The sequence below is a fragment of the Streptomyces sp. GS7 genome (assembly GCF_009834125.1).
In the GTDB taxonomy this organism is placed as follows: domain Bacteria; phylum Actinomycetota; class Actinomycetes; order Streptomycetales; family Streptomycetaceae; genus Streptomyces.
The window spans coordinates 629,446-1,045,000 of the sequence record NZ_CP047146.1 but is presented as its reverse complement, the minus strand read 5'-3'; the positions used below and the strand labels follow the sequence as shown (position 1 = coordinate 1,045,000).

The 415,555-nt window shown below is 72.2% G+C and carries 356 protein-coding genes, 5 tRNA genes, 1 rRNA gene, 6 pseudogenes and 1 riboswitch (2 of these 369 running past the window's edge); of the genes and pseudogenes, 150 read left to right on the top strand and 218 right to left on the bottom strand.

The genetic code is table 11. The features are described from left to right. Positions 1 to 196: ribosomal RNA gene (locus tag GR130_RS04425) — 16S ribosomal RNA — on the bottom strand (it extends 1,333 nt beyond the left edge of the window). Between the two features lie 727 nt (positions 197 to 923). Beyond that, the gene (locus tag GR130_RS04420) at positions 924 to 1,931 is read right to left on the bottom strand and encodes a stage II sporulation protein M (RefSeq protein WP_159503483.1); all 1,008 of its coding nucleotides are present in this window, start codon (positions 1,929 to 1,931) and stop codon (positions 924 to 926) included. A 152-nt stretch (positions 1,932 to 2,083) separates the two neighbouring features. Here GR130_RS04420 and GR130_RS04415 point away from each other — a divergent pair, with 152 nt between their 5' ends. Then, a complete protein-coding gene (locus tag GR130_RS04415; RefSeq protein ID WP_159503482.1) occupies positions 2,084 to 3,118 on the top strand; it encodes an RDD family protein in 1,035 nt (344 codons plus the stop codon). Between the two features lie 60 nt (positions 3,119 to 3,178). Here GR130_RS04415 and GR130_RS04410 read toward each other — a convergent pair whose 3' ends face one another. Both GR130_RS04410 and ahcY read right to left on the bottom strand, forming a co-directional pair. Then, positions 3,179 to 3,793 (bottom strand): hypothetical protein, encoded by a 615-nt coding sequence (locus tag GR130_RS04410; RefSeq protein ID WP_159503481.1) that lies wholly within the window; start codon positions 3,791 to 3,793, stop codon positions 3,179 to 3,181. 168 nt (positions 3,794 to 3,961) lie between these two features. Continuing rightward, entirely contained in the window at positions 3,962 to 5,419 is a 1,458-nt protein-coding gene (gene ahcY / locus GR130_RS04405) for an adenosylhomocysteinase (protein ID WP_159503480.1), read from the bottom strand. A gap of 510 nt (positions 5,420 to 5,929) precedes the next feature. On the opposite strand from ahcY, the gene GR130_RS04400 reads away from it, so the two are divergent. Further along, positions 5,930 to 8,026, top strand: a complete 2,097-nt coding sequence (locus tag GR130_RS04400; RefSeq protein WP_159509746.1) for a fructose-specific PTS transporter subunit EIIC — start codon at positions 5,930 to 5,932, stop codon at positions 8,024 to 8,026. Positions 8,027 to 8,117: 91 nt separating this feature from the next. On the opposite strand, the gene GR130_RS04395 is transcribed toward GR130_RS04400, so the two are convergent. The 6 genes from GR130_RS04395 to GR130_RS04370 form a co-directional block, all read right to left on the bottom strand. Further along, the gene (locus tag GR130_RS04395) at positions 8,118 to 9,059 is read right to left on the bottom strand and encodes a cation diffusion facilitator family transporter (protein ID WP_159503479.1); all 942 of its coding nucleotides are present in this window, start codon (positions 9,057 to 9,059) and stop codon (positions 8,118 to 8,120) included. Positions 9,060 to 9,175: 116 nt separating this feature from the next. Then, complete coding sequence (manA, locus tag GR130_RS04390) at positions 9,176 to 10,381, bottom strand: mannose-6-phosphate isomerase, class I (RefSeq protein WP_159503478.1); 1,206 nt, start codon at positions 10,379 to 10,381, stop codon at positions 9,176 to 9,178. A 76-nt stretch (positions 10,382 to 10,457) separates the two neighbouring features. After that, positions 10,458 to 11,594 (bottom strand): SIS domain-containing protein, encoded by a 1,137-nt coding sequence (locus GR130_RS04385; protein WP_159503477.1) that lies wholly within the window; start codon positions 11,592 to 11,594, stop codon positions 10,458 to 10,460. Between the two features lie 76 nt (positions 11,595 to 11,670). After that, positions 11,671 to 11,886, bottom strand: coding sequence for a Trm112 family protein (locus GR130_RS04380; RefSeq protein ID WP_159503476.1), 216 nt, complete (start codon positions 11,884 to 11,886; stop codon positions 11,671 to 11,673). 127 nt (positions 11,887 to 12,013) lie between these two features. Beyond that, entirely contained in the window at positions 12,014 to 13,372 is a 1,359-nt protein-coding gene (locus GR130_RS04375; protein ID WP_159503475.1) for a phosphomannomutase/phosphoglucomutase, read from the bottom strand. A 121-nt stretch (positions 13,373 to 13,493) separates the two neighbouring features. Next, entirely contained in the window at positions 13,494 to 13,946 is a 453-nt protein-coding gene (locus tag GR130_RS04370) for a DUF3499 domain-containing protein (protein ID WP_159503474.1), read from the bottom strand. A 258-nt stretch (positions 13,947 to 14,204) separates the two neighbouring features. Here GR130_RS04370 and GR130_RS04365 point away from each other — a divergent pair, with 258 nt between their 5' ends. After that, positions 14,205 to 14,663, top strand: a complete 459-nt coding sequence (locus GR130_RS04365) for a metallopeptidase family protein (protein ID WP_201304793.1) — start codon at positions 14,205 to 14,207, stop codon at positions 14,661 to 14,663. A 41-nt stretch (positions 14,664 to 14,704) separates the two neighbouring features. Here the strand turns inward: GR130_RS04365 and GR130_RS04360 are convergent, their stop codons facing one another. The 3 genes from GR130_RS04360 to GR130_RS04350 all read right to left on the bottom strand — a co-directional run bounded on the left by GR130_RS04360 (position 14,705) and on the right by GR130_RS04350 (position 20,719). Continuing rightward, entirely contained in the window at positions 14,705 to 16,294 is a 1,590-nt protein-coding gene (locus GR130_RS04360) for a DUF5719 family protein (protein WP_159503473.1), read from the bottom strand. Further along, positions 16,291 to 20,136: a glycosyltransferase family 2 protein gene (locus tag GR130_RS04355; RefSeq protein WP_159503472.1), complete on the bottom strand. Its 3,846-nt coding sequence runs from the start codon at positions 20,134 to 20,136 to the stop codon at positions 16,291 to 16,293. The genes GR130_RS04360 and GR130_RS04355 overlap by 4 nt, the downstream gene beginning before the upstream one ends. 319 nt (positions 20,137 to 20,455) lie before the next feature. Next, positions 20,456 to 20,719 (bottom strand): WhiB family transcriptional regulator, encoded by a 264-nt coding sequence (locus tag GR130_RS04350; protein WP_003983763.1) that lies wholly within the window; start codon positions 20,717 to 20,719, stop codon positions 20,456 to 20,458. A gap of 746 nt (positions 20,720 to 21,465) precedes the next feature. On the opposite strand from GR130_RS04350, the gene GR130_RS04345 reads away from it, so the two are divergent. The 3 genes from GR130_RS04345 to GR130_RS04335 all read left to right on the top strand — a co-directional run bounded on the left by GR130_RS04345 (position 21,466) and on the right by GR130_RS04335 (position 24,539). Then, on the top strand, positions 21,466 to 21,972 hold the full coding sequence (locus GR130_RS04345) for a cysteine dioxygenase (RefSeq protein ID WP_159503471.1): 507 nt from the start codon (positions 21,466 to 21,468) through the stop codon (positions 21,970 to 21,972). A gap of 112 nt (positions 21,973 to 22,084) precedes the next feature. Continuing rightward, positions 22,085 to 23,095 (top strand): 2-phospho-L-lactate transferase, encoded by a 1,011-nt coding sequence (gene cofD / locus GR130_RS04340; protein WP_159503470.1) that lies wholly within the window; start codon positions 22,085 to 22,087, stop codon positions 23,093 to 23,095. 100 nt (positions 23,096 to 23,195) lie between these two features. Then, a complete protein-coding gene (locus tag GR130_RS04335; RefSeq protein WP_159503469.1) occupies positions 23,196 to 24,539 on the top strand; it encodes a coenzyme F420-0:L-glutamate ligase in 1,344 nt (447 codons plus the stop codon). A gap of 36 nt (positions 24,540 to 24,575) precedes the next feature. On the opposite strand, the gene GR130_RS04330 is transcribed toward GR130_RS04335, so the two are convergent. The 3 genes from GR130_RS04330 to GR130_RS04320 form a co-directional block, all read right to left on the bottom strand. Further along, positions 24,576 to 25,481, bottom strand: coding sequence for a DNA-3-methyladenine glycosylase family protein (locus tag GR130_RS04330; protein WP_159503468.1), 906 nt, complete (start codon positions 25,479 to 25,481; stop codon positions 24,576 to 24,578). Between the two features lie 100 nt (positions 25,482 to 25,581). Continuing rightward, complete coding sequence (locus GR130_RS04325; RefSeq protein ID WP_159503467.1) at positions 25,582 to 26,664, bottom strand: sugar phosphate nucleotidyltransferase; 1,083 nt, start codon at positions 26,662 to 26,664, stop codon at positions 25,582 to 25,584. A gap of 318 nt (positions 26,665 to 26,982) precedes the next feature. Next, positions 26,983 to 28,362: a peptidoglycan recognition protein family protein gene (locus GR130_RS04320; protein WP_159503466.1), complete on the bottom strand. Its 1,380-nt coding sequence runs from the start codon at positions 28,360 to 28,362 to the stop codon at positions 26,983 to 26,985. A gap of 127 nt (positions 28,363 to 28,489) precedes the next feature. Here GR130_RS04320 and GR130_RS04315 point away from each other — a divergent pair, with 127 nt between their 5' ends. From GR130_RS04315 to GR130_RS04305, 3 genes are all read left to right on the top strand, one after another. Further along, on the top strand, positions 28,490 to 29,248 hold the full coding sequence (locus GR130_RS04315) for a TIGR03089 family protein (protein ID WP_159503465.1): 759 nt from the start codon (positions 28,490 to 28,492) through the stop codon (positions 29,246 to 29,248). Between the two features lie 185 nt (positions 29,249 to 29,433). Continuing rightward, positions 29,434 to 30,729 (top strand): LCP family protein, encoded by a 1,296-nt coding sequence (locus GR130_RS04310; protein WP_236572791.1) that lies wholly within the window; start codon positions 29,434 to 29,436, stop codon positions 30,727 to 30,729. Between the two features lie 233 nt (positions 30,730 to 30,962). Further along, positions 30,963 to 32,792, top strand: a complete 1,830-nt coding sequence (locus GR130_RS04305; protein WP_159503464.1) for an LCP family protein — start codon at positions 30,963 to 30,965, stop codon at positions 32,790 to 32,792. A gap of 127 nt (positions 32,793 to 32,919) precedes the next feature. Here GR130_RS04305 and GR130_RS04300 read toward each other — a convergent pair whose 3' ends face one another. Continuing rightward, entirely contained in the window at positions 32,920 to 33,936 is a 1,017-nt protein-coding gene (locus GR130_RS04300) for a glycosyltransferase family 2 protein (protein WP_159503463.1), read from the bottom strand. A 326-nt stretch (positions 33,937 to 34,262) separates the two neighbouring features. On the opposite strand from GR130_RS04300, the gene GR130_RS04295 reads away from it, so the two are divergent. From GR130_RS04295 to GR130_RS04285, 3 genes are read left to right on the top strand one after another with little or no spacing between them, the layout of a single operon-like run. After that, positions 34,263 to 35,729, top strand: a complete 1,467-nt coding sequence (locus tag GR130_RS04295) for an LCP family protein (RefSeq protein ID WP_236572790.1) — start codon at positions 34,263 to 34,265, stop codon at positions 35,727 to 35,729. After that, a complete protein-coding gene (locus tag GR130_RS04290) occupies positions 35,726 to 36,178 on the top strand; it encodes a hypothetical protein (RefSeq protein ID WP_159503462.1) in 453 nt (150 codons plus the stop codon). Before GR130_RS04295 ends, GR130_RS04290 begins: the two co-directional genes overlap by 4 nt. Positions 36,179 to 36,226: 48 nt before the next feature. Beyond that, positions 36,227 to 36,826 carry a VanZ family protein gene (locus GR130_RS04285; protein WP_159503461.1) on the top strand — a complete coding sequence of 200 codons (600 nt, stop codon included), beginning with the start codon at positions 36,227 to 36,229 and terminating at the stop codon, positions 36,824 to 36,826. Between the two features lie 90 nt (positions 36,827 to 36,916). Here the strand turns inward: GR130_RS04285 and GR130_RS04280 are convergent, their stop codons facing one another. Continuing rightward, the gene (locus tag GR130_RS04280; protein ID WP_159503460.1) at positions 36,917 to 37,471 is read right to left on the bottom strand and encodes an acyl-CoA thioesterase; all 555 of its coding nucleotides are present in this window, start codon (positions 37,469 to 37,471) and stop codon (positions 36,917 to 36,919) included. 272 nt (positions 37,472 to 37,743) lie between these two features. Between GR130_RS04280 and GR130_RS04275 the strand changes: the two genes are divergently transcribed. The 6 genes from GR130_RS04275 (at position 37,744) to GR130_RS04250 (ending at position 42,603) form a co-directional block, all read left to right on the top strand. Further along, positions 37,744 to 39,060: an LCP family protein gene (locus GR130_RS04275; RefSeq protein ID WP_159503459.1), complete on the top strand. Its 1,317-nt coding sequence runs from the start codon at positions 37,744 to 37,746 to the stop codon at positions 39,058 to 39,060. Between the two features lie 369 nt (positions 39,061 to 39,429). Further along, on the top strand, positions 39,430 to 39,663 hold the full coding sequence (locus GR130_RS04270; RefSeq protein ID WP_159503458.1) for a hypothetical protein: 234 nt from the start codon (positions 39,430 to 39,432) through the stop codon (positions 39,661 to 39,663). Further along, a complete protein-coding gene (locus GR130_RS04265) occupies positions 39,644 to 40,168 on the top strand; it encodes a DUF6879 family protein (RefSeq protein ID WP_159503457.1) in 525 nt (174 codons plus the stop codon). Before GR130_RS04270 ends, GR130_RS04265 begins: the two co-directional genes overlap by 20 nt. A gap of 17 nt (positions 40,169 to 40,185) precedes the next feature. Next, complete coding sequence (locus GR130_RS04260; RefSeq protein WP_159503456.1) at positions 40,186 to 41,034, top strand: helix-turn-helix domain-containing protein; 849 nt, start codon at positions 40,186 to 40,188, stop codon at positions 41,032 to 41,034. A 62-nt stretch (positions 41,035 to 41,096) separates the two neighbouring features. Beyond that, entirely contained in the window at positions 41,097 to 41,342 is a 246-nt protein-coding gene (locus tag GR130_RS04255) for a hypothetical protein (RefSeq protein WP_159503455.1), read from the top strand. Between the two features lie 157 nt (positions 41,343 to 41,499). After that, entirely contained in the window at positions 41,500 to 42,603 is a 1,104-nt protein-coding gene (locus GR130_RS04250) for a methyltransferase domain-containing protein (protein WP_159503454.1), read from the top strand. Positions 42,604 to 42,661: 58 nt separating this feature from the next. Here the strand turns inward: GR130_RS04250 and GR130_RS04245 are convergent, their stop codons facing one another. The 8 genes from GR130_RS04245 to GR130_RS04210 all read right to left on the bottom strand — a co-directional run bounded on the left by GR130_RS04245 (position 42,662) and on the right by GR130_RS04210 (position 49,263). Further along, positions 42,662 to 44,068 (bottom strand): DUF3987 domain-containing protein, encoded by a 1,407-nt coding sequence (locus GR130_RS04245; protein WP_159503453.1) that lies wholly within the window; start codon positions 44,066 to 44,068, stop codon positions 42,662 to 42,664. Positions 44,069 to 44,159: 91 nt separating this feature from the next. Continuing rightward, the gene (locus GR130_RS04240) at positions 44,160 to 44,939 is read right to left on the bottom strand and encodes an Lsr2 family DNA-binding protein (RefSeq protein WP_159503452.1); all 780 of its coding nucleotides are present in this window, start codon (positions 44,937 to 44,939) and stop codon (positions 44,160 to 44,162) included. A gap of 1,021 nt (positions 44,940 to 45,960) precedes the next feature. Beyond that, a complete protein-coding gene (locus GR130_RS04235) occupies positions 45,961 to 46,872 on the bottom strand; it encodes a phage major capsid protein (protein WP_159503451.1) in 912 nt (303 codons plus the stop codon). Positions 46,873 to 46,886: 14 nt separating this feature from the next. Further along, entirely contained in the window at positions 46,887 to 47,294 is a 408-nt protein-coding gene (locus GR130_RS04230; RefSeq protein ID WP_159503450.1) for a hypothetical protein, read from the bottom strand. Positions 47,295 to 47,325: 31 nt separating this feature from the next. After that, positions 47,326 to 47,691, bottom strand: a complete 366-nt coding sequence (locus tag GR130_RS39660) for a helix-turn-helix domain-containing protein (protein ID WP_201304791.1) — start codon at positions 47,689 to 47,691, stop codon at positions 47,326 to 47,328. A gap of 258 nt (positions 47,692 to 47,949) precedes the next feature. Continuing rightward, positions 47,950 to 48,474 (bottom strand): hypothetical protein, encoded by a 525-nt coding sequence (locus tag GR130_RS04220; RefSeq protein WP_159503448.1) that lies wholly within the window; start codon positions 48,472 to 48,474, stop codon positions 47,950 to 47,952. Next, on the bottom strand, positions 48,471 to 48,641 hold the full coding sequence (locus GR130_RS04215; protein WP_236572789.1) for a helix-turn-helix domain-containing protein: 171 nt from the start codon (positions 48,639 to 48,641) through the stop codon (positions 48,471 to 48,473). The genes GR130_RS04220 and GR130_RS04215 overlap by 4 nt, the downstream gene beginning before the upstream one ends. A gap of 82 nt (positions 48,642 to 48,723) precedes the next feature. Next, positions 48,724 to 49,263, bottom strand: a complete 540-nt coding sequence (locus tag GR130_RS04210) for a hypothetical protein (protein WP_159503447.1) — start codon at positions 49,261 to 49,263, stop codon at positions 48,724 to 48,726. Positions 49,264 to 49,380: 117 nt separating this feature from the next. Between GR130_RS04210 and GR130_RS04205 the strand changes: the two genes are divergently transcribed. Continuing rightward, on the top strand, positions 49,381 to 50,559 hold the full coding sequence (locus GR130_RS04205; RefSeq protein WP_159503446.1) for a tyrosine-type recombinase/integrase: 1,179 nt from the start codon (positions 49,381 to 49,383) through the stop codon (positions 50,557 to 50,559). A 200-nt stretch (positions 50,560 to 50,759) separates the two neighbouring features. Here the strand turns inward: GR130_RS04205 and GR130_RS04200 are convergent, their stop codons facing one another. Continuing rightward, on the bottom strand, positions 50,760 to 51,932 hold the full coding sequence (locus tag GR130_RS04200) for an acyl-CoA dehydrogenase family protein (RefSeq protein WP_159503445.1): 1,173 nt from the start codon (positions 51,930 to 51,932) through the stop codon (positions 50,760 to 50,762). A 304-nt stretch (positions 51,933 to 52,236) separates the two neighbouring features. On the opposite strand from GR130_RS04200, the gene GR130_RS04195 reads away from it, so the two are divergent. Further along, complete coding sequence (locus tag GR130_RS04195; protein WP_159503444.1) at positions 52,237 to 53,577, top strand: UDP-glucose dehydrogenase family protein; 1,341 nt, start codon at positions 52,237 to 52,239, stop codon at positions 53,575 to 53,577. 525 nt (positions 53,578 to 54,102) lie between these two features. On the opposite strand, the gene GR130_RS04190 is transcribed toward GR130_RS04195, so the two are convergent. The 3 genes from GR130_RS04190 to GR130_RS04180 all read right to left on the bottom strand — a co-directional run bounded on the left by GR130_RS04190 (position 54,103) and on the right by GR130_RS04180 (position 57,100). Next, the gene (locus tag GR130_RS04190; protein ID WP_159503443.1) at positions 54,103 to 55,275 is read right to left on the bottom strand and encodes a dipeptidase; all 1,173 of its coding nucleotides are present in this window, start codon (positions 55,273 to 55,275) and stop codon (positions 54,103 to 54,105) included. Next, positions 55,272 to 55,775: a 5-(carboxyamino)imidazole ribonucleotide mutase gene (gene purE, locus GR130_RS04185; RefSeq protein WP_159503442.1), complete on the bottom strand. Its 504-nt coding sequence runs from the start codon at positions 55,773 to 55,775 to the stop codon at positions 55,272 to 55,274. The genes GR130_RS04190 and purE overlap by 4 nt, the downstream gene beginning before the upstream one ends. A gap of 119 nt (positions 55,776 to 55,894) precedes the next feature. Continuing rightward, complete coding sequence (locus GR130_RS04180; protein WP_268977855.1) at positions 55,895 to 57,100, bottom strand: 5-(carboxyamino)imidazole ribonucleotide synthase; 1,206 nt, start codon at positions 57,098 to 57,100, stop codon at positions 55,895 to 55,897. Between the two features lie 172 nt (positions 57,101 to 57,272). Here GR130_RS04180 and GR130_RS04175 point away from each other — a divergent pair, with 172 nt between their 5' ends. Together GR130_RS04175 and GR130_RS04170 are read left to right on the top strand one after the other, a co-directional pair. Next, complete coding sequence (locus GR130_RS04175; RefSeq protein ID WP_236572788.1) at positions 57,273 to 57,713, top strand: protease inhibitor I42 family protein; 441 nt, start codon at positions 57,273 to 57,275, stop codon at positions 57,711 to 57,713. Positions 57,714 to 57,812: 99 nt separating this feature from the next. Then, positions 57,813 to 58,319 (top strand): GtrA family protein, encoded by a 507-nt coding sequence (locus tag GR130_RS04170; protein WP_159503441.1) that lies wholly within the window; start codon positions 57,813 to 57,815, stop codon positions 58,317 to 58,319. An 8-nt stretch (positions 58,320 to 58,327) separates the two neighbouring features. Here GR130_RS04170 and GR130_RS04165 read toward each other — a convergent pair whose 3' ends face one another. Further along, positions 58,328 to 59,575, bottom strand: a complete 1,248-nt coding sequence (locus GR130_RS04165; RefSeq protein ID WP_159503440.1) for an ATP-binding protein — start codon at positions 59,573 to 59,575, stop codon at positions 58,328 to 58,330. 6 nt (positions 59,576 to 59,581) lie between these two features. Further along, positions 59,582 to 60,262 (bottom strand): response regulator transcription factor, encoded by a 681-nt coding sequence (locus GR130_RS04160; protein WP_030086430.1) that lies wholly within the window; start codon positions 60,260 to 60,262, stop codon positions 59,582 to 59,584. Positions 60,263 to 60,760: 498 nt separating this feature from the next. Here GR130_RS04160 and GR130_RS04155 point away from each other — a divergent pair, with 498 nt between their 5' ends. Then, entirely contained in the window at positions 60,761 to 62,290 is a 1,530-nt protein-coding gene (locus GR130_RS04155) for a peptide MFS transporter (protein WP_159503439.1), read from the top strand. Positions 62,291 to 62,608: 318 nt separating this feature from the next. Beyond that, complete coding sequence (locus GR130_RS04150; RefSeq protein WP_159503438.1) at positions 62,609 to 62,785, top strand: hypothetical protein; 177 nt, start codon at positions 62,609 to 62,611, stop codon at positions 62,783 to 62,785. 104 nt (positions 62,786 to 62,889) lie between these two features. On the opposite strand, the gene GR130_RS04145 is transcribed toward GR130_RS04150, so the two are convergent. From GR130_RS04145 to GR130_RS04120, 6 genes are all read right to left on the bottom strand, one after another. After that, positions 62,890 to 64,383, bottom strand: a complete 1,494-nt coding sequence (locus tag GR130_RS04145) for a hypothetical protein (RefSeq protein WP_159503437.1) — start codon at positions 64,381 to 64,383, stop codon at positions 62,890 to 62,892. Then, the gene (locus GR130_RS04140; RefSeq protein ID WP_443043572.1) at positions 64,383 to 65,540 is read right to left on the bottom strand and encodes a hypothetical protein; all 1,158 of its coding nucleotides are present in this window, start codon (positions 65,538 to 65,540) and stop codon (positions 64,383 to 64,385) included. Before GR130_RS04140 ends, GR130_RS04145 begins: the two co-directional genes overlap by 1 nt. Beyond that, positions 65,537 to 66,544 carry a COG1470 family protein gene (locus tag GR130_RS04135; protein ID WP_159503436.1) on the bottom strand — a complete coding sequence of 336 codons (1,008 nt, stop codon included), beginning with the start codon at positions 66,542 to 66,544 and terminating at the stop codon, positions 65,537 to 65,539. Before GR130_RS04135 ends, GR130_RS04140 begins: the two co-directional genes overlap by 4 nt. Positions 66,545 to 66,563: 19 nt before the next feature. After that, positions 66,564 to 67,280 (bottom strand): LPXTG cell wall anchor domain-containing protein, encoded by a 717-nt coding sequence (locus GR130_RS04130; protein WP_159509738.1) that lies wholly within the window; start codon positions 67,278 to 67,280, stop codon positions 66,564 to 66,566. A gap of 205 nt (positions 67,281 to 67,485) precedes the next feature. Then, the gene (locus GR130_RS04125) at positions 67,486 to 68,022 is read right to left on the bottom strand and encodes an ATP-binding protein (RefSeq protein ID WP_159503435.1); all 537 of its coding nucleotides are present in this window, start codon (positions 68,020 to 68,022) and stop codon (positions 67,486 to 67,488) included. A gap of 172 nt (positions 68,023 to 68,194) precedes the next feature. Beyond that, on the bottom strand, positions 68,195 to 68,563 hold the full coding sequence (locus GR130_RS04120; RefSeq protein WP_159509737.1) for an STAS domain-containing protein: 369 nt from the start codon (positions 68,561 to 68,563) through the stop codon (positions 68,195 to 68,197). A gap of 270 nt (positions 68,564 to 68,833) precedes the next feature. Here GR130_RS04120 and GR130_RS04115 point away from each other — a divergent pair, with 270 nt between their 5' ends. Next, on the top strand, positions 68,834 to 69,772 hold the full coding sequence (locus GR130_RS04115) for an RNA polymerase sigma factor SigF (protein ID WP_159503434.1): 939 nt from the start codon (positions 68,834 to 68,836) through the stop codon (positions 69,770 to 69,772). Positions 69,773 to 69,876: 104 nt separating this feature from the next. On the opposite strand, the gene hutI is transcribed toward GR130_RS04115, so the two are convergent. The 4 genes from hutI to hutU are packed head-to-tail and all read right to left on the bottom strand — an operon-like array spanning position 69,877 to position 75,363. Beyond that, positions 69,877 to 71,058 carry an imidazolonepropionase gene (gene hutI, locus GR130_RS04110; RefSeq protein ID WP_159503433.1) on the bottom strand — a complete coding sequence of 394 codons (1,182 nt, stop codon included), beginning with the start codon at positions 71,056 to 71,058 and terminating at the stop codon, positions 69,877 to 69,879. 59 nt (positions 71,059 to 71,117) lie between these two features. Beyond that, a complete protein-coding gene (locus tag GR130_RS04105) occupies positions 71,118 to 72,446 on the bottom strand; it encodes a formimidoylglutamate deiminase (RefSeq protein WP_159509736.1) in 1,329 nt (442 codons plus the stop codon). Positions 72,447 to 72,463: 17 nt separating this feature from the next. Beyond that, positions 72,464 to 73,681: an allantoate amidohydrolase gene (locus tag GR130_RS04100; protein WP_443043750.1), complete on the bottom strand. Its 1,218-nt coding sequence runs from the start codon at positions 73,679 to 73,681 to the stop codon at positions 72,464 to 72,466. A gap of 17 nt (positions 73,682 to 73,698) precedes the next feature. Next, the gene (hutU, locus tag GR130_RS04095) at positions 73,699 to 75,363 is read right to left on the bottom strand and encodes a urocanate hydratase (RefSeq protein WP_159503431.1); all 1,665 of its coding nucleotides are present in this window, start codon (positions 75,361 to 75,363) and stop codon (positions 73,699 to 73,701) included. A gap of 216 nt (positions 75,364 to 75,579) precedes the next feature. Here hutU and GR130_RS04090 point away from each other — a divergent pair, with 216 nt between their 5' ends. The 5 genes from GR130_RS04090 to GR130_RS04070 all read left to right on the top strand — a co-directional run bounded on the left by GR130_RS04090 (position 75,580) and on the right by GR130_RS04070 (position 79,879). After that, positions 75,580 to 76,101 carry a hypothetical protein gene (locus GR130_RS04090; RefSeq protein WP_159503430.1) on the top strand — a complete coding sequence of 174 codons (522 nt, stop codon included), beginning with the start codon at positions 75,580 to 75,582 and terminating at the stop codon, positions 76,099 to 76,101. Continuing rightward, entirely contained in the window at positions 76,098 to 76,448 is a 351-nt protein-coding gene (locus tag GR130_RS04085) for a transcriptional regulator (RefSeq protein ID WP_159503429.1), read from the top strand. The genes GR130_RS04090 and GR130_RS04085 overlap by 4 nt, the downstream gene beginning before the upstream one ends. A gap of 8 nt (positions 76,449 to 76,456) precedes the next feature. Beyond that, on the top strand, positions 76,457 to 77,440 hold the full coding sequence (locus GR130_RS04080) for an ABC transporter ATP-binding protein (protein WP_159509735.1): 984 nt from the start codon (positions 76,457 to 76,459) through the stop codon (positions 77,438 to 77,440). Beyond that, complete coding sequence (locus tag GR130_RS04075) at positions 77,437 to 78,411, top strand: ABC transporter permease (protein ID WP_236572787.1); 975 nt, start codon at positions 77,437 to 77,439, stop codon at positions 78,409 to 78,411. The genes GR130_RS04080 and GR130_RS04075 overlap by 4 nt, the downstream gene beginning before the upstream one ends. A 133-nt stretch (positions 78,412 to 78,544) precedes the next feature. Continuing rightward, positions 78,545 to 79,879: a diaminopimelate decarboxylase gene (locus GR130_RS04070; protein WP_159503428.1), complete on the top strand. Its 1,335-nt coding sequence runs from the start codon at positions 78,545 to 78,547 to the stop codon at positions 79,877 to 79,879. Between the two features lie 32 nt (positions 79,880 to 79,911). Here GR130_RS04070 and GR130_RS04065 read toward each other — a convergent pair whose 3' ends face one another. From GR130_RS04065 to GR130_RS04050, 4 genes are all read right to left on the bottom strand, one after another. Further along, the gene (locus tag GR130_RS04065) at positions 79,912 to 80,883 is read right to left on the bottom strand and encodes a MurR/RpiR family transcriptional regulator (RefSeq protein WP_236572786.1); all 972 of its coding nucleotides are present in this window, start codon (positions 80,881 to 80,883) and stop codon (positions 79,912 to 79,914) included. Positions 80,884 to 81,101: 218 nt separating this feature from the next. After that, positions 81,102 to 82,586: an aromatic amino acid ammonia-lyase gene (locus tag GR130_RS04060; protein ID WP_236572785.1), complete on the bottom strand. Its 1,485-nt coding sequence runs from the start codon at positions 82,584 to 82,586 to the stop codon at positions 81,102 to 81,104. A gap of 261 nt (positions 82,587 to 82,847) precedes the next feature. Next, entirely contained in the window at positions 82,848 to 83,906 is a 1,059-nt protein-coding gene (locus GR130_RS04055; RefSeq protein ID WP_159503426.1) for a sigma-70 family RNA polymerase sigma factor, read from the bottom strand. Between the two features lie 170 nt (positions 83,907 to 84,076). Continuing rightward, on the bottom strand, positions 84,077 to 85,129 hold the full coding sequence (locus tag GR130_RS04050) for a LacI family DNA-binding transcriptional regulator (RefSeq protein WP_159503425.1): 1,053 nt from the start codon (positions 85,127 to 85,129) through the stop codon (positions 84,077 to 84,079). Between the two features lie 251 nt (positions 85,130 to 85,380). Between GR130_RS04050 and GR130_RS04045 the strand changes: the two genes are divergently transcribed. The 4 genes from GR130_RS04045 to GR130_RS04030 all read left to right on the top strand — a co-directional run bounded on the left by GR130_RS04045 (position 85,381) and on the right by GR130_RS04030 (position 88,953). After that, complete coding sequence (locus GR130_RS04045) at positions 85,381 to 86,316, top strand: amidohydrolase (protein ID WP_159503424.1); 936 nt, start codon at positions 85,381 to 85,383, stop codon at positions 86,314 to 86,316. Then, on the top strand, positions 86,313 to 86,912 hold the full coding sequence (locus tag GR130_RS04040) for a cysteine dioxygenase (RefSeq protein ID WP_159503423.1): 600 nt from the start codon (positions 86,313 to 86,315) through the stop codon (positions 86,910 to 86,912). The genes GR130_RS04045 and GR130_RS04040 overlap by 4 nt, the downstream gene beginning before the upstream one ends. A gap of 176 nt (positions 86,913 to 87,088) precedes the next feature. Continuing rightward, entirely contained in the window at positions 87,089 to 88,501 is a 1,413-nt protein-coding gene (locus tag GR130_RS04035; protein ID WP_159503422.1) for a purine-cytosine permease family protein, read from the top strand. A 41-nt stretch (positions 88,502 to 88,542) separates the two neighbouring features. Then, complete coding sequence (locus tag GR130_RS04030; RefSeq protein WP_159503421.1) at positions 88,543 to 88,953, top strand: hypothetical protein; 411 nt, start codon at positions 88,543 to 88,545, stop codon at positions 88,951 to 88,953. 306 nt (positions 88,954 to 89,259) lie between these two features. Here the strand turns inward: GR130_RS04030 and GR130_RS04025 are convergent, their stop codons facing one another. Further along, the gene (locus tag GR130_RS04025; protein WP_159503420.1) at positions 89,260 to 90,648 is read right to left on the bottom strand and encodes a cystathionine beta-synthase; all 1,389 of its coding nucleotides are present in this window, start codon (positions 90,646 to 90,648) and stop codon (positions 89,260 to 89,262) included. A gap of 228 nt (positions 90,649 to 90,876) precedes the next feature. Between GR130_RS04025 and GR130_RS04020 the strand changes: the two genes are divergently transcribed. The 3 genes from GR130_RS04020 (at position 90,877) to GR130_RS04010 (ending at position 94,930) form a co-directional block, all read left to right on the top strand. Next, positions 90,877 to 91,908 carry an SGNH/GDSL hydrolase family protein gene (locus GR130_RS04020; protein ID WP_159503419.1) on the top strand — a complete coding sequence of 344 codons (1,032 nt, stop codon included), beginning with the start codon at positions 90,877 to 90,879 and terminating at the stop codon, positions 91,906 to 91,908. 284 nt (positions 91,909 to 92,192) lie between these two features. After that, a complete protein-coding gene (locus GR130_RS04015; protein WP_159503418.1) occupies positions 92,193 to 93,413 on the top strand; it encodes an acetyl-CoA C-acetyltransferase in 1,221 nt (406 codons plus the stop codon). A 524-nt stretch (positions 93,414 to 93,937) separates the two neighbouring features. After that, positions 93,938 to 94,930, top strand: coding sequence for a hypothetical protein (locus GR130_RS04010; protein WP_159503417.1), 993 nt, complete (start codon positions 93,938 to 93,940; stop codon positions 94,928 to 94,930). Between the two features lie 67 nt (positions 94,931 to 94,997). Here GR130_RS04010 and GR130_RS04005 read toward each other — a convergent pair whose 3' ends face one another. Beyond that, complete coding sequence (locus GR130_RS04005; RefSeq protein ID WP_443043569.1) at positions 94,998 to 95,366, bottom strand: hypothetical protein; 369 nt, start codon at positions 95,364 to 95,366, stop codon at positions 94,998 to 95,000. Positions 95,367 to 95,476: 110 nt separating this feature from the next. Between GR130_RS04005 and GR130_RS04000 the strand changes: the two genes are divergently transcribed. After that, positions 95,477 to 95,704, top strand: a complete 228-nt coding sequence (locus GR130_RS04000) for a DUF4287 domain-containing protein (RefSeq protein WP_159503415.1) — start codon at positions 95,477 to 95,479, stop codon at positions 95,702 to 95,704. 84 nt (positions 95,705 to 95,788) lie between these two features. Here the strand turns inward: GR130_RS04000 and GR130_RS03995 are convergent, their stop codons facing one another. Beyond that, positions 95,789 to 96,619, bottom strand: coding sequence for a Bax inhibitor-1/YccA family protein (locus GR130_RS03995; RefSeq protein WP_159503414.1), 831 nt, complete (start codon positions 96,617 to 96,619; stop codon positions 95,789 to 95,791). Positions 96,620 to 97,175: 556 nt separating this feature from the next. Here GR130_RS03995 and GR130_RS03990 point away from each other — a divergent pair. Together GR130_RS03990 and GR130_RS03985 are read left to right on the top strand one after the other, a co-directional pair. Beyond that, positions 97,176 to 100,025, top strand: coding sequence for a bifunctional glycosyltransferase/CDP-glycerol:glycerophosphate glycerophosphotransferase (locus GR130_RS03990; RefSeq protein WP_159509732.1), 2,850 nt, complete (start codon positions 97,176 to 97,178; stop codon positions 100,023 to 100,025). Next, entirely contained in the window at positions 100,025 to 101,194 is a 1,170-nt protein-coding gene (locus tag GR130_RS03985) for a glycosyltransferase (protein WP_159503413.1), read from the top strand. The genes GR130_RS03990 and GR130_RS03985 overlap by 1 nt, the downstream gene beginning before the upstream one ends. A 103-nt stretch (positions 101,195 to 101,297) precedes the next feature. Here the strand turns inward: GR130_RS03985 and GR130_RS03980 are convergent. Next, positions 101,298 to 101,379 (bottom strand) — tRNA-Leu (locus tag GR130_RS03980). A gap of 486 nt (positions 101,380 to 101,865) precedes the next feature. On the opposite strand from GR130_RS03980, the gene GR130_RS03975 reads away from it, so the two are divergent. Together GR130_RS03975 and GR130_RS03970 are read left to right on the top strand one after the other, a co-directional pair. Further along, complete coding sequence (locus GR130_RS03975) at positions 101,866 to 102,648, top strand: ABC transporter ATP-binding protein (RefSeq protein ID WP_159503412.1); 783 nt, start codon at positions 101,866 to 101,868, stop codon at positions 102,646 to 102,648. Positions 102,649 to 102,701: 53 nt separating this feature from the next. Continuing rightward, entirely contained in the window at positions 102,702 to 105,245 is a 2,544-nt protein-coding gene (locus GR130_RS03970; RefSeq protein ID WP_159503411.1) for an ABC transporter permease, read from the top strand. 163 nt (positions 105,246 to 105,408) lie between these two features. Here GR130_RS03970 and GR130_RS03965 read toward each other — a convergent pair whose 3' ends face one another. From GR130_RS03965 to GR130_RS03920, 10 genes are all read right to left on the bottom strand, one after another. Further along, positions 105,409 to 106,728: an SAM-dependent methyltransferase gene (locus GR130_RS03965; protein ID WP_159503410.1), complete on the bottom strand. Its 1,320-nt coding sequence runs from the start codon at positions 106,726 to 106,728 to the stop codon at positions 105,409 to 105,411. 199 nt (positions 106,729 to 106,927) lie between these two features. Then, entirely contained in the window at positions 106,928 to 108,316 is a 1,389-nt protein-coding gene (locus tag GR130_RS03960; RefSeq protein WP_159503409.1) for an NAD(P)/FAD-dependent oxidoreductase, read from the bottom strand. Positions 108,317 to 108,828: 512 nt separating this feature from the next. Beyond that, on the bottom strand, positions 108,829 to 109,770 hold the full coding sequence (locus GR130_RS03955; RefSeq protein ID WP_159503408.1) for a Ppx/GppA phosphatase family protein: 942 nt from the start codon (positions 109,768 to 109,770) through the stop codon (positions 108,829 to 108,831). After that, positions 109,767 to 110,369 carry a DUF501 domain-containing protein gene (locus GR130_RS03950; RefSeq protein ID WP_236572782.1) on the bottom strand — a complete coding sequence of 201 codons (603 nt, stop codon included), beginning with the start codon at positions 110,367 to 110,369 and terminating at the stop codon, positions 109,767 to 109,769. The genes GR130_RS03955 and GR130_RS03950 overlap by 4 nt, the downstream gene beginning before the upstream one ends. Positions 110,370 to 110,586: 217 nt before the next feature. Beyond that, on the bottom strand, positions 110,587 to 111,042 hold the full coding sequence (locus tag GR130_RS03945; protein WP_159503407.1) for an FtsB family cell division protein: 456 nt from the start codon (positions 111,040 to 111,042) through the stop codon (positions 110,587 to 110,589). A 170-nt stretch (positions 111,043 to 111,212) separates the two neighbouring features. After that, complete coding sequence (gene eno / locus GR130_RS03940; protein ID WP_159503406.1) at positions 111,213 to 112,493, bottom strand: phosphopyruvate hydratase; 1,281 nt, start codon at positions 112,491 to 112,493, stop codon at positions 111,213 to 111,215. A 374-nt stretch (positions 112,494 to 112,867) separates the two neighbouring features. Continuing rightward, positions 112,868 to 113,539, bottom strand: coding sequence for a transglycosylase family protein (locus tag GR130_RS03935; protein ID WP_159503405.1), 672 nt, complete (start codon positions 113,537 to 113,539; stop codon positions 112,868 to 112,870). Between the two features lie 7 nt (positions 113,540 to 113,546). Further along, positions 113,547 to 113,716: riboswitch (cyclic di-AMP (ydaO/yuaA leader) on the bottom strand. Between the two features lie 250 nt (positions 113,717 to 113,966). Beyond that, positions 113,967 to 115,046, bottom strand: coding sequence for a transglycosylase family protein (locus GR130_RS03930; protein ID WP_328707542.1), 1,080 nt, complete (start codon positions 115,044 to 115,046; stop codon positions 113,967 to 113,969). A 295-nt stretch (positions 115,047 to 115,341) separates the two neighbouring features. Further along, entirely contained in the window at positions 115,342 to 116,688 is a 1,347-nt protein-coding gene (locus GR130_RS03925; RefSeq protein WP_159509731.1) for a cytochrome P450 family protein, read from the bottom strand. 81 nt (positions 116,689 to 116,769) lie between these two features. Next, positions 116,770 to 117,645: a LysR family transcriptional regulator gene (locus GR130_RS03920; protein ID WP_159503403.1), complete on the bottom strand. Its 876-nt coding sequence runs from the start codon at positions 117,643 to 117,645 to the stop codon at positions 116,770 to 116,772. Positions 117,646 to 117,768: 123 nt separating this feature from the next. Between GR130_RS03920 and GR130_RS03915 the strand changes: the two genes are divergently transcribed. Then, entirely contained in the window at positions 117,769 to 119,016 is a 1,248-nt protein-coding gene (locus GR130_RS03915; protein ID WP_159503402.1) for an MFS transporter, read from the top strand. 37 nt (positions 119,017 to 119,053) lie between these two features. Here the strand turns inward: GR130_RS03915 and GR130_RS03910 are convergent, their stop codons facing one another. Continuing rightward, positions 119,054 to 119,521, bottom strand: a complete 468-nt coding sequence (locus tag GR130_RS03910) for an ATP-binding protein (protein WP_159503401.1) — start codon at positions 119,519 to 119,521, stop codon at positions 119,054 to 119,056. Between the two features lie 285 nt (positions 119,522 to 119,806). On the opposite strand from GR130_RS03910, the gene GR130_RS03905 reads away from it, so the two are divergent. Both GR130_RS03905 and GR130_RS03900 read left to right on the top strand, forming a co-directional pair. Continuing rightward, the gene (locus GR130_RS03905) at positions 119,807 to 120,658 is read left to right on the top strand and encodes a helix-turn-helix domain-containing protein (protein ID WP_159503400.1); all 852 of its coding nucleotides are present in this window, start codon (positions 119,807 to 119,809) and stop codon (positions 120,656 to 120,658) included. Positions 120,659 to 120,666: 8 nt separating this feature from the next. Beyond that, complete coding sequence (locus GR130_RS03900; RefSeq protein WP_159503399.1) at positions 120,667 to 120,858, top strand: hypothetical protein; 192 nt, start codon at positions 120,667 to 120,669, stop codon at positions 120,856 to 120,858. Here the strand turns inward: GR130_RS03900 and GR130_RS03895 are convergent. Next, the gene (locus tag GR130_RS03895) at positions 120,846 to 122,909 is read right to left on the bottom strand and encodes a tetratricopeptide repeat protein (protein ID WP_201304790.1); all 2,064 of its coding nucleotides are present in this window, start codon (positions 122,907 to 122,909) and stop codon (positions 120,846 to 120,848) included. The genes GR130_RS03900 and GR130_RS03895 overlap by 13 nt on opposite strands. 511 nt (positions 122,910 to 123,420) lie before the next feature. Between GR130_RS03895 and GR130_RS03890 the strand changes: the two genes are divergently transcribed. The 3 genes from GR130_RS03890 to GR130_RS03880 are packed head-to-tail and all read left to right on the top strand — an operon-like array spanning position 123,421 to position 125,009. Next, positions 123,421 to 123,651, top strand: a complete 231-nt coding sequence (locus tag GR130_RS03890; RefSeq protein ID WP_159503398.1) for a hypothetical protein — start codon at positions 123,421 to 123,423, stop codon at positions 123,649 to 123,651. Further along, on the top strand, positions 123,629 to 124,138 hold the full coding sequence (locus GR130_RS03885) for a DUF6879 family protein (protein ID WP_201304789.1): 510 nt from the start codon (positions 123,629 to 123,631) through the stop codon (positions 124,136 to 124,138). The genes GR130_RS03890 and GR130_RS03885 overlap by 23 nt, the downstream gene beginning before the upstream one ends. Positions 124,139 to 124,163: 25 nt before the next feature. Further along, a complete protein-coding gene (locus GR130_RS03880; protein WP_159503396.1) occupies positions 124,164 to 125,009 on the top strand; it encodes a helix-turn-helix domain-containing protein in 846 nt (281 codons plus the stop codon). 556 nt (positions 125,010 to 125,565) lie between these two features. On the opposite strand, the gene GR130_RS03875 is transcribed toward GR130_RS03880, so the two are convergent. The 7 genes and pseudogenes from GR130_RS03875 to GR130_RS03850 all read right to left on the bottom strand — a co-directional run bounded on the left by GR130_RS03875 (position 125,566) and on the right by GR130_RS03850 (position 134,081). Continuing rightward, entirely contained in the window at positions 125,566 to 126,576 is a 1,011-nt protein-coding gene (locus GR130_RS03875) for a nucleoside triphosphate pyrophosphohydrolase (RefSeq protein ID WP_159503395.1), read from the bottom strand. 66 nt (positions 126,577 to 126,642) lie between these two features. Beyond that, positions 126,643 to 127,284 (bottom strand): SurA N-terminal domain-containing protein, encoded by a 642-nt coding sequence (locus GR130_RS03870; protein ID WP_159503394.1) that lies wholly within the window; start codon positions 127,282 to 127,284, stop codon positions 126,643 to 126,645. Between the two features lie 204 nt (positions 127,285 to 127,488). Beyond that, positions 127,489 to 129,192: a serine/threonine-protein kinase gene (locus GR130_RS03865; protein ID WP_159503393.1), complete on the bottom strand. Its 1,704-nt coding sequence runs from the start codon at positions 129,190 to 129,192 to the stop codon at positions 127,489 to 127,491. Continuing rightward, entirely contained in the window at positions 129,189 to 129,914 is a 726-nt protein-coding gene (locus GR130_RS03860; RefSeq protein WP_159503392.1) for a hypothetical protein, read from the bottom strand. The genes GR130_RS03865 and GR130_RS03860 overlap by 4 nt, the downstream gene beginning before the upstream one ends. A 16-nt stretch (positions 129,915 to 129,930) precedes the next feature. Then, complete coding sequence (locus GR130_RS03855; protein WP_159503391.1) at positions 129,931 to 131,349, bottom strand: zinc ribbon domain-containing protein; 1,419 nt, start codon at positions 131,347 to 131,349, stop codon at positions 129,931 to 129,933. Beyond that, positions 131,346 to 131,501: pseudogene (locus GR130_RS40210) on the bottom strand (IS607 family transposase); the annotation flags it as partial. The gene GR130_RS03855 and the pseudogene GR130_RS40210, both read right to left, overlap by 4 nt. Positions 131,502 to 131,858: 357 nt before the next feature. Continuing rightward, positions 131,859 to 134,081 carry an N-6 DNA methylase gene (locus GR130_RS03850; protein ID WP_201304788.1) on the bottom strand — a complete coding sequence of 741 codons (2,223 nt, stop codon included), beginning with the start codon at positions 134,079 to 134,081 and terminating at the stop codon, positions 131,859 to 131,861. A gap of 142 nt (positions 134,082 to 134,223) precedes the next feature. Between GR130_RS03850 and GR130_RS03845 the strand changes: the two genes are divergently transcribed. Together GR130_RS03845 and GR130_RS03840 are read left to right on the top strand one after the other, a co-directional pair. Continuing rightward, entirely contained in the window at positions 134,224 to 135,021 is a 798-nt protein-coding gene (locus GR130_RS03845) for a DUF4190 domain-containing protein (RefSeq protein ID WP_159503390.1), read from the top strand. A gap of 376 nt (positions 135,022 to 135,397) precedes the next feature. Next, positions 135,398 to 136,864: a DUF2079 domain-containing protein gene (locus GR130_RS03840; protein WP_159503389.1), complete on the top strand. Its 1,467-nt coding sequence runs from the start codon at positions 135,398 to 135,400 to the stop codon at positions 136,862 to 136,864. A 402-nt stretch (positions 136,865 to 137,266) separates the two neighbouring features. Here GR130_RS03840 and mfd read toward each other — a convergent pair whose 3' ends face one another. After that, entirely contained in the window at positions 137,267 to 140,878 is a 3,612-nt protein-coding gene (gene mfd / locus GR130_RS03835; RefSeq protein WP_159503388.1) for a transcription-repair coupling factor, read from the bottom strand. 413 nt (positions 140,879 to 141,291) lie between these two features. Here mfd and GR130_RS03830 point away from each other — a divergent pair, with 413 nt between their 5' ends. Beyond that, positions 141,292 to 142,824: an MFS transporter gene (locus tag GR130_RS03830; protein ID WP_201305138.1), complete on the top strand. Its 1,533-nt coding sequence runs from the start codon at positions 141,292 to 141,294 to the stop codon at positions 142,822 to 142,824. 149 nt (positions 142,825 to 142,973) lie between these two features. Here GR130_RS03830 and GR130_RS03825 read toward each other — a convergent pair whose 3' ends face one another. From GR130_RS03825 to GR130_RS03815, 3 genes are all read right to left on the bottom strand, one after another. Continuing rightward, positions 142,974 to 143,981, bottom strand: coding sequence for a cellulose-binding protein (locus tag GR130_RS03825; protein WP_236572780.1), 1,008 nt, complete (start codon positions 143,979 to 143,981; stop codon positions 142,974 to 142,976). Between the two features lie 358 nt (positions 143,982 to 144,339). Next, positions 144,340 to 147,393: an SUKH-4 family immunity protein gene (locus tag GR130_RS03820; protein ID WP_159503387.1), complete on the bottom strand. Its 3,054-nt coding sequence runs from the start codon at positions 147,391 to 147,393 to the stop codon at positions 144,340 to 144,342. 5 nt (positions 147,394 to 147,398) lie between these two features. Then, positions 147,399 to 148,406: an HNH endonuclease gene (locus GR130_RS03815; protein ID WP_159503386.1), complete on the bottom strand. Its 1,008-nt coding sequence runs from the start codon at positions 148,404 to 148,406 to the stop codon at positions 147,399 to 147,401. Between the two features lie 343 nt (positions 148,407 to 148,749). On the opposite strand from GR130_RS03815, the gene GR130_RS03810 reads away from it, so the two are divergent. Both GR130_RS03810 and GR130_RS03805 read left to right on the top strand, forming a co-directional pair. Then, on the top strand, positions 148,750 to 149,283 hold the full coding sequence (locus GR130_RS03810; protein ID WP_159503385.1) for a YwqJ-related putative deaminase: 534 nt from the start codon (positions 148,750 to 148,752) through the stop codon (positions 149,281 to 149,283). An 8-nt stretch (positions 149,284 to 149,291) separates the two neighbouring features. Beyond that, the gene (locus tag GR130_RS03805) at positions 149,292 to 149,852 is read left to right on the top strand and encodes an SUKH-3 domain-containing protein (RefSeq protein ID WP_159503384.1); all 561 of its coding nucleotides are present in this window, start codon (positions 149,292 to 149,294) and stop codon (positions 149,850 to 149,852) included. Between the two features lie 111 nt (positions 149,853 to 149,963). Here the strand turns inward: GR130_RS03805 and GR130_RS03800 are convergent, their stop codons facing one another. Next, positions 149,964 to 151,403: a sensor histidine kinase gene (locus GR130_RS03800; RefSeq protein ID WP_159503383.1), complete on the bottom strand. Its 1,440-nt coding sequence runs from the start codon at positions 151,401 to 151,403 to the stop codon at positions 149,964 to 149,966. Positions 151,404 to 151,777: 374 nt separating this feature from the next. On the opposite strand from GR130_RS03800, the gene GR130_RS03795 reads away from it, so the two are divergent. From GR130_RS03795 to GR130_RS03770, 6 genes are all read left to right on the top strand, one after another. Continuing rightward, positions 151,778 to 151,849: transfer RNA gene (locus GR130_RS03795), tRNA-Gln, on the top strand. Positions 151,850 to 151,981: 132 nt separating this feature from the next. Continuing rightward, on the top strand, positions 151,982 to 153,463 hold the full coding sequence (gene glmU, locus GR130_RS03790; protein WP_159503382.1) for a bifunctional UDP-N-acetylglucosamine diphosphorylase/glucosamine-1-phosphate N-acetyltransferase GlmU: 1,482 nt from the start codon (positions 151,982 to 151,984) through the stop codon (positions 153,461 to 153,463). Between the two features lie 73 nt (positions 153,464 to 153,536). Next, positions 153,537 to 154,511, top strand: a complete 975-nt coding sequence (locus tag GR130_RS03785; protein WP_159503381.1) for a ribose-phosphate diphosphokinase — start codon at positions 153,537 to 153,539, stop codon at positions 154,509 to 154,511. Positions 154,512 to 154,730: 219 nt separating this feature from the next. Next, positions 154,731 to 155,318, top strand: a complete 588-nt coding sequence (locus GR130_RS03780; RefSeq protein ID WP_159503380.1) for a 50S ribosomal protein L25/general stress protein Ctc — start codon at positions 154,731 to 154,733, stop codon at positions 155,316 to 155,318. 102 nt (positions 155,319 to 155,420) lie between these two features. Continuing rightward, positions 155,421 to 156,011, top strand: a complete 591-nt coding sequence (gene pth / locus GR130_RS03775) for an aminoacyl-tRNA hydrolase (RefSeq protein ID WP_426797122.1) — start codon at positions 155,421 to 155,423, stop codon at positions 156,009 to 156,011. Between the two features lie 81 nt (positions 156,012 to 156,092). Beyond that, positions 156,093 to 156,611 carry a hypothetical protein gene (locus tag GR130_RS03770; RefSeq protein ID WP_159503378.1) on the top strand — a complete coding sequence of 173 codons (519 nt, stop codon included), beginning with the start codon at positions 156,093 to 156,095 and terminating at the stop codon, positions 156,609 to 156,611. An 83-nt stretch (positions 156,612 to 156,694) separates the two neighbouring features. On the opposite strand, the gene ppc is transcribed toward GR130_RS03770, so the two are convergent. Further along, positions 156,695 to 159,454: a phosphoenolpyruvate carboxylase gene (gene ppc, locus GR130_RS03765; RefSeq protein ID WP_201304787.1), complete on the bottom strand. Its 2,760-nt coding sequence runs from the start codon at positions 159,452 to 159,454 to the stop codon at positions 156,695 to 156,697. A 261-nt stretch (positions 159,455 to 159,715) separates the two neighbouring features. On the opposite strand from ppc, the gene GR130_RS03760 reads away from it, so the two are divergent. Next, on the top strand, positions 159,716 to 160,738 hold the full coding sequence (locus GR130_RS03760) for an acyl-CoA desaturase (RefSeq protein ID WP_159503377.1): 1,023 nt from the start codon (positions 159,716 to 159,718) through the stop codon (positions 160,736 to 160,738). Between the two features lie 13 nt (positions 160,739 to 160,751). Then, the gene (locus GR130_RS03755) at positions 160,752 to 161,438 is read left to right on the top strand and encodes a TetR/AcrR family transcriptional regulator (RefSeq protein WP_159509726.1); all 687 of its coding nucleotides are present in this window, start codon (positions 160,752 to 160,754) and stop codon (positions 161,436 to 161,438) included. Between the two features lie 128 nt (positions 161,439 to 161,566). Here the strand turns inward: GR130_RS03755 and GR130_RS03750 are convergent, their stop codons facing one another. Further along, the gene (locus tag GR130_RS03750) at positions 161,567 to 162,397 is read right to left on the bottom strand and encodes a trans-aconitate 2-methyltransferase (RefSeq protein WP_159503376.1); all 831 of its coding nucleotides are present in this window, start codon (positions 162,395 to 162,397) and stop codon (positions 161,567 to 161,569) included. A 192-nt stretch (positions 162,398 to 162,589) separates the two neighbouring features. Here GR130_RS03750 and GR130_RS03745 point away from each other — a divergent pair, with 192 nt between their 5' ends. From GR130_RS03745 to GR130_RS03735, 3 genes are all read left to right on the top strand, one after another. Beyond that, a complete protein-coding gene (locus GR130_RS03745; RefSeq protein WP_159503375.1) occupies positions 162,590 to 163,087 on the top strand; it encodes a MarR family winged helix-turn-helix transcriptional regulator in 498 nt (165 codons plus the stop codon). A gap of 133 nt (positions 163,088 to 163,220) precedes the next feature. Next, entirely contained in the window at positions 163,221 to 164,015 is a 795-nt protein-coding gene (locus GR130_RS03740; protein WP_159503374.1) for an SDR family NAD(P)-dependent oxidoreductase, read from the top strand. A gap of 34 nt (positions 164,016 to 164,049) precedes the next feature. Continuing rightward, positions 164,050 to 166,125, top strand: a complete 2,076-nt coding sequence (locus tag GR130_RS03735; protein ID WP_159503373.1) for a beta-galactosidase — start codon at positions 164,050 to 164,052, stop codon at positions 166,123 to 166,125. Between the two features lie 25 nt (positions 166,126 to 166,150). Here GR130_RS03735 and GR130_RS03730 read toward each other — a convergent pair whose 3' ends face one another. The 4 genes from GR130_RS03730 to galT all read right to left on the bottom strand — a co-directional run bounded on the left by GR130_RS03730 (position 166,151) and on the right by galT (position 170,456). Continuing rightward, on the bottom strand, positions 166,151 to 166,963 hold the full coding sequence (locus tag GR130_RS03730) for a response regulator transcription factor (protein ID WP_159503372.1): 813 nt from the start codon (positions 166,961 to 166,963) through the stop codon (positions 166,151 to 166,153). A gap of 246 nt (positions 166,964 to 167,209) precedes the next feature. Continuing rightward, the gene (galK, locus tag GR130_RS03725; RefSeq protein ID WP_159503371.1) at positions 167,210 to 168,415 is read right to left on the bottom strand and encodes a galactokinase; all 1,206 of its coding nucleotides are present in this window, start codon (positions 168,413 to 168,415) and stop codon (positions 167,210 to 167,212) included. Beyond that, entirely contained in the window at positions 168,412 to 169,416 is a 1,005-nt protein-coding gene (galE, locus tag GR130_RS03720) for a UDP-glucose 4-epimerase GalE (protein WP_159503370.1), read from the bottom strand. Before galE ends, galK begins: the two co-directional genes overlap by 4 nt. Further along, entirely contained in the window at positions 169,413 to 170,456 is a 1,044-nt protein-coding gene (gene galT / locus GR130_RS03715) for a galactose-1-phosphate uridylyltransferase (protein WP_159503369.1), read from the bottom strand. Before galT ends, galE begins: the two co-directional genes overlap by 4 nt. Positions 170,457 to 170,731: 275 nt before the next feature. On the opposite strand from galT, the gene GR130_RS03710 reads away from it, so the two are divergent. Together GR130_RS03710 and GR130_RS03705 are read left to right on the top strand one after the other, a co-directional pair. After that, entirely contained in the window at positions 170,732 to 172,435 is a 1,704-nt protein-coding gene (locus GR130_RS03710; protein WP_159503368.1) for a sodium:solute symporter family protein, read from the top strand. A gap of 25 nt (positions 172,436 to 172,460) precedes the next feature. Continuing rightward, positions 172,461 to 172,769 (top strand): hypothetical protein, encoded by a 309-nt coding sequence (locus GR130_RS03705; RefSeq protein ID WP_159503367.1) that lies wholly within the window; start codon positions 172,461 to 172,463, stop codon positions 172,767 to 172,769. Here the strand turns inward: GR130_RS03705 and GR130_RS03700 are convergent. Both GR130_RS03700 and GR130_RS03695 read right to left on the bottom strand, forming a co-directional pair. Next, positions 172,733 to 173,425 (bottom strand): response regulator transcription factor, encoded by a 693-nt coding sequence (locus tag GR130_RS03700; protein WP_159503366.1) that lies wholly within the window; start codon positions 173,423 to 173,425, stop codon positions 172,733 to 172,735. The two genes, GR130_RS03705 and GR130_RS03700, sit on opposite strands and share 37 nt — an antisense overlap. A gap of 193 nt (positions 173,426 to 173,618) precedes the next feature. Beyond that, positions 173,619 to 175,421 (bottom strand): ABC-F family ATP-binding cassette domain-containing protein, encoded by a 1,803-nt coding sequence (locus tag GR130_RS03695; protein ID WP_159503365.1) that lies wholly within the window; start codon positions 175,419 to 175,421, stop codon positions 173,619 to 173,621. A gap of 199 nt (positions 175,422 to 175,620) precedes the next feature. Between GR130_RS03695 and GR130_RS03690 the strand changes: the two genes are divergently transcribed. After that, complete coding sequence (locus GR130_RS03690) at positions 175,621 to 176,205, top strand: Uma2 family endonuclease (protein WP_236572778.1); 585 nt, start codon at positions 175,621 to 175,623, stop codon at positions 176,203 to 176,205. Here GR130_RS03690 and GR130_RS03685 read toward each other — a convergent pair. Next, positions 176,202 to 176,408, bottom strand: coding sequence for a DUF397 domain-containing protein (locus tag GR130_RS03685; protein ID WP_159503363.1), 207 nt, complete (start codon positions 176,406 to 176,408; stop codon positions 176,202 to 176,204). The genes GR130_RS03690 and GR130_RS03685 overlap by 4 nt on opposite strands. Then, complete coding sequence (locus GR130_RS03680) at positions 176,380 to 177,240, bottom strand: helix-turn-helix domain-containing protein (protein WP_159503362.1); 861 nt, start codon at positions 177,238 to 177,240, stop codon at positions 176,380 to 176,382. Before GR130_RS03680 ends, GR130_RS03685 begins: the two co-directional genes overlap by 29 nt. 317 nt (positions 177,241 to 177,557) lie before the next feature. Here GR130_RS03680 and GR130_RS03675 point away from each other — a divergent pair, with 317 nt between their 5' ends. Both GR130_RS03675 and GR130_RS03670 read left to right on the top strand, forming a co-directional pair. After that, complete coding sequence (locus tag GR130_RS03675; protein ID WP_443043562.1) at positions 177,558 to 178,475, top strand: helix-turn-helix domain-containing protein; 918 nt, start codon at positions 177,558 to 177,560, stop codon at positions 178,473 to 178,475. Between the two features lie 49 nt (positions 178,476 to 178,524). Further along, the gene (locus GR130_RS03670) at positions 178,525 to 179,112 is read left to right on the top strand and encodes a Uma2 family endonuclease (protein ID WP_159503361.1); all 588 of its coding nucleotides are present in this window, start codon (positions 178,525 to 178,527) and stop codon (positions 179,110 to 179,112) included. A 21-nt stretch (positions 179,113 to 179,133) separates the two neighbouring features. Here the strand turns inward: GR130_RS03670 and GR130_RS03665 are convergent, their stop codons facing one another. From GR130_RS03665 to rsmI, 7 genes are all read right to left on the bottom strand, one after another. Next, entirely contained in the window at positions 179,134 to 180,573 is a 1,440-nt protein-coding gene (locus GR130_RS03665; RefSeq protein ID WP_236572775.1) for a hypothetical protein, read from the bottom strand. Between the two features lie 112 nt (positions 180,574 to 180,685). Continuing rightward, positions 180,686 to 181,651 carry a 4-(cytidine 5'-diphospho)-2-C-methyl-D-erythritol kinase gene (locus GR130_RS03660; RefSeq protein WP_159503360.1) on the bottom strand — a complete coding sequence of 322 codons (966 nt, stop codon included), beginning with the start codon at positions 181,649 to 181,651 and terminating at the stop codon, positions 180,686 to 180,688. After that, positions 181,648 to 182,556, bottom strand: a complete 909-nt coding sequence (gene rsmA, locus GR130_RS03655; RefSeq protein ID WP_159503359.1) for a 16S rRNA (adenine(1518)-N(6)/adenine(1519)-N(6))-dimethyltransferase RsmA — start codon at positions 182,554 to 182,556, stop codon at positions 181,648 to 181,650. Before rsmA ends, GR130_RS03660 begins: the two co-directional genes overlap by 4 nt. Further along, positions 182,553 to 183,716: a resuscitation-promoting factor gene (locus tag GR130_RS03650; RefSeq protein ID WP_159503358.1), complete on the bottom strand. Its 1,164-nt coding sequence runs from the start codon at positions 183,714 to 183,716 to the stop codon at positions 182,553 to 182,555. The genes rsmA and GR130_RS03650 overlap by 4 nt, the downstream gene beginning before the upstream one ends. A gap of 110 nt (positions 183,717 to 183,826) precedes the next feature. Further along, on the bottom strand, positions 183,827 to 184,702 hold the full coding sequence (locus GR130_RS03645) for a TatD family hydrolase (RefSeq protein ID WP_159503357.1): 876 nt from the start codon (positions 184,700 to 184,702) through the stop codon (positions 183,827 to 183,829). A 33-nt stretch (positions 184,703 to 184,735) separates the two neighbouring features. Next, the gene (locus GR130_RS03640; protein WP_159503356.1) at positions 184,736 to 185,221 is read right to left on the bottom strand and encodes a hypothetical protein; all 486 of its coding nucleotides are present in this window, start codon (positions 185,219 to 185,221) and stop codon (positions 184,736 to 184,738) included. Between the two features lie 241 nt (positions 185,222 to 185,462). Then, entirely contained in the window at positions 185,463 to 186,371 is a 909-nt protein-coding gene (gene rsmI, locus GR130_RS03635; protein WP_159503355.1) for a 16S rRNA (cytidine(1402)-2'-O)-methyltransferase, read from the bottom strand. Between the two features lie 88 nt (positions 186,372 to 186,459). On the opposite strand from rsmI, the gene GR130_RS03630 reads away from it, so the two are divergent. The 4 genes from GR130_RS03630 (at position 186,460) to GR130_RS03615 (ending at position 192,288) form a co-directional block, all read left to right on the top strand. Continuing rightward, the gene (locus GR130_RS03630) at positions 186,460 to 188,202 is read left to right on the top strand and encodes a dolichyl-phosphate-mannose--protein mannosyltransferase (RefSeq protein WP_159509723.1); all 1,743 of its coding nucleotides are present in this window, start codon (positions 186,460 to 186,462) and stop codon (positions 188,200 to 188,202) included. 155 nt (positions 188,203 to 188,357) lie between these two features. Beyond that, positions 188,358 to 190,013, top strand: a complete 1,656-nt coding sequence (locus GR130_RS03625; protein WP_159503354.1) for a penicillin-binding transpeptidase domain-containing protein — start codon at positions 188,358 to 188,360, stop codon at positions 190,011 to 190,013. Positions 190,014 to 190,194: 181 nt separating this feature from the next. Next, positions 190,195 to 191,043, top strand: coding sequence for a DMT family transporter (locus tag GR130_RS03620; RefSeq protein WP_159503353.1), 849 nt, complete (start codon positions 190,195 to 190,197; stop codon positions 191,041 to 191,043). 462 nt (positions 191,044 to 191,505) lie between these two features. Beyond that, on the top strand, positions 191,506 to 192,288 hold the full coding sequence (locus tag GR130_RS03615; protein WP_159503352.1) for an SDR family NAD(P)-dependent oxidoreductase: 783 nt from the start codon (positions 191,506 to 191,508) through the stop codon (positions 192,286 to 192,288). A gap of 399 nt (positions 192,289 to 192,687) precedes the next feature. Here the strand turns inward: GR130_RS03615 and GR130_RS03610 are convergent, their stop codons facing one another. After that, entirely contained in the window at positions 192,688 to 193,899 is a 1,212-nt protein-coding gene (locus GR130_RS03610; protein WP_159503351.1) for a serine hydrolase domain-containing protein, read from the bottom strand. Between the two features lie 149 nt (positions 193,900 to 194,048). Here GR130_RS03610 and GR130_RS03605 point away from each other — a divergent pair, with 149 nt between their 5' ends. Continuing rightward, positions 194,049 to 194,981, top strand: coding sequence for a cytochrome P450 (locus tag GR130_RS03605; RefSeq protein ID WP_236572773.1), 933 nt, complete (start codon positions 194,049 to 194,051; stop codon positions 194,979 to 194,981). Positions 194,982 to 195,147: 166 nt separating this feature from the next. Further along, entirely contained in the window at positions 195,148 to 198,573 is a 3,426-nt protein-coding gene (locus tag GR130_RS03600; RefSeq protein ID WP_159509722.1) for a S41 family peptidase, read from the top strand. Between the two features lie 155 nt (positions 198,574 to 198,728). Here the strand turns inward: GR130_RS03600 and GR130_RS03595 are convergent, their stop codons facing one another. The 4 genes from GR130_RS03595 to GR130_RS03580 all read right to left on the bottom strand — a co-directional run bounded on the left by GR130_RS03595 (position 198,729) and on the right by GR130_RS03580 (position 202,523). After that, on the bottom strand, positions 198,729 to 198,968 hold the full coding sequence (locus GR130_RS03595) for a hypothetical protein (protein WP_159503350.1): 240 nt from the start codon (positions 198,966 to 198,968) through the stop codon (positions 198,729 to 198,731). Between the two features lie 137 nt (positions 198,969 to 199,105). Continuing rightward, a complete protein-coding gene (locus GR130_RS03590) occupies positions 199,106 to 199,987 on the bottom strand; it encodes an SDR family oxidoreductase (protein ID WP_159503349.1) in 882 nt (293 codons plus the stop codon). Next, entirely contained in the window at positions 199,984 to 201,000 is a 1,017-nt protein-coding gene (locus GR130_RS03585) for an alpha/beta fold hydrolase (protein WP_159503348.1), read from the bottom strand. Before GR130_RS03585 ends, GR130_RS03590 begins: the two co-directional genes overlap by 4 nt. After that, entirely contained in the window at positions 200,997 to 202,523 is a 1,527-nt protein-coding gene (locus GR130_RS03580) for a flavin-containing monooxygenase (protein WP_159503347.1), read from the bottom strand. The genes GR130_RS03585 and GR130_RS03580 overlap by 4 nt, the downstream gene beginning before the upstream one ends. Before the next feature lie 185 nt (positions 202,524 to 202,708). Here GR130_RS03580 and GR130_RS03575 point away from each other — a divergent pair, with 185 nt between their 5' ends. Then, the gene (locus GR130_RS03575; RefSeq protein WP_443043560.1) at positions 202,709 to 203,509 is read left to right on the top strand and encodes a MerR family transcriptional regulator; all 801 of its coding nucleotides are present in this window, start codon (positions 202,709 to 202,711) and stop codon (positions 203,507 to 203,509) included. Between the two features lie 771 nt (positions 203,510 to 204,280). Here the strand turns inward: GR130_RS03575 and GR130_RS03570 are convergent. After that, positions 204,281 to 205,078: an exodeoxyribonuclease III gene (locus GR130_RS03570; protein WP_159503346.1), complete on the bottom strand. Its 798-nt coding sequence runs from the start codon at positions 205,076 to 205,078 to the stop codon at positions 204,281 to 204,283. A gap of 87 nt (positions 205,079 to 205,165) precedes the next feature. Beyond that, positions 205,166 to 206,194 carry a hypothetical protein gene (locus GR130_RS03565; protein WP_236572771.1) on the bottom strand — a complete coding sequence of 343 codons (1,029 nt, stop codon included), beginning with the start codon at positions 206,192 to 206,194 and terminating at the stop codon, positions 205,166 to 205,168. A 142-nt stretch (positions 206,195 to 206,336) separates the two neighbouring features. Between GR130_RS03565 and GR130_RS03560 the strand changes: the two genes are divergently transcribed. The 4 genes from GR130_RS03560 (at position 206,337) to GR130_RS03545 (ending at position 209,435) form a co-directional block, all read left to right on the top strand. Beyond that, complete coding sequence (locus tag GR130_RS03560) at positions 206,337 to 206,807, top strand: GNAT family N-acetyltransferase (RefSeq protein WP_159503345.1); 471 nt, start codon at positions 206,337 to 206,339, stop codon at positions 206,805 to 206,807. Between the two features lie 168 nt (positions 206,808 to 206,975). Continuing rightward, positions 206,976 to 207,926, top strand: a complete 951-nt coding sequence (locus GR130_RS03555) for an ABC transporter ATP-binding protein (RefSeq protein ID WP_159503344.1) — start codon at positions 206,976 to 206,978, stop codon at positions 207,924 to 207,926. Beyond that, a complete protein-coding gene (locus tag GR130_RS03550; protein ID WP_236572769.1) occupies positions 207,923 to 208,939 on the top strand; it encodes an ABC transporter permease in 1,017 nt (338 codons plus the stop codon). Before GR130_RS03555 ends, GR130_RS03550 begins: the two co-directional genes overlap by 4 nt. Before the next feature lie 100 nt (positions 208,940 to 209,039). Beyond that, positions 209,040 to 209,435: a GntR family transcriptional regulator gene (locus GR130_RS03545; RefSeq protein WP_159503343.1), complete on the top strand. Its 396-nt coding sequence runs from the start codon at positions 209,040 to 209,042 to the stop codon at positions 209,433 to 209,435. Between the two features lie 57 nt (positions 209,436 to 209,492). On the opposite strand, the gene GR130_RS03540 is transcribed toward GR130_RS03545, so the two are convergent. Together GR130_RS03540 and GR130_RS03535 are read right to left on the bottom strand one after the other, a co-directional pair. Continuing rightward, a complete protein-coding gene (locus GR130_RS03540; RefSeq protein ID WP_159503342.1) occupies positions 209,493 to 210,782 on the bottom strand; it encodes a sensor histidine kinase in 1,290 nt (429 codons plus the stop codon). An 80-nt stretch (positions 210,783 to 210,862) separates the two neighbouring features. Further along, on the bottom strand, positions 210,863 to 211,330 hold the full coding sequence (locus GR130_RS03535; RefSeq protein WP_159503341.1) for a hypothetical protein: 468 nt from the start codon (positions 211,328 to 211,330) through the stop codon (positions 210,863 to 210,865). 227 nt (positions 211,331 to 211,557) lie between these two features. Between GR130_RS03535 and GR130_RS03530 the strand changes: the two genes are divergently transcribed. Continuing rightward, positions 211,558 to 212,001 carry a MerR family transcriptional regulator gene (locus GR130_RS03530; protein WP_328707588.1) on the top strand — a complete coding sequence of 148 codons (444 nt, stop codon included), beginning with the start codon at positions 211,558 to 211,560 and terminating at the stop codon, positions 211,999 to 212,001. Positions 212,002 to 212,271: 270 nt separating this feature from the next. On the opposite strand, the gene GR130_RS03525 is transcribed toward GR130_RS03530, so the two are convergent. The 10 genes from GR130_RS03525 to galU all read right to left on the bottom strand — a co-directional run bounded on the left by GR130_RS03525 (position 212,272) and on the right by galU (position 222,181). Beyond that, complete coding sequence (locus GR130_RS03525; RefSeq protein WP_236572767.1) at positions 212,272 to 214,419, bottom strand: bifunctional polysaccharide deacetylase/glycosyltransferase family 2 protein; 2,148 nt, start codon at positions 214,417 to 214,419, stop codon at positions 212,272 to 212,274. A gap of 151 nt (positions 214,420 to 214,570) precedes the next feature. Beyond that, a complete protein-coding gene (locus GR130_RS03520; protein WP_159503340.1) occupies positions 214,571 to 214,966 on the bottom strand; it encodes a hypothetical protein in 396 nt (131 codons plus the stop codon). Between the two features lie 345 nt (positions 214,967 to 215,311). Next, positions 215,312 to 216,175 carry a chitosanase gene (locus tag GR130_RS03515; RefSeq protein ID WP_159503339.1) on the bottom strand — a complete coding sequence of 288 codons (864 nt, stop codon included), beginning with the start codon at positions 216,173 to 216,175 and terminating at the stop codon, positions 215,312 to 215,314. A 625-nt stretch (positions 216,176 to 216,800) separates the two neighbouring features. Then, positions 216,801 to 216,873 (bottom strand) — tRNA-Ala (locus tag GR130_RS03510). Positions 216,874 to 216,948: 75 nt separating this feature from the next. Then, a complete protein-coding gene (gene sepX / locus GR130_RS03505; RefSeq protein ID WP_159503338.1) occupies positions 216,949 to 218,007 on the bottom strand; it encodes a divisome protein SepX/GlpR in 1,059 nt (352 codons plus the stop codon). 152 nt (positions 218,008 to 218,159) lie between these two features. Continuing rightward, positions 218,160 to 218,783 (bottom strand): GNAT family N-acetyltransferase, encoded by a 624-nt coding sequence (locus GR130_RS03500; protein ID WP_159503337.1) that lies wholly within the window; start codon positions 218,781 to 218,783, stop codon positions 218,160 to 218,162. Between the two features lie 14 nt (positions 218,784 to 218,797). Further along, the gene (locus tag GR130_RS03495) at positions 218,798 to 219,298 is read right to left on the bottom strand and encodes a MogA/MoaB family molybdenum cofactor biosynthesis protein (protein ID WP_159503336.1); all 501 of its coding nucleotides are present in this window, start codon (positions 219,296 to 219,298) and stop codon (positions 218,798 to 218,800) included. Further along, positions 219,295 to 219,777, bottom strand: coding sequence for a cyclic pyranopterin monophosphate synthase MoaC (moaC, locus tag GR130_RS03490; RefSeq protein WP_159503335.1), 483 nt, complete (start codon positions 219,775 to 219,777; stop codon positions 219,295 to 219,297). The genes GR130_RS03495 and moaC overlap by 4 nt, the downstream gene beginning before the upstream one ends. A 144-nt stretch (positions 219,778 to 219,921) precedes the next feature. Then, positions 219,922 to 221,271: a molybdotransferase-like divisome protein Glp gene (gene glp, locus GR130_RS03485; protein ID WP_159503334.1), complete on the bottom strand. Its 1,350-nt coding sequence runs from the start codon at positions 221,269 to 221,271 to the stop codon at positions 219,922 to 219,924. Between the two features lie 4 nt (positions 221,272 to 221,275). Then, entirely contained in the window at positions 221,276 to 222,181 is a 906-nt protein-coding gene (gene galU, locus GR130_RS03480; RefSeq protein WP_159503333.1) for a UTP--glucose-1-phosphate uridylyltransferase GalU, read from the bottom strand. Between the two features lie 143 nt (positions 222,182 to 222,324). Between galU and GR130_RS03475 the strand changes: the two genes are divergently transcribed. Continuing rightward, entirely contained in the window at positions 222,325 to 222,873 is a 549-nt protein-coding gene (locus GR130_RS03475) for a 5-formyltetrahydrofolate cyclo-ligase (RefSeq protein WP_236573901.1), read from the top strand. Between the two features lie 242 nt (positions 222,874 to 223,115). On the opposite strand, the gene GR130_RS03470 is transcribed toward GR130_RS03475, so the two are convergent. Further along, on the bottom strand, positions 223,116 to 225,830 hold the full coding sequence (locus GR130_RS03470; protein WP_159503331.1) for a penicillin acylase family protein: 2,715 nt from the start codon (positions 225,828 to 225,830) through the stop codon (positions 223,116 to 223,118). A 164-nt stretch (positions 225,831 to 225,994) separates the two neighbouring features. Between GR130_RS03470 and GR130_RS03465 the strand changes: the two genes are divergently transcribed. The 5 genes from GR130_RS03465 to GR130_RS03445 all read left to right on the top strand — a co-directional run bounded on the left by GR130_RS03465 (position 225,995) and on the right by GR130_RS03445 (position 232,310). Beyond that, the gene (locus GR130_RS03465) at positions 225,995 to 227,545 is read left to right on the top strand and encodes a potassium/proton antiporter (RefSeq protein ID WP_159509716.1); all 1,551 of its coding nucleotides are present in this window, start codon (positions 225,995 to 225,997) and stop codon (positions 227,543 to 227,545) included. Positions 227,546 to 227,910: 365 nt separating this feature from the next. Then, on the top strand, positions 227,911 to 229,209 hold the full coding sequence (locus GR130_RS03460; RefSeq protein WP_159503330.1) for an MFS transporter: 1,299 nt from the start codon (positions 227,911 to 227,913) through the stop codon (positions 229,207 to 229,209). Positions 229,210 to 229,426: 217 nt separating this feature from the next. Further along, positions 229,427 to 229,774: an FmdB family zinc ribbon protein gene (locus GR130_RS03455; RefSeq protein WP_159503329.1), complete on the top strand. Its 348-nt coding sequence runs from the start codon at positions 229,427 to 229,429 to the stop codon at positions 229,772 to 229,774. Between the two features lie 146 nt (positions 229,775 to 229,920). Then, positions 229,921 to 230,754: an S-methyl-5'-thioadenosine phosphorylase gene (locus GR130_RS03450; protein ID WP_159503328.1), complete on the top strand. Its 834-nt coding sequence runs from the start codon at positions 229,921 to 229,923 to the stop codon at positions 230,752 to 230,754. 1,091 nt (positions 230,755 to 231,845) lie between these two features. Further along, positions 231,846 to 232,310, top strand: coding sequence for a large conductance mechanosensitive channel protein MscL (locus GR130_RS03445; RefSeq protein WP_236573900.1), 465 nt, complete (start codon positions 231,846 to 231,848; stop codon positions 232,308 to 232,310). 39 nt (positions 232,311 to 232,349) lie between these two features. On the opposite strand, the gene GR130_RS03440 is transcribed toward GR130_RS03445, so the two are convergent. The 3 genes from GR130_RS03440 to GR130_RS03435 all read right to left on the bottom strand — a co-directional run bounded on the left by GR130_RS03440 (position 232,350) and on the right by GR130_RS03435 (position 234,423). Beyond that, the gene (locus GR130_RS03440) at positions 232,350 to 232,622 is read right to left on the bottom strand and encodes a hypothetical protein (RefSeq protein ID WP_159503326.1); all 273 of its coding nucleotides are present in this window, start codon (positions 232,620 to 232,622) and stop codon (positions 232,350 to 232,352) included. Between the two features lie 510 nt (positions 232,623 to 233,132). Further along, positions 233,133 to 233,261, bottom strand: coding sequence for a hypothetical protein (locus GR130_RS41260; RefSeq protein ID WP_268977853.1), 129 nt, complete (start codon positions 233,259 to 233,261; stop codon positions 233,133 to 233,135). A gap of 637 nt (positions 233,262 to 233,898) precedes the next feature. Then, positions 233,899 to 234,423: an AMP-binding protein gene (locus GR130_RS03435; protein WP_236572765.1), complete on the bottom strand. Its 525-nt coding sequence runs from the start codon at positions 234,421 to 234,423 to the stop codon at positions 233,899 to 233,901. Between the two features lie 385 nt (positions 234,424 to 234,808). On the opposite strand from GR130_RS03435, the pseudogene GR130_RS03430 reads away from it, so the two are divergent. Beyond that, positions 234,809 to 235,972, top strand: a pseudogene (locus GR130_RS03430) (MFS transporter); the annotation flags it as partial. Positions 235,973 to 236,341: 369 nt separating this feature from the next. On the opposite strand, the gene GR130_RS03425 reads toward GR130_RS03430, so the two are convergent. After that, positions 236,342 to 237,790 (bottom strand): MBL fold metallo-hydrolase, encoded by a 1,449-nt coding sequence (locus GR130_RS03425; RefSeq protein ID WP_159503324.1) that lies wholly within the window; start codon positions 237,788 to 237,790, stop codon positions 236,342 to 236,344. Positions 237,791 to 237,987: 197 nt separating this feature from the next. Here GR130_RS03425 and GR130_RS03420 point away from each other — a divergent pair, with 197 nt between their 5' ends. Genes GR130_RS03420 through GR130_RS03410 form a run of 3 tightly spaced genes read left to right on the top strand, consistent with a single transcriptional unit; the run spans position 237,988 to position 241,109 of the window. After that, on the top strand, positions 237,988 to 238,809 hold the full coding sequence (locus tag GR130_RS03420) for a GntR family transcriptional regulator (protein WP_159503323.1): 822 nt from the start codon (positions 237,988 to 237,990) through the stop codon (positions 238,807 to 238,809). A 5-nt stretch (positions 238,810 to 238,814) separates the two neighbouring features. Next, the gene (locus tag GR130_RS03415; RefSeq protein ID WP_236572762.1) at positions 238,815 to 239,801 is read left to right on the top strand and encodes a sulfite exporter TauE/SafE family protein; all 987 of its coding nucleotides are present in this window, start codon (positions 238,815 to 238,817) and stop codon (positions 239,799 to 239,801) included. A gap of 54 nt (positions 239,802 to 239,855) precedes the next feature. Continuing rightward, positions 239,856 to 241,109: an NAD(P)/FAD-dependent oxidoreductase gene (locus GR130_RS03410; RefSeq protein ID WP_159503322.1), complete on the top strand. Its 1,254-nt coding sequence runs from the start codon at positions 239,856 to 239,858 to the stop codon at positions 241,107 to 241,109. 95 nt (positions 241,110 to 241,204) lie between these two features. On the opposite strand, the gene GR130_RS03405 is transcribed toward GR130_RS03410, so the two are convergent. Together GR130_RS03405 and GR130_RS03400 are read right to left on the bottom strand one after the other, a co-directional pair. Further along, positions 241,205 to 242,275 carry a MerR family transcriptional regulator gene (locus GR130_RS03405; RefSeq protein WP_159503321.1) on the bottom strand — a complete coding sequence of 357 codons (1,071 nt, stop codon included), beginning with the start codon at positions 242,273 to 242,275 and terminating at the stop codon, positions 241,205 to 241,207. Positions 242,276 to 242,464: 189 nt separating this feature from the next. Then, positions 242,465 to 243,736, bottom strand: a complete 1,272-nt coding sequence (locus GR130_RS03400; RefSeq protein ID WP_159503320.1) for an amidohydrolase — start codon at positions 243,734 to 243,736, stop codon at positions 242,465 to 242,467. Between the two features lie 223 nt (positions 243,737 to 243,959). Between GR130_RS03400 and GR130_RS03395 the strand changes: the two genes are divergently transcribed. The 4 genes from GR130_RS03395 to GR130_RS03380 all read left to right on the top strand — a co-directional run bounded on the left by GR130_RS03395 (position 243,960) and on the right by GR130_RS03380 (position 248,771). Continuing rightward, the gene (locus tag GR130_RS03395; protein ID WP_159503319.1) at positions 243,960 to 244,991 is read left to right on the top strand and encodes a methyltransferase; all 1,032 of its coding nucleotides are present in this window, start codon (positions 243,960 to 243,962) and stop codon (positions 244,989 to 244,991) included. 183 nt (positions 244,992 to 245,174) lie between these two features. Beyond that, complete coding sequence (locus GR130_RS03390; protein ID WP_159503318.1) at positions 245,175 to 246,335, top strand: low temperature requirement protein A; 1,161 nt, start codon at positions 245,175 to 245,177, stop codon at positions 246,333 to 246,335. A gap of 462 nt (positions 246,336 to 246,797) precedes the next feature. Next, positions 246,798 to 247,610 (top strand): L,D-transpeptidase family protein, encoded by an 813-nt coding sequence (locus GR130_RS03385; RefSeq protein WP_159503317.1) that lies wholly within the window; start codon positions 246,798 to 246,800, stop codon positions 247,608 to 247,610. Between the two features lie 27 nt (positions 247,611 to 247,637). Next, positions 247,638 to 248,771 (top strand): P1 family peptidase, encoded by a 1,134-nt coding sequence (locus GR130_RS03380; protein WP_159503316.1) that lies wholly within the window; start codon positions 247,638 to 247,640, stop codon positions 248,769 to 248,771. Positions 248,772 to 248,822: 51 nt separating this feature from the next. Here GR130_RS03380 and GR130_RS03375 read toward each other — a convergent pair whose 3' ends face one another. After that, positions 248,823 to 249,539, bottom strand: a complete 717-nt coding sequence (locus tag GR130_RS03375; protein WP_159503315.1) for a VIT1/CCC1 transporter family protein — start codon at positions 249,537 to 249,539, stop codon at positions 248,823 to 248,825. 84 nt (positions 249,540 to 249,623) lie between these two features. Here GR130_RS03375 and GR130_RS03370 point away from each other — a divergent pair, with 84 nt between their 5' ends. Continuing rightward, entirely contained in the window at positions 249,624 to 250,286 is a 663-nt protein-coding gene (locus GR130_RS03370) for a YIP1 family protein (protein ID WP_268977852.1), read from the top strand. Between the two features lie 35 nt (positions 250,287 to 250,321). Here the strand turns inward: GR130_RS03370 and GR130_RS03365 are convergent, their stop codons facing one another. Continuing rightward, positions 250,322 to 250,594, bottom strand: coding sequence for a hypothetical protein (locus tag GR130_RS03365; RefSeq protein WP_159503314.1), 273 nt, complete (start codon positions 250,592 to 250,594; stop codon positions 250,322 to 250,324). Between the two features lie 644 nt (positions 250,595 to 251,238). Between GR130_RS03365 and GR130_RS03360 the strand changes: the two genes are divergently transcribed. Further along, positions 251,239 to 252,567, top strand: coding sequence for a L,D-transpeptidase (locus GR130_RS03360; RefSeq protein ID WP_159503313.1), 1,329 nt, complete (start codon positions 251,239 to 251,241; stop codon positions 252,565 to 252,567). Between the two features lie 131 nt (positions 252,568 to 252,698). Here GR130_RS03360 and GR130_RS03355 read toward each other — a convergent pair whose 3' ends face one another. The 4 genes from GR130_RS03355 to GR130_RS03340 form a co-directional block, all read right to left on the bottom strand. Then, on the bottom strand, positions 252,699 to 252,893 hold the full coding sequence (locus tag GR130_RS03355) for a hypothetical protein (protein ID WP_159503312.1): 195 nt from the start codon (positions 252,891 to 252,893) through the stop codon (positions 252,699 to 252,701). Between the two features lie 106 nt (positions 252,894 to 252,999). Then, positions 253,000 to 253,965 (bottom strand): 1-phosphofructokinase, encoded by a 966-nt coding sequence (pfkB, locus tag GR130_RS03350; protein ID WP_159503311.1) that lies wholly within the window; start codon positions 253,963 to 253,965, stop codon positions 253,000 to 253,002. Continuing rightward, positions 253,962 to 254,732 (bottom strand): DeoR/GlpR family DNA-binding transcription regulator, encoded by a 771-nt coding sequence (locus GR130_RS03345; RefSeq protein WP_159503310.1) that lies wholly within the window; start codon positions 254,730 to 254,732, stop codon positions 253,962 to 253,964. The genes pfkB and GR130_RS03345 overlap by 4 nt, the downstream gene beginning before the upstream one ends. A gap of 472 nt (positions 254,733 to 255,204) precedes the next feature. After that, positions 255,205 to 256,206 carry a sigma-70 family RNA polymerase sigma factor gene (locus GR130_RS03340; protein ID WP_159503309.1) on the bottom strand — a complete coding sequence of 334 codons (1,002 nt, stop codon included), beginning with the start codon at positions 256,204 to 256,206 and terminating at the stop codon, positions 255,205 to 255,207. A gap of 198 nt (positions 256,207 to 256,404) precedes the next feature. On the opposite strand from GR130_RS03340, the gene GR130_RS03335 reads away from it, so the two are divergent. The 3 genes from GR130_RS03335 to GR130_RS03325 all read left to right on the top strand — a co-directional run bounded on the left by GR130_RS03335 (position 256,405) and on the right by GR130_RS03325 (position 258,936). Next, positions 256,405 to 256,923, top strand: a complete 519-nt coding sequence (locus GR130_RS03335; RefSeq protein ID WP_159503308.1) for a GNAT family N-acetyltransferase — start codon at positions 256,405 to 256,407, stop codon at positions 256,921 to 256,923. Between the two features lie 173 nt (positions 256,924 to 257,096). Next, positions 257,097 to 257,657 (top strand): hypothetical protein, encoded by a 561-nt coding sequence (locus GR130_RS03330; RefSeq protein ID WP_159503307.1) that lies wholly within the window; start codon positions 257,097 to 257,099, stop codon positions 257,655 to 257,657. A 229-nt stretch (positions 257,658 to 257,886) separates the two neighbouring features. Beyond that, the gene (locus GR130_RS03325; protein WP_159503306.1) at positions 257,887 to 258,936 is read left to right on the top strand and encodes a questin oxidase family protein; all 1,050 of its coding nucleotides are present in this window, start codon (positions 257,887 to 257,889) and stop codon (positions 258,934 to 258,936) included. A 21-nt stretch (positions 258,937 to 258,957) separates the two neighbouring features. Here GR130_RS03325 and GR130_RS03320 read toward each other — a convergent pair whose 3' ends face one another. Beyond that, positions 258,958 to 259,725 carry a dioxygenase family protein gene (locus GR130_RS03320; RefSeq protein WP_159503305.1) on the bottom strand — a complete coding sequence of 256 codons (768 nt, stop codon included), beginning with the start codon at positions 259,723 to 259,725 and terminating at the stop codon, positions 258,958 to 258,960. Between the two features lie 180 nt (positions 259,726 to 259,905). Between GR130_RS03320 and GR130_RS03315 the strand changes: the two genes are divergently transcribed. After that, on the top strand, positions 259,906 to 260,403 hold the full coding sequence (locus GR130_RS03315; RefSeq protein ID WP_159503304.1) for a MarR family winged helix-turn-helix transcriptional regulator: 498 nt from the start codon (positions 259,906 to 259,908) through the stop codon (positions 260,401 to 260,403). A gap of 193 nt (positions 260,404 to 260,596) precedes the next feature. Here GR130_RS03315 and GR130_RS03310 read toward each other — a convergent pair whose 3' ends face one another. Then, the gene (locus GR130_RS03310; RefSeq protein WP_159503303.1) at positions 260,597 to 262,123 is read right to left on the bottom strand and encodes an MFS transporter; all 1,527 of its coding nucleotides are present in this window, start codon (positions 262,121 to 262,123) and stop codon (positions 260,597 to 260,599) included. Between the two features lie 187 nt (positions 262,124 to 262,310). After that, entirely contained in the window at positions 262,311 to 262,988 is a 678-nt protein-coding gene (locus tag GR130_RS03305) for a TetR/AcrR family transcriptional regulator (protein WP_159509713.1), read from the bottom strand. A 272-nt stretch (positions 262,989 to 263,260) separates the two neighbouring features. On the opposite strand from GR130_RS03305, the pseudogene GR130_RS03300 reads away from it, so the two are divergent. Then, a pseudogene (locus GR130_RS03300) lies at positions 263,261 to 264,490 on the top strand (M6 family metalloprotease domain-containing protein); the annotation flags it as partial. Between the two features lie 181 nt (positions 264,491 to 264,671). On the opposite strand, the gene GR130_RS03295 reads toward GR130_RS03300, so the two are convergent. Next, entirely contained in the window at positions 264,672 to 265,337 is a 666-nt protein-coding gene (locus GR130_RS03295; RefSeq protein WP_159503301.1) for a TetR family transcriptional regulator, read from the bottom strand. A 102-nt stretch (positions 265,338 to 265,439) separates the two neighbouring features. Here GR130_RS03295 and GR130_RS39655 point away from each other — a divergent pair, with 102 nt between their 5' ends. From GR130_RS39655 to GR130_RS03285, 3 genes are all read left to right on the top strand, one after another. Beyond that, the gene (locus tag GR130_RS39655) at positions 265,440 to 265,604 is read left to right on the top strand and encodes a hypothetical protein (protein WP_201304785.1); all 165 of its coding nucleotides are present in this window, start codon (positions 265,440 to 265,442) and stop codon (positions 265,602 to 265,604) included. Beyond that, complete coding sequence (locus GR130_RS03290) at positions 265,601 to 265,888, top strand: hypothetical protein (RefSeq protein ID WP_159503300.1); 288 nt, start codon at positions 265,601 to 265,603, stop codon at positions 265,886 to 265,888. The genes GR130_RS39655 and GR130_RS03290 overlap by 4 nt, the downstream gene beginning before the upstream one ends. Positions 265,889 to 265,969: 81 nt before the next feature. Beyond that, positions 265,970 to 266,042: transfer RNA gene (locus GR130_RS03285), tRNA-Arg, on the top strand. 89 nt (positions 266,043 to 266,131) lie between these two features. Here GR130_RS03285 and GR130_RS03280 read toward each other — a convergent pair. The 15 genes and pseudogenes from GR130_RS03280 to GR130_RS03220 all read right to left on the bottom strand — a co-directional run bounded on the left by GR130_RS03280 (position 266,132) and on the right by GR130_RS03220 (position 273,851). After that, positions 266,132 to 267,256, bottom strand: a complete 1,125-nt coding sequence (locus tag GR130_RS03280) for a tyrosine-type recombinase/integrase (protein ID WP_159503299.1) — start codon at positions 267,254 to 267,256, stop codon at positions 266,132 to 266,134. Beyond that, a complete protein-coding gene (locus GR130_RS03275) occupies positions 267,256 to 267,474 on the bottom strand; it encodes a helix-turn-helix domain-containing protein (protein ID WP_159503298.1) in 219 nt (72 codons plus the stop codon). Before GR130_RS03275 ends, GR130_RS03280 begins: the two co-directional genes overlap by 1 nt. Beyond that, the gene (repSA, locus tag GR130_RS03270) at positions 267,471 to 268,868 is read right to left on the bottom strand and encodes a replication initiator protein RepSA (protein WP_159503297.1); all 1,398 of its coding nucleotides are present in this window, start codon (positions 268,866 to 268,868) and stop codon (positions 267,471 to 267,473) included. Before repSA ends, GR130_RS03275 begins: the two co-directional genes overlap by 4 nt. Continuing rightward, positions 268,865 to 269,506: a DNA methylase gene (locus GR130_RS03265; protein WP_236573899.1), complete on the bottom strand. Its 642-nt coding sequence runs from the start codon at positions 269,504 to 269,506 to the stop codon at positions 268,865 to 268,867. Before GR130_RS03265 ends, repSA begins: the two co-directional genes overlap by 4 nt. Before the next feature lie 56 nt (positions 269,507 to 269,562). Further along, entirely contained in the window at positions 269,563 to 269,733 is a 171-nt protein-coding gene (locus GR130_RS39650; protein ID WP_201304784.1) for a hypothetical protein, read from the bottom strand. A gap of 5 nt (positions 269,734 to 269,738) precedes the next feature. Further along, entirely contained in the window at positions 269,739 to 269,918 is a 180-nt protein-coding gene (locus GR130_RS03260) for a hypothetical protein (RefSeq protein WP_159503295.1), read from the bottom strand. A gap of 93 nt (positions 269,919 to 270,011) precedes the next feature. Then, positions 270,012 to 270,257, bottom strand: coding sequence for a hypothetical protein (locus tag GR130_RS03255; protein ID WP_159503294.1), 246 nt, complete (start codon positions 270,255 to 270,257; stop codon positions 270,012 to 270,014). A gap of 13 nt (positions 270,258 to 270,270) precedes the next feature. Further along, entirely contained in the window at positions 270,271 to 270,603 is a 333-nt protein-coding gene (locus GR130_RS03250) for a SpdD protein (protein WP_159503293.1), read from the bottom strand. Positions 270,604 to 270,614: 11 nt separating this feature from the next. Beyond that, complete coding sequence (locus GR130_RS03245; protein ID WP_043264725.1) at positions 270,615 to 270,803, bottom strand: mobile element transfer protein; 189 nt, start codon at positions 270,801 to 270,803, stop codon at positions 270,615 to 270,617. Between the two features lie 5 nt (positions 270,804 to 270,808). Next, positions 270,809 to 270,988 (bottom strand): hypothetical protein, encoded by a 180-nt coding sequence (locus GR130_RS03240; RefSeq protein ID WP_159503292.1) that lies wholly within the window; start codon positions 270,986 to 270,988, stop codon positions 270,809 to 270,811. A 12-nt stretch (positions 270,989 to 271,000) separates the two neighbouring features. Next, positions 271,001 to 271,698, bottom strand: a pseudogene (locus tag GR130_RS03235) (DUF2637 domain-containing protein). Between the two features lie 72 nt (positions 271,699 to 271,770). Further along, positions 271,771 to 271,938 (bottom strand): hypothetical protein, encoded by a 168-nt coding sequence (locus GR130_RS39645; protein WP_201305267.1) that lies wholly within the window; start codon positions 271,936 to 271,938, stop codon positions 271,771 to 271,773. A 15-nt stretch (positions 271,939 to 271,953) separates the two neighbouring features. Continuing rightward, complete coding sequence (locus GR130_RS03230; protein WP_159503291.1) at positions 271,954 to 272,091, bottom strand: hypothetical protein; 138 nt, start codon at positions 272,089 to 272,091, stop codon at positions 271,954 to 271,956. Between the two features lie 84 nt (positions 272,092 to 272,175). Continuing rightward, positions 272,176 to 273,519, bottom strand: coding sequence for an FtsK/SpoIIIE domain-containing protein (locus tag GR130_RS03225; RefSeq protein ID WP_159503290.1), 1,344 nt, complete (start codon positions 273,517 to 273,519; stop codon positions 272,176 to 272,178). 2 nt (positions 273,520 to 273,521) lie between these two features. Next, the gene (locus tag GR130_RS03220; RefSeq protein WP_159503289.1) at positions 273,522 to 273,851 is read right to left on the bottom strand and encodes an SCO3933 family regulatory protein; all 330 of its coding nucleotides are present in this window, start codon (positions 273,849 to 273,851) and stop codon (positions 273,522 to 273,524) included. 171 nt (positions 273,852 to 274,022) lie between these two features. Here GR130_RS03220 and GR130_RS03215 point away from each other — a divergent pair, with 171 nt between their 5' ends. Then, positions 274,023 to 274,781: a GntR family transcriptional regulator gene (locus GR130_RS03215; RefSeq protein WP_159503288.1), complete on the top strand. Its 759-nt coding sequence runs from the start codon at positions 274,023 to 274,025 to the stop codon at positions 274,779 to 274,781. A gap of 6 nt (positions 274,782 to 274,787) precedes the next feature. Here GR130_RS03215 and GR130_RS03210 read toward each other — a convergent pair whose 3' ends face one another. Beyond that, the gene (locus GR130_RS03210) at positions 274,788 to 275,405 is read right to left on the bottom strand and encodes a nuclease-related domain-containing protein (protein ID WP_236572761.1); all 618 of its coding nucleotides are present in this window, start codon (positions 275,403 to 275,405) and stop codon (positions 274,788 to 274,790) included. A gap of 1,892 nt (positions 275,406 to 277,297) precedes the next feature. Beyond that, positions 277,298 to 277,831, bottom strand: a complete 534-nt coding sequence (locus GR130_RS03205; protein ID WP_159503287.1) for a hypothetical protein — start codon at positions 277,829 to 277,831, stop codon at positions 277,298 to 277,300. Positions 277,832 to 278,070: 239 nt separating this feature from the next. On the opposite strand from GR130_RS03205, the gene GR130_RS03200 reads away from it, so the two are divergent. Beyond that, positions 278,071 to 278,162, top strand: a tRNA-Arg gene (locus GR130_RS03200). Between the two features lie 68 nt (positions 278,163 to 278,230). On the opposite strand, the pseudogene GR130_RS03195 reads toward GR130_RS03200, so the two are convergent. The 11 genes and pseudogenes from GR130_RS03195 to GR130_RS03145 form a co-directional block, all read right to left on the bottom strand. After that, positions 278,231 to 279,362: pseudogene (locus GR130_RS03195) on the bottom strand (tyrosine-type recombinase/integrase). Then, positions 279,362 to 279,550 (bottom strand): helix-turn-helix domain-containing protein, encoded by a 189-nt coding sequence (locus GR130_RS03190; protein WP_159503286.1) that lies wholly within the window; start codon positions 279,548 to 279,550, stop codon positions 279,362 to 279,364. The pseudogene GR130_RS03195 and the gene GR130_RS03190 overlap by 1 nt, the downstream one beginning before the upstream one ends. Beyond that, complete coding sequence (locus GR130_RS03185; RefSeq protein ID WP_236572759.1) at positions 279,547 to 280,929, bottom strand: replication initiator; 1,383 nt, start codon at positions 280,927 to 280,929, stop codon at positions 279,547 to 279,549. Before GR130_RS03185 ends, GR130_RS03190 begins: the two co-directional genes overlap by 4 nt. A 17-nt stretch (positions 280,930 to 280,946) precedes the next feature. Further along, on the bottom strand, positions 280,947 to 281,273 hold the full coding sequence (locus GR130_RS03180) for a hypothetical protein (protein ID WP_236572757.1): 327 nt from the start codon (positions 281,271 to 281,273) through the stop codon (positions 280,947 to 280,949). A gap of 25 nt (positions 281,274 to 281,298) precedes the next feature. Next, on the bottom strand, positions 281,299 to 281,499 hold the full coding sequence (locus GR130_RS03175) for a hypothetical protein (protein ID WP_159503285.1): 201 nt from the start codon (positions 281,497 to 281,499) through the stop codon (positions 281,299 to 281,301). Between the two features lie 13 nt (positions 281,500 to 281,512). Next, positions 281,513 to 281,704, bottom strand: coding sequence for a mobile element transfer protein (locus GR130_RS03170; RefSeq protein WP_159503284.1), 192 nt, complete (start codon positions 281,702 to 281,704; stop codon positions 281,513 to 281,515). After that, positions 281,704 to 281,889 (bottom strand): hypothetical protein, encoded by a 186-nt coding sequence (locus GR130_RS03165; protein ID WP_159503283.1) that lies wholly within the window; start codon positions 281,887 to 281,889, stop codon positions 281,704 to 281,706. The genes GR130_RS03170 and GR130_RS03165 overlap by 1 nt, the downstream gene beginning before the upstream one ends. A 14-nt stretch (positions 281,890 to 281,903) precedes the next feature. Further along, positions 281,904 to 282,596: a DUF2637 domain-containing protein gene (locus tag GR130_RS03160; RefSeq protein ID WP_159503282.1), complete on the bottom strand. Its 693-nt coding sequence runs from the start codon at positions 282,594 to 282,596 to the stop codon at positions 281,904 to 281,906. 81 nt (positions 282,597 to 282,677) lie between these two features. After that, entirely contained in the window at positions 282,678 to 284,054 is a 1,377-nt protein-coding gene (locus GR130_RS03155) for an FtsK/SpoIIIE domain-containing protein (RefSeq protein ID WP_159503281.1), read from the bottom strand. 5 nt (positions 284,055 to 284,059) lie between these two features. Beyond that, positions 284,060 to 284,416 carry an SCO3933 family regulatory protein gene (locus GR130_RS03150; RefSeq protein ID WP_159503280.1) on the bottom strand — a complete coding sequence of 119 codons (357 nt, stop codon included), beginning with the start codon at positions 284,414 to 284,416 and terminating at the stop codon, positions 284,060 to 284,062. Between the two features lie 190 nt (positions 284,417 to 284,606). Beyond that, on the bottom strand, positions 284,607 to 285,395 hold the full coding sequence (locus GR130_RS03145) for a GntR family transcriptional regulator (protein ID WP_159503279.1): 789 nt from the start codon (positions 285,393 to 285,395) through the stop codon (positions 284,607 to 284,609). 109 nt (positions 285,396 to 285,504) lie between these two features. Here GR130_RS03145 and GR130_RS03140 point away from each other — a divergent pair, with 109 nt between their 5' ends. From GR130_RS03140 to GR130_RS03130, 3 genes are read left to right on the top strand one after another with little or no spacing between them, the layout of a single operon-like run. Next, positions 285,505 to 285,912, top strand: coding sequence for an NUDIX hydrolase (locus GR130_RS03140; RefSeq protein ID WP_159509709.1), 408 nt, complete (start codon positions 285,505 to 285,507; stop codon positions 285,910 to 285,912). 46 nt (positions 285,913 to 285,958) lie between these two features. After that, positions 285,959 to 286,390: a hypothetical protein gene (locus GR130_RS03135; RefSeq protein WP_236572755.1), complete on the top strand. Its 432-nt coding sequence runs from the start codon at positions 285,959 to 285,961 to the stop codon at positions 286,388 to 286,390. Between the two features lie 43 nt (positions 286,391 to 286,433). Continuing rightward, positions 286,434 to 286,790: a hypothetical protein gene (locus GR130_RS03130; protein ID WP_328707541.1), complete on the top strand. Its 357-nt coding sequence runs from the start codon at positions 286,434 to 286,436 to the stop codon at positions 286,788 to 286,790. Between the two features lie 1,112 nt (positions 286,791 to 287,902). Here the strand turns inward: GR130_RS03130 and GR130_RS03125 are convergent. The 3 genes from GR130_RS03125 to GR130_RS03115 form a co-directional block, all read right to left on the bottom strand. Continuing rightward, positions 287,903 to 288,982, bottom strand: coding sequence for a GmrSD restriction endonuclease domain-containing protein (locus tag GR130_RS03125; protein WP_201304783.1), 1,080 nt, complete (start codon positions 288,980 to 288,982; stop codon positions 287,903 to 287,905). Positions 288,983 to 289,310: 328 nt separating this feature from the next. Further along, positions 289,311 to 289,640: a hypothetical protein gene (locus tag GR130_RS03120; RefSeq protein WP_159503278.1), complete on the bottom strand. Its 330-nt coding sequence runs from the start codon at positions 289,638 to 289,640 to the stop codon at positions 289,311 to 289,313. An 898-nt stretch (positions 289,641 to 290,538) separates the two neighbouring features. Then, positions 290,539 to 291,783, bottom strand: a complete 1,245-nt coding sequence (locus GR130_RS03115; RefSeq protein WP_236572753.1) for a serine hydrolase domain-containing protein — start codon at positions 291,781 to 291,783, stop codon at positions 290,539 to 290,541. 568 nt (positions 291,784 to 292,351) lie between these two features. Between GR130_RS03115 and GR130_RS39640 the strand changes: the two genes are divergently transcribed. Further along, positions 292,352 to 292,510 carry a hypothetical protein gene (locus tag GR130_RS39640; protein ID WP_201304782.1) on the top strand — a complete coding sequence of 53 codons (159 nt, stop codon included), beginning with the start codon at positions 292,352 to 292,354 and terminating at the stop codon, positions 292,508 to 292,510. A gap of 280 nt (positions 292,511 to 292,790) precedes the next feature. Then, positions 292,791 to 294,764, top strand: coding sequence for a DNA helicase RecQ (gene recQ / locus GR130_RS03110; protein ID WP_159509705.1), 1,974 nt, complete (start codon positions 292,791 to 292,793; stop codon positions 294,762 to 294,764). Between the two features lie 25 nt (positions 294,765 to 294,789). Here recQ and GR130_RS03105 read toward each other — a convergent pair whose 3' ends face one another. Both GR130_RS03105 and GR130_RS03100 read right to left on the bottom strand, forming a co-directional pair. Next, the gene (locus tag GR130_RS03105) at positions 294,790 to 296,082 is read right to left on the bottom strand and encodes a sensor histidine kinase (RefSeq protein ID WP_159503276.1); all 1,293 of its coding nucleotides are present in this window, start codon (positions 296,080 to 296,082) and stop codon (positions 294,790 to 294,792) included. Further along, the gene (locus GR130_RS03100; RefSeq protein ID WP_236572751.1) at positions 296,079 to 296,825 is read right to left on the bottom strand and encodes a hypothetical protein; all 747 of its coding nucleotides are present in this window, start codon (positions 296,823 to 296,825) and stop codon (positions 296,079 to 296,081) included. Before GR130_RS03100 ends, GR130_RS03105 begins: the two co-directional genes overlap by 4 nt. 345 nt (positions 296,826 to 297,170) lie before the next feature. On the opposite strand from GR130_RS03100, the gene GR130_RS03095 reads away from it, so the two are divergent. Further along, on the top strand, positions 297,171 to 297,485 hold the full coding sequence (locus tag GR130_RS03095) for a hypothetical protein (protein ID WP_159503275.1): 315 nt from the start codon (positions 297,171 to 297,173) through the stop codon (positions 297,483 to 297,485). A 201-nt stretch (positions 297,486 to 297,686) separates the two neighbouring features. Then, a complete protein-coding gene (locus GR130_RS03090; protein ID WP_159503274.1) occupies positions 297,687 to 298,424 on the top strand; it encodes an ArsR/SmtB family transcription factor in 738 nt (245 codons plus the stop codon). Between the two features lie 179 nt (positions 298,425 to 298,603). Here the strand turns inward: GR130_RS03090 and GR130_RS03085 are convergent, their stop codons facing one another. Both GR130_RS03085 and GR130_RS03080 read right to left on the bottom strand, forming a co-directional pair. Further along, positions 298,604 to 300,157, bottom strand: a complete 1,554-nt coding sequence (locus GR130_RS03085) for a glycosyltransferase family 39 protein (protein WP_236572748.1) — start codon at positions 300,155 to 300,157, stop codon at positions 298,604 to 298,606. Positions 300,158 to 300,357: 200 nt separating this feature from the next. Next, positions 300,358 to 303,231, bottom strand: coding sequence for a D-alanyl-D-alanine carboxypeptidase (locus GR130_RS03080; protein ID WP_159503273.1), 2,874 nt, complete (start codon positions 303,229 to 303,231; stop codon positions 300,358 to 300,360). 262 nt (positions 303,232 to 303,493) lie between these two features. Here GR130_RS03080 and GR130_RS03075 point away from each other — a divergent pair, with 262 nt between their 5' ends. The 3 genes from GR130_RS03075 (at position 303,494) to GR130_RS03065 (ending at position 306,005) form a co-directional block, all read left to right on the top strand. Next, positions 303,494 to 304,267, top strand: a complete 774-nt coding sequence (locus GR130_RS03075; RefSeq protein ID WP_159503272.1) for a GOLPH3/VPS74 family protein — start codon at positions 303,494 to 303,496, stop codon at positions 304,265 to 304,267. Positions 304,268 to 304,719: 452 nt separating this feature from the next. Next, on the top strand, positions 304,720 to 305,586 hold the full coding sequence (locus GR130_RS03070; RefSeq protein ID WP_159503271.1) for a helix-turn-helix domain-containing protein: 867 nt from the start codon (positions 304,720 to 304,722) through the stop codon (positions 305,584 to 305,586). 209 nt (positions 305,587 to 305,795) lie between these two features. Further along, a complete protein-coding gene (locus GR130_RS03065; protein WP_159503270.1) occupies positions 305,796 to 306,005 on the top strand; it encodes a DUF397 domain-containing protein in 210 nt (69 codons plus the stop codon). Here the strand turns inward: GR130_RS03065 and GR130_RS41750 are convergent. Beyond that, positions 305,935 to 306,303: pseudogene (locus tag GR130_RS41750) on the bottom strand (hypothetical protein); the annotation flags it as partial. The gene GR130_RS03065 and the pseudogene GR130_RS41750 overlap by 71 nt on opposite strands. Before the next feature lie 275 nt (positions 306,304 to 306,578). Here GR130_RS41750 and GR130_RS03060 point away from each other — a divergent pair. The 3 genes from GR130_RS03060 (at position 306,579) to GR130_RS03050 (ending at position 310,647) form a co-directional block, all read left to right on the top strand. After that, positions 306,579 to 307,799 (top strand): aminotransferase-like domain-containing protein, encoded by a 1,221-nt coding sequence (locus GR130_RS03060; RefSeq protein WP_159503269.1) that lies wholly within the window; start codon positions 306,579 to 306,581, stop codon positions 307,797 to 307,799. Positions 307,800 to 308,003: 204 nt separating this feature from the next. Next, positions 308,004 to 308,789 (top strand): SDR family oxidoreductase, encoded by a 786-nt coding sequence (locus tag GR130_RS03055; protein ID WP_159503268.1) that lies wholly within the window; start codon positions 308,004 to 308,006, stop codon positions 308,787 to 308,789. 367 nt (positions 308,790 to 309,156) lie between these two features. Then, the gene (locus tag GR130_RS03050) at positions 309,157 to 310,647 is read left to right on the top strand and encodes a sodium:solute symporter family protein (protein ID WP_159503267.1); all 1,491 of its coding nucleotides are present in this window, start codon (positions 309,157 to 309,159) and stop codon (positions 310,645 to 310,647) included. Positions 310,648 to 310,694: 47 nt separating this feature from the next. On the opposite strand, the gene GR130_RS03045 is transcribed toward GR130_RS03050, so the two are convergent. Continuing rightward, positions 310,695 to 311,816 (bottom strand): ADP-ribosylglycohydrolase family protein, encoded by a 1,122-nt coding sequence (locus GR130_RS03045; RefSeq protein ID WP_159503266.1) that lies wholly within the window; start codon positions 311,814 to 311,816, stop codon positions 310,695 to 310,697. A gap of 1,286 nt (positions 311,817 to 313,102) precedes the next feature. Further along, entirely contained in the window at positions 313,103 to 313,456 is a 354-nt protein-coding gene (locus GR130_RS03040) for a VOC family protein (RefSeq protein ID WP_159503265.1), read from the bottom strand. 356 nt (positions 313,457 to 313,812) lie between these two features. Here GR130_RS03040 and GR130_RS03035 point away from each other — a divergent pair, with 356 nt between their 5' ends. Then, positions 313,813 to 314,067 (top strand): hypothetical protein, encoded by a 255-nt coding sequence (locus GR130_RS03035; protein WP_043264818.1) that lies wholly within the window; start codon positions 313,813 to 313,815, stop codon positions 314,065 to 314,067. 473 nt (positions 314,068 to 314,540) lie between these two features. Here the strand turns inward: GR130_RS03035 and GR130_RS03030 are convergent, their stop codons facing one another. The 4 genes from GR130_RS03030 to GR130_RS03015 form a co-directional block, all read right to left on the bottom strand. Next, positions 314,541 to 318,167, bottom strand: coding sequence for a tetratricopeptide repeat protein (locus GR130_RS03030; RefSeq protein ID WP_159503264.1), 3,627 nt, complete (start codon positions 318,165 to 318,167; stop codon positions 314,541 to 314,543). A gap of 343 nt (positions 318,168 to 318,510) precedes the next feature. After that, positions 318,511 to 321,051 carry a bifunctional FO biosynthesis protein CofGH gene (locus GR130_RS03025; RefSeq protein ID WP_236573898.1) on the bottom strand — a complete coding sequence of 847 codons (2,541 nt, stop codon included), beginning with the start codon at positions 321,049 to 321,051 and terminating at the stop codon, positions 318,511 to 318,513. A gap of 374 nt (positions 321,052 to 321,425) precedes the next feature. Then, a complete protein-coding gene (locus GR130_RS03020; protein ID WP_159503262.1) occupies positions 321,426 to 321,827 on the bottom strand; it encodes a VOC family protein in 402 nt (133 codons plus the stop codon). A gap of 289 nt (positions 321,828 to 322,116) precedes the next feature. After that, positions 322,117 to 322,941 carry a TIGR03619 family F420-dependent LLM class oxidoreductase gene (locus GR130_RS03015; RefSeq protein ID WP_159503261.1) on the bottom strand — a complete coding sequence of 275 codons (825 nt, stop codon included), beginning with the start codon at positions 322,939 to 322,941 and terminating at the stop codon, positions 322,117 to 322,119. Between the two features lie 170 nt (positions 322,942 to 323,111). Here GR130_RS03015 and GR130_RS03010 point away from each other — a divergent pair, with 170 nt between their 5' ends. Together GR130_RS03010 and GR130_RS03005 are read left to right on the top strand one after the other, a co-directional pair. Beyond that, the gene (locus GR130_RS03010) at positions 323,112 to 324,647 is read left to right on the top strand and encodes a CehA/McbA family metallohydrolase (RefSeq protein WP_201304781.1); all 1,536 of its coding nucleotides are present in this window, start codon (positions 323,112 to 323,114) and stop codon (positions 324,645 to 324,647) included. Positions 324,648 to 325,044: 397 nt separating this feature from the next. Then, positions 325,045 to 325,950, top strand: coding sequence for a zinc-binding dehydrogenase (locus GR130_RS03005; protein ID WP_159503260.1), 906 nt, complete (start codon positions 325,045 to 325,047; stop codon positions 325,948 to 325,950). A gap of 77 nt (positions 325,951 to 326,027) precedes the next feature. Here GR130_RS03005 and GR130_RS03000 read toward each other — a convergent pair whose 3' ends face one another. The 6 genes from GR130_RS03000 to GR130_RS02975 form a co-directional block, all read right to left on the bottom strand. After that, on the bottom strand, positions 326,028 to 327,503 hold the full coding sequence (locus GR130_RS03000; RefSeq protein WP_443043749.1) for an aldehyde dehydrogenase family protein: 1,476 nt from the start codon (positions 327,501 to 327,503) through the stop codon (positions 326,028 to 326,030). A gap of 110 nt (positions 327,504 to 327,613) precedes the next feature. Continuing rightward, positions 327,614 to 329,353 carry an N-acyl-D-amino-acid deacylase family protein gene (locus tag GR130_RS02995; RefSeq protein WP_159503259.1) on the bottom strand — a complete coding sequence of 580 codons (1,740 nt, stop codon included), beginning with the start codon at positions 329,351 to 329,353 and terminating at the stop codon, positions 327,614 to 327,616. A gap of 374 nt (positions 329,354 to 329,727) precedes the next feature. Next, positions 329,728 to 330,855, bottom strand: a complete 1,128-nt coding sequence (locus GR130_RS02990) for an LLM class flavin-dependent oxidoreductase (protein ID WP_159503258.1) — start codon at positions 330,853 to 330,855, stop codon at positions 329,728 to 329,730. A gap of 201 nt (positions 330,856 to 331,056) precedes the next feature. Next, the gene (locus tag GR130_RS02985; protein ID WP_159503257.1) at positions 331,057 to 331,893 is read right to left on the bottom strand and encodes an SDR family NAD(P)-dependent oxidoreductase; all 837 of its coding nucleotides are present in this window, start codon (positions 331,891 to 331,893) and stop codon (positions 331,057 to 331,059) included. A 50-nt stretch (positions 331,894 to 331,943) separates the two neighbouring features. Continuing rightward, positions 331,944 to 332,894, bottom strand: a complete 951-nt coding sequence (locus tag GR130_RS02980) for a TIGR03619 family F420-dependent LLM class oxidoreductase (protein ID WP_159503256.1) — start codon at positions 332,892 to 332,894, stop codon at positions 331,944 to 331,946. 114 nt (positions 332,895 to 333,008) lie between these two features. Continuing rightward, the gene (locus tag GR130_RS02975) at positions 333,009 to 334,295 is read right to left on the bottom strand and encodes an amidohydrolase family protein (RefSeq protein WP_236573897.1); all 1,287 of its coding nucleotides are present in this window, start codon (positions 334,293 to 334,295) and stop codon (positions 333,009 to 333,011) included. Positions 334,296 to 334,906: 611 nt separating this feature from the next. Here GR130_RS02975 and GR130_RS02970 point away from each other — a divergent pair. The 5 genes from GR130_RS02970 (at position 334,907) to GR130_RS02950 (ending at position 341,820) form a co-directional block, all read left to right on the top strand. After that, the gene (locus GR130_RS02970) at positions 334,907 to 337,843 is read left to right on the top strand and encodes an AfsR/SARP family transcriptional regulator (RefSeq protein ID WP_159503255.1); all 2,937 of its coding nucleotides are present in this window, start codon (positions 334,907 to 334,909) and stop codon (positions 337,841 to 337,843) included. A gap of 216 nt (positions 337,844 to 338,059) precedes the next feature. After that, positions 338,060 to 338,302 carry a hypothetical protein gene (locus GR130_RS02965; protein ID WP_159503254.1) on the top strand — a complete coding sequence of 81 codons (243 nt, stop codon included), beginning with the start codon at positions 338,060 to 338,062 and terminating at the stop codon, positions 338,300 to 338,302. A 296-nt stretch (positions 338,303 to 338,598) separates the two neighbouring features. After that, entirely contained in the window at positions 338,599 to 338,793 is a 195-nt protein-coding gene (locus tag GR130_RS02960) for a hypothetical protein (protein WP_159503253.1), read from the top strand. 195 nt (positions 338,794 to 338,988) lie between these two features. Continuing rightward, positions 338,989 to 340,584 carry a class I adenylate-forming enzyme family protein gene (locus GR130_RS02955; RefSeq protein WP_159503252.1) on the top strand — a complete coding sequence of 532 codons (1,596 nt, stop codon included), beginning with the start codon at positions 338,989 to 338,991 and terminating at the stop codon, positions 340,582 to 340,584. A 279-nt stretch (positions 340,585 to 340,863) separates the two neighbouring features. Further along, positions 340,864 to 341,820 carry a TIGR03619 family F420-dependent LLM class oxidoreductase gene (locus tag GR130_RS02950; RefSeq protein WP_236572746.1) on the top strand — a complete coding sequence of 319 codons (957 nt, stop codon included), beginning with the start codon at positions 340,864 to 340,866 and terminating at the stop codon, positions 341,818 to 341,820. Between the two features lie 121 nt (positions 341,821 to 341,941). On the opposite strand, the gene GR130_RS02945 is transcribed toward GR130_RS02950, so the two are convergent. After that, a complete protein-coding gene (locus GR130_RS02945) occupies positions 341,942 to 343,561 on the bottom strand; it encodes a FadD3 family acyl-CoA ligase (protein WP_159503251.1) in 1,620 nt (539 codons plus the stop codon). A 119-nt stretch (positions 343,562 to 343,680) separates the two neighbouring features. On the opposite strand from GR130_RS02945, the gene GR130_RS02940 reads away from it, so the two are divergent. From GR130_RS02940 to GR130_RS02930, 3 genes are all read left to right on the top strand, one after another. Then, entirely contained in the window at positions 343,681 to 344,832 is a 1,152-nt protein-coding gene (locus tag GR130_RS02940; RefSeq protein WP_159503250.1) for a lipid-transfer protein, read from the top strand. A gap of 96 nt (positions 344,833 to 344,928) precedes the next feature. Beyond that, positions 344,929 to 345,411 carry a Zn-ribbon domain-containing OB-fold protein gene (locus tag GR130_RS02935; protein ID WP_159503249.1) on the top strand — a complete coding sequence of 161 codons (483 nt, stop codon included), beginning with the start codon at positions 344,929 to 344,931 and terminating at the stop codon, positions 345,409 to 345,411. Continuing rightward, entirely contained in the window at positions 345,408 to 346,190 is a 783-nt protein-coding gene (locus GR130_RS02930; RefSeq protein ID WP_159503248.1) for an enoyl-CoA hydratase/isomerase family protein, read from the top strand. The genes GR130_RS02935 and GR130_RS02930 overlap by 4 nt, the downstream gene beginning before the upstream one ends. Positions 346,191 to 346,241: 51 nt before the next feature. Here the strand turns inward: GR130_RS02930 and GR130_RS02925 are convergent, their stop codons facing one another. Beyond that, positions 346,242 to 346,820 carry a hypothetical protein gene (locus tag GR130_RS02925; protein WP_159503247.1) on the bottom strand — a complete coding sequence of 193 codons (579 nt, stop codon included), beginning with the start codon at positions 346,818 to 346,820 and terminating at the stop codon, positions 346,242 to 346,244. 213 nt (positions 346,821 to 347,033) lie between these two features. Here GR130_RS02925 and GR130_RS02920 point away from each other — a divergent pair, with 213 nt between their 5' ends. Next, positions 347,034 to 347,747 carry a hypothetical protein gene (locus GR130_RS02920; RefSeq protein ID WP_159503246.1) on the top strand — a complete coding sequence of 238 codons (714 nt, stop codon included), beginning with the start codon at positions 347,034 to 347,036 and terminating at the stop codon, positions 347,745 to 347,747. Between the two features lie 35 nt (positions 347,748 to 347,782). Here the strand turns inward: GR130_RS02920 and GR130_RS02915 are convergent, their stop codons facing one another. Continuing rightward, positions 347,783 to 350,347, bottom strand: a complete 2,565-nt coding sequence (locus GR130_RS02915; protein ID WP_236572735.1) for an outer membrane protein assembly factor BamB family protein — start codon at positions 350,345 to 350,347, stop codon at positions 347,783 to 347,785. 974 nt (positions 350,348 to 351,321) lie between these two features. Here GR130_RS02915 and GR130_RS02910 point away from each other — a divergent pair. After that, on the top strand, positions 351,322 to 351,969 hold the full coding sequence (locus tag GR130_RS02910; RefSeq protein WP_159503245.1) for a TetR family transcriptional regulator: 648 nt from the start codon (positions 351,322 to 351,324) through the stop codon (positions 351,967 to 351,969). A 203-nt stretch (positions 351,970 to 352,172) separates the two neighbouring features. Here the strand turns inward: GR130_RS02910 and GR130_RS02905 are convergent, their stop codons facing one another. After that, complete coding sequence (locus GR130_RS02905; RefSeq protein WP_159503244.1) at positions 352,173 to 352,643, bottom strand: nitroreductase family deazaflavin-dependent oxidoreductase; 471 nt, start codon at positions 352,641 to 352,643, stop codon at positions 352,173 to 352,175. After that, positions 352,643 to 353,950, bottom strand: coding sequence for an acyl-CoA dehydrogenase family protein (locus tag GR130_RS02900; protein WP_159503243.1), 1,308 nt, complete (start codon positions 353,948 to 353,950; stop codon positions 352,643 to 352,645). The genes GR130_RS02905 and GR130_RS02900 overlap by 1 nt, the downstream gene beginning before the upstream one ends. 236 nt (positions 353,951 to 354,186) lie before the next feature. Between GR130_RS02900 and GR130_RS02895 the strand changes: the two genes are divergently transcribed. The 3 genes from GR130_RS02895 to GR130_RS02885 all read left to right on the top strand — a co-directional run bounded on the left by GR130_RS02895 (position 354,187) and on the right by GR130_RS02885 (position 357,549). After that, entirely contained in the window at positions 354,187 to 355,371 is a 1,185-nt protein-coding gene (locus GR130_RS02895; RefSeq protein ID WP_159503242.1) for a thiolase C-terminal domain-containing protein, read from the top strand. Between the two features lie 104 nt (positions 355,372 to 355,475). After that, positions 355,476 to 356,807: an FAD-dependent monooxygenase gene (locus GR130_RS02890; RefSeq protein WP_159503241.1), complete on the top strand. Its 1,332-nt coding sequence runs from the start codon at positions 355,476 to 355,478 to the stop codon at positions 356,805 to 356,807. Between the two features lies 1 nt (position 356,808). Continuing rightward, a complete protein-coding gene (locus GR130_RS02885; RefSeq protein ID WP_159503240.1) occupies positions 356,809 to 357,549 on the top strand; it encodes a pyridoxine/pyridoxamine 5'-phosphate oxidase in 741 nt (246 codons plus the stop codon). Positions 357,550 to 357,606: 57 nt separating this feature from the next. Here GR130_RS02885 and GR130_RS02880 read toward each other — a convergent pair whose 3' ends face one another. Both GR130_RS02880 and GR130_RS02875 read right to left on the bottom strand, forming a co-directional pair. Next, entirely contained in the window at positions 357,607 to 358,110 is a 504-nt protein-coding gene (locus tag GR130_RS02880) for a GNAT family N-acetyltransferase (RefSeq protein WP_201305135.1), read from the bottom strand. Between the two features lie 147 nt (positions 358,111 to 358,257). Further along, positions 358,258 to 358,704, bottom strand: a complete 447-nt coding sequence (locus tag GR130_RS02875; RefSeq protein WP_443043547.1) for a Zn-ribbon domain-containing OB-fold protein — start codon at positions 358,702 to 358,704, stop codon at positions 358,258 to 358,260. 438 nt (positions 358,705 to 359,142) lie between these two features. On the opposite strand from GR130_RS02875, the gene GR130_RS02870 reads away from it, so the two are divergent. Both GR130_RS02870 and GR130_RS02865 read left to right on the top strand, forming a co-directional pair. Further along, entirely contained in the window at positions 359,143 to 361,398 is a 2,256-nt protein-coding gene (locus tag GR130_RS02870) for an acetate--CoA ligase family protein (RefSeq protein ID WP_159503238.1), read from the top strand. 73 nt (positions 361,399 to 361,471) lie between these two features. After that, entirely contained in the window at positions 361,472 to 362,353 is an 882-nt protein-coding gene (locus GR130_RS02865) for an enoyl-CoA hydratase/isomerase family protein (protein ID WP_159503237.1), read from the top strand. Between the two features lie 111 nt (positions 362,354 to 362,464). Here the strand turns inward: GR130_RS02865 and GR130_RS02860 are convergent, their stop codons facing one another. Both GR130_RS02860 and GR130_RS02855 read right to left on the bottom strand, forming a co-directional pair. Beyond that, complete coding sequence (locus GR130_RS02860) at positions 362,465 to 363,073, bottom strand: hypothetical protein (protein WP_159503236.1); 609 nt, start codon at positions 363,071 to 363,073, stop codon at positions 362,465 to 362,467. Further along, positions 363,070 to 363,651, bottom strand: a complete 582-nt coding sequence (locus GR130_RS02855; protein WP_236572723.1) for an RNA polymerase sigma factor — start codon at positions 363,649 to 363,651, stop codon at positions 363,070 to 363,072. Before GR130_RS02855 ends, GR130_RS02860 begins: the two co-directional genes overlap by 4 nt. Before the next feature lie 193 nt (positions 363,652 to 363,844). Here GR130_RS02855 and GR130_RS02850 point away from each other — a divergent pair, with 193 nt between their 5' ends. After that, positions 363,845 to 364,477, top strand: a complete 633-nt coding sequence (locus GR130_RS02850; protein WP_443043544.1) for a flavin reductase family protein — start codon at positions 363,845 to 363,847, stop codon at positions 364,475 to 364,477. Between the two features lie 61 nt (positions 364,478 to 364,538). On the opposite strand, the gene GR130_RS02845 is transcribed toward GR130_RS02850, so the two are convergent. The 5 genes from GR130_RS02845 to GR130_RS02825 all read right to left on the bottom strand — a co-directional run bounded on the left by GR130_RS02845 (position 364,539) and on the right by GR130_RS02825 (position 370,386). Beyond that, positions 364,539 to 365,114, bottom strand: a complete 576-nt coding sequence (locus tag GR130_RS02845) for a hypothetical protein (protein WP_159503235.1) — start codon at positions 365,112 to 365,114, stop codon at positions 364,539 to 364,541. Between the two features lie 337 nt (positions 365,115 to 365,451). Beyond that, positions 365,452 to 366,843, bottom strand: a complete 1,392-nt coding sequence (locus tag GR130_RS02840) for an MFS transporter (protein WP_443043543.1) — start codon at positions 366,841 to 366,843, stop codon at positions 365,452 to 365,454. A gap of 120 nt (positions 366,844 to 366,963) precedes the next feature. Beyond that, a complete protein-coding gene (locus tag GR130_RS02835; protein ID WP_159503234.1) occupies positions 366,964 to 368,046 on the bottom strand; it encodes a Zn-dependent alcohol dehydrogenase in 1,083 nt (360 codons plus the stop codon). Beyond that, positions 368,043 to 369,245: an acyl-CoA dehydrogenase family protein gene (locus GR130_RS02830; protein WP_201304780.1), complete on the bottom strand. Its 1,203-nt coding sequence runs from the start codon at positions 369,243 to 369,245 to the stop codon at positions 368,043 to 368,045. Before GR130_RS02830 ends, GR130_RS02835 begins: the two co-directional genes overlap by 4 nt. Positions 369,246 to 369,471: 226 nt before the next feature. Next, the gene (locus tag GR130_RS02825; protein WP_159503232.1) at positions 369,472 to 370,386 is read right to left on the bottom strand and encodes an SDR family NAD(P)-dependent oxidoreductase; all 915 of its coding nucleotides are present in this window, start codon (positions 370,384 to 370,386) and stop codon (positions 369,472 to 369,474) included. Between the two features lie 130 nt (positions 370,387 to 370,516). Between GR130_RS02825 and GR130_RS02820 the strand changes: the two genes are divergently transcribed. Then, positions 370,517 to 371,443, top strand: a complete 927-nt coding sequence (locus tag GR130_RS02820) for a cyclase family protein (RefSeq protein ID WP_159503231.1) — start codon at positions 370,517 to 370,519, stop codon at positions 371,441 to 371,443. Positions 371,444 to 371,820: 377 nt separating this feature from the next. On the opposite strand, the gene GR130_RS02815 is transcribed toward GR130_RS02820, so the two are convergent. The 5 genes from GR130_RS02815 to GR130_RS02795 all read right to left on the bottom strand — a co-directional run bounded on the left by GR130_RS02815 (position 371,821) and on the right by GR130_RS02795 (position 380,010). Next, positions 371,821 to 372,294: an ATP-binding protein gene (locus GR130_RS02815; protein ID WP_159503230.1), complete on the bottom strand. Its 474-nt coding sequence runs from the start codon at positions 372,292 to 372,294 to the stop codon at positions 371,821 to 371,823. Positions 372,295 to 372,728: 434 nt separating this feature from the next. Continuing rightward, positions 372,729 to 373,715, bottom strand: a complete 987-nt coding sequence (locus GR130_RS02810; protein WP_159509683.1) for an acyl-CoA dehydrogenase family protein — start codon at positions 373,713 to 373,715, stop codon at positions 372,729 to 372,731. Positions 373,716 to 373,723: 8 nt separating this feature from the next. Then, positions 373,724 to 374,878 (bottom strand): acyl-CoA dehydrogenase family protein, encoded by a 1,155-nt coding sequence (locus tag GR130_RS02805; protein WP_159503229.1) that lies wholly within the window; start codon positions 374,876 to 374,878, stop codon positions 373,724 to 373,726. Between the two features lie 497 nt (positions 374,879 to 375,375). After that, positions 375,376 to 377,592 (bottom strand): serine/threonine protein kinase, encoded by a 2,217-nt coding sequence (locus GR130_RS02800; protein WP_159503228.1) that lies wholly within the window; start codon positions 377,590 to 377,592, stop codon positions 375,376 to 375,378. Positions 377,593 to 377,796: 204 nt separating this feature from the next. After that, complete coding sequence (locus GR130_RS02795; protein WP_236572721.1) at positions 377,797 to 380,010, bottom strand: serine/threonine-protein kinase; 2,214 nt, start codon at positions 380,008 to 380,010, stop codon at positions 377,797 to 377,799. 249 nt (positions 380,011 to 380,259) lie between these two features. Here GR130_RS02795 and GR130_RS02790 point away from each other — a divergent pair, with 249 nt between their 5' ends. Continuing rightward, positions 380,260 to 381,423 (top strand): serine hydrolase domain-containing protein, encoded by a 1,164-nt coding sequence (locus GR130_RS02790; protein ID WP_159503226.1) that lies wholly within the window; start codon positions 380,260 to 380,262, stop codon positions 381,421 to 381,423. A 23-nt stretch (positions 381,424 to 381,446) separates the two neighbouring features. Here the strand turns inward: GR130_RS02790 and GR130_RS02785 are convergent, their stop codons facing one another. Continuing rightward, positions 381,447 to 383,153 carry a glycerol-3-phosphate dehydrogenase/oxidase gene (locus GR130_RS02785; protein WP_159503225.1) on the bottom strand — a complete coding sequence of 569 codons (1,707 nt, stop codon included), beginning with the start codon at positions 383,151 to 383,153 and terminating at the stop codon, positions 381,447 to 381,449. Positions 383,154 to 383,390: 237 nt separating this feature from the next. Here GR130_RS02785 and GR130_RS02780 point away from each other — a divergent pair, with 237 nt between their 5' ends. Beyond that, the gene (locus tag GR130_RS02780; RefSeq protein ID WP_159503224.1) at positions 383,391 to 384,638 is read left to right on the top strand and encodes a nucleotide sugar dehydrogenase; all 1,248 of its coding nucleotides are present in this window, start codon (positions 383,391 to 383,393) and stop codon (positions 384,636 to 384,638) included. A gap of 268 nt (positions 384,639 to 384,906) precedes the next feature. Here GR130_RS02780 and GR130_RS02775 read toward each other — a convergent pair whose 3' ends face one another. From GR130_RS02775 to GR130_RS02760, 4 genes are all read right to left on the bottom strand, one after another. Then, a complete protein-coding gene (locus GR130_RS02775) occupies positions 384,907 to 386,022 on the bottom strand; it encodes a GuaB3 family IMP dehydrogenase-related protein (protein ID WP_159503223.1) in 1,116 nt (371 codons plus the stop codon). A gap of 133 nt (positions 386,023 to 386,155) precedes the next feature. Next, a complete protein-coding gene (gene guaB / locus GR130_RS02770) occupies positions 386,156 to 387,658 on the bottom strand; it encodes an IMP dehydrogenase (RefSeq protein WP_159503222.1) in 1,503 nt (500 codons plus the stop codon). A 163-nt stretch (positions 387,659 to 387,821) separates the two neighbouring features. Continuing rightward, positions 387,822 to 388,397, bottom strand: a complete 576-nt coding sequence (locus GR130_RS02765; protein ID WP_043264857.1) for a sigma-70 family RNA polymerase sigma factor — start codon at positions 388,395 to 388,397, stop codon at positions 387,822 to 387,824. Between the two features lie 280 nt (positions 388,398 to 388,677). Continuing rightward, a complete protein-coding gene (locus GR130_RS02760) occupies positions 388,678 to 389,289 on the bottom strand; it encodes a response regulator transcription factor (protein ID WP_003948568.1) in 612 nt (203 codons plus the stop codon). A 388-nt stretch (positions 389,290 to 389,677) separates the two neighbouring features. Here GR130_RS02760 and GR130_RS02755 point away from each other — a divergent pair, with 388 nt between their 5' ends. Then, positions 389,678 to 390,010 carry a WhiB family transcriptional regulator gene (locus GR130_RS02755; RefSeq protein ID WP_159503221.1) on the top strand — a complete coding sequence of 111 codons (333 nt, stop codon included), beginning with the start codon at positions 389,678 to 389,680 and terminating at the stop codon, positions 390,008 to 390,010. Positions 390,011 to 390,166: 156 nt separating this feature from the next. Here GR130_RS02755 and GR130_RS02750 read toward each other — a convergent pair whose 3' ends face one another. Continuing rightward, the gene (locus GR130_RS02750) at positions 390,167 to 391,078 is read right to left on the bottom strand and encodes a LysR family transcriptional regulator (protein WP_159503220.1); all 912 of its coding nucleotides are present in this window, start codon (positions 391,076 to 391,078) and stop codon (positions 390,167 to 390,169) included. A gap of 79 nt (positions 391,079 to 391,157) precedes the next feature. On the opposite strand from GR130_RS02750, the gene GR130_RS02745 reads away from it, so the two are divergent. Next, positions 391,158 to 391,829 (top strand): MOSC domain-containing protein, encoded by a 672-nt coding sequence (locus tag GR130_RS02745; RefSeq protein ID WP_159503219.1) that lies wholly within the window; start codon positions 391,158 to 391,160, stop codon positions 391,827 to 391,829. A gap of 48 nt (positions 391,830 to 391,877) precedes the next feature. Here GR130_RS02745 and GR130_RS02740 read toward each other — a convergent pair whose 3' ends face one another. Next, positions 391,878 to 392,651 (bottom strand): SDR family NAD(P)-dependent oxidoreductase, encoded by a 774-nt coding sequence (locus tag GR130_RS02740; RefSeq protein WP_159503218.1) that lies wholly within the window; start codon positions 392,649 to 392,651, stop codon positions 391,878 to 391,880. Between the two features lie 207 nt (positions 392,652 to 392,858). Here GR130_RS02740 and GR130_RS02735 point away from each other — a divergent pair, with 207 nt between their 5' ends. Further along, entirely contained in the window at positions 392,859 to 393,902 is a 1,044-nt protein-coding gene (locus GR130_RS02735; RefSeq protein WP_159503217.1) for a hydroxyacid dehydrogenase, read from the top strand. Positions 393,903 to 394,075: 173 nt separating this feature from the next. On the opposite strand, the gene groL is transcribed toward GR130_RS02735, so the two are convergent. After that, on the bottom strand, positions 394,076 to 395,701 hold the full coding sequence (gene groL / locus GR130_RS02730; protein WP_159503216.1) for a chaperonin GroEL: 1,626 nt from the start codon (positions 395,699 to 395,701) through the stop codon (positions 394,076 to 394,078). Between the two features lie 134 nt (positions 395,702 to 395,835). Then, positions 395,836 to 396,144 carry a co-chaperone GroES gene (groES, locus tag GR130_RS02725; protein WP_159503215.1) on the bottom strand — a complete coding sequence of 103 codons (309 nt, stop codon included), beginning with the start codon at positions 396,142 to 396,144 and terminating at the stop codon, positions 395,836 to 395,838. A gap of 408 nt (positions 396,145 to 396,552) precedes the next feature. Between groES and GR130_RS02720 the strand changes: the two genes are divergently transcribed. Continuing rightward, the gene (locus GR130_RS02720; protein WP_159509681.1) at positions 396,553 to 397,977 is read left to right on the top strand and encodes an FtsW/RodA/SpoVE family cell cycle protein; all 1,425 of its coding nucleotides are present in this window, start codon (positions 396,553 to 396,555) and stop codon (positions 397,975 to 397,977) included. Between the two features lie 58 nt (positions 397,978 to 398,035). After that, entirely contained in the window at positions 398,036 to 399,223 is a 1,188-nt protein-coding gene (locus tag GR130_RS02715; RefSeq protein ID WP_159503214.1) for a class I SAM-dependent methyltransferase, read from the top strand. Between the two features lie 10 nt (positions 399,224 to 399,233). Here the strand turns inward: GR130_RS02715 and GR130_RS02710 are convergent, their stop codons facing one another. From GR130_RS02710 to tsaB, 4 genes are all read right to left on the bottom strand, one after another. After that, positions 399,234 to 399,599, bottom strand: coding sequence for a hypothetical protein (locus GR130_RS02710; protein ID WP_159503213.1), 366 nt, complete (start codon positions 399,597 to 399,599; stop codon positions 399,234 to 399,236). A gap of 71 nt (positions 399,600 to 399,670) precedes the next feature. Beyond that, entirely contained in the window at positions 399,671 to 400,801 is a 1,131-nt protein-coding gene (tsaD, locus tag GR130_RS02705; protein WP_159503212.1) for a tRNA (adenosine(37)-N6)-threonylcarbamoyltransferase complex transferase subunit TsaD, read from the bottom strand. 5 nt (positions 400,802 to 400,806) lie between these two features. Then, positions 400,807 to 401,343, bottom strand: a complete 537-nt coding sequence (locus GR130_RS02700) for a GNAT family N-acetyltransferase (RefSeq protein WP_159509679.1) — start codon at positions 401,341 to 401,343, stop codon at positions 400,807 to 400,809. Positions 401,344 to 401,450: 107 nt separating this feature from the next. Further along, positions 401,451 to 402,110, bottom strand: coding sequence for a tRNA (adenosine(37)-N6)-threonylcarbamoyltransferase complex dimerization subunit type 1 TsaB (gene tsaB, locus GR130_RS02695; protein ID WP_159503211.1), 660 nt, complete (start codon positions 402,108 to 402,110; stop codon positions 401,451 to 401,453). Positions 402,111 to 402,242: 132 nt separating this feature from the next. Between tsaB and GR130_RS02690 the strand changes: the two genes are divergently transcribed. Then, on the top strand, positions 402,243 to 402,818 hold the full coding sequence (locus GR130_RS02690; RefSeq protein ID WP_159503210.1) for a hypothetical protein: 576 nt from the start codon (positions 402,243 to 402,245) through the stop codon (positions 402,816 to 402,818). A gap of 60 nt (positions 402,819 to 402,878) precedes the next feature. Here GR130_RS02690 and GR130_RS02685 read toward each other — a convergent pair whose 3' ends face one another. The 8 genes from GR130_RS02685 to GR130_RS02650 all read right to left on the bottom strand — a co-directional run bounded on the left by GR130_RS02685 (position 402,879) and on the right by GR130_RS02650 (position 411,634). Beyond that, positions 402,879 to 403,139: a hypothetical protein gene (locus GR130_RS02685; protein WP_159503209.1), complete on the bottom strand. Its 261-nt coding sequence runs from the start codon at positions 403,137 to 403,139 to the stop codon at positions 402,879 to 402,881. Positions 403,140 to 403,339: 200 nt separating this feature from the next. Continuing rightward, a complete protein-coding gene (gene tsaE / locus GR130_RS02680) occupies positions 403,340 to 403,876 on the bottom strand; it encodes a tRNA (adenosine(37)-N6)-threonylcarbamoyltransferase complex ATPase subunit type 1 TsaE (RefSeq protein ID WP_159503208.1) in 537 nt (178 codons plus the stop codon). Positions 403,877 to 403,946: 70 nt separating this feature from the next. After that, a complete protein-coding gene (locus GR130_RS02675) occupies positions 403,947 to 405,242 on the bottom strand; it encodes an alpha/beta fold hydrolase (RefSeq protein WP_159503207.1) in 1,296 nt (431 codons plus the stop codon). Next, positions 405,239 to 406,426, bottom strand: coding sequence for an alanine racemase (gene alr, locus GR130_RS02670; RefSeq protein WP_159503206.1), 1,188 nt, complete (start codon positions 406,424 to 406,426; stop codon positions 405,239 to 405,241). The genes GR130_RS02675 and alr overlap by 4 nt, the downstream gene beginning before the upstream one ends. 252 nt (positions 406,427 to 406,678) lie before the next feature. Beyond that, positions 406,679 to 408,109, bottom strand: a complete 1,431-nt coding sequence (locus GR130_RS02665; protein WP_159503205.1) for an NAD(P)H-hydrate dehydratase — start codon at positions 408,107 to 408,109, stop codon at positions 406,679 to 406,681. Positions 408,110 to 408,206: 97 nt separating this feature from the next. Continuing rightward, the gene (locus GR130_RS02660) at positions 408,207 to 408,575 is read right to left on the bottom strand and encodes a holo-ACP synthase (protein ID WP_159503204.1); all 369 of its coding nucleotides are present in this window, start codon (positions 408,573 to 408,575) and stop codon (positions 408,207 to 408,209) included. A gap of 4 nt (positions 408,576 to 408,579) precedes the next feature. After that, the gene (gene glmS / locus GR130_RS02655) at positions 408,580 to 410,427 is read right to left on the bottom strand and encodes a glutamine--fructose-6-phosphate transaminase (isomerizing) (RefSeq protein ID WP_159503203.1); all 1,848 of its coding nucleotides are present in this window, start codon (positions 410,425 to 410,427) and stop codon (positions 408,580 to 408,582) included. Between the two features lie 121 nt (positions 410,428 to 410,548). Then, positions 410,549 to 411,634, bottom strand: coding sequence for a hypothetical protein (locus GR130_RS02650; protein WP_328707540.1), 1,086 nt, complete (start codon positions 411,632 to 411,634; stop codon positions 410,549 to 410,551). On the opposite strand from GR130_RS02650, the gene GR130_RS41510 reads away from it, so the two are divergent. Next, positions 411,615 to 412,127 carry a hypothetical protein gene (locus GR130_RS41510; protein WP_328707539.1) on the top strand — a complete coding sequence of 171 codons (513 nt, stop codon included), beginning with the start codon at positions 411,615 to 411,617 and terminating at the stop codon, positions 412,125 to 412,127. The two genes, GR130_RS02650 and GR130_RS41510, sit on opposite strands and share 20 nt — an antisense overlap. A gap of 183 nt (positions 412,128 to 412,310) precedes the next feature. Here GR130_RS41510 and GR130_RS02645 read toward each other — a convergent pair whose 3' ends face one another. Further along, complete coding sequence (locus GR130_RS02645) at positions 412,311 to 412,607, bottom strand: hypothetical protein (RefSeq protein ID WP_159503202.1); 297 nt, start codon at positions 412,605 to 412,607, stop codon at positions 412,311 to 412,313. A 164-nt stretch (positions 412,608 to 412,771) separates the two neighbouring features. Here GR130_RS02645 and coaA point away from each other — a divergent pair, with 164 nt between their 5' ends. Continuing rightward, positions 412,772 to 413,761: a type I pantothenate kinase gene (coaA, locus tag GR130_RS02640; protein WP_159503201.1), complete on the top strand. Its 990-nt coding sequence runs from the start codon at positions 412,772 to 412,774 to the stop codon at positions 413,759 to 413,761. A gap of 75 nt (positions 413,762 to 413,836) precedes the next feature. Here coaA and glmM read toward each other — a convergent pair whose 3' ends face one another. Both glmM and rpsI read right to left on the bottom strand, forming a co-directional pair. Beyond that, positions 413,837 to 415,195: a phosphoglucosamine mutase gene (glmM, locus tag GR130_RS02635; protein ID WP_159503200.1), complete on the bottom strand. Its 1,359-nt coding sequence runs from the start codon at positions 415,193 to 415,195 to the stop codon at positions 413,837 to 413,839. Between the two features lie 140 nt (positions 415,196 to 415,335). Further along, positions 415,336 to 415,555, bottom strand: partial view of a 30S ribosomal protein S9 gene (gene rpsI, locus GR130_RS02630; RefSeq protein ID WP_159503199.1) — the final stretch only. 293 nt of this gene lie beyond the right edge of the window; the window shows 220 of its 513 coding nt (coding positions 294-513); the start codon falls outside the window, past its right edge; the stop codon is at positions 415,336 to 415,338.

The window sequence follows — 415,555 nt, the reverse complement described above, 5'->3', positions numbered from 1 at the left end:
CAGGAGATGCCTCCGTGTGTCATATCCGGTATTAGACCCCGTTTCCAGGGCTTGTCCCAGAGTGAAGGGCAGATTGCCCACGTGTTACTCACCCGTTCGCCACTAATCCCCGGCCGAAACCGGTTCATCGTTCGACTTGCATGTGTTAAGCACGCCGCCAGCGTTCGTCCTGAGCCAGGATCAAACTCTCCGTGAATGTTTACCGGTAATCCGGTGACACTCGCGTTGAGCGGAACAACCAGGAGGAATAGTCCCAGTCGTTCACAGCGTCCTCGCTGTGTGCGCCTCCCAAAAAAATTGGAAGGACTTTCAAAGGAACCTCATCTCCATGATGGAGACGGGGTATCAACATATCTGGCGTTGACTTTTGGCACGCTGTTGAGTTCTCAAGGAACGGACGCTTCCTTTGCGCCTGTTTCACCAGGCTCTCCGGGCGCTTCCCTTCGGTCTTGCGTTTCCGACTCTATCAGACCCTCGCGGCTCCGATTTTCGCCGGTGCGATCCGGCCTTTCGACCTTCTCGCGGTTCCAACCTTACCAGATCCGTTTCCGGCTCCGGCCCCCTGTTGGAGCGGGGTCGGCCGCTTCGCTTTCGCTTTTCGGCCTTTCCGACTTTAGCAGATCTTCGTTCCTGCCGTTTCCGGCTTGAATTCTGTTCCGATTACCCATCGGGGGGCTTGCCCTTCGGCTTTTCCGACTTTATCAGAAAACGTTCGGCCGAATTAATCGACCGGGAACTTCCGGTAAGTGGTCGGTTGCGCTCCGCCGATGTGAATGTGCGGCTGGAGCGGAGAAGAGACTAACCGTCGCGGTTGAACCTGTCCAGTTCGTTGCAACCGTTCGAATCTACCTCCCCCTGTCACCCGTGTCAACGGGTTTCTGGGGCGGAGAGGAGATTAGCAGGTCAGGTGGGGTCCGCACACATCAGGCGGCGGTGGGGAGGAGGGCAGCTCGGTCGTCCTGGGTGATGTCGCCGGTCTCGCCGGCCCGTACGGCGCGGCCGCCCAGGACGTAGACGTAGGTGAGGAATGCCAGCTCGGCGAGGACGCCGATGCCGATGCGGGCCCAGGTGGGGAGGCCGGAGGGGGTGACGAAGCCTTCGATGGCGCCGGAGATGAAGAGGACAGCAGCCAGGCCGATGGCGACGCCCAGGGCGGTGCGGCCCTCTTCTGCCAGGGCCGTGCGGCGGGTGCGCGGGCCCGGGTCGATGACGGTCCAGCCCAGGCGGAGGCCGATGCCGGCGGCGACGAAGACGGCGGTCAGTTCGAGGAGGCCGTGCGGGAGGATCAGTCCCAGGAAGGTGTCGAGGCGGCCCGCGGAGGACATCAGGCCCAGGCCCGCACCGAGGTTGAGCATGTTCTGGAAGAGCACCCAGAGGACGGGGAGGCCGAGGAAGGCGCCGAGGACCAGGCAGAGGGCGACGGCCTGGGCGTTGTTCGTCCATACCTGGGCGGCGAAGGCCGCGGCGGGGTGGCTGGAGTAGTACGTCTCGTACTCGCCGCCGGGGCGGGTCATGTCGCGCAGGTCCTGGGGGGCGCCCAGGGCGGCCTGGACTTCCGGGTGGGCGGCTATCCACCAGCCGAGGAGCGCGGCGACGGTGACGGAGAGGATCGCGGTGGGGATCCACCAGTGGCGCAGGCGGTAGACGGCGGCGGGGAAGGACGTGGTGAAGAAGCGGGCGGCGTCGCGCCAGGAGGACGTGCGGGCGCCGGTGACCTTGCTGCGGGCGCGGGCCACGAGGGAGGTCAGGCGGCCGGTCAGCGCGGGGTCGGGGGCGCTGGAGAGGAGGAGGGAGAGGTGGGTGGTGGTGCGCTGGTAGAGGGCGACGAGTTCGTCGGCCTCGGTGCCGGTGAGGCGGCGTTTGCGGCTCAGCAGGGTTTCCAGGCGGTCCCATTCGGCGCCGTGGGCCGTAACGAAGACGTCCAGGTCCATTCGTCGCTCCTCGCAGCGCTGTGGGTCGTTGCCGGGCCAGCTTGGCAGACTGGCGGGGCGTCGGGCCGGGGCCCTCATGGGGTACGCGGCGTCGGGGGCGTGGCGGCGCGGCAGGGGAACGCGGGGAAGAGGGGACGAGAGGGAGTGGGCGTGTGAGTCAGCTCGTTACGGGTGAAGCGGTGGTGCTGGGGCTGCGGCCGGCCAGGCTGGCGAGTCGGGGGCTGGCGGTGGTGGTCGATCTGGCCGTGGCCTGGGGGACGTACATCGCGGTGACGATGCTGATGGTGAGTGCGACGTCCTCGATGGACGGTGCGGTGGTGGCGGCGGTGACGGTGGCGACCTTCCTGCTGGTGCAGGTGGGGATCCCGATCGTGGTCGAGACGTTGAGCCACGGCCGGTCGCTGGGGAAGCTGATCTGCGGGCTGCGGGTGGTGCGGGAGGACGGCGGGCCGATCCGGTTCCGGCATGCGCTGGTGCGGGGGGCGATGGGGGCCGTCGAGATCGTGATGACGATGGGGGTCGTGGCCTCTGTCGCGTCGCTGGTGTCGGCGCGGGGGCGCCGGCTGGGCGATGTGTTCGCGGGGACGCTGGTCATACGGGAGCGGGTGCCGGAGGCGGAGGCCGGCGGGGTGGTGCTGCCGGCGGCGCCTTCGTGGCTGGCGGGGGAGCTCGGGTCGTTGGATCTGTCGCGGGTGCCGGACGGGTGGTGGCTGGCGGTGCGGCAGTACCTGACGCGGCTGGGGGAGCTGGATCCGCAGGCGGGCGCGGCGATGGCCGGGCGGCTGGTGGAGGACCTGCGGGGGTTCACGGGGGTGGCGGTGCCGGCAGGGGTGGATGTGGCGGTGTATCTGGCCGCGGTGGTGGCCGAGCGGCAGGGGCGGGAGTCGCGGCGGGCGTTCGGGGCGCCGGTGGGGGCGGTGGCCCCGGGTGCGGTGGTTTCCGCGGTGGCGCACTTCGAGGTTGCGGGGCCGGGGGCAGAGGTGGCGTTGTCGCCGGGGGGTGGGCGCGGTGTGTCCGCGGACGGTGCGGGGTGGGTGGCGCCCGGGGGTGCGGCGGCGGGCGACGGCGTGGGCGGGCCGGCGGGTGCGGTGTCGCGGGCGGCTGCGGGTGAGGTGGGGCGTACGGAGGCCGATGGCGGGCCGGGGGGCGGGCAGGCGCCTCGTACGGGGTTCGCGCCGCCGGTATGAGCGGTGGCTCGTTCCGGCGGTGGGGGTGGCGGTCGGGCGGGGCGGGTGCCGGGGGTGGGATCAGGTGAAGGCCGACGGGGGTGAGTCGAGGGATTCGAGTTCGATGCCGGGGGCGGAGAGGACGACGTCGCCGGTGATGTGGACGGGGTGCTGTTCGCCGGTTTCGAGGTCGGTGACCTGGTACTCGTCGGCGATGAGGGGGGCGTTGTCAGTGGCGTGTGGTGTGCTCTTGAGCAGGGCCCACGACTGGTCGAGGGTGCGGGGGGCGAGCACGGGGGGTGTGAAGGCGACGAGGCGGGCGCGGGTGGCGCCGGCGCCGAGGGCGGGGCGCAGCAGGCGGGCGGTGGCGATGAGGAAGGCGGGGGACGCGCCGGTGAAGGCGTGGGCGGGGGCGTTGCCTTCGGTGGCGTGTTCGCCGGTGGGGTCGGTGCGTACCCAGGTGACGCCGTCCAGGGCGGCGGCGCGGACCTGCCAGGCGGCGGCATGGAGTTCGAGGCGGAGGGGGCGGCCGAGTGCGTCGAGGGTGAGGTCAACGGAGCCGGTGTGGTCGCCGGCGGGGTTGACGGTCTGGGAGACGTAGCGCCAGCCGGAGGGGCCGGTGGCGCAGTGGAAGTGTTCTTCGCCGAGGGGGGTGTGGTCGTGCGGGTCGTGCAGGGAGTAGTGGCCGCGGGGCATGGGGGTGGGGTCTTTCGGAGGGGTGGGGTGGATGGTGGACCGGGGGTGGCGTGGGGGTTTCGGGGCGTTTTACGGGTCAGGCCCCCGCCGGGAGGGCGAGGGCCTGGGGCCGGCGGGTGCCGGTGGTGCCGGGTGCCGGCCCGGGTGGGCCGGCGGTGCGGCGGCGGCTCAGTAGCGGTAGTGGTCGGGCTTGAAGGGGCCTTCGACCTCGACGCCGATGTAGGCGGCCTGCTCCGGGCGCAGGGTGGTGAGCTTGACGCCCAGTGCGTCCAGGTGGAGGCGGGCGACCTTCTCGTCGAGGTGCTTGGGGAGCACGTAGACGTCGGTGGGGTATTCCTCGGGCTTGGTGAACAGCTCGATCTGGGCCAGGGTCTGGTCCGCGAAGGAGTTGGACATCACGAAGGACGGGTGGCCGGTGGCGTTGCCCAGGTTGAGCAGGCGGCCCTCGGACAGCACGATCAGGACCTTGCCGTCCGGGTGGGTCCAGGTGTGGACCTGCGGCTTGACCTCGTCCTTGACGATGCCGGGGAGCTTGGCGAGGCCGGCCATGTCGATCTCGTTGTCGAAGTGGCCGATGTTGCCGACGATCGCCTGGTGCTTCATCCGCGCCATGTCGGAGGCGAGGATGATGTCCTTGTTTCCGGTGGTGGTGACGAAGATGTCGGCGGTCTCGACGACCTCGTCGAGGGTGGTGACCTGGTAGCCGTCCATCGCGGCCTGGAGGGCGCAGATGGGGTCGATCTCGGTGATGATCACGCGGGCGCCCTGGCCGCGGAGGGACTCCGCGCAGCCCTTGCCGACGTCGCCGTAGCCGCAGACGACGGCGGTCTTGCCGCCGATGAGGACGTCGGTGGCGCGGTTGATGCCGTCGACGAGGGAGTGCCGGCAGCCGTACTTGTTGTCGAACTTCGACTTGGTCACGGCGTCGTTCACGTTGATCGCCGGGAAGAGCAGGTCGCCGTCGCGCTGCATCTCGTAGAGGCGGTGGACGCCGGTGGTGGTCTCCTCGGTCACGCCGCGGATCTCGGAGGCGAGCCTGGTCCACTTCTGCGGGGCGTCGGCGAGGGTGCGGGTGAGCAGCTCCAGGATGGCGCGGTGCTCGTCGCTCTCGGCGGTCTCGATCCCGGGGACCTTGCCGTCCTTCTCGTACTCGACGCCCTTGTGGACGAGGAGGGTGGCGTCACCGCCGTCGTCGAGGATCATGTTCGGGCCGCCGGTGGGCGAGTTGGGCCAGGTCAGCGCCTGCTCCGTGCACCACCAGTACTCCTCCAGGGTCTCGCCCTTCCAGGCGAAGACCGGGACGCCCTGGGGGTTCTCGGGGGTGCCGTGGGGACCGACCGCGATGGCCGCGGCGGCGTGGTCCTGGGTGGAGAAGATGTTGCAGGAGGCCCAGCGGACCTCGGCGCCGAGCGCCACGAGGGTCTCGATCAGGACGGCGGTCTGCACGGTCATGTGCAGCGAGCCGGTGACCCGGGCGCCGGCGAGCGGCTGGGTCGCGGCGTACTCCTTGCGGATCGCCATCAGGCCGGGCATCTCGTGCTCGGCGAGGGTGATCTCCTTGCGGCCGAAGGCGGCGAGGGAAAGGTCGGCGACCTTGAAGTCCTGGCCGGTGGCTGCTGTCGTCATACGGGCTGCTCCTCGGAGGTCGAGGTTGTTCGGGCAATTCGGGCAGTCTGCGGCGCGGGCCGGGGTTCTCCGGACGTATGCGGAGGAGCGTGCGTTCGCGTGGAGGCGGACACACCCCTCCCCTGGCCGCAGCGCAGTCCGTCGGAGGCCCTCTCTCCCTCGGTCGGTCCGGGGTGCGGACCGCCCGACCGCCATCAGCAGCGACGTCTGACACTGGTCACGAATCTACACCGATCGGGTCGGCGGCCCCAGCCCGGTTCGGCTTGTTCTGTTTGCTCCGGGCGGTCGCGGGGCGTCGGCGGGCCGGGTGGGAGGCGGGGGTCGCGGGGTGCGGTGCGGGGTGGTCGGAGCGCTTTGCGGGGGCCGCCGGGTGTTGGAGGATGCGGGGAGCGCGCGGACGGGTGCACGGGCCGCGCGCACGTTCGCGATGAGGAGAACCACGTGACCACCAGTCCAGCTGGTCCCCGCGAGGGCGCGGGGAGGGACGGGCAGGGGCTGAAGCTGCTCGCAGTGACGGCCTGCCCGACCGGTATCGCCCATACGTACATGGCCGCGGAGAGGCTGGCGCAGGCCGCGGAGTCGCTGGGGCATGAGATCAAGGTGGAGACCCAGGGCTCGATCGGGGCCGAGAACGTTCTGTCTGACAACGATGTCAGGGAGGCTGACGGGATCATCGTCGCGGCGGACAAGGACGTCGATCTGGCACGGTTCGCCGGCAAGCGGGTGCTGGCGGTGGGGGTCGCCGAGGGGATCCGCCACCCCGAGAAGCTGATCGAGCGGGTGCGCAGCGCGCCGGTCCACGAGGGCGGGGCGGGGACCTCCCGTTCCGGTTCCGCGGCCGGGGGTGGGGCGGCCGGCGGCGGCCGGGAGCGCAGCGTGACGTACAAGGCCCTGATGAACGGGGTCAGTTACATGATCCCGTTCGTGGTGGTCGGCGGGCTGCTGATCGCCGTCTCGCTGGCGCTGGGCGGGCATCCGCGGCCGGACGGCGGGCTGGTCATCCCGGACGGTTCGTTCTGGAAGCACGTGAACGACATCGGCGTCATCGGGTTCACGCTGATGGTGCCGATCCTGTCCGGCTATATCGCGTACGCGGTCGGCGACCGGCCGGCGCTGGTGCCGGGCATGATCGGCGGCTGGATCGCCAACACCGGGGCGCTGTACGACTCCAAGGCGGGCGCGGGGTTCATCGGGGCGATCGTGACCGGGTTCCTGGCCGGTTATCTGGTGCTGTGGATCAAGAAGGTCAGGGTCCCGAAGTTCGTCCAGCCGATCATGCCGATCATCGTGATCCCGATCGTGGCGACGACGGTGCTCGGGCTGTTCTTCATCTACGTCATCGGCCGGCCCGTCTCGTGGGTGTTCACCCAACTCACGGGCTGGCTCGGCGGGATGACCGGGTCCAGTGCGGTTCTGCTGGGGGCGGTGCTCGGGCTGATGATCGCGTTCGACATGGGCGGGCCGGTCAACAAGACGGCGTTCCTCTTCGGGGCGGGGCTGATCGCGACCGGCAACCAGAGCGTGATGGGGATGTGCGCGGCGGCGATTCCGGTCATGCCGCTGGGGCAGGGGCTGGCGACGCTGATACGGCGGCGGCTGTACTCCGAGCAGGAGCGGGAGACCGGTATGGCGGCGCTGTTCATGGGGCTGTTCGGGATCTCGGAGGGGGCGATTCCGTTCGCCGCGGCGCGGCCCGCGCAGGTGATTCCGGCGAACATGCTCGGCGGTGCGGTGGCCGGTGCCGTCGCGGGGCTGGCCGGGGCGACGGACGCGGTGCCGCACGGCGGGCCGATCGTGGCCGTGCTGGGGGCGGTGGGCGGGGTGCCGTCGTTCGCGGTCGCGGTGGTGGCCGGGTCGGTGGTGACGGCGCTGGCGACGGTGGCGCTGGTGGACTTCTCGGAGCGCCGGAAGGGCCGCGTGGTCGCGCCGGTTCCCGCGGGGGCGGCGGTGCCGGTGGCGGAGCCGGTGGGTGCCGCGGTGGGGGCCGGTGGTGTTCCGGGGGCCGGTACCGGGGCCGGGGCGGTCGGCGGGCCCGCGGCCCGTACGGCGGTGCTCCCCTCCCCCGCCGGGGACGAGGAGCGCGGCGGGGGCGAGGAGCGCGGCGCGGACGGCGAGGGTGCCGGGGACGGCGGGGACGCGGAGGGGGCCCCCGAGGTGCTCTCCGGGTATCTGACCGGGCGGACCGTGCGTACCCGGCTCGCGGCCGGGGAGAAGGAGGCGGCGATCCGGGAGATGGCGGAACTCGCCGCGTGCGGCGGCTCGGTGACCGATGTGGCCGAGCTGGTGCGGGTGGCGCTGGCGCGGGAGGCGCAGGGCACCACCGGGCTCGGTGAGGAGATCGCCGTTCCGCATGCGAAGACGGATGCGGTGACCGCGCCGGTGGTGGCCTTCGCGCGGTCCGCGGACGGCATCGACTGGGGTTCCCCGGACGGCACGCTCGCGCGGCTGGTGTTCCTGATCGCGGTGCCGCGGGCGGCGGCCGGGGACGAGCATCTGCGCATCCTGGCGCTGCTGTCGCGGAAGTTGACGGACGCGGACTTCCGGGCGCGGTTGCAGGGTGCGGCGGACGGGCCGGAGGTGCTGCGGGTGCTGGCGGAGATCCGGTAGCCGGCGGTGGTACGCGAAGGCCCCCGCGCCCCTTCGGTGGGTGCGGGGGCCTTCGGCGTACGGGGTCGGCTGCCGTGGGGCGGTACGCCGGTCAGCTGCCGTCGGGGGCCGGCGCGGCGGCGGCCTCGTCGTAGATGTCGGGCTCAAGGTAGATGACGCGGGCGATCGGTACGGCGGCGCGGACGCGGGCCTCGGCCGCGTTGATGGCGTCGGCGATCTCGGTGGCGGTGTCGTCGTGGCGTACGGCGATCTTGGCGGCGACGAGGAGTTCTTCGGGGCCGAGGTGGAGGGTGCGCATGTGGATGACGCGGGTGACGGCGTCGCCGTCGACGAGCGCGGTGCGGATCCGGGCGACCTGGTCGGGGCCGGCGGCCTCGCCGAGCAGCAGGGACTTGGTCTCGGCGGCGAGGACCAGGGCGATCGCGACGAGCAGCGTGCCGATGGCCATGGTGCCGATGCCGTCCCAGACGGCGTCGCCGGTGGCGAGGGTGAGGCCGACGCCGCACAGGGCGAGGACCAGGCCGATCAGCGCGCCGAAGTCCTCCAGCAGGACGACGGGGAGTTCGGGGGCCTTGGCGCTGCGGATGAACTGGGTCCAGCTCTGCTGTCCGCGCAGTGCGTTGGATTCCTTGATCGCGGTGCGGAAGGAGAAGCCCTCGGCGATGACGGCGAAGACCAGGACGCCGACCGGCCAGTACCAGTTGTCCAGGGGATGCGGGTGCTGGATCTTCTCCCAGCCCTCGTAGAGGGCGAAGACGCCGCCGATGGTGAACAGGACGATGGAGACCAGGAAGCCGTAGATGTAGCGCTCGCGGCCGTAGCCGAAGGGGTGTTCGGCGGTGGCGGCGCGCTGGGCCTTCTTGCCGCCGAGCAGGAGCAGGCCCTGGTTGCCGGAGTCGGCGAGCGAGTGCACGCCTTCGGCCAGCATCGAGGACGAGCCGCTGAAGGCGAACGCCACGAACTTGGCCGCGGCGATCGCCAGGTTGGCGCCCAGCGCCGCAACGATCGCCTTGGTACCGCCGGATGCGCTCATGGGTGCGCCATGTCCCTTCCGTAGACCGGGCTTTACCGCCCCTTTAATGCCGTGCGGCGGTCATTGTCGCAGCCCGGTCCGTGGAAGGCGCCTTGAGGCCGTCTCGTGGACGGGCGTCAGGCGACGACGGTGGCGCGGAAGAGGGTGCCGTCGCCGGAGAGCGTGAGCCGCTCGCCGGCGGGGACGAAGGCCGACTCGCCGGGGGCCAGGGCCAGTTCCTCCCCGGCCGCGGTGCCCGGGTCCCGCAGGCGGACCGTGCCGGCCGTGCAGAGCAGGATCTGGGGGGTGCGGGAGGCGAGCGGGCGGGGGGCGGCGCCGGGCGCCAGGAGGTAGCGGGAGAGCCGGAATTCGTCGATGGGGGTGTCGTAGACCTCCTCGCCGTCGATCTCCTCGGGGCGCAGCACGCCGGGGTCGCGGGGCTCGAAGCGGACCACGCGCAGGAGTTCGGGGACGTCGACGTGCTTGGGGGTGAGGCCGCAGCGCAGCACGTTGTCGGAGTTGGCCATCAGCTCGACGCCGAGGCCGCTGAGGTAGGCGTGCGGGATGCCGGCGCCGAGGAACAGGGCCTCGCCGGGCTGGAGTCGGACGTGGTTGAGCAGCATGGCGGCGAGCACGCCGGGGTCGCCGGGGAAGTGGTGGGCGAGCGCGGCGTAGGCCGCGTAGGCGGTGGCGTGCGGTCCGTCCTCGGCGGCGGCCCGGGCGGCGGCGGTGGCGGCGCGTTCGACGGACTCGGCCATCGCGGTGCGGTCGGCGCTGAGGACGGCGGTCAGCACCTCGCGCAGCGCGGACTCCTCGGGGCCGGCGCGGAGGATGTCGACGTACGGCTTGAGGTCGTCGACGCCGAGGCCCTCCAGGAGGTCCGCGGTCTCGGCCGGGTGCCGGAAGCCGCAGAGGCCGTCGAAGGGGGTGAGCGCGCAGATCAGCTCGGGCTTGTGGTTGGCGTCCTTGTAGTTGCGGTGCGGGGCGTCGAGCGGGACGCCGCGCCGCTCCTCGTCGGTGAAGCCCTCCTTGGCCTGGGTGAGGTCGGGGTGGACCTGGAGGGAGAGCGGTGTGCCGGCGGCGAGCACCTTGAAGAGGAACGGCAGCCGGGGGCCGAAGGTGTGGGCGGCGGGCTCGCCCAGTTCCGCCTCGGGGGCGGCGGCGATCACCTCGGCCAGGGAGACCGGGCCGGCGCCGCGGTCGACGCGGGAGGGGGCGCCGGGGTGGGCGCCCAGCCACATCTCGGCCTGCGGTTGGCCGGTCGGCGCTATGCCGAGGAGCTCCGGGATGGCGGTGGTGGAGCCCCAGGCGTAGGGGCGCACGGTGTTGACGAGGCGGTCCATGGGAGGGGTGCTTTCTGCGGTTGCGGACGGGGGCCGGCGGGGCTGCCCGGTGCGGCGGGCGGCCCGGGGGCCATGGTCACTCGGTGCCGGCGAGCGCGAGGTAAACGGCGCCGAAATCCGCGATGGCGAGCAGTTCGGCGGCCTTCTCCAGATCGCTGCCGGTGCCCGGTTCCAGTTCGCTGAGGGCGGTGTCGCGCTCCTCGGCGAGCTGGTGGGCGGCGCGGGTGGCGGACAGCGGGCCGGCGGCGCCGTCGCGCAGCAGGACGATCCGGGCGTGCAGGGCGGGGGCCTGTTCGACGCGGTCGCGGAAGAAGTCGTCCGGGTCGGCGCCGGCGGCGAGCGCGCCGGCCAGCAGGGTGCGGTGGGTGGTGAGCGCCTCGGGGAGTTCGGCGGCGAGCGCGGGGCGGCCGGCGAGACCGGCGAGTTCGGTGGCGAAGTGCCGGCCGACGGCGTGGGCGATCAGGCCCTCGGTCCAGATCAGCGGGAGCGCGTCGGCGAGGTCGGCGGCCAGGGTCTTGCCGGGGTTGGTGTACGTGGGGATGGCCGGGCCGCAGCGTTCGGCGAGCTGGTCGAGGCGGTCGGCGAGCTTGCCGAGGGCGTCCGGCGGGGCGCTGAGCAGGCCGATGCGGTCGGCGAGCGCGAGCAGCGGGATCAGTACGGACCAGAGGGTGCCGGGGGCGGCGGGCGGGGCGCCCTCGACGTCGAACTCGGCGTCGTAGGAGGTGGTGGCCAGGGGGACGGCGAGGCCACGGGCCTGGATGACGGCCTCGGCGAGCGGGCCGCCGGCCGGGGTGACGGCGACGACGGCGCAGCCGCGGCGGTACGCCTGCTCGACGAGTTCGGCGAGCCCGGGGTCGGCGGCGTCCGGGCCGGCGAGCAGCAGCAGGTCCAGGGGGCCGGCCCAGCCGGGCAGGGTCCAGCGCAGGGCGCCGGGCAGCGGGGCGACGCCGGTGGGCTGGATGAGGCTGACCGGGCAGCTGCCGCCGCTGAGGGCGCGCAGCAGGTCGGCGACGCCGCCGGCGGCCGGGCCGGGGCCGGCGACCAGGACGGAGCGCGGCCGGCCGTCGGGGGTCAGGTCGGCGATGCCGGATTCGATGGCGCTGCGGGCGGCGGTGCGGACCCGGGCGCCGGATTCGGCGACGCCGCGCAGCAGGCCGAATCGGTCGGCGCCGGCCAGCGCCTCGGGAGCGTCGAGGAGTGACTCGTCGAGCATGGTGGGCGCGGCCTCCGATTCGCCGGGTCGTGCGGGGGAACGCCGGGCGTACCGGGGCGGGCCCGGTGGTGCCCGGTCAGGCGGGGCTGGGGGCACCTCCCACGCCCTTAGGGCTGTGGGGGAGGGCTTCGTCGACGAGGAGCACGGGGATGCCGTCCCGGACGGGGTAGGCGAGGCCGCAGTCGGCGGAGGTGCAGATCAGCTCGGCCGGCTCGTCCGCCGTGCGGTCCTCCAGCGGGGCGTGGCACGCCGGGCAGGCGAGGATCTGGATCAGGCTGGCTTCGACCGGCATGGCGGCTGCTCCTTCGGCGTGGTTGCGGCGTGGCCAGCCTACCGCCGGAGTGGGAGGGCCGCCGCGGAACCAGCCTGCCCGGAGGGGAATCTCCGGGGTGGGAGGGCCTCCCACCCCGGGTGCGGGCTCAGCCGCGGATGATCGCCAGGGCCTCGTCGCGGACCCGGTCGACGGTGGCCGCGTCGCGGGCCTCGGCGTTGAGCCGGAGCAGCGGCTCGGTGTTCGAGGGGCGCACGTTGAACCACCAGTCGGGGGCGGTGACGGTCAGCCCGTCGAGGTCGTCGAGGGTGATGCCGTCGCGGCCCTCGTAGGCGGCCTTGATCGCGGCGAGCCGGCCGGCCTGGTCGTCGACGGTGCTGTTGATCTCGCCGGAGGCGGCGTAGCGGTCGTAGCGGTCGACGAGTTGCGACAGCGGGCCGGGCTGGCCGCCGAGGGCGGCGAGGACGTGCAGTGCGGCGAGCATGCCGGTGTCGGCGTTCCAGAAGTCGCGGAAGTAGTAGTGCGCGGAGTGCTCGCCGCCGAAGATCGCGCCGGTGCGGGCCATCTCCTGCTTGATGAAGGAGTGGCCGACGCGGGTGCGGACCGGGGCGCCGCCGTTCTCCTTGACGACCTCGGGGACGGACCAGGAGGTGATGCAGTTGTGGATGACGGTTCCGCCGGGGTGCTTGGCGAGTTCGCGGGCGGCGACCAGGGCGGTGATGGCGGACGGGGAGACCGGGTCGCCGTTCTCGTCGACGACGAAGCAGCGGTCGGCGTCGCCGTCGAAGGCCAGGCCGAGGTCGGCGCCGACCTCGCGCACCCGCGCCTGGAGGTCCACGATGTTCTTCGGGTCGAGCGGGTTGGCCTCGTGGTTGGGGAACGAGCCGTCCAACTCGAAGTACAGGGCGTCCAGTTCGAGCGGCAGTCCCTCGAAGACGGTGGGGACGGTGTGGCCGCCCATGCCGTTGCCGGCGTCCACCACGACCTTCAGGGGGCGGATGCCGCTCAGGTCGACCAGGGAGCGCAGGTGGGCCGCGTAGTCGGCGAGGACGTCGCGGCGGGTGACGGTGCCGGGGGTGGCCGCAGGCGCGGGGGCGCCGTCGACGGTCCAGCGCTCGACGAGGGCGCGGATGTCGGCGAGGCCGGTGTCCTGGCCGACCGGGGCGGCGCCGGCCCGGCACATCTTGATGCCGTTGTACTGGGCGGGGTTGTGCGAGGCGGTGAACATCGCGCCGGGCAGGCCGAGTGCGCCGCTGGCGTAGTACAGCTCGTCGGTGGAGCACAGGCCGATCTCGGTGACGTCCGCGCCGCGGGCCGCCGCGCCGCGCCCGAAGGCGTGCGAGAGGCCGGGAGAGGAGGGCCGCATGTCGTGCCCGATGACGATCGCGTCGGCACCGGTCACCTGGACGAAGGCCGCGCCGAAGAGTTCGGCCAGCGTCTCGTCCCACTGGTCGGGGACCACACCGCGCACGTCGTACGCCTTCACGATCTGCGACAGATCAGTCACAGCCAGCCCTCCTGAGTCGCTACGGAGCCCCAAACCTACCCGTACGCCCGGTGCGGGGGCCGTGAACAGGACGGGTACGGCAGCGGGCGGGCAGCTGTCCGGAAGGCGTCGTGCGGAGGTGTCAGGAGTCGGGTGAGCGCAGTACCCGGAGATGGCCGCGGCGGGCGACCTCCATGGGCCGGCCGTCGCGGCCGGGGCCCATGGTCTCGGGGCCGCCGCCGGCACCCGCGGCGCGCTCCTGGGGCCGGGCGGCCTCGCGGACGGCGTTGGCCAGCGCTTCGAGGTCGTCGCCGCTGGGGCGGGCGGGTCCGGAGTCGACGGCGAGGCGGACGACCTCCCAGCCGCGCGGGGCGGTCAGCCGCTCGGAGTGCTCGGCGCACAGGTCGTAGCAGTGCGGCTCGGCGTAGGTGGCGAGCGGTCCGAGCACGGCGGTCGAATCCGCGTAGACGTACGTCAGCGTTGCGACGGCGGGGCGGCCGCACGCAGTGCGCGAACAGCGACGTACAGGGCTCACGACGTTGGACGGTACCGCACTCTTGAGCGGGCCGCGACGACTCTCCCCCGGCTCACCCAACCGTGTCGTCCCGGTTCGTCCGATGCGTCTGACCTGCACCCGCTCGGCAGGACCTGCCCGGGGTGGGCCGGGACGGGCCGCGCGGGCGGCCGAAACCCGTCACCGGTCGGCGCATTTCATGTCATTCCGCGGGAGCCGTGCGATCCGACGGCGGGCGGGAAACGAACCGAACCGGGCCCGGAGCGATCACTCGGCGACAACCGGCCAGTTGTCGCACACTGCCGTGCGGGCCGCCCCGCGACGGCTACGCTCGATCTGATGGACAGCCCCGTACCACCCCGCCCGGCGGAGCCCCGGCCGCGCCGCCGCGACCGCCACGGCCGCGGCATGCGCGGTCCGATCGCGCCGCCCCAGGTACCGCTGTCGGTGACCCGCGCCGACGCGTTCACGGATCTCGTCTACGACTCCCGTGACCGCCTGGAGCGGCGCTGGCCGCAGCTGGCGCAGGTCGACTTCCTGGTCCTGGAGGTGCCGGGGTTCGGTCCGGACGGCGCTCCGGATCCGGGTGCGGGCGAGGAGGCCGTACCGCTCGGCCGGGTGCTGCCGGCGGCCGGCGCATATCGCGACCGGATCGTGATCTACCGCAGGCCGGTGGAGATCCGCACCAAGAGCCGCGACGAGCGCGCGCTGCTGGTGCACGAGGTCGTCGTCGAGCAGGTCGCCGAACTCCTCGGGCTGGCACCGGAGTCGGTGGACCCGCGCTACGGGCAGGAGTGATCCCGTAGCGCGGGCCGGCGGTCACATCGTCGGCGCGGTGCTCACTTCGTCAGCAGGGACAGGTCCTGGCCCGCGGTCGGCACCACGACCGAGCCGCGGTCGTCCGGCAGCGGCTGGATGGTGAAGGCGGGCACCTGGCCCTGCGGCAGCGCCAGCATCCGGGAGGCGTAGACGGGGCCGCTGCCCTGCTGCGGCTCGACGGTCAGCGCGTAGGAGCCCTTGAGTCCCTGCGGCTGCGGCGGCTGGACGGCGAGGGTGGTGCCGCCCTTGACGGTGTACGTCTTGGAGACCGGGGTGCCGCCGCCGCTGCCGGCCGACGCGGTGACCTTGACCGTGGCGTCCTTGCCCTTCTCCGGCGCGACCAGCGACAGGGTGCTGCCCTTGGCGCGGTTGTCGGCGACCGAGCCGCGGGCCTCGATCGCCCGGGTCGCCGGGATGAAGGCCATCTCCTGGTTGTCGCCCTTGCCGCGGATGACCTGGAGCGCCGCCGCGACCGGGGCCGCGGAGCCGCTGTCGGAGGGGGTGAGGACCAGCGAGCCGGCCTCGCCCTTGGTGACGTCCTTGAGGTCGACGGAGGTGGTCATCCCGCTCTTGACGTGCAGGGTGTCCAGACCGGCCGGGGTGATCGCGCCGGTGGGGGTGGCCAGTTGGACCTTCAGGTCGGCGTCCGCGTTGCCGGGGGCGACGGCCACCAGCCGGACGTCGGTGGCGTCGGCCGGGATGCCGGGCAGCACCGCGGTGGCGGCCGGGTCGGCGGCGGGCGGCAGCCAGTCGCCGCCGGTCTTGGCGTCGTTCGCCTGCACGGCGGCGCCGACCCGGCCGGAGCGGACGGTGACGTGCAGCGCGGCGTCGGCGGTCGGGGTGCCGGTGAGGGTGGACAGCAGCACCGGGACGGTGGCATGCGGCGGCACCGTGATGTCCTCGCCACCGCCGCCGGCCAACGGCCCGTCCTTGCCGCGCATTTCGAGGTCGACGACGGCCGGGGTCGGGTCGGGGTTGGTGAGGTGGACGTAGTCGGTGCGGCCGGAGTCGGTGCTCACGCCGGGGAACCAGAACTGGGTGTCCGGGGCGGTGCAGCTCAGCCCGAGGAGGCCGCGGCCGGCGCCGGCGGAGACGGCGGTGGTCTGCTGGACCGTCCAGCCGGGCGCCAGCGCGCCGTCCGCGGAGCCCGCCAGGGCGGGCGCGTTGGCGCTGTCGGTGGTCGTGGTGACCGGCTTGCCGGCCTCCTGGAGGGGCACCACGGGATTGGTGTCGGCCGGCTGCACGACCTGCCCGGCGCCGGAGTCCGCGGTGCTGCCGCCCTTCTTGCCCTTCCCGGCGTCCTTGCCGCCCTTGCCGGCGGGGTTGCCGCTGCTGTCGGCGACGGTGCCGGTGGGCTGGAGCTGGGCGGTGCCCTTCTTGGCGTCCGCGCCGGCCGCGGTGCCGGGGGGCGTGAAGGCGGTGTAGGCGGTCTCGGCGACCTCCGAGGAGGTGGGGGCCGGGCACAGCAGCGCGGAGCGCTGGACGGGCAGCCGGGTGCCGCTCCCCGGCGCCGGGCCCGCCCCGCCGCCGGGGGCCGCGACGGCGGCGACGCCGGTGGCGGCGGCCAGCGCGGCGGTCACGCCGATCAGGGACATCGTGGTGCGCTTCACTGCTGGTCGCTCCCGTCACGGCGCGGCTCGGGGTAGGCGTCGGAGTACCCGGAGTACGCGGTGTCGTCGTAGGGCTGCTGGGGCTGCTGGGGCTGCTGGGCCGGGTCGCCGTACGGCTGCTGCTGCGCGCCGTAGCCGTACGGGTCGTAGCCGCCCGCCTGGTAGGGGTCGGCCGGGTAGCCGCCGGCCTGGTACGGGTCCGGCGCGTAGGGCTGCCCGCCGTACTGGCCGGCCCCGTACGGGTCGTCTACCGGGGCGTACTGCTGCTGGTCGGCGGGGTGCCCGGGGGCGGTGGGCGGGGCCTGCTGGGCGGCGGCCTGCCAGTCCTCGTAGGAGTGCTGCTGGGGGACGGCGGCGTACGGGTCGGTGAGCTGCGCGGGGTCCGGCCCGGGGTCCGGCGCGGGGGCGGCCGGCGGGTCGGCGGGGACCTCCTCGCCCGTATCGGCGGCCGGGAACGCCGCCTCGTCCGCCGCCGCTGCCGCTCCCGCACCCACTGCCGCACCCGCCGCGGCGGCGCCCGCCGCCTCGGCCTGGGCGCGCAGTCGGCGGGCCCGGCGGCCCTCGCCGGCGGCCGGCGCCGCTGCCGCGGCGGCCGCGGCGGCGTCCTCGGGCAGGTCGTCGTCGACCTCCCGGCGTCGGCCCGGCAGCGCCATCACCACCAGGACGAGGGCGAGCAGGCCCTGGGCCCACAGCCAGAGGGTGTGGCTCAGCGGGTTGTCGTGGGTGAGGTCGAGGCGGCCGCCGCCCGACGGGAGCTGGAAGCCCTGGGCCCAGCCGTCGACGGTGACGGGCTTGAGGGCGGTGCCGTTGAGGCTGGCGTGCCAGCCGTCGTCGGCGGCGTCCGCGATGCGCAGGATCCGGCCGGCGGAGCCCTCGGGCACCTTCGTGGTGTGCGCGTCGACCGGCCCGGCCGGTACGGGCACCGGCGCCACGGCGTCGCCGCTGGCGGTGCCCTCCTTGGTCTGGCCCGGCACGATCGAGATCCGGGAGACCCGGCGGTCGATCCGCCACAGGGCGCTGCCGTCGTCCTGGCTGAGCCGGGTCAGGCCCGGGGTCGTGTCCAGGACGCGACCCATCTCGCGCGGGGCGCCCTTGCGGACCAGGACGTAGCGGACCGCGTAACCGCCGAGCTGGTCGGTCTGGTCGGCGCCGGAGCCGGCCACGAGGTGGGCGACGATGCTGTCGAGCCGCTGGTCCGTGCCCGCCCGGTCGGCGATGTCGGCGTCCCCGAGCTGGGCGCCGGAGCCGCGGACCAGTGAGTAGGAGACATGGCCCGCCGTGCCGTCCAGGACGAGGGTGCGGGCGCGGTCGAAGGTGCTGGACTCCTCGGCGACGAACGCCGGGACCTGCGTGGGGTCGCGCCGCTGGAGCGGGCCGGCGGCGCCGGTGATCATCCAGCTGGCCGCGGCGTAGAGGGGGGCGATGGCGGACGCCAGCGCGATCAGGACGGCCACCGGCTGCTTCCAGCCGAAGCCGAGCGCGGCCATGCGGGTGCGGATGCCCTCGGCGCCGACCGTCGCCGCGCACAGCAGCGCCAGCCCGTAGACCAGCATCGCGGGCCCGGTCCAGCCCGAGGCGTTGCCGAGCGCGGCGAGCAGCAGCCCGGTCAGCGCCACCGCCCAGGCGGTGCGGATCGCGGTCTGCCGCTCGCCGCGCAGCGTGGCGGCGAGCGCGGCCAGGACGACGCCGAGGAGCAGCAGTCCGCCGACGGCCTTGGGGCCGCCGGGGCTGAGCCCGACGAGGTCGAGCACGGAGGCGCTGCCCGCGCCGTAGTCGAGCCCGGCCTCCTGGAAGAACCGCGACGGGTGGGCGAACAGCGACAGCGACCAGGGGGCCAGCACCACCAGCGGGGCGACGGTCACGGCCAGGAAGCGCACCGCGTACGCCGGCAGCAGCGCGCGGTTGCCGTCCAGGAGGCGCAGGACGAGCAACCCGATGCCGAGCAGCACCGCGATCGGCCAGACGATCGGGGTGAAGGCCGTCGTGAAGGTGACCAGCAGCGCGTAGGCCCAGGCGGCGCGCCAGCCGGGGCGGGTGCCGGTGGCCAGCCGCAGCCCGCTCGCGGCGACGGCGGCGCGCGCCATCAGAGGCAGCAGGACGGCCAGTACGGCGGTGCCCAGCCGGCCGCCGGCGAGCGCGCCGGTGGCGGCGGGCAGGAAGGCGTAGGCGATGCTGCCCCAGGCCCGCAGCAGCCGGGAGGCGACCAGCGGGCGGGAGGCGAAGTACGCGGTCAGGCCGGCCAGCGGCACGGAGCAGACCAGCAGCAGGGTGAGGGTGAAGCCGGTGCTGCCGAAGAAGAGCGTGGACACCACGGCGAGCACGGCCAGGTAGGGCGGCGCGGCGGCGGTGTCGCCGACGCCGACCGGGTGCCAGCTGTCGACGTACGACGACCACAGGCCGCCCAGGCTCCCGGGTGCCGGCAGCAGCGCGCCGCCGGCCAGCGAGCCGGTGCCGAGCAGCCCGCGGCAGGCGATCAGGGAGACGACCAGCAGGACGAGGAAGAGCACCGGCGCGGGCCGGCGGGCGATCCGCTTGAGCCGGGCGAACTGCTCGATCTCCAGGAAGTCGGCGTCGTCGCCGCCGGGTCCGGACTCCACGGCGCCGTGCCGGCCGGCCGAGGCCACGTCGGGGGCGGCGCGCCCGGCGAGGTTGCCCGCGACCTGTTCGGCGGTGGCGCGGACGGTCGCGCCGGGCGGCGGGAACAGTGCCCGCAGCTCCTTGGCGTCCACCGCAGGACGGCCGCGGCGCTTGCGCCCGGCGAGGATCTTGCCGGGCCGCAGCAGGGTCCCGAAGAGGCCGGCGAGTTCGTCCAGCGCCTGGCCGGGGACCTTGCCGACGAGGTAGGCGAGGACCCGCAGGAAGGTGCCGAGCAGCAGCCGCACCAGGGTGTACGGGAGCAGTGCGCCGCGGGTGTTGGTGAGCAGCGTGTAGACCGCGCCGGCCTTGTCGACGCGGTGCGGGTTGGCGACATGGCGGCCGACGCAGTCGATGGGGCGGCGCTCGCGGGCGGCGGCCTCGGCGTGCCGCAGGATGGCGTCCGGTGCGACGAGGACCTGGTGGCCGGCGGCCTGGGCGCGCCAGCACAGGTCGACGTCGTCGCGCATCAGCGGCAGTCGGCGGTCGAAGCCGCCCAGCTGCTCGTAGACGTCGCGGCGGATGAGCATGCCGGCGGTGGAGACGGACAGCACGGGCCGGATCTGGTCGTGCTGTCCCTGGTCCTGTTCGCGGCGGTCCAGGCCGGTCCAGCGCCGGCCGCTGCGCGCGATGCTGACACCGGCTTCGAGCAGCTGCCGGCGGTCGTACCAGCTGCGCAGCTTGGGTCCGACGACGACGGTGGAGGGGCTGGCGTCGGCGACCCGCAGCAGCTCGGCGAGCGCGTCCGGCTCGGGCGCGCAGTCGTCGTGCAGCAGCCACAGCCACTGGACCGGCTCCCCGTGCGGGAGTTCCGGCATGTCGTACGCCTCGTCGCGCCAGGTGCGGCTGACCGGGTCCCAGCCGCTGGGCCGCCGCAGGTACGGCAGGTCGTCGGGGCCGAGGACGGGGGCGGTGCGGACGGCCTCGTCGACGGCGGTGCCGAATCCGGAGCGCCGGGCGAGGTGCAGGACGCGTTCGTCGCCGATGGCCTCGGCGAGCAGCCGTGCGGAGTCGTCCGCGCTGCCGGTGTCGGCGCCGACGACGTTCTGCACCGGGCGCTCCTGGCCGAGCAGCCCGGCGAGCGCGTCGGGCAGCCAGCGCGCACCGTCATGGGAGACGATCACCGCGGTGACGACGTGCCGGGGGAATTCTGGAGTGACGGCTGCGTGTGAGGCGGCCTGGGCCGCCGGCTGGCTGTGCACGGACATCGAGGTACGGGCCCTCCGGACCCGGGAGTCCGGGGCCCGCGGCGAAGTCGCTCAAGGCCCCCGCCCCCGGAAGACACTGCGACGGACTACGAGGGACACGCGCACCCCGCGCCGGGGGCGTTGGCGTGTCTCGGACGGGGCCCCACACTAATGCTTCGCGCCGGGCCGCCAACCGGCTCCGTACACAGCAGACCGCCTCCGGCGAACAGAGCGCTGGAGGCGGTGGGTTCGGTATGGGGGGATATGGGGAGTTGGGGTGGTGCGGCGGTGTGGTCGGCACGGCCGCGTGCTGCCGGTCGGGCGGGCTGGCCTGTCATGGTCAGACGGCGGCCTTCTTCAGCCGGCGCCGCTCGCGTTCGGACAGACCGCCCCAGATACCGAAGCGCTCGTCGTTGGCGAGGGCGTACTCCAGGCACTCCGACCGGACTTCGCAGGCGAGGCAGACCTTCTTGGCCTCGCGGGTGGAGCCACCCTTCTCCGGGAAGAAGGACTCGGGGTCGGTCTGGGCGCACAGTGCGCGCTCCTGCCAGCCGAGCTCCTCGTCCGCCTCCTCGACCAGCAATTCCTGGAACAGCTCGGTCATGTGCGCCCCTCGTCTGTCTTTACGTCCCCGTGATCAAGCCGTGATCGATTTCGGCTGAACGACACGAGTGAAATTACAAGTGTGCTGATCCGGGCCAGTCAAGCCGAGATCTGCTATTGGGCCTCTTATTCACTCTGCGGAACCAAGCGTATGCGGAAAGTGTTCAAATCATCCAAAACCAGGACACTTCCCCGGGCGTGCCATCCGCGGGTTTCTCTCGGCACCTCTCCAGCACCTCCCGGCACTTCTCACGCACTGAGACGCCGGCGAACCGCCCATCCGTTGCACCCGGCGCGGCGAAGCGGGGAAGATCACAGCGGGATCACAGGTCCGCAACGGCGTTGGGGGGCGCGGCTGATGGGCGACCTCTCCTCACGGCGGGCTGCACAAACCTTTCTCCGGACGCGGTAACCGGATGAGGTGAATGCGTCCGGCGAACCCCGCCTCCGGTTGACAGCGCGCCGCCGCCCCGTGTCTCCTTGACCGCATGCCAGCGACCGCCGCGCCCCGCCTGACCCGTTCCTACGGGTCGCTCTGCGCTGCGCAGGCCCGCTGCCGCTGTTCCAGCTGTCGTAGCCACTGAGCTCCAGCCGCCGCTCGCACCACCCCGCAGCGCCCTTGCTCTGCCGCGACCACCGCGCCGCGCCCCCACAAGGAACAGCCCGCGCCGTGCCGCACTCCCCCGCCACCGCCGGGCGGATCCCCGCCGCACCGCCCCGCACTTCCGCCGAGGAACCCGGAACCCCATGAACAGCGACGTCCAGATCGCCGGCGACCCGCTCGCCATCCCGCACCTGCTGCCGCCCGTCCCCGCCCACCCCGCCACCGTCGCCGGCTTCGCGGGCCTGGCACGCTCGATCGCCGCCGACCGCGCCTCCTGGGCGCCGCTGGTCCGCTTCGACGCCACCACCCGCTGGTACCACCGGCTGCGCCGCGGCCCGGGCTACGAGGTGTGGCTGCTGAGCTGGGTGCCCGGCCAGGGCAGCGGCCGGCACGACCACGGGCCGTCGTCGGGCGTACTGACCGTCCTGGAAGGCGAGTTGACCGAGCACGGCACCGGCGGGACGCGCACGCTGGCGGCCGGGGCGCAGCGGGTCTTCGCCCCGGGGTACGTCCACGAGGTCGCCAACGACGCGCTGGCGCCCGCCGTCAGCCTGCACGTGTACTTCCCCGGCCTGACCGAGATGCCGATGCACGGCGCGCCGCACGGCGCCCGGTGCGCGGCTCCCGCCCCGGAGACCGCGGCGCCCTGACCCGCCGCCGCCCCGGCGGCCCCGCCCTCGCGCGCAGCGGCCCCTCGTGACGTCCGTCCCTCCTGGCCACCACCCCTCATGGACGCGGCATCCGGCTGACACACTTACCGGCATGCGCATTGTGGTTCTGGCCGGCGGTATCGGCGGCGCCCGCTTCCTGCGGGGACTGAAGGCAGCGGCTCCGGACGCGGACGTCACCGTCATCGGCAACACCGGCGACGACATCCATCTGTTCGGGCTCAAGGTGTGTCCCGACCTCGACACCGTGATGTACACGCTCGGCGGCGGCATCAACGAGGACCAGGGCTGGGGCCGCGCCGACGAGACGTTCCGGGTCAAGGAGGAGCTGGCCGCGTACGGCGTCGGACCCGAGTGGTTCGGGCTGGGCGACCGGGACTTCGCCACCCACATCGTGCGGACGCAGATGCTGGGCGCCGGCTATCCGCTCAGCGCCGTCACCGAGGCGCTCTGCGACCGCTGGCAGCCCGGGGTGCGGCTGCTGCCGATGTCCGACGACCGGGTCGAGACGCATGTGGCCGTCGAGGACGAGAGCGGCGAGCGCAAGGCGGTCCACTTCCAGGAGTACTGGGTGCGGATGCGGGCCTCGGTGCCGGCGCACGCCGTGGTACCGGTCGGCGCCGAGCAGGCCAAGCCGGCGCCGGGCGTGCTGGAGGCGCTCGCGGCGGCGGACGTGATCCTCTTCCCGCCGTCCAACCCGGTGGTGAGCATCGGCACGATCCTGGCCGTACCGGGCATCCGGGAGGCCGTCGCGCAGGCCGCGGCGCCGGTGGTCGGACTGTCCCCGATCGTCGGGGACGCACCGGTGCGCGGGATGGCGGACAAGGTGCTGGCGGCGGTGGGCGTCGAGGCCACGGCCGCGGCGGTGGCCAAATATTACGGAGGAGCGAAGCGACTTCCCCTGAAGGGTGGCGGTGGGCGACGGGCGGGCGGAAGTGGGTTGCTGGACGGCTGGCTGGTGGACACCGTCGACGCGGACGCGGTGGCCGAGGTCGCGTCGGCGGGGATCCGCTGCCGGGCCGTACCGCTGATGATGACGGACGTGGACGCCACGGCCGCGATGGCGCGTGAGGCGCTGGCGCTGGCCGAGGAGGTACGGGCGTGAGCGAGCGCAGCATGGGGGTCCCCCCGGCCGGAGGCTGGGGGAAAACGATGGAAAGGTGCGCGCCCCGCGAATGCGGGGCCGAGCGAAGCGAGGTCTCGGCATGAGCGGGGCCGGGGAGACGCCCGGGTACCGGGTGTGGGCGCTGCCGGGGCTGCCGGAGGTGCGGCCCGGCGACGACCTCGTCAAGCTGATCACCGCCGCGGCCACCGCCGACGGGGTGTCCCAACTGGCCGACGGGGACGTCCTGTTGGTGACCTCGAAGATCGTCAGCAAGGCGGAGGGGCGGATCGTCGAGGCGGCGGACCGCGAAGCGGCGATCGACGCCGAGACGGCGCGTGTGGTGGCGCGCCGCGGCACGCTGCGGATCGTGGAGAACCGGCAGGGGCTGATCATGGCCGCGGCCGGTGTGGACGCCTCCAACACCCCTTCCGGGACGGTACTGTTGCTGCCGGAGGACCCGGACGCGTCGGCGCGCGCCCTGCGGGCCGGGCTGCGCGAGGCGCTCGGCGTCGACGTCGGGGTGGTCGTCAGCGACACCTTCGGGCGGCCGTGGCGCAGCGGCGTCACCGACGTCGCCATCGGGGCGGCCGGGGTGCGGGTGCTGGACGACCTGCGCGGCGGCACGGACGCGTACGGCAACCCGCTCACCGCCACGATCGTGGCCACCGCCGACGAACTGGCCGCGGCCGGCGACCTGGTGAAGGGCAAGGCGGCCGGGCTGCCGGTCGCGGTGGTGCGCGGGCTGCCGCACGTCGTGGCGGCGGCGGGCGGCCCGGACGGCGACGGCGACGGGGCGCGCGCGCTGGTGCGGGGCGCCGCGGACGACATGTTCCGGCTGGGCACCTCGGAGGCCGTACGGGAGGCCGTGACGCTGCGGCGCACGGTCCGGGAGTTCGCCGACGACCCGGTGGATCCGGGGGCGGTCCGGCGCGCGGTGGCGGCGGCGGTCACCGCGCCGGCGCCGCACCACACGACTCCCTGGCGGTTCGTGCTGCTGGAGTCGGCCCGGTCGCGGACCCGGCTGCTGGACGCGATGCGGGACGCCTGGGTGGCCGATCTGCGCGCCGACGGGAGGTCGCAGGAGTCCATCGCCAAGCGGGTGCGGCGCGGCGACGTGCTGCGCAACGCGCCGTATCTGGCGGTGCCGTGCATGGTCCTGGACGGCGCGCACACCTACCCGGACGCGCGGCGGAACGCCGCCGAGCGCGAGATGTTCGTCGTCGCCCACGGCGCCGGCATCCAGAACTTCCTGGTCGCGCTGGCCGGCGAGCGCCTGGGGTCGGCGTGGATCTCGTCGACGATGTTCTGCCGGGACGTGGTCCGGGACGTGCTCGACCTGCCGGCGGACTGGGAGCCGATGGGCGCGGTGGCCATCGGCCATCCCGCGGGCCCCCCGAAGCAGCGGCCGCCGCGCGCCACGGAGGACTTTGTGGCGGTGCGCTGACGTACGGGGGATGCCGGAGGGGGCGCCCTCGCCGGGTCACAGCCGGGCGATGTCTCCCACGGGGAACCGCGGGGCGCGGCGCGGCGGGACGCGGCCGGAGAGCAGGATGAGGCGGGCCGCGCGGTGCCGCTGGCCCTCGTAGGGCGCGAGGAGTTCGAGCATCTCCTCGTCGGTCGTGCCGCGGCGGCCGGTGAGGGCATAGCCGATGATCTTCGGCAGGTGGAGGTCGCCGACGGTGACGGCGTCGGGCGCGCCGAGGGTGCGCTGGAGCGTTTCGGCCGCCGTCCAGGGGCCGATGCCCGGTATCGCGGTCAGCCGGCGGGTGGCGTCCGCGAGGTCCATCCGCGCCGCCTCCTCCATCCGGCCGGCGACCCGCACGGCGCGCAGGATCGCGCCCGAGCGCTTGGCGTCGACGCCCGCGCGGTGCCACTCCCACGAGGGGATCAGCGCCCAGCCGCGCGGCTCGGGCATCACCCGCAGCCGGTCCCAGGGGCCGGGCGCGGGGGTGCCGTGGCGCTGGAGCAGCAACCGCCAGGCGCGGTACGCCTCGTCGCTGGTGACCTTCTGCTCCAGGACCGAGGGGATCAGCGACTCCAGGACCAGGCCGGTGCGGGCGAGCCGGACGCCGGGGTGCCGGCGGCGCGCCTCGTGGACGATGCGGTGCCGGGCGGTCAGCGCCGCCGGGTCGTCGGACTCCCCCAGCAGGTCCGGCAGCCGCTCCAGCAGCCAGTCCGCGCCGGGGCCCCAGGCCGTCGCCTCGACCCGGCCGTCCGCGGGGCGGGCCTCGACGCGGAGCGTGCCGGGCCCTTCGGGTGTGCGGCAGGCCCGCCAGATCTCGCCGCCGCGGACCGCGAACGCCGGGTCGCCGGGGCCGCGTCGCAGCACACCGAGGGTGCGGTGCAGGTCGTAGGGGCCGGGCGGGACCCAGGTGCGGGCGGGCATGCGGCCAGGTTAGGCGATGCGCCGGGCCCGCTCCGGTGGAACCGTGGAGCCGGTCCGGCGGGGCCGGCGGCGATCCGGTGCACCCGCCCGGCCCGGGCCGTTACTGGTCCGAGGAGAAGCGCACCGTGCCGGGCGGGATGGTTGCGCCGCACCAGATGCGGACGCCGGAGCGCAGTTCGTTGTCGGCGCCGATGACCGCGCCGTCGCCGATGACCGCGCCGTCCAGGACGGTGCGGGCCCCGATGCGGGCACCGGCGCCGATCAGCGAGTCGCGGACCCGGGCGCCCGGTTCGATGACCGCGCCGTCCAGGACGGTGCTGCCGTCGACCTCGGCGCCGGCGCCGACGCGGGCGGCGCGGCCGACGACGGTGCCGCCGGTGAGCTTGGCGTCCGGCGCGACGTCGGCGGTGTCCAGCACCAGGCGGTCGCCGCAGCGGCCCGGGACGGCGGGGGACGGGGCGCGGCCCAGGACCAGGTCGGCGGAGCCGCGGACGAACGCCTGCGGGGTGCCGAGGTCGAGCCAGTAGGTGGAGTCGACCATGCCCTGGAGGTGGGCGCCGTCGGCGAGCAGGCCGGGGAAGGTCTCGCGTTCGACGGAGACCGGGCGGCCGGCCGGGATGGCGTCGATGACCGACCGGTTGAAGACGTAGGCGCCGGCGTTGATCTGGTCGGTGACGATCTCCTCGGGGGTCTGCGGCTTCTCCAGGAAGGCGGTGACCCGGCCGGTGTCGTCGGTGGGCACGAGGCCGAAGGCGCGCGGGTCCTCGACCCGGGTGAGGTGCAGGGAGACGTCGGCGCCGCTGGTGCGGTGGGTGTCGACCAGGGCGCGGATGTCCAGGCCCGTGAGGATGTCCCCGTTGAAGATCAGTACCGGGTCGCCGGGTGCGGAGCGCAGCCGGGAGGCGACGTTGCGGATGGCGCCGCCGGTGCCCAGCGGTTCCTTCTCGGTGACGTACTCCAGGTGCAGGCCGAGCGCGGAGCCGTCGCCGAAGTACGGCTCGAAGACCTCGGCGAGGTAGGAGGTGGCGAGGACGATGTGCTCGACGCCGGCGGCGCGGGCGCGGGCCAGCTGGTGGGTGAGGAACGGCACACCGGCCGCCGGCACCATGGGTTTGGGCGTGTGCACCGTCAGCGGGCGCAGCCGGGTGCCCTTGCCACCGACCAGGAGGATCGCTTCAGTCAATGTGTCCTCTGTTCGCTTCTCCGCCCCCGCAGTGCTGCGGTGCGGAATTCGTCGTCGACCGCGGGCCCGGCGGCTGCGCGTACGACGCTCACGTGTGTTCTCTGCTTCCTGCTGGGGTCGGCCGGTCGGCGGACCAGTGTAGGCAGACGGTTTTCCGGTCGTCCGCGCCGGGCTGCCGGGGCCGGTGACCCGGCCGTCGTGGTCGGTAGGACGAGTCGCGAACGGGATCGGTTCAGTGGGTCCGGTGAACGCTGGATGGCAGGTGGGTGACGTGTTCCGCGGTGTCCGAAGTGCCGGATTCCGGGCGGAAGGTACGGGTCAGCGGCCCTGAAGGCGGGCCGCCTCCAGCCGGACCTCGGGCAGTTCGGCGTAGAGGCGGGCGCCGGGGCAGGCGGTCTTGAAGCCGTCGCGGTGGCCGGAGATGACGTGCTGTCGGACGACCCGGCCCCGGTGGTAGAGGTTGCCGCCGGTGGAGGTCATCGGGACCCTGGCGCGCGGGTCGAGGCCGTACAGGCCGAGCTTCCAGGCGGTCAGCCGGGCGAGGGCCTCGACGGCGGCCTTCGAGGGTTCGGTCCTGCCGAAGGAGCCGAGGAGCGCGATGCCGGTGCTGTCGGTGTTGAAGCCGAGGGTGTGGGCGCCCATGACCGGCCGGGCGACGCCGCCGGCCCGGCCCTCGTAGACGGTGCCGCACTTGTCGATCAGGAAGTTGTAGCCGATGTCCCGCCAGTGGCTGCTCTTGACGTGGTAGCGGTAGAGGCCGCGGATGACCGAAGGGGCTTGTGCGCAGGTGTAGTTGTTGCCGCTGGCGCTGTGGTGGACGAACGCGGCGCGGACGGTGTGGGTGTAGACGAAGCGGGTCTCGCGGAGTCTCTCGTCGGCGCCCCAGCCGGCCCGGGTGACGATGCGCGGGCGGGCGCCGAGGTGTGCGGGGGCGGTGGGCTTCTTGCCGCCGGCGGCCTCGATGTCGGCCTGGGAGGCCGCCTGGTCCTGGGCCGGGATCTCGGTGGCGCCGAGCGGCGCCAGTTTGGCATTGGCGGCGGAGCTGGCGTCGGCCGCGGGGGTGGGCGGCGGGCCGCCGCGTACGGAGTGCGGTTCCGGGCCCGGGTCGACGAGTTCCAGGCGCAGTCCGCTCGGCAGGGCGGCGGGGTGGCGGTTGCCCTGGGGGGGAGTGATGCGCAGCTGGACGGCGTTGCTGACGCCGACCCACAGGGGCGCGGTGCTGCCGCGTTCCCGGCCGCCGGCGTGTTCCCCGGCGCCCGGGTCGGGGGCGTCGTCGCTGTCGGTGGGGAGGTCCTGCCAGCCGGTCCAGCGGCCGGTCCCGAGGGTGCGGGTGCGGACCTGGGCGCGGCCGGGGAGTGCGCTGCGGATGTCGTCCCAGACGATGCCGACGAGCGAGAACGGCCGTACCGTCCGGGCCGGCAGGGCGCGGGTCCCGGTGGCGGGCGGTGCGGCGGTGCTCCGTACGGCGGTGCCGGGTGCGGCCGGGCCGAGGGCGTCGAGCGGGAGGGACTGGGTGGTGCCCGGCAGGTCGCCGGCGCCCGGGGTGCGGTGTCCGGCGGCGGTGCCTGCGCGTTTCCCCAAGCTTCCGGGGTGGGCGAGCGCGGGGTGCGCGGTGGCTCCGGGTGCGAGGGGCACGGCGAGGGCGGCCGTGCAAGCGGCGCCGAGGCAGAGCGTGAGGGACACGAAGAAGGGGCGCATGGGAAATCCTGGGCACGCCCGGCGGGAACCCGCCAACGCTGAGCTGACGGGGCATCGGCCGATCCGGTGGCCGGTCCGCGCCGTACCCGACTCACCGTCAGCCACCGCCGCGCGTACTCTGGCCGCGATGAACGCCATCGATCGCACCCCCGCCGACCTGCTGGGTTCCGCGCTGGCCGCGGACCCGGCCCGCCCGCTGGTGACCTTCTACGACGACGCCACCGGCGAGCGCGTGGAACTGTCCGTCGCGACCTTCGCCAATTGGGTGGCGAAGACCGCCAACTACCTTCAGGGAGACCTGGCCGCCGAGCCCGGCGACCGGCTCGCGCTGCTGCTGCCCGCCCACTGGCAGACCGCCGTGTGGCTGCTGGCCTGCTCGTCGGTGGGTGTGGTGGCGGAGGTGGGCGGCGATCCGGCCGCGGCCGATCTCGTCGTCAGCGGCCCGGACACGCTGGAGGCGGCGCGCGCCTGTTCCGGGGAGCGGGTGGCGCTGGCGCTGCGTCCGCTGGGGGGCCGGTTCCCGCAGCCGCCGGCGGGCTTCGCCGACTATGCCGTGGAGGTGCCGGGGCAGGGCGACCGGTTCGCGCCGTTCGCGCCGGTGGACCCGGGTGCGCCGGCGCTGGTGGTCGGCGGCGAGGAGCTGACCGGTGCGGGCATCGGGGCGCGGGCGCTGGCCGATGCCCGGGACGCCGGGATGCCGGCGGCGCCCCGGGTGCTGTCGGGGCTGCCGTACGACAGCTGGCGGGGCCTGTCGTACGGGCTGTACGCGCCGCTGGCGGCGGGGGGTTCCGTGGTGCTCTGCCGCCATCTGGAGCAGTTGGGCGCGGAGGGCGCCGCCACCCGCGAGTCGGCCGAGAAGGTCGGCTTCACCGCGCCGCTCTCCTGAGGCGCGCTCCCCCGTCCGGCGGACCGGGGATCCCGCCGGACGGGCCGGGCGGCCCACCGCGGTCCATGCTCGGTGTACGTACGCCCCGTGCGTACGGGCCTCCCGTGCGGGGTCCGGCGGTCTCCCTCCCGGCGGCGGCCCCGTGCGCGGGGGCGCCGCCGACTCCGTGAGGGATGGACGCACACGTGACCGAGAGCCCCGGGACCCCTTCCGACCGCCGGCGTCCGTCCGGGGGCGATGCGCCGAGGGCGGCGGGCCCCCGCGGGCGGCAGCGCTTCGCGGGCTGGCCCGAGCGCCGCGCCGGGCTGCTGGCGACGGACCGTCCGGGCCCGCCGCGCACCCCGCCGGCACGGCACCGCCGCTGGCTGCGGGCGGCGGCGCTCGCGCTGACCGTCGCGGTGCTGGCGTTGGCGGGTCTGGGCTGGGCCGTCTACACGCGGCTGGACGGCAACATCCGTTCCGACAGCGCCACCGAGCGCGAGTTGGAGGAGTACGAGTCGGAGCGGCCCCCGGCGGGCGCGAACGGCGCGCAGAACATCCTGCTGATCGGTTCCGACAACCGCGGCGGCGGCAACGGGGAATACGGGGTGGACAGCGGCACCCAGCGCTCGGACACCACGATCCTGCTGCACCTGGCGGCGAACCGGAAGAGCGCGACGGCGGTCAGCATCCCGCGGGACCTGATGGTGCGGGTGCCGCACTGCCGGCGCTCCGACGGGACGCAGACGCCGCCGCAGACGGTGCAGTTCAACTGGGCGTTCGCGTTCGCCGGTGCGGGCTGCACGATCCGTACGGTCGAGGCGATGACCCGCATCCGCGTCGACCACTACATCATCGTGGACTTCACCGGCTTCAAGACCATGGTGGACGCGGTGCACGGGGTCGAGGTGTGCCTGCCGCGGCCCATCAAGGACGACGAGGCGCGCCTTACGCTGCCGGCGGGCCGCCAGACGCTGCACGGCGAGGCCGCGCTCGGCTTCGTGCGGGCCCGCAAGTCCCTGGGCGACGGCAGCGACACCCAGCGGATGGTGCGCCAACAGCACTTCCTGGGTGCGCTGGTGAAGAAAGTGCAGAGCAATGGCGTACTGCTCAATCCGATGCGGCTGTATCCGGTGATGGACGCCGCGACGAGTTCGCTGACGACGGACGCGGGACTGGCCTCGCTCCGGGGCATGTACGAATTGGTCCGCAGTATGCGCGGTATTCCCATCGCCCATGTGCAGTTTCTGACCGTGCCGCAGACCGCGTACCGCTACGACGCCAATCGCGATGAGCTCGTGCAGCCGGACGCGGACCGGCTCTTCGGGCGGTTGCGCGCCGACCGTCCGGTGGCGGTGGCGCAGCAGGGGACCGCGGGGGCGTCGGACGGCAAGGCCGGCGGCGGGCGGGAAAGGACGACGCCCGCAGGGAGTTCGGCGCCCGCGGAGGGTTCCGTGCCGACCTTTCCGGGGAGCACGGCGGAACACGGTAACTGCCAATAAAGGACGCCGGATCGCGGACCCGGCGGGGCGAAGATATCGGGGGGATTGCCCAGTTGTAGGGAAGTGGAATTTGTCACGGGCGCCGTTTGGCGCTGAACTGGGCGGATAGTGTGAGCGATCCGGTCCGCCCGGCGGGCCGATGACCATGTACCGAACCACGTATACGCACATCGACCGACCGAGCGCCTTGAGGGAATGGCGCCGCGTGGTACCGACGGAGGACTCAAGGCACCGTGGACGCGCAAGGCCGTGGGCAGGCGGACGACGACAACGTCGACCCCGCCGATCAGTGGGTGCTCGATCCGAGCACCGGCAACTACGAGCTGCGGCTCGGCCCGGCGGGTCAGGCCCCCGCTCGGCCCGCCGACCGCAAGGCGCCCGGCAGACGTGCCCCGGGGAGTTCCGCCGGCGGGGGCGGCGACACCGACACCCGCCCGCTGCCGACCCAGCGCGCGGGCCGGAAACCGGAGGCCGCCCGTACCGGTGCCGTCGGCAACGGCGCTGACGGTGCCGCTGCCGACGGCGAGGGCGCGGACGGCGCCGGCCCCGACGGGGCTGCCGCCGGCGGCCGGGCGGCGCGCCGGGCCGGCGGACGGGCGGCGACGGCGGCGGGCCCGGTCGGCCGCCGTAAACGCAAACCGAAGAAGTCCGGGAAGAAACGGGCGCTGCACTGGACGGCCGGTGTGGTGGGCTTCGTTCTGGTCGCCGGCTGCGGTGCCGCGTACATCGTCTACCAGCAGCTGGACGGCAACATCTCCAAGGTCGACGTCGGCGAGGAGAACGCCGCGGTCACCGACGGCCCGGTCAATCTCCTCATCATCGGCACCGACGCCCGGGACGGGAAGAAGGGCAACGAGGGGTACGGCGACGACGGCAGCGTCGGGCACGCGGACACCACGATCCTGATGCACGTGTCCAAGGACCGGTCCAACGCGACGGCGCTGAGCATCCCGCGCGACCTGGTGACCGACATCCCGGACTGCCCGACGAAGCAGAAGGACGGTTCGACGAAGACCATCCCCGGCGAGCACAAGGTGCGCTTCAACACCAGCCTGGGGCAGGAGGGCCGGGACCCGGGGTGCACCTGGCGCACCGTCGAGAAGCTGACCGGGGTGAAAGTCAGTCACTTCATGATGGCCGACTTCAACGCCGTCAAGGAGCTGTCCAACGCGGTGGACGGCGTCGAGGTGTGCGCCGGCAAGGACATCGACGACCCGAAGTCGCATCTGAAGCTGTCGGCGGGCCGCCATGTCGTCAAGGGCGAGCAGGCGCTGGCGTTCGTACGGACCCGGCACTCCGTGGGCACCGGCAGCGATCTGAGCCGTATTCAGCTCCAGCAGCAGTTCGTCGGGTCGCTGATCCGCAAGCTGAAGTCCAGCGCGTTCAGCAGCCCCGGCAAGCTGCTGGACATCGCGCAGGCGGCCACCAAGGCGCTGACCGTGGACACCGGCATCGGCAGCGCGAGCAAGCTGCTGGACTTCGGCAACGACCTGAAGAAGGTCGACCTGAACAAGATCACCTTCGCCACCGTGCCGGTGCTCGACAACCCCCGCGACAAGGCCACCGTCATACTCGACAAGGCCAGGGCCGAGCCGCTGTTCCAGATGGTGCAGCAGGACCACACGCTGTCCAAGGACGCCGCCAAGGGCAAGGGCGGCGCCAAGCCCGCGCCGGTCAAGAAGGCCCCGCCGCAGCTCGTCCGGGTCGATGTCACCAACGGCGGCGGGCCGTTCGGCTCGGCGCAGGAGACCGTGGACTGGCTCCAGAACTCCAAGGCCGCCAGGCTCTCCACCAACGCCGGCAACGCCTCGGAGAAGTTGGCCGCCACCCGTCTCGAATACGCCCCCAACCAGGCCGACCAGGCCGCCACCCTGGCCGACTGGATGGGCCTGCCGAAGAGCGCCCTGAAGCAGAGCGCGCAGAACGCCGGCCCGCGGGTGCCGATGAAGCTGGTCCTCGGCAAGGACTTCACGGCGCCGGGCACCCCGATCGAGGCACCGACCGAGACCCCGGACGGGGTCCAGCACGTCAACGCGGACGACAAGAACATCTGCGCGAAGTGACCCGGCGGCCCGCCGACCGTCCGGTCCGCCGCGCGCACGGCGGACCGGACGCCCCCCGAGAGCGCCGGATGCGGCGCGGCGGGGTGCCTGGCAGGCCCGAACAAGCAGTGGAGCAGGGGCGGTTGCCCTACGGCGTCACCACCGCCGGGCGGCGGCTGGCGATGACCCTCTTCGCGAGGGATCGGGGGCTGGTCAGGAAGCCCACGCCCCAGGACATGTGCATGGTGGCCAGCGCCACCGGGATCTGCGCGCGGGCCTTCAGGGACAGGCCGTTGCCGGCCGGCAGCGATCCCGCGGCGATGGCGGCCAGGTAGCCGGCCGGGATGACGAAGCCCCAGGGCGTGACCGCCGCGCCGACCACCACGCCGGCCGCGATGGCGCACACCGCGGTCGGCGGGGCGAGGTAGCGCAGGTTGATCGATCCGGAGTGGTAGCGGGCGACGACGTGCCGCCACTTCCCGTAGTCCTTGTACTGCTTGGCCAGCGCCTTGATGCTCGGCCGCGGCCGGTACTGGACCTTCAGCTCCGGCGAGAACCAGATCCGCCCGCCGGCCTCCCGGATCCGGAAGTTCAGCTCCCAGTCCTGGGCGCGGATGAACTCCTCGTTGTAGCCGCCCTGTTGCTCCAGCGCCTCGCGCCGGAAGACCCCCAGGTACACCGTCTCGGCGGGGCCCGCCTGCCCGCCCGTGTGGAACGCGGCGTTGCCCACGCCGATCCTGGAGGTCATCGCGGCGGCGACCGCGTCCTCCCAGGCGTTCTCGCCCTCGGCGTGCATGATGCCGCCCACGTTGGCGGCGCCGGTCTCCTCCAGGAGGCGTACGGCGGTGGCGATGTAGTTCGGGGAGAGCATGCCGTGGCCGTCGACGCGGACGACGATCGGGTGCCGGGACGCCTTGATCGCGGCGTTCAGCGCGGCGGGGGTGCGGCCCGTCGGGTTCGGGACGGTGTGCACCCGGGAGTCCTCGCGGACGAGTTCCGCGGCGATCTCGTCCGTACGGTCCGTGGACGGGCCGAGGGCGATCACCACCTCCATCTCGCCGGCGTACTCCTGCTCCAGGATGTGCCGGACCGAATTGCGCAGGTGACGTTCCTCATTGAGCACCGGCATGATCACGGAGACGGCCGGGAGCTGCTGCTGGGGCATGGTTCCTCGGGGGTACGGCCCGCGGCGAGCCGCTCTGGGCGGCAGCGCCCGCCGGGAGACTGCGGTATTCCGCCTCACGGTACCGCGAACGGGGGACAGTCACGGACGGCAACCGGGTGGCCGGTCGACAGATGCCCGGTGTGTGCGGCTTTGCGGTAGATCGTATTGACGTACGGTGAACAAGACCGTTTCGTTCCCATCGAGATCCGCTCCCTCCCCGTCGGGACACGCCTGGTCCTCTCCCGATCCGCACCGCACCGCGCCCCGGCCGCGACATACGCACCGGCCTTCCGCGGCCCGTCCCCGTCCACCCGCGGAGGTGCCCCGTGACCGCGCCGTCCTCCTCGACCCCCACCGTTCCGGGCCGGCGCCCGCGGCCCGAGCGCAGGTTCCTGCGCCTCCCGGTCCGGCGCTGGGGGCTGCGGATCAGCGCCGTCGCGACCGCCCTGCTGCTGTCCGCGAGCGGCGTCGGGCACGCGATGGTCACCGGTGTCGAGACCGGCATCGGCCGGGTGGACGCCTTCAAGGGGATGCGCAACCGGCCCCGGGGCGGCGACGGTCTGAACTTCCTGGTCGTCGGCACGGACGGGCGGGACAAGCTGACCGACGCGCAGAAGCGGAGGTTCCACCTGGGCGGCGACCCGTGCCACTGCACCGACACCCTGATGCTGGTGCACCTCTCCGCCGACCGGAGCCGGGCCGGGGTCGTCAGCCTGCCGCGCGACTCGTACGCCGAGGTGCCGGCCCGGCGGGAAGCCGGTGGCCGGCTCCGTCCCCAGCACGCGATCAAGCTCAACGCGGCCTACGCGGAGGGCGGCCCCGGCCTCACCGTGCAGACCGTCGAGCGGATGACGGGGGTGCACCTCGACCACTACCTGGAGATCGACTTCACCACCTTCATGCGGACCGTGGACGCGGTCGGCGGGGTCGAGATCTGCACCGTGCGACCGCTCAAGGACCGCTATTCGGGCCTGGACCTGCCGGCCGGCAGGTCGCTGCTCAACGGGGGCCAGGCGCTCCAGTACGTCCGCTCGCGGCACCTCGACGCCTCGGCGGACCTGGGCCGGATGCAGCGGCAGCAGCGCTTCCTGGCCTCGCTGCTGCAGCGGATCACCTCGTCCGGGGTGCTGATGAACCCGGTCCGCTTCAAGGGCGTGGCGGACGCGGTGCTCCGGTCGGTACGGGCCGACGCGGGCTTCGGGGGCGGCGACCTGACCGACCTCGGGCAGGCGCTGCGCGGTCTGCGCACACAGTCCACGGAGTACGCCTCGGTGCCGCTGCAGGGCGAGGCCGAGACGCTGCCGGGCCTCGGCTCGACGGTGCGCTGGGACCCGGTGGCGGCGCCGAAGCTGTTCCGGGCGATCCGCGAGGACCGGCCGTTCGCACCGGCCACGGACCCGGCGAAGGCGAAGGCCCCGGCCGTGGACGTACCGCCGCACCGGATCCAGGTGCAGGTCGACGACGGCAGCGGCCGGCGCGGCACGGCGGCCGCGGCGGCCCGCGCGCTGCGCGCCAGCGGCTTCGCCGCCACCGGCACGCGGGGCGGCGCCGCGCCCGGTCGTCCGGTGGCGCACACGGTCATCACGTACGACCCGCACTGGGACCGCTCGGCCCGGTCGCTGGCCGCCGCGCTGCCCGGCGCCAGGCTGCGCCCGGTGGCCGGGCAGGGGGCGGTGATGCGGGTGACGGTGGGCCGGGACCAGCGGGCGGTGCGGCCGGTGCGGGCCGCGGAGCCGGACCGGGCCCCGGGCACCCTCGGGGCGATCACCGGCGACCAGGCGGTGTGCCCATGACCGTCCCCGCGCCCCGCCGCACCGCGCCCGGCCGGCCCCCGGGCCGGCCGTACGGGCGGCGCCGGGTGAGCCACACCGCGGCCGTGGTCGCGGCGCTGTCCCTGATCGCGGCCACTGCGGCGGCCACCCCGCCGGCCCCCGCCGCGCCCACCGGCTGCGGGGACCTGGTCCGGGGGCAGCTGTGCCTGCGCGGCCCGGTCGGCGCGGCCGGCACCTACACGGCGAGCTACCGGCGGGACGGCACCGTGCCCGGCGAGATCGCCGTACGGCTCGGCTACCAGCGCAAGAACTCCCGGATCACCGCGTTCCCCGGCTGGTTCGGCACCGGACGGACCCGGGGCGGCGCCCTCCGGCTGAGCGGCCGGGTGGAGATGCTGCCGGACGAGTGCATCCGGGGCGTCATGGAACACGCGGAGACGGTCTTCGTCACCAAGTGGAGCTGCGACTGACCCGGGGCCGGCCCGGTGTCCCGAAGTCCTGAAAGGTGCGTGCGGAGCGTGTGGCAGGTCGTCCTGGGCATCACCCCCACCACGGTGGCGCTCTTCCTCCTCGCGGCACTGGCGCTGGCCCTCGGCCTCGCCCTGTGGTCCGCCCGCGCCCCGCACCGGCGCGCCCCGCGGACCGCCGCGGGCGTGCTGCTGGCGGGCTGGCTGCTGATGATGCTGGTGGTGACCCTCGCCCCCACCCAGCCGATCGGGTCCGGCGACGCGACGATCTGGTGGCGCCCCGGCGAGGGGCTGCTCGACCTGGGGGCCCAGCTGGAGCCCGGTGAGGTCGAGATGCTGGTACGGCGGCAGATCGCCAACACCCTGCTGTTCGTGCCGGTGCCGCTGCTGCTGCGGTTCGCCGCACCGCGCTGGTCGGCGGCCGGGTCGTTCCTGCTCGGGGTGGGGTTGTGTGTGGCCATCGAGGCGGGGCAGCTGCTGATGCGGGCCGGGCGGGTCGCGGACATCGACGATGTGCTGTGCGCGGCGGCCGGTACCGTCCTCGGCGCGGCGCTGGCCCTGCTCGCGAAGCCGGCGGCGGCGGTGCTGCTCCGCCGGACGCCGCCGGCCCGGCCGGTGCGGACCGCGGCGGCGGCGCCGGAGGAGGTGTAGGGCCTTTCCGTCCCTGACCCACCGGACAGGCCCTGGCCGGGGCGCCGGTCCGGGGTCGGTCCCCGGCGGGTCGGTCCGGCGGGTCGGGCGCTACGCCTCGTCGAGCCCCTCGGCGGCGCGCCGCTCGCGCAGTTCCCTGATGGCGCGGCGGCGGGCCAGCCGGTGCGTGCGGCGGATCTGCGCTTCCTGGTAGCGGCGCTTGTCGCGCTCCGTCTCGGGGATCACCGGCGGCACCGTGCGGGGCTTGCCCTGTTCGTCGACGGCGGCGAAGACCAGGTAGGCGGAGCCGACCTGCTGGGCGGGGCTGGATTCGTTCCAGCGCTCGGCCAGGACGCGGACGCCGACCTCCATGGAGGAGCGGCCGGTCCAGTTCACCTGGGCTTTCACGTGGACGAGGTCGCCGACCCGGACCGGTTCGAGGAACGCCATCTCGTCCATCGACGCGGTCACCGCGGGGCCGCCGGAGTGGCGGCCGGCCACCGCGCCCGCCGCGTCGTCGACCAGTTTCATGATCACGCCGCCGTGCACCGTCCCGAGGAGGTTGGTGTCGGCCGCGGTCATGATGTGCGACAGCGTGGTGCGGGAGACGGAGGTGGGCTTGCCCGCGAGGCCGTCCTCCGGGCTGTTGGTGACGAGGTCGGTCATGCGGACCAGCGTAAGCGGGTGCCGTACGGGACCGTACGGGGCGGCCCGCGGCCGGGCGTGAGATGGCTCGCACCCGGGCTGTGACGCTCCTCTCCCCCGCCCGCCGGAAACCATCCGGAATGGCTTCTTCCGGCAGCCCCGCCGGAATGGTCAGCCCCCTTGCGGAATGGGCCGGTAGGGCTCCGTCGCTTTGCATCAGCTCTGCAACAGCCCTGGCCCGATCCCGCACCCGCCCTATGGAGCACCCCCTCCCGGCGTGCACACTTCCCCGTATGAATGAGTGGCCCCAAGGACGGTCCGGCGACCAGAGCGGCAACCGGTACGGACGCGGCAGCGGAAGCGCGGAGCCGGAGGGAGCGCGCGCCATGCCCCAGGTACGGCGCGACGCGGACTCCGGCTACCCGCGGCGCGAGCCCCCGCTGCCGCCCTCGATGTCCCCGCGCCGCGGGGCCGGCGCACCGCCGCAGCAGTCCCAGGGCTACGGCGCCTACGAGAACGGCTACGACAGCGGCTACAACACCGGGCAGGTCTACGGCGGCGGCCGGGGCCGCGGCGACGACGGTGACGACGGGTACGGCGGCGACGGGTACGGCGGCCGGCCGCGCCCCCGCTGGGGCCGCCGCATCAAGTGGACCCTGCTGACCCTGGTCGTGGTGCTGCTGGTCGCCTCGGTCGGCACGTATATATGGGCCAACGGCAAGCTGCGCCGCGAGGTGGACCTGAGCAAGGTCATCGACCGGCCCGCCGCCGGCAGCGGCACCAACTACCTGATCGTCGGCACGGACAGCCGCGAGGGCATGACCGACGACCTGAAGCAGAAGCTGCACACCGGCGGCCCCACCGACGGCGGGCGCACCGACTCGATGCTGATCCTGCACGACGGCAGCAACGGCCCCACGCTGGTCTCCCTGCCGCGTGACTCCAACGTCGAGATCCCCTCGTACGTCGGCTCGACCTCCGGCAAGAAGTACCCGGACACCGGGAAGCACACCAAGCTCAACGCGACCTACGCCATGGACGGCCCGGACCTGCTGGTCCGCACGATCGAGTACAACACCCACCTGCACATCGACCACTACGTCGAGATCGGCTTCGCCGGCTTCGCCAACATCGTCGACGCGCTCGGCGGCGTCCAGATGGACATCCCCCAGGCGTTCAAGGACAAGGACTCCGGCGCCGACTTCAAGGCCGGCACGCAGACCCTGAACGGCGCGCAGGCGCTCGCCTTCGTCCGGACCCGGCACGCCTTCGCCACCCAGGACCTGCAGCGCACCAAGAACCAGCAGAAGTTCCTGGCCACCATCGCGAAGCAGGCCGCCACCCCGGGCACCGTCCTCAACCCCTTCAAGCTCTACCCGGTGCTGGGCGCGGGGCTGGACACGCTGAAGGTGGACAAGGACATGAACCTGTGGGAGCTGGGCCAGATGTTCTTCGCGATGAAGGGCGTCACCAGCGGCGACGGCAAGTCGATGAACATGCCGGTCTCCGGCAGCGTCGGCGGGAACCTCGTCTGGGACCAGACCAAGCTCAAGCAGCTCGTCCAGCAGCTGAACAACGACGAGCCGGTCACCGTCACCAGCAACAACTGACCCCGGCACGGCACACGAAAGGCCCCGGACCGCATGCGGTCCGGGGCCTTCGCCGTGCGCGGCCGGCCGTTACGGCAGGTTGCGGGCCATCACGATCCGCTGCACCTGGTTCGTGCCCTCGTAGATCTGCGTGCTTTACGGCATTTAGCGCTCTGACCTGCACGAACACCCAATCTCAGGGGTGCTCCCCCAGGATTCCCCCATGATCGCTAGTGAGTCTCCCCTGGTCATGCCACTGTCCGCCGCCTCGCGCCAATGCACACGCCGACCGCCCGTACCCAAGTCCGAAGACTGCCCTCTTGACCCGGGCGACTCCACAGGGTGAGGGTCGTGCAACCAGGCGCAACGCGCTCGACAGCGGAGGTTGTCATGGCACTACGGTTCGTCGGTAAAGATCCAGAGTCCGGGGATCACGGCTCTCCGGCCGTGTGGGTCGATGAGGACACGAAGGATCTCCTCTTCCAGGGATGGAAGGCGGACGAACAGACCACGAGCGAAAGCTCGGTGGATGTTCCTATCCCCGACCACGAAGCAGTGATCCGGGTACCGAAGCGGATGATCCCGCTTATCAGGGAGGCACTTGATGTCGCAGAGCTTGACTAGCTTTGCTGACCTGCTCCGGGCGGCTGAGAGGTCAGCAGTCCATCTGGAGATGCGCGACGCCTACGGCGTAGAGAACGAGATCGAAGGGTTCGCGGCGTGGAGGGAGGGGCACCGCCTTAACCCCGACGACCGCAAGTCGTGGTGGCGGCCGTGGCTCGACCTCGTGCAGGAGGTCACGAGTAAGGGTGTGGTGATGCGCCGCGCCCGGATCGTCTCCGAGCCCGTGAGCGACTACATCCGCTTTGAGCACTCGGGAACGTTCACGAACGTTGCTGCGGGTGAGCAGATCCGTTGGCTGCCTCGGCGTCACGCGTCAGACCTGGCCCTGCCTGGAAATGACTTCTGGCTGTTCGATGGCCGGTTGGTCCAGTTCAATATCTTTGATGGGGTGGGGCGGTGGGTCCACACCGACCAGACCGATGAACCTGCCGTTGCGCAGCTCTGCGCCTCGGCATTCGAAGCTGTGTGGGAGCGGGCCATCTCGCACGAGAAGTACAGCGTCTGACGCAGGCCGGCCGGTTCATGTCCTCGTCCCCACTCTCCAGTGCCCAAGCGGCACGCGCCGCTGTCGCAACCCGGTTGCAAGGCATCATGAAGGACGCCGGGCTTACGGGGCATGAACTGGCAGCCCGGTGCGGCTGGCACAAGTCGAAGTCCTCACGGCTCGCACGTGGCAAGACTCCGCCCTCCGACACCGACATTCGGGCCTGGTGCACGGCCTGTGACGCTGAAGATCAGATCGCGGACCTAATCGCGGCCTCACGCAACGCTGAATCCATGTACGTGGAGTGGCGGCAGATCCACCGCGACGGGATGCGACGGGTCCACGAACAGACGGTGCCCCTCTACCAACGGACCCGCAACTTCCGCGTCTACGCCTCGAACCTCGTCCCCGGCATGCTCCAGACGGCCGAGTACTCAACGGGCCTCCTGCGCTCCATCACCAACTTCCAGGGCACCCCGGATGACGTTTCGGACGCCGTACAGGCCCGACTGGACCGCTCCCGTGTAGTGAGGGAAGGCGACCACCGTTTTGCGTTGCTGCTTGAAGAAGCGGTTCTCTACTACCTCGTCAGTGATGAAGCGGCCATGGCGGGCCAACTCGGCTACCTGCTGTCCGTGATGGCTCAGCCGAACGTCTCGCTCGGAGTCATCCCCTTCGGCGCCCGTCGTACGGTCTGGCCACTGGAGGCGTTCTACGCCTTCGATGACGCGCAAGTGGCTGTGGAGACCTTGACGGCAGAGATCAATGTGACGGCCCCCGGCGAAATCCGCACGTACCTCAAAGCCTTCGGGGAACTGTCGAAGATCGCTGTACGAGGCCCCAAAGCCCGCGCATGCATCACGAGGGCAATCGACTCGCTCGCGTGAATCCGTGCAACCGCGTGCAACAACGTGGACCGGCAACTTCCGTGCTCCGTAGCGTGATTGACATGACGGACGACGAAGCCCCTCGCAGACTGAAGCTCACTGGCGGTGCACGTCTGGTCGGCGACCGTGTCGCGGTCTCGGCCATGGTCTTCCGTGGCCCCGTGCACATCGCTACGGAGGAAGTGTTCCTGAGCGTCGATGACGCTTCGGTCCTCCAAGCACAGCTCACGCACGCTCTCGATGCACGCTCATTCCCCGGCATGGACCAGCGGGTTCGGGAGCATGCCCGGATGCGCTACGGCTTCTGATCCGTCATGTCATCGAAGATCAATAGGAAGTGAGGCAGAGATGGGCAAGAAGGGCGGGGACCACTCCGGCAAGCCGGATACCTCCAGCAGCGACGGCCACCGCGACAAGCCGCCGGGGCCGACCAAGCCGTACGAGCCGCCGAAGAAGTGAGGCCGCATGACGACACAGCAGCGGCTCGTGGAGACGCTGAAGAACAAGGGTGCGTTGCCGCCTGAGTGGCAAGACACTGTGGCCTCCGTGGATCGGGGAGTCTTCATCCCCAACGTCATCGAGGAAGCCGACTTCACCACCGACCCCGAGAGTTGGTTGCACGCGGTCTACTCGGATGCCCCTGTCGTCACCCAGGTGAATGACGGGGCGCGTACGCCGGAAGGCACGTTCCGACTGTTCACGTCGTCCTCTTCCATGCCGTCGATCATGCTCGAAATGCTGGGCCTGCTCGATGTGAGGGAGGGCCATCGGGTGTTGGAGATCGGCACCGGCACTGGTTACAACGCCGCATGGCTGTCTCACCGGCTGGGCGAAAGCAATGTGACCAGCGTGGAGATTGACGCGGCGGTCATGTCCACGGCTACGAGGAACCTGAAACGAGCGGGGTTCCACCCGATGACGATCCTCGGCAACGGTCGCGATGGGCACCACCGAGGTGCGCCGTACGACCGGATCATCTGTACCTGCACCATGCGGGATGTCCCGCGAGCGTGGCTGGACCAATGCCCGAACGGGCGGATCGTCACCCCTTGGGGCAGCAGCTTCTTCAGCGGCTCGTACGCAACGCTGGATGTGGTGGACGGGAAAGCTCAGGGGTCGTTCTCCGGTTACCCGGCCTTCATGTGGGACCGCACGCAGCGGGCCGGAGCCGGGCGCACCACGGACATCTACCACCAGGAGGAGGGAGAGAAGAGCAGTACCGACATCGCGCCGCAGAACGTGATCCAGGACGATCCTGCGTTCTTCACGAGCCTGAGTGTCACCGATGCGTGGTACCGCTGGTGTGACTCGGACGACGACGGGGACGCCACCTTGTGGTTCTTCTCCGACGACCGGAAGTCGTGGGCAACCGTCGAATACGCCCCCGATGCGGAGGCGTACGAGGTAGAGCAGTACGGCCCCCGCGCGCTGTGGGATGAAGTACGAACGGCGTTCCTTGGTTGGCATGAGTTGGGGAAGCCGGAGCGCTCCCGGTTCGGTCTGTCTGTCGATGGCGACGGACAACGGGTGTGGCTGGATGACCCGCATAACGTCGTCGGCCACAAGTAGGCCCTAATCAAAGAGACACCCCCGCTTCGGCGGGGGCGTCTCGGTTTGTCCGGAAGATTCAGAGGAGGGCACGGAAGGGGTTGGAATCGGCAAGCGGTTCCGACCGCTTCACCATCTGGGGCTCCGGGGCCTGCTTCGGGGCCGGGCGGTAAGCGTCCAGGCGGACGACCGCGGCGCGGTTCTCCTCACGCTCCGCGCTGGCCGGCTGCGCCTCTGTGTAACGGGAAGCGTCCCGGTTCTGGTCACTTTCCGCGCTCGCCGGCTGAGGCTCAGAGTCACCGGAACTGTCACTGCGGATTGTGAAAACGGTGGCCGGTCGGCCGGTCTTGCCCGACCGGTCCACGGTGACGACGATTCCGGGCAGTGCCTTGACCTCCGCTGCGGTTGCCCCGACGTACGGGAGCACCTGAGACGATATTGCCCGACCGCTGTACATCTCGATTCGGGCCCGGACCTTGTCGGCGAGGCTGAGCGGCTGCCGCTTCACCTTCGGAGCGTCGGCCCCCTTGGTGATCCGTACCGCGTCCTGGACGGAGCGCCGCACGAGGGAGAACGCGGCCGACAGCATCTCTTCCGTGATGTGCTCGGAGCACTCGGAGGCGGCCAGGCATGCCGCGACCCTGAGCGTCTGCTCTGCGGTCCGTTCGATGAACACGGCCTGTGCTTCCGGCAGGGTCTCGCCCAGGACGCGGGCGTACCGCCTTACGATCCGCCATAGCGGCCGGGCATCCTCCCCAAGCGTGATCACGCGGGGTCGGGCGGTGGCCCACCCGTAGGCATCGGTTAGCGCATGCCCCTCCACCTGCGGTAGGGCCACCCGGTCGTCATCCAGCATGGGCACCGAGCCGAGTAGGAAGGGAAGGATGCGGTTGTACGAACCGCCCGCAGCTTCCGACTCCCCCACGTACTTGGCCCAGTCGGACGGCGTGATGTGGGAGTGGAGCACCATGGCCGGGTCTCGGACTTCCTGAGCCTCTTCCTTGGTCGTGTTCCTTAGAGTCGTCCCGTCCCAGGCCGCGCGGAGCTTTGTCGTGAACGACGGGTCGCGCTTGACCCGCTTCAGTACCTCGGTCCATTCCTCTTCGACCACGAGGGCCCGCACGTCGCGCCCGTGCTCTGTCTCGGCGGTGGCTTCCTGTTGCTCCCACAGGTGGTTCACCATGCTCGCCCCGGACGTGATCCCAGAGGTGGTGTGAGTGGCGATGAAGCGGCCCAGAGGCTTGTCCAGTACGTGAAGCGCTGCCCGCAGAGCGGTCCCCTTGCCCCTGCCCGTTCCGGCTACCAGGGCCGACCACAGAAGCACGGGACGGGCGTTGCCCCGGGATGAGACCTTGACCGTTCCGCCGATGGCCGCCGACCACATCGACAGTGCGGCCACATACACCCCCAATGCATCCGCTTCGAGGAACGGGGTGATCTTGCGGACGGCACGGCCGATCGGGCCGTACAGGACAGGGGTGTTCATGGGGTGCCTAACTCCCAGAAAGTGAGTTGCTGCGGGTGTGGTGGAACGGGGTGGCGGACACGCTCTGTCTCCGTCACCGGCGGAGCGGCACTCAGGCTGCGATCACTTTTCCCTCAGACCCGTCACGGTGCGTCATCTCGTACGCGTGCTTCACGTGCATCGGGATGCGGCCCTTGGACGGGACGACGTAGCCGTTCTCCCGTGCCCAGGTACGTACGGCCTTGTTGCGTTCCCGCTCGGACATGGCCTTGGGGCCGACCTTGGCAGGCTCAGGGAGCGGGTCTCCGCCGACCAACTGGCCAGCGCGGACGGCCGACTTGAAACGGCTTGGTTCCCGCACGTCCATGCACGGGATGCCCCGCTCCGCAGCGTCGCGCAGCTTCGTACCGTTGCGGTCGCCGCCCTCACCCAAGATCAGTAGGACCGTGCTGTCATCGGCACGCCCCACAACCTCATAGCCCAGGTTGCGCACCGCCTCACGGGCCGACTCCCAGTCGTACCCCGGCACTTCACCCGCCAGCATCACGGACCGCACGGGCTCAGGCTCGTTCGCTTCCTCGCCAACGTCCTCCGCATCGTGCTCCGCATCGGAAACGGGCGACGCGTCGGCCACCGGCTCAGGCTCAGCCGCGACATGGGCAGGCTCAGCAACCGCGACCGCCGCAGCCTCACGCGGCTCTGCCACACTCTCCGCAGGTACACCAAGGGCATCACAGAGGTACCGGCCAAAGACCACGTTGTGTTCCAAGCAGAGGTCCCAGGCATGGCGCCCCAGGGTCAGCGTGTCCGTCGCTTCTACCTCGGAACCGTCACGCGCTATGTGTGCGTCGCACAGAACCTTTTCAACGGGCATGAGCACGGTCTTACGCATGGCGCGGAAATCCTTTGAATCGGGCTTGGCAGATGAAGTCTCAGTGAGTGGCCGGAGCGCTGCTCTAACGGCCGTCCGCATTCGTCGCTGCGGTGCGAGATCAACTCTGCCAACCGTCAATCACGGAACAGTAACGTACAGATAACTGAAACATTACTCCTGCGAATGCAAGGGTGGGGGTAATGTGCATTAGGAAGTGAATAGGACCCACCGGGGGTGCCTTCCTCCAACCGTGTACGGGTATCAAATTTTTCTCGACTGCAATTTCCAATGGAGGCTTTTCGCTCTGGAATTGCAAAACACCCCTGCCCCACCCCTAAGAAGAAAGCGGAAGAGGGGTGGAAGGCGAGGGCGGCACCGACAGTCACCGATGCCCCCGGTCTGCATCAAGGGCCGTACCCACGACCATCGGGCATGCGCTAAACGGTTCTGACCTGCGGAAATGCCGAATGAGTGACAGCCTGTCGCTCATTCGGCGCCGAAGTGGGAGTCCCGCGTCACAGCCCCGGCGGACCCGTGGGCATGCAAGCAGGAAAGATCACACTCCCACTTTTGAGGCTCTGACGTTACGGAATCAGGGAATATCACCTAGCACCCCTCGGTGGAGTGCATTTTGACCACTGGAGTGCCACCCAACTTCGAACCCTCAACGACGGAGAGCAAGACGACGAGCCCCGCTCCATTGGCAGGGCCCGTCGGTGCTGCGCTAAGTGCCTTCGAGGCACGTAGATTTTCTGTCGTATGACTTCCCCGAAGGAAGTCATACAGTGGACCCCCTCGACAGCAGCCTGACAGTGCACGCATCAGCTAATGAGTTTCTTGAAGAAACTCACACCGAGTGCTTGCATCGTCAGGCTGCGGGTAAGTACCTCCAAGGCACGTAGTCTTCCTCTCCTATGACTTTCCCGAAGAAAGTCATACAGCGGCCCCGTCTACCCAGCACGCCCCTTCGGCAGCACTCCGACAGTGCACACATCAGCTATGAGTGCCTTCAAGGCACTCATGCCGTGCGCATTCAGGATCAGGCCGCGGTGACCCACTCCACGGCCGCGCGGACAATGCCCTTGGTCGGCTTGCTCTCATCAAAGGCGTTGTCGGCCTTCTTGGTGTCCAGCTCCGGGTACCGCACGATCTTTCCGCCGTACAGGTGGAGGTTATCGATGACGTCTGCTCGGTATCGCTCGCTCTGGAGGCTCCTAAAGCCAGTGAACTGGCTCGCATACGTACTGAACTCCGAGTGCCCGGCAACGATGTCCACACCCTTCGGCATGGCCGTGGTGGACAGCACCGTGAAGCCAGCGAGGCGGGCAACGACGCCGTTCGAAGTGGCCCCAGCCTGGCCGTAGGCGCCAGCGTTGGCAATGGCCGGATGCTCGATCAGGTACCGCTTCACACGGGGCGAGACGACCACGTATCGGCCTGCCGGGATGTCGTTGTCGTCCAGGGCCAGCATCATGTCCAGGATCGCGCTGTAGAGCGCCTGAGGCGCGTTGGCAGACACCTTGACGTTCGGAAGGGCCGTGGCCCCCTTGGCGATCACCCCGCCCATGAACGAGTCAGCCTCGCGGGCAAGGGCGCGGATCATCTGCTGATTGATCGGGGAATCGAGGGTGCCTGCCACCTGAAGCCGTTCGGCGTTCTCGACGAGAAGCTGAATGTACTTTGCTTCCGTGATCTCCAGCTTCTGGTCAATAGTCTCCGGCCGCTGCGAAGTCATGCCATCGGGCAGCTTGTAATCCCCGACAGAGGGCCGAGCAAGGCTGTTGATGTGTACTACATCCCCCTGCTGGCGAATGTTGCCCTCGTACTTCCGGTTGGACACCAGCGGCGAGGCCCACACCAACAGTGGGTCGAATTGTACGAGTAGTGCGGAGTCCCATTCCTCACTGACAAATGAGTAGGTTCCAGCGTTCTGATAAGGGCGAGCTGCCATAAATTACCTCCTGGTTAGCGGTTACGGGCGTCGAGAGAGACTGAACTGCGGGCTCCTATGCCGTTGTAGTGGCCCATGCCCATGAGTTGCGGGAACTTCGGCTCCGGCTCGGCCTGAAAGGGCTTGAGTGCCAGCGCGATAGCCTCTGCGGCGGGCTCGCCGTCCTCCCCGAGGAGCTTGGAGAGGTCGAGAAGGTCAATGAACCCGTCAGGAAAATCCACACCGGCCTTGGCGGCCTCGGCCCTCAGTTCGGCCTGGGCCAGCCTCCCTGCATACTCCCGCTGGATCTCGGCCCGAATCGCCTCGGCAGGGTCGGGAGCATTGGCGGGTTCAGGTTCGGCCGGCGGGGCTTCGAAAGCCTCGGCCGCATCAAAAGTTGCCGAGTTCTCCGGAGTTTCTGAAATCTGTACTGCGTCGCTCACGGGCGACACCTCCTAAGTATTGATCTTCAACTCAGGCAGCCGAGGCTGCATCGTCCTTCACTAGGTGCAGAAGAGGAATGTGGAGACTTCGGCTGATGCGCACGAGGGTGCGCGTACTCGGGGCGGTCTCGCCCGACTCCCACCGGTAGACGGTGGAAGCGACCACACCAAGGTCATTCGCCAACTCCTCGACAGACAAGCCAAGTGTTAGACGACGAGCAGCGAAGACGTGACGATTGAACAAGTACTCCCCCAACTGTTTGCAACCACGCGAATATGCTCGTGGCCGCCGCGCCAGCCTTGGCCGCGCTCGGACGCGAGTAGTTTTCCTCCCGCACCCTGCTCTGGGAGGAAAATGCGCAGCGGCTGAGGAAGGCTGAGGCAACAGGTAACGCATCGACGGCCCCGGCCGGAGATCCGAACAACTGCCGAGGCTTGACGAGGAGGAGAACCTAGTAGGTGAACATGTATGAGCGGGCGCCCACGGAGGCGCCCAACTCCTCATCTCTCAGGAATCTCACAACAGAATCACTCCGCCCCTCCGCAGGGGGCGGCCTGTACTGGTCATAATCTATGGAAGTGGCCCCGGTGCTCACTCCGCTCGCCCCGGCATCAACCTCTTATTTAAGAAGAGCCGTAGAACTGTCCCTTGGCATCAAGCGGCCAAGGACGCCGTTTCGCTAAACTCTGCGGACCTGAGCCGTACACGCTGCGCCCACTCACCTGAGGGGAACGCGGCTCCGCCACGGGCGATGTTGTCGCACTCCGCCTCCCAGCGCCGGGCGGCTTCCGGCGTGTTGAACATCCAATCGTCGTGGTCGCTGTCCCAGGGGATGTTGTGCCCGTGGGTCGCGCACTCCTCCCGCTTCTTCTTCGACGGCGCGTCCATCGCCGCCACGGTGGACGGGATGAGTAGGCAACGGCGACTGGCTGTTGGGGCCAGAAGTCCGGCGCCCCTGAGCGCCGTCAACGCCTGCGAATAGCGCCCCGGGCTGTAGGGCGCCCCTTTCTCGTTGGTCAAGATGAGCTGCAACTCGCCGGAGCCCAGCGGGGCGTGCCCACCCCTCTGCATCCGATCCAGAGCAAGTAGCCACATGCGCGTTTCGAGGTGGAGAGCAGCGCTTCCGATCGCTGGGTTCGAGTGCTCCGGCCGGTAGACCTTGGCAAATCGGTAGCTCACTTCGCCTCCTGCGCGTCCAGCCAGCGGTCAAGGTCATTGGGACGGCAGCGAAGCGACTGCCCAACCTTCCGGAACGGGATCGCCTCACTCTTCCAGTTGTCGTACACCCACGACTTCGGGACGCTCAGGTAGTCAGCAACATCGCCAACGGTCATCAGCTTGGTCAAAAATTCCTCCGAGAAAAAGAAAACCCCCGAGACGCCTCGGGGGCTGGGTCGTGCTTTTGGATTTGGATATCGGCTGCGCGTCTTACTCGGCAACGATTCTGGAGTCGAGCACAGCCTTGGCCTTGTCGGTCAACTCCCCGCCGGCCTTTCCCGCCACCGTGGTGAGGAAGCCGTCCCGCCGGGCCTGCTTGAGGTGCCCCTTGGCTGTCTCGGGGCTTCGGCCGATGCGTTGTGCTAGCCACGGAACCGGAGCCGCCGCACCAGTGTCCGCAATGGCCAAGTAGAGGGAAGACAAGACGGCCAGGTACGCGTCCGACACGCCCTCACTCTCAAGCAGGTGACGCGCTGCCTCACCGGCAATCTCCATCGCCTCGACAAGCTCTTTCAGTACTTCCCGTCCCTTCGGGGCGTGCTCCTCCGCAGTCTTCACGGCGCTGGCCAGATCCAGCCTGCGCAGAACCGTGGTGGAGATACCGCGTGCCACGTCGCGGGCGGGGGCGCCCTCAGCCTTCTCAATGGTGATGCGCTGCGGTCCCCCGGTGACCGGCCCAGTCGGCCACCACATGCGGATCACCCACGCCCCTTGCTGCTGGGTGATCTCAAGTCCTTCCTCAGCTTCCATACCCACACCGTACCACGCAGGGTTGGCAACCCCGTGTTGACAACCCTGGGTGGACAGACTGAGACTGGCCGCAGGAGGGGCCGACGTGGCACCCGATCACGGCAGGGACTATCGCAAGTGGCCAGGGCATGGGTAGCTCGCTCGAAGGACGACCCAAAGAAGTGGACGACCTTCTGGTACGACCCGGACGGGAAGCAGCGGCAGAAGAGCTTCGACACCAAGAAGCGGGCCGACGACCAGCGCAAGCGCAAGGAACAGGAACTCGACGCAGGGACGTACCTGGATGACAAGTTGGGGAAGCAGCCCGTCACGGCTGTCTGGGAGCAGTGGACGAACCAAAGGAAGTTGGAGAACAGCACCAAGAAGCAGTACCGGTCGATCCTGACGACGACCATTGAGCCGTTCTTCAAGGCCCGTTCCATCGTGTCCCTGAAGGTGGCGGATATCGAGCAGTGGATGTTGTGGATGGAGCAGGACCGCAAGCTGTCCGCGCGGACTCGCCGTCAGCGGTTCTCGTTCTTCTCCGGAATGATGGACTGGGCCGTCGTCAACGAGATCATCGGACGCAACCCGTGCAAGAAGATCAAGCACGCCGGAAGCCGTGCCAAGGAGATCCGCGAGCACAAGAGCAAGGCCCGGCGCCTCACCACGCGGGAAGTGCTCGCCATGCTCGACGGGGCTCCGGCTCGCTACCGGGCGATGCTCTGGCTGATGGCCGGATGCGGACTCCGTATCGGTGAAGCCATGGCCGTCTCGCGGGATCAGATCGACTTCAAGGCCGAAGTCCTCCGCGTTGACTTCCAGATCGCGGAGGATGGCGAAACCGAGTCCGGCAAGAACAGCGCGCTACAGCGGCGGCACATCAAGGCCCGTGACGAGGAGGAGCCCGGCCGGGTCGTACCGCTGCCGCCCAACGTGGCGTTCGAGCTGCGCAGGCACATCAAGAACCACGGAGTATGGGGGCCGGAACGTCTGCTGTTCCCCAACGTGACCCGCACCGGGTACCTGTACGCGTCGTACTTCTACAGGCAGATCTGGCTCGTGTCCCTTACCAAGGGAAAGGTGGCGTACTGCAAGCCGCACTCCATGCGCCACTACTACGGATCGCGGCTCCTGTACGCGGGAGTCCCTGAGAACGACGTAGCCGACTGGATGGGTCACAGCAGTACGGACGTGCTGCGTGAGCACTACCACTACATCTTTGAGGGAGCCGAGCAGCGCGGGCGGGCGGCCATCGTAACGATGCTGACGCCCGGCGCGGACGACCCTACCGAAGGACAGGCAGAAGTCGCCTGACAGAGCCCATGCGAACGACCCCCGGCAGAGTGCCGGGGGTCGTCGTGTTTGCGCAGGTGAAAGGCGGTTTCCTGCCCAGCTTCAGCCCAGGATTTCCCCAGCATGACGCCCGTGATCAGCCCGAAACGGACCCGAACGGACCGGAAGCCGATCACAGCCCGCGAGCCATCGAAAACGGGCGCTGACCTGCGAAAACCCTGTTACGGCAGGTTCCGCGCCATGACGATCCGCTGGACCTGATTCGTGCCTTCATAAATCTGGGTGATCTTGGCGTCCCGCATCATCCGCTCGACCGGGTAGTCGCGGGTGTAGCCGTAGCCGCCGAGCAGCTGGACGGCGTCCGTGGTGATCTCCATGGCGGCGTCCGAGGCGTAGCACTTGGCGGCGGCGCCGAAGAACGTCAGGTCCTCGCCCTTGCCGCCGGCCGAGACCCGCTCGGAGCGGGCCGCCGCGGCGTAGGTCAGCTGGCGGGCCGCCTCCAGCTTCATGGCCATGTCGGCGAGCATGAACTGGACGCCCTGGAAGTCGCCGATCGGCTTGCCGAACTGCTTGCGCTCCTGGACGTACCCCTTGGCGTAGTCGAGCGCGCCCTGCGCGATGCCGATGGCCTGGGCCGCGATGGTGATGCGGGTGTGGTCCAGGGTCTTCATGGCGGTGGCGAAGCCGGTGCCCTCGGCGCCGATCATGCGGTCGGCGGGGATCCGGACGTTGTCGAGGTAGACCTCGCGGGTCGGCGAACCCTTGATGCCGAGCTTCTTCTCCGGCGCGCCGAAGGAGACGCCCTCATCGCCCTTCTCGACGACGAAGGCCGATATTCCCTTGGAGCGCTTCTCCGGGTCGGTGACGGCCATGACGGTGTAGTACTCGCTGACGCCCGCGTTGGTGATCCAGCGCTTGACGCCGTTGAGGACGTAGTGGTCGCCGTCCCGCACCGCCTTGGTCTTCATCCCGGCCGCGTCGGAACCGGCGTCCGGCTCGCTCAGGCAGTACGAGAACATCGCGTCGCCCTTGGCGAGCGGCGCCAGGTACTTCTTCTTGATCTCCTCGCCGCCGGAGAGGATCACCGGGAGCGAGCCGAGCTTGTTGACGGCCGGGATGAGGGAGGAGGAACCGCAGACCCGGGCGACCTCCTCGATGACGATCACGGTCGCCAGCGCGTCGGCGCCCGCACCGCCGTACGCCTCGGGTACGTGGACGGCGTGCAGGTCGCTGGCGACCAGCGCGTCCAGCGCCTCCTGGGGGAAGCGGGCCTCCTCGTCGACCGCGGCGGCGAACGGCGCGATCTTCGCCTCGGCGAGCGAGCGCACCGACTCGCGGAGCATGTCGTGCTCCTCGGACGGCCGGTACAGATCGAAATCAGCGGTTCCCGCCAAGGTTTCTCACTCCCCTGTGAGGTGCCGGCAGTGCTAACTACCGTTAAGTAACCCTTACAGACACAGGATTCTAGGCGCCGATCCCCGCCACGGGTACGTGAGGTTGCCGACAGTCACCCCAGGGGCGGCGCACACGACCGGACCGGGTCGTTCCCTGCCCGACTATGCTCGGTCAGCGCCGTTTTTCCGCATCCCGCCCGCCACCCGACCTTCCCCCAAGCTCTCAACTCCGTTCGAGCAGGGGAGACCCCAATCCCCTCAACGTCGGCGCTCCGCGCCGCAACCATCTGTTTGGAGCCCCCGCATGGCCCTCAAGATCACCGTGATCGGCACCGGCTACCTCGGTGCCACCCACGCCGCCGCGATGGCCGAGCTGGGTTACGAGGTGCTCGGGCTGGACGTGCTGCCGGAGAAGATCGAGATGCTCCGCCGGGGCGAGGTCCCGATGTACGAGCCCGGTCTGGAGGAACTGCTGCGCCGCCACGTCGCCGGGATCGAGGGCTCCACCGGCCGGCTGCGCTTCACCACCTCCTACGAGGAGGTCGGCGCGTTCGGCGACATCCACTTCGTCTGCGTGAACACCCCGCAGAAGCACGGCGAGTACGCCTGCGACATGTCCTACGTCGAGTCCGCCTTCGACGCGCTGGCGCCGCATCTGACCCGGCCCGCACTGGTGGTCGGCAAGTCGACGGTACCGGTGGGCAGCGCGGCCCGGCTCGCCGAGCGGCTGGCGGCCAACGCCCCGGCCGGCGCGGACGCCGAGCTGGCGTGGAACCCGGAGTTCCTGCGCGAGGGGTTCGCCGTCCAGGACACCCTGCACCCGGACCGGATCGTGGTCGGCGTCACGAGCGAGCGGGCCGAGGCGCTGCTGCGTGAGGTGTACACGACGCCGGTCGCCGAGGGCGCGCCGTTCGTCGTCACGGACTACCCGACCGCCGAACTCGTCAAGACCTCCGCCAACTCCTTCCTGGCGACCAAGATCTCGTTCATCAACGCCATGGCCGAGGTGTGCGAGGCGGCCGACGCCGACGTGGCGAAGCTGGCCGAGGCGATCGGCTACGACGAGCGGATCGGCAAGAAGTTCCTGCGCGCCGGCATCGGCTTCGGCGGCGGCTGCCTCCCCAAGGACCTGCGGGCTTTCATGGCCCGCGCCGGCGAACTGGGCGTGGACCAGGCCCTGACGTTCCTGCGCGAGATCGACTCGATCAACATGCGGCGCCGCGGCCACATGGTCGAGATGGCCCGCGACGCGGTGGGCGGCGGCTTCCTCGGCAAGCGGGTCGCCGTCCTCGGCGCGACCTTCAAGCCGGACTCGGACGACGTCCGCGACTCCCCCGCGCTCAACGTCGCCGGCCAGATCCACCTCCAGGGCGGCCAGGTCACCGTCTACGACCCCAAGGGCATGGCGAACGCGAAGAGGGTCTTCCCGACCCTCGGCTACACGACGAGCGCACTGGAGGCGGTGCGCGGTGCGCATGTCGTGCTGCACCTGACGGAGTGGCGCGAGTTCCGCGAACTGGACCCGGCGAAGCTGGCCGAGGTCGCCGGCGAACGCCGCATCCTCGACGGCCGCAATGCGTTGGACGCTGCGCTGTGGCGTAAGGCGGGGTGGGTCTATCGGGCGATGGGGCGCCCGTCCGCCTAGCGGTTCCGCTGCGCTTTGCCTGCTTCCCACGTTGTCGGCTGGCCCGCCGTGGGGGTGTTTCGCCGTTTCGCCTGCGGCGGGCGGGGCCGCTGCGCGGGGCTGTCGGGTGCGGTGACGGTCTTGCGGGGCAGGGTGTCCGGACTGCTTCGCTTTACGTCCGGACACCCAGCCCCTCCGGCCCGCCCCCTCCCGTTGGGTGGGTGGGAGATCAGGTGGTTGGTGGTTCGGGTGAGTGGGTCAGGCTGCGTTGTGGGTTGAGGGGTGGCCGCTCAAGAGGAGAGGGCCGTCAGGGGACCACCGGCCCCAGTTCCCACCCAGCGGTTTTCTCCCACCCCTCCACGGGAGGGGGCGGGCCGGAGGGGGTGGTGTGCAGGACGTAAAGCGCAGCAGTCCTGCACACCACCCCCGGAGGACCGCCACCGCACCCCGACAGCCCCGCGCAGCGGACAACACCCCGCGCCGAAGGCGCAAACACGCGAACCCCCACGGCGGGAAAGCCGAACACGTGGGGCGGGCCCCATCGGCTCAGATGGTGGCGTTGGAAGGCCCGCGCAGCTTCCGTTCCTCGTGGGAGACGTCCTCCGCCGCGCGCAACGCACGGACCGCGTTCTGCCAGGTCAGCTTGGCCAGGTCGGCCGCCGACCACTTACGGTCCAGGAGTTCGGCGATGAGATTCGGGTAGCTCGCGACGTCGGCCAGGTCGGCGGGGGTGAAGGCGGTGCCGTCGAAGTCGCCGCCGATGCCGATGTGGTCGATGCCGGCGACCTCTCGCATGTGGTCGAGGTGGTCGGCGACGGTGGCCGCGGTGGCCGTCGGCCGCGGGTTCGCGGCCTCGAAGGCGCGCTGGACCGCCATGCCCGCCTCGGTGGTGTCGAGGTGGTGCAGGCCGTGCGCGCGCATGTTCTCGTCGGCGCGCAGCGTCCACGCGACGGCGGCGGGCAGCACGAACTTCGGGACGAAGGTGGCCATCGCGACCCCGCCGTTGGCGGGCAGTTGGGCCAGGACGTCGTCGGGGATGTTGCGCGGGTGGTCGCAGACGGCGCGGGCGGAGGAGTGCGAGAAGATCACCGGCGCGGTGCTGACGCGGAGCGCGTCGCGCATGGTGTCCGGGGAGACGTGCGAGAGGTCGACGAGCATCCCGCAGCGGTTCATCTCGCGGACGACCTCTTCGCCGAACGCCGACAGGCCGTGGTGGCGCGGCTCGTCGGTCGCCGAGTCCGCCCAGTCGTTGTTGTCGTTGTGGGTCAGCGTCATGTAGCGGACGCCGAGGTCGTGGAACGCGCGCAGGGTGGCGAGCGAGTTGTTGATGGAGTGGCCGCCCTCGGCTCCCATGAGGGAGGCGATGCGGCCCTGGGCGCGCGCGGCCTCCATGTCGTCGGCGGTCCGCGCGGGCGCCAGGTCGGCGGCGTAGCGGTCGGTCAACTGCCGTACCGCGTCGATCTGTTCGAGGGTGGCGCTGACGGCGTGGTCGCCGGTGTAGTCGGAGCGGACGTACACCGACCAGAACTGCGCGCCGACCCCGCCGGCCCGCAGCCGCGGGATGTCGGTGTGCAGGCTGGCGCTCTGGTCGGTGGCGACATCGCGCCGGTCGAGGTCGTAGCGGACCTGTTCGCGCAGGGCCCAGGGGAGGTCGTTGTGGCCGTCGACGACCGGCCACTCGGCCAGCAGTTCCCGGGCGGCGTCCCGGGCGGCCGTCACTTCTTGCCCCCGAAGCCGAAGCCGCCGGTCTTCGCGACCTTGTTGCGCAGCCGCTTGCCCTTCTCGGTGGCCTGGTCGTTCAGCTCCTGCTGGAAGTCCCGCATACGGGAGAGGAGTTCGGGGTCGTGGGCGCCGAGGATACGGGCCGCGAGCAGTCCGGCGTTGCGGGCGCCGCCGACCGAGACGGTGGCGACCGGCACACCGGCCGGCATCTGCACGATGGAGAGGAGGGAGTCCATGCCGTCGAGGTACTTGAGCGGGACGGGGACGCCGATGACCGGCAGCGGGGTGACGGAGGCGAGCATGCCGGGGAGGTGGGCGGCGCCGCCGGCGCCGGCGATGATCGCCTTGAGGCCGCGGCCGGCCGCCTCCTCGCCGTACGTGATCATCTCGTGCGGCATGCGGTGCGCCGAGACCACGTCGACCTCGTAGCGGATCTCGAACTCGTCGAGGGCCTGGGCGGCGGCCTCCATGACGGGCCAGTCGGAGTCGGAACCCATGACGATGCCGACGAGACAAGAGGGACGCGCGTCAGCGCTCGTCGAGGGGAATGGGGTCTCCCCTGCTCGAACGGAGTTGAGAGCTTGGGGAAGGTCGGGCGACGGGCGGGCCGGTGCGGTCATTCTGTGATTGTTCCTCGCAGGTAGCCGGCGGCGTGCGCGGCGCGCTCGCGCACGTCGGCCAGGTCGTCGCCGTAAGTGTTGACGTGGCCGACCTTGCGGCCCGGCTTCACGTCCTTTCCGTACATGTGAATCTTCAACTGCGGGTCGCGTGCCATGCAATGCAGGTACGCGGAGTACATGTCGGGATAGTCGCCGCCGAGGACGTTGGCCATCACCGTCCAGGGGGCGCGCGGGCGGGGGTCGCCGAGCGGGAGGTCGAGGACGGCGCGGACGTGGTTGGCGAACTGCGAGGTGATCGCGCCGTCCTGGGTCCAGTGACCGGAATTGTGCGGGCGCATCGCGAGTTCGTTGACGAGGACGGCGGGTGCGCCGTCGGCGTCGCGGACCTCGAACAGCTCGACCGCGAGGTGCCCGACGACGCCCAGTTCGTCGGCGATCCGCAGCGCGAGCTGCTGGGCGTGCGTGGAGAGTTCGTCGGAGAGGCCGGGCGCCGGGGCGATGACGGTGTCGCAGACGCCGTCGACCTGGATGGACTCGACGACCGGGTAGGCGACGGCCTGGCCGTGCGGTGAGCGGACGACGTTGGCGGCAAGTTCCCGGACGAAGGGGACCTTCTCCTCCGCCAGGACGGGCACCCCGGCGAGGAACGGCTCGGCCGCCTCCTTGGAGGATCGTACGACCCAGACTCCCTTGCCGTCATAGCCCCCGCGGACGGTCTTGAGGACCACGGGAAATCCGCCCGACCCGCCACCCGGCCACCGCCCCTCATCGAGGCGCTCCGCGCCGCCCCCGCTGATTTCGGCCGCGAAGCGCTCGACGTCGGCGGGGTCGGCCACGATGCGGTGGCGCGGGCAGGGGACGCCGATGGCGTCCAGTCCGGCGCGCATCACGCCCTTGTCCTGGGCGTGCACCAGCGCGTCGGGGCCGGGCCGCACGGGAATGCCGTCGGCCTCCAACGCCCGCAAGTGCTCGGTGGGTACGTGCTCGTGATCGAAGGTGACCACGTCACAGCCCTGCGCGAAGGCGCGCAGCGTGTCCAGGTCGCGGTAGTCGCCGATGACGACCTCGCTGACCACCTGGGCCGCCGAGTCCTGCGGGGTATCGCTGAGGAGCTTGAATCTGATGCCGAGGGGGATACCCGCCTCGTGGGTCATACGGGCGAGCTGACCGCCGCCGACCATGCCGACTACCGGGAACGTCACGCCCCCAGGGTAGCCGCACGGCAGAGCCGCCCCGACTCCGGGCTTGGAGGATCCTCCGAGCGCAGACGTTCGAAGATCGCCGGCCATGCGCCGTTGCGGACCCGCGGCGGCGAAGGGCCGGCTCGGAGCGAGGACGGGTGCCGGGCTGCTGCCCGGCGGAGGGGGATGCCGGATGGAGAACGGTGACATAGCGCGGGACTCCCGGCCGCTGGTGATCGCGATGGCGGTCGTCGCGCTGCTGATCGCCCTGTATTCCGTGGTCAGCGAGCTGTCCGGGCCGGCGGTCTACCGCCCCGGCGACAGCGAGATCTCGGTCTCCGCCGGGGACCGCTTCACCATCGCGGTCCCGGACGACCCCGGCGACGGCTACCACTGGATCATCGCCGCCCCCCGTCCGGATCCGGCCGTTCTGGAGGCCACCGGCGAGCGCACCGACCCGGACGCGGAACCGGGCCATCCGGCGTCCGGCGCCGGCGGCACCCGCGAGCTGGGCTTCCGCGCCGTGCGCGCGGGGCGTACCGACCTGCGGCTGCTGCACTGCCGGCGCTGCGCCACCGGCGCGGTGGACGAGCCGGGCACCCGTACGGTGAACTTCCGCGTGACGGTGGACTGACGGCCCCCGGCACCACGGTCCGCCGGGCGTGGTTAGAGTGAGGGTGCGTACCGGGCCGCCGGCCACACACCGCCCACGACAGGGAGCTGGACGATCACCATGAGTGAACGGAGCCCACTGCGATCGAGGCTGGCTGCGCTCGTCCAGGAGGTCGTGAAGTTCGGCGCCGTCGGCGGCGCCGGGGTCGTGGTGAACTTCGCGGTCTTCAACGTCGTCCGGCATCTGACCGAGATCCCCGTCGTGCGGGCGAGCATCGTCGCGACGGTGGTGGCCACCGCCACCAACTACGTCGGCTACCGCTACTTCGCCTACCGGGACCGCGACAAGCAGGGGCGCACCAAGGAGCTGACGCTCTTCCTGCTGTTCAGCGTGATCGGCCTGGTCATCGAGAACGGCATCCTGTACACCGCGACGTACGGATTCGACTGGGACAGCCCGCTGCAGAGCAACTTCTTCAAGTTCCTCGGCATCGGGATCGCCACGCTCTTCCGCTTCTGGTCCTACCGCACCTGGGTCTTCCGGGGGCTGCCGGCCCGCGAGGCCGTGGAGACCGCGGAGTCCTTCCTGACCGACGACGCGCAGCTGCCGAGCGGCGTGCGCAAGTAGGTCCGGGCTCACTCCTCGGTGGGCTCCGCCTCCCGTGCCAGGAACAGCGCGAAGACCGGCGGATGCTGCTGGAGCAGCTCCAGACGGCCGCCGTCCGCCTCCGCCAGGTCGCGGGCGACGGCGAGCCCCAGGCCCGTGGAGTTGCGGCCGGAGACGGTCCGCTCGAAGACCCGCGAGCCGAGGTCCGGCGGTACCCCGGGGCCGGCGTCGGTGACCTCGACGACGGCTTGGTTGCCGGTGACGCGGGTGCGCAGCGCGACCGTGCCGGCGCCGTGCATCAGGGAGTTCTCGATGAGGGTGGCCAGCACCTGGGCGACCGCGCCGGGGGTACCGACGGCCCGCAGCTCCTTCTTGCCGGAGCGGACGATAGCGCGTCCGGCGCTGCGGTAGGCCGGGCGCCACTCCTCGATCTGCTGCTTGACGACCTCGTCCAGGTCGAAGGCGACCGCCGAGCCGCTGCGCGGGTCGCGGGAGTTGGTCAGCAGCCGCTGGACCACGTCCGTCAGCCGCTCCACCTGGGCCAGCGCGATGGTGGCCTCTTCCTTCACGGTCTCCGGATCGTCGGTGAGGGTGATCTCCTCCAGGCGCATGGACAGCGCGGTCAGCGGGGTGCGCAGCTGGTGCGAGGCGTCGGCGGCCAGCCGCCGCTCGGCGGTCAGCATGCGGGCGATCCGCTCGGCGCTGGCGTCCAGCACATCGGCGACCCGGTCCAGCTCCTGGACGCCGTAGCGGCGGTGGCGGGGGCGCGGGTCGCCGGAGCCCAGCCGCTCGGCGGTCTCCGCGAGGTCGGTGAGCGGCGCGGTCAGCCGGCGGGCCTGGCGGACGGCCAGCACCACCGCCGCGAGGATCGCCAGCAGGGCGACGGCCAGGATGACCAGCAGCGTCCGGCCGATCTCCGCGCTGACCGTGGAGCGGGACTCCTGGACGACGACCGACTCGCCCTGGTCACCGCGCACCTGCGACTCGATCACGTCGCCGGACGGCCGGGCCCCGATCTCGATCTTCGCCTTGCCGGGCACCTTGATCTCGGCGTACCGGTTGGCGGTGATCTGCTCGGAGAGGATTTCCGGGGTGATCTTCTCGTTGCTGCCCAGCCGGCTCTCCACTATCCCGACCAGGCGGACCGCCTCGGACTGCACGCTCTCCTGTGCGCCGGACTGGATCGTGCGGGTCTCGACGATCACCAGGGAGACGCCGAAGACGGCGATGACGACGAGTACCACGGCGAGCGTGGAGTTGATCAGTCGGCGGCGCACGGGCCCCTAGCTCTTTTCGAAGCGGAAGCCGACCCCGCGCACGGTGGCGATGTAACGGGGGTTGGCGGCGTCGTCCCCGAGCTTCTTGCGGAGCCAGGAGATGTGCATGTCCAGGGTCTTCGTCGACGACCACCAGGTGGTGTCCCAGACCTCGCGCATCAGCTGGTCGCGGGTGACGACGCGGCCGGCGTCCCGTACCAGGACCCGGAGCAGGTCGAATTCCTTGGCGGTGAGCTGGAGCTCCTCGTCCCCCATCCAGGCGCGGTGCGACTCGACGTCGATCCGTACGCCGTGGGTGGCGGGCGGCTGCTGGGGCTCGGCGGTGGAGCCGCGGCGCAGCAGGGCCCGGACGCGGGCGAGGAGCTCGGCGAGCCGGAAGGGCTTGGTGACGTAGTCGTCGGCGCCGGCGTCCAGGCCGACGACGGTGTCCACCTCGTCGGCGCGGGCGGTCAGTACAAGGATGGGGAAGGAATGGCCTTCGTTGCGCAGCCGGCGGGCGACCTCCAAGCCGTCCATGCCGGGCAGTCCCAGGTCCAGGACGACGAGGTCGATGTTGCCCTGGAGGCCGGCGTCGAGCGCCGTCGGGCCGTCCTCGCGCACCTCGACTTCGTAACCCTCGCGGCGCAGGGCGCGGGCGAGCGGCTCCGAGATGGACGCGTCATCCTCGGCGAGCAGTACACGGGTCATGGGCCGATGGTAGTCCGATGTGCCGACACCGAGGGGCGGACCAGCACGGATGGGCGACAGCGGGCGGGCCGCGCGCCCGTTCGCGCTCCTGAGCTGCGCGGGTGCGGGCGCGCATGATCGATGCACTGGCTCAAACGGTTCCCGACCCGAGTGTGAGCGTTGTCTCACCCATTCCAACGGCGGGTTACTCGGACGTATGGTGTCCCGAACGTCCAACGCACAACCTCTGGGGCCGTGACGGCACTGACGTCATTGGTCCCTCGTTGTGTGCGGGTCTGGAACCACCAGTCCCGATACACAGTGATTGACCTGTCGACCGGGTCCGCCGGCCGCACTCGCGGCACGGGGGCGTGGATCCCGGCGTACGGCCTCCCGTCGACGCCTGCTCGTGCGGTGTTGAACCTCCCGGACGTGGGGGGGCCGGGCCTCGCCGGTGCCGGTCATCCCCCACCCGGGCGCACACCGAATCGGAGGCGTCCCGAGCAGCAAGGAACCTCCATGGCGTCCAGCCAGACGAAGGACGCTGCCCAGCAGGGAACCCCTGCCAACGGCGGCAAGACCTTCTTCGGCCACCCCCGCGGTCTGGCCACTCTCTTCATGACCGAGATGTGGGAGCGCTTCTCCTACTACGGCATGCGGGCCCTGCTCGTGTTCTACCTGGTCTCCGGCGGCGCCGATGCCGCGACCGGCAGCCAGGGCGGCGGACTCGCGATGACCGCGGTCACGGCCACGGCCATCTACTCCGTCTACGTCTCCATGGTCTACCTCATGGCCATGCCCGGCGGCTGGTTCGGCGACCGCGTCTGGGGCGCCCGCAAGACCGTCGCCATCGCAGGCTTCGTGATCATGGCCGGTCACTTCTCGCTGGCCGTTCCGGGCCAGGCCATGTTCTTCGTCGGCCTCATCCTGGTCGCCATCGGTTCCGGTCTGCTGAAGGCCAACATCTCCACGATGGTGGGCCACCTGTACGACGGCCCGGACGACCCTCGTCGCGACGGCGGCTTCACGCTCTTCTACATCGGCATCAACCTCGGCGCCTTCGTGGCCCCGTTCGTCGTCGGCACGGTCGGCAAGGAGAACAACTGGCACCTGGGCTTCGCGCTCGCCGCGGTCGGCATGGGCCTGGGCCTGGCCCAGTTCCTCATCGGCACCAAGAACCTGAGCCCTCAGAGCAACGTCGTCCCGAACCCGCTGAGCGCCGAGGAGCGCAAGTCGCTCCTGACGAAGGTCGCTCTCGTGGTCGCCGCCGTCGCCGTCTTCTACGGTGCCGTGATCGCCATCGGCGCCTTCACGCTGAAGTGGGCGATGGTTCCGCTGACGCTCGTCGGTCTGGTCATCCCGATCGCCGTGCTGGTCCGCATCAAGCGCGACAAGGAACTCTCGGGCACCGAGCAGTCCAAGATGAACGCCTACATCTGGTTCTTCGTGGCCGCCGCCATCTTCTGGATGATCTACGACCAGGGTGGTTCGACCCTGTCGCTCTTCTCGGACGCCAAGACAGCGGACAAGCTGTTCGGCTTCGGCTTCTCGGCCACCTGGTACCAGTCCCTGAACCCGCTCTTCGTGATGGCGCTGGCTCCGGTCTTCGCCTGGCTGTGGCTGTGGCTGGCCCGCAGGAACCGTGAGCCCAACACCATCGTGAAGTTCGCGATGGGCCTGGTGCTCGTCGGCGCCTCCTTCTTCGTCTTCATCGTCCCGATGGGCATGGCCGACGGCGGCACCAAGGTCTCCCCGATGTGGCTGGTCACGATCTACATGATCCAGACCATCGGTGAGCTCTGCCTCTCCCCGGTCGGCCTCTCGGTCACCACCAAGATGGCGCCGCAGAAGTACGCCTCGCGCATGATGGGCGTCTGGTTCCTGGCCGTCACCGCGGGTGACTGCACCACCGGCCTGCTCTCGCTGGCCGGCGTGAGCCTCGATGGCATCGGCATCATCGCGATGCAGGCTTCACTCGCGGCCCTCGCGGGTCTCGCGGTGTTCATGTACCGCAAGAAGGTCCAGGTGCTGATGGGCAGCGTCCACTGAGTCGCGCCTTACCTCACGTGAGGGCTCCGGCAGTTCGCTGCCGGAGCCCTCACGCATTTCCGCGTTTCCACCGGAGCATTCCCTCGGGGCGCATTTTCCCATTTCCCCCAAATCACCCTCTGAGCACCCTGACTATTCGCGTCGCACGCAGCAGTCCAATGGACCGTCAATTTAATGGTCCGTCATATGTGTTGAGCCGCGCAATTCTCTTGCCTAATGTCTCCCTGTACGCGGAAATCGTGGCCTGACCAGCCAAGAAGCTGTCTATGACACGTCGCAGAACGCCGCGTACCCAGAACGAAAAACGGGAGCATTGTCATGCTGAAGAAAATTGCCGCCGCCGGGGCCCTGGCCGCTCTTCTGACCCTTGGGGGTGCGGCGACCGCCAACGCTTCCAGCCTGGGTTCGGGCAGCCCCGCGAAGTGGCAGGACGGGAGCGTCGGCTACGCGGGAGGCTGCGCGATCGCCGCTCTGTGGGGCGTCAAGTGCGGCTGAGCCGCCGCGGGTAGGGCAGAAGGCGGGTGGCCGTCGGCGAAAGCCGACGGCCACCGTCTTTTTGCGAGCCGGCCGGAAGGCGACGTTACGGGCCGCCGCCCGGATCAGCGCCGCAGCCTGCGCCCCGGAGTGAGGGCGCTGCGCCAGCCACGGCTCATACCGCCGGCCGCGCCGCCGAGCAGCACGAGGGTGCCGGCGAGCATGCCGAGCGCGGTCAGCGCGCCGTGGTCGGTGGCGCCGGTTTTGGCCAGGCCGCCGCTGCCCCCGGAGGTGCCGCCCGACCCGGACGTGCCGGCCGACCCGGACGTGCCGCCGGACGCCGCACCGCTCGCCGAGCCGCCGGCCGTCCCACCGGCCGTACCGCCGGAGGTGCCACCCGGCTGCGCCGAGGTGTTCAGGGTGAGCGAGGCGCCGGGGTCCGTCTCCGGGGTGCAGGTGGTGGTCGTCCCCAGGGCGTTGACGGTGAGCACGCCCGGCGTGAGTGTGGCCTTGCCGGTCGCGCCCGGCTTGTAGGTGCCCTTCAGGTCGGGGATCTCGATCGGATCGCCCGACTTGATCGGCTTGCTGTTGGTGGGCCCCTCGGTCGTCACCGAGCCCTTGTCCGCGCCGCCCACCGCGACGTCCATCGACGGCTTGACCGAGCCGGCCGGGATGTCCGCCGGGCTGTTCATGACGGCCTTCTTGAACTGCACCGTCAGGTCGTAACCGCCGCTCTTCTTCACGGCGTTGATCTGCACCGGCGAGGTCGCCTTCTTGTCCCCGATGGGCGTCTTGCAGGCGTACGGGACCTGGACCTCGGTGCCCTTGTACGCGGTGCCGTCGGGGTCACCGCCGGAGCCGCCCGAACCGCCGGTGGACCCGGAGGACCCGGAGGACCCGGAGGACCCGGTGCCGCCCGAGGGGCCGCCCGTACCGCCGGAGGTGCCCGCGCTGCTGCCGCCGGCGCCGCCCGTGCTGCCCCCTGAGGACGTACCGGCGGTGGTCCCACCGCTCGTCCCGCCACTCGTCCCGCCACTCGCCCCGCCGCTCGCCCCGCCGGAAGAGCCCCCGCCGTCGGTCACCGTGACCGTGACCGCGGGACGGACCGTCTCCTTGGGCGAGCACTTGGTGTCCGTGGAGATCGGCTGGTTGACGTTGATGTTGTAGAAGCCGGGCGTCAGGGTGACCTCGCCGGGCTTGGTCAGCTTCAGCTTGCCCGTCATGTCGGACAGAGTCATCGGACTGCCCTTGGGGATCGGCGGGTTCTGCCGCGGCCCCTGCATCGGCAGCTCGCCGGTCTGCGCCCCGGCGACCGTGATCGTGCCGGTCGGCTGGACGGTGTTCTGTCCCAGGTCGAGGATGTCGGGGTTCTTCGACGCGGCCTCGACGGTCTTCCAGACCACCGTGATCTCGTCGCCGACCTTCGCGGTCGCGGGCGCGCTGACGTCCACCTTCGTCGTGCCCTCGATCGGCGGCAGCCCCGATATCGGCGGCGGCAGGCACTCCGTCTTGTAGGACACCTCCGCTGCCTGTGCGGTACCGGCCACGGCCACCGCGCCCGCACCCGCGAGCACCAGCGCGGCCACCGAGGCCACCGCGGCTCTCCTCCGTTGCCTCATCACGCAGAACCTTTCGACGTCGGTCGTTCGGTTGATGTGGTGGTGGACGGTGCGGTGTCCGGGGTGAACCACGGCAGTACGGGAGCGCCGTCCGGCGTCCCTCCGGGGTCACGGTTCCTGGTGTGCCGGCCGGCGTAACGGGCGAGGCGGACGCCGCCGCGCCGACCGCGGGCGGCGGTGGTCCTGCGGGCGGGGCGGACGCGGTCCACGATCGCCATGCCGACGCGGAAGACGGCCGTCGGGACGACCACGCAGAGCAGCACCCAGAAGAGCGTCACGCCCCACGGCCGGCCGACCCCCCAGGGCTGCTCGACCAGCAGCCGGCCGCCGTACTTGAGGGAGACCAGATAGTCGCCGTGCGCCCCGGCGGCCAGCTCCACCGGGAGCCTGACCTCGGCCTTCCGGCCGGCGGGGACGGTTCCCCGCCACTGCTGGTCCTCCCACTTGGGCGCGAAGACGCCGTGCGAGGTGCCGACCTGGAAGACCGGGTCCCTGGCCGGCGCCGAGCCGAGATTGCCGACGGTGACGGTCAGTTCGCGCTGCGCCGGTGCGCCGAACCAGGTCAGAAGCCCGCTGCTGCCGGTCAGCCGGGGCTGCGCGAGCACCGCCAGCCGGCCGGCGCTGACGTCCCGGGGCAGCGGCGCCACCGGGTGCCCGGCCACCTTGAACGCGGCGTCCGCGCCGGCCGCCGGGCCGGTCACGCTCGCCACGTGCACCACGCAGGGGCAGGGCTTGGGCGGTTCGGCGACCGGCAGGTTCGTGCGGAACGCGCCGTCCGCGCCGGTGGTGACGGTCCGTCCGTCGCCGTTGGCGCAGGAGTTGGTGCCGCCGATCATGTTCTGCCCGCAGATCAGCAGCGTCAGCAGGGTGTGGGGCCGCCAGCCCCGGCCGGTCACGGTGACGCTGCCGCCCGTGCCGGCCTCCTTCTGCGCCACCGCCGCCGAGGGCGCGCCGTCGGCCGCGGCGGCGGACGGGCCGGGGAGGAGGAGCGCGGGCAGCAGGGCGAGCGCGAGCGCCGCGAGCAGGGCCGGGGCGCGGCGGCGGCCGGGGCGCCGCCGCGCCCGGAGCCGTCCGCGGGGTGGCCGGGCGCGTGCCCCTGGGGGCGCCGCGACCGCGGCTCCGGTGATGGCCGTCGCTGTCCCGCTCTCGCCGTTCACGCGCGCACCCCTGATCCCGTCCTCGTGCCCGTCCTTGTGCCCGTCCTCGCGCAAGTGCCGGTCCCCGTACCGCTGTTCGCGCCGGTCCCCGCGTCCGCGGCTTCCGTCACCGCACCGGGCACCTCGCCGTCCGGGCCCACCGCCGCCGGGTCCGCGCGGCCGGCCCGCCGGCGGCGCCGTACGACGGCCCAGCCGCCGCCCGCCGCCAGGAGGAGCGCCGGCGCGGCGGCGCCCCAGGGGACGGCGGTGTACCCGGCGGTGGCGGCGTCGTGCGCACCGCCCGCCGCCGTCGCGGTGAGCCGTACGTCCACCGCGTCGAGGGCGGGCGGATCGGGCCAGGTCTCGGTGCGGTCGACCTGTGCGCCGGGCAGGAGGGTGACCGGCAGGGCGCGGCCGGGGCGGCGCAGCAGCGGCCCGAACAGGCCGTCGGCGCGCACCGCGAGCCGCGGCCTGAGCACCGTGTTCCCCCGGTTGACCAGCGTGTACCGGATCACCGCCGCACTCCCCCGGCGGCGTACCGACACCCGCTCGACGGTCAGCGCGGACAATGCGGGGCCGGTGACCCGCAACCGCACCGGCACCCGGAACCGGGCGCCCGGCGCGCCCGGCCCGGTGGCGACGATGGTGCCGGGGTGGTCTCCGGAGGAGGCGTCCCGCGGCACCGTCACGGTGAACGGCACGGTCGCCCGGGTGCGCGGCGGAACGGTCACCTCCGCCGCGCCGAACAGCAGCCACGCGCCGGCCCCGTCCCGGGCCCCGTCGCCCCGCAGCCGTACGGTGACGGCCCGGTCGGAGGGGTTGCCGACGGCCAGCCGGTCGGTCATGGCGGTGCCCGGCGCGCCCTCCAGGTAGAAGTACGCGCGGTCCGCCCCGCTGGGCGCGGCGGACCAGCCCGGCGCGGCGGGGGCGGCGGCCGGGCGGGCCGCGGCCGGGGCGGAGTTCAGCAGGACGGCGGCGGCCGCGACGGCCGCGACGGTGACCGCGGCGCGAGTACGGAACGGCATCGGCGGCTCCCGGTGTGCGTCAGGCCCGTTGGTGACGGCGGGTCAGCCAGAGTGCGCCGGCCGCGCCGGCCAGCAGGACGGTGCCGCCGAGGGTGCCCAGCGCGATGGCGGAGTCCGCGGGTCCGGTCTGCGGCAGCTGACCACCACCGGACGAGCCGCCCGCGCCGCCGGTACTGCCACCCGTGCTGCCGCCGGAGCCGCCGGCGGCCTTCACGTCCAGCGTCAGCGAGGGCTTGGGGCTGTTGCTCGGCGTACACGTGGTGGTGGTGCCCAGCGCCTTGATGGTGAGGGTCGAAGCGGTGAAGGTGACCTTGCCGCTCGCCCTGGGCGTGTACGTACCGCTCAAGTCGCTGATCTTGATGGGGGTGTTGGCCGGTATCGCCTCGGCGTTGGGGGGTCCGGAGACCGGCACCGTACCGTTCTCCGCACCGCCCAGCTTGATCAGCGCGCTCGGCTTCATCGCGCCCTTGCCCAGCTCGACGGGGCTGGAGGAGACGCCCTTCTGGAAGGACATGACGAGCTTGTACGCTCCCCCGCTGGGGGTCCCCTTGATGTCGATGGGCGATACCGCGCCCTTGTTGCCGATCGGTGTCCTGCACTGGTAGTTGACGTCGACGACCTCGGCGTGCGCGGCCGGCGCGGCGAGCATCACCGCGGATCCGGCCGTCAGCGCCGCCGTCGCGGCCAGGCCGGCCGCCCGGCGCCGGCTGCCGTGCTGTGCGTGGAAGCGGGCCACCTTGAGTTCCCCTTCTCCCGGGTAGCGCACCGCCGAAGTTACTGACGGCACATCAGATGGGTCGCTCAAGGTACGCCGGGGACCTTGTCGAGGGAAGGCACAGCACAGCCCAATCGGGCGGCGGCAGCCCTGACACGACGCAGTCCCGACACGACAGAGCGCGGGCCCGCAGGCCCGCGCTCGCTCGCCGATGGCTCGCCCACCGTCAGGACGGTGCGGCGAGCTCCGCCCAGACGGTCTTGCCCGCGCCGTCGGTGTTGCGCACCACGCCCCAGTCCAGGCACAGCCGCTGCACGATGAACATGCCGTGGCCGCCGGGGCGTCCGGGGCGGTGCGGGCTGCGCGGCGCCGGCGAACCCGCGCCCAGGTCGCTGACCTCCAGGCGCAGCACCTTGGCCGTACAGCGCAGCCGCAGCTCCTCGGGGCCGTCGGCGTGCAGGCAGGCGTTGGTCACCAACTCCGAGACGACGAGCAGCACATCCTCGGCCGCGGCACGCTGGTCGGCGTTGCCGGCCGGCAGCCAGCCCCAGTCCTGCAGGGCCTCGCGCGCGAAGTCGCGGGCCCGCGCCACGGCGCCCCGGGTGCCCGCCAGGCGCAGCCGGCGGATCTGGCCCGCCGGGGCGGCGGAGGCCGGGGCGTCGGCGGAAGCACCGGCGGTGGGGGCACCACCCATGCCGTCAAGGCTATGGGGGCCCGGCTCCGGGCCGAGATCGCCCGGCGGGTACGGCCGGGTGGTGCTCATCAGCGCTTCACCTCACCGATTCGCCATTTCACGGAAAACAGCTGCCTGACTGATTCAACGGATTCAGGTGTCTCCTGCCCGAGCGGACCGTGAGAACACCCACTTCTTGGGTACGGAAGTTGTGACACGGACTACGTGCCCGGAATACAACCATCCGGACACCGCGGCCGGGTCAGTCGGCCAGGGCCGCTTCGAGTGAGTCGTGCACCGTGAAGACCGCCTCCGCGCCGGTGATCTCGAAAACCCGGGCGACCACCGGCTGCATCCCGGCCAGATGGACCCCACCCCCCGCGGCCTCCGCTTTCAGGCGCGCACCGAGCAGCACGTTCAGCCCGGTGGAATCCATGAATTCAAGGGGTGAGCAGTCCACCACGAGGCGTGCGTATCCGTCGTCGACACAGCCCTCCAGTGACTCACGCAACAGATCCGCGGTGTGGTGATCGAGCTCACCCGCGACGGTCACGACCGCGCTGGCGCCGTGATGGCGGATCTCGACGTGAAGCCGGCCCCGGCTCGCACTGCCGACCGTCCCGCGGTCCATGCGCGCGCACCCCTTGCTGCCTAGACGACTGTTTTGCATACGACACTGCTTGCGACTGCGCTTGAAGAACCCTACGCCTTCATGACGCCCACCGGTAGCCAAACAATGGGCATATCGCCGAAATACGGACATCGCGCACTTGCCATCTTCAGGCAAAGCCAGGTAGGCGTAGAAGGACACATTCGAAACGGCCGGCTTTGGAGGCGCCGCACACCGCAGTTTCACGTAGAGGCATCGGCAGCCATATGCCGAGAACGATGGAGGAGACCCATGTCACCCCGGCTCGACGAATTGCGCACCGAAGACAACCGGAGCCCCGCATCGTCGACACCCCCGTCCGACCCGACCGGGCACATCCCTTCCCAGCCGCACGCCGCCGAATCCGATCCGGTGGATGTGACCGAGATCGACGGTCTGCCCGAGATCCCGCCGTTCGACGAGGTGGGTCCGGTGGACGCGAGGGCCCTGTCCAAAACCCTCTTCGAGCGCATGGAATCGCTGGAAGAAGGCACCCACGAATACGCGTACGTCCGCAACACCCTGGTCGAGCTCAACCTCGCGCTGGTGAAGTTCGCGGCCTCCCGGTTCCGCTCCCGCAGCGAACCCATGGAGGACATCGTCCAGGTCGGCACCATCGGCCTGATCAAGGCGATCGACCGCTTCGAACCCAGCCGCGGCGTGGAGTTCCCGACGTTCGCGATGCCGACCATCGTCGGCGAGATCAAGCGCTTCTTCCGCGACACCAGTTGGTCGGTGCGCGTACCGAGGCGACTGCAGGAACTCCGCCTGGACCTGGCCAAGGCGGGCGACGAGCTGGCGCAGAAGCTGGACCGCGCCCCCACGGTGAAGGAACTCGCCGAGCGCCTCGGCATCACCAATGACGAGGTCGTCGAAGGGATGGCCGCGAGCAACGCGTACACCGCGAGCTCGCTGGACGCCCAGCCCGAGGAGGACGACAGCGAAGGCGCGCTGGCGGACCGCATCGGCTATGAGGACCACGGCCTCGAAGGCATCGAGTACGTCGAGTCGCTCAAGCCGCTGATCGCCGAACTCCCGCCGCGGGACCGGAAGATCCTCTCGCTGCGCTTCGTCGCCAACATGACGCAGTCCGAGATCGGCGAGGAGTTGGGCATCTCCCAGATGCACGTCTCCCGGCTGCTCTCCCGCACCCTCGTACGGCTCCGCAAGGGCCTGATGATCGAGGAGTAGTCCCGCGGTCGCGGCCGGCCCCCGAGGCCGGCGGTCGCCCGTGCACACGAGGGCCCGCCCCGGATCGGTCCGGGACGGGCCCTCTGTGCGTCCGTGCGCCGCCCTCAGAGGCGAACGCCCTGGTGCCAGACGTCCGTCACCAGCGGCACGCCCGGACGGTAGGCGAGGTGGACGTGCGAGGGCGCGTCCAGCAGGAGGAGGTCGGCGCGGGCGCCCGGGCCGATCCGGCCGACGTCGGTGCGGCGCAGCGCGCGGGCGCCGCCGGCGGTCGCCGACCAGACCGCCTCGTCCGGCGTCATCCCCATGTCGCGGACGGCCAGCGCGATGCAGAACGGCATGGAACTGGTGAAGGACGAGCCGGGGTTGCAGTCCGTGGAGAGCGCGACGGTGGCGCCGGCGTCGAGCAGCGGGCGGGCGTCGGGCCACGGGGCGCGGGTGGAGAACTCGGCGCCCGGCAGGAGGGTGGCGACGGTGTCGGACTGGGCGAGGGCGTCGATGTCGGCGGGGGTGAGGTGGGTGCAGTGGTCGGCGGAGGCGGCGCCGAGTTCGACGGCGAGCTGGACGCCGGGGCCGTGGCCGAGCTGGTTGGCGTGCACCCGCGGCACCAGTCCCCTGGCCTTGCCGGCGGTGAGGACGGCGCGCGCCTGGTCGCCGTCGAAGGCGCCCCGCTCGCAGAAGACGTCGACCCAACGGGCGTGCGGGGCACAGGCGTCCAGCATGGGGCCGGTGACGAGGTCGACGTAGCCGGCCGGGTCGTCGGCGTAGTCGGGCGGGACGATGTGCGCGCCGAGAAAGGTGACCTCGTCGGTGTGTGCGGCGGCGATACGCAGCGCGCGGGCCTCGTCCTCGACGGTGAGGCCGTAACCGGACTTGGTCTCCTGGGTGGTGGTGCCCTGGCGCAGGCCCTCGGCGAGGTAGCGGGCGACGTTGGCGTGCAGTGCGTCGTCGCCGGCGGCGCGGGTGGCGGCGACGGTGGTGCGGATGCCGCCGGCGGAGTAAGGGCGGCCGGACATACGGGCGTTGAACTCGGCGGTGCGGTCGCCGGCGAAGACCAGGTGGGAGTGGGAGTCGACGAAGCCGGGGAGACCGGCGCGGCCGGCCGCGTCGACGGCGTTGTCGGTGGCGGGTGCTTTGCTTGAGGGACCGACCCAGGCGATGCGGTCGCCGTCGATGACGACGGCGGCGTCCTGGATCAGACCGAGGGGGCCTTCACCGAGGGAGGGGTCGTTGGTGACGAGCTGGGCGATGTGGGTGATGGCGGTGGTCGGCGCGGAGGTCGTCGTCATCGCGGGGGTGCTCTCCTTCGTCCGCCGGCGGCGCGGGCCGGGCGGAGTGGGGGTGGGGGTCAGCCGCGTACGGCGGCGATGGAGTCGGCGAGGGCGGTGGGCACGTCGGCGACGCGTGTGTGCACACCGTCCCGGACGATCTGCCGGCCGCCCACGATGGTGTGCCGCACATCTGCCGCGGAGGCGGCGAATACGGCCGTCTCGGCGCCCAGTCGGGGCAGCGGTCCGGCGGTGCGTACGGAGTCCAGCCGGATCGTGGTGAGGTCGGCGAGCGCCCCGGGTGCCAGGGTGCCGGCGTCGTCCCAGCCCAGGGCGGCGTGCCCGTCGGCGGTGGCGGCGCGCAGCAGGGCGGCGGCGGTCCAGTGGCCCCGGGTGCGGGTGCGCAGCCGCTCGTCCAGCTCCATGGCGCGGGCCTCTTCGAGCAGGTCGATGACGGCGTGGCTGTCGCTGCCGAGGGAGAGCGGGCTGCCCTGTTCCTGGAGCGCCACGGCCGGTCCGATGCCGTCGGCGAGGTCCCGCTCGGTGGTCGGGCACATGCACACGCCGGTGGTGCTGCCGCCGAGCAGGGCGACGTCCTCGTCGGTGAGGTGGGTGGCGTGCACGGCCGTGGTGCGCGGACCCAGCACCCCGTGGTCGGCCAGCAGCCGGGTGGGGGTGCGGCCGTGGGCCGCGCGGCAGGCGTCGTTCTCGGCGGTCTGCTCGGAGAGGTGGACGTGCAGCGGTGCCCGCCGCTCCCGGGCCCAGTCGGCGACGGCGCCCAACTCCCCGGCGGGGACGGCGCGTACGGAGTGCACGGCGGCGCCGATCCGGGCGTGCTCGCGCCCCTTGAGGGCGTCGGCGCGCTCGGCCCAGGCGTCCGCGGTGCCGTCCGAGAAGCGCAGCTGGTGCCGGTCGGGCGGGTCGCCGAAGCCGGCGGAGAGATAGGCGGTGTCGAGGAGGGTGATCCGGATACCGGCGTCGGCGGCCGCCGCGATCAGCGCCTCGCCCATCGCGTTGGGGTCGTCGTAGCGGGAGCCGCCGGGCGCGTGGTGGAGGTAGTGGAACTCTCCGACGCAGGTGATGCCGGCGAGCGCCATCTCGGCGTACGTCGCACGGGCGAGGGCGTAGTAGCTGTCCGGGGTGAGCCGGTCGGCGACGCCGTACATCACCTCGCGCCAGGTCCAGAAGGTCCCGCTGCCGACCTGGACGGCGGCGCGCAGGGCGCGGTGGAAGGCGTGGCTGTGGGCGTTGGCGAGCCCGGGGAGGGTCAGCCCGCGCAACGCCTCCGCGCCCGGTGGCGGCGTGGGCGTCCCGGTGCGGACGGCGGTGATCCGCCCGTCCGCCACGTCCACGGCCACGCCCGGCTCGACGCCGGTGCCGAGCCAGGCGTGCTCCAGCCAGTACGTCATCGGTGTTGCCTGCGGCGTCAGCGGCACGCCAGCCCCTCCAGTACGTCGGCGAGTGCGGTGACCCCGGCGACGCAGTCGTCCTCGGTCGCCGTTTCGGCGGGCGAGTGCGAGACGCCGGTGGGGTTGCGGACGAACAGCATGGCCGTGGGGACGGTTCCGGACAAAATACCGGCGTCATGGCCGGCGCCGGTACCGAGGACGGGCACCGGCCGCTCGCCCTCCTTGCCGAGGATCGCCCCGAGTTCGTCCCGCAGGGCGTGCTGGAACTCCACGACCGGGGTGAAGGACTCCCGTACGACGTTCAGTTCGACGCCGTCGCGGGCGGCGCGTTCGGCGGCGGCCTGCTCGATGCCTGCGATCACGGTGTCCAGGGTGTCCTGGCCGGCGGCGCGGGCGTCCAGCCAGCCGCGGACCAGCGAGGGGATGGCGTTGACGCCGTTCGGCTCGACGCTGATCTTCCCGAAGGTGGCCAGGGCGCCGGCCAGCCGGGCCTGCTCGCGGGCGGCGAGCACGGTCGCGGCGTAGGAGAGCATCGGATCGCGGCGGTCCTCCAGCCGCGTGGTGCCGGCGTGGTTGGCCTCGCCGCGGAAGTCGAACCGCCAGCGGCCGTGCGGCCAGATGGCGGAGGCGATGCCGACCGGGTCGCCGGAGAGGTCGAGGGCGCGGCCCTGCTCGACGTGGAGTTCGACGAACGCGCCGATGGCGGCGAGCCGTTCCGGGTCCGGGCCGATGGCCTCGGGGTCGTGGCCGGCGCGCTCCATGGCTTGCGGGAGGGTGACGCCGTCGCCGTCGCGCAGCCGGTGGGCGGCCTCGGTGGTCAGCGCCCCGGCGGCGAGCCGGGAGCCGACGCAGGCCAGGCCGAAGCGGGCGCCCTCCTCGTCGCCGAAGTTGACGATGGCCAGCGGCCTGCCGAACTCCGCTCCCCGCCGCCGGAGTTCGTCGAGCGCGGCGAAGGAGGAGACGACGCCCAGCGGGCCGTCGAAGGCGCCGCCGTCCGGTACGGAGTCCAGGTGCGAGCCGGTGACGACGGCCTCGCCGGGGGCCACGTCCTGGGCGGTGGCCGCGCCGAGCCAGGCCCACTGGTTGCCGTTGCGGTCCAGTTCGTAGGCCAGCCCGCGGGCCTCGGCCTGCGCCCGGAACCACGCCCGGCAGTCGGTGTCCGCGCCGGTCCAGGCGAAGCGCCGGTAGCCCCCGGAGGAGGAGTCGCGGCCGATGGACCGCAACTCCTCCCACATCTCGTGGAACGAGGAGCTCACGCGCCCTCGCCCTCGCGCATCGGGATGCGGACGCCGCGCTCGGCGGCCACCTCTTCGGCGCGCTCGTAGCCCGCGTCGACGTGCCGGATGACGCCCATGCCGGGGTCGTTGGTGAGCACCCGGCGGATCTTCTCGCCGGCCAGCGGCGTGCCGTCGGCGACCGTGACCTGTCCGGCGTGGATCGAGCGGCCCATGCCGACGCCGCCGCCGTGGTGCAGCGAGACCCAGGAGGCGCCGGAGGCGACGTTGACCATGGCGTTGAGCAGCGGCCAGTCGGCGATCGCGTCCGAGCCGTCCCTCATGGCCTCGGTCTCGCGGTAGGGGGAGGCGACGGAGCCGCAGTCGAGGTGGTCGCGGCCGATGGCCAGCGGCGCCTTCAGGGTGCCGTCGGCGACCATCTCGTTGAACCGCTCGCCGGCCTTGTCGCGTTCGCCGTAGCCGAGCCAGCAGATCCGGGCGGGCAGGCCCTGGAAGTGGACCCGCTCCCCCGCCAGCTTGATCCAGCGGGCCAGCGACTCGTTCTCGGGGAAGAGGTCGAGGATGGCGCGGTCGGTGGCCGCGATGTCGGCCGGGTCGCCGGAGAGCGCCGCCCAGCGGAACGGTCCCTTGCCCTCGGCGAACAGCGGCCGGATGTATGCGGGGACGAAGCCGGGGAAGGCGAAGGCGCGCTGGTATCCGGCGAGTTGGGCCTCGCCGCGGATCGAGTTGCCGTAGTCGAAGACCTCGGCACCGGCGTCCATGAAGCCGACCATGGCCTCGACGTGCCGAGCCATCGACTCGCGGGCGCGCTGGGTGAAGTCGGCGGGCTTCTCGGCCGCGTAGGCCGCCATGTCGGCGAAGTCGATGCCGACGGGCAGATAGGCGAGCGGGTCGTGAGCGCTGGTCTGGTCGGTGACGATGTCGATCGGGGCGCCCTCGGCGAGCATCTGCGGGAGGAGTTCCGCGGCGTTGCCGAGCAGGCCGATGGAGAGCGGCCTGCGCTGGTCGCGGGCCTCGACGGCGAGCTGGAGGGCGTGCTGGAGGCTGTCGGCCTTCACGTCCAGGTAGCGGTGCTCGATGCGGCGCTCGATGGCGCGCGGGTCGCAGTCGATGCAGATCGCGACGCCGTCGTTCATGGTGACGGCGAGCGGCTGGGCGCCGCCCATGCCGCCGAGCCCGGCGGTGAGGGTGATGGTGCCGGCCAGCGACCCGCCGAACTTCTTCGCGGCGACGGCCGCAAAGGTCTCGTAGGTGCCCTGGAGGATGCCCTGGGTGCCGATGTAGATCCACGAACCGGCCGTCATCTGGCCGTACATGGTCAGGCCGAGGGCCTCCAGGCGGCGGAACTCCTCCCAGTTGGCCCAGTCGCCGACGAGGTTGGAGTTGGCGATCAGCACCCGCGGCGCCCACTCGTGCGTCTGCATCACGCCGACCGGCTTGCCGGACTGCACGAGCATCGTCTCGTCCTGCTTGAGCGTGGTCAGGGTGCGCACCATCGCGTCGAACGAGCGCCAGTCGCGGGCGGCCTTGCCGGTGCCGCCGTAGACGACGAGCTGGTCCGGATGCTCGGCCACCTCCGGGTCGAGGTTGTTCTGGAGCATCCGCAGCGCTGCTTCCTGCTGCCATCCCCGAGCACTCAGCTCCGTACCGCGCGGTGCCCGCACGGGTCGCGGTCCCGACATGGGCCGTGCCTCCCTGACATCGAATGGATTGACCTATTCACATCTTGGCTTCACTGAATAGCCCTAGTCAACAGGGCAGGGTGGGGTCGTTTCGACTTGCCCGCCAGGAAAGCCGGTGCTAACTTTCCCAGTAGGCAAGTAAACGCGGGGGCGGTCCGGTCTGATCCGGTCCGACGCGCCCCGGCGGTCCAGCAACGTCTTCGGGGAGGCGATGGCATGACCACGACGATGGATGCCGAGCGGGCCTGGCAGGATCTCCAGCGGATCCGGGTGCCGCAGGAGCGGGTGTACGACGAGGTCGAGCGGTGCGCGCACGGCGATCCCAAGGCGACCTACATCACGGCCGCGGTCATGTGGGTCTTCCTCGCCTCCATGGGACTCAAGCTCCCGGGGTGGGGCGTGTGGCTGACGATCGCCGCCTATGTCGGCATCCTGGGCACCCTGGCCGTCGTCTACAGCCGCCGCACCCGGGTGCGGCTGCACCGCTCCCGGTACAGCTGGCGCTCGTACGCCATGTTCCTCGCGGGCATGGCCGTCACCGGCGGCACGATCCTGCTCTCCGACCAGCTGGCGGACTCCTTCGCCCTGCCCTACCCCAGCCTGATCACGGCCACCGCCGCAGCCGCCGCGTTCGTCCTCTTCACGGGACCGGCGAACCGCTGGGCGGTCAGCCCGCTCCGCGAACGTGCGCTGCGCGGCCAGGCCACACAAGCCATTCACGAGGAGGCGGGCCATTGAGCACCCCCACGGGCTTCGACGAACTGATCCATCCCTCCACCCGGTTGTCGGTGGTGGCCCTGCTGGCCGCCACGGAATGGGCCGACTTCCCGTTCATCCGCGACAGCCTCTCGCTCAGCGACTCCGCGCTCTCCAAGCAGCTGCACACCCTGGAGGAGGCCGAGTACCTGGAGATCCGGAAGGAGGGCGGCGGACGCAAACGCCGCACGCGGGTACGGCTGACGGCCCGCGGGCGCACCGCCTTCGAAGGCCATGTCGCCGCTCTCCGCGCCATCGTCGAGGGCGCGGGCCCAGCGGCGGCACAGCAGACGGCACCCGAACAGCAGCACGCGGAGGCGAGCCGATGACCGGCACCATGACCAGCACCCCCACCACAGCGGCCGGATCCCGCCAACCGGTCGTCTCCGCACGGGACGTGCGGATGTCGTACGGCAGCACCGAGGTGCTCCAGGGCGTCGACCTGGACATCCACCGCGGGGAGATCTTCGCCCTGCTGGGCCCCAACGGCGCCGGGAAGACCACCACCGTCGAGATCCTGGAGGGCTTCCGGCAGCGTTCCGGCGGCGAGGTCCGGGTCCTCGGCGAGGACCCGGCGCGCGGCGACGACGCCTGGCGCGGCCGGATCGGCCTGGTGCTCCAGTCGTGGCGCGACCACCGCCGCTGGCAGGTCGCCGAGCTGCTGCGGCACTTCGCGACGTACTACCCCGATCCGCGCGACCCGGAGGAGCTGCTGGAGCTGGTCGGCCTCACCCACCGGGCCGGGCACCGGATCGACCAGCTGTCCGGCGGCCAGCGCCGGCGCGTCGACGTCGCACTCGGCATCATCGGCCGCCCCGAACTGCTCTTCCTGGACGAGCCCACCACCGGCTTCGACCCCGAGGCGCGCCGCGAGTTCCACGACCTGGTCGAGCGGCTGGCCCGCGACGAGGGCGTCACGATCCTGCTGACGACCCATGACCTGGCCGAGGCCGAGCGGCTCGCCGACCGCATAGCGATGCTGGTCAACGGCCGTATCCGGGTCTGCGGCACACCCGCCGAGCTGGCCGGTCGGGCCGCCGCCCAGGCGGAGGTCCGCTGGACGGGGGCGGACGGCGCCCCGCGCCGCGAGCGCACCGCGGATCCCTCCCGGCTGGTCTGGGAGCTGCACCGCGAGGCCACCGGGCCGATCGCCGACCTGGAGGTCCGCCGGCCGACGCTGGAGGACACCTATCTGCACATGGTGCACGAGCACGCCGACGGCACCACGGGCGCCCGCACCACCGGGACATCCGGGAACGCCGGAACCGCCGGAAACACCGCCCTGGTGGGCGCCGGGACGGGGGAGGAACGATCCGCATGAGGGAGACGGACATGACAGCGGTGCGGGACAGGACCGCGCGGGGCGGGGCCGGTGCGACGGACGGGACCAGTGTGACGGACGGGACCGGCGCCCCGGGGCCGGGCCGCGGCCGCGGCCGGCGGCTGCGTTCATGGCAGGCGGGGCTGCGGCGCGGCGGTATCGAGGTGCGCCATCTCCTGCGCAACCGCAAGGAGTTCATCAGCTATCTCAGCAATGTGGTCGTCGCCCTGATGGTCGCCTCCTTCATCCATGACGACCTGCCCGGCACCCACATCCCCGCGGCGCATCTGACGATCGCCGGGTTCGCCGCCTATCTGCTGTTCCAGGTGGGGCTGATCAACCTCCCGCAGATCCTGGTGACCGAGCGCGACGAGGGCACCCTGCTGCGGCTGCGGGCCACGCCCGGCGGCATACCGGCCTATCTCGTCGCCAAGTCGGTGCTGATCGTCGTCATGGCGGTGGGCATCATGACGGTCCTGCTGGGCGCCGCCGCGCTGCTGGTGAACGGGCCGCTGCCGCACAGCCCCGCCGGCTGGCTGACGCTGATATGGGTCACCGCGCTCGGTCTGCTCGCCGTCGTGCCGCTGGGCGCGGCCATCGGCGCCGTACTGCCCAACGCCCGCGAGGCGCTGGCGATGATCATGCTGCCCGCGATGGCGCTGCTGGTGACCTCGGGCGCGATGTTCCCGATCAGTCATCTGCCGGTGGTGGTGCAGGACGTGGCGTCGGTCTTCCCGCTCCGGTGGATGGCGCAGGGCGTGCGCTCGGCCCTGCTGCCGGACGCCGCACGGGCCGCGGAGCTGTCCGGCTCCTGGCAGCTGCCGACGGTCGCGCTGGTGCTGGCCGGCTGGGCCGTCGTCGGCTTCCTGCTCGCCATCCCGCTGCTGCGCCGCGCCGCCCGCCGCGAGTCCGGCTCCCGGCTGACCGAGCGCCAGGGCAAGGCACAGATGAGCGGTTCCCTCGCGGCGTAGCGGGCCGCACGCACGGCGGGCCGGGGCGGAATCCAGGGGGTGTCGTTCGGATCCTGCGAAGATCCGGAGGACAGGCCCCGGCCCGCCCCGCAGCTCGTGGCGCGACCCACCTGCACAATGATGAAGTTGAGCCATGACCTTCACGGACCGAGACCGTGCCGTTCAGGCAGCCATTGCGCAGGGGCTGGTCAGCCCCAGGCAGCCCGTTGCCGGGTTCCTCGACATCGCCGCGATCCGCAGATCGGCTGCCGAACTCCGCTCCGCCTTCGAGGAGTTCACTGCCCCCGGCACCCCGGTCCTGCACGCCTTCGCGGTGAAGGCCGCCTCGCTCGTACCGGTGCTCAGACTGCTCGCGCAAGAGGGGCTGGGCTGCGAGGTGGCCAGCCCCGGCGAGCTGGCGCTGGCCCGGGCCGCCGGCGTCCCGGCCCGGCACACGGTCCTGGACTCCCCCGCCAAGACCCTCGCCGAGCTGCGTGAGGCGCTCGCCCTGGGCATCGCGGTCAACGTCGACAACCACGAGGAACTGGCCCGTATCGACCGGATGATGGCCTCGGCCCCGTCCACCGCGCCGATAGGGCTGCGGGTCAACCCGCAGCTCGGCGGCGGCGCCATCGGTGCGATGAGCACCGCCACCGACACCTCCAAGTTCGGCGTCCCGCTGCGCGACGCGGGCGCCCGCGACTGGATCGTCCGGGCCTTCCTCGACCGCCCGTGGCTGACCCGGCTGCACGGCCACGTCGGCTCCCAGGGCATGCCGCTGGAGCGGATGGCCGAGGGCGTGCGGGCGTTGTACGAACTCGCCGAGGAGGTCAACGAGAAGGCCGGCCGGGCGCAGATCACCACCCTCGACATCGGCGGCGGCCTGCCCGTCAACTTCTCGTCCGACGCCGTCACCCCCACCTACCGCGACTACGCCGCCCTCCTCCGCTCGGCGGTCCCCGGGCTGTTCTCCGGGCGCTACGGCCTGGTCACCGAGTTCGGCCGCTCACTGCTGGCGAAGCACGGCACGGTCCTGGCCCGCGTCGAGTACGCGAAGTGGGCCGGCGGGCGTCCCATCGCCCTCACCCACGCCGGCGCCCAGGTCGCCACGCGGACGGTCTTCGCCCCCGAGTCCTGGCCGATCCGGGTCGCGGCCTACGACGCCGCCGGCCGCCCCAAGACGGGCACCCCGGTGCCCCAGGACATCGCGGGCCCGTGCTGCTTCGCCGGCGACCTGGTCGCCGAGAACCGCCCGCTGCCGCTCCTGGAGTCCGGCGACCACGCCGCCCTCCTGGACACCGGCGCCTACTACTTCTCGACCCACTTCGCCTACAACTCCCTGCCCCGGCCGGGCGTTTACGGCTATGCGACCGCGCCCGACGGCAGCGTCCGCTTCGCCACCGTCCGCACCCCGCAGACCCTCGAAGAGATCACCGCGGAGAGCGGCGGCGCGCATGCGAACGAGCTGCGGAGGCTGGGGCTGGGCTGACCGCCGCGGGCCGGTCGGCACCGGCCCGCGGCTCACTCCACGAACAGGCCCCGCTCCGCCGCCTTCGCGTCGAACTCCTCCAGGCGCGCCTGGGCGTCCGGAAGGGCGTCGCACATGGCCTCCAGGAGGACACGGCCCAGGAGCATCGGGGCGCAGGCCGTGTCGAAGGCCAGACCGGTGCCGACCGGCGTCGGCAGCAGCAGGTCGGTGTGGTGGGCGACGGGGGCGAAGGCGCTGTCGGCGACGGTGACGACGGTCAGGCCGGCGGAACGGGCGTACTCCAGCGCGTCGATGACCTCGCGCGGGTGGCGGGGCAGCGCGAAGCAGATCAGGGCGGTGGCGCCGGCGCGTACCGCGGCGTCGACGCGGTCGGTGAGCATCGTGCCGCCCTCGTCCAGGAGCCGGACGTCGGGGTGGACCTTGCGGGCGAAGTAGGCGAAGCCGGCGGCCTGGGCGGTGGCGGCGCGCAGTCCGAGGACCGGCAGCGGGCGGGAGGCCGCGAAGAGCCGGCCGGCCTCGATCACCGGCCCGGGGTCGGCGAGGGCGTCGGAGAGGTGCCGGAGGTTGTCGATCTCCTCCTGGACGGCCTGCTGGTACTCGTTGTACGCGCCGGTGTCGCCGGGCTTCTCGGCGGGGGCGACATCGCGCAGATGCCGGCGGAGCGCCGGGTAGCCGTCGAAGCCGAGGGCGACCGCGAAGCGGGTGACGGACGGCTGGCTGACACCGGCCAGTTCGGCGAGTTCCACGCTGGAGAGGAACGGCGCGTCGGCGGCCCGGCGCACCATACAGTGCGCGATCCGGCGCTGGGTGGGCGTCAGCCGGTGCCCCTCGAAGAGCCGCTGGAGGCGGGCGGCGGTCCCGGTGGTGGCGGTGGCGTCGGCAGCCGCGACCCACTCTGCGTCGCCGGCCGCACCGGGACGCACCGCTGGTGCCGTGCCGGCCGGCGCCGGTCCCGTACGCCTCTCGTCGGCCGCGGCGGTGCGGCCACCGTTGTCCCCGCTCATCGCCTCCTCTTCCCGCCCCGTTCGGGGCCTTGTCGTATGTCGACCGACTGTACGTAATTCCCGGCCCCGGCCGGTGCCGGCCACCCGCCGGGGACCGGATCCGGCCGGATCCGGGCGCGGGATCCCGAACGCCCGGACCGCGCGCCGCCCGCCTCACCCCTCATCCCTCACCCCTCATCCCTCATCCCTCATCCCTCATCCCTCATCCCGCCACCCCCTCAGACCTCCGCCAGCCGGTCCAGCAGCGCCCCGGCCGCCGCGACGTCCTCCGTCAGCGGGCGGTCCGCCATCCGGGGGTCGAGGGCCCGGGCGGCGATCCGGAAGGCGCCGGCGAGCGGGACGTCCGGCTCGGGCTCCAGCGACCGCAGCCGCAACGCCCGTACGGCGGCGACGAGTTCGCAGGCCAGGACGTGCCGGTAGGGGCCGCAGGCGCGCAGCGTCTGGCGGGCGGCCAGGGAAGCGAAGCTGGCCTGCTCCTCGACACCCCGGGAGAGGACGGCGTCGCCGAGGGAGGCCGGGTGGGAGACCGCCCGCAGCTCGCCGAGGGCGGCACCGGCGGCGTATTCGAGGATCATGACACCGGAGCTGGCGGGGGCCGCGTCGCCCAGGAAGGGGCGCAGCCGGGTGAGGTCCGGTTCGGAGAGCGCGGCGAGCCGGGCGGTGGAGAGCCGGGCGGTCTGCAGGACGGCCAGCCGGAAGGCGTCCAGGGCGAGCGCGGTGTGCGCGGCGTAGAAGTTGCCGTGGTGGTAGGCGGCCTGGTCCTCGACGCTGATCAGGGGGTTCTCGGCGGCGGCGTTCAGTTCGACGGTCAGCACGGCGTCGAGCGCGTCGGCGGCGTCCAGGGCCGGGCCGTGGATCTGCGGGATGCAGCGGAAGCCGTACGGGTCCTGGATGCGGCCCAACGGCGGTGCGGGGCGGGCCGGGACGCCGGAGAGGGTGCGGATGCGGGCCGCGGCGGCGGCCGAGCCGGGGTGCGGTCGGGCGAGCACGACGGGTTCGGCGAACGCCTCGTAGGAGCCGCCGACGGCGAGGAGGGAGAGCGCCGCGACGGGGAGCGCGGCGGCCAGCAGGCGGCGCAGCTCGTCGAGGGCGAGCGCGGACTGGCCGAGGGTGAGGGCGTTGCTGCTGATCAGGGCCAGCGCGTCGTTGTTGTCGAGCGGGACGGCGGCGGGTGGGTGGCCGCCGGGGGCGCAGCTCCAGGGGTGTTCGCCGGCGAGCGCGAGACCGGTCTGGGCGAGGGCGGCGAGGTCGCCGGTGCCGACCGCGCCGTATTCGTTGACGACGGGGTACGCGCCGGCGTCCAGGGCGGCGATCAGGGAGGTGATGACGGCGGGGTCGAGGCCGGCGCCGCCCGCCAGCAGCTGGTTGGCGCGGACCGCGAGCATGGCGCGGACCTCGCGGCCGGGCAGCGGATCGCCGATGGCGCCGGCGTGGCTGCGCAGCAGGCGCAGTCCGTGGTCGGCGTCGGTGGCCCCGACGTCCTCGGTGCGGTTGGCGCCGACGCCGGTGCTGCGCCCGTAGACCCGGCCGGTGGCGGCGAGTCGGCGGGCGGTCCGCCAGGACTCCGCGGCGCGGGCGAGGGCCTGGGGTTCCGGGGCGGCGGGGCGGGCGGTGCGCTCGGCGAGGGCTGCGACATCGGCGGTGCGCAGGCCGCTGCCGTCGAGCGTGATGCGCCTGCCGGTGTCCGGCACGGGGGAAACCACAGGGCTCAACTCCCTTGCGCAGCGCCGTTCGCGGAGGTGAACCGGCCGCCTCGTTCCGTACGGTGAGCGGAAGGGGCGGGCGGGAGAAAGGACCCCGGACGAGCGGTGCCGCCCGCGCCGCACCCCCACCCATCGCTCCATATTCACTCACCTATGACTCTGCATGACATTATGCAGGCCGGGCAAGAGAACGGGAACGAGATCCCGGGAACGAGATCTGCGGCTCCGGGCCGTCGCCCCGGGCCGTAGCGGCGGGCTGCGTCAGCCCTCGTACCGCATCGGCAGCCCGAACAGCGGGAACAGCCGCTCGGTGTCCAGGAAGGAGTTGAGCGCGGCGATCCGCCCGTCGGCGCTCTCGACGACCTGGATCGCCCAGGGCGTGCCGTCCGCGCGGTACTGCCCGAAGGCCGGCATCCCGTTCGCGGACAGCGGCACCAGACGCGACCCCGCACAGCCGCGGCCCGGCCCCAGCATCCACGCGATGACGTCCGCCCGGCCGCGCAGCCACAGCGCGTACGGCGGCATGGAGAGCGTGGAGTCCTCGTGGAGCACGGCCGTCAGCGCCGCCATGTCGAAGCGCTCGAAGGCGTCCACATAGCGCCTGAGCAGCTCCTGCTGCGCCTCGTCGAGCGGTTCGGCCGGGGCGCCGGCGGTGTCGCCGGACGCGGCCAGGGTGGCGCGGGCCCGCTGGAGGGCGCTGTTGACCGAGGCGACCGAGCTGCCCAGCAGCTCCGCGACCTCACTCGCCGACCAGCTCAGCACCTCCCGCAGGATCAGCACCGCCCGCTGCCGGGGCGCCAGCCGCTGGAGCGCGGAGACGAACGCCAGCCGGACCGACTCCCGGGCGACCGCGGTGTCCGCCGGGTCCCCGGCCCGGGCCAGCACCCGCTCGTCGGGCACCGGCCCGATCCAGGTCGTCTCGGGCAGGCCGGTCCCGACCGGGGTGCCCACGCCAGACGGGGACGCGAGGTCCATCGGCCGGGCACGCCGCCGGCTGCCCTTGAGCAGGTCCAGGCAGACGTTGGTGGCGATCCGGTACAGCCAGGAGCGCAGCGACGCCCGGCCCTCGAACCGGTCGTAGCCGCGCCAGGCCCGCACCATCGTCTCCTGTACGGCGTCCTCGGCCTCGAACGCGGACCCGAGCATCCGGTAGCAGTAGCCGGTCAGCTCCGTGCGGTGCGCCTCCAGCCGGTCCGCCAACTCCCCCGGCGCCGCCTGCCGTTGAGCGCCATCAGGCGCCGCGTCCGGGCCCGCCGCGTCCGGGCCCGCCGCGTCCGGGCCCGCCGCATCGCCGTGCGCGCTCTGCGTGGACTGCTCCATGAGGACCCCGCCATTCCGCCCGTCTGCCGGTTACCGGCTTGCGTGCCGCACGCTACCGGAGGGCCGGGCACCGGCCTTCGCCCCGCCCCACGTCCCTCGACCGGCGCCGTACCGGCCGCGACGGGCCAGAGCCTGCCCGATGGGCCAGTGCCTGCCCGATGGGTCAGACCCTAGACACCTCCCGGTGCCCGCAGCGCCGAGCCCCGCTCCGAGAGGCGCGGGGCGCACAGGATCCGCTTGCGGCGGACCCGGCGGCCCTCGATGGCGGCCACGGCCAGCCGGGCGGCCTCCTTGGCGATCTCGGTCAGCCCCCAGTCGACGGTGGTCAGCGGCGGGGTGAGGACCCGGGAGACCGGGTGGTCGTCGAACCCGACGACGGAGACGTCGCGGCCGACGGCCAGTTCCGCCTCGGCGGCGGCCGCGTAGACGCCGTAGGCGATGGAGTCGGAGAAGCAGAAGACGGCGGTGGGCGGGGCGAGGGCGGCGGGGCCGCTCCGGCGGCGGCCGGCCGGGCTGTTGGTCAGCACCCGCCGGGCGACCCCGGTCGCCTCGCCCAGCTCCTGGGCGCAGGGCACGACCTGGACCTCGATGCCCAGGCGGTCGGCCGCCTCGCGGACATAGACGTCGGCGGGGCGGTCGGGGGTGGAGGGGCCGGTGGGGGTCAGTACGGTGACCCGGCGGTGACCCAGGCCGCGGAGGTAGTCCAGTACGGCGTCGATGCCGGCGCGGTTGTCGAAGAGCACCTCGCCCGCCGTGCGGGCCTGGCTGAGCGCGTCGCCGATGGAGACCACCGGCACCGCCTCGGCGATCTTCGCCCAGCCCTCGGCGGACGGGTCGACGGGGGAGACCAGCAGGCCGTCGACGCGCTGGTCGCGCAGCTGCTTGGCGAGGGCCAGTTCGCGTTCCGGGTCGCCGCCGGCGTCGAGGATCAGCGCATAGCGGTCGCCGGCCAGCAGCTCGCGCCCTATGGCCGCCATCAGCTGCTGCTGCCACAGGTCCTGGAGGTCGCCGGCCAGCACGCCGACCGTGCTGGTCCGGCCGCTGGCGAGGGCGCGGGCGATCGGGTCGGCCTCGTAGCCGAGTTCGGCGGCGGCCTTCCGCACCCGCTCCTCGGTCTCCTTGGAGACGTGCTTGCCGCGCAGCGCGTAGGAGACCGCGGCGGTGGAGAGGCCGGTGGCCTCGGCCACCTCGCGGAGGGTGGTGCGCTTGTTGGGCCTGGCCATGTCCGGAAGCCTACCCAAGCGGGCGGTCCGTACCGCGTACGCCCTTGACAGCGCCGCTGGTTAATCGCTTCACTTAAACGCATCAGTGAAGCGGTTAAGTATCGATCGAGCAGTGCGCGACCACGCAGTGCGGACAGCGGCCGAGCAGTGATCCGGCAGCCGTCCGGCAGTGGTCCGGCTGCGGTCAGGTCCCCGGCGACGGCCCCGGCCCCCGCCCCGTCCAGCCCCGCCCCGGCCCCGAGGGAGGGCCCGTGCCCGCCGACGTCCACCAGCACATCTGGCCGCCCGAGTTCGTGGCCCTGCTGCGCGCCCGCAGCACGCCGCCGCGGCTGGACGGCTGGACGCTGCACCTGCCCGGCGAGCCGCCGTACGCCGTCGACCCGGCCGACCACGACATCGCCGCCCGCACCCGGCTCGCCCGCGCCGACGGCCTCGACCTGGCCCTGGTGTCGCTCTCCAGCCCGCTCGGCGTCGAGCACCTGCCGCCCGAGGAGGCCGGGCCGCTGCTCGCCGCCTTCCACGACGGCGCGCTGGACCTGCCCGCCCCGTTCGGCGTCTGGGCCTCCCCCTGCCTGTCCGCTCCCGAGCCGGACCCGGCGGCGGTGCGCCGCGAACTGGCCCGCGGCTGCGCCGGGTTGCAGCTCCCGGCCACCGCGCTGCTCGACGCCGCGGGCTGGGCGCGCTGCGCCCCGCTGCTGGACGCCGTCGCCGCGCTGGACAAGCCGCTGGTCGTCCACCCCGGCGCGGCGCCGCCCGCCCCCGCGGGCACACCCCCCTGGTGGCCCGCCCTCGTCCCGTACGTCCAGCAGCTGCACGGCGCGTGGTTCGCCTTCCGCGCCTTCGGCCGGCCGCGCCATCCGGGGCTGCGGGTCTGCTTCGCCGCGCTCGCCGGGCTGGCGCCGCTGCACGGCGAGCGGCTGGTGGCGCGCGGCGGCGGCCGGGACCGCGGCCGGGTGGACCGCGACGCGTTCTACGAGACGTCCTCGTACGGGACGCGGGCGGTGGACGCGCTCATCCGGGCCGTCGGCATCGACGTCGTGGTCAGCGGCAGCGACCGGCCGTACGCCCGGCCCGCCGCGCTTGTCGATCCGGTGATCCCCGGCCTCGGCGGGGACGCCGCCGGCCACGCCCTGCACACCGCCAACCCGGCCCGCCTGCTGGGCCCGACGAGAGGAGCCCGTCCATGAGCGACCGCACCGCCCCGGCCGGCGCCGCCGAGGTCCGCGGCACCGGGGGCGACGGCTGCGCCGCGCCGTTCGCCGCGCTGCCCGAGCGCAACCTCGACAAGCGCGAACTGCGGTCGCTCGTCGACGCGTTGGCGGCCCACCCGGAGCTGTGGCGGGACCAGGTCGCGTTCTCCGACACCGAGCGCCACTACGCGTCCCTGCACCGCGACACGTTCGTCGACGTCTGGCTGCTGTGCTGGACCCGGCGGAACGACACCGGCTGGCACGACCACGACCTCTCCTCCGGCGCGGTCCGGGTCGTCCAGGGCACCCTGACCGAGTCCAACCCGCGGATCGGCGGCGAGCACCTGGCCACCGCGGTCGGCGCCGGCGAGTCCTTCTGCTTCGGGCCCGACCACATCCACCGGCTGACCGGCGCCACCGACGACGCGGTCTCGGTGCACGCCTACTCGCCGCCGCTGTGGCGGCTGGGCCAGTACGACATCACCGAGGACGGGCTGCTGCGCCGGATCTCGGTGTCGTACGCGGACGAGCTGCGACCGGTGGGCGCGACGGCGGGCGGCCGGCGGGCGGCGGGCGCCACCCCGGCGGCCTGAGTCCGGTCCGTGCACGCCCCCCGCCACGGCGATCCGGCACCGCGATCCGGCACGGTGATCGCCGGCCGCCCGTCGACCTTCACACGGTGATCGCCGCCCGCCTATTGACCTTCCATTCACCGGCCATGATCCTGCATGAACTCATGCACGCGGCATGGCGGGAAGAGGGGGCACCCATGGCAGGCGTGGTCGAACAGCACTCGATCGACGTGGTCCCGGACGACGAACGGCACGGCAGCGCGGTCAGCCAGTTCACCCTCTGGCTGGGCGCCAACCTCCAGATCACCGCGGTCGTCACCGGTGCCCTGGCCGTGGTGTTCGGGGCGGGCGCCTTCTGGGCGCTGATCGGGCTGCTGCTCGGCAACGTCCTGGGCGGCACGGTGATGGCGCTGCACTCCGCGCAGGGCCCGCGGCTGGGCCTGCCGCAGATGATCACCTCGCGGGCGCAGTTCGGGGTGCGCGGGGCGGTGGTGCCGCTGGCGCTGGTCATCGTGATGTACATCGGGTTCTTCGCCAGCGGCAGCGTGCTGGCCGGGCAGGCGGTCGGTGAGCTGACGCATCTCGGCGAGACGCCCGGGATCGTCCTCTTCGCCGCCGTCACCGCGGTCGCCGCGGCCGTCGGCTACCGCCTGATCCACCTCCTCGGCAAGATCGCCGGCCTGGTCTGCGCGCTGGCCTTCGTCTACCTCGGCATCCGCCTCCTCCAGCGCGCCGACCTCGCCGCCCTGCTGCACGACCGCGGCTTCGGCCTGCCGGTCTTCCTGCTCGCGGTCTCCCTCTCGGCGTCCTGGCAGCTGGCGTTCGGCCCGTACGTCGCGGACTACTCGCGCTATCTGCCGCGCCGCACCTCGGCGCGCGCCACGTTCTGGTGGACGTTCGCCGGCTCCGTCCTGGGCTCGCAGTGGTCGATGACCCTCGGCGCGCTGGCCGCCGCCGCGGCGCCGGCCGCGTTCGTGGGGCACGAGGTCGGCTATCTCGTCGGCCTCGGCGGCGCGGGGGCACTCGCGTCGCTCCTCTACTTCGTCATCGCGCTCGGCAAGTTGACGATCAACATCCTCAACACCTACGGCGGCTTCATGTCGCTGGTCACCAGCGTCAGCGGCTTCCGCAGCCGGCGCACCCTGTCGCCGCGCGGCCGGTCCGCCTACATCGCCGGGATCATGGTGGCCGGCACCGCGGTCGCCCTCCTGGGCAAGGACTCCTTCCTCACCTCGTTCAAGGACTTCCTGCTCTTCCTGCTGACGTTCTTCACGCCCTGGTCGGCGATCAACCTCGTCGACTACTACCTGCTCTCCAAGGAGCGCTACGACATCCCGGCGCTCAGCGACCCCGCCGGACGCTACGGTGCCTGGAACCTGCGCGCGCTGGCCGTCTACGCCCTCGGCGTCCTGGCCCAACTGCCGTTCCTGGCCACCGCGTTCTACACCGGCCCGCTGGTCGCCCCGCTCGGCGGCGCGGACGTCTCCTGGCTGGTCGGCCTCGCGGTGCCCGCGGTCCTGTACTGGGCCGTCGCCCGCCGGGACACCGCGCGCCTCGCCGCCCCGGAGGCCGCGCCGGGGCGGCAGACCCCCTCGGGACTGGGGGGCTAGCCCTACCGCGCCGCGGGCCGCCCGGCCGTAGTCTCACCGGTATGGCGACACACGACCCCGATCTGAAGAAGGAACTCGACGCGACCCTCCAGACGCGCAAGGAGCTGGGGCCGGAGTACGAGTCCGAGTTGGTGGAGTCCTTCCTGGAGAAGCTGGACCAGAACGTGGACCGGCGGGTGCGGCGGCAACTGGCCGAGCAGCAGATGCAGGTGGCGCGCGGCGCGCGGCCGCGCCGGACGGACGCCACCAGCGAGTTCTGGCAGCGGTTCGCGGTCGCCGTGGTGTCGCTGGTGCTGGCCATCCCGCTGTCCGCGATAGCCGTGGCCGAGGCCGGCTTCGTCGGCCTGGTGGTGTGCTGGGCCGGCGTCGTCGGTGTCAACGCCGTCCACGGCCTGGTGCTGCCGCAGCGGCTGCGGGGCCGGGCGGAGCGGCGCGAGGGGGACTGGGACTGACCCGGACGGGAACCGACGGGCCCGCCCGCCGCGGAGAGAGTATTGCGGGGACCGCCGCACCCCGGCCGGAGCCGGGGGCGGGACGACGGCGGTCCCCGCAGGAGACGCGAGCCGGGTCAGGGCCGGTCGTCGCATCCTGGCGATCGGAGGTCCGGGAGCCGCTCCGGAGGTCCTGTCGCCTGCACATCAATGTGCCGCACGAGTGTTAAGCGCGTGCTGCCAGAACGTGACGCATACGTACACCTTGCGGCGACGGCCCTTTTCCTGACGGACACTTGACGCCGCGCCGGGTACTCCGCCCGGCGGCTACTTGGCCACCGCGCGCGCCAGATAGGCCAGCAGGTCCTGCCGGCTCACCACGCCCTTCGGCTTGCCCTCGACGAGGACGATCGCGGCGTCCGCGTCTTCCAGCACCGCCATCAGGTCGGAGACCGGCTCGCCGGAGCCGACCTGCGGCAGCGGCGGGCACATGTGCTTCTCCAGCGGGTCGGACAGCGAGGCGCGCTGGGTGAACAGGGCGTCCAGCAGCTCCCGTTCGACGACCGAGCCGACGACCTCGGCGGCCATCACATCGGGGTGCCCGGCGCCCGGCTTGACGATCGGCATCTGCGAGACGCCGTACTCGCGCAGCACCTCGATCGCCTCGCCGACGGTCTCCTCCGGGTGCATGTGGACCAGCGAGGGCATCGCGCCCTCCTTGTACTGGAGCACCTCGCCGACCCGGGCCGCGGTGCCGCTCTCCTCCAGGAAGCCGTAGTCGGCCATCCACTCGTCGTTGAAGATCTTGGAGAGGTAGCCGCGCCCGCTGTCCGGGAGCAGGACGACCACCACGTCGTCCGGGCCGAGCCGCTCGGCGACCCGCAGCCCCGCGACCACCGCCATCCCGCAGGAGCCGCCGACCAGCAGCCCCTCCTCCTTGGCCAGCCGCCGGGTCATCTGGAAGGCGTCCTTGTCCGAGACCGCCACGATCTCGTCCGCGACCGTGCGGTCGTAGGCGGTCGGCCAGAAGTCCTCGCCGACGCCCTCGATCAGGTACGGCCGCCCGGAACCGCCGCTGTAGACGGAGCCCTCCGGGTCGGCGCCGACGACCTTGACCCTGCCGTCACTGACGTCCTTCAGATAGCGGCCGGTGCCGCTGATGGTGCCGCCGGTGCCGACACCCGCCACGAAGTGGGTGATCCGCCCGTCGGTCTGCTCCCACAGCTCGGGACCGGTCGTCTCGTAGTGCGAGCGCGGGTTGTTGGGGTTGCTGTACTGGTCGGGCTTCCAGGCACCGGGCGTCTCGCGCACCAGGCGGTCGGAGACGTTGTAGTACGAGTCCGGGTGCTCGGGATCGACCGCCGTCGGGCAGACCACCACCTCCGCGCCGTACGCCCGCAGCACGTTGATCTTGTCGGTCGACACCTTGTCGGGGCAGACGAAGATGCACTTGTAGCCCTTCTGCTGGGCCACGATCGCAAGCCCGACACCCGTGTTGCCGGACGTCGGCTCCACGATGGTGCCGCCCGGCTGCAACTCGCCCGACTCCTCGGCGGCCTCGATCATCCGCACCGCGATCCGGTCCTTGACCGAACCTCCGGGGTTGAAGTACTCGACCTTCACCAGGACGGTTGCCTGGATCCCTTGAGTGACGTTGTTGAGCCGCACGAGCGGGGTGTTGCCGACAAGCTCAATCATCGAATCGTAAAACTGCACGGTGGTCTCCGCGGTCGGGGGCACGCTCTCCTGCGCCCGTACCGCCAGCCTATTGCCCCCATCCCCGAGCGGCCCGGCGCTCCGGGTCACCGGCTCCATTGGGAGCCCGGTGCGTTGCGCGGGGCACCGGAACGGGCATCAACCCGGTGAGGAGTTCTTGCCCTTTCAAGAGCGCGTCCGGCCCCCGGGCCGCGGCGCGCCCGCGCTGCACGGGGAGGTGCCCGGCCGATGGCGACGACGGTGATGACGGGGTCCAGGGCGAGGGTGGCACGGCGGATCGCGACCGCCGCCGCGTTCGGCGGCGGCGGGATCGGGCTGCTCGGCGTCGCCGCCGTCGGCGTGCTGCTGACCGAGGTCCGGCTGGCCCGCCGCACGGTCGGCGGCTCCAGCGACATCCCCCCGTGCGCCGACGGCCGCTACGGCGCGGCGTTCGAGGCGTGCGCCCACCCCGCCGACCGGCCGCCGCTGCGGCTCGGCTTCCTCGGCGACTCCACCGCCGCCGGCCAGGGCGTCCAACGGCCCTCCCAGACCCCGGGCGCACTGCTCGCCTCCGGCCTGGCCGCGGTCGCCGAACTCCCCGTCGACTTCCGCAACGTGGCGCTGCCCGGCGCCCGCTCCGACGACCTGGCCCGCCAGGTGGAGCTGATGCTGGCGGACGGCCGGCAGCCCCCGGACGTCTGCGTCATCATGATCGGCGCCAACGACGTCACCCACCGGCTGCCGCCCGCCCAGTCCGTACGGCATCTGTCGGAGGCGGTCTGCCGGCTGCGCGCGGCCGGCTGCGAGGTCGTCGTCGGCACCTGCCCCGACCTGGGCACCATCGAGCCGGTCAACCAGCCGCTGCGCTGGGTGGCCCGCCGGCTCTCCCGCCAGCTGGCCGCCGCGCAGACCATCGGCGTGGTCGAGAACGGCGGCCGGACGGTCTCGCTCGGCGCGCTGCTCGGCCCGGAGTTCGAGGCGCGCCCCCGGGAGCTGTTCGGCCCGGACAACTACCACCCGTCGGCCGAGGGTTACGCCACCGCCGCGATGGCGGTGCTCCCCACGCTGTGCGCCGCACTCGGCCTGTGGCCCGATGAGGAGCGGCCGGAGCCGGCCCGCCGCGAGGGCATCCTCCCGGTCGAGCAGGCCGCCGCGCGGGCCGCCTCCGAGGGCGGTACGGAGGTCACCGCCTCGCGCGCCCCGTGGGCCCTGCTCAAGCACCGCCGGCGCCGTCAGCTGCCGGCCCCGGAGACCGCGGACCGGCCGTCCGTCACGGGCTGAGGCCGGGCGCCCGGGACGCCGTGAGGCAAGCCTCGATGGCGGCCGTACGGGAAGCCCTGCGGGAATACGCGACGACCTCGCCGGGTTCTCATAAGCGCCCGCTTAGAAAAGAGGCCCGCATCACAGTGCGCACCCCGTGACCTCAGCACTACGTGCAGGTAACTTCCCTGACAGTTCCGCCCACCTGCCACCGACCACCACCCCTCAAGAAGGCTCCCCCAGACTTCACCCGGGGAGACCCTCACCGCACCGCCCGTTCACCCTTTGCCTCTTGGAGCCGTGTGATGCCCGAAGCCGTGATCGTCTCAGCCGCCCGCTCCCCGATCGGCCGCGCCTTCAAGGGCTCGCTCAAGGACCTGCGCCCCGACGACCTCACCGCGAAGATCATCGAGGCCGCCCTCGCCAAGGCCCCCGAGCTGGACCCGACCGACATCGACGACCTGATGCTCGGCTGCGGTCTGCCCGGCGGCGAACAGGGCCACAACCTCGGCCGCATCGTGGCCGTCCAGATGGGGATGGACCACCTCCCGGGCTGCACCATCACCCGCTACTGCTCCTCCTCGCTCCAGACGAGCCGTATGGCGCTGCACGCCATCAAGGCCGGTGAGGGCGACGTCTTCATCTCGGCGGGCGTCGAGACGGTCTCGCGCAGCGTGAAGGGCAGCTCCGACGGCCTGCCCGACACCCACAACCCGCTCTTCGCGGACGCCGAGGCCCGTACGGCCGCCCGTGCCGAGCAGGAGGGCGCGGACTGGCACGACCCGCGCGAGGACGGCCTGCTCCCCGACGCGTACATCGCCATGGGCCAGACCGCGGAGAACCTCGCCCGCCTCAAGGGCGTCACCCGCCAGGACATGGACGAGTTCGGCGTACGGTCCCAGAACCTCGCCGAGAAGGCCATCAAGGACGGCTTCTGGGAGCGGGAGATCACCCCGGTCGAGCTTCCGGACGGCACGGTCGTCTCCAAGGACGACGGCCCGCGCGCCGGTGTCACGCTGGAGGGCGTCCAGGGCCTCAAGCCGGTCTTCCGCCCCGACGGCCTGGTCACCGCCGGCAACTGCTGCCCGCTCAACGACGGCGCCGCCGCGCTCGTGATCATGTCCGACACCAAGGCCCGCGAGCTGGGCCTGACCCCGCTCGCCCGGATCGTCTCCACCGGCGTCTCCGGCCTGTCCCCCGAGATCATGGGGTACGGCCCGGTCGAGGCCAGCAAGCAGGCGCTCCGCCGCGCCGGTCTGTCGATCTCCGACATCGACCTGGTCGAGATCAACGAGGCGTTCGCCGCCCAGGTGATCCCCTCCTACCGCGACCTGGGCATCGACCTGGACCGCCTGAACGTCAACGGCGGCGCGATCGCCGTGGGCCACCCCTTCGGCATGACCGGCGCCCGCATCACCACCACCCTCATCAACTCCCTCCAGTGGCACGACAAGCAGTTCGGCCTGGAGACCATGTGCGTGGGCGGCGGCCAGGGCATGGCGATGGTCATCGAGCGGCTGAGCTGAGCTGTAGCGGAGGGTCGGGGCCGAGGAACGAGGGCCCGGCACCCGCCCGCAGCGGAAGCGAAGCTCAGCGCGACCACGGGCACGCGCGGCCGAGCCGGGCGCGGCGCCCTGTCGCCGTCGAGGGTGTGCGGGGAAACGGACCAACTCCCGTTTTCCGCGCACCCTTCGCTGTTGTCCGGACACCGTCGGCGAGACCGCGTGACCCGGATCACCCGTTGACAAGATCGCGACCCAATCGCCGCCCCGATTGTGACCAACATCCTGGGGCGGCGGCGTCCTTGCAGCTCAGGCAGGGGGCACCCTGGCATACGAAGCCCTGATGCCCGGCTATTTCGGGGCAAACTGCACCGCGAAAGGTCGCCGACCATGGCCAGGCTGATGTAGGAAGTCGGGGAACAATCTGCTAACGGGAGTACGCCGGTGAGCGAGCCGCTACAGCGAACGCGTGGGTCCGTGAGCGAGCGCATCAAGGGGGGCACCCCGGCCGACGGCCGGGGGAAGTCCGAGCGAAGCGAGGTTTCGGCATGAGCGTCACCACCCTCGTCCTGCTGCTGGCCGCGGCCGTCGCGGTGGTGCTGGGCGCCGTCGCCCTGCACACCGCCCGTACGCTGCGCCGCCAGATCGGCGCGCTGCACGCCGACCTCGTCGCCGCCCGCGCGGACGCCGAGGCCCGCGCCGAGGACGCGCGGCTGGCCGCCGCGGCGATCCCCGCGGCCCGTGCCGTCCCGGCCGCCGAGACCCCCCTCGCGGACATACGCGCCGCCGTCGCGGACGCACTGGCCGAGGAACGGGAGCGCGAGCTGGCCGAGGCCCGCGCCTTCTGGGCCGCGCAGGAGGCCCGGGACTCCATGAACGCGACGGACACCCCGTCGCTGCTCGGCGGGCTGGCCGGCCTCGGCGACGAGGGTCCGCTCGACGGCCGCGAGGGCCGGCGCGAGCTGCCCGAGCGGCTGGAGCCGGACCGGCTCGACACCCAGCCGTTCGTGCCCCGCCAGGCGGATCTCGCCGGGCTGGAGCCGCTGCTGGGCCCGGAGGCGCTGGAGCCGCTGCCGGCACTGGAGTCCTTCGAGGCCCTGGAGTCCGTGGAGGCGCTGGAGGCTCTGGAGACGCCGGAGTTCGAGCTGGCCGAGGAGACCGAGTCCGCCGAGCTGGCCGCCGCCCGCCGGCGCCACCCCTCGCACCCGGACTTCTCCCCCACCCCGGCGATCGGCGACCACGAGCGCACCGTCGCGCGCCTGGAGGAGCTGGCGCGCGAGAGCACTCCGCTCGTCGATGTGCGCCCCGGGCCGCTGGGCACCCTGGACGTCTATGTCTTCGCCGACGGCACCACGCTGTGCCTGACGCCCGGGCACCGCGAGACCGCCGAGAGCGTCGCCGGCGCGCTGCACGCGGGCCACGCCCCCGTCCTCCTGGGCGGCTCGGGTGTCTCCGGCGGCTACGCCCTGACGTTCTCCTGGGGCGAGGACCCGGAAGAGACCGTCTACATCCTCGCCGACCGGGTCATCGCCTCCCTCTGATCCGGCGGCCCGGCAGCGGCCCGGACCGGCCCTGGGGGCTTCCCGCCCCCGACCCGCCGGACCGGCCCTAACAGCGTCCCGCCGCCGCCCGGACCCATCGCACGGCCTCCGCCAGGTGTTCGGCGGGGGCCACTTTCGCGTCAGCTTCCGCCGCCGGCCCGGCGGCGTCCGGAGTCCCTGCGGCGGGCGCCGCCGCGGCCACGCGCAGGGCCTCGACGAGATCGTGGCCGGCCACCGCCAGCTGATCCCCGGCGGCGAAGATCCCGCCGTCCGGGAACTCGCGGGGCCGCTGTCCGGGGCGTTCGATCAGCTGCGCCCGGGTCGCCAACTTCCGCGCCAGGGCCAGCCCTTCGGCCGCGGCCCCGCGGCGCAGGGCGCTCTGCGGCAGCGACCGCAGGCGGTCGGCGAGCGCGTCCACGGCGGTCTGCAAAGGCATCACGTCAAGCACATCGTGAGCCTATGCGCCACTCCCGGGTGGTTGCCAACGGCCCAACGCTCAGGCACGGTGAGCGAAAGAACCAGCATCGACCGCGTCCGGAGGCGCCGATGTCTCAGCTCCACTCCGAAGAGACCCACCGGAACATGCTCTCCCGTATCCCGCAGTGCACCGGCCGGGAAATCTCCGACTGGCTGCGCACTGTCGACGAAGGCCCCGCTCTCTTCCGCTTCGACGAGAAGGTCAGCTGGCTGCGCGGCGAACACAATCTCGCGCACGGACACGCCAAGGCGATCGTCCACGAACACGATCTCAGGCGCGCCGCCCGCAAGTTCTGATCCGGGTGCGGCAGTGCCCCCGGAATGCACCGAGGGCCCGCAGGCGGTCGCCTGCGGGCCCTTTGTGCGGTGTGCGGTCCGGCGTCAGTCGCGCAGGATCGAGATCAGCCGCAGCATCTCCCAGTAGATCCACACCAGGGTCAGGGTCAGGCCGAACGCGGCCAGCCAGGACTCCTCGCGCGGTGCGCCGTAGGCGATGCCGTCCTCGACGTGCTTGAAGTCCATGGCGAGGAACAGCGCGCCGAGGACCACGCCCACGATGCCGAAGACGATGCCCAGGCCGCCGCTGCGGAAGCCGAGGCCGTCACCCCCGCCGAACACCATGAACAGCACGTTCACCAGCGACAGCAGGACGAAGCCCAGTGCCGCGATCATCACGAAGCGGGTGAAGCGTTCGGTGACCCGCACGATGCGCGTCTTGTAGGCGACCAGCATGGCGACGAACACCGCCATCGTGCCCAGCACCGCCTGCATCGGGGCGCCGTTCATCTTCGGCAGGTCGTTGATGAAGCCGCTGAGCGCGCCGAGGAAGACCCCCTCCAGCGCCGCGTAGCCCAGGATCAGCGCCGGGACCGGCTTGCGCATGAAGGACTGGATGAACCCCAGCACCATCGCGACCAGGCCGGCGCCCATGGCGAAGGCGAGCTGGCCGGTCAGGAAGATCCAGCCGACGGTGGCGCCGGCGATGACCGTGCCGAGCGTCAGTCCGGTGCGGGTGACGACGTCGTCCATCGTCATCGGTCGGGACTGCGGGGTGTACTGCGGTGCGTACTGCGGCGCCTGGGCGGCGTACGGGTTGGCTCCGGCGTACGGGTTGGCTGCGGCGCCCCCGGCCTGCGGCGGTGCGTTGAAGCCCGCGTAGCCGGTGTCGCGGCTGAACCCCCGTCGCGAGAAGACCGGGTTGCTGCTCCTCATCCTCACTCCTCCATGGCCGCCCTGCGCGGCCTTGACGCCAGCGTAATGGCTTGGCAAAGACACGTCTCTCGTACCTGGGCAGGATCTTCCCCCGAGTTACGGAGGACACATCTCCTGCAGGGAGGACGTTCGGGAGGGCCCGGTGGTGCCCGTATCGGCCGGCGAGTTGCCGGGCGGCGGCGCCTTCGTCACATCTGCCGCTGTGTCATATGCCACTCCGCCGTCAACACGGCGGCCGGGCGGACCCGCGTGCGGGTCCGGACAAAATCCGGGTAATCGATCTTTTCCCGTCGCGATCGAACGAGCATTTCCCGCGCCGTCAACTCCCGCAGCCCCGGGTCACCGGCATGATCGGAATCCGATAAATGTCTCATCGCCCGGCGCGGATGCAACCGATTGACCCCGGCCTCCGTCTTACCCACTAGCCGGAACCTGCCCTTCCTCGCGCACCACCCCGTCACCACCCGTAGCGGACCGAGTGCGGGCGGTCGTAAACCCCGAGTGGAGATGGGGCTATTCTTGCCGGAAACAGCAGCGAAAGAGGGTTGAGGTGCCTGTGCCTGACGTCTCAGTAGTCGTCATTGTCTACAACGACGCCGACCGGTTGCCGACCGCGGTCCAGTCCGTACTGGATCAGACACTCCGGGACGTCGAGGTGGTGATCGTCGACGACTGCAGCACCGACCGTTCTTTCGACGTCGCGCAGCAACTCGCAGCCACCCACCCCGAGCGGGTCAGGGCCTTCCAGCTGCCGGAGAACAGCGGCGCCGGCGGCGAGCCGCGCAACGTCGGCATTCAGCACACCAGGGGACAGTACGTCATGTTCCTGGACAGCGATGACGTCCTGGAACACAACGCCTGCCGCAATATGCTGGAGGCCGCCGAGGAAACCGGCTCGGACATCGTCTCGGGCCTGTGTGTCCGGCTGCACAAGGACACCCGTAACCAGAAGCGCGACGAGTGGTACTCCTGGCTGTATTCCACGACCCGCACGCTGGATTCCGTTACCGAATTGCCGGACCTTTTTGTGTGGGACACCCTTTCCACCAACAAGTGCTACCGCCGCGATTTCCTCGTCGAGAACGATCTCCGTTTCCCCAAGGGGATGTTCTACGAAGACCTGATGTTTATCGCCGACGCTTATCTGGCGGCGAAGCGCATCACCCTGATTCCCAATCAGGTCTACTTCTGGCACGTCCACGAGCAGGCCGCCGTGAAGTCGGTGACGAACCGACGGCACGAGATGACCAATTACATCCACCGGCTTGAGGTCCACCGGCGCATCGACGCCCTGCTGGAGCAGCGCGGCCTCACCGGCATGAAGCTCGCGAAGGACGTCAAATTCCTCAAGCACGACCTCGTGCTGCACCTGCGGGACCTGCCGTTCCGCGACGACGCCTACCGCCAGGAGTTCGCGGAGCTCTCCCGGGAGTACCTGGCGAGCATCGCGCCCGAGGCGTACGAGCGCGTCCTGCCGATCCAGGCCATCTGCGCCTACCTGCTCCAGAAGGGCGACTGGGACAACCTGATCCCGGCGGTGGACACCCTCATCAACCGCGACAAGGTCTCCTCGCCGCTCGCCCAGCACGACGGCCGGATCTACTGGTGCGGCGGCCACTTCGACGACGCCTTCGGCCGCCGGGTGCTGGACGTGACCGACGTCGGCTACCACGAGAAGCCGGTCAACCAGCTGTTCCTGCGCAACCAGATCACCCGTTTCTCCGAGGCGGGCAGCGCGGTCTCCCTGGCCGGGCGGATCACCAACCCGCTCGGTGTGATCCCCGAGGGCGCGAAGCTGAAGGCCGAGCTGGAGTTCAGCGCCCGCCGGCGCAGCCTCCAGTCGTTCACCTTCCCGGTCCGGACGGTGCGCCACGACGGCGACGCCATCCACTGGGAGACCACCGCGGACATCACCGCGCAGCTGCGCCCGCTGGGCATCGTCGACACCATCTGGGACGTCCGGCTGACCCTGGACGTCAACGGGGCGCGCACCACGTCCCGGCTCACCGTCTCCGACACCGAGCTGGCCGGCGGCCCGCTGCCGGTCCGGCCGCGGCTGACCCGGATGGTCGCCGACCACATCGAGCCGCATGTCTCCTCCAAGGGGCACCTGGCGTTCCGCCTGATCAGCGAGGGCCGCAGCGCCGAGCGCGTCCAGGAGTTCATCGCCAGGGGCGTGCGCGGCAAGCCGGGCACGCTGGCCAAGAGCGGCTTCCGCAAGGCGAAGGCGCTGCGCAAGACCCTCACCTCCGGGGACAGCAAGCTCCGGGCGTACCACGAGGTGTTCAGCCGGCTGCCGATCAAGAAGCGCACGGTGGTCTTCGAGAGCCACCTGGGCAAGCAGTACAGCGACAGCCCGCGCGCCATCTACGAGGAGATGCGCCGGCAGGGCCTGGAGTTCGAGGCGATCTGGGCGTACGCCGGGTCCCCGAAGGACTTCCCCAAGGACGCGACCCTCGTCAAGCGCTGGTCGATCCAGTACCTCAAGGCGCTCGCGCAGGCCGAGTTCTGGGTGGACAACCAGAGCTACCCGCTCAAGCTGACCAAGCGCCCCGAGACCACCTACATCCAGACCTGGCACGGCTCGGCGCTGAAGAACATGGGCTTCGACCAGCCCTCGCTCAAGGCGCAGACCCGCCAGCAGCAGGCCGAGCAGCAGGAGTCGCTGGACCGCTTCGACCGGTTCCTGTGCCGGACCGAGCACGACGCCCGGACCCTGGCCAAGGCGTTCCGCCTCAAGGAGAAGACCCTGCTGCGGGTCGGCTACCCGCGCAACGACGCGCTGGTGCGGGCCCGCCGACGGGAGGCCGAGCTGGGTCGCCGGGAGCGCGGTGCGCTGGCGGCGGAGCTGGGCATTCCGGCGGACAAGACCGTGCTGCTGTACGCGCCGACGTTCCGCAAGGCAGGGGGCCGGCACGGCCGGTTCGCCCTCCCCTTCGACGTGGAGCGCTTCGCCGACGAGTTCGGTGACCGCTACGTCCTGCTCGTGCGCTCGCACTACCTCAACCACGTGGTGCTGCCGCCGACGGTGCAGGGCCGGGTCGTCGACGTGTCGGCGCGGCACGACATCTCCCCGATCCTGGAGCTGGCGGACGGCCTGATCACCGACTATTCCTCGGTGATGTTCGACTACGCGCTGCTCGACCGGCCGCTGATGTTCTTCACCTACGACTACGACGAATATGTGCACGAGGGCCGCGGAACGTACTTCGATCTGCTGGAGCACGCGCCGGGCCCGGTGGTGCGCACCGAGGAAGATTTCTTCGAGACCATGCAGTCTTTCGAGACCCAGCAGCTGGAATACGCCAAGGACCGCAAGGAATTCGTCGCCAAGTTCGGGGAATACGACCGGGGCGACGCCGCACAGAGCATCGTCGACCAGTTCTTTGCGCAGTGGAGCCGTTGATGACCAAGTCGAACGCAGCCGGGCCGCGGGACGTCTTCTTCGTCTCCAACAGCGTCAACGAGCTGGGCGGAATCACCAGTTGGTCGCACCAGATGGCGCGCCTGTTCGTCGAGCAGGGCCATCGCGTGCACGTCGTCGGCATCGTGCCGCCGCCCGAGGGGCGGGTCCACGAACTGGCCGCCGACCTGCCGTACGAGACCACCACGCTCTACGACGTGCACCCGCCGAGCGTCCGCCCCGTTCGCAGCCTCAAGGACAGGCTGAACCTCGTCGAGCAGCGCCGGCGGACCGCCCGTGAGGCCGGGATGCACGAGCAGGCGGCCAAGATGAGCGCGCTGTTCCGGGCGGCCCGGCCGGGCGGGATCGTGATCGTCACGCAGGTGTGGGCGATGGAGTGGGTCGCGCTCGCCGACACCGCGGGCCTCGCGGTCATCGGAATGAGCCACGAGTCGTTCGAGACCTGCCGCCGCTCGTCCCGGTTCGCTCGCGTCAAGCGGTTTTACCAGGACGTCGACCGGATGCTGCCGCTCACCCGTGAGGACGCCGACCAGTGGATCCGGCAGCGGATGGACAACGTCGGCTTCATGCCGAACCCGCTGCCGTTCTTCCCTGACGTCCCCTCGGACCGCTCCCGGAAGGTCGTGGCCAGCATCGGCCGGCTCCACGAGGAGAAGGGCGTGGACCTGCTCTTGGAGGCATGGGCCAAGGTCGCGTCGCAGCACCCGGACTGGACGCTGCGGATCTACGGCTCCGGTGAGGAGGCCGACGCGCTGCGCAAGCAGGCGGCCGAGCTCGGGGTGACCGGTTCCGTCGAGTGGATGGGCCGGACGAGCGATGTGGCCGGGGCGCTGCGCGAGAGCGCGGTCTTCGCGCTGAGCTCGCGCGGCGAGGGCTTCCCGCTCGCTCCCATGGAGGCGATGGCCACCGCGGTGCCGTGTGTGGCGTTCGACGTGGCGCCGGGTGTCCGCGAGATCATCACGGACGGCACCGACGGCTTCCTGGCGCCTCCGGGCAATGTCACCGAATTCGCCCGGCACCTGGACGCCCTGATGTCCGACCAGGAGCTGCGGGACACGATGGGTGAAGCGGCCCGCGAGAACATCCAGCGGTTCTCGACCGACGAGATCGTCGGCCGCTGGGAGGCGCTGTTCGCGCTCGTGGAGCGCTGAGCCGCCGGTACTAAACGCCGCGGGCCGCCGGTTTTCACCGGCGGCCCGTTCTCGTTGAAATTTCAGGTATGTGGTGGTCCTTGTCCCCGCTGCTCGCGGGGAGTGCCCGGAGCCGGACTTGAACCGGCACGGCCCGAAGGCCAGCGAGGTTTAAGCTCGCCGTGTCTGCATTCCACCATCCGGGCTTGGGGTCCCCCATGCCGCCTCAAAGAAGGCAGCACGAGCGTAGCCCGCAGCGCACGGGGCACATCTGCCACTCATCCCGAGGTTGTCTTATTTTATTGGCAACTGAGGGTGCATCAGCCACCGCCAGAGCCTCCGGCACATGCCTGATGCCCATGTTCGGCGTTCCGTGCCACGGCGAAATTCGACCCCGAATTGACGGAAAGTCGACGCCTCTCCGACGCCCGTTCGATCCGCCGTCCGGCCCATGCGGCGCCACCCGCCGGGCGCCCCGGAAGCCGTCACGGCATCAGGGTCCGACTCCTACCCAGGGATGACGGAGGCGTGGTCGGCTAATCCCCTGGGGTGGCCCAAGGACGGTCACACGGGTTGACGTTCCGGCCCATCTCCCTGCCGGACGATGGAAGCCGTTGTTCTTCTGCCCGCTTCGCAGGCCGCCCGGCCGGCGCCGAGGCGGCCGGTCCCCCTCCCGACAGGAGCCCGTTCCCGTGACCACCACCCACTCCGGCGTCACCACCGCCGGCCGCAGCACCGCGGTGGCCGCCCGCGCCACGGATCTCACCAAGGTCTACGGACAGGGCGAGACCCAAGTGGTCGCCCTGGACGCGGTCTCCGTCGACTTCCGCCAGGCCCAGTTCACCGCGATCATGGGCCCCTCCGGGTCCGGCAAGTCGACGCTCATGCACTGCATGGCCGGTCTGGACTCCATCTCCGGCGGCTCCGCGCGGATCGGCGACATCGAGCTGACCGGGCTGAAGGACAAGAAGCTCACCCAGCTGCGGCGCGACAAGATCGGCTTCATCTTCCAGGCGTTCAACCTCCTCCCGACACTGACCGCGCTGGAGAACATCACCCTGCCCATGGACATCGCGGGCCGTAAGCCGGACCGCGCCTGGATGGACCGCGTCGTGGAGACCGTCGGCCTGTCCGGCCGCCTCAAGCACCGCCCCAGCCAGCTCTCCGGCGGCCAGCAGCAGCGCGTCGCGGTCGCCCGTGCGCTGGCCTCCCGGCCCGAGATCATCTTCGCCGACGAGCCCACCGGCAACCTCGACTCCCGCTCCGGCGCCGAGGTCCTGGGCTTCCTGCGCAACTCCGTGCGCGAGCTGGGCCAGACCGTGGTGATGGTGACCCACGACCCCGTCGCCGCGTCGTACGCGGACCGCGTCATATTCCTCGCCGACGGCCGGATCGTCGACGACATGCCCGACCCCAGCGCCGACATGGTGCTGGAGCGCATGAAGGGCTTCGACGCCAAGGGCCGTACGAGCTGACCGACAGCAGCCGACTCCGCCACCCCGGACCTCTCCTCCAGGACTGACCACCCATGTTCCGTACCGCCTTGCGCAATGTGCTCGCGCACAAGGCCCGGCTGCTGATGACCGTTCTCGCCGTGATGCTCGGCGTGGCCTTCGTCTCCGGCACCCTGGTCTTCACCTCGACCATCTCCGACGCGTTCCAGTCCAGCTCCCAAAAGGGCTTCGACAACGTCGACGTCGCCATCCAGCGGCACTCCTCCGACCCCGCGGCCGGCGCGCCCGGTGCTCCCGGCGCGCCCTCCCCGCTCGACCAGAAGCTGCTCGGGGCGGCCGCCGGGGTGCCCGGCGCCGCCTCCGCCACCGGCACCGTCTCCGGCTTCACCGCCATCGCCGACAAGAGCGGCAAGCTGATCGGCGACGGCTTCACGACCCGCGGCAGCAACTACTTCCCCGGCAAGGACGGCAGGGACGCCCGCTATCCGATGCGGGACGGCGTCGCGCCCAAGGGCGCCGGCCAGTTCGCGCTGGACGCCCACACCGCGGACCGGGCCGGCTACAAGGTCGGCGACACCGTTCGGATATCCGTCGACGGACCGGTCCGCGAGCAGAAGCTGACCGGCGTCTTCACCACCGACGACGGCACCGTCGCGGCCGGCGGCAGCCTCGCGCTGTTCGACACCGCCAGCGCCCAGAAGATGTTCGCGGCGCCCGGTGAGTTCAGCGAGATCGACGTCAAGGCCGCACCGGGTACGTCCCAGACGGCCCTGAAGGACGCGGTCGAGAAGGTGCTGCCCAAGGAGGGCGCCGAGGCGACCACGGGCAGGCAACTGGCCGACGACCAGGCCAAGATGATCGCCCAGAGCATGGACGGGATGAAGACCGGCCTGCTGGCCTTCGCCGGTATCGCGCTCTTCGTCGGCGTCTTCATCATCGCCAACACCTTCACCATGCTGGTCGCCCAGCGCACCAAGGAGCTGGCGCTGATGCGCGCGGTCGGCGCCAGCCGCCGCCAGGTGACCCGCTCGGTGCTGATCGAGGCGTCCGTGGTCGGCGCGGTGGCCGCGGTGACGGGCCTGGTGGCCGGTATCGGCATCGGCGCCGGACTGCGCGCGCTGATGAGCAGCACGGGCGCGAAGGTACCGGACGGCCCGCTGGTGATCTCGCCGTCCACGATCATCACGTCCCTGCTGGTCGGCATCGTCGTCACGGTCCTGGCCGCCTGGCTGCCGGGCCGGCGCGCCGCGAAGATCCCGCCGGTCGCCGCGATGAACAGCGTGCACGCCACCGCCACCACCAAGTCGCTGGTGGTCCGGAACACCATCGGCGCGCTGTTCGCCGGCGCCGGTACGGCCGCGGTCCTGGTCGCCACCGGCATGTCCGACGGGAAGGCCACCATGGCCGCCGGTGCCGCGCTGCTGCTGATCGGCGTGTTCATCCTGACGCCGCTGCTGTCCCGCCCGCTGATCGCGCTCGCCGCCCCCGTGCTGCGGATGTTCGGGATCTCCGGCGTCCTCGCCCGGCAGAACGCGGTCCGCAACCCGCGCCGGACCGCCGCCACGGCCTCCGCGCTGATGGTCGGGCTGACCCTGATCACCGGACTCACGGTGATCGCGGGCAGCGTGCAGCAGGGCATCGACAAGATGGCCACCGCCTCCCTGAAGGCCGACTACGTGGTCTCCATGGCGAGCCGGACGCCGCTCTCCCCCGACGTGGCGAAGAAGATCGCCGGCATGGACGAGGTCACCGCGTCCAGCCCGCTGCGCAACTCCGTGTCCCGGATAGGCACCGGCACCGAGTACCTGACCGGCGTCAACGGCAAGGACTTCGGCAAGCTCACCGCGCTGGACTTCACCTCGGGCGCCCTCGGCACCCTCAGCGGCGACCGGGCCGTCGTCGACGACACCACCGCCAAGGTGAAGGGCTGGCACACCGGCTCCCGCCTCCCGGTGACCTTCGAGGACGGCAAGCAGGGCACGCTCACCGTCGCGGGCGTCTACACGGGCAACGAGATGATCCGCGGCATCATCCTCGACAACGCCACCCTCGCCCCGCACCAGAAGCACATCACCGACATGCAGGTGATGGTCAAGACCAAGGACGGCGCGACCGCGGCGTCCAAGGACAAGCTGGTCACCGCGCTCGGCAAGAACCCGGCGATCACCGTCGCGGACAAGAAGGACGTCTCCGACGCCATCGCGCAGGTCTTCACCCTGATGCTGAACATGCTCTACGGCCTGCTGGCCATGGCCGTGATCGTCGCGGTGCTCGGCGTGATCAACACCCTGGCGATGTCGGTCTTCGAACGGGCGCAGGAGATCGGCATGCTGCGCGCCATCGGCCTGGACCGCCGCGGCATCAAGCGGATGGTGCGCCTGGAATCGCTGGTGATCTCGCTCTTCGGCGGGGTGCTGGGCATCGGCCTGGGCGTGTTCTTCGGCTGGGCGGCCGGTGAGCTGATCGGCGGCTCGCTGCCGACGTACCAACTCGTGCTGCCCTGGGGCCGGATGGGCGTCTTCCTCGCCATGGCGGCGGTCGTCGGCGTGCTGGCCGCGCTCTGGCCGGCGCGCCGGGCGGCCCGGCTGAACATGCTCCAGGCGATCAAGGCCGAGTAGTCACGGCAGCGGGAGCGCGCGGGGCCGCCGGGACGGCCTCGGGCCCTCCCGGGAGGGCCCGAGGGCCCCGGTGCCACGGATACCGTGGCACCGGGGCCCTCGGCCGTACGCGGCCCGCCGCCGACCCCCACCGGGCCGCCCGCGGGGCCGCGCGGCGCCCGTTTCAGCCCCGCCAGTCACGCGCCCGCAGGCGCACGCCGGAGGCGCCGGAGTCCGGTGTGCGGACCGCCAGCACCTGGTTGACCCCTATGCGGTTCCGCTCGAACGACAGCGCACACGCGGCCATGTAGAGCCGCCAGACCCGGGCCCGCCCGGGGGACGTGAGGCGTACCGCCGCCGCCCAGTGCGCGTCCAGATTGGCGACCCACCGCCGCAGCGTCAGCCCGTAGTGCTCCCGGATCGCCTCCACGTCGCGCACCTCGAAGCCGGCCTCCTCCAGCTGGCCGGCGGTCCGCCCGACCGGAGCCAGCTCGCCGTCCGGGAAGACATAGCGGTCGATGAACTCGTCGACGCGGTACGTCTCCTCGTCGACCAGCGGGCGGCGGGCGATCTGGTGGTTGAGCAGCCGCCCGCCGGGCTTCAGCAGGGCGTACAGGGCGCTCGCGTACTCCGCGTACCGGGCCCGGCCGACGTGCTCGGCCATGCCGATCGAGGAGATCGCGTCGAACGGCTCGTCGCGGACCTCGCGATAGTCCTGCACCCGGATCTCGATCCGGTCGGCGAGCCCGGCGTCGGCGATCCGCTTCCGGGCGTAGGTGGCCTGCTCTTCGGAGAGCGTGATGCCGACGGCCCGTACGCCGTACTCGCGGGCGGCGTGCAGCACCATCGAGCCCCAGCCGCAGCCCACGTCCAGCAGCCGCTGGCCCTCCTTGAGACCGAGCTTGCGGCAGATCAGGTCGAGCTTGTCGCGCTGGGCGTCCTCCAGGGAGGCGGCGCCGCCTTCACCGGTCCCCCAGTACGCGCAGGAGTAGACCATCGACGGGCCCAGCACCAGCTCGTAGAAGTCGTTGCCGACGTCGTAGTGGTGGCTGATGGCCGCCTTGTCGCGCAGCAGGGTGTGCAGCGGGCCGCGGTGCGGCCGGGCCTCCTCGGCCGGCGGGGCGGGCGGGACGGGAGGGCCGGCCAGGGACAGCAGCTCCCGGGCGGCGGCGCGGATCTCGGGGCGGGCCAGCGCCCGCAGGACGGCGGCCCGCTGCGGCTTGGGGGCGGCGGCGCCGCGCTCCCAGATCAGTCCGGCGAGGCGGTCGAGCGCTTCGTAGAGATCGCCGTCGATGTCGATGTCGCCGGCCACCCAGGCGCGGGCCAGGCCCAACTCGCCCGGCTTGAACAGCAGACGGCGCAGCGCGCGGCGGTTGCGGACCACCAGCACGGGTGCCCCCGGCGGGCCGGACTCGCTACGGTCCCAGGCGCGGATCCGCACCGGGAGCGGGGCTCCCAGCACCTCCTCGGCGAGCTTGGTGAGCCGTACAGCGGCGTCGGCCATGTCGCACACCTCCGTGTTGACGAGTCGGGCAAAGAAGTTTCACCCACCACGTAAACGCCAAGTGGGCGCCCAGTTAGTCCCGTTCGCCAGCAAGAGAACCGCAATACGTCCGGTTTCCGTCACACCGGACACGCCAAAGGGCGCCCGCCCCACGGATGGCGGACGCCCTTCGGGCTGGTCGGAGTACCGACCGGATGATTCAGGAAGCCTTGGCCTTCGGCTTGTCGCCACCGGCCGCCGCGGCCGGAGCGGGCGCCGGCTTGGCCGCCTCGTAGAACTCCTCGCGGGGGTTCTCCATGGCGCCGAGCGAGACCACCTCACGCTTGAGGAACATGGCAAGGGTCCAGTCGGCGAAGACCCGGATCTTGCGGTTGAACGTCGGCATCGCCATGCCGTGGTACCCGCGGTGCATGTACCAGGCGAGACGGCCCTTGAGCTTGATCTTGGTCTTGCCCATGACGATCATCGCGACGCCCTTGTGCAGACCGAGACCGGCCACCGCGCCCTTGTTGGCGTGGCTGTACTCCTTCTGCGGGAAGCCGCGCATGCCGGACACGACGTTGTCGCCGAGGACCTTGGCCTGCCGCAGCGCGTGCTGCGCGTTCGGCGGGCACCAGGCGTTCTCGTTGCCGTTCCTGCGGCCGACCATGTCGGGGACCTGCGCGTTGTCGCCGGCCGCCCAGATGTAGTCGGTTCCCTGCACCTGGAGGGTGGCCGCGGTGTCGACGTGGCCGCGCGGGCCGAGCGGCAGACCGAAGCGGGACAGCACCGGGTTCGGCTTGACGCCGGCGGTCCACACGATGGTGTTGGAGACGACCTCAAGGCCGTTGTCGAGGACGACATGGCCGTCGACGCAGGACTTCATGCTGGTCTTGAGGTAGATCTCGACGCCCCGGGACTCCAGGTGCTCCTTGCCGTAGGCGCCGAGCTTCGGACCGACCTCGGGGAGGATCTTGTCCGCGACGTCGACCAGCAGGAAGCGCATGTCCTCGCGCTTGACGTTCTTGTAGATCTTCGCGGCGTCGCGGGCCATGTCCTCGACCTCGCCGACGGTCTCCGCACCCGCGAAGCCGCCGCCGACGAAGACGAAGGTCAGCGCCTTGCGGCGGACCTCCTCGTCGGTCGTCGAGTCGGCCTTGTCCAGCTGCTCTAGGACGTGGTTGCGCAGGCCGATGGCCTCCTCCACGCCCTTCATGCCGATGCCGTTCTCGGCCAGCCCGGGGATCGGGAAGGTACGGGAGACCGCACCCATCGCGATGACCAGGTAGTCGAAGGGCAGCTCGTACGCCTCGCCGACCAGCGGCGCGACGGTGGCGACCTTGCGGTCCTGATCGATGGTGGTGACCCGGCCGGTGAGGACCTCCGCCGTGGGCAGCACGCGCCGCAGCGGAACCACGACGTGGCGGGGAGAGATGCTGCCGGCCGCAGCTTCAGGGAGGAAGGGCTGGTACGTCATGTACGAGCGCGGGTCGACGACCGTGACGGTCGCCTCGCCGTACCGCATCTTCTTCAGAATGCGGCGCGCCGCGTACAGGCCAACGTACCCACCGCCTACAACGAGGATCCTGGGACGCTCCGTGGTGCTCATGCAATCGAGTATCCACCCCCACATGGGGGGTCGCTCGTGAGCCCCTTCACAAGAATGTAGGGGGCGTCTGCTACACTCCGCCGGCTCCGTGACCGACGCCATAGCGCAGTTGGGGAACCACGGTGTAACGCGACACGTTGGACACCCCTGTTGATCAGGGCTTGTCCCGCCGCACACCGCCGAACCACGCCTCGTGCACACACTGGCGTAACACACCGGAGACGCGCCGGAGACCCGGCAATTCGCGGGCGGGAGGGTCTTAGGACCTTCGAATGAGGGTCGGATGGACAGATAGTTCGCCCATGAGGCGGGTTTTTCATGTGAAGGATTTCACGAACTTTCTTTCCGGCCGCCCGTCCGGAACCCCCGCAACCCCCTTGAAGGCCGCTCAGACGGCGGCCGATCCGCTCAAAATCCCACTCGCCGGGGGTGGTTGCCGTGCCGGGCACCGCCCGGCGGCACCGGCCGCCGGACCGGGCCCCGGCACGGCGAAGAGGCCGGGGCCAACGGGGTCAGACCATGCTCCAGGCGATGCCGTCCAGAATGTCGTGTTCGCTGACGACGACCTCTTCGGCGCCGATGCGCTCCATGATCGACAGAAGGACGAGGGCGCCGGCGCCGATCACGTCGACCCGGCCGGGGTGCATGACCGGGCTGGCCGCGCGTTCGGCGTGGGTGGAGGCGAGCAGGTCCTCGGTGATCTCGCGGACCTTGGCGAGGGAGATCCGGGAGTGGTGGATGGCCGCGGAGTCGTAGTGGTCCAGGCCGAGGGCGATGGCGGCGACGGTGGTCACCGAGCCGGCCAGGCCGACCAGGGTGGCGGCCTCGCTCAGCGGGACGGTCTCCTCTGCGCGGTCCAGGGCCGCGGCGATGTCCGCCTTTATGGCGGTGATCTGGCCGGCGGCCGGCGGGTCGCTGATCTCCCCGCCGTGGACGAGGTGGCGCTCGGTCATCCGGACGCAGCCGACGTCGACGGAGCGGGCCGCCCGTACCGAGCCGTCGCCGAGGACGAACTCGGTCGAGCCGCCGCCGATGTCCACGACCAGGTAGGGCAGTGCGATATGGGGGTGGCCGGTCAGTTCCCGGGTGGCGCCGGTGAAGGAGAACTCCGCCTCCTGGTCGCCGGTGATCACCTCGGGCTCGACGCCCAGGATGTCGACGACACCGCGGACGAAGTCCTCGCGGTTCTCCGCGTCGCGGGAGGCGGAGGTCGCCACGAACCGGAGCCGCTCGGCGCCCAGGCCCTTGATCACCGCGGCGTACTCGCGGCAGGCCGCGAAGGTGCGCTCCAGCGCCTCGGGGGCCAGCCGTCCGGTCCGGTCGACGTCCTGGCCGAGCCGGACGATCTGCATCCGGCGGTCCAGGTCCTTGAGTTCACCGGTCTCGGGGTCCAGGTCCGCGACCAGCAGCCGGATGGAGTTCGTACCGCAGTCGATGGCGGCGACCCGCTTCACTGGGCGTCTCCTTCGGGGGCGTCGGGGGTTTCCGAGGTGTACCGGGTCGCGGCGGCCGGGGACTGCGCGTCCTTCGGGGCGTCGCCGCAGGGGGACACGCACGGGCCCTTGCGCCACCACTCCGGGAGCATCGCGAGGGCCTCGTCGCCGAGCGGGTTGACGCCGGGGCCGGCCGCCAGCGAGTGGCCGACGAGCACATGCAGGCACTTGACCCGGTCGGGCATCCCGCCCGCGCTCGGGAAACCCTGGAGCACCTCGATGGCGTCCCGGCGCCGGATGTAGTCCTCGTGGGCAGCGCGGTAGGCGGCGGCCAGCTCCGGGTCGGTGGCCAGCCGCTCGGTCATCTCCTTCATCACGCCGTCGGCCTCCAGCGTGCCGATCGCGGAGGCCGCGCGCGGGCAGGTGAGGTAGTAGAGCGTGGGGAAGGGCGTGCCGTCCTCCAGGCGCGGCGCGGTCTCGACGACGTCCGGCTGCCCGCAGGGGCAGCGGTGCGCGATGGCGCGCAGGCCGCGCGGCGGGCGGCCGAGCTGCTCCTTGAAGGCGGCGATGTCCGCGGCGGTGGGCTCGGTGGGCTCGGTCTGGGGCGGAGGCGTTTCCATGGGCGCTTTCGGTGAGGGCGGCGGGTTCTGTCCGGTGGCGGCGGTGCCGGGCGGGGCGGCGGACCGCCCCGCGGGGCCGGCCGGCCGCCGGGCTCGGTGCGTACCACCGCGGGGGTCGTGCGGGTGGGGCCGTGCGGACGGTCCCGGTGTCGACAGTACGGGCTAGGGCCTGTCCGATGGGCCGGGGTCGGAAAGGCCGCGGCCCATCGGACAGGCCCTACCGCTGGTCCGCGGCGTCGACACCGTCCCACAGCTTCTCGTACCAGGGCGGCTGCGTCGCCGCCGCCCCCTTCTGTGCCGCGTGCACGCCGGAGCCGTCCTGGACGGTGTAGGCGGTCTCGCCCGGCATGACGTAGTGCAGGTGCCGGCGGGCCTGCTGCCGGACGAACTCCGGATCCTGCCAGCGGGCCTTCTCGTCGCGCAGCCGGTTCAGCTCGGCGCCGGCGTCCTGGGCCTTGCGGCGCTGGTCGGCGATGTCCGAACGCTGGGAGATGTACTGCCTTATCGGGTAGGCGAGGGCGACGACCAGGGAGCACATCACCAGCGCGAGCAGGGCGGCGCGGCCGGTGAGGCGGTTGCGCCGGGGGCGCCGCTTCGCGCGGTAGACGCGGGCGGCGGCCTGTTCGCCGAGCGCCTTGAGCCGGGTCGCGGTGGAGAACCGGTCCGCGGGCACGTGGCCTCGCCTCCCCTTCAGATTCCGTCGTGCCGCCGTGTCGCCACAACGACGTACGTCCCCGGCAACGGTACGGGACCGGTGCCGGGGACGGACGGAAGACGTACGGACGCTGCCGCGGCTGCGGCCGTCAGCCCTTGAGGCGGGGGACCGTCGGGCGCTTCAGGGCGTCAGCCCTTGAAGCGCGGGAAGGCGCTGCGGCCCGCGTAGACCGCGGCGTCGTCGAGGATCTCCTCGATGCGCAGCAGCTGGTTGTACTTGGCGACGCGCTCGGAGCGGGCCGGGGCGCCGGTCTTGATCTGGCCGCAGTTGGTGGCGACGGCGAGGTCGGCGATGGTGACGTCCTCGGTCTCACCGGAGCGGTGCGACATCATGCACTTGAAGCCGTTGCGCTGGGCCAGCTCGACGGCGTCCAGGGTCTCGGTCAGCGAGCCGATCTGGTTGACCTTCACCAGCAGGGCGTTGGCGGAGCCCTCCTCGATGCCGCGGGCCAGGCGCTCCGGGTTGGTGACGAAGAGGTCGTCGCCGACCAGCTGCACCTTGGCGCCGAGCTTGTCGGTGATGACCTTCCAGCCGGCCCAGTCGTCCTCGAACAGCGGGTCCTCGATGGAGACGAGCGGGTAGGCCGCCACCAGCTCCTCGTAGTACTCGGTCATCTCGGCGGCCGAGCGGTCCTTGCCCTCGAACTGGTACTTGCCGTCCTTGTAGAACTCGGAGGCGGCGACGTCCAGCGCCAGCGCGATGTCCTGGCCGGGGGCGTAGCCGGCCTGCTTGATGGCCTCCAGGATGAGGTCGAGGGCCTCGCGGTTGGAGCCGAGGTTCGGGGCGAAGCCGCCCTCGTCGCCGAGGCCGGTGGACAGGCCGCGCTCCTTGAGGACCTTCTTGAGGGTGTGGTAGACCTCCGCGCCCCAGCGCAGCGCCTCGGAGAAGGACTCCGCGCCGATCGGGGCGATCATGAACTCCTGGATGTCCACGTTGGAGTCGGCGTGCGAGCCGCCGTTCAGGATGTTCATCATCGGGACGGGCAGGATGTGCGCGTTCGGGCCGCCCAGGTAGCGGAACAGCGGCAGGTCGCTGGCCTCGGCGGCGGCGTGCGCGACGGCGAGGGAGACGCCGAGGATGGCGTTGGCGCCGAGCGAGCCCTTGTTGTCGGTGGCGTCCAGGTCGAACATCGCCTGGTCGATCAGCCGCTGCTCGGTCGCGTCGTAGCCGACCAGCTCCGGGCCGATCTGCTCGATGACGGCGAGGACGGCCTTCTCCACACCCTTGCCCAGGTAGCGGTTCGGGTCGCCGTCGCGAAGCTCGATGGCCTCGAAGGCGCCGGTCGAGGCACCGGACGGCACGCCGGCACGGCCGGTGCTGCCGTCGTCGAGGCCGACCTCGACCTCGACCGTGGGATTACCTCGCGAGTCGAGAATTTCGCGGGCTACGACGACGTCGATGGACGGCACGTTGTCTCCTTCATGGGTGTCTGGAGTTCTGCAGCACGAGCCTAACGGCCCCGGGCGGATCCGCTCGCCCTCGGCCCGCTCCGTGGGACGGAAAAACCCAACAAGCAGGCCAAAGGCCCAGTTCACGGAACGTTTGGGCGCATTGTTCGCTGAGCGGGGAAAGCGGCGGAAGGCGGCCGCCGGGCGGGCTGCGCGATGTCACGGACGCGGCGTCACGAACGCGGCGTCAGGGACGCGACGTCATGACGTCATGGAGAAGCCCCGCCGCGGCGCGCTCGGGGGAAGTACGCGCCGGGGCGGGGCAGGCTCGGACGGCCGGTCCGGATGGGGCCCGGCTCACGTTCGGCTCAGGCGGCCGGGCCGGCCGAAGCGGCTCAGACGCTGAGCTTCTGGCCCGGGAAGATGAGGTTCGGGTTGCCGCCGACGACGGACTTGTTGGCCGCGTACAGCGCCTTCCAGTTGGTGCCGTGCGCCTTGGCGATCTTGGCGAGGGTGTCACCGGACTTCACGGTGTAGGTCTCGCCGGAGCGGTGCGAGTGCTGCGGGGCCGGCTGGGCCTTCTCGCGGACCGGGGCGGACTTCTTGGTGGTGCCCTCGGCCTTCTTGCGGGTCTCGGTGGTGCCCTGGCTCTTCTTGACGGCGGAGCCGGACGGGTCGACGTTGGCGGCCGGGCCACCGGCGGTCAGGTTGCCGGCGCCGGCGCAGGACCAGGCACCCGGGCCCTGGATGGCGAGCAGCTTCTCGGCGACGGCGATCTGCTGGGCCTTGGTGGCCAGGTCGGCGCGGGCCGCGTACTTGGTGCCACCGGCGGCGGCCCAGCTGGAGTTCGAGAACTGCAGGCCACCGTAGTAGCCGTTACCGGTGTTGATCGACCAGTTGCCGCCGGACTCGCACTGGGCGACCTTGTCCCAGGTGGCGACCGAGGCCGCGGAGGCGGAGGTGGCGCCCATCAGCGGCACGGCGACGGCGGCACCGGCGACACCGGCCAGGGTGGCGACGCGGACGGCCTTGGAGCTGCGACGGTGCTTGCCCTTGTTGATCAGCATGGTGCGTTCGTTTCCTCACCGACGCCTACGAGGTGAGCTGTCGGGTTCGGGCCATGTGAGTTGCCCGGCCGTGTGTGCTGCACACATGGCTTCACCCCAAGCCGGCTGACCCGCTTTCACGGGCGGGGCCGGCACTTACCTTGGGTCCCCCGCTCCTGCCTTCGGCGCTTGCGCGTCGGTTGCCTCCGACCGCCGGCAGGATTCGGCGTGCGATCGCAGAGCCCGCTTTGGCGAGCGGTCCTGACCGTAAGCAGTAACCCGCTTGGTGTTCAAACCCCATGTTCTGAACCAAGTTGACCATTTTTGATCATGACGGGTCGCATTTCCGCAGGTCGGCACCGGTATGGCAACGGGGGGCGGGCCTGGACCCACCCCCCGCAACGAGAGCCTTGTCTCACTTTGGAGAAACCGGACGAACCGCCGGTAACTACCCTTCCCCGTGCCCGAGATCGAGCAGCTGACCTGGGCGAATCAGGTCCGCGTCGGCGCCGACGACGTCCTTGTTGTGCGCGTAGAGCGCGGGCCAGCCGCCGGGCAGGCCATGGCTCCCGGCGATCGCTGACAGGGTGTCACCGGGACGCACGAGGTACCGGTCGGCACCCGCCGGGGGCGTGCCGTGCGCGTCACCGCCGCGGGAGGCGTGGCCGCCCGGGGAGCCGGCGGGGTCGTCACCCCGGTCCTCGTCCGGGCCCGCGCCGGTGCCGCGGCCCTTGCCGCTGTCGCCGCTGCCGTTCCTGCCGTCACCCTTGCCCTCGCCGTCGTCCGGGGCGCCGCGGTGCTTGCCCCGGCCGGGCGGCACGGACGGGGCCGACCGGTCGTCGCCGGGCCCGGGAGAGGCCGTACCGGACGGCGACGGGGTCGCCGACGAGCCGGTGGGGTCGGTGGTGGGGTCCGTGGTGGGGTCCGTGGGGCGGTCACCCTTGTCCCCCTTGTCGCCCTTGTCGCCCTTGTTGCCGTGGTCGCCCCGGTTGCCCTTGTCACCATGGTTGCCGTGGTCGCCCTGGTTGCCCTGGCCACCCTGATCGCCCTGGTCGCCGGGGTCCGTAGAGCCCGGGGTGTCGGGTCCGGGTGCCGAACCGGACGGGCCGGCGGTGCCCGAGTCGTCGTCCGACCCGTTGGAGGGGTCGGCGGTGTGCGAGTGCGACGGGCGCGGGGAGGGCTTGGTCGTGCTGCCGGGGTCGACGTCCGGCGTCCGGCCGTCCTTGGTGAGGCCGGCGTTGGCCGCGCAGCCGGGGAAGGCGTCCGGGCCGCGGTCGTCGAGTATGGCCTCGGCCACGGCGATCTGCTGCGCGCGGCTGGCGAGGTCGGGGCGGGAGGCGTAGGCCGAGCCGCCGTAGCCGTCCCACATCTCCTGGGTGAGCTGGAGGCCGCCGTAGAAGCCGTTGCCCGCGTTCGCACTCCACACCCCGCCGCTCTCGCACTGGGCGACCTTGTCCCAGGTGGCGGTGTCGGCGGCGTGGGCGCCGCTGGCGGCGAACAGCGGCAGGGCGAGGCCCGCGCCGGTCACTCCCGCCGTGACAAAGATCGCCGGTGCTTGACGGGGGCGACGGTGTCGGCCGTTCCCGGAACGCATGCGGTTGCCTTTCGCGCGGCGGTTGAGTTGTCGGATCGGCGCCACAGTGGCCCCGGCCGTACCGCCGGGTCTGCCGTCGGTCCGGCCGCCGGTCGAACATTCGACCGCGATCGTCCGTGGAAAGGTAGCCGGGGTCACGGGTAGTCACAAGTCGGTGTAGCAGAGATCACGTGTAGGTCACGCAGCTGACGTCATGTCAGGTTCGGCTGGGCCCGGCGACCTTCGCCGGTCAGCGGGCGTTCGGCGTGAACTCCACCGGCAGGGACCGCAGTCCGCGCATGATGAGCCCGCCGCGCCAGCGCAAATCATCCGGTTCCGCCGCAAGCCGGATGTCCGGGAGCCGGGCCAGCAGGGTGGCGAGCGCGGTCTGCCCTTCGAGGCGGGCCAGCGGCGCACCGAGGCAGTAGTGGATGCCGTGCCCGTATCCCAGGTGCGGGTTGTCACGCCGGGTGAGGTCGAGGACGTCCGGCTCGGTGAACCGCGCCGGGTCGCGGTCGGCGGCGGCCAGCACCACGAGCACCGGGTCCCCCTCGGCGATCCGCTGCCCGCCCAGCGTCAGGTCCCGGGTCGCGAACCGCCAGGTGGCCAGCTCCACGGGACCGTCGTAGCGCAGCAGTTCCTCGATGCCGGTGGCGAGCAGCTCGGTGTCGCCGGCCGCCATCGACTTCTGGAGCAGCTCGCGCTGGGCGGGGTGGCGCAGCAGCGCGTAGGTGCCGTTGCCGATGAGGTTGACGGTGGTCTCGAAACCGGCGAAGAGCAGGATGAAGGCCATCGCCGCGGCCTCGTTCTCGGTGAGGTGCTCGCCGTGGTCGGAGGCGCGGATCAGGCCGGAGATCAGGTCCTCGTCCGGGGCGGCCGTCGCGCCCAGGCCCGCCCGCTTGCTGTGGATCAGCTCGGCCAGGTACGTGCGCATCTTCTTCACCGAGCGGGCGACGCCGCCGCGCGGCCCCCCGCCGGGCCCGGCTTTGGTGTGTCGCAGCATCATGCCCGCCCAGTCGCGGAAGTCGTCCTGGTCCTCGGGCGGGACGCCGAGCAGGTCGCAGATCGCGTAGATCGGCAGCGGGAACGCGAACTCGTGGATCAGGTCCGCGCTCCCCCGCGCCGCGAAGCCGTCGACCAGACGATCCGTCAACTCCTGTATCCGTGGCGCGAATTCGGCGACCCGGCGAGGGGTGAACGCCTTCGAGACCAGGCGGCGCAGCCGGGTGTGGTCCGGCGGGTCGATGTTCAGCAGATGCGTCATCAGATTCGCGCTGCGCTCACCCGGGATGCCGATCCTGCCCTTGCCATGAGCCGCCTCGGAGTGGTGCACCGGGTTCTTCGACAGCCGCGCGTCGGCGAGCGCCTGCCGGGCGTCCGCGTAGCGGGTGACCAGCCACGCCTCGACGCCGCTCGGCAACGCCGTCCGGTGCACCGGCGCATGCTCCCGCAGCCAGGCGTACGCCGGGTACGGGTCGGCGGCGAACTCCCAGGTGAAGAGGTCGGGCGCGGGGGTGGCCGCGGGGATGGCCACGGAGGCGGCGGGACAGCCCGCAGGCTCGCCGGCGGGCGGGGCCTCGGGGCGGGCGTCGGGCATGGCGTTGGGGTGGGCGTCGGACGTCTGCTGCACATATCGACCGTAACCGGTGCCCCACCCGCACCGCCCCACCCATGGGCCTCACCCCGGCTCGACGCCCAGCCCCGCCAGGAACGCCGCCGCGGCCGGCGACGGCCCCAGCCCGCTCCACACCACCCGCTCGGTGCGCTCCGGCGCGGGCCGTACCCGCACCGTGTGCAGCCCGGTCAGCTTCCGGGCGAACGCCGCCGGCACCATGCCGACGCCGAGCCCGGCCCGGACCAGCTTCGCCAGGAACTCCACGGTGGTCACCTCGAACGCCACCTCCGACGTCAGCCCCGCCGCCCGGAACGCCTCGTCGCGCTGGCGGCGGGCCGCCGAGCCCTCGGCGTAGTCGACGAACGTCTCGCGCGCCACCCGTGCCAGCGTCGTCCACTCCCGCCCGGCCAGCGGATGCTCCGGCGGCACCACCGCGACCAGCTCCCCGTGCGCCAGCACCTTCTCCCGCACGCCGACCGTGCGCGCCCCGGGCACCAGCCCGACGAACGCCACGTCCAGCACGCCCGCCCGCACCCGCTCGATCAACGGATCGCTCATCTCCATCTGCAGACTGATCCGCACCTTCGGATACCTCGTACGGAACGCGCCCAGCTCGCGGGCGAGATCGACCGCCTCCACGGTGGAGATCGCCCCGACCGCCAGCCGCCCGCGCACCTCGCCGGTCGCCGCCTCCACCTCGGCGCGGGCCCGCTCAGCCGCCTGGAGCGCCTGCCGGGCGACCGGAACGAAGGCTTCCCCGGCGGCGGTCAGCCGCACGCTCCGGCTCGTCCGGTCGAAGAGCCGGGCCCCCAGCTCCTTCTCCAGCCGGGCGACCTGATGGCTGAGCGCGGACTGCACCACATGGCAGCGCTCCGCGGCCCGGGTGAACCCACCGGTCTCGGCGACCGCGACGACGTACCGCATCTGCTGGAGCTCCATGCGCGCGATCGTAGGCGCGTGGCCACCCACACCCGCCGCACGGACATCCATCTCGTTTCACGATCGATGGGATGAAAACTATGTGTTGGACCGATGGATGGGGCAGCCCCGAGGCTGGGCGTCATGAGAACCGTCGCGCCGCGGGAGACCGCACCGGACACGCCCGCCCCGCCCCGCCTGGGGCGCGGCACCCTGCTGCTGATGTCCGCCGCCGCCGGGCTGTCCGTGGCCGGCAACTACTTCGCCCAGCCCCTCCTGGACGTCATAGGCCACGACCTCCACCTCTCCGCCGGCACCGCCGCCCTGGTCGTCACCGTCGCCCAGACCGGCTACGGACTCGGCCTGCTGCTCCTCGTCCCCCTCGGCGACCTCCTGGAACGCCGCCGCCTCGCGGTCGTCCTCTGCGCCCTGACCGCCGTCTTCCTGACCGTGACGGCCAGCGCCCCGAACGCCGCGCTGCTGCTGACCGGCACCGCTCTGACGGGTCTGGCCTCGGTCGCCGCCCAGGTCGTCATGCCGTTCGCGGCGACCCTGGCCGCCCCCGAGGAACGCGGCCGGACCATCGGCACCGTGATGACCGGCCTGCTGCTGGGCATCCTGCTGGCCCGTACGGCGGCGGGGCTGCTCGCCGAACTCGGCGGCTGGCGCACCGTCTACTGGGTCAACGCCGCCCTGATGCTCCTGATGGCCGTCCTGCTGCGGCTCCGCCTCCCGGCGCTGAGGACCACGGCCGGACTGCGCTACCCCGCCCTGCTGCGCTCGACTCTGGCCCTGTTCGCCCAGGAACCGGTGCTGCGCTGGCGGGCGGCTCTCGGCGCCCTGTCCTTCGCGGGCTTCAGCGTCCTGTGGACCGCGATGGCGTTCCTGCTGTCCGGGCCCGCGTACGGCTGGCAGGAGTCGGCGATCGGGCTGCTGGGGCTGGTCGGCGCGGCCGGTTCGCTCGCCGCCTCGGTCGCCGGGCGCCTCGCGGACCGCGGACTGGCCCACCGGGTCACCGGCGCCTGCGCGTTCCTGCTCCTGGGCTCCTGGGGCCTCCTCGCCGCCGGGGGCGCGGGCGGCGGCTGGTCGCTGGCGGCGCTGCTGGCCGGGGTGATCGTGCTGGACCTCGCCGCCCACGGGGTGCACGTCAGCAACCAGAACCTGGTGTACGGGGTCCGCCCCGAGGCCCGCAACCGCCTCAACTCGGCTTACATGACCAGCTACTTCGTGGGCGGCGCGGTGGGCTCGGCACTGACCTCGGCGGTGTGGAGCCGCGGCGGCTGGAACGGCGTCTGCGTGCTGGGGGCGGGGCTGGCGGTTGCGGTGGTGGGGGTTTGGGGGGTGGAGCGGATGCGGATGCGGGGCATGCAGGCGGCCTGTTCGCGGGCCTGAGCACCCCGCACTCCTCCCCTTCCCGACGGGGCTGACGTCATGCCCCGTGCAGCGGCATCCCAGCGACGACGGACTTCCCGCACGGGTGGCGCGGCACCACCGCCCAGGCGGCGGAGACCGCGTCCACGAGGACCAGCCCCCTGCCACCGCAACCAGTGTCCGGGCCGGACGCCCTGATGACCGGACGGCCGTCTCCCGGGTCCGACACCGCCAGCCAGTAGTGCCCGTCGGCAGGCCAGAGGAAAAGCTCGACCAGCTGGTCCTCGTCATGCAGCGCCCCATGCCGCACGGCGTTCGTGACGAGCTCCGAGGCCAACAGAACGAGATCGCCCGCCAATTGAGGGGCACAGTCGGCGGGCAACGCCCCAGCGACGGCCCATCGGGCACGGCGTACGGAGGCGGCGGTGGCGGGGAACGTCCAACGGGAGGGGACGGTGGGCACGTGAGGCTTGGTCAGAGTCGGCGAAGGCAGTGCGGACTGCGCCGGAAACGGAATGACGGGCATGACGGAACCCCTCGCTGATGTCGGGTAGTTGGTGACGTGGTACGTACGCGGTCCCGGCCGCGCCGGTGGCCTACCTCCCTGGGCGCGGACGCACCCGCCCCAGGGCAGGCGGACACGCTCGCACGGCGCACTTCCCGCAGTTGCGGTGTGTGGCTTCCGCGTTACTCAACGCTAGCGACCCTGCCGACAATGCGCCACCACTCTGGTGGCATTTGCCACCATCGAGTTGGACGGGTGATGAGCCGTCACGGCACACTGACCCCGATCCGATCCAGAGAGGACGGCATGGCGACGCGACGCACCCCTACTGAGCGTCAGAAGCGCTTGGGAGCTGAACTGCGCAAACTCAGACTGGCCGCGGCGGTCAGCACTGACTACGCAGCCGGCCTGCTGGGCTTGGACCGGACGAAAATCTCCAATATGGAGTCCGGGATCCGTGTCATCACTCCCGAACGAGTGCGCACCCTGGCCTGCAACTACGCCTGCTCGGATGCCACTTACGTTGACGCCCTGGCAACGATGGCGGACAAGCAGGACAGCGGCTGGTGGGAGGAGCACCGGGGCACACTGCCGCCCGGGCTTCTCGACATCGCGGAACTTGAGTGGCACGCGGTGCGCCTGCTCACGGCCCAGACGGTGCACGTACCTGGCCTGCTGCACACAGAGGACTACGCGCGGGCAGTGTTCAGTGCCGTCCTCCCGCCACTGTCACGGCTGGAGATCGAACTCCGTGTGCACCACCGGATGGAGCGGCAACGCATCCTCGACGAGGGGATCGCCCGGCCTTACGTGGGATACGTCCATGAAGCAGCCCTGCGTATGCACTTCGGAGGTCGAAAGGTCGCCCAGGCGCAACTCGACCATCTCTGCGTCGCCTCGGAGCGCGAGCACATCTCGTTGCGGGTGATTCCTGTCGAGTGCGGCGTGTTTCCGGGCGCAGGCCACGCACTGCTCTATGCCGAAGGCCCCGTGCCCCAACTGGATACGGTCCAACTGGACTCGGCACACGGGCCGGAGTTCACTCATGCCGAGGCCCAGCTCGCCAAGTACCGGGCACACCTCGACTGGATGGCGGAGAACGCCCTGACTCCCGAGAAATCACGGGACTTCATCCACGCCATCGCGCGCCAACTCTAGGAGACCGGATGCCTGACATCACTTGGGAAGCCCCGTTCTGCGGCGAAGGCAACAACTGCTTCCGCATCGGCACCGACGCCGACGGGAACGCCTACATCTCCGTCAGTGGTGAAGAGGACCGCTACCTGACCGACTCCATAGAAGCCCTCCGCACACTCATCCGCGACGTGAAGGCGGGCAAGGCGGATCACTTGCTCTGATCCCTGAGCCCGCTCGGCTCCGGAACGGGGGCCTCCCCGAGGGCGCGCTTGGCTCCTGGGTGGCCCAGGGCCGCCGCCTTGCGGTACCAGGTCATAGCAGAGGTGGTGGCACCCTCCTTCTTGTGGAGTTCGGCGAGACGGAACGCGCCGTAGGCATCTCCGTCTTTGTGCCCTTTCATGTACCAGAGGCGGGCTTCATCGGCGCGGCCACGCTCCTCGAGGAGTACGCCGAGATTGGTGGCGTCCAAGGCCCGGCCTCTTTCGGCGCCGTAGCGGATGTCATCCAGCGCCATGTCCACCGTTTCCACTCGGCGATGTTCCGTGTGGCCCTCCTTCTGGACGTATCCCGCGAGTTCTGCCGCGGCCCACACGTCGCCGGCGTCGGCGGCGCGGCGCAGCCAGGCCACAGCAGACTCGTGGTCGTTCCACAGCTGGTTCACCCTTGCCATGCTCGCCGCGACCGGTGCGTACCCGGCGTCGACTGCTCTCAGATAGCTGCCGAAGGCGCCGTCCATGTCTCCGCTGCCCAGTTGCAGGTCGCCGAGCAGATGCGCGGCTTCCCCGCTCCCGCCCTCCGCCCCCACCGACAGCCATCGTTCCGCCCGCTCCCGCAGCAGCTTTCCCAGCAGGGTGGCGGCCTCTACGTCCCCGGTCTCCGCCGTGGTCGCAAGGAAGGGCTCGGCCGCCTCGCCGTCGCCCCGCTCGGCGAGCATCCTCCCGAGCCGCCCCGCCGACTTCGTCTCCCCGGCCTGCGCCGCCCGCCGGAGCCACTGCTCGGCCTCGGCCTCTTCCCCCAGTGATTCCGCGAGGAGGCCAAGGTTGTGCAGGGCGGAGCTGTCCCCGGCTTCGGCGGCACACTCGAAGGCGACGCGCGCCTTCGCCGCGATCTTCGCGTAGTCGTACGCCTCGTCCATACGAGCCGCCTCCAGGGCGCAGCCCCACACCTGACCGTCCACAGCGGGCAGTTCCTCGTGGCGGGCGACTGCTTCGAACAGGAACGGCGCGGCCCGCCACGTATCGCCCGTGACGCGTATGAGGAGCCGCAGCAGCCCGTGCCGTCGCTCGGTCGCCCAGGCCCGGGCATCCGCCACCGACTCCCGCTCCATACCGGTCACGTCCCCGTACCCCTCGTGGACCTTGAGGAGGAGTTCCATGGGGAGTGGGCCGGTCAGCCCACAGCGAGCGAGGTCCAGCGCAGCGCACACCAGGGCGTGGCCGCGCGGGTGCCGGTCGGCGCGGCGGGCGCGCCACCATTCCTCCCAGAGGGTGCGGGAGAGGGTGAGGTAGGCGGGGACGCCTTCGGGGCCGCTGGAACGGACGGCTTCAGCCAGCCGGGGGTCGCCGATGAGCCTGTCGCAGCGCGCCAGCCGGTCCCGTTCCGCCGCGCTCCACTCCCTCGGCAGCTCGACGGTGTGCGCGAGGTCCAGCACCCGACCGCGGGGCTCAGCACGGCATGCGTCGTAGGCTTCCTCACGCATGGTGGCGAGCACGACTACCCGCAGGGTGGTCAACTGGCCGAGCAGGCGCGGCTCCAGTCCGCCGTCGGTGTCGCCGAGGTACCCGTCGAGGTCGTCGAGCCAGACGGCGTACCGTCCAGGCCGGTCGGTCAGCAGCGCGGGCAGCCTGCGTAGGTCGGCGCCGCGTGCGGGGGCGAAGACGCGGAATCCGGGGAGCCGTTCCGTCAGTGCCGTCAGCGCCGTACGGGACTTGCCTGCGAACGGCTCACCGAGCAGCAGGACCAGACCGCCGATCGAACCCGCCCGCTCCAGCGCTGCGTTGAGTTCGCCGTCACGCTCCCTGATGACGTAGGGAGGCAGCGCGGGGTAGCCGGTGACACGTTCGGCGGGACGCGCCCCGAAGGCGATCTGGTCGATGTCCCCGGTCATGGGCCAGCTCTCGGGGTCGAGCGCGGCACCAGGGACGCCAGGCGTCTGGAAGGTGAGCGTGTTGATGGCGCCAGCCTGGATGACGGGGCCGTGGATGGTGCCACCGGAGACGGTGTTGCGGGTGTTGGTGGCGGGGGCTGTCCGGCCGTGGGTCCGCTCCGGCATCGGGGACAGAGAGTCCCGGATGGTCACAAGTGCGTCAGCGGTCCGCGGGTTACGGCCGAGCAACCGACGCAAGTGACCGCTCCACAAGACCATGAGATCTCTCGGCGGGGCATCGGGGTGGTTCGCCCACGTGGCCAGCATCCGTGCGTCGGCCCACACCTGGTCTTCGTCGTGCGCCCCCCAGAACATGTCCCGGACGGCCGAGCGCGCGGCTTCGCCCGCTTCCGTGCCGACGGCGCACACCAGCGCCTCCGCCAAAGAATCCGCCAACCCGTCAAGCTCCACCCCAGTCCCTCCCCCTCAACTACCGCTCCCCAACGGTACTCACCAACCTCCCCGTCGGCTGCCACCACCGCATCCCCGCAGGCCGGGCCGCCACGTGCAACGCTGCCTCCGGGCGATCGCGACGCAGCCATCATGGGTTAGAAGTTCGTGCAAGTCGCTGGCACGCCGGGGTGATCAGGCGCAAGCTCAAACTTGTTGATCGTCACCCGAGGCAAGGGAGGACACGATGGCTTTGCAGCGGCTGGGCAAGGATCCGGAGAGCCCTAACAACGGCTCACCGACGGTGTATCTGGACGACGAGACCGGGAACTACATCCTGCAAGGATGGCGGGTCACGGACACTGAGCGGCTTGCCCAGATGGACATCCCGGCTCATGAAACGGTGATCGAGTTCCCCAGGCGCATGATGCGGTTCTTCCCGGAGGTGAGCGGTGGTGACGACACAGCCGACGTTTGAGGATCTGTTTCGGTCTGCCGAGCACAGTGCGTGGCACCTCGAAGCCAGGGACTCGTACGCACTGGATGCGGACTACCAGGAGTGGACGGCGGGAAACCACTTCGATCCCGCCGAGCGCTGGCCCTGGTGGATCGACCTTGTTTCGGCTGCGGTGGCCCAAGGCGTGGACGTGCGGCGTGCGCGAGTCGTCTCGGAACCCGTCTCCGCCTACATTCGGTATGAGCACGCGCTCACCGGCGGACACAACGTCAAGGCTGGCGAGTTGGTGCGCTGGCTGCCCCGTCGGCACGCGTCTTGGCTGCTGTTGCCGGGCAACGACTGCTGGATCTTCGACCGTTCGTCAGTGCTGTTCAACCACTTCAACGGTAACGGGGAGATGACCGGCGAAGAGCTGGTGACCGACCCCGCTGTGGTTCGTGCGTGCGTGACAGCCTTCGAAGCGGTCTGGGAAAGGGCGACTCCTCACGAGGAGTACCGGCCGGTCTGACAGCACGCACCCCGAACACTCGAACGTGACTTCATCGTCCAGCGTCCAGCAAGCCCGAGAGGCCCTGGGCAAGCGCCTGCGCGAGATCCGGAAGGACTCAGGTCTGACAGCGCGGGAGCTTGCCGCCAGGGCTGGCTGGCACGAGAGCAAGTGCAGCCGTATCGAGAACGGCCGTACAGGGCCGTCCGACGGTGATCTGCGAGTGTGGACGCTGCACTGCGGCGCGGAGGAGCAGACGGCCGATCTGATAGCCACCGCGCGCAACATCGACGGTGCGTACGTCGAGTGGCGACGCATGGAACGGACCGGTCTCCGCCGGGCACAAGAGTCCGTCCTCCCGCTCTGGGAACGAACGCGGCGCTTCCGCGCCTACTCGTCGTGCCTGATTCCCGGCCCCCTCCAGACCCGCGCCTACATCGAGGCACTACTCAGGGCGATTCGCGACCGGCGCGCCCTGCCCGACGATCTGGACGAGGCCGTTCAAGTCCGGGTGGACAAGCAACGCATCCTCCACGAGGGGACCCGCCGCTTCGCAGTCCTTTTGGAGGAGAGTGTTCTACGACACCGCATCGGCGGAGCAGCAATCATGGCCGGCCAACTCGGCCACCTCCTGTCTGTAGCCACCCTCCCCAACGTCAGCCTGGGAGTGATCCCGCTTGACGCGGACCGCACCGCGCTGTGGCCGGTAGAGGACTTCTGGATCTTTGACCACGCCCAGGTCAACGTGGAACTCGTCTCTGCCTTCCTGACCATCACACAGCCGCGCGAGATCAGCATGTACGCCTGCACCTTCGCCGACCTGGCGGACTTGGCCGTCTACGGCGCCTCGGCACGGGCACTGATCACGGCGGCAATCGACTCTCTCGGGTGAGCGGGCGCAAGTCCGCGCAAGTTCGTTGAGGTCAACTCCCGGCTATTTCTAGCGTTATCGCCCTACGACGACGTGAGGCGACAGCGCGCGAGTCATGACGAGTCCGCTTCGGTACAGGCGGCACCTTGGAGAACTCCCGCTGGGCACCTGGACGTTGGAATCGGCCACGCCATCGACGGTACGGCGGCGTGGCCCTCTCGAAACAGGAGGTTAGCCAATGAGTGCTGTGAGCGTCGATACGTATGAGACGCGCACGCCCGACGCCAAGGGTTGGCGCGGCATCCCGTTCCGTCACCCCGCCGCCGTGGAAGTTGATGGCGGGAAACACGACGGTGGCCCGATGCCACCCGAGGCTCCGCGTGACCCGCAACCGCAAGGAGGAGACGGCAAGTGACCCCGGCTCGCTGAGCGACGGCGAGTTAGGCAGATCAGCGCATCGGACAGTAACCCTCGGCGGTCAGGGCGTGGCCGCTGGCCCCGTACGTGCACTGGGGTGCACGTACGGGGCCCTGTTCTGTCCGGCTCTGCTCCCCCAACGGTACTTAAGCAGCCCCCCTCAGCGGCCTTCGGCCGCCACCACCGCATCCCGGTACGTCCGGGCCGCCGCCCGGAGTGCCGCCTCCGGGTCGACGCCCTCGGACTCGGCGCGGACGGCCAGCGCCAGCAGCTCGTAGCCGATGCCCGGCCCCGAGGGCGTCGGGACGTTCAGGCCCGCCGTGCGAACCCGGGAGGCGAGCTTGGCGGCCAGGGCGAGGCCGGGCTGGGCGAGCGGGATGCCCTCGGTGACGGAGTCGCGCTGCTTCTCCTCGGCCTTGGTGCGGAGCCAGTGGGCCTTGACGTCCTCGGGGGTCTCGGCGGTCTCGGCGCCGAAGACGTGGGGGTGGCGGTGGAGCAGCTTCTCGACGATCGTGCCGGCCACGTCGTCGACCGAGAACGGCTCGTCGGGGTCGTCCTGGGCGATCCGGGCGTGGAAGACGACCTGGAGGAGCACATCGCCCAGTTCCTCGCGCAGCGCCTCGCGGTCGCCCTCCTCGATGGCCTCGACCAGCTCGTACGCCTCCTCGATGGCGTACTTGGCCAGGTCGCGGTGGGTGCGGATGCTGCTCCAGGGGCACTCGGCGCGGATCTGGTCCATGACCTGGACGAGGTCGAGCAGGCGGGCGCCGGGGAGGTCGTAGGAGCCGGGGAGGAGTTCGAGGTCGGGCATGGTTTCGCGGCCGGAGCCGGCGAGCCGGGCCAGGCCGTCGGTCAGCGCGCTCTCGCCGTCGGCGGAGGTGATGACGACGGCCGTGCGGGCGCCGGGCACGCAGTAGTCGACCAGTTCGCGGGCGGTGGGGGCGGCGATCTCGACGGTGACGCCGGCCTCCCGTAGGTAGGGCAGCTGCGGATGGTCCGGGTCGGCGCACAGCACCCGCTCGGCGGCCCGCACGATCTGCCACGCGGGCCAGGACAGCAGTCCGGGGGCGACCCGGTGGCTGGTCGTGAGCAGGACCAGGCGGCCGGTGCCGGCGCCCTGGGGGTGGGGCTCGGCGCCGGCGTCGGCGGCGGAGGAGGCGTCAGCGTTCACGCATCGAACGTAACGCAAGGGGGTGACAGAGACGCCGGTGCCCGCCCCCTCCCCAGGGGTCAGGCCCTAGACCTGCTGCTGTTGCGGCGCGGCCGGGGTGATCCACGGGTCCTTGGTCTCGCCGAGGATGACCTGCTGGTCGTCCCACTTGCCGAAGCGCGGGTTGACGTCGATGCCCATGTCCCGGGACGTCCTGGACAGCACCTGGGCGAGCTTCTGCTGGCCCTGCGGCAGGTTGCGGTCCGCGCCCAGGTGCCGGGCCAGGCCGTCCATCAGCAGCTGGTTGCGGGCCATCGCGTCGATCTCGTCGGGTGCGATGCCCTGCTGGATCCACATCAGCTTCAGCCGCTCCGCGCCGCCGGAGCGCTGCTCGGCCGTCTCCCGCCACTGCTGGACGTCGGAGCGGGTGACCCGCACCCCGGCGTCCTTCGCGGCCCGCGCCAGCACCTCGTCGAAGATCATGCCGTTGAGGGTGGCCAGGCTGAGCCGCCCGGTGTTCGTGACCAGCTGCTCGCCCTGCGGGGACGTGGCCTGCGCGGCGCGGATGTCCCTCACCCTGGACTGCAACTGCGCGACGGTGATCCGCTTTCCGTCGACGATGGCGGCGGCACCGGGATGCGCATCGGTGCCGCAGGCGGCGAGCAGGGGGGTCGCGGCCAGCAGAGCGGCGGCGGCGGAAACGGAGAGCGCTGTCCTACGGCGGAACACTTGGCCTCCCGGCAGATCGTGCGACGACGGAACGGACGGAGACTCGACCTTGAAGGTCGATGCTATGGAGTCGGCGTGGCCCAGGGCCACTGCTTCGGCCAACGATCCGTGCGGGGGTCGGTTCTCCGGGTGCGGCCGGGCGAGGGCGGGGCGGGGGCGCGGTGCGTGAGCGGTGCGCCCCCGGGCCCGCCGCGGGCCGCCGGCTCAGCCCTGCACCTGACCCAGCCAGTACAGCGTGCGGCGGATCTCCGACGGGAAGGCGTGGTGCGGCCCGTGGAGGCGTTCGGCGTCGTAGAGGAGGCGGGAGAGGGCGTCCTGGGCGGCGGCGCGTTCGCCCTGGGCCAGGAGGAGGTGTCCTATGGAGCGGCGGATCTCCAGGGGGCGGACCGGGTCGTCGGCGTAGTGCTCGAAGTACGGGAGGAGGGCGCGGTACTCCTCCAGGGCCTGGGACACCTCGCCGAGCTGCTCCAGGCACTGGGCGGCCTCGTAGTGGAACTGGAGGGCCTGGCGGGTGGCAGCGGCGCCGGACTCCTTGGCGAACTCCTCTGCCAGGAGCCGTAGTTCGGGCAGTGCGCGGCGGTACTGGCCGTCGTCCATGAGGGTGGCGGCGTACTGCTTGCGGAGGGTGCGGACGACCGGGGACTGGGCGCCGTGGCGTTCGGCGGCGGCCGGGAGGATGCCGCCGAGGATGTCCACGGCGCGGGTGATGCGGCCCTGGTCGAGGAGGTCCTTGACCTCGTCGACGGCGGCGGCCACGTCCGGAACGGCACCGGTGGACGAGGAGGGAGTGAGGAGGGCGGACCCGTGCGAGGCGCCGGCGGAGCGGTCGTGCCGGTCGCTCTGGAGGGAGGTGCGGGGGTCGTGGACCGGGCGGGCGGGGGCGGCCGTCGCGGCGACCGGGCGGGCGGCCGGTGACGGCTCGGGGGCGCGGGGGGTGGACGCCGCCGGGGCGGGTACCGGGGCGCCTGCCGCGCGGGACGGCCACGGGGCGTGCGGCCGGCGGAAGGGGCGGGTGGGGTCCATCGGGGCCGGCGGGGTGGCCGGGGCCGGCGGGGCGTGCGGGCCCACGGAGGCGGTGGGGAGGAGGGGGGCCAGGGCCGCGTAGACCTCCTGGGCGTCGGCGGGGCGCGCCCGGGGGTCCTTGCGCAGGAGGTGCAGGACGAGCGCTTCGAGGGCTTCGGGGACGTCGGGGCGGAGCCGGCGGACCGGGACGGGCTCCTCGTAGAGGTGGCGGTGCAGGACGCCGAGCGCGGTGGAGCCGGCGAACGGGACCTCGCCGCTGAGGAGTTCGTGCAGCAGCACCCCGAGGGCGTACAGGTCGGTGTACGGGCCGACGGCGCCGCCCATCGCCTGCTCGGGCGCCATGTACGCGGGGCTGCCGATGGGCGAGCCGGTGTGGGTGAGGCGGGTGGTGTCGGTGTCCAGGGCGGAGGCGATGCCCAGGTCGAGGACGACGACGGAACCGTCCGGCCGGATCATGACGTTGCGCGGCTTGAGGTCGCGGTGGACGATCGGCACGGCGTGGACGGAGGCCAGTACGGCGCAGAGCTGGGCGGCGACGGAGACCGCCCACGGCCAGGGGTAGGGGTCGTGCTCGGCGAGGTGGTCGGAGAGGTCGGCGCCGTCGACGTACTGCATGACCAGGTAGAGGTCCTCGTCGTCGCTGCCGGCGTCGTGGACGGTGACGAGTCCGGGGTGGTCGACCTGGGCGGTGACCCGGCACTCGCGGACGAAGCGGCGGCGCATCTCCTCGCCGTCCGGGGTGCCCGCGACCCGGTCGGGGCGCAGCAGCTTGACGCCGACCCGGCGGTCCAGGCGGCGGTCGTAGCCGATCCAGACCTGGCCCATGCCGCCCTGGCCGAGCAGTACGGAGAGTTCGTAACGCCCGGCGATGACCCGGCCGTTCACCGTCCTTCCTCCTTGCGGAGGTAGTCGCTCAGTTCGTCGAGTTCGGCGCGGACCCGGTCGATGCGCTGGGGCTGCGGGCGCCGGTCGGTTCCGTAAGGGGAGGTGCCGCCGCGCAGCGGCGTCGTTGAGGGGATTGGGGTCTCCCCTGCTCGAACGGAGTTGAGAGCTTGGGGAAGGTCGGGTGACGGGTGGGCCAGGGGCGGCGGCGCGGGGTGGCCGGACGGCGGTGCGTACGGGGGGAGTCCGGTGGCGGTGACGGCGTACGGGGCGACGGGGGCCGCGGGCGGGGGGTGGGGGGTGCCGTAGGGGTGCGGGGCGGCGGCCGGGGGCGTGGCGGGGTAGGCGGCGGCGCCGTATCCGCCCGTACCAGCGGCGCCGGGCCCGTAGTCGCTGGTGCGGGCGGCGCGGATGTCGACGACGAGGTAGTAGGCCACGGCTCCGGCTATCTGGAGCAGCAGGCCGCCGACCGCCGCGTTCGTGCGCCAGTCGGTCGCGGGGTAGCTGGTGATCACCACGCAGCTGCCGAGGAACAGCGCCAGGCCGCCGCCGAAGACCCACCAGCCCTGCTGCCCGCGCTGCACGATGGCGGCCCGCAGCAGCGCGGCCCAGGCCAGGAAGCCCAGGCTGAGCACTGTGGCGGCGACGAAGACCACCCGCAGCGCGAGGACCGTCCCGCGCGCCGGGGGGCGGTGCGGCGGAGGGGCCTGGACGGGGCCGTGCATCACTACTGCTTCCTTCTTATTGCTCAGAGTTGAGCATCGGTTGGATGGTTCGCTCTCCGCACCGGCAGAGGGGCCGGGTACTGGAGTCCTGGTCCGGCAGTCTGGACCGTTGGCGATCGGCACGTTCCCGCAGGATCTGCTTCACCCGCGTGTGCGGGGTGTGCAGGGTGATGTCGGAGTCACTCGCCCTGTACAGGATGTTGATCGCAGCAGCATGGTCGGCTTGCCACACGGCCCCACACTCGGTGCAGTGAAGCCGGTCCCCTTTCCGGACAGCGAGGATGTCCGTGAAGGGCACGGCTTGTGACGTGTAGGCAGCGTTGACCAGCCGCACCGCAGAACCTCTGCGGTCCGACACGGTTTGCAACGCCTCGGCTGTGACGCCCTTGGTCCAGGCAGCCAGGCGCCGATGGGTATTCTTCCCCAGTTTCTTCCGGCTGGAGAAAGTCTTGGTGAGGTCTTCGGCCACGATCACACCAGCCTTGTCGACCACTGCGTGCACGGATCGATAGGTGATGTCGCGGACGCGGCACCTCCACGCGGTAGAGCGTCGATCGCGCTTGAGAGTACCGAGGTTGTGATCCCTGATCCGGCGGGCCTTCGCATGATCGCCACGCCTTTCCGCCCTCTCGGCGACGGCGCAAAGCTTCGCGCGACGGGCGTTCTTGGTCCTGCGGTGATCCGACTCGGAAGTAAGGAGGTCGCCGAGCTGGGTGCCGTAGCGCTTCCCGTCGGAGTCGGTGAGGACTTCGCTGTATCCCTTGTCGATGCCGGTCTCCCGATCGCCGCACGGCCGCCCGGAGGACTTCGTTCCTTTCGCGTCGATCTGGTAATGCACCTCGGCGCGCCTGTTGCGGAGGATCAGTCGGAGGGTGCCGGTCGGGGAGACGGTGGTGTTGAGCGGGATGCGGACGAGTTGACGGCGTTCCAGGCCGGGGACAGCGAGCCAGACGTTGCCACTGTCGGCCAAGGTAAACGTCTTGTACTGGTCGGAGCGGACCACGATCTGGTTATGGGTGCGGTTCCGGCCCCGCTTCCAATGCCGGCGCATCTGCCGGGACAGGTACGAGTCAGCCACCCACTGGTCGCGCTTGAGCAGCGTGACCAGGTGTTTCCGCTCAGCCTCATCGGCGATGTGCCGGAAGATCGCCTTCTTGACCTTGCGCTTGGCGGCCTCACGGTTCGCGGTGATGTCAGCCACCGCGTCCCGCACGGTCTCCTTCCACGCGTTCGCCAGCACGCCGAAGGTCTGAGCTGTCCCGTCGGCGATCCACACATCGCGGATCTGCCGGTCCGACCACGGCAGGCCGCTGATGGACCCGTACAGACGCCAGACCAGCGACCGCACCGCACCGAGTCGGCGCGCCTGCTCTTCGAGCTGCGCGTACTTGCCGGTGTTGAGGTCCTTCGAGTAGGCGATGCGGGTGGCCTTCACCGTCCACCACCGGTGGACTCGTCCTTCAGTGTCTTTCCATAGCGACACAGTCCGTCCAGGCGACACGAAAAGGTGCGCACGATCACCAACAAGTCCTGCACCATCTCCTCTTGCGAAGAAAGCGACTCCTGGTTGGCGACCAGGATGGTGCAGCGGATCGGCCGACGCACTGCGCGTACTCGCCGATCTGGCACCTGCCGACCACGGTGCACAGCTCTGATGAGGAGTGAGCAGGAATCTTCCACTGAATCTCAACTCCTGGCGGATCGTTCGTGGTTAGGCCCGAGGCCGTGCTGCCTCGGCGGCCTCGCGTTCAGGCTCGGAAATGCCGGTGCACGCACATGCCTGCGAGCCTATATACGACCGCGGGCGCATGTGCGGGGTTATAGGGAATGCGTGCGGGCAATGCGCCCGTCGCCGTGTGCCCACCGTCAACTACCCGCGCACATGCACCCCCTACCCATCGGCACATAACAGAAATAACGGCTATATCGACCTGACCCTGAGGCTCAGCTCGGCCCGACCGACCCGTCCGTCAGCCCGTCGTAGAGCCCCTGCACCAGCTGCTCGCCCAGCCGGGACGCCAGCCGCAGGGCGCCCTCGAAGGCGGCCAGGTCGCCGAACCGCCGCCCGTAGCGCTGCTGTTCGGCCAGCGGGAGCCGGGGCAGCTGGAGGCGGCGGACGTCGAGGCGGGTGGCGGTGGAGGCGTAGCTGCTGGCCTGCCGGTTGTTGGCGGTGCCGCGCAGGAAGCCCGCGAGGAACCAGGGGTCGAGGGCGGTGGGATCGGGGCGCAGCAGGGTGAGGTTGCGGCCGAGGGCGGCGCCGGCGGTGTCCTCGTCGACGACCCGGGCGATGGCGCCGCCGCCGAGGACCGGCACCACGACGTCGCCTTCCCGGACGAGCACCGGTTCCTCGGACGGGCCGGCGGAGGGCGCTTCGGGGAGCGTGCCGGAGGGGGCGAAGCCGCCGATGACGTCGTGGTCGGTGAGGACCGCTGGGGCTCCGTCGGGTGCCGCCGTCCCGGCGCCGCCGGCGCGCAGCACGAGGGCGCCGGAGCGGGCCAGTTCGCCGACGGTGGTCAGCGGCCAGCGGGCGGCGGACGGCGCGGGGGCGGCGGCGTCCTCGCCGGGGCGCGGGGTCAGTTCGGTGGTACGGGCGAGGGTGGCGGTCAGCCGGTCGTGGACCCGGGCGAGTTCGCCGGGGCCGCCGGCCGCGGCGGGCGGCGGGAGGTGCCGGGCGGGTGCCAGGTCGACGTCGTCGCCGAGGAGGTCGATGGCGGCCAGCGAGCGCCGTACGCCGGGTACCTCCTCGATCTCGCCGTCGCGGTCGAAGAGCTGCCAGGCGTCGACGGCGGTGGCCCGTACGGTCTGCCAGTCGGGCTTGTCGCGGCCGGTGCCGCCGGCGAGCGGCGCGGCGGTGTCGACGACGAGCAGGTGCGGGACCGGCGGGGCGCCGCCGCCGGGCTTGCGCAGCACCCACAGGTGCAGCGGGATGCTGTTGGGCGGTGCGGCGCCGGCGGGCAGCGCGATGACCGCCCGCAGCGCGCCGCGGCGCAGCAGGTCGGCGCGGATCCGGCGGCCGGAGCGGCGGGAGGCGGCGGCGGGCGGCATGAGGAGGACCGCGGTGCCGCCGGGCCGCAGGCGGGCCAACGCGTGCTGGACCCAGGCCAGTTCGGATTCCGTACGGGCCGGGAAGCCGTACTCCCAGCGGGGGTCGTAGGCGAGTTCGTCGTGGCCCCAGTTGCGTTCGTTGAACGGCGGGTGGACGAGGACGACGTCCGCGGCGAGCTGCGGGAAGGCGTCGGCGCGCAGGGTGTCGGCGGCCCGGACGCGGACCTCGGCACCGGGTGCTTCCAGGGCGAGGCGGAGCGCGGTGAGGGCGGCGAGGTCGGGGTCGGCGTCCTGGCCGTGGAGGGCGGGCGGGGCGGCGCCGGGGGCCTCGTCGCGGGCGGCGGCGAGCAGCGCGCCGGCGCCGCAGGCCGGGTCGAGGACGGTGCCCAACGGGCCTGCCGATGCGGCCAGTTCGGCCATCAGCGCGGCCGGTCCGGGCGGGGTGAGGGTGTACTGGCGGGGGTTGGCGTCCAGGTGCCGGCCGAGCAGGAAGGCGTACGCCTCGGGGGCGCCGTCGGCGGTCGCGAGGTCGCCGGCGGCCCGCACCAGGGCGGCGGACGGGGCGAGCGCCTCGCGGGTCAGGCCCCGTACGGGGTGCTCGGTGCCGAGCCGGGCGGCCAGGACGGATTCCAACATCGCGGGCAGCACACCGGTCAGTTCGGCGTCGTCGGCGGCGGCGCGCAGCTGCTGCCAGGCCGCGGGCCGCTCGTGGACCAGCAGCAGCACGGCACCGGCCTGGCGGAGTGCGGCGGCGGCCCCTGCGGGGTGCCCGACGAGCTGCTGCCAGACCCGCTCGCGCGGTGGCACCTCGGCGATTTTTCCCTGGTCGCGCAGCCACTGCTCGATGTCGCGGAGGGCGAAGGCGGGGCTGGTCTCGGTGCCGCCGACCGGCTTGGGGAAGTCGGCGTGCCGGCGGCGCCAGTTGCTGACCGCGGCCCGGCCGACGCCGGCGAGCCGGGCGATGCCGGCGGCGGTCACCTCGGTCGGGCGGCCGTCCGCCCCGCTTTCCGCGCTCGCGCCGGCGTCCGCGGCGCCGCGGGCCGCCCTGTCGTCCGTCGCATTGTCCGGCACCTGACTGGCTCCCGTCCCGATGACCCCCGCGATCTCTGTGTCGACGAGCATACCCATCCACCTTGCCCCTCTCCCTTCACGACGTGAACTCCCACCCTCCATATATCTATGTTGACTCGGTTCACAGCCCATGCTCTTATTGACCCACCGATTCGACGGAACCGATTCCAGCGCCCGGAAGGGGCCCCTTCGCATGTCTCAGCAGATGCAGTACCAGCCCGTCCCGGAGGGGCCCCACGGCATGCCGGGCGCCGCCCCCCAGGCGGCGCGCAACGGACTGGGCGTCGCCGCCCTGATCCTCGGCATCGTCGGCGCTCTCAGCGGCATCCCGATGCTGCTGTTCTGGATCGCCGGACCGCTCGGCGTCCTGGCGCTGATCTTCGGCCTGGTCGGCACGAGCCGGGTCAAGAAGGGCCAGGCCACGAACAAGGGCGTGGCGATCACCGGCACGATCCTGGGCGCGCTCGCGATCATCCTGGCGATCGTCGGCGGCATCGTCACCGTCGTGGCCGCCAAGCAGGCCGTCGACGAGATCAACAAACAGGTCAACGGCGCACCGGCGCAGCCCAAGGACGGCAGCAAAGGCGGCGGCAACAAGTCCTACGGCCCCGGCGAGTTCGCGACCTATCCGGACAAGGGCCTTGAGGTGAGCGTCGCCAAGCCGGCGCCTTACGCTGTCGGCGAGATCGCCTCCGGACACACCGCCGGCAACAAGGCGTACAAGGTCACCGTGCAGATGAAGAACAAGGGCAAGGCCGCCTTCAACCCCGCCCTGACCCAGATCAAGGCGAAGACCGGCGCCGACGGCCGCAAGGCGGAGCAGATCATCGACGGCAAGATCGGCATCGGCTTCGACGGCTCGATAGCCCCGGGCGCGACCGCCACCGTCGATGTCGCCTTCGACGCCCCGCCGACCGCCAAGGAACTGGACATCGAGGTCACCCCGGACATCGACCTGCAGGCCGTGCACTGGAAGCTGCCCACCAGCTGACCCGGCGGAGCCGCCCGGCTCCGCCCCCGCACGCCTTCCCCGACGGCCTCCGGCCCGGCACCGCGTCACCGCGGTCCGGGCCGGAGGCCGTCGCGGTGCGCGGACCGATCCATCCCCCTTCCCGTTCCGCCCGCGGGAACGGACGGGCGCGCCGTGACGTCTGAGTCACCGACGCGCGGCGAGAGGGAGCGGCGCGGAGGTCGCGCGGCGGCCGGGCCACGGAGCGGGCGGACGGCGCGGTCCGCACCGCTGTTCCCACGCGTGGCAACGGGGGGCGCGGGACAGGTGAACAGGGAAGCGGACCACCCGGCGAACACCGGACCGACCCGTTCGCCTGTTCGAGTACCTTTTCGGAGACCGAGAGTGAGGACCCCCCATGGACACGGCCGCAGCACCGGCGGCAGGCGACCTCGTCGGACCGGCGCGCGGCACCGCCGCCCCGGCGACCGCGTCCCCGGCCCGTCCGACGGCGGCCCGCCTCGCCGCCCTCCGGGCGCCGCACCTCGACCCGTACTGGATCGCCGGGCCGTGCTTCCTCGCCTTCGCCACGCTCTCGTACTGCCGCTTCCGCTCCCTGTCCGACGTGTCCTGGGACCTGGGCATCTTCGAGCAGGCGATACGGGGCTACGCCCACTTCGGCGCACCGATCGTCGACCTCAAGGGGCCCGGCACCAACATCCTCGGCGACCACTTCAGCCCCGTCCTGATCCTGCTCGCCCCCTTCTACCGCCTCCTCCCCTCACCGCTGACCCTGCTCGCCGCGCAGGCCGCGCTGTTCGCGCTGTCCGCGATACCGGTGACCCGCGCCGCCGCCCGCCACCTCGGCCGCCGCCAGGGCCTGGCCATCGGCGCCGCCTACGGCCTGTCCTGGGGCATACAGAAGGCCGTCGACTTCGACTTCCACGAGATAGCGTTCGCGATGCCGCTGATCGCCTTCGCCCTCGAAGCGGTGCTGCGCGGCCGGTGGAACGCGGCGGTGTGCTGGGCCGCGCCGCTGGTGCTGGTCAAGGAGGACCTGGGCGTGACCGCCGCCGCCATCGGCACGCTGGCGCTGCTCCGCACCCGGCGCGCGAGCCCGCTGCCCATCGCGCTGGTCGCGTTCGGCATCACCGCCACCGCCGTCACCCTCGGCCTGATCATCCCCGGCTTCAACGGCTCCGGCTCGTACGACTACTGGAGCAAACTCGGCGCTCACGGCGGCGCCTCCCCCGCCGTCCCGGTCGACGTCGTGCTCCGCACCGTGCTGTGGGTGCTGCTCCCCACCACCGGGCTGCTCGCCCTCCGCTCCCCGCTCCTCCTGGTCGCGCTGCCGACGCTCGGCTGGCGCTTCCTCTCCCACGACCCGCACTACTGGGGCATCGACTGGCACTACAACGCGGTCCTGATGCCCGTCGTCTTCCTCGCCCTGGTCGACGCCCTGCCGCGCGTCCGCGCCGCCGCCCGCCCGTGGCTGCGCTCGTACGCGCACCATCTGCCGGCCGCCGTACTGGCCGCCGCGCTGGCGCTGACCACCAGCCTCCCGCTGGCCCGGCTGACCGAGGCCGCCACCTACCGCAAGCCCCCGGGCGTGGCCGCCGCCGAGCGGCTGCTCGACCGGGTCCCCGACGGCGCGACCGTGGAGTCCGACGTCCGCCCGATCAGCCACCTCGCGGGCCGCGCCCGCGTCTACTGGACCGGCGACACCGGCGGTCTGGCCCCCGACTACGTCGCCGCCCAACTCCCCGACAACCACACGCCCGAGCAGGCCCTCGCCGACGTGACCGCCCGGCACCCGAAATCCACCTACGTCCCGCTGGGCACCGCCGCGGACATCGTCGTCTTCCAGCGGACGTCCGCGGACTGACGGCGTCGCACCCGCCCACGTGCGCCTGCGGCGGGCCTGCCTCCCACGTTGTCGGCTGACCCGCCGTGGGGGTTTGCGCCGCTCTCCGCCTTCGGCGGAGGGGGTGTTCGGGGTGGGGCCCCTGTCGGTGGTGGGTGCCGGGTGTGGGCGGGACCCCACCCCTGGGGGGAGAAGGAGAGGCCCGGGCACTCACGTCCAACCCGCGCCTCTGGCCCCCGGGTTCACCACGACGGCCGGGAAATCCTCATCCCCCACCGGGCGGGGGCGCCTCACAGGCGCCGGAGGCCCGGCCCCGGCACCCACCACCCACAAGGCGCCCCGGCCCACAACCCCTTCCGCTCCCGCCGAAGGCGGGAAAACCGCACCCGCTCCCCCGCGGCGGGAAAGACGGCTACGTGGGGATCAACCAAGGACCGTCGTCAGGAACTCCCCCACCCAAGAAAGCAGTTCGCGCCCCACCAACGGCTTGCCGCCGATCTTGCCGGTCGTCGGGCGCGGCACCAGGATCTGGCGGGTGGCCGGCTTGAGGACCGTACGGGGGTAGAGGCGCTTGAGGCGGAGCTCCTGGGATTCGCGCAACTCCACCGGGCCGAAGCGGATGTTGGAGCCCTGGAGGGTGATGTCCGAGACGCCGCAGGCGCGGGCCAGCATCCGCAGACCGGCGACCAGGAGGAGGTTCTCGACCGGCTCGGGCAGCTTGCCGTAGCGGTCGGTCAGCTCTTCGCGGACCGCCGCGATGTCCTCCTCGGAGTTCGCCGAGGCGATCGCGCGGTACGCCTGGAGGCGCAGCCGCTCGCCGGGCGCGTAGTCGTGCGGGACGTGCGCGTCCACCGGGAGTTCGATCTTGACTTCGAGCGGGGGCTCCTCCTCCGCGCCGCCCTCCAGGGACGCGCGGTAGTCGGCGACCGCCTCGCCCACCATGCGTACGTAGAGATCGAAGCCGACGCCGGCGATGTGGCCGGACTGCTCGCCGCCCAACAGGTTGCCCGCGCCGCGGATTTCGAGGTCCTTCATGGCGACGTACATGCCGGCGCCCATCTCGGTGTGCTGGGCGATGGTCGCCAGCCGCTCGTGGGCGGTCTCGGTGAGCGGCTTCTCCGGCGGGTAGAGGAAGTAGGCGTAGCCGCGCTCGCGCCCGCGGCCCACCCGGCCGCGCAGCTGGTGGAGCTGCGAGAGGCCGAAGTTGTCGCCGCGCTCGACGATCAGGGTGTTGGCGTTGGAGATGTCGATACCGGATTCCACGATGGTCGTGGAGACCAGGACGTCGAACTTCTTCTCCCAGAAGTCGACCACGACCTGCTCCAGCTGCGACTCGCCCATCTGGCCGTGGGCGGTCTGGATGCGCGCCTCCGGCACGATCTCGCGGAGCCGGGCCGCCGCGCGGTCGATGGACTCGACGCGGTTGTGGATGTAGAAGACCTGGCCCTCGCGCAGGAGTTCGCGGCGGATGGCGGCGCCGATCTGCTTCTGCTCGTAGGGCCCGACGAAGGTGAGGACCGGGTGCCGCTCCTCGGGGGGCGTGGTGATCGTCGACATCTCGCGGATGCCGGTGACGGCCATTTCGAGGGTCCGGGGGATCGGGGTCGCGGACATCGTCAGGACGTCGACGTTGGCGCGGAGCTTCTTCAGCTGTTCCTTGTGCTCGACGCCGAAGCGCTGTTCCTCGTCGACGATGACCAGGCCCAGGTCCTTGAACTTGGTCTCGGAGGAGAAGAGGCGGTGGGTGCCGATGACGATGTCGACGGCGCCGTCCCGCAGGCCCTCCAGCGTCGCCTTCGCCTCGGTGTCGGTCTGGAAGCGGGAGAGCGCCCTGACGTTGACCGGGAACTGGCCGTACCGCTCGGTGAACGTGCCGTAGTGCTGCTGGACGAGGAGGGTGGTGGGCACCAGCACGGCGACCTGCTTGCCGTCCTGGACGGCCTTGAAGGCGGCCCGGACCGCGATCTCGGTCTTGCCGTAGCCGACGTCGCCGCAGATGAGGCGGTCCATGGGGACGGACTTCTCCATGTCCTCCTTGACCTCGGCGATGGTCGTCAGCTGGTCGGGCGTCTCCGCGTACGGGAACGCGTCCTCCAGCTCGCGCTGCCAGGGGGTGTCCGGGCCGAAGGTGTGGCCGGGCGCCGCCATCCGCGCCGAATACAGCTTGATCAGGTCGGCGGCGATCTCCTTGACGGCCTTCTTGGCGCGCGCCTTGGTCTTCGTCCAGTCGGCGCCGCCGAGTCGGTGCAGTGTCGGGGCCTCGCCGCCCACGTACTTGGTGACCTGCTCCAGCTGGTCGGTGGGGATGTAGAGCCGGTCGCCGGGCTGGCCGCGCTTGGCGGGGGCGTACTCGACCAGGAGGTATTCGCGGGTGGCGCCCTGGACCGTGCGCTGCACCATTTCGATGTAGCGGCCGACGCCGTGCTGCTCGTGGACGATGAAGTCGCCGGCCTGGAGGGTGAGCGGGTCGATCTGCTTGCGGCGGCGGGCCGGCATCCGGGCCGCGTCCTTGCCGGCGGCCTTCTGGCCGGAAAGGTCGGTCTCGGTGAGCACCGCGACCTTCAGGCCCGGGTCGATGAAGCCGTTGTCGATCGAGCCGCAGGCCACATGGACGACGGACGGCGCGATCTCGCCGAGGTCGGCCTCCAGGCGGGCGGCGATGCCCTCACCGCCCAGCACCTCGACCGTACGGGCCGCGGGACCGTGGCCCTCGGTGACGAACACCGTGCGCCAGCCGTCCGCGAGCCACTGCTTGGTGTCGGCCAGCGCCCGCTGGGTGTCGCCCCGATACGTCTCCGGGGCGTGCATCCCCAGCTTGAGGGTGTCCCCGTCGGCCTCTTCCTCGGTGGCCGCGCTGTATCCGATGTCGCCAGAGGTGCCGAGTTCACTGTCACCAGAGGTGCTGAGTCCGCTGTCACCAGAGGTGAACTGTGACACCGACCACCACGGCATGCCCAGTTCGCGGGCCCGGTCGCGGACGTCCGCGATGCCCCACAGGGACGCCGCGCCGACGTCGATCGGCGCCGCACCGCCACCCGCGCTCGCCGCCCAGGACGCCTGGAGGAACTCCTGGCTGGTGGCGACCAGGTCGGCGGCCCGGGTGCGCACCCGCTCCGGGTCGCAGACCACCGCCATGCTGCCCTTCGGGAGGACGTCCAGCAGGAGTTCCATGTCGTCCACGAGGACCGGCGCCAGGGATTCCATGCCCTCGACGGCGATCCCCTCGGCGATCTTCCCGAGCAGCTCGCCCAGCTCCGGGTGCTGCTCGGCGAGATCCGCGGCCCGCGCCCGCACCTCGTCGGTCAGCAGCAGCTCGCGGCACGGCGGCGCCCACAGCCCGTGCTCGGCGACCTCCAGGGACCGCTGGTCGGCGACCTTGAAATAGCGGATCTCCTCGACGTCGTCGCCCCAGAACTCCACCCGCAGGGGGTGCTCCTCCGTGGGCGGGAAGACGTCCAGGATGCCGCCGCGGACCGCGAACTCGCCGCGCTTCTCGACCAGTTCGACGCGCGCGTAGGCAGCCGCCGCCAGTCCGTCGACGATCTCCTCCAGGTCGGCGGTCTGCCCCGTGCGCAGACTGACCGGCTCCAGGTCGCCCAGCCCCTTGACCTGCGGCTGGAGCACCGAGCGGATGGGCGCGACGACGACCGAGACCGGGCCCGCGGTCGGGTCGTCCGCCTGCGGGTGCGCGAGCCGGCGCAGCACCGCCAGACGGCGGCCGACGGTGTCCGAGCGCGGCGACAGGCGCTCGTGCGGCAGCGTCTCCCAGGAGGGGAACTCCACCACCGCGTTGTCCTCGCCGACCGGCATCAGCGACCGCAGGGCGGCGGCCAGGTCCTCGGCCTCGCGGCCGGTGGCCGTCACCGCCAGCACCGGGCGGCCGGACTGCCGGGCCAGGGCGGCCACCGCGAACGGGCGGGCGGCCGGCGGGCCGACCAGGTCCACATGCGGCCGGTTTCCGTCGGCCGCGGCCCTGACCGCTTCGGCGAGCGCCGGGTCCCGTACGACGGCGTCGAGCAGACCAGTCAGGCTCATGAAAAAGATTCCGTCCCAGCGAGGCGAACAACGCGACCGGTCCGACACTCCCTCGGCAGCGCCGACGGGCGCGCACGGACCAGGGTTGCCAACCTTACGCTCGCCCACTGACAACCGGCCGCCGTATCGAGCCGCCGGCCCGTCCCACCCTTCGAGAAGCCCCGTTCCGCCGGGCGCCGGCGCGTGGAAGGGTGTCGGCAGAATCGTGCCGACTACACGTAGTGGGTCGGCCGCACAGGACGGTCGGGCGCGCGACGGCCGCGCCACGCACCACACCAGGAGGGGGCCCGGTGAGCCGCATCACACAGGACAGCCACGGCGCCGGCCGGAACGGGGCCGGGGACCAGGGGCCGGGCGGGCGGAGCGCCACCGGCCCGGCCACCTCGCGGCGCGGGCCCGTGGTCGCCGCCCTCATGCTCGGCATGGCGCTCGCCGCCCTCGACTCGACGATCATCGCCACCGCCATCCCCCAGATCGTCGGCGACCTCGGCGGCTTCGCCGTCTTCTCCTGGCTCTTCTCCGGCTACCTCCTCGCCGTCACCGTCACCCTCCCCGTCTACGGCAAGCTCTCCGACACCTACGGCCGCAAGCCCATCCTCGTGACCGGCATCGCCCTGTTCCTCCTCGGCTCCCTGGCCTGCGCCGGCGCCTGGAACATGGCCTCCCTCATCGCCTTCCGCATCCTCCAGGGCCTGGGCGGCGGCGCCCTCCAGGGCACCGTGCAGACCATCGCCGCCGACCTCTACCCGATGAAGGAACGCCCCAAGATCCAGGCCAGGCTCTCCAGCGTCTGGGCCGCGTCGTCCGTCGCCGGGCCGGGTCTGGGCGGGCTGCTCGCCGCGTACGGCGACTGGCGCTGGATCTTCCTGGTCAACCTGCCCGTCGGCGCGCTGGCCCTCTGGCTGATCGTCCGCCATTTCTTCGAGGACGACGCCCGCCACGACACCGAACGGGCCCGCACCACCGCCGCCGGGCGCCGCCCCCGCGTCGACTGGCCCGGCGCGCTCGCCATCTTCGCCTGCGGCGGACTGCTGCTCACCGCCCTCGTCCAGGGCGGCACCGCCTGGCCCTGGCTCTCCGCGCCCTCCCTGCTGCTGCTCGCCGGCAGCGCGCTGTGCGCCGCGGCCACCTTCGCCATCGAACGCCGCGCCGCCGAGCCGATCATCCCCGGCTGGGTCTGGCGCCGCCGCACCATCTCCGCGGTCAACCTCGCCCTCGGCGCCCTGGGCCTCCTGATGGTCGCCCCCACCGTCTTCCTGCCCACCTACGCCCAGACGGTCCTCGGCCTCGGCCCGATACCCGCCGGCTTCGTGCTCTCCGTGATGACCCTGAGCTGGCCGATATCCGCCGCCTTCAGCAGCCGCGTCTACACCCGCATCGGCATCCGGAACTGCGCGCTCCTCGGCATGGCCGGCGCCGGCCTGGTCCTGCTGGCCTTCCCGCTGCTCCCCTACCCGGGCGCCGCCTGGCAGCCCGCGCTGCTGATGCTGGCGCTCGGTGCCGCGCTGGGCCTCTTCCAGCTCCCGCTGATCATCGGCGTCCAGTCCTCGGTCGGCTACGCCGAGCGCGGCACCGCCACCGCCTCGATCCTCTTCTGCCGCCAGGTCGGCCAGTCCATCGGCGCCGCCCTCTTCGGCGCCATCGCCAACGCCACCCTCAACGACCGCCTCGCGCACGCCCCTTCGGCCATCCGCACCGGTCTGCCGCACGACCTCGACGCGGTCTCGCGCGCCCTGGAGCACGGCGGTGCGCTCACCGCCCGCACCGCCGACTACCTGCGCCGCGCCGTCGACACCACCGTCCACCACGTCTACCTGGGCGCCGCCGCTGCCGCCGCCCTCGCCCTGCTCGCCGTGCTCCTGCTCGCACCGCGCCGCTTCCCCGTCCACGCGGATGCCCGCACGGGCGCGAGCGCCCCGGACACGGCCACGCCGGACAGCCCCTGAGCCGCAGGTATCGACATCGGGAACCTCACCGCCCCTTGTCGGGCGAGCACGGGATTTCCGTAGCGGGAATCCGCTCGCACCCGGACCACTGGTGCCGGCCACGCCTTCCCGGCGTGACCGGCACCAGTTGGTGAAGCGGTCGCCCCGAATTACGAGCGCCCGCCGCCGCGCTCCATGCGGGGCCGCTGGGTCTCCACCGTCTCCTCGTCGTCCGGATCGACCTCGGGGGCGGCGCCACCGGCCCCGGGACCGGAGTCCGCGCCCATGGCGGCGAAGTCCGCCGGGTCCTTGCCGGTGAGCGCCGCCAGGCTGTTGCGCACATGCGCCATGTGGGTCCGGACCTCCTCCCGCTCCTCGTCGTGCTCCCGCACGATCCGCTCGGTGGCCCGCTCGATCCGCTCCGCGTCGACCCGCGCCTGCGCCAGCAGCTCCGCGGCCCGCGCCTCGGCGTCCTCCTGGCGGTGCCGGGCCGACTCCTCGGTCTCCGCCGTCAGCCGCCGGCGCTCGGTCACGACGGCCTCCCCGTGCGCGTCCAGCTCGGCGACGCGCAGGTCCATCTCGGCCGCCAGGCTGGTCAGTTCCCGCTCCAGGCCGTCCCACTCCTCGTTCTGCCGCGCCTCCTGGTCCCGCAGCAGCTGCGCCGTGCGGCGGCGCATCTCGACCAGCCCCGCGGACGCCTCGGACCGCAACTGCTCGGCGTCCTTGACCGCCCCGGCCACCAGCGCCGACGCCCCGTCGCACGCCGTCTCATCAATACGGCGCGCGTCCTCCGACGCCTCCGCACGCAGCCGCTGCGACGCCTTGTCCGCCGCCGTCTGCGTCTGCTGCGCGAACGCGGCGGCATCGTCGCGCAGCCGCTCCGCGGCGGCATCGGCCTCGGACCGCAGCCGGGCCGCCTCGGACTCCGCCGTCGTCAGGATCAGCCGGGCCTGATCGCCGAGATCCTCGTACGTCTGCTCCGGCAGCTGCGCCACATAGGCGCGCAGCTCGGCGACTTCGGTCTCCATCTCGTGGCACAGGACCGTCAGCCGCGCGGCGCGCTCCCAGCAGGAGTCCCTGTCGATGGAGAGCCCCTCGACGCGCCGGTCCACGTCCTCAGGGCGGTAGCCGCGTCCTCGTACGGTCTCGAACCCGTGAGGCGAAACCGAAGTACTCATCCCTCAAGCCCCTCTCCGCTGCGCTCAGCAGTCGCGCGGATCCGCATACCTCCGTACAGTCCCGCGCACATCTTTCTGGATCGGCCCGAAGCGGCTCCATTACGACACTCCGCCCATTCCCTCCCACAAGGATGCGGTATGTGCCGACAGAAGCCGGAATTGGATCTTCGCCCGCGAGGGGGGTGCGGAGTATCAACGACCTGACGCGGTCGGATGTCACGGCATGCACGCCGGGCGCGCCGCGACGGCGCGCCGCACCGCGCGCAACGGAAAGAAGGGGCGCGGACGGCCGAGCCGTCCGCGCCCCTGTCGTGCGCCGCGCCGGGTCAGCCGGCCCGGCGCGGCCCTGGGTCCTGTCCTACAACAGGCCGTCCCACATCTGCTCCAGCAGCACCGACCACCAGGTCTCCGGCGACCCCAGTGCCGGCGGGTCCAGCGCCACCAGCTGCGCCTGGAAGTCGACCGTCCAGCGGCCCGCCTGCTCCGGCGTCAGCCCGTAGCGCAGCCGCCACATCCGCCCCAGCATCGCCAGGCAGCGCACGAACTCCGGCAGCCCGGTGTTCACGAACTGCGGCGCCACCGGCTGCCCGCCGGGCCCGGCCTCCAGCGGGACCGCCACGATGTTCGCGGTCCCGTACTGGACGCACAGCTGACGGCCGAAGTCGTTGCCCATGACCAGGTACGAGCCCGCGTCCGGCGCCGGCTGCACACCGCGTTCCGCCGCCAGTTCCGCCAGCGTCGGCACCGGGCGGCCCGGCTGCGCCTGCGCCCAGAAGAACGGCCCGAAGTCGACCGGCAGCCCGGCCCACACCAGCATCTGCGCCACGACGTCCGGTACGCCCTGCCGGGAGACCGCCCGCTGATCGAAGCGGAATATCCCCTGCGGGCCGAACGCCTGCTCCAGCTCCTGCCCGATCGCCGGCGGCGGCACCGGCATCGCCGGCTGCACCTGCGACGGGTGCGGCAGCGGCGCCCGGACCGGCGCCGGCCGCGCCGGGCCGTCCGCGACCTGGTGCAACTCGCCCTGGTGCTCCACGAGATGGCGCACGCCCTGCTGCCGCGAGGCGTGGTCCCGGCCGTACGCGGCGGTGTGGCTGATCCGCACCTGCGGCCAGGTCTCCCGGATCATCCGGGCGCAGTAGCCACCGGGCAGGTCGCAGCACTCCAGCTCGGTGTGCAGCTCCACCACCTGCTGCGGCGGGACGTTCATCGCGCGCAATTCGTGCAGCAGCTGCCACTCCGGGTGCGGCGTACCGGGCGCCGAGCGGCGCACGATCTTCTGCTCGGAGCCGTCCGGCGCGCGGTAGCTGAGCACGGCCATGTAGCCGGGCCCGACGGTCGGCTGACCACCGGGGGCCTGCGGATAGCCGTACGCGCCGGGCGCACCGGGGCCGGGACCACCGGGACCGGGCGCGCCGGGGCCGGGTACACCGGGCGGACCCGGCTGGGGGTACGGCCCAGCGGCGGCCGGGGCGGGACCGGGCAGGTCCGGAGGGGCCACCGGAGCGCCCGGCGGCGGAACGCCGGGACCGGCGGACGGGGGCATACCGGGGGCACCGGGGCCGCCCGGACCACCGGGACCCGGCAGTGCGGCGCCGCTCGCGAGCATCGTCGCCGCCGCGTGCACGCCACCGCCGGCGGCGCCCGGCGGAGCCGGCGGCGGAGGCGGACCGCCCTGGCCGCCGGCGCCCCGGCCGCCCGCGGACGCACCGTGCTTGCCCGGCGCCCCCGGGGGCTTGGGCGCGCCGAGCGCACCGGGAGGCGCGGGCGGCGGCGGCACGCCGGGACCGCCGGCGCCCGGACCGTTCGCCGGGCCGGCGCCGGGCATGCCGGCCTGCAGCGCCGCACCGTCGGCCAGCATCGTCGCGGCGGCATGCATCCCGCCGCCGGGACCGCCCGTACCCGGAGGACCGGCCGTACCGGAGGCGCCCGGCCCACCGGCCGCACCGCCGTGCGAAGCCCCGTCCACCGCGCTCAAGTCCAGGTCCGCAGCGTCCAGTTGGGACACCAGCTGCGTGGGTACGTACCCGCCGGCCGGCACGCCGGGCGCGCCGGGGCCGGAGGGCGCCGGGCCGTCACCGGGGCGCGCGTCCGACTTCTGCGTCGCCTCGGCCGCGACCGCCTCCGGGTCCGGTCCGCCGGTCCGGCCCGCCCCCGGAAGACCGGGTGCGCCGGGAGGCGGCGGGCCGCCGGCGTTACCGGACGCCGACGCGCCGTCGGCCGGCATCGTCGCCACGGCATGCGCCCCGCCCGAGTACGGAGGCACCGGGGGCGGCAGGGGCCCCGACGGCGGCTGCACCACACCGGGCGGCGGCGGCACATCGGCGACCGGCGACCCGGACGGCGGCGGCAGGTCCGGCAGCCCCGGCGGGGGCAGCGACGGACCCGGCGGCGGGGGCGGGGGCATCATCCCGGGCGGCGCGGGCGGCATCGGCGGCGGTGCCGCCGGCATCGGCGGAGCCGCGGGCAGCCCACCGGGGCCGCCCGGACCCGGCTGCCCGCCGTCCGGGGAACCCAGCGCGGGAGCCACCTGCGTACGCGGCAACTGGCTGCCGCCGTGCAGCAGTTCGGTCTTCGCGTCGGGCCGCGCCCGCGGCGCCGACGGGGTGTCGTCCGCCGCGTCGAAACCGGCGAGCGGCGGCGCGAACACGGTCTGCGGCAGCCCCACCGACCGGTCCTCGCCGTCGTCGTCGGAAGTGGTGTCCGCTGCGGCCCACGGCGTCTCCCCGCCGGAGGCCGCACTCGGGGCTGCGGGGGAAGGAGTGGGAGTTGAAGTCGGAGTTGGGGAAGGGGAGGGGGACGGAGGCGCGGGAGGCGCCGCCGCGTCGTTCACGTTCACCTCGGCCCAGGCGTCCGCAGCGGCCGCGGCGACCGGACCGGCAGGGGAACCGGAAGCGGAATCCGAACCCGAACCGGGACCCGCGGCGGAGCCGGATGCCTGCCCGGCCTGCGAACCCGCCCCGCCGCCCGTGCCCGCGCCGCCCGTGCCCGTGCCCTTGCGACCGCCGATCCCGATCGCGTCCGCCGCCTCCTGCAGCCACTCGGGCGGCGTGAGCAGGAACGACGTGGCCTCCAGATCGATCCGCTGCGGCGGTGCCTCCGCCGCGTGCCCGCCGTCGACCGGCGTGCCGTACAGCTCCTCGTACCGGCGGATCACCTCGCCCACCGGCAGCCCCGGCCACAGCGTCGTCTCCCCGCTGTCCCGGGCGATCACCAGCCGGCTGCGGCCACCGACGGCCCCCGGACCTCCCCCAGAGCCTTCGGCACCGGGGGGACCCCCGTCGCGGTCCTCCGCCCAGGCCACGAAGCCCAGGTCGAACTCCCGTACCCGCACCTCGCGTTGGAGCGGCGCCGGCACATCGCCGTTCACCCACTCCTCCGCGCGCTCCTGCGCCTGCGCGAACGTCACCACCGCGATCAGCCCCCCACCGGCACGGCGTACGCGAAGCCGCCGTCCACCATCAGGTTCGCCACCGTCTCCAGCTCCGGCGGATTGCCCGCCAGCCGTTCCAGGAACTCGTCGAAATCCGCACCGCACGGCAGCAGCAGCCGCGCCACCCGCTCCTGCACCGCCAGACCGTCCTGGTCCCGGGCGTCGTCGTACGGGCAGAACCACACCGAGCCCAGTGCCTCGCCGCGCACCTTCACCGCGACCACACCGCCCTGCGCGAACGCCACTCCCAGGTAGTCCTTGGTGAAGTGGTCCCGCAGACACTTGTTGACATAGACCAGGTCGTTCAGGGCCGCGTCGTCCCGCACCGTGAAGAACGGCTGGTCGACCAGCAGCCCCAGCTCCGCGTCCAGCGCCGCGCCCACCGGCGCGCACCCGCCCGCCGCCTTCAGGAACGACCGGTAGGCGCCCGGCAGGCGGTAGCCCAGCGCCTCCTCGGCCTGTGCCAGCTGCTCCTCGGCCACCGACAGCTCGCGCCGCGGCAGGCCGAAGTGCACCGGCCGGGTCTCCTGCAACGGCCGGGTGCCCCGCTTGTCGTGCGCCACCGCCGCCGTCGCCAGCCCCGCGTGGTGCCGCAGCAGCGCCTTCACCTCGACCGGGATCAGCTCCATGCGCCGGGTGCCCGCCACGTGATGCCAGGTCCAGCCGTGCGGCGTCGCCACCGCGGGCACGTCTATCCACAGCTCGTGGCCCTGTGCGTGCAGCGCCGCGTTCGCCGACACGTAGTCCGTCAGCCGCAGCTCGTCGACGCCGAAGCCCTCCGGCGGCTCCGCGATCTCGGCCGCGGCGCGGGCGTACGGCGAGAAGTCCGGGAAACCGTTCCCGTCCATCCGCACCCCGGCCGGATGACGCGCGGCACGCACCGGATCCGGGAAATGCACGACCTGCCCGGCGTAGGCCGAGTTCGGTGGCGCGGGACGTCCTCCGGCCTGGAGGCCGGGATGCGCCCCCAGCCCTTGCCGACCTGTCGTCATCGCGGTTGCCCCCTGGCTGAAGCTGGCTTTGGGGCACAGCCTATGCGGTGCCGCAACGCCCGCCCGCCGCCCGGCCACCACCCTCGACGGCGCCGCCGCACGGCGACTCCCCCGACCGCCCCCGCCCACCCACGTCAGCCCCGTGACACACCGCCGTCACCCGGCACCCCGCGGCCCCCGGCAGCACCCCGCGGCACCGCGCCCACCAGCCCCGTTACCGAGCATCCGACGAACCGTCACAGCCCAGTGACATCCCTGACAGCGCGCCCGACTACCGCAACGCCCAGCACATTTGGCAGTCTGACTCCGCAACCGGGGGGATTGCAGGGAGGGAAGCACCACCATGAGCACCACGGCACACCAGACATCGACCACGGGCGACCCTCGTGCCACCGGCGACCCCCGCATCGGCTGGAGCGGCACCGCCGACACCGACCGCGCCCCGGTCCTCCGACACCGCCGCGACGGCATCCTCCCCACCATCGGCGCCGCCCTGTCCGTACGCGGACAAACTCTCACCTGTACGGCCAGCAAGGCGGAACAGCCCCCCACCCTGCACCCCCTCGTACAGGACTTCCTCGACACCCTCGCCACCGACCGGCGCGACCGCTTCACCGGGCGCTGCCCCGAGGCCGTCCTGCTCTCCCGCCACCTCACCGCCGTCGAGGCCAACCGCGGCAAACGCGCCTCCCGCAAGCCCCTCACCAACGGCGAGGCCCGCCGCTCCCTGAAACACTCCAAGATCACCGCACGTCACATCCGCGAGGACGGCGACCCCGAGCACGGCAGCTACGCACCGCCCTGCCGCTCCTGCGACGCCCTCCTCGCCCACTTCGGCGTCATGCCCATCGGGGCGACGACGCCCCAAGGGAGCTGACCGCCACCATGCCGCCCACCCCCGCGCCGCGCACCCCCGCCCACGAGCGCACCGGCTCCACGCGCTTCCCCGCCGCCGTGGACGTCGCGCTCCAGGACGCCGGCTGGCAGCCCGGCCGCTGGGACATAAAGCAGGCCGAGCACTGGGCCGACACGCTCCGCGCCCACACCTCGCCCGCCGGCCACCGCCACACCGTCTTCGCCGCCGCCGTCGAAGCCTGGGCAGAGTTCGGCGGCCTGCACATCACCGGCCCGGGCCCCGGCCGCCACATCGCGCCCACCCCGTTCACCATCGACCCGCTGCACGGGCTCCACCTCGCCCGCACCCTCGGCGACCTCGGCCGCGCCCTCGGCACCGGCGTGGCCCCCCTCGGCCGGGAAGAACTCCCCGACACCAAGACCACCCGCGGCACCACCCACCCCCAGGCCACCCTCGCCATCGACACCGAGGGCCGCGTCTACAGCCTCGACCACACCGGCGACTGGTACCTGGGCCCGGACCTCGACCAGGCCCTGAACACCCTCGTCCTGGGCACCCGCCCGAGCCGGCTGACGGTCTCGGCGGACTGAGCGCACCGAGCCGACGAGCCGCGGCAGCGCAGCGACGCGGCGGGCGGCGCACGGACACCGGGCCGGGAGCGGAGGCCCCGCTCAGCCGGTCACGTCGCCGTCTGCCTCACCTCATCCGGCCGCGGCCCCGGCGCCCGCACCGGCCACCGGCACCACCGCCGACACCCGGAAGCCCCCCGCGTCCGTGGGACCCGAGACGAAGACGCCGCCCAGCGCCGTCACCCGCTCCCGCATCCCCACCAGGCCGTTGCCCCCGCTCGGCAGCCCGGCGTCCGTCGCCCCGCGCTCCGACGGGCCGTTCTCCACCTGCACCGCCACCTCGCCTGCCCGGTGCGCCAGCCGCACCCGGGCTCGCGCGCCCGGCGCGTGCTTGTGCACGTTCGTCAGCGCTTCCTGCACCACCCGGTAGACGGTCTGCTCGACCCGCGCCGCATACCGGCGCCCGGCACCGCCGCCCCCATCCCCGGCGCCGGCACCGTGTTCCGCGGTCCCGGCCGCGCCCTCCACGGACAGCTCCACCGCCATCCCGGCCGCCCGGGACTGCCCCACCAGATCCCCCAGCTCGGCCAGGCAGGGCCCGTCCCCCTCCGGCTCACCCGGCGCCGCGGCGGCCGCACCCGTGCCGTCCACCGGCGCCGGCCGCACCGCCTGCGACGCCACCGCCACCAGCCGCTCCGGCTCGTCCGACCCCGCGGCGCCCCGCACCGCCGCCCCCTCGGCCGTCCGCAGCACCCCCAGCATCTCCCGCAGCTCGGTCAGCGCCTGCCGCCCCATGTCCCCGACCAGCGCCGCGTTCTTCGCCGCCTTCTGGGGGTCCTTGAGTGCCACCGCCTGCAGCGCCGCCGCGTGCACCACCATCAGGCTCACCCGGTGCGCGACCACGTCGTGCATCTCCCGCGCGATCCGGGTGCGTTCCTCGTTACGGGCCCACTCGGCCCGCTCCTCGGCGCGGTCCGCCAGCAGCGACAGCTCGCGCTCCAGACCGTCCGCCCGCTCCCGCAGGCTCTCCACCAGCCGCCGCCGGGCGCCGACGTACAGCCCCCACAGCACCGGCGGCGCCGTCAGGACCAGCCCCACCGCCAGCGCCATCGCCGGCACGACCCACGCCGGCGAATGGAAGTCGTGCTGCGGCGTCAGGTCCTGCCGCATGCCGAGGAACGTCGTCACCACGGTCCCCACGACCGTCATCCCGGCCAGCAGCCCGGTGATCCGGCGCGGCACGTCCGAGGCGGCGAGGGTGTAGAGCCCCACCGTGCTCAGCAGCCCGCCCATCTGGGCGGGCATCACGGCTATCGAGACCAGCACCACCACGACCGGCCACCGCCGGCGCAGCAGCAGCACCGGCCCGGCCGCCAGGCCGAGGAGTATCCCGAGGGCCTCGGGCACCCCCACCGTGTGCGCGAACGGAATCCCCTCCGCCATGCACTCGGCCGTGGACGCCGCCGCCAGCAGCACGTCCAGCACGGCGCTGCGCCGCCGCGCCCACCACCAGGGACCGCCCCCCGGCCCCCCTCGCGCAGCCACGCTCTCACTTGCCCCCGTTGCGGTCATACCGACCAGCGTACGGGCGCCGCTCGCCGTTCCCCGGCTCCGTGCACGGGCATGGGTCTGGCCCATTACCTACCGTTACGACCAGATATCCCGTGAACTGCTGAATCGTTGGCATTTCCACGTCCCGTCGCCCTCACGGGAGGGCCGGGAGAGGAGAACGCCGGGAAACGCCGGAATGGTCGGGAAGAGGTTGGATGTCCGGGAAGGATCGAGAGGGGCCTGGAAGATCCAGAAAAGGGGCGCAACGGGCGCCTCGCCAGGCGCGTTCCGCACGGCGGCGGCGCATACCGTCGCGTCGGAGGCTGGTGGTACGGCATAGTGGTGGGTGCCAAGTGACCGACCTGACGCATCGTCCGGTTTGAATTGCTTTTCTATCCCCTGTGGTGTAATTGGCAGCACTGAGGCTTTTGGTGCCTTATGTCCGGGTTCGAGTCCTGGCGGGGGAGCACACGTCGACAACGGCACGGTTCGGGTCCTGACCGCTCGGTCAGGACCCGCCCTCGTTTCCTCCGCAAAACGCCCCGGTATCCTTCGGGTGACCACCACCCGAAGTAGCCAAGAAGCCGAAGGGCATCCCCGTGAGCGCCAACCGCCCGGCCGCCGTCGTCGTTCTCGCAGCGGGTGAGGGAACCCGCATGAAGTCGACGACCCCCAAGGTCCTGCACGCGATCTGCGGACGCTCCCTCGTCGGACACGTCGTCGCCGCATCCCGTGAACTGGACCCCGAGCATCTCGTCGTGGTCGTCGGCCACGCCCGCGAGCAGGTACGCCAGCACCTCGCCGAGGTAGACCCCGCCGTCCGCACCGCCGTCCAGCACGAGCAGAACGGCACCGGGCACGCCGTGCGCACGGCGCTGGACGAGCTGCGCGCCAGCGGTGCCGCCCTCGACGGCACGGTCGTCGTCGTGTGCGGCGACACCCCGCTGCTGACCGGCGAGACGCTGAAGAAGCTGAGCGACACACACGCGGCGGACGGCAACGCCGTCACCGTGCTGACCGCCGAGGTCCCGGACTCCACGGGCTACGGGCGGATCGTGCGGGACGAGGCCTCCGGCGCCGTGACCGCGATCGTCGAGCACAAGGACGCGAGCGCCGCGCAGCGGGCGATCCGGGAGATCAACTCCGGGGTGTTCGCCTTCGACGCGCGGCTGCTGGTCGACGCGCTGGGCAAGGTGCGTACGGACAACAGCCAGGGCGAGGAGTACCTCACCGACGTGCTGGGGATCCTGCGCGAGGCCGGGCACCGGGTCGGCGCCGCGGTGGCGGCCGACCACCGGGAGATCCTGGGGATCAACAACCGGGTGCAGCTGGCGGAGGCCCGCCGGCTGCTGAACGCGCGGCTGCTGGAGCGGGCGATGCTGGCCGGCGTGACGGTGGTCGATCCGGCCACGACGTGGGTGGATGTGACGGTGTCGTTCGAGCAGGACGCGACGGTTCAGCCCGGGACGCAGCTCCTGGGTGCCACGCACGTCGGCACGGGTGCCGAGGTCGGTCCGCAGTCGCGGCTGACGGACACCCGGGTCGGCGCGGGCGCGTCGGTCGCGTTCACGGTGGCGGACGGCGCGGAGGTCGGGCCCGGGGCGTCGGTGGGTCCCTACGCGTATCTGCGGCCGGGGACGGTGCTGGCCTCGAAGGCGAAGGCCGGGACGTTCGTCGAGATGAAGAACTCGCGGATCGGTGAGGGCACGAAGGTGCCGCACCTGTCGTACGTGGGGGATGCCACGATCGGCGAGTACACCAACATCGGTGCGGCGAGCGTGTTCGTGAACTACGACGGTGAGGCGAAGCACCACACGACCGTCGGTTCGCACTGCAAGACGGGCTCGGACAACATGTTCGTGGCGCCCGTCACGATCGGGGACGGCGCGTACACCGCCGCCGGTTCGGTCATTACCAAGGATGTGCCCCCGGGTTCGCTGGCGGTCGCGCGCGGCCAGCAGCGCAACATCGAGGGCTGGGTCGCCCGCAAGCGACCCGGGAGCGCCGCCGCGCAGGCCGCTTCGACTGCTCGCCAGGAGTCCGGCCAGGACTCGGATTCCCAGCCCGAGGGCGAGCGGTGACTGTGCCGAAGGGTGCGCCGTGCGGGGCGTACCGTGATGAGCGCACGCAAACTGTGATGCAAGGAGATTTGCTGTGACCGGGATCAAGACGACCGGCGAGAAGAAGCTGATGCTCTTCTCCGGCCGCGCCCACCCCGAGCTTGCCGAGGAGGTCGCGCACCAGCTGGGTGTGGGCCTGGTCCCGACGAAGGCTTTCGACTTCGCGAACGGCGAGATCTACGTCCGCTACCAGGAGTCGGCGCGCGGTGCGGACTGCTTTCTGATCCAGAGCCACACGGCTCCGATCAACAAGTGGATCATGGAACAGCTGATCATGATCGATGCGCTGAAGCGGGCCTCGGCCCGGAGCATCACCGTGGTCTGTCCGTTCTACGGGTACGCGCGCCAGGACAAGAAGCACCGCGGCCGCGAGCCGATCTCGGCGCGGCTGATCGCGGATCTGATGAAGACCGCGGGTGCCGACCGCGTGGTGACGGTCGATCTGCACACGGACCAGATCATGGGCTTCTTCGACGGCCCGGTGGACCACCTCTTCGCGCTGCCGGTCCTGGCGGACTACGTCGGCGCGAAGGTGGACCGCTCGAAGCTGACGGTGGTGTCGCCGGACGCGGGCCGGGTGCGGGTCGCGGACCGCTGGTGCGACCGGCTGGGCGCGCCGCTGGCGATCGTGCACAAGCGGCGCGACAAGGACGTGGCGAACCAGGTCACCGTCCACGAGGTCGTCGGCGATGTGCAGGACCGGGTGTGTGTGCTGGTCGACGACATGATCGACACCGGCGGCACGATCTGCGCGGCGGCCGACGCGCTGTTCGCGAACGGTGCGGCGGATGTGATCGTGACGGCGACGCACGGTGTGCTGTCGGGTCCGGCGGCGGACCGGCTGAAGAACTCGAAGGTGAGCGAGTTCGTGTTCACGAACACGCTGCCGACGCCTTCGGAGCTGGAGCTGGACAAGATCACGGTGCTGTCGATGGCGCCGACGATCGCGCGGGCGCTCCGCGAGGTGTTCGAGGACGGCTCGGTGACGAGCCTCTTCGAGGAGCAGTGAGCCGGATCCGGTAGTCCCGTGCGGGCGGTGGCCCGCACCGGGGGCGACGGAGATCCATTTTGGGGCGGCCTTCCCGCCGGGTAGACTCATCGAGTTGCTCGGCGAGGGAGGCCGCCCTTTTGTGCGGTGGCTGTCCGTTATCGACGCGCTCTTCGTAGCAGGTCTGTCGTGGGCCGGGTGACGCCCCGCAGATGTTTCTGAGATACGAGGAGTGCAGTCATGGCTGAGGTCAAGCTCACCGCTGAGGCCCGTAACGACTTCGGTAAGGGCGCCGCCCGCCGCCTGCGTCGTGAGGCCAAGGTTCCGGCGGTCGTCTACGGTCACGGTGCCGAGCCCAAGCACATCGCGATCGACAGCCACGCGCTGATGATGGCCCTGAAGACCCCGAACGCGCTGATCCGCCTGGAGGGCGAGGGCGGCGGCGAGCTGGTCATCCCCAAGGCCGTGCAGCGCGAGGCGATCCGCCGCTTCCTGGTCCACGTGGACTTCCTGGCCGTCAAGAAGGGCGAGAAGGTCGCCGTCGAGCTCCCGATCCAGACCGAGGGCGAGCTGGCGCCGGGCGGCAACCTGCTGGAGCACGTGCTGAACACCCTGCCGGTCGAGGCCGAGGCCACCCACATCCCGGAGTCGGTGACGGTCTCCGTCGCGGGCCTGGAGGCCGGCCAGTCGGTGCTGGCGAAGGACATCGTGCTGCCCGCCGGTGTCTCGCTGGCCGTCGAGGACGACGCCGTGGTGCTGCAGGTCGTCGCCGCACAGGCCGAGGCCCCGGCCGAGGAGGCCGCGGAGGGCGAGGGCGAGGAAGCCTGATCGCCCGTTCCGGAATATCCGGAATACTCTTTCAACCGCCGTCCCGTGCTCTGGCGCGGGGCGGCGGTTGACTGCTTTCAAGGAGACGCGGAAATGGCGGAGATGGCGGGCGCAGACAGCCCTTGGCTCGTTGTGGGGCTGGGAAATCCGGGGCCGGAGTACGCGGCCAATCGCCACAACGTGGGATTCATGGTGGCGGATCTGCTCGCGGAGCGGATGGGCGGGCGTTTCAAGGCGCACAAGGCGCGGGCGCAGGTCGTCGAGGGGCGTATCGGTCCGCCGGGGCCGTCGAGCCGCCGGGTGGTGGTCGCCAAGCCGATGTCGTTCATGAACCTCTCGGGCGGGCCGACCACGGCACTGCGGGATTTCTACAAGGTCCCGGTGGCCAACATCATTGCGGTGCATGACGAGTTGGACATCGATCACGGCACCCTGCGGCTGAAGCTGGGCGGTGGGGACAACGGGCACAACGGTCTGAAGTCGATCACCAAGTCGCTGGGTTCGGATTATCACCGGGTGCGGTTCGGAATCGGCCGTCCGCCGGGCCGGATGCCGGTGGCGGATTTCGTGCTGAAGGATTTCTCGTCGGCGGAGCGCAAGGAACTGGACTACTTCGTGGACCGGGCGGCCGACGCGGTGGAGGCGCTGATCCTGGAGGGTCTGGAACGGGCGCAGAGCACGTACAACTCGTGAATGGGGCAGTGCGGGGCAGGGCCTGACGAAAGGCCGGGCGGAGGTTGACCGGGCGCGGAGGGATGGCCAAGGATCGCCGCCATGCCCCCACGCAGTAGGCGGACCGGTTCGGTCAGACGCAGTCGTACCCGGCGGTTCGGCGAGGGTGCCTTCGGGGTGCTCCTCGTCGCCCGGACCGGGGTGATGGCGCTGCTTGCGCTGCTCCTGCTGGTCGCGGGGGTGTGGACGTCGTGGGGGACGGCGCGGTACGCGATGCTCGCCAAGGGGCGGGAGCGCGGCACGATGACGGTGGCGGCGTGTGCGGCGGACCGCTGCACGGGGCCGTTCGTCCCGGCCGACGCGGGCGGGCAGCGGCAGCAGGTGTCGGTCGCGCAGGCGGCGGTGAAGAAGGGCGAGCGGGTCGCGGTGGCGCTGCGGCCGGACTCCACCCGTGCGGTGCGGACCGGGCTGGGCGGTGTGCTGCACGCGTGGGTGCCGCTCGGCGGGGCGCTGCTGCTGGCGGCGCTCATCGTGGCCGGCGGACTCCGGCTGCGCCGTACGGCGTGGGTGATGGGGCTGCTGGGAGCGGCGCTGCTGGGGGCGGCCTTCGCGACGATGTAGACGCGGCGGATCCGGACGTACGACGGCGGCCCGCCCCTCTTGTGCGAGGGGCGGGCCGCCGTGGTGTGCGGTGCGGAGCCGGGTCAGCCGGTGTTGCGGAGGCCGGCGGCGACGCCGTTGACGGTCAGCAGCAGCGCGCGGGCGAGAACCGGGTCGGCTTCCTCGCCGTTGGCGGCGGCCTGGCGCTGGCGGTCCAGGAGGGAGACCTGGAGGTAGGAGATCGGGTCCAGGTAGGCGTCGCGGATATGGAAGGTCTGCTTCAGGGCCGGGTTGGAGTCGAGGAGTTCGCGTTCCCCGGTGACCCGCAGGACTTCCTGGACGGTCAGTTCGTGCTCGGCCCTGATGTCGTCGAAGACGTGCTTGAGCTCGTCGGGGACGAGGGTGTCGACGTAGTGCTGAGCGATCCGCAGGTCGGTCTTGGCGAGCGTCATCTCCACGTTGGAGAGGAAGTTGCGGAAGAAGTGCCAGTGCTCGTGCATCTCGTCCAGGACGCTGCCGAGCCCGGCCTCGCGGGCGGCCTTGAGGCCGGTACCGACGCCGAACCAGCCGGGGACGATCTGCCGGGACTGGGTCCAGCCGAAGACCCAGGGGATGGCGCGGAGTCCGTCGAGGCCGGCGCCGGAGTCCGGGCGGCGCGACGGGCGCGATCCCAGGTGCAGCTCGGCGAGCTGGTCCACCGGGGTGGAGGCGAAGAAGTACGCGGGCAGGTCGGGGTCCTCGACGAGGCGGCGGTAGGCCCCGTGGGCGGCCTCGGAGACGGTCTCCATGGCGGCGTCCCAGCGGGCCAGCGCCTCGTCGGACTGGCGGGGGGCGGTGTGCAGGGCCGACGCCTGGAGCGTGGCCGCGACGGTCAGTTCGAGGTTCTCCCGGGCCAGTGAGGGGACCAGGTACTTGTCGGAGATGACCTCGCCCTGCTCGGTGACCTTGATCTCGCCTTCGAGGGTGCCGTAGGGCTGGGCGAGGATGGCGTCGTGCGAGGGGCCGCCGCCGCGGCCGACGGTGCCGCCGCGGCCGTGGAAGAGGCGCAGCCGTACGCCGTGCCGGTGGGCGACGTCGCGCAGCAGGCGCTGGGCGCGGTGGATCTCCCACTGGGAGGTGGTGATACCGCCGAACTTGGAGGAGTCCGAGTAGCCGAGCATGACCTCCTGGACGTCGCCGCGCAGGGCGACCAGCCGCCGGTAGGAGGGGTCGGCGAGCATCTCGTCCAGCAGCTGGTCGGCGATCCTGAGCTCGTCGGTGGTCTCCAGCAGCGGCACGATGCCGATCTTGGCCCAGCCGGCGTGCAGGTCGATCAGGCCGGCCTCGCGGGCTAGTACGGCGGCGGCGAAGACGTCGTCGGAGCCCTGGCACATGGAGATGATGTACGACTCGATGACCTCGGGGCCGAAGGTGTCCTTGGCCTTGAGGATGGTGCGGAAGACGCCGAGGGTCTTGGCGCCGGCCTCGTCGAGCGGGGCGGGCGTGGGAGCCAGCGGGCGGCGGGAGCGCAGTTCCTTGGCGAGGAGCTTGCGGCGGTAGTCGCGCGGCATGTCCACGTAACGCCAGGACTCCTCGCCGAGGCGGTCGAAGAGCTGGCCGAGGGTGTGGTGGTGGGCGTCGGCGTGCTCGCGGATGTCCATGGTGGCGAGCTGGAGGCCGAAGGCGGCGATGGTGCGCAGGGTGCGCTCCAGGCGGCCGTCGGCGATCAGGCCGCCGCGGTGCTCGCGCAGCGAGGTCTGGATGATCGCCAGGTCGTCGAGGAGCTCGGCGGTGCCCAGGTAGTCGCGGCCGGGCACGTGCGGGGTGTCGCCGGCGAGCCGGTCGCGGGTGTTGATCAGCTTCTGCCGGATGCAGGTGGCCTTGAGGCGGTAGGGCTCCTCGCTGTTGAGCCGCTTGTAGCGGGGGCTGATCTCCGGGAGGAGGTCGAGGTCCCGCCGGAGCGATTCCAGCAGCTCGTCGGTGGCGCCGCAGTTGCGGATGGAGTTGGAGAGCGCGCCGCGCAGCTCGTCGACGTGCTCCAGCGCGTCGGTGATGCCGTGCTCGTGCTGAAGGATCAGGACGTCCCAGGTCACCTGGGGGGTGACGTTGGGGTTGCCGTCGCGGTCGCCGCCGATCCAGGTGCCGAAGGTGAGCGGGCGGGTGCCGGCCGGCAGCTGTGCGCCGGCCCGCTCCAGCTCGGCGGCGAGGTCTTCGAGGACGTCGCCGACCGCGCCGCGGCCCAGCTCGTCAAGGTAGTAGATGGCGTTGCGGGCCTCGTCGGTGGGCTCCGGGCGGGCCACCCGCAGCTCGTCGGTCTGCCAGATGAGGTCGATGCTCTCGGCGAGGCGGAGGTCGGCGCGGCGGCGCTCGGTGGGGTCCGTACGGTCCAGCAGCTCGGCGACCCTGCGGAGCTTGGTGAGGACGGAGCGGCGGGCGGCCTCGGTGGGGTGGGCGGTGAAGACCGGGCGGACGCCGAGGTGGCGGGCGGTGGCCCGCAGGTGCTCGGGGTCGGCGTCCTTGAGCATGTCGGCGGTGCGGGCGAGGATGCCGCCCTCGGCGGCCCGCTTGGCGCGCAGCTCGCGACCGCGGTGCACCTGCTCGGTGACGTTGGCCAGGTGGAAGTACGTGGAGAAGGCGCGCACGAGCTTGGCGGCGGTGGCCAGGTCGGTGTCGCCGAGGAGCCGGGCGGCGGCTTCGCCGTCGGAGCGGGTCAGCGCGCGGACCCGCTCGACGAGGTCCAGCAGCTCCTGTCCCTCCTGCCGTACGAGGGTCTCGCCGAGGAGGTCGCCGAGGCGGCGGATGTCGGCGCGCAGGGCGACGTTGTCGCTGGTGGCGTCGGGGTTTTCGGACGGGTTCTCGGCGGTGGTGTTGTCGGCACTGCTCACAGGTGCGGCTCCTTGCAGTGATGGTGCAGTCATTGAGCACGTCTGGGCTTGTGGCGGACCGCGCTGTCCGACGCCCCCAGGATAGGTCTCCCCACCAGCGGCGAATCACACCGTCCGCAGGGTGGGCACCCGCCGTGGCGGGCGGGGGCCGGGGGCCTGTCACGGCCTTGCCCGCGGCGGTGTCGCTGCCATACTTACGAAACCGTAGGTTACGGTCCCGTAGGCCGTAGCCGTGCCCCCGAGCCCCCGACGAGGGACACCATGACCGCTGGTACCGAAGCCGTCGAAGAGTCACCGCTCCCGCTCGACGCGCCCGCCGGTTCTTCCGCTCCGTCCACCCTGCCGTCCGCGACGCTGGGCGGCGAGCAGCGCCGCTCGCTGGAGCAGATCACCCTGCTGCTGTTCATCACCGTGCCGTTCGTGGCGCTGGTCGCCGCGGTGCCGCTGGCCTGGGGCTGGGGGGTGAGCTGGCTCGATCTCGGGCTGATGACGGCGATGTACTACATCGGCTGCCACGGCATCACGATCGGCTTCCACCGCTATTTCACGCACGGCGCCTTCAAGGCCCGGCGTCCGCTGCGGATCGCGCTGGCGATCATGGGGTCGATGGCGGTGGAGGGCCCGCTGGTCCGCTGGGTGGCGGACCACCGCAAGCACCACAAGTTCTCCGACGCGGAGGGCGACCCGCACTCCCCCTGGCGCTTCGGCGAGAGCGTGCCCGCGCTGATGAAGGGCCTGTGGTGGGCGCACATCGGCTGGATGTTCGACGAGGAGCAGACCCCGCAGCACAAGTACGCCCCCGACCTGATCAAGGACCCGGCGATCCGGACCGTCTCCCGCCAGTTCATCCTGTGGACGACGGTGTCGCTGCTGATCCCGCCGCTGGTCGGCGGGCTGGCCACCTGGTCCTGGCAGGGCGCGCTGACCGCGTTCTTCTGGGGCTCCCTGGTGCGGGTGGCGCTGCTGCACCACGTCACCTGGTCGATCAACTCGATCTGCCACGCGGTCGGCAAGCGCCCGTTCAAGTCCCGCGACCGCTCCGGCAACGTGTGGTGGCTGGCGGTGCTGTCCTGCGGCGAGTCCTGGCACAACCTCCACCACGCGGACCCGACCTGCGCCCGGCACGGTGTCATGAAGGGCCAGCTGGACTCCAGCGCCCGGCTGATCCGCTGGTTCGAGCGGGCCGGCTGGGCGTACGACGTCCGCTGGCCGAACGCGGCGCGGATCGACGCCCGGCGCCAGGAGAACGCCCGAGGCGGGGAGAAGGCCGCGCAGGCGGCATGATTGACGGGTGGCGATCGACAGCAGCAGCGCGAACAACGGCAAGGGAAAGTCCTCCGCGTCCTCGACGTCCGGGGGCCGGCGCGCACGCCGGGTGCGGATGACCGGTGCGGAGCGCCGGGAGCAGTTGCTGGACATCGGCCGCACGCTGTTCGCCGAGCGTGGCTACGAGGGCACGTCCGTCGAGGAGATCGCCGCCAAGGCCGGGGTGTCCAAGCCCGTGGTCTACGAGCACTTCGGCGGCAAGGAGGGGCTGTACGCGGTGGTCGTGGACCGCGAGATGCGGCAGCTGCTGGACATGGTGACCGGTGCGCTGACCGCCGGCCATCCGCGCGAGCTGCTGGAACAGGCCGCGTTCGCGCTCCTCGACTACATCGAGACGTTCACGGACGGCTTCCGCATCCTCGTCCGCGACTCGCCGGTCGCCCAGTCGACCGGCACCTTCGCGTCCCTGATCAGCGATATCGCCACCCAGGTCGAGGACATCCTCGGGCTGGAGTTCAAGGCGCGCGGCTTCGATCCGAAGCTGGCCCCGCTGTACGCGCAGGCCCTGGTCGGCATGGTGGCGCTGACCGGTCAGTGGTGGGTCGACACCCGCAAGCCGAAGAAGGCGGAGGTGGCGGCGCACCTGGTGAACCTGGCGTGGCACGGGCTGGGCAATCTGGAGGCCAAGCCGCGGCTGATAGGGCACCGCAAGAACTAGCCCCGAGGGCCGGTGCCCGGCGCGGACGGTGCCGCGCCGGCCTCGAACCAGCAGCCTTCTCCATGCCTCCCCAGGCAGGCGGCGAGCTGGATGTGGCCGAGGCCGGTGCTCATGGCGGTCGGGCGGGGTCAGGCGACGGGGGCCGGGGGCTTCTGGGCCACGACGAAGATGCGGCGGAAGGGGAACACCGTGCCGTGCCGGCCGGTGGGGTACGCCTCGCGCAGCGCGTCGCGGTATTCGACGAGGAAGGCTTCGCGCGCCTCCGGGTCGTCTTCGAGAACGGTGAGGACGGGGCGCAGGGCGGTGCCCTTGACCCAGTCGAGGACCGGGTCGTCGCCTTGGAGGAGCTGGACGTAGGTGGTTTCCCAGGCGTCGCTGGTGCAGCCGAGGTCGGTGAGGCGCTCCAGGTAGTCGGCGGGTTCGAGGATGTGGACGAAGCGGCGGCCGTGGGTGTCGAGGCGGTCGCGCCATTGCGGGGAGTCGCACAGTTCGCCGAGCAGGGCGTGGCTGGGCGAGGTGAAGTTCCCGGGTACCTGGAACGCGAAGGTGCCGCCCGGGGTGAGGGCGTCGACCCAGCGGGCGAAGGAGTCCGGGTGGTTGGGGACCCATTGCAACGCGGCGTTGGAAACGATCAGGTCGAAAGGCTCTTCGGGGGTCCAGTCGGCGGCGTCGGCCGGTGCGAAGTCCACGTGGCCGCCGCCGGGGGTCGGCCCGGCGTGGTTCTCGGCTTCCTTCAGCATCTCGGGGGAGTTGTCGAAGCCGGTGATATGCGCGTCGGGCCAGCGGTCGGCGAGCTGGACCGTCACGTTGCCCGGGCCGCAGCCCAGGTCGGCGATGCGGGCGGGGCGTCCCGGCCGCGGCAGTTGCGGAATACGGGCCAGAAGGTCGTGAAAGGGCCGGGTGCGGTGCCCGGAGTGATGCAGGTACTGCTGTGGATCCCAGGTTGGTGCATCGTGCATGTTCGAAAACCCCTCTGCTGATACAGGGTCGGCACGGTTCGACTCCGGAAGTCGTCGCGCCGCGTTCTAGCCATCTCGGATGGAATCCGAGCCCGCGGCGACGATTCCCAGTAGTCCGGGAAAATATATCTTGACGGCGAGATACTTTACATCAAGAGACTTCACGTCGACAGACCCTTTACACTGATCGTCATGGAGGACGAGGTCGACCGACTGGTGGCAGCATGGCGCCGCGAGCGCCCGGACCTCGACGTGGAACCGCTTGAGGTCCTCAGCCGCGTCTCCCGGCTGGCCAGACATCTGGACCGGGCCCGCCGCCTCGCGTTCTCCGAGGTGGGACTGGAGCCCTGGGAGTTCGACGTGCTCACCGCGCTGCGGCGGGCCGGCGCCCCCTACCAGCTCTCCCCCGGCGCCCTGCTGACGCAGACGCTGGTCACCTCCGGCACGATGACCAACCGCATCGACCGGCTGGCCAAGAAGGAGCTTGTCGAGCGGCTGCCCGACCCCAGCGACCGGCGCGGCGTACTGGTCCGGCTGACCGCCCAGGGCCGCGACAAGGCCGACCAGTCCCTGGCCGGACTGCTCGCCCAGGAGCGCGCGATCCTCGCCGAGCTCTCGCGGCAGCAGCGGCAGGAACTGGCCGGTCTGCTGCGGCGGTTGACCGGGCCCTTCGACAACATCCCCGGCTAGCGCCTGTCCGATGGGTCAGGGCCGGAAAGGCCGCGGGCCCGGCCATGGCCCATCGGACAGGCCCTAGCCCACCCCTCCCGCACGCCCCCGTGTCCTCTTGCCCGGCCGCCCCCGGGTGGGCTTGGATCGCGGCATGAGCCAGCACGAGACGCGCCCGGTGCCCGGTGGCCCGTACGGCAGGCGGTTCGCGGGCCGTACGGTCGTGGTGACCGGGGCGGCCGGCGGGATCGGGGCGGCGACGGCGGACCGGCTGGCGGCCGAGGGCGCCGGGGTGCTGCTGCTGGACATCGACGACGCGCGCGGCGAGCACACCGCGCGGCGGATCCGGGCGGCCGGCGGGCGGGCCTCGTACGAGCACTGCGACGTGGCCGACGAGGGCGACTGGCGGCGGGCCGTGGAGGCGGCGCGGCGGCGGTACGGCCCGGTGGACGGGCTGGTCGGCAACGCGTATCTGCCGTACGTCGCGGCGGCCGGTGAGACGCCGTTGGCCGACTGGGAGCGGCAGCTGGCGGTGAATCTGACCGGCTCCTTCCTCGGCGTGCGGGCCGCGCTGGCGGATCTGCGGGCGCGCGGCGGGTCGGTGGTGCTGACCTCGTCGGTGCATGCGCTGGTCGGGCTGCCGGGGCGGCCCGCGTACGCCGCGTCGAAGGCCGGGCTGACCGGCCTGGGGCGGCAGCTGGCGGTGGAGTACGGGCCCGAGGTGCGGGTCAACAGCGTGCTGCCGGGCCCGGTGCTGACCGCGGCCTGGGACGGCATCGGGGAGGCGGACCGGCAGGCCAGCGCGGCGCAGACGGCGGCGCGGCGGCTGGGGCGGCCCGAGGAGGTCGCGGCGGCGATCGCGTTCCTGCTGTCCGACGAGGCGTCGTTCGTGACGGGGGCGAGCCTGGTCGTGGACGGCGGGTGGAGCGTGTACAAGAACTCTTCGTGAGGGCGGGAACCTCGACTGCGACCCTGGGGGTCCGATGGGCATCCGATTCGGCGGCGACTACAACCCCGAGCAGTGGCCCGAGGAGGTGTGGGCCGAGGACCTGGCGCTGATGAAGGCGGCCCACGTCACCACGGTCACGGCCGGGATCTTCTCCTGGGCGAAGGTCGAACCCCGGCCCGGGGAATGGGACTTCGGCTGGTTCGACCGGGTGCTGGACGGGCTGGCGGGAGCCGGGATCGAGGTGTGCCTGGCGACGATGACGGCCTCGCCGCCGCCCTGGCTGACCCGCGCGCACCCGGAGATCCTGCCCGAGGGGCCGGACGGGCAGCGCCGCTGGCCCGGAGCCCGGCAGCACTTCTGCCCGTCCAGCCCGGTCTACCGGTCGTACGCGGTACGGCTGGTGGAGCAGCTCGCCGCCCGGTACGCGGAGCATCCGGCGCTCGCCATGTGGCATGTGGGCAACGAGTACGGGTGCCACACCCGGCAGTGCTTCTGCGAGGTGTCGGCGGAGGACTTCCGGGTCTGGCTGCGGACCCGCTACGGGAGCGTGGACGCGCTCAACGACGCCTGGTCGACGGCCTTCTGGTCGCAGGCGTACGGGGACTTCGACGAGGTGCTGCCGCCGCGGGCCGCGCCCACCTTCCCCAACCCGGCGCAGCAGCTGGACTATCTGCGCTTCGGCGACCACGCGCTGCGGGCCTGCTATCTGGCCGAGAAGGCGGTGCTGGCGCGGCTGGCGCCGGAGGTGCCGGTCACCACCAACCTGATGCCGCAGCACAAGCCGGTCGACGCGTTCGGCTGGGCGCCGCACCTGGACGCGATGGCGCTGGACTTCTACCAGGACCCGTACGCGGCGGACGATCACGTACGGGCCGGGTACGTCTTCGACCTGATGCGCTCCGCGCGCGGCGGGCAGCCCTGGCTGCTGCTGGAGCAGGCGCCCGGCGCGGTCAACTGGCGGCCGAGGAACGGGCCCAAGCCGCCCGGCGCGATGCGGCTGTGGAGCTGGCAGGCGGTGGCGCAGGGAGCGGACGCGGTGCTGTTCTTCCAGTGGCGGCAGTCGCTGGGCGGGGCGGAGAAGTTCCACTCGGCGATGCTGCCGCACGGCGGGACGGACACCCGTACGTGGCGTGAAGTCACCGGTCTCGGGCGGGAGTTCGCGTCGGTTCCGGGCATCGAGGGGACCCGGTCGCGGGCGTCGGTCGCGCTGCTGGCGGACTGGCACAGCTGGTGGGCGCTGGAGCTGGACTCCCGGCCGTCGACCGCGCTGGACCACTCCCGGATCGCGCTGGAGCACTACCGGCCGCTCTTCGAGGCGGGGGTGGCCTGCGACGTGGTGCCGCCGCAGCGGGAGCTGTCCGGCTACCGGCTGGTCGTGGTGCCGAACCTGTATCTGGTGACGGCCCGGGACGCGGAGCGGCTGGCGGCCTATGTACGGGACGGCGGGCGGCTGGTGGTGTCGTTCTTCTCGGGGATCGTCGACGCGCACGACCGGGTGCACCCGGGTGGCTATCCGGCGCCACTGCGGGAGCTGCTGGGGCTGCGGGTCGCGGAGTTCTGGCCGCTGCCCGAGGGCCGTTCGGTGGCCGTCGGGGCCGTCGGGGCCGTCGGGGCCGTCGGGGCCGTCGGGGGTGGGGGTACCTCCCTGGTCGAGCCCGGCCGAGACCTTGGGGGAGCCTACGCCGGGCGGGCGGACCTGTGGTCGGAGGAGATCGACCTGGAGGGGGCCGAGGCCCTCGCCCGCTTCACGGACGGCGAGCTGGCGGGGCGGCCCGCGGTGACCCGGCACGACTACGGGCGGGGCACCGTCTGGTACCTCGGCACCCGCCTCGAACCGGCGCTGCTGCGGGCCCTGTTGGACGACGTCCGCGAGGCCGCGGGGGTGGCGCCCGTACTGCCGGGGCTCCCGGCGGGCGTGCAGGCGGCCGTACGGGAGGGCGCCGGCGGGCGGTACCTGTTCCTGCTCAACCACGGGGCGAGGGCGGTGGAGGTGGGGCTGCCGGGGCCCCTGCGGGACGCGCTGGCGCCCCGGGCGGCGGCCGTGGAGCAGGTGGCGCTGGCCGCCCGGGGCGTGGCCGTACTGACCGGTCCGGCGGCGCGGCCGGACTGACCCGTACCGGGGTGCCGGCCGCCCGTCAGGGCACCGTGACCGGGCCCGCCCCGGCCGGCTCCAGCTCGACCGGTCCGACCCCGGCCCGGCGGGCCAGCGCCACCGCCGCGAGGGTGGAGTGCACGCCGAGCTTGCCGAGCACGTTCTGCATGTGCGTACGGACCGTGTGCGGGGAGAGGAACAGCCGCTCGGCGACCGCCTTGCGGCCCAGCCCCGCCACCATGCAGCGCAGCACCTCGCGCTCGCGCGGGGTCAGCGACTCCACCAGCCGCTCGCTCTCCGTACGGTGCCGGCGGGCGGCCGTCAACTCCCGCAGGACGCCGGTGAGCAGGGCGGGCGGCAGATGCGTCTCGTCGCGCAGCACGCCGCGGATGACGGCGAGCAACCGGGAGAGCGAGCAGTCCTTGGCGACCCAGCCGGAGGCACCGGCCAGGAGGGCCGAGGCGGCCCGGCGCGGGTCGTCCCGGTCGGCGAGCACCACCGTCCGCAGGTACGGGTGGCTGGAGCGCAGCCCGGAGACCAGCGCGATGCCGTCCATCGGGCAGCCGCGGGGCGCGGCCTCGCGGACCGCCCCGTCCCGCCCCGCGGCGTCGCGGGGCGCGCCGTCGCGGGCGGACGGCTGCGGCGGCACCGCGAGCAGCGGCGCGGCCAGATCGGCGTCCGCCAGCAGCACGTCGAAGCGGCGGCCGTCGGCGGCGGCCCGGTCCAGATTGCGCAGCGCCGCCGGGGCGCTGCCCGCCGCCGCGACGTCCACGTCCACTTCCGCGGCCAGCGCGGCGGCCAGGGATTCGGCGAAGATGCGGTGGTCGTCGACCACCAGAACCCGGATTCGTTGCACAGAGACCCCCTGTCTCGGTGAACGGACCATAGCGGGCACGGCGCCCGGATTGAAGATCGCCTCAACCGCGCGGCCGCCGCCGCGCCGACCTGGCCACCCCACCCCGGACGCCGTACCCGAAACGGTCTCGCCCCCTGAAACGGCACCGGCCCCCACCGGCACCGGATCAAGCCTACGGACGGGGCGCGGCCAGGGAAGGCGAATGACCGAAGTGGCCCGGCGATCGGCCGGAGCGCCGGGGGCGTCTCAGGCGCGCGCCGCGGTCCCGGTGGACCGGTCCGCCAGACGGCGTGCACCGGCGCTCGGGACGGCCGGGAAGATCCGCGGGGCGGCGTACCCGGCCGCCGCGAACGCCGCGGTGACCGCGTCGGCGACCGGCCCTGCGGCACCCTCCTCGACGAGCACCACCGCCGAGCCGCCGAAGCCGCCGCCGGTCATCCGGGCGCCCAGCGCACCCGCCGCGTCGGCGGCGCCGACGGCGAGGTCGAGTTCGGCGCAGGAGACCGCGAAGTCGTCGCGGAGCGAGGCGTGTCCGGCGGTGAGCAGCGGGCCGATGCCGCGGATGTCGCCGGCGTCGAGGCGGGCGACGACCTGTTCCACACGGTGGTTCTCGGTGACGACATGGCGGACGAGGGAGCGGACCGCGGGATCGTCAAGTCTGTCGAGCGCCACGGGCAGATGCGCGTACGGAACATCGCGCAGGGCTCCCACACCGAGCGCCCGCGCACCGCGTTCACAACCAGCGCGCCGCTGGGCGTACGCGCCGTCGCCGAGCTCGTGCCGGACGCGGGTGTCGACCACCAGGAGCCGCAGCCCCTCCCCCGCCAAATCGAACGGTACGTGACGGTGGTTGAGGTCCCTGGTGTCCAGGAAGAGGGCGTGCCCGGCGGTGCAGCAGGCGGCGGCGGTCTGGTCCATGATCCCGCAGGGCACGCCGACGAACGCGTTCTCCGCCCGCTGGGCGATCCGGGCCAACTCCTGCGGGGCCAGGCCGAGTCCGTAGAGATCGTTGAGGGCGAGGGCGGTGGCGACCTCCAGGGCCGCCGAGGAGGACAGCCCGGCGCCGGTGGGCACCGTGCTCTCGAAGTGCAGGTCCGCGCCGCCCACCGGCAGCCCGGCCTCCCGCAGCGCCCAGGCGACGCCCGCCGGGTAGGCGGCCCATCCCGCGGTGGGGGTCGGCGCCTCGCCGCGCAGCGCGTCGGGGCGCAGCTCGGTGACGCCGCCGCCGGCGCCGGCCGAGTGCAGGCGCAGCACACCGTCGGTGCGGGGCGCGGCGGCGGCGAGGGTGGTGTGCGGGAGGGCCAGCGGCATCACGAAGCCGTCGTTGAAGTCGGTGTACTCACCGATCAGGTTGACCCGGCCGGGCGCCGCCCAGACGCCGTGGGGCTCCGCCCCGTACACCTCGCGGAAGGCCGCCGCCGTCCGGGGAGCGCCGTGCTCCGTGTCGGTCACGCGGACTCCTTCGGCTGGTGCGGCAGGCCCGCGGACTCCTCGCGGGCGATGCGCCGGGCGAACCGCCAGGCGTCGGCGATGATTCCGGCGAGGTCGGCGCGGCTGGGGCGCCAGCCGAGCCGGTCGATGGCGGTCCGCGCGGAGGCCACCAGGACGGCCGGGTCGCCAGCGCGGCGCGGGGCGGTGATCTCGGGGACGGGGTGCCCGGTGACCTTGCGGACGGTCTCGATGACCTCGCGTACGGAGAAGCCGTTGCCGTTGCCGAGGTTGCAGATGAGGTGTTCGCCGGGCCGCGCCGCCGCCACGGCGAGCAGGTGGGCCTCCGCGAGGTCGGCGACGTGGATGTAGTCGCGGACGCAGGTGCCGTCGGGGGTCGGGTAGTCGTCGCCGTAGACGGAGATCGCCTCGCGGCGGCCCTGGGCGACCTGGAGGACGAGCGGGATCAGGTGCGACTCGGGGTCGTGGCGCTCACCGCAGTCGCCGTAGGCGCCGGCGACGTTGAAGTAGCGCAGCGAGACGGCGGCCAGGCCGTGCGCGGCGGCCTCACCGCTGATCATGTGGTCGACGGCGAGCTTGCTGGCGCCGTACGGGGAGGTGGGGGCGGTCGGGTCGGTCTCGGTGATCGGGGTGCCGACCGGCTCGCCGTAGGTCGCGGCGGTGGAGGAGAAGACCAGCCGGCGCACTCCGGCATCGCGCATCGCGGTGAGCAGGTCCATGGTGCCGCCGACGTTGTTGCGCCAGTACTTCTCCGGGTCGGCGACGGACTCGCCGACCTGCGAGAACGCGGCGAAGTGCAGCACCGCGTCGTACGAGGCGTCCAGCCACCGGCCGGCGTCGCGGATGTCGCCCTCGATGAACCCGGCGCCCGCCGGGACTCCTTCCCGGAAGCCGGTGGAGAGGTTGTCGAGGACCGTCACGGTGTGGCCGGCCTCCAGAAGATGCTGGGCCACCACGCTGCCCACATAGCCGGCACCGCCTGTGACCAGGTACTTCTTGCTCACTCGCTCGCTACCTCTCGCAGTCGATCGGCCGCGGCCTCCGGCGGCACGTCGTTGATGAACACGTTCATGCCGGACTCCGAACCCGCGAGGAACTTCAGCTTGCCGGAAGTCCTGCGGATGGTGAAAAGCTCCAGATGGAGCGCGAACTGGGAGCGGTCCTCGGCGTGTACGGGCGCCTGGTGCCAGGCGGAGATGTACGGCGTCGGAGCCGCCCCCGGCCCGAATATCCGGTCGAACCGCCGCAAGACTTCCAGGTAGAGCTGTGGGAACTCTGTGCGCGCCGCCCCGTCGAGGGCGAGCAGGTCGGGGACCCGCCGCTTGGGGTAGAGGTGCACCTCGTACGGCCAGTGGGCGGCGTACGGGACGAAGGCCGCCCAGTGCTCGCCTTCGACGACGATCCGGCGGCCGTCGGCGAGTTCGTCGGCGAGCACGTCGTCGAAGAGGTTGCGGCCGGTGGCCCGGCGGTGCGCGGCGAGGGAGGCGAGCATCCGCTCGGTGCGCGGGGTGGTGAAGGGGTAGGCGTAGATCTGGCCGTGCGGGTGGCCGAGCGTGACGCCGATCTCGGCGCCGCGGTTCTCGAAGCAGAACACCTGCTGGACGCCGGGGAGTTGGGAGAGTTCCGCGGTGCGGTCGGTCCAGGCTTCGAGGACCAGGGCGGCCTGCTCCTCGGTGAGGTCGGCGAACGAGGCGTCGTGGTCGGAGGTGAAGCAGACCACCTCGCAGCGGCCGTGGTCGCCGGCGAGGGACGGGAAGCGGTTCTCGAAGACGGCGACGTCGTAGTCGGCGGCGGGGATCTCGCTGTGTCGGCCATCGCGGGAGGGGCACAACGGGCACTCGTCGGCCGGCGGGTGGTAGGTCCGGGCCTGGCGGTGCGAGGCGACGGCCACGGAGTCGCCGAGGAGGCGGTCGTGGCGGATCTCGGCGGCGGTGGCGACCGGGTCGAGGGGGCGGTGGTCGGGGGCGTCGCGGACCACGTCGTCGGCCGCGTCGTAGTAGATCAACTCCCGGCCGTCCGCGAGCCGGGTCGCCGTCTTCTTCACCGGTAGCTCCTCACCGCACCCAAACAGAAACAAACACAATGAAGCACAAGCGAACAGGTGCGTCAACGTGCGGCCAGTGGGCGGCCAGTGAAGCAGGCGCAAAGCGGCCATTTCCTGTCGAACAACCCGCGGTTCTCTCAGATCAATCACGATCCAACATGGGAACCGAACAAAACTATTCAGTTTTCGGTCGTCCGCGCGTACGTTTCTGTGCGTTCGAATCGCGCACACCACCGTGCCCCCCGAAAAGGCTGCGCTCCCCGAAAAGAGTCCCCATGATCACTCTGGCCGAAGGACTACGACTCCCGACCAACGGGCTCGACTACACGATCCTGGCCATCTACTTCGTCGTCGTCCTCGGCATCGGCTTCGCCGCCCGGCGCAGCGTGAAGACGAGCCTCGACTTCTTCCTCTCCGGGCGGTCGCTGCCCGCCTGGGTCACCGGACTCGCCTTCGTCGCCGCCAACCTGGGCGCCACCGAGATCCTCGGAATGGCGGCGACCGGCGCGCAGTACGGCGTCGCGGTCGTCCACTGGTACTGGATCGGTGCCATCCCGGCCATGGTCTTCCTCGGCCTGGTCATGATGCCCTTCTACTACCGCTCGAAGGTCCGCTCCGTACCGGAGTTCCTGCTCCAGCGCTTCGACAGGTCGGCGCACCTGCTCAGCTCCGTGCTGTTCGCCTTCGCCGCCGTCCTGATCGCGGGCGTGAACCTCTACGCGCTGTCGATCGTCGTCGAGGCGCTGCTCGGCTGGCCGCAGTGGGTGGCCATCGTCGTCGCCGGGCTCTTCGTCCTCGCGTACATCACCATCGGCGGGCTCTCCTCGGCCATCTACAACGAGGTGCTCCAGTTCTTCGTGATCCTCGCCGCGCTCATCCCGCTGGTCGTCCTCGGCCTCAAGCGGGTCGGCGGCTGGGGCGGTCTGACCCACTCGCTCACCTCCGCGCACGGCCACAACTTCCTGACGGCGTGGGGCGGTACGGGCATCGGCCAGGCCAACCCGCTGGGCGCCAACTGGCTGACGATCATCCTCGGCCTGGGCTTCGTGCTCTCCTTCGGCTACTGGACCACCAACTTCGCCGAGGTGCAGCGCGCGCTGTCCGCGAAGAACCTCTCCGCCGCCCAGCGCACCCCCCTCATCGCCGCCTTCCCGAAGATGTTCATCGTCTTCCTGGTGATGATCCCGGGCCTTGTCGCCGCCGTGCTCGTACCGAAGATCGGCGCCCCGGGCGGCCTCCAGTACAACGACGCGATCCCCTACCTCATGCAGGAGCTGCTGCCCAACGGCGTGCTGGGCATCGCCGTCACCGGTCTGCTCGCCGCGTTCATGGCCGGCATGGCGGCCAACGTCTCGTCCTTCAACACCGTCTTCACGTACGACATCTGGGCCAAGTACGTGAAGCAGGGCCGGCCCGACGGCTACTACCTGCGGTTCGGCCGGCTGATCACCGCGATCGGCGTGCTGGCCTCGATCGGCACCGCGTTCATCGCCTCGTCGTTCTCCAACATCATGGGCTACCTCCAGACCCTGTTCTCCTTCTTCAACGTGCCGATGTTCGTGGTCTTCATCATCGGCATGTTCTGGAAGCGGGCCTCGATGAAGTCCGGCGTCTGGGGCCTGCTCGCCGGCACCACCGCCGCGATGGTCAACTACTTCTGGATCTACAAGCAGCACGTGATCTCCATACCGACCGACCAGGGCGCCAACTTCGTCTCCGCGATCGTCGGCTTCGTCGCGGGCGCGGCGGTCATGGTCGTCGTCACGCTCTTCACCGAGCCCAAGCCGCAGGCCGAACTCGCCGGGCTGGTCTGGGGGTCCCCCCGCTCGAACGGAGTTGAGAGTGGGGGAGGGACGACCGCGCCGGGCCTCGAAGAGCAGCCCGCCGAGGGCGACGACGCCTGGTACCGCAAGCCCGCGCTGCTGGGCTGGGGCGCCATCGCCCTCGCCGCGCTGTGCTACCTGCCCTACTCGCTCTGAACCCGCCCCGACCGGAGACCCCGTCATGTCTGAACTGCAGCACGAAGTGACCGAGTTGGAGCGCAGGTCGGCCACGGCCACCCGGCTCTTCGACATCCGCCGGATCATCGGCGGCCTGTTCGTCGTCTACGGCGTGATCGTCACCATCGCCGGGCTCATGGCCTCCGACGCGGACCTCCACAAGGCCCAGGGCATCAACATCAACCTCTGGACCGGCGGGGGCATGCTCGCGCTCGGCGTGTTCTTCCTGGTGTGGCTGAAGCTGCGGCCGATAGTGCCACCGCCGGCGGCGGAGCCTCAGGACGAGCGGGGCGAGCGCGGCGAGGGGGACTGAGCCCGCTCCAGCAGGCCGGTGCGGGCGGCCAGCGCGGCCGCCTCCAGCCGGGAGCCCACCTCCAGCTTCATCAGCACCCGCTGGACATGCGTCCGCGCGGTGCTGGGCGCGATGTCCATCCCCGCGGCGATCACCCGGGTGTCCTCGCCGTCCGCGACCCGCATCAGCACCTCGACCTCCCGCGGGGTGAGCAGCTGGAGCAGCCGCGCCCCCTCGTCGTCGGGCTGGGCGGAGGGGTGCAGCAGCTCCTCGAAGGCGTGCTGGAGCAGCTGCGGCGCTACGGCCGCCTCGCCCGCCCGCGCCTTGATCATGGCTCGTTCGACGCCCTCGATCCGCTCGTCGTTGCGGACGTAGCCGGAGGCCCCGGCGGCGAACGCGGCGGCGATCCCGCGTGGGCTGGGCACCGGCCCGAGCACCACCACCGCGACCTGCGGGCGCTCCTTCTTGATCCGCACGACCGGGTCGAACGCCCCCGGCTCGGCGGGCGTCGCGGTGCCCAGCAGGCACACCTCGGGCGCCCGGCTCACCACCAGGTCCGCGGCCCCGGCGCTGGGCGCCGCCGCCGCCAGCACCCGGTGCCCGCGCAGCTTGAGGGCCGAGGCGAGCGCCTCGGCGAGCAGCCGGTGATCGTCGACCACCATGAGCCGTACGCCCATCGGGCAAACCCCCTCAACTCCCCGGCCCGGCCATGTGTCCCCGGGAAGCTACACGGTCGGCAGGCGATGCGCGCCCCCCGGAAGGAGGAAGACCACCGGAACGCGGGATTCCCGGCCACTCGGGGTCGGCCAACGCCCGCCTCCTACGGGCGGGCACCGGCCCCGGCGGCCGGGAGAGGCGGCCCGGCGGGCGTCAGGCGTCCTCCGCCAGCTCCAGCCAGCGCATCTCCAACTCCTCGCGCTGGGCTGCGAGTTCACGCAGTTCGGCGTCGAGTCCGGCGACCTTCTCGAAGTCGGTGGCGTGCTCGGCGAGCTGCGCGTGGACCGCGGATTCCTTGTCCCCGATCTTGTCCAGTTGCCGCTCGATCCGCTGGAGTTCCTTCTGCGCCGCACGGTTGACGGCGGACGGCTTCTTCGGGGCCGCGGCGGCCGGCTGGGCGGGCGCCGGCACCGCCGCCTCGATCACCTTCTGCCGCCGCTCCAGGTACTCGTCCAGACCGCGCGGCAGCATCCGCAGGGCGGCGTCCCCGAGCAGCGCGAAGACCCGGTCGGTGGTGCGCTCGACGAAGTACCGGTCGTGACTGATCACGATCAGCGAGCCGGGCCAGCCGTCGAGCAGGTCCTCCAGCTGCGTCAGCGTCTCGATGTCCAGGTCGTTGGTCGGCTCGTCCAGGAACAGCACGTTCGGCTCGTCCATCAGCAGCCGCAGGATCTGGAGCCGCCGCCGCTCACCACCGGACAGATCACCGACCGGCGTCCACTGCTTCTCCTTGGTGAACCCGAACTTCTCGCACAGCTGCCCCGCGGTCATCTCCCGGCCCTTGCCGAGGTCGACCCGGTCGCGCACCTGCTGGACGGCCTCCAGGACCCGTAGGGCCGGGTCCAGTTCGGCGACCTCCTGCGAGAGGTACGCCAGCTTCACGGTCTTGCCGACGACGACCCTGCCCGCCGCGGGCTGCGCCTCACCCTCCGTACGGGCCGCCGCGGCGAGCGTGCGCAGCAGCGAGGTCTTACCGGCACCGTTGACACCCACCAGGCCGATCCGGTCCCCCGGCCCCAGCTGCCACGTCAGATGCTTGAGCAGCACCTTCGGCCCGGCCTGAACCGTCACGCCCTCCAGCTCGAAGACCGTCTTGCCGAGCCTGGAGCTGGCGAACTTCATCAACTCGGCGCTGTCCCGCGGCGGCGGCACGTCCGCGATCAGCTCGTTGGCCGCCTCGATACGGAACCGCGGCTTACTGGTCCGCGCCGGGGCGCCGCGCCGCAGCCACGCCAGCTCCTTGCGCATCAGGTTCTGCCGCTTGGCCTCCTCGGAGGCGGCGATCCGCTCCCGCTCGGCCCGCGCGAAGACGTAGTCGGAGTAGCCGCCCTCGTACTCGTGGACGGTGCCGCGCTGCACGTCCCACATCCGGGTCGCGACCTGGTCCAGGAACCAGCGGTCGTGGGTGACGACCACCAACGCGGAGCGCCGGCCGCTCAGGTGCCGCGCCAGCCAGGAGATCCCCTCCACGTCGAGGTGGTTGGTCGGCTCGTCGAGCACGATCAGGTCCTGCTCGGCGATCAGCAGCTTGGCGAGCGCGATCCGCCGCCGCTCACCACCGGACAGCGGCCCGATGACGGTGTCCAGCCCCTTGTCGAAACCCGGCAGGTGCAGATCCCCGAACAGCCCGGTCAGCACGTCCCGGATCTTGGCGTTGCCCGCCCACTCGTGATCGGCGAGATCGCCGATCACCTCGTGCCGGATAGTGGCTTCCGGGTCCAGCGAATCGTGCTGGGTCAGCACACCGAGCCGCAGACCGCCGGCGTGCGTCACCCGGCCCACGTCGGCGGACTCCAGCTTGGCGAGGATCCGGATCAGGGTGGTCTTGCCGTCGCCGTTACGGCCGACGACGCCGATCCGGTCGCCCTCATTGACGCCGAGGGAGACACCGTCGAGCAGCGCACGGGTCCCGTACACCTTGTCGACGGCTTCCAGATTGACGAGGTTGACGGCCATCTCACTCCTGGTCTGTGCATCCCCGGTCGGGGACGGGTCGGCTTCAAGAGTAGTCGGCGCGGGGTGGGTGCCTTGGGGGGAGGAGCGGGGGCGGCTGCCGGGGGCAGGAGCGGGGCAGTCACCCTTTGTGATGACGTGATCGGGATACGGCCGCTACGGCGGACCAGCAAGCCGAAGAATCCCGCCCGTGGGAGAAACCGTGACTACCGAGCCGGCCTCGCGATGGCCGGTCCCGCCACCGGCTGGCTGGACCGTGGACGACCTGTTCACCCTGCCCAACCTCCCGCCGCACACCCAATTGATCGACGGGAGCCTGGTCTTCGTGAGTCCGCAGCGCCGTTCCCACGGCAACGTGATCGACCTGCTCGTCTGCGGCCTGCGCACGAGTCTGCCTGCCGAGTTCAAGGTCAGTCGCGAGATGACCGTCATCCTCGACAAGCACAACGGCCCCGAACCCGATGTGAGCGTGGTCCGGACCGACGCGATCACCGGGCCGGACCAGATGAGCTACCAGGTCAGGGACGTGCTCCTCGTCGTCGAAGTCGTCACCCCGGAATCAGCGTCCCGCGACCACACGACCAAGCCGCGGAAGTACGCCGCCGCCGGGATCGAGAACTTCTGGCGGGTCGAGGAGAGCGGAACCAGCGGCAAGCCCGTCGTCCACGTTTACGAACTCGACCCGGTCACGGAGGCCTATGTGCACGCCGGTATCCACCGCGACCGGATCAAGGTCGACAGGCCCTACGCCATCGACATCGACCTGACCGCCGTCGACGAGCTTTAAGCACCGCCCTTGACGGCCGAGACGAACGACGACCATCCGGCGGCGGAGAAGACCAGCGCGGGCCCCTGCGGATCCTTGCTGTCCCGGACGGGGACGATGCCGGGGAGGCCGTCGGCGACCTCGACGCACTCACCGCCGGAGCCGTTGCTGTAGCTGCTCTTGCGCCACGCAGCGTTATTCAAGTCGAGCCTTCTGCTTGCCATTTCGGAAGTCCCCTGCCGCTGCCTCGATCATGGACAGAGACGCCGCGGGCGACAGTGCGGCGGCCCTGAGCAGATCGTACGACTCCCGGTACAGCTTCACGAGCGGTGGAAAGTCAATGACTTGGCCGCTGTGCAGACCCTCGGTGTACGCGACCGGAGGGGCGTCCGGGAACGTCATGATCCTGGTCATCCCCATCATGAACGGGTGCAGGCCGTCGACTTCCGGGACGATCTGCACAATCGAGTGCGTGGCCCTGACCACCTCTGCGATGTGCTCCAGCAGTTCCGCCATCTGCTCGTCCGGGAGAGCCCGGCGGCGGATCAGCGACTCGTTCATGATCGCCCAGAACTTCGGGGGCGTCTCCGCTTTAAAGATCGCCGCCCGGGACATCCGGGCCGTCACCTTCTCCTCAACCTCTTCGTCCGCCTCCCTGGGATGTGCCGCCCGCACGACCGCCCGTGTGTACGCCGGCGTCTGGAGCAGGCCAGGAACGAGCATCGGCGCCCAGTCATCGATCTCCTCCGCCCGCTGCTCCATCTCCAGCGCATCCGCGAAGTACTCCGCGTGCCCGGCCCTGCGGGCCATCGCCGCCGCTTCACACCGGCGCTCGAAGAACCCGTTCGTCTTGAGGATCTTGTCAACGTGAACGGCCAAGTCCAACGGCATACTGCGCTCGCCGCGCTCGATCTGGCTGAGCAGCGGGATGCCGCGATAGCTGCCCTCCGCCAACTGTTCGAGCGTGAGTCCGGCCTGTTCCCGGAGGTAGCGCATCTCGGCGCCGTAGAAGCACGGGACGCTGGCCGAGGGATCGGCGTCCTTGCGAGGGGGCATAACTCACCACCGCTACTTGCTGGTTGCCCGGTACAACGCGATTCCTCGGCACGCTACGCGCGTGCGCTGCCGCCGCGTGAGCGATTCGCCGCAATGCGCACGGAAGGGTACTCACCGGGTCGCAGGTTTCCGCGACCCGGTGGGCCGGGTCGCGGTCCGGCACGACGTAAAGGCAAAAGCCCGGGGAAAGTACCCCTCCCAACCCCTCCGGCCTCCCCGTCGCCCCACCACCCATACGGGTGACATATGCCAACTCGGTTGGGATTGGGGCGGGTTGAGCGGCATATGCTCGCCGCGTCACGTGCACCACCGCACACATGCTTCGGCCCCCGGCCGGGACGGCAATCCCGAACGAGGGCCTGACCACCCAGGAAGAAATCACCTTCCCGATGGCTCTTGAGAACCCTAGCGCGCCCTCGCCCGCCGTGTCCCGCGTTCCCGCGCCGACTCCCTCGTCCGGCGTCATCCACGTCAACTCCCGTCACACCAGCCGCTACACGGTGGTCGGCAACCACCTCGCCCAGCACCGCGGGCTGACGCTCGTCGCCATCGGACTCGCCGTCCACATCCAGTCACTGCCTGCCGGGGCGCGCATCGGCATCAAGTGCCTGACCGCCCGCTTCCCGGAGAGTGAGGCCCGTATCGCCTCCGCACTGCGGGAGTTGGAGCAGGCCGGGTATCTGAAGCGGACGCGGGAGCGGCTGCCGAGCGGGCGGGTCGTGACGCGTACGGTCTCGTACAACCAGCCGGGCGCGGCCCCGTGCCCCGCGACCCGCCCCGCCCAGCGGGCCCCGAGGCCGAAACGGGAACCGAAGCCGAGGCCGAGGCCGGAGCGCGCGCCGCTGCCCGCCCCACGCCGTCCCGATCCGGTCGGTACGCGGACAGCCCACCGCATCCTCGTCGAGCTGCGGCGCGATGATCCGAGCCTGCTGCTCTCCGAGGCGGACGTGGCGCGCCTCACCCCGGCCGTGGCCGCCTGGCTCGAACGCGAGGCGCCGCCCGACGCCGTACGCCGTACCCTCACCGCCGACCTGCCGCCCGGCCTCCGTCACCCGGCGGCCTTCCTCGCCCACCGCCTGACGGCGTCACTGCCCCCGCCCCTCCCGGCCGCCGGCCCCGCCCCCGCACGCCCGGACCCCCTCCAGACCTGCGACGGCTGCGAGCGCGCCTTCCGCGCGCCGAGACCGGGGCTGTGCGGCGACTGCCAATCGTCCAACCACACGGAGGCCGCCTAGCATGAACGTGACGACTCTTGCCCCTGAGCACAGACGAGGAGCGCGCGCCATGACCATCGCCCCTGACGACGCCCAGCGGGTTTCCCCCCTGTACCAGGCGATGCGCGACATCGTCGAGCAGATGCAGGACCGCGTTCCAGGCAAGCTGGAGATCACCGTTGAAGGGATCGTTCACGACATGATGTCTCCGAGGCGCCCGCACGAGCTGACCGCAGCCCAGGTCAGCCGCCGCCTGGAGAAAGTGATGCCGGACGGGCTCTTGGCCCACACGGGAACCCCTGACGTGGAAGAAGAGCCCGAGGGCATCATGCGCCACCCCGACGTGATGGTGATCGCCTGGGAGGACATGGAGGGGCAGGGAGCCTTTGATCCCCGTACGCTCATCGCCGCCATCGAGGTCGTCTCCCGGTCCAATCCAGACAACGACTGGGTCGGCAAGACCCGGGACTACCCCCTCCTCGGTATCCCCCACTACGTGATCTTCGATCCCCGCACGGGCTCCGGCGCGGTCTTCTCCGACATCCACCCGACGCCCGAGGGCCCCCGCTACGCCACCCGCAAGGACTTCGTCTACGGCGAGGACGTCACCGTCGCCGAGTGGACGATCTCGACGGACGGCCTGCCGCGCTACCCGTGACGCCGCGCCCGCACCGGCCCCTCAGTCGACGTACTCCATCGTGATCGGGGCGGTGTTGTTCGTCAGGTCCGGGTCCGGGTGCTCCGGATCAGGTTCCACGGAGATCGTGCCCTGCGTGCCCTCGACCCGCTTGTCGATGTGGACCCGCAGTCTGGCGTGGTCGGCGTGGGGTTCGGGGCACAGCACCTTCCGGTTCCTCTTGTCGATGTACCCGCAATAGACGTCGTCGCCCTCCCCCTCATGGGCCTCCTTCAAGGTGAGGCCCTCGGGCAGGGTCAGGTACGTCTCACCCTCGTAGTAGCCGTCCTCGTCCATCACGTCGATCGAGATCTCGTCGCCCACCTTGCCCTTGAGGGTGAGCCCGTTGACCTGGTAGTCGTACCTCCGGGTGGTGAGGAAGCGCAGTTCACCTTGGGCAAAATCCCCGCCGAACGGCGTGTAACGGCTGCCGTCGGCCGGGCGGAGGCCATCGGCCGGGCGGAGGCCGACCGGCGCGCCCGTTCCCCGCGGGGCCGATTCGGGCAGCAGATCGCTGCTCGGCGTGTTCGGGGCGGGATACAGGGTGGAGGTGATCAGGCCCTGTCTCCCGGTCTTGTCGATCGCGACCGTGAAGGGCCGGTCGGTCTCGTACGCCGCTCCGACCGGCAGTGGCCCGGGGATCGTGCACACCGCCTTCTTCGGTGCGTCGGCCTTGTCGTAACGGCAGTTGCTGTACTGCCTGGACAGCGTCGCCTGTCCCTTCACGTCCACCACGACGCTGAGGTCGCCGTCGACGTCGACGTCTCCCTCGTTGCCGAAGGCGGGCCTCAGCTTCATCTCGGAGCCGGGCTCCAACGGAGCGGGCTCGGAGCCGGGCTCCACCGGAGCGGGCGACGGTTCCCCATCCTCCCGTGCCGTCAAGAGCGGTGCCCCGATGACCAGTTGGGTGGTGTGGTGGATGGTGGGGGCGTTGCTGCTGCTCACGGTGACGTTCATGGACCCGGCCGGGCCCTTCGCCGCGTTCCTTCGCACCACCATGTCGAACAGCCAGAGGTGTTCGGACTCGCCCGATGCGATGTTCTTCGGGGTGCAGGTGACGAGGTCACCGGAGCGCTTGCATCCCTGCTCCTTCTTCATGTCGTTGAACGTCACCGACTTCGCGGCGGACAGATCGACGGTCACCTTGATGTCCCTGGCGTTCACCGACCCCCTGCCCGGGGAAGCCCTGCTCGCCTCCAGGTTGACGTAGAACGGGTCGAAATTGCCGGTCATATCCTCCCGGTCCGACTCCGTGAGGTACCGGAGGTAGCTCGTGCCCAGCGGATCCTTGAACGCCAACTTCGCCCCCTGGGACGGCTTGTCCTCCCGCCCGGACCTCTCCGGGCCGCAGGAGGTCACCGCCCCGCCGAGCACGACCGCCAGGGCGGCCGTCCAGGCCGTGGTCGCGCGTCGTCGCCGGATGCCCGCTCGTAAATCCGTCATGCAAGATCAGACTCGAACGGCGTGTCGAACGGTTGCCCAGGGGCGGACACGGTACGGCAACGGCACGGACACGGTCCGGACGGTCTGGCGGCGCCGAACGGCCGTTGCGGAGCTAGCCGTTGGTGACGACCGTCGCGCCCGGTACGGGGCCGGCGGTGGCGCGGGCCGTGCGGCAGGTGCCCGAGCCGCGCAGCGCCGCGGCGACCCGCTCGGCGGCTTCCGCGTCGGAGACCAGGAACGCCGTGGTCGGGCCGGAGCCGGAGACCAGCGCAGCCAAGGCCCCGGCCGCCGTACCAGCCGCGAGGGTCGCGGCCAGCGACGGGCGGAGGGAGACCGCGGCGGCCTGGAGGTCGTTGCTCAACGACGCGGCCAGGGCCGTCGCGTCGCCGGTGCGCAGGGCGTCCAGGAGGGCGGGGGTCGGCTCGGGGTCGGGGATGTCGGCGGTGGTCGCGCCGCGGCCCGAGGCGTCCCGCAGGCGGTCGCACTCCTTGTAGACGGCGGGGGTGGACAGGCCGCCGTCGGCGACGGCGAAGACCCAGTGGAAGGTGCCGCCGACGGGCAGCGGCTCCAGGAGTTCGCCGCGGCCCCGGCCGAGGGCCGCGCCGCCGACCAGGCTGAACGGCACGTCGCTGCCCAACTCGGCGCAGAGGGCGAGGAGTTCGTCGCGGGACGAGCCCGTGCCCCAGAGGGTGTCGCAGGCCAGGAGGGCGGCGGCGGCGTCCGCGCTGCCGCCGGCCATGCCGCCGGCGACCGGGATGTCCTTGGCGATGTGGAGGTGGACGGCGGGGTCCAGGCCGTGGCGGGCCGCCAGCGCGCGGGCGGCGCGGGCCGCGAGGTTGGACTCGTCCAGCGGGACCTGGTCGGCGTCCGGGCCGGTGCAGGTGAGCGTCAGGGTGTCGGCGGGGGTGACGGTGACCTCGTCGTGGAGGCCGACGGCCAGGAAGACGTTGGCCAGGTCGTGGAAGCCGTCGGGGCGTCGTCCGCCGACCGCGAGCTGGACGTTGACCTTGGCGGGGACGCGGACGGTGACGCTCGCGGGAGCGTTGTCGGGAGCCTTGTCGGGAGCGTTACTGGTCATCGGGTGGGCTCCTGGTCGGTGGCGTCCGCGGCCGGAAGCTTGTTCTCGGCGATGGCGATGAACTCCTCGACCGTGAGGGATTCGCCGCGCGCCTGGGGGGAGATGCCGGCGGCCACGAGGGCGGCCTCGGCGGCGGGGGCGGAGCCCGCCCAGCCGGCGAGCGCGGCCCGCAGCGTCTTGCGGCGCTGGGCGAACGCGGCGTCGACGACGGCGAAGACCTCCCGGCGCGAGGCCGTCGTCTTGAACGGTTCGGCGCGGCGGACCAGCGAGACCAGGCCGGAGTCGACGTTGGGGGCGGGCCAGAAGACGTTGCGGCCGATGGCGCCGGCGCGCTTGACCTCGGCGTACCAGTTGGCCTTGACGGACGGGACGCCGTAGACCTTGTTGCCGGGGCGGGCGGCGAGCCGGTCGGCGACCTCGGCCTGGACCATGACCAGCGTGCGTTCGATGGTCGGGAACTGCTCCAGCATGTGGAGGAGGACGGGGACGGCGACGTTGTACGGGAGGTTGGCGACCAGGGCGGTGGGGGCCGGGCCGGGCAGTTCGGTGACCCGCATCGCGTCGCTGTGGACGAGGGCGAAGCGGTCGGCGCGCTCCGGCATCCGGGCCGCGACGGTGGCCGGCAGGGCCGCCGCCAGTACGTCGTCGATCTCCACGGCGGTGACCCGGTCGGCGGCCTCCAGCAGGGCCAGGGTCAGCGAGCCCAGTCCGGGGCCGACCTCGACGACGACGTCATCGGGCCGGACTTCGGCGGTCCGCACGATCCGGCGGACGGTGTTGGCGTCGATGACGAAGTTCTGGCCGCGCTGCTTGGTGGGGCGTACGCCCAGCGCCTCGGCCAGTTCCCGGACATCGGCGGGGCCCAGCAGCGGGCCGGGCTCGTCGGTGGTCTTGCTGTCGCTCACCCGTGCAGCTTACGGCCGCACACCGGCCACGGGCTCGCACCCCGGGTGACGTAGAGCTTCTTGGCCCGGTAGGTCTGCTCGTCGGCGGGGGCGTCCTGGGGGCGGCCGCTGCCGCCGAGCCCGCGCCAGGTGGAGACGTCGAACTGGTAGAGCCCGCCGTAGGTGCCGGACGCGTCGACGGCGTCCGCCCGGCCGCCCGCCTCGCACTGGGCCAGCGCGTGCCAGGAGAGCTGGTCGGCGCCCCTGACGGAGGTGGGCAGCGCCTTGGTGCCGATGTGCACGATCTGCGGGCGGGGGACGCGCACGACGTCCATGTCCACCGGCTTGGGCTTGAGCTTGACGCCGTTGACGGTGTCGAGCCGGTAGGTGACGCGCCGCACGCCGGGCACGCCCTGCTGGACGACCACCTCGGTGCCGCGCGGCAGGTCGGGGTCGGGCTTCTTGACCGTACGGAAGGTGATGGGCTCCTCGCGGACCTCCTTGGTGCCGGTGATCCGCAGTACGGAGACGGTCTGGCCCTCGCGCGGGAAGCTGTCCGGCGGCACCGAGGTGGTGTCGTGGTCGCGCAGTGCCAGACCGGCCTGTGCCAGGGCCTCGCGGACGGTGGCCGCGTTGGTGCGGACGCGGAACTCGCGGCCGTCGGCGACGAAGACCACCGAGCGTTCGGTGCGCACCGCCAGTTCCAGGCCGTGCCGGCCGATGCGCTGGGAGCGGGCGGCGGAGAGGTAGGCGCCCTCGGCGCGGACGCCGAGCTGGCGCAGCGCCTCGTCGACGGTGTCGGCGGTGGTCCACACCTGGCGGCGCCGGCCGTCGAGGGTGAGCATGAGCGGGCGGCCGTGCCGGACGGCGACCTTGTCGCCGCTGCCCAGGCCGGTGCCGGGGGCGGGCGCGACGATGTCGTGGCCGCCGACGTCCAGGTCCTGGTCGGCGAGCAGTTCGTCGACGTCGTCGGCGAAGGTGTGCAGGGTGCGCGGGGTGCCGTCGACGCTGAGCTTGATCACCTTGTCGTGGGCGACGAAGGCCGTGGTGCCGCCGGCGAGGAAGGCGACGACCAGGGCTCGGGGCACCAGGCGGCGCAGCGTATCGGGCGATTCGCCGGTGCGCCGGCGCCGGCGGCTGCCGCCGCGCGCGGCGCGATGGCTGCTCTGCGAAGGACTCACGACGCTCCACCTGCCACGGGTGTCGTCCGGTAACCGGTCAACGGCGGAATGTAGCGGAGCGGTGGCTACTCTCCCAAGTCGCCCGGTGACGGAACGTGCCCGGTTCGGGCTCAGTAACCGAAGGCGCGGGCGGAGTTGGCGGCGATCGCCGAGGCCAGGGCGTCCTCGTGCATCGCCTTGACGCCGGCCATCGCACGGACGGTGAGCGGGATCAGATACGGCGCGTTGGCCCGTCCGCGGTACGGCGCGGGGGTGAGGAAGGGTGCGTCGGTCTCGACGAGCAGCAGCTCGGGCGGGGCGACGGCGAGCGCGTCGCGCAGCGGCTGGGCGTTCTTGAACGTGATGTTGCCCGCGAAGGACAGGAAGTAGCCGGCGTCGGCGCAGGTCTTGGCCATCGCGGCGTCGCCGGAGAAGCAGTGGAAGACGACCCGGTCGGGGGCGCCCTCCTCGCGCAGGATGCGCAGCACGTCGTCGTGGGCCTCGCGGTCGTGGATGACCAGGGCCTTGCCGTGCCGCTTGGCGATCTCGATGTGGGCGCGGAAGGACCGCTGCTGCGCGGCGATGCCCTCGGGGCCGGTGCGGAAGTAGTCCAGGCCGGTCTCGCCGACGCCGCGTACCTCGGGGCGTGCGGCCAGCGCGTCGATCTCGGCGAGCGCGGCGTCCAGTGCGGCGTCGCCGCCGGCCTCGCGCGCGCCCTGCCGCGACCATCCGTCGGGGTCCCCCAGGACGATCCGCGGCGCCTCGTTGGGGTGCAGGGCGACGGCGGCGTGCACGTCCGGGTGCGCGGCGGCGGTGTCCGCGGCCCAGCGCGAGCCGTTGAGATCGCAGCCGACCTGGACGAGCGTGGTCACCCCGACCGCGGCGGCCTTGGCCAGCGCCGCCTCGACGGTGGTCTCCTGCATGTCCAGGTGCGTGTGCGAGTCCGCGACCGGTACCCGCAGCGGTTCGGGCGGCGGGGGCGGGGTGTCTTTGTCCTGCGGGGCCATGGCCGCGATCCTACGAGGACCGCGGCCCGGTCCTCACTTGCGGTGGTGCTGGAAGGGGTGCAGCAGGTCGGAGAGGTGCCAGTGGTGGTGCTTGCGCGGCTCGGCGGCGGCGCCGGACTCCGCGGGGTGCGCGGCCTCGTCGGCCTTGCCGCCCTTCACGGTCCTGGCGCCCTTGGCGGCGCCGTGCGGGCGCTGGTGCATGCTGGCCATCGCCTCGGAGACCATCGATACCTGTCCGGAGCGCATGATGCGGACGACATGGCCGCCGCAGTTCAGGCACAAGGGCCGGGTCAACGGGGACGGGACGCGTTGCCCGTCCGCGAAGTAGACGACGTGCATCTGGCCCTTGCCGTCCACCTGATGCTCGATCTCGTACGCCTGCTCCCAGCCGTGGCCGCAGCTCATGCACGCGAAGGAGTACGCCTCGCGGGCCGCGGGCTCGGGCCGGGGGTGGGGAGGAAATCCGCTGGTGGACGCACCGGTGGTGCCCGTTGCGGTGGTCTTCGTGATGTCGCTCATGTGCGCTCCTCTTGCCCGCTGGACAAGCCTTCCGGGACCGAACGTCCCGGTTCCCAGTGGACGCCTTTCACGGCGGGAACGCAGCCGACCTGCTACCTGTTGGCCCAGATTTGGCAGGTCGTAGGAAAAACGGACCACAGCGGGCCTGATCGCTTTACCTTCGAGGCCAGCCGTTTACCTTCCGTCGAGTCGGATCATGCCTGTGGGCTGCGGTTTTACGCTCTCCCGAGCAGGTCGGCGCTCAGCCGGGCGTGCCCGGACCGGCGTTCCCGGCCGCGCCCTGCCCGGCGTTCTTCGCCGTATCCGGCCCGGCGTTCTTCGCCGCCACCACCGCGTCGAAGACCTCCCGCTTGGGGATGCCGGCCGCCGCCGCGACCGCCGCGATGGCCTCCTTGCGCCGCTCCCCCGCCTCCTCGCGGATCCGCACCCGGCGCACCAGCTCCGCGGCGTCCAGCTCCTGCGGCCCGCTCTCCGGCGCGCCCTCCACGACGACGGTGATCTCCCCGCGGACGCCCTCGGCCGCCCACGGCGCCAGCTCGCCCAGCGGCCCGCGCTTGACCTCCTCGTACGTCTTGGTCAGCTCCCGGCAGACGGCGGCCCGGCGGTCCGCGCCGAAGACCTCGGCCATCGCCGCGAGGGTGTCGTCCAGGCGGTGCGGCGCCTCGAAGTAGACCAGGGTGCGGCGCTCGCCGGCGACCTCGCGCAGCCGGGAGAGCCGCTCGCCCGCCTTGCGGGGCAGGAAGCCCTCGAAGCAGAACCGGTCCACCGGCAGCCCGGACACCGCGAGCGCGGTCAGCACGGCGCTGGGCCCGGGGACGGCGGTGACCTTGATGCCGCGCTCGACGGCGGCGGCGACCAGGCGGTAGCCGGGGTCGGAGACGGACGGCATCCCGGCGTCGGTGACCAGCAGCACCCGCGCGCCGCCGGCCAGCGCGTCGGCCAGCTCGGGGGTGCGGGCGGCCTCGTTGCCCTCGAAGTACGAGACGATCCGGCCCGCGGGGTGGACGTCCAGCGCCTGGGTCAGCCGGCGCAGCCGCCGGGTGTCCTCGGCGGCGATCACATCGGCGGCGGCCAGCTCGGTGGCGAGCCGCGGCGGGGCGTCCGCGATCTCACCGATGGGCGTCCCTGCAAGTACCAGCGTTCCTGTCACCCGCCCATCCTCCCAGGGCCGGCGGTGCACCGACGCGGTGCCACCGCCCGGCGGCGCTCCCCGCCGCTCCACAGGCCGCTTGCCTACGATGGGCCGGGTGACGAGTGACACCAGCGCGACGCACACAGCCGCCCTGAGCGCCCCGGAACCGGCCGGCCGGCCCCCCGCCTGGCAGCGGCGGCTGCGCCGCTTCGGGTACGCCGGCCGCCCGCAGGCCGACGCCCGGACGCGGCTGGTGGCCCCGTTCCCGGAGCCGGACCGGCGGCCGTGGGCGTGGCTCGGCGCGGGCCCGGACCTCGCGGCCCGGCTGGCGCGCTGGTCGGGGTGGCTCGGCCCGCTGCTGGTGACGCTGTGCGCGGGCGTGCTGACGTTCTGGAACCTCGGCAGCCCGCGGAAGGTCATATTCGACGAGACGTACTACCCCAAGGACGCCTGGTCGCTGCTCCAGTACGGCTATGAGGGCACCTGGGCCAAGGACGCCAACGACGCCCTACTGGCCAACCCCCCGCACATCCTGCTCTCGCCCGAGCACTCGTACGTCGTCCACCCGCCGATGGGCAAGTGGTTGATCGCGCTGGGCGAGTGGGCGTTCGGGATGAACCCCTTCGGCTGGCGGTTCATGACCGCGCTGCTCGGCACCCTGTCGGTGCTGCTGGTGTGCCGGATCGGGCGGCGGCTGATGCGGTCGACGGCACTGGGGTGCCTGGCGGGCGCGCTGCTGGCGGTGGACGGGCTGCACTTCGTGATGAGCCGCACCGCGCTGCTGGACCTGATCGTGATGTTCTGGGTGCTGGCCGGCTTCGGCTGCCTGCTGGTGGACCGGGACCGCACCCGGGCCCGGCTGGCGGCGGCGCTGCCGGCCGGCGACGGAGCCGGGCAGGTGCGGCCGGACGACGCGGTCGGCGACCGGCTGCGGCTGGGGTGGCGGCCCTGGCGGATCGCCGCCGGGCTGTGCCTGGGCCTGTCGGCCGCGACGAAGTGGAACGGCCTGTACTTCCTCGCCGCGTTCGCGCTGATGTCGGTGCTGTGGGACATGGGGGCGCGGCGCACGGCGGGGGCCCGGCACCCCTTCCGGGCGATCGTGCGGCGCGATGCGCTGCCCGCCTTCGTCTCCACCGTCGTCGTCGCGCTCGCCACCTACCTCGCGTCCTGGACGGGCTGGATCGTCACCAAGGGCGGCTACTACCGCGACTGGGCCACCACCCCCGAGGGCCGGGGCGGCTCCTGGTCCTGGCTGCCGGACTGGCTGCGCAGCCTGTGGCACTACCAGAGCGAGGTCTACGCCTTCCACACCGGGCTGACCACCCCGCACACCTATATGTCCAACCCGTGGAGCTGGCTGGTACTGGGCCGCCCGGTCTCGTACTTCTACGAGGACCCGAAGACCGGCCACGACGGATGCACCGCCGCCGAGGGCTGCGCCCGCGAGGTGCTGGCGCTGGGCACGCCGCTGCTGTGGTGGGCGGCCTGCTTCGCGCTGCTGTACGTGCTGTGGCGGTGGCTGTTCCGGCGGGACTGGCGGGCCGGGGCGATCGCCTGCGGGGTCGCGGCCGGCTATCTGCCGTGGTTCCTCTACCAGGAGCGGACGATCTTCCTCTTCTACGCGGTGGTCTTCGTCCCGTTCCTGTGCCTGGCGCTGGCGATGATGATCGGCGCGATCATCGGGCCGCCGGGCGCAACCGAACGCCGCCGCACGATCGGCGCAGTCGGCGCGGGTGTCCTGGTTCTGCTGATCGTGTGGAATTTCATCTACTTCTATCCGCTCTATACCGGTCTGCCGATCCCCAAGAGCGCCTGGCACAACCGGATGTGGTTCGACAGCTGGGTGTGAAACGGGTGAGTGTGACGGTCGCGTAACGGCCGCGCGACGCCGTGTCACAGGACCGTGCCCTGTTCGAGACTCACCACTTGCCCGTGTCCCTTAGAGTGCGATGGACGTTCTTGTGTGCGTATTCAAGGACTGAAGCTTGGGAGGGGATCGGTGGCATGCGCCGCGAGGTGAAGTACGGGCTGATCGGCGGATCGGTGGCCCTGGTGATGGGAGTCGTCGGCGGCTTCACGCTGTTCGGCGGCTCGGACGGGTCGTCGCCGCAGGCGGTCAGGTCGGCGGATGCCAAGTCCGGCGACGGCGGCACCGACGTGCCGACCGGCCCGCTGACGGCCAAGGAAGTGAACACGACCGCACAGACGTTCCTGACCGCCTGGCAGTCCGGTGACGTGGCCAAGGCCGCCGCGCTGACGGACGACCCGGACAACGCCAAGAGCGCGCTGCAGAACTTCGCCGCGCAGGCGAAGTTCACGAAGGTGACGTTGAAGCCGGGCACGCCGGCCGGCGACAAGGTGCCGTACACGGTCGGCACCCAGATCGACTACAAGTCCGTCAAGACACCGTTCTCCTACGGCTCCGCGATGACCCTCCAGCGCGACAAGAAGACCGGGAAGCCGCAGGTCGCCTGGCAGCCGTCGACGCTCTACCCGGGCCTGGGCAAGGGCGACGAACTGCGCACCGGCGAGGCCGAGGCGCCGCCGATCAAGGCCGTGGACCGCAACGGCACCGAGCTGACCGCCCAGGACCACCCGACGCTGGCCGGCGTGCTGGACAGCCTGCGCACCAAGTACGGCAGCAAGACCGACGGCAAGCCGGGCGTGGAGCTGTACGTCCACCGCGCCCAGGCCGCCGACAGCAACAAGCAGCAGCCCGACAAGACGCTGAAGGTGCTCTCCAAGGGCACCCCGGGCACCCTCAAGACCACCCTGGACGCCAAGCTCCAGACGGCGGCCGAGAACGCGGTCAAGGGCAAGAAGCAGGCGTCCGCGGCGGCCGTCAAGCCCAGCACCGGCGAGATCCTGGCGATCGCCAACTCCCCGGCGGACGGCTTCAACGTCGCCACCCAGGGGTCGTACGCCCCCGGTTCGACGATGAAGATCGTCACCTCCGCGCTGCTGATGGACAAGGGCCTGACGGCACCGGACCAGAAGAACCCGTGCCCCCAGTACGTCACGGTCGGCGGCTGGAAGTTCCAGAACCTCAACAAGTCCCAGATCCCGGACGGCACCTTCGCGGACAGCTTCGCCGCGTCCTGCAACAACGCCTTCATCTCGCACTACAAGGACCTCGCCAACGACGACCTGACCAAGGAGGCCCGGGACGTCTTCGGCATCGGGCTGAACTGGGCGACCGGCATCCCCACCTTCGACGGCACCGTGCCGGTCCAGAGCGACGCGCAGATGGCGGCCTCGCTGATCGGCCAGGGCGGGGTGCGGATGAACCCGCTGAACGTGGCCTCGATCGCCGCCACCGCCCAGTCCGGCTCCTTCCACCAGCCGTTCATCGTGGCCCAGTCGCTGGACAACCGGACGTTCGCCAAGGCGGCCGGCGCGATGAAGCCGGACACCGCGTCCAACCTGAAGGCGCTGATGAAGCTCACCGCGACGTCCGGTACGGGCGCCGAGGCGATGCAGGGGATCAGCGGCGACATCGGCGCCAAGACCGGTTCCGCCGAGGTCGACAACCAGGACAAGCCCAACGCCTGGTTCGCCGCCTACCGCGACGACCTGGCCGCCGCGGCCGTCGTCCCGGCCAGCGGCCACGGAGGCACCAACGCGGGCCCGCTGGTCCGCGCCATCCTCACCGCCAACTGAGCCCGGTGGACGCCCGGTTACGACCGGGTGTCCACCAGCCGGATTTCGTTCGCATGGCCCGTACAGCTTTCGCTAGCGTGCGGGCCATGAGCGATTCCCCACACACCGTCTTCCCTCTCGCCCCCGAATCCCCGACCGCGTACGCGCAGGGCCGCGCGGTGGACGTGCGCGAGCGCACCTCGTGACGCCGCTGGTCGTGGCCGCGGTCCTGCTGGCCGCCGTCACCCACGCCAGCTGGAACGCCATCGCCCACGGCATACGCGACCAGTTGCTGGCCTTCACTCTGGTCGGCGGCGGCGGAGCGCTCTGCGGCGCGCTGCTGGCCGCCTGCACGCCGCTGCCGGCCGACGGGGCCTGGCCGTATCTCGTCGCATCCGCGGTGCTGCACATCGTCTACCAGGCCCTGCTGATGCAGTCGTTCCGGCTGGGTGATTTCGGCCAGATGTACCCGATCGCCCGGGGCACCGCGCCGCTGGTCGTCACGGTCCTGGCCGCGGTCTTCGTGCACGAGGTCCCGGACGGCTGGGCGCTGGCCGGCGTCGCGCTGGCGTCGGTCGGGCTGGTCGGGCTGGCCCTGTGGGGCATCCGCGGCTCGGGCACCCGGCCGCCCTGGCCGGCGATCGCCGCCGCGCTCGCCACCGGGCTGTCCATCGCCTCGTACACCACCGTCGACGGCCTGGGCGTACGCGCCTCCGGGACCCCACTCGGCTACATCGGCTGGCTGATGATCCTCCAGGGGCTGATCATCCCCGGCTGTGCACTCGCCGTCCGGCGCGGCCAACTCCTCACCCAGCTACGGCCGTTCGCGCTGCGCGGACTGTTCGGGTCGGTGCTCTCGGTCTTCGCGTACGGTCTGGTGCTGTGGGCCCAGACCCGCGCGCCGCTGGCGCCCATCGCGGCGCTGCGCGAGTCGTCGATCATCGTCGGCGCCGCGATCGGAACGCTGTTCTTCAAGGAGCGCTTCGGCCTGCCGCGCATCGCGGCGGCGGGACTGATGGTGGCGGGGATCGGGCTGATGCTTGCCGGCTAGTCCGCCGTTTCGCTGCGCTTTGCCGGCTTCCCACGTTGTCGGGTTTCCCGCCGTGCAGGGTGCGGTCTTTCCCGCCGTGCGGGGTGCGGTGTTTCCCGCCTTCGGCGGGAGGGTGGGTGTGTGGGACGGGGCCCCGGGTTGTCTGTGGTGGCGGGTTCGGGGGCTCCGGGGCGGGTTGCCTTTCCGCTGCGCTTTGCCCGCTTCCCACGTCGTCGGGATTCCCGCCGTGCGGGGTGCGGTCTTTCCCGCCTTCGGCGGGAGGTGGGGTGTGTGGGGCGGGGCCCCAGGTCATCGTTGGTGGCGGGTCCGGGGGCTCCGGGGCGGGTTGCCGGACTGCTTCGCTTTACGTCCGGCAACCCGCCCCTCCGCCCCCGCCCCCTCCCGTAGCGGTACGGGACCCCGCCCCGGTGGGGGAGGGCGTCAAAGACCCGGGGCGCCCTCCCGGTTGGGTAGGTATCGGCCATGAGGCGATTCGAGGGATACCGCGTACTGATCACCGGCGCCGGCCGGGGCATCGGCGAGGCCACCGCCCGGCGGCTGGCCGACGAGGGCGCACGCGTGCTGGTCACCGATATCGACGGGCCCCGCGCCGAACGGGCCGCGCAGGGCGTGCGGGCGGCCGGCGGCGAGGCCGAGGCGCTGGCCTGCGACGTCGGCGACCGGACCGCCGTGGAGGCGGCCGTCGCGCACGCCGTGGACCGATTCGGCGGCCTGGACACCCTCGTCAACAACGCGTACCGCTGCCACCACGACACCCCGCTCTTCGAGGACACCCCGGACGAGGAGTGGGCCGCCGACCTGGACATCACCCTCGGCGGCGCGTTCCGCTGCTCCCGGGCCGCGCTGCCCCACCTGGCCGCCGCCGGCGGGCGCGGCGCGATCGTCAACATCGGCTCGGTCAACGGCATCCAGGACTTCGGCAACCACGCCTACAGCGCCGCCAAGGCGGGCCTGGCGAGCCTGACCCGTACGCTCTCCGGCCATGCCGCACCGCGCGGCGTACGGGTCAACCTCATCGCGCCGGGCACCGTCCACACCCCCAACTGGGCCGGGCGGGAAGACGCGTTGCAGCGCGCGGCCGGGGCGTATCCACTGGGCCGGGTCGGCCGCCCCGAGGACATCGCCGCAGCCGTCGCCTATCTCGCCTCCCAGGACGCCGCCTGGATCACCGGCATCACGCTGCCCGTCGACGGCGGCGTACTCGTCTCCAACGACGAGCTGCGCCGCGCCCTGCGCGGCGCATGAACTCCCCCCACCGGGGCGGGGTCCCGTACCGCTACGGGAGGGGGCGGGGGCGGAGGGGCGGGTTGCCGGACGTCAAGCGAAGCAGTCCGGCAACCCGCCCCGGAGCCCCCGGACCCGCCACCAACGATGACCTGGGGCCCCGCCCCACACACCCACCCTCCCGCCGAAGGCGGGAAACACCGCACCCCGCACGGCGGGAAACCCGACAACGTGGGAAGCGGGCAAAGCGCAGCGAAACGGCAACCCGCCCCGGAGCCCCCGGCGCCGCCACCAACGACAACCCGGGCCCCCGCCCCACACACCCCACCTCCCGCCGAAGGCGGGAAACACCGCACCCCGCACGGCGGGAAACCCGACAACGTGGGAAGCGGGCAAAGCGCAGCGGAAAGGCCCAGCGGACTAGCCGGCGACGTGGGAAGCCAGCGCCCTGACAAGCGCCTGCGCCCGTGGGTCCGCGGTCACGTTGCGCTGCATGCCGTTGGTGACGTAGCCGAAGGCGACCCCGTGCTCCGGGTCGGCGAAGGCCAGGGCGCCGCCGCGTCCGGGGTGGCCGAAGGAGCCCGGGCCGAGCAGCGGGGAGGCCGGGCCGTGCAGCATGAAGCCGAGCCCGAAGCGGGTGTTGACCAGCAGGGTGCGATCGAGGCCGGCGGACTCCTCGGTGCGGGCGAGGGTGAGGGTCGCGGGGGCGAAGAGGCGCGGGTGGCCGTCGACGGGGCCGATGAGCGCGGCGTAGGCGCGGGCGAGCGCGGGGGCGGTGGCGATACCGGCGGAGGCGGGGAGTTCGGCGGCTCGGTAGGCGGGGGCGTTCTCGTCGGGGGCCGGGGAGATCGCGCCGAAGGCGCGGCTCGTGAGGGAGGCGGGGTCGGCGTACGCGTCGGCGACCGACTGCTTGGGCCGGACCCGGAGTCCGGCGGCCGCGGGGCGGGCCGGCGGGTCGACGGGGGCGAGACGGCCGACCCGGTCCTGGGCCGCCTCCGGAAGCCCGATCCACAGGTCGAGGCCGAGCGGCCCGGATATCTCCTCCGCGACCCACTCGCCGAGGGTGCGCCCGGTGACCCGCAGGACCAGTTCGCCGATCAGCCAGCTGTAGGTCTGGGCGTGGTAGCCGTGGTCGGTGCCGGGTGTCCAGGCGGGGGCCTGGGCGGCGACCGCGGCCGGGCCGCTGCTGCCGTCGACGGCCTGGGCGGGGGTGAGGGGGGTGTCCAGGACCGGCAACCCGGCCCGGTGCGAGAGGAGGTGGCGGACCAGGACGCGGTCCTTGCCGGCGGCCTTGAACTCGGGCCAGTACGTACCGACGGGCGCGTCCAGGTCGAGCTGTCCGCGCTGGTGGAGCAGGAGCGGGACGGCGGCGGCGATGCCCTTGGTGGCGGACCGGATGATCTGGGCGGTGCCGGGCTCCCACGGGGCGGCGGTGGCGTCGCCGGGTGCGGCGTCGCCGTCCTTGGTGCCGGCCCAGAGGTCCACGACCTTGCGGCCGTCGCGGTAGACGGCGACCGCCGCCCCCCGCTCGCCGTGCCGGCCGAAGTTGGCTGCGAAGGCGTCCCGGACCGGCTCGTAGCCGTCCTCGACCGTGCCCTGGACGTCCACCACTGATTCCCGCTTCCCACTCATCCGTCGCTTCGGTGACCCATCAATGGTGCAACGCCGGAATCCATGCTCATGACCAGGGGGATGACCAGAGCCCGGGGCCGTGGCGTTCGTCACGTCGCGGGGTGTGGCCGGCGGCGGTGCGCGGCGGACGGCCGGCCGCCGCGGCGCCATTGACTCTTGCGGACCCCTCCCGCACCCTCCGCCGCGGCTACACCCCGCGCCGGGTCGCCGCCATCGAGCCCGACGTCCGCTCCTTCGTCCGCGCCCGGCTGGACCGCGTCGCCGACCTGGGCGGCAGCTGCGACATCGTCGCCGAGCTGTTCCGGCCGCTGCCCAGCTTCGTCGTCGGCCGCTATCTCGGCGTCCCCGAGCAGGACCGGGCCCGCTTCGACGGCTGGACCCACGCCATCGTCGAGGCCAACGCGCTGGGCGACCCGCTGACCGCCGCCGAGGCCGCCACCGGCCTGTTCGGCTACTTCGCGGAGCTGGTCGAGCGCCGCCGCGCCGAGCCCGCCGACGACACCGTCTCCGACCTGGTCGGCCTGCTGCCGGCGGACGACGGCACCGCCCTGCTGCGCATCCTGGGCTTCGCGTTCACCATGGTCGCCGGCGGCAACGACACCACCACCGGCCTGCTCGGCGGCGCCGCCGAACTCCTCACCGCCCATCCGGGCCGGCGCCGCACCCTCCTCGACACCCCCGCCCTGCTGCCGTCCGCCGTCGAGGAGCTGCTCCGGCTGACCTCCCCCGTCCAGTGCCTTGCCCGTACGGTCACCGCCGACACCACGCTGCACGGCCGCACCGTCCCCGCCGGCCGCAAGGTCCTCCTCCACTACGGCGCCGCCAACCGCGACCCGCGCGCCTTCGGCCCCACCGCCGACCGCCTGGACATCACCCGTACCGGCCCCCAGCACCTCGCCTTCACGCACGGCCCGCACCACTGCCTGGGTGCCGCCGCCGCCCGCCTGGTGTCCCGTACGGCGCTGGAGGAACTGCTGGCGCGCTTCCCGGACTTCGAGGTGGACGCGGCCGGCGGCACGTTCGCGGGCGGCCATTACGTCCGGCGGTACGCGTCGCTGCCGTTCGCCGCGGGCCGCGGCTGACGGCCGCCGGTCCTTGGACGGGGGCCGCCGCCGCGGGGACCGGTCCGTACGTTCATGCCAAGTTGCCGCCCGCCTCCGGCGCCGAAACCATGGGGGCGTGACCGATGCACCCGCGGCCACCGGGCCGTCCCCGGAGAACGGCACGCCACGCGGCCGGCTGCGCAGAATGCCGGCCGGGCCCGGCCGCCCGCCCGGCTCGTATCTGCGGTTCCCGCATCTCCACGGTGACCTGCTGTGCTTCGCCGCCGAGGACGATCTGTGGCTGGCGCCGATCGCGCCACCGGGCACGGAGCCGGGCCGGGCCTGGCGGCTGACGGTCGACCGGACCCGGCTCGGTCCGCCGCGGTTCTCCCCCGACGGGCGGCAGATCGCCTTCACCACGTGGCGCAGCCTCGACCCGGAGGTCCATCTCGCCCCGGTGGAGGGCGGCCCGGCCCGGCGGCTGACGTACTGGGGCAGCACGGACGCCCGGGTCTGCGGCTGGACCCCGCCCGACCACGAGGGCCAGTCCCAGGTCCTGGCGGTCTCCTCGCACGGTCAGCCGTTCTCGTACTACTCCTGGGCGTACAGCGTGCCCACCGACGGCAGCCCCGGCGGGCAGCTGCCCTGGGGGCCGGTCGCCGACATCGCGGTGGCGGACGTCGGCGGGGAGCGCCGCACGCTGCTGCTCAGCGGCAAACCGCCGCACGAGCCGGCCTCCTGGAAGCGCTACCGGGGCGGCGCGACGGGCCGGATGTGGCTGCACGGCACCCGGCTGATGCCGGATCTGTACGGGCACCTGGACTCGGTGATGTTCGTCGGCGGCCGGATCGCGTTCCTCTCCGACCACGAGGGCGTCGGGAACGTCTACTCCTGCCTGCCGGACAGCACCGATCTGCGCCGGCACACCGACCACGCCGACTTCTACGCCCGGCACGCCGCGACCGACGGCTCCCGCGTCGTCTACCAGTGCGCCGGCGACGTCTGGCTGATCGACGACCTCGGCCCGGACGCGGTGCCGCGCAAGCTCCCGGTCCGCCTGGGCGGCCCGCGGGCCGGCCGCCGTCCGTACCAGGTCCCGGCCGCCTCCCACGTCACCTCGCTCGCCGTGGACGCCACCGGCCGGGCCAGCGCCGTCGGCGTACGCGGCAGCCTGTACTGGCTCACCCACCGCGACGGCCCGGCCCGCACGATCCACGACACCCCCGGCGTACGGGTGCGGCTGCCCGCGATGCTGGGCGCCACCGGCCGGATCGCGTATGTGACGGACGCGGAGGGCGACGACACCATCGAGATCACCAACCTGCCGCGGGCGAGCGGGCCGGGCACACCGCGCCGGCTGGCGGTCGGGCGGCTCGGCCGGGTCCACGAGCTGGTCTCGGCGCCGGACGGCGAGCGGCTGGCGGTGGCGACGCACGACGGCCGGCTGCTGCTGGTGGACGCGGCCGAGCCGGGGGCGGGAGAGGCGGAGGCTCCCGAAGAGGGCACGGCGGAGGACGAGGGCGAGGGCGCGGAGGAGGAGGCGGGCGCGGAGGAGGAGGCGGGCGACGCGGCGCCGGACACCCGTTCCGGTCCGGAGGCCGACGGCGTCACCGAGCTGGCCCGGTCCCGCAACGGGCCGGTGCGCGACCTCGCGTTCTCCCCCGACTCCCGGTGGCTGACCTGGTCGCACCCCGGTATCGGCCGGTCGCTGCGGAAGATCAAGATGGCCCGGCTGTCGGACGGGCACATCGTGGAGGTCACCAACGGCCGCTTCGAGGACGAGCAGCCGGTGTTCACCCGGGACGGCCGCTATCTGGCGTTCCTGTCCTGGCGCGGCTTCGACCCGGTCTACGACGTGCACACCGGCGACCTCTCCTTCCCGCTGGGCTGCCGCCCCCACCTCGTACCGCTGTCGTCGGCGACCCCGTCCCCGTTCGCGCTGTCCCCGGAGGGGCGGCCCGCGGCGGGCGGGCTGGACCCGGACGAGAACCCTCCGCCGGCCGGTGAGGGCCCGGTGCTGGTGGAGGTGGAGGGGCTGGCCAACAGGGTCACGCCGTTCCCGGTCTCCGCGTCCAAGTACTCGTCCCTGGAGCCGGTCAGCGGCGGCGGGCTGGTCTGGTTGCGCTGGCCGATCTCCGGCGCGCTGGGCGAGACCTTCGCCAACCCCGCCGACACCTCGGGCCGCCCCACCCTGGAGCACTTCGACCTGACCAAGGCGCGGCGCACCGAACTCACCAGCTCCCTGGACGGGTTCGCGCTCAGCGGCGACGGGACCCGGCTGGTCGTCAACGACGAGGGCGAGCTGCGCGCGGTGCCCGCGACCGAGCCGCCGGACAGCGATTCCACGGTCTATCTGGACCTGCGGCGCATCCTGCACGACGTCCATCCGGGGGCGGAGTGGCGGCAGGCGTTCGACGAGGCGGGCCGGATCGTCCGGGCGTACTTCTGGGACCCGAACCTGTCCGGTATCGACTGGGAGGACGTCCTGGCGCAGTACCGGCCGCTGCTCGAACGGGTCGCCACCCCGGAGGAGTTCGCCGATCTGCTGCGCGAGGTGCTGGGCGAGCTGGGCACCTCGCACGCCTATGTCACCGGCGCCCGGCGCAACGAGGGCCCGCCGCACTACCAGCGCGCGATGGGCCTGCTGGGCACCAACTTCGTCCGCCGCAACGGGCAGTGGGTGGTCAAGCGGATCCTGCCCGGTGAGTCCTCGGACCCCAAGGCCCGGTCGCCGCTGGCCGGTACGGGCATCCGCGAGGGCAGCGCGCTCACCCATGTCGACGGCCGCCCGGTGGACCCGCTGACCGGCCCGTATCCGCTGCTGGCCGCGGCCGGCGGCACGACCGTGGAGCTGACCTTCGTCCCGCCCGACGGCACCGGCAACGGCCATGCCCGCCGGGTCGCGGTGGTCCCGCTGGTCGACGAACGGCCGCTGCGCTACCAGGACTGGGTGGCCAAACGCCGGGCCGTGGTCCGGGAGTTGAGCGGCGGCAGGTGCGGCTATCTGCACATCCCCGACATGGGCGGCTCCGGCTGGGCGCAGTTCAACCGCGATCTGCGGATGGAGGTCTCGATGCCCGCGCTGATCGTGGACGTGCGGGGCAACGCCGGCGGCAACATCTCCGAGCTGGTCATCGAGAAGCTGACCCGCACCATCATGGGCTGGGACCTGACCCGCGACGCCGAGCCGGTGTCGTACACCGGCAACGCCCCGCGCGGCCCGGTCGTCGCGGTCGCCGACGAGATGACCTCGTCCGACGGCGACATGATCACCGCGGCCTTCAAGCTCCAGGGCATCGGCCCGGTGGTCGGGATGCGCACCTGGGGCGGGGTGGTCGGCATGACCGGGCGGCACCGGCTCGGCGACGGCACCACCATCACCGTCCCGATGAACGCGGCGTGGTTCCACCTCTACGGCTGGGGCGTGGAGAACCACGGCGTCGAGGTGGACATCGAGGCGCTGCGCTCCCCGCTGCACTGGGCCGAGGGCCGCCACCCGCAGCTCGGCGTCGCGGTCCGCACCGCCCTCGAACTGCTGGAGCGCCATCCCGCGGCGACCCCGCCGGACCTCTCGGACGTCCCGGACCGCCGGCGGCCCGCCCTGCCGCCGCGCACCGCCGACGGCAACTGATCCGCAACCGGCCCGCGCGGGGCGGGCGTTGGCACGGAGAGAGGCAACGGGAAGGGCGCACCCGGATGACCGGATGCGCCCTTCCGTGAGGACGAACGACCCTCGTTCAGGACGTACGGCGCCCGTCGGCTGCGGACGCGTACGACGTCAGCGCGTCAGCTCTGGAAGCGGTCCTCGACGTCGTCCCGCATCTGCTGGCCGCGCTCGCGGGCCTGCTGACCGCGCTCCTGGCCCTGCCGGCCGCGCTCTTGGCCCTGCTGCCGGCCGCGCTCCTGACCCTGCTGGCGGTCTCGGTCGCGGTCCTGCTGGCCGCGCTCCTTGGAGGAGCCCGCGCGCCGCTGGGCGTCGTCCTTGAGCTGCTGCGCCTTGTCCTTGAACTGGTCTTCGATGCCCATGCTGTTCACTCCTGTGGGGGTGTCGGGGATCGGGCTCGATAAGCGTGACACGAACGGACATCCGTCGCATTTCGATCACGATCGGGCACGTTCCGTGACCCCCGCCAGGTCGGGCGGGGGTCGCCCCGGCCGCCCGGCTACCCGCGCGTCCGGGCCTTCTCGTCCGCCTCCCCGCCCGCGCCGACCAGCCCGACCCGCAGCCCGTCGAGCCGGTCCCCGAACCGCCGCACCTCGCGCTGGCCCACCGTCCCTATGGCCGCCGGAAGACAGCCGCGCACCGACTGCATCCCGCGCAGCCACCACTGCCCGTAGACATGCGCGGAACGGCGCTCGATCCCGGCCACGATCCGGTCCACCGCCGGGCCCAGCGGATAGGTCTTGTTGGACGGCCAGGGCAGCCGGGCGCGCAGTTCGCGCATCACGTCGTCCCGGTCCGCGCCGCGCACCATGTCGGTGTCGGTCCAGCTCAGATAACCGACCCCGACGCGTACGCCCTTGTGGCCGACCTCGGCGCGCAGGCAGTGCGCGAACGCCTCCACCCCGGACTTGGACGCGCAGTAGGCGCTCAGCATCGGCGCCGGGGTGATCGCGGCCAGGGAGGCGATCTGGAGGAAGTACCCGCGGGACTCCATCAGCACCGGCAGGAACGCCCGCCCGGTCACCGCGCTGCCGACGAGGTTGACCTCGATGACCCGCCGCCAGGACACCGGATCGGAGTCGACGAACGGACCGCCCGTCGCCACCCCGGCGTTGGCCACCACCACGTCGACCTTCCCGAAGCGGGCCTTGACCTCGTCCGCGACCCGGGACAGCGCCTCATGGTCGGTGACATCGGCGTACCAGTGGTGGGCCGGCCCGTGCAACGAGGCGGCGACCGCGCGCAGTTCGTCCGGCTCCAGCCCGACCAGCGCCAGCGTCGCCCCGCGCGCCGACAGCTTGCGCGCCAGCAGCGCCCCGACCCCGCGCGCCGCGCCGGTGACGACGACGACCTGCCCGTCCAGCTTCCCGCTCCCGTTCACGCCGCGCTCTCCCTCTTCCGCTGCCCGTCCTGCTGCTCGTGCTTCTGCTGCTGCTCGCCCTGCGGGGCGGGGTCGTCGTCGGCCGCAGCGCGCCCCTCGGGAACGGCGGCCAGGTGGTCGCGGACCAGCTCCCGCAGCAGGCCGGCGACCGCGTCCGGGTCCTCGACGGGCGTCATGTGCCCCAGCCCCGGCAGCTCGGTCAGCCCCACGCACTCGGGGAGCACGGAGGCCAGCCGCCGGGCGTGCACCACCGGGGTGAGCCGGTCCGCGGTGCCCACGATGACGGCGGTCGGCACCGCCAACCGGCTGACGCCGCGGGTGAGTTCGAGCTCGTGGAGCACCTTGCCCCAGCGGGCCCGTACACCGGGCGGGCAGTCGTGCACGATGCGGGCGCACGCCTCGATCTGCTCGGCGCTCGACCCCGCGCCCATCGTGGCGTACCGCAGGGCCCGCCTGGTCGCCGGCGACACCGGCCCGAGCGGGGCGCGCGAGCCCAGCATCAGCCGGTGCGCCCGACGGCGGCCGGCCGGTGTGGGCAGCGGGAACACCCGGGCCTCCGCGGCCAGATCGGCGCCGCCGGTGCTGCACAGCAGGGCGGCGGCGGCCCGCGCGCGCAACTCCGGGCGTTCGGCGGCGGCCATGATCGTCATGCCGCCCATGGAGTGCCCGCCGACGACGGCCCGTTCGCCGTCGTCCAGCGTCTGCTCCAGCACCGCGACCAGATCGTCGGCGAGCGGGCCGGTGCCGTACCCGGCGGGCGGGACGGCCGGGCTCCGCCCGTGCCCCCGCTGGTCGTACACCACCACCTTGTGCTCGGCGGCGAGCTCGCGCACCACGGCCGCCCAGAAGGCGGTCGAGCAGGTCCAGCCGTGCGCCAGCACCACCGCCGGGGCGTCCTCGGGCCCGTGGATCTCGGCGTACAGGCGGGCCCCGTCGGCGGAGGTGACGGTCCGCGTCGTGCGCGGCACCGGCGGGGCGTAGCGCCCCTGCGTGAGGTGGGCCGGCCGCTTCACGCCGCCACCCCCTCGGCGATCCGGCGGCCGGTGTCCGCGGCCGTGCCCGGTGGCCGCAGCACCTCGTACTCGGCCAGGTCCACCCGCCGGGTCGCCCGCCGGAACTCCGCGGTGGTCCCCGGCCACGCCGTGGTGTTCCGCCCGTTCGCGTCCAGGTACCAGCTGTCGCAGCCGCCGGTGTTCCACACGGTGCGCCGCATCCGCTCCTGGATGGTGCGGGTCCACTCCTGTACGGCGGACGGCCGGGCGTCCAGCGCGATACCGTCGCCGAGCACGTCCAGCTGCCGCATGAAGTCGGCGAGGTAGTTCAGCTGGGACTCGATCATCAGGATCATCGAACTGTTCCCCAGCCCGGTGTTGGGGCCGATGACGGTCAGGAAGTTGGGGAACCCGGCGGCGCTGCTGCCGCGCAGGGCCGCCATCCCCTCCTTCCACTCCTCGGCGAGCGTGGTGCCGGCGGCGCCCGTGACGCGGTGCGCGATCGGCATGTCCGTGACGTGGAACCCGGTCCCGAAGACGATCGCGTCGACCTCCGCCTCGGTGCCGTCCGCGGCGACCAGGGTGTTCCCCCGGATCTCCCGCAGCCCGGAGGAGACGAGGTCCACGTTCGGCTGCGCCAGCGCGGGATACCAGCTGTTGGACAGCAGGATCCGCTTGCAGCCGATGCGGTAGTCGGGCGTGAGTCGGGCGCGCATCGCCGGATCCTTGACGGCCCTGCGCATATGGGACCGGGCGACGGCCTCGATCAGCCCCAGCTCGTCGGGCCGCTTGGTGAACGCGCTGACCTGCAACTCCCGTATCCCCCACAGCAGTTGCCGGCGCAGCTCACGGGTGGCCGGCACCCTGGTGTGCAGCCACCGCTCCACCGCGGTGATCCGCCGGTCCGCCCGCGGCATCACCCACGGCGGCGTCCGCTGGAACACCGTCAGCCTCCCGACCCGGGGCTGGATCTCCGGCACGATCTGGATGGCCGACGCCCCGGTCCCCACCATCGCGACCCGCTTGCCGCGCAGGTCGTAGTCGTGGTCCCAGCGCGCGGAGTGGAACACCCGGCCGGGGAAGTCCGCCATCCCGGGCACGTCCGGGATCCGCGGATCGGACAGCGGCCCGGTGGCCGACACCACCACATCGGCGGTGTACGCCCCCTGCGCCGTGTCGATCTCCCAGCGCAGCCGCCCGGTGTCCCAACGGAGCCCGCGCACCTCCGCGTTGAAGCGGAGGTGCGGACGCAGCCCGAAGGTGTCCGTCACCCGCTCCAGGTAGGCGCGGATGTGCCGCTGCCCGCTGAAGTTGCGCGGCCACGCCGGATGGGGCGCGAACGAGAACGAGTACAGATGCGAGGGCACGTCGCACGCGCACCCCGGATAGCTGTTGTCCCGCCAGGTGCCGCCCACCGCGTCCGCCCGCTCCAGGACCACGAAGTCGGTGATCCCCTCGCGCCGCAGCCGCACCGCGGCTCCCAGGCCGCCGAACCCCGATCCGATCACCGCCACCCGCACATGCCGCTGCCCGCCGTCGGCCATGCCGCCACCTCCCGAGTACGCCGCTCACCACCACCACCGCCGCCAACCGCGCCAGCAATCACTGGCACGATGGGCACAAGGGGAGCGTAGGGCAGCTCCGTACCGATCGGTAGGGGTGGGGCGACAGAAGTTACCGCCGGTCACCAACCGCCCGGCCGCCCGCGCCCTCGGCATAGGCTGGCCCCGTGGCAGACCAGGCGGCGAACGAACCCGAGCACCCCCACCCGGACGCGGCGCACCCGGCGCCCCGGCCGACCCCCGAGGGGCGCGAGTTCCGCATGGCCGAGCTGGCCGCGGAGGCCGGCATCACCGTCCGCACGCTGCGCTTCTACCGCGAGCGCAAGCTCCTCCCGCCACCCCGCCGCGACGGCCGGATCGCCTGGTACGACGAGCACCACCTCGCCCGCCTGCGCACCATCGCCGCCCTCCTGGAGCGCGGCCACACCCTGGGCGGCATCGCCGAGCTGCTCACCGCCTTCGAGACCGGCCGCGACGTCGGCGAACTCCTCGGCCTGCCCAGCCCGTTGCTGCCCGCCTGGTCCGAAGAGACCCCGGTCCGCCTCACGCCGGAGGAGCTGGCCGACCACTTCAGCCACGACATCACCCCGGAGAACCTGACCGCGTCCCTGTCCATCGGCTACCTGGCCGTGGACGGCGACGAGTTCGTCCACGTCAGCCGGCGCCTGCTGGACGCCTCCACCGACCTGGTCGCGCAGGGCATACCGCTCGCCGCCGTCCTGGAGGCCGGCCGCCAGGTGCGCGCGCACGCCGACGCCCTCGCCGACCTCTTCGCCACCCTCATCCGCACCCACGTCCTGGCCGCCCCCCAGGACGTGGACCAGGTCGCGGCGACCATCGAGAGTCTGCGCCCCCTCACCAAGGGCGTCCTGGAGGCCGAACTCTCGATGGCCATGGACCGGCGCATCCGCACCGAGGTGCAGAACTGGCTGGCCGCGCGGGCCCGCGGGAACGACCGGGAAACCTGACGGCCCCGGCCGCCCCGCACCGCCCCCGCCCTCCGCTACGGCTCGCAGACCGGTCCTACGGTGGCGCCGCCCCCCGACGGCGGCAGGGCACTCGCCCTCGGCCCCGTGTCATCGTCCGTGGTGCGAGTGCCGGGCGAACTGCTCGGCACATGCGCGGCCTGGCGCATCGGACCTGGAGCAGTCGGCGCGCCCGCCAGAACCCCCGGACCTGGCAGGTGGCTGAGGGGCTTCATCATGCGCCGGACGGTGACAGTCGGCCGAATGGTGCCCAGCCGGCCGGTTGCCGTCACCCTCCTGGCACCACTCGACGTGCCCGGTGCCCTTGACGTACCGGGCCGGGACCCAGGCATCCCGGTCACGGAGCCGGAACCAGAACCTGTTGCCTTCGACCTCCTGGGCCTGGACCTTGCAGCGCAGGCCGACCACAGCGCCGTGCCCAAGACTGCCGGCGATGGCGGAGTCGGTGCTGGGAGACTGACGTTCATTGATACCGATGCGGCTGACAACAGTGCCGTAGGGCTCTGAAGTCGCCGAGGACGTCCTGGAGACCGGGGCCTTGGGGCCGCCATCCGCAGATGCGGAGGAAGCCGTTCCCGCGCCGGCGGCCAGGATGGCGGCGGCCAGAAATGGGGCAGCAACGTACTTTTCGATGGTCACACCGAGGTAACGGTCAGGCTTGACGGAGGTCACGCAAGGCAGTAACCGTCATGCGCCGCCGATCCGCCGCGCGCACCACGTCTCCGCAGTCCCCACGACGAGAGGAACCTGCCGCTACAGCTCGTAGACCACCGTCACCGGCGCATGGTCGCTCCACCGCTGGTCGTACGCCTCCGCTCGCTCCACGCACGCCTTCACGGCGCGCCCCGCCAGCCCCGGGGTGGCCATGTGGTAGTCGATCCGCCACCCTGCGTCGTTGTCGAAGGCGCGCCCGCGGTACGACCACCAGGAGTACGGGCCCTCCTGGTCCGGGTGCAGCGCGCGGACCACGTCCACGTAGCCGCCCTCGCCGAGGACGGTGGAGAGCCAGGCCCGCTCCTCCGGCAGGAATCCGGACTTCTTCCCGTTGGCCTTCCAGTTCTTCAGGTCGGCCTCCCGGTGCGCGATGTTCCAGTCGCCGCAGACCACCACCTCGCGCCCGTCCGCCAGCGCCCGCTCGCGCAGTCCGACGAGGTACGGCAGGAACTCCGCCATGAACCGTTCCTTCTCGTCCTGCCGCTCGGTGCCCACCTCGCCCGACGGCAGGTAGAGGCTGGCCACCGTCACGCCCGGCAGATCGATCTCGGCATAGCGCCCGCTGCCGTCGAACTCCGCCGACCCGAACCCGACCCGCACCCGCTCCGGCTCCCGCCGCGTGTAGAGCGAGACGCCGGCCCGCCCCTTGGCGGCGGCCGGGGCGTGCACCGCGTGCCAGCCCGCCGGCTCCCGCACCTCCTCCGGCAGCTGCGCGGTCTCGGCCCGCACCTCCTGAAGGCAGAGCACATCGGCCCCGGTCCCGGCCAGCCACGGCACGAAGCCCTTCTTGGCCGCGGCGCGCAGCCCGTTCACGTTCACCGAGGTAACAGTCAGCACAACACTCTCCAGGGTCTTACGGAGTACGTACGCTACCCGGCACGTACATCGCCCCGGCGGGCCGACCACCGCCGGGGCGATGAGCGGCTATCGCGCCGCCGGCTTGTGGAGCCAGGGCGAGCTGGTGGCCCAGAAGATGCCGTCGACTCCGAGGGTGTTCGTAGCGAAATCGACGAACTCCTGCCGGGTGTACGGCTTCTTCGTTTTGGGGTTCTTGTACTGGAAATCGGGTTCCTGCACGGCCATGGCCACGAGCGGGAGCTGTCCCCGGTACTGCTTGAAGAAGGGATACGAGTTCTGCATCTGTGCCGGGCGGTCCGGCAGGATGTCAGGTCCGCCCAGGCCGATTCCGTGCGACTTGGCGAATTCGAAGGTGCGCTTCATGTAGTTGCGGCTGTTGTTCCATTCACCCGGCCAGAAGTTGACGTACTGGATGAACTGCGTCTTGGTGAAGACCTTCTTGCCGTAGGCCATGTTGTCGAGTTCCGCCTTGAAGTAGGCATCGTCGCTGTAGCCCGTGTGATCCTTCTTGGTGTCCACTCCGGTAGCGGTTTCCGGAAGGTTCACCCCGGCGAGGCGACCGTCGAAACGCTGCGCCAGCGCCTTCAGCAGATGCTGGAAACGACCGCGCACCTGCGGATTCCACTGCGCCGCGACCGTTCCGGGCTGACCGGGGCCAAGGCCGCTCTCGTTCGTCGTCGGAGCCGCGCCGCCAGCGTATTCCGGGTCGTGCAACAGATAGTTCGGGAGCCTGGTCGGCGGTGCGAAAAACCGGTCCTGGACCTGGATGAAGAGCTTCTTGTGGCGGGCCTGCACATATTTCAGTGCCTGGTCGATCGACGAGAAATCGTACTGGTTCTTCTTCGGTTCGAGCGCCTTCCACGGCACCACCAGCTGCACGCCGGCGATGTCCGGGCGATCGATCAGTGGCTTCACATTGGCGTCGAAATCGCCCATGGAAGCGTACAGGTAGTTTGTCGGTGTCTTTTTTCCGAGCGCGGGGGCGGCAGCGGTGTGAGGCGCGGGAGCGGGAGTCGCGATGGCCGCTCCGACCACGCCCGTCACGGTCATCGTCACGAGTATTCCGACACCGACTGCAACACGTTTGATCGCCATGGGCCTATCTCTACGGCGCAGTTCTAAGAAGGATGTGAGAAGCCCGACCCGCCCCGGTCGGCGGCACGACACCCACCCGGCGGCGGCGTCGCCCCACCTGCCCGGACACCCGCACGGTTCCGGGCCCCGTACGATTCCTGGAATGGAGATACGCCCCGTCCGCTACGACCACCCCGACGCGGTCCGGCTCGACGAGGAGGTCCAGCAGGAGTATGTCCGGCGCTACGGCGACGGCGACCTCACCCCGCTCGACCCCCGTATGTTCGCCCCGCCGCACGGTATCTACCTGATCGCGTACGAGTCCGGTCGGCCGCTGGCCACCGGCGGCTGGCGCGTCCAGGAGGACACCGGCGAGGGGTACGCCCCCGGCGACGCCGAGATCAAGCGGATGTTCGTGATCCCCGAGGCCCGCGGTCGCGGTCTGGCCCGGCGGATCCTCGCCACCCTCGAAGCCGACGCCCGCGCCGCCGGCCGTACCCGGATGGTCCTGGAGACCGGCACCGAGCAGCCCGAGGCGATCACCCTGTACACCTCCAGCGGCTACGCCATGGTGCGGAAGTTCGGCTACTACCGCACCTACGAGTCGAGCCGCTGCATGGCGAAGCCCCTCTAGGGCCCGCCCGCACCCCACGGCACACCCCACGGGTGGCGGCCACGGCCGCCACCCGCCGTCGGCGCACCCTCTCCGGCCCGCCCGCCCCGGCCGCACCCGTCTTTGACACGGCCACGCCCACCTCCCCATACTCATTCCACTAATCAATTAGTTAAAGGGGGGATCCAGGTGGCCGACCCGAGCGCACGCACCGGACCATGGGCGATCGAGGCCGAGGGCCTGTCGAAGAAGTACCGCCGCGGCTGGGCGCTGCGGGACTGCACCTTCCGGCTACCCGCCGGACGCGTCTGCGCCCTCGTGGGCCCCAACGGCGCCGGCAAGAGCACCTTCCTCGGCATCGCGACCCGCCTGGTACGACCGACCGCGGGCACCGTGAAGCTGTTCGGCGTCCCGGTCACCGACCCCGCCGTCCTGGAGCGCGTCGCCTTCCTCGCCCAGGACAAGCCCCTCTACCCGCGCTTCACCGTCGCCGAGACCCTGCGCCTGGGCCGCGAGCTGAACCCCCGCTGGGACCAGGCCGTCGCCGAGCGCATCGTCCGCTCCGGCAAGGTGCCGCTCGGCGCCCGGATCGGCACCCTCTCCGGCGGCCAGCGCACCCGCGTCGCCTTCGCGCTCGCCTTCGGCAAGCGCCCCGCGCTGCTGCTCCTCGACGAGCCGATGTCCGACCTGGACCCGCTCGCCCGGCACGAGCTGTCCGGGCTGCTGATGGCCGAGGCCGCCGAGCACGGCACGACCGTCCTGCTGTCGTCCCACATGCTCGCCGAGATGGAGGAGATGTGCGACTACCTCCTCGTCCTCGCCGAGGGCCGGCTGCGGATGGCCGGCGCGACCGACGAGCTGGTGCCCGGCCACACCCTGGTGACCGGCCGGGCCGTCGACGGCACCGTCCCGGAGGAGCTGGGGGCCCGCCACACGATCGTCGAATCCCGTGTCAGCGGGCGGCAGTTCAGCGCCCTGATACGCACCGGCGGCCCGCTCTCCGACACCCGGGACGCCGACTGGGAGGCTCTGTCACCGAGCCTGGAGGAAGTCCTCCTGGCCTATCTGCGCTCCCCCGACGCCCCCACCCTGATCACGGACGAGGCACGCACCACCGACCAGCAGGAGACAGCGGCGTGAGCGACACGACCAGCGCGACCACCGACACCGCCCCTCGCGGGGCCGCCCCCCGCGGGACCGGACCCCGCACCGCCGGCCGCGGCCTGCTGCACGGCACCGCCTGGGTCGTCTACCGCCGCCACCGCACCGCACTGCTCGCCTGCGTCCTGATCACCGCCGCCGCCTGCGCCGTCTACGCCTACCAGCGCATCGGCGTACTGGACTTCGTGCACGCCAAGGGCGCCACCCCGGACCCCAAGAACGAGCTGTCGATGGAGTTCCAGGGCACGTTCCACGCGATGTTCTCCCGCGACATCGCGCTCCTCCAGTACGTCCCGCTCCTGATCGGCGCCTTCCTCGGCGCCCCGCTGATCGCCGCCGAGCAGGAGCGCGGCACCCTGCGGCTGGTCACCACCCAGTCCGTCAGCCGCGGCCGGTGGCTCGCCACCACGCTCGCCCTCCCCCTGGCCGTCACGACGGTGTGCGTCACCGCCCTCTCGGTCACCTTCCAGTGGCTCTGGACGCCGGTCCACCAACTGGAGGACTTCGGCGACTGGTTGAGCAGCGGCCCCTTCGACGTCACCGGCCCGGTCCCGGTGGCCCGGACCCTGTTCCTGACGTCCTGCGGTATCGCCCTGGGCATGCTGCTCAAGCGGGTGGTGCCGGCGATGGCGGCCACCTTCGTCCTCTGGTTCGTGACCGACGAGCTGTGGACCCGGCTCCGCCCCCGCCTCGGCACCCCGCACAGCGTCACCTACCCCTACGACGGCGACGGCCCCCATCTGCCGCCCGCCAGCGTGCGGTTCGACGACTGGGTGGCCACCGCGGACGGCAGGCTCTACGGCTTCGGCACCTGCGTGCACGCCGACGAGGCCGCCTGCCGGGCCAAGCTGGGCATCGTCAACCGCGTGACCGAGTACTTCGACTTCGGGCAGATGGCCGGCATGCAGTGGCGCGGCGCGGGCGTCCTGCTGGCGCTGACGGCCGTGGTCCTGGCGTTCGTCGTGTGGCAGGCCCGCAGGCGGCCCCTCTGAACGGCCGCCCGCCACGCCCGCCGGAGCGCTTTGACACCCGGCGCGGACGGCCCGATCATCAATCGGTCGACGGGCCCGACAGCAGCACAGCGGCAGAGAGGTGGTGAGCGCCGTGGAGTTCCGGATCGACCGCCGCAGCGGCGTCGCCACCTACCTCCAGATCGTCCAGCAGGTCCAGCAGGCCCTGCGGCTGGGCATCCTGGTGGAGGGCGACCGGCTGCCCACGGCCGCACAGGTCGCCGCCACGACCAAGGTCAACCCGAACACGACCCTCAAGGCCTACCGCGAGCTGGAACGCGAGGGCCTGGTGGAGCCGCGGCCCGGCCTCGGCACGTTCGTCAGCCGTACCCTGGCCCGCCCCGAGTCCGCCGCCGACGCCCGGCTGCGCGCGGAACTGCGCTCCTGGATGGACCGGGCCCGCGCCGAGGGCCTGGACCGCGAGGACGTCCAGGCCCTGGTGAACTCCGCACTGCAGGACCGCTTTCCGGAGGGGTGAGCGGGGCACGAGGCCCAACGGCCTTGCGCCCCCAGGGTCTGTCCGATGGGTCGGGGCCTAGTCCGCCGCCGGCTCCTCGGCCACCGGCTCCTCGGCCGCCCGCTCCGTCCGCAGCGCGCTCCGGAGATCGACCGTGGCCTGTGCCCCGCCGCCGGCCGGGTTGGCGAAGCCCAGCCCGGCGCCCAGCACCCGCGCCTGCCCGGCCGCGATCGTCAGCCCCAGGCCCAGCCCCGGCCCGCTCCGGCCGCCGCCGGTACGGAACCGCTGCGGGCCGTGCGTCAGCAGCACCTCCGGGAAACCGGGACCGGCGTCCCGCACCCGGACCACCCCGCCGTCGACCTCGACGGTCACCGGTGCGGCGCCGTGCCGCCGGGCGTTGCTGACCAGATTGACCAGGATCCGCTCCACCCGCCGCGGATCGGTCTCCACCAGCCCGTCCGCCAGGACCCGCACCCGTACCGCCCCGTCCTGCGCGCCTCCGGAACCGGTCGCCTCCCCCAGCGCCCCGGCGCACGCCGCCACCGCCCGCCGCGCCAGCTCCCCCAGCGGCCGTGTCTCCCGGTCCGCCTCCTCCGTCCGCGCGTCGAGCCGGGCCACCTCCAGCACGTCCTCCATCAGCCCCCGTACGTGCTCGGCCCGCTCCCGGACCATCTCGGTCGGCCGGGACGGCGGCAGCAGCCCGGCCGCGGTGACCAGCCCGGCGACCGGGGTCCGCAGCTCGTGGGCGATGTTCGCGGTGACCTCGCGCTCGGCCTGGAGCCGGGCGGCCAGCGCCTCGGCCATGGTGTTCACCGCCGAGGTGAGCTGCGTGATCTCGTCCTTGCCGTCCCGCGGCAGCCGCGCGCCCAGATCGCCCTCGGCGATCCGCTGGGCGGTGGCCGCGGACGCGGTCAACCGCCGGCCCAGCCGGTGGGCGACCAGCAGGCCGACGACGCAGCCGAGGCCGGTTCCGGCCGCCCCGGCGACCCACAGCATCCGGTCCAGCGCCCGTACCGTCTCCTGTTCGCGCAGGTAGGGGCGCTTGAGCGCGACGATGTCCGGGCCCAGCCTGCCGGCCGCCCACAAATACGGCGTACGGCCGCCCAGTTCGAGGTAGACGCCGCGCCGGCCGCGCTCGACCAGCTGCCGCAGCGGCCGGGGCAGGTCCTTGGGATTGATCAGCCCGCGCCCGGTGTCGATCCCGGCCGCACGGTCCTGGACGGTGGTCTCCAGCCGGCTGTCGAGGGCGTGCCCGGCCAGGTCCAGCTGGGAGTTGACGGTGTGGTGGTGGACGAGCAGGCCGACGAGGACCGCGACCACCCCGGCGGTGGCGGCGATCGCGATACCGATCTTGGCCCGCAGCCCCATCCGTTCCTGCCTCCTTCCTCCCGGCCCGTCCCGGCCGCTGCCGTGGCGTTCCGCTGTTCCGGCTCCGCGCTCCGCCGCCCCTAGATCTCCGGCAGGCGCAGGCTCACCCGCCCCAGCTCGGCGGCCCGCTCTCCGTGCACCTGGGGCGCCACGACCCCGACGCTGGAGTAGTACGCGACATCCGGCAGCCGCTGGAGCCCGCTCAGCGTCACCTTCACGTCGTACGGCCTGCGGAAGCACTCGGGCGCGCACCAGTCCGCGCTGAGCCCGCCGCTGGCCAGGGCCGTCGGTCCGCCCCACGACGTCCAGTGCAGCCCGGTCAGCCGGGCGGCGTCGCCCAGCGGGAGCGAGTCGGGGCGCTGGAGCGGCCGGCCGGTGCCGTCCGCCACGTAGACCGGGCCGGAGCGGGTCGAGCGCGCCGCGGCCGGCCCCTCGTCCCGCAGCAGCGCGTCCGGCCCCGCGCACCCGGATACCAGGAGCACGGCGCCGGCCGCGACGGCCGCACCGGCGGTGCGGACGGTCGCGGTCGCTGATCTGGCGGGTCTCACGAGTCGCTTCTCACGGATTCCTGCGGGCTCCTCGGGCAGCCGGACGGACGACGGGCGGTTCGGCGCCCCCGCGCACGCGGTGTACACAGAGGGACACAGGAACACGCACACAAGTGCGAATGCCTGTTTCCCGACAAATGTAACGGGGGTCTCCCCGAACCGGCGTCCCGCCGCCCGAGCCCGCCCTCCGCACCGGCGCCGACCCTCGCCCCACGTCAGGCCACACCCTGATCCGCAGCGGGAACCGTGCCGCGTCACCGCCTCCCACCAGCCGAAACGCCACACCCCTGACCGGCCGGCCCGCGCACCCGCCACCACCGAACAGCGTTCCCGCGGGGTATTCGGCAGGCCAGACCTCCGCCTTCGCCGGGATCACCGTCCGCACCCTGGACCACTACGACAGGACCGGTCCGCTCTCCCCCGACGACCGCGGCCCCGCCGACGACCGCCACCACGGCGACGCCGCCCCGGCCCGGCTCCGGCAGATCCGCTGCCACCGGCACCTCGGCTCCCCGCTCGACGAGACCGCCGCCATCCCGGAGGCCCCTCCCCCGGCTACCGCCGCGAGGCACCCCCGAAACCGACGCCTCGACCAGCCGCGCACCCGGTACCGCCGACCCACCGAGGACACCACCCGGCTCCAGCGCCCGGGCGAGGTCGCCGCCCCCTGACCGCGCTCCGCCTCTCGCCAAAGCCGCCCCTTCCGACGCCGACCGGGCCCGCCACGCCCCCGGCCCGCTCCGACCCGACCACATCCACCCCGCCCGCACCACCTCCCCCCAAAGCCTGACCACCCTCCGTCCCCACCCCGCCGCGAGGCCGCACAGCGTGCAGATCCCGCTCACCGCCGCCGGCTCCCAGGGCGAGGCCCCACCCACCGCGCACCGGAAACCCTCATCGCGCGCAACGGCAGGGCCCCGGGAGAACCCGGGGCCCTGCCGTCAGCTCCGCGTCCCCGATGCCGGTGACAGCGGTGGTTCCTGGTGGGAGCCGTAGCGCTCCATGCGCTGCCAGCGCAGGCGGCTGCCGGACAGGGCCGTGGCGACCGACTGGACCACCACGAGGTACATCAACTGGCGGTAGACGAGCTGCTGGAACGGCAGGCTCCACAGCGGTCCGAGCCGTTCGCCGTCGAGGCGGAACGCATAGGCCCCGGTGACGACCTGGATGAGCAGGAACGAGCTCCACAGCAGCAGTACGTGGACGGGGTCGAGGAAGATCAGCCCGTACACGCTCAGCACGTCGACCAAGGGCGCGAACAACGGCAGCAGCACCTGGAAAAGCAGCAGGAAGAGCAGTCCGCGACGGCCGAACGTGCCGGCTGTGCCGCTCTGGCGGGCGGCGCCGCGGTGCTTCCACATCGCCTGCAGGGTCCCGTAGCACCAGCGGTAACGCTGCCGCCACAGGGCGCCGAGGGAAGCGGGAGCCTCGGTCCAGGCGATGGCCTTCTCCTCGTAGACCACGCGCCAGCCGTTACGCCAGATCGCCATGGTGAGGTCGGTGTCCTCGGCGAGTGTCGCCTCGGAGACACCGCCGACGCGCACCAGCGCCGCCCGGCGCCAGGCACCTATCGCGCCCGGCACCGTGGGCATGCACCGGGCCAGGTCGAAGAGCCGCCGGTCCAGGTTGAAGCCGACGACGTACTCGATGTGCTGCCAACGGCCCAGCAGGCCACGCCGGTTGACGACCTTGGCGTTGCCGGAGACCGCTCCGATCCGCGGGTCGGAGAACGGCTGCACCAGATGGCGGACCGCGTCCGGCTCGAAGACCGTGTCGCCGTCCATCATCACCACGATCTCGTACGAAGCGGCGGCGATCCCCGTGTTGAGCGCGGCGGGCTTGCCCGCGTTCCGCTGGCGGATGACCCGTACGCCCGGCAGGCCGAGTGCCTCGACGATGTCGGCGGTGCCGTCGGAGGAGCCGTCGTCCACGACGATGATCTCAAGCGGGTGGTCGGATGCGACCAGGGACCGGACGGTCGCCTCGATACCGGCCGACTCGTTGTAGGCCGGCACGATCACCGACACCGGTTCGGTGACCGGCGGTCCCCACGCCTTCCTGGCGTCCCGCCGGTGCTTGGCCGCGGCGATCATGGAGATCACCGCGCGCAGGATGCCCAGCAGTCCGGCGACGAGCAGCAGCACGTCGAGTCCGTTGAGGCCCCAGAGCGCCCCCTTGAGCAGCCACAGCAGCCCGACGCCGAGCAGGTGCTCGCCGGTGGAGGACGGGCGGTTGGCGTCGGCGAGGTGGAATGCCTGGCTGACCGTCTGGAAGCGGTAGCCGCGCGCCTGGAGGCGCGGGATCAGGGTGTCCAGCGCGGCCACGGTCTGCGCGCGGTCACCGCCGGCGTCGTGGAAGAGGACCACCTGGCCGGTGGACTTGGGAGGGGTGGCGTTGTGGACGATCTTCTGCACGCCCGGCTTCTGCCAGTCCTCGCTGTCCTGGGTGACGAGCACGGTCAGGTAGCCCAGCTTGCCGAGCTGTCGCATCGTGGCCCAGTCGGCGTTGCCCACCGCGTCGGCGCTGGACGAGTACGGCGGGCGGAAGAGGTTGCTGGTGACACCCGCGGCGCCGGCCACCGCGAGCTGGTCCTCGCGCATCTCCATCGTGCGCTGCCAGCTGGGCAGGCTGGGCAGATAGGGGTGGGTGAAGGTGTGCAGGCCGAGTTCGTCGTGGTCCTTCGCCATCCGCGCGACCACGTCGGGTTGTGTGGCCACGCCGGTGCCCACGAGGAAGAAGGTCGCGGGCACGTGGTGCCGTTCCAGCGTCGCCAGGATCTTGGGGGTCCAGGTCGGGTCCGGGCCGTCGTCGAAGGTGAGCACCACGGTGTGCGCGGGCGGGGTGAGCGAGACCGGCTTGGATCCGCCGGCCGAGATCACCGGGCCGCCGTTCTGGACCGAGGGCGGCACCTGGTCGACAGGACCCTGCGGAGGGTTCCCGCCATCGTCCTCGAAGCCGAACATGTGCTGTGTGTAGCCCTCGATGAGCAGCGTGAGGGTGAGGGTCAGCACCATGGTCACCAGCAGCACCCAGTGGGTGCGCACCGGCGTTTCGCGGGCGGTACGGCCACGCTGGGGAGAAGTGCTCACATCGGTGATTTCTGGATGAGCGACGCGTTCTGGAACTGATCGGCTTGCCAGGGAAGTGCCGAGGAAGGGCTGCGCGGCGCTGCGCGGAGGCGGTGGGGGACTGCGGGCGCGGCCCAGGGGCCCAGAGGTTCCTGGCGGATCGTCAGCTGAGTCAGAGCGCGCCGTGGGTGGGCAGGGCGGAGGGCGTCGCGGTCGGGGTCGGGGTGTGCTTCGGGTGCGGGGACGGCTTGTGGCTCGGGGACGGCTTGTGGCTCTCGGACGGCTTCGGGGACGGTTTCGCCGTCGGGGACGGTTTCGCCGTCGAGGGCGACTTCGCCTTGCCGGACGCGCCGCCGATGGCCTTCGCCACCGTCGCGCGGCCTGGGCTCTGGTGCCGCTGGGCGGTGGCTGTGGCCGTCGGTGACGGCCGGGCCCGGGGCGTCTCGTGCGCGACGACGGCGCCCGCGCCCGGCTTCGGCCGCAGCGGGTGCGGCAGCAGCGCCGGCAGGGTCGGGCCGCCCAGGAGGGTGCTGACGAGCAGGGCGACGTAGGCCACTGCCGGGGTCACCAACGCGGCCACCAGGATGCGCAGCCGTCTGCGGCGGCCTCCCGACGCGTCGACGAATATGGGCTTGGGAGTGCGCGGTATCGGTCTGTCTGTCAGACGCAGAGTGTCACCGGTGGGCTCGGCCGGAGAACCAGCCACAGTAGTAGGCCCTTGACGAGGAACATCGGGAGACGTGGACGCATCAGGCATCACTTCGTCCCCGGCGGGCGCCTGGCGCTCCGGAATGGTCTGCACAAGATCCGGACACTAGTGGCTGAATATAAGCGGGCGGTACAGGAGACGTGAAGCTCGCGAAAAGAGTCAGCAAAGCTGACGGCCGGGTCCGGGCGGCTGGCACGAAGTGTGTCAGTCCCGCGGACTGCTGATGGACATCTTGAAGTCGGCGCTCACGGTCAGCGGAGCCTTCAGATCCCACTGGCCGCGGTCCGCGAGCTTCTGCAGGGCCTGCGACCGGTCGACCGCCTGCGGCCAGTCCCTCTTGCGGTCGGGCGTGCAGGGGTGCTTCATGTGCTTCTGGCGGACGGTGTTGAACCGGGCCAGCCACGTCGCCTCGTTCACCCCGGAGGCCGGGTTGCCCCCGAGCGTCTTGTCGGTCTCATGGGTGATCTTCACCATGCCGTCGCAGTCGTCGGAACCCTGGCCCATCATCAGGGCGGTGTCGAAGAGGTTTTCCAGGCCCAGTTCGCTCTTCACCCCCTCCTGCGCGCTCAGCTTCATGGCCGGGGTGAGGTACGTGTCGTGTCCCACCTGGATCTGCAGCCTCCGGAAGACCGGGTCCAGGGCGGCCTTCTTCCAGTCGTCCACGAACGCCCCGCCCAGCGCGCCGGTGTCCTCGCTTCCCGAGTCGGCCAGTCGCTGAAGGACGGTGGTGTACTTCGCGAGCACGTTGTGGGGTGCGGCGGCGTTGTACGACTTGACCAACCCGAGCATGTCGCCGCTCTGGCTGCAGAACCCGATCCACCCCGCCGTGTAACCACAGCCGTCGTGCAGATCGGTGATGTAGGCGTACTGCGGAACGGTGGCACCGTTCTCGAACACCGCGGTGATGTCGTCCATCATCGGGATCGCCGCCGCACCCGCCGCGCCCGCCGCGGGCGTCGCCGGGGCACCGTCCGTACCGCCGTCCTTGTCGGCCGCACCGGACGTGCAGCCCCCCACGGTGAGCACCGCACCGAGGACGACGAGCACGGTGCGACGTATTCTGGTCAACTCCACAACCGCTCCGGCCTGTTCCTTGCTGACTGCGCCAGTTCACCGAAGAACTCCTGCCCGCGGAGAAACCGCGAACAGCAGACTTGATCAACTACCGCCTGCTTCTTCTTGCCCCGGGTCGTGCCCTGGGTCTTGCCGGGCACCCTAGCGTGCCCAGTTTTCGCTGTTCGGGGCGGTGGGCGCGGGCGACGGAGCGACTACGGCTCGTGCTCACCGGCGACATCCCTTCCACCAAGGACGGCCGCAACCGCCGCAACCTCCCCCGCCGGGTCGGCGAGTACGTCGAACACCGGTCCCCCGAGGCCGAGATGGAGTGGTCGGCCTGAGCGGCGAGCGCGGCAACGACGAAGGCGGAATGCCCGGACCGTGCTGCGCTCGGTGCTCAGCAACGCCATGCCGGAAGAGTTGATCTCGACGCCGGAGAGGTCACGGGGGAACCGCGGCTCCAGCGCATCGCCGGTGGACACGGAAGGCGTTGCGGAAGCTCGGCGAGTATTTCGGGAACACATCTCGGGAACACGGCGGATCCGGAGGAGTTGCTGCACTGCGCTGCCGTACGGCGCGAAAAAGCCCCCACCGGATCATCCCGGTAGGGGCTTTACCGCGCTTGTTACTACTGCGGTGGACCTGAGGGGACTCGAACCCCTGACCCCCTCGTTGCGAACGAGGTGCGCTACCAGCTGCGCCACAGGCCCTTGCGACGAGTGAAACTCTAGCATCTCCGTCGCGGTGCTCGGAAATCGCTTCCGGTGCTGGTCAGCGGAGCGCCGTCACTCGTTCGCCGCGCGAGGGCGGTCCTCGTCCTCGTACTGGTCGAAGAGCGGGGTGCGACCGCGGGCGCGGCGACCGGGGTGGGTGGGGCGGTCCTGGGAGCTGTCGGGCTGGGGGTGGTCGGGGGCGGCGCTGGAGCGGGCGGAGCTCCAGGCGTCGTCGGCGTCCAGGTCGACGTGGCTGGTGGCCCGGGGGGCGACCGGGGCGGTGACGTAGGTGGGCAGGGGCACCGGGACGGGCTCCCAGCTGCCGGAGGTGGAACGCGGGCGCTCGCGCTCGCGCTGCTGGTCGACCCACTCGGCGTGGTCGGTCTCCTCGACGAGGGCGCGGCGGCCGGCGGTCTGCGCGGGCGTCGCGGAGCGCGGGGACTCCGGGGCGGGGGCGGCGGGGGCGTCAGCGCGGGGGGCGGGCTGCTGGTCGGCGGCGGGCGGCTGGTCGGCCGCCTGCGAAGGGTGGGGCCTGCCTTCCCGCAGTCGCTGAGCTGCCGCCTCCGCCTTGCGCTGGTCCATGGTGAAGGTGAAGCGCCGCCGCTCCTGGGCGCGCAGATACACGATGTACGCGGTCAGGAGGATCGCGGGCAGGGCGGGGGCCCAGAGGAAGGGCAGGCCGCCCACGGCGGCGGCGATGGCGCCGGCGGTGAAGGCGAAGAAGAGGATGGTGATGGTGCGCCGGCGGCGGGCGAGGACCTTGGCGCGCTTGGTGCGGTCGGCGGAGGTGGGGCGCGGCGGGGCCGCCTTGGGGCGGGCGGGGGCGGCGTCGATGGAGGGCTCCGGGGCCGCCGCGGGGTCGCCGAAGGGCCGAACGCCGACCGGGCTGTCCGGGTCGTCGACGGCGTCCGGGTCCTGCTCGTCGCCCGCATCGCCGGCGGGGCACGCGTCCTGCTCCCTGTCGTAGCGGCGCTGCATGGCCGCGCGCCCGGACAGGAGCCGGATGGCAGTGCTGAAGCGCTCGGTCGGACGGGCCTCGTTGAGCTCGTCCTGCCTACGGAGCCACATCGGCACCAGGTAGGCGGCCCAGGCCCCGACGATGACTGCGTAGATGAGGCCGCTGCTTCTCACAACTCACACGGTAGAGGGGTTTGCGTGGGGCCATCCGCCAATTGGGCCGGTGTGTCGCACGATCTGGCTGATATCTCGAACTTTTTTTGTGATTGTTGCGATGACCGCGTGAGGAATCCGCTGCCGTTGAGGGGTTAATTCGAACGGATTTTTCATTTGTGGGATGCGCCGGGCGTCCCGGGCGTACGGGGTTTCTGCCGCCGCCAGCGGTTGAGGAGGCCCTCGGGCACTTCCTCCGCGGTGAGCGCGAAAACCGCGTGGTCACGCCAGGCGCCGTCGATGTGGAGGTAGCGCGGGCGGATGCCTTCTTCGCGGAAGCCGAGTTTCTCCACCACGCGCCGGCTGGGGGTGTTTTCCGGCCGAATGCAGACCTCGATGCGGTGCAGTCCCACGGTGTGGAAGCAGTGGTCGACGGCGAGCGCCACGGCGGTCGGCATGACGCCGCGGCCGGCGACCTCCTGGTCGACCCAGTAGCCGATATGGCCCGAGCACATCGAGCCCCAGGTGATGCCGGCGACGGTGAGTTGCCCGACGAGGCGGCCGCGGTATTCCACGACGAACGGAAGCATCCGGCCGGCGTGCGCCTCGGCGCGCAGATGCCGGACCATCTGACGGAACGTCGGGCGGTGCGGCACCGGGAAGCCGGGCGGGGACGGCGGGACGGTGGCTTCCCAGGGGCGCAGCCAGTCGCGGTTGCGGCGGTTGACCTCCCGCCAGGGGCGCTGGTCGCGCAGCTTTATCGGGCGGAGGGAGATGTCTCCGTCGGTCAGGACCACCGGCCAGGGCGCGTTCAGCTGGGGCTCCCGGAGGGTCTGGGGTGGTCGCCGCCGCGGAGCTGGTCGACGGCGTGCGGGAGGAGGTCGGCCAGGACGGCGAGCCCGTCGCGTACGCCGCCCGTCGAGCCCGGCAGGTTGACGATCAGGGTCCGGCCGGCGACGCCGGCCAGGCCGCGGGAGAGGGCCGCGGTGGGGACCGTGGCACGGCCGGCGGCGCGGATCGCCTCGGGGATGCCGGGGACCTCGTAGTCCAGGACCCGGCGGGTGGCCTCGGGGGTGCGGTCGGTGGGCGAGACGCCGGTGCCGCCGGTGGTCAGGACGACGTCGTAGGACTGGGCGGCGGCGTCGCGCAGCGCGGCTTCCACCGGGTCGCCGTCGGGGACGACCCGGGGGCCGTCGACGGTGAAGCCCATGGCGGTCAGGCCCTCGGCGAGCAGCGGGCCGCCCTTGTCCTCGTACACGCCGGCGGCGGCGCGGTTGGAGGCGGTGACGACGAGGGCGCGGGCGGGTCTCACGACCGGCTCCAGTCGCCGGACTTGCCGCCGGTCTTCTCCTCGACGCGGATGTCGGAGATCACCGCGGCCTTGTCGACGGCCTTGACCATGTCGACGACGGTGAGCGCGGCGACGGACACCGCCGTCAGGGCCTCCATCTCGACGCCGGTGCGGTCGGTGGTCCGTACCGTGGCGGTGATCTCGACGGCGTCGTCGGCGACGGCGAGGTCCACCGTGACCCCGGAGACGGCGAGCGGGTGGCAGAGCGGGATCAGCTCGGGGGTGCGCTTGGCACCCATGATGCCGGCGATCCGGGCGGTGGCCAGGGCGTCGCCCTTCGGCATCCCCTCACCCCGCAGCAACGCGACGACCTGCGGCGATACCAGGACCCGGCCGCGGGCGCGGGCGGTGCGGGCGGTGACGTCCTTCGCCGTGACGTCGACCATCCGGGCCGCGCCCGACGCGTCGATATGGGTGAGGTGTTGCTGGCCGCTGCTCATCGTTCTCCCGGTCCAAACTGCCGCCTGTGGGACGACACCGTACCCCTGGGGGCTACCGGGCACCCGCCGCGGGCTTCCTCTTTCCGGTATACGACTTCCCGTTGCCGGTATGCGACTTCTCGCCCGGCGCAGTGCGGCCGGCGGTCACCCGCGGCCGAGCAGGATGACCTCCACGGTGGCGTCCGCGGGCACCTCGGCGAGGTCCTCAGGGACGACGATCAGCGCGTCGGAGTGGGCCATGGCCTTGATCAGGTGGGAGCCACTGCCGCCGACGGGGGTGACCGTGCCGGCCTCCGGGTCGTAGGTGCCGCGCAGGAACTGCCGCCTGCCCTTGGGGGAGGAGCCGATGGCCTCGGTGCAGCGGGCGCGGGCGGTGGGGCGGTGGACGTCGGGGTGGCCCATGAGCGTGCGGATGACGGGGCGGACGAAGAGTTCGAAGGAGACGTAGGAGCTGACCGGGTTGCCGGGCAGGGCCAGCAGCGGGACGCGGTCGGGGCCGATGAGCCCGAAGCCCTGGGGCTTGCCGGGCTGCATGGCGAGCTTGCGGAACTCCACCCGGCCGGTGACCGGGGAGGACCCCTCGGGCGCGGTGTCCGCGGCCAGGTCGGTCAGGGTCTCCTTGACGACGTCGTAGGCGCCGACGCTGACGCCGCCGCTGGTGACCAGGACGTCGGCCCGGGCGAGCTGGTCCTCCAGGGTGGCGCGGAGGGTGCCGGCGTCGTCGGCGACGGCGCCGACGCGGTAGGCGACGGCGCCGGCCTCGCGGGCGGCGGCGGTGAGCTGGAAGCTGTTGGAGTCGTGGATCTGGCCGGGGCCCAACTCCTCGCCGGGCTGGACCAGTTCGCTGCCGGTCGACATCACGACCACCCGGGGGCGGGGGCGGACCCGTACGGTGCCGCGGCCGATGGCGGCGAGCAGGCCGATCTGCGAGGGGCCCAGGACCGTGCCCGCGGGCAGCGCCCGCTCGCCCGCCGTGACGTCGCTGCCGCGCCGGCGGACATGGGCGCCGGCGGCGGCCGGGCGGTGCACCCGGACCTCGCCGGACGCGTCCTGGGGCGCGGCGCTGCGCGCGCGCATCGCGGCGGCCGGCCCCTGGCCCGTGCCGCCGTCGGTCCACTCGACGGGGACGACGGCGTCGGCGCCGGGCGGCACCGGGGCGCCGGTCATGATGCGGGCGGCCTGGCCGGGGCCGACGGCGGGAAGCTCTCCGCTGCCGGCGGCGACGTCGCCGATGACGGTGAGGACCGCCGGGGCGCCCTCGGTGGCGTCCGCGACGTCGGCGACGCGGACCGCGTAGCCGTCCATGGAGCTGTTGTCGAACGGCGGCAGCGGCAGCGGGACGGCGATGTCCTCGGCGAGGACGCAGCCCTGGGCGTCGAGCAGCTGCCGCTCGACCGGCTCCAGCGGGCGGATCGCCGCCAGGACGTCGTCGAGGTGCTCGGCCACCGACCAGACGCGGTCCGGGTGGCTGGTCTGGCCGGTGGTGCCGTTCAACGTCCTACATCTCCTCGGTGACGTAACTGCGCAGCCAGGCCCGGAAGTCGGGGCCCAGGTCCTCACGTTCGCATGCCAGTCTGACAATGGCACGCAGGTAGTCGCCGCGGTCGCCGGTGTCATAGCGGCGGCCCTTGAAGACCACGCCGTGCACCGGGCCGCCCAGCCCCGGGTCGGCGGCCAGTGCCTGGAGGGCGTCGGTGAGCTGGATCTCACCGCCGCGGCCGGGGTCGGTCTTGCGGAGCACCTCGAAGACGGCGGGGTCGAGGACGTAGCGGCCGATGATGGCGAGGTTGCTGGGCGCCTCGCCCGGCTCGGGCTTCTCGACCAGGTCGGAGACGGTGACCACGTCGTCGTCGCCGGTGGGGGCGGCGGCCGCGCAGCCGTAGAGGTGGATGGCGGAGGGGTCGACCTCCATGAGGGCGATCACCGAGCCGCCGTGCTGCTCCTGCACCTCTATCATCCGGCGCAGCAGGGGGTCGCGGGGGTCGATGAGGTCGTCGCCCAGGAGGACCGCGAACGGCTGGTCGCCGACGTGCGGGGCGGCGCACAGCACGGCGTGGCCCAGGCCCCTGGGGTTGCCCTGGCGTACGTAGTGGATGGTCGCCAGGTCGCTGGATTCCTGGACCTTGGCGAGGCGGGATCCGTCGCCCTTGCGGTGCAGCGCCTCTTCGAGCTCGTAGTTGCGGTCGAAGTGGTCCTCCAGGGGGCGCTTGTTGCGTCCGGTCACCATGAGGACGTCGGAGAGTCCGGCTGCGGCTGCCTCCTCCACGACGTACTGGATGGCGGGCTTGTCGACGACCGGGAGCATCTCCTTGGGTGTGGCCTTCGTCGCCGGCAGGAAACGGGTGCCGAGCCCTGCGGCCGGAATGACAGCCTTGCTGATCCGTGCGTGCGATGGGGTGGTCATGCGCGCCACCCTAACCGGGCCGAACGGCACGATGATGAGGGTCCGGTTAAGAGATCATGAGAGACCGAGCGAGGCCACACGTGAGCGTTGACCACGAGAGAAAGCGCAGGTTGCGGCGGGATCTCCAGGAGGTGAGGAGATCGTTGCCGGCCGCCGTCGTCGCGGAGCGGGGCGCCGCGCTGGCCCGCCGGGTGCTGGAGCTGGACGAGCTGCGGGCGGGTCCCGCCGAGGGCGCCGGGCCGACCGTCGCGGCGTATGTGTCGATCGGCGGTGAGCCGGACACCCGGGCGCTGCTCGACGCGCTGCGGGCGGCCGGGGTGCGGGTGCTGCTGCCGGTCCTGCTGCCGGACAACGATCTGGACTGGGCGGTGTACGAGGGTGCCGAGCACCTGGTCCCGGCGGGCTGGGGGCTGCACGAGCCGGACGGCCCGCGGCTGACGCCGGAGGCCGTGACGCGGGCGGACGTGGTGCTGCTGCCGGGGCTGGCGGTGGACCGTACGGGCCTGCGGCTGGGGCGCGGCGGCGGCTCGTACGACCGGGTGCTGGCGCGGCTGGAGCGGGCCGGTGCGCGGACGTCGCTGGTGGTGCTGCTGCACGACGGCGAGGTGCTGGACGAGGTCCCGGCGGAGCCGCACGACCGCCGGGTGCACGCGGCGGTGACGCCCTCGGGGGTGCACCGCTTCCGGCACTGAGCGGCGGGGCGGGGGAACTCCGCGGAACCTGGCGAGAACGCGGAGAGCGCACGGAGAGCGCACGGAGAGAAACCGGCGAGAAACCGGCGAGAACGCGTCGAAAGGCGCCCCGAAAAGGCCGGAAATCGCCGAACTCCCGCGTCCTGCAGGACGGTTGGGCCCGTAACGCGGTCGGGCGGGCCGGAGGGATCCGGCCCGCCCGGTGGCGGTGGCGCGCCCCGTGGCGGGGGGGCGGCGCGGTGTTACGGCGACAGCGTCAGCGTCTCCTTGCCCGCCTTCTTGACGGCCTCTTCGCCGAACGCCCAGGGGAGGAGTTCGCCCTTGGCCCACTTGTCGGTCTGGTCGTAGTAGTGGGCGCTGTAGGCGTGCCCGGAGGCTCCGGTGAGGTTGATCCAGCGGGACTTGTCGAGGTCGGCGAGGTTGACGATCATCCGCATGGACGGGACCCAGGTGACCTTGTAGCCGCCGGAGGCGTTCCAGCCGGTGGCGTCGACCGCGGCCTCACCGCCGCCGAGGTTCCACGGGCCGCGGTTGAACAGGCCCTGGAGGAAGCCCGGCCCGTCCTTGCCGAGGGTCTGGTTGGTGAGGTCCATCTGGTGCAGCCGGCCCCAGGTCCAGTTGTCGATGTTCTTGCCGAGCTTGGAGGTCAGCTCGTAGCGGGCGTCCTTCATGGCCTGCGCGAGGAGCTGGTCGCGGTTCTTGAGGCCGGGGTGGCCGGGCCGGTCCTCGGTCTTCCACCAGGCGTTGTTGGGGTCGTCGAGGATGTTGCGGACGACCTCGTACCAGCGGTCGCCACCGTCGGGCTGGGCGGTGTCGCCGGCCCGCTCGCCGCATTCGCGGACCAGCTTGTTCTGGTCGTCGGCGGGTCCGGTGTCGCTGGCCGGGCGGACGTAGAGGCACTGGCCCTGGACGCGCAGCTCCTTGGGCATCTTGTTGCCGAAGGCGAGCTTGAGGGTGTTGCGCCAGACGGCGTTGAAGTACGCGGCGGCGGCGGAGTCGGGCTCCTGGGTGAAGTCCCAGCCGTTGAGCAGCTGCTGGGCGTCGCGGACGTACTTGTCCTTGATGTCGATCCTCGTCAGGTAGGGGGTCAGCAGCCGGGCGATCTCGCTGCTGTTGTCCTTCTGGAAGGTCTGCATGTCGTCGGTGGAGACCTTGCCGCCGTCCTTGATCTTGGACTCGATGAGGTCGTTGATCCGCTGGCTGCGGGTGCCGTAGCCCCAGTCCCTGGTGATCAGGTAGGGGTACTTCTCGTCGGTGACGGCCTGGTTGGCGGTGACGATGAAGCCGCGCTTGGGGTTGTACTCGTACGGCAGCGCGCTCTGCGGGATGTAGCCGGTCCACTGGTAGGCGGGGTCCCAGCCGGGCGCCGGGTAGCTGCCGTCGCCCTTGCCGCGGACCGGGATCCTGCCGGGCGCCTGGTAGCCGATGTTGCCCTTGGTGTCGGCGTAGATCAGGTTCTGGGAGGGGACCTCGAAGTCGGCGGCGGCCTTGCGGAAGTCCGTCCAGTCCTTGGACCGGTTGATCTCGAAGAAGGCGTCCATGGTCTTGCCGGGGTCCAGGGCGGTCCAGCGCAGCGATACGGCGTAGCCGTCGCCGCGGTCCGGGGCGCCGTTGGCCACCGGGGCGTCCTTGCCGACGCCGGCCAGCTCGTCGTCGCGGTCGGAGACGATCGGGCCGTTGTTGGTGGCGCGGACGGTGATCTGGCGGCTCTCCCCGCCGGCGACCTTGATGGTCTCCTTGCGCGTGATGAAGGGCTGCTGCTTGCCGTCGTAGAGGTAACCGTCGGCGTTGATCTTCTCCAGGCACAGGTCGGTGACGTCCGCGCCGAGGTTGGTCATGCCCCAGGAGATGTTCTGGTTGTGGCCGATGACGACGCCGGGCATGCCGGAGAAGGTGAAGCCGGCGACGTCGTAGTTGCACTTGGGGCCGGTGGTGCGGCAGTGCAGGCCCATCTGGTACCAGAGCGAGGGCATCTGCGGCGCCAGGTGCGGGTCGTTGGCGAGCAGCGGCTTGCCGGTGGTGGTGTGCTCCCCTGAGACGACCCAGGAGTTGGAGCCGATGCCGTTGCCGTTGGGGCCGAGCAGCGCCGGGATCTTGTCGAGGGTGGTGGACAGCGTGGAGAGCTGCGAGTGGACCCGCGCGCTGGCCGCGCCCGGGCTGCCGGCGGAGGTGCTGCCGGCGGTGGCCTTGGGGTCGAACTCCTTGGTGGCCGGGTCGACCGCGCCGCCGTCGACGATCGGCCGGTTCCGCTGGTACGGGTAGGCCGGGTAGAGCTGGTCGATCTGGGCCGGGGTGAACCGGCTGGTCATCAGGGCGCGGTCGATCTCCTCCTGCATGTTGCCGCGCAGGTCCCAGGCCATCGCCTTGAGCCAGGCCACCGAGTCGACCGGGGTCCACTTCTCGGGCTTGTAGTCGTTCTCGAAGCCGAGCGCCGCGTACTCCAGGGACAGCGCCGAGCCCTGATGGTCCTTGAGGTAGGCGTTGACGCCCGCGGAGTACGCCTGGAGGTTCTTCTTGGTGTCGGCCGACAGCTTGGTGTCGTATTCCTTCTGTGCCACTTCGTGCCAGCCGAGGGTCCGCAGGAACTCGTCGGTCTTGACCTGACTCTTGCCGAACATTTCCGAAAGCCGGCCGGCGGTCATGTGCCGGCGGACGTCCATCTCCCAGAACCGGTCCTGGGCCTGGACGTATCCCTGGGCACGGAAGAGGTCCTGGTCGGTGTCGGCGTAGATCTGCGGAATGCCGTTGGCGTCGCGCACGACGTCCACCGGATCGGTCAGGCCCGGGAGTTTGAGCGCCCCGGTGGTCTCCGGGAGGGACGCGCGCACGGTGCTGACGCTCCAGTACGCGCCGAAGCCGATGCCCGCCACGAGCAGCAGCACGACCATGAGCGCGACGAGGCGGCCACGCCGCCCCTTTTTCTTTTTGGGGGCCGGTCCGGACTTGTTGGCGGGCATCTCTGTCCTTCGAGGGGCAGGGTGGGAGTGCTGGAGCAACCATAGGCGCACGGCCTGTGCGACCCCTACGCGGAGTCACCGCCAGCACATCAAACTTTCAAGCACTGGTAAATTGTTAGGGTCAGTAACTAGATACGGTAAGGACCACCCACCCGTCCGCCCCGATCCGCGCGAGGAAGGATCAGCTCCTGACTGTCGAACACCTCAACGAACTCCTGCTGGTCTGCTCGCTCGTACTGCTCATCGCCGTCGCCGCAGTACGGCTCTCCTCGCGCAGCGGGCTCCCCAGCCTGCTCATCTACCTGGGGATAGGCATCGCCATCGGACAGGACGGCATCGGCGGCATCGTCTTCGACAACGCCGAACTGACCCAACTCCTGGGCTACGCGGCCCTGGTGGTGATCCTCGCCGAGGGCGGCCTGGGCACCAAGTGGAAAGAGATAAAACCGGCACTGCCCCAGGCCGCGGTGCTCTCGACGTTCGGCGTCGCGGTGAGCGTGGGGGTCACCGCGGCCGGCGCGCACTACCTCGCCGGACTCGAATGGCGCCAGGCCCTGCTGATCGGCGCGGTGGTCTCCTCCACGGACGCCGCGGCCGTCTTCTCGGTCCTGCGCAGCGTGCCGCTGCCGTCCCGGCTGACCGGTGTCCTGGAGGCCGAGTCCGGCTTCAACGACGCCCCGGTGGTCATCCTCGTCGTCGCCTTCTCCACCGCCGGCCCGATCGAGCACTGGTACGTCCTCCTCGGCGAGATAGCGCTGGAGCTGGCCATCGGCGCCGCCATCGGACTGGCCATCGGCTGGCTCGGCGCCTACGGCATGCGGCATGTGGCACTGCCCGCCTCCGGCCTCTACCCGATCGCCGTGATGGCCATCGCCGTCTCCGCGTACGCGGCCGGCGCGCTGGCGCACGGCTCCGGCTTCCTCGCCGTCTACCTGGCCGCGGTCGTCCTCGGCAACGCCAAGCTGCCGCACGCCCCGGCCACTCGCGGGTTCGCCGAGGGGGTCGGCTGGATCGGCCAGATCGGGATGTTCGTGCTGCTGGGTCTGCTCGTCACCCCGCACAACCTGCTCGACGACATCGTGCCGGCACTGCTCATCGGCATGATCCTGACGCTCGTGGCCCGGCCGCTGTCCGTCTTCACCTCACTGCTGCCGTTCGGGGTGCCGTGGCGGGAGAAGACTCTGCTGTCCTGGGCCGGGCTGCGCGGCGCGGTGCCGATCGTGCTGGCCACCATCCCGATGGTGAGCGACGTCCCCGGCAGCGAGACGGTCTTCAACATCGTCTTCGTCCTGGTCGTCGTCTACACCCTCATCCAGGGGCCGACCCTCCCGTGGCTGGCCCGCCGGCTGCGGCTCGGCGAGGGTGAGGAGGCCGCCGACCTGGGCATCGAGTCGGCACCCCTGGAGCGGCTGCGCGGCCATCTGCTGTCGACGTCGATAGGGACCACCTCCCGCATGCACGGCGTCGAGGTCGGCGAACTGCGGATGCCGGCGGGCGCCGCGGTCACCCTCGTCGTACGGGACGGCGCCAGCTTCGTCCCCTCCCCCACCACCGTGCTGCGGCGCGGCGACGAACTGCTGGTGGTCGCCACCGACCCGGTGCGCGACGCGGCCGAGCGGCGACTCCAGGCCGTCTCGCAGGGCGGCAAGCTGGCCGGCTGGCTGGGTTCCGGCGCGCCCCCGGAGGAGGCCGGCCGGCAGCCCCGGCGCGGCTGAGCCGGGGCGCAGGGGTCGGCCGGTCCCGGCCCCGTGCGCAGCCCGGCTTGCCCGGCCCGGCCGCGAATGTGCTGTATCTCTCCACGGAACCCAAGGAAATCCCGATGAAGCCCTGGTTAATCCCAGGGCTTCACGGCTTTCGACCTGTAGTATGAAGACAGAAATTTTTTGACGGATTACGAACCAACTCTGCCTGACGCAGAGCTGGCGCGACCGCTCGGCGGCCGCGGTCCCCTGCCACACGCAGCCACCCCTCCGGTGCGGACCACGCGGTATCACTCGGTCCTGCGCGAGAGGACAGCTCTCGGCGCGTACCCGTGACGACCTCTCGGGGCAGCGCTACCAGGCGGCAGAAAGGCCCGGCCGTGGCATCCGCGGTCAAGGACCCCCGTCCCGGTTACGGACAACTGTTGGGCACGCCCGGCGCGTGGACGTTCCTGCTGCCCGGCTTCCTGGCCCGGCAGCCGTTCGCGATGCTGACCATCGGCATCGTGCTGCTCGTCCAGTCCACCACCGGCTCCTACGGCACCGCCGGCGCGGTCTCCGCCGCCACCGGCGTCTCGATGGCGCTGTTCGCCCCGCAGAGCGGCAAGCTCGCCGACCGCTTCGGCCAGCGCGCCGTCCTGATCCCCGGCGTCCTCGTCCACGTCGCCGGCGTCTCGGCCCTGATCGCCCTGGCCCTCGCGCACGCCCCCCTGTGGGCGCTGCTCGCGGTGGCCGTCCCCACGGGCGCCTCGACGCCGCAGGTCGGCCCGATGGTGCGGGCCCGCTGGGCGGCGAAGCTGGGCGGCAGCCCGCTGATGCCGACGGCCGCCGCCTTCGAGTCGGTCACCGACGAGTTCACCTTCGTCGTCGGCCCGGTGCTGGCCACCGCGCTGTGCACCGGCATCCACCCGGCCGCCGGCCTGATCGCCGAGGCCGCGCTGTCACTGGCCGGCGGCCTGCTGTTCGCCTCCCAGCGGCGCACCCAGCCGCCCGTCCACCGGGAGCACTCCGACGACGCCCCGCGCGTCTCCGCACTGTCCGTCCCCGGCGTACGCGTCCTGATCGTGGCGTTCCTCGGCATCGGCTCCGTCTTCGGCGGGATGCAGGTCTCGCTGACCGCGCTCACCGAGCACATCGGACAGCCCGGCATCAACGGCGTCCTCTACGGGATCTTCGCCGGCGGCAACATGCTCGCCGGCATTGCCTGCGGCGCCATCGCCTGGAAGATCGGCCCGCGTCGCCGGCTGCTGGTCGCCTACGGGCTGCTGGCGCTGGCCACCACCCCGCTGTGGGCGGTGGCCTCCGTACCGCTGCTGGGCGCCGTCGGCCTGGTCGTCGGCCTGTGCATCGCCCCCGCGCTGATCACCGGCTACACCCTCGTCGAGTCGCTGGTCCCGGCCGCCGCCCGTACCGAAGCCTTCACCTGGCTGACCGGCGCGGTCGCACTGGGCCAGGCCGCCGCGGCCACCTCCGCCGGCCAGCTCGCGGACCGCTTCGGCCCGAGCACCGGATTCCTGGTGCCGCTGGCCGGCACCGCGCTGGCCCTGATCGTGCTGCTGGCGCTGCGGGCGCACCTGCTGCCGCGGGCCTCGAAGGTGGTCGCCGGGTCGGCGGACAGCGCCGACGGCGCCTCCGGGCCGGCCCTCGACGACCGCGACCGCGAACTGGCGAACGCCTGACGGACCTCCGGGCCGGACGCGACGGGCGTCCGGCCCGGAGGCCGGACCAGGTGCGGTACCGGGCCCGGAACCGGCCGCCGCTCCGGACGGGAGCCGGACGTGGAGTCGGACGTGGGGTCGGTCACCGTATGCCGGTCACGGTGGACTGATGCGCGGGAATACTGCAATATGGAGCGTCGTTAGCACTCAACGAGTGAGAGTGCCAGGAGGAAGTCAAGTGCCGACCTACCAGTACCAGTGCACCGCGTGCGGCGAGGGCCTTGAGGCCGTCCAGAAGTTCACCGACGACGCGCTCACCGAGTGCCCCAGCTGCAACGGACGCCTCAAGAAGGTGTTCTCCGCGGTCGGCATCGTCTTCAAGGGCTCGGGCTTCTACCGCAACGACAGCCGCGGCTCGTCGTCCAGCAGCAGCCCCGCCAAGAGTTCCTCCTCGTCGACCGGCTCGGCGTCCTCGTCCGACTCCTCGTCGAGCAGCTCCTCGTCGAGCGGTTCCTCGGACAGCAAGCCGTCGGCCGCGGCGACTGCCGGCACCTCGGGCTCGGCGAGCACCAGCTCCGCCGCCTGACCTCTGCTCCTCCGGACCCCGCCACCCCCTCCAGAGGGGGCCGCGGGGTCCGCCGCGTTCGGGGCGCGGGGCCGGGCGTCCCGGCGTTCCCGCGGTGCACCCCCGGCCCGGCACCGCGTCCGACGACGCCCGATAGTGTGACCGGCATGGCTGACGCGGAGATTGGCGTAATCGGCGGGTCGGGGTTCTACTCATTCCTCGACGACGTGACCGAGATCACGGTGGACACCCCCTACGGGCCGCCGAGCGACTCCCTGTTCCTGGGCGAGATCGCCGGCCGCTCCGTCGCCTTCCTGCCCCGGCACGGCCGCGGGCACCACCTCCCGCCGCACCGCATCAACTACCGCGCCAACATGTGGGCGCTGCGCTCCCTCGGCGTACGGCAGGTCCTCGGCCCGTGCGCCGTCGGCGGCCTGCGCCCCGAGTACGGGCCCGGGACCCTCCTGGTCCCCGACCAGCTCGTCGACCGCACCAAGGGCCGCGTCCAGACGTACTTCGACGGCGAACCGCTCCCCGACGGCAGCGTCCCCAACGTCGTGCACCTCACCTTCGCCGACCCGTACTGCCCCACCGGCCGCCGGGCCGCCCTCACCGCCGCCCGCGGCCGCGACTGGGAACCCGTCGACGGCGGCACCCTCGTCGTCATCGAGGGCCCCCGCTTCTCCACCCGCGCCGAGTCGCGCTGGCACGCCGCCCAGGGCTGGTCGGTGGTCGGCATGACCGGCCACCCCGAAGCGGTCCTGGCCCGCGAAATGAGCCTCTGCTACACCTCGTTGACGCTGGTCACCGACCTGGACGCGGGCACCGAGACCGGCGACGGCGTCTCCCACGAGGAAGTCCTCAAGGTCTTCGGCCAGAACATCGGCCGGCTGCGCGAAGTCCTCTTCGACACGGTCGCCGCCCTCCCCGAGAACACCGCCCGCGACTGCCTGTGCACCGACGCGCACCAGGGCTGGGACCTGGGCATCGAGCTGCCGTAGCGGCGGAGGATGCCGGGAGACGCCCGGGGAAGGCCGGGGAAGCCGGGGCGCCGGCCCCGCCCGCGTGACCGGCCGGGCGGGTGACCGAAGCGGCCCGGTGACCCGGGGGGGGAAGCAGCCGGGTAGCCCGGTAGCCGGGGGCAGCCCGGTGGGCGGGTGACGGAGTTGTCCACAATCCCGGGGCTGTCCACAGCCCGGAGCGGGCGGCGGCGGAATGCGGCACGGTGATGTTCACCGGGCCCGAACGGCGGGTCCGGGAAGCCGACTCCCCACCGCAGGCGGTGATCACCATGCCCCGTCCGTCCCCCGACCCACGCGTCCCCACCCTCGATCCGGCAGTCACCCCTCCGCCCCTCCCGGCTCCCCCGCTCCCCACTCCCCCGCGATGTGAAGTGCCGCACTTCCCGCCGGTACGGGTGGCCGGCGCCGGCAGCCGGTGGCGGCGGGCCCACCGCCGGAGCCTGCTTACCGCCGCCCTCGCGATCACCGCGGCAGCACTGGCCACCGGCGTATCGAACGGGCCCGTACGAGCCGCCCCCGCGCCCGCCTGCCCCGCGGCGCCGGCACCGGCCGGAGGTCGGTGATCATGTCCGTCCCGCCGGTTCCGCCCGAAGATCGAGTGGCGTCCCCGCCCGACGCACGGAAAACTTCTCCGGGTGGCGGGGCACCCGCGCGCCTCTTACGGGAGCGCGTCCGCACCACCGATACCGACGCCGCTATCGACACCGCCGAACCCCTCGCCGTCGCGATCGCCGAACCGACGACCGGCGTGACGGCGGCTCCCAACGCCACCGGGACGGCCGTTCCGGACGCCGTACGACGAACCCCACCGCGGGCTCATCCACCCCCTACGGCCCACCGCCCCACAGCCCGTCCCCGCACGAACCGCGGCCAAGTCGCCCGGATCCGCACTGACGCGCCGGTCGATCGCCGGTTCGTGTTGCGCGATTGGACATCCCTGCCCCGCCCTGCCGTAAGTTGCGGTGCCGATCGTCGGTGCACCGTCCAGAGCAAGCGTGGAAAGAGGCTGTCAGGTGAGCGAGAAAAAGGGCGAGAGCAAGGGCGTCCTCCAGGGATTCAGGGAATTCCTGATGCGCGGCAACGTCATCGAACTCGCGGTGGCGGTCGTGGTCGGTGCGGCGTTCACGAGCATCGTCACCTCGGTGGTCAAGGGCGTCATCAACCCGATCGTGGGCGCGCTCGGCTCCAAGAACCTCGACAACTACCAGGCGTGCCTGACCACGTGCAGCGTGGACAAGAAGACCGGCCAGTTCACCGACGGCATCTACATCCTGTGGGGCTCGGTGCTCAGCGCGGCGCTGACGTTCCTGATCACCGCGGCGGTCGTCTACTTCCTCATGATCCTTCCGATGAACAAGTGGAAGGCCCGCCAGGACGCGAAGAAGCCGGCCGACGGCACCCCGGCGGCCCCCACCGAGATCGAGCTGCTCACCGAGATCCGCGACGCTCTGGTCGCCCAGCGCAACGGCACCTCCACGGCACCGGGCGCGGCCTCGGCGGCGGGCACCATCATCAGCCAGAAGACGCAGCACTAGCGGGCGCTACGACCGGCACACGCCGCCCCGTCGCCTCGCTCAGAGGTGGTGGGGCGGCTTTTCGTCGAGGAAGCGGGCGAGATCGGCCGCGCTGTCCCTGGACGCGGGGCGCTCCCCCCAGCCGCGGTCGGTGTCGTCCGAGGACTGCCGGCTCAGCGGATCGTCGAAGATCAGAGCTGCCGCACCCCGCGGCGCCGGACTCACCCCGGGCGCGCTCGCGGGAGCCGACGTAGGGGCCTCGGCCTGGCTCTCGGCCTGGCTCTCGGGCGCTCCCTCCGGGGAAGCCGTTTCGGGTTCGGGCGTGGTGCTCACCCCCTCAGGGTACGGGCGAGCAGAACACGGAGGACCGGGCGGCCGCGGGGGGGGGGTACGGACCGCGGCGGTGGGCTTTGGCGCCCTCCGCGCCCTCGGAGCCCTCTAGGCGCCCCTGTCGTGGGTGGGTATCGGGTGCGGGCGATTGACATTGTGCGGACGGGTCGGGGGGCCGTGCTCGGCGCGGTTCCGGCTGACGGGGCGGCTGCGGTCGGTGCCGGGGAGGGGATGGGGGTGGTGCGAGCGATGGTGATCGCTTGGGCGGTCGGACATGGGGCTCGGGCTTTCTGGGCGGAGGCGGGGGGCGGGGGCGGGGTGAACGGCTCCTGGGGGGGTGCGGGAGGGGGCGGGGCGGGGGCGGGGCGGGGGCGGGCCCCCGGGGCGAACTCCGTGGCGAGTCGTCTGCCGTCCTTGGCGTGAGGGACTACAGGGGCCTGGACCACCGGCGGGGCCTGGACCACCGGCGGGGCCTGAACCGCGGGCGGGGCTGGACCACGGGCGGGGCCTCCACTACGGCAGGGCCTGGACCACGAGGGAGGCGGTCACGGCCGCGAGTACGAGGCCGTGGAGCTTCATCCGGCCGAGGAGGCCGAGGAGGCCGAGGAAGCCCCGGCAACCCGACAAGCCGGGGAAACCCATGCAGACCAGGGAGCCGCGGCATGCCAGGGAACCCAGGTGAGTCGAGGTGGCCGTCCGGGGTGGGTTGGTGGGGGCCTTGCGGGGGCCTTCCCCGGAGAGCAAAGAGCTCCCACCGCGTCGCGAAGGGCCGCGGGCGGCGAGAGCGCGGGCCGGACGCTGCAGCGGTACCGGATGGTGCGGCCGAAGCCGGCGGCGGAGGGGCGGAAGGCGTGGGCGCCGACGGAGACGAGGAACAGGGAGAGGAAGAAGACGAAGAGGGAGGAAGAAGACGAAGAGGAAGGAGTAAGCCATCGCTGAGATGAAGGAGGCGGCGGCGCGGGTCGCGGTGGCTGCGGAGGTCTCGGCGTTGGGGGCAGTGGGGCGCCGGCGTTGTGTGGTGGGGGGCCGCCCGGGGAGGGAGCGGCGGTCAGCGGGGGTGCGAGGGCCGTGGCGACGAGGGGTGCGCGGGTGGCCGACCGGGTTTGCGGTGGTAATTCCGCTGGCGGTTGGGCCGGGGCAGGGGGTGCGGGCGGGACCTCGTCGGTTGGCTGTGGCACGTGCCCCACGCTAGGTGGGTTTGATGCGAATAGCCCCTTTTGCGAGGTAGGGGAGTGAGAGTGCGGAGTGCAGGCAGGGCGTGGGGGTGGCCTGCGGTGGCTCAGCCTTCGGCGAGTGCCTCGTGCCACCACTTGTCGCGCCCCGGCTGCCAGGACACCGGCCGCGAGCACCGGTTCACCACCAGCACGGTCCGCCGCTGCCGGTTCGCGTCCGTGGCCGCGCCCCGTGCCAGCGCGTGGTCCAGCACCGCCTTCACCGGGCGTACCGCGCCGTCCCAGAACGCGGCGTCGGCGGTGATGAGTACCCGGGCGTCCGACTCCCGGGTGCGCGCGACCAGTTCGGGCACCGTGAGCGAGACCGGAAGCGTGGTCCGTATCGCGTCCAGTCGGCCGCAGGCGAGGGTGGCGATCACCGACTCGGGCACCAGCGGCAGATGCACGGCGACCTTGTCGCCGGCGCGTACGCCGAGTCGGGCGAGCGCGGCTGCCGCCCGTTCGGCCTGGTCCAGGAGCATGCCGTGTGTCAGCTCCTCCAGGCGGCCCGGCTCCCCGTTCCAGGTGAGGGCGATCCGCGACGCGTCCCGGCCTTGCACATCCGGGGCGTCATCTGCATGCTCTGAGGTCACACGGCGCAACATGCCGATCAGCATGGAGAGCAGCGATCAACGATCGCTGAACGTCCGCTGTACGGTGCCGTGTCCGGGCGCCGCCGCGGCTGCGCGACGCATCGACGTCGGCTGACGCCGCTCCTTTACTCCTTCGCGCCTTCGCCGCCCCGTTTGCGCGCCGCGCCTTCCCCGTTTCCCTCTCGCGCCCCGCGGCAGCGGGCGCCGGATGACCGGCGCCGCGAGTGGGTCCCTGCGGACCTCCCGCCTCTTCCTGCCCCTCTCCGGTGCACTTCATCCCCCTCGTCTCGCGTTCCTTCACGCATTTCGCATTCCTTCGCGCGTTTCGCATCCCTTCGCGCGTTCCTTCCTCTTCGTGCTTCCGTACGTGTGAAAGGCGGACCCCGTGCCCGTACCTCCGGACAACGGCCTGCCGCCGCAGGCCCGTTGGGCGCTCGCGGCTCTGGCCACCGGATCCTTCTGCGTCCAGTTGGACTCCTTCGCGCTGAATCTGGTGCTGCCGGTGCTCCGTGCTGACCTGGGAGGTCCCGGGGACGGGGGCGGGGGCGGGAGCGGAGGCCTGGCGGCGGGGGTGGTCAGCGGCTATCTGCTTGCCGCCGGGGCGCTGATGCCGGTCGCCGGGCGGCTCGCCGACCTCTATGGGCGACGGCGGATGCTGGTACTGGGAGCGGTGCTCTTCGGTGTGAGCGCAGGTCTCTGCGCGGTGGCGCCCTCGATGGCGTTCCTGGTGGCGGCGCGGGTGGTGCAGGGTGCGGGCGGGGCGCTGGTCATGCCCTCCGGGCTGGCGCTGCTCACCAACGCCTGCCCGCCGGAGGGCGGGCGCCGAGCGACCGGGCGGGCGCTGGGGCTGGCCGGTCTGGGCACCGTCTGCGGCCCGTTCGTCGGGGGCGCGCTGGCCGGGGCCGCGTCCTGGCGCGCCGTTTTCTGGCTGACGGTGCCCCTCGCCGCGGCCACCGCGCTGTGCGCGCGCCGGGCGGCCGAGTCGCGGGACGCGGCTGCCGCGGGCCGGCCGCTGGACATCACCGGCGCGGTCACCGCGACCGGCGCCCTGGTGTGCCTGGCCGGGTTGCCGGAGCACGGCGCGGTGTGGGGCCGAGTGAGCGGTGCGCTGCTGCTGGGCGCGCTGTTCGTACGGGCCGAGCGGCGCGCCCCGGCGCCTCTGGTGGACCTCGGGCTGTTCCGCAACCGCCCGTACGTGGCACTGACGGCGGCCGGTGCGGTCGCCAACTCGGCGACGGTGGCGCTGCTGTACGTGGTTCCGACGGCGCTCCAGCAGGGGCACGGGTGGTCCGTGCCGGCCGCCGGGGCGGCGTTTCTGGCGCCGGCCGCGGCGTTGGCCGTCGGGGGCCCGCTGGCCGGGCGGGTGCGTCCCGGGGCGGCCGTGCTGGTGATGGCGCTGTGCCTGGCCGTCTCCGGGGGCGCGTTGTGGGCGGTCGGGTCCGTCACGGGTACGCCCGCGCTGCTGGCGGCATCGACGGGGGCCGCGGCGGCGCTGGGCGTGGCGGGCGCACTGGCCCTGACGGGCACTCAGGCGGTGGTGCGCCGGGAGCGCGCGGGCGAGGCGTCGGGGGTCACCAAGGCCGTGCTGACGGTGACGGCGGGGCTGGGGCTGTCCCTCATGGGGACGGCCGGGGGGGACAGCCGGGGGGACGGGAGCGGCAGGGGCGGCGGTCGGCGGGGCGCTGCCGTCGCCCGCCGTCGCACCGCCCACCGTCGCATCGTCCGCCCTCGCCTCGTCCGCCCTCCCATCGCCCGTCGTGCCGGCGGCGGTGTGTGTGGTCGCGGCGACAGCGGTGGCGCCGGCGGGGCGGACGAATCGGTGACGGGACCTGGCCTGCCGCCACCCCTGATACGCCCCCGCCCCGCCCCGGACCGGCTCCCGGCCCCCCGCCCGTCACCGCATCACTCCATCACCCCCTCACCCGGCCCCCACCACCCCGCATCCCCCCGCCACGTCGCTCACCTCGTCGAATCCCCGGGCCTCCAGCAGGGCCGCCGCGATCACCGACCGGTTTCCGCTGCGGCAGTAGAGGACGACCGGGCGGTCCGGGTCGAGTTCGTCGATGCGGTCGGGGAGCGCCGCGAGCGGGATGTTGCGGGCGCCGGGCAGTGCGCCCGCGGCGTATTCGGCCGGGTTGCGGACGTCGATCAACTGGCCGCCGTCCGCGGGGTCCAGGGGCAGTCGCCCGAGGAGTTCGTCGATCCGTACGCGGTGGCTGCGGCGGGTGAGCTGCGGCGCGTCCGCCAGTACCCGTGCCGGGTCGGGGAGGTGGCCGAGGACGCGGTCGTAGCCGATCCGGGCGAGGCGGAGGCGGGCTTCGTCCTCGGTGCCGGGGTCGGCGAGCAGCACGATGGGGGTGCCGGGGGCGACGACGCTGCCGGCGTACTCCGCGAACCGGGTGTCCAGGCCGGTGTGCAGCGAGCCGGCGAGGTGGGCGCGGGTGTAGGCGGCGGGCGGGCGGCAGTCGAGGAGGACGGCGCCGTGGTCGTCGCGGGCGGCGAGGGCTTCGTCCAGGGTGAGGGCGGCCGGGGGTGCGGGTTCCCGCAGGGGGTGGCCGTCGCGGTTGAGGGCCGCGTCGTGGGCGAAGTAGCCGGGTGTGGCGGGCTGTTCGGCGGTGACCAGGCGGACGAACTCGGCCTGCGGCATGGGCTGGAGGGCGTAGTTGAGGCGGCGCTGGTCGCCGATGGTCGAGCTGGTCTCGGTGGACAGGCTGCGTCCGCAGGCCGAACCGGCGCCGTGGGCGGGGAAGATCCGGGTGGCGTCCGGGAGGGTCAGCAGTTTGGTGTGCAGGGAGTGGTGGAGCCTTGCGGCCATGTCGTGCGGGGAGTGGCCGGCGGCGGAGAGCAGGTCGGGGCGGCCGACGTCGCCGACGAAGAGGGTGTCGCCGGTCAGGACGCCGAACGGTACGGCGTCTTCGGGGTTTTCCCGGACGACCAGGCAGATGGACTCGGGGGTGTGCCCGGGGGTGGCGAGGACGGTCAGGGTGACCCCGGAGCCGTCCGCGAAGCCGTCCGCGAAGCCGTCCGCGGCACCTTTCCCCGAGCCGTCCCCGGAACCGGGTCCGGTGCCGAGGAAGATGCGTTCGCCGTCGCGTAACCGCCTTATGGGGAAGCCGGTTTCGGCGGCTTCACCGAAGGCGATGGCGGCGCCGGTCGCCCGCGCCGCCTCCAGGTGACCGGAGAGGAAGTCGGCGTGAATGTGCGTCTCGACGACGAGTTCGATGCGCAGGCCGGCCGCGTCGGCGTCGGCGAGGTATTCGTCGATGTCGCGGCGTGGGTCGACGAGTACCGCGCGGCCGCTGTTCTGATCGCCGATCAGGTACGACGCCTGGGACAGGCAGTCGAGGTAGTACTGCGCGAAGTGCACGGTCGGCCTCCTGGGGGCGCGGTGCCCGTGGGCGGTGGGTGGCGGATGAATGCACCGTGCAGGCCGACGCGTTGTGCGGATGCACGGATGTACGTACATTAAGTATCCGGACGGCGGGCGACAAGCCGAGCCCTCCCGCGTCCGGATGGCGGGCGACAAGCCGGACCGTCCCGCAAACCCCTGGCAAAGGAACCGACATGACGACCGAGCCCGAGCAGCCGGGCGCGCACGGCCGGCCCGACCCGCACGGCCCGCGCCCCCTGGACCGGCGCTCGCCGCTGCCCCTCTGGGCGCAGCTCTTCGCCGATCTGCGCCGCCGGATGGAAGCCGGCGCGTTCACCGAGGAGTTCCCGGCCGAGCACCGGCTGACGGGCGAGTACGAGGTCAGCCGGCACACCGTCCGCGAGGCGCTGCGCAGGCTGCGCGCCGACGGCCTGGTGATCGCCGAGCGCGGGCGCGCCAGCCGCCTGGACACCCGCCGCATACAGCAGCCGCTCGGCTCCCTCTACAGCCTCTTCCGCGAGTTGGAGGGCCAAGGTGTGGAGCAGCGCAGCGAGGTGCTGCGGCTGGAGCGGACCGCGGACGGTACGGTCGCCGGCCATCTGGGGCTGATCCCCGACGCGCCCCTGGTCGTACTGGAGCGGCTGCGGCTCGCGGACGGCGAGCCGCTCGCCCACGACACCGCGTATCTGCCCGCCGAGGTCGCCGAGCCCCTTCTGGACGCCGACTTCGGGCACACCTCCCTCTACGGGGAGTTGTCGGCGCGCTGCGGGGTGAAGGTCGACGGGGGGCGGGAGCGGATCGCCCCGTTCCTGCCGGACATCCGGCAGGCGTGGCTGCTCGGACTGGCCGACCGTGAGCCGGCGTTCGCCATCGAGCGCGTCGGGCGGGCCGGGGAGCGGCCGGTGGAGTGGCGGGAGACGGTGGTGCGGGGTGACCGCTTCACGTTCGTCGCCGAGTGGTCGGGCGACAGCCGGGCCGTCGCGTTGGCGCCGCGCGCGGCGTGTCCGTCCGCGTAGCCGCCGTGTCCGTCGCCATAGCCGTCACGGCGCTGCCCTGCGGCCTGCTGATCGGTCTGCTGCTGGGCGCGCTGGGCGGCGGCGGTTCGGTGCTGGCCGTGCCCGCCCTGGTCTATCTGCTGGGCCAGTCGCCCCATGAGGCCACCGCGGGCGCCCTGGTGGTGGTCGCGGTCGGCGCCGTCACCGGCCTGGTGTGCCACGCCCGCGCGGGCCGGGTCCGCTGGGCGGCCGGCGTGGTGTTCGGCGCGCTGGGCACGGCGGGCAGTTACGCCGGCTCGCGGTGGAGCGCGGCGCTGGACCCCAAGGTCCTGATGGCGGCGTTCTCCGGGCTGATGCTGGTGGTGGCGGCGGGGATGCTGCTCCGGGGCGTTCGGGGGGCGCGGGGATCACGGGGCTCGCGGGAGGCCGGGGAGGCCGGGGAGACAAGTCGGCCCCGGGGAGCCCGCGTTGCGCGGGGCATACGGGAGGCGGGGCGTCGGTCGGGAGCCGTGCCCTTATGGCACCGTTCCCGCCGCACCCGCCGCACCCCCGGGGCGCCCGGCTCCGCTCCCGCACCGGCCGCCGGCGCCCGCGTCGCGCCCACCGCTCCCGTCACGCCCGTCGCGCCCGCCCCCCGCGCCACCGCGCGCCCCCTCCGAACCGCCGTGACCGCGTCCTCCGTGGGGCTGCTCACCGGATTCTTCGGGGTGGGCGGCGGCTTCGTCGTCGTCCCGGCCCTGACCCTCGTCCTCGGACTGGAGATGCCGGTCGCCATCGGCACCTCGCTCCTGGTGATCCTCATCAACTCGGCGGCCGCGCTGGCCACTCGGGCCGGTACCGGCGCGCTGGACTGGCCCCTGCTGGCCGCGCTCGCGGCCTGCGCCGCGGCCGGCAGCCACCTCGGCAACCGCCTCGCCGCCCGCCTCCCCGCGCAGACCCTGACCACGGCCTTCGCCGCGCTCGTCGCCGTCCTCGCCGTCACGATGGCGGCCACCACCGTGCCCAACCTCTGACCCCCGTCCCCGAACCCCCAACTCCCATCCCCTATAAGCCCGCAGGAGAGACCCATGACCCACCCCGCAGCCGAACCGGCTCCGTCCGCCGCCCCCGCGGCCGGAACGAGGGCCTCCGCCCACCACCAGATCCTGATCATCGGCGGCGGTACCGCGGGCATCACGGTCGCCGCCCGTTTACGCCGCGCCGGCCTCCGCGACATCGCGCTGCTGGAGCCCTCCGACACGCACTGGTACCAGCCGCTGTGGACCCTGGTCGGCGGCGGCCAGGCCCCGCTGCGCGCCGCGCTGCGCACCGAGGCGGAGGTCATCCCGCCCGGCGTACGCTGGCTGCGCGAGCGCGCCACCGCCGTCGATCCGGCGGCCCGTACGGTCACCACCGCCACCGGCCGGGTCCTGTCCTACGGGCGGCTGGTCCTCGCGCCGGGCCTGAGCCTCGACTGGGACGGCGTGCCGGGCCTGGCAGCGGCCGTCGGGCACGACGGTGTGAGCAGCAACTACCGCCCCGATCTCGCCCCGTACACCTGGGAGTTGATCCGCCGGATGCGGCGCGGCACCGCGGTGTTCACGATGCCGTCGGGTCCGGTCAAGTGCGGCGGCGCCCCGCAGAAGATCGCGTATCTGGCGGCGGACTACTGGCGCAAGCGCGGTGTGCTGGGCGCGATCCGTCCGGTCCTCGCGCTGCCGGAGTCCTCCCTCTTCAAGGTGCCGGTCTTCGCCCGCGCGCTGGAGCAGACCGCGCGCCGCTACGGCATCGAGGTGCGGCTGCAGACCGAGCTGACCCGCCTGGACGGGGCTGCGCGCGAGGCGGAACTCACCGATCACGCCACCGGCACGGCCGAGACGGTCCGCTACGACCTGCTGCACGCCGTCCCGCCGCAGCGCGCCCCCCGGTGGCTCGCCGACGGCCCGCTGGCCGACCCCGCGTCCCCCTACGGGTACGTCAAGGCCGACCCGCAGACCCTCCAGCACCCCGACTTCCCCGAGGTGTTCGTCCTGGGCGACGTCGCCAACCTGCCGACCTCCAAGACCGGTGCCGCCATCCGCAAGCAGGCCCCGGTGCTGGTCGGCAATCTCCTGGCGGGGCTGCGCGGGCGCCCCGCCACCGCCCGGTACGACGGGTACACGTCCTGTCCGCTCGTCACCGCCCGGCACAAGATGCTGCTGGCCGAGTTCGACTACGACCTGCGCCCCGCGCCGTCGTTCCCGTTCCTCGACACCACCCGCGAACGCACCGACATGTGGTTCCTCAAGCGCTACGGCCTGCCCCAGCTCTATTTCCAGGGGATGCTGAAGGGCCGGGCCTAGGCGAGAGGGGCGGCAGGGCGCAGGCGCCGGGCGCCGCCCCCCGCGGCAGGGCCCGCACCCGTAACCGGGTGCGGGCCCTTCGCCACCGCCGTCCGTCAGGCGGCCGCCGCCACCTCCCCCACCGCGCACCCCACGTTGTCCGGAGCGCCCGCCTCATGGGCGTGGCGGACCAGTTCCGCCACCGCCTGCTGCGGGGTGGCCGCGCCGGCCAGCACCTCCTGGATCGTCTCGGTGGGTACGACGCCGGCCAGGCCGTCGGTGCACAGCAGATAGCGCTCGCCGGGGTGCGCCTCCAGGAGCTGGAGGTCCGGAGCGAAGTCCGCACCGCCCTCCAACGACCGCAGCAGCAGGGCGCGTTGCGGATGCGAGGCGGCCTCCTCGGGGGTCAGTCGGCCCTCGTCGATCAGGGACTGGACCACGCTGTGGTCGTGGGTGACGCAGAAGAGCCCGGAGTCCCGCAGCACATAGGCGCGGGAGTCGCCGATGTGCAGCAGCCCCAGCCGCGAACCGGAGCGCAGCAGGGCGGTGAGGGTGCTGCCGGACGCCTCGGCCGACGGGGCGGCGCGGTGGGCGCGGCGGGCCGCCTCCTCCAGGGCGGCCGGCAGGTCGGCCGAGGTCAGGTCCTGGTCCTCCAGGACCTTCAGCGCCTCGACGGCGGCGGTGGCGGCCGGGCCGCCGCGGGGGCCGTAGCCGTCGGCGACCGCCAGCAGGCGCGAACCGGCGTACGCCGCGTCCTGGTTGGCGGGGCGGACCAGCCCGCGGTCGGTCAGGGCGGCGACGCGCATCGTCAGCGGCGTCGAAGGGGTCTCGGGTGCGGTCATGGCGGTGTTCTCCCTCTCCAGCTGGTCGACGAGGAAGGCGGCCAGGTCCCGGCGGGCGGCGACATCGGCCTCGGCCTGCGCCCAGTAGGCGGCGACCGCGCGGGCCGCCGCGCCCGGTGCCAGCTCGCACACCTCGCGGATGCGGGCCAGCGGCATGCCGAGCCGGCGCAGCCAGGCGACCAGCCGGGCGCGCTCCAGCTGGGCCGGGGCGTAGTGGCGGTAGCCGCTGTGCGGGTCGACGTGGACGGGGGGCAGCAGGCCCAGCTCGTCGTAGAGGCGCAGCGCCTTCGGCGAGAGCCGGGACGCCCGTGCGAACGCCCCGATCGTCAGCAGCTCCCCGTCCATGCACTCCCCGTCCGCGGGCCCGGCCGCCGTGGCTCGCGGGGACCCGCCGTGTTCCTGGTGGTTCCTCGTACCGGGCTCCTCGCCCGGCGCCACCGATGCTGGGGCTTCCCCCAGGGACAAGGTCAAAGGGGGACGCCCCGGCATCGGTGACACCGCGGACCGGGCCCGCGCCGGCCCGTGGAGGACCCCCTAGGGACGTTCCAGTTGGTTCAGCGCGGCGGCCGTCAGCGCCTGGACGCCCATGGTGAGCGTGGGCTGCACGACCGGGACGAAGTGCGGTGAGTGGTTGGAGGGGATGTCCCGGGAGAGCCGCCCGGCCGCCAGCGCGGTGTGGAACTCCTCCGGGTTCCAGCCGCCCAGCCACCAGTAGTACAGCGGCGCCTCGGCGGCGGTCGCCAGCAGTCCCGCGTCCTCGCTGCCGGTCGCCGGCGCGTACGCGAACACCCGCTGCTCGCCGAAGAGTTCGGCGAAGCCCTCGTTGACCTTCCGGAGCGTGACGGCGTCGTTGACGGTCACCGGGAAGGAGTCCAGCACCACCGTCTCCGGCTCCCGCCCGGCGCCGGACGCCGCCGCCTCGGCGCGCGCGATCCGGTCGATCGCGGCCAGCACCGCGGTCCGCACCGCCTCGTCGAAGCTGCGCACGCTGAGCCGTACGACGGCCCGGTCGGGGATCACGTTGGCGGTGTCCCCGGCGTGGAACGAGCCGACGGTGACCACCGCCTGCTCCTTGGCCGCGATCTCCCGCGCCACCACCGACTGCACCCGCTGCACGAACGCCGCCGCCATGAGGATCGGGTCGACGGTCGTCTCCGGCCGCGAGCCGTGGCCGCCGGTGCCGTGGAAGGTGATCTCCAGGCTGTCGGCCGCGGCCATGCAGGCCCCCGGGCAGTAAGCGATCAGCCCCGCGGCGAACGGGGCGACATGCTGCGCCAGCACCACGTCCGGCGTGGGCACCAGCTCCTTGCTGTAGAGGCCGTCGTCCAGCATCGCGCGGGCGCCGCTGCCGACCTCCTCGGCGGGCTGGAAGACGACCACCAGGGTGCCCGACCAGCGGTCGCGGCCCGCCGCGAGCAGATCCGCGGCGCCCAGCAGGCAGGTCACATGGACGTCGTGCCCGCAGGCGTGCATCCGGCCCGGGACGGTGGAGGCGTACGGCAGCCCGGACTGCTCGGCCACCGGCAGCGCGTCCATGTCGGCCCGCAGCAGGACCACCGGGCCCGGCCCGTTGCGCAGCACGCCGGCGACGCCGGTGACGCCGATGCCGGTCGTGACGTCGTAGCCGTACGCGGTCAGCCGGCGGGCGGCCTCCGCGGCCGTACGGGTCTCCTGGAACCCGAGTTCCGGGTGCCGGTGGAGGTCTTCGTAGAGCGCCACGAGGTCCGCGAGGCGGGCTTCGAGCGGTTCCAGGACGGAGGCGGGAAAGGACGGGCCACTGTTGTCGCTGCTGTCACTGTCGCTCATACCGGGCATTCGACCACGGGCCGCCGCCGCGGTCAGCCCCCGTCTCGCTCCGCGGCACGTCCGCGCCTCGGCGGGCGCCCCGCCGGATCCGCCCTCGGCCGACCGGAGTTGGCGGATTGCCACCCCTCGCCCCGTGACACCACCGCCCCCGCCTGCAACCGTGGATCACCACGCCTGCGACCGTGCAGCGCCGCATGACCGAGCCGACGACCGGAGGCTGACGTTGGCCATTCCACCGACCCGGCCGGCGGGCGAACCCGCCGACATCGCGACCCACCTCATGGACCAGGCCATGGGGCATCTCCTCTCCGCAGCGCTGCGCACCGCCGCCCAGTACCGCATCGCCGACCACCTCGCCGCGGGCCCGCGCACCCCCGAACAGCTCGCCGCCGCCACCGACACCCACGCCCCGCACCTGCGCCGCGTGCTGCGCTACCTCGCCGCCCGCGGCATCTTCCGCGAGGACGCCTCGGGCGCCTACCAGCTCACGCCGGCCGCCAGACCGCTGCGCACCGACGTCCCCGACTCCCTGCACACCGCCGTGCTGCTCACCACCGACGACCTCTACCTGCGCACCTCGGCCGGGCTGCCCGAGGCGGTACGGGACGGGGGCGCGGCCTTCGAGCGGGTCTTCGGCGCGCCGCTCTTCAGGCATCTGGCGTCGGATCCGGCCAAGCGGGAGCTGTTCGACGACGGCATGTCGGCGCTGGCCGCCCCGGTGGACGAGGCGGTGGCCGCCGCGTACCCGTTCCCCGAGACCGGCACCGTCGTCGACGTCGGCGGAGGCCGCGGCGGGCTGCTGCGGGCCGTGCTGCGCCGCCATCCGCAGCTGACCGGCGTCCTGTTCGACCAGGCACCGCCGCTGGCGCACCACCTGCTGGACTGCGACGACCTCAAGGACCGCTGGCAGACCCGGGAGGGCGACTTCTTCACGGCGGTCCCCGAGGGCGGCGACCTCTACGTCCTCCAGCACGTCCTGCACGACTGGCCGGACGGCGCCTGCCGCCGCATCCTGCGCAGCTGCCGCGCCGCGACGGCCGCCGGCAGCCGCCTCCTGATCGTCGACTGCGTGCTGCCGCCCGGCAACGCCCCGCACTTCGGCAAGACGCTGGACGTCGCGGTGCTGGCGCTCCTGGACGGCAAGGAGCGCAACGCCGACGACTTCGCCTCGCTGCTGTCGGACAGCGGCTTCCGTCTGACCCGGGTGCTGCCGACGCCGGCGTTCCCGTCGATCGTGGAGGCGGTCCCGGAGTAGCGGGGCGGCCGCCACGCGGGGATGCGGCGGCTGCCCTGGAGCGACGCGGGGTGCCGCGCGGCAGGCCCGCGCGGCACCCCGCGCGCACGACACGCCGCGTCCCCGTATCGCCGCCGCGCCCGTCGGCCCGCGCTGTACTGATCCCACCCCACCGGAGGCGCCGACGAGAGGTACTGGCCTGACGTGACGGTCCTGATGCGCGAGCGCAGCCGGGACGAGGCGCACCGCGCCGCCACCCCGCTGGAGCTGTTCTTCGACCTCTGCTTCGTCGTGGCGATCGCCCAGGCGGGCCGCCGGCTGGTGCACGACCTCGCCGAGGGGCACCCCGGCCACGGCATCGTCGGCTACCTGATGCTGTTCTTCGCCGTCTGGTGGGCGTGGGTCAACTTCAGCTGGTTCTCGTCGGCGTACGACACCGACGACGTGCTGTACCGGGTGGTGACCCTGGTCCAGATCGCCGGTGTGCTGGTCCTCGCCGCGGGCATCCCACGCGCCTTCACGGCCGGCGACTTCCACGCCGTCTGGTTCGGCTACCTGGTGATGCGGCTGGCCATGGTCACCCAGTGGCTGCGCGCCGCGCACGGCGCGCGGGGGACCGAACGGCGTACCGCGCTGCGGTACGCGGCCGGCGTGACGGCCTGCCAGATCGGCTGGCTGGCCCTGCTGTTCCTGCCCGCCGGCGACGCCCCCTGGGTGTTCGTGGTGATGGGCCTGCTGGAGCTGTCGGTGCCGGCGCTGGCCGAACGGGACCGGCGGACGAGCTGGCATCCGCACCACATCGCCGAGCGCTACGGCCTGTTCACCATCATCGTGCTGGGCGAGACGGTCTCGGCGGCGACCGTGGCGGTGCAGTCGGCGCTGGACGCGCACGAGGAGCCGGGCGTGCTGCTGCCGATCGCGGCCGGCGGCCTGCTGCTGGTCTTCGCCGCGTACTGGATCTACTTCGCGGTCCCCATCCATCTCCACCTGCGCTCCAGCCGCCAGGCGTTCCTCTGGGGCTACGGCCACTACCTGGTGTTCGGCTCGGCCGCGGCGATCGGCGCGGGCATCGAGGTCGCGGTGGAGGAGTCGGTCGGCACGGCGCACCTGTCGGCGTTCGCGGCGGCCGCCTGCGTCACCGTGCCGGGCGCGCTGTACATGGCCACGGTGTGGCTGATCCACTCCCGGCACCAGAAGCGCGGCCCGGCCCAGCAGCTGGTGCTGCCGGTGGCCGCCGTGCTGGTCCTGGCGTGCACGTTCGCCGGACACGGGGCCGTGCCGGCGGCGGGTGGGGTGGCGGCGGCCGCGGTCGCGGTGGGCGTCACCCTGACGGCCCGACAGGGCGCTGCCCTGGAGGAGGAGTAGCCGGCCGCCGGTCGGCCGATCCCGGTCGCGGACGTGAGGGGCACCGGCCCGTCGCACCGTCCCCCTTTAGCGTGCCGAACGGCCGTACGCGGCACCCGCCCCCGCGGGACGCCGGCGCGGCACGTGACGAACGCGACACCGCCGCCCGGCCGATCCTCAACTCGTCGCGCAATAGCGGCACTTGGCACACATTCCGGCCATCTTCGGAGAGCGCCGCGACACCGCCCCCGCGGGCACCTGTGGGCAACACCACTCCCCAATCCCCTCATTCCCCCACCAAAGGCCCCGCCGGTTCACGACGGCATCCTCCTGCCCTCTACCGTTCACCTGGATCGGCGGAAGCGGCACCACGGGAACGCGGTAGGGTGCAGATTGCCCTTTTTATACCTGGGCTGCCCGCGGATCCCCTCCTTGGACGGCCCACGGGCCGTTCACCCGTCCGCACCTGAGGAGACGCCAGACATGGCCGCCCGCCACGCTCAGTCCCGCGCGCGCAAGAGACTGTCCCGGCGCAGCAAGGCCGTGAGCGGCCTTGCCGTCTCCACCCTCGTCGGCACCGCCCTGTGGGCCTGGCCGGCCTCGGGCGACGACCACAACAGCCGGCCGGACGCGAAGAGCGGCGCGCTCCAGGCGGTGGCCGGCCCGCACACCGTCGCCGACCGGCACACGGCCCCCGATGCCGGCGGCCTGCGCGCCATCCCGGAACTGAGCGACGCCACCCGCAAGCGCATACCGGCCGACACCCGCCAGGTCCTGGTCGTCACCGGCAAGAGCCCCGACTCCTACGACTCCAGGGTCGTCCTCTACACCCGCGAAGAGGGCGCGGACATCTGGGAGCCCAGCCCCGTCTGGACCGCGCACAACGCCGCGCACGGCTGGACCGACGACCACCGCTACGGCGATCTGCGCTCCCCCCAGGGCGTCTACACCCTCACCGACGCCGGCGGCCGGCTCCCTGCCCCGGCGGGCACCAAGCTCCCCTACGACCACAACGACAGCTTCGTCGCCCACGGCACCGGCGTCGAGGGCGAGCCGCTGGCCGGCGCCTTCGACTACGTCATCGCCATCAACTACAACCGCGTCCCGGGCTCCTCCCCGCTCGACGGCCGGCGGCCCCTGGGCGACGCGCGGGGCGGCGGCGTCTGGCTGCACGTCGACCACGACGGCCCCACCCAGGGCTGCGTCAGCCTCAAGCCCGAGGTGATGCGCCAACTGCTGCGCACCCTCGACCCGGCGCTGCACCCGGTCGTCGTGATGGGCCCGGCCGGCCACTGACCGCGCGGCGCGTGGTACGCATTCCCCATGACCGACGCCCGGCAGCACCAGGGGGCCGGGGGCGCACCGCACCCCCGGGGACCGCATGACGCACTGACCGACGTCCACGGCCTGCGGGTCGGCCACGCCCAGCGCACCGGCGACGGCTGGCTCACCGGCACCACCGTCGTCCTCGCCCCGGAAGGCGGCGTCGTCGCGGCAGTCGACGTCCGCGGCGGCGGTCCGGGCACCCGGGAGACCGACGCCCTCGACCCCCGCAACCTCGTCCAGCGCGTCGAGGCCGTCGTCCTGACCGGCGGCTCCGCCTTCGGACTTGACGCCGCGTCGGGTGTCGCCGGCTGGCTGGAGGACCGGGGCCGCGGCTTCCGCGTCGGCCCGGACCCCGCCCAGGTCGTCCCCGTCGTCCCCGCCGCCGCCCTCTTCGACCTGGGCCGCGGCGGCGCGTGGCGGGCCCGCCCCGACGCCGCCCTGGGCCGCGCGGCAGCCGAGGCCGCCGCCCGTACGGCCCCCGGATCCCCCGTCGCCCAGGGCAACACCGGCGCCGGCACGGGCGCCGTCGCGGGCGGCCTCAAGGGCGGCGTCGGCACCGCGAGCGCGGTCCTGCCCTCCGGTGCCACGGTCGCCGCGCTGGCCGCGGTCAACGCCGCGGGCTCCGTGGCCGACCCCCGCACCGGAGCGCTCTACGGCCGCCTGTACGAGGCGTGGGACGCGCTCCCCGCCCTCGACGTCCACGCCGCCGCCCAACGCCGCCTGGCGGACGCCGAAGCGGCCTCCGCGGCCCGTTCCGCCGGCTCGGTCCGCCCGCCCCTCAACACCACCCTCGCCGTGGTCGCCACCGACGCCGCCCTCACCCGCGCCCAGGCCCACAAGCTCGCCGGCAGCGCCCACGACGGCCTGGCCCGCGCCATACGCCCGGTGCACCTCCTCGCCGACGGCGACACGGTCTTCGCCCTCTCCACCGCCGCCCGCCCGCTCACCTCGGCGGAGGGCCCGGCCGACCCGGTGTTCGGCCCGCACCTGGAGGCCCTGGCGCTGGACGAGGTCCTCGGCGCCGGCGCCGACGTGCTCACCCGGGCCGTCGTCAACGCCGTACTGGCCGCTGACTCGGTGGACGGCCCCGGCGGCGTCTTCCCGTCGTACCCGGACCTCTACAGGACCTGACCCGGCGGCCGGGACCCGCCCACCGGCGGCGGCGCCGGCCGGGTCCCGCCGTCACACCCCGACCGCCCCCAGCAGCGTCCCCGCCGCGTACGTCACGCCCATCGCCAGCGCACCTCCCGCCACATTGCGCCCGATCGCCCGCCCCACGGGGGCCGCCCCCAGCCGGGCGCTGCTCCACCCGCACAGCGCCAGCGCCGTGAGCACCGCCACCACCGTGATCCACAGCCGCTGCCCGGCCCCAGGAAGCACGATCGCCAGCAACGGCAGCAACGCCCCCACCGTGAAGGCCAGGAAGCTCGCCCCCGCCGCGTGCCAGGGGTTGGTGAGCTGGTCGGGGTCGATGCCCAGCTCCACCTCCGCGTGCGCCCGCAGCGCGTCGTACTCGGTGAGCTGCTCGGCCACCTCCCGGGCCAGCTGCCGGTTGAGCCCCTTGCCCTCCAGCAGCTCGGTCAGCTCGACGAGTTCGGCCTGCGGCTCCGCCGCCAGCTCCCGCTTCTCCAGCGCCAACGCGGCCTTCTCCGAGTCACGCTGCGTGGAGACCGACACGTACTCGCCGGCCGCCATCGACAGGGACCCGGCGAGCAGCCCCGCGAGCCCCGCCGTCAGCAACGCGCCCCGCGCATCGGTCGCCCCGGCGACACCGACGACCAGTCCCGCCGTCGAGACCACCCCGTCGTTGGCCCCGAGGACCGCCGCCCGCAGCCAGTTGAGCCGACTGCCGAGCCCGGCGCCGTGCGCCTCGTCGTGATCCGGTGTCTGAAGACTCACCGGCCGAGCGTCTCATCCGCCGCCACCGCCTCCCGCCCGACGCCCCCGCGCCGCCCCGAATTGGCCGGTGGTAGAAACGGCCGTATGTCCGCATCGCCGCCCCCCTCCCCTCCTCCGTCACAGCCGGGCCCCCAACCCCCGCCGCCCACGCTGGTCCAGCCGCCGCCGCGCGAGCCGGCACCCGCCCGGCGCGAGCCCGAACGGCGCCGCCGACTGTGGTGGCACCGGCTGATATTCGGGCTCTGGTACCGGCCGGTGGACGTCTTCGACGAGGCCCGGGACCGCAGCGCATGGAGTGCGGCGGCGCTGCTGTGCCTGATCAGCGGCGGTATCGGGATCGTGTCCGTGGACGCGTTCCGGGCGCAGTGGGCGGCCGACCGCACGGCGGCGCTCCAACTGGCCGCCATGGCCGAGGCGGGCGTGCTGACGGCCAGCCTCGCCCTGGGGGCGGTCACCCACGCCATAGCGCGGACGCTGGGCGGCAACGGCCGCTTCGCGCCGACCGCGAGCCTGTTCATCGTGCTGTTCTGGGTGACGGACCTGCCGCGGCTGGGCATCGCGTCCTGGCTGCCGGCCAGTTCCACCTTCGTCCAGGCCGCGACCTGGACGACGTGGGGGTTCGGCTACTTCCTCGCGGTGCTGCTGATACGTGGTCAGCACCACCTGCCGACCCACAAGTCGGCGGCGGCGGTGTCCGTCCAGATGCTGGCGTCACTGGCGTTGCTGAAACTGGGCCCGGTGCGCTGAGCGGCGGCCGGTCCGCCCGGCGCGCCGGGCGGGCCTCAACTGCGGCTGGTGAGCTGCCGTACGAGCCCCTCGAACGCCTCCCGCTCGGCGGCGCTCAGCTCGACGCTCTCCGAGGCCGGCCCGCCGGGGCCGGTCTGCCGGGGCACCGAACCGAGCAGGTCCCGCGAGCGGCGGGGCGCCGGCCGCCCGGCCGCGTCCTCGTGCTCGTCCCGCCGCGTCAGTCTGACCAGTCCGACGGTCCACAGGACCACGACGACCAGGAGCACGCCGAGGCCGATCTGCTGCAGAATCGAAACGGAGGGGGGCATGCTGTTCCTCCCGAACGGGTGGGCGCTGGCAAGGCCAGTAGACACCAATCCTCAGGGCTTCCGACAGGGATCTAGGGACTTACGTCCCTAAGTGACACATCTCCTATGACATTTCCTCTCATTCCCGACACCACGTGTCTGCCCCGTACCCCGCGTCCCCACACTCCCCGCGACCCCCGCCCCGCGCACCCGCACACCATCGGCCGCACCGGCGCGGGGCACCGGTGACGACACCCGGGCGCGGGGGGCCGCCGTCCACCCCCGACGACACCGCCGCGTACCGCGACACCGCGAACGTCCGCCCATGCGGCGGCCGTGGCGGTGGGCGGCGGCCGCCGGTCCCGTGCGCCGGCGGACGCGCCGGGCGCGCCCGGGCCGGCGGGCGACGCCCGCTTCCGGCACCCCCGGTCGGCGGCGGCGGATCCCCCAAGTCGGCGGCCCGCTGCGCCTGTCGAGCACCCTGTGACCCAACCCGCCGCCCCACCCCGCCTGGACGAACACGGCACACCACTGCGAACCTGGCTATCGGGGCCGGCCGGCCGACCCCTCCCCCGAGAATGTGACCTTCGTCACAACCTTGCCGTACCCGCAACCAAATCCACCCGTAGGTGCTGTTTACCAGCACGGAATCACAACACCCCTGTATGGAGCAGCTCGTGACATCGCCGGACAACCCCGCGCCCGCCCAGTCCCGCACCCCGCACCAGCCGCTCCATCCCTCTGAGCCGCGGGATGCCACCGCGCCGCGCCGCGCCCGCCGGACGCGCCGCACCCTGGCGTTGACCGCGCTGCTCGCCGCGGGCGCACTGTCCCTGTCGGCGTGCGGCGGCAGCGCCGAGGCCGGCGGGCACGACGGCAAGAACGGCCAGGCGGGCGCCGACGCCGCCGCCGCCAAGGACGCCTCCGACGCCAAGATCCAGGTCTCCTCGAAGGACGGCGCCACCGACGCCAGCATCAACGACACCGGGGTGAAGGTCACCGGCGGCAAGTTGACGAACGTCAAGCTCACCGCCGTCGACACCGGCAAGGACGTGCCCGGCGCCATATCGCAGGACGGCGCCTCCTGGAAGCCCGACGCCCACCTGGAGCGGGGCACCAAGTACAAGATCACGGCGAACGCGAAGGACGCCAAGGGCCGTTCCGCGACCGAGAACGCGACGTTCTCCACGGTCTCGTCGGCCAACAGCTTCATCGGCTCCTTCACGCCCGACAACGGCAAGACCGTCGGCGTCGGCATGCCGGTGTCGTTCAACTTCGACAAGGTGATCACCAACAAGAAGGACGTCCAGTCCCACATCACGGTGACCTCCAGCAGCGGCCAGCAGGTCGTCGGCCACTGGTTCGGCTCCCAGCGCCTGGACTTCCGGCCCCAGGACTACTGGAAGGCCGGCTCCAAGATCACCATGAAGATCGACCTGGACGGGGTCAAGGGCGGCAAGGGCATCACCGGCGTCCAGTCCAAGACGGCGTCCTTCACCATCGGGCGCTCGCAGGTCTCCACGGTCGACATGAACACCCAGACCATGACCGTCCAGCAGGACGGCAAGACCATCAAGACCATCCCGATCTCCGGCGGCAGCGCCGACCACCCGACCTACAACGGCCAGATGGTGATCTCGGAGAAGTTCGAGCAGACCCGCATGGACGGCTCGACGGTCGGCTTCGGCGGCGAGTACGACATCAAGGACGTGCCGCACGCCATGCGGCTGTCGTCCTCGGGCACCTTCATACACGGCAACTACTGGGGCGACCCGTCGGTCTTCGGCCACTCCGGCACCAGCCACGGCTGCGTCGGCCTCCAGGACAACAAGGGCGGCGGCGGCGACACCCCGGCCAAGTGGTTCTACACCAACTCGCTGGTCGGCGACGTCGTGATCGTGAAGAACTCCAAGGACAAGACCGTCCAGCCCGACAACGGCCTCAACGGCTGGAACCTCTCCTGGTCCCAGTGGCAGGCGGGCAGCGCGGTCTGACGCGCCCCGGCGGGCGACCCCCGCCGACCTACGAGGCGGTGGCCGGCTCCTCAGGGGGCCGGCCACCGCCTCGTCGCGTTACCTCACGGCACCGGACAACTGCCCGCTGCCCAGCGCGCACTTGCCTCTCTTCAGTACGTACGCACCTCACGGCGCGCGGCCTCGGCGGCAGCCGCCGGTGCCGCCGCCCCCGGTGCGTACGGCGGCGGTGTGCGCAGGCCCTTGAGGAGGACGGCCAGGCCGGCGTCGACGGGGCGACGGCGAGGAGGCCGGGGGGCTGAGTGAGGGGCGCAGCCCGAGCCGCGCTCCGGGGCGTGGCTGGTCATAACGCGCCGTTGCCGTAGGGCACTTGGGGGCGAGCGGGGCGTACGGCGGCCCCGGGACGCGGAAGTCGCGTACCGGGCCGGGACGCGCACCGCGTGCCCCGGCCCGTCATGGTCCCGGCTCCACGCGCTCGACCGGTTCCGTCAGCACCCGGTCGCGCGGCACCTCGCCGGTCACCGTCACCGCCGCCGACGCGAGATCCGCCGGCGTCGGCATCAGGCTGCCGGGCAGCTGGACGGCCGCCGCGCCGTGCGCCACCGCGGCGGCCAGCGCGGCCACGCCGCTGCCGCCGGCCGCGAGGAAACCGGCCAGCGAGGCGTCGCCGGCACCGACATTGCTGCGTACGGCGGCGACCGGGGCGCTTCCGAAGTGCGCGCCGGACGCGTCGACCAGGAGCTGTCCGTCGGCGCCCAGCGAGGCCAGGACGGCGCGGGCGCCCCGGGCGCGCAGCTCCTCGGCGGCCTCGACCGCGTCGCCGAGGGTGGCCAGGGGGCGGCCGACGGCCTGGGCGAGTTCCTCGGCGTTCGGCTTGACGATGTCGGGGCGCTCGCGCAGCGCCGCGGTCAGCGACGGGCCCGAGGTGTCCAGGGCGATCCGGGCGCCGGCGCGATGGGCGCGGGCGACCAGCGCGGCGTACCACTCGGGCGCCGGACCGGGCGGCAGGCTGCCGCAGCAGGCGATCCAGTCGGCGCCGGCGGAGCGCTCGCCGACCGCCGCCAGCAGCGCCTCGGACTCGTCGGCGGTCAGTTCGGGGCCGGCCGCGTTGACCTTGGTGAGGGTGCCGTCGGGCTCGGCGACGGCGATGTTGGAGCGGGTCTGCCCGGCGACCGGGACACCCGCCACCTCGATGCCCTCGGCGGCCAGCAGCCCGGCCAGCGCCGCGCCCGCGGGGCCGCCCAGCGGTAGTACGGCGAGGGTGCGGTGCCCCGCGGCGGCGAGCGCGCGCGAGACGTTGACGCCCTTGCCGCCCGGGTCGATCCGGTCGGCGGTGGCGCGCAGCACGGCGCCGCGGTGCAGCGCCGGGATCTCGTAGGTGCGGTCCAGGCTGGGGTTGGGGGTGACGGTGAGGATCATGCGCGGACCACCTCCGTGCCGGTCCGCTCGATGGCGAGGGCGTCCGCGGGGCTCAGCCCGGTGTCGGTGATCAGCACGTCGACGTCCGACAGCTCGCCGAAGCGGGCGAAGTGCCGCTGCCCGAACTTCGCGGAGTCGGCGAGCAGCACCACCCGGCGGGCGGCGGCGATCAGCGCCCGCTTGACCGCGGCCTCGGCCAGGTCGGGGGTGGTCAGGCCGCCGTCGAGGGAGAAGCCGTTGGTCGCCAGGAACAGCACATCGGCGTTGATCTCGCGGTAGGCGCGCAGCGCCCAGTCGTCGACCGCGGCCCGTGTGCGGTACCGGATCCGGCCGCCCACGAGGTGGAGGGTGAGTCCGGGGTGGTCGGCCAGCCGCGCGGCGACCGGCAGGCCGTGGGTGACCACGGTCAGCTCGGCCTCCAGCGGGATCTCGGCGGCGAGCCGGGCGGCGGTCGTACCGGCATCCAGGATCACGCTGCCGGGGCCCTCGCCGCCGGGCAGTTCGGCGAGCGCGGCCCGCGCGATGCGCTGCTTCTCGTCGGCTGCCACCGCGTCCCGTTCGGCGAGGTCCGGCTCGAAGTCCAGTCGGCCGGCCGGGATGGCGCCGCCGTGCACCCGGCGCACCAGCCCCGCGCGGTCCAGCGCCTTCAGGTCGCGCCGTACGGTCTCGGCGGTGACCTGGAATTCCTCCGCGAGGGAGAGCACGTCCACCCGCCCGCTCTCACGGGCGAGCCGCAGGATCTCCTGCCGGCGCTCCGGTGCATACATCCGTGTCTGCGTCCGTTCCCTGCCCGAGCCTGTGGTTTCCCCGGGATGCTACGTCCGATCCTCCGGGAAACGAACAGACTCGGACATCGATCAGACCCAAACGGGCATCGCCCCAACAGGCATCACAGGACGGGCATCGGGGGTCGTCGTATGCCACCCGCCCCTCGGACCGCGGCCCCGGGCACCCTCACCGGCACCGGCACCGGCACCCGGTCACTCTCAACGGCACGGGCGCTCTTCGACGGGACAACCGAGCCCCGACGGCACAACGGAGCCCCGACGCCGCAACGGCACCGGGGCTCGCTCTCCAGATATGCCGACTCAGGGCATGCCGACCGGCGGCAGGCCCCCTCAAGGGCAAGCCGACCAGACGCAGGCCGACTCCGGCTACGGCACGCGGGCCGGGGGCGGTACCGCGATGCGCAGGGTTGCCGAGCTGCCGAGGTGCCGGGTCAGCGGGTCGCCGGGCGGGTCAGGCCGCCGCGTCGAACCCGGTGTCGCGCGCCATCCGCTTCAGCTCCAGCAGCGCGTGCTTCTCGATCTGCCGGATCCGCTCCCGGGTGAGGCCGTGCTGCTTGCCGACCTCGGTCAGGGTGCGCTCACGGCCGTCCTCGATGCCGTAGCGGGCCTTGATGATCGAGGCGGTGCGCTGGTCGAGGCGGTCGATCAGATCCTCCAGCTCCTCGCTGCGCAGCAGCGTGAGCACGGACTGCTCGGGGGAGGCCGCGGAGGTGTCCTCCAGCAGGTCGCCGAACTGGGTGTCGCCGTCGTCGTCCACCGACATGTTCAGGCTGACCGGGTCGCGGGCCCAGTCCAGGACGTCGGTGACCCGGGAGGGCGTCGAGCCCAGCTCGCCGGCCACCTCCGCCGGCTCCGGGTCACGGCCGTTCTCGCGGTTGAACTCGCGCTGCACCCGGCGGATCCGGCCCAGCTCCTCCACGAGGTGGACGGGCAGCCGAATCGTGCGCGACTGGTCGGCGATGGAGCGGGTGATGGCCTGGCGGATCCACCACGTCGCGTACGTCGAGAACTTGAAGCCCTTGGCGTAGTCGAACTTCTCGACGGCGCGGACCAGGCCGGCGTTGCCCTCCTGGATCAGGTCCAGCAGGGGCAGGCCGGCGCGCGGGTAGCGGCGGGCGACGGCGACGACCAGCCGGAGGTTGGACCGGATGAAGACGTCCTTGGCCCGGGCGCCCTCGGCGGCCATCGCCTCCAGCTCCGCCCGGTCGGCACCTGCGGCGTTGCCGTCGGTGACCTCGCCGTCCAGGATCTGCCGGGCGTAGACACCCGCCTCGATGGTCTGGGACAGCTCGACCTCCTTGGCGGCGTCGAGCAGCGGCGTACGCGCGATCTCGTCGAGGTACATGCCGACCAGGTCGCGGTCGGCGATCTCCCCGCCTCCGGCGCGAACGCTGGTGGCCCCATCAGATCCACTGGTGCTGGCCTGACTACGGGCGACGGCACGGGTTGCCATGCGTGTGCTCCCTTTGCGATGAGTCGGTCGCGGGACGGTGGGGCGGGTCGATGGTCCGTCGATTGCTCTCCGGACTGCCGGTGGTCGACCGGCTGACCCGTCCGAAGGAAACAACGGCCGGAATCCGGACAGAATTCCCAAGCCGCGCCGCTATTTTTCTGATCATGCAGTACCCTGCCTCCTCACCAAGGAGGTCGGATGCCATCCGCAGACAGGGATGTGCAGGTCAGAGCGGGCGTCGAGACGGACCTCGCGGCGCTCACGGATCTTTACAACCACTACATCCGTGAGACGCCCATCACATTCGACACGGAGCCCTTCAGCCCGGAGCGACGTCGCCCGTGGCTGCTCTCCCACCCACAAGACGGCCCACACCGCCTTCTGGTTGCGCAGGACCCCGGCGGCACCCTGCTCGGATACGCGACCAGCAGCGCCTTCCGCCCCAAGGCCGCGTACGCCACCTCCGTCGAGACCACCGTCTACTGCGCCCCGCAGGCCGCCGGGCGGGGCGTCGGCACGCTGCTCTACACGGCGCTGTTCGCGGCGCTGGCCGACGAGGACGTGCACCGCGCCTACGCGGGGATCGCCCAGCCCAACGAGGCGTCCGGCCGTCTGCACGCCCGCTTCGACTTCCGGCACATCGGCACGTACACGGAGGTGGGCCGCAAGTTCGGGCGCTACTGGGACGTGGCCTGGTACCAGAAGGACCTGATCTGATCTGATCTGATCTGGCCTGACCCGACGTGACGCGGCGACGGGCTCCGGATCCGGGCCGGACCGCCGGGTCCCGGCCGGGGCGGCGGCCGTCCGCGCGGCGCCTGATCCAGTTGACGCGCCCGGCCCCCGGGTGTCGCCTGGACAGGAAGAGGGGCGAACGAGAGGAGCCCGTCATGGACCAGCACGCGCACGGCGACCAGCACTCCGGCGAGGGCCTGGCGAGGGCGGCCCGCTCCCACGGCACCGTCGAACCCGAGCACGGCGCGACCGTCGCCGTGCCGGAGGAACGCACCGGCGCCGGCACGGCGCACCGCACACCGCTCTCCGTGACGCTCCCCGTCATCGCGGCGCTCGGCCTCGGCTGCTACACGATCTGGCTCGACCACACCAGCGGATCCTCGGGCGGCCAGGCAGCGCTCCGCGGGCTGATCGCCGCCGTGGTCTCCGGGGTCCTGGGGGTGACCCTGGTGCACTTCGGCCCGACCATGATCACCGAGACCCGGGCCCTGGCGTACGCGGCGCTCTTCGGTACGTCGATGGGCTGGCTCTACTCCATCAGCGGACCCTCCGTCCTCAAGTCGTCGGGCTGGGGCGTGGTCATGTTCGCCGTGATGTTCGTCGTCTCGCTCTACGTCTTCCGCACCCACCGCGTCAGCGAGCCGCACGGCCTGCACCGCCCGCGCGCCGCGCTTCACCCGCGCACCGCACACCGCGCACTGAGCGCTGGGCACTGAGCACCACAGGACGCCACCCCGCCTCCCCACCAACCCCCTTCGCCTCGGCCGCTGTTGAGGCCATACCGTCACCGCCGGGGCAGCCATGACCCCGGCGTCCCACCCGCCGCCGACAACGGCCCCGGCCCCGGCCCACCGCGTTACGACCAGCGCCGTAGGCCCCACGCCCCGTCGGGGATCCGTCCGCAGGCCGTTACGGCCCGGTCGGCGGCCGACCTAGCCTCGGGCCATGGATACGACGAGCGGCACACTCGACGAAGCCCTGGAACGCCTGCACGCCACCGGCCCCGAATTCCGCGGGTACCTGGCCAATCACGGCCCGATGGCCGTGGAGGCACTGGTCCGGCACGGACAGGCGGGTACGGTCCACCGCTGGCTCGACGACTACACCACCAAGCTGGAGGACGTACCGCGCGCACAGTCCACGATCACCGACGACAACTGGCAGCAGGCGTTAGGCGATCCGCGCCGCGTCACCGACTGGACCGCGTACGTGGCGCGCCAGGTCGCCGAACGCCCCTGGCGGGAGGTGCTCGCCGAGTGGTGGCCGCGGCTGCTGCCCGGTATCGCAGGCGCCGCGACGCACCCCGTCATCCGCGTCGGCCACGCCGTACGCACCCTCCTGGAGCGGGGCGAAGAGGAGCCGCGCATCGCGGAGTTGGCGCAGGCGATCGGCTACTGGGCGGCTCGCCACACCACGCTGCCGGTGTCCGTGAACCCCGGCGGCACCGTCTCCCCCGCCGACGCGCTGGCCGGCCTCCCGCGCATCGCCGACCAGCAGACCTCCGTCCTCGGCGGGCTGGCCCAGCTGCCCCGAACGGAGGGCTGGTCGGCGGCGGCCGACCGGCTGCGCGCCCCGCGGGACCCGGACGACGCCCGCGACCTGCTGGCCGCGGTCGTCCAGGCCGCCACCCACCGCTATCTCGACCACGGGCACGGCTCCGCGGTCATGCTGGTGCACGCGGCCACCGCGCCGAACGCCGTGCTGCGCACCCTCCCGGCGCTCCCCCGCGATCTCTGGGCGGTCTCGCTCGGCGCGGCCTGGGCGGCGAGCGCCGCCATCACCTCCGTCTACACCTCCGACACACCGCTGCCTCCCCCGACGGCCGGGCCGCTCACCCCGGAGGAGGTCTTCGCACGGGCCGCCGCGCACGGCGACGCGCACGCGGTCAAGCTGACCGACACCGCGCTGGACGTGGCCTCCTGGACCGAGGACGGCGACGACCGCGCCCTGTCGGCCGCCCTCCGCTCCCTGGAGCTGATCCCGCCGGGCACCTGACCGGCGCCGGGCGGGCGCCCCTCAGCCGTACTGCACCGACCGCTTGGCCAGTCCCATCCAGTAGCCGTCGATCACACTTCGCCCGCTGCCCAGCTGCCCCTGGGCGTCCGCGGCCCCCAGGGTCACGAACAGCGGCGCGAAGTGCTCGGTGCGCGGATGAGCCAGGCCGCCGGCCGGCGCCTTGTGCGCGAAGTCGAAGAGCGCGTCGAGGTCCTGGTCCTCCAGGGCCCGCCGCCCCCAGTCGTCGAACTCCGCCGACCAGGCGGGCGTCCCGTTCGCGGACTGCCGCAGCGCCGCCAGGTTGTGGGTGAAGAAGCCGCTGCCGACGATCAGTACGCCCTCCTCGCGCAGCGGTGCGAGCCGGCGCCCGATCGCGTAGAGCCGCCGCGGGTCGAGGGTGGGCAGCGACATCTGGAGCACCGGGACGTCGGCGTGCGGGTACATCTCGACGAGCGGGACGTACGCCCCGTGGTCGAGCCCGCGGTCGGGGATGTCCTCGACGGGCGTGCCCGGTGCCCGCAGCGTCCGGCGGACCCGTTCGGCGAGTTCGGGTGCGCCGGGGGCCTGGTAGCGCACCCGGTAGTAGTGCTCGGGGAAGCCCCAGAAGTCGTAGACCAGCGGCACCGTCTCGGTGGCGCCGAGGGCGAGCGGGGCCTCCTCCCAGTGGGCGGAGACCATCAGGACCGCCTTGGGGCGGGGCAGCTGCGCGGACCAGGCGGCCAGTTGCCCCGGCCAGACCGGGTCGTCGGCGAGCGGCGGAGCGCCGTGACTGAGATATAGGGCGGGCATTACGGACATAACGACTCCACGGCGTCACACTGGCGTTAGTCGGTGCCCCACGAACGTCCGCCGCGCCCGGATCCACCCGTGCCGCAGAGCGTTTACTTGAATCTTCAAGGGGGCGATCTCAGCGTAACTCCACGTTGTTAAATATTCAATAACACGGGGAGCGGTGAGAGAGTGGATGGCATGAGCAACGAACCCGCAACCGAGCCGCGCTGGCTCACCGACGAGGAGCAACACGCCTGGCAGTCCTACCTCCACGCCACGACGCTCCTGGAGGACCACCTCGACCGCCAGCTACAGCGCGACGCCGGGATGCCGCACGTCTATTACGGCCTGCTCGTCCAGCTCTCCCGTGCGCCGCGGCGCCGGATGCGGATGACCGAGCTGGCCCAGAACGCCAAGATCACGCGTTCCCGCCTCTCCCATGCCGTGGCCCGCCTGGAGAAGAACGGCTGGGTACGGCGCGAGCACTGCCCGTCCGACAAACGGGGCCAGAACGCCCACCTCACGGACGAGGGCATGCGGGTCCTGGAGAAGGCCGCACCCGGACATGTCGCCGCGGTCCGCGCCGCGATCTTCGACCGGCTCTCCCCGGAGCAGATCAACCAACTCGACGAGATCTGCGGGGTCATGGCCGAGGGGCTGCAACCGCAAGGCGCCGACCTCCCCTGGCTCCGCTGACATTCAGCGAAGCCAGGGGAGGCCGGCGCGGCCGGCGCAGAGGAACGCGATCGAGTGGTGTGGAGGTACGAGGCCCCGGGGGCGCGGGGGCGTACGCGCGCCCGCGGTGGCCGGCGGCGTACGCCCTTCAGGAGGTCCTGGCGCCCTGGCACCCGCCCCGTACGGGGCTTCGCTCAGTGCACCGTCACCGGGATCAGTGCACCATGACCGGGACCGACGCGTCCGCGTCGGCCGCACCCGCGGCGGCGTCCTCGTCCGACGAGGCGGCCGGCGAACCGGCACCCGGGCGCCCGGTGTTGATGAAGGTGAAGGCGATCACCGCCGCCAGCGCCAGGATGCCGACCGCCCACCAGATGGCCGTGGTGTAGCCGTGCACCATCGACTGGAGCTTGAGCAGATCCGCCGAGCGCGCCCCGGCCGCATGCGCGGTGGCGTACGCGGTGGTGGCGCTGGCCGCGATGGTGTTCAGCAGGGCGGTACCGATCGCACCGCCCACCTGCTGCGAGGTGTTGACCATCGCGGAGGCGACACCGGCGTCGCGCGGCTGGACGCCGTGCGTGGCCAGCGACATCGCCGGCATGAACGCGGTACCCATGCCGAGGCCCATCAGCACGAAGCCGGGCAGGATCAGCGCCGGGTAGGACGTGTCCAGGTCGATCTGGCTCAGGACCAGCATGCCGAGCGCGGCGACTGTGAAGCCGGGCGCCATCAGGTACCGCGGCCGGACCCGGGTCATCAGCCGGGCACCGATCTGCGTCGAGCCGGTGATCATGCCCGCGACCATCGGGAGGAAGGCCAGCCCGGTCACGACCGGCGTGTAGCCCTTCACGATCTGGAGGTAGTAGGTCAGGAACAGGAAGAGGCCGAACATGCCGATCACGGCCAGGCCCAGCGACGCGTAGACACCGGCGCGGTTCCGCTCGGCGACCACCCGCAGCGGCAGCAGCGGCGCCTTCACCCTGGACTCGACCAGGACGAACGCCAGCAGCAGCACCGCCGCCGCCGCGAACAGCCCCAGCGGCACACGGGCCAGCCAGCCGTCCGACTCGACCCGCGTGAAGCCGTAGACCAGCGAGACCAGGCCGAGCGTGGCGAGGATGACGCCGGGGATGTCCAGCCGGGAGGAGTTGCGGCCCTGTGCGGGCTCGCGGATCACCAGGACGGCACCGGTCGCGGCGACCACCGCGAACGGGATGTTCACGAAGAAGGTCCAGCGCCAGTTCATGTACTCGGTCAGCACACCGCCGAGGATCAGCCCCACCGCGCCACCGCCACCGGCGATCGCACCGAAGATACCGAACGCCTTGGCGCGCTCCCGGGCCTCCGTGAAGGTCACCGCCAGCAGCGACAGCGCCGACGGCGCCAGCAGCGCGCCGAAGACGCCCTGCAGCGCCCGCGCGCCCAGCAGCATCCCTTCGTTGACCGCGGCCCCGCCGAGCGCGGAGGCGACCGCGAAGCCGACGAGCCCGATGATGAAGGTCCGCCGCCGTCCCCACAGGTCGGCCACCCTGCCGCCGAAGAGCAGCAGCCCGCCGAAGGCCAGCGCGTAGGCCGTGATGACCCACTGCCGGTTGGCGTCACTGATGCCGAGGTCCGTCTGGGCGGAGGGCAGGGCGATGTTCACGATCGTCGCGTCGAGGACGACCATCAGCTGTGCGAGGGCGATGAATATGAGCGCTTTCCAGCGCCGCGGATCGACGTGGCCGGCTGTTTCGGGCATGGCGAGGTCCACCTAGTGGTGCGGTGAGCGAATAACGGGACGGGTGTTCCGCGGGAGGGGCGTCTCACGCGGGACGGACGTGCGCAGGGACAGGGAATCGGGACGACGGGACGGATGTGGTGGCCGGCAGGCACGCCGCCGCGCGGGCGGCCCCACATGTCCTACGGGGCCGGCGAACCGTACGGGCTCACGGGCGGTGGTGCCTCAGGTCCTCCAACGTGGCGGCGGATCCGGGGAGTTCGGACCGGCCGGGTGCCCGCAGACCGTCCAGGAACAGCTGCAGATGCCGGTGCACGAACTTGTCGAAGTCGAGACAGCCTCCCCCAGACTTCGTCCGGGGGGACCCCCATCCGGGCAGCGGGCGGGTGAGCTGGGTGAGCGCGACCATCAGATCACCGACGGCGATGTCGGTGCGCAGCTGGCCGCTGTCGCGCGCGGCACCCATGACGGCCTCGACGGCCGCCTCCAGGCGCTCGCGCGCGGCGATTAGATCGGGATGCGCCGGGTCGATGCCGTCCGAGAGCAGCGGGCACAGCGCCCCGATCCGCTCCTCCACCGCGTCGTGGACAAAGCGCCGCAGCGCTTCAAAGGCATCGGACTCCTCGGCGAGGGCGCTCTCCGCACGGTCCGCGGTACGGGACATGACGGAGAGCGTGACGTGGTGGATCAACTCCTGGCGATCCGCGAAGTGACGATAAAGCGTCGCATTGCCGACACCCGCACGTCGAGCGATTTCATCGAACGGGACCTCGGCCCCGGACTCGACCATCGTCTCCCGGGCGGCCGCGATGATCCGCTCGCGGTTGCGCAGCGCGTCGGCCCGCAGCCGCGGCTGCGCCCCCGTACCGCAACGCACCGAAGCGATCACGTCGGCACACTCCTCTCCCGTCACTCCTGGACCACGTTGGCCCCACGTCGGACCACGGTCACTCCTGGACCGGACGAAGGGGGAACACGCTCCCCGCTTCGCCCGACACAGACGTAAACGGGGACGACCTCCCCGGATATTTCCCGCCGCTCTGTGACGTGGACCACTCGCGGCCGGGCCCCCACCCGCCCCGCACACCGCCCCCCGGTGACCCTCCATTTGACGCAGCCCCGCGCGCCCGCGAAGATCCCCCACCGCAAGCTGATCGTATGAGGAAGCTCTGCGCGGCACTGGCCGCAGCCGCGACCACCGCGGCCGCTGCCGTCGCCCTGTCCTCGCACCCCGGCGCCGTCGCGATACCGACCGCGGCCGGCGCGCCCCCCACCGGCCCCTGCGCCCTGCGCGGCATCAGCGACGACGTCTCCGAGGCCGCCCCCACCCCCGCCGGCTTCGCCCACGCCACCGGCACCGTCCGGGCCCTGACCCTCTTCATCGACTTCCCGGACGCCCCCGCCAGGCTGTCGCCCATGTCCCGCTTCGCCGAGTTCTTCCCGGCCGCCACGGACTACTTCCGCACCAGCTCGTACGGCCGGCTCAACTACGTCCCCCGGCCCTTCTTCCGGTGGCTGCGGATGTCCCGCCCCCTGGAGGCGTACGGCATCACCCGCGGCGCCGAGTTCGACCCGGCCTCGGACAGCGGCTACCACGCGCTCTCCCGGGAGATCGTGCGCGCCGTCGACCCGTACGTGGACTTCCGCGACTACGACGTCATCAACGTCATCACGACCCCCAACGCGGGCCCGCCCGCCACCCGTACGGTCCTGTCGGTGACCTTCAGCGGCGCCGACCTGGGCCTGAAGACCGGCCGCGGGGTGCCGTTCACGAACGTGTCGTTCATCTGGAGCCGGCAGACCGGACTGAGCGCCTTCCGGGTCATCAACCACGAGAACGCCCACTCCTTCGGCCTGCCCGACCTCTACTTCACGGACGACCGGGACGGCCCGACCCCGGTCGGCCACTGGGACCCGATGGACGAGGACTGGGGACCGACCAACGACTTCCTCGGCTGGCACAAGTGGAAGATGGGCTGGCTCACCCCCGGCCAGGTGCACTGCGCGCCCGCCGGCGGGGCGCCCGCCGACCACACCCTCACCCCGGTCTCCACGCCCGGCGGCACCAAGATCGTCGTCATCCCGACCGGCCCGCACAGCGGCTTCGTCGTCGAGGGCCGTACCAGCGGCCTGCTCGACCCGATCGTCTGCCGCCCCGGCATCCTCATCTACCACGTGGCCACCGACGTGCCCTCGGGCCACGCCCCCATCCGCGTCGTCGACGCCACCCCGCACAGCCAGGGCTGCTACACCGGGACCCCCAACGTCGACTCGGACCTGACGGACGCCACCTTCCGCCCCGGCCAGACCTTCAGGGACCACACGAGCGGCGTCACCGTCACCGTCCTCACGGAGAACACCGACGGCACCTACCGCGTACGCGTCACCCCGGCCCACTCCCGGCAACTCCCCCCGGAACCCCCCGTGTCGCACCCCCTCGTACCGCCGCCCCTACCGCCCCATCCCACACCGCCGCCCCTCAGACCCCCCACCCTCAGACCCTCTCTCCACAGACCCCCCACCCTCAGGCCCTCTCTCCACAGACCGCCTCCGCACCGACCGCCGCCCATCAGGCCACGTCCCCTGACGCCGCACCCCCTCCCCCACCCTGCCAGTGGCGCCGGCCGATACTGATCAGCCGCAGCTGCCGCCGTGCCCGCCAGACCACCTCTTCCGCGGCCCCCTCCGCCCCGTCCTCCGCGGCGTCGATCAGCTCCGCGGCGGTCGTCACCAGCCGGTCCACATACAGCTCGGCCAGCATCCGCACGTCCTCGTCCCGCCAACCCGCCGACACCGGCTGCGACTTGAGCGCCTCGGCGACCTCCTCCGTGAACCGCGCCAGCTCCCCCGCGATGGCCTGCCGCACGGCCCGCACACCCCCGTGCCGCTCCCGGGCCACGAACCGCACATGGGCGGGGTGCTCCCGCACATGCCGCTCGACGACCGCGACCGTGCGATCTATCCGCTCCTCCGCCGCGGCCTGCTCCACGAGGATCGCGCGCACCATCGCGTGCAGGCTCCCCAGCGCCTCCTCGACGAGTGCGACGCCCAGTTCCCCCAGATCCCGGAAGTGCCGGTAGAACGCGGCCGGGGCGATGCCCACCACCCGCGTCACCTCGCGCAGCCCCAGACTGCTCAGGCTCTGCTCCTCCAGCAGCCCGAGCGCCGCATCGAGCAGCGCCTGACGGGTCTTCTGCTTCTGGGCCTGCCGGACTCCACCCACACTGTGACTCATGTCATCCAGTAAACAACCGTTCTCTTAACCATTCCACTCGCACGCAGTCGTAGACTGAAGAAGTCAGTGAACAACTGTCCTCCGAATTTCGAAAGGAAGATCATGTTCTTCCTCGTCGCAGCCCTCCTCCTGATGGGGATCGCGCTGGGCACCGCGGCACACCTCCCCCTCCCCGTCACCCTCGTCGCCGCCGCGGCCATCGCCACCTGGCTGCTCGTCTTCTCCGTACGCGAACGCCGCCACCAGGCCGGAGGAACCCCCCGATGAGCGCCGCCACCATCAAGCCGACCCCTTCCTCCGCCGCCTCCCGTCCGGCCCGCTCCCACGCGGACGGCATGGCCGTGGCCTCCTTCGTCCTGGGCCTGCTCGGCACCCTGGTCCTGAACGTCGTACTGGGCCCCTGCGCGCTGGTCCTCGGCACCCTCGCCCTGACCCGCGGCACCAACCGCCGCGGCCGCGCCCTCCTGGGCATCGCCCTCGGCGCCGCCGACCTTCTCCTCCTCGCCGCCCTCACCGCCGCCGACGGCACCCTCAGCTGGCACATCGGCTGACCCAACTCCGGCCCCGCACCCCACGCCCCCCACTCGCCATCCGCTACGCTTGTCGCCGGATCGGATCACCCGGATCCCCCCGCCTCCGTAGCTCAGGGGATAGAGCACCGCTCTCCTAAAGCGGGTGTCGGCAGTTCGAATCTGCCCGGGGGCACATGGCTAAGGGCCAGTTGAGAGGCTTTACCCTCTCGAACTGGCCCTTTCGCATGATCACGGCCGTGCCACACACGTGCCACAAGCCCGCTAGGAATCCGCCTCCCCTCGCTCCTTGCGGATCATCGAGCCGAGCCGATCAGCGATCTCCCGATCACGGCCGTTGACCATGTGCTGATAGATCAGCGCCGCGCGGGGCGTGCTGTGCCCCATCCTGGTCATCAGCTCACGCAGACTCGCGCCGGATGCAGCGAGGGTGTTTCCGGTGTGCCGAAGATCATGGAAGTGCACCCCCTCCGTGATGCCCGCTTTCGTGCGCGCGCTGATCCAGTCGTCCCGGAAGTTGCTCCGCCGCAGTAGACCGCTCTGGGGTCCGCGGAAGACGTGACCGTCACGGCCGGGCCCAGCAAAGGCGTCAAGGTGGCGCTTTACCTCCGGCAGGAGTTCGGTCGGAAAGGCCACCGGCCGGACGCCGGCATCGGACTTAGGTGCCTTGTCGAACAGAACACCCGTCTGCATCTCTGCCTGCGAGCGCCGCACCATGAGCGCAGCGTTCCCGGTGTCCACGTCCCGCCGGCGGAGCGAAGCAAGCTCCCCGAAGCGCAGGCCCGTGAAGGCCGCCAGGAGAACAAGCAGCCGGTAGCGCGCGTCGATCGCATCGGCAACGGCGTACACCTCCGCCACGGTAAGAACGGGCCGTTCTGGCACGTCGTAGCGGTCAGCGCCCTTGATCCGGCACGGATTGCGACGGATCAGCTCATCATCAACGGCCGTGTTCAGGACCGCCCTCATGATCTGGTACGCCTTGACCACGGTCGGCTCACCAGTGCGCGCGAGACACGCCGTACGCCAGGCTCGAACCTGAGCCGTCGTAATCGACGACAGTGGGCGGTCGCCGAAGGTGGGCAACAGATGTAGCCGGATCACCGAGTCGTGGCGCTCACGCGAACGGGCCGCCAGCTTGCGGTCCTTGAGCCACGCCACGGCGTACTCGCCGAATTGGACCTTGCCCGCATCAGGGTCAGCCCACTGACCACGAGTGATGTCCGCCTCGATGTGGGTCAGCGCAACCTCAGCATCGGTCTTGGTCGCGTACGTCTCCTCAGCGCTGCGGAGCTGTCCCGTGCTCGGATCACGGTAACGAGCCTGCCAGCGACCGGACTTGAGCTGTCGGACCGAGCCGAACCGGCGACGCCTGCCCTGATTGTTCGCCATCAGGCGGCCCTCCTCAGACCCGCACGAGCCGTCACCGGCTGCACTGTCCGCTCAGCGATGTAAGCCGAGATCACGCTTTCGGGAATGCGGACGTGTCGGCCGACTTTCACGAAGGTGATCCGGCGTTCTTCGATGAGCCGACGCGGGAAACGCACGCTGGTGCCGAGGATCTCGGCGACTTCCTGCACGGTCAGCAGTTGCCCGGTGGCGGTGGTCATGTCCAGTCGTCTCCTTCTTCGGCTTCGAGTTCGGCGCGGAGTTCGCGGGCGGTTTCGCGGTTGTGTTGGATCTCGCGGCGGATGGTGGCGGCGAGCCAGGATTCGCCGGGGGTGTGGCCGTGGCCGGCGTAGGTCCAGTGGGCGAGGACGAGGGTGGTTGCTTCGGGGGTGTCGTCGGGGTCGGGGAGGCCGAGGGCGGCGCGTTGTTGGGCGGCGCGGTAGTCGGCGCGGACCTGGCGGAGGGCGCCGAGGGTGGTGGAGTAGCGGCGGGACTTGGTGGAGAAGTGGCCGCGGAAGCCGAGCATGTGGGCCCAGTCCTGGAGCTTGCGATCCGGGTAGAGCGGGTGGAGGTCGAGGCAGGCCGCGATGAGCCGGCTGGGGTGTTCGGGGACGCCGAGCAGTACGAGGGCTTCCTTGTTGCCGATGCGTTGATCCACAGTGCCCGTGGTTTCGGCGGCTTTGGTGGCGTACTTGGCAACGTAGGAGGCGACGGCCTGTTCGGTGATGTCTTCGCCGTTGCCGAAGGCGCCGATGGGCTGGACGTCGAGTTCGGTGCCCCAGTTCAGGGTCCGTGCGGGCTGGTCGCCGGCGGCGGGGACGTCGACCTGGACGCGGCCGGCGGCGGCGCGAATGGCATCGGTCAGCAGACCAACGGTGGCCCAGGCCGGGGGCGAGCTGTCGGGACCATCGGGTCCGTCGAAGCGGATGACCGCATGGAAGTGGACCGCGCCGCGCTTTTGGTACTCGGCAACCTTGCCGAAGGAGACGCGGGACTGTGCGTGAGCTTCCTTTTGAGTCAGGCCGACGCGACGGGCGATCTCCCGGCGGAGGTAGATCGTGAAGTAGCGCCACAGGTCCGAGGCGTGGTTGTTCCACAGCACCGCGCCCGCGTAGTCGTAGGTGGCCGAGTCAAGCGCAGTTCCCAACTCTGGTGCTTCTTCGGGGTGGTGGGTGCCGCAGCGGCAGCGCTTCTTGCCGGGGCGGTTGTGGACGGGACCGAAGGAGGGTGCGGTGAGGGTGGCGAAGACGCGGGGGTGGTCGCGGACGGTGTCGGGGGTGCCTTTGGTGGGGTCGCCGACCAGGCCGGCGCGGATGAGGTGGTAGGTGTCGCCGGCGTAGGTCCAGGCGCAGGAGGGGCAGCGGGAGGCCCGGCGGTTGCCGCAGGCGACGCGGAGCCGGCCCCCGGGTTCCCCGTCCGTGCTGTAGGAGTGCAGGACCTGCCCGCTCTTGGCGTCACGAGTGACGGTGGTGCCGGTGAGGTGGATGGGGTCGGAGCAGCCGCCGGTGCGGCGGATCTGGTCGGTGAGGCGGTCGAATCCGGGGGACCCGGCCACCTTGAGCAGATCACCCAGGGTGGACGGGTCCAGGCCCGCCGCTGTGGCGGGGTCGGTCACAGGAGTACCCCCTGTCGGCAGGTGAGGAAGGCGGTGCCGATCCAGGTGGTGAAGGCCGGCGGGATGGCTTCGGTGAGTTCTTCGCGGACGTCGGTCCAGTCGATGTCCATCGCGGCCTGCATTTCGGGCACGGTGGCTTTCCCGCCGCCGGAGCCGTAGGCGGCGACGTAGGGGCCGTCGCGGTAGACGCCGTGGCGGTGGCCGCGGACGTAGCCGCGGTGGCGGGGGTGCGGGGGCTGCGGGGTGGCCCAGGAGCCGAGTTCGAAGGCGCGATGCCGCAGGACCCCCAGGCCGAACATCTCCCCGCACAGCACCAGGTCACGGCGGACGGGAGCGTTGCCGTTGGGCTGCTCGATGACGTAGGGCAGTCCGGAGGCGTCCAGCAGGCCGCGGAGTTCGGGGATGAGCTGAGCGTGTTCCCGTCCCCAGCCCTGGGAGTTGTTGGTACCGATGGTCAGGGCGCAGCCGGCCTGGCAGGGCGGGGAGCCGTGGACGAGGGTGTAGCGGCGGATGTCGCCGGTGTCGATCAGGCGGGCGAGGTATTCCAGTGCGTCGCCCCGGTGGTAGGAGAAGGGGTAGCGGGGGCGGTCGGCGATGTCGCAGCCGTCCACGTCGAAGCCTGCACGGTGGTAGCCCATGGCTGCCCCGCCAGCGCAGGAGAACAGGTCCAGGACGCGGAGGCGGAGGGCGGCGGTCACTTCTCGTCCTCCTTGGGGGTGTGGGCGTCGATCCACTCCTCCGCGCACACTTTGTGGACGGGCTTGCCGCGGTCGGAGCGCAGCGGGGTGGGCTTGTGGCACAGGACGCAGGGCTTGTCGCCGGTGTGGTTGTAGTGCTCGGGCGAACGCCAATCCAGGAGAGCCATGCCGATCACCGCCCGGCGTGTGCGGGGAGGCGGCGAGGGACGAGGCCGGTGCCGTTGCAGGTGCGGCAGGTGACCTTGACCGTGTGGCAGGCGCCGGTGTGGGTGCGCAGGCCGGTGGTGATGGCGACGCGCGGGAAGCCGTCGCAGTCGGGGCAGCGGCGCGTGGGTCGGGTGCTTTCGGGCATGATGAGCAGTCCCTTTCGGGTCGTTGGGTCTGGAAGGGGTGCAGGCGCCCGGGGCGGCGGATACTTGGCGGTAGAGGCCGCCCCGGGGGCCGTTTAGCGGCGGTGCGAGCGGCGGGGCTTGGAGTAGGCGCGCGGGATGGCGTCGTAGGCGTCGGCGCTGTTCCAGAACGCGGCCCGCTGTTCATCGGTGTGGGAGTCGCCGCCGATCTCGCGGACGAGGCGGTTGGCGGTCTTGCGGTCGCCGTGGCGCTTGGCGATGGCGTAGTCCCGGCCCTTCTCGGACATGCCGGGGTCGGCGGGGGTGGAGTCGGTGCTCTGCTTGCGGTTGAACAGGCCCATGGCAGGGCTCCTTTCAGCGGTTGGTGTGCTGGTTGGTGAGGATCGAGCGGACGACGAGCGCGCAGACGGCGACGGAGGCCGCGGTGATGGCGACGGCCAGGAGCATGGAGACCAGCACTGCACCGACGATCAGGACCGTGGCGGTGCCGCCGGCGGCGATGGCGACTACTCCGCCGGGCGTGAGCTGAACCGTGGACCGCTTCGCAGTAGCCGGAACCGGTACCGGGACCGGAGTTGTCGCGTGAGTGGGCTCGACCTGGGCCGAGGTGTCCACCACAGGGACGAGCGGCGCGGTGGCCAGGGGCGGTGGAGCAGTGTCCGGGGGCGGGTACTTCGGGGTGAACATCGGTCCTCCTGTCAGGGGTTGCACTTGTGGGTGCGGGCGGCGAGTTCGGCGCCGGCGCGGTCGCGGTAGTCGGCGGAGAAGCCGCAGCCGGGGGCGGTGCACGCGGCGGTGTGCTTGGTGCGTCCGTGGCCGTCGTGGTGGCTGCCGACCTGGACGGGGCCGATGCGGATCACGTCGTAGAAGCGGTTCGGGCGCGGCATGGCGATCAGTCGTCCTGTCCGGTGAAGTCGCCGGCGTGGTCGGCGAGCCACTGCGTGATCTCAGGCTGTTCGTCCTCGGTGGCCTGGTTGATCGCGGCCTCTCCCATACGCATGCCGTCAACGAGACGGTTGTTTCGGGTGAGTTCGGCGGAGCGCTCAAGGGCGCTTCGGATGGAGGGGCGCATGAGGTGTTCCTTTCAGGCGGGTTGGAGTTGGGCAGTGATGGCTTCGGCGAGCGCCGGCGGGACGCCGAGTCGGGCGCGCAGGGTGTCGGAGTCGATCGGGGCACCTGTGGTGGTGCGGTAGGTGTCGGCGATCTTCCGGGCGTGATCGAGGAGCGCCGGAGGGACGGACGGCCCTGGAGTAGCGGCCGGTGGCGGCTCCTCGATGGCCGGGGGCGTGTCGGGGCCGGCGCGGGGGCGGACAGTTCGACGGGCTGCGGTTCCGGGGCGCGTTCCACCGTGGCCGGTTCGGCCGGAGCCGGAGCCGGCTCGTCCATGGCAGTGGTTTCCGCAGGCTGGACGCTGGGGGTGTGGGCCAGGAGCGTTCCGCCGAGGAAGGCCAGGGCCGGCCATCCGGCGACGAGGATGCGCAGCCAAGCGGGCACGTGTGCCAGATCGAGAAGTCCGGCGGTCGCGATGTTCGCGCCGAGGGATGCGGCGAGCGCGATGACGAACCAGGTCCAGGCAGGCCGGGTTGCACGGCGGTCGGCGCGGAGGGTTCGCAGTCGGCGCCAGGCGGCGACGAACAGCAGGTCGACGCTGACCGGGTAGGCCCAAGCCTTCCAGCCATCCTGGCCGGCCGCTTCGGCGATGTCGTGCAGGTGGGCGAAGGACAGGGCTCCGGCAATCACGGCCTGGACCAGGACGGCATCCGGGCGGATCGAGCGGACCATGGTCTTCACCTCCTTCAGGGAGTTGAGCCAGGGCGGGCGGTCTGTGTTCGGCCGCCCGATCCCGGCGGGGGGCTAGTCGGCGGGGGCTTCGCCGGAGCCGAGGCAGTTCAGGCACAAGCCGGTCTGTTCGCCGACCGGGCGATGCTTGCGGCCGACCCGGACGGTGCGGGAGACCTCTCCGGTGCCCTTGCAGACCGGGCAGTCCTTGGCCGGGGGCTTGGTGGTCTTCGGCGTGGCCACGGCGGTCACCGGTCCTCAGAGGTCGATATCGGCGCTGTAGTAGTCCTCCGGGTCGTAGCCACCGGAGCAATCCGGGCAGATGAACACTTCGCCGGGGCAATTCGGGTTGGGGACGAGGCCGGTTCCGTTGCACGTGGCGCACGTGTTGGACATGTGCTTCTCCTTCTGGTTTTGGCATGACGGGGGTAGGGACCTGGCGCGAGACGGTCACGCCAACCGCGATGCAGGAGGGGGGTGTTACTTGGTGACGGGTCGCGGCTTGACCAGCGACGGGCCAGCAGCCGGCGTCGGCGCGGCCGCTACGGCCGGGCGGAAGGGCGCCAGGGCCGGAAGGTCCGGGACCAGATGGGCGAACTCACGGCAGACGCCGGCGACTTCATCCGCAGTGATCTGCGGGGTGCGGATGCGGGACCAGCCACCGGAGGTGTCACCGGCGACCGCGACGCCGGGCCGGTCCGGGGCGATAGCCGTCGCGGCAACCACCGCATCAGGCGCGATGTCGCCGAGCCCCATCTCAGCAGTCTGCTTGTCGTTGACGCGATGGACCACGCGGCCGGTCAACTGAGCCCGGAGCATCGTGGCGCCCCTACCCAGTTCGGAGCCGAACCGCTGACCGCAGACTTCCAGGTAGATGCCGACCGCGCGGGCCATCTGCGCGAGCCGAACCATCTGCATGACCATCCGGTCCCGGCGCTCCTCGTCCTTCTTGACCACGACGAGGAACAGCTCCGCCACCTCATCGACGAGGACCACCAGCGGGACTGGCCGCACGTTCTCCGGCAGGCTCCACAGGTCCGCGACCCGATACTGAGCCAGGAGATCGAACCGGTCTTCCATCTCCTTGACCAACACCTCAAGGACACAGTCCGCTTCGTCTGGCGTGGTGGCCAGCGCCGACAGCCGAGGAGCATAGGAGCCTTGCTCCACGCCACGCTTGCAATCGATGCCGATCAAGCCCACCGGCTGCGGCGCCAGCCCCTTGATCAGGTTGCGCTGATACATCGACTTCCCCGAGAAGTTCGCGCCCAGGGTCAAGGCCATAGGCACCTTGCGGTAGTCCCGCTCGAACACCGACCCGTCCTCACGCAACGCCACCGGCACCACCATCGGCCCAGCCTTGATACGCCGCGGCATCCGTACCCGCCGCAGCACGTCGTAGCCGGTCATCCGCAGCTCCACCACACCGGGCTTGGTCTCCACCACGGTCACGGAGTGGACGCCCCAGGCGTGCCGCAGCCGCTCGGAAGCCGCCACCACATCCGCCGGCTCCAGCCCCGCGGGAATCCGCAACGAGACGATCAGCCCCGTTGAAGTGCCCTTGACCCGGCGGACCTTGGGCGGGACCGGCTGAACCTCGCGCCGGGCGACGTTACGGACCATGAACGCTCGCAGGCGGGACGGCTGCACCGTCAGCCCGCACACATCCATCGTCGCGCCGTACGTCACCGTGAACCGGCCCCAGGTGACCGGCAGACCGACCAGCGACCAGTACACGCGCGGGGCGCGGACCTTGGCGTAGCCCAGGCCGCCGACTCCCGCTATGGCGCCCGTCGCTTCGAGCGCGGTGGTCAGGTCCGTCATGATCAGACCGCCGTCACGACAGAGGCGGCGCGGAACGAAATGCCGTGCCGCTTCTGACCGTTGAACTCGTTCTCCCAGTCCCGAGCCTTGAGTCCCACGACCGTCACCGGCGTACCCGGCGTCAGCCCCTCAGGAATTCCGGTCTCCGGGACGGTGACCTGGTAGAGGTTGCCCTCCCCCTCATCGGAGATCAGCAGGCCCAGAGTCATCAGCCGCGCTCCGGTCTCACGGTCGGTGGCGATCTCGCCCGTCTGCTTGTTCACCAGCTTCGGCGCCGGCGCGGTCGCGACGAACACCACAGCGGTCGAAGTGTCGATCTTGAACGAAGGCATGAGCGTGTCCCTTGTTCCTTGAAGCCGCCCTTACTGGCGACCTCTCTAGACATCTTCGAGTGAAGCGCAGTTCTCTAGAGACGTCAAGAGACTTCTCTAGAGAGGCTTGCCAAGGCGTACTGACGTGTGGGTGCCTTAGGGTGTCTAGAGATGAAGGAGGAGAGTTCGCGTATGGCCACCACGGGCGGCGACCGTCAGCCGAAGTACCAGCGCATCGCCGACGCGCTCCGACAGGCGATCAAGGCGGGCGAGTACGGGCCAGGTGACCGACTGCCGGGCGAGAACGACCTCATGGCCACGTACGAAGTGGCTCGTATGACGGCGCGGCAGGCCATTGGAGTTCTTCAAAGCGAAGGACTGGCCGAGGCGCGCAAGGGAGCCGGAGTCTTTGTCCGGGACTTTCGGCCGCTGCGGCGTCAGGGCATCAAGCGCCTGTCCGAGCAGCAGTGGGGGAACGGTCGCTCCATCTGGGCCGCCGACATCGGTGACCGCACACTCGAAGTGGATCAGGTGTCCGTCACTGAGGAGCCCGCACCGGAACGCATTGCTCATGTTCTGGAGCTTCAGACCGGCGATGCCGTGTGCGTCCGGAGTCGACGTTTCGTCCTCGACGGCAAGCCGGTTCTGCTCGCCGTCAGCTACCTCCCGGCCGGGCTCGTGGCCGGCTCACCCATCACCCAGAAGGACACCGGCCCGGGCGGCATCTATGCCCGGCTCGGAGAGTTGGGACACAAGCCAGTTCATTTCCGCGAAGAGGTCCGTTCGCGTATGCCGTCGCAGGAAGAAGCCGACAGTCTCCAGCTCGCGATGGGCACACCTGTCATGCTGGTGTGCCGGACGGCTTTCGCTGATGGCGGTAATCCAGTTGAGGTGAACGAGATGACTCTCGACTCCGCCTCGTACGTGCTGGAGTACTCCTTCGACGCGTGACAGCGCTTACGCCTGCGTCCACGTCCGTGCATCCCGAGCGACGTCATAGATGTGCTTCGCCTGGTCGGCGGTTAGCACGGGCGACAAGCCAGCAAGATGGCGTGGCAGCTCTACTGCCTCCAAGACGAGGACTGGCGGTGCCGCGTTCTTCACGGTCAGCTTTGCCGCGTCGACGACAGCGATCACGGGGCGCACAGGTACAGGGAATCCACAGTGGCGGGTCAGAACTCGCGCTATGCGTCGTGCTTCATCCTGGCTGATCGCGATGTGCCGTGTGGGTGCCCGGTTGACCGTGATCGCGTGATCGCCGTACCAAACCGTCTTGTCCTTGTGGCGCTTGGAGTTGACGGCGAAAACCCCAGCAGGGCCCACCGCCAGATGATCAATGTCAGAACCGGTGGCCCACTGCACGGCGTGTAACACCTTCCACTGCCGTCCTAACCTGTTCAGTCGTCGCCCAGTGAACCGCTCCCCGACGAGCCCACTTGCCCAACTCCGTACCTCTGGATCGCGCGACCAACGCACGAAGAGCCTCTTCACCGGGTTGGGTTCCAGCTCGGCCAGCTTCTTCCGCACAGCATCGCCAGGACGGTTCCGGGCAAGATCGGCGGATTCCTCGATCACTACAGGGCCTCCATCGCCGGCGACAAACGTGCAGCGATGCATGCCCACGAAGTCGTGCAACGTATCGAAGAGGATGGGCTGTTACAGGTTTCTCTACCTCATCAAGCCCCGCCCTTCGGCCGGGGAAGAGGGGCAGGAGGTGAGGGAAGAAGGGCACTCTGGGGGGGGTCTCACCGAGGAGGCCGTTCCCTTGCCGGGTCTCCCAGGCCGATCGCACGGCATCAGCACGTTGAGTCCGTGGGGTGCCGATCGAGGTCAGCAGCCGCCGTGAACTTCGTTGGTCAGCGTCTCGCAACTCGGCCCCGCAGGAGGCCCGCGGCTTGTGGCTCTGGCCTTGTGGGTGCTCTTGCCTTCGGCATCCGGCGCGCAGGCCAACGGCTTTGCCAGCCACCGCTACGAATCACACCCCACCGGCCCGCCACGCGGGCCAGCGCGGGCTCGGGGACTGGGGGCGACGCTCCTGCCTTCGGCCCGCTCCGCCCCCGCCCCCGGCCCCGCGCCACCACAGTTGCCGCGGGGTGATCCGCTAGACGCTTTGTCCCGCCTAAATGCAGCGCCGGACCGAGCAGACATCCCGCCGGCCAACACCACCGCCGATGCCACCCATCAGCCCGGCGTCAGTCACCCACCATCAGAACGAGCTGAGCAGCCGCGCAGGCGCCCATGTCTCAGGGCCGAGTTGAGGCGGGGAGCACCGAGGGCGGCGAGGAAGTGCGAAGTGGTGGGTGATCAGGGTGGGCGGAAGCGGTGAGTGGTTTACATGGCGGGCGCGCTGCCGACCGTGCCATAGGCCTTGGTTCCGTCGACAAGAGCTGGCCACGGGAGGAGTGGGGGTAGCAGGGCCGAGCGCTCCGGGCATGCAGGCCGGCATGGCCGGGACGCCGTACCGACACCGTCATCGGTTCGGGCGCGTAAGCGGACCGGACCCTGATCCGCGGCTGAGGGGGAGCTATCTGCTACCGCGATGTGGCTAAGCCCGTCATGGGCGCTCCGCTCACTGACCCACCGTTCACCGAACCGGGAATTCGCGCGATGAGTTGCTGCACTTGCTCATCCACCAGCGATGACGATATTCAGCCATCTTGCATTGTAGGTAGATGCTAATCCTTCTTGTTCCTCCATGTTCCTTTGTGTTCCTGCTCGTTCCTGCACGTTCCTGCGAGCGTTGAAAGTCGCGTCAGGTACGACCTCCATCGAAAAGGGGGGAAACTTGCAGGTCACGGCCGTCGCAATGTGGCTGACTTCCCTTGCGTGAGTGCCGAGCCGGTGTCGCGACGCGACACGAAACGGTGTACCTCGGCCGTAGCTCAATGTGACCCCAGACCATTTACCTGTGGGGCACCATTGCCGCAACACGTAAAAGCCCACCACACAGCTCCTGCCGGCGAGCTTCCGCTGAGTGATGGGCATGAATCTAAGGAGACTCAAGTATGAGTGTGCCCTGTGTCGTGGGCGGCTTGTCAAATGTCGATTTCCGGTCAAGGCTTGTCACGGTCATCGTAATTCTCGTGATCGCTTACGAACCGATTGCCGATGTAGTGAATGCCTACGCAGGTGCTGTGTCTGTCGTGGGCCTCATCGGAGCGGCCAGCGGTACAGCAGCGATGTGCCGCAACCGGAGGCCGCGGCTGACCGTAAGCGCGCTCCAGCGGCTTGTCAGCGGGCGGATCGATCGTCACCAACCGCCCCGCCGGTAGTTCGCATCGAGAGGATCGGCGTGCCCGTCGCGTGCCCGAAGAGGCAAGGAACCAAGGGGTACAGCGGTCACAGACAAGCGACAGGTACGAGAACGGCCCCCGACCGAACATGTTGGTCAGGGGCCGTTCTCACTGCTCAACGTGCGGAGGCCGTGGGATTTGACCCCACGGTGGCGTTGCCGCCACGACGTTTCCTCACCCTGTACTGATGTTGCCACCCAGGGCATCGCGTGCTGCATTCGTCATTGCTGCGACAGCGCGCTTCCGCTGATCAACTGACTCGGCCTTCGAAATATCCGGTTCCTCTCCACGGCGTACCGCACGAATGACCTTCAACTCGTCGTAGAGTGCAGTGCGCAGCTTGCGTGCCGACCCTAAAACCTCGATCGGGCCTTCGACCGATACCACGTTGATCAGTGGGACGAGGCTGTTGGCCTCATCCCAGGCTGCGCTGAATAGGCGACTGAAGTCCTCATCACTGAGGTCCCGTTGCCTGGTCTTATCAATCGCCCCCACGACACTGGTTGCGTTGTTCAGGAACTCCACATAGGAGTTCCGGCGAGATTGGCGAAGCGCTTCAACCCTACGCTCGGTACGCTCCTCTCGGGCGAGAGCCAGTTGTTGCCCATTTTGCAGCCGAGTGCTCCGTAAGTTGAGGAAAGCGGTCAGCCCCGATCCACTCAGCGCTGCTATGGCAGTGATGATCGCGACGACTACGGTCTGATTCATGCCTAGAGTCCACCACTGTGAGACAGCTACGCCCCTGCCGTACAGCAACGAAGTGCAGCAACTACAGCAACTGCTCCCGCCCAAGGACACCCTTCAGGGACTACTGGGCGCCTGGTACGACCGCCATCGACGACCTTGTTGGAGCTACGGATCAGAAGTTCCCCGTGCCACACCCGTGCCAGATCTAGCGGAGAGCCACGGGGAACGACGGCGGCCGGCGCGTGACCGACCGTCGGTCTGCCTAGGTGGACAGTTCGCAGGTCAGAGCTGCACTCGCCCCACCGCTCTCCTAAAGCGGGTGTCGGCAGTTCGAATCTGCCCGGGGGCACCAGCAAAGAGGCCACCTAGGAACGTTCCTAGGTGGCCTTTGACATCCACACCTGACATCAACGGGTGCGGTCACTGACGACCGGGACGCCTCCTCAACAGCCGGTCCATGTGGCTCATGGCCTCGCGTTGGGTGTCCTGCACCAGTGATGCTGATCTGCGAGTGCCCCAGGATCTCCATCACCACGCGGGGCGCAACTCCGGCCGCCGTGAGGAGCGTGGCCGTGCCGTGCCGAGCGTCGTGCAGCCGGACCACGCGGAGGCCAGCGGAAGCGGCGACACGGGTGAAGGAACGGTAGACGTTCCGCGGCTCGACGGGGCGACCTGTGCGAGTCGTGAAGACGTAGCCGGCCTCCTGCCACCTCTCCCCCGCCTTGGCTCGTACATCGGCCTGCCGCATCCGGTGCCAGCGAAGCAGCGTGATGCACAGCGCGGGCAGCGGAACGGCGCGACGGCGACGGCTCTTCGGATCGTCGTCGTACAAGACACCACGACGGCGCTGCGTCTGCTGACGGACGTAGAGAACGCGGTTGTCGAGATCGATGTCCACCCAGCGGAGACCGACGATCTCTCCCCGGCGAAGGCCCATAGCGATGGCCAGCACGAAGGCCGCGTAGAGCGGGTCAGTCCGGGCCGCGGCAAGGAAGTCCAGCGTCTCGTCCAGCGTCCAGGGCGTCAGCTCCCGTGAGTCGGTGCGGGGCGGCTCGACCAGCTTCGCGACGTTGCGCGTGATCAGCTCCTCACGGCAGGCCGAAGACAGCGCCGAGCGCAGAACCCGATGCGATTCCTTGGCTGTTGCCGCCGTGGTCTGCTTCTCCAGGCGGACGAGGAAACGGCGGACATCCGCGACGCCGAGGGATTCGAGCCGCTTCGCGCCGAGCATGGGCACAAGGTAGAGCCGGGCATGCGCCTCGTACTTGTCGTACGTGCTGAGCTTCCGCCGAGGTTTGATCACGTTGTCGAGCCAGTACGGCAGCCATTCAGCGAGCTTGGCCGACCTGGTGGGCACGGGCACGCCCTGGTCCACCTTGTCGAGGAGTTCGCGGCGCTTGGCGTCGCATTCGGTCCAGGACTTTCCGTAGGCGTACTTGCGGGCGCGGGTGCCGTCGGGTTGAAGGACGTACACGGCGGCCTGGTAGCGGCCGTCCTTGCGCTGGGTGATGGTGCCGGCCCCGTTGGGGTTCCGCTTGCGCTGTGGGGGCATCAGGCGGCCTCCTCGATCCGGTCGCGGATGTAGTCCTGCAAGGCGTTCTCCGGGATGCGGCGGCAGCGGCCTTCGGTGATCGAGGCGAGGCGCTTGGAGCGGATGAGGTCGTAGACCTTGGAGCGTCCGTACTTCAGCCGCGCCATGACCTCCGGCACGGTGAGCAGTTGCCCGGTGGCGGTGGTCATGTGCGGTTGTCTCCTTTGCAGTTGAATTCCTCATGGGTTTCGCGAGCGGGTTCGCGGTCGCGGTGGATGGTCGTGGCGAGCCAGGGCTCGCCGGGGGTGAGGCCGGTTCCGGCGAAGGTCCAGTGGGAGAGGACGAGGGTGGTTTCGGCGGTGTTGGTGGGGGTCGGCTCCGGGGTGTTCGGTTGGGCTTGGAGGCGTTGCCATTCGGCGCGGGCGGTGCGGAGGGCGCCGAGGGTGGTGGAGTAGTGGCGGGTCTTGGTGGAGAAGTGGCCGCGGAAGCCGAGCATGTGGGCCCAGGCGCGTAGCCGGAGGTCTTCGAGGTCGCGGCGGCCGCCGAGGGTCCAGGCAGTGCGGATCATGCGGCGTGCGTGGTCGGTGACGTCGAGTTGGGCGAGTTCGGCGAGGAACTTGAGGGGGCGGTCGAGGGTGCCGGTGGCTGTTTCGGCGCCCTTGGTGGCGTACTTGGCGATGTACGCGGCTACCGCGCGTTCGGTCAGTTCTGTGCCACCGTCGAAGTCCGCGGAGCGGATCGGGCGGATGTCGAGTTGCTTGCCGAAGGCGAAGGTGTGGGGCCTGCCGTCGACGGTTGGGCCGGGCACGGTGGCCTTGGCGGTGGCGGCCTGGATGGCGTCAGCCAGAAGTTCCGCGGTGGCCCAGGCCGGGGGCGGGGTGTTGCTGCCGGCCGGGCCGTCGAGGCGGATCACGGCATGGAAGTGGACTGCGCCACGCTTTTGGTACTCGGCCACCTTGGCGAAGGACAGGCGGGCGTGGTGCCGGAAGGCCCGTTGCGTCAGTCCCGTGCGCTTGGCGATCTCCCGGCGCAGGTAGATCGAGAAGCGCCGCCACAGGGCACAGGCGTGGGCGTTCCACAGCACCGCCGCCTCGTAGTCGTACGAGTCCGGATCGAGCGGGGTACCCAGCTCGGGGGCGTCGTCGGGGTGGAGGGTGCCGCAGCGGCAGGGGCGGGCCGTTCTGCCCGGCCCCGTGGGGCGGTTGTGGACGGGGCCGAAGGAGGGGGCGGTGAAAGTGGCGAACACGCGCGGATGGGTGGCCACTTGCTCGGGGGTGCCCTTGCCGCCGCGGAGTCCGGCGGTGATCAGTTGGAAGGTGTCGCGGCGGTAGGTCTCGGCGCAGGCCGGGCAGCGGGTGGTGCGGCGGTTGTTGCAGCGGACCAAGAGGTGCCCGGCGGGGAGGTCGGTGGCGTGCAGTTCGGAGAGGATCTGGCCGGTGGTGGGGTGGATCTCGGCGCGGTGGCCGTCGAGGCGGATGGGCTGGCCGCACCCGCCCAGGCCCCGGAGTTGCCGGAGCGGGGCGGGCATGGTGCCCAGCGAGGCCAGACCAACCAGGTGCTTGATCGGCGGTGTGGTGCGGGCGGGCATCGGGTGTATCTCTCCGTTCAGCGGCGGTGGTTGGCGTTGGTGAGCAGGGAGCGGAGGACGACGGCGCAGACGGCGACGGAGACCGCCCCGACTGCGACGGCGGTCACGAGCGCGGTGAGCACGACGCCCACTGCGACGACGGCGAGGACGGCTCCGGCGCCGGTGGCGAGGAAGGGGGCGATCGGCTGGCGGGGCGCCGGGGGCTGGGCCACGGCCGGTGCCGGGGTGGCCGCGTGGTGGCATGCGCACGGGGCCTGGGTGACCGGTTGGGCGGGTTGAGACGGGAGCACCACGGCGGCGGTCGGGACGGGCGGAGCTTCCGGGGGCTTCGGGTTCAGGAACACGACGAATCTCCTGTTGGCTAGTCGTCTAGATGTGTTTGCCGTTGACGATGTGGACCCCGGTGCGGGTGCCGGACTCCACGGCGGGGGCGAGGAAGGTGTGGGCGAGCCAGAAGCCGAAGAGGGCGATCACGATGGCGGCCCACATGCGGATACCGAGGAACTTGATCGCGGCCCAGGCGATGACGCCGAGGACCAGGACCAGGACCAGGGGCAGGGTGACAGTCACGGCCGGAGACCTTTCAGCGGACGGGGCAACGGTGGGTGCGGGCGGCCAGCTCGGCGGCGGCGCGGCTGTCGTAGTCGGCGGAGAAACCGCAACGCGGGGCCGTACAGGCGGCGGTGTGCTTCTCCCGGCCCCTGGCGTCGTAGGCGGTGGCGACCTGGACGGGGCCGATGCGGACGATGTTGCGGAAGCGGCGGTTGGCAGACATCAGCGTGCCTCCGGTTCGCGTACGAAGTCGTCGGCGTGCTCGGTGAGCCACTGCGCGATCTCTTGGCTCTCGTCCGGATCGGCGGCGAGAATGACGGGCTCGGCGACGGCCATGGCCTCAACGAAGCGGTTGTTGCGGGTGAGTTCGGCCGCGCGCTGTAAGGCGCGGGGGGCGGACGGACGCATGGGGTGGTCTCCTTTCAGAGTTGGGCGGCGAGGGCTTCGGCGAGCTGTGCGGGGACGCCGAGGCGGGCGCGCAGGGTCGTGGTGTCGATGGGGGTGCCGGTACGGGTGCGGTGGTCGGCGGCGACTTTTCGGGCGAGGTCGACCAGGGCGGCCGGGACGGAAGGGGCCGAGGGCGTGGTGCCGGCCGGCGCAGCCGGGGCGGGTTCGATCTCTGGCACCTCCTCGCTGGGTTCGAACTCACCTGGTTTGGACACGGGTTCGGGCTCGACGGGCATCGGGCCGGGCGCCGGAGCGTTGTCGCGGTCCGGTTCAGGCTCGGGTGTCGTCTCGGCCTCAACCGGGCCGGGGCTGGAGTGTGCGAGCAAGGTTCCGCCGAGGAAGGCGACCGCCGGCCATCCGGCGACGAGGATGCGGAGCCATGCCGGGATGGCGTGTACGTCGAGCAGGCCGGCGGTGGCCACGTTGGCGCCGAGTGAGGCGGTCAACGCGATGACGAACCAGCGCCACCCAGCCCGCTTGGACGACCCTGATCGAAGCCGCCGCCAAGCCGCCACAAGCAACAGGTCCACCGAGACCGGATAGGCCCAGCCTTTCCAACCGTCCTGTCCGGCCGCTGCGGCGATGTCGTGCAGGTGGACGAAGGACAGGGCGGCGGCGATGACGGCTTGGACGAGTACCGCGTCTACACGGGCCAGGTACGCGCGCACAGGACCTCCTTTCGGTTTCAGGCATGGATCGGGTAGGGACTTGGCGCGAAGCGGTCGCGCCGACCGTTGGGGAGGGGTGGGTTAGCCGGTCACCGGACGCGGCTTGACCAGCGAAACCGGCGGGTTAGCGGGCCCAACCGGTACGACGGGCCGGAAGCGATCGAGCGCCGGGACATCAGGCACCAGGTGGGCCGAGGCAGCGCACGTAGCGGCAGCATCGGCGAGCGACAGGTACGGGGTGCGAATGCGGGACCAGCCGCCGGAGGTGTCCCCGGCGACGGCCAGACCGGGCCGTTCGGGCGCGATGGCACACGCGGCACCAACGGCCTCGGGAGCGATGTCGCCAAGAGCCATCTTGGCCGAGGCTTCATCGTTGACTCGATGGCAGACCCGTCCGGTGAGTTGGGCCCGGAGCATGGTGGCGCCCTTCCCCAGCTCGGCGCCGAACCGTTGGCCGCACACCTCCAAGTAGATACCGGCGGCACGGCCGAGTTGGGCGAGGCGGATGAGCTGGGTGACCATCTCGTCCCGACGGTCCTCGTCCTTGCGCGTGGCGACCATGAACAGCTCGGCCACCTCGTCCACGAACACCACCACCGGCACCGGCCGTTCGGACTCCGGCAGGCCCCAGATGTCGGAGGTGATCTCCTCGTCCGGAGTCTCCGGGGCGATACCTTGCCGGGCCTTGATCAGGTCGTACCGGTCTCCCATCAACTGCACCAGTACCGGCAGCAGTTCAGCCGCCTGCCCCGGATCGGTGGCCAGCGCCGACAGGCGCGGGGCGAACGGCGCCAGCTCCACACCCCGCTTACAGTCGATCCCGACCAGGGCAACGGGCTGCGGAGCGAGCCCGGCAACCAGATGGCGCAGGAACATCGACTTCCCCGAAAGCGTGGCGCCCAAGGAGAGTTGATGCGGGACCGTGCGGTAGTCGCGGACGTACGCGGTCGCGTCCTCCCGCAACGCCACCGGGACCTTCAGCAACCCGCCCTCGACCTTGCGCGGCATCCGGACCTGCCGAAGCACGTCGAACCCGACGAGCCGCAGCTCGACCACGCCCGGCTTGACTTCGGAAACGTACACGGCGTGAACGCCCCAGGCATGCCGCAACCGTTCCGCCGAAGCCGCCACGTCCGCCGGTTCCTGGCCCGGAGCCAGCCGTAGCCGGACCCGCATGCCGGTCGAGGTCGGCCGGATCAGACCCCGGCGAGGCGGAACCGGCCACACCTCGCGCCGAGTCGTCGCCTGGACGAGCAGAGCGCGGAGCCGGGACGGCTGGACGGTCAGGCCGCAGGACTCCATGGTCGAGCCGTACGTACCGAGTAACCGGGCCGCGGAGATCGGCAGGCCGGCCGTGCACCAGTAGGCGGCCGGATGCTTCGCCCGGAGGTAGACGCCCCCGCCACCGAGTGCGGCGACCGGAGCACCCACCTCCATCAACGTCAGCAGATCGGACATAGTGATCAGGCCGCCGCCGCAGCCGGGACAGGGAACTCGGCGGGCATCACGGCCGTGGCCCGGAAGGCGATGCCGTGCCGCGCCTGCCCGTTGAACGTGGACTCCCACGGCCGAGCCACGAGCCCCGCCAGCGAGACCGGCGCCCCGACCGCCAGCCCTTCGGTCAGCCCCGTCTCCGGCACGGTCACCTTGACCAGCGACGACTCGCCGCCCTCGATGTAGACGACCCCGACCGTCCACAGCACGTCGCCGGTGTTGGCGTCGGTGGCGACCTCGCCGGTCCGCCGGTCCTTCAGCTTCTTCTCCGGAGCCTCAGTCAGCAGGATCGTGGCCGCCGAGGTCTCCACGCGGATGGAACGCAACGTCTTCTCCTTCTCTCCGCCGACAGCTAGTCATCTAGACAAGCTCCGCCTTGCGTTCCCGGTGGCCCGGGAATCTGACGACCACTATGACATGGAGACGGCTACTCGTCTATATGAGTTCCCTGTCTCGTGTGTACGAGTCGTCAGAGAAGGGAGGTGGAAGCGCGTCGGCGTTCCATCCGCCTAGCCGTCAGGTAGCCGGGAGCTGGTAGTTCAGGACATACGCATCGGCAGCCATCACCGTGTCGCAAACCTCGACCGCACGCCCTTCGCTGTCGTACGCGGTGCGGATCAGGTGAATCACCGGGACGCCGGAAGCCAGCCGGAGCGTCTTGATCTCCTGGGGCGAGGGCATCCGGGCGCGGATCTCCTCGTCGAAGTGGTCGAGGCGGTGCCCCAGCTCTTCCAGCCTGGCGTAGATGCCGCCGGGGCCGGGGTTCGGCTCGGCGATCGGCGTGCCGGTCGCCAGGTCCAGCGGGATGTACGACGTAGCGAACTCGACCGGCCGGCCGTCGAGCAGGTAACGACGACGACGAGCCAGCACGCGGCGCGGCCCGCCCAGACGCGTGGCGATGTCCTGGGAGGGGCGTTCCTCCTTCACCTCCAGGCCATCCACCTCCGGCCGGCTCCCCGCGGCTTCCGCCTCCACGGTGAACACAGACTTGCCCTGTTCCCGGTGCCGCCGGGCAAACCGGTCCGAGGCCAGCCGCCGCACCGGCGGACGCGGCCGAACGAAGACACCCTTGCCGTGCTCGGAGACCACCAGCCCCTCACCCTGGAGGACGGACAGGGCGTTGCGGACGGTCATCCGCGATACGCCGTAGTGCTCCACCAGCTCAGTCTCGGACGGGAGCTTGTCGCCCTCCGTGAACCGGCCCTTGTCGATCGCCTCGCGGAGCTGGTCGGCGATCTGCCGGAACACCGCGCGGTCACTGGTGGGGTCCAGCGCGCCGAGCAGGGCAGTTCCCTGAGCGGGCATTTTGACTCCTTTAGGTATCTAGACGAGCGGCTGACACTAATTGCTACGGTGGGAAGCCTAGCCAGCCAAAGGGGATGGAAGTTCCGTGAGCGCCGAGCGTCCGCACTCCGTGAGCGTCGCCGGAGTCATCGTTGACGACCGGGGCCGAGCTCTGCTCATCCAGCGCCGCGACAACGGCCAGTGGGAACCGCCTGGCGGCGTACTCGAACCAGGCGAGACCATCCCCGAAGCGCTCCAGCGCGAGGTGCTCGAAGAGACCGGCATCAAGATCGCCCTCCCGGCTGCCCTGACCGGCATCTACAAGAACATGACCGGCTTGATCGTCTCGATGGTCTTCCGCTGCGAAGCGACCGACGGCACCCTCACGACCGGCGAGGAAACCCGCGCCCTGCGCTGGGCCACCCGCGAGGAAGTCACCGAATTCGCCGACGAGGCGTACGCGATCCGCGTCCTGGACGCCCCTGACGCGACTTCGCCACCCGCCGTGCGAGCGCACGACGGCGTGAAACTCGTCTAGCTCGAACCCACTACCCATAGCGGCCTACCAGCAGAAAGGAACTTGTATGCACGAGTATATGGGCAGTCGCCTAGCTGGTGCAGGCGAATGCCTAAGTTCGTCGGAGGAAGTTGCCCGCGGCGGACAAGCACCGTGCGGCATCGGCCGCGATCGAGCAGCTGTTGGCGCTGCTGCCGGCGTCGGCTACCGGTGCGAAGCCGTCGCCCACACCCTCCACGAGGGCCGTTCCACTCCCCTCGCCTTACGCACCACGGCTACTCCACGCCTGGCACTGCGTTGGCTCCGCAGTCGAGCCGCCGACATCACCGACCAACTCGACGCCCCGGCGGCCCGACCGGTCCGCCACTGGCTCAGCGATCACGCCGCCCACGAGTACGCACTGCTCACCCTCGCCCGAGGCGACTCCTACCTCTTCACGATCTACGACGAAGCCACCCGCTACACGCTGTCAGTGAGCCCCGCATGGAACACGAAATGACCCCCGCAACCATGCCCGCGCTTCGCCCCGGCTACTGGTGCGAATGCTGGACCCAGAGCCCAGCAACCGCCGAGGCCCCGTCCTACTCGCCTCCTTCGAGGCCGACAACGCCGCCCAAGCCGTCCGATGGATTCGCATCGCACTCCGCACGATCACCTCAGCCCTCGAACCCAAGGCGGCCGCATGCGCCCGGAGTTGGCTGTCCGGCGGGTACGTGGCCGCCATCGAGACCCTCGCGTACACCACGCCCTACGAGATCACCGTCAGCCATCGCGACACCCGCATCGAGTGGACCGCCCGCCCCGTACTCTTCCTCGGCCTGGCCCACCGAGAGGCAGCCGAACTCCCTGCCTGCGCCGATAAGTTCACACCACGACCGAAAGCTGCCACGCCTCACTGAGTAACAACTTTCTCTACTGGTTCAAGGCGGCTCGCTCCGCTCACCGCGCGCGGCCCGGCCGTCCGCCGGGCCTGCGCTCCTGCCTCCGTCCCGCCGGCCGCCCGACCCGCGCGGCATCAGCGAATTACTCAACGTGGCTCGCTTCACGATCTCTCACAAGCTCAGGAGTCAGTGATAACCCAGTTCCGAGGCAAGCCACTCCTGTCGCGCAATACCACTGGGGAGCGCAACCTACCAGCCCCCTGGACAGTCTTTTGCAAGGCCGCCTGCGGGTCCTTTGTCACGCTAAGCGCTCGCTGTACTGTCTCTCGCCGCTCAACATGCCCTCTCGACTCGTCGTCGAGAAATCTAATTTCTATAGCGTCCGAAATCTTCACCTTGCCAGCCAAGAGTTCGGAATCTCCGTCTCGAAGCATCCTCGCGGCTCTACTCGCAATAACATCGAACCCAAGAGCGATAGAGACCGCTTGAGTGCAGAAGTCCAGCAAATTCTGCGGCTGCACGTTAGCTTCTGGGTTATGCGCAGCCGAGTGACGAAGACGCATAGCTTGATCATATGCCGACTTCAATGGCAGGCTACCCGCGCCGCAGCGGCTTGCTACGCGTGATATTTCATTCCATGCATCCTGAGCGTTAAACGCAGTAAGGATACTCGCGATCTCGGAACTGCCCACATTCGACCCTAGGTATCCTAGGCTGTAGCGGCTCAGCTGCAGTGAACCTCCGGCAGTACTAGCCACATGGCTAGCAGCAGTCTGCAGCAAAGCCAGGGCGTCTTCGCCAGAGTTTTTAGCCATCTCTGCTCGGGCCCGAGCAGCTTTCATTGCACCCATTGTGGCGGCATCCCGCAGAAGTGCAGGAAGTTCAGAGAAGGGGACCACTGTTCTGCTGACAAGATCGAGGAGTTCGCCGGTTCGGGCGCGAATGAAGTCCTCCAAAGACGTGAACGCAACAACCATCAAACCGTTCCTCAACAGCTTGGCCCGGTCGTTGTGCTCAGCATCCGTCAGTAAACGGTCGATCAAGATTGGATCACTGGCCGCCTTCTGAATTGTCTCAATCCTGCGAAGCAAAGCATCATGGCAAAACATTGCTGGAGCCCCGACCTCTCCCTAGAAAGACGAGACCAGGTCCCAGACCTTGTCGATCCTATAATGCACACGCGAAGCGGTGTTAGTAGACACCCTGACAGAGTTGTCGAACTGCGGGTCCGTAAACAGATCACGCGTACCCTGCAGAACCTCATCCTTTCTTGAAATCATCGAGGTAATGCGCTGGTCGTCGGCCAGCGTCACAGCAACCATTTGTGCGTCAAACATGCCTGCCAGCACCTGGTCACGCCAACCCTGACCGTCCGGCCGCTTGAAAGCGTACTCTCCCCAGACCGCCTCACATGACTCGAGAGCCCTATTGAACTGGGCCCTCAAAGCGCTGATCTGACTCTTCTTGATCCCAGCATTGCGCTCCATGAAGGCGTCCATGGAATGTCGATAGTCACCAGAGAAGCTCTGCCACTCCTCGGCAAGAACAAAGTACCGAAGAACAAACTCGGCATCCGCCATCAGATTATAGGCCGACGACTTATTGTCCCGGATCTTAAGCTGCCTTCGAAGGAAGGAAGCTTCCGACAGCTCCATAATGAGATCATTCAACGCGCCCCGGTAGATGACGTTCCTAATCTCTTGAGCGTTGAGCGGCTCGCCACCCGAGTTAAGGCGATGGAATACCTCGTATTTAGTCGACCGGTCGGATTGCCTAAGGATCGTAATGGCGCGAATATATGGGCGAACGGTGAGGGAGTTCTGAAGCTGACTGGGAAGCTCCGAGAACCTCAACCCACTAATTTCATGGAACCTATCAAGAGGACTCAGAGGGAACCCGTCCGTCATGAAATCACGGATGGCGGTGATGCGCTGCTTGCCGTCGATCACCGAGTAGCTTCCATAATCGTCCTCCGATAGGTAGACGGGAGGAACTGGCACATTGAGCAAAAAGGATTCGATAAGCGCAGATTGACGACGAACATCCCAACGCTCACGCCTTTGAAATTGAGGAGATACATCGATAGCTCCGGTCTGAGCCATCTGAGAAACCGTCTCCAGTGACAGATCGGACGCCTGAATTACGAGAGCATTCTGGGCGACCTTGAACTTTTCAACAATTTCCGCTTCGCTCGCCACTGTGGTCTCCATGGTCAGTCACGCTGCTTGTGCAGTCAGCCAATCCTGCCTCAACTGCGGTACGACTCGCTGCCCTTACTGCCAACCTTGAGGTTAGTAACTGCCTGACAACGCCGACGAACAACGGCGGACGAGCGCGAACGTCGGCGAACCATCAGCGCAGGTGTGAGCCACACGAGCCCAAGGCGGCGCCCGTGCTCTGGCGGGCGTCACCGGACAGCGTGGCTAAGGCTCGTAGGGGTGCAGCGAGGCACACGCGCGCCTGATCCGTTGACGCACCCGCCATCGTGGCTGACTGTCGTCGGCTGAGGTACCAGCACCAACGATTCTCCCCAGCCGGTTAGTTGGAAGGCGTGAAGCCGGCGGACTCATCGAGGTGGAACGCGGAGCCTGGAGCCGTCGGAGTCCAACCCTTACGCAGGGCAAGCCGAACAGCCGCGGCAACATCGGACGGCAGTACAGGCTCAGCCTCACGACCGAACCAGTTGCTCGAATGCGGCCGGTCGGTGGTGACCACGAGCGTCATGCCCGGCGTGTCTGCATGCTCGACCGCGAACGTGCACGGTGACCAGGCCAGGCCCTGGAGGTACGTCGGCCTGCCTCGCAGCCGCCAGCGGTAGGCCGTGCCGTCGACAACGATCCGTCGTGATCCCTTGCGGACCAGTGCCATGACTCCCCCTTCAGCAGCGAAGATGTTAGCGAGCCCGGGCCCCGCCGTCCGTCTCAGTTTCCGTCTCATTCAGCGCCGTTAACGATCGTTCAGACGGGACCGGAGGCGGTAGCCGCTCAGGCGACCGGCCGCCCATGAACGCAGCTGAACGGCCCCGCCCGAGGCCCCCCGGACCACCACAGTTGGAAAGCGTGCGCCCCCGAGCAACCTCCTTGGGCCGCCGTGCACCACTGCGCGAAGCAGTCCGCCTTCCGCAGAGGACATGTACCCGGCAATCCTGCACTGGTCCGCACGAGGGTCGAGACCGGGGGTGGGAGACGTGGCTCGTACGCAGTCCAGGTGTGGAGCGCTCACGGAGAAGGGCACTCGGTGCCGGCGGCTGGCGATGGTCGGTGCGTCGCGATGCAACCTGCACCGTGGCGAGTGGTCGTCGTACACCATCGAGAAGCGCAAGGAAGCCGAACGCAAGGCGAAGACACGCAAGCGTCGCAAGTGACCCCAGCCGGTGTGAGGTGACATCCATGGCTGACATCAACGACAGCGGACATTGGCGGCACGGTGCGGTCTGACACGGCCACGGCCGCCCCGCGCAGCACGGTGGACAGGCGGTCAGATCGAACTCCTAAAGCGGGTGTCGGCAGTTCGAATCTGCCCGGGGGCACCAGCAAAGAGGCCACCTAGGAACGTTCCTAGGTGGCCTTTGACGTCCACTTCCGACATCGACGGGTGCGGCCACCAAGGAACGCGCCGACACCCTGCTGCTCGCCCCGTAACGCGGTGCGGGCGGTCGGCTGACCCCGGCGCGCGGCGTTCGCGGACAAGAGCAGGCGGCCGGCAACCGGCCTTACCTGTAGCGGTACCGGTAAGGCCGCTTCGTGTCGGGCCGGCTCTTCGGGGGTCAGTTCTTGGTCGGGACGATGGCGCCGAAGGAGGCGGCGGCTATCCGCTGGATGAAGCGCGCCTCGCCGCCGTTGAGGTTGGTGGGGTTGACCGAGTAGACGATCTTGCGGGAGAGGTCGCGGGTGGCGAACACACCGCTGGTGTAGCCCGGGCGGGAGCCGGTCTTGCCCCAGACCACGACGCCGTTGGTCGCCTTGACCCGCATCAGGCCCATGGTCATGCAGGCCCGGCCGGCGTCCGCCTCGGTGCGGCACTGGCTGCTGTGGAAGCTGGGGACGTCGGGGACCGCGAACAGCTCGGCCTGCTGGGCCCGCGTGAGGAATCGGCCGCGGAGGAGGGCGGTCAGGAAGCGGTCCAGGTCGGCGGGGGTGGAGATCATGCCGCCCTCGGCCCAGGGCCAGGGGCTCTGCTCGGTGACGTCCACCGGGTGCGTGGTGCCGTCGGCGGACTTGACCGTCAGGTAGCCGTGCGCGTGCGGGCCCGGCAGGCGCGGGTCGTCGGCGTCGGGAACATAGGTGTCGTGCAGGCCGAGGGGCCCGGTGATCCGGGACCGCACCTCATGGGCGAAGGTGTGGCCGGTGATCTTCTCGATCAGCACGCCGGCGACGTAGTAGTTCATGCCGTTGTACTGCTGCGCGGTGCCCGGCGCGAACTCCATCGGCTGACCTGCCATCAGATCGATCACCTGCTGCGGGGTGAAGCTCTTCAGGCGGTTGGCGGCGAACCACTCCGGGCTGCCGTCGCCGAATTCCGGGCCGGCGGCGCCGCGCGGCAGGCCGCTGGTGTGGTTGAGCAACTGGCCGACCGTGACGGGCGGGAGGCTCGCGGGCAGGACGCCCGGGAGGTAGTGCTGGACGGGCTCGTCCAGCTTTATCCGGTGCTCGGCGGCGAGTTGGAGGACGATGGTGGCGGTGAAGACCTTGGAGATGCTGCCGATCCGGATGTGCGCCTGGGCCGGGACGCCCTGACCGGTCTCCAGGTCGCCCACGCCCGAGGTGCCCGACCAGTGGCCCGCGCTACCGGTGATGCGTACCAGCGCGCCGGTGACGTCCGCGTTCGGCAGGCCGCCGATGGCCGCCTTCAGCGCGGCCGGGTCCAGCTTGGGCAGCGTTGCGGTGGCGGCGGGCGCCGGGCGCGGGCCGGCGGCGAGGGCGGGCGCGGCCGTACCCGTGACCAGGGCCGTCAGCAGGGTGCCGGAGGCGGCCAGGGTGGTCCAACGGACGCGGTGGGCAGGGCTGTTCACGATAGGGCTCTCCATGGTGGTGGCGACGGGACCGGTGATCGACCGGCCCGAGCACGAGTCTCTTCCGCGCCGGCGGCCCGGCCCATCAGGGAACGTCCCTGAGGAAACCCTGAGCGAACCCCTATGGCCGAATCCGAGGCGGAACGCCGAGGCTCCGCGGACGCCGCACAGCCGCCGCACAGTCGCTGCGGATGTGGCACACCCGGCGGGCGAGCGGACGGCTGGGAGAACGAGGGCGGCACGTCCGGGGGCTCTTGGGGCGGATGCGGGGCGAGCGCGGTCCGGGAAGCGCAGGGGCGGGTCGACGGCGTCGACCACGGTGTCGTCCGGGATGCCGCGGGCGTACGGAGCCGCGGACGGCGGACTGCCCTGGCGGGCCGGTCGTCTCGTCGCCGGGTGAGGTCGGGCCCCGGGCGGGGAGCCGGGCCGGGCCGCGGACAGCGGCGGGCGGGTCCGTACCGCGGGACGGCCGGTCGGAGCGGTGTGGCCGGGCGGGCGGCACACGGCAGATGACCCAACTGGCGAAATCCGGCCACACCCGCGCGAGGCGATCTATACCATTCACCCCATGAACCCCTCTATCGCTCCCGACGAGGCGAACGAGCGGATACGCGCATTCATGGCCGCCCGCCCCGGCGGCGCGCTGTCGCCCGAGGAGCAGGCCGAGTACGAGCAGCTGCTGGCCGCGTGGGCGGAAGCCGTGCACACGCGGTCGGCATCGGCGTGACCCCGTGAGACGCGGCGCGAGACGCGGGAGGCGCGCCACCGTCAGGGCCGCCCGGGAGTGATCCCGGGCGGCCCCTGCTGTCTGCCGTTGTCTGCTGTTGCCTGGTGTCGTCTGCCGTTGCCTGTTGTTGTCTGTTGTTGCCTGCTGCCGACCGGTGATGCCTGGTGGTGTGCGGGTGGCCGCCGGTCGGTCCGGCGGGACGGGGTGGAGTTATCCACAGGGTGGGCGGCGGGGGCGGCGGGGCTCGTAGGCTTTCGGGGTGGGTTCGGCGGATGCGGGAGTGGTCGTGAGCGTGGACGTGGATGTGGACGGTGCCCCGGGGACGGGCGGGGCGGCGGGCGAGGCGGTGCAGGTACTGCGCCGGGTGTTCGGGTACGACGCCTTCCGCGGGAGTCAGCAGGAGATCATCGAGCACGTCGTAGGGGGCGGCGACGCGGTGGTGCTGATGCCCACCGGAGGCGGGAAGTCGCTGTGCTACCAGATCCCGTCGCTGGTGCGGCCGGGCGTCGGGGTCGTGATCTCGCCATTGATCGCGTTGATGCAGGACCAGGTCGATGCGCTGCGGGCGCTCGGGGTGCGGGCCGGGTTCCTCAACTCGACGCAGGATCTGGAGGAGCGGCGGCTGGTGGAGGCCGAGTTCCTGGCCGGTGAGCTGGATCTGCTGTATCTGGCGCCGGAGCGGCTGCGGGTCGAGCAGACGGTGCAGCTGCTGGACCGCGGGAAGATCTCGCTCTTCGCGATCGACGAGGCGCACTGCGTCGCGCAGTGGGGCCATGACTTCCGGCCGGACTATCTGGCGCTGTCGATGCTGCACGACCGCTGGCCGGACGTGCCGCGGATCGCGCTGACCGCGACGGCGACCGAGGCCACCCACGGCGAGATCACCTCGCGGCTGCGGATGGCGGATGCGCGGCACTTCGTGGCCAGCTTCGACCGGCCGAACATCCAGTACCGGATCGCGGCCAAGAGCGAGCCGAAGAAGCAGCTGCTGGAGCTGGTGCGCGGGGAGCACCCCGGGGACGCCGGCATCGTCTACTGCCTCTCGCGGGCCTCGGTGGAGAAGACCGCGCAGTTCCTGGTGGACAACGGGGTCGCCGCGGTGCCGTATCACGCCGGGCTCGACGCCCGTACGCGTGCGGAGAACCAGGCACGGTTCCTGCGGGAGGACGGGCTGGTCGTGGTCGCCACCATCGCGTTCGGCATGGGGATCGACAAGCCCGATGTGCGGTTCGTGGCGCATCTGGACCTGCCGAAGTCGGTGGAGGGGTACTACCAGGAGACCGGGCGCGCGGGGCGGGACGGTCAGCCGTCGACGGCCTGGCTGGCGTACGGGCTCCAGGACGTGGTCCAGCAGCGGAAGATGATCGACGGATCGGAGGGGGACGACGCGCACCGGCGCCGGCTGTCCGCCCATCTGGACGCGATGCTGGCGATGTGCGAGACGGTGGCGTGCCGGCGGGTGCGGCTGCTGGCGTATTTCGGCCAGGAGAGCGGCCCGTGCGGCAACTGCGACACCTGCCTGGCTCCGCCGCAGACCTGGGACGGGACGGTGCCGGCGCAGAAGCTGCTGTCGACGGTGGTGCGGTTGCAGCGCGAGCGGGGGCAGAAGTTCGGCGCGGGGCAGATCATCGACATCCTGATGGGGCGCAAGACCGCCAAGGTGATCCAGTTCGACCATGACGGGCTGAGCGTCTTCGGGATCGGCGAGGATCTGCGGGAGGCCGAATGGCGGGGCGTGGTGCGGCAGTTGCTGGCGCAGGGCCTGCTGGCGGTCGAGGGGGACTACGGCACGCTGGTGCTCACCGAGGCGAGCGGCGAGGTGCTGCGCGGGCAGCGCGAGGTCCCGATGCGGCGGGAGCCGGAGAAGCCGGGAAAGGCTGCGCGGACGGCGAAGGCCAAGGCCAAGCGGGCGCCGGTGGATCTGCCGGAGGCGGCGCTGCCGGTCTTCGAGGCGCTGCGCGGCTGGCGGGGCCGTACGGCCAAGGAGCAGGGCGTACCGGCGTATGTGATCTTCCATGACGCCACGCTGCGGGAGATCGCGACGGTGCAGCCGGCCACGACGGCCGAGCTGGGCACGGTGAGCGGCGTCGGCGAGAGCAAGCTCGCGAAGTACGGGCAGCAGATCCTGGACGTGCTGGCGGGGCGGGACGCGGGAGAGGCAGCCGCCGAGGAAGTCCCCGCGGGGGCGCCGGCGGCGCCGCCGGCCGCGGACGAGGACGTGGTGCCCGAGCCGCCGGACGACATCGACTGGTGAGGAAGGGCAGGGGGGTTCGGTGGGCTCAGGGGGTGGCGGTGGTGCGGTCCGGGGGGTGAGGCGGGAAGCTGAGGAGGGCGCGGGCGCCGCCGTCGGGGGCGTTGGTGAAGTAGAGGCCGATGCCGAGGACGGCGGCCTGTCCCACGGCGATGGTCAGGCCCAGACCGTGGCCTCGGCCGCGGCCCGGGGCGTCGGTGCGGAAGCGCTGCGGGCCGTGGTGCAGCAGGTCCGCGGGATAGCCGGGGCCGTGGTCGCGCACCTCGATGGTGGGGATGCCGCCGGGCAGGGCGTCCACGGTCACCGCGACCGGGGGCCGGCCGTGCCGGTGCGCGTTGATGACGAGGTTGGCGAGGATGCGGTCCAGGCGGCGCCGGTCCGTTTCGACGACGGTGTCGGCGAGGATGCGTACCTCGATGTCGAGGCCGGTGGCGCGTACGGAGCGGGTGACGAGCGGGCCGAGTGCGCAGGCGGCGAGGTCGGCGTGTTCGGCGCCGGAGTCGAGCCGGGAGATCTCCAGCAGGTCCTCGGTGAGCCGGTGCAGGGCGTGCAGCCGGTCGTTGATCATCTCCTTGGGGCGGCCCTCCGGGAGGAGCGCGGCGGAGGCGAGGATGCCGGTGAGCGGGGTGCGCAGTTCGTGGGCGACGTCGGCGGTGAAGCGCTGCTCGGCCTGGAGGCGGCCCTGCAGGGAGCCGGCCACGGAGTCCAGGGCCGCCGCCACCGCCGCCACCTCGTCATACGCCGACGGGCCGCCGCGCGGCCACCGACCCGCGACGTCGCCGACCCGCGCGTCCAGGTCACCGGCGGTGATGCGGCGCGCGACGGCCGCGGTGGTGGTCAGCCGGCGGCTGATGCGCCGGGCGAGGAAGAGGCCGGCGAGGGCGACGGCGGTGGCGGCGAGCACGGCCGAGCCGAGGATGGCGGTGTCGAACTTCTCCAGGGTGCGGCGGGTGTTCCCGTAGGGCGACCAGACGGCCATGATCTGGTTGCCGGCGGGCGCCGCGGCCCACATCACCGGCTGTCCGCGATAGCTGCCGACCATGCTGCCGCGTCGGCCGCGGCGCACCAACTTCTTCAGTTCTTCGGGGAGTTCCGGCGAGTCCAGAACGGAGTTGATGCCCTCGCGGGAGGTGCCGTACTCGAAGAGGTCCAGCGCGGTGTCGAGGTCCGCGCGGGTCTCCTTGCGGACCTCGCCGACGGTCTGCCGGGCCACCGCGTTGTGCACGAGCACGCCGAGGACCGCGGCGACCGCGCAGCACACCGCCGTCACGGTCAGCGCGATCTTCCAGCGGAGGGAGACGGCGGGGCGGGGCCGCCTCATGGCGGGGTCCCGGGCGGACCGGGGACGGCCCACGGGGCGCGCCGGCTGATGCTCGTCGGGGACGGGGGCGTGCTGGTGGGGGCGGGCGAGGGGACGCCGGGCGAGGGCGCGCCGGGCGACGGCTTCGGCTTGTGGGCGAGGTCGAGGGTGAGGTCCCACAGGCCCATGGAGTGGCCGTCCCAGACGTAGTCGGTGACGCTGACGTAGCGCGGGTCCTTGGTCGGTTCGCGGACCGCGAGATGGCCGGCCGCGAGTTCGACGCCGGCGAGGACGCCGCGCAGCGCGAGGATCCGGGTGACGACCGCGTTCCGGACGGTGTAGACGCGCAGGTCGCTGGTGCGGCGGTCGACATCGACGACGGCGATCAGGTCGGGCTTGCCGTCGTCGGTGAGGTCGTGCAGCTCGGGGCGGCGTACGGAGCGGGGCGCGGGCGCGCGGTCGCCGTCGGAGGTGTAGTCGGCGTCGAGGACGGCGAGCGGGTCGACGTGGGTCATGTCGCCGCCTGGGACGTGCGGGACGCCGGGGAGGGGTTTGAGGGCGGCGGGGTTGTCGCTCTCGCGGAGGGGTGCGGGGGTGTACCGCGGCCAGAGTTCCTGGGGGGCGTGCACGCTGCGCGCCGGCCCGTCGTTCTTCAGGCCCTCGGGGCTCGCGCAGCCGGCGAGGGGGACGAGGGCCAGGGCCAGGGCGGCCACGGTGGTGCGGGTGGTCGGCGTCGGGCCCGCCGGGCGTCGTCGGTGCCGCATGCCGTTGTCACCGCCTTCGCCCGCCGTGTGCCGTTCGCCGGCGGACGAAGCGCGCCCGCCGCATCCGCACCAATACCCACAAAGGTCGCTATTGCGGGCATAGCTTGACCAAGCTACCCAAGGTGGCGCGGTGAGGAATCTTCAGGACGGCCGTTCCGGCGGCTGCCGGACAGCCGTTCCGCCCGTCCTCCCGGCGGACGCCGCCGGCCGCTCCGTTTCACGACTGACCGGAGATGGTGGGGGTGACTGTTACACAACGTATGGATCGTCGTTATGGACGCTCCGTAGCGTGCTGCCCGTACCTCACCCCAGGACGGCACCGGCCGTCCACGACGAGGAGTAGCCATGCGGGCTCAGCGCCGCTCCGTGATCCGTACCGCCACCGTCGCGACCGGCGCGCTGGCCGCCCTGCTGCTTCCCGCGGGCGCCGCCTTCGCCGAGTCCAGCGTGCCCGCGGGCAGCCGGACGGCGATCCTGCTCCCCGACGAGGGGCTGGCCGGCATCGCGGAGAAGGCCGGGCAGCTGCCGAAGGCCGGCCTCATCGGCGGCGCGGGCGTGCTGGGCGCGGCGGGCGTCGCCTTCGCGGTGCGCCGACGCAGCAGCCACGACACCCCGCAGCCGGCGCACGCCACCGGCGGCGCGCAGCGCACCTCCCGCTAGGACGGCGCACCTCCCGCTAGGACGGCGCGCTTCCGGCCAGGACGGCAAGGGCTCCCGTCAGGACGGCAAGGGCTCCCGTCAGACGGCGCGCCCGGTGCACCGGGGCCGCCCGGCCCCAGCCACCCCGCCCATCCGGCATCCGGCATCCGGCTGCGACGACGTATCGGTAGCGGCCGAAATGTCGCGGCGGAGAATGGACGCATGACGTCCCCGACACCTTCGCCGTCTCCCGACTACAGTTCCGAGCTGGCTCGGCTGGCGGCGCTGCTGGCGGACCGCACCCGCGCCGCGTTCTGCCTGGCGCTGCTCGACGGACGGGCCTGGACCGCCGGTGAACTCGCCGCGTACGCGCAGGTCGCGCCGTCGACCGCGAGCGAGCATCTGACCCGGCTGACCGACGGCGGGCTGCTCGTCGAGCGGCGACAGGGCCGGCACCGCTACGTGCAGCTCGCCGGCCCCGGCGTCGCCGAGCTGCTGGAATCGCTCACCGCCCGGCTCGGCCCGCCCGCCGCCGCACCGCGCGGCCTGCGGGCGGCCAGCACGACCACCGCGCTCGCCCGCGGCCGCACCTGCTACGACCACCTCGCCGGCCGCCTCGGCGTCACGATCACCGATGCGATGACCGGCCGCGGGCTGCTCGACCAGGACGGTGGCTTCGCGCTCACCGACGACGGCCGGGCGTGGTTCGCCGAGGCGCTGGGGATTCCGCCCGCGGTGCTGCGCGGCGAACGACGCCCGCAGGCCCGCGGCTGCCTGGACTGGACCGAACGCCGGCAGCACCTCGCGGGCACCGCCGGCGCCCGGCTCTGCGAGCGGCTGCTGGAGCGCCGCTGGATCCGCCGGATCGGCAGCGGGCGCGCGGTACGCCTCACCCCGGCCGGCGCGCGGGCGCTCAAGGAGTTGCTGGGGATCGACGGGGCGGCGGCGGGGCTGGTGTAACGGGGGCCATGCGCCGCGTCGTCGGGCCGAAGCCGCGTGGCCACCGCCAGGACGCGGGGGGACGGTACGAACGTGGTGCGCCCGGTGCGCCCGGTGCGCCGGGCGGCGGCGGTCCGGGGGGCCGACCGACGCGGTACCGCGCGCTGCGGGGCCCGGGGCCAGATCGGGACAGGGCCGCGTCAGGACAGGGCCGCATCGGGACAGGGCCGGGTCGAGGCGGCGCCCGGATAACGGTCTATCCGCGGGCCGCCGGGGGGCTGCCGGACCGCGCCCGCCCCGTCGCGGCAGCCGCCCCCGTCGCCGGCCCGCGCATAGACCGTTATCCGGGCGCCGCGCACCTCCGTGCTGCCGCACACCATGAACTCCCCACGCAGCGTGGCCCGTTTGGCGATCTCCTGGTCGTTGTCGTCGACCGGCTGCCCGGACGGGTCGCCCGCCACGACGATCCGGCGGCTGGCCAGCATCCGGTCGCGGATCTGGTCGCCGGAGAGCTCCGTCCCGTAGAGGGTGTGGGACGCCACCGGGCTCTTGGCCAGCGCGAGATCGTCCAGACCGCGGAAGTCGTGCGGCCGGGTCGCCATCCAGACGCGGCGGCGGGACGGCATGAAGAGGAGCCCGTCGCCCGGCTCGGACACCTCGCGCACCGCCTGGGCGACGGCGGTGGCGTCGTCGACCCGGCTGTCCGGGCTGCGCAGATGGACGTCCACGGGCAGCAGCGCGGCCAGCGCCAGCGACAGGGCCAGCACCCGCCGCAGCAACCGGCCGCGGGTCTGGCCCCGTTCGCCCGCCGGCCGCAGCAGCCGGGCCAGCGCGGCGCCCGCGACCAGCGCGAAGCCCGCCACGTAGTAGAGGACGTAGCGGTCCACGTAGGCGGGTTCGACGTGGGAGAGGAGGAGCAGGAGGAGGGTGGGCAGGATCAGCAGCGGGATGCCGACGGCGCGCAGCCCGACCGGACCGCGGGAGCGTATGGGGACGCGGGCGCAGCCGGAGCCGAGGACCGCGAGGACCGCGAACGTCAGGAGTTGCAGCGGGTCCGGCCACATGAGCCAGCTGATCTGGGCCGACTGCCGGGTGCTGAACACCGCGAGCGGGGCGAGTCCGGCGAGGACGGCGACCGCCGACAGCGCCCAGGCACGCAGCACGCGGCGGGGCAGCCGGGCCAGTATGACGGCGGCACCGTGTGCGGGCAGCGCCAGCGCCGCGAACTCGTGCAGCAGGCAGGCGAACAGCATCAGCGCGGTATAGCCCCACCACAACTGGCGGCGCGGGTGGGCGGCGGCGAGCACCAGCAGATACGTGGCCCAGACGACCGCCGCACAGATCGTCGCGTAGGAGCGCCCCTCCTGCGCGTACTGCTGCACGACCGGGATCAGCGCGAAGGCGAGCCCCGCGAACAGTCCCGCCCGCCGCCCGACCAGGCGCTCCCCCAGCAGCGCGATCCCCGCCGCGGCGGCCGTCATCGCCACGACCGACGGCAGCCGCAGGCCGATCACCGCGCCGAGGGTGCTGCCGAGGGTGGCGTCGTAGACGACGAACCAGACGTGCATCAGCGCGTAGTACAGGCCGTGCACGACATCGACGTGGAGCAGCGTCAGCCACAGATCGGACAGGCTGCGGTGCGCCATGTCGTAAGTGACCGCCTCGTCGCGCCAGATGGCGTCCTGCCGGCGGATCCCCCACGCCCCCAGGAACAGCATCAGCCCCGCGGGCGCCAGCACCACCGCGCTGCGCACCGCCCAGGCCGCGGTGGTGGACGCGGCGGATGCGGAAGCGGACGCCTGGTACGTCTTGTGCGCTTGCGCTGCGTCGATGACGGGCTCCGGTCACGAGGGGACGGAGGGGCGGTACGGGCGGAGCGGTACGGGCGGGTGCGGAGGTGGTCCGGCGGCCGGGAGCCGGGCGACCGCCGCGACGGCCGCCCGGCTCCCGTGCCTCACCCCAGCCGGGTCAGCTTCGCCCCGAACGTCGGCTCGGCCAGGTCCGATTGCAGTGCCACCGGGACCTTCTGCTGGCTCGCGCCGTTGCCGACGGTCAGCTCGCCGACGACCGTGCCGGCCTTCGCCGTGTGCGGTACGGCCTTGCCGCCGTTGGCGATCGAGAACGTCGCCTTCATCCCGGGCCAGCCGACCGCCGTCAGGTCCTTGGTGGCGACCACCGGCGTCTGGCCGTCGAGCCCGTCGTCCACGTAGCCGACGACCTGCCCCTTCTTCACCACGGTGGCGGAGGACAGCGCGTCCTTGGCCGCGCCGATCACCTTCTGGCTGTTGTCCAGGGCCAGTTGGAGGTGGGCGTTGGGGTCGGTGCCGCGGGCGTGCTGGTCCATCGTCACACCGAGCAGCAGCTGGTCCTTGCCGCCGACGGTGCGGTACGCGGCCCACATGAAGGTGCCGCCGGCCGGCGAGCTGGAGCCGGTCTTGATGCCGCGGACCACGCCCGCCATCGTCGTCAGCAGGCTGTTGTTGTTGTAGATCTTGTCCGGCAGACCGTCGATCTTGACGTTCTCGGTGGTGACGACCGCGCGGAAGGCGTCGTTCTTCATCACCGCCTCGGCGAGCTTGAGCTGGTCGACGGCGGTGCTGACGGTCGTCTTGTCGAGACCGCTGGGGTCGGTGTACGTGGTCTGGGTCATGCCCAGGTCCTTGGCGGCGGCGTTCATCTTCTTCGTGAACGCGTCCTCGGACCCGGAGTCCCAACGGGCCAGCTGGCGCGCCACGTTGTTGCCCGACGGGATCATCAGCATCTGGAGCATCTGGTACTCGTTGAACGTCTGCCCCGCCTTGAGCGGCACCCGCGACTCGTCCTGCTTGTGCGAGTCGGCCTCCCCCTGCGGGTCGATGGTGATCGTCTCCCCCTTCTCCCCCTTCTTCAGCGGGTGGTCGCGCAGGATCACGTACGCGGTCATCACCTTGGCGACGCTCGCCGTCGGCACCGGCTTGGCCTGGCCGGACGTACCCAGGCTGCCCACGCCGACGACCTCGGCCGCGGCCTGGCCCTGGTCGGGCCACGGCATCGAGAGCTTGCCGCCCTGGAACGTGAAAGCGGTCGACGAACCGACCGCCAGCGTCGGGCCGGGCAGCGGCCGCACCGACTGGACGATCACGAAGATGATCCCCAGCAGCACGACCAGCGGGGTCCAGATCTTGAACCGCCGGACGATGGTGCGCAGCGGAGTCTCGGGCGGCGGCGGGGTGTTGGTGAGCTTCGCCAGCAGGTCCAGCGGCGGCAGCGGCTCCTGCCGGGTCCGCTCGGACTCCGACTCGGCGGCGGACTCGCCAGCGGACTCGGCAGCAGACTCCGTCGCGGAACCGGCCTTGGAGCCGGACGCGGTGGCGGAATCCGCGGCCGGCGGCACGACGGCCGGCTTCCCCGCGGGCTTGGCCGGCACAGCGGCCGGCAGCGCCCCGGGCGCCGCGCCCGGTGCCTTCTCGGGAGCCTTCTCGGGAGCCTTCTCGGGAGCCTTCGCCGGCGCGCCGGCCGTCGACGTGCCGCCGTCGGCCTTGCCCTTGCCCGCGTCGGCCGCGTCAGCCGCGGCAGCCGACGCGCCCTTGTCGCTCTTCTCGCTCTCGCTCTTGTCGGTCTTCTCCGTCTTGTCGGTCTTGTTGGTCTTCTCGCTCTTGTCGACGGCCTCGGCCGCCTTGCCGGCCGTACGCGCCGGGGTCTTGGGCGCGGTCTTCCCGATCGACCGCTCCGCCGCGCCGCCGTCCGTCGACTTCAGCGCCACGAACTGGCTGGTCCGCTCGGCGTCCCGCTCGTCCTCGTCCCCGGCCTTGGCACCGTCCCCGGCCTTCGCGTCGCCCTTCGCCTTGGCGTCGGCGCGCGCCTTCTCCTCGCCGTTCGCCTTCGCGTCGGCCTCTTCGGCCTTCCTCGCGGCACCCTTGTCGATCTTGAAGGTGGTGGTCGGGCTGTCGACGGGACGTTCCTCCGCCGCGCTCTCGCCCTTCACCTCCCCCTCCTTCAACTTCGCGATGGCAAACACTCGCGTGGCGTCGTCGGCCGGCGCCTCGTCGGCGTTCCCGGCCTCGCCCCTCTTCAAGCCCGCCGTCTTGAAGACGGCGGTCGCCTGGTCGACGGCGGGGGAATCCGACGCGGCGGCAGCCCCGGCACCGGCACCGGCCGCCGACCCACTTTCGGACGCGGCCTCCTTCCCGCCCCCGGACGCCTCCCCCTTCACACCCGCACCGGACTTCACACCGGACTTCGCGGCCGACTCGGTGACCTTCGCCGGCCCGGCACCCGCGGCACCGTCCACGTCCGCGGCGGTGTCCGCGGCATCGGCGTCGTCCGCGGCGGTGTCCGTGGACGTGTCCGTGGCCTCTACATCGTCCGTACGCGCGACCCAGGCGGCCACAGCGGCCCGCAGACGGTCGTCGCCGCCCGAGGCCCCGGCGTCGCCCTCCGCGGCCTCCTGAGGCGCCTCAGGCTCCTTCGCGGACTCCGGCGTACGCCCCGCGCCCGCACCCGAGCCCTTCGCGCCCGCCGCCCCCTTGGAGTCCTTGGAGTCCTTGGAACCCTTCGAGCCCGCCGAGCCCTTCCCGGCCCCCGACTTCGACTCGGACCCCGAGCCCGACTTCGACCCCGGCTTCGACGGCGCCGCCGGCTCCGCGTCCGAAGCGTCCACCGCATCCGCATCCGCGTCCGCCGCCGGCTCCGCGTCCGCATCCCCGTCCGCCCCGGCCGGCTCCGCCGTCCCGTCCCGGCCCTTGCGGCGAACGGACAGCCGCGGATCGCGTTCGGTGCGCGCCGTCTCCCCCGACGACTGCTCCTTGTCCGACTTCTTGTCCGACTTGTCGGGGGACTCGCCCGCCACCGATGTCTCCTTCACTACGTCGCACTGCCCTACCTGGCGCCAACTGGTACCAACCGGCACCAGTGTTCCCAAGTGTCCTGTGTCCCAACGGCGTCATCCCACCGCCACGCGAACCGGTACACGCCGCACCCCGCGGAAGATGTTGCCGACGTGCTAGACGAGAACGACATACCTACCGGTTCCCTACCGAACCCCCCACGCACCCTCGACAGATGAATGTGAGAGGGGTCACCCTGTCATTCATCCACGCGGGGAGGCATGGATGGGCAGGAGCCGCAGAACAATTCCGGAGGAGCTTCTGCTGCTGGCTTTGGACCCGGCCACGGGCACCACAGCGCAGCCGCAGTCGCTCGACCTCGGCCTGGCCGGGGCCCAGCTAGTAGAGCTGGCTCTGGCAGGACGGATAGCCCCAGACGGGGATCGTATCGCCGTGGTGATGGCACGGCCGACAGGAGATCCGACTCTGGACTCCGCGCTCGAACTGCTGCGCCGACGCGGCAGTCCGGTGCGCGCAGTCCACTGGATCGGCGGGCCCCGGCTGGGGCTGCGCCAGACGTATCTCACGCATCTGGAACGGTGCGGCATGGTGCATGCCGTGGCGGGTCAGATGTGCGGGGTGCTGCCGACGACGCGCTACCAAGCGACCGAGACGGCCATCAGCCGGGAGATCAGGGCCCGGCTGGACAACGCGATCCGCACCGGCGTACCACCGGACCCGCGGACCGCGGCGCTCGCCGCGCTGGCCCACGCGGTCGGTCTCGGCAAGCACCTCTATCCAGGGAACGAGGGGCGGTCATCGCGCTCCCGTCTCCGGGATCTGATCCGCCACGACCCGATGGGCGGACTGGTCGCGCACGCCGTCATGGATGTGCAGAACGGCGCGGCGGCGCAGCCCCGGCGGGCCGCGGGCGCGGGACCGGGCAGCGGCCCGGGTGCCCGGCAGCCGGCGGCTCGGGCCGCGACCGAGACGGCCGGTGTGCCGGTGCAGTCACGGCGCCACGGCCACGGCAGCATGGCCCGGGTAGGCGCCCGCTGATGCGGTCGGCGCCGTAGGGCGCGCAGGACGCCCCCGAGCGCCCGCCCGGTGGGTGCGCGCCGTACGGCAGGCGCCCGGTGATCGCGTACGAGGCCGTACACCACGGCCGTACGCGCCACGCCGGGCCACGGCGTGGACCGCCGGGTACCACCGCGCACCGTCGCGTCATCGCATCACCGTGGTCGCACCCTCGCGGCCGCGTCATCGCACCATCGCGCCCCGGCGCAGCACCCGCACCATCGGGCAGCACCGGCACCACCGTCCCCGGCCTGTTCGGGAGCCGCGGCAAGAGAGCGGGGTGGCGGGCCGAGCCGTTCGGACGACGGCCGGTCCGCCACCCCGTGCGCATGTCCGCTCGCCTACTGTGGTCAATTGACTGCGCGGCGTCCACATGAAGTGGCAGTCTGCTCAAGAGGAAATGACAGCAGTACGGACCCGGAGGTGCACGTCCCGTGGCGTCCAACGTCAATCCCACCGTCAGGCGACGCCGCTTGGGCCAGGAGCTGCGCAGGCTCCGGGAGGCCAAGGGCCTGACGGCGGAGGAGGTGGCCGAGCGGCTGCTGGTCTCCCAGTCGAAGATCAGTCGGCTGGAGAACGGCCGCCGCAGCATCAGCCAGCGCGATGTCCGCGACCTGTGCGGGGTCTACGAGGTCGAGGACCACCGGATAGTGGATTCGCTGATGCAGATGGCGAAGGACTCCCGGCAGCAGGGCTGGTGGCACGCGTTCGGCGACATCCCGTACAGCGTCTACATCGGCCTGGAGACCGAGGCGGCGTCGCTGCGGACGTACGAGTCGTTGCTGGTGCCCGGACTGCTCCAGACCCCCGGTTATGCCGAGGCGGTCATTCCCGGCGCGGTCCCGGAGCTGGCGCCGGACGACCTGGAGAAGCGCATCCAGGTGCGGATGCGGCGTCAGGAGCGGGTCAACGACACGGACCGCCCGCTGCGGCTGTGGGTGGTGCTGGACGAGAGCGCGCTGCGGCGGGTGGTCGGCAGCCACCTGGTCATGCGCGAGCAACTGGAGCAGCTCGTCGAGGTGAGCAGGCTTCCGCATGTGACGGTGCAGGTGCTGCCGTACGAAACCGGTGCGCACGCCGGGATGTCGGGGACGTTCTCGATCCTGGAATTCGACGACGCCGCCGATTCGAGTGTGGTCTACATCGAGGGTGTCACCAGCGATCTCTATCTGGAGAAAACCAACGATGTGCACAAATACACCATCATGTACGAGCATCTGCGGGCACAGGCGTTGAGTGCGGACGCCAGCCGGGAGTTCATCGCGGAGGCGGCGAAAAGGCATGCGGATGCGATGAGTTGAGGACGAGGGAGCAGGTCCGGACAGTCCCGGGAACGCGGAATGTTGAATTCCGCCGAAAGGGACCGCACGGTACACCCGGGCTGCCATCCGTGAAAAGCGATCACGGAATATGCCATTCGGACGGGTGAACGGCCTCTGCGGCTCGTGATGTTGGCGCGTAGCGTCGGTCTCACCGAATCCGCGGTAACTCAGAGTAAGTTGGAGTGAAAATGGCCGTTCAGCCCAATTCCGCGTTCTCCTGGACCAAGTCCTCGTACTCCGGCGGCAACGGCGCCTGCGTGGAGATCGCCGTACCGACCACCGCGGCGATCGCGGTGCGTGACTCCAAGGACCCCGAGGGTCCGCGTCTCACGTTCGGCAACGCCTCCTGGGGCAGCTTCGTGTCGGACGTCGCCGGTCACGCGTTCGACCTGTCCTGATCTGAGCCGTCACCGACCACAGTCCGTGTGACCTCACCGCAGACACGAGCCCTCTCGACTGGATCGCCGTCCCGGCCGAGGGGGTTCGGCCATGTCCGCACACGAAACGCGATCTCCGCTTCCGGCCAACGGAGTTCGGCCACAGGGGCAGCCGGGTGCCGACGCCCTCGACCTGCCGAACGTACGCCATCCGGTCCGCGGGCAGCGGGGTCGACCGGAAGACGGTGACCAGCGCCGACGGCGAGCCCGCCAGGCGGCGCGGAAGGCGGCGGGAGCGCAGCCACTCCAGGACTTCGGCGCCCGCTCGGGCACAGGTGTAGTTGACGTAGCGTCAGAAAGGGAGAGGGGCGACGGGGTGGGGAGTCCGGTGGCGGGAAGGTTCCGGTGGCGGGAGGGGGCAGGAGCGCGGTCGACGGCAGACGTGCGAGTGAGGGTGGACAGTGGGTGGGGACAGGCGCGCGGGCGAGGGCCCAGCATGCGGGCAGCACTGCACAGCGGCCGGAAATCGGCATAGTCTTCATGCCCTCTGCAGCTAACGACGGTTAACGCAGATCACGAGCGATTGGAGCTGCCATGCCGGACTCGCCCCTGGACCGCACCGCCCCCGTTCCCGAGCTGGCCGCGCGCGCGGCGCGGACCGGCAGCTCGCCCGTACGCGACATCCTGGCACTCACCTCCCGCCCCGAGGTCATCTCGTTCGCCGGCGGACTACCCGCACCCGAACTCTTCGACGCCGAGGGGATAGCCACCGCGTTCCGGCAGGTGCTGACCGAGGCGCCGCGGCGCGCCCTCCAGTACTCACCCAGCGAAGGCGACCCCGATCTGCGGGCGGCCGTCGCGGCGCGCAGCACCACCCGCGGACTGCCCACCGCCCCGGACGACCTGCTGATCACCACCGGCTCCCAGCAGGGGCTGACGCTGCTGGCCACGGCGCTGCTGGAGCCGGGCGACGTGGTGCTCGTCGAGGACCCCTGCTATCTGGCGGCACTCCAGATCTTCTCGCTCGCGGGCGCCCGGGTGGTGCCGGTGCCGACCGACGACGAGGGCATCGACCCGGCCGCGCTGGACGAGATCGCCGCCCGCGAGAAGCCCCGACTGCTCTATATCGTCCCGACGTTCCAGAACCCGACCGGCCGTACCCTGTCCGCCGAGCGCCGGGCCGCGGTCGCGGAGGTCGCCGCCCGGCGCGGACTGTGGATCGCCGAGGACGACCCGTACGGGGAGCTGCGCTTCGAGGGCGAGCCGCAGCCGTGGATCGCGTCCTTCCCTGGGGCCGAGGACCGCACCGCGCTGCTGGGCTCGTTCTCCAAGGTGATGGCGCCCGGACTGCGGCTGGGCACGTTGCGGGCGCCGGCCGTGCTGCGCCGCGCCTGCGTGATCGCCAAGCAGGCCGCCGACCTGCACACCTCGACCGTCGACCAGGCCGCCGCGGCACGGTACTTGGCCGTCGCCGACCTGGACGCCCACCTGGTGCGGGTCCGCGGCGCCTACCGCGAGCGGCGCAACGCGCTGGTGGACGGCCTGGCCGGGGCGCTCCCCGAGGGCTCGCGGTGGAACCGTCCGGCGGGCGGGATGTTCGTGTGGGCGACGCTGCCGGCGGGGTACGACGCGACCGCGCTGCTGCCGAAGGTGGTGCGGCACGACGTGGCGTACGTTCCGGGGGCGCCGTTCTTCGCGGGCCGGCCGGACCCCGCGGCGATGCGGTTGTCGTTCGTGACGCACCCGCCGGAGGAGATCGCGGAGGGCCTGGTCCGGCTGCGGAAGGCACTGACGGAGGCGCACGCCGAGGGGTGAGCGGACCACACGGACCGCACGGGCCGGTGAAGAACCCTGGCCTTCCTCGCCCTACGGCTCTACCCTGGCGCCCCACGAGCATTACTGACGGTACGTCAGATCCGACCCCTGCGCGTCATGCCCCATGCGCGTCATGCCCCATGCAGGTCATGCCCCCCTACGGGTCATGTCGGGTCATGGCGACCGGGACCGGCGGGAGGCCGCATGCTGCTGCGCGACAGGACGGTCATCATCTCCGGCGTCGGCACCGGACTCGGCCACCAGGTCGCGGCGGCCTGCGCACGCGACGGGGCGCGCGTCGTCCTGGGCGCGCGCACGGAGGAGAATCTCGCCTCCTCGGCGGCGCGGATCGACCCTTCGGGCGAGCGGACGGCCTGGCGGGCCACGGACATCACCGACGAGATACAGTGCACGGCACTGGCCGAGCTGGCCGTGGAGCGGTTCGGCGGGATCGACGCGGTGATCCATGTCGCCGCGCTGGACGCGCACTTCGGCGGACTTCGGGACGCCGACTTCGACACCTGGCAGCAGGTCGTGGACGTCAACCTCTTCGGCACACTGCGGATGACGCGCGCCTGCCTGCCCTCGATGACGGCGCGCGGCGGGGGCTCGGTGGTGATGATCGGGACCCAGTCGTCGGTCGCCGCACCCTCACAGGTGCGGCAGGCGGCCTATGCGGCGTCCAAGGGCGGGCTGGTCTCGGCGATGTACTCGCTGGCGCGCGAGCTGGGACCGGACCGGATACGGGTCAACACCGTGCAGCCCGGCTGGATGTGGGGCCCGCCGGTGGAGGCGTACGTACGGTTCACGGCGCAGGCCGAAGGCGTACCGGAGTCCGAGGTGCTGGAGCGGCTCGCCGGGCGCATGGCGTTGCCGGATCTGGCCACGGACACGGACGTGGCGGACGCGGCGGTCTTCCTGGCCTCGGACCGGGCGCGGGCCATCACGGGGCAGTCGCTGCTGGTGAACGCCGGGGAGCTGATGCGGTAGCACCGCGAGCGCCGCGCCATCGGCAGCGGCCGGAGCGACCCCATCCCGCCACGAGCGCCGCGCGGCCGTACGGGCACCCGCCCGTACGGCCGTTCCGCGTGCCGGACGAGGAAGAGGGAGGGGAAGGGGGAGGGGGAGGGGGAGGGGAAGGGGGAGGGGAGGAGCGGCGCCGCATCCACTCCATACGTTCACTTTGCTGACCACTGTTCATACCCATGACCGCCAACACCCTTGACCCGCACGCTCGTAGAACGGTTCAATCCCCGGAGTTCCCTGCTTCCGAGCGGGTACTCGGCACCGCAGGACCGCGTCACGGCGTAGTGATTCCGCATCCGGAGCGTTCACAGGGCGGACCCCTGGAGGGGGCATGAACAGTCTCGACCGGGCCGTGCTCATCGGCTACTTCGGCGTGATGATCGCGATCGGCGCATGGTCGCACCGGCGGGTGGACGACGTCGGCGACTTCTTCACCGCCGGCGGCAGGATGCCGTGGTGGCTCTCCGGCATCTCGCACCACATGTCCGGCTACAGCGCGGTGATGTTCACCGGCTACGCGGGCATCGCCTACCAGTACGGCATCGCCTCCTACGTGACCTGGGCCTTCCCCATCGCCGTCGGAATCGCCATCGGGGCCCGGCTGTTCGCGGGGCGGCTCAACCGGCTGCGGTCCCGCCTCGGGGTCGCCTCGCCGCTGGAGTACCTCAAGAACCGCTACAACCTGCCGACGCAGCAGGCGCTCGCCTGGTCGGGCGTACTGCTGAAGGTCGTGGACGTGGGCGCCAAGTGGGCGGCTATCGCCACCCTGTTGTCCGTGTTCACCGGCCTCTCCCTCGACCAGGGCATCCTCCTCACGGGCGTGATCACCGGTATCTACTGCACGGTCGGCGGGCTGTGGGCGGACGCCCTGACCGAACTGGGGCAGTTCGTCATCCAACTGGTGGCCGGGATCGCGATGCTGGTGACGGTGCTCGGCGAACTGGGCGGCTTCGGCGGGCTGTGGACGGTCTGGGACCGGTTGCCGGACGGGCACACCCGGCCGACCGCCGGCCCGTACACCCTGGCCTTCCTGCTCGCCTATCTCTTCATCAAGACCTTCGAGTACAGCGGCGGGATGTGGAACCAGGCACAGCGCTACATGGCCACCCGCGACGCCCGGGAAGCCCGCCGCTCGGCGCTGCTGTCGGCGGCGCTGTGGCTGGTCTGGCCGGTGGTCCTCTTCTTCCCGATGTGGGCCGCGCCGCTGCTCGTCACCGCGCGGAGGCCGGACGCCTCGGACTCGTACGCGCTGCTGACCGAACGGCTGCTGCCGCACGGCCTGTTGGGGCTGGTCGTCGTCGGCTTCTTCTCCCACACGATGGCGATGTGCTCCTCGGACGCCAACGCCGTCTCCGCCGTTTTCACCCGGGACATCGCGCCGGCGCTGTCGGCACGGGCCCGGGACTGGTCCCACCGGACGGGGCTGGTGGCCGCCCGGCTGTCGACGGTGGGCTTCCTCGCGCTGTCGATGGCGATCGCGACCCAGGTCGACTCGCCCACGTTCAAGGACATCATCACCGTCGTCATCAAGTGGGTCGCCGGGCTGGTCGGGCCGATCTCGATCCCGTTCCTGCTGGGCACGCTGCCGGCCTTCCGCCGGTCGGGGCCGACGGCCGCGCTGGTGTCCTGGGCGGCCGGGCTGTTCGCGTTCTGGCTGACCAACTACGGCATCGACGGCGTCCAGTTGCAGGTGCAGATCGTGGCACCGGTGGCGACATCGCTGCTGCTGTTCGCGGCGATCGGCCTGGTCAGGCCGGAGGCCACCCCGGAGCGGGATGCGGTACTGGCGCGGATCAATGAGGGGGGAGCGGGGGGCTTTTAGGGCAGCCCTGCGCAGGCTCGGGCAGCCCTGGGCGCCGGCGTTGAGGGTCAGGCGCGCGGGTAGCGGGCGAGCCAGCCCGGTGACGAGCCCGCGGGGCCGTGCAACGCGGGGCCCTGGGTCATCTCCAGGGCGAAGTCGTCGGCGAGCTGCAAGATCGTGTCCCGTCCCTCCAGTTCGACCAGCCACACGGGCGGCAGGGCGGTCTCGCCGTGCAGGGTGCCCAGCAGGTTGCCGCAGATGGCGCCGGTCGAATCGCTGTCGCCACCGTGGTTGACGGCGAGCAGCAGCCCGTGCCGGACGTCCTCGGCGACCAGCGCGCAGTACACCCCGATGGCCAGCGCCTCCTCGGCGGTCCAGCCCTCGCCCAGCGACTCCACCCGGGCGGCCGTCGGCATGCCCTGCCGTACGGCGCCGAGCGCACGCTTGAGGGCGTCGGTGGTCTCCTCGTGGTCGGGCCGGGTGGCCAGATGCGCCAGTGCCTTCTGGACGGCGCCGTCCAGGTCCTCACCGCGGGCCAGGGAATGGCTGATCACCGCGAACGCGCCGGCCGCCAGATAGCCGGTGGGGTGGCCGTGGGTCTGCGCCGCGCACTCGACCGCGAGTTGGAAGACCAACTGCGGCTCCCAGCCGACCAGCAGGCCGAACGGCGCGGAGCGCATCACCGCGCCGCACCCCTTGGAGTCCGGGTTCTTCGGCTTGTCGAGGGTGCCCATGACATCGTCGCCAAGGCCGCTGAGGCAGGCCCGGCCGGGGGCCCGGCGGGAGTAGAGCCACTCCTCGCGGGCCAGCCAGCCGTCTTCCTCCTTGCGCTCGTCGGGGCCCCAGTCGTGCTGGGTGGCCGCCCAGCGGAGGTAGGCGCGGTGGACGTCGGTGGGCGGGTGCCAGGCCCCGGTGTCGCGGCGGACCTGCGCGCGTATCAGGCCGTCCACGGTGAACAGGGTCATCTGGGTGTCGTCGGTGACCGCACCGCGCCGCCCGAAGGCGGGCACGAAGTCGGTCACACCCTCCTGGCCGTGCGCCTCGCGGATCGCGTCGAGCGCGTCGAATTCGATGCCCGCGCCGAGCGCATCGCCGATGGCACCGCCCAGCAGACAGCCGCGCACCCGGCTACGGAAGTCCTGCTGTTCGGCGCGGCCCCAGATAGCGGTGTTGCCTGCCGCTGCGCTCATGCCGAAACCTCGCTGCGCTCGGCCTCGCACACGCGCGGCGCGCACCTTTCCAGGGCTCGCTCACTGCGCTCGCTCACTGCGCCCTCCCGACGCTCACAAGGTCCCGGGGCCTTGCCGGCGCCCCTGGCGCAGCACTGTAATCGACCGGGAATGATCGAATGCGAGCCAGGTTCGCATTGTGAGCAGTCACTCCCCGAGCGGCTTTCGACCTGCTCTTTTCGCATTTGGCACGTCGTTCCTTTCGCCTCCTTCACCTCCTCCACAGTCTTCACACCGTTCACACTTACGCGACCTTCACAGGCCTCACCACCCTCACGGTCTTGGCAGCCCTCACAGTCTTCGCAGGCTTCGCGGTCTTCGCAGGCTTCGCGGTCTTCCCAGCCTTCGCGGTCTTCGCAGGCTTCGCGGTCTTCCCAGCCTTCGCAATTCGTCAGGAGGATCCGTATGACTCCGCCCGCGACCCCACCTCTGCGCCCGACCGCGACACCGAGTACAGACCCGGCCACGCGGAGCTTTCAGTGACGATTCCTCGGATCCGGCCGCACCGCCGTTCCCCTCCGAACGGAGGCCGCGCCCAGCGGCGGCCTTGAACACCGCCGTGGCCACGCCAGTGCAGCCCGACGCGTTCCGCAGGGCACACCAGACCGCTGGCGAGCTCCACCTTCCCGGGCCGGTGACCTGCTTGATTCCCCACCTGGTCACGCACGCTCGGGCGACGCATCTCCAGTGAGAGCGGCACAGCGCTGTGGGACGTCCGGAACGCCTGTGGCCATATCTGGGCCAGCGCCACGGTCGGCTCCTCTCGACCGTACAGGCAGAACCGGAACTCGACCGTCCGGGCGGACCCGGATCTCGACCGCCCAGGCGGACCCGGAGCCGGCCCGCCTGCAGTCCGCACGCCGGGCGGTCCCCTGGAAGACCTGGACAAGATCTGCGCGGCGTTGGACTGCACTGTCACCGGCTCACGGGCTCACCGGCTCACCGGCCTATGCAGACCGAGCCGGAGTCGTATCTCGTCTCCCGCGAGCAGAGCGAACGCCGGGTGGCCGGTGCTCGGCACGATCACGGCCGCGCTGTCCGGCCAGTACGGGAAACGTCCGTGGACTGCGCCGGCCGCCGCCCAACTGAGCGTCAGACGAGATGCATTGGCGCCGGCTGGTATTCCGCTTCGCCCCCTCCGAGCTGCCCGTTCCCCGTTGGCATCCCTGGTCGCCGGAGCCGCGATCCACTACGCCCGCGCCGCCCACCCCGAGCGCTTCGCCATCGACCCGACCCAGGCGTGAGCCCTACTGACGCCGCTGGCCAAGGACGCAGAACTCGTTGCCTTCGGGGTCCGCCAGTACAACCCACGATTGCTCACCCTGGCCGATATCAACACGCTGTGCGCCATGAGCCACCAGACGAGCCACCTCGGCGTCCTGGTCGTCAGGCCTGAAGTCGAGATGCAGCGGGCTCTTGGCCTTCTTGCTCTCATCAAGCCGGACGAAGTCCAACCCCGGCAGGCGATCCGGCTCCGGGCGGATCTCGAACTCCTCATCAGAGGAGTGGACCACAACCCAACCAAGGGCCGTAGCCCACCACTGCCCCAGAGCTACCGGATCTTTCGAGTGAACAACTACCTGTTCCCATTCCAAGGCCATCTGCCGACCCCAAACCTGCCAGGGCTTCGAACAACAGGCACTCAGACCTCCCTCATCGGACTGAACCCGAGCGCCATTCCCCTCACGAAGCCGCCGCCACCCGCAGGTTCGACACACTCTGGCGTTCAGATTCCGCGAAACCGCCGGTTCCGGGAGAGGACGCCTGCTGCACCCTCCGCGGATCCTGAAGGGGCGCCGATCCGCCAACTGGGCTGAATCCGCTGGGGGCTCCCCCCCCCGGCCCCACCCCACCCCACCCCACCCATCCCTCACCCCTCGTCCACCCCACACCAACCCCTCGTCCCTCGCCCCTCCGTTCGATGATGGCGGCGCCCTCCGTTGGGCATGCTCTCCCCATGTCCGAGTACGAGTGGGATCGCACCACCATGGCCGTCGTCGCCTCTGCGCTCTCCGGCGACAGCGACGGTGCGGTGGAACTCCTCCGGCCACTCCCGCAACGCGACGTCTGCCATGTCGCGGTGCGGCTGGCCGCCATGGCAGCCGACGCCCTGATCGTCGCTGCCCAGGATGCAGGTGGCGACCGCGAGGAAGCACTGTCGCAGTGGCAGCAGTGCATCCTGCAGCACGAGGCGGAGTACGAAGGAGAGTGACCGACCCGCAGGCGCACTCCGGGACGGCGGACCGAGCCGGTCCGACCTGACCGACGGACGATCCGCACCACACTCGCTCCGGTCGACCAGAGCCGGGGCACCCCGGTCGCCCACACCCCGCACCGACCTGATCAGCCGCGATCCGATCAGTCCCACCCATCAGGAATGCGCCAACCTGGTCCGCCGGAACGGCACGGTCTCGGCCAATCATGGCCACGCCAACTCGACGAGTCGGGGTACGTCAACCAACCGCTCGCGACAGCCCCGGCACCGGCCCTGTTCTGCCCCTGCCCCCGTCCCCCCTTCAGGTACGCGATCGCCCCATCCAGTGCCGACCCGACAAGCGCCGACCCAACAGAGGCTGTCCCGTCAGGGGCTGGCCCAACAGGTGCGCGATGCCCTGCCTGTCAGGCCCGCGACGCCCTCCCCCGAGGGCCGCCTCACCCTCTCCCTCTCGACCGGTCGCAGCCACATCACTCACTCCGGCCGGGATCCGGATCGGGATCGGAAGCAGGAACGGGAACGGGAACAGGGCCCGGTGCGGCGGTGGTCGCCCGCATCCGGCGTATCAGCCCGCCCCGTATCGCCTCCAACCGGTCGGTGTCCACGCCTTCCAGCTCCATGAGATCGCGCACCCCCATTTCGGTCTCCGCTAGGGCCTCCCAGGGCCCCTCACCCGCCAGCAACTCTGCCGAAACGGCCTGTGCGCCTGCCCAGTCGCCCAACGCACACCGGCTGACGACGGCCACCACCGCTGTCCCCATCAGCCCGTTCCCACCTACCTCAGCCCGCGGCACCTCCGCCCGCAGTTGCTCCCAGACGGACGCGGCTGCCTCCACCCCGCCCTTCCGTCCGACGATCAGTGCATCCTCGTAGCGGACGAGCAGTCCGACGACCGCGAGGTCCGCGGCGTCCCCCGCTGCCGTCGCCGGGGTCAGCGCAGGGGTCGGCGCGGGGGGCGGCGCGGGGGGCGGCGCGGGGTCTCCTGGCGCTCCGGATGCCTTGGATATCGCGGGTGTTGAGCGCGGACCTGCCGCTGTACGTCGCTCCTCGTCGACCAACCCGCGGGCAGCCTCGACCGCCTCCCGTGCCTCATCGAGGCGCCCCGCCCGACGCAAGCACCCCGCTCTGAGCACCAACAGCGCAGCAGCGACAGGCTCGGGGACGCCGGTCGAGGAGGGAGCAGGGAAAGGGCTGGAAGAGGAAGGGCCGAAGGTGGCCGGGTTCGTCCTCGCACTCGTGCCCGCTGTCTGCTCCGCTTCCGGTGCGGGGGGACCCGCACCCGCACCTGTAGTCCGCTCCGCGCCCGGTGTACGGCGACCCGTACCCGCATCAAGCGTCACCGGCTCCTCCGTGGCTACTTGACCCGTCCCGTGGAGGACCTGGTCGATGTCGGCCAGGGCTCGGCGCTCATCGCCCCACAGGACGTGGGCCTTGGCTCGCTGGGCGACCGTGGGGGCGGGGTCGGCGCCAAGTGCCAGGGCCCGGCCGAAGTCCGCGAGTGCCTGGGCGTACTGGCCCAGCCGGCGGCGCACTTCACCGCGTACTGCCCATACCCGGGCATCGTCCGAGCGGATCTCCAGCGAACGGTCCAGGGCGGCCAGTGCCTCCTCATGGCGTCCCAGGAGGCGCAGGATGCCGCCTCGTGCCATGTGGGCCCCGGCATACGCCGGGTCGATGGCGAGGGCCCGGTCGACGTCCGCCAGTGCTTGCGCACAGCGGCCCACGCCGAGGAGGGTGTTGCAGCGTTCGGCCCAGATCCACGGGTCGTTCGGCTGGAGTTCGGCGGCGCGGCCGAGGGCGGAGAGTGCGTCGTCGTAGCGGCCCATGGCGCGCAGGGTGATGCCGCGCCGGGCGTACGCCCAGACGTAGCCCGGATTGACTGCGAGGGCGCGGTCGAACTCGGCCAGGGCCTGCTCGTGCTGCCCCATGGCGCGGTAGACGGCTCCTCGTTCGGCCATCGCCCAGGAGTACTGCGCGTTGATCTCGATGGCGTGTGCCAGACCGGCGAGCGCTTCCTCATGGCGGCCGAGGCGGCGGAGGCAGACGGCGCGGCTGGCGATGGTGAAGGCGTGCCGTGGATCGATCTCCAGGGCTCGGTCGAAGTGGGGCATGGCCGCTTCGAAGCGGCCCATGAGGCGGTATGCCTCGCCGAGTTGGGAGAGCGCCTCCAGGGAATCCGGGGCGATTTCCAGTGCGCGGGTGTAGTCCTCGGCGGCCCGCTCGAAGGAGCGCAGATAGCGGTGGGTCAGGCCACGCCCGATCAGCGCGGGGACGCTGTCGGGCGTCAGCTGCAGGCAGCGGTCGAAGTCGGTGAACGCCTGCTCCCAGGATTCGGCCTGCCGGTGCTCGCGCCCCCTGATCCGACGGATACGGGCCTGCTCGGCCGCTTCTGCCCCAGGGCGTGCGAGCAGCGCGGTCAGAAGGTCGGCCAGTCCCCCGCCACGGTCGCCGTCACCGTCTGAGGCACCGATCGCGGTGAACAGCCGGGCGCCCCACTCCTCCGCCTCCGTTGCGCCGGCGTCCTCGCCCGCCTGCCGGATGTTCTCCGCCACGCGGCGAACCACGGCCGGCGCGTACTCGGCAGCGTCCAGCACATCGCCCAGCGCCTCGGGCAGGGCGGACTGCGGATCCGCGCACAGGGAGTGGTACATCTCCCTTAGTCGCCATTCCCGTTGCCGCTCGTCGCCCCAGAGATCGACGGGGGTGGTGGCAGCGGCGGCGTGGGTGATCGGGGGTGTGTCGGCGGAAGCACGCGGGCCCGTGTCGTCCCGGGCCGCCCGTTCCGTACGCCGACGTCGGGCCGCCCCGGCGAGATTGCGGTGGCGCGCCGTCCAGGTCCGTGGCGATCTGCGGCGCTGGAGACGCAGCATCGCCGTGCGCACCACCTCGTGGTACTGCCAGTGCCCGGCGCGGTCGGCCACGAAGGGCAGCCCGCACAGCCAGCCGAACTGTTCGGCGGCGGGTGCGTCCACCGCGGTCCGGAAGATGTCCTCGTCCAGGTGGCGCGGCAGGGCTGCGGCCAGTGCCGCTTCCCGGCGGACCGGGTCCGACTCCCACTTCAGGAAGCGTTCGACGGCCGTGTCACTGGGGTCGTCGACGGCCTCGGCGGCCTGCGGGCGGTGCTCGGCGAGGGTGGAGACCAGCACGGGCAGCCCCCCGGACAGCCGCAGGATCATCTCGATCACACGCTCGTCCACGATGCCCCGGGTCGCCAGGAACTGCCGCGCCTCGTCGATGGTGAACGCGTCCAGCGGGAGGTCCGCCACGCAGTCCAGACAGTCGGCCCAGCAGCGACGGTCCAGCGTGGTCTGCCCGGCGAGGGTCACCACGACATTGGGCGCCAGCGGGCCGTACCGGTCGCTGACCAGGACGTCGCGCAGCCAGGTGTCGAGCAGCGGGCCGGTCCGTTCGTAGGTGTCGAAGAAGAGGGCCAGCCAGGGCACTTCGTCGGCGACGGCGCTCATCTCGCGGACGAACACCGGTGTCAGGACCTGGAGCGGCGACAGCACCAGCCGTACGTCGTCGTGGTTGCGCAGCCGGGCGCCGATCAGTCCGCGCAACCGCTCCGCGCCGCGGGCCACCTGGCCGGGGTCCAGCGCCCCCGTGACGGCGCCGACGCCGGGCAGCAGGCCGAGACCTGCCAGTCCGGCCTGCGCGGCGATCATGCTGCCGGGCGACGGGGCTGCGCCTTGCGGGTCCCCCGGGTCGGCCGTTCCGTCCGCGGCAGCCGCCGACTCGGCTTCGTGGCGCCGCTCCCGGTAGGTGGCGATGAGCTTGTCGAAGACCTTCAACGGTCGTCCCTGAGCGGCGAGTTGGTCGCTGACCGCCGCCATCGCCTCGGGGGCGCCGTGCACCGCCTCGTCGACGTACGCGGTCAGCGCGCCGTGTTCGCGCGCGATCTCCTCCAGCTGCCGGACCAGGGACGTCTTTCCGACGCCCGCCTGGCCGTGCACATGGAACAGGAACTGGTGCGCCGGGTCCTCCACGACGCGTTGGAAGTTGTCGCGGAAGGCGGCGAGTTCACCGTGCCGCCCGACGAAGCCCTCCCTGCGCCGGAGCCTGATCAGCTCCTGCCGCGACATTCTGCTGCGGTCCACCGTTTCCACCCCCGTGCGTCGGCGTTCTGCCGGCCGGCTCCTCCGGCCTTGTTTCCGCAGACTAACCGCCGACGAGGCCGCGCATCCGGGCCTGTGGATAACCTCCGGCAACTCGTCGCCCAGGCCGGTGGATTACGCAGCACGGCGCACGGCGCACTGGCCTGTGGACAGCCGTGGGGACGGCCCAGGCCCGGGCCCGACAGCTGCCGTCAACCGCCGCCTGTGCCGGCGGGCCGCCCACACGTCCCGGGCCGCCCGCCTCCAGTTCGTCCGCCTCGCCCCGTTCCTGCGCCCCTGAGCCCCCTGCGGCTCCTCCGGCTCCTCCGGCTCCTCCGGCTCCTGCCTAGTCCACCACCGGGAGCAGTTCCGGCAGGTGGCCGTCCGAGGCGAGGGCAGCGGCCTGGCGTTCGGCGGGGACCTGGGCGTAGGTCGTGGTGCGGGGGCGGGCCGGGCGGCCGGCCAGTTCGGCGATGGCCACCAGGTCCTGGATGGAGCGGTACGAGCCGTAACTCGATCCGGCCATACGGGAGATGGTTTCCTCCATCAGGGTGCCGCCGAGGTCGTTGGCTCCGGAGCGGAGCATTTCGGCGGCGCCCTCGGTGCCCAGCTTGACCCAGCTGGTCTGGATGTTGGTGATGTGGGGGTGGAGCAGGATCCGGGCCATGGCCGTCACCGCGCGGTTGTCGCGGGTGGTGGGGCCGGGGCGGGCGATACCGGCGAGGTAGACGGGGGCGTTGGTGTGGATGAAGGGGAGGGTGACGAACTCCGTGAAGCCGCCGGTCTCCTGCTGCATCCGGGCCAGCAGACGGAGGTGGCCGAGCCAGTGGCGGGGCTGGTCCACGTGGCCGTACATCATCGTCGAGGACGAGCGGATGCCCAGCTCGTGGGCGGTCTTGATGACCTCGACCCAGGTGGCGGTGGGGAGTTTGCCCTTGGTGAGGACCCAGCGGACCTCGTCGTCCAGGATTTCGGCGGCGGTGCCGGGGATGGTGTCCAGGCCGGCGGCCTTGGCCTCGCTCAGCCACTCCCGGATGGACAGGCCGGTGCGTGTGGCGCCGTTGACGACCTCCATCGGGGAGAAGGCGTGCACATGCATGCCGGGGACGCGTTCCTTGACGGCGCGGGCGATATCGAAGTATGCCGTGCCGGGCAGGTCGGGGTGGATCCCACCCTGCATGCAGACCTCCACCGCGCCCACGTCCCACGCCTGTTGGGCGCGGTCGGCGACCTGGGAGAGGGAGAGGGTGTAGGCGTCGGCGTCCGTGCGGCGCTGGGCGAAGGCGCAGAACCGGCAGCCGGTGTAGCAGACGTTGGTGAAGTTGATGTTCCTGGTGACGATGTAGGTGACGGCATCGCCCACGGTGGCACGGCGCAGGTCGTCGGCGATACGGCACAGCGCGTCCAGGGCGGGGCCGTCGGCGTGCAGGAGGGCGAGCGCCTCGGCGTCGGTGAGCTTCGTCGGGTCGTCGGCGGCCTGGGACAGGGCCTGGCGGACGTCCGCGTCGAGGCGGGAGGGCACCATTCCGGGGGCGGCGGCCTCGCGCAGCGCCTCCCAGTCGCCGTACACCTCGTCGAAGTCGTCCCGGCGGTCGGCCGTCCGCCCCTCGGTGTCGATGGTGCGGTGCAGGTCCGTGCGCCCCGAGGACACGAACCCCTCGTCGGGCTCCTGCCAGGGATGGCCCTCCACCACGGCGTCCTCGCGGGCCAGGCCCGTCTCCGGGTCGGCCAGGGCGCGGACGTGCGGCTGCAGGCGGGGGTCGAGCCAGGGCTCGCCGCGCTGGACGAACTCCGGGTAGACGGCGAGACGTTCGCGCAGCCGGAAGCCGGCGGTGGCGGACTGCTCGGCCAAGGTGTCGATCTGGGGCCAGGGGCGCTCGGGGTTGACGTGGTCGGGGGTGAGCGGGGAGACGCCGCCCCAGTCGTCGATGCCGGCCCCGATGAGCCGCACGTATTCGTCGTCGACCAGGTTGGGCGGCGCCTGGAGGCAGGCCGAGGGGCCCATGATGTGGCGGGCGACGGCCACGGTGGCGACCAGTTCGTCCAGTTCGGCGTCGGGCATTCCGCGCATCGCCGTGTCCGGCTTGGCGCGGAAGTTCTGCATGATCAGTTCCTGGATGCCGTGGTACGCCCGGGAGATGCGGCGCAGCGCGAACAGCGACTCGGCGCGCTCCTCGTAGGTCTCCCCGATACCGATCAGCAGGCCGCTGGTGAACGGCACGGAGCTGCGCCCGGCGTCCTCCAGGACGCGCAGCCGCACGGCGGGCTCCTTGTCGGGGGAACCGTGGTGCGGACCGCCGGGCTCGCTCCACAGGCGCTCGGCGGTGGTCTCCAGCATCATGCCCATCGAGGGGGCGACGGGCTTGAGGCGCTGGAAGTCCGTCCAGGACATCACGCCGGGGTTGAGGTGCGGCAGCAGCCCGGTCTCCTCCAGGATGCGGATCGCTATCGCCCGTACGTAGGCGATGGTGTCGTCGTACCCCTCGGCCTCCAGCCATTCGCGCGCCTCGGGCCAGCGCTCCTCGGGCTTGTCCCCAAGCGTGATCAGCGCTTCCTTGCAGCCCAGTTCGGCGCCGCGGCGGGCGATGGCCAGCACCTCGTCGGGCGACATGAACATGCCGTGACCGGCCCGGCGGAGCTTGCCGGGGACGGTGGCAAAGGTGCAGTAGTGGCACTTGTCGCGACACAGCCGGGTCAGCGGGATGAAGACGCTCTTGGAGTACGTGATGACACCGGGGCGACCGGCGGCCTCCAGGCCGGCGTCGCGCACCCGGGCCGCCGAGGCGCACAGGTCCGCCAGGTCGTCCCCGCGCGCCTGGAGGAGCACGGCCGCTTCGGTGACGTCCAGTGCCACACCGTCCCGGGCGCGCTTGAGCGCACGGCGCATGGCGTTGGCCGTCGGCCGCGCCTGTTGGCCGGGCCGCGCGGCCGGTTCGGCTTCGGTGCCTCGGTCGGATGCCTGGTCAGGTCCCTGGGCGCTGGAAGTCATGCCCCTGAGCATACGAGCGACCACCGACATCGCGGCCGCCGGATATGAGGGGATCGGTGTGCCACTGATCACTCCAAACGGAGGTTGTCTCCGGACGAAACGGGGCAGCCGACGTCCCAGGGGAACGCGGGTTGGGGCCCGGTGGCCCGGCGCGAGCCGGGGCACCCGGGACGTACCTGGCGGGATCAGAGATCGATCAGAAGTCGATCAGTGGTCGGCCAGAACTCGGCCAAAGGCTGGCCAGAGATCGGCCAGAGGTCGGCCAGAGAGGATCAGAGGCTGTTCAGGAGCTCGTCGGAGTAGGTCCGGGTCAGGAACTCCATGTTGTGACCGTCAGGGTCGTTGATGTAAACGCCTCGGCCGCCGTCATGGTGGTTGATCTCCTGCGGCTTGGTGTGGAGAGGGTCGGCCCAGTACGCCAGCTCGCGCTCCTGTATGCGCGCCATGATTCCGTCGAACTCGTCCTCCGTCACCAGGAACGCATAGTGGGTGGGGACGAACTCCCTGCCACCGGCGACATGCTCGGCGTAATCGAGGGCCACCCCGTTGTCCAGCTTGAGGGCGGCGAACGGGCCGAACGCCTTGGGTTCGGGAGCGTCCAGAAGTCCGGCGAGGAAGCGAGCGGAGGCGAAGCGGTCGGTGCTGTGCACGATCGTGTGGTCGAGGCGAGGCATGGGGACTCCTTGATCTGCGTGGACTTCGTTGATCCGTATGGACTTCGATCTTCGAGTGCGAACTTCTGCGATCTTCGAGTGCCTTCACCTACGACGCTACGCCCGGCGGGAGCGGTCCGGATCGGTCTGCGGTACCGGCCCGCAGGGCAGTGCCGTACACCGATGGTCCTAGGGCTCCGCCGCGCCTCCGGGCGGGCCGCCCCGTCCGCCGCGGCCCCCTCGCCGGTACCCTGCCGCCCCTCTCGCCGGTACGGCAGGCAGCCCCGCTTCGAGACCGCGGGGCGGGGCCTCACAGGTACTGCGCGAAGTCGTCCAGCGTCCGCAGAACCTCGGCCTCGCCGGCCGGCGGGAGCTGGAGCACGACTTCCCTCAGACCGAGTTCCTGATAGTGCGCCAGCTTCCCGGGGGTGGGGCGGACCGCGTACGGGACCACCACCGGCTCGCCCGGGCGCCCGGCGTGCTCCCAGACACGCCGCAGCGCCGGAATGGCCTCACCCAGCCCCCGCCCCCCGATGGGCAGCCAGCCGTCCCCGTATGCCGCGATGTGCCCGAACAGCTTGGGGCCGGCCGCGCCGCCAAGAAGGGTGCGCGGCGCGCCGTTCGCCGGCTTGGGGTAGGCGAGGGACGCCCGTACGGAGCCGAACTCTCCCTTGTAGGAGGTTGGTTCGTCGGCCCACAGGGCGCGCATCAGGGCCACCCGGTCACGGGTCAGCTCGCGCCGGGTCGACCACTCCACCCCGTGGTCGGCGGCCTCCTCGACGTTCCAGCCGTAGCCGATACCGAAGGTGAAGCGGCCTCCGGAGAGGTGGTCCAGGGTCGCGATCTGCTTGGCGAGCGCGACCGGATCGTGCTGGGCGACGAGGGTGATGCCGGTACCCAGACCGAGCCGCTCGGTGACGGCGGCGGCCTGGCCGAGGGCGATGAACGGGTCGAGGGTGCGGCCGTACTCGCGCGGCAGCGGCTCCCCCATGGGCGCGGGGGTCTCCCGGGCCGCCGGGATGTGGGTGTGCTCGGGGAGATACAGCCCCCCGAAACCGCGCTGTTCCAGCTCGCGGGCCAGCCGGTCCGGCCGGATCGTCTCGTCGGTCAGGAAGATCGTGGTCGCGATCCGCATGCTGGGCGCACCTCCGCGTCAGGCGTGTGGGTGACCGCATGTTGCCTCACCGTCCGCGAGTTATCCACAGGGCTTTCCGCGCGTGTCACACGCGCGTACAACAGTTTTCACAGGGCGAAATGAAAGGGCCGCGACGAGACGGCACACCAACGACCGCACGGGGGGCGGAGATGGAACGACGCGAGGTACTGAGACTTTCGGCAGCCGCCGGCGCGGCGGGCGCGATGACGCTCGGCCGGGTGAGCTTCGCCGAGGCCGCACCGGCCGCCGGGCGATCCGGAGGCGCCGGGCGATCCGGAGACGGGCCGGCCATGCAGACCCGTACGGTCTCCGGGCATCTGCCGACCGGCGCACCCGATTTCGTCTACCTACCGGTCGAAGTGCCGCACGGCGTCAGGGAGATCACCGTCTCCTACCACTACGACAAACCCACCGTCCCCGACGGCACCGCCGGCAACGCCTGCGACATCGGCATCTTCGACGAGCGCGGCACAGGACTGGGCGGCGCCGGCTTCCGCGGCTGGTCGGGCGGGGCGCGTACGGAGTTCTTCCTGCGCGCCGACGACGCCACCCCCGGCTACCTCCCCGGCCCGGTCAACCCCGGCACCTGGCATATCGCCCTCAGCCCGTACACGGTCGCACCGCAGGGTCTCGCCTACGAGGTCACCATCACCCTGCGCCACGGCCCCCAGGGGAAGACCCCGACCCCGGTCTATCCGCCCGAGCGCGCCCGGGGCCGCGGTCGCGCATGGTATCGGGGAGACAACCATCTGCACTCGGTCTACTCCGACGGCAAGCGCACGCCCGCCCGGATCGCGGAGCTGGCTCGCGCCGCCGGGCTGGACTTCATCACCACCTCCGAGCACAACACCACGGCCAGCCACCGCGCCTGGGAAGGGCTGTGGGGCGATGACCTGCTGATCCTGACCGGTGAGGAGGTCACCACCCGCAATGGGCACGTGGTGGCGATGGGCACCGATCCCGGCGCCTTCATCGACTGGCGCTACCGGGCCCGGGACAACGCGTTCGGCAAGTACGCCCGCGCCATCCACCGGGCCGGCGGCCTGGTGATCCCGGCGCATCCGCACGCCACCTGCATCGGCTGCAACTGGAAGTTCGGCCTGAACGAGGCCGACGCGGTCGAGGTGTGGAACGGCCCCTACGGTCCCGATGACGAGATCACCCTCGCCGAATGGGACAACACCCTGGTCGCGCACGCCCGTGGCCGCGCCGACTGGCTGCCGGCCGTGGGGCACAGCGACGCCCACCGCGATCCGGACGTCGTCGGCCTCCCGCAGACCGTCGTCCTGGCCGACGACCTCTCACGCCGCGCCCTCCAGGACGGCATCCGGGCGGGCCGCGTCTGGATCGCCGAATCCGCCCGGATCGACCTGTCGTTCGGCGTCACCGGTGAACGCGGCGAACACGCCGGGATAGGCGAACGCCTGGCGGTGCCCCGTACGACGAAGGTCACCGCCCAGCTGAAGGTCTCCGGCGCGCCGGGCTGCACGGTCTCCTTCGTCACCGACCAGGGGAGGCTGTATTCCACCCCGCTGCCGCCCTCCGGCAACGGCACCGTCAGCTGGCAGAGCACGCCCGACTACGCCGCCTACATACGTGCCGAGGTTCGCCACCCGTCCACGGCGGCGGAACTGCCGGGGCCGATGGCCGCCCTGTCGAACCCCGTGTTTCTTGGGCGGAGTTGACGGACGGGGCAGGGCGGACGAGGGACGGGGTGACACGGGACGGGTTGACACGGAAGGGGCTCGACGAACGGGATTCGACGGCGAGACCGGGCTCGACGAACGGGATTCGGCGGAGACACAGGGCTCGACGGCGCGACCTGGGACCCGGTCTCGACCTGCACCCGGTCGCGGTCTTTCCGCCGGTCCCGGACCCGGACTTGGTCTCGGCCCGGACCTGGTGTCAGACCTGTAGCCGAACCCGAACCCGAACCCAGGCTCGGCCCGACCCGGACCGGCACAGCCCGGCACCGCCCGCCCCGCCTCGGCATAGCCCGACCCGGCCCAGCCCGGCCTCCCGGCATAAGCGGAGGTCCCCACCGGTTATCACGTCGACGTTGCTGATTGAGGAGGACTCCTGATGCGTGCACTCGTTGTCGATCACTCCGTGCCCGGCCGACTCTCGCTGGCCGCCGTCGCCGATCCCGTCCCCGCGCCCGATGAGGTGCTGGTCAAGGTCGCCGCGATATCGCTCAATTACGGCGAGCTGCCCCGGTCCGACGAGGCCACCGAGGGAGCGGTCCGCGGCTGGGACGCCGCCGGTGTGGTCGTCCGGGCCACCGCCGACGGCCGCGGCCCCCAGCCCGGCGACCGCGTCGTCACCCGGGGCCGGGACGCCGGCTGGGCCGAGCTGCGCGCCGTGCCCGTCGACGAACTCGCCGTGCTACCCGACACGCTGGACTTCCCCACGGCCGCCGCGCTGCCCGTCGCGGGCCTGACGGCACTGCGCGCGCTGCGTACGGCAGGCATACGGCCCGGACAGCGGGTCGCCATCACCGGGGCGTCCGGCGGTGTGGGGCGCTTCGCCGTGCAGCTGGCCCATCTGGCGGGAGCCGAGGTCTACGCGTTCGTCGGCAGCCCCGCGCGCGGTGCGGGCCTGGCGGCGCTGGGCGCCGACCATGTGCTGACCAGCCCGGCCAAGCTCGGCACCCCGGTCGATGTCGTATTGGACAACGTCGGCGGCTCGCTGCTGGCCGAGTTGCTGGGGCACGTCGCACCGGAGGGCACGGTGATCTCCATCGGCGCCGCCTCGGGCGAGCCGACCCCGATCCAGCCGTATCAACTGGTCGTCAACCGGCTGACCTTGGTCGGCGTGCAGGTGGGCGGCGACACCCGAGCCGATCTGGCGTACCTCGTCCGGCTGCTCGCGGAGGGCCGCCTCCAGGCGAGCGTGGACCGAGTGGAGAGCTGGGAGAAGGCCGGGGAGACCGCGCTCGCCCTGGTCAACCGCGAGATCCGCGGTAAGGCCGTACTGACGGTCGACTGAGGCGGAGAGGGGAGGGAGGGCGAGGGGGGCGGGGGGGAGGGAGGCCCCCGTGGCCCACCACCACCAGCAGTCGCCCCTCACCCCGCCCACACGATCGACTGGAGTTCGCTGTACGCATGCAGCGCGTACGAGCCGACATCTCGCCCGACTCCGCTGCGCTTGAAGCCGCCGAACGGCGCTTCCATGTTCCGGCCGACCGTGTTGATGCCGACCCCGCCGGCCCGCAGCCCCCCGGCCACGCGGAAGGCGCGCGCCACGTCGCCGGACCAGACGTAGTCCAGCAGCCCGTAGTCGCTGTCGTTGGCCAGTGCGATGCCCTCCTCCTCGTCGTCGAAGGGGACGACCACCACCACCGGCCCGAAGATCTCCTCTCTGACCGCCCGCATCTCGTTCGTGCAGTCGGCGAAGAGCGTCGGGACCACGTAGAAGCCGCGTTCCCGGGCCGGCCGTTCGCCCCCGGTGACCAGCCGGGCGCCCTCCCTCACCGCCAGTTCGGCATACGCCTCGATGCGGTCGCGGTGCGCGGCGGAGATCACCGGGCCGACGACCGTGGCCGGGTCCCGCGGGTCGCCGACCGTCAGCCGCTCCGCGTACCGTGCCAGACCCGCCACCAGGCGCTCGTAGATCCCGCGCTGGGCCAGCACCCGGGTCGGCGCGGTGCAGATCTGCCCGCTGTAGAAGGAGAAGGTGGTGCCGATGCCGGACACCGCCGAGGCCAGGTCGGCGTCGTCGAAGACCAGCGCCGCGCCCTTGCCGCCCAGTTCCATCAGCTGCCGCTTCATCCCGCGACCGCACTCCTCGGCGATCTTCTGCCCGACGGCGGTGGAGCCGGTGAAGCTGACCATGTCCACCCCGTCCGCGGCCACCGCCGCCTCGCCGACCTCCGGCCGAGCACCGCTGACGACGTTGACCACCCCCGGCGGCACCCCGGCCTCGGCCAGCGCCTCCGCCATCCGGTACACCGACAGCGGGTCCTGCGGGGCCGGCTTGACCACGACCGTGTTGCCCATCGCCAGGGCCGGCGCGACCTTGCCCGCCGGGTTCGCCCAGGGGTTGTTGTACGAGGTGACGCAGGTGACCACACCCACCGGCCGGCGCACCGCGACCGCCCCGAAGACGCCTGCCGCGCCCATCGGCCCGGCCTCGTTGACCTGCGGTGGCAGCGCGGTCTCCACCGGTTCCAGGGCGCCGCGCGCATAGCGCTCGAAGCGGGCCACGGACACCCCGACCTGAAGGGCGCGCGCGGTTCCGGTCGTCGCCCCGCTCTCCGCCTGCGCCAGCTCCGCGTACCGGGCGAACTCGCGGCGCATCACCCGCGCGGCCCGCTCCAGTACGGCCGCGCGCTCCGCGGGCGCGGTCCGCGACCAGCCGTCGAAGGCGTCCCGGGCCGCGCCCACCGCCGCCTCGACCTGCGCCCGGCTCGCCTCGGGGGCGTGCCCGACGACCTCCTCCGTCGCGGGGTTGACCACCTCGTAGTGCCCTGCCTCGGGTGCGACCCACTCCCCACCGATGAACAACCGCTGTTCTCCGATGAACAACCGCTGCTCTCCCAGGGGCAGCCGCGCCCCCTCGTCGCCGGCCGCCCCACTGGAGCCACCCGAGCCACCCGAGCCACCCGAGCCGCCCGAGCCGCCCGAGCCGCCGCCCGCAGGTACTCCCCTGCTCACCGGGTGCTCACCGTCCTCGTGTCCCGCCCCGACCGCAGTACGGTCCCCGGCACCGCGCCGGTCACCACGTCGTCCCGGATCGTCTCGACCCCGTTGACCCGTACGCTCACGATCCCGATCGCCTTCGAGTCCAGCCGCGGGCTGTCGCCGGGCAGGTCGTGCACCAGCGTCGCGGCGCCCGCGTCGATCCGTTCCGGGTCGAAGAGCACCAGGTCGGCGTGGTAGCCCTCGGCGATCCGCCCGCGCTCGCGGAGCCCGAACAGCCGGGCCGGATCGTCCGTGAGCATCTGCACGGCCCGCTCCAGCGCGACGAGCTTCCGCCCGCGCAGGCAGTCCCCGAGGAAGCGGGTGGTGTAGGGCGCACCGCACATCCGGTCCAGGTGCGCGCCGGCGTCCGAGCCGCCCAGCAGCACGTCGTCGTGCTCCCAGGTCTCCCGGCGCAGCGCCCAGCTGTCCGGGTCGTTGTCGGTCGGCATCGGCCAGAGCACCGTACGCAGGTCGTCGTTGGCGCAGATCTCCACCAGGCAGTGGAAGGGTTCCTCGCCGCGTTCCGCGGCGATGTCCCGCACCACCCGGCCGGTCAGCCCCTTGTTGGCCGGCGAGTAGGTGTCGCCGACGACATAGCGCTCGAAGTTCGTCAGCCGCCGGAAGACCCCGGCCTCCTTGCTGCCCGCGCGCCGCAGCAGCTCCGCCCGTACGCCGGACTCGCGCAGCCGGGCGATCCGCTCGGGCACCGGCAGGCTGAGGACGTCGCCCCAGCCCGGTATGAGGTTCAGCGCGCAGAAGGTGCCCAGCGACATGTTCATCGGGGTGAGGATCGGCATGGTCAGCGCCACGATCCGGCCCCCGGCCCGGCGGGCCCGCTCGCTGGGGACCAGCTGGCGCGGCACCCGCTCCGGTACGGCGGCGTCGATGGTGAGCACGTTCCAGTTGAGCGGCCGGCCGGCCGCCGCGGACATCTCCACCAGCAGATCGATCTCGGTGTCGTCGAACTGGTCGAGGCAGCCGGCGACGATGGCCTCCAGTTGGGTCCCCTCGTGCTCGGCCACCGCCCGGGAGAGCGCGAGCAGTTCGCCGGGGCGGGCGTGCCGGGAGGCGACCGGTTTCCCGTCGCCGTCGGAGTGGGTGGACGACTGGGTGGTGGACAGCCCCCACGCCCCGGCGTCCATCGCGTCGTGGAGCAGCCGCAGCATCTCGTCCAGTTGGGCGGGCGTCGGCTGCCCGCCGATCGCGTCCGCACCCATCACGTGACGCCGCAGCGCGCAGTGCCCGGCCATGAAGCCCGCGTTGACCGCGATCCGCCCCTCCAGCGCGTCCAGGTACTCCCCGAACGTGTGCCAGTTCCACGGTGCGCCCTCCTCCAGGGCGACCAGCGACATCCCCTCGACCTTGCTCATCATCCGCCGGGTGTAGTCGGCGTCCTCGGGCCGGTCGGGGTGGAGCGGGGCGAGGGTGAAGCCGCAGTTGCCGCCGGCGACGGTGGTCACGCCGTGGTTGAGGGACGGGGTGGCGTACGGGTCCCAGAACAGCTGGGCGTCGTAGTGGGTGTGCGGGTCGACGAACCCGGGGGCGAGGACGAGTCCGCGGGCGTCCTCGCTCGTCCGGGCCTCCTCGGTGACGGTCCCCGGCCGGGCGATCACCGCGATGCGCCCGTCCCGTATGCCGACGTCGGCCGTGGAGGCCGGCGCGCCCGTGCCGTCCACGACGGTCGCGGCCTTGATGAGGTGGTCGAGCATGGGGGTTGCGTCCTTTCCGGTGCGGTGACGGGCGGGAGGGACAGGTCGAAGGGACGGGCGGGAGGGACGGATGGGAGAGACAGATCGAACGGACAGATCGGAGGGACGGGTCCGACGGACAGATCGGAAGGACGGGCCCGACGGACAGGTCGGAAGGACGGGCCCGACGGACAGGTCGGAGGGACAGGCGGGAGCCACAGATCGGAGGGACGGGCCGCCGGGACAGATCGCCGGGACAGATCGGAGGAACGGGTGGCTCCGGTGCGGGAAGGGTGGAAGGAACAGGCGGGTCCGGTGCGGGAGGTGGAAGGAACAGGCGGGTCCGGTGCGGGAAGGTTGGGAGGGACGGGTGCTGGTGGCGCGCGGGCGGCCGGTCAGCCGCCGGCCGTCTGCCGGAACCGCGTCGTGCGGTGCACCGGATCCGTGTCGATCTTCGGAATGACGTGCTCCCCGATCAGCTTGATCGTGGTGAGCGTGTCCTCGCGGCTCACCCCGATCGGCAGCCCGAAGGAGAGCTGGTCGGCGCCCGCCTGCTCCCAGCGCTTGCACTGCCGCAGCACCTCGTCCGGGTCGCCGCAGATCATCAGCTCCTCCGCGATCAGCAGCTCGATGATCTCCTCGGTGTAGTCGGGCAGCAGCTCGGGCCACTCGGGTACGCCCTCCGGCCGCGGGAAGGTGTCGTGGTAGCGGAAGAGCAGCGACTGGAGGTAGTTGAGCCCGCCGCCGACGGCGATCTCCACCGCCTTTCGGTGCGTCTCGGCGCAGATGACCGTCGAGGTCACCATCACGTTGTCGTTGACGAAGTCCCCGACCGGCTCGGCGTCCTTGACCGCGTTCTTGTACGACTCGACGACCCACTCCATGTCGGCGACCTTCTGCACGCTGAAGCCCAGCACGCCGAGCCCCTTCCTGCCGGCCATCGCGTACGAGGACGGCGACCCGGCCGCGTACCACATCGCCGGGTGGGACTTCCCGTACGGCTTGGGGAGGATCTTGCGCGGCGGCAGCTCCCAGTGCTTGCCCCTGAACCCCACGTACTCGTCCTGGAGCCACATCTTGGGGAACTCCGCGATGGTCTCCTCCCAGATCTCCTTGGTGTGGTTCATGTCGGTCACCCCCGGCAGGAACCCGAGGATCTCGTGGCTGCCGGCGCCGCGCCCCGAGCCGAACTCGAAGCGCCCGCTGGAGAGGTGGTCGAGCATCGCGACCTTCTCCGCGACCTTCACCGGGTGGTTGACCGGCGCGAGCGGGTTGAAGATGCCGGAGCCGAGGTGGATGCGTTCGGTGGCGTGGGCGAGGTAGCCGAGGTAGACGTCGTTGGCGGAGAGGTGCGAGTACTCCTCCAGGAAGTGGTGCTCGGAGGCCCAGGCGTACTTGAAGCCCGACGCGTCCGCCTGGATGACGTACTCGGTCTCCTCCATCAGCGCGTGGTGCTCGGCCTCCGGATCCGCCTTCGCTCGCGCGGCGGGCACGTAGCCCTGCACAAAGAGCCCGAATTCCAAGGGGGTTCACCGTCCCTTAGCACTTTCTGACGTACCGTCAGATTCGATGCGGTCGACTGTTCCATCGGGGCCGGAACCCGTCAATACCCGCAGCCGGCATACCTGACGGTCCATCAGGACAGCGTGGCGCATCGAGCAGGCGTGGGGCGGAGCATCCCCCGGCTCCGCCCGGGAACCTCCCGACCCTCGGGCGGCCGGTCCTCAGAACAGGCCGACCCCCGCCAGCCATCCGCCGTCGATCACGAACGGCTGCCCCGTGATGTACGAGGAGTCCTCCGCCGACAGGAAGAGCGCCAGCCGGGCCACCTCCTCCGGCCGACCGATCCGCCCCAGCGGCACCAGCTTCCGGTACAGCTCGTCCACGGCGCGCGCGGACCCGGCCGGATCCACGTCCGGATCCACGTCCGGATCCACGTCCGGATCCACGTCCGGACCCAGCGCCGCCGGATCCAGCGCCGCCGGATTCGCCATCGGCGTGTCCACCGCCCCCGGGCACACCGCGTTGACCCGGATCCCCTGGGCAGCCAACTCCAGCGCGGCAACCCGGGTCAGCCCCACCACGGCATGCTTGGTGGCGGCGTACGCACCGACGCACGCCATCCCCGTGAGCCCCGTGCACGAGGAGGTGTTGACGATCGTCCCGCCGCCGGCCGCCGCGATCTCCGGCGCCACCGTCCGTATCCCCAGGAAGCACCCGACTTGGTTGACCTGCACCACCTGCCGGAACTCCGCCGGCGGCGTATCCACCAGGGTGTTGAACCGCAGGATCCCGGCGTTGTTGACCAGCCCGTCGATCTTCCCGAACGCCCCCTTCGCGGCCTCCACCGCGCCTGCCCAGTCGTCCTCCCGCGCCACATCCAGGTGCACGAACCGGGCCCGCCCCTCCCCCAGTTCCTCCGCCAGCGCCCGGCCCGGCCCGTCCAGCACATCGCCGATCACCACCCGCGCCCCCTCCGCCACGAAGAGCCGCGCCTCCTGCTCACCCTGTCCGCGCGCGCCACCCGTGATGACGATGACCCGGTCGTCGAGCCTGCCCATGCCGGTACTCCTCGTGGTGTGCGTACGGACAACGGCCCCCGCCTGCGCACTCAGTCGTTCAGCAACGGGGCCACCTCCGCCCCGAACGCCGCCATCTGCGCGACGAGTTCCGCCCGGCCGCGGCTCCGGAACCGCACCTGGACCTGCCGCACCCCCATCGCGGCGTACTCCCGCAGCGACCCCGCGATCCGCTCCGGTGCCCCGGTCAGCGTCCACCGCCCGACGTCCCACCCCGGCTCCCCCACATACACCGGCTCCGCGATCGCCCCGATCTCCACCGGCTCCCCGATCCCCGCCTCTTCCCGCAGCCGCCGCAACCTCCCTATCTGGCCCGGCAGTTGCGCGCGCCGGTCACCCTGCGGCAGCCACCCGTCCCCCCGCACCGCCGCCCGCCGTAGGGCCGCGGGCGACGAGCCGCCCACCCAGACCGGCGGTCGCGGGGTCTGCACCGGCCGCGGTGCCTGCCCCAGCCCCTCGAACGCGAACCGCTCCCCCGCGAACTCGGGGAACTCGCCCTCCCCCAGCGCCGCCTTCAACGCGTCGATCGTCTCGTCGAGCACCGCCCCGCGCCGCGCGAACGGCACGCCCAGCGCCTCGAACTCCTCGCGCACATGCCCGGCGCCGACACCCAGGATCAGCCGCCCGCCCGACAGCCGGTCCAGCGTCGCGTACTGCTTCGCGCTGATCAGCGGATGCCGGAACCCGACCACCGCGACATGGCTCAGCAGCCGCACCCGCTCGGTGGCGGCCGCCAGATACGCCAGCGTGGCCACCGGGTCGTACCACGTGGTCCCCATCGCCCCGGCCAGCCGCCGGGGAATCGCCACATGCTCGCAGCACGCCACATACGCGAACCCGGCCCGGTCCGCCGCCCGCGCCACCGCCACGAGGTCCTCGGGCCCGGCCCCCGCCTCCCACGCCTCCGCGTAGAGCGTGCTCTGCGACTGCACCGGGAGCTGCATCCCGTACGCGAGCCGCCCCTGCGGCAGAACCTGCACCATGCCCGGACCCCTCATCTGACGGTTCGTCATCACCGACCGGAGTGCGGTCATGGTGGTGCCTGACGGTCCATCAGACAAGGGGCGGGGCGCGGGGCACCACGCCGACGCCCGGTGTCAGCGCGTGGGCGCCGAAGGCCCCCAGAGACCCTCCCCCGTGAGGCCCAGCAGTTCGATCGCGTTGCCGCGCACGATCCGTTCGACCACGTCCGCCGGCAGGTGGCCCATCTGGGATTCGGCGACCTCGCGGGACTTGGGCCAGGTGGAGTCGGAGTGCGGGTAGTCGGTCTCGTAGAGGACGTTGCCGGCGCCGATGGCGTCGAGGTTCCGCAGGCCGAAGGCGTCGTCGAAGAAGCAGCCGTGGACATGGTCGGCGAAGAGTTCGGACGGGGGGCGGAGGACCTTGTCGGCGACGCCGCCCCAGGCGCGGTTCTCCTCCCAGACGACGTCGGCGCGCTCCAGGATGTACGGGATCCAGCCGATCTGGCCCTCGGCGTACATGATCCTCAGGTGCGGGAAGCGGTCGAAAGCGCCGCTCATCAGCCAGTCGGTCATCGAGAAGCAGCAGTTGGCGAAGGTGATCGTGGAGCCGACGGCGGGCGGGGCGTCGGGGGACGTGGACGGCATCTTCGAGGAGGAGCCGATGTGCATGGCGACGACCGTGCCGGTCTCGTCGCAGGCGCGCAGGAACGGGTCCCAGTAGTCGGTGTGGATGCTGGGCAGGCCCAGGTGGGGCGGGATCTCGCTGAAGCAGACGGCACGGACGCCCCGGGCCGCGTTGCGGCGGACCTCCTCGGCGGCCAGCTCCGCGTCCCAGAGGGGGACGAGGGTCAGCGGGATCAGCCGGCCGCGGGCCTGCGGGCCGCACCACTCCTCCACCATCCAGTCGTTGTACGCGCGCACCCCCAGCAGGCCCAGTTCGCGGTCCTTGGCCTCGGTGAAGGTCTGACCGCAGAAGCGGGGGAAGGTGGGGAAGCAGAGCGCGGACTGGACGTGGTTGGCGTCCATGTCGGCGAGCCGCTCGGGGACGCTGAAGGAGCCGGGGCGCATCTGCTCGTAGGTGATGCCCTCCAGCCTGATCTCGTCGCGGGGGTGGCCGACGGCGGTGTCGAGGCGGGTCAGCGGCCGGTGCAGATCCTCGTAGACCCACCAGTCGGCTATCGGGCCGTCGTCTCCTGGGGCGCCCATCTTCGGGGCGAATCTGCCGCCGACGAAGGTCATTTCCTTCACAGGCGCGCGGACGATGCGCGGCCCGACGTCGTGGTACTTCGACGGGAGCCGGTCCCGCCAGACGTTCTGGGGCTCCACGGTGTGGTCGTCCACCGAGATGATCCGGGGGAAGGCCCCCTTGGCTTCCTTGGGTTCCTTGGCTTCCTTGACTTCCTTGGCTTCCTTGGGCTCCATGCTCTCCATGGGCGGTACGGTAGCGCCGATCTGACGAACCGTCAGCAAGTGGGGAGGCGGCAGCGTGCGCGGGCGGGGCGTGCCGACCGGGTCTCCCGCCGGAGCCTTCCGGTGGACCCGGGCGGCGAAGCCCGCCGGTGGAGCCGGGCAGCGGAATTCGACCGCGCGGAAACGAACCGGCCAAGTACGGGGCGCGTGTACGTAGATGCATCCCGGACGCCCCACCCGTCGCAGCGGTACCGCCCGGAAAACAAACCAGCCAGTCAGGGATGCCGTCCGACAACCCGGGTAGAGGCGGCCGAGTACGTACGGCCGAGGGGGAGATCAACGGAATCAGGACGGAATCAAGGGGACGTCCGTGTGCACACCAATGGGCACACCAATGGAGTGACCACGGAAAGGGCAGGGGAAGGACCGATGCAGGGCCTTGGAAGCCGGCGTTCCGCGCGCCCGCGCGGGGCGGTGCAACCCCCGCCACCGGAGGCCGAGAAGGTCTTGTGCACGCTCCGGACCCCTACTGACGGAAATGCTCGCGACAAGGCAGACTGACCGTTGCACACCGTGCAGGGGTGCGCACGGCGCGGATGGACGGGACAGGGCAGGGGGACACCATGGACGACGGTCCGGGGCAGGTACGGGAGCGGCTCCGCTTCACCGTGCTCGGTCCCGTACGGGCCTGGCGCGGCGGAACGCCGCTGGCAGCGGGCTCCCCGCAGCAGCGCGCACTGCTCGCCGCACTGCTGCTGCGCGGCGGCCGTACCGCCACCGCGCCCGAGCTCGTCGACGCCCTGTGGGGCGACGAACCGCCGCACGCCGCGCTCGCCGCGCTGCGCACGTACGCGTCCCGCATCCGCAAGGCCCTGGGCGACGACGCCGACGCGCTGGTCAGCGAGTCCGGCGGCTATGCGCTGCGGCCCGTCGACGGACTGCCCCTGGACCTCGACCACGACATCGCCGAGCAGTACGCCGCGGACGCGGAGAAGGCCAAGGCCGCCGGCGACCGTGGGCGGGCCCGTGAACTCCTCGACGCCGCCCTGGACCTGTGGGACGGCGAACCGCTGGCCGGGCTGTCCGGCCCGTACGCCGAGACCCAGCGCACCCGCCTCCAGGAATGGCGGCTCTCGCTCACCGAGACCCGCCTCGACCTCGACCTGGAGGCCGGCTGCCACGCCGAGGCGGTCTCCGAACTCACCGCCCTGACCTCCGCCCACCCGCTGCGCGAGCGCCTGCGGGAGCTGCTGATGCTGGCCCTCTACCGGAGCGGCCGCCAGGCGGAGGCGCTCGCGGTCTACGCCGACACCCGGCGGCTGCTCGCGGACGAACTGGGCGTCGACCCCTGCGCGTCGCTGTCCGACCTCCACCAGCGGATCCTGCGGGCGGACACGGAACTGGACGCGCCGGCGGCCGAGGACCAGGGTTCTGCGGAGGCCACGTTCGTACGTCCGCAGCAACTGCCGGCCACGGTCGCCGACTTCACGGGCCGGGCCGCCACCGTCCGCGAGCTCAGCGACCAACTGGCCACGGCCGAGGGCAACGTCATGGCGGTCTCCGCCGTCGCCGGTATCGGCGGTGTGGGCAAGACGACCCTGGCGGTCCATGTCGCACACGCCGCCCGCGACCACTTCCCCGACGGCCAGCTCTACGTGGACCTCCAGGGCGCCGGGCACACCCCTTCCGAGCCGGAGGCCGTCCTGGGCTCCTTCCTGCGCGCCCTGGGCACCCCCGACTCGGTCATCCCCGACGGTGTCGCGGAGCGTGCCGCCCTGTACCGCTCGGCCCTCGCGGGCCGCCGCGTCCTCGCCCTCCTCGACAACGCCCGGGACGCCGCCCAGGTCCGTCCCCTCCTGCCCGGTACAGAGGGCTGTGCGGCGCTGATCACCAGCCGCTCGCGGATGATCGACCTGGCCTCCGCCCATCTGGTCGACCTCGACGTGATGAGCCCCGAGGAAGCCCTCACCCTCTTCACCCGCATCGTCGGCGAGGAGCGGGTGACCTCCGAGCGGCAGGCCGCCATGGCCGTCGTCGGCGCCTGCGGCTTCCTCCCGCTGGCCATCCGCATCGCCGCCTCCCGCCTGGCCGCCCGCCGGACGTGGACGGTCTCCATCCTGGCCAGCAAGCTCGCCGACGAGCGCCGCCGGCTGGACGAACTCCGCGCCGGCGACCTGGCCGTGAAGGCCACCTTCGAACTGGGCTACAAGCAGCTGGAGCCCGCCCAGGCCCGCGCCTTCCGGCTGCTCGGGCTGGCGGACGGCCCGGACATCTCACTGACCGCCGCGGCGGCCGTACTGGACCTGGACACCGACACCACCGAGGAACTGCTCGAATCCCTCGTGGACACCTCCCTACTGGAGTCCGCGGCACCGGGCCGCTACCGCTACCACGACCTGGTGCGCCTGTACGCCCGCGCCTGCGCCGAGCGCGACGAACACCCGCCGTCGGAGCGGGACGCGGCACTGTCGCGACTGCTGGACTTCTACCTGGTCACGGTCTCCCGCATGTACGCACTGGAGCGCCCTGGCGACACGCTGATCGATCACATGGAGCACACCGACTACCCGGGGCTGGAGTTCGAGGACCGTGCTTCGGCGCTGGAGTGGCTGTTCAGCGAGGCCGCGTGCCTGCTCTCCTGCGCACGGCAGTCCAGCGGTCGCGCGACCCTGCGGCGCGCCGTCGACCTGCTGCTGCTCACCAAGGACCTGGCCGAGTCCGGTGCCGATGCGCTCCAGTACGAGCAGACCAGCACCGCGCTGCTGAAGGCCGCCGGGAAAGCCGGTGACCAGCACGCCGAGGCGCGCTCCCACCTGGCCCTCACCTATGTCCGCACGCTGTCGGGCCGGCTGGACGAGGCCGACGAGAACGCCAAGTCGGCCATGCTCCTGGGGCTCGCCGCCGAGGACCCCTTCGCGTCCTCGTACGCCCCCAACGACCGGGGGATCATCGCCAACGCCCAGGGCCGGCCCGACGACGCCGAGGCGTATCTCCGGCAGGCCCTGAGCGCCTTCCGCGACGACCGCAACCGGCAGTCCGAAGCCAGCGCGCTGTGCAACCTCTCCCGTGTCCACCTGGACACCGGGCGGGTCGACAGCGCCATCCAGCTGGCGGAGCAGGGCATCGCGATCTACCGCAAGCTGGGAGCCAAGCGCCGGCTGGCCAACGGCATGTACGCCCTGGCCCTCGCGTACACCCAGGCCATGCGGCTGGACGAGGCGGCCGAGCAACTGACCGGAGCGCTGGCCATCTTCAAGGACAGCCGGCAGCGCTTCTGGGAGGGGATGACCAACTTCCGGATGGCCGAGGTCGACCTCGCCGCCCGCCGCCCGGCCTCCGCCGCCAACCACGCCGAACAGGCGCTGACCGCGTTGCGGAGCATCGGCGGCGACTCCTGGCGCGCCACCGTCCTGACCACCCTGGGCCGGGCCCTGCACGCGCTCGGGCACACCGGCCGTGCGCGCGTGTGCTGGCAGGAGGCCCTGGCGACCTTCGAGCGCACGGGGTCCCCGGAGGGCAGCGTGGTCCAGGCGCTGCTGTCGCCGGCCGCCGTCGCCTGACCTGAGGCGTTCACCGCCAACGCGGACGTTTATCGATCGTTCATCGCGCCGGGCCACTCTTATCAGCATCGAACCGCCGCCTCGGGGGGCAAGCGGCTCGGTGCCCAGGCCGCGCAGTTATCTTTGGCGGCCGTGTCATACCCGTCCGGCGGCCCACGGGGGAGTCGCCGGCCGGGCTTGACCAAGCATCAAGCGCCCATTCAGGAGTTGATCTCTGTGAGCACCGACAACAAGGCTCCGGTCACGGGTGACCGGGACACCATCAGGCCAATGGACAACCACCAGCCCATCATCGGGCCGATGGACAACCACCAGCCCATCATCGGGCCCAATGTCACGCCTCGGGTCAAGAAGCCGGGAGAGCGGGACATCGTCAAGCCGATGGACAACCACCAGCCCATCGCCGCCACGGGCGTCACCGCCGAGGACAACCACCAGCCTCTCGGCGAGCCCAGGTAACAACCGCTGAACCGACGGAGTTCCGGACCGGGGGGGGGTCTGAACCCGGAGGTTCCGAACCGGGGGTCCGAACCAGGGGGGTTCCGAACCAACGGGGGCATTCGGGGGATCGCAGGGGCCGGTTCAATGGCAGGGAGGGGATGCCATTGAATCCGGCCCCTGCGGCGATTTTCCATCTCGCCGGTAAAACCTGCGACATTCGACAGCTTTCTGCCACAAGTATCGAACATTTGCGCACACTTGCCGCTAGTTTGTTTTTGGAAACAGCAACGCCCGTAGTTCACCAAGGAGTTGGAATGACCCGCACAATGAAGTCGTTCGCCGTCGCCGCACTGGCACTGGCCGCACTCGGCGGCGCCTCGATGCCTGCCATGGCCGACAACCACCTCCCCATCGCGGCGAACTCCGCGACCACCCTCGACAGCCACGCTCCGATGGCGCCGCAGGACAGCCACGCACCGTTCGCACCGCTGGACAGCCACGCCCCCTGAGCGGAGGCGCATCAGACCCCGGGTCACGGATCCACGTAACGGGGGCCGGGCATACGCCCGGCCCCCGTTGCCCTTCGCGGCACCTCGCCATTCCTCTTCCGCAACGCAGCGCAGAGAACTGACGTATCGTCAGGAACGGTGCTACAGTCACGCCGCACTCCCCGCCTGGCACCCACCCACCCCAGGAGGCGCGCCGTGTTCGACCCCGCTCGTATCCACACGCTCTGGGAACTGGTCGAGTATCGCGCGCGGGCCTCCGGGGGCGCGCCGATGTTCTTCGACGGGGACGGGCGGACCGCGACGTTCGGCGAAGTGCGGGACGAGGCACTGCGCGCGGCGGCCGGGTTCCGGGAGTTGGGGATCGGGGCCGGTACGCGGGTGATGTGGCAGTTGCCTACGCGAATCGACACGGTCGTCACCTCGCTCGCGCTGGCCCGGCTGGGGGCCGTGCAGACGCCGGTGATCCCGCTGCACCGGGAACGCGAGGTCGGGTTCGTGCTGGCCGGATCGGCGGCGGAGTTCGTGCTCGTACCGGGGGTGTGGCGGGGGTTCGACCACGATGCGATGGTGCGCGGGCTGGCCGGGGACGGGGTGCGGGTCGTGTCGGTGGCGGGCGGGCTGCCCGCCGGGGATCCGGGCACGCTGCCGGAGCTTCAGGAGCTTCCGGAGTCCACGGGAGGAGAGGACGGGGGCACGCGCTGGGTCTACTACACCTCCGGGACGACCGCCGCGCCCAAGGGAGTTGAGCACACCGACGCCTCACTGATCGCCGGCGGCGTGGGGCTGGCGACCGCGCTGGGGATGTCGTCGGACGACGTCGGCTCGATCGCGTTCCCGTACGCGCACATCGCCGGGCCGGACTACGTCATCGCGATGCTGGTCAGCGGGTTCCCCGCGGTGGTGCTCGACACGTTCGAGGCGGGGCGGGCGGCCGAGGTCTACCGGCGGCACGGGGTGACCATGGCGGGCGGGAGCACCGCGTTCTACCAGGCGTTCCACGACGCGTCGCGGCGCCGTCGGGCGGCGGACCCGGGCGCCACCGGGCCGCTGATTCCGTCGCTGCGGCTACTCTCCGGCGGCGGGGCGCCGCTGCCGCCGGAGCTGTACCGGGAGGCCGGGCGGGAGCTGGGGTGCGCGATCGTGCACGGGTACGGGATGACGGAGTGCCCGATGATCGCGATGGGAACGCCGTACGACAGCGACGAGCAGCTGGCGCACACGGTGGGCAGGCCGGTGGCGGGCGCGCGGGTGCGGATCGTACGGGCGGACGGGAGCGAGGCCGCGACCGGCGAGGCGGGCGAGGTGACGGTCGCCGGGACGGTGGTGTGCCGGCGGTACACCGACCCGGCCCCGACCGCGGAGGCGTTCGACGCGCAGGGCCGCTTCCACACCGGTGACCTGGGGTATCTGCGCGCGGACGGGCACCTGGTGCTGACCGGGCGGCTCAAGGACATCATCATCAGGAAGGGCGAGAACATCTCCGCGCAGGAGATCGAGGACCTGGTGCACACGCATCCGGCGGTCGCGGAGGCGGCGGTGATCGGGCTGCCGGACCGGGAGCGCGGGGAGCGGGTGTGCGCGGTGGTCACGCTCGCCGAGGCGGCGAACGGGAACGGGAACAGCACGCCGGGACTCACTCTCGCGGGGCTGACAGCGCATCTGCGGGCGGCCGGGCTGATGACGCAGAAGCTGCCGGAACAGCTGGAGATCACCGAGGAGCTGCCGCGCGGCGGACCGCTGGGCAAGGTGCTCAAGGCGCGGCTGCGGGAGCGGTACGGGGCAACGGCCTAGTGCTGGGCGGTCTTCGGGCACCCGGTTCCGGTCGCACCGGACGCGCCGCTGCTGGACCGGGTGGTGGCGCTCAGCGGGCGGCGCCCTGACTGGACGGCCCCCGCGCCGTCCAGAGGGGAGGGTCCCTTCTCCCCCGGCGCTTGACTCTCACAAGGCCCCCTCCTCTCCCGGCGCTTGACTCTCATAAGGCCCCCTCCTCTCCCGGCGCTTGACTCTCACATCGGTGTGAGGGCTTAGAAGTGGGGCGTCGAACCGAAGCTCCGGGAACGGGAGGCCCTCATGGGCGACGCCGCCGAACACCACTCCACTCCGTACGCCGGACCGCGGGAGCGGATACGGGAGCGGATGCAGGTCCGGATGCGGATGCGGCTGCACGTCGTGCTGCCGTCCGAGTCCGCGGCGATGGCGGTGCGGGACCTGGCCGGGCTCGCGCGGCAGGCCGAGGAACTGGGGTACGCGGGCGTCTGGCTGCCCGATCACCTGCTGCCGCCGGGGCCGTACGGGGCGCCCCCGCAGGCGTACGGCGGGGTGTACGAGCCGCTGGCGGCGCTGGCGTACCTCGCGGCCGTGACCGAGCGGATCACCCTCGGGACGTCGGTGCTGATCGCCCCACTGCGCGAACCGCTGCTGCTCGCCCGGCAGTCGGCGACGCTGGCCCGGCTGAGCGGCGGCCGGTTCGTGCTGGGCGTCGGCGTCGGCTGGCAGCCGTACGAGTTCGCGGCGGCCGGGGTCGGCTTCGGCACCCGGGGCGCGCGGACGGACCGCGCGCTGCGGCTGGTGCGGCACCTGCACACGGGGGCGGGCGGGCCGTACGACGACGGGCGGGTGTCCTTCGACGGGCGTGCGGTGTTCGAGCCCGTACCGGAGGAGCCGGTGCCGTTTCTGATCGGCGGGAACTCGGACGCGGCGCTGCGGCGCGCGGCGGAGTTCGGCGGCTACTGGCAGGGAGTGGGGCTGACCCCGGGCGAATTCGCCGAGCGGCGGCGGTGGTTCGCGCGGGGACCGGCGACCGGCCGGTCCGCAGCGGGCGCGCCCCGCGTCGCGGCCGGGAGCCGTATCGCCTGGGACGGACCGGACCGTACGCTCGCGGAGGTCACCTCCGAGGTCGCGGAGTGGGAGGCGGCCGGGGCCGAGGACCTCGGTGTGTGGTTCGGCGCGGTGGACGGCGGCTTCGAGGGGCGGATGCGGGCCCTGGCGGAGGCGACCGGGGTGGCCGGCGGCCGGATCGGGCAGTGACCGGCCGCGGCCCGCATGCGGAGCGGCCCCCGGCAGAGCCCGCACAGGGAAGCCGCCCGCCGACAGACCCGCATGCGGATGCGGCTCACGGGCGCGTCCCCCGGGACCGGCGGGCGCGGCCCTAACTCCCCTCCCGCAGCTGCGTCTTGAGGACCTTCCCGCTCGCGTTGCGGGGCAGTTCGGCGACGAAGTCCACCTCCCTCGGCACCTTGTAGTTGGCCATCTCGCGGCGCGACCAGGCGATCAGGTCGTCGGCGGTGAGCGAGGAGCCGGGGCGGCGGACCGCGTACGCCTTGCCGACCTCGCCGAGGCGGGAGTCGGGTATGCCGACGACGGCGACCTCGGCGATGTCCGGGTGGCGGGCGAGGAGTTGCTCTATCTCGGCCGGGTAGGCGTTGAAGCCGCCGACGATGAACAGGTCCTTGATGCGGTCGGTGATCCGCAGGTTGCCGTCCGCGTCGAGGACGCCGACGTCGCCGGTGCGCAGCCAGCCGTCGGGGGTGATCGCGCGGGCGGTGGCGACCGGGTCCTCGAAGTAGCCGGACATGACGTGGTAGCCGCGGACCAGGACCTCGCCGGGGCGGCCGGGGGCCGTCGCGCGTCCCGCGGCGTCGACGACCCGGACCTCGGTGTCCGGCAGGGCGCGGCCGGACGTGGCGGCGATGACCTCGGGCGGGTCGCCGCGGCGGCACATCGTGACCACGCCCGAACTCTCCGACAGGCCGTAGGCGGTCAGCACGGTGGCGATCTTCAGCTCGCTGCGCAGCCGTTCGACCAGCTCCAGGGGGACGACGGCGGCGCCGGTGACGACGAGGCGCAGCGCGGACAGGTCGTGCAGTGCCCGGTCCGGGTGGTCCAGGAGCTGCTGGTGGAGGGTGGGCGGTCCGGGGAGGACGGAGATCCGCTCGGCGGCGATGTTGGCGAGCGCGGTCTCCGCGCTGAAGACCGGCTGCGGGACCATCGTCGCGCCGCGCAGCAGGCAGGCGATGATGCCGGCCTTGTAGCCGAAGGTGTGGAAGAACGGGTTGACGATGAGGTAGCGGTCGCCCTCCTGGAGGCCGGCCAGTTCGCTCCAGACGTCGTAGGCGCGCAGGGTCTGGGCGTGGGTGATCACGGCTCCCTTGGGGTGGCCGGTGGTCCCGGACGTGAAGACGATGTCCGAGGGGGCGTCGGGGCGGATCGCGTCGGCCCTGGCGCGGACCGTGCCGGCGGGCACCGCCCGGCCGCCGGCCAGGAAGTCGCGCCAGGTGGTGAAGTCGGCGGGCGCGTCGTCCGCGAGGACCACGACCCGTTCGAGCCGCGGCAGTCCGGGCAGCGGGCCGGACCCGGTGCCCTCCCGGGCGGCGCGGCGCAGCGCGGCGACGTACGAGGTACCGAGGAAGGTGCCCGTGATGAAGAGGATCCTGGCGCGGGTGCGGCGCAGGACGTAGGCGGCCTCGGTGCCCTTGAAGCGGGTGTTGACGGGGACCAGGACGGCTCCCGCGGTCACCGCCCCGAGGGCGGAGACGATCCAGTCGAGGGTGTTGGGCGCCCAGACGGCGACCCGGTCGCCGGGCGCGACACCGGCCGCGATACAGGCCGCCGCGGCCCGCTCCACCCGCTCGCCCAACTCGGCGTACGACACCCGGGCGCGGCCCTCGACGACGGCCTCCCGGGGGCCGTACCGCTCGGCGGCCGTGCGCACCAGCCGGGCGAGGGAGCCGTACTCCAGGTCCGCTCGTGCATCCAGGTCCTCGCGCATCGCGCTCCCTCCCTGCAAAGAGCCGTAACGCACTAGCTGACTGTCCGTCAGATTAGCGGTAGCCTCCTCCGCTGTCAGCACGGACGACCGACCGCGGACGACCGACCACGGAGGTGGCGATGGGGGCAACCCTCAAGGACGCTACGGCGATAGTCGGTATCGGGCAGACTCCCTTTGCCAGACAACTCCCCGCATCCGAGAAGACCTTGGCCTGCCAGGCCATCATCGCGGCACTGGACGACGCCGGCATCGCCCCCTCGGAGGTCGACGCCTTCGCCTCCTACACCATGGAGGAGACCGACGAGGTCGAGATCGCCAAGTCCATCGGCGCCGGCGACGTCACCCACTTCTCCAAGGTCGGCTACGGAGGCGGCGGTTCCTGCGCGACGGTGGCGCACCTGGCCGCCGCCATCGCCACCGGGCAGGCGTCCGTCGGCGTCGCCTGGCGGTCCCGCAAGCGCGGCTCCGGACCGCGCCCCTGGAAGAACACCCGCGTCCAGCTGCCCACCCCCGGGCAGTGGACCCGCCCCTTCGGACTGCTCCGCCCCGCCGACGAGATCGGCATGCTGGCCCGGCGCTACATGCACGAATACGGCGCCACCCGCGACCACTTCTTCAACGTCGCCCTCGCCTGCCGCAACCGCGCCAACCAGAACCCGGCCGCGATCATGTACGACCGCCCGCTGACCCGGGAGATGTACATGACCGCCCGCTGGATCAGCGAACCGCTCTGCCTCTTCGACAACTGCCTGGAGACGGACGGGGCGCTGGCCTGCGTCGTGGTCGCAGCCGGGCGGGCCCGCGACTGCCGCCGCCCGCCCGTCTACGTCCACGCCGCCGCACAGGGCCTGCCCGCCCAGCACCACGGCATGGTCAACTACTGGAACGACGACCCGCTCACCGGCCCCGCCTGGACCGCCGCCCGGCGCCTCTGGAAGGGCGCCGACCTCGGCCCGCAGGACGTCGACGTGGCACAGATCTATGACGCGTTCACCCCCCTGATCCCCCTCTCGCTGGAGGGATACGGCTTCTGCGGACGCGGCGAGGGCGCGGCCTTCACCGAGGGCGGCGCCCTGGAGACCGGCGGCCGGCTCCCCCTCAACACCGGCGGCGGCGGCCTCTCCGAGGCGTACGTCCACGGCTTCAACCTCATCACCGAAGGCGTCCGGCAGCTGCGCGGCACCAGCACCGCACAGGTCCCGGACGCCGCCACCTGCCTGGTCACCGCGGGCGAGGGCGTCCCCACCTCCGCCCTGCTGCTGAGGAGTTGACACCCGATGAACGCACCCGAGCCGGCGCCCACCCACACATCCGTCACTTCATCCACCACTTCATCCCCCACTCCGTCCGCCACTGTCCGTGATCCCATGACCACAAGCGTGCCATCCGCCACTGACAATCGCCCGGACCCCGCCGCCGACCTGCTGCTTCCCGTCCCCGACGACGACGGCGCACCGTTCTGGGACTACGCCGCGCGCGGCGAACTCCGCGTCCAGACCTGCTCCGACTGCGACGAACCGCGCTTCCCGCCCCGCCCCTGCTGCCCGCACTGCCAGTCCTTCACCGCCCACTGGCAGCGGATGAGCGGACGCGGCCGGATCTGGTCGTTCGTGGTGCCGCACCCGCCGCTGCTGCCCGCGTACGCCGCCCAGGCGCCGTACAACGCGATCATCGTGGAGCTGGCCGAGGCACCGCGCATCCGCCTCGTCGGCAACCTCGTCGCGACGCCGGACGGCGCGCTCAACTCCGTGGACCCCGCCCGGCTGCGCATCGGCGCCCCGGTGAAGGTCGCCTTCCACACCCTGCCCGGCGGGGTCACCGTGCCCCGCTGGCTCCTGGAACGGCCGTGACGGCCCCCGGGGTCCGCACCGCGACCGACGGCGGGGTCGCCCTGGTCACCCTGGACCGGCCCGCGCGGCACAACGCCGTCGACCTCGCCACCGCCGACCGACTCGCCGCCCTCTGGCGGGAGTTCCGCCACGACGACACCGTACGGGCGGCGGTGGTCACCGGCGCCGGCGGCCGGGCCTTCTGCACCGGCATCGACCGCACCGCGGACGTACCCCAGCCGGCCTCCCCGTTCTCCCTCGACGACCCCATGATCCGCATCGGCCCCAAGGCCAACGACCTGTGGAAACCGGTCGTCGCCGCGGTCGACGGGATGGCCTGCGGCGGCGCCTTCTACCTCCTGGGCGAGGCGGAGTTCATCGTCGCCTCCGAGAACTCCACCTTCTTCGACCCGCACACCACCTACGGGATGGTCAGCGCCTACGAGGCCATCTACATGGCCCAGCGGATGCCCTTCGGGGAGATCGCCCGGCTGTCCCTGATGGGCACGGCGGAACGGCTGGGCGCCCGGCGCGCGTACGAGATCGGGCTGGTCTGCGAACTGACCCCGCCCGGCGGCGCGGTGGCGGCGGCGCTGCGCTGCGCCGCGGTGCTCGCCGCGCAGCCCACCGACGCCGTCCAGGGCACCGTACGGGCCCTGTGGGCGGCCAAGGAGGCGGCCCGCGCGCAGGCGCTGGCGCACGCCCCGCAGCTGATCGCGCTGGGCAGTCTGCCGCCGGACCGCCAGGCGGAACTCTTCGCCGGCCGCCCGCGCAACGCGCAGCCGCCGCCCGTCAGATGACGGCTGCCCCGCCGCTCACATCGTGGTCTGGGCTACATCTTGGTGTCTGGGCTACATCTTGGTCTTGTGCGCCCGGGTGATCTGGCAGGTGAACCAGAACTGCTGGTAGTTGTTGGCGGGCAGGGAGTACTGGGCGGTGTAGGTCTCGGTCGCGCCCGGGGCCACCACGACGCTGCGCTGGTGCAGCCCGTAGGCGGTGCCGTCCGCCGGCTTCGCCTTCATCCAGTTCACGGCCATGTCGTAGGAGAACGTGCTCGTCCTGGACGGGTTGGTGATCGAGACCGTGTAGGTGAACTGGTGCAGCGAGTTCGAGTAGTCGCAGCCGCTGCCGCGCACGTCGCTGCGGCCGTCCGGGTCGAAGGTCTCCTCGGTCGGCGTCGGCGAGTAGGTGTAGGACGGCGTGTAGGACGAGGACGACGGCGTCGGGCTGTACGGGTTGTAGCCGGTGGAGGACGACGGCGTCGGGAAGTTCGTCGGGAAGGGGTCCACCTTGGGCCGGGCGAACGCGCAGCCGCTGACCGTGGCGAGCGCCGTCACCGCCAGCCCGGCCGCGACCGCCGCCCTGATCCCCCTGCGGGTGCCCCCTCCGCCGACCGTGGCGGCCGTACCCGTGCGTGCGCACTGCTGCATGACGTCTGCCCATCCCCCGTAGAACCATCCGATACGACGCCACCCCAAGGGTTGACGCGTGCACGGCACCCTAGCAAGAGCCGCTGACGGCCCGCGCGGGGCCCATTTGTGCGAACCGGCGCAGGTGGCCCTGCTTGTCTAGCGGGGCCAGACGGGCAGGCGTAGCGTCGGTCACGGAGGACGAGCAGGACGAGCCGAAGCGAGGCGACGCCGGTGGTGCGCAACGTTCTCGGATGCCTGATCGCCCTCATCGGAGCGACGGCCGCCGTCTGGAGCCCCTTCCGTCCCTGGTACGACGGCCGTCACGGCAGTGACGTGCGGATCGAGGACCTCTTCAACGGCATCACGGACAACAGCGCCACGCTGTTCGGGTCGCTGGTGCTCCCCATGGTCTTCGCCGGGCTGCTGACCCTGGTCGGGGTGGTGCTGCGCTCGCGGCTGGTCATCACCGTCGCGGGCCTGGTCGTGCTGGGCTTCACGATCCTGTGGATGGTCCGCCAGGGGCAGACCGCGGGCGAGCTGTCCGCCGGCACCCACGGGCTGGGCGTCGGCGCGGCCAACGCCCTTGGAGGCGGCGCGCTGCTGATCCTGGGCGCCCTGGTCATGCGCGGGCGCCCGCGCCGGGTGCTCGAACGCTACGACGACCGCGAGCCCTGTCCGCCGCCGGCCCCCGAGGACTGGGGCCCGGAACCGTACGTCGGGGACACCCACAGCATCTACCGCGCGGAGGACGACACTCCGCCCGCCCCCTGGGCGGCCCCGCCGCCACCGACCCGGCAGCACCCGCAGCCACCGACCCGGCCGGACCACCGGCAGCGGCCCACTCCCCCCGTGGAGTGGGGCAAGGAGCGGCGGTATCCCGGCGCGCAGGGGCAGCCCGGCCCGCCGGGTCCGGGGCCCCAACAGCCCCCGGACAACGGGGCGTAGACCACGGCGACGGGTCGTGGCACTCGGAGGCCGGACTACGGCCGCCGCGCCAGGCCCGTCCCCTTGGCGGCGTCCAGGGCGTAGACGCAGCGGTCCTTGCTGCACGCGTAGACGACCCCGCCGACCGCCACCGGCGAGCCGGTGATCTCGCCGCCGGTCGCCAGCTTCCAGCGCAGCTGGCCGCCCATCGCGTCGAGGGTGTACAGGCAGTGGTCGGCCGACCCGAAGTGCACCCGGCCCTCCGCGACGACGGGGGAGCCCACCACCTCGGCGCCCGCCTGGAAGCGCCAGCGCGGGGTGCCGGTCACCGCGTCGAGGGTGTAGAGCGCCTTGCCGCTGCCCAGGTGGACGGCGCCGTGCGCGACCAGCACCGGCTCGGTGGACTGGCGGGCCTCGGTGGCGATCCGCCAGCGGTCCCGGCCGTCCGCCGCGTCGAGGGCGTAGACCGTGCCCAGATAGTCGGCGAGGTAGATCCCGCCGCCGGTGACGGCCGGGCCGGGCGCGAAGGCGGGCGGGCTCACGAAGACCGCGGGCGCCTCGAAGTGCCAGCGCATCTCGCCACGGGCGATGTCGATCGCCAGCACCCGCGCCCCGGCGACCACATAGACCGCCCCGTCCGGCGCGGGCAGCAGCCGCATCGGCACACCGCCGCAGGACGCCGCGTCGCCCACGGGATACGACCAGCGCTCGGCGCCGGTGCGCAGCTCCAGTGCCTTCAGTCGCGCGTCGGCCCAGACGAAGACCGTGCCGTCGTGCAGGACCGGCCCGGCCTCGGCGGTCTCGAAGTCCGTCTGGACGCCGCCGATCTCCCACAGCAGCTCGCCGTTGGCGGCCTCCCACGCCTGGACGCCGCCGCCCCGGGTGCCGGTGACGACGGTGCCGCGGCCGGCCGCGAGGGCGTAGACCCAGCCCTCGGTGCCCAGCCGCCAGCGCTCGGTGCCGTCGTCGGCGTCGAGGGTGTAGAGGGTCGGGCCGTCCGAGGCGTGGATCCGGCCGTCCGCGACCGCCATCGCCCACGCGACGTCACGGGTCTTGAACTGCCGCCGCCCGCTGGCCACATCGAGTGCGTGCACCTCGAAGGAGGTGACGTAGAGCAGGTCGCCGGCGACCACGGGGGTGCCCCACACGTCGTTCGACATCCGGAACCGCCACGGGCGCCAGCGGCCCGGCTCGGCGGCCGGGGCCTCGGGCGCGGCCACCGGCGCGGGCGGGGCCGGCGGGGCGGCCTGGATCCCGTCTCCCGCCGCGCCGTTGGGGGCGGCGGCACCCTGCTGCGGCACACCGGCCGCCGCCGGGCCGCCGCCGGGCGGCCGGACCCAGTTCGTCGCGGCACCGGCCTGGGCGCGCTGCGGCGCGGGCTCCCCGGCGCGTGGCCCGGGCCCTATCGGGGCGTGCGAACCGCCGAGTCGTACGGGACCGCCGGCGGGGGCGAGGTCCGCCGCCGCGGCCTCCGGGCCCACCGGCTGCGGCACCGGCATCGCGCCACGGGGGTCGGCGCCGCGGTGCGCGGCGGGACCGGCGCCGATCCGGGGCTGGCCGCCGTACTCGGCCGGCGGGCTCTCAGGCCGGGGCGGCGCCACCGGCTGCTGCGGCGCGGCGGCCTGCGGCGGGGGCGGCGGCACCGCGGACTGCGGGCGGCCGGCGCCGCGGGGGACGGAGGCGGCGCGCGGGGTGCTCTGCGGGACGGCGCCGCGACCGCCGCCGCGCCGCTGCTCGATGAGCGCCACGGCACCGGGCGGCAGCCAGGCCGACGCGGTGCCGCTGTCGTCGCTGCCGGAGCCGAACAGATGCGGCGCCAGCTGCGACTGGAGGTCGGCCGGGGACGGCCGGTGGGCCGCCTCCATCTGCATACAGGACTCCATCAGCGGCCGGAGCTCGTCCGGCAGCCCGGCCAGGTCGGGGCCCTCCCGGAGCAGCATGAAGACCGTCTCGACGGGGTTGGCGCCGTGGAACGGGGCGTGCCCGGTGGCGGCGAAGACCAGCGTGGAGCCGAGCGAGAAGACATCGCTGGCGCCCGTGACGCTGCGGGAGTCACGGGCCTGCTCGGGCGACATGTAGGCAGGGGTGCCCACGGCCACGTTGGTCATCGTCAGCCGGGTGTTGGACACCCCGGAGGCGATACCGAAGTCGATCACCCGCGGACCGTCCTCGACCACCAGGACGTTGGACGGCTTCAGATCGCGGTGCACCAGCCCGGCGCCGTGGATCGACTGGAGCGCCTCCGCGATCCCGGCGGCCAGCCAGCGCACCGCCTGGGCCGGCAGCGGCCCGCATTCATTGACTATTTCCTCCAGGGAGGGCGCGGGGACGTACGCCGTCGCCAGCCAGGGCACGGCCGCCCTGGGGTCGGCGTCGACCACCGCCGCGGTGTAGAAGCCGCTGACCGCGCGGGCCGCCTCGACCTCGCGGGTGAACCGGACCCGGAACAGCTGGTCCTCGGCGAGTTCGGTGCGGACCGTCTTGATCGCCACCCGCCGGCCGGACGCCGACCGCGCCAGATAGACCAGGCCCATGCCGCCGGCTCCGAGACGGCCGAGGACCTCGAACGGGCCGATCCGCCGGGGATCGTGCTGCGTCAGCTGCGTCAGCTGCTCCACCACTTGCCTGCCACCTCCCCGTGGGGCGTAAAAGAGACTCTCAAGAGCCACGGGCCGCCGAGAGCCACTGCCCCGTGCAGCGTCTCACCGCCTGGCCGAAACGGCCGTACGCACCCTGATTCTTCCTGGCCGGGCCGACGGTTGCGAACCCGGGGCCTGTCGGTCGTGTCACGAATCACCCCCTGCAATGCGCAACAAGGCCATTACCCGGCGTATTCCACCCCCGCCTGACGTGCTCCGATACGTCCGCGGACGGGCGGTTACCGAGGGGTTACCGGCAAGTTGCGCGCCGCCCCGAATCGACACCGGGGGAATTCCTTCCGCTCATCACCCCATCCGGACGGATGGATTCCGCGCGGAAAACCGGACGAAGAGCGCACGCACACCCGTCCGCCGCGCACCGCGCGGCCGCCCCGGCGACCGGCCGCCGGTGGCCGAAACCATGCCCTTCGCCTCCACCTGACGAGAGGCGTCCCGCCCGTACCGCTCCGCATGCCATCCCCCGCACACCGCCCCTGCGCGCCGGTGGGCCACCGCCGGTGCGCTCAATTCTGCGTCGTCCAGGGCGATTTCGGGGGCAGGACACTGCGCGTGGCGCACGAATTGCCGCAGCGCCGCCCCGCCTCCACTCCAAGCTAGCCGTGGGATACGCGTCCCGCGCGGTCAGGATTCGAACGCAGGGGCGATTCATGCTCGACTGCCGCGCGGTGGACGCCGCCCCCACAAAGGGTGCGGAGCCCCAACGAGCCACCCCGGGCGCACACTTGTCGTCGGAGCGGCGGGCGTTGTCCACCGAAGTTGTCCACAGCCTGTTGATAACACCATTCACTGGATCGGACCAATGGACGCCCTGCCGATCCGGGCCGCGATCAGGCCCGTTATCAGGGCGGCAACGAGGACTCGAAGCCCCGAACTCCCCCGTCCCCATTTGCAGGCAGCCAAATCGCGCTCCGATCACCCCTCGGTAAGCTGACGGCATGACAGGACAAGTTCGAACCGTCGACGGCAGAGTTGCCGGCCGCCGCGGACAGGCGACGCGGCAAAAGCTTCTCGACTGCCTCAGCGAAATGCTCAGTTCGTCCCCCTATCGGGACGTCAAAGTCATCGATGTGGCCCGCAAAGCGGGCACTTCGCCCGCAACGTTCTATCAGTACTTCCCCGATGTGGAAGGCGCCGTCCTCGAAATCGCCGAGGAGATGGCCAAAGAAGGCGCAAGTCTGACCGATCTGGTCGCCGAACGCTCCTGGGTGGGCAAGTCCGGCTGGCAGGCTGCGGAGGAGCTGGTCGACGGCTTCCTCTCCTTCTGGCGCAAGCACGACGCGATTCTGCGCGTGATCGACCTGGGTGCGGCCGAGGGCGACAAGCGGTTCTACAAGATCCGCATGAAGATCCTCAACGCGGTCACCAACTCCCTTACGGACTCCATCCAGGAACTCCAGAGCAAGGGCAAGGTCGACAAGGACGTCAGCCCGGCGGCCATGGCCGGCTCGATCGTCGCGATGCTGGCGGCGGTCGCCGGACACCAGAAGGGCTTCCAGAGCTGGGGCGTCAAGCAGGCCGACCTCAGGCCGAATCTGGCCCTGCTGGTGCACTTCGGCGTCACCGGTAAGAAGCCGACCAAGTAACCGGGATTGCCGGATACCGGATCGAACCGGTCGCGTCGAGAGCCCGCCTGCCTCGATGTCCCGGTGTTTCCGGGACAGTTCGCCCTCCGTCCTGAGTCCGTCCTGCCATAGCCGTTTCGCGCACGCAGCGGGTGCCGACCGCCCCTCCGGGGTCCGTACGGCGCCCGCTGCGCGTGTATGGCGGCCCGTCGAGCGCCGGCAGGTCAGCGCCGGTCCAGCCGGAACAGCCTGATCTCCCGCGCCACCCGCGCCTGATAGGCGGCGTACGGCGGCCAGCGGTCCCGTGCCGCCCGCCAGGCCCGCGCCCGCTCCTCCCCCGTGAGCAGCCGGGCCCGCACCGGAATGTCCCGGCCCCGCCAACTCACCTCCGCCTCCGGGTTCTTGAGGAGGTTTCCGGTCCAGGCCGGATGCCCCGGCCGCCCGAAGTTGCTGCCGATCAGCAGCCAGCCGCCGTCGTCCTGCGGCAGGCAGGCCAGCGGGGTGCGCCGCGGCCGCCCGCTCCTGGCACCGGTCGCGGTCAGGACCGCACCGGGCAGCATCCGGGCGCTGAGCAGCACCCGCCCGCGGGTCAGCCGGTGGACGGCGCGGTCCAGCGCGGGGACGACGTGCGGCGCGATCCGCGCGAAGGTCCGGGTCGCGGAGACCCGCTGCACCAGCCGCTCTCCCGTGGGCATCAGGCGCCGGCCACCGCTCGGACCGCGCGCGGCGCCCCGTCCGCGTCCGCGAACAGGCCGGCCTGTTCGGCGGCCCGGGCCCGCAGCCGGTGCACCGGCCCCAGCAGCAGCTCGTCGCAGGCCGCCCGCTTGAAGTAGAGGTGCGCGTCGTGCTCCCAGGTGAAGCCGATCCCGCCGTGCAGCTGCACCGCCTCGGCCGCCACCGCGCGCAGCGCCTCCAGCGCCTGGGCGAGCGCCAGTGCACCCACACCGGGCCCGTCGGCCTCCCCGGTCCGTCCGCCGCCCGCCGCCCAGGCCGCGTAGTACGCCGCCGAGCGGGCCGCCTGCACCGCCACGTACAGGTCCGCGAGCCGGTGCTGCACGGCCTGGAAGGAGCCGATCGGCCGGCCGAACTGGGTGCGTTCCTGTACGTAGCCGACCGTACGGGCCAGCGCCGCGTCGGCCGCGCCGACCGCCTCGGCGGCCAGCGCCGCGGCCGCCGACGCCCCGGTGGCGGCCAGCGCCCCGGCCACCCCGGCACCCTCCCCGCCCGGCTCCCGGCCCGCCTCGCCCGCCCCCTCGCCCAGCAACTCGGCGGCCACGTCGCGGAGTTCGATCCGCGCCTGCGGCCGGGTCTCGTCCATCGCGGTCTGCCGGGTCCGCAGCAGACCGGGCGCCGCGGCCCCGTCCGGCCCCTGCGCCCGTACGACGAAGAGCCGGGTGCGGCTGCACGCGAACCCGCCCGTGTGCGCGGCGACCACCAGCACATCGGCGGTGTGCCCGTCGAGGACCTGCCCGGCCTCCCCGTAGAGCCGCCAGCCCGCACCGCCACCCGGCGACGGCGGCGGCTGCGGCGACCGCGCCTGGATCCCACCGGCCCGGCCGCCGCCCGCCCAGTCGCCGTCGTTGGGCCCGGTCAGCGCCAGCGCGGTGGCCAGCCGCCCGCCCGGTACGGCGAGGGTGGCGGTCAGCTCCCCGGCGGCGAGGGCGGGCAGCAGCTCGGCGCGCTGGCGTGCGCTGCCGAGCGCCAGGATCAGCGGGGCGGCCAGTACGGCGGTGGCGATCAGCGGCGAGGGAAGCACGACGCGGCCGGTTTCCTCGCAGGCCAGGGCGAGTTCGGTGGGCCCGCAGCCGACCCCGCCATACGCGGTGGGCAGGGCCAGTCCGGGCAGCCCGAGCTGCCGGGCGAGTTGCCGCCACAGCCCGGCGTCATGGCCCTCCGGGGTGCGTACCGCCGCCTTGACCTCGTCCGGACCGCAGCGTTTGCGCAGCAGTTCGCGCAGGGTGCGGCGGATCTCGTCCTGCTCCTCGGTGAACGCGGCATCCATCGGCGGGCTCCTCCCGGCCGTGCGCTACCGCCCGCCCGGTCGGGCGGGACGTGCGGCGCAGGCTCTGACGTGGTGCGCCAGCAGGCGATCTGACGGGGCGTCATGGTAAGGAGGCCGCCCGCAGTTTCCCAGTCCCGGACGGACTTTCCCGGCCGTCCTCGCCCTCCGCGCCCCCGGTACGCACCCTCCGGAACGCGCTCTGCCCGCCCCGCCATATCTGATGTACCGTCAGATTCATGACGTCAGGGACCCTTTCCCGGAACCGCAAGGTCGCCGTCGCCGGAGTCGCCCTGTCCGACTGCGGACGCGTGGACGCGGCCACCCCCTACGCCCTGCACGCCCAGGCCGCCCGCCGGGCGCTCGCCGACTCCGGCCTCGACCGCTCGGTGATCGACGGCTTCGCCTCGGCGGGCCTCGGCACCCTCGCGCCCATCGAGGTCGCGGAATACCTGGGCCTGCGCCCCACCTGGGTCGACTCCACCTCGGTCGGCGGTGCGACCTGGGAAGTGATGGCCGCGCACGCCGCCGACGCGATCGCCGCCGGCCGGGCCGACGCCGTGCTGCTGGTCTACGGCTCCACCGCCCGCGCCGACATCAAGGCGCGGCGCCGCACCGCCAACCTCTCCTTCGGCGCCCGCGGCCCGCTCCAGTTCGAGGTCCCCTACGGGCACACCCTGATCGCCAAGTACGCGATGGCCGCCCGCCGCCACATGCACCAGTACGGGACGACCCTGGAACAGCTGGCCCAGATAGCCGTCCAGGCGCGCACCAACGCGGCGACGAACCCGGACGCCCTGTACCGCACACCGATCACCGTCGACGAGGCGCTCTCCGGCCCGATGATCGCCGACCCGTTCACCAAGCTGCACTGCTGCATCCGCTCCGACGGCGGCTGCGCGGTACTGCTGGTCGCCGAGGACCGTGTGCCCGACCTGGCCAAGCCCCCGGTCTGGGTGCTCGGTTCGGGCACCGCCGTCTCGCACACCACCATGTCGGAGTGGGACGACTTCACCGTCTCCCCGGCCGCCGTCTCCGGCCGGCTGGCCTTCGAACGCGCCGGCGTCCGCCCCTCGGAGATCGACCTCGCCGAGATCTACGACGCCTTCACCTATATGACCCTGGTGACCCTGGAGGACCTGGGCTTCTGCGCCAAGGGGGAGGGCGGCGCGTTCGTCGGGAAGGGGCGTCTGCTGCGGGACGGCGAGCTGCCGGTGAACACCGACGGCGGTGGGCTGGCCGCCTGCCACCCGGGGATGCGCGGACTGTTCCTGCTGGTCGAGGCGGTACGCCAGCTGCGCGGCGAGTCCGGCCCGGGCCGGCAGGTACGGAAACCCGGCGGCGGCCTGCCGCAGCTCGCGGTGGCCTCCGGTACGGGCGGCTGGTTCTGCTCGTCGGGGACGGTGGTGCTCGGGCGGGGGTAGGCAGAATCTATACAGGCGTCATAGACAAGCGTCTAAGACGCCTGTACAGTCGTGCTCGCAAGCCGCCACCGCCCAGGAGCACCACCGTCCGGAGGGAATCCGCCATGCCCGGCACCGACGCAACGCCCCGCGCCTCCCGGCCAGTTCAGCCGGTCACGTCCGCTCAGCCCATCCCCTCCGTGCGGACCGTGCTGATCTCCGGGGCCGGTATCGCCGGCCCGGCGCTCGCCTACTGGCTGCACCGCTACGGCTTCGCGGTCACCGTCGTGGAGCGCGCCCCCGCGCTACGGACCGGCGGCTACAAGGTCGACATCCGGGGCGCGGCCATCGACGTCGCCGAGCGGATGGGGATCCTGGAGGACATCCAGCGCTCCAGTGCGGACATGCGGACCGGCGCCTACGTGAACGGCAGCGGCAAACGGATCGCCACCCTCCCCGCCGACATCTTCGGCGCCCGCGTCGGCCGCGACGACGAGATCATGCGCGGCAGGCTGGTGCAGATCCTCCACGAACGGACCCGGGCGGACGTCGCGTACCTCTTCGGCGACTCGATCACGTCCCTGACACCGCTCACGGGCAGCGGGGAGCGCGGCGTCGAGGTCACCTTCGAGCGGGGCGCGACCCGCCGCTTCGACCTGGTCGTGGGCGCCGACGGGCTGCACTCCACCGTCCGGCGGCTCGCCTTCGGCCCCGAGGAGCGCTTCCTGCGGCACCTCGGCGGGTACCTCTCGGCCTTCTCGATGGAGAACGAACTCTCCCTGGACCGCGAGGAGTTGTACCACGCCCTGCCCGGCAAGCTGACCTGCGTCTACCACTCGGCCGGAGAGCCGGGTGCCAAGGGCCTGCTCGGTTTCCGCTCCCCGCGGCTGGAGTACGACCACCGGGACACCGAGCGCCAGCTCGACCTGCTGGACGGCGCGTTCGCGGGCGACGGCTGGCAGATCCCCCGGCTGCTGGAAGCGGCCCGCGAGGCCGACGACTTGTACTTCGACGGCCTCCACCTCGTCCAGATGGACCGCTGGTCCCGCGGGCCGGTCGTACTGCTCGGCGACGCCGCGCACTGCGCCTCGCCCGCCTCGGGGCAGGGCACGGGGATGGCGCTGGTCGGCGCGTACGTACTCGCCGGGGAGCTGGCGGCGGCCGGCGGCGAGCCGACGGTGGCGTTCGCGCGCTACGAGGCGGAGATGCGCGGCTATGTCGCGGTCAATCACGCGCTGGCGGAGAAGTTCGCCCGCGAGATGACGCCGCCGACCTGGTGGCGGATCCGGCTCCGGCATCTGATGCTGCGGATGCTGCCGCACATGCCCTGGAAGGACTGGGTCGCACGGAAGGTCGCCGAGGACGTGCAGCGCGGCGCCCACGCGATCACGCTCAAGGACTACTCGCTGCCGCCGGTGGCCGCGGCCCCTCCCGCGCGGCCCACGTACGCTGCCTGACATGGCCGATCACCACGCGCACCCCGACCGCTCGCCCCGCCCCGCCGGCCGGCCCTCCCCCGAGGCCGCGACGGAGGGGGCCGCCGCCGCGGACGCCTTCCGCGAGCTGCTGCGCGGGCTGCGGGTCTGGGAGTGCGAACTGCCGTCGTTCGACCCCGGGCAGGCGCCCGCCGAGCCGCTGCCGCTCTTCCGGCGGTGGCTGCGGGAGGCCGCCGAGGCCGGTGTTCCCGAGCCGCACACCATGACCCTGGCGACGGCGGACGAGGCCGGCGACCCCTCCGTACGGACCCTGATGCTGCACGACGCCGACGAGCGGGGCTGGCACTTCGGCACCCACCGCGGCAGCCGCAAGGGCCGCGAACTGGCCGCCCGACCGCGGGCCGCGCTCGGCTTCTACTGGGCGGCGGTCGGCCGCCAGGTACGGATCCGCGGCACGGTGACCGCGGCCGGCCCGGAGGAGAGCGCGGCCGATCTGCACCACCGCTCGACCGGCGCGCTGGCGGCGGCGCTGGTCGGCCACCAGAGCGAGGTGCTCGGCTCGACCGAGGAACTGGCCCGCGCCTCGGACGCCGCCTGGGAGCGCGCCCGCCGCGAACCGGACGCACCGGTCCCGAGCTGGACGCTGTACGTCCTGCGCGCCGATGAGGTGGAGTTCTTCCAGGGCGATGCCCGGCGGCGCCACGTACGGCTCGACTACCGTCGTACGGAGGGTGGTTGGGAGCGGGAGCTGCTCTGGCCGTGAGGGTGTGGCGTGGGGACGTAACGGGGCGGCGGCCTACGGGAGCGCCGCCGTCAGGGCCTACAGCTGCTGGTACATGATGTGCAGCCCCACATACCCCTGGGTGGGGTGGTGGAAGCCCTCGGGCAGCGTCGTCATGATCGTGAAGCCGAGGGACCGCCAGAGGGCGACGGCGCCGGTGTTGGTCTCCACGACGGCGTTGAACTGCATCGCCCGGTAGCCCTCGGCGCGGGCCCAGGCCAGGACGTGCTCGCCCAGGGCCCGTCCGGTGCCGCGCCGGCGGTACCGCGGGTCGACCATGAAGCTGGCGCTGGCGATGTGCCCGGCGCCGCCGAAGTGGTTGGGGTTCATCTTCGCCGAGCCCAGCACCGCCCCGGAGTCGTCGACGGCGACGACCGTACGGCCGGGCGGCTCCAGCATCCAGCTCGCGCGGGCCGCCGGCTCGTCGATGTCGCGCGGATAGGTGTAGGTCTCCCCGGCCCGCACGATGTCCCGGAAGAACGGCCAGACGGCGGGCCAGTCGGCGGCGGTCGCTTCGCGGATCAGTACGGGTGCGGTCGGCAGGGATGCGGTCGGCACGGACGGGGTCGGTGCGGGCGGGTTCGGCTCGGATGGGTTCGGCACCGGAACAGCGTGCCGCGGACCGGGCGGGGCCGCCACCGGATTACCGCGGGCCTCCAGGCCGCCGGCCCGCCGCCCGTGCCGTCTCGCTCACCCGACGTGCGCCGGCCGGAAGACCGGGACCGCGTACCCGCCGCCGCCCGCCGCCGCTTCCTCGCGCGAGTCCGGGGGGTCCGTGCGGAAGTGCACCGTGAGCGGCATCCCGATCCGGAGGTCCGCCGCCGCGCAGTCCGTCACCTCGGTCATCATCCGCGGGCCTTCGGCGAGTTCGACCACGGCCGCCACGTACGGGACCCGGTCACCGAAGGGCGGGAGGTCGTTGCGGTGCACGACGGACCAGGTGTAGAGGGTGGCGCGGCCGCACGCCGGCTCCCAGCCGACGTCCTCGCTCCAGCAGCGCGGGCAGAACTCGCGCGGGTAGTGGTGGACCGCCCCGCACCCCGCGGCCCGGCACCGGCGCAGCAGCAGCCGCCCCGCGGCCGCGGCGTCCCAGTAGGTCCGGGTGAAGGCGTCCGCCTCCGGCAGATCGGACCGCACCACCGCACTCCCGGCGGCGCCTGCCGCCCCGGCCGGGCTCCCCGCACGTCCCGTACTCGTCCGTCCCGCACTCATCCGCACACCCCCAGCGCGCACCGCTGTTCACGTCCCGGGTCAACCCTGACGGTACGTCAGTTCAGCGGATGGACGGCCGGGCGCGCAAGGGGCCGGGGTCGCGAGCCGCCCGAAGCGCACCGGCCCGGCCCCGATGGACCCGCGCGCGAAGCTTTACCGTGCAGCCCCATTCCTGACATGCCGTCAGTTCAGTAATCTGACTATGCGTCAGCTATCCGCCGCGCACGGAGCGGGAGCAGTGCGGTGCGGTGCGCCAGCGCGCGGTGTGCAGCGCGGGCTGACCGGTGCGCGCACGCGGTGCGGTGTGCGGTGCGGCGCGCAGTGCAGTCAACGAGAGCCGTCACACAGGAGCGGGCGTCTGCGATGCTTGGATCGACTCACGGCACCCTCACCACGCACTCCCGGCCGGCCCGTGTCGTGGCCTGCGGGGAGCAACCCCCCCACACCGTCCACAGCATGACCGACCCACGGGGCGACGCCGGGCGGCCCGGCGACGGCGCCGTCGACCGCGACGTCAGCGGCCGTCCGCTGCGCGCCCCCGTCCCCGACCTGGACCGCTTCTTCCGGCCCGAGTCCGTGGCGGTGATCGGCGCCTCGGACAGCGAAGGCCGGCCCAACACCGGCATCACGCGCCAGCTCATCGCCTGGGCGGAGCGGGTCGGCGCCCGGCTCCACCCGGTCAACCCCGGACGCGAGCAGGTCTTCGGCCGGGCCTGCCACGCCACCGTCGCCGACCTGCCCGAAGCCGTCGACCTCGCCGTGCTGCTGGTCGGCGACCCGCTGCCGGTCATCGAGCAACTGGCCGAGGCCAAGGTGAAGTTCGCGGTGGCCTTCGCCTCCGGCTTCGCCGAGACCGGCGCGGACGGGGCCGCCGCCCAGGACCGGCTCGCCGAGGCCGTCGAACGCTCCGGCCTGCGGCTCCTCGGGCCGAACACCAACCTCAACGCCTTCGAGAAGTTCCGCGACGATCTGGACGGTCCGGCCATCGCGCTGATCACGCAGTCAGGCCACCAGGGACGGCCCGTCTTCACCCTCCAGGAGCTGGGCATCCGCCTCTCGCACTGGGCCCCGACGGGCAACGAGGCCGATCTGGAGACCGCCGACTTCCTCTCCTACTTCGCCGCGCGTCCCGAGGTCGGGGCGATCGCCGCGTATGTGGAAGGGCTCAAGGACGGCCGCGGCTTTCTGCTCGCCGCCGACCGCGCCGCCCGCAACAAGGTGCCGGTGGTCGTCGTCAAGGTCGGCCGCACCGAGACCGGCGCCCGTATGGCCGCCTCGCACACCGGCAAGCTCACCGGTGCGGACGAGGTGGTGGACGCCGCGATGCGGCAGTTCGGCGTGATCCGGGTGGACGGGCTCGACGAGCTCCAGGACACCGCGGCACTGCTGGCCCGCGCCCGGAAGCCCACCGCCGAGGGCATCGCCGTCTACTCGATCTCCGGCGGCACCGGCGCCCACTTCTCCGATCTGGCCACCGCGGCGGGCCTGCGGCTGCCGACCCTGTCCGACGCCAAGCAGGCCGAACTCCACCAGTGGATACCGGACTACCTCAACGTCGCCAACCCGATCGACAACGGCGGCCACCCGGTCGGCGACTGGCGCGGGCGCAAGATCCTCGACGCGATCCTCGCCGACCCGTCCGTCGGCGTGCTCATCTGCCCGATCACCGGCCCCTTCCCACCGATGAGCGACAAGCTGGCACAGGACCTGGTGGACGCGGCGGAGCAGACGGACAAGCAGGTGTGCGTGGTCTGGGGCTCGCCGGTCGGCACCGAGGACGCCTACCGCCGCACCCTCCTCGGCTCCTCGCGCGTGGCGACCTTCCGCACCTTCGCCAACTGCATCACCGCCGTCCGCGCCTACCTCGACCACCACCGCTTCGCCGCCGGGTACCGCTCGCCCTTCGACGAGGCGCCGCGGGTGCTCTCCCCCTCCTTCCGGAAGGCGCAGGGGCTGATGCGGCCGGGCCAGCAGCTGAGCGAGCACGCGGCGAAGCAGCTGCTGCGCGCCTACGGGATCCGCGTGCCACGCGAGCAACTGGTGACCAGCGCGGCGGCGGCCGTACGGGCGGCGAGCCTGGTCGGCTATCCCGTGGTCATGAAGGGCTCCGGCCCGCAACTGGCCCACAAGACCGAACTCGGGCTGGTCAAGGTCGGGTTGACCTCGGCCAGCCAGGTCAGGGACGCCTATCGCGAGCTGACCGACATCGCCCGCTACGAAGGCGTGCCGCTGGACGGCGTGCTCGTCTGCCAGATGGTCGAGCGGGGCGTCGAGATGGTCGTCGGCGTCACCCACGACCCGCTGTTCGGGCCGACCGTGTCCGTCGGGCTGGGCGGGGTGCTCGTCGAAGTCCTGCGGGACATCGCGGTGGGCGTACCGCCGTTCGGCGAGGACCGGGCGCGCGCGATGCTCGGCGAACTCCGCGGCCACGCGCTCCTGGAGGGCGTACGCGGCGCGCCGCCCGCGGATGTCGACGCCCTGGTCGAGGTCGTCCTCAGGGTGGAGCGGATGGCCCTGGAACTCGGCGGCGAGCTGGCCGAGTTGGACATCAATCCGCTGGTCGTGCTGGAGCGCGGCCAGGGCGCGGTGGCGCTGGACGCGCTGGCGGTCTGCCATTGAGCGCGGCGCGCCCGCGCCAAGTGCCCTTCCCCCACCGCCCCTTCTCCGTTGCCTCCTCTGGAGCCACACCCCCATGACCTCCGCACCGTCCTCCCGCGCCGATTCCCCCGCCGACGAGGGCCCGGCCCCCGCCGCCGAACCCATCGAACCCGTCGATTCCTTGATACTGCACAGCACTGACAACGGCGTCTCGTGGCTGACCCTCAACCGCCCCGACGCCATGAACGCCCTCACCTGGGACCAGCGCGAACGCCTCATCGGCCGGCTCGCCGACGCCTCCGCCGACCCGGACGTACGGGCGGTGGTGATCACCGCGACCGGCAAGGGGTTCTGCGCCGGCGCCGATCTGCGCGGCCCGCCGCCGGCCGGCGGGGCGGACGGCGGCGCACGGGTGGCCGGCGACGTCGCGCGGATGATCCGGAACGGCGCACAGCGGTTCATCGCCGCCGTACTGGACTGCGAGAAGCCGGTCATCGCCGCCGTCAACGGGACCGCCGCCGGGATCGGCGCGCATCTCGCGTTCGCCTGCGATCTGGTGCTGGCCGCCGAATCGGCCCGGTTCATCGAGGTGTTCGCGCGCCGCGGGCTGGTCCCGGACGGCGGCGGCGCCTATCTGCTGCCGCGGCTCATCGGCCCGCAGCGCGCCAAGGAGCTGATGTTCTTCGGCGACGCCGTACCGGCCGCCGAGGCCGCCCGCCTGGGTCTGGTCAACCGGGTCGTGCCGGACGGCGAGTTGGCGAAGACGGCCCGGGAGTGGGCGGAGCGGCTGGCCGCCGGCCCGACCCGCGCCCTCGCCCTCACCAAAGCGCTGGTCAACGCCTCCCTGGACACCGACCGCGGCACGGCTTTCGCCGCCGAGGCCACCGCCCAGGAACTCACCATGACGACGGCGGACGCGCAGGAGGGCGTCGCCTCCTTCGTGGAGCGCCGCCGTCCCACCTACCGGGGCCGGTGACCGCGTCCCACCTACCGGGCCGGTGACCGCGTCCCATCTACCGTGGCCGGTGGCCGCGTTCGACCCACCGTGGCCGGTGACCGCGTTCCGTCTGCCGGGTGCGGTGACCGCTCACCGCGCCCCCGCCGGGCACTCGGGCACCTCCCGCGTGTTACGGGTCCGCACCCCCGGCAGCCATCCCGACACCCCGCCCGCGCCGGTGACCCGGTACCAGCGGGTGGAGGTGACCCCCTCCTCGTCCCGCAGCAGCTGCCCGTCCGAGGCCACGCAGCGCGCCCACACGACCTCGCCGTGCCAGACCCGCCCGGCGAGGTTCCCGCGCGCCGCGTACGCGGTGTGCGGGTCCTTGGCAAGTCGCAGCGCGCACTCCAGGGTGCGGCCCGTACGGCATGCCTCCTCGCTGTTGTAGACCGTGACCGGCACCGTCCCGGGCGGTCCGGCCGGCCGGATGTCCACCGGCCCCGGCCGCACCAGCCACCACACGCCCAGCGCCACCGCCGCCACCGCCGCGGCCACCGCCAGCGCGACGGCGAGGGGGCGACGTCGCGCCCACACCCCCGTCGTGGACCGCCCCGCGCCCGGCTGCTCCCGGACCCGGCCCCACAGCCCGGCCGGCGTCTCGATCTGCTCGTCGGCCAGCCGCAGTCGCGCCCGCAGCAGCGCCGCGGCCTCCTCGTCCGCGTCGCCGTACCGTGGCCCCGCGCCCACCGTGCCGCTCACCTCCCGGCCTGCCCGTGCTCCGATTCAACGAGGTACGCGCGCAGCCTGTCCAGGGCCCGCGCCCGGTGCCGGGCCGCGGTGCCGCGGTGCACCTTCATGATCTTCGCGGCCTGGTCGATCGTGTACCCGTCCAGATCGACGAGGATCACGATCCCCGCCTGCCGGTGCGAGAGCCGCCCCAGCAGCCGCACCGCCTCCAGCTCCGCATGCCGCCGCGCCACCCCGCCGTCCCATCCGCCGTACCCGCCACCGCCCGCTCCCGCGTCCTCGGCCCCTTCCACTCCCGCCACCTCGTCCACCAGCACCTGCCGGCGGTCCTTGCGGTACGCGTCCCGGGCGACGCTGAGCACGGCGGTGAAGGCGTAGGCGTACGGCTCCGGGTGCGCGAGGAAGCGCTGCGGACGGGCGGCGAGCTTCAGATACGCCTCGTGCACCACGTCCTCCGCGGACTGCCGCGATCCGGCCAGCATCACCGCGCGCCGGTAGAGCCGGGGCAGCAGGCCGCAGAAGACCTCGTCGAAGGTGGGCGATACGGATGACGCGGCGGACATGGATGCCGGCGGTGTCACATCGGCCATGTACCGGAACACTCCCCCGTGCTTGGCTACGGCGCGACCGAGGTGGACGTACCCGTGCGCTCCGCAGCCAATCAGGGCCGCTCCCCGCGCTCCCCCGAATACCCCTGATCCGCCCCCGCGGTTCCCCCCAAACCACCCTTCAGGGTGGCGCCCGCCCCTTCCAATCTGACGCAGCATCAGATTCAATGCAGGCATGATGGGACACGCCGGAATGGCGGCCACCGCAGTGCGCTACCTACGGGCCGCGGGCGCACCGACCAAGGCGGCCCCACCGGTCGCACAGGACCCCACCGCACTCCCCCGCCCCTCTCTCCGCGCCGTGCGGGAGGACGAACGCGCCCCCCTGGACCCGGCCGAATTCCGCGCCGTCCTGGGCCACTTCGCGAGCGGCGTCACGATCATCACCGCCCCGGGCGACAGCGGCCCGGCCGGCTTCGCCTGCCAGTCCTTCGCCTCCCTCTCCCTGGACCCGCCCCTGGTGGCGTTCATGGTCGCCCGCACCTCGACGACCTGGCCGCGCATCGCCCGCGCCGGCGTCTTCTGCGTCAACATCCTCGGCGCCGGACAGGGCGCGCTCTGCCGCGCCTTCGCGGTCAGCGGCGCCGACAAGTTCGCCGGCGTCAGCCACACCCCGGCCCCCGCCACCGGCTCCCCCCGCCTGGCGGACGTCCCCGCCTGGATCGACTGCACCGTCCACGCCGTGCACACCGGCGGCGACCACCTCATCGTCGTCGGCCGGGTCGCCGCCCTCGGAACCGACCCGGCCGCGGCCGAACGCGGGCCCCTCCTCTTCCACCGGGGGGCGTTCGGGCACTTGAGCACGTGACGGTCCAGCCGGCCGACCGTCTGCGCACCGACACCACACGGCAGCCCCGCGAGAACGCTCACTACGCGGCAGGCAGCCCCAGCGATCGCAGGGTGCCCGGGGGAATGTCCGTGCCTTCGAGGTCATCAGCGAGGCGCAGAGCGTGGTCGGCGACGATGAGGTCGTGGGAGACGGGCGGAATGCCGTCGCCGATACCGCGCAGGAACTCGGCGATCTTGCGCCAGGAGTAGAACGCCGTGCCCTCGGTCCCCGCCTCCGGCTCCGGGAAGCCGCCGGGCCCGCGCTGCCCGCGCGAGAGCTGCACCAGGGACTGACGGCTACGCGCACAGCGCTGCGCGGCTTCGCCCAGGGTCACCAGGTCGTCGTGCCGGACGCCAACCGCGCGCAAGCCGGGGATGAGCCGGATGTCGCGGGCGACCTGGGCAACGGCGTCAAGCAGGGTCGGCGCCTCGACGTCGCAGGAGAGTTCCTTCAGTTCGGAAGCGTCGGGGTGGTGGAGGGGGTACTGCTCAGGGGCGGCAGGGCCAAGGACATACGAGACGGAACCATCGGCGAACACGTCGCAGTGGTCGAAGGCGTCGGCCTGCTCCGGCGTGAGGGCCTGATTGAGCCGGAGGGTGAAACTCCACTCGGGCACGGGAACCCCTTTCAGTGCTGGTGGTTGCTGACGAACCGGTCGATGCGCTTGGCCTCGTTCCCGGGATTCTTGGGTGTGCCGGACACGGTGTGCCGCGCTCCGCAAGAGCAGCAGACCACCCATCCCCACCGGTGGCCGTTCTTGTCCGGGATCACCTCGCACCCGGCCCGCTTCGCTCGTTCCAGAGCCGCCGCGACGTCTCCGTTTTGATGCCGTCCCTTGGAAATCACCTGGGGAACTACCCAGGTGTTGCACATCGGCAACAGTATGGCCGCTGCTGAGGCATTCGCACATGCGGACACCCCGTCACCGAGCACAAGAAGGCCCGTCGCCCCCACTATCCCTGCCCCTTCCTCCCCCGGATCACCACCGCCATCAGCGCCGCCACCGCGCACAGCGCGCCGGAGGCGTACCACACCGGGTCGTAGGTGCCGAAGGCGTCGCGGGCCAGGCCGCCGAGGTAGGCGATGAGGGCGGCGCCCACCTGGTGGGCGGCGAGGACCCAGCCGAAGACGATGGCGCTGTCGGCCCCGTAGTACTCGCGGCACAGGGCGATGGTCGGGGGGACGGTGGCGACCCAGTCGAGGCCGTAGAAGACGATGAAGAAGATCATCGGCGGGTGGACGGTGTCCGCGAAGAGCACCGGCAGGAACATCAGGGAGACGCCCCGCAGGGCGTAGTAGACGGCGAGCAGCCGGCGGGTGTCGAAGCGGTCGGTGAACCAGCCGGAGGCGATGGTGCCCGCGATGTCGAAGACGCCGACGACGGCGAGGAGCGAGGCGGCCGCGGTCATCGGCATGCCGTGGTCGTGGGCGGCGGGCACGAAGTGGGTCTTGACCAGGCCGTTCGTCGTGGCACCGCAGATCGCGAAGGTGCCCGCGAGGAGCCAGAAGGGCCCGATGGGGGTCCCCCCGCGCATGGGGGTCCCCCCGCTCGAACGAAGCTGAGAGTGGAGGAGAAGCCGAGAGCGGGGGAGGGCGGCCGAGGCCAGGGCCCGCAGGGCGCGGCGGGCGGCACCGCGCTGCGGGGGCGGCTTGGGGACGAAGTCCGCGGACCCGTACGGGGCCACCCCCACGTCGGCCGGGTGGTCGCGGAGCAGCAGCCAGACGAGGGGGACGACGGCGAGCGCGGCGAGGGCGACGGTGACGGCGGCCGGGCGCCAGCCGTGGCGCTCGACGATCCAGGAGAGCAGCGGCAGGAACACCAACTGGCCGGAGGCGCCGGCGGCGGTGAGGACGCCGGTGACCAGTCCGCGCCGGGCCACGAACCAGCGGCCGGTGACGGTCGCGGCGAAGGCGAGCGCCATCGAGCCGCTGCCCAGGCCCACCAGCACGCCCCAGAGCAGGACCAGTTGCCAGCCGGCCGTCATGAAGACGGTGAGTCCGGCGCCGGTCGCGATCACGGTCAGCGCGGCGGCGACCACCCGGCGGATACCGAAGCGGTCCATGAGGGCGGCGGCGAAGGGGGCGGTCAGCCCGTAGAGGGCGAGATTGACCGACACCGCGAAGCCGATGGTGCCGCGCGACCAGTGGAACTCGTCGTGCAGCGGGTCGATCAGCAGCCCGGGGAGGGAGGCGAAGCCGGCCGCGCCGGTGATCGTCAGGAAGGTGACGGCGGCGACGGACCAGGCCCGGTGGGGGCGGCGGAGGCGTCGGGGCGCGGCCGGAGGAACTGCGGGAACCTCCTTGCCGGGCGCACCTGTCGGCAGATCGAGCGGTGTCTGGGTCACCCCGACAGCTTCGGGGACGCCGCCGTACCGAACGAGTGGCCGGAGGGCCAGGGTCCGCAAGGTTCGGGCCAGCCCTCCGGCCGGCGCCCCACCATTCGGGCCGGCCCTCCGGCCGGCGCCTCACCCCTCGTCCCGCCCGAACAGCAGCACCCCCCGCGCCACCCGCCCGTGGTGCGCGTCGTCCGCGGCCTTGGCGAAGTCCTCCACCGCGTAGGTACGGGTCACCAACTCGTCCAGCAGCAGCCGCCCTTCGCGGTACAGCCGGGCGTACAGGGCGATGTCCCGCTGCGGGCGGGAGGAGCCGTAGCGGCAGCCCAGGATGGACTTGTCCAGGTACATCGACGAGACGAGGAAGGACGCCTCGGCGGTGGCCGGCGGAACGCCCAGCAGCACCGCCTGCCCGTGCCGGTCCAGCAGGTCGATCGCCTGCCGGATGAGCCGCGTACTGCCCACGCACTCGAAGGCGTGGTCGGCGCCGGTCGGCAGGATCGCCTTCACCGCCTTGACGGTGTCCGGGACGGCCGACGCGTCGACGAAGTGCGTCGCCCCGAACTGCCGGGCCGCCGCCTCCTTCGCCGGGTTGGCGTCCACCGCCACGATCACCGACGCGCCCGCGATCCGCGCGCCCTGGATCACGTTGAGGCCGATCCCGCCCGTCCCGATGACCACCACGGAGTCCCCGCGGTCCACCTTCGCCCGGTTGAGCACGGCGCCGACCCCGGTCAGCACCCCGCACCCGATCAGCGCCGCGGACGTCAGCGGGATATCCCGGGCGATCTTCACCGCCTGCACCGCCTTGACGACGGTGCGCTCCGCGAACGCCGAGTTCGACGCGAAGTTGAACAGCCGCGCCTCCCCGCGCCGGAACGGCTTCCCGGGCATCCCGATCGCCTTGCGGCACATCGTCGGCCGCCCCCGGTCGCACTCCGCGCACGCCCCGCAGTTCGCCAGCGTCGACAGCGCCACATGGTCACCGGGCACGACGTGGTCCACGCCCGCCCCCACGGCCTCGACCACCCCGGCCCCCTCGTGCCCCAGCACCACCGGCACCGGGAACGGAATGGTCCCGTCGATCACCGACAGATCGCTGTGGCACAGCCCCGCGGCCCGGATCCCCACCAGCACCTCGCCCGGCCCCGGATCCCGCACCTCCAGGTCGTCCACGACCCGGGGCTGCTCACCGTCGAATATGACGCCCTTCATCTGAACCGCTCCGCTCTCGGCAGGCCGAGCACCCGCTCGGCGATGATGTTGCGCTGGATCTCGTCCGAGCCGCCGTAGATCGTGTCGGCCCGGGTGAACAGGAACAGCCGTTGCAGCGCGTCGAGTTCGTACGGTGCCGCCGCGTCCCAGTCGGCGGGCCCCACCACGGCCGCCGCCCCGCGGACCCGCATCGCCAGCTCCCCCAGCCGCTGATGCCAGCCGCCCCACAGCAGTTTCGCCACGCTCGGCGCCCCTGCGTCACCATCTGCCCCCAGAGTCCGCAGCGCATTCCACCGCATGACCTTCAACTCGCCCCACTGCCTTACGAGTTGCCCCCGCAGCACGGGGTCCCGCACCGCCCCGCTCCGCAGCGCCGCCGCAACCACCGCACCCAGCTCCGCGGCGAAACCGATCTGCTGGACCAGCGTCGACACCCCCCGCTCCAGCGCCAGCAGCCCCATCGCCACCCGCCAGCCCGCGCCCTCCCCGCCCACCACGTGCTCGGCGCGCGCCACCGCCCCGTCGAAGAACACCTCGTTGAACTCCGCCGTCCCCGACATCTGCCGGATCGGCCGCACCTCGACCCGCCCCGGCTGGTCCATCGGGACCAGCAGGAACGACAGCCCCCGGTGCCGCCGCTCCCCCGGATCCGTCCGCGCCAGCACAAAGCACCAGTCCGCCTCCATGGCGAGCGAGGTCCACACCTTCTGCCCGCTGACCCGGTACCCGCCCCCGTCCCGCACCGCCACCGTCCGCAGCCCCGCCAGGTCCGACCCCGCGTCCGGCTCGCTGTACCCCTGGCACCACAGCTCCTCCCCCCGCGCCACCGCCGGCAGGAACCGTCCGCGCTGCGCCTCGTCCCCGTACGCGATCAGCGTCGGCGCCAGCAGGTTCTCCCCGATGTGGCCCACCCGCCCCGGCGCCCCGGCCCGCGCGTACTCCTCCGCCCACACCACCTGCTGCGTCAGCGACCCCGCCCGGTTCCCGTACGCACCGTGCCGCCGGTCCCACCCCAGCCCGATCCACCCACCCCTCCCCAACTCCCGCTCCCAGGCCCGCCGAACACCACCCCCCACATGCTCACTCCCGGGCCCACCCCGCCCCCGCAACGCGGCGAACTCCCCCACCAGGTGCCCCTCAAGCCACTCCCGCGCCGCACCCCGGAACGACTCCTCGTCATCGCCAAACCCGAACTCCACCCGAGCCCTCCCACTCACCCCAGCCCCCACCGGCATCCCAACCACCCACCCACGGGAGGGGACGGGCCGGAGGGGGCGGTGTGCAGGACGTAAAGCGAAGCAGTCCTGCACACCGCCCCCGGAGGACCGTCACCGCACCCCGACAGCCCCGCGCAGCGGATAAAAACCACCACGGCGGGAGAGCCGACAACGTGGGAAGACCGCCAAGCGCAGCGGAACGGCCGAGCTACCGGTTGGGCCGTTCACCGGCCGCCGCGGCCCGCGCCATCTCCTCCAACCGCGCCAGCATCGGCATCGGATCGACACCGACAGACCTCGGCACCACCTCGGCGACGCGCTCCGGCGTCCACCCGCCCCCGTCGGCGTACACGGAACGCAGTTCCGCCGGCTGCGCCCACACCGCGATCTTCGGCCCGGCCACGGTGTACACCTGGCCGGTGACCCCGTCCGCCCGCGCCCGCTCGCTCAGCAGGTAGACGACGAACGCCGCGACGTCCTCCGGCTCGCCGATCTCCGTCAGCTCCATCGGCACGTTGGCCGACATCCGCGTCCGCGCGACCGGCGCCACCGCGTTCGCCGTCACCCCGTACTTGTGCAGCCCAAGCGCCGCGCTGCGCACCAGCGAGATGATCCCGCCCTTCGCCGAGGCGTAGTTGGCCTGCGCGACGCTGCCCTGGTGGTTGCCGCTGGTGAAGCCGATCAGCGTGCCGGACCTCTGCCTGCGCATCACCGCCGCGGCGGCCCGGAACACCGTGAACGTGCCCTTCAGATGCGTGGCGACGACCGGGTCCCACTCTTCCTCGGACATGTTGAAGAGCATCCGCTCGCGCAGGATCCCGGCCACGCACACCACACCGTCGATCCGGCCGTACTCGGCCAGCGCGGTGTCCACGATCCGCTGCCCGCCGGCCATGGTGGAGACGTCGTCGGCGACGGCCGTGGCGCTGCCGCCCGCCGCCTCGATCTCCTTGACCACCGCCGCCGCGACCTCGCTGCTCGGTTCGCCGCCCTCGATCGAGACGCCGTAGTCGTTGACGATCACCTTCGCGCCCTCGGCGGCGGCGGCCAGGGCGACGGCCCGCCCGATGCCGCGGCCCGCCCCCGTGACGGCGACCACCCTGCCGGCCAAGAAGTTCCCCATGCCGCGCCCCTTCCCACGGTTTCTGACGGACCGTTAGATTTTTGAGCAGACGCGGTACGAACACAAGCCCCCGAACCGAAGCCGCCACCCACTACCCGCCACCGCCACCCGCACCGCCCGAGGAGGCACCGTGCCGCTGCCGCAGGAGTTCCACGACATCGCCAACCGCGTGAACAACTGGGGCCGTTGGGGCGCCGGCGACGAGACCGGCACACTGAACCTGATCACCCCGGACGTGGTGCGCGCCGCCGCCGCGACCGTACGCAGCGGGCTGCGCGTCCCCCTCGCCCTGCCACTCCGGCAGGACGGTGTGCAGACCGGCGCGATCCCCGGCCGGGTCAACCCGCTGCACACCATGGTCGCCGTCAACCAGGAGCTCTTCGGCCCCGGCACGGTCGCCACCTCCGACGACACGGTCACCATGGGCCTCCAGGCCGCCACCCACTGGGACGGCCTCGGCCATGTCTCGCACTCCGGGCGGCTCTACAACAACCGCCCCGCCGGCTCCGTCACGGCGCACCGCGGCGCCACCGCCCTCGGCATCGAGAAGGCCGCCCCGATCGTCTCGCGGGGCGTACTGCTGGACGTGGCCCGCACGCACGGCCGCGACCGGCTGGCGGGCGATCACGCCGTCACTCCGGAGGACCTGGCGGCCGCCGAGGAGTTGGCCGGGACCGCGGTCCGGCCCGGCGACATCGTGCTGATCCGGACCGGGCAGCTCCGGCACTACCTCGCCGGCGACCGGGAGGCGTACGCGTTCCCGTCCCCGGGCCTCTCGCTCCGCACCCCGGAGTGGTTCCACGCCCGCGATGTCGCGGCGGTCGCCAACGACACCCTCACCTTCGAGATCTTCCCGCCGGAGATCGAGAATCTGTGGATGCCGGTGCACGCCCTCCACCTCGTCGAGATGGGCATGCTCCAGGGCCAGAACTGGAATCTGGAGGAACTGTCGGCGGCCTGCGCGGCGGAGGGCCGCTACACCTTCCTGCTGTCGGCGACGGCCGAACCGTTCGTCGGCGGCTGCGGCGCCCCGGTCGCGCCGGTCGCGGTGCTGTGAGCCCGGCCGGGTGGCGGTGCGCTCATGCGCGCCCCGAGCACGGCACCGCGGACCGCCACCCTTCCCCGGCTACCGCTGGGGCCCCCAACCACGCCACGACCCGCACTCGCCAAGGCCCCGGACCGGCATACCGCCATGGCGGCACCCCGACTCCCCTCCCGCGGCCTCGACGTCCCCTCGCGGCGAATCGCTCCCCCAAGGGTGATCACCAGCGCACGCCACGTCAACACCTGGTCTGGACTAATTCGGCCACAGATTCCGCAGTTGTGGGCGATATGCCCGATTCGTTGCGCTTTGCCGCAACGCCCTGCGGTTCCTTGCGGTGCGCGGAACGTCACTGCGGCCGTCACCGCGGTGCGGGGTGCGTGACTCTCGCGTCATGCGCGGTGCGGCGCGGCGCAATGAGCGTCGTACGCTCCCAGGTCCGCCCCCGCCGCCATCAGCAGCGGCTGCCCGCGGTCCACCTCGCACCAGATCCGCTTGCCGGCGCCCTCGCGCTGCCAGCCCCAGCGGTCCGCCAGACCGTCGACCAGCTCCAGGCCGCGGCCGTTGGTGTCCTCGCCGTCCGCGTGCCGCTGACGCGGCGGGCGGGCGCTGTCGTCCACCACTTCGACCCGTACGGTGCCGACCACGGCACCCGAGCCGGAGAAGCACATCCGCAGCCGGGCCGCCGTGCCGGTATGCACCACGGCGTTGGTGACCAGCTCGGAGATCAGCAGGATCAGCGTCTCGGCGAGCGGTTCATCCGCCCCTATGCCCGATCCCGCGAGCCTCGACCGGGCCCACCGCCGGGCCCGCCCCACCTCAGCGGGATCGGGCCGCACGTCCAACTGCACTTGAAGCACCTGCACCGCTCACACCATCCGAACCGGCGGAAACATCGCCTCGCGCCTCCACGGAGTCACGATGCGTGACTCCGGCGAAGCACAGCATGGTTGACGTTCAGTCACCGCAACAACCGCTTCGGGCATATTCCAGCGCAAGGGAGTATGCGTGCGGCATACTGTGCGACGCACATTGCGGGGAGTCGAACATGGGGGGCCATCGGGGGCTTGCCCGAGGCGAGCGGCACGCAGTCCGTAGCCCGGAGCCGCCCTTCCGGCGGCACCGCGACCCTTGCGCCACAGGACCACTCGCACCCAACGGAGAGTACCCGAGCCGGGCCCCGACTCCCGCGTGTGACGAGTCACGCCTGGGACACAACCCGATATCGACCCTCCGTGACCGGTTATGCGTGCTGAGTCCGACATTTCGCACACGGGTTGCCAGAGTCTGACATCGCCCGTCACCCCGGCAGGGCGTCGGCCAGCAGTTCCTCCGCCTCCCGCGCGCCGCCCCAGCACTCGGCGCGCAGCCACGCCCGCTTGAGATGCAGATGCACATCGGCCTCCCAGGTGAAGCCCATCCCGCCGTGGACCTGGAGGCAGTCCCGGGCGTTGCGCACCGCGGCCTCGTCGGCGAGCAGCTTGGCGCCCGCGACATCGAGCGCGTCCCCCGTCACCGCCGCCGCGTACACCGCGCTCCGGGCCAGCTCGGCACGTACCAGCATCCGCGCGCACAGGTGCTTGACCGCCTGGAAGGAGCCGATGGGCGCGCCGAACTGCTCGCGCCGCCGGGCGTGGGCGACCGCGGTCTCGACGGTGCGGGCGGCGCTGCCCAGCTGCTGGGCGGCGGTCAGCAGGGCCGCCTCGCGGCGCAGGCGCGGCACGTCCAGGGCGAGCGGGGCGCCGCGCGGCCGTCCGGTGACGCGGGCGAGCGGCGTCAGCGGGTCCACGGAGGCGAAGGGGGCGCAGGTGATGTCCCCGGCCGCGCTCCGGTACGCCTCGCCGGTGCGCCCCCGTGCGCCCCGTGTGCCCTCCCCCGGGCCCTGTGCGTCCTCCCCGAGGAACACCACCTCGTCGCAGCCGGCCGGGTGTTCCCACAGGACCGGATCGGCCGCGGCGTCGCACAGCCCCGCGAGCCGCTCCCCGGTCGCCACGCCGTCCACCACCCCGGCCAGCAGCTGCCCGGCCACCAGCGGCCCCGGCAGCAGCGCCCGGCCGGCCTCCTCGAAGACCAGGACCGCCTCCGGCAGCCCGAGGCCGACGCCGCCCGCCGCCTCCGGGAGCCGCAGTGCGAAGAACCCGGCGTCGCCCAGCTCGCGCCACAGCGCGCGGTCGGGCGCCGGGTCGTCGACGGCCGCCCGCAGCCGGTCCCGGCCGTACCGCCCGGCCAGCAGCGCACGGGTGCCGTCCCGCAACGCCCTCTGATCGGCGGTGAGTTGGAAGTGCACCGGCCCGGTCACCGCCCCTTCGGCAGGCCGAGGATCCGCTCGGCGACGATGTTCCGCTGGATCTGGGAGGTGCCCGCGGCGATGGTGTAGGAGAGGGCGGAGAGGCGGTCGGCGACCCATTCCCGGTCGGCGTCCAGCGACGCCGCGCCCAGCACCTCCGCCGCCGCGTCGTACAGCTCCTGGCGGGCGTGCGAATAGCGCAGCTTGAAGACCGAGCCGCCGCTGCCGGGGACACCGCCGGTGCTCTGCGCCTCGCTGACGTTCCACTGGGTCAGCCGCCACAGCGCGGCGAACTCCGCGTGCAGCCTGCCCAGTCGGCGGCGGAGCACCGCATCGTCCCAGCGGCCGTTCGCGCGGGCCGTGCGGGCGAGCGCGCCGAGCACCCGGCGGCAGGCCACCACCTCGCCGACGAACGCGGTGCCGCGCTCGAAGGACAGCGTCACCATCGTCACCCGCCAGCCGTCGTGCTCCGCGCCGACGCGGTGCGCGGCCGGCACCCGCACCTCGTCGAGGAACACCTCGGCGAACTCGGCCGACCCGGCGAGCGTGCGCAGCGGCCGCACGGTCACCCCGGGGGCGTCCATCCGCATCGCCAGCCAGCTGATGCCGCGGTGCCGGGGGGCCTCGGGGTCGGTGCGGACGAGCAGTTCGCACCAGTCGGCGGCCTCGGCGTGCGAGGTCCAGATCTTGCTGCCGGACACCACGTAGTCGTCGCCGTCCCGTACGGCCCTGGTGCGGAGCGCGGCGAGGTCGGAGCCGGCGTCCGGTTCGCTGAAGCCCTGGCACCAGATCTCGTCGCCGCGCAGGATCGGCGGCAGCCAGCGGGCGCGCTGCGCGGCGGTGCCCTCCGCGGCGATGGTGGGGCCGGCGTGCAGCAGGCCGACGAAGTTCGCGCCGACATACGGGGCGCCGGCCTTCTCCGTCTCCTCCAGGTAGATCAAGTGCTGGGTGGGCGTGGCCCCTTGGCCCCCGGCGTCGACGGGCCAGTGCAGTCCCGCGTACCCGGCGTCGTACAGCGTCCGCTGCCAGGCCGCGTCATACGCCCGCCGTCCGGGCCAGTCGGCCGCGGCCGGCTTCGGCGGCAGCTTCGGCAGCACCTCGGCGAGCCACTCCCGCAGCCGCGCCCGGAAGGCTTCCTCCTCCTCGGTGTACGTGAGGTCCATCAGCAAATCCGGCGGTCGTCCGGGCGCCGGGGCGCGCGGCGGCGCGCGGTCCCGCGCCCCCGGTCGTCGGGACTGGCGGTGCGCGGTGGCTGCATCGGCTCCCCTGTTTCCCTCGCCCCGCGTCCGGTCGTCCCGGAGCGGGCCCGAATGCCGAATCTGATGAACCGTCAGAACGAGGCTAGCCCCGGCCCCTCTGGACCGGCAAGGCGCCGGCCCCTAACCTCGGAAACAATCTGACGGTACGTCAGAGACGCTTGCGGGGACACGCCTTCGGTCGGAGCCGAAGTGGCCTGGCGCCGTACAAGCTGCCCGAGCGGCTGGAGGTGCCGGCCGCCCTGCCGCGCGGGGCGACGCCGCACAAGGTGCTCAAGCGGGAACCGCGGGAGCGCTTCGGGGGCGCGGCGGGCCACGCCGGGAGCCGATCACGCGGTGACGACGGGTGATGGCCGGTGATGGCAGGTGACGGTCGGCGAGAACCAACCTGCCTTCCGCTCCGGCTAGTTGGGGCGATACGCGCTGCTCGCCTGCTCGTACAGCTTGTCCACCTCGTCGCGGCCGGTGTCCGGACCGATGACCATGACGACGTGGTAGCGGCCGTCGTGGATCATCGCGAGGTTGCGGACGTAGACCTGGCGGCCGCTGCCGTCCCGCCAGGTGAAGGTGCCCTCGGCCATCGCCGTCTGCCCGATGTCGATGCGCCGCAGCCCGGACGACGAGGACCAGCCGGCCGCTCGGTAGGGCGCCAGCTCGGCCTCCTTGTCCTGCTGATACGCCATCGGGTCCGCGCCGGCCCGCGCCGTGGTGTCGCGGCCGGGCACCACCACCAGCTCGAAGTCACCGCCCGTATAGCGCACTTGGCCCTGATCGGTCTCGGCACGGCGCTGCCAGCCCTTGGGGACCGCGACCTGGAACCCCATCGGGTCCGTCCGCAGCTCGTAGCCCGGCGCCAGATTCCCGGGCGCGGTGGTCTGCGGCTCGCCCGTCCCCGGGGAGGCGCCGCCGGTCCCGCCGCCGTCCCGGCCGGCCGAAGGGGTGGGGCTGCCGCCGGGCACCGCGCCCGAGGAGCCGCTGAGGTCCGCGCCGGACGGGCCGCCCGCCGATGCCGCGCCGGACTTCGGCAGGAACACCATGGCGTACGCGATCCCGCCCACCATCAGGAGCAGGATCACGGTCAGCAGCACCCGGCCCAGGCTCCGCGGAGCCCGCCCCGGCCGCGACCGCTGCGGCGCCCGCCCGAGCCCGACCTGGCCCAGCAGCTCCTGCGCCTCGTACGGATCCCCGGACGGGCGGCCCGCGGACCGGGCGGCCTTCGCGGGCCGCAGCGGCTTGGGCTGCCGGGGGATCCGCGGCGGACGCGACGGCTGGGCCCGGCCACCCGGCGCGGGCCGCCCGGCGGGCGCCAGGCGCGGCTGCGCACCGCGGGCCCGGACCTTCTTCTGCCGCCCCTTGCGGACCAGTTCGCCGCGGCGCCGGACGATCGGCAGCCGCCGCGGATCGGCGCCCTGCTCCAGCGCGGGCAGCGTCACCAGCCGGCTGCCCAGATCCGGCTCCGGCGCCGTACGGATCAGCGCCCGCAGCCGGGCACGCACCGCCTCGAACTCCGGGCGGGCGGCCGGGTCCCGGCACAGCAGCGCCTCGACGACCGGCCGCAGCGCCCCGCACTCCGCCGCCCCGGCGGGCGGCTGCGCGGCCACCAGCCGCACCAGCTCGGCGGCGCTCTCCTCGGGGAACGGCGGACGCCCCTGCACACTGCGGAACAGCAGCGCGCCGACCGCCCACAGATCCACGGCCGGACCCGCCTCCGGCGCCGCGCCCTCGCCCACCGGCCCGGCCTGCTCCGGCGCCCAGCGCTCGGTGACCGCCCCGACGACCTGGAGCCGCGCCTGCCGGGCCCGCTCGGCGGCGAGACCGGTGAGCCCGGCGTGGCCCTCCTCCGGCGCGGGCGCGTCATCGGCTGCGCCCCGCGTCTGCTTGACCAGCGAAATGCCGTCCGGCGGCGCGCCGCCCGCGGACGCCGCGGGCCCGTCCCCCGCCCGCGGCGCCGGGTCGTAGCCGCACAGCGCCTCCTGGGCCGCCCCGGCCGCCAGACCGGTCAGGACGGCTCGGCCGTCGTCACAGATCAGGACCGTACGGGCGGTGATGTTGCGGTGGATCCAGCCGTGCGCGTGCAGGGCGCGCAGCGCGGTCAGCACGTCGGCGGCGATCTCCGCGGCGCGGTGCGGGGACAGCGTCCGCTCGGCGAGCAGCGCGGACAGCGGGCGGGCCGGGAGGAGTTCGCCGACGATCCACAGGCTGCCGTCCTGCGCGAAGACGTCGAAGACCTGGTCGAGCAGCGGGTGGTCGGGCAGTCGGGCGGCCGTCGTCGCCGCCTCCAGCGCACGCCGTACGACGGGATCGCGGGGGCTGCGGTCGGCACCCCCCGCGGCTCTCCGGTGCCACGCCCCGGCCCCGGCCCCGGGCTCCGCGAACCCCGGCCGCCCGGTGTCCGCCCCGACGACCTCGGCGTCCACCACCTCCGGCAGCGGCACCTGACGGGCCAGCACCTCCTGGCCGCTGTACGTGTCGAACGCCCGGGTCTCGGCGAACCGGACGTCGAAGCCCGCCTCGAAGCCGTCCGCGGCGTCACCGCCGCCGTCGCCGCCGAAGCCGTCGCCGGAGGGGCGCACCGGCAGGCGGTAGCGCTCGGCGAGCACTCTTCCCGCGTACTCCTCCACGACGCCTCCCCGGGGCCCGCGCCGCATTCCCGCGGATTGCGGATGCGTACGGCTCTGGACCCCTCACGATACGTGGCAGCACTGACAGTTGAGCCCGCCGGACCGCGCCGCGCGCCGTGTCCGCCCGGCTCGGTCCGCGTCAGTCCTCACCGCGAACGCGCCGGTCCGTCACCGTGAAGGTGTCAGTGCTCCACCGTGAAGATGTCAGTCCTTCACCGTGAACGTCCGGAAGGCCGTGTCGCGCAGCTGCCGGCACTCCTTCTCGTCCCAGGAGTCCGCCTTGCAGGTGATCATGATGGCGAAGCCGTGCTGGTCGTCGACCCGGAAGCCGCGGTTGAGCACCCGCACCTCCGTGCCGCCCTGCTGGCGGGTGAACGACCAGTCCGCGACGGTCGGGTAGCCCCGCCAGTCGACGGCCTTGATGCCGATGAGGTGGTAGCCGTCGCTGGAGCCGGCCACGCTCGGCTCCAGGCTGCGCCAGGCAGCCGCCGCGTCCTGGCCGGGCTGGTCGTTGAAGTCGACCTGGACGCGCGGGAAGCCGCCCGACGCGCTGTATATCGCGCCGGAGTTCTCGCCGGCCGTGCCGGTCTGCCGGAAGCCGTCGGGCATGGCCATACGGAAGTGGAACCCGGCGTTGGTCACCTCGGTGAAACCGTCCGGGACCGCGTCGCCGCCCTTGGCGCCCCCCTTCGCTCCGCCCTTGGGGCCACCCTTGGCATCGCCCTTGGCGCCGCCCGCCGCCCCGCCCGGCTTCGGCGGTCCGGCGGAACCCGGCCCGTCCGTGCCCGGATCCGTGTTCGCGGCGGCGGACTTCGTGGCCGCCTCGCCCGCGGACGCCGCCTTGCCCTGCGGACCGGCCGCGTTGTCGCTGCTGCCGCCGCCGTCGCCGCCGCTGCTGAACACCAGGGCGAGCACCGTGCCCAGCACCGCGATGACCACCACGACCGCGATGATCAGCGTGCGGCGCGGGACGACGTCGGTCACCGACGCCCGCGGGGTGGCGGGACGGTCCCCGTCGCCGGGTCTGGACTCCGGCCGCGCCGCGGCGGTCGCGGCGGCCGCGGCGGCGTTCCGCACCGACTTCAGGGCGGCGCGCATCCGCTCCTTGGTGGCCTCCGAGGCGAGCCCGAGGCGGGCCGGCGACCGGTCCGCGTCGGACGCGGCCGGGGCCGTGCGCTCCGGTTCCGCCGCCCCGGAACCGGCCCGCTGCGGACCGCCCTTGCCCGGCTGCCCCGAAGGGCCCTTCTTCTCCGGTGCGGTCGGCGCGGTCGCTTTCGTCTCCTTGGACCCGACGGAGCCGACGGTGCCGGCCGCCGCGCCGGAACCCGCGGCCGCGGCGGTCCCCGCGGTGCCGCCGGACTCCACGGCCGCCGCCGTGCCGGCCGCGGCGCCCGCGGGCTTGCCCTTGGGCTTGCGCGGCACACGCTGCTTCGCCGCGCTCTTCGCCGGCCTGGCCGACTTGGACTGCTTGGCCGGCTTTCCGCCCTCGGACCGTTCGGACCGCTCCGACCGCTCCTTGGGCGCGGTGGGCAGCGCCATCGCCCGGGTGGCGCCCGCCGGGGGCTCCGGCTTGGGCTCCGGGGCGTGGATGACGTCCAGCAGCAGCGCCCGCGCACCGCCGTCGTCCAGCCGGGCCGCCGGGTCCTTGACCAGCAGCCCGTGGATGACGTCCTCCAGCGGCCCGGCGCTCTTGGGCGGCTGGACCGGCTCGGTCATCACGGCCGTGAGGGTGGCGATCGCCGACCCCTTGTCGTACGGCGGGACGCCCTCCACGCAGGCGTAGAGCAGCCCGCCCAGGGACCACATGTCGGCCGGCGGGCCCGGCTTCTGGCCGCGGGCCCGCTCCGGGGAGATGTACGAGGGCGCGCCTACGAGCATGCCGGTCGAGGTGACCGAGGGGTCGCCCTCGACCTGGGCGATCCCGAAGTCGGTGAGCACGACCCGGCCGTCGTCCGACATCAGGACGTTGGACGGCTTCACATCGCGGTGCAGGATGCCCTGGCCGTGGGCGGCGCGCAGCACGTCGAGCACGGCGAGGCCGACCTCGGCGGCGCGCCGCGGGGTCAGCGGACCGTCGTCGCGGACCACCTCGGCGAGCGAGCGGCCCTCGACGAGCTCCATCACGATCCACGGCCGGTCGTCCTCGTCGACCACGTCGTAGACCGTCACCGCGCCGTTGTTGCGGATCCTGGCGATCGCCTTGGCCTCGCGCAGGGTACGGGTGATCAGACGGCGCTTCTCGTCCTCCTCGACCCCGCCGGGGAAGCGCAGTTCCTTGACCGCGACCGTACGGCCCAGGACCTCGTCTTCGGCCCGCCAGACAGTGCCCATACCGCCCCGGCCGAGAACATCGGCGAGCCGGTACCGGCCGGCGAGCAGCCTGCCCTCCTTGCCGTCCATCTCGACCTCGTCGCCCACTGAATCCCCTCTGCAATCCAGCCGAGTTGGCAGCTTCGATACTCCATCGATCGCCAAACTGGTCCAACTCGGACAACCCACCCTGGCAGAGCCTTCATTCTCCCTCATCCGCGGCCATGCGGAAGGCCCGGGTCTGTGCGGGACGACACCGCGCACCCGTCATGATGGCCTCGACGACGGGAGTTCTTTTTGGCTATCCGCCCGCCACGCCCGGAACCACCGGGCTCCCGCCACGCGGCGACCCGCACGATGCTCCGCTCGCTCCTGTGCACCGCCCAGGCCGCCCTGAGCGCACTGGCCCTGACGGCGTGTACCACGATCCCCACCGCCTTCGCTCCGTCCACGGCGGTCTCCCGGCCGGCGGCCGCCACGGTGACCGCGCTGCACCGCCTGGTCGCCGACGGGGCGCCCGGCGCCGCTTCGCTGGCCACCCGCGACGGCCGGATCGCCGCCTCGCGGTTCGCCACGGCCGGCGTCGCCGATCTGCGCAGCGGCCGGAGGATGGGCCGCCTGGACCACTTCCGCGCGGGCAGTCTCACCAAAACTCTCGTCGCCACGGTGGTCCTGCAACTCGTCGCGGAGCGGAAACTCGCCCTGGACGACGCCGCGGGCGCGCACCTGCCGGCCGGCGTGCCGGTCACCGGCGCCGGCGGCCGCAGCGATCTGCGGCGGGTAACGATCCGCCAGCTGCTGGACCACACGAGTGGTTTGTTCAACTACACCGAGGACCCCCGACTCTCCGAACAGCTGCACGGAACCGACTTCCGCGCCCACCGCTACGACCGCCACGCCCCGGCCGCGCTGCTGCGGATCGCCCTCGGCCATCCGCCGGTGGCCGCCCCGGGCGCCCGCTACTCCTACTCCAACACCAACTACCTGGTGCTCGGCCTGGTCATCAGGGCGGTCACCGGCCACCCGTACGCGGCCGAACTCGGCCGCCGCGTCCTGCGCCCCACGGATCTGCACGACACCTCCTTCCCCGGCGACGACCCGGCGCTGCCCGCCCCGCACGGCCGCGGCTACTCCCTCGTCGGCGACCACCGCGTCGACAGCACCTCCCTGGACCCCAGCCGGGCCGGTGCGGCGGGCGAGATGGTCACCACCCTCGGCGACCTCAACCGGTTCTTCGCCGCGCTCCTCGGCGGCCGGCTCCTGCCGCCGCGCCAGATGGCCGAGTTGCGCAGCGAACGGGCCACCGACGGCGTCTACGGCCTCGGCCTGTACGCCACCAGACTTCCCTGCGGCGTCACCGTCTGGGGCCACAACGGCGACATCAACGGCTCGTACGCGCAGAGCGCGGGCACCGCCGACGGCCGGCACGTGGTCAGCTACCGGATCAACACCGACGCTCCGGCCCGCCCCGCCGACGGCACCGCCGTCCTCACCGCGGAGTTCTGCGCGCCCCGCACGTGACGGGGCGTCCGGGCGGTGCCCGGCTACAGCGGCACGATGTCCGGCGCGCCCAGCCGCGCCGCATCCGCCGTCAGGTCGTCGGGCTGCCGCTGCGATTCACGCTCCGCCTCGACCCGCTTCTGGTAGTGCGCGACCTCCTTCTCGATCTGGTCGCCGTCCCAGCCGAGCGCCGGCGCCATCAGTTCGGCGGCCTCGCGGGCGCTGCGGGTGCCCCGGTCGAAGGTCTCGATGGAGATCCGCGTCCGCCGGGTCAGCACGTCGTCGAGATGCCGGGCGCCCTCGTGCGTGCAGGCGTAGACGACCTCGGCGCGCAGGTAGTCGTCCGCGGCGGCCAGCGGCGCGCCCAGCGAGGGATCGGCCACCACCAGCTCCAGCAGCTCCTCGGTGAGCGCCCCGTAGCGGTTCAACAGGTGCTCTATGCGGGCCACATGCAGTCCGGTCCGCGCCGCCATCCGGGCCCGCGCGTTCCACAGCGCCTTGTAGCCCTCGGCTCCCACCAGTGGCACGTCCTCCGTGACACACTCCGCGACCCGGGTGTCCAGCCCGTGCACCGCCTCGTCCACCGCGTCCTTGGCCATCACCCGGTACGTGGTGTACTTGCCGCCCGCGACCACCACCAGGCCCGGCACCGGATGCGCGACGGTGTGCTCCCGCGACAGTTTGCTGGTGGCGTCCGACTCCCCGGCCAGCAACGGCCGCAACCCCGCGTAGACGCCCTCCACGTCATCCCTGGTCAGCGGCGTCGCGAGCACCGCGTTCACATGCTCCAGCAGATAGTCGATATCGGCGCTGGAGGCCGCCGGGTGTGCCTTGTCCAGATCCCAGTCGGTGTCGGTCGTCCCCACGATCCAGTGCCGCCCCCAGGGGATGACGAACAGCACGCTCTTCTCCGTGCGCAGGATCAGCCCGGTCGTCGAATGGATCCGGTCCTTGGGGACGACGAGGTGGATCCCCTTCGATGCCCGGACGTGGAACTGCCCGCGCTCCCCGATGAGCGCCTGGGTGTCATCGGTCCACACGCCGGTCGCGTTGACGATCTGCCGGGCCCGGACCTCGTGCGTCACGCCGCCCTCGACGTCCTGCACCCGCGCGCCGACCACCCGCTCGCCCTCGCGCAGAAAACCCACCACCCGCGCCCGGTTGGCGACCTGCGCCCCGTAGGCGGCGGCGGTCCGCACGACGGTCGCCACGTACCGGGCGTCGTCCATCTGCGCGTCGTAGTACTGGAGGGCGCCCACCAGCGCGCCCTTCTTCAGGCACGGCGCCACCCGCAGCGCCTTGCGGTGCGACAGATGGCGGTGGACGGGCAGCCCCCTGCCGTGCCCCGACGAGACCGCCATCCCGTCGTACAGCGCCACCCCCGAGCCGGCGTACCAGCGCTCCCAGCCCTTGTGCTGCAACGGGTAGAGGAACGGGACCGGTTTGACCAGATGCGGCGCCAGCCGCTCCAGCAGCAGCCCACGCTCCTTCAGCGCCTCGCGCACCAGCGCGAAGTCCAGCATCTCCAGGTACCGCAGGCCGCCGTGGATGAGCTTGCTCGACCGGCTGGACGTACCCGAGGCCCAGTCACGCGCCTCGACCAGCCCGGTGTCCAGCCCCCGGGTCGCCGCGTCCAGTGCCGTGCCGGCGCCGACGATGCCGCCGCCGACCACCAGAACGTCCAGTTCGCGTTCTGCCATTTGGGTGAGTGCCCTGGCACGCTGCGCCGGTCCGAGTGTCGCTGTCTTCACCGCTGCCTCCCGCTGTGATCGGAGCCACACCCCCCGTCCGTCGATTCTGTCGGCGCCCGGTGCCGCAAGCCACCCTCCGCTCACATCGGCAACACCCCGCCACCTTGATCCGCCAATACCCATTCTGGGTCAAATATCCGCTTAGTCTATTTATGCCGCTTTAGTTGCAGATGCGCTGGAACGGCAGACGTCATGCGCCCACGCACCCCACCCTCGCCAGGGAAGGACGGCAGCAGCATGCCCGCAGACCTCGCCGTCATCGGACTCGGCGCCCTCGGCCTCCCGCTCGCCCAGGCCGCCACCGCCGCCGGCATCGGCACCATCGGCTACGACCCCGACCCCCGCACCGCCGCGCTCCCCGGCACCGACGGGCCGCTGTCCCCCGCCGAGACCCGCCGGCTGCTCTCCGCCGGTTTCCGCACCACCACCGACCCCACCGCCCTCGGCCGGGTCCGCACGGCCGTCATCTGCGCGCCCGTCCCGCTCGGCGAGGACCGCGCACTGGACCTGTCCGCCGTCGCCGACGCGGCCCGCACCCTCGCCGCGCAGCTGCGCCCGCACACCACCGTCATCCTCGAATCCACCGGCTACCCGGGCACCACGGAGGACGTCCTCCGCCCGCTCCTCGAAAAGGGCTCCGGCCTCACCGCCGGCCGCGACTTCCACCTCGCCTGCTCCCCCACCCGGCACGACCCCGGCAACCGCGTCCACCGCTACGGCAACACCCCCAAGGTCATCGGCGGTCTCACCCCCGCCTGCACCGAGGCCGCCGCCGCCTTCTACGGCCGGCTCACCGACAAGGTCGTCCGTGCCCGCGGCCCCCGCGAGGCCGAGACCGCCAAGCTGCTGGAGACCAACTACCGCCACGTCAACATCGCGCTGATGAACGAGATGGCGGTCTTCTGCCACGACATCGGCGTCGACCTGTGGGACGTCATCCGCTGCGCCGAGACCAAGCCGTTCGGCTTCCAGTCCTTCCGCCCCGGCCCCGGAGTCGGCGGCCACGCCGCCCCCATCGACCCCAACTACCTCTCCTACAAAGGCCGTTCACTGGGCCACCCGCTCCGCATGGTGGAGCTGGCCCAGGAGGTCAACGGCCGGATGCCGCGCTATGTCATCCAGCGCTGCGCCACCCTCCTCAACGAACACGGCAAGTCCGCCCGCGGCGCCCGGGTCCTGCTGCTCGGCGTCACCTACAAGCCCGACATCGGCGACCAGGCCGGCTCCCCGGCCCGCGAGGTCGCCTCCCGCCTCATGGAACTGGGCGCGCACCTCACCTACCACGACCCCTACGTCCCCCAGTGGAACGTCCTCGACCGCCCCGTCCCGCGCGCCGACTCCCTCTACGAGGCCGCCTCCGCCGCCGATCTGACGGTGCTGCTCCAACCGCACCGCACCTACGACCTCCAGGGCCTGGCGGTCAAGGCCCAGCTCCTCCTCGACACCCGCGGCGCCACCCCCACCGGAGCCGCCCACCGCCTCTAGCCACCCTCCACCGGAAAGCCGAGAGCCCGGCCGCGCCAAGGCACAACCGGGCTTCTCACTTCCCCCACCGGGGCGGGGACCGCGCACCGGCGGGAGGGGGCGGACCGGAGGGGGTGGGTGTTCGGACGTAAAGCGCAGCAGTCCGAACACCCACCCCCGGAGGGCCGCACCCGCAACCCACCACACACCGGGGCCCACCCCGACACCCCCTCCCGCCGAAGGCGGGAAACGGCAACCCGCACGGCGGGAAAGCCAAAAACGTGGGCGGCTACCGCCGGGGCGCCACCGTGACCTCCACCCGCTGGAACTCCTTGAGCTCGGAGTAGCCGGTGGTCGCCATCGCCCGCCGCAGCGCGCCGAAGAAGTTCATCGACCCGTCCGGCGTCGTCGAGGGACCGCACAGGATCTCCTCGGTCGTACCGACCGCGCCGAGGTCCATCCGCTTGCCGCGCGGCACGTCCTGGTGGACGGCCTCCATGCCCCAGTGGTGGCCGCGGCCGGGCGCGTCCGTCGCGCGGGCCAGCGGCGAGCCCATCATCACCGCGTCCGCGCCGCAGGCGATCGCCTTCGGCAGGTCGCCGGAGAAGCCCACCCCGCCGTCCGCGATGACGTGCACATACCGGCCGCCGGACTCGTCCATGTAGTCGCGGCGCGCCGCGGCGACGTCGGCCACCGCGGTCGCCATCGGCACCTGGATGCCCAGGACGTTGCGGGTGGTGTGCGCGGCCCCGCCGCCGAAGCCGACCAGCACACCGGCCGCGCCGGTCCGCATCAGGTGCAGCGCCGCGGTGTACGTGGCGCAGCCGCCCACGATGACCGGCACGTCCAGCTCGTAGATGAACTGCTTCAGGTTCAGCGGCTCGGCGGCGCTCGACACGTGCTCGGCCGACACCGTCGTCCCGCGGATCACGAAGATGTCCACGCCCGCGTCCACGACCGCCTTGGAGAACTGCGCGGTGCGCTGCGGCGAGAGCGCGGCGGCGGTGACGACACCGGCGTCCCGCACCTCCTTGATCCGCTGCCCGATCAGCTCTTCCCTGATCGGCGCCGCGTAGATCTCCTGGAGCCGCTTGGTCGCCGAGGCGCCGTCCAGCTCCGCGATCTCCGCGAGCAGCGGCTCCGGGTCCTCGTAGCGGGTCCAGAGCCCTTCGAGGTTCAGCACGCCGAGGCCGCCCAGCTCGCCGATGCGGATGGCGGTCTGCGGGGAGACCACCGAGTCCATCGGAGCCGCCAGGAACGGCAGCTCGAAGCGGTAGGCATCGATCTGCCAGGCGATCGAGACCTCCTTCGGGTCGCGGGTGCGACGGCTGGGTACGACGGCGATGTCGTCGAATGCGTATGCCCGGCGGCCGCGCTTGCCGCGTCCGATCTCGATCTCAGTCACGTGTTCTGCCTTCCTACGGAATACGCCCCCAGTATCCCCGACCGGGGGCACAGGGGGCGCATCAGCGTCTCACTCCACGGCCCGCGCCCGCATCACGTCCACGACTCGGACGGCGCGGACGGGCCCTACCGGCTCAGCCCCGGGCGTAGTTGGGCGCCTCGGTGATCATCTGGACGTCGTGCGGGTGGCTCTCCTTGAGGCCCGCGGAGGTGATCCGCACGAAGCGGCCCTTCTCCTTCAGCTCGGGGATGTCGGCGGAGCCGACGTAGCCCATGGAGGCGCGCAGACCGCCGACGAGCTGGTGGGCGACCGAGGCCAGCGGGCCGCGGTAGGGCACCTGGCCCTCGATGCCCTCCGGGACGAGCTTGTCCTCGGACAGGACGTTGTCCTGGAAGTAGCGGTCCTTGGAGTACGAGCGGCCCTGGCCGCGCGACTGCATCGCGCCCAGCGAGCCCATGCCCCGGTACGACTTGAACTGCTTGCCGTTGATGAAGACCATCTCGCCCGGCGACTCCTCGCACCCGGCGAGCAGCGAGCCCAGCATCACGGTGTCCGCACCGGCCGCGATCGCCTTGGCGATGTCCCCGGAGAACTGGAGGCCGCCGTCGCCGATCAGCGGCACACCCGCCGCGTGGCACGCCTGCGCGGCCTCGTAGATGGCGGTGACCTGCGGTACGCCGATGCCCGCGACGACCCGCGTGGTGCAGATCGAGCCGGGGCCGACGCCGACCTTCACCCCGTCGACGCCCGCGTCGATCAGCGCCTGGGCGCCCTCCCGGGTGGCGACGTTGCCGCCGACGACATCGACGGTGATGTTGGACTTGACCTTGGCGATCATGTCGAGGATGCCGCGGCTGTGGCCGTGCGCGCTATCGATGACCAGGAAGTCCGCACCGGCCTCGACCAGCGCCTGCGCCCGGTCGTACGCCGCGTCGCCGACGCCGACCGCGGCACCGACGACCAGCCGGCCCTCGGCGTCCTTGGCCGCGTTCGGGTACTTCTCCGCCTTCACGAAGTCCTTGACCGTGATCAGGCCCTTGAGCACGCCCGCGTCGTCGACCAGCGGCAGCTTCTCGATCTTGTGGCGGCGCAGCAGCTCGATGGCGTCCTCACCGGAGATGCCGACCTTGCCGGTGACCAGCGGCATCGGCGTCATGACCTCGCGGACCTGACGGCTGCGGTCCATCTCGAAGGCCATGTCGCGGTTGGTCACGATGCCCAGCAGCTTGCCCGCGGCATCGGTGACCGGCACCCCGCTGATCCGGAACTTGGCGCACAGCGCGTCCGCCTCGGCGAGCGCGGCGTCCGGCCGGACCGTGATCGGGTCGGTGACCATGCCCGACTCGGAACGCTTGACCAGGTCGACCTGGTTGGCCTGGTCCTCGATCGAGAGGTTGCGGTGCAGCACACCCGCACCGCCCTGGCGCGCCATCGCGATCGCCATACGCGCCTCGGTGACCTTGTCCATCGCGGCGGACAGCAGCGGGATGTTCACGCTGACGTTCCGCGAGACGCGGGAGGCGGTGTTCACCGCGTTGGGCAGCACCTCCGACGCACCGGGAAGCAGCAGCACGTCGTCGTATGTCAGTCCGAGCATGGCGAATTTGGCGGGCATACCGTCGACGTTGTCACTCATGACACCTTCCCCAATGCTCTTGCCTCAGCGCGGACTCCCATGCTAACGGCCTTGTGGAGTGTCCCAATCCACGACGGATGAGGGGCTCGTCACTCGTACGTTCCTACGGTGACATCCCGCCAGATGGCACGGAACCGGCCGGGGTCGCCGGCCCGCGGCCCGGTCACTGCTCGGCGAGTGCCCGCAGCCTGCTCAGCGCCCGGTGCTGGGCGACCCGCACCGCGCCGGGCGACATCCCCAGCATCTGCCCGGTCTCCTCGGCGGTCAGCCCGACGGCGACCCGCAGCAGGACCAGCTCCCGCTGGTTCTCCGGCAGATTGGCCAGCAGCTTCTTGGCCCACTCCGCGTCGCTGCTCAGCAGCGCCCGCTCCTCGGGCCCCAGGGAGTCGTCCGGCTGCTCGGGCATCTCGTCCGACGGCACGGCCGTACTGCCCGGGTGCCGCATCGCGGCCCGCTGGAGGTCGGCGACCTTGTGCCCGGCGATCGCGAAGACGAACGCCTCGAAGGGCTTTCCGGTGTCGCGGTAGCGGGGCAGTGCGCACAGCACCGCGACACAGACTTCCTGCGCCAGGTCCTCGACGAAGTGCCGGGCGTCACCCGGCAGCCGGGAGAGCCGGGTGCGGCAGTAGCGCAGGGCGAGCGGATGCACATGGGCCAGCAGATCGTGCGTGGCCCGCTGGTCGCCCTCGACAGCGCGTGCGACGAGAGCGCCGATCTCCTGCTTCCCGTCATCGCGCATCGGTCCATGGTGCCTTGGTGCCGAACGATCATCGGCATCAGGTCCATGCTTGTGCACTGAAGCGTTGTGCGCGGCAGGTGCGCCGGTTGTCATCTCCTGCGCCCTCCCCTCGTGCCCGACCGACCCGTCCCCGAGGAACTCCATACCTCAAGGATGCGGCACCGCGCGGGGAATCGGGCCGCCGCGGGACCCGAGCGGCGTGCGGGGCGCCTTGCCGCCCCGCCCGCCACAGGGCGGGCGGGGATCTTCAATCCCCCGCATCGCTGCACGTCACCACACCTCAGCGGACCAGTCCCCAGCGGAAACCGAGCGCCACCGCGTGAGCCCGGTCAGAGGCGCCGAGTTTCTTGAAAAGCCGCCGCGCGTGCGTCTTGACGGTGTCCTCGGAGAGAAACAGCTCACGTCCGATCTCGGCGTTGGAGCGGCCGTGGCTCATGCCCTCCAGCACCTGGATCTCGCGGGCCGTGAGCGTCGGCGCGGCACCCATCTCGGCGGACCGCAGCCGGCGCGGGGCGAGCCGCCACGTCGGATCGGCCAGCGCCTGGGTCACCGTCGCCCGCAGCTCGGCGCGCGAGGCGTCCTTGTGCAGATACCCGCGGGCGCCGGCGGCGACGGCGAGCGCGACGCCGTCCAGGTCCTCGGCGACCGTGAGCATGATGATCCGGGCACCGGGGTCTGCGGACAGCAGCCGGCGCACGGTCTCGACACCGCCGAGACCGGGCATCCGTACGTCCATCAGAATCAGGTCCGAGCGGTCCGCCCCCCAGCGGCGGAGGACTTCCTCGCCGTTGGCCGCGGTCGTCACGCGCTCGACGCCGGGCACGGTTGCCACCGCCCGACGGAGCGCTTCTCGGGCAAGCGGGGAGTCGTCGCAGACGAGGACGGATGTCATGACTGACCTCCGCGGCTCTCGCAGCTGATGCGCGTCACCTTGAGCCTCCAGGCTGGTACGTATCGTCACCTGTGCGATTGACGGCCTCGGACACCTGCCCGAGGGCTACCTCTGTCAACCGCCTCCGCACACTCAACGACGGTCACTCGAAAGAGTTACGGCTTCGGCGACCGAGTTCAGCACGCTCCGTGAGGAGCCGGATACGCAGGCGACCCAGCAGGCGACCGGCATCCGCGCGTGCACCCTATGCCCTATTTGGCTCTCTTTCTTCCATTTTCGCGTTGACTATGACTAGATTCGCAATGAGTCATATTTACATCTACTTCGACAGTAGATGTACGGTCGTGAGCACCGAGCCCGAAACAGCATCGCTTCGAGGGGACAAGCAATGGCAGATTTCTCCCGCCTCCCGGGCCCGAACGCAGACCTCTGGGACTGGCAGCTGCTGGCCGCCTGCCGTGGTGTCGACAGCTCTCTCTTCTTCCACCCCGAGGGCGAGCGCGGAGCGGCCCGCAGCGCGCGTGAGACATCGGCGAAGGAGGTCTGCATGCGCTGCCCCGTGCGGGCGCAGTGCGCGGCGCATGCGCTGGCCGTACGCGAGCCCTACGGGGTCTGGGGCGGCCTCACCGAGGACGAACGCGAGGAGCTCATGGGCCGAGCCCGGCACCGGCTGGTCCCCGCGACCTCGCTGCCCGGCCACGCGAGCGTGCCCGGCGCCTGACCGTCAGGGCCGGAGCGTTACCGAAGAAACGATCCTGCAACGACACCGTCCCGCATTGCCGCCCTGCGCCGCAGCCGCCGCCAGCTCCACACCGGTCCGCACCGGTCCGCAGCGCCGCTCCCCCTGCGATGCGCCACCCCTTCCGGGTCCGCGCGGTCAGCGCCCCGCGGCGTCCACCAGCTGGTCGAGCATCGCGCCGACCGCGGGCACCTGCGCAAGATCCGGCAGCGTGAGCGCGACGATCTCGCGGTGCACCGCCGGCTCCAACCGCACCGCCGTGGCCCCCTTGGGCCGTACCGACTCCAGTGTCAGCTCGGGCAGCGCGGCCACCCCCAGGCCCGCCCCGACCAGCCCGATCACCGCCGGATAGTCATCGGTCGCGAAGTCGATGCGCGGGGTGAACCCGGCGCTCTCGCAGACCTCGACGAGATGCGTGCGGCAGCGCGGGCAGCCCGCGATCCAGGGCTCGCCGGCCAGGTCCGCGAAGCACGCACTGCCCGCCTTCGCCAGCCGGTGGCCGTCCGGGACCAGGCCGACCAGCCGGTCCGACAGGATCGGCCGGACCACCAGGTCCTCCCACTCCGCCCCGGCCGCCGGGTCCGCGCCGCGCACCTCGGGGTAGCGGAAGGCCAGCGCGATCTCGCAGTCGCCGCCGCGCAGCAGCTCGATCGACCGCGGCGGCTCGGCCTCGTCCAGCGAGACCCGGATGCCCGGGTGGGCGGCGCGCATCTTGGCGAGGGCGGTCGGCACCAGCGTCGAGCTGCCCGACGGGAACGACACCAGCCGCACCCGGCCCGCGCGCAGGCCGGCGATCGCCGCGACCTCCTCCTCCGCCGCGGTGAGCCCCGCCAGGATGCCGACGGCGTGCCGTACCAGCGCCTGGCCCGCCTGCGTCAGCCGCATCTCGCGGCCCGCGCGCACCAGCAGGGGCGTGCCCGCGGACTGCTCCAGGGCCTTCATCTGCTGGCTGACGGCCGGCTGCGTGCAGCCCAGCTCCCGGGCGGCGGCGGAGAACGAGCCGGTCCTGGCGACGGCGCGCAGCACTCGGAGATGGCGGGCTTCGATCACCCTTCAAGCATAAGCGAATCTTGGATAGACCGGGAAAAACTGGGTGCGCGCTTTGCCCCGGGTGCCTTACCGTGCGGACATGAACGCGAAGCTGCTGAGCGTGAACCTGGGGCGGGCCACCCCGTTCGCGTACACCTCCGCCGAGGGCGGTACGGGCATCGACAAACGCCCGGTGGACGGTCCGGTGGCGGTCGGCGCCCCCGGCCCCAAGGGCACCGGCGGCAGCGGCCTGGCCGGCGACGCGGTGGTCGACCTGCGCCATCACGGCGGCGACGATCAGGCCGTCTACGCGTACGCCCGCGAGGACCTCGACGACTGGCAGCGCGCGCTGGGCCGCGAGCTGGCCAACGGCGTCTTCGGCGAGAACCTCACCACCTCCGGCCTCGACGTCAGCGGCGCCCTGATCGGCGAACGCTGGCGGGTGGGGCCGGAGTTGCTGCTGGAGGTGACCTCGCCGCGGATCCCCTGCCGGACGTTCCAGGGGCGGCTCGGCGAGCGCGGCTGGATCAAGCGGTTCACGGAGGCCGCGGTGCCCGGCGCGTATCTGCGGGTGCGGGAAGCGGGCGAGATCCGCGCCGGGGACACCGTGGAGGTGGTGCACCGCCCGGACCACGAGGTGACCCTCGTGATGATGTTCCGCGCCCTGACCACCCGGCGCGAACTGCTGCCGCGCCTGCTGGCGGCGGGCGAGGCGCTTCCCGCGGAGGTCCGGGAGGCGGCGGTGAAGTACCGGGAGCGGACGGGCGGTTGAGGTGGGGGGAGCGCTGACGGAAAGGCGGGGGCCGGCGAGCGGCCGGGCCTAGCGCGCGCCGTACTTCCGGCCGGTGCGGGAGGTCAGGCCGCCCAGGACGCCGCGCGGGGCGAGCTTCACCGCGCCCATCAGGGCCTTGTAACGCGGGTCCGGAATGGACAGCGACTTGCCGCGGGCCAGGTCCTTCATCGCCGCGTCCACCAGCTTGTCCGCATCCAGCCACAGCCAGCCCGGGACGTTGTCCGTCCCCATCCCGGCCCGCTGGTGGAACTCGGTCCGCACGAAACCGGGGCACAGCGCCATCAGCCGCACCCCGTTGCCGGCCAGGTCGCGGGCGGCGCCCTGGGTGAACTGCACGACCCATGCCTTGCTCGCCGCGTACGTACCGCGCGGGACGAACGCCGCCACGGAAGCGACATTGACGACGGCGCCGCGCCGGCGCTCGCGCATCCCTCGCACCGCGGCCGTGGTCAGCCGCAGCACGGCCTCGCAGTGCACCTTCAGCATCCTCAGCTCGTCGGCCATCGGGACTTCGAGGTATTCGCCCTTGTTGCCGAAACCGGCGTTGTTGACCAGCAGGTCCACCGGGTGCCGGGAATCGCCGAGCCGCGCCTCGACGGCGGCGATGCCCTCCTCGGTCGCCAGATCGGCGCTCAGCACCTCCGCCTCGATGCCGTGCCGGTCGTGCAGTTCGGTGGCCTGCTCCCGCAGCCGCTTCTCGTCGCGGGCCACCAGCACCACGCTGTGGCCGTCGCTCGCGAGACGGCGGGCGAATGCGGCGCCGATGCCGGACGTCGCTCCTGTGATCAATGCAGTCGTCATACCGGCACGGTATCCGGGTCGGGGCGGCCGGTCGTCCCTGCCCGGTACGGCGTTCACCCGTCAGCCCGGCCGGAGTTCGCCGCCGACGGGCGGCGGACGGGGGTCGGCGGGGCCGCCCCGGGGTAGTCCCCCCGCACGGACGGAACCCCGCGGCAGCGCCGGCCCCACCGGTCGGCCGCCGCCCGACCGAGGAGGACCGTTCACCCCATGCGCCCCGCCACGGACACCCACCGCACCGCCCGCCGCCCGTCCCTGCTGCTGTCCATGGGCCCGGGGGTCGCCGAGCGGCTGCTCGACGACCGGCACCACGCGCGGATCGAGGCCCTCGCCCGTACGGACTCCCGCCTCGTGGCGCACCGGCTGGCCGACCCCGCGCCCGAGGTCGCCAGGGCCCTCGCCGAGGCGGAGGTGCTGCTCACCTGCTGGGGCGCGCCGCGGCTCACGGCGGAGGTGCTGGCCGCGGCCCCCCGGCTGCGGGCCGTCGTGCACGCGGCCGGGTCGGTCAAGCACCACGTCACGGACGCCTGCTGGGCCCGCGGCATCGCGGTCGCCTCGGCCGCCGCCGTCAACGCACTGCCGGTCGCCGAATACACCCTCGCCGCCATCCTGTTCGCCAACAAGCGGGTGCTGCACGCGGCCCACCGCTACCGCGCGCTGCGCACCGCGCACGACTGGCCGCGGGAGCTGGCCGGCGCCGGCAACCACGGCCGCACCGTGGGCATCGTCGGCGCCTCCCGTATCGGCCGCCGGGTGATCGAGCTGCTGCGCCCCTTCGCGCTGCGGGTGCTGCTGTACGACCCGTTCGTGGACGGCGCGGAGGCGGACCGTCTCGGTGTGGCGGCGGCGCCGCTGGACGAGGTATGCGCCGGGAGCGACATCGTCAGCGTGCACGCCCCCGCGCTGCCCGCCACCCGGCATCTGATCGGCGCCCGCCAGCTCGCCCTGATGCCCGACGGCGCCACGCTCATCAACACCGCGCGCGGCTCGCTGGTCGACGAGGCGGCCCTGCTGCCCGAGCTGCGCAGCGGGCGGCTGGCCGCCGTACTGGACGTCACCGAGCCCGAACTCCCGCCCCCGGACTCGGCGTTGTACGAGCTGCCGAACGTGCTGCTGACCCCGCATGTCGCCGGTTCGCTGGGCGGCGAGCTGCACCGGATGGCCGACCACGCGCTGGACGAGCTGGAGCGGTACGCCCAGGGGCTCCCGTTCGCCGACCCGGTACGGCCGGAGGGGCTGGCGCACTCGGCCTGACGGCCCGGCGGCCCGCTGCTGTACCTGGAAGCCCGCTGTACCTGGAGGCCCGCTGCGGCCTGGCCGGCGGTGCGTCAGGCGGCCCGGCGGGCGCCGCGGCACCATGGCCGAGGCCCGGCCCCGCGGTGGCGGGACCGGGCCTCGGTGGGAGCTGACGCGTACGCGGTCAGGGGTCAGTGCGCGTGGCCGTGACCGTGACCGCCGTCGGCGGCCTCCTCCTCTTCCTTCTTCTCGACGACCAGGGTCTCGGTCGTCAGCAGCAGGGAGGCGATGGAGGCGGCGTTCTCCAGGGCGGAGCGGGTGACCTTGACCGGGTCGATGACGCCGGCCTTGACCAGGTCCCCGAACTCGCCGGTCGCGGCGTTGAAGCCGTTGCCCTTGTCCAGCTCGGCGACCTTCGAGGTGATGACGTAGCCCTCAAGGCCGGCGTTCTCGGCGATCCAGCGCAGCGGCTCGACGGCGGCGCGGCGGACCACGGCGACACCGGTGGCCTCGTCGCCGTCCTTGCCGAGGTTGCCGTCCAGGATCTTGACGGCGTGGACGAGCGCGGAGCCGCCACCGGAGACGATGCCCTCCTCGACCGCGGCGCGGGTCGCGGAGATGGCGTCCTCCAGACGGTGCTTCTTCTCCTTCAGCTCGACCTCGGTCGCGGCACCGACGCGGATGACGCAGACGCCGCCGGCGAGCTTGGCGAGGCGCTCCTGGAGCTTCTCGCGGTCCCAGTCGGAGTCGGTGGTCTCGATCTCGGCCTTGATCTGGGCGACGCGGCCCGCGACGTCCCCGGAGTTGCCGCCACCGTCGACGATGGTGGTGTCGTCCTTGGTGACGGTCACGCGGCGGGCGGTGCCCAGCACGTCCAGACCGGCCTGGTCGAGCTTGAGGCCGACCTCCTCGGCGATGACGGTGGCACCGGTGAGGGTGGCCATGTCGCCGAGCATCGCCTTGCGGCGGTCACCGAAGCCGGGGGCCTTGACGGCCACCGCGTTGAAGGTGCCGCGGATCTTGTTGACGACCAGGGTCGACAGGGCCTCGCCCTCGACGTCCTCGGCGATGATCAGCAGCGGCTTGGAGGCGCCGGCCTGGATGACCTTCTCCAGCAGCGGCAGCAGGTCCTGGATCGAGGAGATCTTGCCCTGGTGGATCAGGATGTACGGGTCGTCGAGGACGGCCTCCATACGCTCCTGGTCGGTGACCATGTACGGCGAGAGGTAGCCCTTGTCGAAGGCCATGCCCTCGGTGAAGTCGAGCTCCAGCCCGAAGGTGTTGGACTCCTCGACGGTGATGACACCGTCCTTGCCGACCTTGTCCATCGCCTCGGCGATCAGCTCGCCGACCTGCGGGTCCTGCGCGGACAGCGCGGCGACGGCGGCGATGTCGGCCTTGTCGTCGATCGGGCGGGCGGTGGCGAGCAGCTCGTCGGAGACGGCCTTGACCGCGGCGTCGATGCCCTTCTTCAGGGCGGCCGGGGAGGCGCCGGCGGCGACGTTGCGCAGACCCTCGCGGACCAGCGCCTGGGCCAGCACGGTGGCGGTGGTGGTGCCGTCACCCGCGATGTCGTTGGTCTTGGTCGCCACCTCCTTGACGAGCTGGGCACCCAGGTTCTCGTACGGGTCCTCGACCTCGACCTCGCGGGCGATGGTGACACCGTCGTTGGTGATGGTCGGCGCGCCGAACTTCTTGTCGATGACGACGTTGCGGCCCTTGGGGCCGATGGTCACCTTGACCGTGTCGGCAAGCTTGTTGACGCCGCGCTCAAGGGCGCGACGGGCGTCCTCGTCGAACTTCAGGATCTTCGCCATGGGTGCTTCAAGTCCTCTCGTTGCGATCGTCGGCCTCGCCGCCGTGACCGCTCTCGCTCAGACGAACTGCGCCCCTGCCCCGGTCGGTGAGAACGCGGGAACCAGGGGCGCAGATCAGGGCAAATCTGGGTGACTTACTTCTCGATGATCGCGAGCACGTCGCGAGCCGAGAGAACGAGGTACTCCTCGTTGCTGTACTTCACCTCGGTGCCGCCGTACTTGCTGTAGAGCACGACGTCGCCGACCTTGACGTCGAGCGGCAGGCGCTCGCCGTTCTCGAAGCGACCCGGGCCTACGGCGAGGACGGCGCCCTCCTGGGGCTTCTCCTTCGCGGTGTCCGGGATGACCAGGCCCGAGGCCGTGGTCTGCTCGGCGTCGAGCGGCTGGACCACGATGCGGTCCTCAAGCGGCTTGATGGCAACCTTGGAGCTGGTGGTCGTCACGATCCGACCTCCCCCTTCGGAGATCTCACGGGGTTAACTGTCTGAGGTGGCGACCAGGTGGATCCGTCGTCGCGGGTGCCGGACCTGCCCGTCGCTGTGTTGGCACTCCCCGGTGGAGAGTGCCAACGCTGAGACTATGACGCCGTTAGCACTCGGTCAAGCGGAGTGCCAGCGCGCCGGGGACGCGTACCGTGTCCCTGTCGACGGCCGCCGGGTGGACTCGGACACACCTTGCTGTTCCGCTGCAACCAGGCCCGGCGATGCCCCGTCTAGCTCCCCGGACCGCTGACAACCGGGCCAAGACCCGGCCGCACCGCGGCCCTGACCATCGATGGCGGAGGAACCGTGCGTGGACTGACCAGCGCCCCCCAGGATCCCGGGGGCCCGGAAAGCGACGCCGAGCGCACCATGACGTTCGCGGCGCTCGCGCAGGCCCCGAACCGCCGGCGAACCGAAGCCTGGCTGCTCGGCTTCGTCGTCCTGATCACCGTCTTCGGCTACGCCTACACCGAGCTGTCGATGAAGGACTCGCTGCCCGGCGGGCTGGCCGGCTTCGCGGTCAGCATGTTCTTCATCGCGCTGGTCCCGCACCTGGTCGTCCGCCGCTTCGCGCCGCGCGCCGATCCGCTGATCCTGCCGCTGTCCACGCTGCTCACCGGCATCGGCCTGGTCCTGCTGCACCGGCTGGACATCACGTACGCGGAGAAGCCGCGGCTGAAGATCGGGCAGGCGGCCACCGGGCAGTTGGTGTGGACGGTCATCGGGGTCGCGGTCTGCATCGTGATCCTGATGGTGCTGCGCGACCACCGGATCCTGCAGCGCTACATCTACCTGACGATGGCGGTCGCGCTGGTGCTGCTGATGGCGCCGGCCTTCTTCGGCGCGGACATGTACGGCGCCAAGCGCTGGATCCTGCTGGGGCCGCTGTCGCTGCAGCCCGGCGAGTTCGTGAAGATCATGATCGTGGTGTTCTTCGCGGGGTACCTCACGGTCAGCCGCGATGCACTGGCGCTGTCGGGGCGCCGGGTCATGGGCATGCAGCTGCCGCCCGGCCGGCAGCTCGGGCCGATCTTCACGATCTGGGTCATCAGCCTGCTGGTGCTGGTCTTCGAACGGGACCTGGGCACCTCGCTGATCTTCTTCGGCGTCTTCGTGATCATGCTCTACATGGCCACCGAGCGCACCAGCTGGGTGATCTGCGGCCTGGCCATGGCCGTGGTCGGCGCCGGCGTCGTCGGCTCCACCGAGCCGCACGTCAAGGGCCGTGTGATGGCCTGGCTGCACCCGATGGACATCTTCCTGCCGCCGAACCAGCGGCCGCCGGGCCTGATCTCCGACCAGGCCGCGCAGGCCCTGTTCAGCTTCGGCAGCGGCGGCATCGGCGGCACCGGCCTGGGCCAGGGCCACCCCGAGCTGATCGGCTTCGCCGGCAACAGCGACTTCATCCTCACCACCGTCGGCGAGGAGCTGGGGCTGGCCGGAGTGATGGCCGTCCTGCTGCTGTACGCACTGCTCGCCCAGCGCGGGCTGCGGGTGGGGCTGACCGCCCGCGACCCGTTCGGCAAGCTGCTGGCGGTCGGGCTCTCCGGGGCGCTGCTGCTCCAGGTCTTCGTCGTCACCGGCGGCGTCACCGGCCTGATCCCGCTCACCGGCAAGGCGCTGCCGTTCCTCGCCAAGGGCGGTTCGTCGCTGGTCGCGAACTGGGTGATGGTGGCGGTGCTGCTGCGGGTCAGCGACAGCGCCCAGCGGCGGCGCGAGCCGGTCCGCCCGGCGGCGGCCGCGGACGCCACCCAGCGGGTGCGCCGGATCACCGGCGGCGAGCCCGAGGCGTAGGGCCGAGGCGCCGGGCCCGGCGCGGGCGCGGCCGGGCGGCTGGCCCACAATGGTGCAGATGACCGACCTCGACACCTTCGCCGCGCTGCTCACCCCCGAGGGGCAGGCGCTGCTGGACGAACTGCGGCACCTGGACGCCGCGGACGAGCTGGCCGCCGCGACCCGGCTGCGCCGCGACCACCCCGCGCCGCTGGTCTCCGCCGCCATCGGGCAGGCGCAGCTGCGGCGCCGGGCGGCGGCGAAGTTCGGCGCGGACGCCGAGCGGATGTACTTCACGCCCAACGGCGTCGAGCAGTCCACCCGCACCTCCGTCGCAGCGCACCGCGCCGCCCGGCTGGCCGGGCTCGGCGTCCGTACGCTCGCCGACCTGTGCTGCGGCGTCGGCGGCGACGCGCTGGCACTGGCCCGCGCCGGGATCCGGGTGCTGGCCGTCGACCGCGACCCGCTGGCCTGCGCCGCGGCCCGGGCGAACGCCGAAGCGCTGGGGCTCGCGGAGCTGATCGAGGTGCGCTGCGCGGACGTGACGGAGGTGGACACCGCCGGGTACGACGCGGTGTTCGTCGACCCGGCCCGGCGCAGCAAGCCCCGCGGTGGCCGCATTTTCGACCCGGAGGCGTACTCCCCGCCGCTGTCGTGGGCCGTCGAGACGGCCCGTACGGCGCGGTACGCGGCGCTGAAGATCGCGCCCGGGGTGCCGCACGAGGCGCTGCCCGAGGACGCGGAGACGGAGTGGATCTCCGACGCGGGCGACGTGAAGGAGGCCGTCCTGTGGTTCGGGACGGGCGAGGGCGGCGGCCGGCGGGCCACCCTGCTGCCCTCGGGGGCGTCCCTGCTGGGCGCCGGGCTGCCCGACCCGGAGCCGGGCCCCGTCGGCGGCTGGCTCTACGAGCCGGACGGCGCGGTGATCCGGGCGCATCTGGTCGCCGATGTCGCCCAGGAGGTCGGCGGGCGGCTGATCGATCCGACGATCGCGTATGTGACGGCGGATCGGCTGGTGCCGACGCGGTACGCGACCGCGTACGCGATCACCGATGTGCTGCCGTTCAACGTCAAGAAGCTGAAGGCGCTGCTGCGGGAGCGCGGGGTCGGCGTCGCGGTGATCAAGAAGCGCGGGTCCGCCGTGGAGCCCGAGGAGCTGCGCAGAAAGCTGAAGCTCGGCGGGCCGCATTCCTGCACGGTCTTCCTCACCCGGGTCGCGGGGGCGCCCACGATGCTGCTGGGGCACCCCGCGGCGGACACCGCCTGACGCAGGCCGTTCAGGCCAGGTCCGTCAGGTCCTCGGCGTAGACCTGGGAGAGCGGCTGCGGGCCCACGTACTGCTGGCAGGTGCACTGGCCGGCCTCGTACTGGACCGGCTTGTGGTCCGCGTCCCAGGCGACGGGCACCTGCACCAGCTCGTGGCACTTGCCCTTCTTGTCATGCTTGGCGAGGTGGTGGGTGCAGCCGCACACCGGCTCCGGCGGCTTGTGCGCGGCGGCCAGCTCGTGCCGCTCCTGGCGGGCCGTCTCCAGTCGCTCCATCTTGCGCTCGTGGCGCGTCCGCAGGGCCGTACGGGCGGTGTCGGCCACCTTGGCGAAGCCGCCCGCCATGAAGAAGATGAAGACCCACCAGAACCAGTCCACAGCCTGCCGCCTCCCCGTGCCCGCGCCTGTGCTGCTGCCCAGGGTAAGACCTGCGCCGGGCGGAGCCGCCGTCAGGAGTACAGGTTGTCCTTGCTCAGCTCATGGAAGTGATCATGGTCGGGTGCGTGGTCGTGGCCGTGCGGGCCCGGGACGTGGGTCTCGGTGACCGGGAGCGAGGAGTCCGCCGAGAGGTCCCAGGCGGACGCAGGGCGGTTGCGGGCCACCATCTCCGCGCCGAGGGCCGCCACCATCGCGCCGTTGTCGGTGCACAGCTTGGGCCGCGGCACCCGCAGCCGGATGCCGGCGTCCTCGCAGCGGCGCTGGGCCATCGCCCGCAGCCGGGAGTTGGCCGCTACCCCGCCGCCGATCATCAGGTGGTCCACGCCGCTGTCCTTGCAGGCGCGGACGGCCTTGCGGGTCAGCACGTCGACGACGGCTTCCTGGAAGGACGCCGAGACGTCCGCCACCGGCACCTCCTCGCCGGCTGCCCGCTTCGCCTCGATCCAGCGGGCCACCGCGGTCTTCAGGCCGGAGAAGGAGAAGTCGTAGCGCGGGTCGCGGGAGCCGGTCAGCCCGCGCGGGAAGCGGATCGCCTCCGGGTCGCCCTCGCGGGCCCAGCGGTCGATGACCGGGCCGCCGGGGAAGCCGAGGTTGAGCACCCGCGCCACCTTGTCGAACGCCTCGCCCGCCGCGTCGTCGATCGTCGAGCCCAGCGGCCGTACGTCGGAGGTGATGTCGGGGGCCAGGAGGAGGGAGGAGTGGCCGCCGGAGACCAGCAGAGCCATGGTCGGCTCCGGCAGCGGGCCGTGCTCCAGCTGGTCGACGCAGATGTGCGAGGCGAGGTGGTTGACGCCGTACAGCGGCTTGCCCAGGGCGTAGGCGTACGCCTTGGCGGCCGAGACGCCGACCAGCAGTGCGCCCGCCAGGCCGGGGCCGGCGGTGACCGCGATGCCGTCCAGGTCGCTCGCCGCGACCCCGGCGTCCTTCAGCGCGCGCTGGATGGTGGGCACCATCGCCTCCAAGTGGGCGCGGGAGGCCACCTCCGGCACCACACCGCCGAAGCGGGCGTGCTCGTCGACGCTGGAGGCGACCGCGTCCGCGAGGAGGGTGTGGCCGCGGACGATGCCGACACCGGTCTCGTCGCAGGAGGTCTCGATGCCGAGGACGAGCGGTCCGCCGCGGGAGTCAGCTGAGTCAGCCATGATTCTCATGTTCCTTGTACGGAGGGTGCTTCGGAGGAGGTCTGGGTGGTGCGGCGCATCACCAGGGCGTCGACGTTGCCGGGCTGGTAGTAGCCGCGGCGGAAGCCGATCGGCTCGAAGCCGAAGCGCTCGTAGAGGCGCTGTGCGCGGACGTTGTCCACCCGCACCTCCAGCAGCACCTCGTGGCACTCGAAGTCGGTGGCGGCGCCGAGGAGTTCGGACAGCAGCCGGGCGCCGAGGCCGGTGCCCCACTGGTCGCGGGCGGTGGCGATGGTCTGGATGTCGCCGGTGCCGTCGACGGCGGCCAGCCCGCCGTAGCCGACGATCCGGCCGGCCCGCCCCTCAGCGGCACCTGCCCCAGACTCCGTCCGGGGGGACCCCCACCGCGACGGCGCCTCCAGCTCGGCGACCAGATAGCGGCGGGTGGCCAGCGGCCCGCGGGCGTGCGCCAGCTCGGACCAGAACATGCCGGGCGACCAGGCGTCCTCGGGGAAGAGGTCGCGCTCCAGCTCCAGCACCGGTTCCAGATCCCACCAGCGCATCTCGCGCAGCACGACGGGTGGTGGGGTGCCGCCGCGGTGGAGGTCCCCCCGGACGGAGTCTGGGGCAGGTGCCGTCGAGGGGCGGTAGTCGGGCGACGGGCGGGCGCTCAACGCGGGGTGACCACCTTGTAGTTGGCCGGCACCTGGGCGTCCGGGCGGCGCAGGTACAGCGGCCGGGGCGGCAGCAGTTCCTCGCCCGCGGCCAGCTTCCGCGCGGCCAGCCCGGCGAGCGCGGCGGCGGACTGGTGCTCCGGCCCGTCGCGGCGTACGCCTGTGAACACGGTGTCGTAGAGCAGCGCGCCGGCGCCCACGGCCGGGACCCCGGCCACCTCGTCGGCGATCTCGGCGGGGCGGTTCACGGCCGGCTCGGTCAGGCGGGTGTGCGCGTCCGCGTAGCGCGCCCAGTAGACCTCCTTGCGGCGGGCGTCGGTGGCCACGACGAAGGGCTCGGTCAGGCCGGAGGCGTAGGCGATGCCGTCCAGCGAGCACAGGCCGTGGACGGGCACGTCCAGCGCCGCCCCGAAGGTCGCGGCGGTCACCAGCCCGACCCGCAGTCCGGTGTACGGGCCGGGTCCCACGCCGACGACGATGTCGCTGACCGCGTCGAGCTTCAGTCCGGCCTCGGCCAGCACCCGGTCGACGGCGGGCAGCAGCAGCTCGCCGTGCCGGCGGGCATCCACCTCGGCGGCGGCGGCGAGGACACGGGAGCCGTCGTGGAGCGCGACCGTGACGGCGGGGGTGGCGGTGTCAAGAGCTAGCAGCAGCACGCCCTCAAGACTACGGCGCGGCCGGCGGTGCCCGGTGCGGTGCTACCGTCGATCCCCAGCCAGCACAGTCAGCACAGCCAGCAGTCTCCCTCCGCGCCCGCGGCCGGGAGCGTACGGAAAGGTGGCACCGCGGTGCCCGCTAAGAGCAGCACGATCGTCACCGCGCTCACCGCAGCCGCCCTGGTCGCCATCGGCGTGCTCGGCTACCAGGCGTCCGCCTCCGCGTCCGCCCCGCTGACCGCGGTCCGCGGTGACGGCCCCGCCGCCGACCGGAAGCCGGCCGCCCACGACCAGGCCGGCAAGAAGGAGCAGAGCCCCGCCGCCCCGGCTCCGGTCCCGGCGGCGTCCGGCACCGGCAAGCGGGTCGTGTACGCACTGGGCGCCAAGCGGGTCTGGCTGGTCGACACGGACGGCAAGGCGCTGCGGACCTTCCCGGTGGCGCCGAGCACGGTGAGCCCGGCCCCGGGCGCGTACGCGGTGACCTCGCGGTCGGTGAGCGTGACCGGCTCGGACGGGGTGGCGATCGAGCACGTCGTGCGGTTCGCCGTCGTCAAGGGGGTGGTCGTCGGCTTCAGTGCGGCCGTCGACGGCTCCACGCCCGCGCCGGACGGCGCGAAGAAGACCGGCGGCATCCGGGAGTCGCGGGACGACGGCAAGGCGCTGTGGGACTTCGCGCTGCGCGGCGGGAAGATCGTCGTGGTGTCCTGAGCCCGCTCCGCCGAGGCCGGCGGCCCGGCTCCCCGGGCCCCGGCGCTTCGCTCCTACGGGCTACGCCGCATCGCGCCCCGGGGTGGACGCACCGCCTCCGGGCCCGGCACCGCCGTCCGGTTCGTCTGCTTCGCCCGCTTCACCCGCCTCCTGCGCCGCGTCCCGCCCGACCGCGCGGCTCTCCTCCGGGGCGCCGGGCGGCGTGGAGACGGCGCTGGCCGCGGCGCACGCCGCCAGCAGTTCGTTCATCGACGGCGGCGTCTTCCGCGCGTCCTGCTCGGCGCGCCCGGCCGTCTGGGCTGCAGGCTGGTGGGGGGACATGGACGCCTCCCGGGCTTTTGGGGCAAGCTGCGGAGGTCAGGCTTTACTTAGGCACACCTAACCAGGGCTCTCCCACCCATGTGACCATGTCCGGCACCGCGCGCGCAACATCATGCCGACGGCTTGTCGGAAACTACCGGGCGCGGAGCCCCGTACGGGGCCCGGCGGCCCGCTCGGCGACCCCCGCCGGCGGGGCCCGGTCAGCAGAACTCCAGCTCCGGCAGCCCGGCGTCCGCCCAGCGCGCGCCCACGCCGGTGACCGTCACCTCGCGCACGTCGTCCACGTCGTCCTCGGGGTGGCCGTCTGCCCCGCCCGGCGCCTCGGCGCCCACCGCGCGCCCGATGACGACGTGCAGCCGGTCCTCGGACAGCTCCTCGACCTTGCCCTCGCCCCACTCCACGACCACCACCGACTCCGGCAGCGAGACGTCCAGGTCCAGGTCCTCCATCTCGTCCAGCCCGCCGCCGAGGCGGTACGCGTCGACGTGCACCAGCGCCGGACCGCCGGTCAGCGGAGGGTGCACCCGGGCGATGACGAAGGTGGGCGAGGTCACCGCGCCGCGTACGCCCAGGCCCTCGCCCAGGCCGCGGGTCAGCGTCGTCTTGCCCGCGCCCAGCTCGCCGGTGAGCAGCACCAGGTCGCCGGGGCGCAGCAGCGGGGCCAGTCTGCGGCCCAACTCCCGCATCTGGTCAGGGGACTTGACGGTTACATGGGCAATCGCGCCAGTGGTGCTCATGTCGCAAATGGTACGGCCCGGACGGGGCGGCGGTCCCGTACCGCGGCCGGGGCCGCCGCCGGGGCGGCGCTCAGGCGCGCGCCGTACGCGAACTGCGGGACGCCTCGCTCGCCCGCTCCACCAGCGCCACCAGGTGCTCGTTGACCAGCTCGGGCCGCTCCAGCATCACCAGGTGCCCGGCGCCCGGGACGCACACCAGCCCGGCGTTGGGCAGCACCTCGGCGATGGTCCGGCTGTGCTCGGCCGGCGTGATCAGGTCCTTCTCCCCGGCGAGGACCAGCGCCGGCACGTTGTCGTAGGCCACCAGCGCGTCGGTCTTGTCGTGCACCGCGAACGCCGGGAAGAACTCGGCGACCACGTCGATCGGGGTCGCCTCGATCAGCCGCTCCCCGAACCGCGCGATGGCCGGATCCACGTCCTGGGTGCCGAAGGAGTAGCGCTTGATCAGCCCCGCGAAGAGGTCCGCGGTGGCCCGCCGCCCCCGCTCGACGATCTCGCTCTGCCAGCCCAGCGCCCTGAGCACGCCCGGCGCCAGCCAGTGGAACGCCTTCGAGCCCATCGACGGCAGCCCGAACCCGACCTCGCTCAGCCGCCCCGCCGACGTCCCGATCAGGGCCACCCCGACCACCCGCTCCGCGACGTACTCGGGGAACTGGTCGGCCAGCGCCATCACCGTCATCCCGCCCATGGAGTGCCCGACCAGCACGATCGGCCCCTCGGGCACCGCGGCGTCCAGCACCGCCTTCAGGTCCCGGCCCAGCAGGTCGATGGTGACCGGTTCCGTGCCGTCGATCTGCCCGTGGCCGCGGGCCGAGCGGCCGTGGCTGCGCTGGTCCCAGTGGACGGTGCGGACCGTGCCGCGCAGCGCGGCGCGCTGGAAGTGCCAGGAGTCCTGGCTCAGGCAGTAGCCGTGGCTGAAGACGACCGTCGGCGCGGGCGCGCGCCGGCCCAGCGCGGTCGTCAGCCGCTTGCGCAGCCCGCTGTGCGCCTCCTGGGCGGCCCGCACCTCCTTGCTCAGCCGCGGGGCCCTGACGTTCCGGCCGTCTTTGGGGGCCTTGCCCGGCTGCCGGCCCCCCGGCTCGTCGACCTCGTAGTACAGCGCGGTGCCGTCCTCGGCGATCGCCGCCCCCGGGGTGCCGCGCAGCGTGCCGAACGGCCCCGCCGCGTCCAGCGCCAGCCGGGCCCGGCGGCGCATCCCGCGGCCGACCGTCATCCGCTCTATGGCCACCCCGGCCGCCGCGCCCGCCGCGACCACACCGATCGCCATGCCCGCGAAGCCCGCCTGGCGGCCGGCCCTGGCCCAGTTCCCGGCCGCCTCGGCCGCCGTCTCGACCGCCTGCGCCGCGGCTTCCGTTCCCTCGGTCATGCCACGCCCCCCGTCAACGCCGTGTCTTCTCCGGTCCGGTCGCGCACCTCACTGTCGACATAGACGCGCGGCACCCGGCTCCCGATCCTCGTGACGATTTCGTACCCGATCGTTCCGGCCGCGACCGCCCAGTCCTCGGCGGTCGGCTCACCGCGGTCGCCCGGCCCGAACAGCACGGCCGTCTCCCCGGCCGCGGCCGGGTCGCCGCCCAGGTCCACCACGAACTGGTCCATCGCGACGCGGCCCGCCACCGTCCGCCACTTCCCGGCGACCAGCACCGGACCGGTCCCGGAGGCGTGCCGCGGGATGCCGTCGGCGTAGCCGAGCGGGACCAGGGCGAGCGTGGTCTCCCCGGGCGTCGTGTACAGATGCCCGTACGACACCCCGTGGCCGCCCGGGACGCGCTTGACCGACGCCAGCGACGCCTCCAGCGTCATCGCCGGCCGCAGCCCCAGGTCCTGCGACGTGCCGACCTCCGGGGCGGGCGAGATGCCGTATATCCCGATTCCGGCCCGTACCAGGTCGAAATGGGCCTCGGGGAGGGTGAGCAGCGCCGGCGTGTTGGCGATGTGCCGCACCTCGGGCCGCAGCCCGGCCTCCTCGGCGACCGCCAGCGCCCGGTGGAACTCCGCCAGCTGCGCGGCGATGGACGGATGCCCCGGCTCGTCGGCGCAGGCGAAGTGCGACCAGACGCCGGTGACCTTGAGCAGGCCCGCCGCCTCGGCGATGCGGGCGGCGGAGGTCAGCTCCGCCCAGTCGGCGGGCTGGCAGCCGTTGCGCCCCAGCCCCGTGTCGACCTTGAGCTGGACCCGGGCCGGCCGGCCGCAGCCGCGCGCCGCGTCCACCACCTCGCCGAGCGCCCACAGCCCGCTCACCGAGACATCGACGTCCTGCTCGATGGCCCTGGCCCAGGGGCCGCCCGGCGTCCACAGCCAGCACATCAGCCGCCCGGTGTCGCCGGCCGCGCGCAGCGCGAACGCCTCCTCCGGGAGCGCCGTCCCCAGCCAGCCCGCCCCGGCCTCCCGGGCGGCCCGCGCACAGCGCACCGCGCCGTGGCCGTAGCCGTCGGACTTGACCACGGCCATCAGCTCCGCCCGGGGTGCGCGGCCCCGCAGGGCACGGACATTCGACCGCACGGCGGCAAGGTCAATGGCGGCACGCGCACGCTTCGCTGTCTCGTTCATCCCCCTCAGTGTCTCAGGCCACGCCCCCGCGCCCCCGGGAACCGACGCGGAAAAGCCCGCGTCGGTGCCGCCGCGGCCGTGCCGCAACCGGCCGCGGCGCCGGCTCCGTACGGTGTGACCGGGCCTTTCCCGGCCCGGCGGGTGCGGCCGGGGGCGGCCGGTTCCGGTGCGGTGCGCCGGGCCGGCCGGGCCGCGGCCGAAACGCCCGGCGGTCGGCCGGGCACGGAGCGTCACCCCGGCCACCCCGCCACGTCACCCCACCACGTCGCCCCACGCCGCCGCGAGATGCCCGGCCACCTCCGACGCCACGATCGGCGTGCCCTCCGGCCCGGCCGCCCGCCGCGCCGCCAGCCCGTGCAGATACGCGCCCACCGAGCCCGCGTCCCGCGGCGCCAGCCCCGCCGCCAGCAGCGCCCCGGTCACCCCGGACAGCACGTCCCCGCTCCCGGCCGTCGCCAGCCACCCCGTCCCGGTGGGGTTGACGCGCACCGGAACGGACAGGTCCGGATCCGCCACCAGCGTCGTCGACCCCTTCAGCAGCACCGTCGCCCCGTACCGCTCCGCCAGTTCCCGCACCGCGGCCAGCCGCGCCGCCTCGACCTCCTCGCGGGCCCGCCCCAGCAGCGCCGCGGCCTCCCCTGCGTGCGGCGTCAGCAGCGTCCCGCCGGTCCGGTGCCGGACCCGGTCCGCGGACAGGAACCGCAGCCCGTCCGCGTCCACCAGCACCGGCACGTCGGCCGCCAGCACCTCCTCCAGGGCCCCCGACTCGTCCCCGATGCCCGGCCCGATGACCCACGACTGCACCCGGCCCGCCTTGTCCGGCGGCCCGGCGTGCACCAGCGTCTCCGGGAATCGCGCCAGCACCGCGTCCGCCGCCGGCCCCACGTACCGCACCGCCCCGGCGCCGCCGCGCAGCGCCCCGGCCACCGCCAGCACCGCCGCCCCCGGATAGCGCGCGGACCCGGCGACGACCCCGACCACGCCCCGCCGGTACTTGTCGCTCTCCGCCGCCGGGCGCGGCAGCAGCTCCGCCACGTCCGCGTGCTGCAGCGCCTCCATGTCGGCGGTCGCGGGCGGGGTCAGCCCGATGTCGACCAGCCGCAGCGCCCCGGCCCGCTCCCGCGCCGGGTCGATCAGCAGGCCGGGCTTGTACGCGCCGAACGTCACCGTCGCGTCGGCCCGTACCGCGTCCCCGCGCGCCTCGCCGGTGTCCGCGTCCACCCCGCTCGGCAGGTCGACCGCCACCACGATCGCCGACTCCCGTGCCACGCGGGCGAGTTCGGCGGCCTCCGGGCGCAGCCCGCCGCGTCCGCCGATGCCCACGATCCCGTCCACGACCAGATCGGCCCGGCCGAGGTCCCGCAGCGGGTCGTGCGACACCCGGCCGCCGGCCGCCCGCAGCGCGGCCAGCCCGCCGGGGTGGGCCCGATCGGGCGACAGCAGCACCGCGGCCACCCCGGCGCCGCGCCGCGCCAGCCGGGCCCCGGCGTACAGCGCGTCGCCGCCGTTGTCGCCGCTGCCCACCAGCAGCACCACCCGGGCGCCGTACACCCGCCCCAGCAACTGCGCGCAGGAGACGGCCAGTCCGGCCGCCGCCCGCTGCATCAGGGCCCCCTCGGGCAGCCGGTCCATCAGTTCCCGCTCGGCGGCCCGCACGGCCGCCACGCTGTAGGCAGTCCTCATGCGGCCAGTCTCACACCGCATCAGCGCGGGGGCCCCGCAAGCCACACGCGAGACCCCCGCACCACCGGCGGCGCCGTACGGCCCCCGGACGCCCGCGTCACCCCTCGGCGATCACCACCGCCGAGGCGACGCCCGCGTCATGGCTGAGCGACACATGCCAGGACCGCACGCCCAGTTCGGCCGCGCGCGCCGCGACCGTGCCGTGTACCCGCAGCCGCGGCTGCCCGCTGTCCTCGACGTACACCTCCGCGTCCGTCCAGTGCAGCCCGCCCGGCGCGCCCAGCGCCTTGGCCAGCGCCTCCTTGGCGGCGAACCGGGCCGCCAGCGAGGCCATCCCGCGCCGCTCACCGCCCGGCAGGCAAAGCTCCGCTTCGTTGAACAGCCGCTGCGCCAGCTCCGGTGTCCGTCGCAGCGCCGCCTCGAACCGGTCGATCTCCGCGACGTCGATCCCGACCCCAATGATCACCGGGTCACTCCACCGTGACGGACTTGGCGAGGTTGCGCGGCTGGTCGACCTCGTTGCCGCGGGCGGTGGCCAGCTCGCAGGCGAACACCTGGAGCGGCACCGACGAGACCAGCGGCTGCAGCAGGACCGGCGTCCGCGGGATGCGGACGAGGTGGTCCGCGTACGGCACCACCGCCTCGTCCCCCTCCTCGGCGATCACGATGGTGCGGGCACCGCGCGCCCGGATCTCCTGGATGTTGGAGACGATCTTGTCGTGCAGCACGGACCGGCCGCGCGGCGAGGGGACGACCACCACGACCGGGACGCCCTCCTCGATCAGCGCGATCGGGCCGTGCTTCAGCTCCCCGGCCGCGAACCCCTCCGCGTGCATGTACGCCAGCTCCTTGAGCTTCAGCGCGCCCTCCAGCGCCACCGGATAGCCGACGTGGCGGCCGAGGAAGAGCACCGTGTTCTGGTCCGCGAGACCGCGGGCCAGCTCCCGTACCGGCTCCATCGTGCCGAGCACCTGCTGCACCTGCGTCCCGATGGCCGCCAACTCGCGCACCACGTCCTGGATTTCGTCGCCCCACTTCGTCCCGCGCACCTGCGCCAGGTACAGCGCGACGAGGTAGACCGCCACCAGCTGCGTCAGAAACGCCTTCGTGGACGCCACCGCGACCTCCGGCCCGGCGTGCGTGTACAGCACCGCGTCGGACTCCCGGGGGATCGTCGAGCCGTTGGTGTTGCAGATGGCCAGCACCCGCGCGCCCTGCTCGCGGGCGTGCCGCAGCGCCATCAGCGTGTCCATGGTCTCGCCGGACTGGCTGATGGCGATCACCAGCGTGCGGTGGTCGAGGATCGGGTCCCGGTAGCGGAACTCGCTGGCCAGCTCGGTCTCGCACGGAATCCGCGTCCAGTGCTCAATCGCATACTTGGCGATCATCCCCGCGTGGTACGCCGTCCCGCAGGCCACGATGACGACCTTGGAGATCTCCCGCAGCACCGCCGGCGGGATCCGCACCTCGTCCAGCGCGAGCACCCCGGCCGCGTCGATCCGGCCCAGCAGCGTGTCCGCGACCGCCTTCGGCTGCTCGGCGATCTCCTTGAGCATGAAGTAGTCGTAGCCGCCCTTCTCGGCGGCCGAGGCGTCCCAGTCGACGTGGTAGTTCCGCACCTGTGCGGGCGCGCCCTCGAAGTCGGTGACCGTCACCCCGTCCCGGCGCAGCTCCACGACCTGGTCCTGCCCCAGCTCGACGGCCTCCCGGGTGTACGCGATGAACGCCGCCACGTCCGAGGCGAGGAACGCCTCGTCCTCGCCGATCCCCACCACCAGGGGGGAGTTGCGACGCGCCCCGACCACCAGGTCCGGTGCGTCGGCGTGCACCGCGACCAGCGTGAACGCGCCTTCCAGCCGCCGGCACACCTGCCGCATCGCCTCGGCCAGCTCACCGCACGAGGAGTACGCCTCGGCCAGCAGATGCGCGACCACCTCGGTGTCCGTCTCGGACGCCAACTGGTGGCCGCGCTCGGCCAGTTCCCCGCGCAGCGCGGCGAAGTTCTCGATGATCCCGTTGTGGACGACCGAAACCCGCCCGGAGTTGTCCAGATGCGGATGCGCGTTGGCGTCCGTCGGCCCGCCGTGCGTCGCCCACCGGGTGTGCCCGATCCCGGTCGATCCCGCGGGCAGCGGACGGTCCGCCAGCTCCTTCTCCAGATTGGCGAGCTTCCCCGCCTTCTTGGCCGCCGCCAGCCCCCCGTCGGCCAGCACCGCGACGCCCGCCGAGTCGTAGCCCCGGTACTCCAGCCGCCTCAGCCCGGCGAGTACCACGTCCAGGGCACTCTGCCCGCCCACGTATCCCACGATTCCGCACATGGGGGGCAGCCTACGCGCCGCCCCGCGACGGGCGGAGTACGGGCGCGCGCGACGGCGGGGGCCGCCGGAGCGGCCCCCGCACGGGCCCTGCACGGCCTCCGGGAACGCCCCCCGGTCCGGCTCAGTGCCGCGCCCCCGCAGGGGCCCGGCTCACCGTCCCCGCCCCCTCGGCCAGCTTCCACTCCCGGTTCAACGGGCCCAGCGGTACCCGGCGTTCGAATATCGGCGTACCGAAGATGTCGAGGTGCGCACGGAGCGCGCCCGAGAGGTCGACGCCGCCGAAGGCGGCCCAGCGGCCGGTGGCGGAGGCGGAGCCGTCCGTGGCGGCGGTGGCGCTGCCGGCCACGTCGGCGCGCAGGTACGGGGCGACGGTGGCGGTCACGCCGAGGCTGCCGTAGAGGCCGATGCCGGCCTCCGCGCCGAGGCCGGCCTTGACCTTGCCGGCGGCGGACACGGTGGCCCGCACGGGCGTGCTGTGCATCTCGGCGCGGGCGATCGGGGCCCAGCCGGCGGACTGCCGGTAGCTGCCGCCGACCGCGAAGTCGCCCTTGAGGTCCTGCTTGACGTCGACGGCGGCCTTGCCGTCGGCGTCGATCTGGAGGTAGCAGGTGAGGTCGAGGTTGACCACGACCGGCACCGGCCCGACCTGCACGACGGGGTCGGCGTGCAGCTTGGCGAAGGGCACGCGCAGCGGCTGTGCCCCGGTGGAGGCGGCCGCCCGGCCCTTGAGCTCCCACTGGGAGGACCAGGCGCCGGTCAGGGTCAGCGAAGCCCCGCCGACACCACCGCCCTTGTCGCCCTTGCCGCCCTCGTAGGAGAAGTCGACCTCGGGGGCGAGCTGGACGTATCCGGCGGCCGACGCCTCGGCGGAGACGGGCCCGCCGGGGGGCGTGGGCAGCGCGGCGCCGACGTCCAGCCGCAGGGTGCCGAGGGGCAACTGGGCACCGTGCGGGCCGAAGCGGAGGCCGCCGTTCCTGGCCCAGGAGACCTTGACCTTGGGGGCGAGGGGTTCGACCGTCACCGAGCGCGGGTCGACGGGGACCGTGCCGTGCGCCGTGGCGTCGCCGAGCAGCGCGTCGAGCGTGGCCGGCGCGGTGGCGACCTCGGTGCCGTGGCCGGTCCGCCCGACGACCCGGGTCACCTTGGCGAGCACGCCCCGGGGCGCGCCGGGCGCCGGGGCGCTGGCGATGACATCACCGACGGCCACGTCCGCCTTGGGCGCGGGAGCGCTCTTCGACGGACCGTCGGAGGGCGCGGCGGACGGACCGGCCGACCGGTCGGCGGACGGGCTGCCGGACGGGCTGCCGGACGGCGAAGGTGTCGGCCGGGTGCTCGGTGTGCTCGGTGTGCTCGGCGAAGGCCGCACCGCCGAGGAGGCGATGACGGCCCGTCCGCTCTTCCGGTCGAAGGACGCGATCGTGAGCGCCGACTTCGCGGCCGGCCGCCCCTTGGCGCCGCCCGGCCGGGCCACCGCGCTCGGGGTGCCACCGCCCGCATCGGCATCGGCGGCCCGGACGGCCAGTTGCGGCACGGCCGTCGACTCCGCGGCCGCCGGCTCCGCGCCGGAGCCGGCGGCCGCGGGCGCACCGGACCCGGGTCCCGCGCACCCGGCGACGAGCAGCGAGGCGGTGGCGACGGCCAGTAAGGGGGCAATCCCGGAACGGGCAAATCTGGTGGATCTGCGCACAGTTGGATCCTGAGGGGGGTGAAGTGTGGGGCGGACCGGGGAAGTTGACACCCGGCCGAACCGCTACCCGCTGGTAACGATCCGCAAGATCCTGTCATGCGCACCGCGGGCAAAACACCCGTTCACCCGCCGTAAACGGATGATCTGGCTCACATCCGCACGCCCCCGGCCACCCGCCCCGCACCGCGGACACCCCTCAACACCCGCGCTGACACCGGCGCGTATACCCGCGCGCTATTCGGTCCTGCGCCTCCCGGACCAGCTCCCGGAACTCCTCGTCCGCCGCCGCGTCCCCGCCACCGGGCCCGCTCCCCGGCTCGTGGCACTCCAGGAAGTCGGCCAGGTCCTCGCCCACGTCCTCGTCCGGCAGCTGCTCGGCCAGCTCCTGGCGTATCCGCGCCGCGTACTCCTCCGACGCGAGCGCCGCGCCCGCCCTCCGCCGGCGCCGCTCGCGCGCCCGCTCCCGCAGCGGCTCCCACAGGCGTGCCCGCACGCCACCCCCCCACTCGATCCCGCGGCCCGTGCCCGGCGCCGCCCCGGCTGCCGACCGTACCGGGCCCGCGGCACCGGGTACAGGCGCGCGGCCGCGGCCCCGCGAACCGGCGCACCGCCACCCCCGGCGCGCACCGCCCGCACCGGCTGCGGACAATGGGGCCCGTGCCCCTGACGACGGATCCGCAGCAACGACGCCGCGCCGAACGCTCCCCGTACGTCGATCTGACGCGCGCGGAGTGGAGCGCCCTGCGGGAGAAGACCCCGCTGCCCCTGACCGCCGACGAGGTCGAGCGGCTGCGCGGCCTGGGCGACGTCATCGACCTCGACGAGGTACGCGACGTCTACCTGCCGCTGTCCCGACTGCTCAACCTCTACGTGGGCGCCACCAGCAACCTGCGCGGCGCCCTCAACACCTTCCTGGGCGACGCGGGAGGCGGCCACGGCTCCCAGCCCGGCACCCCGTTCGTCATAGGGGTCGCGGGCAGCGTCGCGGTCGGCAAGTCCACCACCGCCCGGCTCCTCCAGGCGCTGCTGGCCCGCTGGCCCGAGCACCCGCGGGTCGAGCTGGTCACCACCGACGGCTTCCTCTTTCCCAACGCCGAACTGCACCGGCGCGGCCTGATGTCCCGCAAGGGCTTCCCGGAGTCGTACGACCGCCGGGCGCTGACCCGCTTCGTCGCCGACGTGAAGTCCGGGAAGGCCGAGGTCACCGCGCCCGTCTACTCGCACCTCATCTACGACATCGTGCCCGGCGAGCGACTGGCCGTGCACCGGCCCGACATCCTCATCGTCGAGGGCCTCAACGTCCTCCAGCCGGCCCTCCCCGGCAAGGACGGCCGCACCCGCCTGGGCCTCGCCGACTTCTTCGACTTCTCCGTCTACGTGGACGCCCGCACCGAGGACATCGAGCAGTGGTACCTCGGCCGGTTCCGCAAGCTGCGCGAGACCGCCTTCCAGAACCCGTTCTCGTACTTCCGCAAGTACACCCAGGTCTCCGAGGACGAGGCCCTCGACTACGCCCGCATGACCTGGCGCACCATCAACAAGCCCAACCTCCAGCAGAACGTCGCCCCCACCCGGGGCCGCGCGAACCTGGTCCTGCGCAAGGGGTCCGACCACAAGGTCCAGCGGCTGTCGCTGCGCAAGCTCTGACACGGCTTCGGCCCGGTTCCGGCGACTGCCGGAACCGGGCCGAAGTGAGCACCGGAGCGAAAACCCGCTACAGCCCTAGCCCAGCGCGGACTTGACCGCGTCGGCCAGCCGGCCGGCCACCGACCGCGCCTGCTCGATGTCCGCCGCCTCGACCATCACCCGCACCAGCGGCTCGGTGCCCGAGGGGCGCAGCAACACCCGCCCGGTCGCGCCCAGTTCGCGCTCCGCATCGGCGACCGCCGCGGACAGCTCGGGCGAGCTGGCCACCCGCGACTTGTCGACGTCGGGGACGTTGATGAGGATCTGCGGCAGCCGCTCCATGACGCCCGCCAGCTCGGCCAGCGACCGCCCGGTCGCCGCGACCCGGGCCGCCAGCATCAGACCGGTCAGCGTGCCGTCGCCGGTCGTGGCGTGGTCCAGCACGATGACGTGCCCGGACTGCTCACCGCCCAGCGCGTAGCCGTGGGCCTTCATCTCCTCCAGCACGTACCGGTCGCCGACCGCGGTCTGCACGAAGTCGATGCCCTCGCGCTCCATCGCCAGCTTGAAGCCCAGGTTGGACATCACGGTGGCGACGACGGTGTTCTTGCGCAGCGTCCCGGCCTCGCGCATGCCGAGCGCCAGGACGGCCAGGATCTGGTCGCCGTCGATCTCGTTGCCGTCGCGGTCCACGGCCAGGCAGCGGTCCGCGTCGCCGTCGTGCGCGACACCCAGGTCCGCACCGTGCTCGACGACGGCGGCCCGGAGCTTGTCGAGGTGCGTCGAGCCGCAGGCGGCGTTGATGTTCAGGCCGTCCGGCTCGGTGCCGATGGTGACGACCTCGGCGCCGGCCCGCGCGAACGCCTCGGGCGAGACCCGCGCCGCCGCGCCGTGCGCACCGTCGATGACGATGTTCAGCCCGTCCAGGCGGTTGGGCAGCACGCCGACCAGGTGCGCGACGTACTTGTCGAACCCCTCGTCGTAGTCGGTGACCCGGCCGACGCCGGCGCCGGTCGGCCGCTCCCACGGCTCACCGGAGCTGTGCGCGCGGTAGGTCTGCTCGATCCGGTCCTCCAGCTCGTCGGCGAGCTTGTGGCCGCCGCGGGCGAAGAACTTGATGCCGTTGTCGGGCATCGGGTTGTGGCTGGCGGAGAGCATCACGCCCAGGTCCGCGCCGAGCGAACCCGTCAGATACGCCACCGCCGGGGTCGGCAGCACGCCCACCCTCAGCACATCGACACCGGCGCTGGCCAGACCGGCCACCACCGCCGCTTCCAGGAACTCCCCCGACGCCCGCGGATCGCGACCGACCACCGCCACCGGCCGGTGCCCTTCAAAGCTGCCTGCCTCGGCCAGCACATGCGCCGCCGCGACCGACAGGCCGAGCGCCAGCTCCGCCGTGAGATCCGCATTGGCGACGCCGCGCACTCCGTCCGTGCCGAAGAGTCGTCCCACTGGTGTCCTCCGAGTTTCTGAGCTTGGACCAGAGCATCAATTCCAGGTATACGCCCCAGGTCCCGGATGCCGAACGCCCCGGCAGCACGGAAGTGCCACCGGGGCGTTCGCCAAGAGCTGCCCTGTTGCAGCGAGCGGGATTAGCGCTTGCTGTACTGAGGCGCCTTGCGGGCCTTCTTGAGACCGGCCTTCTTGCGCTCGACCGCACGGTCGTCACGCTTGAGGAACCCGGCCTTCTTCAGGGCGGGGCGGTTGGCGTCCACGTCCGCCTCGTTCAGCGCACGGGCCACGCCCAGGCGCAGCGCACCGGCCTGGCCGGAGATGCCGCCGCCGGAGATGCGGGCGATGACGTCGTAGCGG

Bases quoted from the DNA above. Each gene is read 5' to 3' on its own strand.
- GR130_RS04420 (WP_159503483.1), bottom strand. From the start codon at position 1,931: ATGGACCTGGACGTCTTCGTTACGGCCCACGGCGCCGAATGGGACCGC.
- GR130_RS04410 (WP_159503481.1), bottom strand. From the start codon at position 3,793: ATGCCCCGCGGCCACTACTCCCTGCACGACCCGCACGACCACACCCCC.
- ahcY (WP_159503480.1), bottom strand. From the start codon at position 5,419: ATGACGACAGCAGCCACCGGCCAGGACTTCAAGGTCGCCGACCTTTCC.
- GR130_RS04395 (WP_159503479.1), bottom strand. From the start codon at position 9,059: ATGAGCGCATCCGGCGGTACCAAGGCGATCGTTGCGGCGCTGGGCGCC.
- manA (WP_159503478.1), bottom strand. From the start codon at position 10,381: ATGGACCGCCTCGTCAACACCGTGCGCCCCTACGCCTGGGGCTCCACC.
- GR130_RS04385 (WP_159503477.1), bottom strand. From the start codon at position 11,594: ATGCTCGACGAGTCACTCCTCGACGCTCCCGAGGCGCTGGCCGGCGCC.
- GR130_RS04380 (WP_159503476.1), bottom strand. From the start codon at position 11,886: ATGCCGGTCGAAGCCAGCCTGATCCAGATCCTCGCCTGCCCGGCGTGC.
- GR130_RS04365 (WP_201304793.1), top strand. From the start codon at position 14,205: ATGGACAGCCCCGTACCACCCCGCCCGGCGGAGCCCCGGCCGCGCCGC.
- GR130_RS04355 (WP_159503472.1), bottom strand. From the start codon at position 20,136: ATGTCCGTGCACAGCCAGCCGGCGGCCCAGGCCGCCTCACACGCAGCC.
- GR130_RS04350 (WP_003983763.1), bottom strand. From the start codon at position 20,719: ATGACCGAGCTGTTCCAGGAATTGCTGGTCGAGGAGGCGGACGAGGAG.
- GR130_RS04345 (WP_159503471.1), top strand. From the start codon at position 21,466: ATGAACAGCGACGTCCAGATCGCCGGCGACCCGCTCGCCATCCCGCAC.
- cofD (WP_159503470.1), top strand. From the start codon at position 22,085: ATGCGCATTGTGGTTCTGGCCGGCGGTATCGGCGGCGCCCGCTTCCTG.
- GR130_RS04335 (WP_159503469.1), top strand. From the start codon at position 23,196: ATGAGCGGGGCCGGGGAGACGCCCGGGTACCGGGTGTGGGCGCTGCCG.
- GR130_RS04330 (WP_159503468.1), bottom strand. From the start codon at position 25,481: ATGCCCGCCCGCACCTGGGTCCCGCCCGGCCCCTACGACCTGCACCGC.
- GR130_RS04320 (WP_159503466.1), bottom strand. From the start codon at position 28,362: ATGCGCCCCTTCTTCGTGTCCCTCACGCTCTGCCTCGGCGCCGCTTGC.
- GR130_RS04315 (WP_159503465.1), top strand. From the start codon at position 28,490: ATGAACGCCATCGATCGCACCCCCGCCGACCTGCTGGGTTCCGCGCTG.
- GR130_RS04300 (WP_159503463.1), bottom strand. From the start codon at position 33,936: ATGCCCCAGCAGCAGCTCCCGGCCGTCTCCGTGATCATGCCGGTGCTC.
- GR130_RS04290 (WP_159503462.1), top strand. From the start codon at position 35,726: ATGACCGTCCCCGCGCCCCGCCGCACCGCGCCCGGCCGGCCCCCGGGC.
- GR130_RS04280 (WP_159503460.1), bottom strand. From the start codon at position 37,471: ATGACCGACCTCGTCACCAACAGCCCGGAGGACGGCCTCGCGGGCAAG.
- GR130_RS04275 (WP_159503459.1), top strand. From the start codon at position 37,744: ATGAATGAGTGGCCCCAAGGACGGTCCGGCGACCAGAGCGGCAACCGG.
- GR130_RS04270 (WP_159503458.1), top strand. From the start codon at position 39,430: ATGGCACTACGGTTCGTCGGTAAAGATCCAGAGTCCGGGGATCACGGC.
- GR130_RS04265 (WP_159503457.1), top strand. From the start codon at position 39,644: ATGTCGCAGAGCTTGACTAGCTTTGCTGACCTGCTCCGGGCGGCTGAG.
- GR130_RS04260 (WP_159503456.1), top strand. From the start codon at position 40,186: ATGTCCTCGTCCCCACTCTCCAGTGCCCAAGCGGCACGCGCCGCTGTC.
- GR130_RS04255 (WP_159503455.1), top strand. From the start codon at position 41,097: ATGACGGACGACGAAGCCCCTCGCAGACTGAAGCTCACTGGCGGTGCA.
- GR130_RS04250 (WP_159503454.1), top strand. From the start codon at position 41,500: ATGACGACACAGCAGCGGCTCGTGGAGACGCTGAAGAACAAGGGTGCG.
- GR130_RS04245 (WP_159503453.1), bottom strand. From the start codon at position 44,068: ATGAACACCCCTGTCCTGTACGGCCCGATCGGCCGTGCCGTCCGCAAG.
- GR130_RS04240 (WP_159503452.1), bottom strand. From the start codon at position 44,939: ATGCGTAAGACCGTGCTCATGCCCGTTGAAAAGGTTCTGTGCGACGCA.
- GR130_RS04235 (WP_159503451.1), bottom strand. From the start codon at position 46,872: ATGGCAGCTCGCCCTTATCAGAACGCTGGAACCTACTCATTTGTCAGT.
- GR130_RS39660 (WP_201304791.1), bottom strand. From the start codon at position 47,691: ATGCGTTACCTGTTGCCTCAGCCTTCCTCAGCCGCTGCGCATTTTCCT.
- GR130_RS04210 (WP_159503447.1), bottom strand. From the start codon at position 49,263: ATGGAAGCTGAGGAAGGACTTGAGATCACCCAGCAGCAAGGGGCGTGG.
- GR130_RS04195 (WP_159503444.1), top strand. From the start codon at position 52,237: ATGGCCCTCAAGATCACCGTGATCGGCACCGGCTACCTCGGTGCCACC.
- purE (WP_159503442.1), bottom strand. From the start codon at position 55,775: ATGGGTTCCGACTCCGACTGGCCCGTCATGGAGGCCGCCGCCCAGGCC.
- GR130_RS04175 (WP_236572788.1), top strand. From the start codon at position 57,273: ATGGAGAACGGTGACATAGCGCGGGACTCCCGGCCGCTGGTGATCGCG.
- GR130_RS04170 (WP_159503441.1), top strand. From the start codon at position 57,813: ATGAGTGAACGGAGCCCACTGCGATCGAGGCTGGCTGCGCTCGTCCAG.
- GR130_RS04160 (WP_030086430.1), bottom strand. From the start codon at position 60,262: ATGACCCGTGTACTGCTCGCCGAGGATGACGCGTCCATCTCGGAGCCG.
- GR130_RS04155 (WP_159503439.1), top strand. From the start codon at position 60,761: ATGGCGTCCAGCCAGACGAAGGACGCTGCCCAGCAGGGAACCCCTGCC.
- GR130_RS04150 (WP_159503438.1), top strand. From the start codon at position 62,609: ATGCTGAAGAAAATTGCCGCCGCCGGGGCCCTGGCCGCTCTTCTGACC.
- GR130_RS04145 (WP_159503437.1), bottom strand. From the start codon at position 64,383: ATGAGGCAACGGAGGAGAGCCGCGGTGGCCTCGGTGGCCGCGCTGGTG.
- GR130_RS04135 (WP_159503436.1), bottom strand. From the start codon at position 66,544: ATGCCGTTCCGTACTCGCGCCGCGGTCACCGTCGCGGCCGTCGCGGCC.
- GR130_RS04125 (WP_159503435.1), bottom strand. From the start codon at position 68,022: ATGAGCACCACCCGGCCGTACCCGCCGGGCGATCTCGGCCCGGAGCCG.
- GR130_RS04120 (WP_159509737.1), bottom strand. From the start codon at position 68,563: ATGGACCGCGGGACGGTCGGCAGTGCGAGCCGGGGCCGGCTTCACGTC.
- GR130_RS04115 (WP_159503434.1), top strand. From the start codon at position 68,834: ATGTCACCCCGGCTCGACGAATTGCGCACCGAAGACAACCGGAGCCCC.
- hutI (WP_159503433.1), bottom strand. From the start codon at position 71,058: ATGACGACGACCTCCGCGCCGACCACCGCCATCACCCACATCGCCCAG.
- GR130_RS04105 (WP_159509736.1), bottom strand. From the start codon at position 72,446: ATGACGTACTGGCTGGAGCACGCCTGGCTCGGCACCGGCGTCGAGCCG.
- GR130_RS04100 (WP_443043750.1), bottom strand. From the start codon at position 73,681: ATGTGGGAGGAGTTGCGGTCCATCGGCCGCGACTCCTCCTCCGGGGGC.
- hutU (WP_159503431.1), bottom strand. From the start codon at position 75,363: ATGTCGGGACCGCGACCCGTGCGGGCACCGCGCGGTACGGAGCTGAGT.
- GR130_RS04090 (WP_159503430.1), top strand. From the start codon at position 75,580: ATGACCACGACGATGGATGCCGAGCGGGCCTGGCAGGATCTCCAGCGG.
- GR130_RS04080 (WP_159509735.1), top strand. From the start codon at position 76,457: ATGACCAGCACCCCCACCACAGCGGCCGGATCCCGCCAACCGGTCGTC.
- GR130_RS04075 (WP_236572787.1), top strand. From the start codon at position 77,437: ATGAGGGAGACGGACATGACAGCGGTGCGGGACAGGACCGCGCGGGGC.
- GR130_RS04070 (WP_159503428.1), top strand. From the start codon at position 78,545: ATGACCTTCACGGACCGAGACCGTGCCGTTCAGGCAGCCATTGCGCAG.
- GR130_RS04065 (WP_236572786.1), bottom strand. From the start codon at position 80,883: ATGAGCGGGGACAACGGTGGCCGCACCGCCGCGGCCGACGAGAGGCGT.
- GR130_RS04055 (WP_159503426.1), bottom strand. From the start codon at position 83,906: ATGGAGCAGTCCACGCAGAGCGCGCACGGCGATGCGGCGGGCCCGGAC.
- GR130_RS04050 (WP_159503425.1), bottom strand. From the start codon at position 85,129: ATGGCCAGGCCCAACAAGCGCACCACCCTCCGCGAGGTGGCCGAGGCC.
- GR130_RS04040 (WP_159503423.1), top strand. From the start codon at position 86,313: ATGAGCGACCGCACCGCCCCGGCCGGCGCCGCCGAGGTCCGCGGCACC.
- GR130_RS04035 (WP_159503422.1), top strand. From the start codon at position 87,089: ATGGCAGGCGTGGTCGAACAGCACTCGATCGACGTGGTCCCGGACGAC.
- GR130_RS04030 (WP_159503421.1), top strand. From the start codon at position 88,543: ATGGCGACACACGACCCCGATCTGAAGAAGGAACTCGACGCGACCCTC.
- GR130_RS04020 (WP_159503419.1), top strand. From the start codon at position 90,877: ATGGCGACGACGGTGATGACGGGGTCCAGGGCGAGGGTGGCACGGCGG.
- GR130_RS04015 (WP_159503418.1), top strand. From the start codon at position 92,193: ATGCCCGAAGCCGTGATCGTCTCAGCCGCCCGCTCCCCGATCGGCCGC.
- GR130_RS04010 (WP_159503417.1), top strand. From the start codon at position 93,938: ATGAGCGTCACCACCCTCGTCCTGCTGCTGGCCGCGGCCGTCGCGGTG.
- GR130_RS04005 (WP_443043569.1), bottom strand. From the start codon at position 95,366: ATGCCTTTGCAGACCGCCGTGGACGCGCTCGCCGACCGCCTGCGGTCG.
- GR130_RS04000 (WP_159503415.1), top strand. From the start codon at position 95,477: ATGTCTCAGCTCCACTCCGAAGAGACCCACCGGAACATGCTCTCCCGT.
- GR130_RS03995 (WP_159503414.1), bottom strand. From the start codon at position 96,619: ATGAGGAGCAGCAACCCGGTCTTCTCGCGACGGGGGTTCAGCCGCGAC.
- GR130_RS03985 (WP_159503413.1), top strand. From the start codon at position 100,025: ATGACCAAGTCGAACGCAGCCGGGCCGCGGGACGTCTTCTTCGTCTCC.
- GR130_RS03970 (WP_159503411.1), top strand. From the start codon at position 102,702: ATGTTCCGTACCGCCTTGCGCAATGTGCTCGCGCACAAGGCCCGGCTG.
- GR130_RS03965 (WP_159503410.1), bottom strand. From the start codon at position 106,728: ATGGCCGACGCCGCTGTACGGCTCACCAAGCTCGCCGAGGAGGTGCTG.
- GR130_RS03960 (WP_159503409.1), bottom strand. From the start codon at position 108,316: ATGAGCACCACGGAGCGTCCCAGGATCCTCGTTGTAGGCGGTGGGTAC.
- GR130_RS03950 (WP_236572782.1), bottom strand. From the start codon at position 110,369: ATGGAAACGCCTCCGCCCCAGACCGAGCCCACCGAGCCCACCGCCGCG.
- GR130_RS03935 (WP_159503405.1), bottom strand. From the start codon at position 113,539: ATGCTGATCAACAAGGGCAAGCACCGTCGCAGCTCCAAGGCCGTCCGC.
- GR130_RS03925 (WP_159509731.1), bottom strand. From the start codon at position 116,688: ATGCCCGACGCCCGCCCCGAGGCCCCGCCCGCCGGCGAGCCTGCGGGC.
- GR130_RS03920 (WP_159503403.1), bottom strand. From the start codon at position 117,645: ATGGAGCTCCAGCAGATGCGGTACGTCGTCGCGGTCGCCGAGACCGGT.
- GR130_RS03915 (WP_159503402.1), top strand. From the start codon at position 117,769: ATGAGAACCGTCGCGCCGCGGGAGACCGCACCGGACACGCCCGCCCCG.
- GR130_RS03910 (WP_159503401.1), bottom strand. From the start codon at position 119,521: ATGCCCGTCATTCCGTTTCCGGCGCAGTCCGCACTGCCTTCGCCGACT.
- GR130_RS03905 (WP_159503400.1), top strand. From the start codon at position 119,807: ATGGCGACGCGACGCACCCCTACTGAGCGTCAGAAGCGCTTGGGAGCT.
- GR130_RS03900 (WP_159503399.1), top strand. From the start codon at position 120,667: ATGCCTGACATCACTTGGGAAGCCCCGTTCTGCGGCGAAGGCAACAAC.
- GR130_RS03895 (WP_201304790.1), bottom strand. From the start codon at position 122,909: ATGCCGGAGCGGACCCACGGCCGGACAGCCCCCGCCACCAACACCCGC.
- GR130_RS03890 (WP_159503398.1), top strand. From the start codon at position 123,421: ATGGCTTTGCAGCGGCTGGGCAAGGATCCGGAGAGCCCTAACAACGGC.
- GR130_RS03860 (WP_159503392.1), bottom strand. From the start codon at position 129,914: ATGCACGGCCCCGTCCAGGCCCCTCCGCCGCACCGCCCCCCGGCGCGC.
- GR130_RS03850 (WP_201304788.1), bottom strand. From the start codon at position 134,081: ATGCTCGTCGACACAGAGATCGCGGGGGTCATCGGGACGGGAGCCAGT.
- GR130_RS03845 (WP_159503390.1), top strand. From the start codon at position 134,224: ATGTCTCAGCAGATGCAGTACCAGCCCGTCCCGGAGGGGCCCCACGGC.
- GR130_RS03840 (WP_159503389.1), top strand. From the start codon at position 135,398: ATGGACACGGCCGCAGCACCGGCGGCAGGCGACCTCGTCGGACCGGCG.
- mfd (WP_159503388.1), bottom strand. From the start codon at position 140,878: ATGAGCCTGACTGGTCTGCTCGACGCCGTCGTACGGGACCCGGCGCTC.
- GR130_RS03830 (WP_201305138.1), top strand. From the start codon at position 141,292: ATGCTCGGCATGGCGCTCGCCGCCCTCGACTCGACGATCATCGCCACC.
- GR130_RS03825 (WP_236572780.1), bottom strand. From the start codon at position 143,981: ATGAGTACTTCGGTTTCGCCTCACGGGTTCGAGACCGTACGAGGACGC.
- GR130_RS03815 (WP_159503386.1), bottom strand. From the start codon at position 148,406: ATGACGACAGGTCGGCAAGGGCTGGGGGCGCATCCCGGCCTCCAGGCC.
- GR130_RS03810 (WP_159503385.1), top strand. From the start codon at position 148,750: ATGAGCACCACGGCACACCAGACATCGACCACGGGCGACCCTCGTGCC.
- GR130_RS03805 (WP_159503384.1), top strand. From the start codon at position 149,292: ATGCCGCCCACCCCCGCGCCGCGCACCCCCGCCCACGAGCGCACCGGC.
- GR130_RS03800 (WP_159503383.1), bottom strand. From the start codon at position 151,403: ATGACCGCAACGGGGGCAAGTGAGAGCGTGGCTGCGCGAGGGGGGCCG.
- GR130_RS03780 (WP_159503380.1), top strand. From the start codon at position 154,731: ATGGCTGAGGTCAAGCTCACCGCTGAGGCCCGTAACGACTTCGGTAAG.
- pth (WP_426797122.1), top strand. From the start codon at position 155,421: ATGGCGGGCGCAGACAGCCCTTGGCTCGTTGTGGGGCTGGGAAATCCG.
- GR130_RS03770 (WP_159503378.1), top strand. From the start codon at position 156,093: ATGCCCCCACGCAGTAGGCGGACCGGTTCGGTCAGACGCAGTCGTACC.
- GR130_RS03760 (WP_159503377.1), top strand. From the start codon at position 159,716: ATGACCGCTGGTACCGAAGCCGTCGAAGAGTCACCGCTCCCGCTCGAC.
- GR130_RS03750 (WP_159503376.1), bottom strand. From the start codon at position 162,397: ATGCACGATGCACCAACCTGGGATCCACAGCAGTACCTGCATCACTCC.
- GR130_RS03745 (WP_159503375.1), top strand. From the start codon at position 162,590: ATGGAGGACGAGGTCGACCGACTGGTGGCAGCATGGCGCCGCGAGCGC.
- GR130_RS03740 (WP_159503374.1), top strand. From the start codon at position 163,221: ATGAGCCAGCACGAGACGCGCCCGGTGCCCGGTGGCCCGTACGGCAGG.
- GR130_RS03735 (WP_159503373.1), top strand. From the start codon at position 164,050: ATGGGCATCCGATTCGGCGGCGACTACAACCCCGAGCAGTGGCCCGAG.
- GR130_RS03710 (WP_159503368.1), top strand. From the start codon at position 170,732: ATGATCACTCTGGCCGAAGGACTACGACTCCCGACCAACGGGCTCGAC.
- GR130_RS03705 (WP_159503367.1), top strand. From the start codon at position 172,461: ATGTCTGAACTGCAGCACGAAGTGACCGAGTTGGAGCGCAGGTCGGCC.
- GR130_RS03700 (WP_159503366.1), bottom strand. From the start codon at position 173,425: ATGGGCGTACGGCTCATGGTGGTCGACGATCACCGGCTGCTCGCCGAG.
- GR130_RS03695 (WP_159503365.1), bottom strand. From the start codon at position 175,421: ATGGCCGTCAACCTCGTCAATCTGGAAGCCGTCGACAAGGTGTACGGG.
- GR130_RS03685 (WP_159503363.1), bottom strand. From the start codon at position 176,408: ATGGCAAGCAGAAGGCTCGACTTGAATAACGCTGCGTGGCGCAAGAGC.
- GR130_RS03680 (WP_159503362.1), bottom strand. From the start codon at position 177,240: ATGCCCCCTCGCAAGGACGCCGATCCCTCGGCCAGCGTCCCGTGCTTC.
- GR130_RS03675 (WP_443043562.1), top strand. From the start codon at position 177,558: ATGCTTCGGCCCCCGGCCGGGACGGCAATCCCGAACGAGGGCCTGACC.
- GR130_RS03670 (WP_159503361.1), top strand. From the start codon at position 178,525: ATGACCATCGCCCCTGACGACGCCCAGCGGGTTTCCCCCCTGTACCAG.
- GR130_RS03665 (WP_236572775.1), bottom strand. From the start codon at position 180,573: ATGACGGATTTACGAGCGGGCATCCGGCGACGACGCGCGACCACGGCC.
- GR130_RS03660 (WP_159503360.1), bottom strand. From the start codon at position 181,651: ATGACCAGTAACGCTCCCGACAAGGCTCCCGACAACGCTCCCGCGAGC.
- GR130_RS03645 (WP_159503357.1), bottom strand. From the start codon at position 184,702: ATGGCCCCGCAGGACAAAGACACCCCGCCCCCGCCGCCCGAACCGCTG.
- GR130_RS03640 (WP_159503356.1), bottom strand. From the start codon at position 185,221: ATGAGCGACATCACGAAGACCACCGCAACGGGCACCACCGGTGCGTCC.
- GR130_RS03630 (WP_159509723.1), top strand. From the start codon at position 186,460: ATGGGCCGGGTGACGAGTGACACCAGCGCGACGCACACAGCCGCCCTG.
- GR130_RS03625 (WP_159503354.1), top strand. From the start codon at position 188,358: ATGCGCCGCGAGGTGAAGTACGGGCTGATCGGCGGATCGGTGGCCCTG.
- GR130_RS03615 (WP_159503352.1), top strand. From the start codon at position 191,506: ATGAGGCGATTCGAGGGATACCGCGTACTGATCACCGGCGCCGGCCGG.
- GR130_RS03610 (WP_159503351.1), bottom strand. From the start codon at position 193,899: ATGAGTGGGAAGCGGGAATCAGTGGTGGACGTCCAGGGCACGGTCGAG.
- GR130_RS03600 (WP_159509722.1), top strand. From the start codon at position 195,148: ATGCCGGCCGGGCCCGGCCGCCCGCCCGGCTCGTATCTGCGGTTCCCG.
- GR130_RS03595 (WP_159503350.1), bottom strand. From the start codon at position 198,968: ATGGGCATCGAAGACCAGTTCAAGGACAAGGCGCAGCAGCTCAAGGAC.
- GR130_RS03580 (WP_159503347.1), bottom strand. From the start codon at position 202,523: ATGGCCGACGGCGGGCAGCGGCATGTGCGGGTGGCGGTGATCGGATCG.
- GR130_RS03565 (WP_236572771.1), bottom strand. From the start codon at position 206,194: ATGGCGATCAAACGTGTTGCAGTCGGTGTCGGAATACTCGTGACGATG.
- GR130_RS03560 (WP_159503345.1), top strand. From the start codon at position 206,337: ATGGAGATACGCCCCGTCCGCTACGACCACCCCGACGCGGTCCGGCTC.
- GR130_RS03540 (WP_159503342.1), bottom strand. From the start codon at position 210,782: ATGGGGCTGCGGGCCAAGATCGGTATCGCGATCGCCGCCACCGCCGGG.
- moaC (WP_159503335.1), bottom strand. From the start codon at position 219,777: ATGAGCAGCGGCCAGCAACACCTCACCCATATCGACGCGTCGGGCGCG.
- galU (WP_159503333.1), bottom strand. From the start codon at position 222,181: ATGACCACCCCATCGCACGCACGGATCAGCAAGGCTGTCATTCCGGCC.
- GR130_RS03470 (WP_159503331.1), bottom strand. From the start codon at position 225,830: ATGCCCGCCAACAAGTCCGGACCGGCCCCCAAAAAGAAAAAGGGGCGG.
- GR130_RS03450 (WP_159503328.1), top strand. From the start codon at position 229,921: ATGGCTGACGCGGAGATTGGCGTAATCGGCGGGTCGGGGTTCTACTCA.
- GR130_RS03445 (WP_236573900.1), top strand. From the start codon at position 231,846: ATGCGCGGCAACGTCATCGAACTCGCGGTGGCGGTCGTGGTCGGTGCG.
- GR130_RS41260 (WP_268977853.1), bottom strand. From the start codon at position 233,261: ATGGGTTTCCCCGGCTTGTCGGGTTGCCGGGGCTTCCTCGGCCTCCTC.
- GR130_RS03420 (WP_159503323.1), top strand. From the start codon at position 237,988: ATGACGACCGAGCCCGAGCAGCCGGGCGCGCACGGCCGGCCCGACCCG.
- GR130_RS03410 (WP_159503322.1), top strand. From the start codon at position 239,856: ATGACCCACCCCGCAGCCGAACCGGCTCCGTCCGCCGCCCCCGCGGCC.
- GR130_RS03405 (WP_159503321.1), bottom strand. From the start codon at position 242,275: ATGGACGGGGAGCTGCTGACGATCGGGGCGTTCGCACGGGCGTCCCGG.
- GR130_RS03400 (WP_159503320.1), bottom strand. From the start codon at position 243,736: ATGAGCGACAGTGACAGCAGCGACAACAGTGGCCCGTCCTTTCCCGCC.
- GR130_RS03385 (WP_159503317.1), top strand. From the start codon at position 246,798: ATGGCCGCCCGCCACGCTCAGTCCCGCGCGCGCAAGAGACTGTCCCGG.
- GR130_RS03380 (WP_159503316.1), top strand. From the start codon at position 247,638: ATGACCGACGCCCGGCAGCACCAGGGGGCCGGGGGCGCACCGCACCCC.
- GR130_RS03370 (WP_268977852.1), top strand. From the start codon at position 249,624: ATGTCCGCATCGCCGCCCCCCTCCCCTCCTCCGTCACAGCCGGGCCCC.
- GR130_RS03365 (WP_159503314.1), bottom strand. From the start codon at position 250,594: ATGCCCCCCTCCGTTTCGATTCTGCAGCAGATCGGCCTCGGCGTGCTC.
- GR130_RS03360 (WP_159503313.1), top strand. From the start codon at position 251,239: ATGGAGCAGCTCGTGACATCGCCGGACAACCCCGCGCCCGCCCAGTCC.
- GR130_RS03355 (WP_159503312.1), bottom strand. From the start codon at position 252,893: ATGACCAGCCACGCCCCGGAGCGCGGCTCGGGCTGCGCCCCTCACTCA.
- pfkB (WP_159503311.1), bottom strand. From the start codon at position 253,965: ATGATCCTCACCGTCACCCCCAACCCCAGCCTGGACCGCACCTACGAG.
- GR130_RS03345 (WP_159503310.1), bottom strand. From the start codon at position 254,732: ATGTATGCACCGGAGCGCCGGCAGGAGATCCTGCGGCTCGCCCGTGAG.
- GR130_RS03340 (WP_159503309.1), bottom strand. From the start codon at position 256,206: ATGGCAACCCGTGCCGTCGCCCGTAGTCAGGCCAGCACCAGTGGATCT.
- GR130_RS03335 (WP_159503308.1), top strand. From the start codon at position 256,405: ATGCCATCCGCAGACAGGGATGTGCAGGTCAGAGCGGGCGTCGAGACG.
- GR130_RS03330 (WP_159503307.1), top strand. From the start codon at position 257,097: ATGGACCAGCACGCGCACGGCGACCAGCACTCCGGCGAGGGCCTGGCG.
- GR130_RS03325 (WP_159503306.1), top strand. From the start codon at position 257,887: ATGGATACGACGAGCGGCACACTCGACGAAGCCCTGGAACGCCTGCAC.
- GR130_RS03320 (WP_159503305.1), bottom strand. From the start codon at position 259,725: ATGCCCGCCCTATATCTCAGTCACGGCGCTCCGCCGCTCGCCGACGAC.
- GR130_RS03315 (WP_159503304.1), top strand. From the start codon at position 259,906: ATGAGCAACGAACCCGCAACCGAGCCGCGCTGGCTCACCGACGAGGAG.
- GR130_RS03310 (WP_159503303.1), bottom strand. From the start codon at position 262,123: ATGCCCGAAACAGCCGGCCACGTCGATCCGCGGCGCTGGAAAGCGCTC.
- GR130_RS03295 (WP_159503301.1), bottom strand. From the start codon at position 265,337: ATGAGTCACAGTGTGGGTGGAGTCCGGCAGGCCCAGAAGCAGAAGACC.
- GR130_RS39655 (WP_201304785.1), top strand. From the start codon at position 265,440: ATGTTCTTCCTCGTCGCAGCCCTCCTCCTGATGGGGATCGCGCTGGGC.
- GR130_RS03290 (WP_159503300.1), top strand. From the start codon at position 265,601: ATGAGCGCCGCCACCATCAAGCCGACCCCTTCCTCCGCCGCCTCCCGT.
- GR130_RS03280 (WP_159503299.1), bottom strand. From the start codon at position 267,256: ATGGCGAACAATCAGGGCAGGCGTCGCCGGTTCGGCTCGGTCCGACAG.
- GR130_RS03275 (WP_159503298.1), bottom strand. From the start codon at position 267,474: ATGACCACCGCCACCGGGCAACTGCTGACCGTGCAGGAAGTCGCCGAG.
- GR130_RS03265 (WP_236573899.1), bottom strand. From the start codon at position 269,506: ATGGGCTACCACCGTGCAGGCTTCGACGTGGACGGCTGCGACATCGCC.
- GR130_RS39650 (WP_201304784.1), bottom strand. From the start codon at position 269,733: ATGGCTCTCCTGGATTGGCGTTCGCCCGAGCACTACAACCACACCGGC.
- GR130_RS03260 (WP_159503295.1), bottom strand. From the start codon at position 269,918: ATGCCCGAAAGCACCCGACCCACGCGCCGCTGCCCCGACTGCGACGGC.
- GR130_RS03255 (WP_159503294.1), bottom strand. From the start codon at position 270,257: ATGGGCCTGTTCAACCGCAAGCAGAGCACCGACTCCACCCCCGCCGAC.
- GR130_RS03250 (WP_159503293.1), bottom strand. From the start codon at position 270,603: ATGTTCACCCCGAAGTACCCGCCCCCGGACACTGCTCCACCGCCCCTG.
- GR130_RS03245 (WP_043264725.1), bottom strand. From the start codon at position 270,803: ATGCCGCGCCCGAACCGCTTCTACGACGTGATCCGCATCGGCCCCGTC.
- GR130_RS03240 (WP_159503292.1), bottom strand. From the start codon at position 270,988: ATGCGCCCCTCCATCCGAAGCGCCCTTGAGCGCTCCGCCGAACTCACC.
- GR130_RS03230 (WP_159503291.1), bottom strand. From the start codon at position 272,091: ATGTCCAACACGTGCGCCACGTGCAACGGAACCGGCCTCGTCCCCAAC.
- GR130_RS03225 (WP_159503290.1), bottom strand. From the start codon at position 273,519: ATGACGGACCTGACCACCGCGCTCGAAGCGACGGGCGCCATAGCGGGA.
- GR130_RS03220 (WP_159503289.1), bottom strand. From the start codon at position 273,851: ATGCCTTCGTTCAAGATCGACACTTCGACCGCTGTGGTGTTCGTCGCG.
- GR130_RS03215 (WP_159503288.1), top strand. From the start codon at position 274,023: ATGGCCACCACGGGCGGCGACCGTCAGCCGAAGTACCAGCGCATCGCC.
- GR130_RS03205 (WP_159503287.1), bottom strand. From the start codon at position 277,831: ATGAATCAGACCGTAGTCGTCGCGATCATCACTGCCATAGCAGCGCTG.
- GR130_RS03190 (WP_159503286.1), bottom strand. From the start codon at position 279,550: ATGACCACCGCCACCGGGCAACTGCTCACCGTGCCGGAGGTCATGGCG.
- GR130_RS03185 (WP_236572759.1), bottom strand. From the start codon at position 280,929: ATGCCCGCCCGCACCACACCGCCGATCAAGCACCTGGTTGGTCTGGCC.
- GR130_RS03170 (WP_159503284.1), bottom strand. From the start codon at position 281,704: ATGTCTGCCAACCGCCGCTTCCGCAACATCGTCCGCATCGGCCCCGTC.
- GR130_RS03165 (WP_159503283.1), bottom strand. From the start codon at position 281,889: ATGCGTCCGTCCGCCCCCCGCGCCTTACAGCGCGCGGCCGAACTCACC.
- GR130_RS03155 (WP_159503281.1), bottom strand. From the start codon at position 284,054: ATGTCCGATCTGCTGACGTTGATGGAGGTGGGTGCTCCGGTCGCCGCA.
- GR130_RS03145 (WP_159503279.1), bottom strand. From the start codon at position 285,395: ATGCCCGCTCAGGGAACTGCCCTGCTCGGCGCGCTGGACCCCACCAGT.
- GR130_RS03135 (WP_236572755.1), top strand. From the start codon at position 285,959: ATGCACGAGTATATGGGCAGTCGCCTAGCTGGTGCAGGCGAATGCCTA.
- GR130_RS03130 (WP_328707541.1), top strand. From the start codon at position 286,434: ATGCTGGACCCAGAGCCCAGCAACCGCCGAGGCCCCGTCCTACTCGCC.
- GR130_RS03125 (WP_201304783.1), bottom strand. From the start codon at position 288,982: ATGGAGACCACAGTGGCGAGCGAAGCGGAAATTGTTGAAAAGTTCAAG.
- GR130_RS03120 (WP_159503278.1), bottom strand. From the start codon at position 289,640: ATGGCACTGGTCCGCAAGGGATCACGACGGATCGTTGTCGACGGCACG.
- GR130_RS39640 (WP_201304782.1), top strand. From the start codon at position 292,352: ATGAACCCCTCTATCGCTCCCGACGAGGCGAACGAGCGGATACGCGCA.
- GR130_RS03105 (WP_159503276.1), bottom strand. From the start codon at position 296,082: ATGAGGCGGCCCCGCCCCGCCGTCTCCCTCCGCTGGAAGATCGCGCTG.
- GR130_RS03100 (WP_236572751.1), bottom strand. From the start codon at position 296,825: ATGCGGCACCGACGACGCCCGGCGGGCCCGACGCCGACCACCCGCACC.
- GR130_RS03095 (WP_159503275.1), top strand. From the start codon at position 297,171: ATGCGGGCTCAGCGCCGCTCCGTGATCCGTACCGCCACCGTCGCGACC.
- GR130_RS03090 (WP_159503274.1), top strand. From the start codon at position 297,687: ATGACGTCCCCGACACCTTCGCCGTCTCCCGACTACAGTTCCGAGCTG.
- GR130_RS03075 (WP_159503272.1), top strand. From the start codon at position 303,494: ATGGGCAGGAGCCGCAGAACAATTCCGGAGGAGCTTCTGCTGCTGGCT.
- GR130_RS03065 (WP_159503270.1), top strand. From the start codon at position 305,796: ATGGCCGTTCAGCCCAATTCCGCGTTCTCCTGGACCAAGTCCTCGTAC.
- GR130_RS03060 (WP_159503269.1), top strand. From the start codon at position 306,579: ATGCCGGACTCGCCCCTGGACCGCACCGCCCCCGTTCCCGAGCTGGCC.
- GR130_RS03055 (WP_159503268.1), top strand. From the start codon at position 308,004: ATGCTGCTGCGCGACAGGACGGTCATCATCTCCGGCGTCGGCACCGGA.
- GR130_RS03050 (WP_159503267.1), top strand. From the start codon at position 309,157: ATGAACAGTCTCGACCGGGCCGTGCTCATCGGCTACTTCGGCGTGATG.
- GR130_RS03045 (WP_159503266.1), bottom strand. From the start codon at position 311,816: ATGAGCGCAGCGGCAGGCAACACCGCTATCTGGGGCCGCGCCGAACAG.
- GR130_RS03040 (WP_159503265.1), bottom strand. From the start codon at position 313,456: ATGGCCTTGGAATGGGAACAGGTAGTTGTTCACTCGAAAGATCCGGTA.
- GR130_RS03035 (WP_043264818.1), top strand. From the start codon at position 313,813: ATGTCCGAGTACGAGTGGGATCGCACCACCATGGCCGTCGTCGCCTCT.
- GR130_RS03025 (WP_236573898.1), bottom strand. From the start codon at position 321,051: ATGCGCCGTGCGCTCAAGCGCGCCCGGGACGGTGTGGCACTGGACGTC.
- GR130_RS03020 (WP_159503262.1), bottom strand. From the start codon at position 321,827: ATGCCTCGCCTCGACCACACGATCGTGCACAGCACCGACCGCTTCGCC.
- GR130_RS03015 (WP_159503261.1), bottom strand. From the start codon at position 322,941: ATGCGGATCGCGACCACGATCTTCCTGACCGACGAGACGATCCGGCCG.
- GR130_RS03010 (WP_201304781.1), top strand. From the start codon at position 323,112: ATGGAACGACGCGAGGTACTGAGACTTTCGGCAGCCGCCGGCGCGGCG.
- GR130_RS03005 (WP_159503260.1), top strand. From the start codon at position 325,045: ATGCGTGCACTCGTTGTCGATCACTCCGTGCCCGGCCGACTCTCGCTG.
- GR130_RS02995 (WP_159503259.1), bottom strand. From the start codon at position 329,353: ATGCTCGACCACCTCATCAAGGCCGCGACCGTCGTGGACGGCACGGGC.
- GR130_RS02985 (WP_159503257.1), bottom strand. From the start codon at position 331,893: ATGGGCAGGCTCGACGACCGGGTCATCGTCATCACGGGTGGCGCGCGC.
- GR130_RS02980 (WP_159503256.1), bottom strand. From the start codon at position 332,894: ATGGTGCAGGTTCTGCCGCAGGGGCGGCTCGCGTACGGGATGCAGCTC.
- GR130_RS02975 (WP_236573897.1), bottom strand. From the start codon at position 334,295: ATGGAGCCCAAGGAAGCCAAGGAAGTCAAGGAAGCCAAGGAACCCAAG.
- GR130_RS02970 (WP_159503255.1), top strand. From the start codon at position 334,907: ATGGACGACGGTCCGGGGCAGGTACGGGAGCGGCTCCGCTTCACCGTG.
- GR130_RS02960 (WP_159503253.1), top strand. From the start codon at position 338,599: ATGACCCGCACAATGAAGTCGTTCGCCGTCGCCGCACTGGCACTGGCC.
- GR130_RS02950 (WP_236572746.1), top strand. From the start codon at position 340,864: ATGGGCGACGCCGCCGAACACCACTCCACTCCGTACGCCGGACCGCGG.
- GR130_RS02945 (WP_159503251.1), bottom strand. From the start codon at position 343,561: ATGCGCGAGGACCTGGATGCACGAGCGGACCTGGAGTACGGCTCCCTC.
- GR130_RS02940 (WP_159503250.1), top strand. From the start codon at position 343,681: ATGGGGGCAACCCTCAAGGACGCTACGGCGATAGTCGGTATCGGGCAG.
- GR130_RS02935 (WP_159503249.1), top strand. From the start codon at position 344,929: ATGACCACAAGCGTGCCATCCGCCACTGACAATCGCCCGGACCCCGCC.
- GR130_RS02925 (WP_159503247.1), bottom strand. From the start codon at position 346,820: ATGCAGCAGTGCGCACGCACGGGTACGGCCGCCACGGTCGGCGGAGGG.
- GR130_RS02910 (WP_159503245.1), top strand. From the start codon at position 351,322: ATGACAGGACAAGTTCGAACCGTCGACGGCAGAGTTGCCGGCCGCCGC.
- GR130_RS02905 (WP_159503244.1), bottom strand. From the start codon at position 352,643: ATGCCCACGGGAGAGCGGCTGGTGCAGCGGGTCTCCGCGACCCGGACC.
- GR130_RS02900 (WP_159503243.1), bottom strand. From the start codon at position 353,950: ATGGATGCCGCGTTCACCGAGGAGCAGGACGAGATCCGCCGCACCCTG.
- GR130_RS02895 (WP_159503242.1), top strand. From the start codon at position 354,187: ATGACGTCAGGGACCCTTTCCCGGAACCGCAAGGTCGCCGTCGCCGGA.
- GR130_RS02890 (WP_159503241.1), top strand. From the start codon at position 355,476: ATGCCCGGCACCGACGCAACGCCCCGCGCCTCCCGGCCAGTTCAGCCG.
- GR130_RS02885 (WP_159503240.1), top strand. From the start codon at position 356,809: ATGGCCGATCACCACGCGCACCCCGACCGCTCGCCCCGCCCCGCCGGC.
- GR130_RS02870 (WP_159503238.1), top strand. From the start codon at position 359,143: ATGCTTGGATCGACTCACGGCACCCTCACCACGCACTCCCGGCCGGCC.
- GR130_RS02865 (WP_159503237.1), top strand. From the start codon at position 361,472: ATGACCTCCGCACCGTCCTCCCGCGCCGATTCCCCCGCCGACGAGGGC.
- GR130_RS02855 (WP_236572723.1), bottom strand. From the start codon at position 363,651: ATGGCCGATGTGACACCGCCGGCATCCATGTCCGCCGCGTCATCCGTA.
- GR130_RS02850 (WP_443043544.1), top strand. From the start codon at position 363,845: ATGATGGGACACGCCGGAATGGCGGCCACCGCAGTGCGCTACCTACGG.
- GR130_RS02835 (WP_159503234.1), bottom strand. From the start codon at position 368,046: ATGAAGGGCGTCATATTCGACGGTGAGCAGCCCCGGGTCGTGGACGAC.
- GR130_RS02825 (WP_159503232.1), bottom strand. From the start codon at position 370,386: ATGGGGAACTTCTTGGCCGGCAGGGTGGTCGCCGTCACGGGGGCGGGC.
- GR130_RS02805 (WP_159503229.1), bottom strand. From the start codon at position 374,878: ATGGACCTCACGTACACCGAGGAGGAGGAAGCCTTCCGGGCGCGGCTG.
- GR130_RS02790 (WP_159503226.1), top strand. From the start codon at position 380,260: ATGCTCCGCTCGCTCCTGTGCACCGCCCAGGCCGCCCTGAGCGCACTG.
- GR130_RS02780 (WP_159503224.1), top strand. From the start codon at position 383,391: ATGCCCGCAGACCTCGCCGTCATCGGACTCGGCGCCCTCGGCCTCCCG.
- guaB (WP_159503222.1), bottom strand. From the start codon at position 387,658: ATGAGTGACAACGTCGACGGTATGCCCGCCAAATTCGCCATGCTCGGA.
- GR130_RS02765 (WP_043264857.1), bottom strand. From the start codon at position 388,397: ATGCGCGATGACGGGAAGCAGGAGATCGGCGCTCTCGTCGCACGCGCT.
- GR130_RS02760 (WP_003948568.1), bottom strand. From the start codon at position 389,289: ATGACATCCGTCCTCGTCTGCGACGACTCCCCGCTTGCCCGAGAAGCG.
- GR130_RS02755 (WP_159503221.1), top strand. From the start codon at position 389,678: ATGGCAGATTTCTCCCGCCTCCCGGGCCCGAACGCAGACCTCTGGGAC.
- GR130_RS02745 (WP_159503219.1), top strand. From the start codon at position 391,158: ATGAACGCGAAGCTGCTGAGCGTGAACCTGGGGCGGGCCACCCCGTTC.
- GR130_RS02740 (WP_159503218.1), bottom strand. From the start codon at position 392,651: ATGACGACTGCATTGATCACAGGAGCGACGTCCGGCATCGGCGCCGCA.
- GR130_RS02735 (WP_159503217.1), top strand. From the start codon at position 392,859: ATGCGCCCCGCCACGGACACCCACCGCACCGCCCGCCGCCCGTCCCTG.
- groL (WP_159503216.1), bottom strand. From the start codon at position 395,701: ATGGCGAAGATCCTGAAGTTCGACGAGGACGCCCGTCGCGCCCTTGAG.
- GR130_RS02720 (WP_159509681.1), top strand. From the start codon at position 396,553: ATGACGTTCGCGGCGCTCGCGCAGGCCCCGAACCGCCGGCGAACCGAA.
- GR130_RS02715 (WP_159503214.1), top strand. From the start codon at position 398,036: ATGACCGACCTCGACACCTTCGCCGCGCTGCTCACCCCCGAGGGGCAG.
- tsaD (WP_159503212.1), bottom strand. From the start codon at position 400,801: ATGGCTGACTCAGCTGACTCCCGCGGCGGACCGCTCGTCCTCGGCATC.
- GR130_RS02700 (WP_159509679.1), bottom strand. From the start codon at position 401,343: ATGCGCTGGTGGGATCTGGAACCGGTGCTGGAGCTGGAGCGCGACCTC.
- GR130_RS02685 (WP_159503209.1), bottom strand. From the start codon at position 403,139: ATGTCCCCCCACCAGCCTGCAGCCCAGACGGCCGGGCGCGCCGAGCAG.
- tsaE (WP_159503208.1), bottom strand. From the start codon at position 403,876: ATGAGCACCACTGGCGCGATTGCCCATGTAACCGTCAAGTCCCCTGAC.
- GR130_RS02675 (WP_159503207.1), bottom strand. From the start codon at position 405,242: ATGACCGAGGGAACGGAAGCCGCGGCGCAGGCGGTCGAGACGGCGGCC.
- alr (WP_159503206.1), bottom strand. From the start codon at position 406,426: ATGAACGAGACAGCGAAGCGTGCGCGTGCCGCCATTGACCTTGCCGCC.
- GR130_RS02665 (WP_159503205.1), bottom strand. From the start codon at position 408,109: ATGAGGACTGCCTACAGCGTGGCGGCCGTGCGGGCCGCCGAGCGGGAA.
- glmS (WP_159503203.1), bottom strand. From the start codon at position 410,427: ATGTGCGGAATCGTGGGATACGTGGGCGGGCAGAGTGCCCTGGACGTG.
- GR130_RS41510 (WP_328707539.1), top strand. From the start codon at position 411,615: ATGACATCACCGACGGCCACGTCCGCCTTGGGCGCGGGAGCGCTCTTC.